This window comes from Mucilaginibacter roseus (genome assembly GCF_021215455.1).
GTDB classification, from domain to species: domain Bacteria; phylum Bacteroidota; class Bacteroidia; order Sphingobacteriales; family Sphingobacteriaceae; genus Mucilaginibacter; species Mucilaginibacter roseus.
The window spans coordinates 57,672-519,044 of sequence record NZ_JAJPWV010000002.1 but is presented as its reverse complement, the minus strand read 5'-3'; the positions used below and the strand labels follow the sequence as shown (position 1 = coordinate 519,044).

At 44.9% G+C, this 461,373-nt stretch carries 404 protein-coding genes and 4 tRNA genes (2 of these 408 running past the window's edge); 239 read left to right on the top strand and 169 right to left on the bottom strand.

All coding sequences use genetic code 11. The features are described from left to right. Positions 1-133, top strand: the 3' portion of a protein-coding gene (locus tag LT679_RS07140; protein WP_232176771.1) for a hypothetical protein. Its footprint begins 50 nt before the window's first position; only the last 133 of its 183 coding nucleotides appear in the window; the start codon falls outside the window, past its left edge; its stop codon occupies positions 131-133. 84 nt (positions 134-217) lie between these two features. On the opposite strand, the gene LT679_RS07135 is transcribed toward LT679_RS07140, so the two are convergent. Together LT679_RS07135 and LT679_RS07130 are read right to left on the bottom strand one after the other, a co-directional pair. Beyond that, positions 218-290: transfer RNA gene (locus LT679_RS07135), tRNA-Lys, on the bottom strand. Between the two features lie 133 nt (positions 291-423). Continuing rightward, positions 424-1,431, bottom strand: a complete 1,008-nt coding sequence (locus tag LT679_RS07130) for a YCF48-related protein (RefSeq protein WP_232176770.1) — start codon at positions 1,429-1,431, stop codon at positions 424-426. Positions 1,432-1,534: 103 nt separating this feature from the next. Here LT679_RS07130 and LT679_RS07125 point away from each other — a divergent pair. The 3 genes from LT679_RS07125 to LT679_RS07115 all read left to right on the top strand — a co-directional run bounded on the left by LT679_RS07125 (position 1,535) and on the right by LT679_RS07115 (position 2,738). After that, positions 1,535-1,618: transfer RNA gene (locus LT679_RS07125), tRNA-Leu, on the top strand. A 62-nt stretch (positions 1,619-1,680) separates the two neighbouring features. Next, positions 1,681-1,764 (top strand) — tRNA-Leu (locus LT679_RS07120). A 113-nt stretch (positions 1,765-1,877) separates the two neighbouring features. Next, on the top strand, positions 1,878-2,738 hold the full coding sequence (locus LT679_RS07115; RefSeq protein ID WP_232176769.1) for a DUF808 domain-containing protein: 861 nt from the start codon (positions 1,878-1,880) through the stop codon (positions 2,736-2,738). A 36-nt stretch (positions 2,739-2,774) separates the two neighbouring features. On the opposite strand, the gene LT679_RS07110 is transcribed toward LT679_RS07115, so the two are convergent. Beyond that, positions 2,775-3,260: a hypothetical protein gene (locus tag LT679_RS07110; RefSeq protein ID WP_232176768.1), complete on the bottom strand. Its 486-nt coding sequence runs from the start codon at positions 3,258-3,260 to the stop codon at positions 2,775-2,777. A gap of 83 nt (positions 3,261-3,343) precedes the next feature. Next, positions 3,344-3,682, bottom strand: coding sequence for a hypothetical protein (locus LT679_RS07105; RefSeq protein WP_232176767.1), 339 nt, complete (start codon positions 3,680-3,682; stop codon positions 3,344-3,346). A gap of 292 nt (positions 3,683-3,974) precedes the next feature. On the opposite strand from LT679_RS07105, the gene LT679_RS07100 reads away from it, so the two are divergent. Next, positions 3,975-6,221: a glycoside hydrolase family 95 protein gene (locus LT679_RS07100; RefSeq protein WP_232176766.1), complete on the top strand. Its 2,247-nt coding sequence runs from the start codon at positions 3,975-3,977 to the stop codon at positions 6,219-6,221. A gap of 156 nt (positions 6,222-6,377) precedes the next feature. Continuing rightward, complete coding sequence (locus LT679_RS07095; RefSeq protein ID WP_232176765.1) at positions 6,378-8,834, top strand: glutaminase family protein; 2,457 nt, start codon at positions 6,378-6,380, stop codon at positions 8,832-8,834. Between the two features lie 77 nt (positions 8,835-8,911). Here LT679_RS07095 and LT679_RS07090 read toward each other — a convergent pair whose 3' ends face one another. Beyond that, positions 8,912-9,751 (bottom strand): alpha/beta fold hydrolase, encoded by an 840-nt coding sequence (locus LT679_RS07090; RefSeq protein ID WP_232176764.1) that lies wholly within the window; start codon positions 9,749-9,751, stop codon positions 8,912-8,914. Between the two features lie 11 nt (positions 9,752-9,762). After that, on the bottom strand, positions 9,763-10,581 hold the full coding sequence (locus LT679_RS07085; RefSeq protein WP_232176763.1) for an alpha/beta fold hydrolase: 819 nt from the start codon (positions 10,579-10,581) through the stop codon (positions 9,763-9,765). Positions 10,582-10,849: 268 nt separating this feature from the next. On the opposite strand from LT679_RS07085, the gene LT679_RS07080 reads away from it, so the two are divergent. The 4 genes from LT679_RS07080 to LT679_RS07065 all read left to right on the top strand — a co-directional run bounded on the left by LT679_RS07080 (position 10,850) and on the right by LT679_RS07065 (position 16,967). Then, positions 10,850-11,755, top strand: a complete 906-nt coding sequence (locus tag LT679_RS07080; RefSeq protein ID WP_232176762.1) for a DUF1338 domain-containing protein — start codon at positions 10,850-10,852, stop codon at positions 11,753-11,755. After that, on the top strand, positions 11,755-13,293 hold the full coding sequence (gene amaB, locus LT679_RS07075; protein ID WP_232176761.1) for an L-piperidine-6-carboxylate dehydrogenase: 1,539 nt from the start codon (positions 11,755-11,757) through the stop codon (positions 13,291-13,293). The genes LT679_RS07080 and amaB overlap by 1 nt, the downstream gene beginning before the upstream one ends. A 4-nt stretch (positions 13,294-13,297) precedes the next feature. Then, positions 13,298-16,228, top strand: coding sequence for an FAD-binding and (Fe-S)-binding domain-containing protein (locus LT679_RS07070; RefSeq protein WP_232176760.1), 2,931 nt, complete (start codon positions 13,298-13,300; stop codon positions 16,226-16,228). A gap of 64 nt (positions 16,229-16,292) precedes the next feature. Next, entirely contained in the window at positions 16,293-16,967 is a 675-nt protein-coding gene (locus LT679_RS07065) for an HAD-IA family hydrolase (protein ID WP_232176759.1), read from the top strand. A 71-nt stretch (positions 16,968-17,038) separates the two neighbouring features. On the opposite strand, the gene LT679_RS07060 is transcribed toward LT679_RS07065, so the two are convergent. The 3 genes from LT679_RS07060 to LT679_RS07050 form a co-directional block, all read right to left on the bottom strand. Further along, positions 17,039-18,166, bottom strand: a complete 1,128-nt coding sequence (locus LT679_RS07060) for a TIGR03364 family FAD-dependent oxidoreductase (RefSeq protein ID WP_232176758.1) — start codon at positions 18,164-18,166, stop codon at positions 17,039-17,041. A 3-nt stretch (positions 18,167-18,169) separates the two neighbouring features. Next, a complete protein-coding gene (locus LT679_RS07055; protein WP_232176757.1) occupies positions 18,170-19,513 on the bottom strand; it encodes a DUF5690 family protein in 1,344 nt (447 codons plus the stop codon). A 72-nt stretch (positions 19,514-19,585) separates the two neighbouring features. Further along, positions 19,586-20,170, bottom strand: a complete 585-nt coding sequence (locus LT679_RS07050) for a helix-turn-helix domain-containing protein (RefSeq protein ID WP_232176756.1) — start codon at positions 20,168-20,170, stop codon at positions 19,586-19,588. A gap of 167 nt (positions 20,171-20,337) precedes the next feature. Between LT679_RS07050 and LT679_RS07045 the strand changes: the two genes are divergently transcribed. The 7 genes from LT679_RS07045 (at position 20,338) to LT679_RS07015 (ending at position 30,779) form a co-directional block, all read left to right on the top strand. Next, positions 20,338-20,919: an HDIG domain-containing metalloprotein gene (locus LT679_RS07045; protein ID WP_232176755.1), complete on the top strand. Its 582-nt coding sequence runs from the start codon at positions 20,338-20,340 to the stop codon at positions 20,917-20,919. A gap of 187 nt (positions 20,920-21,106) precedes the next feature. Continuing rightward, positions 21,107-24,385 carry a SusC/RagA family TonB-linked outer membrane protein gene (locus LT679_RS07040; protein WP_232176754.1) on the top strand — a complete coding sequence of 1,093 codons (3,279 nt, stop codon included), beginning with the start codon at positions 21,107-21,109 and terminating at the stop codon, positions 24,383-24,385. Positions 24,386-24,406: 21 nt separating this feature from the next. Then, positions 24,407-26,011, top strand: a complete 1,605-nt coding sequence (locus LT679_RS07035) for a SusD/RagB family nutrient-binding outer membrane lipoprotein (protein ID WP_232176753.1) — start codon at positions 24,407-24,409, stop codon at positions 26,009-26,011. 61 nt (positions 26,012-26,072) lie between these two features. Beyond that, positions 26,073-27,164, top strand: a complete 1,092-nt coding sequence (locus LT679_RS07030) for a phosphoglyceromutase (protein WP_232176752.1) — start codon at positions 26,073-26,075, stop codon at positions 27,162-27,164. Between the two features lie 163 nt (positions 27,165-27,327). Beyond that, entirely contained in the window at positions 27,328-29,046 is a 1,719-nt protein-coding gene (locus LT679_RS07025) for an FAD/NAD(P)-binding protein (protein ID WP_232176751.1), read from the top strand. A gap of 44 nt (positions 29,047-29,090) precedes the next feature. Continuing rightward, entirely contained in the window at positions 29,091-29,546 is a 456-nt protein-coding gene (locus LT679_RS07020; protein ID WP_232176750.1) for a ferritin-like domain-containing protein, read from the top strand. Positions 29,547-29,663: 117 nt separating this feature from the next. Continuing rightward, positions 29,664-30,779 (top strand): glycoside hydrolase family 43 protein, encoded by a 1,116-nt coding sequence (locus LT679_RS07015; RefSeq protein ID WP_232176749.1) that lies wholly within the window; start codon positions 29,664-29,666, stop codon positions 30,777-30,779. A 27-nt stretch (positions 30,780-30,806) separates the two neighbouring features. Here LT679_RS07015 and LT679_RS07010 read toward each other — a convergent pair whose 3' ends face one another. The 4 genes from LT679_RS07010 to LT679_RS06995 all read right to left on the bottom strand — a co-directional run bounded on the left by LT679_RS07010 (position 30,807) and on the right by LT679_RS06995 (position 32,869). Continuing rightward, on the bottom strand, positions 30,807-31,163 hold the full coding sequence (locus tag LT679_RS07010) for a helix-turn-helix domain-containing protein (protein WP_232176748.1): 357 nt from the start codon (positions 31,161-31,163) through the stop codon (positions 30,807-30,809). Positions 31,164-31,226: 63 nt separating this feature from the next. Next, positions 31,227-31,568, bottom strand: coding sequence for a hypothetical protein (locus tag LT679_RS07005; protein WP_232176747.1), 342 nt, complete (start codon positions 31,566-31,568; stop codon positions 31,227-31,229). A 68-nt stretch (positions 31,569-31,636) separates the two neighbouring features. Next, entirely contained in the window at positions 31,637-32,149 is a 513-nt protein-coding gene (locus LT679_RS07000; RefSeq protein WP_232176746.1) for a GNAT family N-acetyltransferase, read from the bottom strand. Positions 32,150-32,164: 15 nt separating this feature from the next. Beyond that, positions 32,165-32,869: a S24 family peptidase gene (locus tag LT679_RS06995; RefSeq protein ID WP_232176745.1), complete on the bottom strand. Its 705-nt coding sequence runs from the start codon at positions 32,867-32,869 to the stop codon at positions 32,165-32,167. Positions 32,870-33,011: 142 nt separating this feature from the next. Here LT679_RS06995 and LT679_RS06990 point away from each other — a divergent pair, with 142 nt between their 5' ends. The 4 genes from LT679_RS06990 to LT679_RS06975 all read left to right on the top strand — a co-directional run bounded on the left by LT679_RS06990 (position 33,012) and on the right by LT679_RS06975 (position 34,358). Continuing rightward, on the top strand, positions 33,012-33,215 hold the full coding sequence (locus LT679_RS06990; RefSeq protein ID WP_232176744.1) for a hypothetical protein: 204 nt from the start codon (positions 33,012-33,014) through the stop codon (positions 33,213-33,215). 116 nt (positions 33,216-33,331) lie between these two features. Further along, positions 33,332-33,742 (top strand): hypothetical protein, encoded by a 411-nt coding sequence (locus tag LT679_RS06985; protein ID WP_232176743.1) that lies wholly within the window; start codon positions 33,332-33,334, stop codon positions 33,740-33,742. 49 nt (positions 33,743-33,791) lie between these two features. Continuing rightward, complete coding sequence (locus LT679_RS06980; RefSeq protein WP_232176742.1) at positions 33,792-33,983, top strand: hypothetical protein; 192 nt, start codon at positions 33,792-33,794, stop codon at positions 33,981-33,983. A gap of 234 nt (positions 33,984-34,217) precedes the next feature. Continuing rightward, a complete protein-coding gene (locus LT679_RS06975; protein WP_232176741.1) occupies positions 34,218-34,358 on the top strand; it encodes a hypothetical protein in 141 nt (46 codons plus the stop codon). Between the two features lie 95 nt (positions 34,359-34,453). Here LT679_RS06975 and LT679_RS06970 read toward each other — a convergent pair whose 3' ends face one another. The 3 genes from LT679_RS06970 to LT679_RS06960 form a co-directional block, all read right to left on the bottom strand. Continuing rightward, positions 34,454-35,113, bottom strand: a complete 660-nt coding sequence (locus LT679_RS06970; RefSeq protein ID WP_232176740.1) for an MBL fold metallo-hydrolase — start codon at positions 35,111-35,113, stop codon at positions 34,454-34,456. 8 nt (positions 35,114-35,121) lie between these two features. Beyond that, entirely contained in the window at positions 35,122-35,895 is a 774-nt protein-coding gene (locus LT679_RS06965) for a DNA-formamidopyrimidine glycosylase family protein (RefSeq protein WP_232176739.1), read from the bottom strand. Between the two features lie 76 nt (positions 35,896-35,971). Further along, complete coding sequence (locus tag LT679_RS06960; RefSeq protein ID WP_232176738.1) at positions 35,972-37,579, bottom strand: gliding motility protein RemB; 1,608 nt, start codon at positions 37,577-37,579, stop codon at positions 35,972-35,974. Positions 37,580-37,725: 146 nt separating this feature from the next. Between LT679_RS06960 and LT679_RS06955 the strand changes: the two genes are divergently transcribed. Together LT679_RS06955 and LT679_RS06950 are read left to right on the top strand one after the other, a co-directional pair. Beyond that, entirely contained in the window at positions 37,726-38,007 is a 282-nt protein-coding gene (locus tag LT679_RS06955; RefSeq protein WP_232176737.1) for a hypothetical protein, read from the top strand. Between the two features lie 88 nt (positions 38,008-38,095). Continuing rightward, a complete protein-coding gene (locus LT679_RS06950) occupies positions 38,096-41,146 on the top strand; it encodes a glycosyltransferase family 117 protein (RefSeq protein ID WP_232176736.1) in 3,051 nt (1,016 codons plus the stop codon). Positions 41,147-41,202: 56 nt separating this feature from the next. On the opposite strand, the gene LT679_RS06945 is transcribed toward LT679_RS06950, so the two are convergent. The 6 genes from LT679_RS06945 to LT679_RS06920 all read right to left on the bottom strand — a co-directional run bounded on the left by LT679_RS06945 (position 41,203) and on the right by LT679_RS06920 (position 46,302). Further along, on the bottom strand, positions 41,203-41,856 hold the full coding sequence (locus LT679_RS06945; RefSeq protein WP_232176735.1) for an HAD family hydrolase: 654 nt from the start codon (positions 41,854-41,856) through the stop codon (positions 41,203-41,205). Between the two features lie 449 nt (positions 41,857-42,305). Next, a complete protein-coding gene (locus LT679_RS06940) occupies positions 42,306-43,562 on the bottom strand; it encodes a metallophosphoesterase (RefSeq protein ID WP_232176734.1) in 1,257 nt (418 codons plus the stop codon). Positions 43,563-43,712: 150 nt separating this feature from the next. Further along, a complete protein-coding gene (locus LT679_RS06935; protein ID WP_232176733.1) occupies positions 43,713-44,060 on the bottom strand; it encodes a hypothetical protein in 348 nt (115 codons plus the stop codon). Between the two features lie 260 nt (positions 44,061-44,320). Then, entirely contained in the window at positions 44,321-44,770 is a 450-nt protein-coding gene (locus LT679_RS06930) for a DUF983 domain-containing protein (RefSeq protein ID WP_232176732.1), read from the bottom strand. Between the two features lie 6 nt (positions 44,771-44,776). Next, positions 44,777-45,649 (bottom strand): AraC family transcriptional regulator, encoded by an 873-nt coding sequence (locus LT679_RS06925; protein ID WP_232176731.1) that lies wholly within the window; start codon positions 45,647-45,649, stop codon positions 44,777-44,779. Between the two features lie 86 nt (positions 45,650-45,735). Then, positions 45,736-46,302: a hypothetical protein gene (locus LT679_RS06920; RefSeq protein WP_232176730.1), complete on the bottom strand. Its 567-nt coding sequence runs from the start codon at positions 46,300-46,302 to the stop codon at positions 45,736-45,738. 148 nt (positions 46,303-46,450) lie between these two features. Between LT679_RS06920 and trxA the strand changes: the two genes are divergently transcribed. Both trxA and LT679_RS06910 read left to right on the top strand, forming a co-directional pair. Beyond that, positions 46,451-46,747, top strand: a complete 297-nt coding sequence (gene trxA / locus LT679_RS06915) for a thioredoxin (protein WP_232176729.1) — start codon at positions 46,451-46,453, stop codon at positions 46,745-46,747. 90 nt (positions 46,748-46,837) lie between these two features. Further along, positions 46,838-46,984, top strand: coding sequence for a hypothetical protein (locus LT679_RS06910; RefSeq protein ID WP_232176728.1), 147 nt, complete (start codon positions 46,838-46,840; stop codon positions 46,982-46,984). A gap of 14 nt (positions 46,985-46,998) precedes the next feature. Here LT679_RS06910 and LT679_RS06905 read toward each other — a convergent pair whose 3' ends face one another. Further along, positions 46,999-49,824: a T9SS type A sorting domain-containing protein gene (locus tag LT679_RS06905; protein WP_232176727.1), complete on the bottom strand. Its 2,826-nt coding sequence runs from the start codon at positions 49,822-49,824 to the stop codon at positions 46,999-47,001. Between the two features lie 374 nt (positions 49,825-50,198). Between LT679_RS06905 and LT679_RS06900 the strand changes: the two genes are divergently transcribed. Continuing rightward, positions 50,199-50,768, top strand: coding sequence for a YceI family protein (locus LT679_RS06900; RefSeq protein WP_232176726.1), 570 nt, complete (start codon positions 50,199-50,201; stop codon positions 50,766-50,768). Positions 50,769-50,834: 66 nt separating this feature from the next. Here LT679_RS06900 and LT679_RS06895 read toward each other — a convergent pair whose 3' ends face one another. The 3 genes from LT679_RS06895 to LT679_RS06885 are packed head-to-tail and all read right to left on the bottom strand — an operon-like array spanning position 50,835 to position 54,385. Beyond that, complete coding sequence (locus LT679_RS06895; RefSeq protein ID WP_232176725.1) at positions 50,835-51,308, bottom strand: DUF2147 domain-containing protein; 474 nt, start codon at positions 51,306-51,308, stop codon at positions 50,835-50,837. Positions 51,309-51,350: 42 nt separating this feature from the next. Continuing rightward, complete coding sequence (locus tag LT679_RS06890) at positions 51,351-51,719, bottom strand: response regulator transcription factor (protein WP_232176724.1); 369 nt, start codon at positions 51,717-51,719, stop codon at positions 51,351-51,353. Positions 51,720-51,739: 20 nt separating this feature from the next. After that, the gene (locus LT679_RS06885; protein ID WP_232176723.1) at positions 51,740-54,385 is read right to left on the bottom strand and encodes a PAS domain-containing sensor histidine kinase; all 2,646 of its coding nucleotides are present in this window, start codon (positions 54,383-54,385) and stop codon (positions 51,740-51,742) included. Positions 54,386-54,587: 202 nt separating this feature from the next. Between LT679_RS06885 and LT679_RS06880 the strand changes: the two genes are divergently transcribed. Then, on the top strand, positions 54,588-55,763 hold the full coding sequence (locus LT679_RS06880) for a GAF domain-containing sensor histidine kinase (RefSeq protein WP_232176722.1): 1,176 nt from the start codon (positions 54,588-54,590) through the stop codon (positions 55,761-55,763). 1 nt (position 55,764) lies between these two features. Here the strand turns inward: LT679_RS06880 and LT679_RS06875 are convergent, their stop codons facing one another. After that, positions 55,765-55,986, bottom strand: a complete 222-nt coding sequence (locus tag LT679_RS06875) for a PspC domain-containing protein (RefSeq protein ID WP_232176721.1) — start codon at positions 55,984-55,986, stop codon at positions 55,765-55,767. 7 nt (positions 55,987-55,993) lie between these two features. Continuing rightward, complete coding sequence (locus LT679_RS06870; RefSeq protein ID WP_232176720.1) at positions 55,994-57,280, bottom strand: DUF2851 family protein; 1,287 nt, start codon at positions 57,278-57,280, stop codon at positions 55,994-55,996. A 199-nt stretch (positions 57,281-57,479) separates the two neighbouring features. Here LT679_RS06870 and LT679_RS06865 point away from each other — a divergent pair, with 199 nt between their 5' ends. Continuing rightward, the gene (locus LT679_RS06865; protein ID WP_232176719.1) at positions 57,480-58,793 is read left to right on the top strand and encodes an MFS transporter; all 1,314 of its coding nucleotides are present in this window, start codon (positions 57,480-57,482) and stop codon (positions 58,791-58,793) included. 73 nt (positions 58,794-58,866) lie between these two features. Further along, positions 58,867-59,931 (top strand): M20 family metallo-hydrolase, encoded by a 1,065-nt coding sequence (locus LT679_RS06860; RefSeq protein WP_232176718.1) that lies wholly within the window; start codon positions 58,867-58,869, stop codon positions 59,929-59,931. Between the two features lie 872 nt (positions 59,932-60,803). Here LT679_RS06860 and LT679_RS06855 read toward each other — a convergent pair. The 3 genes from LT679_RS06855 to pyrR form a co-directional block, all read right to left on the bottom strand. Then, on the bottom strand, positions 60,804-61,268 hold the full coding sequence (locus LT679_RS06855) for a hypothetical protein (protein WP_232176717.1): 465 nt from the start codon (positions 61,266-61,268) through the stop codon (positions 60,804-60,806). A 101-nt stretch (positions 61,269-61,369) separates the two neighbouring features. Further along, positions 61,370-62,293 (bottom strand): aspartate carbamoyltransferase catalytic subunit, encoded by a 924-nt coding sequence (locus LT679_RS06850; RefSeq protein WP_232176716.1) that lies wholly within the window; start codon positions 62,291-62,293, stop codon positions 61,370-61,372. An 81-nt stretch (positions 62,294-62,374) separates the two neighbouring features. Then, a complete protein-coding gene (gene pyrR / locus LT679_RS06845) occupies positions 62,375-62,920 on the bottom strand; it encodes a bifunctional pyr operon transcriptional regulator/uracil phosphoribosyltransferase PyrR (RefSeq protein ID WP_232176715.1) in 546 nt (181 codons plus the stop codon). A gap of 215 nt (positions 62,921-63,135) precedes the next feature. On the opposite strand from pyrR, the gene LT679_RS06840 reads away from it, so the two are divergent. After that, entirely contained in the window at positions 63,136-65,850 is a 2,715-nt protein-coding gene (locus LT679_RS06840; RefSeq protein ID WP_232176714.1) for a carboxypeptidase-like regulatory domain-containing protein, read from the top strand. Between the two features lie 23 nt (positions 65,851-65,873). On the opposite strand, the gene LT679_RS06835 is transcribed toward LT679_RS06840, so the two are convergent. The 3 genes from LT679_RS06835 to LT679_RS06825 all read right to left on the bottom strand — a co-directional run bounded on the left by LT679_RS06835 (position 65,874) and on the right by LT679_RS06825 (position 68,992). Further along, complete coding sequence (locus LT679_RS06835) at positions 65,874-66,164, bottom strand: hypothetical protein (RefSeq protein WP_232176713.1); 291 nt, start codon at positions 66,162-66,164, stop codon at positions 65,874-65,876. A gap of 75 nt (positions 66,165-66,239) precedes the next feature. Further along, the gene (gene rpsA, locus LT679_RS06830) at positions 66,240-68,186 is read right to left on the bottom strand and encodes a 30S ribosomal protein S1 (protein WP_232176712.1); all 1,947 of its coding nucleotides are present in this window, start codon (positions 68,184-68,186) and stop codon (positions 66,240-66,242) included. Between the two features lie 119 nt (positions 68,187-68,305). Further along, entirely contained in the window at positions 68,306-68,992 is a 687-nt protein-coding gene (locus tag LT679_RS06825; protein WP_232176711.1) for a hypothetical protein, read from the bottom strand. 113 nt (positions 68,993-69,105) lie between these two features. Between LT679_RS06825 and tyrS the strand changes: the two genes are divergently transcribed. The 3 genes from tyrS to LT679_RS06810 are packed head-to-tail and all read left to right on the top strand — an operon-like array spanning position 69,106 to position 71,377. After that, a complete protein-coding gene (gene tyrS, locus LT679_RS06820; protein WP_232176710.1) occupies positions 69,106-70,389 on the top strand; it encodes a tyrosine--tRNA ligase in 1,284 nt (427 codons plus the stop codon). A 48-nt stretch (positions 70,390-70,437) separates the two neighbouring features. After that, on the top strand, positions 70,438-70,914 hold the full coding sequence (gene parS, locus LT679_RS06815; RefSeq protein ID WP_232176709.1) for a type II RES/Xre toxin-antitoxin system antitoxin: 477 nt from the start codon (positions 70,438-70,440) through the stop codon (positions 70,912-70,914). Positions 70,915-70,921: 7 nt separating this feature from the next. After that, positions 70,922-71,377, top strand: coding sequence for an RES family NAD+ phosphorylase (locus tag LT679_RS06810; RefSeq protein WP_232176708.1), 456 nt, complete (start codon positions 70,922-70,924; stop codon positions 71,375-71,377). A 3-nt stretch (positions 71,378-71,380) separates the two neighbouring features. Here LT679_RS06810 and LT679_RS06805 read toward each other — a convergent pair whose 3' ends face one another. Genes LT679_RS06805 through LT679_RS06795 form a run of 3 tightly spaced genes read right to left on the bottom strand, consistent with a single transcriptional unit; the run spans position 71,381 to position 74,280 of the window. Then, positions 71,381-72,547 (bottom strand): pepsin/retropepsin-like aspartic protease family protein, encoded by a 1,167-nt coding sequence (locus LT679_RS06805; RefSeq protein WP_232176707.1) that lies wholly within the window; start codon positions 72,545-72,547, stop codon positions 71,381-71,383. A gap of 27 nt (positions 72,548-72,574) precedes the next feature. Then, complete coding sequence (locus tag LT679_RS06800; protein WP_232176706.1) at positions 72,575-73,234, bottom strand: PH domain-containing protein; 660 nt, start codon at positions 73,232-73,234, stop codon at positions 72,575-72,577. 59 nt (positions 73,235-73,293) lie between these two features. After that, a complete protein-coding gene (locus tag LT679_RS06795; protein ID WP_232176705.1) occupies positions 73,294-74,280 on the bottom strand; it encodes a LuxE/PaaK family acyltransferase in 987 nt (328 codons plus the stop codon). Between the two features lie 157 nt (positions 74,281-74,437). Between LT679_RS06795 and LT679_RS06790 the strand changes: the two genes are divergently transcribed. Continuing rightward, on the top strand, positions 74,438-75,109 hold the full coding sequence (locus LT679_RS06790) for a lipid-binding SYLF domain-containing protein (protein WP_232176704.1): 672 nt from the start codon (positions 74,438-74,440) through the stop codon (positions 75,107-75,109). A 49-nt stretch (positions 75,110-75,158) separates the two neighbouring features. On the opposite strand, the gene LT679_RS06785 is transcribed toward LT679_RS06790, so the two are convergent. From LT679_RS06785 to LT679_RS06760, 6 genes are all read right to left on the bottom strand, one after another. After that, complete coding sequence (locus LT679_RS06785) at positions 75,159-75,845, bottom strand: DUF1345 domain-containing protein (RefSeq protein ID WP_232176703.1); 687 nt, start codon at positions 75,843-75,845, stop codon at positions 75,159-75,161. 51 nt (positions 75,846-75,896) lie between these two features. After that, positions 75,897-76,139 carry a YwbE family protein gene (locus LT679_RS06780; protein ID WP_232176702.1) on the bottom strand — a complete coding sequence of 81 codons (243 nt, stop codon included), beginning with the start codon at positions 76,137-76,139 and terminating at the stop codon, positions 75,897-75,899. 4 nt (positions 76,140-76,143) lie between these two features. Next, a complete protein-coding gene (locus LT679_RS06775; protein WP_232176701.1) occupies positions 76,144-76,473 on the bottom strand; it encodes a DMT family transporter in 330 nt (109 codons plus the stop codon). Between the two features lie 11 nt (positions 76,474-76,484). Then, the gene (locus LT679_RS06770; protein WP_232176700.1) at positions 76,485-77,594 is read right to left on the bottom strand and encodes a TlpA disulfide reductase family protein; all 1,110 of its coding nucleotides are present in this window, start codon (positions 77,592-77,594) and stop codon (positions 76,485-76,487) included. 54 nt (positions 77,595-77,648) lie between these two features. After that, complete coding sequence (gene argH / locus LT679_RS06765) at positions 77,649-78,983, bottom strand: argininosuccinate lyase (RefSeq protein WP_232176699.1); 1,335 nt, start codon at positions 78,981-78,983, stop codon at positions 77,649-77,651. 244 nt (positions 78,984-79,227) lie between these two features. Then, entirely contained in the window at positions 79,228-80,544 is a 1,317-nt protein-coding gene (locus tag LT679_RS06760) for a flavin monoamine oxidase family protein (protein ID WP_232176698.1), read from the bottom strand. A gap of 92 nt (positions 80,545-80,636) precedes the next feature. Between LT679_RS06760 and LT679_RS06755 the strand changes: the two genes are divergently transcribed. Next, complete coding sequence (locus LT679_RS06755; RefSeq protein WP_232176697.1) at positions 80,637-81,371, top strand: DNA-formamidopyrimidine glycosylase family protein; 735 nt, start codon at positions 80,637-80,639, stop codon at positions 81,369-81,371. Between the two features lie 3 nt (positions 81,372-81,374). On the opposite strand, the gene LT679_RS06750 is transcribed toward LT679_RS06755, so the two are convergent. Beyond that, complete coding sequence (locus LT679_RS06750; RefSeq protein ID WP_232176696.1) at positions 81,375-82,691, bottom strand: serine hydrolase domain-containing protein; 1,317 nt, start codon at positions 82,689-82,691, stop codon at positions 81,375-81,377. A gap of 172 nt (positions 82,692-82,863) precedes the next feature. On the opposite strand from LT679_RS06750, the gene LT679_RS06745 reads away from it, so the two are divergent. Together LT679_RS06745 and LT679_RS06740 are read left to right on the top strand one after the other, a co-directional pair. After that, positions 82,864-85,449, top strand: coding sequence for an FtsK/SpoIIIE family DNA translocase (locus LT679_RS06745; RefSeq protein ID WP_232176695.1), 2,586 nt, complete (start codon positions 82,864-82,866; stop codon positions 85,447-85,449). A gap of 184 nt (positions 85,450-85,633) precedes the next feature. Then, positions 85,634-85,981, top strand: a complete 348-nt coding sequence (locus LT679_RS06740; RefSeq protein WP_232176694.1) for a hypothetical protein — start codon at positions 85,634-85,636, stop codon at positions 85,979-85,981. On the opposite strand, the gene LT679_RS06735 is transcribed toward LT679_RS06740, so the two are convergent. Then, positions 85,978-86,895: a DUF72 domain-containing protein gene (locus LT679_RS06735; RefSeq protein ID WP_232176693.1), complete on the bottom strand. Its 918-nt coding sequence runs from the start codon at positions 86,893-86,895 to the stop codon at positions 85,978-85,980. The two genes, LT679_RS06740 and LT679_RS06735, sit on opposite strands and share 4 nt — an antisense overlap. Before the next feature lie 16 nt (positions 86,896-86,911). Continuing rightward, a complete protein-coding gene (locus LT679_RS06730) occupies positions 86,912-87,316 on the bottom strand; it encodes an EVE domain-containing protein (RefSeq protein WP_232176692.1) in 405 nt (134 codons plus the stop codon). Between the two features lie 63 nt (positions 87,317-87,379). On the opposite strand from LT679_RS06730, the gene LT679_RS06725 reads away from it, so the two are divergent. Next, positions 87,380-88,123 (top strand): leucine-rich repeat domain-containing protein, encoded by a 744-nt coding sequence (locus LT679_RS06725; RefSeq protein ID WP_232176691.1) that lies wholly within the window; start codon positions 87,380-87,382, stop codon positions 88,121-88,123. A 5-nt stretch (positions 88,124-88,128) separates the two neighbouring features. Here LT679_RS06725 and holA read toward each other — a convergent pair whose 3' ends face one another. Further along, a complete protein-coding gene (gene holA, locus LT679_RS06720; RefSeq protein ID WP_232176690.1) occupies positions 88,129-89,151 on the bottom strand; it encodes a DNA polymerase III subunit delta in 1,023 nt (340 codons plus the stop codon). 119 nt (positions 89,152-89,270) lie between these two features. Between holA and LT679_RS06715 the strand changes: the two genes are divergently transcribed. Then, complete coding sequence (locus LT679_RS06715; RefSeq protein ID WP_232176689.1) at positions 89,271-89,729, top strand: type I restriction enzyme HsdR N-terminal domain-containing protein; 459 nt, start codon at positions 89,271-89,273, stop codon at positions 89,727-89,729. On the opposite strand, the gene LT679_RS06710 is transcribed toward LT679_RS06715, so the two are convergent. Continuing rightward, a complete protein-coding gene (locus LT679_RS06710) occupies positions 89,726-91,525 on the bottom strand; it encodes an ATP-binding protein (protein ID WP_232176688.1) in 1,800 nt (599 codons plus the stop codon). The genes LT679_RS06715 and LT679_RS06710 overlap by 4 nt on opposite strands. 69 nt (positions 91,526-91,594) lie before the next feature. After that, complete coding sequence (locus LT679_RS06705) at positions 91,595-94,345, bottom strand: valine--tRNA ligase (RefSeq protein ID WP_232176687.1); 2,751 nt, start codon at positions 94,343-94,345, stop codon at positions 91,595-91,597. A 348-nt stretch (positions 94,346-94,693) separates the two neighbouring features. Between LT679_RS06705 and LT679_RS06700 the strand changes: the two genes are divergently transcribed. From LT679_RS06700 to LT679_RS06670, 7 genes are all read left to right on the top strand, one after another. After that, the gene (locus LT679_RS06700; protein WP_232176686.1) at positions 94,694-96,739 is read left to right on the top strand and encodes a M13 family metallopeptidase; all 2,046 of its coding nucleotides are present in this window, start codon (positions 94,694-94,696) and stop codon (positions 96,737-96,739) included. Positions 96,740-96,878: 139 nt separating this feature from the next. After that, entirely contained in the window at positions 96,879-98,219 is a 1,341-nt protein-coding gene (locus tag LT679_RS06695) for an MBL fold metallo-hydrolase (protein ID WP_232176685.1), read from the top strand. A 37-nt stretch (positions 98,220-98,256) separates the two neighbouring features. Then, positions 98,257-98,940, top strand: coding sequence for a tRNA (5-methylaminomethyl-2-thiouridine)(34)-methyltransferase MnmD (mnmD, locus tag LT679_RS06690; RefSeq protein WP_232176684.1), 684 nt, complete (start codon positions 98,257-98,259; stop codon positions 98,938-98,940). A gap of 141 nt (positions 98,941-99,081) precedes the next feature. Beyond that, positions 99,082-99,885: a nucleoside triphosphate pyrophosphohydrolase gene (mazG, locus tag LT679_RS06685; protein WP_232176683.1), complete on the top strand. Its 804-nt coding sequence runs from the start codon at positions 99,082-99,084 to the stop codon at positions 99,883-99,885. 66 nt (positions 99,886-99,951) lie between these two features. Continuing rightward, positions 99,952-100,404 carry a hypothetical protein gene (locus LT679_RS06680; protein WP_232176682.1) on the top strand — a complete coding sequence of 151 codons (453 nt, stop codon included), beginning with the start codon at positions 99,952-99,954 and terminating at the stop codon, positions 100,402-100,404. A 76-nt stretch (positions 100,405-100,480) separates the two neighbouring features. After that, positions 100,481-101,032, top strand: a complete 552-nt coding sequence (locus LT679_RS06675) for an RNA polymerase sigma factor (protein WP_232176681.1) — start codon at positions 100,481-100,483, stop codon at positions 101,030-101,032. Next, the gene (locus tag LT679_RS06670; RefSeq protein ID WP_232176680.1) at positions 101,029-102,435 is read left to right on the top strand and encodes a hypothetical protein; all 1,407 of its coding nucleotides are present in this window, start codon (positions 101,029-101,031) and stop codon (positions 102,433-102,435) included. Before LT679_RS06675 ends, LT679_RS06670 begins: the two co-directional genes overlap by 4 nt. A 146-nt stretch (positions 102,436-102,581) precedes the next feature. Here the strand turns inward: LT679_RS06670 and LT679_RS06665 are convergent, their stop codons facing one another. Continuing rightward, positions 102,582-103,478 carry a diacylglycerol/lipid kinase family protein gene (locus LT679_RS06665; RefSeq protein WP_232176679.1) on the bottom strand — a complete coding sequence of 299 codons (897 nt, stop codon included), beginning with the start codon at positions 103,476-103,478 and terminating at the stop codon, positions 102,582-102,584. 81 nt (positions 103,479-103,559) lie between these two features. On the opposite strand from LT679_RS06665, the gene surE reads away from it, so the two are divergent. Continuing rightward, the gene (gene surE / locus LT679_RS06660; protein WP_232176678.1) at positions 103,560-104,300 is read left to right on the top strand and encodes a 5'/3'-nucleotidase SurE; all 741 of its coding nucleotides are present in this window, start codon (positions 103,560-103,562) and stop codon (positions 104,298-104,300) included. Between the two features lie 47 nt (positions 104,301-104,347). Here surE and LT679_RS06655 read toward each other — a convergent pair whose 3' ends face one another. Then, positions 104,348-104,839, bottom strand: a complete 492-nt coding sequence (locus LT679_RS06655) for a hypothetical protein (RefSeq protein ID WP_232176677.1) — start codon at positions 104,837-104,839, stop codon at positions 104,348-104,350. Between the two features lie 311 nt (positions 104,840-105,150). On the opposite strand from LT679_RS06655, the gene LT679_RS06650 reads away from it, so the two are divergent. Then, positions 105,151-106,011, top strand: a complete 861-nt coding sequence (locus tag LT679_RS06650; RefSeq protein WP_232176676.1) for an N-acetylglucosamine kinase — start codon at positions 105,151-105,153, stop codon at positions 106,009-106,011. A gap of 64 nt (positions 106,012-106,075) precedes the next feature. Here the strand turns inward: LT679_RS06650 and LT679_RS06645 are convergent, their stop codons facing one another. Continuing rightward, on the bottom strand, positions 106,076-106,801 hold the full coding sequence (locus LT679_RS06645) for an NUDIX hydrolase (RefSeq protein ID WP_232176675.1): 726 nt from the start codon (positions 106,799-106,801) through the stop codon (positions 106,076-106,078). Positions 106,802-106,925: 124 nt separating this feature from the next. On the opposite strand from LT679_RS06645, the gene pfkA reads away from it, so the two are divergent. The 4 genes from pfkA (at position 106,926) to LT679_RS06625 (ending at position 110,504) form a co-directional block, all read left to right on the top strand. Then, a complete protein-coding gene (pfkA, locus tag LT679_RS06640; protein ID WP_232176674.1) occupies positions 106,926-107,912 on the top strand; it encodes a 6-phosphofructokinase in 987 nt (328 codons plus the stop codon). Positions 107,913-107,915: 3 nt separating this feature from the next. Then, complete coding sequence (locus LT679_RS06635; RefSeq protein ID WP_232176673.1) at positions 107,916-108,764, top strand: hypothetical protein; 849 nt, start codon at positions 107,916-107,918, stop codon at positions 108,762-108,764. A gap of 5 nt (positions 108,765-108,769) precedes the next feature. Further along, positions 108,770-109,765: a type I glyceraldehyde-3-phosphate dehydrogenase gene (gene gap / locus LT679_RS06630; RefSeq protein WP_232176672.1), complete on the top strand. Its 996-nt coding sequence runs from the start codon at positions 108,770-108,772 to the stop codon at positions 109,763-109,765. Between the two features lie 133 nt (positions 109,766-109,898). Then, entirely contained in the window at positions 109,899-110,504 is a 606-nt protein-coding gene (locus LT679_RS06625) for a DUF4377 domain-containing protein (protein WP_232176671.1), read from the top strand. Between the two features lie 13 nt (positions 110,505-110,517). Here LT679_RS06625 and LT679_RS06620 read toward each other — a convergent pair whose 3' ends face one another. Next, entirely contained in the window at positions 110,518-111,282 is a 765-nt protein-coding gene (locus LT679_RS06620; protein ID WP_232176670.1) for an MBL fold metallo-hydrolase, read from the bottom strand. Continuing rightward, positions 111,279-111,551: a hypothetical protein gene (locus LT679_RS06615; protein ID WP_232176669.1), complete on the bottom strand. Its 273-nt coding sequence runs from the start codon at positions 111,549-111,551 to the stop codon at positions 111,279-111,281. Before LT679_RS06615 ends, LT679_RS06620 begins: the two co-directional genes overlap by 4 nt. A gap of 75 nt (positions 111,552-111,626) precedes the next feature. On the opposite strand from LT679_RS06615, the gene LT679_RS06610 reads away from it, so the two are divergent. Then, a complete protein-coding gene (locus LT679_RS06610) occupies positions 111,627-112,223 on the top strand; it encodes an AAA family ATPase (RefSeq protein WP_232176668.1) in 597 nt (198 codons plus the stop codon). Positions 112,224-112,225: 2 nt separating this feature from the next. Here LT679_RS06610 and LT679_RS06605 read toward each other — a convergent pair whose 3' ends face one another. The 6 genes from LT679_RS06605 to LT679_RS06580 form a co-directional block, all read right to left on the bottom strand. Further along, positions 112,226-112,816, bottom strand: a complete 591-nt coding sequence (locus LT679_RS06605) for a hypothetical protein (protein ID WP_232176667.1) — start codon at positions 112,814-112,816, stop codon at positions 112,226-112,228. A 114-nt stretch (positions 112,817-112,930) separates the two neighbouring features. Next, a complete protein-coding gene (locus LT679_RS06600) occupies positions 112,931-113,815 on the bottom strand; it encodes a hypothetical protein (protein ID WP_232176666.1) in 885 nt (294 codons plus the stop codon). A gap of 10 nt (positions 113,816-113,825) precedes the next feature. Further along, on the bottom strand, positions 113,826-114,707 hold the full coding sequence (locus LT679_RS06595) for a hypothetical protein (protein WP_232176665.1): 882 nt from the start codon (positions 114,705-114,707) through the stop codon (positions 113,826-113,828). A 160-nt stretch (positions 114,708-114,867) separates the two neighbouring features. Further along, positions 114,868-115,545: a LolA family protein gene (locus tag LT679_RS06590; protein ID WP_232176664.1), complete on the bottom strand. Its 678-nt coding sequence runs from the start codon at positions 115,543-115,545 to the stop codon at positions 114,868-114,870. A gap of 80 nt (positions 115,546-115,625) precedes the next feature. After that, entirely contained in the window at positions 115,626-118,064 is a 2,439-nt protein-coding gene (locus tag LT679_RS06585; RefSeq protein ID WP_232176663.1) for a penicillin acylase family protein, read from the bottom strand. Continuing rightward, positions 118,051-118,623: a thermonuclease family protein gene (locus tag LT679_RS06580; protein ID WP_232176662.1), complete on the bottom strand. Its 573-nt coding sequence runs from the start codon at positions 118,621-118,623 to the stop codon at positions 118,051-118,053. Before LT679_RS06580 ends, LT679_RS06585 begins: the two co-directional genes overlap by 14 nt. Positions 118,624-118,760: 137 nt before the next feature. Here LT679_RS06580 and LT679_RS06575 point away from each other — a divergent pair, with 137 nt between their 5' ends. From LT679_RS06575 to LT679_RS06535, 9 genes are all read left to right on the top strand, one after another. Then, complete coding sequence (locus tag LT679_RS06575) at positions 118,761-120,470, top strand: alpha-amylase family protein (RefSeq protein WP_232176661.1); 1,710 nt, start codon at positions 118,761-118,763, stop codon at positions 120,468-120,470. A gap of 172 nt (positions 120,471-120,642) precedes the next feature. Further along, the gene (locus tag LT679_RS06570) at positions 120,643-123,099 is read left to right on the top strand and encodes a glycoside hydrolase family 31 protein (protein WP_232176660.1); all 2,457 of its coding nucleotides are present in this window, start codon (positions 120,643-120,645) and stop codon (positions 123,097-123,099) included. Positions 123,100-123,276: 177 nt separating this feature from the next. Continuing rightward, positions 123,277-124,179, top strand: a complete 903-nt coding sequence (locus LT679_RS06565) for an OmpA/MotB family protein (protein WP_232176659.1) — start codon at positions 123,277-123,279, stop codon at positions 124,177-124,179. 181 nt (positions 124,180-124,360) lie between these two features. Next, positions 124,361-126,457: a 1,4-alpha-glucan branching protein GlgB gene (gene glgB, locus LT679_RS06560; protein WP_232176658.1), complete on the top strand. Its 2,097-nt coding sequence runs from the start codon at positions 124,361-124,363 to the stop codon at positions 126,455-126,457. A 66-nt stretch (positions 126,458-126,523) separates the two neighbouring features. Further along, complete coding sequence (locus LT679_RS06555; protein ID WP_232176657.1) at positions 126,524-126,940, top strand: BLUF domain-containing protein; 417 nt, start codon at positions 126,524-126,526, stop codon at positions 126,938-126,940. A 46-nt stretch (positions 126,941-126,986) separates the two neighbouring features. Beyond that, a complete protein-coding gene (locus LT679_RS06550; protein WP_232176656.1) occupies positions 126,987-128,249 on the top strand; it encodes an alkaline phosphatase family protein in 1,263 nt (420 codons plus the stop codon). 396 nt (positions 128,250-128,645) lie between these two features. After that, positions 128,646-128,722, top strand: a tRNA-Arg gene (locus tag LT679_RS06545). 201 nt (positions 128,723-128,923) lie between these two features. Further along, positions 128,924-129,166: a hypothetical protein gene (locus tag LT679_RS06540; protein WP_232176655.1), complete on the top strand. Its 243-nt coding sequence runs from the start codon at positions 128,924-128,926 to the stop codon at positions 129,164-129,166. Positions 129,167-129,564: 398 nt separating this feature from the next. Then, a complete protein-coding gene (locus tag LT679_RS06535; RefSeq protein ID WP_232176654.1) occupies positions 129,565-129,795 on the top strand; it encodes a hypothetical protein in 231 nt (76 codons plus the stop codon). Between the two features lie 20 nt (positions 129,796-129,815). Here LT679_RS06535 and LT679_RS06530 read toward each other — a convergent pair whose 3' ends face one another. Both LT679_RS06530 and LT679_RS06525 read right to left on the bottom strand, forming a co-directional pair. After that, a complete protein-coding gene (locus LT679_RS06530; RefSeq protein ID WP_232176653.1) occupies positions 129,816-131,510 on the bottom strand; it encodes a hypothetical protein in 1,695 nt (564 codons plus the stop codon). Between the two features lie 124 nt (positions 131,511-131,634). After that, the gene (locus tag LT679_RS06525; RefSeq protein ID WP_232176652.1) at positions 131,635-132,381 is read right to left on the bottom strand and encodes a response regulator transcription factor; all 747 of its coding nucleotides are present in this window, start codon (positions 132,379-132,381) and stop codon (positions 131,635-131,637) included. Between the two features lie 57 nt (positions 132,382-132,438). Here LT679_RS06525 and LT679_RS06520 point away from each other — a divergent pair, with 57 nt between their 5' ends. Together LT679_RS06520 and LT679_RS06515 are read left to right on the top strand one after the other, a co-directional pair. After that, a complete protein-coding gene (locus tag LT679_RS06520) occupies positions 132,439-133,086 on the top strand; it encodes a DUF1349 domain-containing protein (protein WP_232176651.1) in 648 nt (215 codons plus the stop codon). A 107-nt stretch (positions 133,087-133,193) separates the two neighbouring features. After that, positions 133,194-133,703, top strand: coding sequence for a hypothetical protein (locus LT679_RS06515; protein ID WP_232176650.1), 510 nt, complete (start codon positions 133,194-133,196; stop codon positions 133,701-133,703). Between the two features lie 13 nt (positions 133,704-133,716). Here the strand turns inward: LT679_RS06515 and LT679_RS06510 are convergent, their stop codons facing one another. Next, the gene (locus LT679_RS06510) at positions 133,717-134,718 is read right to left on the bottom strand and encodes a polysaccharide deacetylase family protein (RefSeq protein WP_232176649.1); all 1,002 of its coding nucleotides are present in this window, start codon (positions 134,716-134,718) and stop codon (positions 133,717-133,719) included. Between the two features lie 118 nt (positions 134,719-134,836). On the opposite strand from LT679_RS06510, the gene uxuA reads away from it, so the two are divergent. After that, the gene (gene uxuA, locus LT679_RS06505; protein WP_232176648.1) at positions 134,837-136,039 is read left to right on the top strand and encodes a mannonate dehydratase; all 1,203 of its coding nucleotides are present in this window, start codon (positions 134,837-134,839) and stop codon (positions 136,037-136,039) included. On the opposite strand, the gene LT679_RS06500 is transcribed toward uxuA, so the two are convergent. Then, the gene (locus LT679_RS06500) at positions 136,036-137,508 is read right to left on the bottom strand and encodes a S10 family serine carboxypeptidase-like protein (RefSeq protein WP_232176647.1); all 1,473 of its coding nucleotides are present in this window, start codon (positions 137,506-137,508) and stop codon (positions 136,036-136,038) included. The genes uxuA and LT679_RS06500 overlap by 4 nt on opposite strands. Positions 137,509-137,823: 315 nt before the next feature. Between LT679_RS06500 and LT679_RS06495 the strand changes: the two genes are divergently transcribed. Next, the gene (locus tag LT679_RS06495) at positions 137,824-140,094 is read left to right on the top strand and encodes a GH92 family glycosyl hydrolase (RefSeq protein ID WP_232176646.1); all 2,271 of its coding nucleotides are present in this window, start codon (positions 137,824-137,826) and stop codon (positions 140,092-140,094) included. Between the two features lie 69 nt (positions 140,095-140,163). Here LT679_RS06495 and LT679_RS06490 read toward each other — a convergent pair whose 3' ends face one another. The 4 genes from LT679_RS06490 to LT679_RS06475 form a co-directional block, all read right to left on the bottom strand. Next, positions 140,164-140,349 (bottom strand): YtxH domain-containing protein, encoded by a 186-nt coding sequence (locus LT679_RS06490; protein ID WP_232176645.1) that lies wholly within the window; start codon positions 140,347-140,349, stop codon positions 140,164-140,166. A 45-nt stretch (positions 140,350-140,394) separates the two neighbouring features. Then, positions 140,395-141,084 (bottom strand): ATP-dependent Clp protease proteolytic subunit, encoded by a 690-nt coding sequence (locus LT679_RS06485; RefSeq protein ID WP_262909257.1) that lies wholly within the window; start codon positions 141,082-141,084, stop codon positions 140,395-140,397. Positions 141,085-141,177: 93 nt separating this feature from the next. Further along, positions 141,178-141,432, bottom strand: coding sequence for a hypothetical protein (locus LT679_RS06480; RefSeq protein WP_232176644.1), 255 nt, complete (start codon positions 141,430-141,432; stop codon positions 141,178-141,180). After that, the gene (locus LT679_RS06475; protein WP_232176643.1) at positions 141,425-141,961 is read right to left on the bottom strand and encodes an RNA polymerase sigma factor; all 537 of its coding nucleotides are present in this window, start codon (positions 141,959-141,961) and stop codon (positions 141,425-141,427) included. Before LT679_RS06475 ends, LT679_RS06480 begins: the two co-directional genes overlap by 8 nt. Positions 141,962-142,144: 183 nt before the next feature. On the opposite strand from LT679_RS06475, the gene LT679_RS06470 reads away from it, so the two are divergent. Both LT679_RS06470 and LT679_RS06465 read left to right on the top strand, forming a co-directional pair. Next, positions 142,145-143,752: an ArnT family glycosyltransferase gene (locus LT679_RS06470; RefSeq protein ID WP_232176642.1), complete on the top strand. Its 1,608-nt coding sequence runs from the start codon at positions 142,145-142,147 to the stop codon at positions 143,750-143,752. Between the two features lie 203 nt (positions 143,753-143,955). Continuing rightward, positions 143,956-145,368 carry an alpha-L-fucosidase gene (locus LT679_RS06465; RefSeq protein ID WP_232176641.1) on the top strand — a complete coding sequence of 471 codons (1,413 nt, stop codon included), beginning with the start codon at positions 143,956-143,958 and terminating at the stop codon, positions 145,366-145,368. Between the two features lie 42 nt (positions 145,369-145,410). On the opposite strand, the gene LT679_RS06460 is transcribed toward LT679_RS06465, so the two are convergent. Together LT679_RS06460 and LT679_RS06455 are read right to left on the bottom strand one after the other, a co-directional pair. Beyond that, complete coding sequence (locus tag LT679_RS06460; protein ID WP_232176640.1) at positions 145,411-146,139, bottom strand: LytR/AlgR family response regulator transcription factor; 729 nt, start codon at positions 146,137-146,139, stop codon at positions 145,411-145,413. After that, positions 146,114-147,238, bottom strand: a complete 1,125-nt coding sequence (locus tag LT679_RS06455; protein WP_232176639.1) for a sensor histidine kinase — start codon at positions 147,236-147,238, stop codon at positions 146,114-146,116. Before LT679_RS06455 ends, LT679_RS06460 begins: the two co-directional genes overlap by 26 nt. A 227-nt stretch (positions 147,239-147,465) precedes the next feature. Between LT679_RS06455 and LT679_RS06450 the strand changes: the two genes are divergently transcribed. Continuing rightward, a complete protein-coding gene (locus LT679_RS06450) occupies positions 147,466-147,774 on the top strand; it encodes a hypothetical protein (RefSeq protein WP_232176638.1) in 309 nt (102 codons plus the stop codon). Between the two features lie 47 nt (positions 147,775-147,821). On the opposite strand, the gene LT679_RS06445 is transcribed toward LT679_RS06450, so the two are convergent. Then, a complete protein-coding gene (locus LT679_RS06445) occupies positions 147,822-148,718 on the bottom strand; it encodes a glycerophosphodiester phosphodiesterase family protein (RefSeq protein ID WP_232176637.1) in 897 nt (298 codons plus the stop codon). Between the two features lie 189 nt (positions 148,719-148,907). Here LT679_RS06445 and LT679_RS06440 point away from each other — a divergent pair, with 189 nt between their 5' ends. The 8 genes from LT679_RS06440 to LT679_RS06405 all read left to right on the top strand — a co-directional run bounded on the left by LT679_RS06440 (position 148,908) and on the right by LT679_RS06405 (position 159,671). After that, positions 148,908-149,720 (top strand): ATP-binding protein, encoded by an 813-nt coding sequence (locus tag LT679_RS06440; protein WP_232176636.1) that lies wholly within the window; start codon positions 148,908-148,910, stop codon positions 149,718-149,720. Between the two features lie 7 nt (positions 149,721-149,727). Beyond that, on the top strand, positions 149,728-150,165 hold the full coding sequence (locus LT679_RS06435) for a nuclear transport factor 2 family protein (RefSeq protein WP_232176635.1): 438 nt from the start codon (positions 149,728-149,730) through the stop codon (positions 150,163-150,165). A gap of 341 nt (positions 150,166-150,506) precedes the next feature. After that, the gene (locus LT679_RS06430) at positions 150,507-153,626 is read left to right on the top strand and encodes a SusC/RagA family TonB-linked outer membrane protein (protein ID WP_232176634.1); all 3,120 of its coding nucleotides are present in this window, start codon (positions 150,507-150,509) and stop codon (positions 153,624-153,626) included. Between the two features lie 16 nt (positions 153,627-153,642). Continuing rightward, positions 153,643-155,196, top strand: a complete 1,554-nt coding sequence (locus tag LT679_RS06425; protein ID WP_232176633.1) for a SusD/RagB family nutrient-binding outer membrane lipoprotein — start codon at positions 153,643-153,645, stop codon at positions 155,194-155,196. A gap of 17 nt (positions 155,197-155,213) precedes the next feature. Then, the gene (locus tag LT679_RS06420; protein WP_232176632.1) at positions 155,214-156,140 is read left to right on the top strand and encodes an RraA family protein; all 927 of its coding nucleotides are present in this window, start codon (positions 155,214-155,216) and stop codon (positions 156,138-156,140) included. Between the two features lie 21 nt (positions 156,141-156,161). Further along, positions 156,162-157,643, top strand: a complete 1,482-nt coding sequence (locus LT679_RS06415) for a mandelate racemase/muconate lactonizing enzyme family protein (RefSeq protein ID WP_232176631.1) — start codon at positions 156,162-156,164, stop codon at positions 157,641-157,643. A 26-nt stretch (positions 157,644-157,669) separates the two neighbouring features. After that, the gene (locus LT679_RS06410) at positions 157,670-158,788 is read left to right on the top strand and encodes a bile acid:sodium symporter family protein (RefSeq protein ID WP_232176630.1); all 1,119 of its coding nucleotides are present in this window, start codon (positions 157,670-157,672) and stop codon (positions 158,786-158,788) included. 7 nt (positions 158,789-158,795) lie between these two features. After that, a complete protein-coding gene (locus LT679_RS06405; protein WP_232176629.1) occupies positions 158,796-159,671 on the top strand; it encodes an alpha/beta hydrolase in 876 nt (291 codons plus the stop codon). 3 nt (positions 159,672-159,674) lie between these two features. On the opposite strand, the gene LT679_RS06400 is transcribed toward LT679_RS06405, so the two are convergent. Then, the gene (locus tag LT679_RS06400) at positions 159,675-161,777 is read right to left on the bottom strand and encodes an alpha-amylase family protein (RefSeq protein WP_232176628.1); all 2,103 of its coding nucleotides are present in this window, start codon (positions 161,775-161,777) and stop codon (positions 159,675-159,677) included. A gap of 13 nt (positions 161,778-161,790) precedes the next feature. Next, positions 161,791-162,672 (bottom strand): AraC family transcriptional regulator, encoded by an 882-nt coding sequence (locus tag LT679_RS06395; RefSeq protein ID WP_232176627.1) that lies wholly within the window; start codon positions 162,670-162,672, stop codon positions 161,791-161,793. Between the two features lie 392 nt (positions 162,673-163,064). On the opposite strand from LT679_RS06395, the gene LT679_RS06390 reads away from it, so the two are divergent. From LT679_RS06390 to LT679_RS06380, 3 genes are all read left to right on the top strand, one after another. Continuing rightward, positions 163,065-164,375 carry a gluconate:H+ symporter gene (locus LT679_RS06390; RefSeq protein WP_232176626.1) on the top strand — a complete coding sequence of 437 codons (1,311 nt, stop codon included), beginning with the start codon at positions 163,065-163,067 and terminating at the stop codon, positions 164,373-164,375. Positions 164,376-164,482: 107 nt separating this feature from the next. After that, positions 164,483-165,460 (top strand): phosphogluconate dehydrogenase (NAD(+)-dependent, decarboxylating), encoded by a 978-nt coding sequence (gnd, locus tag LT679_RS06385; RefSeq protein ID WP_232176625.1) that lies wholly within the window; start codon positions 164,483-164,485, stop codon positions 165,458-165,460. Between the two features lie 71 nt (positions 165,461-165,531). Next, positions 165,532-167,058 carry a carboxylesterase/lipase family protein gene (locus LT679_RS06380; protein WP_232176624.1) on the top strand — a complete coding sequence of 509 codons (1,527 nt, stop codon included), beginning with the start codon at positions 165,532-165,534 and terminating at the stop codon, positions 167,056-167,058. Between the two features lie 45 nt (positions 167,059-167,103). On the opposite strand, the gene LT679_RS06375 is transcribed toward LT679_RS06380, so the two are convergent. Continuing rightward, positions 167,104-167,565 (bottom strand): DUF4268 domain-containing protein, encoded by a 462-nt coding sequence (locus LT679_RS06375; RefSeq protein WP_232176623.1) that lies wholly within the window; start codon positions 167,563-167,565, stop codon positions 167,104-167,106. 109 nt (positions 167,566-167,674) lie between these two features. Between LT679_RS06375 and LT679_RS06370 the strand changes: the two genes are divergently transcribed. The 5 genes from LT679_RS06370 (at position 167,675) to LT679_RS06350 (ending at position 172,066) form a co-directional block, all read left to right on the top strand. Next, positions 167,675-168,559: a polyphosphate kinase 2 family protein gene (locus tag LT679_RS06370; RefSeq protein ID WP_232176622.1), complete on the top strand. Its 885-nt coding sequence runs from the start codon at positions 167,675-167,677 to the stop codon at positions 168,557-168,559. Between the two features lie 46 nt (positions 168,560-168,605). After that, positions 168,606-169,583, top strand: a complete 978-nt coding sequence (locus LT679_RS06365; RefSeq protein ID WP_232176621.1) for a Gfo/Idh/MocA family protein — start codon at positions 168,606-168,608, stop codon at positions 169,581-169,583. A 19-nt stretch (positions 169,584-169,602) separates the two neighbouring features. Further along, positions 169,603-170,037 (top strand): GNAT family N-acetyltransferase, encoded by a 435-nt coding sequence (locus LT679_RS06360; RefSeq protein WP_232176620.1) that lies wholly within the window; start codon positions 169,603-169,605, stop codon positions 170,035-170,037. 92 nt (positions 170,038-170,129) lie between these two features. Beyond that, entirely contained in the window at positions 170,130-171,428 is a 1,299-nt protein-coding gene (locus tag LT679_RS06355) for an AAA family ATPase (protein ID WP_232176619.1), read from the top strand. After that, the gene (locus LT679_RS06350) at positions 171,425-172,066 is read left to right on the top strand and encodes an RloB family protein (RefSeq protein ID WP_232176618.1); all 642 of its coding nucleotides are present in this window, start codon (positions 171,425-171,427) and stop codon (positions 172,064-172,066) included. The genes LT679_RS06355 and LT679_RS06350 overlap by 4 nt, the downstream gene beginning before the upstream one ends. Before the next feature lie 45 nt (positions 172,067-172,111). Here LT679_RS06350 and LT679_RS06345 read toward each other — a convergent pair whose 3' ends face one another. From LT679_RS06345 to LT679_RS06320, 6 genes are all read right to left on the bottom strand, one after another. Next, entirely contained in the window at positions 172,112-173,425 is a 1,314-nt protein-coding gene (locus LT679_RS06345) for an NAD(P)/FAD-dependent oxidoreductase (protein WP_232176617.1), read from the bottom strand. Between the two features lie 100 nt (positions 173,426-173,525). Further along, positions 173,526-176,465: a protein translocase subunit SecDF gene (gene secDF / locus LT679_RS06340; RefSeq protein WP_232176616.1), complete on the bottom strand. Its 2,940-nt coding sequence runs from the start codon at positions 176,463-176,465 to the stop codon at positions 173,526-173,528. Positions 176,466-176,592: 127 nt separating this feature from the next. After that, positions 176,593-177,075 (bottom strand): dihydrofolate reductase, encoded by a 483-nt coding sequence (locus tag LT679_RS06335; protein ID WP_232176615.1) that lies wholly within the window; start codon positions 177,073-177,075, stop codon positions 176,593-176,595. Beyond that, positions 177,072-177,455, bottom strand: a complete 384-nt coding sequence (locus LT679_RS06330) for a type II toxin-antitoxin system death-on-curing family toxin (RefSeq protein ID WP_232176614.1) — start codon at positions 177,453-177,455, stop codon at positions 177,072-177,074. Before LT679_RS06330 ends, LT679_RS06335 begins: the two co-directional genes overlap by 4 nt. Next, positions 177,452-177,634: a hypothetical protein gene (locus LT679_RS06325; RefSeq protein ID WP_232176613.1), complete on the bottom strand. Its 183-nt coding sequence runs from the start codon at positions 177,632-177,634 to the stop codon at positions 177,452-177,454. The genes LT679_RS06330 and LT679_RS06325 overlap by 4 nt, the downstream gene beginning before the upstream one ends. A 26-nt stretch (positions 177,635-177,660) precedes the next feature. Continuing rightward, complete coding sequence (locus LT679_RS06320; RefSeq protein ID WP_232176612.1) at positions 177,661-178,455, bottom strand: thymidylate synthase; 795 nt, start codon at positions 178,453-178,455, stop codon at positions 177,661-177,663. Positions 178,456-178,561: 106 nt separating this feature from the next. Between LT679_RS06320 and ispE the strand changes: the two genes are divergently transcribed. Next, the gene (gene ispE, locus LT679_RS06315) at positions 178,562-179,362 is read left to right on the top strand and encodes a 4-(cytidine 5'-diphospho)-2-C-methyl-D-erythritol kinase (protein ID WP_232176611.1); all 801 of its coding nucleotides are present in this window, start codon (positions 178,562-178,564) and stop codon (positions 179,360-179,362) included. An 87-nt stretch (positions 179,363-179,449) separates the two neighbouring features. Here ispE and LT679_RS06310 read toward each other — a convergent pair whose 3' ends face one another. From LT679_RS06310 to tgt, 5 genes are all read right to left on the bottom strand, one after another. After that, entirely contained in the window at positions 179,450-180,340 is an 891-nt protein-coding gene (locus LT679_RS06310) for an NAD(P)-dependent oxidoreductase (protein WP_232176610.1), read from the bottom strand. Between the two features lie 5 nt (positions 180,341-180,345). Beyond that, a complete protein-coding gene (locus tag LT679_RS06305; protein WP_232176609.1) occupies positions 180,346-180,624 on the bottom strand; it encodes a hypothetical protein in 279 nt (92 codons plus the stop codon). Between the two features lie 835 nt (positions 180,625-181,459). Next, positions 181,460-182,377: a DMT family transporter gene (locus LT679_RS06300; protein ID WP_232176608.1), complete on the bottom strand. Its 918-nt coding sequence runs from the start codon at positions 182,375-182,377 to the stop codon at positions 181,460-181,462. 2 nt (positions 182,378-182,379) lie between these two features. Then, positions 182,380-183,486 carry an LptF/LptG family permease gene (locus tag LT679_RS06295; protein WP_317206532.1) on the bottom strand — a complete coding sequence of 369 codons (1,107 nt, stop codon included), beginning with the start codon at positions 183,484-183,486 and terminating at the stop codon, positions 182,380-182,382. 3 nt (positions 183,487-183,489) lie between these two features. Next, positions 183,490-184,620 (bottom strand): tRNA guanosine(34) transglycosylase Tgt, encoded by a 1,131-nt coding sequence (gene tgt / locus LT679_RS06290; protein WP_232176607.1) that lies wholly within the window; start codon positions 184,618-184,620, stop codon positions 183,490-183,492. A 113-nt stretch (positions 184,621-184,733) separates the two neighbouring features. Between tgt and LT679_RS06285 the strand changes: the two genes are divergently transcribed. The 3 genes from LT679_RS06285 to rsmG are packed head-to-tail and all read left to right on the top strand — an operon-like array spanning position 184,734 to position 187,064. Beyond that, entirely contained in the window at positions 184,734-185,852 is a 1,119-nt protein-coding gene (locus LT679_RS06285; RefSeq protein ID WP_232176606.1) for a glycosyltransferase, read from the top strand. Next, entirely contained in the window at positions 185,843-186,448 is a 606-nt protein-coding gene (locus LT679_RS06280; protein WP_232176605.1) for an RNA polymerase sigma factor, read from the top strand. The genes LT679_RS06285 and LT679_RS06280 overlap by 10 nt, the downstream gene beginning before the upstream one ends. After that, positions 186,438-187,064, top strand: a complete 627-nt coding sequence (rsmG, locus tag LT679_RS06275) for a 16S rRNA (guanine(527)-N(7))-methyltransferase RsmG (protein WP_232176604.1) — start codon at positions 186,438-186,440, stop codon at positions 187,062-187,064. The genes LT679_RS06280 and rsmG overlap by 11 nt, the downstream gene beginning before the upstream one ends. On the opposite strand, the gene LT679_RS06270 is transcribed toward rsmG, so the two are convergent. Both LT679_RS06270 and LT679_RS06265 read right to left on the bottom strand, forming a co-directional pair. Continuing rightward, positions 187,061-188,902 (bottom strand): M56 family metallopeptidase, encoded by a 1,842-nt coding sequence (locus tag LT679_RS06270; protein ID WP_232176603.1) that lies wholly within the window; start codon positions 188,900-188,902, stop codon positions 187,061-187,063. The genes rsmG and LT679_RS06270 overlap by 4 nt on opposite strands. Then, entirely contained in the window at positions 188,902-189,273 is a 372-nt protein-coding gene (locus LT679_RS06265; protein WP_232176602.1) for a BlaI/MecI/CopY family transcriptional regulator, read from the bottom strand. The genes LT679_RS06270 and LT679_RS06265 overlap by 1 nt, the downstream gene beginning before the upstream one ends. A gap of 138 nt (positions 189,274-189,411) precedes the next feature. Between LT679_RS06265 and dprA the strand changes: the two genes are divergently transcribed. Continuing rightward, positions 189,412-190,506 carry a DNA-processing protein DprA gene (dprA, locus tag LT679_RS06260; protein ID WP_232176601.1) on the top strand — a complete coding sequence of 365 codons (1,095 nt, stop codon included), beginning with the start codon at positions 189,412-189,414 and terminating at the stop codon, positions 190,504-190,506. Here the strand turns inward: dprA and LT679_RS06255 are convergent, their stop codons facing one another. The 7 genes from LT679_RS06255 to sppA all read right to left on the bottom strand — a co-directional run bounded on the left by LT679_RS06255 (position 190,507) and on the right by sppA (position 197,643). Next, complete coding sequence (locus LT679_RS06255; RefSeq protein WP_232176600.1) at positions 190,507-190,977, bottom strand: SixA phosphatase family protein; 471 nt, start codon at positions 190,975-190,977, stop codon at positions 190,507-190,509. It abuts the gene before it with no gap. 75 nt (positions 190,978-191,052) lie between these two features. Beyond that, complete coding sequence (locus LT679_RS06250; protein WP_232176599.1) at positions 191,053-192,018, bottom strand: glycosyltransferase family 9 protein; 966 nt, start codon at positions 192,016-192,018, stop codon at positions 191,053-191,055. 2 nt (positions 192,019-192,020) lie between these two features. Further along, positions 192,021-192,533 (bottom strand): D-glycero-beta-D-manno-heptose 1-phosphate adenylyltransferase, encoded by a 513-nt coding sequence (gene rfaE2 / locus LT679_RS06245; RefSeq protein ID WP_232176598.1) that lies wholly within the window; start codon positions 192,531-192,533, stop codon positions 192,021-192,023. A 12-nt stretch (positions 192,534-192,545) separates the two neighbouring features. Continuing rightward, a complete protein-coding gene (locus LT679_RS06240) occupies positions 192,546-193,100 on the bottom strand; it encodes a D-sedoheptulose 7-phosphate isomerase (protein WP_262909256.1) in 555 nt (184 codons plus the stop codon). Positions 193,101-193,102: 2 nt separating this feature from the next. Next, positions 193,103-194,086, bottom strand: a complete 984-nt coding sequence (gene rfaE1 / locus LT679_RS06235) for a D-glycero-beta-D-manno-heptose-7-phosphate kinase (RefSeq protein ID WP_232176597.1) — start codon at positions 194,084-194,086, stop codon at positions 193,103-193,105. 19 nt (positions 194,087-194,105) lie between these two features. Then, the gene (locus LT679_RS06230; protein WP_232176596.1) at positions 194,106-195,779 is read right to left on the bottom strand and encodes a helix-hairpin-helix domain-containing protein; all 1,674 of its coding nucleotides are present in this window, start codon (positions 195,777-195,779) and stop codon (positions 194,106-194,108) included. A 73-nt stretch (positions 195,780-195,852) separates the two neighbouring features. Continuing rightward, positions 195,853-197,643, bottom strand: coding sequence for a signal peptide peptidase SppA (gene sppA, locus LT679_RS06225; protein ID WP_232176595.1), 1,791 nt, complete (start codon positions 197,641-197,643; stop codon positions 195,853-195,855). Between the two features lie 84 nt (positions 197,644-197,727). Between sppA and folK the strand changes: the two genes are divergently transcribed. After that, positions 197,728-198,207 (top strand): 2-amino-4-hydroxy-6-hydroxymethyldihydropteridine diphosphokinase, encoded by a 480-nt coding sequence (gene folK / locus LT679_RS06220; protein WP_232176594.1) that lies wholly within the window; start codon positions 197,728-197,730, stop codon positions 198,205-198,207. Positions 198,208-198,232: 25 nt separating this feature from the next. Further along, positions 198,233-198,601 carry an Hpt domain-containing protein gene (locus tag LT679_RS06215; protein ID WP_232176593.1) on the top strand — a complete coding sequence of 123 codons (369 nt, stop codon included), beginning with the start codon at positions 198,233-198,235 and terminating at the stop codon, positions 198,599-198,601. On the opposite strand, the gene purS is transcribed toward LT679_RS06215, so the two are convergent. The 3 genes from purS to rho form a co-directional block, all read right to left on the bottom strand. Then, positions 198,602-198,856, bottom strand: coding sequence for a phosphoribosylformylglycinamidine synthase subunit PurS (purS, locus tag LT679_RS06210; RefSeq protein ID WP_228084868.1), 255 nt, complete (start codon positions 198,854-198,856; stop codon positions 198,602-198,604). After that, entirely contained in the window at positions 198,837-199,562 is a 726-nt protein-coding gene (locus LT679_RS06205) for a CDP-alcohol phosphatidyltransferase family protein (protein WP_232176592.1), read from the bottom strand. The genes purS and LT679_RS06205 overlap by 20 nt, the downstream gene beginning before the upstream one ends. A gap of 80 nt (positions 199,563-199,642) precedes the next feature. Further along, positions 199,643-201,268 carry a transcription termination factor Rho gene (gene rho, locus LT679_RS06200; protein WP_232176591.1) on the bottom strand — a complete coding sequence of 542 codons (1,626 nt, stop codon included), beginning with the start codon at positions 201,266-201,268 and terminating at the stop codon, positions 199,643-199,645. A 269-nt stretch (positions 201,269-201,537) separates the two neighbouring features. Here rho and pyrF point away from each other — a divergent pair, with 269 nt between their 5' ends. Further along, a complete protein-coding gene (gene pyrF, locus LT679_RS06195; protein WP_232177160.1) occupies positions 201,538-202,368 on the top strand; it encodes an orotidine-5'-phosphate decarboxylase in 831 nt (276 codons plus the stop codon). Between the two features lie 216 nt (positions 202,369-202,584). On the opposite strand, the gene yidC is transcribed toward pyrF, so the two are convergent. The 3 genes from yidC to LT679_RS06180 form a co-directional block, all read right to left on the bottom strand. Continuing rightward, positions 202,585-204,387: a membrane protein insertase YidC gene (gene yidC, locus LT679_RS06190; RefSeq protein ID WP_232176590.1), complete on the bottom strand. Its 1,803-nt coding sequence runs from the start codon at positions 204,385-204,387 to the stop codon at positions 202,585-202,587. 20 nt (positions 204,388-204,407) lie between these two features. Continuing rightward, on the bottom strand, positions 204,408-206,018 hold the full coding sequence (locus tag LT679_RS06185; protein WP_232176588.1) for a CTP synthase: 1,611 nt from the start codon (positions 206,016-206,018) through the stop codon (positions 204,408-204,410). Positions 206,019-206,155: 137 nt separating this feature from the next. Continuing rightward, complete coding sequence (locus tag LT679_RS06180) at positions 206,156-207,487, bottom strand: M23 family metallopeptidase (RefSeq protein ID WP_232176587.1); 1,332 nt, start codon at positions 207,485-207,487, stop codon at positions 206,156-206,158. A 120-nt stretch (positions 207,488-207,607) separates the two neighbouring features. Between LT679_RS06180 and LT679_RS06175 the strand changes: the two genes are divergently transcribed. The 4 genes from LT679_RS06175 to LT679_RS06160 all read left to right on the top strand — a co-directional run bounded on the left by LT679_RS06175 (position 207,608) and on the right by LT679_RS06160 (position 211,050). Beyond that, positions 207,608-208,972 carry an exonuclease domain-containing protein gene (locus LT679_RS06175; protein WP_232176586.1) on the top strand — a complete coding sequence of 455 codons (1,365 nt, stop codon included), beginning with the start codon at positions 207,608-207,610 and terminating at the stop codon, positions 208,970-208,972. Between the two features lie 87 nt (positions 208,973-209,059). Then, complete coding sequence (locus LT679_RS06170; RefSeq protein WP_232176585.1) at positions 209,060-209,437, top strand: HNH endonuclease; 378 nt, start codon at positions 209,060-209,062, stop codon at positions 209,435-209,437. Positions 209,438-209,441: 4 nt separating this feature from the next. Then, positions 209,442-210,038 carry a hypothetical protein gene (locus tag LT679_RS06165; RefSeq protein ID WP_232176583.1) on the top strand — a complete coding sequence of 199 codons (597 nt, stop codon included), beginning with the start codon at positions 209,442-209,444 and terminating at the stop codon, positions 210,036-210,038. Position 210,039: 1 nt separating this feature from the next. Continuing rightward, a complete protein-coding gene (locus tag LT679_RS06160) occupies positions 210,040-211,050 on the top strand; it encodes a DUF4407 domain-containing protein (protein ID WP_232176582.1) in 1,011 nt (336 codons plus the stop codon). Positions 211,051-211,111: 61 nt separating this feature from the next. Here LT679_RS06160 and LT679_RS06155 read toward each other — a convergent pair whose 3' ends face one another. Then, positions 211,112-212,176 (bottom strand): glycoside hydrolase family 53 protein, encoded by a 1,065-nt coding sequence (locus tag LT679_RS06155; protein WP_232176581.1) that lies wholly within the window; start codon positions 212,174-212,176, stop codon positions 211,112-211,114. Between the two features lie 26 nt (positions 212,177-212,202). Here LT679_RS06155 and LT679_RS06150 point away from each other — a divergent pair, with 26 nt between their 5' ends. After that, entirely contained in the window at positions 212,203-212,361 is a 159-nt protein-coding gene (locus LT679_RS06150) for a hypothetical protein (RefSeq protein ID WP_232176580.1), read from the top strand. A 156-nt stretch (positions 212,362-212,517) separates the two neighbouring features. Beyond that, positions 212,518-213,054, top strand: a complete 537-nt coding sequence (locus tag LT679_RS06145; RefSeq protein ID WP_232176579.1) for a pyridoxamine 5'-phosphate oxidase family protein — start codon at positions 212,518-212,520, stop codon at positions 213,052-213,054. A gap of 285 nt (positions 213,055-213,339) precedes the next feature. Here LT679_RS06145 and kdsB read toward each other — a convergent pair whose 3' ends face one another. From kdsB to trpS, 3 genes are all read right to left on the bottom strand, one after another. Continuing rightward, positions 213,340-214,128: a 3-deoxy-manno-octulosonate cytidylyltransferase gene (gene kdsB / locus LT679_RS06140; RefSeq protein WP_232176578.1), complete on the bottom strand. Its 789-nt coding sequence runs from the start codon at positions 214,126-214,128 to the stop codon at positions 213,340-213,342. A 58-nt stretch (positions 214,129-214,186) separates the two neighbouring features. Next, entirely contained in the window at positions 214,187-214,801 is a 615-nt protein-coding gene (locus LT679_RS06135; RefSeq protein WP_232176577.1) for a deoxynucleoside kinase, read from the bottom strand. A gap of 196 nt (positions 214,802-214,997) precedes the next feature. Continuing rightward, positions 214,998-215,993, bottom strand: a complete 996-nt coding sequence (gene trpS / locus LT679_RS06130; protein ID WP_232176576.1) for a tryptophan--tRNA ligase — start codon at positions 215,991-215,993, stop codon at positions 214,998-215,000. Positions 215,994-216,030: 37 nt separating this feature from the next. Between trpS and LT679_RS06125 the strand changes: the two genes are divergently transcribed. From LT679_RS06125 to LT679_RS06095, 7 genes are all read left to right on the top strand, one after another. Beyond that, positions 216,031-216,762 carry a lysophospholipid acyltransferase family protein gene (locus LT679_RS06125; protein WP_232176575.1) on the top strand — a complete coding sequence of 244 codons (732 nt, stop codon included), beginning with the start codon at positions 216,031-216,033 and terminating at the stop codon, positions 216,760-216,762. Further along, positions 216,759-217,049, top strand: a complete 291-nt coding sequence (gene gatC / locus LT679_RS06120) for an Asp-tRNA(Asn)/Glu-tRNA(Gln) amidotransferase subunit GatC (protein ID WP_232176574.1) — start codon at positions 216,759-216,761, stop codon at positions 217,047-217,049. The genes LT679_RS06125 and gatC overlap by 4 nt, the downstream gene beginning before the upstream one ends. Positions 217,050-217,257: 208 nt before the next feature. After that, positions 217,258-217,980, top strand: a complete 723-nt coding sequence (locus LT679_RS06115; RefSeq protein WP_232176573.1) for an ABC transporter ATP-binding protein — start codon at positions 217,258-217,260, stop codon at positions 217,978-217,980. 841 nt (positions 217,981-218,821) lie between these two features. Further along, positions 218,822-220,132: an aspartate kinase gene (locus tag LT679_RS06110; RefSeq protein ID WP_232176571.1), complete on the top strand. Its 1,311-nt coding sequence runs from the start codon at positions 218,822-218,824 to the stop codon at positions 220,130-220,132. A 50-nt stretch (positions 220,133-220,182) separates the two neighbouring features. After that, on the top strand, positions 220,183-221,346 hold the full coding sequence (gene lysA, locus LT679_RS06105) for a diaminopimelate decarboxylase (protein WP_232176568.1): 1,164 nt from the start codon (positions 220,183-220,185) through the stop codon (positions 221,344-221,346). A gap of 86 nt (positions 221,347-221,432) precedes the next feature. Continuing rightward, positions 221,433-222,575 carry a GAF domain-containing protein gene (locus LT679_RS06100; RefSeq protein WP_232176566.1) on the top strand — a complete coding sequence of 381 codons (1,143 nt, stop codon included), beginning with the start codon at positions 221,433-221,435 and terminating at the stop codon, positions 222,573-222,575. Between the two features lie 86 nt (positions 222,576-222,661). After that, positions 222,662-222,856, top strand: coding sequence for a cold-shock protein (locus tag LT679_RS06095; RefSeq protein ID WP_232176565.1), 195 nt, complete (start codon positions 222,662-222,664; stop codon positions 222,854-222,856). 54 nt (positions 222,857-222,910) lie between these two features. On the opposite strand, the gene LT679_RS06090 is transcribed toward LT679_RS06095, so the two are convergent. Further along, positions 222,911-223,615 carry a DUF92 domain-containing protein gene (locus tag LT679_RS06090; RefSeq protein WP_232176563.1) on the bottom strand — a complete coding sequence of 235 codons (705 nt, stop codon included), beginning with the start codon at positions 223,613-223,615 and terminating at the stop codon, positions 222,911-222,913. A 38-nt stretch (positions 223,616-223,653) separates the two neighbouring features. On the opposite strand from LT679_RS06090, the gene LT679_RS06085 reads away from it, so the two are divergent. Both LT679_RS06085 and LT679_RS06080 read left to right on the top strand, forming a co-directional pair. Further along, positions 223,654-224,352: a class I SAM-dependent methyltransferase gene (locus LT679_RS06085; RefSeq protein ID WP_232176561.1), complete on the top strand. Its 699-nt coding sequence runs from the start codon at positions 223,654-223,656 to the stop codon at positions 224,350-224,352. Positions 224,353-224,486: 134 nt separating this feature from the next. Then, positions 224,487-225,818, top strand: coding sequence for a sensor histidine kinase (locus LT679_RS06080; RefSeq protein WP_232176559.1), 1,332 nt, complete (start codon positions 224,487-224,489; stop codon positions 225,816-225,818). 2 nt (positions 225,819-225,820) lie between these two features. Here LT679_RS06080 and LT679_RS06075 read toward each other — a convergent pair whose 3' ends face one another. Then, the gene (locus LT679_RS06075) at positions 225,821-226,774 is read right to left on the bottom strand and encodes a Smr/MutS family protein (RefSeq protein WP_232176557.1); all 954 of its coding nucleotides are present in this window, start codon (positions 226,772-226,774) and stop codon (positions 225,821-225,823) included. A 205-nt stretch (positions 226,775-226,979) separates the two neighbouring features. Between LT679_RS06075 and LT679_RS06070 the strand changes: the two genes are divergently transcribed. Both LT679_RS06070 and LT679_RS06065 read left to right on the top strand, forming a co-directional pair. Further along, positions 226,980-227,477: a DUF892 family protein gene (locus LT679_RS06070; RefSeq protein WP_232176555.1), complete on the top strand. Its 498-nt coding sequence runs from the start codon at positions 226,980-226,982 to the stop codon at positions 227,475-227,477. Positions 227,478-227,536: 59 nt separating this feature from the next. Next, the gene (locus LT679_RS06065) at positions 227,537-229,408 is read left to right on the top strand and encodes a M1 family metallopeptidase (RefSeq protein WP_232176553.1); all 1,872 of its coding nucleotides are present in this window, start codon (positions 227,537-227,539) and stop codon (positions 229,406-229,408) included. 72 nt (positions 229,409-229,480) lie between these two features. On the opposite strand, the gene LT679_RS06060 is transcribed toward LT679_RS06065, so the two are convergent. Further along, positions 229,481-229,846, bottom strand: coding sequence for a YtxH domain-containing protein (locus LT679_RS06060; RefSeq protein WP_232176551.1), 366 nt, complete (start codon positions 229,844-229,846; stop codon positions 229,481-229,483). Positions 229,847-230,065: 219 nt separating this feature from the next. Here LT679_RS06060 and trxB point away from each other — a divergent pair, with 219 nt between their 5' ends. The 3 genes from trxB (at position 230,066) to LT679_RS06045 (ending at position 234,299) form a co-directional block, all read left to right on the top strand. Then, positions 230,066-231,022: a thioredoxin-disulfide reductase gene (gene trxB, locus LT679_RS06055; RefSeq protein ID WP_232176549.1), complete on the top strand. Its 957-nt coding sequence runs from the start codon at positions 230,066-230,068 to the stop codon at positions 231,020-231,022. Positions 231,023-231,218: 196 nt separating this feature from the next. Further along, positions 231,219-233,525, top strand: coding sequence for a family 20 glycosylhydrolase (locus LT679_RS06050; protein WP_232176546.1), 2,307 nt, complete (start codon positions 231,219-231,221; stop codon positions 233,523-233,525). Positions 233,526-233,549: 24 nt separating this feature from the next. Next, positions 233,550-234,299 (top strand): PliI family lysozyme inhibitor of I-type lysozyme, encoded by a 750-nt coding sequence (locus tag LT679_RS06045; protein ID WP_232176544.1) that lies wholly within the window; start codon positions 233,550-233,552, stop codon positions 234,297-234,299. Here the strand turns inward: LT679_RS06045 and LT679_RS06040 are convergent. Further along, complete coding sequence (locus tag LT679_RS06040) at positions 234,296-235,018, bottom strand: DUF72 domain-containing protein (protein WP_232176542.1); 723 nt, start codon at positions 235,016-235,018, stop codon at positions 234,296-234,298. The genes LT679_RS06045 and LT679_RS06040 overlap by 4 nt on opposite strands. Before the next feature lie 79 nt (positions 235,019-235,097). On the opposite strand from LT679_RS06040, the gene LT679_RS06035 reads away from it, so the two are divergent. Genes LT679_RS06035 through LT679_RS06020 form a run of 4 tightly spaced genes read left to right on the top strand, consistent with a single transcriptional unit; the run spans position 235,098 to position 239,690 of the window. Then, positions 235,098-237,167, top strand: a complete 2,070-nt coding sequence (locus LT679_RS06035; RefSeq protein ID WP_232176540.1) for a vWA domain-containing protein — start codon at positions 235,098-235,100, stop codon at positions 237,165-237,167. Between the two features lie 10 nt (positions 237,168-237,177). Next, the gene (locus LT679_RS06030; RefSeq protein ID WP_232176538.1) at positions 237,178-238,437 is read left to right on the top strand and encodes a dihydroorotase; all 1,260 of its coding nucleotides are present in this window, start codon (positions 237,178-237,180) and stop codon (positions 238,435-238,437) included. A gap of 4 nt (positions 238,438-238,441) precedes the next feature. After that, positions 238,442-239,110, top strand: coding sequence for a hypothetical protein (locus tag LT679_RS06025; protein WP_232176535.1), 669 nt, complete (start codon positions 238,442-238,444; stop codon positions 239,108-239,110). A 19-nt stretch (positions 239,111-239,129) separates the two neighbouring features. Further along, positions 239,130-239,690: a DUF4199 domain-containing protein gene (locus LT679_RS06020; protein ID WP_232176533.1), complete on the top strand. Its 561-nt coding sequence runs from the start codon at positions 239,130-239,132 to the stop codon at positions 239,688-239,690. A 434-nt stretch (positions 239,691-240,124) separates the two neighbouring features. Here the strand turns inward: LT679_RS06020 and rseP are convergent, their stop codons facing one another. From rseP to LT679_RS05990, 6 genes are all read right to left on the bottom strand, one after another. Then, positions 240,125-241,453: an RIP metalloprotease RseP gene (gene rseP, locus LT679_RS06015; protein WP_232176530.1), complete on the bottom strand. Its 1,329-nt coding sequence runs from the start codon at positions 241,451-241,453 to the stop codon at positions 240,125-240,127. A 3-nt stretch (positions 241,454-241,456) separates the two neighbouring features. Next, the gene (locus LT679_RS06010; RefSeq protein ID WP_232176528.1) at positions 241,457-242,662 is read right to left on the bottom strand and encodes a 1-deoxy-D-xylulose-5-phosphate reductoisomerase; all 1,206 of its coding nucleotides are present in this window, start codon (positions 242,660-242,662) and stop codon (positions 241,457-241,459) included. Between the two features lie 38 nt (positions 242,663-242,700). Next, a complete protein-coding gene (locus tag LT679_RS06005; protein WP_232176527.1) occupies positions 242,701-244,200 on the bottom strand; it encodes a GH3 auxin-responsive promoter family protein in 1,500 nt (499 codons plus the stop codon). Positions 244,201-244,203: 3 nt separating this feature from the next. Further along, the gene (locus tag LT679_RS06000) at positions 244,204-244,983 is read right to left on the bottom strand and encodes a hypothetical protein (RefSeq protein ID WP_232176525.1); all 780 of its coding nucleotides are present in this window, start codon (positions 244,981-244,983) and stop codon (positions 244,204-244,206) included. Positions 244,984-244,992: 9 nt separating this feature from the next. Next, the gene (locus LT679_RS05995) at positions 244,993-245,964 is read right to left on the bottom strand and encodes a glycosyltransferase (RefSeq protein ID WP_232176523.1); all 972 of its coding nucleotides are present in this window, start codon (positions 245,962-245,964) and stop codon (positions 244,993-244,995) included. Between the two features lie 63 nt (positions 245,965-246,027). After that, positions 246,028-246,978 (bottom strand): glycosyltransferase family 2 protein, encoded by a 951-nt coding sequence (locus LT679_RS05990; RefSeq protein ID WP_232176521.1) that lies wholly within the window; start codon positions 246,976-246,978, stop codon positions 246,028-246,030. 101 nt (positions 246,979-247,079) lie between these two features. Here LT679_RS05990 and LT679_RS05985 point away from each other — a divergent pair, with 101 nt between their 5' ends. After that, entirely contained in the window at positions 247,080-248,057 is a 978-nt protein-coding gene (locus tag LT679_RS05985; protein ID WP_232176519.1) for an energy transducer TonB, read from the top strand. 57 nt (positions 248,058-248,114) lie between these two features. Here LT679_RS05985 and LT679_RS05980 read toward each other — a convergent pair whose 3' ends face one another. Continuing rightward, positions 248,115-249,659: a malate:quinone oxidoreductase gene (locus LT679_RS05980; RefSeq protein WP_317206540.1), complete on the bottom strand. Its 1,545-nt coding sequence runs from the start codon at positions 249,657-249,659 to the stop codon at positions 248,115-248,117. A gap of 473 nt (positions 249,660-250,132) precedes the next feature. Here LT679_RS05980 and LT679_RS05975 point away from each other — a divergent pair, with 473 nt between their 5' ends. Together LT679_RS05975 and LT679_RS05970 are read left to right on the top strand one after the other, a co-directional pair. Next, a complete protein-coding gene (locus LT679_RS05975; protein ID WP_232176514.1) occupies positions 250,133-251,140 on the top strand; it encodes a glutamine synthetase beta-grasp domain-containing protein in 1,008 nt (335 codons plus the stop codon). A gap of 404 nt (positions 251,141-251,544) precedes the next feature. Beyond that, entirely contained in the window at positions 251,545-251,913 is a 369-nt protein-coding gene (locus LT679_RS05970) for a DUF5655 domain-containing protein (protein WP_232176512.1), read from the top strand. Here LT679_RS05970 and LT679_RS05965 read toward each other — a convergent pair. Further along, complete coding sequence (locus tag LT679_RS05965; RefSeq protein WP_232176511.1) at positions 251,889-252,302, bottom strand: gamma-glutamylcyclotransferase family protein; 414 nt, start codon at positions 252,300-252,302, stop codon at positions 251,889-251,891. The genes LT679_RS05970 and LT679_RS05965 overlap by 25 nt on opposite strands. 76 nt (positions 252,303-252,378) lie before the next feature. Here LT679_RS05965 and LT679_RS05960 point away from each other — a divergent pair, with 76 nt between their 5' ends. The 12 genes from LT679_RS05960 (at position 252,379) to LT679_RS05905 (ending at position 264,626) form a co-directional block, all read left to right on the top strand. Beyond that, entirely contained in the window at positions 252,379-253,737 is a 1,359-nt protein-coding gene (locus LT679_RS05960) for a glutamine synthetase family protein (protein ID WP_232176507.1), read from the top strand. Between the two features lie 69 nt (positions 253,738-253,806). Further along, complete coding sequence (locus tag LT679_RS05955) at positions 253,807-254,223, top strand: hypothetical protein (protein ID WP_232176504.1); 417 nt, start codon at positions 253,807-253,809, stop codon at positions 254,221-254,223. Between the two features lie 86 nt (positions 254,224-254,309). Continuing rightward, positions 254,310-255,347 (top strand): hypothetical protein, encoded by a 1,038-nt coding sequence (locus LT679_RS05950; RefSeq protein WP_232176501.1) that lies wholly within the window; start codon positions 254,310-254,312, stop codon positions 255,345-255,347. Continuing rightward, on the top strand, positions 255,347-256,216 hold the full coding sequence (locus tag LT679_RS05945) for an HAD-IIA family hydrolase (RefSeq protein WP_232176497.1): 870 nt from the start codon (positions 255,347-255,349) through the stop codon (positions 256,214-256,216). Before LT679_RS05950 ends, LT679_RS05945 begins: the two co-directional genes overlap by 1 nt. 78 nt (positions 256,217-256,294) lie before the next feature. After that, entirely contained in the window at positions 256,295-257,326 is a 1,032-nt protein-coding gene (locus tag LT679_RS05940; RefSeq protein WP_232176494.1) for a glycoside hydrolase family 43 protein, read from the top strand. Between the two features lie 22 nt (positions 257,327-257,348). Further along, on the top strand, positions 257,349-258,437 hold the full coding sequence (locus tag LT679_RS05935; protein ID WP_232176492.1) for a glycoside hydrolase family 2 TIM barrel-domain containing protein: 1,089 nt from the start codon (positions 257,349-257,351) through the stop codon (positions 258,435-258,437). A gap of 17 nt (positions 258,438-258,454) precedes the next feature. Continuing rightward, positions 258,455-259,636, top strand: a complete 1,182-nt coding sequence (locus tag LT679_RS05930) for an aldose epimerase family protein (RefSeq protein ID WP_232176489.1) — start codon at positions 258,455-258,457, stop codon at positions 259,634-259,636. A 102-nt stretch (positions 259,637-259,738) separates the two neighbouring features. Next, on the top strand, positions 259,739-260,728 hold the full coding sequence (gene moaA / locus LT679_RS05925; RefSeq protein WP_262909254.1) for a GTP 3',8-cyclase MoaA: 990 nt from the start codon (positions 259,739-259,741) through the stop codon (positions 260,726-260,728). Between the two features lie 9 nt (positions 260,729-260,737). Beyond that, a complete protein-coding gene (locus LT679_RS05920; protein ID WP_232176486.1) occupies positions 260,738-261,940 on the top strand; it encodes a molybdopterin molybdotransferase MoeA in 1,203 nt (400 codons plus the stop codon). A gap of 5 nt (positions 261,941-261,945) precedes the next feature. After that, positions 261,946-262,419, top strand: coding sequence for a cyclic pyranopterin monophosphate synthase MoaC (gene moaC / locus LT679_RS05915; protein WP_232176484.1), 474 nt, complete (start codon positions 261,946-261,948; stop codon positions 262,417-262,419). Continuing rightward, positions 262,400-263,569, top strand: a complete 1,170-nt coding sequence (locus LT679_RS05910) for an NTP transferase domain-containing protein (RefSeq protein WP_232176482.1) — start codon at positions 262,400-262,402, stop codon at positions 263,567-263,569. Before moaC ends, LT679_RS05910 begins: the two co-directional genes overlap by 20 nt. After that, a complete protein-coding gene (locus LT679_RS05905; RefSeq protein WP_232176480.1) occupies positions 263,562-264,626 on the top strand; it encodes a HesA/MoeB/ThiF family protein in 1,065 nt (354 codons plus the stop codon). Before LT679_RS05910 ends, LT679_RS05905 begins: the two co-directional genes overlap by 8 nt. 8 nt (positions 264,627-264,634) lie before the next feature. On the opposite strand, the gene LT679_RS05900 is transcribed toward LT679_RS05905, so the two are convergent. Together LT679_RS05900 and LT679_RS05895 are read right to left on the bottom strand one after the other, a co-directional pair. Beyond that, the gene (locus LT679_RS05900) at positions 264,635-265,063 is read right to left on the bottom strand and encodes a molybdenum cofactor biosynthesis protein MoaE (RefSeq protein WP_232176478.1); all 429 of its coding nucleotides are present in this window, start codon (positions 265,061-265,063) and stop codon (positions 264,635-264,637) included. Between the two features lie 2 nt (positions 265,064-265,065). Then, entirely contained in the window at positions 265,066-265,308 is a 243-nt protein-coding gene (locus LT679_RS05895) for a MoaD/ThiS family protein (protein WP_232176476.1), read from the bottom strand. Positions 265,309-265,419: 111 nt separating this feature from the next. Here LT679_RS05895 and LT679_RS05890 point away from each other — a divergent pair, with 111 nt between their 5' ends. The 3 genes from LT679_RS05890 (at position 265,420) to LT679_RS05880 (ending at position 268,140) form a co-directional block, all read left to right on the top strand. After that, on the top strand, positions 265,420-265,749 hold the full coding sequence (locus LT679_RS05890; protein WP_232176474.1) for a DMT family transporter: 330 nt from the start codon (positions 265,420-265,422) through the stop codon (positions 265,747-265,749). 237 nt (positions 265,750-265,986) lie between these two features. Beyond that, positions 265,987-266,604, top strand: a complete 618-nt coding sequence (locus LT679_RS05885; RefSeq protein WP_232176471.1) for a redoxin domain-containing protein — start codon at positions 265,987-265,989, stop codon at positions 266,602-266,604. 87 nt (positions 266,605-266,691) lie between these two features. Then, positions 266,692-268,140: a phytoene desaturase family protein gene (locus LT679_RS05880; RefSeq protein WP_232176468.1), complete on the top strand. Its 1,449-nt coding sequence runs from the start codon at positions 266,692-266,694 to the stop codon at positions 268,138-268,140. On the opposite strand, the gene LT679_RS05875 is transcribed toward LT679_RS05880, so the two are convergent. Further along, positions 268,137-269,468: a BamA/TamA family outer membrane protein gene (locus LT679_RS05875; RefSeq protein WP_232176466.1), complete on the bottom strand. Its 1,332-nt coding sequence runs from the start codon at positions 269,466-269,468 to the stop codon at positions 268,137-268,139. The genes LT679_RS05880 and LT679_RS05875 overlap by 4 nt on opposite strands. Before the next feature lie 203 nt (positions 269,469-269,671). On the opposite strand from LT679_RS05875, the gene LT679_RS05870 reads away from it, so the two are divergent. Both LT679_RS05870 and LT679_RS05865 read left to right on the top strand, forming a co-directional pair. Continuing rightward, the gene (locus tag LT679_RS05870) at positions 269,672-270,034 is read left to right on the top strand and encodes a hypothetical protein (protein WP_232176463.1); all 363 of its coding nucleotides are present in this window, start codon (positions 269,672-269,674) and stop codon (positions 270,032-270,034) included. Positions 270,035-270,130: 96 nt separating this feature from the next. After that, positions 270,131-270,661: a ferritin gene (locus LT679_RS05865; RefSeq protein WP_232176461.1), complete on the top strand. Its 531-nt coding sequence runs from the start codon at positions 270,131-270,133 to the stop codon at positions 270,659-270,661. Here LT679_RS05865 and LT679_RS05860 read toward each other — a convergent pair. Next, positions 270,658-270,930: a (2Fe-2S) ferredoxin domain-containing protein gene (locus LT679_RS05860; protein WP_232176459.1), complete on the bottom strand. Its 273-nt coding sequence runs from the start codon at positions 270,928-270,930 to the stop codon at positions 270,658-270,660. The genes LT679_RS05865 and LT679_RS05860 overlap by 4 nt on opposite strands. Positions 270,931-271,153: 223 nt before the next feature. Between LT679_RS05860 and LT679_RS05855 the strand changes: the two genes are divergently transcribed. Continuing rightward, the gene (locus LT679_RS05855) at positions 271,154-272,368 is read left to right on the top strand and encodes a sterol desaturase family protein (RefSeq protein WP_232176456.1); all 1,215 of its coding nucleotides are present in this window, start codon (positions 271,154-271,156) and stop codon (positions 272,366-272,368) included. Between the two features lie 73 nt (positions 272,369-272,441). Here the strand turns inward: LT679_RS05855 and LT679_RS05850 are convergent, their stop codons facing one another. Both LT679_RS05850 and LT679_RS05845 read right to left on the bottom strand, forming a co-directional pair. Beyond that, positions 272,442-273,125, bottom strand: coding sequence for a DsbA family oxidoreductase (locus tag LT679_RS05850; protein WP_232176454.1), 684 nt, complete (start codon positions 273,123-273,125; stop codon positions 272,442-272,444). A 53-nt stretch (positions 273,126-273,178) separates the two neighbouring features. Continuing rightward, positions 273,179-273,601 (bottom strand): secondary thiamine-phosphate synthase enzyme YjbQ, encoded by a 423-nt coding sequence (locus LT679_RS05845; protein ID WP_232176451.1) that lies wholly within the window; start codon positions 273,599-273,601, stop codon positions 273,179-273,181. Between the two features lie 60 nt (positions 273,602-273,661). Here LT679_RS05845 and LT679_RS05840 point away from each other — a divergent pair, with 60 nt between their 5' ends. After that, a complete protein-coding gene (locus tag LT679_RS05840) occupies positions 273,662-274,393 on the top strand; it encodes an MBL fold metallo-hydrolase (RefSeq protein ID WP_232176449.1) in 732 nt (243 codons plus the stop codon). Here the strand turns inward: LT679_RS05840 and LT679_RS05835 are convergent. Further along, complete coding sequence (locus LT679_RS05835; RefSeq protein WP_232176447.1) at positions 274,390-274,767, bottom strand: response regulator; 378 nt, start codon at positions 274,765-274,767, stop codon at positions 274,390-274,392. The genes LT679_RS05840 and LT679_RS05835 overlap by 4 nt on opposite strands. A 293-nt stretch (positions 274,768-275,060) precedes the next feature. Between LT679_RS05835 and LT679_RS05830 the strand changes: the two genes are divergently transcribed. From LT679_RS05830 to LT679_RS05815, 4 genes are all read left to right on the top strand, one after another. Next, entirely contained in the window at positions 275,061-277,901 is a 2,841-nt protein-coding gene (locus LT679_RS05830) for an FAD-binding and (Fe-S)-binding domain-containing protein (protein WP_232176445.1), read from the top strand. A gap of 107 nt (positions 277,902-278,008) precedes the next feature. After that, on the top strand, positions 278,009-278,320 hold the full coding sequence (locus tag LT679_RS05825; RefSeq protein ID WP_232176443.1) for an ArsR/SmtB family transcription factor: 312 nt from the start codon (positions 278,009-278,011) through the stop codon (positions 278,318-278,320). 4 nt (positions 278,321-278,324) lie between these two features. Continuing rightward, positions 278,325-278,819 (top strand): SRPBCC family protein, encoded by a 495-nt coding sequence (locus tag LT679_RS05820; RefSeq protein ID WP_232176441.1) that lies wholly within the window; start codon positions 278,325-278,327, stop codon positions 278,817-278,819. A 38-nt stretch (positions 278,820-278,857) separates the two neighbouring features. Continuing rightward, positions 278,858-279,286, top strand: coding sequence for a VOC family protein (locus LT679_RS05815; protein ID WP_232176439.1), 429 nt, complete (start codon positions 278,858-278,860; stop codon positions 279,284-279,286). Between the two features lie 81 nt (positions 279,287-279,367). On the opposite strand, the gene accD is transcribed toward LT679_RS05815, so the two are convergent. Beyond that, positions 279,368-280,219 carry an acetyl-CoA carboxylase, carboxyltransferase subunit beta gene (accD, locus tag LT679_RS05810; protein ID WP_232177158.1) on the bottom strand — a complete coding sequence of 284 codons (852 nt, stop codon included), beginning with the start codon at positions 280,217-280,219 and terminating at the stop codon, positions 279,368-279,370. Between the two features lie 213 nt (positions 280,220-280,432). On the opposite strand from accD, the gene fbaA reads away from it, so the two are divergent. From fbaA to LT679_RS05770, 8 genes are all read left to right on the top strand, one after another. Continuing rightward, positions 280,433-281,512, top strand: coding sequence for a class II fructose-bisphosphate aldolase (gene fbaA, locus LT679_RS05805; RefSeq protein ID WP_232176437.1), 1,080 nt, complete (start codon positions 280,433-280,435; stop codon positions 281,510-281,512). An 86-nt stretch (positions 281,513-281,598) separates the two neighbouring features. Beyond that, positions 281,599-282,069, top strand: coding sequence for a low affinity iron permease family protein (locus LT679_RS05800; RefSeq protein WP_232176435.1), 471 nt, complete (start codon positions 281,599-281,601; stop codon positions 282,067-282,069). A gap of 438 nt (positions 282,070-282,507) precedes the next feature. Next, positions 282,508-284,682 carry a family 43 glycosylhydrolase gene (locus LT679_RS05795; RefSeq protein ID WP_232176433.1) on the top strand — a complete coding sequence of 725 codons (2,175 nt, stop codon included), beginning with the start codon at positions 282,508-282,510 and terminating at the stop codon, positions 284,680-284,682. A 20-nt stretch (positions 284,683-284,702) separates the two neighbouring features. Further along, entirely contained in the window at positions 284,703-286,280 is a 1,578-nt protein-coding gene (locus LT679_RS05790; RefSeq protein WP_232176431.1) for a glycoside hydrolase, read from the top strand. Between the two features lie 171 nt (positions 286,281-286,451). After that, positions 286,452-290,549: a hybrid sensor histidine kinase/response regulator gene (locus tag LT679_RS05785; protein WP_232176428.1), complete on the top strand. Its 4,098-nt coding sequence runs from the start codon at positions 286,452-286,454 to the stop codon at positions 290,547-290,549. Positions 290,550-290,795: 246 nt separating this feature from the next. Next, positions 290,796-293,963: a SusC/RagA family TonB-linked outer membrane protein gene (locus LT679_RS05780; protein WP_232176425.1), complete on the top strand. Its 3,168-nt coding sequence runs from the start codon at positions 290,796-290,798 to the stop codon at positions 293,961-293,963. Between the two features lie 56 nt (positions 293,964-294,019). Beyond that, the gene (locus LT679_RS05775) at positions 294,020-295,669 is read left to right on the top strand and encodes a RagB/SusD family nutrient uptake outer membrane protein (RefSeq protein ID WP_232176423.1); all 1,650 of its coding nucleotides are present in this window, start codon (positions 294,020-294,022) and stop codon (positions 295,667-295,669) included. A gap of 114 nt (positions 295,670-295,783) precedes the next feature. Beyond that, positions 295,784-297,616: a glycoside hydrolase family 35 protein gene (locus LT679_RS05770; protein ID WP_232176420.1), complete on the top strand. Its 1,833-nt coding sequence runs from the start codon at positions 295,784-295,786 to the stop codon at positions 297,614-297,616. A 52-nt stretch (positions 297,617-297,668) separates the two neighbouring features. Here LT679_RS05770 and LT679_RS05765 read toward each other — a convergent pair whose 3' ends face one another. Together LT679_RS05765 and LT679_RS05760 are read right to left on the bottom strand one after the other, a co-directional pair. Continuing rightward, the gene (locus LT679_RS05765; protein ID WP_232176417.1) at positions 297,669-300,674 is read right to left on the bottom strand and encodes a PAS domain-containing protein; all 3,006 of its coding nucleotides are present in this window, start codon (positions 300,672-300,674) and stop codon (positions 297,669-297,671) included. Positions 300,675-300,755: 81 nt separating this feature from the next. Then, positions 300,756-301,463: an SGNH/GDSL hydrolase family protein gene (locus LT679_RS05760; protein ID WP_232176415.1), complete on the bottom strand. Its 708-nt coding sequence runs from the start codon at positions 301,461-301,463 to the stop codon at positions 300,756-300,758. A 182-nt stretch (positions 301,464-301,645) separates the two neighbouring features. On the opposite strand from LT679_RS05760, the gene LT679_RS05755 reads away from it, so the two are divergent. Both LT679_RS05755 and LT679_RS05750 read left to right on the top strand, forming a co-directional pair. Next, the gene (locus tag LT679_RS05755) at positions 301,646-303,973 is read left to right on the top strand and encodes a PAS domain S-box protein (protein WP_232176412.1); all 2,328 of its coding nucleotides are present in this window, start codon (positions 301,646-301,648) and stop codon (positions 303,971-303,973) included. Between the two features lie 145 nt (positions 303,974-304,118). After that, positions 304,119-306,212 (top strand): glycoside hydrolase domain-containing protein, encoded by a 2,094-nt coding sequence (locus tag LT679_RS05750; RefSeq protein WP_232176410.1) that lies wholly within the window; start codon positions 304,119-304,121, stop codon positions 306,210-306,212. A gap of 104 nt (positions 306,213-306,316) precedes the next feature. On the opposite strand, the gene LT679_RS05745 is transcribed toward LT679_RS05750, so the two are convergent. Then, positions 306,317-308,839: a family 20 glycosylhydrolase gene (locus LT679_RS05745; protein WP_232176408.1), complete on the bottom strand. Its 2,523-nt coding sequence runs from the start codon at positions 308,837-308,839 to the stop codon at positions 306,317-306,319. 98 nt (positions 308,840-308,937) lie between these two features. Further along, positions 308,938-309,816 (bottom strand): N-acetylglucosamine kinase, encoded by an 879-nt coding sequence (locus tag LT679_RS05740; protein WP_232176406.1) that lies wholly within the window; start codon positions 309,814-309,816, stop codon positions 308,938-308,940. A 331-nt stretch (positions 309,817-310,147) separates the two neighbouring features. On the opposite strand from LT679_RS05740, the gene LT679_RS05735 reads away from it, so the two are divergent. Together LT679_RS05735 and nagB are read left to right on the top strand one after the other, a co-directional pair. Beyond that, positions 310,148-311,362, top strand: coding sequence for an ROK family transcriptional regulator (locus LT679_RS05735; RefSeq protein ID WP_232176404.1), 1,215 nt, complete (start codon positions 310,148-310,150; stop codon positions 311,360-311,362). Between the two features lie 111 nt (positions 311,363-311,473). Beyond that, a complete protein-coding gene (nagB, locus tag LT679_RS05730; protein ID WP_262909253.1) occupies positions 311,474-313,423 on the top strand; it encodes a glucosamine-6-phosphate deaminase in 1,950 nt (649 codons plus the stop codon). Between the two features lie 513 nt (positions 313,424-313,936). Here the strand turns inward: nagB and LT679_RS05725 are convergent. The 5 genes from LT679_RS05725 to LT679_RS05705 form a co-directional block, all read right to left on the bottom strand. Further along, positions 313,937-317,071, bottom strand: coding sequence for an efflux RND transporter permease subunit (locus tag LT679_RS05725; RefSeq protein WP_232176399.1), 3,135 nt, complete (start codon positions 317,069-317,071; stop codon positions 313,937-313,939). 57 nt (positions 317,072-317,128) lie between these two features. Beyond that, on the bottom strand, positions 317,129-318,226 hold the full coding sequence (locus LT679_RS05720; protein ID WP_232176397.1) for an efflux RND transporter periplasmic adaptor subunit: 1,098 nt from the start codon (positions 318,224-318,226) through the stop codon (positions 317,129-317,131). A 17-nt stretch (positions 318,227-318,243) separates the two neighbouring features. Continuing rightward, the gene (locus LT679_RS05715) at positions 318,244-319,518 is read right to left on the bottom strand and encodes a TolC family protein (protein WP_232176395.1); all 1,275 of its coding nucleotides are present in this window, start codon (positions 319,516-319,518) and stop codon (positions 318,244-318,246) included. A gap of 84 nt (positions 319,519-319,602) precedes the next feature. Continuing rightward, positions 319,603-320,973: a sensor histidine kinase gene (locus LT679_RS05710; protein ID WP_232176394.1), complete on the bottom strand. Its 1,371-nt coding sequence runs from the start codon at positions 320,971-320,973 to the stop codon at positions 319,603-319,605. A gap of 1 nt (position 320,974) precedes the next feature. After that, a complete protein-coding gene (locus LT679_RS05705; protein ID WP_232176392.1) occupies positions 320,975-321,661 on the bottom strand; it encodes a response regulator transcription factor in 687 nt (228 codons plus the stop codon). 198 nt (positions 321,662-321,859) lie between these two features. On the opposite strand from LT679_RS05705, the gene LT679_RS05700 reads away from it, so the two are divergent. After that, positions 321,860-322,321, top strand: a complete 462-nt coding sequence (locus tag LT679_RS05700) for an SRPBCC domain-containing protein (protein WP_232176390.1) — start codon at positions 321,860-321,862, stop codon at positions 322,319-322,321. A gap of 42 nt (positions 322,322-322,363) precedes the next feature. Beyond that, positions 322,364-323,047 (top strand): HAD family hydrolase, encoded by a 684-nt coding sequence (locus LT679_RS05695; RefSeq protein WP_232176388.1) that lies wholly within the window; start codon positions 322,364-322,366, stop codon positions 323,045-323,047. A gap of 339 nt (positions 323,048-323,386) precedes the next feature. Here LT679_RS05695 and LT679_RS05690 read toward each other — a convergent pair whose 3' ends face one another. The 4 genes from LT679_RS05690 to LT679_RS05675 all read right to left on the bottom strand — a co-directional run bounded on the left by LT679_RS05690 (position 323,387) and on the right by LT679_RS05675 (position 326,342). Next, positions 323,387-323,623, bottom strand: a complete 237-nt coding sequence (locus LT679_RS05690) for an Atu4866 domain-containing protein (RefSeq protein ID WP_232176386.1) — start codon at positions 323,621-323,623, stop codon at positions 323,387-323,389. Between the two features lie 20 nt (positions 323,624-323,643). Further along, positions 323,644-324,489, bottom strand: a complete 846-nt coding sequence (locus LT679_RS05685) for an oxidoreductase (RefSeq protein ID WP_232176384.1) — start codon at positions 324,487-324,489, stop codon at positions 323,644-323,646. Positions 324,490-324,519: 30 nt separating this feature from the next. After that, a complete protein-coding gene (locus LT679_RS05680) occupies positions 324,520-325,350 on the bottom strand; it encodes an SDR family NAD(P)-dependent oxidoreductase (protein WP_232176381.1) in 831 nt (276 codons plus the stop codon). 86 nt (positions 325,351-325,436) lie between these two features. Then, complete coding sequence (locus tag LT679_RS05675) at positions 325,437-326,342, bottom strand: helix-turn-helix domain-containing protein (RefSeq protein WP_232176380.1); 906 nt, start codon at positions 326,340-326,342, stop codon at positions 325,437-325,439. A gap of 166 nt (positions 326,343-326,508) precedes the next feature. Here LT679_RS05675 and LT679_RS05670 point away from each other — a divergent pair, with 166 nt between their 5' ends. Beyond that, complete coding sequence (locus LT679_RS05670; RefSeq protein WP_232176377.1) at positions 326,509-327,225, top strand: superoxide dismutase; 717 nt, start codon at positions 326,509-326,511, stop codon at positions 327,223-327,225. A gap of 91 nt (positions 327,226-327,316) precedes the next feature. Here LT679_RS05670 and LT679_RS05665 read toward each other — a convergent pair whose 3' ends face one another. Beyond that, a complete protein-coding gene (locus tag LT679_RS05665; protein WP_232176375.1) occupies positions 327,317-328,432 on the bottom strand; it encodes an AI-2E family transporter in 1,116 nt (371 codons plus the stop codon). A gap of 135 nt (positions 328,433-328,567) precedes the next feature. On the opposite strand from LT679_RS05665, the gene LT679_RS05660 reads away from it, so the two are divergent. The 8 genes from LT679_RS05660 (at position 328,568) to LT679_RS05625 (ending at position 343,645) form a co-directional block, all read left to right on the top strand. Then, positions 328,568-328,960 (top strand): group III truncated hemoglobin, encoded by a 393-nt coding sequence (locus LT679_RS05660; RefSeq protein WP_232176373.1) that lies wholly within the window; start codon positions 328,568-328,570, stop codon positions 328,958-328,960. 92 nt (positions 328,961-329,052) lie between these two features. Then, positions 329,053-331,209, top strand: a complete 2,157-nt coding sequence (locus LT679_RS05655) for a glycoside hydrolase family 31 protein (RefSeq protein ID WP_232176371.1) — start codon at positions 329,053-329,055, stop codon at positions 331,207-331,209. A 39-nt stretch (positions 331,210-331,248) separates the two neighbouring features. Continuing rightward, a complete protein-coding gene (locus LT679_RS05650) occupies positions 331,249-333,198 on the top strand; it encodes a glycoside hydrolase family 97 protein (RefSeq protein WP_232176369.1) in 1,950 nt (649 codons plus the stop codon). Positions 333,199-333,339: 141 nt separating this feature from the next. Then, entirely contained in the window at positions 333,340-335,808 is a 2,469-nt protein-coding gene (locus LT679_RS05645) for a glutaminase family protein (protein WP_232176367.1), read from the top strand. Between the two features lie 7 nt (positions 335,809-335,815). After that, positions 335,816-337,867 carry a beta-L-arabinofuranosidase domain-containing protein gene (locus tag LT679_RS05640; protein WP_232176365.1) on the top strand — a complete coding sequence of 684 codons (2,052 nt, stop codon included), beginning with the start codon at positions 335,816-335,818 and terminating at the stop codon, positions 337,865-337,867. Between the two features lie 167 nt (positions 337,868-338,034). Continuing rightward, entirely contained in the window at positions 338,035-339,297 is a 1,263-nt protein-coding gene (fucP, locus tag LT679_RS05635) for an L-fucose:H+ symporter permease (RefSeq protein ID WP_232176363.1), read from the top strand. A 70-nt stretch (positions 339,298-339,367) separates the two neighbouring features. Beyond that, positions 339,368-340,075 (top strand): NUDIX hydrolase, encoded by a 708-nt coding sequence (locus LT679_RS05630; protein ID WP_232176361.1) that lies wholly within the window; start codon positions 339,368-339,370, stop codon positions 340,073-340,075. Positions 340,076-340,129: 54 nt separating this feature from the next. Beyond that, positions 340,130-343,645, top strand: a complete 3,516-nt coding sequence (locus LT679_RS05625; protein WP_232176360.1) for a gliding motility-associated C-terminal domain-containing protein — start codon at positions 340,130-340,132, stop codon at positions 343,643-343,645. Here the strand turns inward: LT679_RS05625 and rpoN are convergent, their stop codons facing one another. Next, the gene (rpoN, locus tag LT679_RS05620; RefSeq protein WP_232176358.1) at positions 343,646-345,118 is read right to left on the bottom strand and encodes an RNA polymerase factor sigma-54; all 1,473 of its coding nucleotides are present in this window, start codon (positions 345,116-345,118) and stop codon (positions 343,646-343,648) included. A gap of 151 nt (positions 345,119-345,269) precedes the next feature. Between rpoN and mscL the strand changes: the two genes are divergently transcribed. The 5 genes from mscL (at position 345,270) to tsaB (ending at position 347,370) form a co-directional block, all read left to right on the top strand. Next, positions 345,270-345,677 carry a large-conductance mechanosensitive channel protein MscL gene (gene mscL, locus LT679_RS05615; RefSeq protein ID WP_232176356.1) on the top strand — a complete coding sequence of 136 codons (408 nt, stop codon included), beginning with the start codon at positions 345,270-345,272 and terminating at the stop codon, positions 345,675-345,677. A 140-nt stretch (positions 345,678-345,817) separates the two neighbouring features. Further along, entirely contained in the window at positions 345,818-345,976 is a 159-nt protein-coding gene (gene rpmH / locus LT679_RS05610) for a 50S ribosomal protein L34 (protein ID WP_013632808.1), read from the top strand. Positions 345,977-346,054: 78 nt separating this feature from the next. Then, positions 346,055-346,429 carry a ribonuclease P protein component gene (gene rnpA, locus LT679_RS05605; protein ID WP_232176355.1) on the top strand — a complete coding sequence of 125 codons (375 nt, stop codon included), beginning with the start codon at positions 346,055-346,057 and terminating at the stop codon, positions 346,427-346,429. Further along, on the top strand, positions 346,426-346,671 hold the full coding sequence (gene yidD / locus LT679_RS05600; protein ID WP_232176354.1) for a membrane protein insertion efficiency factor YidD: 246 nt from the start codon (positions 346,426-346,428) through the stop codon (positions 346,669-346,671). The genes rnpA and yidD overlap by 4 nt, the downstream gene beginning before the upstream one ends. A 9-nt stretch (positions 346,672-346,680) precedes the next feature. Beyond that, complete coding sequence (gene tsaB / locus LT679_RS05595; RefSeq protein WP_232176352.1) at positions 346,681-347,370, top strand: tRNA (adenosine(37)-N6)-threonylcarbamoyltransferase complex dimerization subunit type 1 TsaB; 690 nt, start codon at positions 346,681-346,683, stop codon at positions 347,368-347,370. Here the strand turns inward: tsaB and LT679_RS05590 are convergent. Together LT679_RS05590 and LT679_RS05585 are read right to left on the bottom strand one after the other, a co-directional pair. After that, positions 347,365-348,798 (bottom strand): DUF5723 family protein, encoded by a 1,434-nt coding sequence (locus LT679_RS05590; protein WP_232176349.1) that lies wholly within the window; start codon positions 348,796-348,798, stop codon positions 347,365-347,367. The genes tsaB and LT679_RS05590 overlap by 6 nt on opposite strands. Positions 348,799-348,897: 99 nt before the next feature. Then, positions 348,898-350,475 (bottom strand): hypothetical protein, encoded by a 1,578-nt coding sequence (locus LT679_RS05585; RefSeq protein WP_232176348.1) that lies wholly within the window; start codon positions 350,473-350,475, stop codon positions 348,898-348,900. Positions 350,476-350,568: 93 nt separating this feature from the next. Here LT679_RS05585 and LT679_RS05580 point away from each other — a divergent pair, with 93 nt between their 5' ends. Together LT679_RS05580 and priA are read left to right on the top strand one after the other, a co-directional pair. Then, positions 350,569-350,955 carry a DUF423 domain-containing protein gene (locus LT679_RS05580; protein ID WP_232176346.1) on the top strand — a complete coding sequence of 129 codons (387 nt, stop codon included), beginning with the start codon at positions 350,569-350,571 and terminating at the stop codon, positions 350,953-350,955. Between the two features lie 9 nt (positions 350,956-350,964). Next, entirely contained in the window at positions 350,965-353,448 is a 2,484-nt protein-coding gene (gene priA, locus LT679_RS05575) for a replication restart helicase PriA (protein WP_232176344.1), read from the top strand. Position 353,449: 1 nt separating this feature from the next. Here priA and LT679_RS05570 read toward each other — a convergent pair whose 3' ends face one another. Continuing rightward, positions 353,450-353,776 carry a hypothetical protein gene (locus tag LT679_RS05570; protein ID WP_232176342.1) on the bottom strand — a complete coding sequence of 109 codons (327 nt, stop codon included), beginning with the start codon at positions 353,774-353,776 and terminating at the stop codon, positions 353,450-353,452. Positions 353,777-353,905: 129 nt separating this feature from the next. Here LT679_RS05570 and LT679_RS05565 point away from each other — a divergent pair, with 129 nt between their 5' ends. Further along, complete coding sequence (locus LT679_RS05565; RefSeq protein ID WP_232176340.1) at positions 353,906-354,562, top strand: protein-L-isoaspartate(D-aspartate) O-methyltransferase; 657 nt, start codon at positions 353,906-353,908, stop codon at positions 354,560-354,562. A 70-nt stretch (positions 354,563-354,632) separates the two neighbouring features. On the opposite strand, the gene smpB is transcribed toward LT679_RS05565, so the two are convergent. Beyond that, entirely contained in the window at positions 354,633-355,085 is a 453-nt protein-coding gene (smpB, locus tag LT679_RS05560; RefSeq protein ID WP_232176338.1) for an SsrA-binding protein SmpB, read from the bottom strand. 26 nt (positions 355,086-355,111) lie between these two features. Then, entirely contained in the window at positions 355,112-357,016 is a 1,905-nt protein-coding gene (locus LT679_RS05555; protein ID WP_232176336.1) for an Nramp family divalent metal transporter, read from the bottom strand. A 198-nt stretch (positions 357,017-357,214) separates the two neighbouring features. On the opposite strand from LT679_RS05555, the gene LT679_RS05550 reads away from it, so the two are divergent. Further along, positions 357,215-357,685, top strand: coding sequence for an Lrp/AsnC family transcriptional regulator (locus LT679_RS05550; RefSeq protein ID WP_232176334.1), 471 nt, complete (start codon positions 357,215-357,217; stop codon positions 357,683-357,685). On the opposite strand, the gene LT679_RS05545 is transcribed toward LT679_RS05550, so the two are convergent. From LT679_RS05545 to LT679_RS05535, 3 genes are read right to left on the bottom strand one after another with little or no spacing between them, the layout of a single operon-like run. Continuing rightward, positions 357,666-358,307 carry a hypothetical protein gene (locus LT679_RS05545; RefSeq protein WP_232176332.1) on the bottom strand — a complete coding sequence of 214 codons (642 nt, stop codon included), beginning with the start codon at positions 358,305-358,307 and terminating at the stop codon, positions 357,666-357,668. The genes LT679_RS05550 and LT679_RS05545 overlap by 20 nt on opposite strands. Before the next feature lie 18 nt (positions 358,308-358,325). Beyond that, on the bottom strand, positions 358,326-359,072 hold the full coding sequence (locus LT679_RS05540; RefSeq protein WP_232176330.1) for a copper homeostasis protein CutC: 747 nt from the start codon (positions 359,070-359,072) through the stop codon (positions 358,326-358,328). Between the two features lie 46 nt (positions 359,073-359,118). Further along, positions 359,119-360,129, bottom strand: a complete 1,011-nt coding sequence (locus LT679_RS05535) for a N(4)-(beta-N-acetylglucosaminyl)-L-asparaginase (RefSeq protein ID WP_232176328.1) — start codon at positions 360,127-360,129, stop codon at positions 359,119-359,121. A gap of 135 nt (positions 360,130-360,264) precedes the next feature. On the opposite strand from LT679_RS05535, the gene LT679_RS05530 reads away from it, so the two are divergent. Together LT679_RS05530 and LT679_RS05525 are read left to right on the top strand one after the other, a co-directional pair. After that, entirely contained in the window at positions 360,265-361,203 is a 939-nt protein-coding gene (locus LT679_RS05530; protein WP_232176326.1) for a helix-turn-helix transcriptional regulator, read from the top strand. A gap of 78 nt (positions 361,204-361,281) precedes the next feature. Beyond that, on the top strand, positions 361,282-361,704 hold the full coding sequence (locus LT679_RS05525) for an SRPBCC family protein (protein ID WP_232176324.1): 423 nt from the start codon (positions 361,282-361,284) through the stop codon (positions 361,702-361,704). Between the two features lies 1 nt (position 361,705). Here the strand turns inward: LT679_RS05525 and LT679_RS05520 are convergent, their stop codons facing one another. Both LT679_RS05520 and LT679_RS05515 read right to left on the bottom strand, forming a co-directional pair. Beyond that, entirely contained in the window at positions 361,706-363,052 is a 1,347-nt protein-coding gene (locus tag LT679_RS05520) for a dihydroorotase (protein WP_232176322.1), read from the bottom strand. A gap of 439 nt (positions 363,053-363,491) precedes the next feature. After that, positions 363,492-364,073 carry an NUDIX hydrolase gene (locus tag LT679_RS05515; RefSeq protein WP_232176319.1) on the bottom strand — a complete coding sequence of 194 codons (582 nt, stop codon included), beginning with the start codon at positions 364,071-364,073 and terminating at the stop codon, positions 363,492-363,494. 141 nt (positions 364,074-364,214) lie between these two features. Here LT679_RS05515 and LT679_RS05510 point away from each other — a divergent pair, with 141 nt between their 5' ends. The 8 genes from LT679_RS05510 to LT679_RS05475 all read left to right on the top strand — a co-directional run bounded on the left by LT679_RS05510 (position 364,215) and on the right by LT679_RS05475 (position 373,522). Continuing rightward, positions 364,215-365,555, top strand: a complete 1,341-nt coding sequence (locus tag LT679_RS05510) for a DEAD/DEAH box helicase (RefSeq protein WP_232176317.1) — start codon at positions 364,215-364,217, stop codon at positions 365,553-365,555. A 6-nt stretch (positions 365,556-365,561) separates the two neighbouring features. Next, the gene (locus tag LT679_RS05505) at positions 365,562-365,828 is read left to right on the top strand and encodes a hypothetical protein (protein ID WP_232176316.1); all 267 of its coding nucleotides are present in this window, start codon (positions 365,562-365,564) and stop codon (positions 365,826-365,828) included. Between the two features lie 9 nt (positions 365,829-365,837). After that, positions 365,838-366,167, top strand: coding sequence for a gliding motility protein GldC (gene gldC / locus LT679_RS05500; protein ID WP_232176315.1), 330 nt, complete (start codon positions 365,838-365,840; stop codon positions 366,165-366,167). A gap of 6 nt (positions 366,168-366,173) precedes the next feature. After that, complete coding sequence (locus tag LT679_RS05495; RefSeq protein WP_232176313.1) at positions 366,174-366,602, top strand: hypothetical protein; 429 nt, start codon at positions 366,174-366,176, stop codon at positions 366,600-366,602. A 96-nt stretch (positions 366,603-366,698) separates the two neighbouring features. Next, positions 366,699-370,142, top strand: a complete 3,444-nt coding sequence (locus LT679_RS05490; RefSeq protein WP_232176311.1) for a response regulator — start codon at positions 366,699-366,701, stop codon at positions 370,140-370,142. A 4-nt stretch (positions 370,143-370,146) separates the two neighbouring features. Beyond that, on the top strand, positions 370,147-370,977 hold the full coding sequence (locus LT679_RS05485; RefSeq protein WP_232176309.1) for a CheR family methyltransferase: 831 nt from the start codon (positions 370,147-370,149) through the stop codon (positions 370,975-370,977). Further along, entirely contained in the window at positions 370,967-371,554 is a 588-nt protein-coding gene (locus LT679_RS05480) for a chemotaxis protein CheB (protein WP_232176308.1), read from the top strand. The genes LT679_RS05485 and LT679_RS05480 overlap by 11 nt, the downstream gene beginning before the upstream one ends. Before the next feature lie 24 nt (positions 371,555-371,578). Then, on the top strand, positions 371,579-373,522 hold the full coding sequence (locus LT679_RS05475) for a hybrid sensor histidine kinase/response regulator (RefSeq protein WP_232176306.1): 1,944 nt from the start codon (positions 371,579-371,581) through the stop codon (positions 373,520-373,522). Here LT679_RS05475 and LT679_RS05470 read toward each other — a convergent pair. Beyond that, positions 373,506-373,994 carry a methylated-DNA--[protein]-cysteine S-methyltransferase gene (locus tag LT679_RS05470; protein WP_232176304.1) on the bottom strand — a complete coding sequence of 163 codons (489 nt, stop codon included), beginning with the start codon at positions 373,992-373,994 and terminating at the stop codon, positions 373,506-373,508. The genes LT679_RS05475 and LT679_RS05470 overlap by 17 nt on opposite strands. 73 nt (positions 373,995-374,067) lie before the next feature. Here LT679_RS05470 and LT679_RS05465 point away from each other — a divergent pair, with 73 nt between their 5' ends. The 7 genes from LT679_RS05465 to LT679_RS05435 all read left to right on the top strand — a co-directional run bounded on the left by LT679_RS05465 (position 374,068) and on the right by LT679_RS05435 (position 381,206). Further along, positions 374,068-374,751: a heme exporter protein CcmB gene (locus tag LT679_RS05465; protein WP_232176302.1), complete on the top strand. Its 684-nt coding sequence runs from the start codon at positions 374,068-374,070 to the stop codon at positions 374,749-374,751. Next, on the top strand, positions 374,739-375,941 hold the full coding sequence (locus tag LT679_RS05460; protein WP_232176300.1) for a carboxypeptidase-like regulatory domain-containing protein: 1,203 nt from the start codon (positions 374,739-374,741) through the stop codon (positions 375,939-375,941). Before LT679_RS05465 ends, LT679_RS05460 begins: the two co-directional genes overlap by 13 nt. A gap of 108 nt (positions 375,942-376,049) precedes the next feature. Then, positions 376,050-376,712, top strand: coding sequence for a 2-vinyl bacteriochlorophyllide hydratase (locus LT679_RS05455; protein WP_232177157.1), 663 nt, complete (start codon positions 376,050-376,052; stop codon positions 376,710-376,712). Then, positions 376,712-376,924: a CcmD family protein gene (locus tag LT679_RS05450; RefSeq protein ID WP_317206531.1), complete on the top strand. Its 213-nt coding sequence runs from the start codon at positions 376,712-376,714 to the stop codon at positions 376,922-376,924. Before LT679_RS05455 ends, LT679_RS05450 begins: the two co-directional genes overlap by 1 nt. Positions 376,925-377,082: 158 nt before the next feature. Next, on the top strand, positions 377,083-378,513 hold the full coding sequence (locus LT679_RS05445; RefSeq protein ID WP_232176298.1) for a Glu/Leu/Phe/Val family dehydrogenase: 1,431 nt from the start codon (positions 377,083-377,085) through the stop codon (positions 378,511-378,513). A gap of 158 nt (positions 378,514-378,671) precedes the next feature. Continuing rightward, a complete protein-coding gene (locus LT679_RS05440; protein ID WP_232176296.1) occupies positions 378,672-380,684 on the top strand; it encodes a thioredoxin domain-containing protein in 2,013 nt (670 codons plus the stop codon). Positions 380,685-380,708: 24 nt separating this feature from the next. Then, entirely contained in the window at positions 380,709-381,206 is a 498-nt protein-coding gene (locus LT679_RS05435) for an FKBP-type peptidyl-prolyl cis-trans isomerase (protein ID WP_232176294.1), read from the top strand. 42 nt (positions 381,207-381,248) lie between these two features. On the opposite strand, the gene LT679_RS05430 is transcribed toward LT679_RS05435, so the two are convergent. Beyond that, on the bottom strand, positions 381,249-381,941 hold the full coding sequence (locus LT679_RS05430; protein WP_232176292.1) for a toxin-antitoxin system YwqK family antitoxin: 693 nt from the start codon (positions 381,939-381,941) through the stop codon (positions 381,249-381,251). A gap of 60 nt (positions 381,942-382,001) precedes the next feature. After that, positions 382,002-384,749 carry an outer membrane beta-barrel protein gene (locus tag LT679_RS05425; protein ID WP_232176291.1) on the bottom strand — a complete coding sequence of 916 codons (2,748 nt, stop codon included), beginning with the start codon at positions 384,747-384,749 and terminating at the stop codon, positions 382,002-382,004. 251 nt (positions 384,750-385,000) lie between these two features. Here LT679_RS05425 and LT679_RS05420 point away from each other — a divergent pair, with 251 nt between their 5' ends. The 15 genes from LT679_RS05420 to LT679_RS05350 all read left to right on the top strand — a co-directional run bounded on the left by LT679_RS05420 (position 385,001) and on the right by LT679_RS05350 (position 399,936). Next, positions 385,001-386,068 (top strand): fatty acid desaturase, encoded by a 1,068-nt coding sequence (locus LT679_RS05420; RefSeq protein ID WP_232176290.1) that lies wholly within the window; start codon positions 385,001-385,003, stop codon positions 386,066-386,068. Between the two features lie 156 nt (positions 386,069-386,224). Further along, positions 386,225-387,133 (top strand): TIM barrel protein, encoded by a 909-nt coding sequence (locus LT679_RS05415; protein WP_232176288.1) that lies wholly within the window; start codon positions 386,225-386,227, stop codon positions 387,131-387,133. A gap of 127 nt (positions 387,134-387,260) precedes the next feature. Further along, positions 387,261-387,812 (top strand): gluconate 2-dehydrogenase subunit 3 family protein, encoded by a 552-nt coding sequence (locus LT679_RS05410; protein ID WP_232176286.1) that lies wholly within the window; start codon positions 387,261-387,263, stop codon positions 387,810-387,812. Then, positions 387,805-389,523: a GMC oxidoreductase gene (locus tag LT679_RS05405; RefSeq protein ID WP_232176284.1), complete on the top strand. Its 1,719-nt coding sequence runs from the start codon at positions 387,805-387,807 to the stop codon at positions 389,521-389,523. The genes LT679_RS05410 and LT679_RS05405 overlap by 8 nt, the downstream gene beginning before the upstream one ends. A gap of 38 nt (positions 389,524-389,561) precedes the next feature. Next, entirely contained in the window at positions 389,562-391,010 is a 1,449-nt protein-coding gene (locus LT679_RS05400) for a Gfo/Idh/MocA family protein (protein WP_232176282.1), read from the top strand. Between the two features lie 49 nt (positions 391,011-391,059). Beyond that, positions 391,060-392,211, top strand: coding sequence for a Gfo/Idh/MocA family protein (locus tag LT679_RS05395; protein ID WP_232176280.1), 1,152 nt, complete (start codon positions 391,060-391,062; stop codon positions 392,209-392,211). Positions 392,212-392,227: 16 nt separating this feature from the next. Beyond that, the gene (locus tag LT679_RS05390) at positions 392,228-393,283 is read left to right on the top strand and encodes a sugar phosphate isomerase/epimerase family protein (RefSeq protein ID WP_232176277.1); all 1,056 of its coding nucleotides are present in this window, start codon (positions 392,228-392,230) and stop codon (positions 393,281-393,283) included. A gap of 63 nt (positions 393,284-393,346) precedes the next feature. Further along, positions 393,347-393,874, top strand: coding sequence for a c-type cytochrome (locus tag LT679_RS05385; protein WP_232176275.1), 528 nt, complete (start codon positions 393,347-393,349; stop codon positions 393,872-393,874). 27 nt (positions 393,875-393,901) lie between these two features. Further along, positions 393,902-395,143 carry a nucleoside permease gene (locus tag LT679_RS05380; protein ID WP_232176273.1) on the top strand — a complete coding sequence of 414 codons (1,242 nt, stop codon included), beginning with the start codon at positions 393,902-393,904 and terminating at the stop codon, positions 395,141-395,143. A gap of 52 nt (positions 395,144-395,195) precedes the next feature. Further along, complete coding sequence (locus tag LT679_RS05375; protein ID WP_232176271.1) at positions 395,196-396,068, top strand: sugar phosphate isomerase/epimerase family protein; 873 nt, start codon at positions 395,196-395,198, stop codon at positions 396,066-396,068. A 13-nt stretch (positions 396,069-396,081) separates the two neighbouring features. After that, positions 396,082-396,849, top strand: coding sequence for a 3-keto-disaccharide hydrolase (locus LT679_RS05370; RefSeq protein WP_232176269.1), 768 nt, complete (start codon positions 396,082-396,084; stop codon positions 396,847-396,849). Positions 396,850-396,967: 118 nt separating this feature from the next. Then, complete coding sequence (locus LT679_RS05365; RefSeq protein ID WP_232176267.1) at positions 396,968-398,053, top strand: DNA topoisomerase IB; 1,086 nt, start codon at positions 396,968-396,970, stop codon at positions 398,051-398,053. A gap of 36 nt (positions 398,054-398,089) precedes the next feature. Continuing rightward, entirely contained in the window at positions 398,090-398,935 is an 846-nt protein-coding gene (locus LT679_RS05360; RefSeq protein WP_232176264.1) for an SDR family oxidoreductase, read from the top strand. 77 nt (positions 398,936-399,012) lie between these two features. After that, entirely contained in the window at positions 399,013-399,447 is a 435-nt protein-coding gene (locus tag LT679_RS05355) for a c-type cytochrome (protein ID WP_232176262.1), read from the top strand. A 144-nt stretch (positions 399,448-399,591) separates the two neighbouring features. Beyond that, on the top strand, positions 399,592-399,936 hold the full coding sequence (locus LT679_RS05350) for a phosphoribosylpyrophosphate synthetase (protein WP_232176260.1): 345 nt from the start codon (positions 399,592-399,594) through the stop codon (positions 399,934-399,936). 69 nt (positions 399,937-400,005) lie between these two features. Here the strand turns inward: LT679_RS05350 and LT679_RS05345 are convergent, their stop codons facing one another. Beyond that, a complete protein-coding gene (locus LT679_RS05345; protein WP_232176258.1) occupies positions 400,006-400,575 on the bottom strand; it encodes a hypothetical protein in 570 nt (189 codons plus the stop codon). Positions 400,576-400,664: 89 nt separating this feature from the next. Here LT679_RS05345 and LT679_RS05340 point away from each other — a divergent pair, with 89 nt between their 5' ends. Then, positions 400,665-401,558, top strand: coding sequence for a pirin family protein (locus LT679_RS05340; protein WP_232176256.1), 894 nt, complete (start codon positions 400,665-400,667; stop codon positions 401,556-401,558). A gap of 2 nt (positions 401,559-401,560) precedes the next feature. Here the strand turns inward: LT679_RS05340 and LT679_RS05335 are convergent, their stop codons facing one another. Next, complete coding sequence (locus tag LT679_RS05335) at positions 401,561-402,544, bottom strand: SH3 domain-containing protein (RefSeq protein ID WP_232176254.1); 984 nt, start codon at positions 402,542-402,544, stop codon at positions 401,561-401,563. Positions 402,545-402,836: 292 nt separating this feature from the next. Between LT679_RS05335 and LT679_RS05330 the strand changes: the two genes are divergently transcribed. Then, positions 402,837-404,381: a choice-of-anchor I family protein gene (locus LT679_RS05330; RefSeq protein ID WP_232176252.1), complete on the top strand. Its 1,545-nt coding sequence runs from the start codon at positions 402,837-402,839 to the stop codon at positions 404,379-404,381. A 53-nt stretch (positions 404,382-404,434) separates the two neighbouring features. On the opposite strand, the gene LT679_RS05325 is transcribed toward LT679_RS05330, so the two are convergent. After that, complete coding sequence (locus LT679_RS05325; RefSeq protein WP_232176250.1) at positions 404,435-405,304, bottom strand: AraC family transcriptional regulator; 870 nt, start codon at positions 405,302-405,304, stop codon at positions 404,435-404,437. A gap of 198 nt (positions 405,305-405,502) precedes the next feature. Between LT679_RS05325 and LT679_RS05320 the strand changes: the two genes are divergently transcribed. From LT679_RS05320 to galK, 10 genes are all read left to right on the top strand, one after another. Next, entirely contained in the window at positions 405,503-405,835 is a 333-nt protein-coding gene (locus tag LT679_RS05320) for an L-rhamnose mutarotase (RefSeq protein ID WP_232176249.1), read from the top strand. 8 nt (positions 405,836-405,843) lie between these two features. After that, positions 405,844-407,508, top strand: coding sequence for a UxaA family hydrolase (locus tag LT679_RS05315; RefSeq protein ID WP_232176248.1), 1,665 nt, complete (start codon positions 405,844-405,846; stop codon positions 407,506-407,508). A 9-nt stretch (positions 407,509-407,517) separates the two neighbouring features. After that, the gene (locus LT679_RS05310; RefSeq protein ID WP_232176247.1) at positions 407,518-408,282 is read left to right on the top strand and encodes an SDR family NAD(P)-dependent oxidoreductase; all 765 of its coding nucleotides are present in this window, start codon (positions 407,518-407,520) and stop codon (positions 408,280-408,282) included. An 8-nt stretch (positions 408,283-408,290) separates the two neighbouring features. Then, a complete protein-coding gene (locus LT679_RS05305) occupies positions 408,291-409,148 on the top strand; it encodes a fumarylacetoacetate hydrolase family protein (RefSeq protein ID WP_232176246.1) in 858 nt (285 codons plus the stop codon). Then, entirely contained in the window at positions 409,135-409,968 is an 834-nt protein-coding gene (locus LT679_RS05300; protein WP_232176244.1) for an amidohydrolase family protein, read from the top strand. The genes LT679_RS05305 and LT679_RS05300 overlap by 14 nt, the downstream gene beginning before the upstream one ends. 12 nt (positions 409,969-409,980) lie before the next feature. After that, positions 409,981-410,763 (top strand): SDR family oxidoreductase, encoded by a 783-nt coding sequence (locus tag LT679_RS05295; protein WP_232176242.1) that lies wholly within the window; start codon positions 409,981-409,983, stop codon positions 410,761-410,763. Between the two features lie 12 nt (positions 410,764-410,775). Next, complete coding sequence (locus LT679_RS05290; protein WP_232176241.1) at positions 410,776-411,516, top strand: (Fe-S)-binding protein; 741 nt, start codon at positions 410,776-410,778, stop codon at positions 411,514-411,516. Continuing rightward, positions 411,513-412,895: a lactate utilization protein B gene (locus tag LT679_RS05285; RefSeq protein ID WP_232176239.1), complete on the top strand. Its 1,383-nt coding sequence runs from the start codon at positions 411,513-411,515 to the stop codon at positions 412,893-412,895. Before LT679_RS05290 ends, LT679_RS05285 begins: the two co-directional genes overlap by 4 nt. Beyond that, positions 412,892-413,479, top strand: coding sequence for a LutC/YkgG family protein (locus tag LT679_RS05280; RefSeq protein WP_232176237.1), 588 nt, complete (start codon positions 412,892-412,894; stop codon positions 413,477-413,479). The genes LT679_RS05285 and LT679_RS05280 overlap by 4 nt, the downstream gene beginning before the upstream one ends. A gap of 96 nt (positions 413,480-413,575) precedes the next feature. Next, complete coding sequence (gene galK / locus LT679_RS05275) at positions 413,576-414,739, top strand: galactokinase (RefSeq protein WP_232176236.1); 1,164 nt, start codon at positions 413,576-413,578, stop codon at positions 414,737-414,739. Between the two features lie 72 nt (positions 414,740-414,811). On the opposite strand, the gene LT679_RS05270 is transcribed toward galK, so the two are convergent. Further along, positions 414,812-417,022, bottom strand: coding sequence for an alpha-galactosidase (locus LT679_RS05270; RefSeq protein ID WP_232176234.1), 2,211 nt, complete (start codon positions 417,020-417,022; stop codon positions 414,812-414,814). Positions 417,023-417,450: 428 nt separating this feature from the next. Between LT679_RS05270 and LT679_RS05265 the strand changes: the two genes are divergently transcribed. The 9 genes from LT679_RS05265 (at position 417,451) to LT679_RS05225 (ending at position 430,891) form a co-directional block, all read left to right on the top strand. Continuing rightward, on the top strand, positions 417,451-418,224 hold the full coding sequence (locus LT679_RS05265; protein ID WP_232176232.1) for an SDR family NAD(P)-dependent oxidoreductase: 774 nt from the start codon (positions 417,451-417,453) through the stop codon (positions 418,222-418,224). Between the two features lie 15 nt (positions 418,225-418,239). Further along, positions 418,240-419,466, top strand: coding sequence for an enolase C-terminal domain-like protein (locus LT679_RS05260; protein WP_232176230.1), 1,227 nt, complete (start codon positions 418,240-418,242; stop codon positions 419,464-419,466). Positions 419,467-419,474: 8 nt separating this feature from the next. After that, positions 419,475-421,127: a sodium:solute symporter gene (locus tag LT679_RS05255; protein ID WP_232176228.1), complete on the top strand. Its 1,653-nt coding sequence runs from the start codon at positions 419,475-419,477 to the stop codon at positions 421,125-421,127. After that, positions 421,124-421,537 (top strand): L-rhamnose mutarotase, encoded by a 414-nt coding sequence (locus LT679_RS05250; protein WP_232176227.1) that lies wholly within the window; start codon positions 421,124-421,126, stop codon positions 421,535-421,537. Before LT679_RS05255 ends, LT679_RS05250 begins: the two co-directional genes overlap by 4 nt. A 420-nt stretch (positions 421,538-421,957) precedes the next feature. Continuing rightward, entirely contained in the window at positions 421,958-425,146 is a 3,189-nt protein-coding gene (locus LT679_RS05245) for a SusC/RagA family TonB-linked outer membrane protein (protein WP_232176225.1), read from the top strand. Between the two features lie 6 nt (positions 425,147-425,152). Continuing rightward, positions 425,153-427,078, top strand: a complete 1,926-nt coding sequence (locus LT679_RS05240) for a RagB/SusD family nutrient uptake outer membrane protein (protein ID WP_232176223.1) — start codon at positions 425,153-425,155, stop codon at positions 427,076-427,078. Positions 427,079-427,099: 21 nt separating this feature from the next. After that, positions 427,100-428,323, top strand: coding sequence for a DUF5000 domain-containing lipoprotein (locus LT679_RS05235; protein ID WP_232176222.1), 1,224 nt, complete (start codon positions 427,100-427,102; stop codon positions 428,321-428,323). Between the two features lie 57 nt (positions 428,324-428,380). Beyond that, positions 428,381-429,553 (top strand): DUF4998 domain-containing protein, encoded by a 1,173-nt coding sequence (locus LT679_RS05230; protein WP_232176220.1) that lies wholly within the window; start codon positions 428,381-428,383, stop codon positions 429,551-429,553. A gap of 48 nt (positions 429,554-429,601) precedes the next feature. Further along, positions 429,602-430,891 (top strand): alpha-L-fucosidase, encoded by a 1,290-nt coding sequence (locus LT679_RS05225; RefSeq protein WP_232176218.1) that lies wholly within the window; start codon positions 429,602-429,604, stop codon positions 430,889-430,891. On the opposite strand, the gene LT679_RS05220 is transcribed toward LT679_RS05225, so the two are convergent. Further along, positions 430,875-431,792 carry an AraC family transcriptional regulator gene (locus LT679_RS05220; RefSeq protein WP_232176215.1) on the bottom strand — a complete coding sequence of 306 codons (918 nt, stop codon included), beginning with the start codon at positions 431,790-431,792 and terminating at the stop codon, positions 430,875-430,877. The genes LT679_RS05225 and LT679_RS05220 overlap by 17 nt on opposite strands. A 255-nt stretch (positions 431,793-432,047) precedes the next feature. Between LT679_RS05220 and LT679_RS05215 the strand changes: the two genes are divergently transcribed. Genes LT679_RS05215 through LT679_RS05205 form a run of 3 tightly spaced genes read left to right on the top strand, consistent with a single transcriptional unit; the run spans position 432,048 to position 438,392 of the window. After that, entirely contained in the window at positions 432,048-434,000 is a 1,953-nt protein-coding gene (locus LT679_RS05215; RefSeq protein ID WP_232176213.1) for an SGNH/GDSL hydrolase family protein, read from the top strand. A 16-nt stretch (positions 434,001-434,016) separates the two neighbouring features. Continuing rightward, entirely contained in the window at positions 434,017-436,353 is a 2,337-nt protein-coding gene (locus tag LT679_RS05210; protein ID WP_232176211.1) for a glycoside hydrolase family 95 protein, read from the top strand. Between the two features lie 2 nt (positions 436,354-436,355). Then, on the top strand, positions 436,356-438,392 hold the full coding sequence (locus tag LT679_RS05205) for an alpha-amylase family protein (protein WP_232176209.1): 2,037 nt from the start codon (positions 436,356-436,358) through the stop codon (positions 438,390-438,392). A gap of 101 nt (positions 438,393-438,493) precedes the next feature. Here LT679_RS05205 and proC read toward each other — a convergent pair whose 3' ends face one another. Next, positions 438,494-439,309, bottom strand: a complete 816-nt coding sequence (proC, locus tag LT679_RS05200) for a pyrroline-5-carboxylate reductase (RefSeq protein ID WP_232176207.1) — start codon at positions 439,307-439,309, stop codon at positions 438,494-438,496. Between the two features lie 2 nt (positions 439,310-439,311). After that, positions 439,312-440,103 (bottom strand): acetylglutamate kinase, encoded by a 792-nt coding sequence (gene argB, locus LT679_RS05195; RefSeq protein ID WP_232176205.1) that lies wholly within the window; start codon positions 440,101-440,103, stop codon positions 439,312-439,314. Positions 440,104-440,481: 378 nt separating this feature from the next. On the opposite strand from argB, the gene LT679_RS05190 reads away from it, so the two are divergent. After that, positions 440,482-441,726, top strand: a complete 1,245-nt coding sequence (locus LT679_RS05190) for a cation:proton antiporter (RefSeq protein ID WP_232176203.1) — start codon at positions 440,482-440,484, stop codon at positions 441,724-441,726. 54 nt (positions 441,727-441,780) lie between these two features. On the opposite strand, the gene LT679_RS05185 is transcribed toward LT679_RS05190, so the two are convergent. From LT679_RS05185 to LT679_RS05160, 6 genes are all read right to left on the bottom strand, one after another. Beyond that, positions 441,781-442,728, bottom strand: coding sequence for an N-acetylornithine carbamoyltransferase (locus LT679_RS05185; RefSeq protein WP_232176201.1), 948 nt, complete (start codon positions 442,726-442,728; stop codon positions 441,781-441,783). A gap of 14 nt (positions 442,729-442,742) precedes the next feature. Beyond that, on the bottom strand, positions 442,743-443,873 hold the full coding sequence (locus LT679_RS05180) for an aspartate aminotransferase family protein (RefSeq protein WP_232176199.1): 1,131 nt from the start codon (positions 443,871-443,873) through the stop codon (positions 442,743-442,745). Between the two features lie 165 nt (positions 443,874-444,038). Beyond that, a complete protein-coding gene (gene argC, locus LT679_RS05175) occupies positions 444,039-445,088 on the bottom strand; it encodes an N-acetyl-gamma-glutamyl-phosphate reductase (RefSeq protein WP_232176197.1) in 1,050 nt (349 codons plus the stop codon). Positions 445,089-445,116: 28 nt separating this feature from the next. After that, positions 445,117-445,524: a cupin domain-containing protein gene (locus LT679_RS05170; protein WP_232176195.1), complete on the bottom strand. Its 408-nt coding sequence runs from the start codon at positions 445,522-445,524 to the stop codon at positions 445,117-445,119. Positions 445,525-445,559: 35 nt separating this feature from the next. Beyond that, positions 445,560-446,747: an argininosuccinate synthase gene (gene argG / locus LT679_RS05165; RefSeq protein WP_232176194.1), complete on the bottom strand. Its 1,188-nt coding sequence runs from the start codon at positions 446,745-446,747 to the stop codon at positions 445,560-445,562. Between the two features lie 30 nt (positions 446,748-446,777). After that, entirely contained in the window at positions 446,778-447,437 is a 660-nt protein-coding gene (locus tag LT679_RS05160; RefSeq protein WP_232176192.1) for a GNAT family N-acetyltransferase, read from the bottom strand. Between the two features lie 481 nt (positions 447,438-447,918). On the opposite strand from LT679_RS05160, the gene LT679_RS05155 reads away from it, so the two are divergent. Further along, positions 447,919-448,425, top strand: a complete 507-nt coding sequence (locus LT679_RS05155; RefSeq protein ID WP_232176190.1) for a 2'-5' RNA ligase family protein — start codon at positions 447,919-447,921, stop codon at positions 448,423-448,425. Positions 448,426-448,479: 54 nt separating this feature from the next. On the opposite strand, the gene LT679_RS05150 is transcribed toward LT679_RS05155, so the two are convergent. The 3 genes from LT679_RS05150 to LT679_RS05140 are packed head-to-tail and all read right to left on the bottom strand — an operon-like array spanning position 448,480 to position 451,248. Continuing rightward, a complete protein-coding gene (locus LT679_RS05150; RefSeq protein WP_232176183.1) occupies positions 448,480-449,424 on the bottom strand; it encodes an MlaD family protein in 945 nt (314 codons plus the stop codon). Between the two features lie 21 nt (positions 449,425-449,445). Continuing rightward, positions 449,446-450,348, bottom strand: coding sequence for an N-acetylmuramoyl-L-alanine amidase family protein (locus LT679_RS05145; RefSeq protein ID WP_232176181.1), 903 nt, complete (start codon positions 450,346-450,348; stop codon positions 449,446-449,448). A gap of 42 nt (positions 450,349-450,390) precedes the next feature. Beyond that, complete coding sequence (locus tag LT679_RS05140) at positions 450,391-451,248, bottom strand: N-acetylmuramoyl-L-alanine amidase family protein (RefSeq protein ID WP_232176179.1); 858 nt, start codon at positions 451,246-451,248, stop codon at positions 450,391-450,393. Between the two features lie 107 nt (positions 451,249-451,355). Here LT679_RS05140 and LT679_RS05135 point away from each other — a divergent pair, with 107 nt between their 5' ends. The 3 genes from LT679_RS05135 to LT679_RS05125 are packed head-to-tail and all read left to right on the top strand — an operon-like array spanning position 451,356 to position 456,804. Beyond that, positions 451,356-454,130 (top strand): putative LPS assembly protein LptD, encoded by a 2,775-nt coding sequence (locus LT679_RS05135; protein WP_232176177.1) that lies wholly within the window; start codon positions 451,356-451,358, stop codon positions 454,128-454,130. 2 nt (positions 454,131-454,132) lie between these two features. Then, positions 454,133-455,383 (top strand): competence/damage-inducible protein A, encoded by a 1,251-nt coding sequence (locus LT679_RS05130; protein WP_232176175.1) that lies wholly within the window; start codon positions 454,133-454,135, stop codon positions 455,381-455,383. A 44-nt stretch (positions 455,384-455,427) separates the two neighbouring features. Continuing rightward, positions 455,428-456,804: a dihydrolipoamide acetyltransferase family protein gene (locus LT679_RS05125; protein WP_232176173.1), complete on the top strand. Its 1,377-nt coding sequence runs from the start codon at positions 455,428-455,430 to the stop codon at positions 456,802-456,804. A 5-nt stretch (positions 456,805-456,809) separates the two neighbouring features. Here the strand turns inward: LT679_RS05125 and LT679_RS05120 are convergent, their stop codons facing one another. Then, positions 456,810-457,736 (bottom strand): energy transducer TonB, encoded by a 927-nt coding sequence (locus LT679_RS05120; RefSeq protein WP_232176171.1) that lies wholly within the window; start codon positions 457,734-457,736, stop codon positions 456,810-456,812. 129 nt (positions 457,737-457,865) lie between these two features. Between LT679_RS05120 and LT679_RS05115 the strand changes: the two genes are divergently transcribed. The 3 genes from LT679_RS05115 to LT679_RS05105 form a co-directional block, all read left to right on the top strand. Further along, complete coding sequence (locus LT679_RS05115) at positions 457,866-458,507, top strand: C40 family peptidase (RefSeq protein WP_232176170.1); 642 nt, start codon at positions 457,866-457,868, stop codon at positions 458,505-458,507. A 128-nt stretch (positions 458,508-458,635) separates the two neighbouring features. Beyond that, entirely contained in the window at positions 458,636-461,026 is a 2,391-nt protein-coding gene (pbpC, locus tag LT679_RS05110) for a penicillin-binding protein 1C (RefSeq protein WP_232176169.1), read from the top strand. A 44-nt stretch (positions 461,027-461,070) separates the two neighbouring features. Continuing rightward, positions 461,071-461,373, top strand: the start of a protein-coding gene (locus tag LT679_RS05105) for a 3'-5' exonuclease (protein ID WP_232176168.1). The gene runs 408 nt beyond the window's last position; only the first 303 of its 711 coding nucleotides appear in the window; it begins with the start codon at positions 461,071-461,073; the stop codon falls past the right edge of the window.

Here is a 461,373-nt window from a genome sequence, read left to right as displayed (position 1 = left end):
CCTGATCGATAACGAACCATCTCTTGAGGCCCTAAAACAACAATTAAAAAACGGTCAAGCTTTTGCAGATGATAGTCAAACGGGTGAGTTGCCGCGAGAAGGTGATAACGCGATAATTAAACGTATGGAGTAAAATTAACATTGTGAGCAATTGCCGTAAAAAAGAATTGACACAAAAAAGCCTCTCTGATTTTCAGAGAGGCTTTTGTTTTTTCCGTGATCCCGCTGGGACTCGAACCCAGGACCCCAACATTAAAAGTGTTATGCTCTACCGGCTGAGCTACGGAATCATCCTTTAAGTGTCGTGGATTGTTATATCCGTTTCCTTTAAAGTGGTGCAAATATAGGAGTATGATTTAATGTGTGCAAGCCCTATTTAAAAATAATTTCACTGCTTGCTAATAACATATTAACACACAGCTACTAAAATTTAAAAATTCCTATCCTGCCTTTATCACCCGCCAACAAAACAAGGTTTCCTTTGCGTGCTTTAAGGCAAACATTATAGCTTCCGCCGTCAATTTGCTTCCATGTGTTGCCGCCGTCAGTGCTCATGTTGGTACCCGAAGTGCCAGTTGATATAAAGGTTTTACCTTTGATGTGCTCTACGCTTGATTGAAAGCCTCCCGGCATTTGAGTTGATAAAGCGAATTTCTTGCCGTTAAATATCGCCGCTACGGAGTCTTGCTTTGCTGGTTGCTCATAATCGCCACCTACAACTATGAGTGTATTGTTGTGCTTTGCTATGCCAAAGGCACCCTGGCTACTTTTGCTTTGCGGTAAGGGACTTTTAATGTACTTCCACTTAAGTTTACTCACCGGCGAATAAATATAGCGCGAAGCAGTTCCGCCGGTGGCTATTAGAATTAGGCCTTGCTGTATGCGCATGCAGGTGCCACTGGCTGCAAAGGCAGCTTCGCCGGGTAATGCATCAGGCGCGTCGCTTACTAACTCCCATGTATCGCCGCCATTTGTTGTTTCAAGCAGTAAAAATTTGTTGTTTATTGGGTCGCCCATAATAAAGCCATGATTGCTATCGGCAAAATCCATGGCATCTAAAAAATAAGCGGCATCTGTGTTCTCAAACACTTTAGTCCAGTTAGCGCCCCCATCAGTTGTTTTAAGTACAAGTGCAGGTGTGCCCGAGGCAATTATAACCGCTTCGGTAGCTGAAAACGCCTGTACGTCCCGAAAGTCGGCCTTCTCATAACCTTTTACCTGTTGCCATTTCCAGATAAGCCCGCCATCTGTGGTAACAGCCACATGGCCTTTGCTGCCACTTATCCAAGCAACATGGTCGTCAATTACAGACATGCCGCGAATACTCGCCGTTGCGGTTTGCGGAATCAGCGTTACTGTTTGCGCGCTGAGTTTTTGCACAAGGGAGGCGAACAAGATGATCACCAAAAATGGTTTTAGGTATTTGTTCATAATCACGAATATAAACAGGCTTTATAATCATTTAATATTTTGTTTTACTATTTAATTAAAGCCATTATATTTGCAGCCTCATTTGAGCCTTTGGTTCATTTAAGCCCGGGTGGCGAAATTGGTAAACGTTGCGGTCTCAGAAGCCGTTGAGAATTGTCTCTTGAGAGTTCGAGTCTCTCCTCGGGCACGCCCCAATCCAAAACAGATCAGCTAAAGGTTGATCTGTTTTTGTAAATAACGTAAAGTTATGCCCAGGTGGCGAAATTGGTAGACGCACCATCTTGAGGGGGTGGCATTCGTAAGGATGTACGAGTTCGAATCTCGTTCTGGGCACTTTTAAATAATCTTTTCTCTCGCTCTTTTTATCTCAAATTTTCATTTCCCTGAACTTTTTCTGCTCGTTTCGGTTACTGCATTAGTATTTTAAGCATCCTAAATTTTTATACATGGCATCAGGTTTTTTTGCAGTACTGGATGATATAACCGCTTTGATGGACGATGTGGCCGTTACGGCCAAAGTAGCCTCGCGAAAAACGGCTGGTATTTTGGGCGACGACCTGGCAGTGAATGCCGAAAAAGCGACCGGCTTCCTGGCATCGCGTGAGTTACCCGTATTGTGGGCCATAACCAAGGGCTCATTCATCAATAAAGTTATAATTGTGCCTATCGCTTTATTGCTGAGCTCATTTTTGCCTGCGGCGATAACCATCATACTGATATTGGGCGGATTTTACCTGGCTTACGAAGGTGTCGAAAAAATAATCGAATTCTTTTTCCATAAAGCTAAACCTGCTCATGCGGTTGTAGCCGAAAATATTCAGGACGATAAGGCTGCTGAGAAAGCCAAGGTCAGATCGGCCATTACAACTGATTTTATCCTATCGGTAGAGATCGTGATCATCGCCCTGGGTACCGTTACAGATCGGGATCTGGCTATACGTGCCCTAACCGTATCGGTGGTAGCCATATTAGCAACGGTAGGTGTTTACGGCATCGTTGCGCTGATAGTCCGTATGGATGATGCCGGTTATAAGCTGATCAAAAAGAGCAACGATAAAGGCTTCATGGCATCCTTGGGGCATTTGCTGGTAAAAGCTTTGCCCATCATTATAAAGGTTTTGGCAGTGGCCGGAACCATTGCACTTGTGCTGGTATCTGGCGGTATTTTCGCACACAATATTGATTATCTGCATCATTTTGCTCCCGGCTTACCGGCAACACTCAAAGAATTTATATTGGGCCTGGCCGCTGGCTTGCTGGCGGTAGGGGTAGCCATGTTAGTAAAAAAGATTTTTAAACGAAATTAGGCTTAGCCTTTTTCAAATAAGCAGCTCAACCAATAATTATGCGCTACAGGTACGGGCTACACCATCAACTTCACCAATATTTAAAAATTTGCCGTTAACAACGCCAAGGCTGTTCAGGATAAGGCCGGCATTGATTTTTTCAAGATATTCTTTGAATGTATATTTAATACCTCCGGTTAATGTGCAAATATCACAATAAGCGGCATAGTCAACTATCTGGGCGTAGCCCTTTTCAGGGCAGTAATAATCGGGTAGTTGCGATATAATTTGTCCTTCCAGGCATTGATATTCATCATTAATATAAAAGGCGACCAGCAACTTTTCTTTACTGAATTCGGTATCACAATCAGCAATAAACTGAATCTTGTGAATGTCATAAACAGGAGTATTTTCTCCCGCGTTGCCCGGATACGACGCTGAAAATATAATGAACGAGCTGCTCGGTTCCGAAAGTTTGTTGTATTTTAAAATACGGAAGCTTTCTGCTTCATTGGTTTGCGTGTTTTTTATGCTCAGTTCCATTGCGGGCCGTTTGGTATAAATATACCTTTTTGTTTTTAATAAAGTGTCTGAAAATTAAATAATTATAATCTCTTTGATCGCGCTTAGTCAAGCCCGGGTGCAAGCAAACGCGGGTTAACGCTGCCGCTGTTGGCCTGGGTTATTTTGTGCAGGTTGTAGCGCGTTTCACCATTATCGGTGTTTACTGTAACCAAGCCGTTTTTATCCCATTGCGCTAAAAGTGCCTTTGCTTCGGCGGTGAGTGCCTGATCATCCATTTTTTGATGTAAATTCAGCAGTTGAGCTATAACCTCATCGGCATTGCCTTCGCCAATGTCGGCCAACGCAAATGCAAGCTGCTCGCGCAAAGGGGCGTTGTTATCAAAATGAGCCGGTACGTGCAGCGGCTTATGTTCTTCTCTGAATTGTTGATCGTCCATCATGGGTAATTTGCTTATAGACAATCAAAGAATTAATTTGTTGCGGCTGTTTTACATATTGCGATTTTAAGGGTAACGCCGCAGGGTTCATCATGGCTTGTATGTTATCCAATCCTTATGATACCTGATGCCGTGTGTTGCTCGTCATGCCCGATGGTATAATCAGGTGTCAGTTCTCTGCAACTATGCGTTATTGGCTAATTATTATGCAATAATCACAAATGCGGCAATTAACGCTTTTGATGACTTACATTGCGTTTGTAAAAATAAACCAATTAACTGCAAACCTTATATAATGAGGAAGATATACCTTGTAATTCTGCTGACTACGGCACTTGTTCAGCTCGGCACTGCGCAGCATCCCAACATAATTAAAAACAAAAACAACCTGTTACTTTGGGCTAACAAACCCGCCGCTGATTGGATGACCGAGGCTTACCCAATAGGCAACGGCCGCATAGGCGCCATGGTTTTTGGCGGTGTAAAACAAGAGCACATTCAGTTTAATGAGCAAAGCTTATGGACCGGCGACGAAAAGGAGACCGGTGCTTACCAGGCCTTCGGTGATCTGTTTATCGATTTTGATAAAACCAGCGACAGTACAGCCTACCGCAGGCAGCTTGACATCAGCAAAGCGGTACAGCAAATAACCTATAAAAGCGGTACTGTTAATTACTCCAGGGAGTATTTTTGCTCTTTCCCTGATAAAGTTTTGGTGCTGCGGTACAGCGCCGGTAAAAAAGGGGCGTACAACGCGGTGCTCAGGTTAAAAGATGCACATGGCGCAAAAATTACAGGCAATGGCGCTACGCTTAACATTAACAGTACGCTTGATAATGGCCTGGCCTACGCAGCTGCAGTAAGGGTGATACCAAACGGTGGCAATTTAGCACTGGTAAAGGATGCTAATGGTAACGCGCAAATTGCAATCAATAAGGCAGATGGTTTTACGGTATTGCTAACGGCAGCTACGGATTACAGCAATCAGCAGGCAAAAAAATGGCGCGATGAGGTGATGCCATCTGCCAAGAATGAAAAGATTATGACTGCTGCCGTTGCCAAGCCTTACAGTCAGTTGCTCACAAGGCATATCAAGGATTACACAAACCTGTTTAGTAGGGTTAAGCTGTCATTAGGCAATGCGCAGGCAAGCTCTGCTAAAACAACTTATCAGCGTATTGTTGATTATAAAAAGAATAACGATACCAGCCTCGAGGAGTTGCTGTTTCAGTACGGGCGGTATTTGTTCATCAGTTCATCAAGGCGGGGTGGTTTACCCGCTAATTTGCAGGGGTTATGGAATAACAGCAATAACCCGCCATGGCGATCAGACTATCACTCCAACATCAATATCCAAATGAATTACTGGCTTGCCGGGCCAACCAACCTGGCCGAATGCGAATGGCCGTATATTGATTACATTAACAGTATGCGTTCGGTAAAAAAGCAACGTACGCTTGAGGAATATCCCGGTGTTAGGGGGTGGACGGTACGTACCGAGAACGGCGTTTTTGGTGGCCAAGGTTATTTGTGGAATACCCCCGGCAGCGCTTGGTACATGCAGGCCGTTTGGGATCATTACGCCTTTACCAAAGATGTAGCCTATTTGCGCAATACGGCTTACCCGGTTGTTAAGGAGATCGTTGAGTTTTGGGACGATCACCTGAAACGCCGTGATGATGGTACCCTGGTTGCCCCGATGGGCTGGTCGCCGGAGCATGGGCCTACCGAGGATGGCGTTACGCACGATCAGGAAATTATATACGACCTGTTCACCAATTACATTGAAGCCGCTACCATACTCAATATTGATAAGCCGTACCGTGATCGCGTGGCTGATATGCGTGCGCACCTGCTTAAACCAAAGATAGGTAAGTGGGGGCAGTTGCAGGAGTGGGAAACCGACCGCGATGATCCGAAAGATAATCATCGCCATATATCGCACCTGTATGCCCTGCATCCGGGCAGGCAGATCAGTCCGACCACCACACCCGAACTGGCTGAAGCAGCGCGTGTAACTTTACAAGCCCGTGGCGACGAATCAACCGGGTGGTCAATGGCCTGGAAAATGAATTTTTGGGCACGCCTGCACGATGGCAACCATGCCCACAAAATATTAAGTAACTTTATTACGCTTGTGGGTGGTGCGGGTGTTGATTATAACAAGGGTGGCGGTATTTATTCCAACCTGTTTTGCGCACATCCGCCATTCCAGATAGACGGTAACCTCGGTTATGCGGCTGGCGTGGCCGAAATGCTGCTGCAAAGCCAAACCGGCGAACTGGAGCTGCTGCCCGCCCTGCCTGATGCTTGGTCGGCCGGAAAAGTTGAAGGCTTGGTTGCACGCGGCGGGTTTGTAATCAGTGAATTGCAATGGCAAAATAAACGCATTACCAAACTCGTGATTACCTCAAAAAATGGCGGTTTATGCAAGTTAAGGCTGCCTAATACCTTAATCGATGCCGCCGGCAAAAGCAGCGGTACCGCTTATACTTTTAAAACAAAAAAAGGAGGCATTTATACATTTAAAGCTGCTAAGTAAGGGTAAAATTGATTTGTTGTTACAATGCGTCTCCGGGTTAATTATCTTGGGGGTAAATGGTATTAATTTAGTTTTTGGTTGAATAACTGCCTAAATCGTTTTAACTTACGGGCTTTTAAAACCAATAAATTAAATTTTTATAACCCCATTATCCGCATGAGAAAAACGCTTCTTGCGTGGTTGCTTGGTTGTTCTGTTGCTTTCGCGCAGGAACGCAAGGCGCCAGCTTACCCACTTGTAACCCATGATCCCTATTTCAGTATATGGTCAACCACCGATGAATTGAATAAAGGCACCACCAGCCATTGGACGGGTGCCAATCAATCCTTAACCGGCCTCATCAGTGTTGACGGTAAAGTATACAGCTTTTTAGGTAAGCCAGAAAAAGCGTATCAAACTATCGTTCCGGCAGGCGAGCAGGAAGCGTACCCGGTAACTTATACCGAAACAAAACCCGGCGAAAACTGGATAAATGCTGATTTTGATGACGCGCAATGGCAAAAAGGCACGGGTGCTTTAGGCAGCCGCGGTTCGGTAGCCAAAACCGTTTGGGCTAAGGATGAAGTGTGGATACGCAAAACATTTACCTTCGATGATCTGTCAGCCGGTACCGTGTACCTTAAAATTCAGCATGATGATAAGGCGACAGCATATCTTAACGGGCAGCAGATATATACCAAGCCCGATCTGCAGGGTAAGTTTGCTTACATACCGCTAACCGGCAATATGGCTAAAGCATTGAAAAAAGGCCGCAACGTATTAAGCGTTTATGCGGTAAACACCGGCGGCCCGTCATTTGTTGATTTTGGTTTGGTTCAGGAATCTCCGGCGAGCAGATCAATGGCGTTTAATGAAGGGAAGCAGAAAGCCATGCAGTTTAATGCTACGCAAACCATCTATGAATTTGCCTGCGGTCCTGTTGATCTGACGGTAACCTTCACTTCGCCTTTGTTAATGAATGATTTAAATTTACTGGCCCGGCCGGTAAGCTATATCGCAACCAAAGTTCGCGCTAATGATGGTACGGCACATAAGGTTACAGTGTATTTTGGCGCATCGACAAATGTGGCGGTACATAATGCTTTTCAGCCTGTTGAGGCAAGTAAATACACATCCAATAACTTATCCGTACTAAAAGCAGGTACTACTGAACAGCCGCTATTAAAGCGCACCGGTGATGATGTGCGTATTGATTGGGGTTACATGTACGTTGCTGTTCCGCAAAGCTATCATGCCATACAATCGGTAACCAACACAGCCGACGCGCTGAAAAATCTGTTTGGCCAGCGTGTGGCGCAAACTGATCATTTAAAAGGCGAGCAACTGGTGCTGAACACTGTTATACCAATGGGCAGTGTAGGTGCTACCGCCAAAGAGCAGTTTGTAATGATCGGCTATGATGATCTGTATTCCGTGCAATATTTTAAAACCAACCTACGCCCATGGTGGAATACTGATGGCAAGCATACCATTGAGCAGCAACTGGCCTTAGCAGCGGCGCAATACAAAACCGTAACCCAGCAATGCAGCGCGTTTGATAAAAAGCTATATGCCGATGCCCTGAAAAGCGGCGGCGAAGCATATGCCAACCTGTGCGAACTGGCGTACAGGCAGGCGGTATCAGCGCATAAGCTGGTGAAAAGTCCGGAGGGTGAAATGTTATTCCTGTCAAAAGAGAATTTCAGCAATGGCTCTATCGGTACGGTGGATATTACTTATCCATCGGCACCCTTGTTCCTGATCTATAACCCTGACCTGGTTAAAGGGATGATGAACGGCATCTTTTATTTCAGCGAGAGCGGCAAGTGGAATAAGCCTTATTCATCGCACGATTTGGGTACCTACCCGCAGGCAAACGGACAAACCTACGGCGAAGATATGCCGGTTGAGGAATCGGGCAATATGCTGATTCTGGCCGCCGCGATAGCCAAGGTTGAGGGTAATGCCAGCTACGCCAAAAAACATTGGAAAACTTTAACTATTTGGGCGGAATACCTGGCTAAGGATGGGTTTGACCCGGCTAACCAGCTATCTACTGATGATTTTGCCGGTCACCTGGCGCGTAATGCCAACCTTTCTGTTAAAGCCATTGTAGCCCTTGGTGGTTACGGCACGCTGGCTAATATGCTGGGCGATAAGGCTACCGGCCAAAAATACACCGCCATGGCTAAGGATATGGCCAAACGCTGGATGGAAGCTGCCGACGCTGGCGATCATTATGCCCTAACATTTAACAACAAAAATACCTGGAGCCAAAAGTATAACCTGGTTTGGGATAAGGTGCTGAATATGGGCTTGTTCCCTAAAGAGGTTTATAGCAGGGAGGTGAAGTACTATCTCACCAAACAGGAAAAATACGGCCTGCCGTTGGATAGCCGTAAAACCTATACCAAAAACGACTGGATAACCTGGACTGCCACGCTGGCCGATAATCCGGCGGATTTTAAAGCTTTGATAGCGCCTGTATATACTTATGCTTTAGAAACACCCGACCGCGTGCCGATGAGCGATTGGTATGAGGCTAAGGACGGCCGCCGCCAAAATTTTACCGCGCGCAGTGTAGTAGGCGGGTTTTACATTAAAATGCTGAATGATAAGCTGAACAAAAAATAGCCTAAGACTGAATATTAAAAGATCGCCTGATTGTGTAAAACCAGTCGGGCGATCTTTTTTTGAGAAGATAGTACCGGTCAATTAAACCTGTCGTTACCGCTTATATCGCGGTAGGGTTGTTTAAAAAAGTTGTTTACCGTTGTATTAAACTGATCTTTATAATTAACTAATGTAGAGTGCCCTGAATTTGGCAATATCCACAGGTAAGAGTTAGGAATGCTCGCGGCTATCTCGATGGTATGCCTTGTCGGGATAGCATCATGGTCCCCGCCGATAACCAGCACCGGGCATTTTACATGGTGCAGATCAGCAAGCACGTTTTTAGGCTCAATCAGCATCATATGATTTACCTTCCATGCATTTTTTGTTAGCGGGGTGGAGCTGGAATGTTTCAACGAGTCGCTATATTTTTTATCTGTTTTGGCTATTTCGTTGTAAACAAACGGATCGAGCGTAGTGGTGTCTGGCTTTAGGTTTGCGCCGGTAATTGCCAGCTTGCTTACCTTGTCCGGGTGGCGCATGGCCAGCAGTAAGCCATTGATTCCGCCATCGCTCCAGCCAATTACATAACAGTCTGATATTTTCAGGGTGTCCAGCAAGGCGTTCAGGTCGTCGGCCATCATCTCATAACTCAGCGAGTCGCTCAGGTCGGTTGATTTTCCCTGCGCCCGGCTGTCAACCGCGATTACCTTATAATTCCTGGCGAAGTAGGGTATCTGGTTCTCAAAATTACTGATCGAACCGCCATTGCCATGTACCAGCAGCAGCGGCTTGCCGGTGCCGTAAGTTTCGTAATACATTTTAAAGCCGCGTATGCGGGCATATTTACCTGCGGTTGGGTTATTGCCAAAGTTTTGTGCCGATACTAAAAAAGCAGAGCCACATATCAATAGAAATAATATATAGTAAAAGCGCATAGTAACCGGAATTAATTAAAGCGGGCTTCACCCTCAATTTTACGATAAGGTTTGGCTAAGAAATCACTGATGGTATTATTGAACTCATCCTTTTTGTACACCGGTGTAGCATGGCCCGAGTTGGGTATTATCCACAGATACGAATTAGGAATATTTTCCGCTATTTCCAGGGTATGGCTGTTTTTGATCACGTCATGGTCGCCGGCTATAACCAGTACCGGGCACTTGATTTTGTGCAGCGTGGTTGCGGGTATGTTGGGCTGGTACGATAGCAGGCGCATTACTTTGGCCGTATTTTTAAGCTGTGCCGATGCCGGTTTCATCATTTTAAGTGAATCCTGTATCTGCCGGTTCCAGCCCATGGCCATACTGTAAACCTGTGGGTCAACAGCGGTAGTATCCGGCCTTAAGTTGGCGCCGGTTATGGCTAGTTTTTTCACCTTGTCGGGATGGCGCAAGGCAAGCAGCAATCCGTTTATACCGCCATCGCTCCAGCCAATAACATTTACCTGTTTTAGTCCGAGATTATCCAGCAGCGCATTCAGGTCATCGGCCATCATTTCGTAGCTCAGTGAATCCGACGGGTCAATTGATTTGCCCTGCGCGCGGCTGTCGGCCAGTATCACCCGGTGATGTTTGGCAAAGTAAGGTATCTGGAAGATGAAGTTATTTATCGATCCGCCGTTGCCGTGTATCATCAGCAGAGGTTCGCCCTTGCCATAAACCTCGTAGTACAGCTTAATTCCGCGTATGTTGACGTATTTGCCGGTGGCAGGGTTACGCCCATACATGGTGGTGTCCATTTCGGCAATCTGTGCATGCAGTGCCATTGGCGGGAGGTAAAGCATCGCTGCGCAAAGTAAAAATCTAAATAGGGGCATAAATATTATAATTGGTAAACCCTTAGCATGTAAAAGGGTTACATATAAAGATAGGATATGGTTTTATATTATTGGTTTGATATTAAAATATATTTCAATACCTGCTCATAAATATTGTTGCTCACGCATGATGTTAGCTTACCTTAATTTGCAGATATTAGCTTTACAATTATAAACCAACCGCCCTTTTTTAAGGGGCATTTAAAAAGGTACGATCATGAAATTTGATGAGAAAAAACCGTTGGATATAGCACTTAACGATCTGTTTGAGCGCTATAGCGAAGGCGTGCCTGCCGTAAAGCAGATTACCGCCGCGCTGGTGGAGAAAGGGGTTGTTGCCTCGCAGCAAGATATCGTGAACGATCATATAGCCTTTCGTACACTGGGTGTGCAGCACCTGGGAATAGCATCTTTGGGCAAAATATTTTTGCACTACGGCTACACACAGCGCGATCATTACCACTTTGAAAAAAAGAAGCTGGGTGCTTACTGGTTTTCGCCGCCGAAAGCTGTTTACCCGCGCATATTTATCAGTGAGTTGCGTGTTGATGAATTATCGCCCGAAGCGCAGCAGATCATTAAGAAATATACCGCTGGCATTGATAATGACCCGGTAGATGCACTCGACCTGGATAACGGTGCTGAGGTAGGCGCGTTCTTTCAAAAACCGCTATGGGAGCGCCCAACCAAGGCTGATTACCAGCGCCTGCTTGACGAGAATGAGTACGCTGCATGGGTAATATACAACCGCTATTACCTCAATCATTACACCATCAGCGTGCACGCGCTCAAAAACGGATACAATACCATTGAGGATTTCAATACCTTCGTAGAGGGTTTAGGCATACGGCTGAATACTGAGGGAGGCAAGATCAAAACCAGTCCGGATGGTTTATTGAGCCAGAGCAGCACCGTTGCCGAAATGAAGGAGGCCCTGTTTGCCGGTGGCGAAACACTGGCCATAGCGGGCAGCTACGTGGAGTTTGCCGAGCGCCGCCCGTTGCCCGAATTTAGCCACATACCGGCGGAGCAGCTTACCACCGCGCAACGCCGCGAGGGTTTTGAAACCGGCAATGCCGATAAGATTTTTGAAAGTACATACACCAGTCAAACCAAACAATAATGGTTGATATACAACAGATATTAAAAAGACTACAGATAAATGAGGTTAACCCTGCTTACAGCACGGGCAGTGTTTGGGCTGAGGTTGATAGCAGCAATACTCGCACCATATATTCGCCTGTTGATGGTAAACCCATCGGCAAGGTAAATATGGCTACCGCGGCTGATTATAATAAAGCTACCGAACAGGCGCAGCAGGCATTCAATGCCTGGCGTGCCGTACCGGCTCCGCGCCGTGGAGAGATCGTTCGGCAAGTTGGTAATGCCCTGCGTGAGGCCAAGGATGACCTCGGCGCGCTGGTGAGTTACGAGATGGGCAAAAGCCTGCAGGAAGGCTTGGGCGAGGTGCAGGAGATGATCGACATTTGCGATTTTGCCGTGGGCCAAAGTCGCCAGTTGTATGGCCTCACCATGCAATCCGAACGGCCATTGCACCGCATGTATGAGCAGTATCACCCGCTGGGGGTGGTGGGCATTATATCAGCCTTTAACTTCCCCGTGGCGGTATGGAGCTGGAATGCCATGCTGGCGCTGGTATGCGGCAATACCTGCGTTTGGAAACCATCCGAAAAAACACCGCTTACCGCTGTGGCCTGTCAGCATATTATCAGTAAAGTATTTAAGGCGAATGATATTCCCGATGGCGTTTGCTGCCTCGTTATCGGCGACCGTGAGATAGGCAGCCTGATGGCTAATGACCCGCGTGTGGCATTGGTATCAGCCACGGGCTCAACCCGTATGGGTAAGGCTGTGGCAACTGCCGTGGCTGCAAGGCTGGGGAAGGTGTTGTTAGAATTGGGCGGTAATAATGCCATCATCATAACCCCTGATGCTAACCTGGAAATGGCGCTTATCGGTACTGTTTTTGGCGCGGTGGGTACTGCCGGGCAGCGTTGTACCTCCACGCGCAGGCTAATTATTCATAGTTCGGTTTATGACGATTTTAAGCAGAAGCTGGTAAGTGCTTACAAACAGATCAGAATAGGTAACCCGCTGGATAGCAATAACCACATGGGGCCGCTGATAGATACCGACGCGGTGAAAAGTTATTTGGATGCCATTGAAAAATGTAAGGCTGAAGGCGGCAATTTTGTGGTTGAGGGCGGAGTATTAGATGGTGAAGGATATGCTTCGGGCTGCTATGTTAAACCCTGTATTGCCGAGGTAGAGAATAGCTACGCGATTGTGCAGCATGAAACATTCGCGCCTATCCTTTATCTGATAAAATACAATACACTTGACGAAGCTATCGCCCTGCAAAACGGCGTACCGCAGGGATTGTCATCCGCCATCATGACCAATAATTTGCGCGAAGCGGAGCTGTTCCTTTCCGGCGCGGGCTCTGATTGCGGTATCGCCAACGTGAACATCGGTACATCCGGTGCCGAAATTGGCGGGGCATTCGGTGGCGAAAAGGAAACAGGCGGCGGTCGCGAATCAGGCTCCGATGCCTGGAAAGCATATATGCGCAGGCAAACCAATACCATTAATTATTCAACCGAGCTGCCATTGGCGCAAGGCATAAAATTCGATTTTTAGGGAGATGCTCGATCACGGACTTCGGGAGCTCAGGGAGGCATTAACAGGCGAATTGTACACCGACGAATTGATGCGTGTACTGTACGCTACGGATGCCTCTGCCTATTCCGAAATGCCGCTGGCCGTAGCTATACCGAAAAATGATGATGATCTGAAAAAGCTGATCGCCTTTGCTGGTAAGTACAAAACCTCGCTGATACCCCGTACCGCCGGTACTTCACTGGCCGGGCAGGTGGTGGGCAAGGGTATAGTGGTTGATGTATCGAAACATTTTACAGATATTATCGAAGTAAACACAGCCGAGAAATGGGTGCGTGTGCAGCCTGGTGTAGTACGCGATGAACTGAACCGTTACCTGCGCCCTTACGGCTTATACTTCGGTCCTGAAACCTCAACGGCTAACCGGGCCATGATTGGCGGCATGGTGGGCAACAATGCCTGTGGCTCCAATTCACTGGTGTACGGCAGCACGCGCGATCATACATTAGAGGTTAAGGCGTTACTGAGTGATGGCAGCGAAGCGGTTTTCAGGTCTATGAATTTTGATGAATTTATTGCCGCTGGCAAAGGTAATAAGCTCGAAGCGGAGTTATACCGAACCATCAGGCAGCAGCTTGGCGATTGGGAAACGCAGCAGGAGATCCGCCGTGAGTTTCCGAAGCCAAGCGTTAACCGCCGGAATACAGGTTATGCTGTTGATGTGCTGCTGAACAGTAACCCCTTTACCGCCGGTGGCGAGGATTTTAATTTTTGTAAATTGATATGCGGCTCTGAAGGTACGCTGGCCTTTATTACGGAGATAAAGCTGAATCTTGAAGAATTGCCCCCGAAAACAACCGGGTTGCTTTGTGTGCACTGCCCATCGGTGGATGCAGCTTTGCATGCCAACATTATCGCCCTTAAATATCAACCACGCTCTTGCGAGCTGATCGACCATTACATTTTAGACTGCACGCTCGATAACCCATCGCAGGCGTTAAACCGCTTTTTTGTGCAGGGTAGCCCCAAGGCTATTTTAGTGGTGGAGTTATCGGCACAAAGTGATGATGAATTGATTGCCATTGCTGTCCGGCTTGAGGATGAGTTAAGGCAGGGTGGTTTGGGCTATCATTTTCCGTTGCTAACCGGGGCGCAGCAAAATGCCGTATGGTCATTACGCAAGGCGGGACTCGGCTTGCTGAGTAATTTGCCTGGCGATGAAAAAGCGGTGGCCGTTATTGAAGATACCGCCGTTGATGCCGTCGATCTGCCTGCGTACATCGCGGAGTTTAACCAAATTTTAGAGAAGCATGGTTTGTACAGTGTGTACTATGCCCATGCCGGATCGGGCGAGTTGCATTTGCGGCCAATGCTGAATTTGAAAACCGCCGAAGGTGTACAAAAGTTCCGCATTATAGCGCAGGAAATAGCCGGACTGGTAAAAAAATATCGTGGCTCGCTAAGCGGTGAGCATGGCGATGGCCGCCTGCGTGGAGAGTTCATTCCGCAAATGATAGGTGAGAAGAATTACCGTTTGCTGCAAGCCATCAAGCAAACGTGGGACCCGCAGGGCATATTCAATCCCGGCAAAATAACCGGTACACCGCCAATGGATGAATACCTGCGCTATACGCCGGGGCAGCAGGTGCCTGAAATAAAGACTGTATTTCGCTTTCGCGGACAAAATATTTTGCAGCATGCCGAGCAATGCAATGGCTCGGGCGATTGCCGGAAATCGGCACAGGCGGGCGGTACCATGTGCCCGTCGTACATGGCTACCCGTAATGAGCAGGACACTACCCGTGCCCGCGCCAATACCTTGCGCCATTACCTCACCAATTCCGACAAGCTGAACCGCTTTGACCATCCTGAAATAAAGGAAGTGATGGATCTGTGCCTGAGCTGTAAAGGCTGCCGGTCGGAGTGCCCCTCCAGTGTGGATATGGCCAAGCTGAAAGCAGAGTTTCTGCAGCATTATTATAATGCCAACGGCACACCGTTACAAGCTAAACTGATAGCTTCGCTGCCCAGGCTTAATAAGTTGGGCATGGCATGGCCGGGATTATACAACTTTTTTACGGCCGATAACGCTATCGGTAATACGCTTAAAAAGAGCCTTGGTTTTTCTGCTAAACGTACCCTGCCCAAACTTGCCCCACAAACTTTGCGGCAATGGTATAAAAAGCAAAATAACGACAATCATCGCAGCAAACGTGTGTACTTTTTCTGCGATGAGTTTACCAATTATAACGATGTAAGCATCGGCCAAAAGGCTATAAAACTGTTGCAGGCGCTGGGTTACGAGGTGATCATCCCTCAGCATCAGGAAAGCGCACGTACCATGCTCTCCAAAGGCTTATTGCGGCAGGCTAAAGCTGTGGCCGAACGTAATGTGGAGCTGTTAGCGCCGTTGATCAGTGAGGGTACGCCTCTGATCGGTATTGAACCATCAGCCATATTAAGTTTCAGGGATGAATACACCGACCTGGTGCGCGAAGACTTATTGCCACAGGCGCAGCAACTCGCTCAACATGCTTTGTTGTTCGAGGAATTCATCGCCCGCGAAGCAAAAAATGGCAACATTAACGGCGATCAATTCACCACCGAACACCGGCAGGTATTGCTCCATGGCCATTGCCAGCAAAAAGCCTGGAATGTGCAGGCGGCATCTCAAACGGCGTTGAGTTTGCCTGCTAATTATAAGGTAGAGGTTATCCCTTCCGGCTGTTGTGGTATGGCAGGTTCATTTGGATATGAGGATAAGCATTACGACGTTTCCATGCGCATTGGCGAATTGGTTTTGTTTCCTGCCGTTCGCAATGGCGGGGCAAATGTGGTTATAGCCGCGCCGGGTACCAGTTGCCGCCACCAGATAAAGGATGGTACGACGGCAACAGCACAACATCCTGCCGAAATTTTGTGGGATGCATTGATCAAAACTGATCCCGTTAACTAAAACTTAATATGGATTTTGTTTATTAATAATGAATTATGTTTAGCTTTGCTAAACATAATTTACAATGGCTACTACTATAAAAATGGTTGTTTTCGATATGGCCGGAACAACTGTAAATGAGGAAAATATTGTCTACAAAACGCTTCATCAAGCCATAAACAACGCCGGTTACCAAGTTTCGCTTAATGATGTTTTGGCCGTGGGTGCCGGTATGGAAAAATTGCAGGCGATTAAAAGCATACTGCAAACTTATGCCGGTATTAATGATGAAGATATTGCCAACGATATATTTCAGGATTTTTCAAAGCAATTGGATGAAACTTATAGCAGTAGCGACATGTCGGCTCAACCTGATACTTTGGCCGCTATCAGCAAACTGAAGAATAAAGGGATTTTAGTGGTTTTAAACACCGGTTATAGTGATCGCGTAGCGCGAAATATTGTGAATAAGCTCGGTTGGCAGGAAGGAGTTGAATTCGACAGGCTGATAACCGCCAGCGATGTGACAAATGGCCGCCCGGCACCGGACATGATTAACCTGGCCGCGCAGATGTACAGCATCAACGCTGCCGAAATTATAAAGGTTGGCGACTCGATTATCGATATTGAAGAAGGTAAGAACGCCGGTTGCGCCATGAGCATCGGCATTACCACCGGCGCGCATACGGTGGAGCAATTGCAATCCGCGCAACCGGATCATATCATTAATAACCTGTTGGAATTACTTCCGCTGGTTTAAACGGACATAAAATAAAAAGCGGGGCTTGCATTTTTTACAAGCCCCGCTTTTCTATATAGCGAATATTGAATTTACTGTCTTGCCGCGATCAGTTGCTCACAAAGACCGAATGATAGCGTCATGCCGTTACCACCCAGGCCGTTGATGATGGTAACACCCGGTTCGGGCTCCAGCACCAGTTCGGTTTGGCCGTTGGTGAGTTTGGGGTATATGCCGTTCCAGGTTTGTATTACCTGGTTGTTTTTAAAGCGGGTAAAGGTGGCCAGGTAGTCCAGTATCATGCGATTAATGAATTCCTTATCAAAGGGATCGTGCACCAGGCCATACTCATGCGAGTCGCCCACAGTAAGTTCACCCAAATGATTTTGAGAAACCATTACATGTATGCCCCAATTCAGGTATTCGGCATATTGCTGCTCATAACGGGCTTTCAAAGCCGGTAATGACGGCGCGGCGCCGAATCCCGGGTAATGGATCATGGACAGGCTGCCGCAAAGCGACGGGCCGATTCGCAATCCATCGGGCTGGGCGGCAAGGCGCATCATTTGCAGTTTGCATTTGGTAAGTGGCGCTTCGGCAAACAGTTCGGGGTAAAGGGTTTCAAATTCGGCACCGCCGCAAACAAATACTTCATCAGCCTGCCAGGTGCGGTTGCCGCTGCGCACTTCGGTGCCTTTCATCGCGCTGATAGCGGTGTTCCAGTAAAAAGTTACGTCATGTTTTTCGGCAAGGTATGCTGCCACTTGTTCAATAGCGGCACGGGCCTCAACAATCATTTCGGTGCCGCTCCATAAAGCGCCTTTCAATCCCTCTTGGTTTACCGCCGGCGATTTGGTTAACGCCTCTGCAGGTGATAGCAGGGCGCAATCGCGCATCGATTTGTTTAAATCGGCATATTCGGTCATTACCTGTAACTCATCATCATGGTAGGCCAAGTGGAGCGAGCCCACTTCGTCATGCCAGATCCCGGCTTCGGCGGCTACCTGTTTCCATATGCCACGCGATAACATGGCGCGTTCAAACAGTGTGCCGTTAGGCTGCCCAACGGGCCATATCATCCCAAAGTTGCGTATAGATGCGCCCACGGCACGTTCGTTACGCTCAAACACGGTAACCTTATAGCCGCGTGCGGCCAGCGCACGGGCGGTGGCCAGGCCAACAATACCCGCGCCTATAACAATGGCAGATCTGTTATTCATAATTTATACTGCTGATAAATTTAACGGTTTGTTTTGCGTGCGCGACCGGCGCGCGCTTTGTAAAAAGTAAATGAGCGAAAGTGTACCCGCAGTGCCGCCGGTAACGGCTAAAATCAGCAAAGCATCCTTAAAAAAGGTATCCCAACTTACGTTGGGATTGCCCAGTTCTTTTACCAGTAACACACTTACGCTGCCCAGGTAGCCAATGGCATCGGCAATGTACATTACAAAGCCAACGTTGCTTTTATAGTTAAAGGAGGCAATCATTCGCTCAAAAAATATGGCATTATAGGGCACATAACCCGCGTAAAGGCCCAGTCCGGCAAGCGTCATCCACGTAATGGGGCTGATTGTACCTGCATTGAACAACAGGGTTGATATACCTGCAAGCAGGCATCCGCAGATAATAAAAATGTGAATAATGCCAAAAGCTCTTAAGTTATTTTTTACCAGTATAAGCAGACTGATACCTGCCAGTACAACGATGGAGATGACTGAATCAATATTAGTATAAATGCTGTTACTGGTAATGCCGAGGCCATGCCATATTTCTACCTCGAAGTTATCGCGTATATCGCGTATAACGGTTAGCATAACGTACACCGTTACGGTGAGGATGATGCCCGGTAAAAAACGTAATAAAAATGCACGGCGTTCGGCAGCGTTCATAGGAGTGCGTTCGGTGCGCAAAAGCTTATCTTGCTCGGTAGGCGGAGGGATAATCTCCAAAAATACAACAAACATTATCAACGGAATAGCGAACAACGCGCCGGTTAAAAAAGGCATATAGTATTCGTTTACACCAAAATTGCTGATGAGCGTGCGTCCGGCGGTTTTCACAAAACCGGAAGCGAATATTAGGCTGATGGACAGCACCGCCGCCATAAACTCGGTAGCCTTGCGCCCTTCCAGGTAGCCGAATACTAAGCCCCAGATCATGCCAAGCGGGAAACCATTAATAAACAGGAAGATAATATTATATGGTGCGGGTACCAGCGCGAAGCCCAACAGTGCCAGCCATGAAATGCCGATCAAAATCAGGATGCTTTTGCCGCGGTTAAGCGCCTTTACTTCGGCTATAAACCGGATGCCATAAAATTTACTCAGTGTATAACCCAATACCTGCGCTATAACCAGCCAGGCTTTATAGCTCACATGCATAAACTCTACACCGGGGTAAGTGCCTGCCGCGAAAGCCTTCCGAAAAGCATACATGCAGGTATAAGCTCCAAAAGCGGATATGGCAGCAAGCACAGAAACCAATCCGTGTGGCAATGCCCCCAGCTTATTTTGCGCCCGTTGTTTTATCGAGCGGGTATCAAAAGACGTATTATCTGTTTGGGGCATGCTAAACTTAAATAGTTTAGCAATTATAAACTTAGTTTATTAAAAATAAACTAAGCCAATATTAAGTTACCTTTAAGCGTTTGGGTGTTCCTCGAAAAAATAAAGCACCAGCATGCTCGCTTTACCTTTGCCCGCGTTTTTTGGCGTATGTGCAAGGCGGCCATCAAACAGCATGGAGTCGCCCTCTTTCAACGTATAGCTGCTGTCCTCAAATTGATATTCTACAGTTCCGTTTAGTATGTATTTATATTCATAAGCCTCGGTTTGTACCATTGGGCGATGTGCGCCGGGTTCAAGCTCCAGTATCACCATATCAACCGTGGAGTTTTTGATGGATTGCGTAAATATGCGCTGATAGTGAAAGCCGTGGGCGTCTTCCTTCTCAAAATGCTCGTACTCGCTTTTTCTTTTGATGATAGGTGCCTGCCTGCCTTCTTTGTGTCTGATATCTTTAAAGAAAACGTTCAGGTCAATATCAAGCGCCTTAATAATATCAATCAGCACAATAAGCGAGGGTATGGTGCGGCTGTTCTCAATTTGCGAAATGAGGCCTTTGCTTACGTTGGCTTTAGTAGCCAGATCCTGTACGGTGATGTTCTTTTCGCGGCGGCGCTCTTTAATGCGGTTGCTTATCTGTAGCAGAATATCGTCTTCCATCTATAATCAGGTTATTGGTTGAACCGTGGCAAAGTATATAATATAACAGCAACACACAAATAATAGGATGTTAAATAAGGCTTGAACAGAAATATTACATCCACTGTAAATTACATAACGTTTGTTTAATAACATATTAATATCTATGCTTTTAATTTGCCTTAGCCATGCTACACACCACACGCACCCCCGAAGTTATAGTTGATGAAGTATTTGCTTTGTATGAGCTCCACGGCGATGAGGATTATATAGGCGAACCCGTATCGCAACTGGAGCACATGACGCAGGCTGCATCATTAGCCGAGCATGAGGGTTATGATGATGAGGTGATTTTAGCTGCTTTTTTTCACGACATCGGCCACCTGTGCGCCGCACAGGGCGAGGCGGAAAGCATGGACGGCATGGGCAATGTGGATCACGAAAAACTGGGCGCCGATTATTTATTGGAGCGTGGTTTTTCGGACAGGATGGCTAACCTGGTACGCGCCCACGTTATCGCCAAGCGTTATCTTACCTATAAATACGCGGAATATTACGAGAAGCTTTCGCCGGCCAGCAGGGTAACCCTTGAATTTCAGGGCGGCAAAATGAGCGCTGACGAAGCCACGGCTTTTGAAGCCAATCCAGATAAGGATTTGATCATCCGTTTCAGGTATTGGGACGATGAGGCCAAGCTGGAAAATATTCCGGTTACTAATTTATCCTCATTAAAGCAAAAAGCCTTGACCCACCTTAAAAGCCAAGCTTAACGAGCAATGTGTTAACATAGTTGCTGCGTTATGTATGATTATTGTTACCAATATTCGCTTTCATTAACATTCTCGCAATAAATCTTTAAAGTTTATTTAAATTAAACTTAGTTTATAAATAATAAACACTCTCTATCATTGCTGCAATAAAATAAGTCACACCACCGATTTTTTTAAACAGCAAAAAATGGAACACTTTTATCCGAATTTAAAAAGGCTGGCATTATTTATTATGTGCTGCCTCTCGCCGGTTATTTTGTTTGCCCAAACAAGAATTACGGGTACCGTAACCGACGAAAACAAGCAACCGCTGCCGGGCGTAACCGTAATGTTAAAAGGCAGTAACCAGGGTACATCAACCGATATTTATGGCCGCTTTATTATTACGGCTAACCCCGGCGATGTGCTTGAATTTAAGTTTTTAGGCTTTGCGCCACAGCAAGCCACCGTAGGTAACAGCAGCACGCTGGTTGTAGCGCTAAAAGGCGACAGCAAAGCACTTAACGAGGTGGTGGTAACCGCCCTTGGTGTTAAAAAAGAAGCCCGCCGCGTAGGCTACGCCGTACAAACCGTTAATGGTGACGACGTAACCACTGCCCGTGACCCTAACCCGATCACCGGCTTAACCGGTAAGGTGGCAGGTTTATCGGTAGGCCCGTCGGCTGAGTTACTGGGTGCGCCAAGTGTGCGCATTCGTGGTAACCAGATATCACTTTACGTGGTGGATGGTATTCCTATTAATACCGATACCTACAACATCAGCCCTGATGATATTGAAACTTACACGGTGCTTAAAGGCCCTGCGGCTGCCGCTTTATACGGTAACCGTGCATCATACGGCGCTATATTGATCACCACTAAAAAAGGCAACAAAAATAAAAAAGGCCTAACGGTTGATGTTAACAGCAGTACCGTTATCAACACAGGCTTCCTGGCCTTCCCGCGTGTGCAAAAATCATACGGTGCAGGCGAGAACACATTTTACAAGTTTGTTGATGGCAAGGGCGGTGCACCGGGTGGTGTTGATGCTGATTATGACGTTTGGGGGCCTTATTTTGCCGGTCAGCTGATTGAGCAGTATGATAGTCCGATTATTAACGGCGTACGCCAGGCTACGCCTTACACTGCACGTGGCGCTAATAACCTGGATAACTTTTTGCGTACCGGCTATCAAACCAATAATAACGTAGCGTTAAGTGCCAATGGCGAAACCTATAACATCCGTTTATCAGCATCGCAACAGCATCAAAATAGTTATATACCCGAGCAATATTTGGATATAGCCAACGCGAACATCTATGCTTCATTTAACCCTAACCCACGCTGGAAATTTGAGGGTAACATTAACTATAACCGCCAAACAACCGATAATTTTCCGGATGTACAGTATGGCCCCAACAGCTTGATCTATAACATTGCTATATGGACGGGTGCCGACTGGGATGTAAACGCACCGGACATTAAAGCCATCTGGCAGCCGGGTAAAGAAGGTATTCAGCAGCAATTTGCCGAGTATACACGCTACCATAACCCTTGGTTTATGGTTAAGGAATGGACCCGCGGCCATTACAAAAACGACCTGTACGGCTGGATGTCTGCCAACTTCAAGATTAATAACAATCTGAATGCAACCTTACGTTCACAGGTTAATACATATAATATCCTGCGTACGGAAAAAATGCCTTTCTCGGCTCACCCTTACGGCCGTGAAGGTAATCAAGGCGACTACCGCGAAGACCGCCGTAACCTGTACGACAGCAATACTGAGCTGATGCTGAACTATGATTATACCATCAAAAAATTCCTGAACCTGTCGGGTTTAGTAGGTGGTAACATCCGTAGCTTTAACTATAACTCCAACTGGACGTCCACAGACTACCTAAACGTGCCCGAGGTTTATAGCTTCAGTAACTCTAAAAATCCGGTACAGTCAACCAGTTTCGCGTCAGACATGCGTGTAATCAGTGCTTACTACTCGTTGGATGCCAGCTTTGGTAAGTACGCTACCATATCAAGCACCGGCCGTATCGATAAATCATCGGCTTTCCAGGCGCCAACCACTTATTTTTACCCAAGTGTATCAGTAGCCACCGTAATATCTGATTATGTGAAGCTACCTGAGGTAATTAGCTTCCTGAAAGCAAGGGCTTCATTCTCAAACATCCGTTCGGACGCTACCTCAACTACTATCGGTCCGGCTCCTTTTAATTCTATTACGGCGCTGGGCGGATCAACAGGGTCATCGTTATTTACTAATCCACTGGGTTATGGTACTACCTATAACTCACCTTATAATGGTCCGGATTATTCACTGATATCATCATATTCAATCAGCAAGCCGTATAACAGCCAAACGGCAGGTTACGCGCCCGATTATCTGTACCAAAACAACATCAAAACATCAACCCGTGTAAACTATGAGGAAGGTTTTGATATCCGTTTTCTGCAAGGCCGTGTAGGTTTAAGCGGTACCGCGTTCCAGTACATTGATGGTCCGCGTATATTGCCAAACGCAATATCAACTGCAACAGGTTATACTATTGAATATGTAAACGCGCTTAAAACCAAAAAGAATGGTTACGAGCTATCGCTTAGCGGTACACCGGTTAAAAACAGCGGTGGCTTTACCTGGGATGTGTTGGTGAACTTCGCGACGTTTAAAGAGGTTTATAAAGAGCTGCCTCCGGGCCAGGATACATACCAAACCTTCTTTAAAGCCGGTGACCGTACTGATAAATTATACGGCACCGCGTTTGTTCGTAACCCTGACGGAAAGATCATTAACGATGCTGCCGGCAAGCCGCTTATTAACCCTGTATCACAATACTTAGGTAATATGAACGCCAAGTATAACTGGGGCATCAACAACAAAATACGTTACAAAACCGTTAGCCTGGGCTTCCAGTTCGATGGCTCGGTAGGTGGTGTAATAGTTGACTACATGCACAACAAAACCATGCGTGGCGGTGCCAATATTGAAACTGCTGAAGGCGCCCTAGGTGCCGCCCGTTACCGCGACTGGCAAAACTATGGCAAAACCGGTTACAACGGCAGCTACGTGGGCGAGGGTGTGGTAATATCAAACGGTGCATCTATCAACTACGATTCAAAAACAGGTGCGGTGTTAAATTATGGCGAGCTGCAATATGCCCCAAACAAGCAAACAGCCTTTGTGCAGGATTACGTGAGCAAGTACTACAATGCCGACGAGGCCAACCTGATGAGCAAAACTTTCTCAAAACTACGTGAGGTTACCATCGGTTTTGACTTCCCGAAACCAATGCTGCAAAAAACCTTCATCCAAAAGGCCACGCTGTCATTATACGGCCGTAACCTGCTTTACTTTTACAAGGACAAGCGCTTTAAGGATGTTGACCTTGACCAGTATAACTATGCTGCGGCTTCAACCGGCCTGCAATCACCAACCGTGCGCAGCTATGGTTTTAACCTTAACCTGTCATTCTAAACTTACTTAGCAGTAAACAAAATGAAAACGATTTTAAAACAATATATATTACCGGTAGCGGTTGCGCTATCAGTAACGGGTTGTAAAAAAAGCTTTGACGAGCTAACTAAAAACAACAACCTGCCAAGTAAAGTACCTGCCGCGCTGTTGTTTAACGGCGTGCTTAACAGCATTGCCGAACTGCCCGACGGCCAAAAAGAGATTTACAGCCAGTATTACCTGTATAACTACGATTACTATGGTAACAACCGTTATGATTTTGGCGGTGGCGACGATTACTATACCGTGCTGAAGAACGTTCAGGATATGGAAAAACAGGCTGCCGCTACCGGTGGCGCTGCCATTAACCCGTATGAGGCGTTAGGCAAATTTTTTAAGGCCTACCTGTTCAGTAAAATGAGTTTGGAGATGGGTGATATACCAATGACGGAAGCGCTGAAAGGCCTTGATAAACTGGAGCCGGCTTATGATACCCAAAAGCAGGTAATGCTGCAATCGTTAGATTGGCTGGAAAGCGCTAACAGTGATCTTGGTCAGCTTATCAGCAAACCCAATGATTTTGGTACTGGCGAGGGCGCGGTGTTAAAAAATGATATTTATTTTGACAACAACCTGAGCAAGTGGCAAAAAGCGGTGAATGCGTTGAACATCCGTTTGCTTATACAGCTGAGCAAAAAAACCGGCGATACTGATTTAAAGGTAGCTACCCGTTTTGCCAACATCATTAACAACCCAAGCAAATACCCTTTGATGGCGAGTAACGATGATAACATGCAATATACATTCAGAACACCGAACAACTTTTATCCGCAAAACCCAAATAACTTCGGGCAAAGTGGTTCGCGTAAAAACATGTCATCTACTTATGTTGGCTTGTTAACAGATCTGAGAGATCCGAGGGGGTTTGTAACAGCCGAGCCGGCTCGCGACCTGGTTGATAATAAAAAGCAAAGCCCTACTGATTTCGCATCATTTGTAGGCGCTGATCCAGGGCTTGACCAGGGGGTGATGTACAACAATGCCGGTTTACAGAAATACTCTTTCCTTAACCGTAAGCATTTTTATTCAACTTATACCGGCGAGCCAAGCATCCAGATCGGTTATCCGGAGCTAATGTTGAACATTGCGGAAGGTGTAAACCGTGGCTGGGCTACAGGAGCAGGTGCCGAAAGCTATTACATCAAAGGCATTCAGGCATCACGGGCATCTTACGGCATCCCGCAAAGCGGTACGTTCACGGCTTATTTTTACCGCCCGGGTTCAACTACAGGGGTTAACGTAGATGGTAACTATGATAATTACACGGTTAGCGCTGATTTTAATACCTATTATAATCAATCTACTGTTAAATATGCTGATGGCGCTGACGGCCTGAAAAAAATATTGCAGCAGCAGTATTTGGCATTGTTTCGCCATTCGGGTTTACAGTCGTATTTTAATTATCGCCGCACCGGTGTGCCTACTTTTACAACCGGGCCGGGTACGGGTAATGGTGGCCGTATAGCCAAACGCTTCCGTTATCCGGATGCAGAGCGTACAGCCAATGCCAAAAACTACCAGGCTGCTTTAGATAAGCAATTCAACGGTAACGACGATATTAACGGCGTTATGTGGATACTTCAATAATTACTTCAAACCAGCGAACGGCCATTAGCGATAATGGCCGTTCGCTTTTAATACGATCGATATGAAAAAATTATGTTTACTGTTGCTGTGCACTATGGCTTTAAACTATACACAGGCACAAAATAAAACGCAGAACCTGATCATTGTTACCCTTGACGGCCTGCGGTGGCAGGAAGTTTTCCGCGGTGCGGATTCAGCGTTGATCGCCTCAACGTTCACCGGTGATAAGGACGGCGTTAAAAAGAGATATTGGGCCGCTACTGCGGATGATCGGCGTAAGATACTGATGCCCTTTTTATGGTCGGTAGTAAGCGGGCAGGGGCAGGTTTATGGCAACCGCGATCTGGGTAATAAGGATGAGGTGGCTAATCCGTACCATTTTTCATATCCGGGATATAACGAGATATTTACCGGCTTCCCGGATAAGCGGATGAATACCAACGACCCGATTACCAACCCGAACATGAATGTGCTGGAATTCATTAACAAGCAAAAAGGTTATCAGGGTAAGGTGGTTGCTTTTTCATCATGGGAGCGTTTCCCGCAGATATTGAATACCACTCGCTCCGGCCTGCCGGTTTATTCTGGTTATGCTGATGTTAAAACCAAGGATGCTAACGAGCGTATCAAATACTTGAACGAATTACAGCATAACGTGCCGCATTACCTGGGCGATTCCACCCGTTTGGATTTTATCAGTTATGAATACACTAAAGAGTATATCAAGCAGTACAAACCCAAAGTAGTATACCTAGCGTTTGATGAAACCGACGATATGGCGCACGAGGGCAACTACAGCTTTTACCTCGATCGTATAAAACAGGAAGACGGCTACATCAAATCGCTATGGGATATAGTGCAAAATGATCCGGCATATAAAGGCAAAACAACCTTGCTGATCACCTGCGACCATGGCCGCGGCGAGCAGCCTATTGAAACCTGGCGAAGCCACGGCGAGGATGTAAAAAACTCCGAGCAAACTTGGTTTGCCATCATCGGTCCCGACACCCCGGCAACTGGCGAAGTAAAAACTGCTACCACTACCTACCATAAGCAACTGGCCCAAACCATGGCGCTGTTGCTTGGCTTTGATTTTAAGAAAGCCGCCGGGCATGAAGTAGGCGATGCCATTATGTCGGTAATTAAAAAATAATCTTATTGCACTATAAAAGCCGGTTCATGCTTGTGAGCCGGCTTTTTTTGTATTACTCCGTATGGTTGTACGGGCAAACAATACACATAGTTAGTGATTATACTATCGCTCAATTGCATACAACATGCGGTTGTGATTATTGCAGATAAGTTAAACTCTACTTGTGAAATCAAAAAATAAAAGCCTGAACATCGGGATAATTGGCGGTGGGCCAAGCGCTATGTTCTTGTACAAACGATTGGTTGAGACGGCCGACCCAACAATAAGCGTAACTATTTACGAAAAAGGTAATACCCTCGGTGCCGGTATGCCCTACAGTGCGGCCGGCGCAAACGATGAGCATGTTACCAACGTATCCGGCAATGAGATACCTGATCTGGTTACTTCCGTCTCCGACTGGATATCTAAGGTATCTAAAGATACGCTTGACAAGTTTAATATCGATCCGGCAAGGTTTAACGAATATAAGGTTTTGCCCCGGCTTTTATTCGGCCAGTATCTCACAGCACAGTTTGCTATGCTGTTGCAGCAGGCAAAGGAGACAGGCATGGAAACACAGGTTTATTATAACACCCCGATTGCAGATGTAGCTGACATCCCTGAAAAAGAGCAAGTGCAGGTGATTACCTCCGCAGGAGATAAATTCTTTCACGATAAGGTTGCCATTTGCAGCGGCCACATCTGGCCTAAAAAACATGAGGGTAAGGTACCCGGATATTTTGATTCGCCTTATCCGCCTGCCAAATTAACTTTCGCGGCAAATCATGAAATCGCTATCCGCGGTTCATCCTTAACGGCCATTGATGCTATACGTACCTTGTCGCGCTATAACGGCAGTTTTGAAAAAGGTGAGGATGGAATGCCTCTTTATACCGTTTACCCCGAAAGCCAAGGTTTTAAAATGATAATGCATTCGCGCAATGGTTTGTTGCCTGCGGTACGTTTCCATCTGGAAGACTCGCACCTGGGTAAGGAAACTGTTTTGAGCAAGGAGGAAATTGAGGCGGTACGCAAGGAGAACGAAGGCTTTTTGCCGCTTGATTATGTTTTTCAAAAGAATTTTAAGGACGGCATCAAGCAAAACGATACTGATTTTTATGAGCGCATAAAGGATATGCAGATGGAAGAATTTGTAAACCTGATGATGGGCATGCGCGAGGATCGGGATGCTTTCGCCCTACTACAGGCCGAGTATGACGAGGCGGAAAGATCGATAGAAAAACGGGAATCCATCTATTGGAAGGAGATGCTGGGCATATTGAGCTTTGCCATGAACTATCCGGCTAAGTATTTTTCGGCGGAGGATATGCTGCGCGTGCAAAAAACGCTCATGCCGTTAATATCCATCGTTATTGCGTACGTTCCGCAAAGTTCTGCAAATGAAATGCTGGCTTTGCATAATGCCGGTGTGCTGGACATTATATCAGTGGGAGAGGATAGTAATGTAGAGCCTGATGAGGCAGGCGGCGCGACCGTTACGTACACTGATGAGGACGGCGAATCAAAAACTAAACACTATAAAACTTTTGTTGACTGCATTGGTCAGCCTCATCTTCAGTTTAGTGCTATTCCTTACAAAAGCCTTATTGAAAGCCGTGTCCTCAGTCCGGCTAAATTAAAATTTAAGCATGCCGAAGCGGGACAACAAGCGCTTACTGAAGCTGAGGGTAAGGTATTCAGTGATGGCGAAGGTCATTATTACCTGAGTGTGCCTGGAGTAGCTATAAACGATGATTTTCAGGCAGTTGATGGCTATGGCGCCCTTAACGATCGGGTATATATACTGGCGGTTCCTTATATAGGTGGCTTTAATCCGGATTATTCCGGTTTGGATTTTGGCGAGGCGGCATCATTATTAGTAAAAAATGCCATGCTGCGTTAATGGTGGCACAGCTATTGTAAAACTATACCAAACATCTAAAAACTATGGAAACGACAGAAAAAGTAATTGAAGTATTAAACGATTTGATCGAGATTAACAACGACCGTATTGCGGGATTTGAAAAAGCTATTGCTGATATTAAAGATGAAAATATCGATTTGAAAGAGCTGTTTCAGAGCTACGCTACACAAAGCCGTAAATTTAGCCAGGAGCTGACTGCTCTTAACGCATCACGCGGCGGCGATGTGGAAACCGGCAACAGCGTAAGCGGTACATTACACCGCGCCTGGATCGATGTAAAATCATTGTTCGGTGGTACAGACCGTGCCAGCATATTAAGCGAAGCTGAGCGCGGCGAGGACGCGATTAAAAAAGCTTATCAAACCGCACTTACCGAAGGTAACTTAAGCGGCGAGGCTTTACAAACCGTAACCGCCCAAGCGCAAGATATTAATGCAGCACATGACAGCATTAAAGCTCTGCGCGACGCTGCAAAATAATAATCAGGCTACAAAATAGCTTATCAAATGCCCGGCAAAATCCGGGCATTTTTGGTTAATAACCACATGTGTTTGTGTAACAATAATTTGTTCCTTTACCATCGCAAAACCAAACACATGAAACATAAATTATCACTTATAAGCCTCCTGGTACTTTTTCTTACCACGGGATTAGTTAACGCGCAGGCACCCGCCGGTAAGGCTACAGCATTTACACCCGGCAAAATATGGCCTGATAACAAGGGTGTACATATTAATGCTCACGGTGGCGGCATCATTTATTATAAAAACAAATACTATTGGTTTGGCGAGCATAAAATAGCCGGCGAAGCTGGTAACAGCGCCCAGGTGGGTGTGCATAGCTATTCATCAACCGATTTGTATAACTGGAAGGATGAAGGCATAGCGCTTGCTGTTTCGCAAGATAGCACTAACGATATTGCCAAAGGTTGCATACTGGAAAGGCCAAAGGTGGTTTACAATAAGAAGACAGGCAAATTTGTGATGTGGTTCCACCTGGAGCTAAGGGGCAAAGGTTATAGTGCTGCCCGCGCCGGTGTTGCGGTGAGTGATAAAGTGACCGGTCCGTTTAAGTTCATCCGCAGTTACAGGCCCAATGCCGGAAAGATGCCTTTTTACGCGGCCGGTACTCCTGAAAGTGAAAAAGTAAATTGCGCAAACCCTGCTGAAGACGATAAATTCTTTTGCCGAGATTTGCCGGGCGGACAAATGGCCCGCGATATGACGGTATTTGTTGATGACGACGGTAAAGCCTACCATGTGTTTTCATCCGAAGAAAATTACACGTTGCATATTGCCGAGCTGACTGATGACTATACCGGCCATACCGGTAAATTCATCCGTGTATACAAAGGCCAGCAAACCGAGGCGCCAGCGTTGTTTAAGCGCAATGGTGTTTATTACATGATCGGGTCGGGATGTACCGGTTGGGCGCCAAATGCCGCGCGCTGGTTTTCCGCACCCTCTATCTGGGGCCCGTGGACACACCGTGGCAATCCGTGCACCGGTAACGGCGCCAACTTAACCTACGGTGGGCAAAGTACCCATGTGCTGCCGGTGCAGGGCAAAAAGGATGCTTTTATTTTTATGGCCGATAAATGGGCACCTAAGGATGCCATTGATGGCCGCTATCTCTGGCTGCCGATAACCTTTAATGGCAACGATATTTCCATAAGCTGGAAAGATGAGTGGAACCTGAGTGAGTTTAATTAGAAAAGGAGGGCAACGCCCTCCTTTTTGCTATATAGCCTTTTTGTTTTGCAGGTTATCCTTTAGTTCCTGCAGTTCATGCTCATAGGCACGCATCCGGGCATGGAGTATATCAACCTCTGTGCGCAGCATTTGTATTTCGGTAATGAGCTTTGCGCCGTCGGTCTTGTTTATCTTTTTGTCGCCGGTGCCTAAAATCAACCACTCGGGCGAATATTTAAGGGTGAAACAAAGTTTGCTGATGAGGTAATAGCTCATGTCCTGCTTGCGGTTGATTACCTTGCTTATAAACCCCTGGTCAACCCCGATGGCTGCCGCGAGGCCTACCTGCCCACCGTGATCTTTCACAATAACCTTAAGCCGTTTTATTATGCCGTCATCAACCATGATGCTGCAAGTATAAACAATTTGATAATGAGGCCAAGGTTAATAAAAAGATTTTCGGGCTGCTTAAACTTTAACGTTAGCGTGTTTTTTTATGTAATTAAGTATCAGGTCGAGCTTGTGTGCGTACTCGGGCAAAGGCATCTTGCCGGCGTTGTAATCGTGCATTACTTCATCCAGCTTTTGGCTTACTTTGTTATACAGTACTGCGTTGGCACTTTGTATAGCGGTTAAGGTTTGCTGCACTTTGCTTAGCTTTGATGCTGTGGCCTGCTTCATAAACAGCGGGTCAACATCCTGGCTTTGTTTTAATACTTTGCCAAAGCGTTTGCGCTGCCGTATTTCAAAGATTAATATCAGCAGCAAAATAACAACGCCGCCATAGGCGTAAGGTAATAATTCACTCATCAGGAAAGGGGTACTTTACTACGTTTACGATTAAAGCGGGTTAGCGGTTTTACACTCCACCGCTTTTTTTAAACAGGCTGAAGAATATCTTTTTCGTAGCAATAAAAGCTCAGTCCGGGCTTGTGGGCAAGGCTGATTTCGCCCACGTTTTTGTAACCTGCTTTCAACAATAGGCGTTGCATGGCGGTGTTACTGGTGTTGGTATCGGCCCTGGACTTAGTTAGCGCATTAGCACGGGCAACCTCATCGGCATGATTCAGCAGCGCAACCGCAATGCCCAATCCCTGAAAACGCGGACTAACCGCCATGCGGTGGGTTACCACTGCCGGTATCGTAATATCGATGTCGGCCTGGGCGTAATCAGGCTCCGGGGCGGTTGTTATGGCAGTTACGCCCGCTATCTCGCCGTTATGTTCAGCAAGCCATAGCTGTTTAAGTTCAATATCGTTGGTAAAAACCCCGGTATTGGGATAGGTGTTATTCCATTGCCTGTTACCCGCCGCCTGCATAAGCGGTACAACTTCGGCAACTATGCGCATAATTTCGGGTATATCAGTAAGCTTTGCTTCGCGTATCGTCATTTTTGTCTTAAGTACTTAATGATTGTGTTTTTTGTGGATATCCTTTACCAGGCAAAGTTTTTTGATATCTGCTATCTTGATAGGGAACGGCGCGTATTTAAGCCGGCTGCCAACCATTTCGGTAGTATTATCTGAGTGGGCAATTACCTCATCGGGCGAGTCGCCTGCCAGTAGGCGTTTATACATGCGGTAATCTCCCCATTCAATGTAATAAACTTCGCCGGGTAAAATCTTCATGTCATGTATCACCTTTAGTGCCACCCAGCAGCCATTCTCCAGGTAGGGGTACATACTATGCCCCCAAACCGGTAAGGCGAAGTCGCAATCCTCAATACCCGGAAAGTTCATGTGCCCCACCGGGTTGCTGTCGTTTATATCGTTATAAACCTCAACACCGGTGGCTGTAGCGATTACCTCGTACATGGGTATGCCCTCGAAAGTCTTTTTAACAGGGATCGGTAAGCTGCTGTTTTCTTTATTTTTTACCGGTGATAAATGTTCTTGATAAATTTCTTTAAAAAGTTTTAGTTTTTCTGGATCTATATTTTGCCTGCTTTTTACAATCTCTGTAATAGTGCTGGCTGAGTTATAGCCAAGCGCCTCTGCAAGCTGTGTGTTATTATAAAAAGCTTTGCCGCGCAACTGCGTGTACAGTATAATAAACTCCAAAGTTTCGGGGCGTACGGTTTTTATTTTATTTGGTTTTGCCGATTGATCCATAAAGAAAAAATTTGTAAATATTTCTTGACATAAATACAGAAATATCTTTATATTTGTTTCGTTGATTGATGCTAAGCTAAGAGAAATAAATTAAAGCGGCAAATATCACATCAAGAATTTACAGTAATTAAAGAATTGCAGCATGTATATCGCCTACTTATCACCAGATTTTATCTCGACGCAAGCTTGTACCGAGCAGCAGCCCGAAATTACGACCGAAGATTTCGCTATTTATAATGAGCGTATAGACGGTTACTCAGCGGCCTGCGCGAGGTTAAGCCGCGAGATTGCTGCAATTCAACGTTACCTGCCCGGCTGGCTTCCGGAACGGCCCGGCCTTAAATAACCAATTAACCGCCTGCAAAGGGCAATCATCAAATTAACATCTAATCCCCGTAGCTGCTGCCTGCCGCTACCGATTTAAACAAAGCTCCCCCTGAAGGGGGTTGGGGGGCATATGTCATGATCAAATTATCGCAAAAACTAAAACAGCAGCTATGGTGGTTAATTATTTCAGTAGATTATAACTACAGCCGGATTGCCATTGCCGACCACGACCTAAATGATGAAGCCGTAACCTTATGGCTTGAAGACAAGCAGGATTACAAAAACACGCTTGATGAGTGCCTGCGCATTGACCTGCCCGTTGCGCGGTTTGCCAAACTGATAAAAAGCGAGGGACTAAATAGTTACGAGGGCACCAAAATGCACGCTAAAAAGGGCTACCTGTATAAAGCGCGCATAGAAATTAACGAGCCGGTTACCTGGTACCGTAATGATGCAACCGTAACCGAACAGCAATGGGCCCGTGAAGCACTGCTTAAATCCATATTAACGCAGTTGGTTGAAAATGAGGTTTATGATGGCGTTTAAAGGCACGATGGCATAGTATATGTTTTATAAAATGCAAAACATATACATTATGGAAACGAGATACATCAATGCGCAAAACCCGGAGATGAAAACCAGGCAGGGCAGCAACTTTTGGGAGGTGATGAAACCTTTCGCAAAATTTGGTTTAAAAAGTTTGGGCATTGTGGCCGGGGCTATGTGGGCTATTATCAAGATCATTCCTAAACCATCTGAATTTAAACCTGAAAAAAAGGGCTTTTAGTGGTATTATTAGTCATTTTGGGTAATAGTTCTACATAGTTTGGCTGTAAACTTAAATGCCGGAAGGCGTGCCAAATAATAATGATTAATTTTTTAAGCATCTGTTGTTTAGTTACTTATGAAGTAAAAGAGGGCGTATATAAAGGCTTTGGCAAGTCTTGTTAACCAAAATGGTAACCTTCTTGTATAGTAATCAGTAATTGTTTGGTATTATAAAATTTAAATCTGAAAAACTATGAAAAAGCTATTAAGCGTGCTGGTATTATCAGCCTTTACATTAGGTTCATTTGCTCAAACTGCTCCTAAAGACAGTACAAAAAGCACAACCAAAACAGACACAGTAAAAAAAGACACCACTAAAAAGAACAAGAAATAATCTGTCTTTTATAGTCGATATAAACTTGACCTTTTGTCTGGACAAAAGTAAAAACCCACTGCAAACATGTAGTGGGTTTTTATTTTTAGCGCTATTTACAAATTTACGGAAGCGCCAACATCGTATATCTCATGGAACTTGATACCCTGCTTTTCAAAATGCTTTTTGTAGTTGGTATAGCGTTGTTTAATAAAGAATTCCTTGGCGTAGCCATCGTGTACCGGGAGTATCTGCCGGGGCTGCATCTTGTCGGCAAAGGCGGCAATACCGCGTTCGGTGGCAAAGGGGGCCATAGTCACCATTAACAATAATTCAATTCCTTTGTAATCAATTAATTCATCGCTAAGTGAATCTACCGGGTAAAGTACTTTGTTGTTGATTACGAAGGCCGTCATCTGCGGTATCGGGTTATCCAGTAAAGCTTCGTGTGTAACCGGGATGGCACTTAATGTAAACGGCCCGATTTTGATTTCTCCTTCTTCAATCAAGGTAAAGGGTATGCCTGATTTAGTGAGTTGTTCACCAACCTGGCTGTTGGTGTATAGGTTGGCATTGGCAACAGCTAAAATGCTTTGCAGTATTTCCAGGTCAAAATGGTCAGGGTGAATGTGGGTGATAACAATGCTGCTTACATCTGTAAACATATCGGCGGTAACAAGCCCCTCAGCAAATGAGAACTTGCCGGGGTCGAATAATAATTTATGCCCGTCTAATTCAAATAGCAGGCAGGAGTGCAGGTATTTGCTAATTTTCATAGTGTGGCTTATTTATATAGTTCCTGTTCGTCGGTGTAATACGTTTTGCGCGTTCCGGCTTTTATCTTGATGTCAGCACCTTCTGGACTGTGTGTCTTTTTAGAATTATGGATCAGCATAAAATCCCTAACCTCACCATTTATAATATCCGGATGGCTTTTCAATATCTGCTTTTCAGCATCCGTCAATACACCTTTAATTGCTTGGGCTAACGCTTTAACCTTATCGGCCGGTATTTTATTACTTGCCGAAAATGGTGATATACGGGCATGCCACAAAATTTCATCGGCATAAGCGTTGCCTATCCCTCGGATCATCTTTTGGTCGAGCAATATATTTTTAATGGCCGATTTGCTTTTGCCAAGCAGCTCTTTATAAAAAGCTTCGTCGGCTTCTTTAGCCAGCGCGTCCAACGCGTCTTTTGGTTCGGGATTCAGTGTAGGGGTTGCTGCTTTCTGAAAATCGGTAAGGGTAAGGCCGGTATCATCGGTAAAAAGTATTTCGATCAACGAATATTTATTTTCGTTTTTGCCTTCAAATAAAAACAGCTTACCATGCAGCATCAGGTGCAGGCCGAGCACATCGCCTTTTGAAAACTTAATATGCAGTTCTTTACCATCCCGATAAATTGCTGTTACTTTTTGATGCTGAAGGGTATTGCTTAACTCCTCGGCGCTAACATTTAATTTACCGGTATGCGTAATAACTTGCTTTACGGATTTGCCTTTTAGCTTTTTATTGAGGTTATGGCTAAATGCCTGCAGGTCGGGTAATTCGGGCATAATTATCTGAATTTATCTGTAAAAAACAAAGGCGCTGAGATTATGTTCAGCGCCTTTAATGTTTATGTTGTATCGGTTAAAAATCCGAGTACAAATTGCGGAACGAACTACGCAACCCAATGCTAAACATTGCGGTGTTTGAAGTGCCCAAACGGTTGCTGCGCTGGCGATAGATGCCACCAATTTCCAGTTTTAAATTATAGCGCGGGTTGAGTATAAAGCCCACGGTGCCTTCAGCATATTTTAGAGTGGTATTGATGCCCTGGCCGGTTTCGGTGCCTGGTATTAGGTCGCCGTTGAAACCTCGTAGTATGTTTTTACCGAAGTTATCGTCGGTACCTGCTTCGTCAACGCCGTATTTAGCATATATCATTTTGCCTTGTAGGTCAAAACGGCCAACAGAATAGTTGATAATACCCAACGCCTCTTTAAAATTAGCGCCGAACGGATGTGCCAGCGGTTCGCTAAATGCGGTATAGCCGCTCATGCGCTGGGCGCCGGTGTAGGTATAAGGCTGGGCGGTATTGTACTCAGCCAAATAATTCAAATTTTGAACGCCAAACAGGTCGGCACCACGAACACCTGCCTGCCAGCCTTTACTGGTTATGGCTTTGCCTTCTCGGCCCTGCACACGGTCGAGCACCAATTGTGCGTAAACGGCATGTTTGTTCAGGAATTTGTATTTACCGTTAAAACCCGCAATAGAGTTACCCGGCTGACTTGATGGCCCCATCGAACTGGCAAAAAATACCGGGTTGATAAAGTTTACGTCAAAACCACGGCGGTTGCCTTCATCATCAGCTTCGGATGCTATGTAGGCGTTGAAAAATCCTAATGACGCACGGTTGCTGATGGTCCAGTCGATGTAATGGAAAGCGGCCCATTTACGGCGGTTATCGCCATAGGTATCAAACTTCGGTGCCTGCCTGTCCTGCATGTAAGCCCACATTGCCGTGTACTGTATAGGCCCAAGCGTTAATGTACCACGAAAAAATGGGTAGTTGGTGGCGTAATCTGATAGGAGCAGCGAACGGTAGCCATCGCCTATAAAGTTTTTATCCTGCCCTAAGGTGAAGTTTAACTGCTTAATGGGCGTGTATGATATTACGGCTGTAACGTACGACCAATCTTTGGTTTGTTCCAACCCACCCTTACGATCATACGCCTGGCCCGGTATCATACGGGTTGAGCGTACGTAATCATCTATATATGGCGCAAAGCGGCCCTGGTTTTCAAAGCCGCTGGTGTAAAAGGAGAATTTAGTGCCAATTGTACCGCCTATTTGAAACCCGCGGGTGTTAAGCCAGGTGCTTTCCTTGCTTTTAAAGTCGCGGCCTATGGTAAGGTCGGGCAGGTAGTCGGCGTAAAACGTGTAATCCTCTTTGCGAACATCAAACAAATGCTCCCTGAAAAGTTTGCGGTAAACCCATCCACGGCGATTGGTATCAGCACCGTAGTTCATCAGCGAATCATACCTTGCGGTGAGCGAACTATCAATCAGCAGCGGTTTAAACGCCGTATGTATGTTGTTTGATGTGGAGTACACATCGGCATTAAATTTTTGATAGAACTGGTACTGATAGGGGAGCTGAACTGATTGCGCCCGGGCGAACGTTCCGCACAGTAGCGCACCAGCCGTGGCCAGTATCAGTTTGCAGCGTTTAGCAGCGTAGATGTTTTGCATTTACAGTAAATATGGTACAAGATAAAAATAGAAGGCCAATATTTATATATATTTTGAGTAATACAGCCTGATTGTTAACATTATGATAGCTAATAGCAAATAAACGCTTATTGTTTTTATTTAGTGAATGATTATTTTAACCGCTTATGATCCGTAAATCTAAATCTGTTGCCTTATCAATATTGTTTTACATAGCTGCCTGGGTATTAATTGTGGTATTCAATTCATTTGATACTTTCAAATCTGGACCATGTACACCTAATTTGGATTTCTTAAGCATAATAGTGGCAATTATTTTTAGTGCAGGCTTAGTTGTTATAATTATGATAAAATCAGTTATTCAATGGAAGCGCCCGGATTGGGTACTGCTGCTTATTCATATAGTTGGGTTTGGAAGTTATTTCTTGGTGGGTTGGTTATTGAATTAAATAATTTCAATTAACTCCAATTTAACATCTCCTGTTAAAAAAAGTTAACGCATACTGTACTCCTTATAAAAAGCGGATATTTACGGCATTGAAGAAACTTTTACATCACTCCACCATGCCTTATAATAAAATTAACAACCTGCTGGGTTGGCTGTGCTTTATAATTGCCGCCATAACCTACACGCTCACCCTCGAGCAATCAGTAAGTTTTTGGGATTGCGGCGAATTCATCTCATGCGCGTATCGTTTGCAGGTATCGCACCAGCCGGGTTATCCGCTTTTCGCCATGATTGGTAAGGTTTTCTCCCTGCTTTCCTTTGGCGACCGTACCAAGGTAGCTTACTTTACCAATCTCTGCTCAGCAATCGCAAGTGCGGCCACCATCATGTTCCTGTTTTGGAGCATTACGGCGCTGGCTAAAAAGCTCACCGCTAAAACTTATGCTGATGCCATGCCTCAGCAAAGGCTTATCAGCATTATGGGAGCCGGACTGGTAGGGGCACTGGCCTTTACCTTTTCTGATACCTTTTGGTTTTCCGCAGTCGAAACCATTGTATTTGCATTGTCCTCTCTGTGCATTGCACTGGTGTTTTGGGCTATATTAAAGTGGGATGCCCATGCCGACGAGCCCGGTGCCGACCGCTGGCTGGTTTTTATAGCTTATGTAATGGGGCTATCCATCGGTATACACCTGCTCAACCTGCTTACCATACCGGCGCTAACCATGGTGTACTATTTCAGGCGGTATAAAAATGTCACCCTGAAAAAAGGCTTTATGGTATTTTTATTAGGTGTAGTATTGTTGGCTTTTGTACAATATGGCATTATTCAGTACACGGTTAAGTTTGCCGGCTGGTTCGATTTCTTTTTTGTAAACTCGCTTGGCTTAGGCTTTAATAGCGGTGCTATCGTGTTTTTTGTGTTGTTGACTGCGTTTATTGTTTGGGGGATATTATACAGCATCAGGCACAAAAAGTATTATGTTCACCTGGCGCTGATGTGCCTCTCGTTTTTGTACCTGGGCTACAGTTGTTTTATGTATGTGCCGATAAGGGCAACTGCCAATCCAACACTAAATAATACCCACCCCGATAACGCGTTTACGTTGGCCAGTTATCTTAACCGCGATCAGTATTCGCCGAGCCCGCTCCTGTACGGGCCGTATTTCGATGGTAAGCCAATCGACCAAAAAAATGGCGCGGCACGCTACCGCAAGGGCGAAACCAAGTACGAGAAAACAGGCTACAAGCAAAAGCTGGTTTACGATCATAATACCTTCTTCCCGCGCATGTTTAGCGATGATGGCGACGATCCGCAGTTTTACCGCCAGTGGATGCAAATGGACGATAGCCACACGCCGAATTTTATCGATAACATGGGCTTTATGTTCAGTTGGCAGATTTACCAGATGTATGCCCGCTACTTTCTATGGAATTTTGTTGGCCGGTATAACGACATGGACGGCCAGCAGAGCATGACCTCGTTAGATGGCAACTGGACAACCGGTATACTGGACGGCGGCAAACATCTGCCTAAATCGGTAACCGAAAGCCCGTCGTATGCGCCATTATACGGACTGCCGCTAATTATCGGCTTAATAGGGATGTACTATCATTTTAAGCGCCGCAGGCGCGATGCATTAGTAATTGCCTTGCTTTGGTTTTTTACCGGTATTGCCATTGTATTGTATGTTAACCAGCCATCCATACAACCACGCGAGCGTGATTACTCGTATGTAGGTTCATTTTACGCCTTTGCTATCTGGATAGGTTTGGGCGTGGTGGCCATTAGCGAGCTATTGCAGCAGCGTTTTAAATTAAAGCAGTCGGCTACTTTGGCTACACTGCTTTGCCTGCTTTGTGCCCCGGTGCTGATGGCTTTTAGAGAATGGCGAGGTCACGACCGTTCAACCAAACTGACCGCGCACGATATGGCATATAACTACCTCATATCATGCCCGCCTAACGCCATCTTGTTTAATTATGGCGATAATGAAACCTACTCGTTATGGTACGCGCAGGAGGTAGAGAACATCAGGCCCGATGTGCGCCTGGTTAACCTGAGCCTTTTTACCAGCGACTGGCTCATTAAGCAAATGCAGCATAAGGTAAACGAGTCGGCACCGCTGCCTATCACCATGCCGTATAATAAATATAAAGAAGGCGTGCGCGATGTGATCTATTATAACGATGAGCACATCCCCGGCCATGTAGAAGTTAAGGAAGTTTTTGATTTTATAACGTCCGACGATCCGGGTACACACGTGGAATATCAAAGCGGCATGGTATCCAATTATCTGCCTACAAAAAACTTTAAGATAACCGTAAAGCCGGATGACGTAATCAAAAACAAGGTTTTAACAGCCGGTCAAGTCAAAAACATGGCTGATAGCATTACCTGGCAGTATAACTCCAACCTGATTGTAAAGAATAACCTGGCTATGCTGGACATGCTGGCGCATAACAATTGGGAAAGACCGATATGTTTTACCGCTACCGCCGGTATGCGCAACATGATAGGTTTGGATGATTACATGTACCGCGAAGGGTTTACTTACCGCCTGTTACCGTTAAAGCCTGATACCTCGCTGCAGGATCAGAGTGCTAAGGTGAACACCGGGGTGATGTATGATAATGTGATGAACAAGTTCAGGTTCGGGAATTTTAAACACGCGCGGTTTTTGGATGAGCAATCGGTAACAATGTTTTACCCCGCGCTAACCACCACCTTTTTAACTTTGGCCGATGGCTTAATTGCCGAAGGTAAAAACGACATGGCGCGTAAGGTGCTCAACCGGTTTGACGAGGTGATGCCAAACTTGAATCCGTTTGTGGATGTGGCTAACCGTAAATCGCACATGGCGGAGATGGCTTACCATGTAAGTGATACTAAATTGGGTAATAAGCTAACGGGGGATATTTACGATTATCTTACAGATGAACTGAATTACAATGCCTCGGTGTATGAGGATAGCCCTAATCGTGTGGATCTGCGGATGGTAAACTTTGGCGTTTATATTTTGCAGAATATGGTGCGCTATACTAAAGCCGCCCACCAGGATGCACTTGCCGTTAAGATAGAAAAGCAACTTAGGGCATATGAACAAAAGTTTTCGGCGGTATTGCAACCGGTAGAGTAGCTAAAGAAAAGTGGGTAGTGTATTCATTACCCGCTTTTCTTTTTATAATTTACTGTTTACAATATATCCATCAATTCGCCAAAGCTTGATATGGTGGCTACCTGTCCGCTCTCTACCTTGCCGAAGCCGTAATTGCAAAAAATAAACGGAACGCCCGCTTTAACAGTAGCTTCGTAATCTCCCTGCGTATCGCCAACGTAAACCGGCGCTTTCAGTTGGAAGTCATTTACAACGTCTACAATATTCTCAGCTTTTGGCTGGCCTTTGGTGCCGTAGCATTGGAAACCCTCAAAATAATCGCGCAGTTTGCTATGGTTAAAAAAGGTTTCGGCGTAACCATTCTGGCAATTACTTACAATGAACAAGCGGTAACGCTCTTTCAGGTATTGCAGGGTTTCTTCCAGGTTGGGGTAAAGTTCGCCACCCAGCTCATTAAGTACTTCAAGCTCCGTTACCGAGCAATGGGCTTTGAACTCATTACGTTTTTCGTCATCCAGGTAAGGCAAAAGCTTAACAAATATGGCATCATAAGCCATACCGGTAATGGAGCGAACATCCGCCTGGGTAATGTCATCCCGTATAAAATCAACCTTTTGCTTGGCAGTTTGCCAGGCCACAGCTACATTGGCGGTACTATCCCACAAAGTGCCGTCAAGATCGAAAATTATGCTGTCGTATTTGTTTTTTAAAGATGCTGAAGTATCTGCCATAGGCTGGCAAAGGTAGTAAAACAGGGCAGTAGTTATTGTCTGAAAAATGCTACTTTATGTTAGGATTACAGGATAAACCTACTCAATGACGAGTAATCAAAAAGAGCGTCGGCCTGCCGGAAAACCGAGCGGGGAGTATGGCCTGTGCGGCTGAAGGTTTTTTCCGGCTTGATGTTTGGTTACTTTGTATCTAAGGTAAAGTAACTGGCCTCTGCGGCCAGGAGCAGACTGACGATGAATAAAGCACTAACCCCGAATAATAGCATCTTCATTACATGTCCTAAATTTCTTTTGAGCGATCAAAAGAAGCAAAAATCGCCGGCTACGTCCTGCCTGGTTAAAGCTTATGCTTTAGCAGGGCCTGTACTATTCCGGGCATTCCTGATGCCGGTAATGTCGTTTATTTACGGTTTGTGCTTTTTATTTATGGTAGAATTTAAGTGGTATTGTTACCCTTTCTTTAACGTTAATACTGTAATCTCCGGCCATATACCTAATCTACCCGTAAACGCCAGGAAGCCGAAGCCGCGGTTTACGTACAGTTTGCGGTCGTGTTGTTTGGCAAAGCCTGCCCATTGCAGGTAGCGGTATTTAACCGGGCTCCAGCGGAAGCCGGGCGCCTCAATGCCAAACTGCGCCCCGTGCGTATGGCCCGACAGTGTTAAATGCACCGGATTTTCGTGGTAGCGTACAACATATTCCCAGTGGGTTGGGTCGTGGGAGAGAAGTACTTTGAAATCATCTTTGCTTAAACCCTTGAGTGCCTTATTTAAATTGCCGACTTTAATAAAGCCATGCCCCCAGTTTTGTACGCCCACAAGGTGAAGTTTCTGGCCGTCCTTTTCAAAGGTAATATTTTCGTCCAGCATCAGGCGGAAGCCCATTTCCTTGTGATGCTGTTTCAAGGTATCCAAATTTTCTTCTTTAGCTTTAGGGCTATCCCATTGAATGTAGTCCGCGTAATCATGATTGCCTAAAATGGAGTATTGGCCGTACTTAGCTTTGATCTTGCCAAAGCGGCTAATGTAAGGTTCAATCTCATCGGCAGTATTATTTACTAAATCGCCGGTAAAAACAAACAGGTCGCTGTTGAGCTCAATTACCTTATCAATGCCTTTTTGTACTGCATCAGCATTGTCAAAACTGCCTGCATGAATATCAGATAGCTGCGTGATGGTAAAGCCGTCAAACGCTTCGGGCAGGTCCTTAAAGTAAACGTTATGGCGGTGCACCTTATAATCATACTTGCCCTTAAACATGGCGTAGAAAAATCCGCTGAACGGCAGCGCTGCTAAAAGCACAGCTATTTCACTGATGAATTTGCGCCTTTCGGGAAAATACGGATGGCTTTGATCGATACCCGATTTGCCCGCGTTTGATGCTATACCAACCACAAAACGGCCTAAATCTCCAAGTGAAAGCACCATTACAAACACTATTTTACTTACAAAAAATGCCATAAACACGCTAAGCGACCACATGTGGAACTGTGAAAGCCCGCGTGAGGTGTCGGTAAATGAAATGCCGATCACAAAAGTGAGCGTTACGCCTATGGACAATATCAGGAAAGTTGATAGTAACGCTATGCGCCAGCGCGATTGCCAGTCGGCAACCACGGTGCGTAAACCCGAAAAAACATACCAGTCAAGCAGTAAACTTACTGCCGCGAATATCAAAAAGAAAAAAAAGAAACCGCCTCTACGCATAATTTATATTTACCGCAATGTACCTAACCATTAGTAATTAAAGCGTAAAAATAGTGGCGTATTACGCTGTTAATGTACGCTTAACAAAAAACGAGCCCCGCTGTTTAAAAGCGGGGCTCGTTTAAAAAGGGGTATCAATAGTTAGTACTATTAATGGCGGTGATGACGGCCATGTTTATAATGTCCCCAGGCATGGCCACGGCCCGGACCATAATATTTAACTGCGCGGTAGCGTACCGGGCGTTCGTAAATAACGGTGCGTGGGGCATATACTACTGCCGGCCTGCGGTAATATACCGGCCTTTCAACCACTACCGGGCGTGGGCTGTAAACGATAGGGCGTTCATATACCACAGGGCGTTCGTAAACTACCGGTGGGGCGTAATATCGTACAGGTGTACCAAAGTTTGCGCTTACACTAACCTGAACCTGCGCGTTAGCTGCCGATACGGCTCCGAAGGTTAAAACAGCAATGGCAAATAATTTTAAAGTTTTCATCTCTCAAAGTTTTAGTTCAACATAAGTAAACAGCCGCCGGTCTCGTAAAAAATATCAATCATTATCGGCAAAAATTATAAACCGGCCGACGGCTGTTTAAATGTTAAACTCAGTAAAAAGGCGAGGGTTTAATCATCCTCGCCTTTTATAACTTAAAGTTTTAAATTTTTTGAGATGTTACGTTGTAACCTTATTTATAATTTATTGATAATCAAATATCTTATTTATAAAATCTATTCGCTTTAAAAAATCAATTATTTTTAATGCTGATGAGTGTCATGTTCATGGTTATGCGGCAAATCTCCGGATAGTTCGGGGCGGTATTTGGCGCCGGGTGTCATCCAATAAAGCAAAATTAATCTGGAGTAACGCAGGTTAAATGGTGCCAGCACCAGGATTGAACCCAGCAGTAAACCCGCATACAACCACGGCGACTCGGAGCCGGTGAGTATAATGGTTGCCACGGCTATGGTAACCATTTCCGCCACGTTCATGGCGTAGCTTACATACATCGCCACATAAAAATATCCGGGTTCGCGCTCAAAAGTAAGCCCGCAGTGGGGGCATCTTCGATACATGTTTTGGCCGGTAAGGTTATACATGCTGTTGGCAAACATGTTACCACGGCGGCACCTCGGGCATTTGGCCTTTAAAAACGCGCTAAATTGCGGTATATATTTAGTATCGGTTTTTGATGTTTGGGAAGCCATGGTATTTTAGTTTTTAAAGTTTTTACGAAATTCTTCGGGTGTTAGGCCGGCTTGTTTTTTAAAAAAGCGGGTGAAATATGAGTTGTCCGCAAAGCCGAGCCTGCCGCCAATATCGGCAATGGTAAGCTTAGGATTAATCAGCATACGCTTAGCCTCTAAAGCAACACGGTTACGAATTACCTCACCAGCGGATATGCCCAGCATATCGTTACACAAAGCATTAAGGTGGTTAGGGGTAATGTACAGCATAGCTGCATAATCTTTGGGTAGTTTAAGCATGTTGTAATGCTGCTCAATAAGCCGTTTAAAATTAGCCAGCAGGGTTTGGTTATACGTAGGCGCGGCCACTTCGGCGTGTTTTTTATGCTCGCGCGCTACTAACGTAAAAATACGTATCATCGCTGTGCGTATCATATCGAAACGGTAGCGGTCGGTGCTCGCGCTTTCGGTTATCACGTTTTCAAATAAGGCTGTAACCGCGCTTATTGTTTGAGAGCTGAGCTGTAAAACCGCATCGTCGGGGTTGCCGCTTAAAAAAGGCAGCTGGTCCAGGTAATCCGGCCTGAGCAGATAAGAGGTAAAAAATGCCTGCGAAAAGTTAATGATATAACCATCTATCTCCCCTTCAAAAAACCAGCTGTGCACCTGACCGGGTACCATAAAATATATCTGGCCCGGTTTTACATCGTAAGTTTCAAAGTCGATAACGTGTGTACCGCCGCCCTTTGTAAAGTACACTAAATGATAAAAGCTGTGCTTGTGTGGAAAATGCAGCTTGTCATGCTTCTTCAGGTAATCTGCAAAGCGGTCAGCCAACAGGTCATGCTCCTGGTGGCCGCTCAGTGTACAAATGTCATATATCGGGTAACCGCTAATCATACTACAAAAGTAGCGGTTATATACCACCGGTAATGGTATTAAATAACTAAGGTGTGGTACTTTTTACAGATAAGTAAAATGTTCCATTATTTTTTGACCTCCATAACCTGCATATTAAAGTCAACACCGGCCACAGGAATCTTCTCCCAGTCGCTCGTTGCAGAATCTTTATGATAGGTGCCGCCGTTAAACAAGCCGATAGAGAAAGCCGTTTCCATACCCGGCGAGGTCTTTAACCATTCAATACTCACCAATAAATCGCCGCTTACCTGAATGTCATAAGGTGCCAGATCGATAACCGGTCGTGATTTGCCTGGTGCTATTGCGCCGGTTATTTCCTGCTTAACCAGGTTTTCGCCGGCCTTTTCATCGGTAAATTGGTAAACGTTTACCTTAAACGGCAGGCTATCCTGCTGGCGGTTCTCTACGTTAAAAGTTAGTTTAAGCAGTTTTACAGGTTTTTTACCGGCTTTCATTTTTATGCCTACTTCGCCGCCTTTAACCGCGCCAAACGTGTTGTTTGATGAACCGGAACGTAATTTATTACCTATCGTCTTTATTTTTTGTGCTTGTGCGGAAAAGGTGGCCGACACGATCAGCATCATCAAAAAGGTTTTAAAAAATAGAGTGGTATTGTAAATTTTAGATTGCATTTTATCGGTTTTGTGGTTTGTACATCATCAAGACGATATCGAGTTGATAATGGTTGCAAATACAGCCATTTTTTTTGACATTTAATAAATAATCAGCCTAAACAAGTACATGCGCATACTGTTGTTACATTAGTTAGATTTAAAGATCATGGCAAACTTTCAAGACATCATTGCATCAGATAAACCGGTACTTATTGATTTTTCAGCCGAATGGTGCGGCCCCTGTAAAATGATGCCGCCAATACTACAGCAATTAAAAAACGCCGTAGGCGATAAGGTTACAATCATTAAAATTGATGTGGACAAGAACCCATCAGTAGCGAATGCTTATAACATTCAAAGTGTGCCTACGCTTATGGTCTTTAAAAACAGCGAAAGCAAATGGCGCCAGTCTGGTGTTATACAGGCCAGCCAGTTAGAGCAGGTGCTTAATCAGTTTATCTAATTAATAATCAGCTGTGTAATTAAACAGTTACTCAGCCTGCTTAAACCTTTATAAGCAGCCTGCCTCTATTGTGTATAAAACTTACACAATATGAAAGCTAAATTCAAGATGATACGCACCGACCTGTACAATGTACTGGTTGAGGGCAATGGCAACAGGCAGCAAATGGCAAGGGTATTCTTTTTGTTATTTGTTCCGTTGTATACGCTTTACGCCTCTTTTGGCCATTTCAACTAAACCGTAATAACCGCTTAATTTGTTTTGATAACCCTTTTGATGGTTGTTTTATCATCTTGTTTGATCATCACCAAGCAAACGCCTAAAGGCATTTTACTGATATCTATACGCTGCGAAAAGTCGTTACCCGTTTTGCTAAATTCATGGTTACTGTAAACTCTGCCGCTAACGGCATCAGCCAGACTGATGTTAACCTTGTTGTTGCTGTTGTTACTGAAGCTCACGTTTACGTAATTAACCGATGGATTTGGAAACAGGTTAATGGTATAACCTTGCTGAGTAGCTATCGTATCGGTTTTAGGAATAGCGCCAATACCTTGTTTTAACGACATAAGCGCTTTGCCCATAACGTTAGTACTTTTAGGTACCGGAACCACAAAAATCGGTGTTTCGCTGATGTTCAGGATGCACTGGCCGTTGGTAATTTTGCGCTTGCTGATACCAAGGCCCCCTGCCTGCGGTGTATAAATGCGCACCGAGTCAACGCCGGGCAGGTTAAGCGTATCCTTGCCGGTAAGGCCTTTTTCATCGGGTATGTAAAGTACATAGGCTGATTCGCCATCTGCCTCGTAACGGTCAACCACCGGCGTGCTGCTTAACGATTCGGCGTAGGTATATTTGCCAAAAGCTTTGTTAAACTGATTGATATACTCAGCAGCCAGCTTGCGGGAGCGGTTAGGGTTAAGCAGGCCAGATGAACTATATTGTACCGGGCTTTCAATATTATCATCATAAGCCTGGTAAAAGAAAAGGCGTTCAACACCACTGCGTGCGTATAATAAAGCGGTACGCAAAATCCAGTCGGCCTGGGTTTGCTCAATGGTTTTGTTGCCGATAGGGATGGCTCTTATCGGGCTATTCGGATGAACATCATAACCGGCTTCCGTAACCCAAACCGGCATATTGTTGCAGTATTTTTTTGCGATGTTCACAAAGTCCTTAGCTTTTTGCATGGTATTGTTTACCTCAGGGGCCATACCGCGGGTAGGTACCGAGTTTGGTATCATCTCGGCATCATGCGAATACCAGTGATAGTTAATAATATCCCAGCAAAGGTTTACAGTTCCATCAGCCTTATAGCCACGATTTATACGGCACCACTCTATCATGCCCATTACATATTCCGGGTTGGCCGATGCAAGGCCGCCCATAACCACCTTCATGTTCGGATCGGCGTTTTTAACACCTACACCTGGCCCCATTGTATTTTTATGCCCATCGTAAAAGGCTGATAAATTGGCGGCATATTCATACGCGGTTTGGTAAGCTTTACGACCTTTCCACCATTTATCGCGCTCGTTATCGCACTCAATGTATTTAATGTAGTTGAGGCCTACGCGAACAGTATTGATCGGGTCATCCGTCCAACGCGGAGAGCTGTTAACGGATAGCAGGTTTTTGTTGACAGACTTGTTGCCGCCATACCTTGCAGCATACTGAAATGCTACACGCGCCTGCTCAATGTATGATTTGGGGTCAGAATAGTTAGCACCGAATTTTACCGGTATGTTCTCGCTGTCACGCTGATCTTCGGGGTACGATTGCAGCAGCCAGTTAGGTAATGTTTTCAGGTCGGCCAACACCATGATGTTATTTTCGTAACAGGCCTTGTACATCGCATCGTAATTCCAGCCACCGCTATGCGTTGGGGCGTAGGTAAAGCCGCCTTGCTGAGATTCGAGCTTTTCCCAATCCATATAATGCCTTATTTGCGAGAAAGTGCGCATAGCTGCCAGGCGCTTGCTCTCTACCACAAATGGGTTAACCGGATCTTCAAAATCCCACTCAAAAGCGTTAACACCCATAAAGTTTTTAAGCGGATAACCGGCAATAAGAGGGGCTCCTGACGAGTCCGCAGGCTGCGATACCGGTGAAACCGGAGCGGCGGTATAATTGCCGTAGAACTCAATTTCTGTAGGGAACTGGTACCAGCAATTAAGTACAATGTATTTTACGTTGGTAGCAATGGTATCTAATAAAAACTGGTCGGCGCGTTCAGGGTAGGGGCCAACCCAGCGGTTCCAGTATCCGCCGCGGTAAGTGCCTATAGTTTTACGCTGGCCCAGGCTATCAATTACCGAAACAGTTAAAGGGTAATCGCCAAGGGCGCCGGTATAGTTAAAAAATTTTAGCTTGGCAATATCAATATGTTGGCCTTCAGGCACAGGGTAATAGGCATCGTAATTATTAAACAGCTTGCCCCAGCCGGTAGTTACCTCAACATCAGTAACGCCATCAAATAAACGGTTCAGGCCATCACTTACGTTATTCAGTTGGTACCAGCGGCTTAATTCGAGCGGTATTTTTACATAGCCGTCAGCCGGTTCGGTAACCGGCGGGGTAGTTGGTTGCGTTGGGTTATTGCCAACGTTTTCGGCCACAAGTTCAATGGCCGGAGAGGTAGCCCGGGTAGTATCTTCAACACCATAAGCAAATACCTTTTGCGGTATGTTGTTGCTATACTTATGTACAATAATAGCATCCGCCTCAACTGCCGATGGCAGATCAATGGTTTGAAAAATGCCATAAGCCGGGCCGGTGAAGTAACCCAGTAAGGTACGTTCAGTGCCGTTGAGGGCATAAATTTCGGCGGGCTTATCCTCAAACACGCCGGTATAATCATACAGTTTTATTTGTGATATGCGGCTGTGGTATTTAAACCGAAGCATTACATCGGCATAAATAAAGTTGTTTTCCCAGGCTTCAGGAACAAGCTCATCCAAACTATCACTTAGCCAGGCCGAATAATTTTGACCGGTATTTTTATTAGTTGATACTGATGACACCTGAATACGCTCTGGAGTATCCTGGGCTGATACCAAATAGGAGACTGAAAGCAACAGGAGTAAAAAAGTTGCTTTAACACTTTTACAAATAGAAACTACACACCAATTCATAACCAACACTTTATTTGGCGCCGGGGCATCCATCGGTGCCAGGTAGCCAATTATTAATCAGGGATATGCACTTATACGGCGTTAAAACATAAAGGTTGTAGAGTTTTATAATTGCGACAATTATTTTTTATAAGGTGATTTTTATTGAGTTTAAGTTAATATTTGCTCAACAGTTTTAGCAGCTTAATGCCTTAATTATTGAATATCATCAATTTGTAATATAATACATGTTTAAACAAATATTTTTATAATGCTTAAACCTATTGTTACATTTGTGCATCAAAACAAGTAATTAACACCATAATAATAAAAAGACGATGAAAAAAACAATTATCCTTTTGGCAGCCGTTTTAATGCAAACTGCTGTTTTTGCGCAAAGTACCTGGAAGCTTGACAAAGCACACGCTAACTTGAAATTCAGCACCACGCACATGATGCTGTCAGACGTTGACGGCCGTTTTAAAGATTTTGATGCTACGATCACTTCATCAAAAGCCGACTTTAGCGATGCTAAGTTTGATTTTACCGCCCAGGTAGCTTCTGTTGATACCGATAATGAAAAACGCGATGGCCACCTGAAAAGCGCTGACTTTTTTGACGCTGAAAAATACCCTACTATATCATTCAAAAGCACTAAAATTACGCCAGCTGGTGCCGGTAAATTCAAGGTAGCCGGTAACTTAACCATGCACGGTGTTACCAAACCAGTAACGCTTGACCTTTGGTTCCGTGGTGCAAAAGTTAGCCCGATGACAAAAAAAGATGTTGCAGGTTTTCAGGTTAGCGGCACCATCAAACGTACCGACTTTGGCGTAGGTTCAGTACCTGCTGCTGTAGTAAGCGAAGAAGTTGAATTTAAAGGTAACGGTGAATTCGGCAAAGCTTAATCACCTGTTTTTTTAACTATATAAAAAGCGCCGCTTGAATTAATCATGCGGCGCTTTTTTGTATAATCAATTTTTTGCAGTAGCGTTGACCACCCGCATAAATGTCATGGTACGGCCAATGAATTTTACGTGCCAGTAGCCTTTAACTTTTAATACATCATTGCTGGCAAGTTTGGCAGTGGCGTTCCAGGTTTTGCCGCTTTTGGCTTCGTAAATGTGGCCGTCGTTATAGCTTTTGTCTTCGTGATCGTATTTTAATCCGGTAACTACATCCATACCTAAAAGCTTACGGTTGCGCAGTTTTTCGTCCGGGTTGTGTTTGTCAGTCCATTCGCTCATGGGCTTGCTGTCGTCATCTTTAAACCAAACCATCTTGCCGCGATATTCAGCACCCGAGCGGTACATTTCAACCACGAGTTTCTTGTCTTCCGACGTCCACTTACCTAAAATAGCATCGCCATTTAACTGCGTAATATTCGCATCCTGTTTATAGGGCGCAGCCAGCAGGAGCAAACTTGTTACCAATAAGGTCTTTAACATCCGTCGAAAATTAAGGTTGCAAGATAAGCATCAGCGCGGCGGTTATTTGATAAGCGCCTCTATTTTGCCCAGCAGATCGTTCATTTCAAATGGTTTTGCCAAAAAATCATCGGCTCCGGCTTCAAGCGCTGAGTCCTTAATATCTTTACTTGCAGATATCATGATCACCGGAATATGCCTCTTTGCGTTATCTGCTTTAAGGCTACGGCAAATATCACGGCCATCTTCGCCGCTCATCCATATATCGAGTAAAAGCAGGTCGGGCAGGTTATCGTGCAGTGTTAACACCGATGAACCTTCAACGGTCGAGGTAACGGTATAACCTTCAAATTCAAGCAGCATCTCCACAGCGTCCACAATTCCCGGATCGTCGTCTGCAATCATTATCTTTTTATGCTTAAGGTCAGTCATCTAAAAATGTCGTAAGTATCTTATATAAAATCGTTGTTCACAGGCTCAACGGGTAAGCTGAAATGAAAGGTTGATCCTTCGCCTTCAACACTGTTTACCCACATTTTGCCGCCTTCGCGTTTAATAATTTCTGAGGATATGTACAAGCCGAGCCCCAGCCCCGGAAAAGTGTGTTGTTTACTGCCGCTGACGCGGTAAAACTGCTCAAACACCCGCTTGTGTTTATCAGGCACAATACCGATACCAAAATCTTCAACACTTACGGTAACAGTGTTATTTTGGCGATGTGTGCGTATAATTACCTCACCCTCAGCCGGAGAATATTTTATGGCATTGCTTATCAAGTTTACCAAAACCTGGCTGATGCGTTCGCGGTCTGAGAAAATTTTTCCCGTGTCTGCAAAATCATGCACAAGGGTATGTTTTACGGTAGTGTGCTGTAAATCGTCCATCACCTCTCTCACCAGGGTGTTCAGGCTAAACCAGGTCTTGTTAAATTGCAGCTTACCGGAGTTTATCTTGGTAACGTCGAGCAAGTCGCCTATCAGGTTGGTAAGGCGGTTTATTTGGTTATCCATACGGTTCACCATTGCCGCTTTATTATGCTCGCCATCTTTAGTAAGCATGGCGCCAAGCACCTGTGCGTAGGCCTTTATGCTGGTAACCGGTGTTTTAAGTTCATGACTGGCAATCCCCAAAAAGTCATCCTTTTGGCGTTGTAGTTGTTTATGCTGATCAATGTCGGTATTGGTTCCAAACCATTTCACAATGTGCCCGTCGTTGTAAAACGGCAACGCGCGAGACAGATGCCATTTATAAGCGCCATCGGCGTTGCGCATCCTGAACTCAACCTGGAAGGTGCTGCCTGCCGCCAAAGCATCATGCCAGGCTTTAAGTGTACCCTGCAAATCATCGGGGTGTACGTAGTAATTCCACTGGCGATTGTTAGGGTTCGAGGCATCAACCCCGAGGTAATCAGTTAAGCGGCGGTTTACATAGTCGATATCGCCGTTCAGGTTGGCAGTCCACAGTTGCACCGGCATAAAGTCGGTCACAAAGTCGAACTGGTTTATCTGCTCATGCAGTTCGGTATTGGTTTGCTGTAATTGCCTGCCGATCAGCGTTTCTTCTGTAATATCCGTGCATGATCCGATGTATCCTGCAAAGGTGCCGTCGTTATAATACTGCGGATTGCCTTTGGCCACGCACCAAATCTCTTTACCGTTTTTTCCTTTAAGCCTGAAATTGGTTTCGTAAGGTACGCGCCGTTCAAGTGAATTATAGAAAGAATTAGCTAACTGCGGCCGGTCATCATCTACAACAGCGTTCATCCAGCCATCCTTTAAAACTTCGTCATAGGCTTGGCCTGTCCAGTCGAGCCAGGTTTTATTTACGTAAGTAATGTTGCCGTCCTTATCTGCCATCCAAAGCGAGGTAGGCGAGGCAGATGTAATGTTGTATAGCAGATGCTGACTTTCCTGTAGAGCGTGCTTGTCGGCCAGTTCCTGCCGCAGGTCGCGCGCTATTGTAGCGCGGCCATTAGGCTCACCGGTTATTGGGTCGTGCACCAGAATAGTCCTTGCCTCAACCGGTATTGGCTCGCCGGTTTTAAAATGGCGATAGGTTATCCTACCCGCCCACGTTCCTGTTGCGGCGAGGCTGCTGGTATGGTCATCAATTATCCGGTCTATTTCGCCTGGCATCACGTAATCAGCATTTACGCGGCGGGCTTGTTCAATACTGTCAAGCCCTATCATCTCGCGGCCAAACGTGTTTACGTAAGTAATGTAACCATCTAAGCTGGACAGGGCCACAAATACGCTGCTGTTATCAATAAGCGCAAGTAGTTTGGCATTTTCGCTGTTGGTTAATATTTCGCGGCTGATATCAACGGCGGTTCCGGCAAAGCGGTAAACTTGATTGTTATCGTCAAAATAAGCTTTGCCCTTGCAGCGCAGCCAGCGTATTTTACCATCTGAAGCGCCAATGGTACGAAATTCACAAAAATATTCTCCGTTGGCACCCGAGTCAGGGTCGAGCGCGCGTTTTACCGCCTCATCAACAGTACCTTTATCATCCGTGTGAATGTTGCTTAAAACTTTATCGTAGGTAGTTACGTCATCCTTCGGGAAGCCATATAATTCTTTGCAACGTTCATCCCAGGTAATGGTATTATTAAGCGGATCAAGATCCCATGTTCCTAACTCTCCTGCGTATAAGGCAAACCGGGTGCTTTCTTCACTCAGGCGTAGCTTTTGGCGTGTAAGCACCAACTCGGTAACATCCGTCGCGGTATTTAAAATACCCCAAACTACGCCTACCGAGGTTTTTAAAGGTTTGTAAGTAAATGTGTAATAAAATGTTTGCAGGCGGCCGTCAACAACCAGGTCGGCACGGTCTTCAGTAGCCTCGTATGGTAGGCCCGACATGTATACGTTATCCAGCAAATCATGAAAGGGCTGGCCTTCCAGTTCAGGCAGGGCATCGCGCAATACCTGGCCTACCGCCTCCGGGCCTTTTCCCCAAAGCCGCAGCATGGCATCGTTAGCAATATGGATGCGCATCTCACGGCCGGTGTATAGCGCTACTGCCGTTGGCGATTGCTCTACAAGCGTGCGAAAAATGTCGTTATCAATGGGTGGTTCAGGTGTGGTTGAGCCGGTCATTTTTTACTGCGAAACTTGTAAATAATTAGCATAGTTGGTAACTTGTTTGACTTATTATAATACTGTAGCGCGCTTATTTGTTTTATTAAAATGCAATTAACAAAGCGTTCAAAATTAACTTTTGAGCAATATTTGTTAGCCAAAAAGTAACTTAAACAGGCGAGCTATCGTATAATCGACAATCCGTAAAAACTTTCATTAAATGAATATTGCGCAACTCCCGGCCAATGAGGTATCCCGGCTTGAGGCTTTGTATAATACTGAATTGCTCGACTCGCCACAGGAGCAGGAATTTGACGACATTGTTAAGCTGGCATCTGAACTGTGCAGCATGCCTATTTCACTCATTAGCCTGGTTGATGCCAACCGGCAATGGTTTAAGGCAAGGGTAGGGCTTGATGCTTCCGAAACGCACCGTGATATATCTTTTTGCAGCCATGCCATTTTACAGGATAACTTATTTGAGATACCCGACGCACGGCAGGATAACCGGTTTTTTGATAACCCGCTGGTAACGCACGATCCTTCTATACGTTATTACGCAGGTGTTCCGCTGGTAACCAGTACGGGCGACAGGCTTGGTACCCTTTGCGTTATTGACCGCATACCAAGGCATTTAAACGAGCGGCAACGCTTTGCGCTTAAAGTTTTGGCCGATAATGTGATCAAAGTGGCTGAATTGCGCATTAAAAACAAGCACCTCAATTACTTAACCCAAACGCAGAAACGCATAATCTCCATACTTGCGCATGATGTACGTAATCCGCTGGCTTCGTTAAAGTCCGTTATTGAATTCAGGAACAGCGATTTGCTGGATGAAGCAGAAACCAACAGCATGATGGGCTCCATCAGCTTGCAACTGGACAGCACCATTGATATGATAGAGAACGTGGTGAACTGGGGCGAAATGCAACTAAAGTTTGACAAGTTTAACTACGATAATATTGATCTCAAAGACTTGGTGCAGCGCATAGTTGGTTCGCAGGTGCTTAATAACCGTGATAAGGGCAATACCATTGTTAATGCAATTGACCAGGAATTTGTCATCAACACTGATAAGCGTGTACTGGAATTTATTTTACGTAACCTGATGAGCAATGCTAACAAGTTTACCGAGAATGGCACCATAACCATAAGTGCGGTAATGGCAGATAAGCAAACTGAAATTAAGGTTACTGATACCGGCGTAGGTATGCCTGCAAGCAGGGCAGAGCAGCTTTTTAAAGGTAGTGACAATGAGTCGACCCATGGTACACAGCGCGAGAGAGGCAACGGACTTGGCTTATTGCTGGTTAAAGAGTTTATTGACAGGATGAACGGCAGTATTTCGGTAACGAGCTGCCCGGGTGAGGGGTCGTGTTTTAAGGTTGTACTGTGAATTACAGATCGGTAAGCCGAGTGCGTGTACGTTTAACGTAATTACGGATATCAAGCACGATGCCTGCAAAAAAATAAAATATCAACGGAAAGCCTACAGCCAAAAACGACGAATAGATAAAAAACAGGCGAATTTTAGCTATTGATACATTAAAGCGGTCGCCAAGGTAAGTACATACCCCGAAAGAGTAACGCTCAAAAAAGGTGATTATCCTCTGCAACATATCAGTATCAGCTTAACTTTAGTATCTTATTACCAACGGCGCAATCAAGGCATTTCTTATGATCGCAATAATTATTTTTTAACTCGAGCAATGCCTGGCTTTCAAACGCTGTTTTAATCTTCAACCCTAATTTAACAAAATCTGCAATAATGTTGTTTGTTTCGGCAGGTAAACTTTCTAACAACTTTAGCGCACGGTTAATGTAATATTGCTGTTTATGCTGCTTGCCGTAGGTAAATAAAAATAAAGCCACGGTGTTCAGCAACAACACATCGGCCGATGCCCTCCCCAGGTTTTTGGCGGACGGCTTGCTTTCGGCATCAAAGCGGTAATGATTTTCCCAATAAGGGTTAATGCTGATACTGTCAAACAATTTACGCAAAATCTCCACCTCGCGTATCTCTAAAATTTTACTGAGCAAATGGTTTGATTGCATTACAAGCCCGGCAAACTGTGCCAGCCTGATGGTAGGAAAATTTTGCGGCCGCATACGCATAAACTTCCATAAATGGCTATCAATGGGTTTAAGGCCATGTTTATGTTTGAGATACTGATATTCCGTTTTTAATTTCTGCGGATATTCATCAACCATATCACCTTCCAAAAAACCGGCCTGCCCGAATATCAATGCCTCTATTTGCAGCGGGTTATTTTTATGCTTGGCTAACGTAATCTGCGGTAGCGAACGGGCCAGCAGCTCAAAGGGCAACGCGTTTATTTTAAAACCAAAATTGGCCGCTAAAAACTGGTAAAATGTTTCTTCCCAGTCGCCGCGATTAGTTTCAAGGGCAGTTAGTAGCGCTGCTGAGCGTTTCTCAAGCCTTTCTACCAGTATACGCGATAGCCAGTTGCTCATAGTAAGCTCGTCAACCAGGGTTATGCTTGCCTCGCAGGGAATAAACTGCCGCTCACCAAAAATAAGGTTATGGTAACGGCCATATAAGTCGGGCGATATGCGGTTATGCAGTTCAAGCGTTGGCAACTTGCGGCAATTGGGTAGCGTAACCGGGGCATCATCACGGTAAACCACGTGCAGTATCACATTGTCATAAGCCTTATCGGTAGTGTGGTTGTGGCGTTGCCAGTCTGCCGAGGAAATATGCAGTTCTACATTGCCTGCCCAGGTGGTTTCACCAATGCGCAGGCGCGCGTTATGAAAATCGGGCCCGGCATGTTTATTATGCATACCTGCCGAAAATACTTCAATCTCATCACCCTCAACGGATTTTAGCGCGGCACGGTCAAACAGGCGGAACTTCCATAAGTAATGCAAAAAATCCTCGGTGATAAGCATGTCGCAAAATAATGGTTTTGAATGGGATTTTGAAAAGCGGCTTTAAACCGGCTCACCCTGTCATCGCTAACGCTCAACATCCCTCTCTTCGCAAGCTAAAAGAGTACCTTTCGGCTTTTACCTTTTACCCTTCTCCTTTCACACTTTACCTTTCACCTTTCCGCTTTTACCTTCACCTAAAAAGAACTACTTTTAAATCATGAGCCAAACAGCAACCCCACACACTACGGCCGAACGCCTGCGATCCATCATTGGCGGCTCCATGGGTAACCTAGTGGAGTGGTACGATTGGTATGCCTATTCATCCTTCTCGCTGTATTTTTCGGATGCGTTTTTTAAGGACAGCGATCCCACAGTCAGGCTGCTGAATACCGCCGGTATATTTGCTATCGGCTTTTTAATGCGGCCTGTAGGCGGCTGGCTGATGGGTATGTTCGCTGATAAAAAAGGAAGAAAGACGGCGCTCACGTTTTCGGTATTGCTGATGAGTTTGGGGTCGCTTATCATTGCGGTAATTCCATCGTATGACAGTATTGGCGTTTTCGCGCCAATATTGTTGCTGCTGGCTCGTATGCTGCAAGGCATCAGCGTGGGTGGCGAGTATGGTACCAGCGCAACCTACCTCAGCGAAATGGCCGACAAAAAGCACCGGGGTTTTTATTCCAGTTTTCAATACGTTACGCTTATTATGGGGCAATTGCTGGCCATGGGGGTATTGGTGTTGCTGCAACGGGTATTTTTATCAGAGGAGCAGCTTCATGCCTGGGGCTGGCGCATACCGTTTGTGGTGGGTGCCGCGCTGGCCATCATTACTATGTACCTGCGCCGCAGTTTAAAGGAATCATCATCCTACCAAAACCAAAAAAATAGCGCAAACCCGTTAAAAGGCACGTTGCGTGCATTAGCGCAGCACCCCAGGGCGGTATTTACCGTAATAGGTTTAACCCTGGGCGGTACGGTAGCCTTTTACACGTTTACCACCTACATGCAAAAGTTTTTGGTTGATACCAGTAAGTTCAGCAAGCCAGAGGCATCGCTAATATCAACACTGGCACTGGTGTTTTTTATGCTGCTGCAGCCTTTATTTGGTTTGCTGAGTGATAGGGTAGGGCGTAAACCTCTGCTGGTGGCCTTCGGTATCTTAGGTACACTGGTTACTGTGCCTATACTCAACAGGTTAAGCAACACCCATGAAGCCGTGCCTGCCTTTATGCTGATCATGATGGCGCTGGTGGTGGTAAGTTGCTATACATCCATCAACGCGGTGGTAAAGGCGGAACTTTTCCCTGCTAATGTACGGGCTTTGGGCGTAGGCTTTCCTTACGCTATAGCGGTATCGTTATTTGGCGGTACGGCCGAGTATATCGCGCTGTACTTAAAAAGTGAGGGCCATCCCGAATGGTTCTTTTACTACGTTACGGTATGTATTTTCATATCGCTGTTGATATACGGCACCATGAGCGATACACGCAAGTCGTCAAAAATTGAGGATGAGTACATTAGTGAGGTGTAGCTTTTCAAAAATCAATAATCGGCAAAAAAGCTTATTTTTGCGCCTTACCAAACGGGTTCGCCCCGTGATTTATATGACCGATAAACAGCACTTATTTCAGCAGGCGGTGCAGTTGCTGCAGCAGCTGATTGCTACACCATCCTTTAGTAAAGAAGAGGATCGTACTGCCGATATCATAGAACAATTTCTGAAGCAACACGGTATTGAAGTTAGTCGCAAGTTAAACAACCTTTGGGCCTGGAATAAGCACTTTGATGCTGCCAAGCCTACCATCCTGCTTAACTCGCACCACGATACCGTTAAACCCAACTCCGGCTATACCCGTGATCCGTTTGATGCTAAAATAGAGGACGGCAAGTTATACGGGCTGGGTAGTAATGATGCCGGCGGTTGCCTGGTGTCGCTAATTGCCGTTTTCCTATACTTTTATGAGCAGGAGGGTTTAAAATATAACTTTTGCCTGGCTACTACTGCCGAGGAGGAGATCTCGGGCGTTAACGGTCTCGAACTGATCATCCCCGAACTGGGCGATTTGAGCTTCGGAATTGTAGGCGAACCCACCCAAATGCACCTGGCCATTGCCGAAAAGGGACTCATGGTGCTGGATTGTACCAGCCACGGCAAGGCAGGCCATGCTGCCCGCGAAGAAGGTGACAATGCCATTTACAAAGCGCTGACGGATATTGAATGGTTCCGTAACTTCAGGTTCCCGAAGGAGTCGGAAGTGTTTGGACCGGTAAAGATGTCGGTTACCATTATTAACGCCGGTTCGCAACATAACGTGGTGCCCGCAAGCTGCACCTTTACGGTTGACGTGCGCGTTACCGATGCTTACCGTAACGAGGAAGTGCTGGAGATCATCCGCAAGCATGTAAGCTGTGAGGTTAAGCCGCGTTCTATCCGCTTAAAACCATCATCAATAGATAAAGCCCATCCAATAGTGCAGGCCGGTATTGCCCTGGGCAGAGATACCTACGGTTCGCCAACCACGTCTGACCAATCGTTGCTGGATATTCCATCCCTGAAAATCGGTCCCGGCGATTCGGCACGTTCACATACTGCTGATGAGTTTGTTTATGTGGATGAGATAAAGCAGGGGATAGAGATTTATATTAGTATGCTGGAGCAGATTTGCTAAGTTAATTCTTCAGTTTGTTACCTGTCCTTAACTTCTTTTGTACGAACAAAAGAAGCAAAAATCGCCGGCTACGTCCTGCCCGGTTAAAGGTTGTGCTTTAGCAGAGCTTGTGCTGCTCCGGGCATTACTGATGCCGGTTATTGAGGTTATTTACGGTTGTACGAGTAGATATAAAATACAGTATCGTCATTACGAGGTACGAAGCAATCTCTTTAGTACAGTCATTTATGATTAACTTAAATAGGTTGCTTTGTACCTCGCAATGGCGCGTAGCAAAAGCGTAGGCCTGTCGGAAAACCGGGTCGGGAGTATGGCCTGTGCGGCTGAAGGTTTTTTCCGGCTTGATGTTTGGTTACTTTGCATCTAAGGTAAAGTAACTGGCCTCTGCGGCCAAGAGCAGACTGACGATAATACAAACACAACCCCTTTTTAAAAAGCAACTTACCTAAACCGCTTTCATTACCTGTCCTTAACTTCTTTTGTACGAACAAAAGAAGCAAAAATCGCCGGCTACGTCCTGCCCGGTTAAAGGTTGTGCTTTAGCAGAGCTTGTGCTGCTCCGGGCATTACTGATGCCGGTTATTGAGGTTATTTACAGTTGTACGAGTAGATATAATATACAGTATCGTCATTACGAGGTACGAAGCAATAACGCGTAGTAAAGAGCGTCGACCTGCCGCAAAACCGGGCCAAAAGTATGGCCTTGTGTGGCTGAAAGCTTTTTTACTTGACGTTTGGTTATTTTGTGTCTAAGACAAAGTAACTGGCCTCTGCAGCCAAGAGCAGACTGATAATCGGCAAAGCATGGTCGATTATGCGATGTAAAGCGATATATTACTGCTTGTGCTTTTAACTATAAATTTCCGGAATCATCAGCCAGCTAAATAGCTTTCGCCGGTAAGCTTTTTAAATTTTGTTTCTTTGCTGTTCCATCTGATTAGATAGATCAGTGCGCCCGATAGATAACATAAAGGAATTAAAAGTAGCAGAAACGCTATAACGGCATTAATTGATGGGAAAGTGCCGCTTAATGAGGTGGTAATTAATGCTATAAAAGACAGCGGTACGATCAGCATCATGCCCATAACCACGCCGCCGTTTTGCAGGGAATATCGGGTACGGCCTACAAGCCGGTCTGCTTCCCATGTTTTCACAAACTCAATCCGTTTTAAGTCTTCCTCTGTACGACCACTCTTTTTTAAGTATTCGTTTTTTTCTCGTTGTTTAATAGTTCGATCATAAAAACCAACGGCATTTAATCCCCCAAAAAACAAAATAAAAAACAGGTCAGATCTTTTAAATTCTATTATTTGTAAAAAATCAAGTACAATGTACATGAACAACCATATCATGAAAAGAATTAAAAAATAATACAGATTAGCCCTTATCCTACCATTGTTAATGAGCCAAGTTAATAGTTGTTCAAGTTTTGGTTTCATTATCCCTGCCCTGCTAACAAATACAACACCGCCATACGCACGGCCACACCATTCTCTACCTGGTCAAGTATAACGGATTGCTTGCTGTCGGCCACATCGCTGGTTATTTCAACGCCGCGGTTGATGGGGCCGGGGTGCATCACCATAATCTCTTTATCCAGGCTGTCCAGTATCTGCTTGTTTAAACCGTAAAGCATGGTATACTCCCGTAGAGATGGGAAATATTTTATATCCTGGCGTTCCAGCTGTATGCGCAGCATGTTAGCTACATCGCACCAGTTAAGGGCTTTTATCAGGTCATGTTCTACCTTTACACCTAATGTGCCAATGTATTTAGGTATAAGGGTTGTGGGGCCGCAAACCATCACTTCGGCGCCCAGTTGTTTGAGGCAAAGTATGTTGGAAAGTGCCACGCGTGAGTGTAATATATCACCAACGATTACCACTTTTTTACCGGCCACATCGCCATATTTTTCGCGGATAGAGTAGGCATCCAGCAGGGCCTGGGTAGGGTGCTCGTGCGCGCCATCGCCCGCGTTTACTATCTGCGCGTTTACGTGTTTTGATAGAAAGATGCCCGTGCCCGCATATGGGTGGCGCATTACCACCATATCCACCTTCATGGCCAGTATGTTATTCACCGTATCAATTAACGTTTCGCCCTTGCTTACTGATGATGACGATGCCGCGAAGTTTACCACATCTGCCGAAAGACGCTTTTCAGCCAACTCGAACGACAGGCGGGTACGCGTCGAATTCTCAAAAAATATATTGGCAATGGTAACATCCCTCAGCGAAGGCACTTTTTTTATCGGCCTGTTTAAAACAGCTTTAAAAGTATCGGCTGTTTGTAAAATCAGTTCAATATCTGCCCGGGTCAGATCCTTAATGCCCAAAAGGTGCCTTGTGCTTAATCCTGCCATGTTATGTTAATTTCGAAATTCAGATTTTCGATTTCGAATTTATTTTTAATTACGATTATTGATCCTAATGCTGTTTCAGGTTTATTTTACCTCGCTCAACAGCTCTATCTTATCTTCACCATCAGTTTCTTTCCAGCTTACCACCACACGTTGCGATGCTATCGAATCCACTTCGATACCCACATAGTCGGCAGCCACCGGTATATGCCTTGAGTAGCGGCGGTCAACCAGTGTAAGCAACTCCACCTTTTCGGGGCGGCCAAAGGCTTGCATAGCATCCATTGCCGCGCGTATGGTACGGCCGGTCCACAGCACATCATCCATCATCACTACCTTTTTACCCTCGATAATAAAATCAATACGGGTTTGGTTAGGCACCAGCGGATTTTCGCGACGGCGAAAATCGTCCCGGTAAAAGGTAATGTCCAGGTCGCCCTGTAAAATGGTATCGTTAGGTAATATTTTGCGGAGCTCTTCGGCCACGCGCTTGGCCAAAAATATGCCGCGTGGCTGAATGCCTATAAGTACGGTGTTTGAAAAATCGTTGTGATTTTCGATCAACTGACGACACAATCGCTGTATCGTTATCTGAAATTTCTGACCGTCGAGCAGTGTTAGATTTAGCATCGCTGGGATAGATTTGGGCAAAAATATGAAAAAGTTTGATTTTAATGCCAGCCCGACGGGATGTTAAGTTAAACTTACCTATATTGACATTGAATTTTACCTGTGAGACCTTACAACCTGCCGCCATGCTATATATCAAGCGATTTATTTTTTGTGCAACGCTGATAACATTTTTCACAAACGCGTTTTGCCAGTCTGATACTGCCGGAATAAAAATGCAGATAAAGGATGCCGAGGCCTACCAAAATAAATATCCTGCTGAGAAACTTTACCTGCACTTTGATAAGCCTTATTACGCCGCAGGCGATACCATCTGGTTTAAGGCCTATCTGGTTATGGCGGCTAATGGTGCGCCTTCCGTAAAAAGTTCAAAACTCTATGTATCGCTATTAAATGAGGCGCGTACAGAGGTGATCAAGATAGCGGTTCCGGTATCTTCAGGGCTTGCGCAGGGTTACCTTGTTTTGAATGACCAGGATATTGCTGACGGTAGTTACACCGTAAGGGCATATACTAACTGGATGGGTAATTTTAATGAAAATCATTTTTTTCACAAGCAGTTTTATATCGGGCGGCCTGCTGCGGATTCATGGCTCATATCATCATCGCACACGCTAAAAAAGGTAACAAATGGAACAGAGGTAAGGCTGTCAGTACAAATTAAAGATATGCAGCAACGGCCGGAAGGTTACAAAGACGTTGAACTGCGTGTACTTGATGGAGACAAACCCTTGTTTAAGAATGTGAGTGTAACACCCGATAATGGTATTATAAATACCGCATTTGTGATTCCTCAAAGCAGGGATACAGGCACTTTTAGCATAAGCCTGGTTAACCTTAAAAACAAAGAGCAAGCGCTATCTTTTCCGTTTTATAGCGGTTTAGCACAAAATATTGATGTACAGTTTATGCCGGAAGGCGGGAGTTTAGTAGCCGGGCTTTATAATCGGGTAGCGTTTAAGGCCGTTGGTGAGAGTGGGTTGGGGCTGAACGTTAAAGGCAGTGTTTTCAACTCCAAAAATGAAGAGGTAAGTGTATTTACCGCGTTGCATAAAGGCATGGGCATGTTTGCCATATCGCCAAAGGTAGGTGAAAGCTATACAGCTAAGATCTGGGTGAATGACAGTATACAGATCAGCCGGCAATTGCCGCCGGTTAAAAACTCCGGCCTATCACTACGGGTTGATAATATATCAAAGCCTGATTCTGTAGTGGTACAAGTAACCGGTACGCCGGATATGGCTGGTAAGCAGTTCTCATTGATTGCCCAAGCGCGCGATGTAATATATTTCGGATTGCCGTTAACGCTTAATAATGGTATTTACAATCGATCTATAAGTAAAAAACTATTTGCACCGGGAGTTGTGCAGTTTGCCTTGTTCAACGCCCAAAACCAGCCGCTTAACGAGCGCCGTTTTTTTGTCAATCATCATGATACCCTGCAAATTAATACAGGTGATACCCAAAGCTACTCGCTCCAGGATAGCATCAGTATAAATTTAAACGTAACAGACCGTGAGGGCAGGCCGGTAACAGGTGTCTTTTCGGCGTCTGTTACTGACGATATGCAGGTTAAACAAGATAGGTATACCGAAAATATTGCAAGCCGGATGTTGCTCACCGCCGACCTCAAAGGAAATATTGAGCAGCCCGGCTGGTTTTTTAAGGATGATTCGGTAACAACCCGCCGCGCGCTTGATGTTTTGTTGCTTACCCAGGGTTGGACGAATTATACAACCCAGGATATGCTAAAGGCTGATGTTGAGCCGCAATATATTGCCGAGGCAAATAACATCATAGCGGGCAAGGTGACTAACTTTTTTAAAAAGCCGATGAAAAACGCCAAGGTTACTATCATGTCTACCCTGAGTGATGAGCTATTCGTTGCTGATACACAAACAGATGATAAAGGCTTGTTTTGGTTTACCGATTTGCCGGTTGCTGATACCGTTGCCTACACGTTGAAAATACACAATGCCAAGGGTAAGGTACCCAATGGCAGTATAAAGGTATTTGAACCATTGCCTATGTGGCCAGTGGCCGCTCAAAAAATAAGGCCTGCGCCCTGGTTTTACAAAAGCGATCCAACCTTATTAAAATATCTGAAAGCTAATAAGCAACACGCAGAAGACAACCGGAAACTAAACGCTGGTAATGTAAAAGGCGCTCTGCTTGATGAGGTGAATATTAAAGGTAAAAAAGCTGCCAAACGAATTGGAATGGTTTGGGCTACTCCGGTAAAACAGATAGCCGAAAAGGAACTTATTGAAGCGAGGCGCACAACGCTTAAAGATCTTTTATACAGCAAGCTTAAACGTTTCCGTATATCGAGTACATATTCTCAAACGATATTCACAAAAATTGGCTTACAGCGCCAGGAAAACTATGTTTATGAGTCGACCTTGATAGGAGATGTAGTTGTAGATGGCATAAGTTTCAGAAGGTTGCTTGGCGATGCTATACCCGGCGACCCGACCGGTAGCGGGTTTAGCTCTGCGGCTCCCGATGAATTCTTCAGCAATGTAAATTCGTTTTTTACCCGTTTAAGTGCTGAGGACGTTAAGGATATTCAGATAATGCGTTCAGATGTGAGTTATCTTTTGTCGATTACAACGCGTAGTGGGGCAGGGCCAATGTTAAGCGGCAGTACTTTCGGCAGTTATGTTTACCGACCAATGCCGTTGCAGCCGCGCAAGGATTTTTATCGCCCGCGTTATCTGGTACGTAATACATCAATTTCTGATTTGCGCTCTACCATACACTGGGAGCCCAATATTATAACTGATGATAAGGGTAAGGCAACTTTCTCATTTTTTGCGGCTGCAAAACCTGGTACTTATACCTTGATTATTGAAGGCACGTCGCTCGACGGGCGCTATGGGCGTAAGGTGGAAAAGATTACCGTCAACGGCGAGCAAAAGTCAAAGTAAAGTAGCTGTATCGAAATCGCTTGTTAGCATTGAATAGCAACCACAGCAAACGGCAAAAACAGCATAAGCAGCAACATAGGTAATAAGTAAAGCGCTACTATTACATTAACTATTTTTGATGATTTATTATAAATCGGCCAGTTACAGACGATGTGCTTTACAAGCTTGCCATAACTTATAGCAATCAGGACAGCAATCAAAAGCATGACAAAGACAACAGCTGATTTATCGATAGACGGAATAAACACCGTTCCTGTAGGCAATAATAATACGATGGTAATTGGCAAATTCCTGAGCGTGAAAGTTTTATTCACGATAGCAATATAACTAAAAAAGCCGCTGTACCTAAGTGCAGCGGCTTTGCTATGAAGATTAAATTTACTTAATGTTTATTTTGAATCTTCCTGAGATTTGCGTGCTTCGCTTTCAGCACCTTCCATCTGTTGTTTTAATTGTGCAAGTACGCTAAGATCACCTAAGGTAGATTTCTCAACAGAATCTTTCACTTTTTTAACAGCATTGCTGGCAGCTTTAGCTTCTTTTTTGCGGTTCTCAAAGTCCTGAACGCGTGCTTCAGCGCGTGCTTCTTCCCAGATGCGTGAGTGAGAGATAACGATACGTTTGTTCTCTTTGTTAAACTCAATGATCTTGAATTCAGCGGTTTCGTCAGCCTTAACGCTTGTTCCGTCCTCTTTAACCAGGTGTTTGGTTGGCGCAAAGCCTTCAACACCGTAAGGTAAAGCTACGATAGCACCTTTGTCAGTAACTTTTAATACTGTACCTTCATGTATCGAGTCGATAGTGAATACGGTTTCGAAAGTATCCCAAGGGTTTTCTTCCAATTGTTTGTGGCCTAAGCTCAGTTTACGGTTGTCAGTATCAAGCTCCAGAACTACTACGTTCAGTTTCTCGCCAACTTTAGTAAACTCGTTAGGGTGGTTCACTTTTTTAGACCATGAAAGGTCAGAAATGTGGATCAAACCATCGATGCCGTCTTCCAGTTCAACAAACACACCAAAGTTGGTCATGTTTTTAACTGTAGCTACGTGTTGAGTACCAACTGCGTATCTTTCGGCAGCTTGTTGCCATGGATCAGGCGTTAATTGCTTAATACCTAATGACATTTTGCGCTCCTCGCGATCTAAAGTAAGTACTTGAGCTTCAACCTCGTCGCTTACTTTAAGGAATTCTTGTGGGTTACGCAGGTTTTGTGACCATGACATTTCTGATACGTGGATCAAACCTTCAACACCAGGGGTGATTTCAAGGAATGCGCCGTAATCAGCAACGGTAACTATTTTACCTTTAACTTTTGAACCAACCTGGATGTTTTCATCCAAATTTTGCCAAGGGTGCGGGGTAAGTTGTTTTAAGCCAAGGGCAATACGTTTTTTCTCGTCATCAAAGTCAAGTACCACAACGTTGATTTTTTGGTCAAGTGCAAGTACTTCACGCGGATGCTCGATACGGCCCCAAGATATATCGGTAATGTGCAGTAAGCCGTCAACGCCACCAAGGTCGATGAATACACCGAAGTCAGTAATGTTTTTAACGGTACCTTCCAATACCTGTCCTTTTTCAAGGCGGGCAACAATCTCAGTTTTTTGGTTCTCCAGGTCGTCCTCAATAAGAACTTTGTGAGATACCACAACGTTTTTGAATTCGTGGTTGATTTTAACAACTTTGAACTCCATAGTTTTACCAACGTACACATCGTAATCACGGATAGGTTTGATATCGATTTGTGAACCTGGTAAGAAGGCTTCAACGCCCATTATATCAACAATTAAACCACCTTTAGTACGGCTCTTAACAAAACCGGTGATGATTTCATCGTTATCTAAAGCAGCATTAATGCGCTCCCATGATTGTTGTGTTTTTGCACGTTTACGTGAAAGTACTAACTGGCCGTTAGCGTCTTCCTGCGATTCAACAAAAACTTCAACTTTATCGCCTACTTTAAGATCAGGCATATCACGGAATTCAGAAGCCGACACTAAACCGTCTGACTTGAACCCTACGTTTAAAACAACATCTTTGCTGTTGAAGCTAACTACTGTACCGGTAATGATCTCACCTTTAGTAATAGAGCTGAAAGTACCATCGTACAGTTGCTCAAATTTCTGACGGTCTTCGTCATTGTAGTTACCGAACTTTTTGTCGTCAGCGTCCCAGTCAAAATCAGCCGATGGGGTTGCCAGTTGAAGTTTGATGTCGTCGATAGAAAATGAATCAGCTTCTGATTCAATTCTTTCTTTTTGCGCGGCGGCTTTCACTGAGTCCAGCTCAGCCTGCTTAGCTTTTAATTCTTTTTCTGCTTCTTGTTTTTTTGCCATTAAATAAATTTTCTCCTTTTCCCAATTATAAATTGGGACTGCAAAGGTAAGGATATATTTTTAGTACAAAAAAATTTATTTAACGTTAAATGTTGATTTTTAGAGAGTTTTTATCAACATCACATCAGTTTTTCGGCTCCAGATGTTAATCCTTCTCCTACGGTATCAAACACCGTCATGTATTTATTAATTATTTTTTGGCGATAGGTAGTGAGCACGCGGTCAATATCGGCTTCTTGTGCAGGGGTAAACGGCGTTGGCCATACGCGCATGCATATGCGTTTCAGCGCGTAGGCAATCTGGTGGGTTTCAGCATAGGTATGCAGGTAGCGGTCTCGCTTAAACATGTCGAAAAAGCGTAAAAACACATCAGTGTTTTCCATGCCGCTAAAGGTTAAAAAGCTTGCTATCGTATCATCGGCGCAGGAGTCCAGGTGATCGTAAAAATCATCAGGATTTACTTCGCCGGTAGTGATCAAAAGGTTATCCAATATCAGTTCAATAGCGATATGACCTAAAAAAAAGGGCTTTACGGCTGTGCCTTCAACTATTGGCGCGAGCTCGAGTTTGAGCGCGTGCGAGTGTTCCAAAAAGAATTCAGACGAGTGGAAATATCGGTCAACTTCGAGGTGTTTTTTCCAGCCTGCTATAAGTGAGCTGATGTTTGAGTCCGGATGGTCCAGCTTTTCAGGGTGAAGAACAATACTTTTGTCGGCATTTTTAAGCAGGTCGGGCAGTACGGTGCCTAATACGAAATAACAGTTGCGGTTATCACGCTCGTAGTAGTAATGCGACAGAAAATTCATAGGTGGTGCTTGTAATCTGTATTTACGCGATCATCACAATTTACTAATTTTTAATGATAACGGCGCCAATAATGTTATTATTTTATCTTTGCAGCTTTTGAAAATCAAGTACAATGAACTTTGTTGAAGAATTACGCTGGCGGGGCATGCTGCATGATATTATGCCCAAAACTGAGGAAGAACTGAATAAAGGTATTACCTCGGGCTATATCGGTTTTGACCCTACTGCCGACTCGCTGCACGTAGGCCATCTTACGCAGATCATGACGCTGACGCATTTTCAGCGTGCCGGCCATAAGCCGTTTGCATTAGTGGGCGGCGCTACCGGCATGATAGGCGACCCCAGCTTTAAAAGCCAGGAGCGTAATTTATTGGATGAGCAGACACTTAACCATAATGTGGAGCGTATTAAAGCGCAGTTAGCCAGCTTTCTGGATTTTAACAGCGGCGCTAACAGTGCCGAAATGGTAAACAACTACGATTGGTTTAAGAATTTCAGCTTTCTTGATTTTATACGTGATGTGGGTAAACACATTACAGTGAACTATATGATGGCTAAGGATTCGGTAAAAAAGCGGCTCGAAGGCGATTCGGGTTTATCATTTACTGAGTTTACCTATCAATTACTGCAAGGTTATGATTTTTACCATTTGTGGAAAAATGAAAATTGTATACTGCAAATGGGCGGCAGTGACCAATGGGGTAATATAGTTACCGGTACAGAGATGATCAGGCGTATGGGCGGCGGTTCGGCCTTTGCTTTAACTACGCAGCTAATTAAAAAGGCTGACGGCACCAAATTCGGCAAAACCGAAAGCGGCGCGGTGTGGCTTGATCCGGTGCGTACGTCGCCTTACCAGTTTTACCAGTTCTGGCTTAACAGTACCGATGCTGATGCCAAAAGCTACATCCGCATATTTACTTTATTAGACAGGGAAACTATTGAAGCCCTCGATACAGAGCATGATGCAGCGCCACATTTGCGCGTTTTACAAAAAGCTTTGGCTAAAGATATTACCATACGTGTGCACGGCGAAGCGGCTTACGAAAAAGCGATCAAATCGTCGGACTTTTTATTTGGTAACGTAGGTATTGAGTTTTTAAATGAACTAACCGATGCTGAGGTAAAAGGCATATTTGAGGGTGTACCTAACTTTAATGTATCAGTTACTGAACTTAGAGAAGGTATAAATGCTACTGAATTGTTAGCCGGAAAGACAGCCGTATTCCCATCAAAAGGCGAAGCTAAAAAGATGATACAGGGCGGTGGTGTAGCGGTTAACAAAAATAAAATAGCTACGCCTGAAGATATTTTCAATGCTGAAAACTTAATTAATGGCAAATATTTAGTTGCTCAAAAAGGGAAGAAAAATTATTTTTTAATTATTGCTGAATAAACATAAATTCCGACATTTTGTATTTATATTTGTATAAATGTCGGAGTTATGAAAAAGGATGCGAAAAATGAATTAAATGAGCCGATGGTAGCTTACCTGCCAACGCCTACGCCATACTATAATTTGTTGGGCAGTAGTAAATCATTGAAATTCAACACTGAGTTTGATATTATCACTTTGGCAAGGCAGGGCTTTCCTAAACATGTGTTGCTTAGCCTTGCCAAAAAAATATCGCTTACCATTCAGGAGCTCGCCAACATACTGCACATTTCCGAGCGTACCCTGCAGCGCTACGAGGATGATGCCATCATTAAAAAAGAATATGCCGAAAAGGCTGTTGAACTTGCCCGCCTGTACAAACGCGGTGAAGATGTTTTTGGCTCCGCCGATAAATTCAGGCAATGGGTAAAAACGCCATCTTACGTGTTTAAAGGTGAAACCCCGGTTTCACTGCTGGATACATCAGCCGGTTTTGATATGGTGTTCCGTGAGTTGGGCCGCATTGAGCATGGTATATTCGCTTAAGCTTTAAATGATAGTTTACCGCATTACCAGTTGCGATTACGCGCGCGACCTTGCCGGTACAGGTGCCCGATTATACGGTGGCCGCTGGAACAGCGAGGGCAGGCCAATGCTGTACTCCGCGTCATCACGATCATTAGCTATATTGGAAGTACTGGTGCACTTGCCACCGCTGCTGGTACCTGATAATTATTGCCTGGTTGAAATTGAATTACCACGGAACAGTATTTTCCAGGTGGATGTTCAAACGCTGCCCGCTAATTGGCACGATGATATATCCGTATCAAACTTTACCCGCCGCATGGGGGATGAGTTTCTGAAAAAGCAGGAGCATTTAATTATGGCTGTGCCTTCCATTATTGTACCGGCGGAATTTAATTACCTGATCAACCCGAAACATCAGGATATGGATAAAGCCCGTATAGCAAAAGTTTCGCCTTTTAGGTTTGATGACAGGTTGTTATAGCAATTAGCTCCTGTAATCTGACGCGATCAGCGCGTTAGGTTTCAGATACAATTGATCTTGCTGAAAATCAAACACCAGGTTAAAGCGCTTGAGCAAATCATTCCCTAAATAATTTATTTCAAACCCAACCGGGTTTTTACCGCTTAGCATTAGCGCCGGTACGTTATTGAGCTTGTATTTGCCTAATTGATAGGTAGGCGTAAACACAGTTTTAACGGGATATTTTACTCCGCGCGGATCTGTGGCCTCTAATTGTTTGGCTACTTTTAAGTTTTGCGGAAAATTATTGCGGGCTGCCCAACTGCTGTCCAAGATCATGGCGCGGTCAGAACCTGTATCCATTAAAAAGTCACCAATATAATCTTTACTATTTATCAGGAATGCACCGCTAACACACGCGAACGAGCGGATAAATTTAAGCTTCAGTTTATCATACCCCTTTAAATAAGTGGGTAGTTGGGTATGGATCAATAACAGGTGCTTGTCGTAATTCACTTCAACAACTTTGCCTTCAAATAGGTTCCAGCCAAAGCGGCCATCCATTTCGTGCGCGGTTTGGTTATTGATGGCTACCTCGGGGTTGTTCCATACCGTATTGCCCAGTTGTATTTTAGTGATCTTGTCCGCCTTGCTGAAATCAGGCTTAGCTTGACCGCGCTGCCCGGTAAGCAGGTGCGTTTTGTTAAGCACGGCATTCCGTATAATGCGAAAATCAAAGGAGCCAATATCAAAATGCATATTTAAAGTATCAATGTTGTTTAATATACATTTTACCTTGATGGCGTTAAATGCGGTAAGCTCAAACGGAATAGTATCAGTAGCAGCGGTAATCTTCGTTTTTGTTTGGGGCGGAATGGCGCTGGCTATCTGTGTATAGCACGAATCGGTGCCATTAAGTAAAACCACAAAATTGAACCTGCTGCCGGGGGTGACTTTTACTTTAATAGAATCAATGTCGGTATAAAAAGTAACCCACTTGGTTTCGCGGGTACGGTCGGCTGTATAAACGTCGGGTCTTATTTGTGGCAACAGGTTCCAGAAATTTTTGTCCAGAAACTCTCCGTCTCTTATGCTCACCTTTTTTGAGGTTGCTTTTATAACAGGCAACTTTTGTTGCGCAAAGGCCGGACTAAAACAGCATGCTAAAACAAATAAATAAATATACTTCATGTTAGCGCCGGGCTTAGGCAATGCAGTTTACAAGTCTTTTAATAACTCCAGTTTCTTTTGGTTGTATTCTTCCTGCGAGATCAGGCTGTTATCAAAAAGCATTTTCAGTTTCTTTAGCTTTTCGGTCAGCTCGTCGGGTTTTGCTACCGGCTCTTCCTTAACGGGCTCGGGTATTGGTGTTGGCTCAGGAGCAGGGGCCGGTTGTGGCGCTGGCGGCTGTATAGCCACATGTCCGGGGTTATCAATATTTACTGAACCCGATTCGGCACGTTTTTCTTCCAGTTCGCGCAGGCGGCGGGCTTCACGCTCGGCTTCCTTACGCTCTTGCGAATACTGGTAAAGCTTGCGCGCCTGTACTTTAGGCAGGTAATCCACGCCCATTTCGGCACTGTTAACGGTTTTCACGGTAAATACGGCACCAATAATCTCTTCCTTGGTATGTACGTCAACAATATCCTTCCAAACAAAATCAATAAATTTTATAGACAAGCCAAGATTTGCAGGGGTGAAGAACAACACCCGTTTGTTGGTTAATGCAATGCAATCCGGAAATAAATTTACCAAGGGTTTTTTTTGTACAGCGATGTACAATATTTCTTCACCGGTTGTAAGTAGGTCAACCAGGCGGGTGTATACTTTTTCAACGGCAGCGGCATCCTGCTGGTCGTTTAAAAACTTTTCTATCATATTTTTAGCTTTAGGCTTTAACGCAAAAATAGCAAAATACTGATAGGTGCAAATTAAGTTTACGCTATCAGCAAATTACAGCCCCTGATGTCGGAATTATCAAAGCGGCCAAGTATCTCAAAAGAGCCGTCGGCATACACTTTCCCCAGATCCTGCGTGGCGATGAACGAGCAGGAGTTAATGTTAGCCAGGTCAATAATATTAATGCCACCCGTTTTTCCCGTTTCCATTAAACTCAACGGGTCATTCGGGTCGCGGGCAATGATGCGCATCCATGGCGGGCAGTTGAATATACCTTCACCTTTTGAGTAAGCCTGCGATAACAGCTCTGTCATACCATATTCCGAATGTATTGAACTAACACCAAACCCCCGGCAAAGCGTGGCGTGCAGTTCATCGCGTATCATCTCCTTGCGGCGGCCTTTCATGCCACCTGTCTCCATTACTATAAGCTCCGGAAAGTTGACCTGGTAAAGCTCGATGAAATTTAGCAAGGCAAAGGTTACGCCTAATAACAATGTAGGCTTTTTTAATTCCTGCAGTCTTTTTAGCTGATGATATAAGTCGGCATGGTTGTACAGGTAAAAGCCGCTGTCGGGATTGTTTGATTGCCTGATCAAATCATCGGCCATGTAAATGAGTGATGAACCTTCGCGCTCCAGATAGGAGGGCAGCAGGGCCAGCACCGTATAGTCCTTTATATCGCCATAAAATAAACTAAATGCTTTGCGAAAGCTATCCACATACCAGCTTACATCGGTAACATGGTGGCGGCTGGTGATCATGCCGGTAGTGCCAGAACTGGTAAAAGTAAGCTCGATATCATCATGCGAAGTAACCACAGCCTGCGATTTAAAGAACTCCACCGGCATAAAAGGAATATTGCGTACATCATTCACTGTTGAAGAATCAACATTTAATCCGCTTAAAAATTCCTTGTAAACAATATTATACTCAGCCTGATACCTGAATACTTCAATTGCCGTGCGATTAAAGTCGACCGCATTGCTGATAGAAAATACTTGCTCTTTACCGGGTTTGTTCATCGCTGCAAAGATAATTAAAAGCCCGACGGGGCAAATTTAACGCTTGCCCTGCCTATCATAATAAAGTAAAATGCGCGTTTAGATAAACAAGCATTATGCTTGTTGGTTGTAATATTGCAGCTAAATACATAGACGATACCAAACTTTTAAAGAGCTTATGAAAACGTTAAAATTTTTAAAACTCCCGCTTTTGCTAAGCGTGTTTTTTATACTGACATCAGCCGCTGACGCAGGCAAGGAAACAGAAAGAATCAATAAATCAACCGAGGTGCTAACTGCATTTACCAAAATGAAGGAAAGCATACCGCACGAATTGCTGCAGGAATACCAGGGCCTTGTAGTAATACCCAAACTAATTAACGCGGGCTTTGGCATTGGCGGCAAACGCGGCAAAGGTGTGGCCATGGTGAAGCTTGCCGATGGTAGCTGGAGCGATCCGGTATTTATTACCATGACCGGCGGTAGCATAGGCTTCCAGATTGGCGTTCAATCGGTAGACTTGGTGCTGGTGTTTAAAAGCAAAGGCGTGCTCACCAAGGTTAAAAATGGCGACTTTACCATAGGGGGTGATGTATCGGCAACGGCGGGTCCGGTTGGGCGTAGTTCAAGCGCCAGCACTGACCATGAGCTGGATGCCGAGATCTACTCATACTCGCGCAGTAAAGGTTTATTTGCCGGTATAAGCATTAATGGTTCAAACCTGGCTATCGACAAAACATCCATCGCTAATTTTTACGGCGCTAATGCTACCTCGCAGGATATATTCGCTTCATCAAAAAATACCAGTGAAGCGGTAAAAACGCTGAAAGCTACCTTAGCTAAGATGTAAGCTCAGAATATTGATTATAAGAAAAGCCGGACAGAACAGTCCGGCTTTTTTAGTTTGCTATAAGGCCCGAAACAATGTTGATGCTTAGCGCTACAATTGCCGTGTTAAACACAAATGATACCAAGCTGTGTACCAGTGCGAGGCGACGGATTCGGCGTGACGATATCTCCACGTCTGAAACCTGAAACGTCATCCCGATAACGAAGGAGAAATACACAAAGTCAAGATAATCGGGTTGTGGTTCATCCGGAAACTGAAGGCCGCGGTTGGTGGCGTTTTCCTGTGCATCGTAATAAACGTGCGCGTAACGGAGCGTAAAAATGGTGTGCACCAGCCACCAGGATGTTATTACCGCGCCTAAAGAAAGAAAAACATGGGCGGCTACTTCTTCATCGGTATGCCCTTTTGTTGACTTAAGCAGAATATAAATAGCAGCCAGGCTGATGACGGCTGAGCATAAAACGATGATGAAGATTAGCGTGCGGCTTGAATCTTCAATACTGGCTATCTTGCGTATCTCGCGCGGATGGGCGCCGAATATTACAATCCAATCCAATATAATTATGCTGGCGGCAAAGCCTATCCAAGTGGTGAGTATGGTAGCCGGTACCGATTTGTTGTGAAAGATGAAATACGCTCCACCGGCTACTAATAGCGCGAATAGGATACGGTAATGCGCATCAATCCTCAGAAAGAAGCCTTTGGGTTTATGGATTTTAGGGGTTACGCCGCTCATCTATCAAATATGAATAAACGGCGGCAAATTATTCACTTTCAGGCAACTATTTTAGTCGCCGATTATTTCAGCGACGCGGCCTACCTGCCCGTCCTCTAACCGTACTTTTATGCCGCGCGAGTGAAATGCCGCGCTGGTAAGCAGTTTTTCAACAATGCCGCGTGTGCGTGTACCACTGCGCTGGTCTTTTTTGAGGATGATGTCAACCTCAAGGCCTGGATAAATATCTTCGCGGCGCTGGCCGTTGTTGCCGCCGCCTTCGCTGGTAAGCCTGAATGTGCGTATGCCTGCCATAGTATTAATGTGAGGATACAAATTTAAGCCCAACAATTGAACTTATCAGCGTAACGATAAAAAATAAACGCCAAAAACTGGCAGGCTCTTTAAAAAACAGGATGCCGATAAGTACCGTACCTGCCGCGCCGATGCCCGTCCACACCGCGTAGGCTGTGCCCAGGGGCAGGGTTTGAGTAGCTTTGTACAACAGGATCATGCTCAGGGTCAAAAAAAACAGAAAGCCGCCAATCCACGACCAGTACAGGCTGCCCGAAGCTTCTTTAGCTTTACCTAAACAGGTGGTGAAGCCAACCTCGCAAAGCCCGGCAATGATGAGAATAAACCAGTTCATGCCGGCAAATATCAGCTTTTTGCCAGATACTGATCTATAAATTTTATGATCTCCTTATCGCCGCCTTCTTCATAACCGTCAATTTTTTTAACAACCTTATTATGCTGATCCACGATGTAGATTTGCGGAATAAAGCCTAAGTTGTAACGGGAGTCGGCACGGTATTTCTCCGCGGGTTGTATTAAAAGTTGCTGCCAGGGCATCTTTTCCTGCGCCATAGCGGTTTCCCAATCGTTTTTGTTATCATCAACTGAAATGCTGACAATACGCACATCCTTAGCCGGAAGTTGGTTGTAAATCTTTTTAAGCGACGGTATTTCCTGCCGGCAGGGGCCGCACCAACTTGCCCAAAAAACTACAATGTTCAGCTTTTTGGCGCTGTCGAGCACGGGCAGTAATTTATCGTGCTGATCAGTAAGGCGGCTTTGAATAAAGATATCTTTACCTGGTGGCTGATCGTCAATAAACCGTTTTAAACTCCGGCCTTTGGTTGATGCCTTTACATCGTTGCTAAAGTTGTTGTAAAAGCTTTCAAGGGTTTTGTGGTCAAAGCTGTAACGCAGGTTACCCATGGCGAACAGACCATAATAAGTGTTGGGCGTTTCTTTTATGAGTTTGTTTATACTTGCAGCCTGGGCTTTGCTTTGGATGGTATCAATACTGATTCTTTTATAAGGTAGATCGCTATTTTTAAAGTAAAATTTGTTTTGCACTCCGCCCGTAAGCATTGTTTTAGCGTTGGGTTTTGATAAATCGCCCTTAAGTTCAATGGTGCCGGGTTCGATCATAAAGCTATCGTAACTATTCAAGCCATGGGTTGTCATCCTGGCATCCTTACTTGTTACAAATAGCACTTCCTGTTTGCCGTCACGGTTATAGGTCAACTTAACCAGGTCAGGTTCCATGGTCGTGTCGGGATGGATGTTGAATTCAAACTTGCCACTGTTAACTTTGGCCGAATCAAATGGCTCGCTACCTATCGGATAGGTTTTGGATAGATAGATGAAATCGGTATTCAGCCCTTTAATATCACCTTTAATGATAACGGAGTTATTTTGTTTGCAGGCCGAAAAAGTTAACACGGCAAACGCGAGAAATAAAAAGCGGGTAGTTGTATTCATAGATCAGGTATAAGTTTAATGTAAATCTACCTATACCTGATCGTATTTTGATAATTATTCAACCAATTTGTTTACAGCCTGTTCAACTTTATCAAATTTAAAATTCGATAGTAATTCATTGAACGCCGCGCTGATGTGCTCGTTACCTGGGTTGCCAATGCTGCCCTCATGGGTATGGTTCACGGTTTTTTCGGGGTTAAAGTTGCCTTGCTCAATAGCTAAGCCCACTTGCTTATAAGCATCGCGGAATGGTACACCATCAAGCACCTGTTTGTTCACCTCTTCAACGCTAAACAGGTAAGCATATTTAGGGTCGTCCAGAATATTGGTTTTTACCTCGATGTTTTGCAGCATAAAAGTGGCCATGTGCAAGCAATTCTTTAGCTCGGTAAACGCCGGGAACAATAGCTCTTTTAACAGTTGGAGTTCGCGGTGATAGCCTGATGGCAGGTTCGTGGTCATCATGGCCACATCATTGGGCAGGGCTTGCAGGCGGTTACATTTACCGCGCATAATTTCCCACACATCCGGATTCTTTTTGTGTGGCATGATGCTGCTGCCGGTGGTCAGGTTTTCCGGGTAACTTACAAAGGCGAAGTTTTGGCTCAGGTACAGGCATTGGTCCATAGCCATTTTAGCCAGTGTTGCCGCTACGGATGATAGCGCCTGCGCGATGATACGTTCGGTTTTGCCGCGTCCCATCTGCGCGTAAACCACGTTGTAATTTAAACTTTCAAAGCCCAGCAACTGCGTTGTAAGTGTACGGTTAAGTGGGAACGATGAACCATAACCCGCCGCCGAACCTAATGGGTTTTTGTTAGTGATTTTATAAGCTGCCAGCACCAGCTCCAGGTCATCGGCCAAACTTTCGGCATAAGCGCCAAACCACAGGCCGAATGATGATGGCATGGCCACCTGTAAGTGGGTATAACCAGGCAGCAATACATCCTTATGTTTTTCGCTTAGTTTAATTAATTGCTTAAACAGGTTCTCTGTTTCAACAACCACCTGCTGTAACTCATGGCGAAAAAACAGTTTCAGGTCAACCAGTACTTGGTCGTTACGTGAGCGGCCACTGTGAATTTTTTTGCCGGCCTCGCCAATGCGGCGGGTAAGCATCAACTCTACTTGCGAGTGTACGTCCTCCACGTTATCTTCAATAACAAAGTCGCCGTCAGCAATTTCTTTGTAAATGTTTTTTAGTTCGGCCTGTACTAACTCAAGATCCTCGGTGCTCATCAGGTTGATGCTTTGCAGCATACGCGTATGCGCCAGCGAGCCAAGCACATCAAACGCGGCCATCTGGCGGTCAAACTCGCGGTCGCGGCCCACGGTAAAATCTTCTACTAACTGGTTAACGTTGGTTGTTTTTTGCCAAAGTTTGCTCATGCTGCAAATATGGTAATTTATAGGGAATGTGCACCCCTCCTAAATCCTCCCCAAAGGGGAGGACTTTAAAAATCCTTTGTTAAATGATGTTTTAGTAGTGAAAATCAGAGTTTGATGCAGATTTAGAGGGTGGTGAGGCAATTAGCGGCAGATTTACCCTCGTAATAACCCCTCCTAAATCCCCCCCCCATAGGAGAGGGCTTTAAAAAGGTCGCAATCGAAGCTTTAAAAAAACTCCCTCTCCTCAGGAGAGGGCCGGGGTGAGGTGTATTCGCTCCGCCACGTTTTTCCCGCTGCTCAACGCAGCCTCAACGGTGCCCATTGCAGCGCCTTCATATAAGTATTCACCGCAAAAGTACAGGGTATCCTCAATTGGTTGATATAATACCTCGCGTGCCTTATCGCTGCCCACCATATCATAAGCGTAGGAGCCAAGCGTAAACGGGTCAGCGGTCCAGTTGGCAATGTTCCAGGCTATGAGTTTGTTCTTTAGCACTTCGGGCGCAATTTTAAATATATGGCTTAATGATGCTAAGGCCTGTTGCAGCATATCCTCATTACTCACATCCTTTTTATCAAACGCTTGCGGGCCGCCCAGCCAGCCGGTAAGTACAGGTGTTGCTTTGGGGGCCTGTGTCCACCACGTAGGTATGACTTCGTTACTCAGCAAAAAGCCCATATCTTTCAGATCGGCGCCAGCCAAACGTGCCACCTGCTCGCTATGCCAAAAGGCTTCATCAAACTCAAGCAATATTTTAATGATAGCACCGAAACCTATATTTTGTGTGGCTTTTAAATGGCCGGGAATATCCGGGCTAAACTTAACAGAACTGGATGCTGAGGTTGGCGCCTTTAAAACACCAAGCGGTAGGGCGATAATCGCTTTGGTTGCCGAATATTCATTGCCGTCGGCAGAAACAGCTGTAACATTACCCGCATGCCACCTTAATTCCTTGATAATGGTATTTAACACAATGCTGTTGCCTGCCAGCTTGCAAGTATCTACCAGGTACTTTACCATACGGCAATAACCCGGCGTAACGCGGTACTGGTCGTCCTCTTCATTGGTCCACTCGTTGCCCAGGGCTTTGGCGCTGGCCAGGGCAGGGTCGGCAGTATCATAACCCGAAACAAAGCGTATGGCGCTTTTACGCAGATCGGCATAATGCTCATCAGCAAAATGCTTGTTCAGAAAGTCGAGCAGGGGCATGTCCTCATTAAGCTCGTTAAGCTTATCCAGCATATTGTCCCAACCTTCGGTTATTTCATCGTTTTGAGAGAAACGCCCGTTATCATATTGCCACATTTCAAACCCGGCTTGCTGGTATTTTAATCCGGCCTCATCCAGCAACTGTAAGGTAACGGGCAGGTTGCCATGCACAAATTCGGCACCGAGCTCGGCCTGCTGAAAAAACAATTCATTGTAAATGGTATGAATACGTCCGCCCGTACGGTTGCGCGCCTCAAGCACGGTAACAGTTTTACCCGCCTTAGTTAATTGATAAGCCGCCATTAAACCTGAGGCACCGGCGCCGATAATCAGTACGTCTGTTTTTTTCATGAGTGAGGGAGATAAGACAAATAAACAAAACCTCGGGGTCAACAACAATCCAACAGGCCGCGGGTTGTTATAAATGATAAATTATTTTACAAATGCCTGAAGGCCCTACTATCATCATCGCAAAAAACAACCTGCAAAAATTTAAAGGTAAAAGGGTGATGGCGGCGCAAGGTTACACCCCGGCTTTTGAACCCGCCATGCTCGAGGGTAAAGTACTTACGGACATTAAAAGCTGGGGCAAACACCTGTTGTTATGTTTTGGCAAGCTAACCGTTCGTGTGCATTTTATGCTTTTTGGCTCCTATAAAATTGATGAGCGTGGAAAAAATAACGCCGTTTTACAACTGGAGTTTACTAACGGAATACTATATTTTTATGTAGCCAAACTACTGTTGATCGAGGAAGACCTTGACAATATTTATGATTGGCAGGCCGACATCATGAATGATGAATTCAATACCAAAAAAGCCATTGAAAAAATAAAGGCTGCACCTAACTACATGATCTGCGATGTATTGATGGATCAGCAGATATTCTCCGGCGTAGGCAACATCATTAAAAATGAGGCGCTGTTCCGCTCCAAGGTACATCCCGAAAGTATCGCCGGTTCCATCCCCGCTCCAAAATTAAAGCAACTGATCAGTCAAACAGTTGCTTATACCTTTGATTTTTTGGAACAAAAACAAGCCGGAACCCTGAGCCGTAACTGGCAGGCCTATGAGCAGGGAGAATGCCCCCGCAACCATGTGCCCTTCAAAAAGCAGGAACTGGGTAAAACCAAACGCTGGTGCTACTACTGCAACAAATGCCAAAAGTTATATAAGTAACTTTTATTCCTTTTTAAATATGGTGCCCCTGCCACCTTGTTCAATATTCAGTTCGCCTTTTTCGGTATTAAAGGTGATTACGATGCCTGCGGGGTCGAAGCTGAATTTATTCGGGCCGATAGGTTCCAACGGAAAATCACTTTGTCCGGTTGCCTGCGCGGTAAGCACAGCGTCCTTTTTTGCCACGGTGATTTTCACGGCAGCCTGTGTTATGCCGTAAACACCGGTGTATTTTGTCAGGTCGGCATCGCTGAGTTTAATGTTGCTGAATACGGGTAGCTGGTAAGCTTGCCCGAAGTGAATTTTTAAAACTGCCAAAAGCATGTTATCAACAGAAAACGTTCCGCCGTTACTGCAAATAGCTACTGCAAGCTTTTCATCCGGAAAATAAGCCAGGGCTGAATTGAATGCATCAATACTACCGTTATGGCCAAAGGCTGTTTTGCCATCAAAGCGATAAGCAAACATGCCCGAGCCGAAGTTGCCGTTAAGTGTTTTCATCACATTCAGGCTGTTGTCGCTAACCAGTTTGCCATTAAATAATCCTTCAATAAAACGCGCCAGATCGGCTGGTGTAGAAACAATAGCGCCTGCGCCGCCAGGCACGCTCATATCGGTAACGGTTTCCGGTGGCCATCCGTTGCGGTATTTAAAAGATTGCGCTTCTCCTTTTTTAGGGTTGATGGCACCGCCTGCATATGTTTTTGTAAGGCCAAGTTTATTAACTATACGTTCCTTTATCAGTTGCGCATAAGTTTTGCCGGTAACTTTTTGCGCTATAAAACCCAGCAGCACGTAATTGGTGTTGCTGTAAGCCGATTTTGTATCCGGCTCAAACGCTTTCGGTAGTTTTTCAAACCGGGCAATTTGCTGCTGCTCTGTTTGCGGCTGAGTAAAGTAGGTAGCGTAGGTACTATCATTAGTAAAATTGAAAAGCCCGCTGCGGTGCTTTAACATCAGGCCGATGGTTATTTTATCAGCCTCGGGTATTTTAGGGTACCACTTTGATAATGGATCACTCAACCGGAGTTTACCTTCGTCGATCAACTGAAAAATCAAAGTCGCCGTAAACATTTTGCTGATGGAGCCAACGCGGTATTTGGTATTTACCGTAGCCGGTGCGCCTGTTGCAGCTATGCCTGTGGCTTTCTGGTAAATAATTTTGCCGTTTTGTGAGATGGCCACGCTCGCTATTCTGCGGTTGTTTGCCGCCAGTACATCAAGCAGGCTATCGAGCTTTAATTTATTGAAGGTATTTTGCGCAAACGCGTTTGCTGATAATAGAATGAGTAATGTTAAGGCGGAGATTGTTTTTTTCATTGTGATGAGTTTCGGTATTGAGACTACATGGCCGCGAGATAAGTTACAGCTTGTTTGGTAAAAGTTTCAGCGTGAATTTATTATCGTTTTTCTAACAAATTTTAAAAACTGCCGCCAAATAAGTTGTTAACTAATTAACTTTATATTTGAAGATTATTATAGGATATTGCAGATGCCGCCAAGAGTAAATCAGTTTAAAACAAATACTATAAGGGACGAAAATAAGCCCCGCACCGCAGGTGGTAAGCCCGAAAAAAGCAAGATATTCAAGGTAAAACCCGAAGTTTTGCCTTCTTTTGATTTAAAGGACGGCCGCCTGGTAAAAGTGATCGGCTTGTTCCTGCTTATACTTTCGCTATTCTTTTTAACGGCCTTTACCTCATACCTCTTTACCTGGCAGGAGGATCAGAGCTACGTATCAAAAGCCAATGGCGGCTGGGACAACCTCTTTAAAACCACGCAGGAACTCGCCCTGAAAAATATTGACCCGGTGGTTGATAACTGGCTGGGTAAATTTGGAGCCTTGCTGGCCAACCAGTTTATTTTTGAATGGTTTGGCGTAGCGTCGTTCCTGTTTGTTTTTGTGTTTTTTGTGATGGGGTACCGCATGCTGTTCAAGGTGCGCTTGTTCTCTACAAGTAAAATGCTGGCCTATACTTTATTTTGTATCGTATTTTTGTCAATAGCGTTCGGCTTTTTTCATTCGTTCATCAGGGATACCCCGCATTACCTGGAAGGGCAGTTCGGTTTTTGGAGCAACCGCTTATTGGAAGCGCAGATAGGGCAGACCGGCGTTTTGGGGATATTGGTATTTGCCGCGTTAACCGTACTGATAATTGCTTATAACCTCGATTTTAAGTTACCGGAGCGCAAGCAAAAGGTGAAGCCGGAGGCTGTGCCGGATGTAGTGCCCGAACCGGTAGATTTGATAGACGAAGAACCATCAGCGCCGGTGGAATGGCCACGCGCTAATAACCACGGAACGCTGCGGGATAAACTGGCGGCTAATGTGCCAAAAACTGAGCCGGTAAGACCCCAGCCGGTAGTGCAGGAAGTACCTGTTTTCCACGAAACGGTAGTACTTACGCCTGACCCGGTAGTGAACGAGCGCATAATACATGAGCCGGAGGAAGAAGAGGAGATACCTTTAACTGTTGAAACAGAACGCCCTACGGCTGTATTGAACATTGAGAAAAGCGACTCGGACAAAGCGAATGACCTGGTTGAGCAGTTCGGTACATTCGACCCAACGCTCGACCTCGCTAGCTATAAATATCCACCGCTGGAGTTGTTGGAAAACTACGGTACCAACAAAATAGCTGTTAATGCCGAGGAGCTCGAAGCCAATAAAAATAAGATCGTTGAAACACTTAATCATTATAATATCGAGATAGATAAGATAAAGGCGACCATTGGCCCAACAGTTACACTGTACGAGATTATCCCGGCGCCGGGTGTGCGTATCTCCAAGATCAAGAACCTGGAGGACGATATCGCCCTGAGCCTCGCCGCCCTGGGCATCCGCATCATTGCGCCGATGCCGGGCAAGGGTACTATTGGTATTGAGGTGCCTAACCAGCACCCGGAAATGGTATCTATGCGTTCGGTACTGGCTACTGAGAAGTTTCAGAATACCACCATGGATCTGCCTATTGCATTGGGTAAAACTATCTCTAACGAAGTATTTATTGCCGATTTGGCCAAGATGCCTCACTTACTGGTGGCGGGTGCTACCGGTCAGGGTAAGTCGGTTGGTATCAATGCTATATTAGTATCGTTACTGTATAAGCGCCATCCGGCGGAGTTGAAATTCGTATTGGTCGACCCGAAAAAGGTGGAGTTAACGCTGTTCCGTAAAATAGAGCGCCACTTTTTGGCCAAATTGCCTGATGAGGCGGACGCAATCATTACTGATACTAAAAAGGTGATTAATACGCTGAACTCGCTATGTATCGAGATGGATCAGCGTTATGACTTACTAAAGGATGCGCAAGTGCGTAACCTGAAGGAGTACAATGCCAAGTTCATCAACCGTAAAATACCTAACCCGGAGAAACACCGTTTCCTACCATTCATTGTACTCATAGTCGACGAGTTTGCCGATCTGATGATGACCGCCGGTAAAGAGGTGGAGATGCCGATTGCCCGTTTGGCGCAGCTGGCTCGTGCGGTGGGTATTCACCTGGTTATTGCTACGCAAAGGCCATCGGTTAATATTATTACCGGTACCATTAAGGCCAACTTCCCGGCCAGGCTGGCGTTCAGGGTACTCTCGAAAATCGATTCACGTACTATCCTGGATGCAGGCGGCGCTGATCAGTTGATCGGTCGTGGTGATATGCTACTGTCAACAGGAAGTGATCTGATCCGCTTACAGTGCGCCTTTGTGGATACGCCGGAGGTAGAAAAGATATCATCATACATCGGTGATCAGAGGGGTTATCCAACAGCGCACATGCTGCCTGAATATGTAGGGGATGGCGACGACAACAGCGGGCCAAAAGATTTTGATCCGGACGACCGCGATCCGATGTTTGAGGATGCCGCCCGCCTGATCGTGCTGCATCAGCAAGGTTCAACCTCACTGATACAGCGTAAGCTTAAACTGGGCTACAACCGTGCAGGCCGTATTATTGACCAACTGGAAGCCGCAGGCATTGTTGGCCCGTTTGAAGGCAGTAAGGCACGCGATGTGTTGTACCCGGATGAATATAGTTTAGAGCGCCATTTGGAGGCATTGTCGGGTAAAGGGGAGTAACCCCACCCCAACCCTCTCGAAGGGAGGGCTTTAGATACTAAGCCTCGTAATGAGGTACTTTTCAAAGTCCTCCCCCTTGGGGAGGATTAGGAGGGGTTTTACGAGGAAAAATCTACCGCCATGCTATGAATGCGGGCAGATTCCTTGCTATCACTCGCAATGAAAAAACATAATTAAAAACATCATGTTACTATTCGCCATCATACTCGCACTAACCTTCATCAGTGGCTTATTCCTGCCCTGGTGGGTTGCCGTGCCGATAGCATTGCTGGTAGCTTACTTTGTCAAAACGAGCGGCAGCGCGTTCTGGTCCGGGTTTGCAGGGGTGGGACTGGCCTGGCTGGCATTCGCCTTGCTTAAAACATTGCCTAACGATAATATTTTAGCTACCCGCATGGCTACCCTGTTCCACCTGCCGCACTGGCTGTATTTACTGTTGGTGACGGTAGTTATTGGTGGCTTGCTGGGTGGATTTGCCGCGCTTACAGGCAGATTGGTGCGCAGGGCGGTTGAACGCCCTCAATCAGCTTAATCAAATAATCCCTTGTCTTTGCCGATAAATTTGGGCCGCATCAGGTTCAATCCCAATTTTTTGTTGAATTGGTCGGATACATAATCGCTCAGCTCGGGCGAGTAGCGTTCATCATGCTGGTGCATAAAAAACCATACGGATTGCAGCCCCTTATCGGCCCACTGCTTAATACGGTCTATCCACTCGTCAACCCGCAGATAGTCGGTACGGTCGAGGCTGTTACCCACAAAGCGGATAAAGGCGTGCGGCGTAGGCAGGTGCATGTGCACACAATCGCGCCGGCCGCTGGCATCGGTTATTACCGCGCCTATATTGAGTTCCTTAAACAAGTTAAAAATCTTTTCGGCATTCTCAGGTACGGCGAACCAATCCTTATGCCGAAGCTCCACAAACACCGGCACATCAGTGGGCAGGTGTTCCAAATATGCCTTTAATTCGGGGAAGCTCTTGGGTGTAAAGTTATCGCTCAATTGCAAAAACAGCGGGCCGAGTTTATCGCCAAAGGCGGTTATGCCCTCGTAAAAGCTGGTTGTAATTTCTTCGGCATTCTTTAACCGGCGGATATGGCTGATGCTTTGCGAAAACTTAGGGCAAAACCTGAAATCAGGGTTAATAACCGCCTTATCACGCCATTTGGCAATGGTTTCGGCACCGTAAACCTGGTAAAAGGTGGCGTTAAGTTCAATGCAGTCGAAGTGCTTAACGTATTCATCCAAAAAGTTGGCATCCTTGGTTTTGGGCGGATATATTTTGCCTACCCATTCCTTACGGCCCCATTTGGCACAACCTACGTGTACCTGCAAATCGCCTTTGCGATTTGAGGCCGCTAAGGTGTCAATAGTGATCGGCGGATCTTCTTTCAGTTTAAAGTTTACTTCGGGAAGCGCTTCAGGAGTTACACGGCCAAATTCCATAGGTGTAGGTTTTATATTAGCTGCCTAATTCAACAATACGGTCAAACTCCTCGGGTTTGAGCGACATAACCGACAAGCGGCCCTGGCGTATCAACCCAATATCTTTCAGGCGTTCGTCGGCCTTGATCTGCTCCAGGGTAACCGGTTTCTTCAGCGCCTCAACCGGCGACAGGTCAACCACCACCCAGTTGGCATCATCAGTTGTAGGGTCCTGGTAAAACTCCTTAACCACCTTGGCAATGCCCACAACCTCCTTACCCTCGTTGCTATGGTAAAACATCACCAGATCACCCTCTTGCATACCTTTCAGGTTGTTACGCGCCTGGTAATTGCGCACGCCATCCCAAAAGGTACGGCCATCCTCATTGAATTTTTCCCAGCTATATTTAAACGGTTCGGATTTTACTAACCAGTAGTTCATGTGTAATTCAAAGTTATCTATATTCGGCAAAAGTATAGTAAAACACTTACTTGAAAAAGAGATATGTTAACAGATAAACAAATAGAACTGGGCGTATGGGCTTTTAAAAGCTCATTATGGCAAACATTGAATATTGATGACATAGCTATATACGATACAGAATGGCTTTCAATTTCGACATCAAGGTTGAATAACGAAATACGTTCACTAAGCCCGTCCAGAATGAAGGAATTACGAAATGCCTGGAAAATGACGTTGCCAAAATTGTTTAATGTAAAATATTTATTCGTGGAGCATCAAATAGATCAGGAATTTTTCGAATCTATTTGTAAAATGCCCAACCTGGAAGGCCTCTATATAAAATGGAGTAGGATTACTGATCTATCACCTATCGATAACCTGTTTAAGCTAAAGCATCTTCATCTTGGGTCAACGCCCGGATTACTTAAACTTAATGGTTTAAATAAATTGAACTTTTTGCAATCATTGGAGCTTGAAAATACAAAGGGCATCACGGATTATTCCGTTTTAGGCAAATTGGTTTGGCTTGAAAGTTTAGTTATAACAGGTAGTGTTAACAGTCCACGTGTTAAAATGGATACGTTAGACTTTCTAACAACACTTACAAAGCTTAAAGTTTTGGTTCTCTATGTATCTCTCAAAAGTAATTCTATTGAACCTATGTTGATGTTAAATAACCTTGTAAAGCTTTATTTATCAGATAATTTGTACAGAGGTCAAGATAGTAATATTATGCTTGGCTTTTTCCCTAATCTTACTTTTAGTAATTTAGGCAAAAGAGCTTGATCTTTTCAATGCAAAATCTTAAACATCAACTCCCGCATTAACTCACCCGGGGGCAAATTTGATTCTACGCCTTTGCTTTTGAGGTCGTACTCGCGCAGCAGGCCGATGATCTGCATGGTTTTGGCAAAATTGTAATTGCGGGCGGCTTGCTCGTAATCCTTTACAAAATAGGGGTTCACGCCCATTTCTTTGGCCAGGTTTTGCGGGGTTTTATCCTTTACGTAATGGTAAACCAGCACCTTGCTAAAGTAGTTGTTCAGGTTGCCAAACAGCAGCACAATAGGGTTGGCCTTGGGGTTGGCCTCAAAGTAGTTGATGATCTGGTTGGTTTTCAGCACATCTTTTTTACCAAGCGCAGCCTGTAATTCAAATACATTATACTCCTTGCTGATGCCGATGTTATCCTGAATATGTTTTAGCGTAATTTCTTCGCCCCGCGGCACGTTCAGCATCAGCTTTTCCAGCTCGTTGGCAATTTTGGACAGGTCGTTACCCAAGTATTCGGCCAGCATATTGGTAGCCTGCTGATTAGCGCGGTAGCCTTTCTCCTGTACAAAACCCTCTATCCAGCCGGGTATCTTATTGTCATACAAACTGGCGGACTCAAATACCAGCCCGTTCTTGTCTATTGCCTTATAGGTTTTTTTGCGCTTATCAAACTTGCTGTACTTGTAGCAAAACACCAGTATGGTGCTCGGCAGCGGGTTTTCAAGGTAGGCCAGCAGCGGGTTAATATGCTTTTTGTCGTCATCATCCTTACCCCACTTCATTTCCTGCGCCTCTTTTACCAGTACCACCTGGTGGTCGGCCATCATGGGGTAACGCTTGGCGGCGTTAAGCACGGTCATGATGTCGGTATCCTTGCCGTATAGTACGGTTTGGTTAAAGCCGCGTTCAGCGGCGGGCAGCGCGTTGTGCTCAATATAGTTGCTAATCAGGTCGATATAATAAGGCTCCTCGCCATGCAGCAGGTACAGGGGCTTGAACTTTCGATTTTTAAGGTCCTTTAAAATATCAGTAGCAGTCATATCGTAGCGTCAAAATTAAGCATTACAAATGGCAAAGCCGAGGCTGCTACGTCGGCATTTTAAATAACTTTAAAGGTTTTTGTACCTTGCGGCGCTAAATTTTTGTGTGTACCTGATATATGAGTTTGCTGCAACCGCTGGCCCTGCCGCCATACCCATTTAAAATTACCGAAGCTAACGGGCAGCTTACCCTGTTTGATGAGTTGCGCAAGAAGCACATCATCATAACGCCCGAGGAGTGGGTGCGGCAGCATTTTGTACAATACCTCATCAACCAAAAGCAATACCCAAAAGCTTTGATGCGGTTAGAAGGTGGCCTTAAACTGAATGGCATGAGCCGCCGTACTGATATTGTGGTGTTTAACCGCGACGGAGCGCGCATTTTAATGGTGGAATGCAAAGCACCGTCGGTAGCAATTGATCAGAAAGTGTTTGACCAGATTGCGCGTTATAATATGGCACACAAGGTAAGCTTGCTGGCGGTTACTAATGGTTTAAACCACTATTATTGCACGGTGGATCATGAGGCAGGGAGCTACCGGTTCATCCCCGATCTGCCGGGGTTTAATGAGCTTTAGCTGGCTACTGATACCAGGTTCTGCATCTTTTCAAACAGGTCTTCCGGCTTAAATGGTTTTGATACGTAGTTGTTCATGCCCGACGCATATACCTGCTCCTGTATATCAAACAAGGCCGATGCGGTAAGGGCTATAATAGGAGTGCCTGATTTTTTAGGGTCAGCAAGTTTGCGTATTTCGCGCGCTGCCTCAAAGCCGTCCATAACGGGCATTTGCAAATCCATCAGCACGATATCGAAATTACCATATTGTAATTTCTGTACGGCCAGCGCGCCGTTCTCGGCAATGGTGGGTACAATCTTCCATTTGGAGAGCAGCTTTTTCATCAGCATTACGTTCACCATGTTATCCTCGGCTATTAAAACTTGCAGGTGGCTGAGGTCGTTAGCGTCGGGCACCGGGTTAGGCGTTTCCACCGGCTCGGCTACCTCGGTTGATACGTCAAACTGCATCTGGAAAGAGAACTCCGAACCTACACCCGGTTTACTGTTAACGTTTAATTGCAAGCCCTGCAGTTCCAACAATCGCTTCACAATGGCCAGACCCAGGCCTGTGCCGCCGTACTGGCGCGTAACCGTAATATTTTCCTGCGCGAAGGGTTCAAATATCGCTTCGAGATTGTTTGGAGCGATGCCTATACCGGTATCCTTTACCGAAAACAGTACGGTGCTGGTATTATGCCTGTCCTCAATACAAGTGGCGCGTACCCAAACGTTTCCCTGTTGAGTAAACTTAATGGCATTGCTTACCAGGTTAAAAATAATCTGGGTGATGCGGGTTGGGTCGCCAAAAAACACTTTGTTGCGTAGGCGGCTATCAATATCCAACTTAAAGAGCAAGCCTTTTTCTTCGGCCTTGAGGGTAAAGCCGCCGCAAATGTTATTAAGCAGCTCGGGTAAATTGATGCGTATGCTTTCAAACGATACCTTACCCGATTCTATCTTATTAAAATCAAGTACATCGTTCACGATGGAGAGCAGGTTGGATGCAGAAAATTTAAGGATATCCAGATTCTCTTTCTGATCCTGCCGCGGCTGGTTCATGAGGAGCAGGTTCGTCATGCCGATAACCGCATTTAGCGGCGTGCGTATCTCATGCGACATGGTCGACAAAAACTCCGACTTGGCGTGTGACGACTTTTCAGCCTTGTGCATGGCCATTTCCAATTTATTATTAAGCTGGCTTTGCTCATCACCCACGTTTCTGAGTTGACGCATGCTCATAACGAAGGCATGGTAAAAATGGCTGATGAGGTATATGGTAAGCAAAAAGTTGGCGAACACGCAGATGATCACCGTTGATTGCTCAATTTTTTCGGGCTTAAAGTTGATGATGTAACTTGTTTCGTATTGCAGTACAAAAAAGCTGAGTACAGGCAACAGGTTGGCCAGCGAATAAAATATACCCCACTTATGGCCCAGCATGTAAAAGGAGAACAGCACGATCAGGGTGACGATCTGTACGGTGATCATGTTCACATCCTGCAGGGTAATAAAAACGTTTTCGAGGTTGATAAGCGTGCCTATGATCAGCATACCGTGCGATATGGTAGCCCAATCCGGCTTATAGGTAAGGTACTTAAACATACCTGCCACACTAATAAGCAATACGGTTGATGAAATAACGATGGCCGGCTGGCTTCTATAATTAACGCTGGCCAGCAATAGCAACATGGACACCATCACGAATATGAGGCCGTAATAAAGTAACTTAATACGTGCCTGATCGAGCAGGGATTGCTCGTTGTGCAAAATTCGTTTCAGCGAAAAATTTAAAAAACCGGGCCGGTTGCTCATGGATACTATGCGTTCAAAAAAATCGGAGACGGATGGGGTAAACCCGTCTCCGATTAATTATATATGCAATTAGTTAGCCAAAGCTGCAAGGCTTGCCTCTACCACGGCCAGCTTGGCCTCGGCATCGGCCTTTTTGCGCTGCTCGTTTTCAACGATTTCGGGCTTGGCGTTGGCGACAAATTTTTCATTACTTAGCTTGGCATTTACGGATTTAAGGAAACCTGTAAGATATACCTTATCATCTTCAAGACGTTTCTTTTCGGTTTCAACATCAATATTTAACTCAAGCGGTACAAAAAATTCGTCGGTGTAGGCCATAAAGGCTACCGCGCCGTTAACCTTGGCATCAACAAAACTGAACTCGCTAACGTTGGCAAGCTTTTGGATTACGCCGATGTAATGGCTGTAGTCAATACCTGAGTTTATTTTTCCTGAAAGTTGTAAACTTTCTTTGGGTGATAGCTGATTTTTGCTTCGCACATTTCGTACTTGCCCTATAATTGATATTACTACATCAATGTCACTAATCAGCTGTGTATTTACTTCCCCATTTGCAGGCATTTGCGCCACAATGCAGCAATCTTTTTCCCCACGTTCGCCAAACAATTTATCATGCCACAACTCCTCGGTGATGAACGGCATAAACGGATGCAGCAATTTCAAAATATCTTCAAAATAGCTGATGGTAACATTATACGTATGGCGGTCAATAGGTTTTTGATAGGCTGGCTTTATCATTTCCAGGTACCACGCGCAGAAATCATCCCAAACCAGTTTATAGGTGCTCATCAACGCTTCTGACAGGCGGTATTGCCCAAAATTATCTTCAATTTCAACCAGGGCCTGGTTAAAGCGGCTTTTAAACCACTCAATGGCAATGTTGTTAGGGCATTCCAGGCTATCATCAACTTCCCAGCCTTTAACTAACAAAAAGGCATTCCATATTTTGTTGCCAAAGCTGCTGCCCCATTTGCAATGCTCCTCGTCGAACATCAAATCGTTACCGGCAGGTGATGAGCGCAGCATGCCTATACGCACGCCGTCGGCACCGTATTTCTCAATAAGGTCCAATGGGTCGGGCGAGTTGCCTAATGATTTGGACATTTTGCGGCCCAACTTATCGCGCACAATACCGGTAAGGTATACGTTGCGGAACGGCACTTCCTGGCGCCATTCCAAACCCGCCATAATCATCCGTGCTACCCAAAAGAATAAAATCTCGGGTGCGGTTACCAGATCATTGGTAGGGTAGTAGTAGTTTATTTCCTCGTTACCAGGCTCGGCAATACCGTTGAATACCGATATTGGCCATAACCACGACGAGAACCAGGTATCAACCACATCGTCTTCCTGGCGCAGTTCGGTATAGGTTAAGCCTGCCTTTTCAAATTCAGCTTTTGCTTCCTCTTCGGTTTTGGCAACCACCCATTCATTCTTCTCATTGTACCAGGCCGGTATGCGTTGGCCCCACCAAAGCTGGCGACTGATGTTCCAGTCTTTCACGTTCTCCATCCAGTGGCGGTAGGTGTTGATAAACTTTTCGGGAATCAGCTTTACTTCACCATTCACTACCACATCAAGCGCTGATTTGGCCATCTCGCTCATTTTGCAGAACCACTGCATAGATAGCTTGGGTTCGATAACGGCGTCGGTACGTTCCGAAAAACCTATCTGCGATTTATAATCTTCTGTTTTAGCTAATGATCCGGCTTCTTCAAGCATCACCGCTATCTTTTTACGGGCGGCAAAGCGGTCTATACCAACCAATATCTGCGCGCTTTCGTTCAGCGTACCGTCGTTATTTAAAATATCAATAACCTGCAGGTTGTGTTTCTGGCCAAGCTGGTAGTCATTCAAATCGTGCGCCGGGGTAACCTTTAAGCAACCGGTACCAAACTCCATATCCACATACTCATCCAGTATAACCGGTATCTCGCGGTTAATAAGCGGTATTAACACCTTTTTGCCATGCAGGTGCGTGTAACGCTCATCATTCGGGTTGATGCAAATCGCGCTATCCGCCATAATGGTTTCAGGGCGGGTGGTGGCGATGGTTAAGTAGTCTTTAGAGTCCGTAAGTACGGGAGTCGGTAAGTCCGGAAGTAGCTCGTCTTGAACCGCAAGTACTTCTTGCTTTTCATCATCACCAATTACAACCTGCGGCTTTTCATCTTCGTGACTTTCGGTCTTTCCGTCTTTCTGACTTTCGGACCCAACTACTTTGTAGTTGATGTAATAAAGTTTCTGATTTACCTCTTTGCGGATAACTTCCTCGTCACTAACGGCGGTTTTGCCTTGAGGGTCCCAGTTAACCATACGTACACCGCGGTATATCCAGCCTTTTTTGTACAGATTGATAAAAGTATCAATAACGGCCTCGCTCATGTGCGGGTCCATGGTAAAGGCGGTGCGGTCCCAATCGCATGATGCGCCCAGTTTTTTAAGCTGCTCGAGTATGATGCCGCCGTATTTTTCTTTCCACTCCCAGGCGTATTTTAAAAATTCGTCGCGGGTGAGGTCTTTTTTGCTGATGCCTTTATCTTTGAGCATGGCCACCACCTTAGCCTCGGTGGCAATGCTGGCGTGGTCAGTACCCGGTACCCAGCAGGCGTTTTTGCCTTTCATGCGGGCGCGGCGTATCAGCACATCCTGAATGGTATTGTTAAGCATGTGGCCCATGTGCAGCACACCGGTAACGTTTGGCGGCGGTATTACAATAGTGTAAGGCTCGCGTTCGTCGGGTACCGATTTAAAAAACTGCTGCTGCAACCAGTAGCTATACCATTTATCTTCAAATTCCTGTGGCTGATATTTACTCATAGTGCGCAAAAATAATAATCCTTCGGTTATTGTCATTTGTTTTTAGTCAATAGTCTATGGACCATAGTCCATAGTTGCTGATAGATATTATTCAAACGACTTTCAAAGCACCATGGTCTATGGTCCATTGACTATGGACTAACACCCGCACAATATTTTTACAATTACGCAGTTATATACAATACATAAGTTTTGATTAACATGAAAGCACTGTCGTTCAACAGGTTTGTACACGAGATGTTAAAAAAGTCAGGGCTTGAGTTCCTGATCAACTGGTTTAACCGGTAACCGCAATTGCATAATTAAATAGCATTTGCATAACTTTAATTTCACAACAACTGACCACAGATGAAATTAAAGTACCTGAGTTTAGCACTCCCTGCATTGCTATGCGCTTCCTCTGCCACGTTTGCCCAAAGCGGCGGCAATAATCAGCCTCAAAAATTTATTGATACCGACAATATGGACACCGCCGTTAAACCCGGTGATGACTTTTTTGAATATGCCAACGGCGGCTGGGTAAAACGTAACGAAATACCCGCCAAGCAAACCCGCTGGGGCAGCTTTATTATGCTGAGGCAGGAGAGTACAGATAACATGATCAGCATACTGGATGAGGTAAGCAAGCAAAGTAATCATCCAAAGGGTAGCGTAAAACAACGCACCGGCGATTTATATGCCAGCGCAATGGACAGCATCGCTATTGAAAGGAAAGGGTACACGCCTATAAAAACTGACCTGAAACGTATTGATAAAATTGCCTCTGTACAGGGTGTTATTAACGAACTGGTTTTTCAGCGTGTTAATGGTTTGGGTAGTCCGCTATTTGGTTTTGGTGTAGGGCAGGATTCAAAAAATCCAACTAAATACATTGTAAGCCTTGGCCAGGGCGGAACTACGTTGCCTGATCGTGATTATTACCTGAAGAACGACGCCCGTAGCCAGAAAATTCAGGAAGCATATAAAAAATATATTGTTGAACTTTTCAGTTTAACCGGTGTTGCCGCTGATGCCGCGGAAAAAAACGCCGAATCTATCTGGCAAATAGAAAAAACTCTGGCCAATGCCCAGCTAACCCGCGTAGCCATGCGCGACCCGAACGCTACCTATAACAAGTTTACGGTTGCCGATTTTAGTAAAACTACACCTAACTTAAATTGGGTTGCCTTGCTGCCAAAGCTGAAAACCCCGGGACAGGATTCTATGCTGGTATCAAACCCGGCATTTATGAAGACGGTTGATTCATTACTGACCGCCACCCCGATTGCGGACATAAAGGTGTACCTGAAATGGAACGTGCTTAAAGGCGCGGCAGGATCATTAAGCTCGCCGTTTGTAAAGGCAAACTTTGAGTTTAACAAGGTGCTTAGTGGCCAAAAGGTACAGGCGCCGCGTAGCGAGCGCATGTCTGCTTTGGTTGATGGCAGCCTGGGTGAGTTGTTAGGTCAACTTTACGTAGATAAGTATTTCCCGGCTGCGGCAAAACAGTATATGGAAAAGCTGGTGAACAACCTGAAAGTGGCCTACGCCGAGCACATTAAAAACCTGGATTGGATGAGCGACGAAACCAAGGCGCGCGCCCTTAAAAAGCTGAATGCCTTTACGGTTAAAATAGGTTATCCGGATAAATGGCAAACTTATGATGGCCTGAACATCAACCGTAATGATTATGCCGGTAACTTGCGCAATATTTCAATATGGCGATATAACTATATGGTGACACGCCTGGGTAAACCGGTTGACAAAACCCGCTGGGGGATGACACCGCCGACCGTAAACGCTTACTACAACTCGGTAAATAATGAGATCGTTTTCCCGGCAGGTATCCTCCGCTTTCCATTCTTTGATTTTAAGGCTGATGATGCCATTAACTACGGTGGCATTGGCGCGGTTATCGGGCACGAGATCACTCACGGATTTGACGACCAGGGCCGTAAGTATGATGCCGACGGCACTCTGCGCGACTGGTGGACTGCCGCCGATGCCGACAAATTCAAGCAACGCAGCGATAAGGTGGTGGAGCAATACAATGCCCTTACCGTGTTAGATACCATGCACGTAAACGGTCGCCTTACCCTTGGCGAAAACCTTGCTGATTTGGGCGGACTAAGCATCGCTTATGATGCGTGGAAGAAAACCAAGCAGGGCCAAAGCGGCGAAAAGATTGACGGTTTTACGCCCGATCAGCGTTTCTTCCTGTCGTGGGCGCAAGTATGGCGCAGCAAGCAGTTGGCTGAAACCGCCGCGCAGCGCATCCTTACGGACCCACACTCTCCGGAGGAGCATCGTACCAACGCGCCGTTAACCAACATTGATGCCTGGTACAAGGCTTTCAACGTTCAACCCGGCGACAAGATGTATAAAAAGCCTGAAGACAGAGCTAAAATTTGGTAATGTTAAAATTGTATCAAAGTAGCCCGGCAATATATATGTTGCCGGGCTTTTTGTTTTACGCTATTGCTTTGTAAAACTTAATTGTACTATTGATAGTAATATGTTTTATTATACGGCAAAACCTATCTTTGCGCCGACTATGTTCATCAATCAATTTTATGACAAGGGCCTGGCCCACGCCTCGTATGGCATTATTCGCGCCGGTAAAATGGTGGTTATTGATCCTGCCCGCAACCCGCAGCAGTATTATGACCTTGCCGCGCTGCATGAAGCCGAAATAGTAGGAGTAATAGAAACCCACCTGCATGCCGACTTTGTAAGCTCGCATTTGGAGATACACCAAACTACCGGGGCCACCGTGTACATCAGCAAACATGCGGGTGCCGAATACCCGCACCAAACCTTTGATGATGGCGATGTGATCGATCTGGCGGATATCAAACTGAAGGCCATCAATACCCCCGGGCACTCGCCTGATTCTATTTGTGTTTTGGTAGAGGATGAGAACGGAAAAGATACCGCAATATTTACCGGCGATACGCTTTTTGTAGGCGACGTTGGCCGCCCTGATCTGCGCGAGAGTGCAGGCAACATCACCGCTAAAAAGGAAGAGCTGGCACGCCAGATGTACTATACCACGCGCCATAAATTGATGACGCTGCCTAAGGACGTTACCGTTTACCCGGCACACGGTCCCGGCTCGTTATGCGGTAAAAATATGAGTGCTGATTTGCAGAGTACCATCGGCCGCGAAGTGCGTGAAAATTATGCCTTGCAGCGCATGGAAGAAGATGATTTTGTGAAGCTGTTAATTGCCGATCAGCCCTTTGTACCTAAATACTTTGGTTACGATGTGGAAACTAACAAGACCGGCGCACCTGCATTTAAGCCGGGTATTGAAGCCATTAAAATAGTTGATAGTATCAACGCTCAAAAAGATGCACTGATAATAGATACCCGCCCGGCCGAACACTTTAAGCAAGGCCATTTACCCGGTGCCATCAACTTACAGGATGGCGAGAAATTTGAAACGTGGCTGGGCTCCATAGTGGGCCCCGACGAACAATTTTATCTGATTGCCGCCAGTGAACATTGCATCAACGAAGCCATTGCCAAAGCGGCTAAAATAGGGTACGAAAAAAATATCATAGCCGCCACAACTCAATTAAACGGCGAACTTGCACAGGATGCGGACTTTACCGATGATTTGGTGGCCAATCAAAACAACTACACCATAATAGATGTGCGCAACACCGCCGAAACCGCAAAAGGCAAAGTGTTTGCGAACGCCGTAGCTATCCCTTTACCCGAGTTGCGCGAACGTGTAAACGAGATACCAACCGGCAAACCCATTGTAGTGCATTGCGCTGCGGGCTACCGCTCGGCCGCGGCAAGCAGCATTATTGAGGCAGTTGTAACTAATGTACCGGTGTTCGATTACGGGGAGCGGATAAAAGAGGCAATGGTAGCTGGTTCATAGTTCATGGCATCTCTGAAATTACTATGATCTTTCAACGATGAATCAAGAACTTCAAATAGTTACCACTGCCGATGGTTCCAAAACCATCTATAACCCTGCCGTGGGCGAGAATTACCACTCCAAACATGGCGCTTTGCAGGAGAGTCAGCATGTTTTTCTGAACTCCGGGTTGCGGTATTGTTTGGCGGGCGGAGATGGTAAAGAGGTATCTATACTTGAGGTTGGTTTTGGTACGGGGTTGAACTTTTTACTCAGTGCAGATTTCTGCTTTGCGCAGCAAATTCAACTTAATTACACAGGCATTGAGGCTTATCCACTTACACAGGAGATGCTTGAGCAAACCGGCTATAACGCCTATTGCTCGCCACAATTATGGCAACAGTTTACAGCCGCTTACACCAATGCCTTAAAAGCTGAAGCTCAATTGAATGAATATTGTAACCTCAGAATAGCGCATACCAAGCTACTGGAATTTACATCGGCCAGGCAGTTTGATGTGATCTACTTTGATGCCTTCGCCGCAATTCATCAACCCGAAATGTGGGATGAAACCGCAATTGCCCATACCCTGCAATTTTTAAAACCAGGCGGCGTATTTGTTACCTACGCCATTACCGGTAATTTAAAACGCAGCATTAAAGCCCTCGGTTTAAAGGTTGAAAAAGCGCCCGGAGCACCGGGTAAAAGGGAAATGCTGAGAGCGGTGAAGGAGAAAATCTAAAAACCTAAACGCTAATTTATTAATCCTAAACTCTAAAATTTAAATTCGAAATTGAACATCCGAAATTCGAAATAAAAACAATTCCGCTATTACCACTCCGAACTCCGAAATAACCTCTACCTTTGCTCAAAACACAGCATTATGCCTTTAAATCCGCCTGTTACCGGTGCTACGCCGGCCGTTGCTTTTGAACGACTGCTAAAAATTATGGATGATTTGCGCGAAAATTGTCCGTGGGATAAAAAGCAGACCATCGAGAGCATCAGGCACCTTACCATTGAGGAAACCTATGAACTTTCGGACGCCATATTAAGCGGCGATTTACAGGAGGTGAAAAAGGAACTTGGGGATATTATGCTGCACCTGGTTTTTTATTCGCGCATCGCATCAGAAACCAATGATTTTAATATTACCGACGTACTTAACGGCATTAGCGATAAGCTGATTAACCGTCATCCGCATATTTATGGCGATATAGAAGCCGAGGATGAAGCCGCCGTTAAGCGCAACTGGGAGCAGATCAAACTAAAAGAAGGCAATAAATCAGTGTTAGGGGGCGTACCCTCATCTTTACCGGCGCTGGTAAAGGCGTCGCGCATACAGGAGAAAGCCCGCGGCGTGGGTTTTGACTGGGAAGATAAAAGCCAGGTGTGGGAAAAGGTTGAAGAAGAAATGCGTGAGTTTAAGCAGGAGTTTAACCCGGAAGATCACCGCGACTTCGACCATGAAAAAGCAGAGGGAGAATTTGGCGACCTGTTATTCTCATTAATCAACTACGCCCGGTTCATCAATATTAACCCTGAAGACGCGTTAGAAAAAACCAACCGTAAATTCATCAAACGTTTTCAATACCTCGAAACCAAAGCCAACGAGCAGGGTAAGAAACTGCATGACATGACCCTGGCCGAAATGGATGTTTTTTGGAACGAGGCGAAAAAGTTGTAAAGTTTTTTTCGGCCCTTTGTATCGTTTTACTTTAAGCTGCCGTAATGGTATAAAAGCTTAAGAAAAATGAAAAGAAAACTGACTAATGTGATGGCCGTAGGCGCCTTGTTGATTGGCGTATTAAGCACTGGTTGTTTAAAAAACAACAATGATGATGTAACCCCGTTAGCTGAACTTACAGGTAACTTTAAAGGTTCATATTACATCCTAAAAAGAAAAACCAATGGTACCGGTTTTGATACTGCAAAGAAAATACCGGTAACCCTGCGTTTAAAAGCCGATAGTGGTTACACTTTGCGTACCGACAGCGTTAAAGTTCACGCTAACAGCAATGGTAACTTCGCTTATGATTACTCATACATCAGGTTTACCGACAAAACGTACTCTGATACATCAAAAAGAAGCCATTTGGTTGGTACTTACGCGTATTACTACAGCGGCACTAAATTTCAGGTAGCACGTGGTTCAAACCCGGATACTACCCGTTGGATTTATGATTTTAACAAAACGGCTAATTAAGAGCTGATTAATTGTGTCATTAATTACCTTTACCTTCCCCCAAAGGGAATACACAAATAATCCGTCTAAACAGTTAATGCATCTAACCAAAGGCATTGCTGAGAGTGAGCTCATCAGTCAATGTAAAAAAGGCAGCCTGAAATACCAGGAGTTGCTGTATAAGCAATTCTATGGCTATGCTATGGGTGTTAGTTTGAGGTACAGCATTAACCGAGATGACGCGTTGGAGGTAGTTAATGACGCATTTATAAAAGTTTTTAACGCCATACATACTTATAACGATGATAAGCCATTTAAGGCCTGGCTGCGCACGGTAGTTGTCAACACGGCAATTGACCAACGGCGCAAAGGCCTAAAATTTATGGTCAATACTGATATTGATGAGGCACCGCCCATCGGTCAGGGTGCTACGGTGATAGGTAAAATGAATGCGCAGGACATATTGAACCTGCTCAATCTATTGCCCGAGATACAAAGCACCATTTTTAATTTGTATGAGATTGATGGTTATAACCATGACGAAATCAGCAAGATGTTAGATATACCGGTTAGCTCATCGCGAGTATACCTGAGCAGGGCAAAAGAGAAGCTGAGAAATATTTTAAGTAAGGAGGAGCCAAACTTATGAAAGAAGAGTTTGAGGACGACTTAAAAAGGCGCATCAGTGAGGTATTCGATCAATATGACGATGCCGGCGCTGACGAAGGCTGGATGCTGCTGAGGCAGCAGTTTCCGGCGCCTGCAAATAAGCGCGGCGTTACGAGGTTGTGGTGGATCTCTGCCGCCGCGGTTATTTTGCTGTGTTTAGGTATAGGGTTATGGTTACGGTTTGATAAGGCCGATGAATCGGACGCAATTGCGCTTAACAAGCCGGTTAAACCTAAAACCGGTAAGCCCCAAACGGCAGAGCGCATTGAGGCGGAGCCGGTTAAAAAAGGTAGCGAAGTACCACAAACCACAACCGGCAAGGTCAATCAAAATAACAACAATACTAACATTGCCGGTGGTTTTACACCTGGCGAACCGGTATTGGCAATGAGCCAACGGGCAATAAACAATAAACAAGCTGTAACTGCGTATAAGCGCGGAGCTACTGAAAACAACCTTGTGGCCGATGGCCCCATGGAATCAACTGTTAATAGGGGGAAAAAAGACAGTGTGATCAGTACTCCGCGTTCGCAGGCGGCTGTGGAGCAGTATGCTTCAGCAACCGTTCCGGCCCAAAAACCGGCTACAACGGCTGATGTAGTCAAACCGCCGTTTGTTAAACAGCCCGACGAAGCTAACCAAAAACCGATAGACCGCTTATTTGCCCGCGATTATGCAAACAATACGCAGAAAAAGCAGGATCAGAAAGACGATAAACTGGTGAATTTTGGCGTGTACGCTGCAACTTATGTTAACTACGCCAAGGGCAGCGATAACCGGGTGAATGTAGGCGCTGGTGTATCGTCTGATTTCAGGATATCAAAAAACCTGAAGCTGTCCACAGGGGTTTCTATCGCGCAAAACTCATTTAATTATAATGTAAGCAGCCCGGCCGAGCTGCCTGCAGTAGCGGCAGATGCATCTATGGTTGCCAATTCGTTAAGAGCCGCTGATGAAAAAGGCTTTAATACCTCGATAGCGCCGCCTGCCTTGCAGAACTATAATGCCAGTTTAGTGGGTTTAGATGTTCCGCTGAATTTAAAGTTCGAATTCGATCCGGATAAAAATGATACTTACATATCGGCAGGTGTTAGCTCGGGCACTTTCCTCAACCAGAGCTATAATTACCGGTACAGCTATTCATCTATCACCAGGGATGATAACCGAGTGGTTAACGAAAAAATAGAGCAGGGCTTCGGTAACTTTTATTTTGCCCGCACGCTTAACGTAGCTTTCGGTGTAGGTTATCCGCTGGGTAAAAGTAACCGCTTGGTTATTGAGCCTTTTGTTAAATATCCGCTGGACGGTTTAGGCGCGCAACAGATAAAATTTGGCGCCGGTGGTATAAACCTCAAGCTGAATTTTCAGGCACGTAAAAAATAATATATCTACATAAAAAAAGCAGAAGGAGCGGCGCTTTCAGCGGGCTTTTTCTGCTTTTTTATTTATCAGATAGGGTTAAGGCTTCATGCACCTAAAGCTATAAATCAATTTTGAGATACGCCATACCTACTTTTAGGTATCATAACCTACGGTACTAAAAACTGCAGGTTTCCCGGCTGCACTTCAAGCTTAACTTTTGCGGGTTGTGTGTAATCAATCAGCTCATCATCGGCATGCAGATCAGTGCCCATCCAGGTAAGAGTAAAACTATTGCCTGTGTAAGTTTCAAAAGTGAAGGCCGGGCAATCGTTACCATCAATAAGGTGCTGCAGGTAGTCGGCAAACTGGCGGCGCTGTTTTTCAGGCAATAGCACCAGCTCAAGCATACCGTCGCCCGGCGAGGCTTGCGGAGCAAGCTTCAGGTTCGGGCCTATCGAGCAGATGTTCATCACCTCAACCAGCAGGTAACACCCGCTAATTGTTTCGTTGCCCGTGGTAATTATACATTCGCGCCCTTCGTAGTTCAGTACAATATCGCGCAGCACTTCCTGCGCTTTCTTTATTTCTTTCTCCGGGGTGTCGAGTTTCGTTTTGTCCACCAGTTTCATTTCACGCATCAGTTGCGGGAAAATACCGTAGCCAAATCCTTCTAAAAACAACACACGCTCTGCCAGTCCGCTAACGTAGGTTACGTCAAACGGCGCGTTGTTTTTGTTATGCCAGGAGTGGATGATATCCTGAACTTCGCCTTCAATCTTTAAGGTTTTCGCGATGTTGTTTGCCGTGCCAAAGGGTAAAAGGCCGATGAGGTGCGGTGCTTGCACGTCCTCTTTTAATATAGCTTTGGCCGCTTTACGTACAGTACCGTCGCCACCCACTATGGCAATCATCTCGGTATCATTGGTGATCTGTTCCCAGCCGTCTTCCTTAATAGATGAATAATCACATTCAAAATCTTCATCAGCAAAAAGCGCTAACAGGTTTTCTTTTGAATGCGCTTTATCACCCGCGCGGGGGTTATGCAATAATTTAACTTTCGGCATTTGTACGTGGTTTAAAGTAACAATCAATTAAAACATACCTTTTGTTTTGTGGTTGAAATAATAAACTAACTGTTAAATGTTATGCGAATATTAATCACCAATGATGATGGAATATATAGCCCGGGCATAGCGGCTCTGGCACAAATAGCAAGTAAGTTTGGCGAGGTAAGGGTAGTAGCTCCGGATGTGGAGCAGTCATCAATGGGCCATGCAGTTACGCACTCACGGCCGTTGAGCTATAAGAAATCGCCGATAGAATTTCCGGGTATTGAAGCTTACCGGGTTAACGGTACCCCGGCAGATTGTGTGGCTTTAGGCACACACCTTTGGTCAAAAACAGATGTGGTACTGTCAGGTATTAATATGGGGCCAAATTTGGGTAACTCCATGTGGCACTCCGGCACGCTGGCAGCAGCAAAACAGGCGGTATTATTCGGTATAAAAGGCATTGCGCTAAGCACGCCGGTTGGCAAAACTGAACCCGATTTTAAAGCGCTTGAACCTTTTGTCGAAAAGGTTTTGGGCTCGTTACTGCAAGACGATAAGCTTGCTTTATACAACGTGAATTTCCCGGAGCATCCAACTGATATAACCTGGACAAGGCAATCAGTTCGTTTGTATGATGGTACTGTTATACCCGGTACCGATCCATTAGGCCGCAAGCATTATTGGTTTACCGTAACACCGCTTGAACCTGCCGATGAGGGTACAGACCGTTGGGCGGTTGATAACGGGCTGGTATCCATCACCCCATTACGGCTCGATTTGACGAATGAAGATGAACTTAAGCAAATGATAAAAACACAGCCCGTAGGCTTGTAAACAATAAAGGGAAGCATTTCGCTTCCCTTTATTGTTCTGTTTAAATATTACAAGGCCTGTTCCAGCCGGCCATCTTTATAGGCGGACATCAGCCGGTTCATATCATCGCGAAGCAACACGTAATTGTCGTCATTATCAGCATAGTCCAGCAATATTTTCAGCGCTCCGATCGATATCTTTCGGTCATCCTCGATATCCGGGTTTTGAAGCTGATATTTGGTAAGCGCGGCCATGTACAGGTCGGTTAAATCCTTATCATCCTCAAAATTGGCCATAATGTCTTCATCCAATATAAACTCAAAGCTGGGCGTTTCTTCCATCCACTTGTTCAAAAAGCTCATGGCGCGCAAACGGGTGGGGTCGTCCTTAATAGCAGGTACTTTAAACAGGTAATCGGCTACAGGCAGGGCTATCGAATCGGCGTCGATGGCACCTTCTTCGGTTTCCAGGTCGTACCTGTCTAACGCCGGTAGTTTTTGTGCGTATGTAGTAAAGGCTACTGCGCTGGTAAACAGTAGCATAAACAGTAACTTTTTCATTTTATAAAGGTTTTATTTATTAAACAATCAGGCTTTCAATAGGTTTAAAAATAGCAAATTTTAAGCTTTTTATCAAGTGGTTATAAAGCCCTGCAAGCCAAGCTGCTTGTTGTGTTGCGAGTTGGTTATATAAACGTTATATTTGAAGTTTTAAGTATAATATTATTTGTTTAAAACGTTTTACTTATAGCGCTTTTTCAAGCTGTTTTCTAATTTTAAATCAAAAAAAGCTTTTTTTGGTGGTCAAAGTGTTCGTTTTACAATAAGTTAATTATACATTTACCGCAATTTCTAATCAATAAAAAACACTTATGATCATTATTGCCGATGGCGGCTCAACTAAAACTAACTGGTGCCTGGTAAATGAGGAAGGCAAAAAAGTATATTTTAATACCGAAGGTTATAACCCTTACTTCGTAAGCAAGGAATACGTGATCAACTCGCTGCGCGAAAACCTGCCTACCGACCTGGAGATCGACAAAATCACCGAGGTTAACTACTATGGTGCAGGCTGTTCAACAGAGGAGAAGCGTAACCAGATAAAAGAGTCGATGCAGGTTGTATTTACATCAGCCAAAGTAAACATCGGTCATGATTTGCTGGCTGCTGCACGTGCGTTGCTTGGCCATACCGAAGGTTTTGCCGCTATTTTAGGCACAGGTATGAATACCTGTACTTACGACGGTAAGAACATTATCCAGAATATCGACTCAGGCGCGTATATTTTAGGCGACGAAGGCAGTGGTTGCCACATCGGCAAAAAGCTGCTGGTTGATTACCTACGTGGTTATATGCCTGAGGCTGTGCGTAAGCTTTTTTGGGAAACCTTTAAACTTACACCTGATGACGTGAATGAGCAGGTGTACACCAAACCGCTGGCTAACCGTTTTTGCGCGAGCTTCAGCAAGTTTGTGTACGATAATAACGTGCATATCGAGTACTCTCGTAACCTGGTACGTTCGTCATTTGTTGATTTCTTTAAGAACGTAGTAACGCAATATCCCGACTATCAAAAATATACCTTCAATTGTATTGGTTCGGTAGGTTATAACTTCCGTAACGTGTTAGAAGAGGTAGTAGCCGAAAATGGCATGACGGTAGGTAAGATCATCCGCTCACCTATAGATGACCTGGTAAAATATCACCTTGAACTGGCTCCAAGCCAATTATAACAGGTGCTTAAGCATAAAAAATCCCGCTTCAATTATGGAGCGGGATTTTTTTTGTAACGAATATTTATTTTTCTTCTGATGCGGCGGCGGCAGGTAGCGCATCCATATTCAAATCGTTCTGGAATATTTTATTGTATTTGCGGCGATCAAATTTATACAGCTTGGCCGCGCGGTACGATACACCTTTTTGTTTTTCGCTCAGCTCCTTTAAAAAGCCATAACTAAGCATTTTTTTGCGGAAGTTACGCTTATCCAGTTTTTTGTTCAGGATGATCTCGTACAATGATTGCAGTTGGGTTAAAGTAAACTTTTCAGGCAGCAGGTCAAATGCGATTGGCTGATAGTTTAACCGTTTCCTGATCTTGCTGAATGCACTACGGAAAATTTCGGTGTGGTCAAAAGCCAGTTTTGGCATTTCGTTAACCGGTATCCAGAATGCTTTACGGGCATATTGGGTAACAGGGGTAAGGTCCTTTTGGCCACTTATACGTATCAGGGCAAAGTAGGCTACAGTAATTACACGGCCCTGTGGGTGGCGGTTAACCTCGCCAAAGGTATGCAGCTGTTTAATAGGCATGTTGCGCAGGCCGGTAAGCTCATACAAAATACGTTTGGCGCCATCGTCAATGCTCTCGTTCTGCTCAACAAAGTTACCGGGCAGGGCGTACCAGTCTTTAAAAGGCTCCTCATTCCGCTCAATAAGCAATATCTTCAACTCGCCGGCCTCGAAACCAAAAATCACACAGTCGATAGAGAATACGGAGTCGAATTTAGGTAGTACTGTTTCCAAAATATAAGTTTATAACAATAGGATAAAGATATGCGTTAATAATAAACAAAAAAATAAAAATAAATTTAATGGTGTAAAGTGCACACACTATCTTCGTACCGTAATATCGAACCAAATAAACGCAATGCAAAAACTTTCAAAGATAGCAGTTCTGACATCCGGCGGCGACGCCCCGGGCATGAACCCTTGTATAAGGGCCGTTGTCAGAACCGCGTTATATAATGGATTACAGGTAGTTGGCGTAAGGCAGGGTTACCAGGGCCTTATTGACAATAACATGTACGACATGAACAACCGCTCGGTTAGTAACATACTTAACCTGGGTGGTACCATCTTAAAAACCGCGCGTTGCCTGCCATTCCGTACCGATGAAGGTATGGAGCTGGCCTATAAGAATTTAAAAGCCCGCGGTATTGACGGGTTGGTGGTTATCGGTGGCGATGGTACCTTTACCGGAGCGCTGCGTTTCTCGAGAAAATACCCTGATATTGCGGTAATTGGCGTGCCTGGTACAATTGATAACGACCTTTATGGCTCAACCTATACTTTAGGTTTTGATACCGCTACCAACACGGTTATTGAGGCTATTGACAAAATTCGTGATACTGCCGATGCGCACGACCGTTTGTTCTTTATCGAAGTGATGGGCCGCGATTCGGGCGCTATAGCGCTGCGTGCAGGTATATCATGCGGTGCCGAGGCTATCTTACTGCCTGAAAAGGAGACTGCTATCGAAGAGCTGATCGTTAGCCTTAAAGCGGGCCATTACAATAAAAAATCATCCAGTATTGTAATTGTTGCCGAGGGCGATAAGCACGGTGGCGTATATGATATTGCCAAGGCGGTTGAGAAGGAAGTTAAAAATTACGATATCAAAGTAACTATACTGGGCCACTTACAGCGTGGTGGCAGCCCAAGCAGTTTCGACCGTATTTTGGGTAGCCGTTTAGGTTTTGCCGCGGTAAACGCCATGGTGGCCGGCCAAACGCAAAAAATGGTAGGCCTGCAGGCTAACCACATCGTATTAACATCACTTGAGGAAGCGCTTAATCAGCACGAATTTAAACTGGAAGAGGATTTGATGCAGATGATGGAGATACTCTCAATATAATTAATGATAGCAGTTGTTTATAGCGGATCGCATTATGCACACTGGCGCCTTGCCGATAAGGGGCGTACTGTGGCATCGTTTAAAACGATCGGTATAAACCCCTATCTTAATGATGAGAAGCACATCATCCACATATTTAATAAAAATATAAACCTCATTCATCACGCTGAGGAGATCCGGAAGATTTATTTTTTCGGGCCCGGGCTATCATCGCCCGAGATGAAAGAAATAATTCGCAATGCTTTCACTGCTTTTTTTAAATTTGCCAAAATAACAGTAGGGCATGACATTGATGCAGTTGCGCTGGCGGGCTGTAAAAATGAGCCGGGCATAGTTTGCGTTTGCGGCAGCGGTACCAACGCGGCCTGGTTTGACGGGCGCAAGATCAAGAACAACAATTTTGGCCTCGGTTATGCGCTTGCCGACGAAGGATCAGCCAATTGGCTGGGCAGGCAGCTGCTAAAAGCATTTATAAGCAAGGCACTGCCGGATAACCTTTGCGCCAGGTTTAGTAAAAAGTATAATTACGACCGTAATGCCATTTTGGACAAAGTGTACCGCCAAAAGCAAACGGCACTGTTTTTGAGCTCATTTAATGACTTCTTTATTGATAATAAGGAAGATCAGTACATCAACAAACTGCTTACTACAGGTTTTGAAAAATTAGTGAATACTTACCTGATACCGCTACACACGCAATACCCCGATGCCCCGGTGCATTTTTCGGGCTCGGTAGCTATGCACTTTCAGGATATTTTGCAACCTATAACTGCCAATGCCGGTATTAGCGTAAGCAGCATTGTCAGGTCACCTATAAATAATTTATTAACGTATTACGCAAACAAAAATTAAACAATATGAAAATAGGAATTAATGGTTTCGGCCGTATTGGTCGCCTTGCTTTCAGAGCTGCTGTTGAACGCCCGGACATCGAAGTTGTAGGTATCAATGACCTTGTTGAGCCTGATTACATGGCTTACATGCTTAAATACGATTCAACTCACGGTAAATTCAATGGTACTATAGCTGTTGAAGGTGGTAACCTGGTTGTTAACGGCAAAACCATCCGTGTAACTGCTGAGAAAGATCCGGCTAACCTTAAATGGGGTGATGTTGGTGCAGAAGTTATCATCGAGTCAACCGGTTTATTCTTAACCCAGGAGACAGCTCAAAAACACATTGACGCAGGTGCTAAAAAAGTAGTAATGAGCGCGCCGGCTAAAGATGATACCCCTACATTTGTAATGGGTGTAAACCACAAACAACTGAAAGCTGATCAGCACATTGTATCAAACGCATCATGTACTACCAACTGTTTAGCGCCTATTGCTAAAGTACTGAATGATAAATTTGGTATTGAAGAAGGTTTGATGAGTACTATCCACGCGGTAACTGCTACTCAAAAAACTGTTGATGGTCCGTCTGCTAAAGACTGGAGAGGTGGCCGTGGTGCTTACCAAAACATCATTCCTTCATCAACAGGCGCTGCTAAAGCAGTAGGTTTAGTATTACCTGAGTTGAAAGGTAAGCTGACCGGTATGTCATTCCGTGTTCCGGTTGCCGACGTATCAGTAGTTGACTTAACAGTTCGCCTGAAAACAGCTACTTCATACGAAGCTATCAAAGCTGCTATGAAAGAAGCCTCAGAGGGTGAATTAAAAGGCATCCTTGGTTATACTGAAGATGAAGTAGTATCAGAAGATTTTAAAGGTGATGCACGTACTTCAATATTTGATGCTAAAGCCGGTATCGCCCTGAGCGACAACTTTGTTAAAGTAGTTTCTTGGTACGATAACGAGTGGGGTTACTCAAACAAATTGATTGACCTTGTACAAGAGTTAGGCAAATTATAATTGCCGTACCCTTTTATAATACAAAGCCGGCCAAAAGCCGGCTTTGTTGTTTTTAACGCTTTTTATACGGATGGTTGTAGCGCTTATTGTTATTAAGCCGTATTGTAATATATAACCAATACCATTATCCTCTATGAAAAAGCTTTTACTAATCTTTATTGCGGCAACCCTGTTTTCATGCAAAAAAGAGGCTACCTATGGCCCGCTAAAGCTGAAGAACGGCCAAGAAGTTGACTTGCTGGTTGACCATCGTTACGGTGCCGATCAGGATGTTTTATTGCTGGCCAGCAACAGTAAATCTGCTGAGGCATCGTTGTCTGGATTTGATGCTCGCGAACCCGGATACAATTACAAGGTAAAAGCGAGGTTCCATTACGAGGAAAATCCACCGGCTGATGGCCCGGCTTACTGGTATGATTTTGTTAAGATAGAAAGCAAGGAGCAATACAATGGTGATGAAGCTTTCACCATACCGATGATTGTATCTTATGTTCCTGGCGGGCCGGTTATCAGGCTAAATAAAACAGGTAGTAACTATTACTTTGTGCGGGATAAGTTACAGTTTACTTATGCCGATAATAACATTGAAGCTGAACTCGAGAAGATATGGACAAACGTTGAGGAAGTGCGAAATAACGGGCAATTACCTAAATGGAAATCAATAAAGGCAACTGTTGTGCATGATCCTGCAAACTTTGGTAAAGCTTACTTAGTAAAGCAGGTAGAATTTACGCCTTAAAAAAATAAGGCGGTTACAAGTGTAGCTGCAGGGAATCATAAGCCAGCTCAATACCGTCCGGCAATTCCTGCGATATAATGTGATGTTTGCCCAAGCGGTGGCTGATGTGGGTGAAATAGGTTTTCTCCGCGCCAATGGTTTGGGCAAAAGCGATAGCCTCATCAAAAGTAAAGTGCGATATATGGGTTTGCTTTTGAAGCGCGTTTATTACCAGTGTTTTGGTGCCTTTTATTTTTTCCACTTCTTGGGGGGCGATGGTTTTAGCGTCGGTGATATAAGTGAAATCGCCGATGCGGAAACCCAGTACGGGTAATTTATAATGCAATACTTCGATTGGGGTTATTGCAAGGCTGCCAATATGAAATTGCTCGTCTTTATTAATTGTATGCAGATTTATTTGCGGTATGCCGGGATAGCCTGCATTATCAAATATATAAATGAATTCACGCTTTAACGCCTGCTGCACCCTTTCGATGGCGTATACGTCAGTAGGGGTTTGCTGCAGATAATTGAATGCTCGTACGTCATCCATACCAGCCACGTGATCCTTATGTTCGTGCGTAAAAATAATAGCATCCAGGTGTTGTACATCGGCACGCAGCATCTGGTAACGAAAGTCGGGCCCCGAATCAATTACAATAGTTTTGCCCTCGGTTTCAATCAATATAGAGCTGCGCAGGCGCTTATCATGCGGATCATGCGATTTACATACCTCGCACTGGCAGGCAATAACAGGTACACCCTGCGAAGTTCCGGTTCCTAAAAAAGTAATGGTCACAGTTGCAGGTTGGTTTGTTTAAGCTGGTGTAAAAAAGCAATTTGCTTATCGTCCAGTTGTTTATGGTCAATCTCTAATTCGCGCAGCAGTTCAACCAACGATTGTATGCGGCTCTCCAGGTTCGAGAACTTGTTTACTACAATCATTTTGCTGTTTTGCAGCAAGCAGGCCCCGGTTTTAAAGTTGCCTTTTTCATAACGCACCCTGTAACCGCCGCTTTTGAGCAGCAGCTCCAGTTTTTCGAGCGTATGGGTGGTTAGCGTTAGCATGGCAAATGACGTATTCTGTCAAAAATAATAAAGAAAGGTTAAGCACCATATGTTTGCGAAAAAGTTTTCGTTTGCATGATAAAACTGCAATTTTGCATCGGTAAACATAAAAGCAATATGCGCATCAATATAATGGGAGCTTCGGGCGCCGGTGTAACTACGCTTGGCCGGGCACTGGCCAATGCAACCGGTTATGCTTATATAGATAGCGATGATTATTATTGGGATAATGCAGGCCATGCATCGCCTTTTACTATAAGGCGCCAGGCGGCCAATCGTAACCAAATGCTATTACATGATTTGCGCAGCCATGGCAATTGGATACTGGGCGGCCCTGTGATGAACTGGGGCGTTTTGGAGCATGTTAATTTTGATATGGTGGTGTTTTTACAGTTACCACCGCAATTACGCATGGCACGCCTTAAAAAACGTGAGCATGAGCGGTATGGAGATATTATTTTTAGCGATGCCACCCGCAACCGCCAGTTTGTTGATTTTATGAACTGGGCTGCCGGGTACGATGATAATACCGCACCCAGCAGCCGTACCCTGCAAAATCAGCTAAGCTGGCTTCAATCGCTTAATTGCCCTGTGCTGCGCATTACCGGTGATACTACGGTTGATGATCGGCTTAACCGCGTGTTAAAAGCAATTCAACAGGCAGACATTTAATATTAAACGTCTTCGCTATCCCGCTCGGCTTCTTTTTCCAGTTGGTCTTTACGTTCGTCCTTTAAGTCTTTTATAGTGTCCTTATAATCTTCTTCCAGGTCTTTAAGTTCTTCCTTCATGTCCTTACGCGCATCACGGCGGTCTTCGGCATCCTCAAAGTCTTCGCTATTAAAGTCGTCTATGATCTGTTTACGTTCCTGCAGGTAATTTTGCTCCTCGGTATACAACTCCATTTCAAATTCGAATTTTGATTGCAGGCGTTCAAATTTGCGTTCGTTAAGCCTGGTTGTGGCATCATCCGGATTTTCCAAAACCTGAATCATCATAGCCGACATCTGGCCGTAATAGTCTTTTGTTAATTTGGCTATCTTTCCTCCGGACGACTTGCCATTTACATCCACGGTTTTTTGTTTAGCGAGCTCCTTGTTTGATTTACGCATCGCGCGGATCAAACTATCACGGCTTTGCTTGGGCAGCATTTTCAGGACTGACAAGTCATGGAAATTATAATTAGCTGATGGAGTATTGCTTTGTGCGAAGGCTGCATTTGTGATTAAGCAAATTAATACAGCAAAAAGGAAAAGGTTTTTCATGATACAAGATTGGTTGGTTTATAAGGTTTTGATAAAGCTAAACATAAAAGGTTTAACAAGCACAAAAAAAGCGGCGCTTTTTGAGCACCGCTTTTTTTTATAGATTCAATTTTGTTAAAAACCGTATTTGGTACTGTCTATATTGAGTTCAGTATTATTAAAAGAGATTTTAAACCCTGCGTTGCCGGTGCCCGTAGTGTCATTGTTGAAAAGTTTGCCACGAAGTATAGTCTTTTTGTTACGATAGAACATCACATTGCCAATAGTTTTTAAAGCGATAACAGATGTTCCGTTGCTGTTCCGGTATGCTCCAACGGTCACCGTCATTGGAGTAACCGTATTCAATATCGATGGAATAGTGCCAATATCGATCGTATCCCGCTGTGATGTTTCTTTTAAATATGATCTGGCTATGAAGGTTGTGCTCAAAGGTTGATAATTAAATATCGAAAAGGTACTATAGTCATTTACCGATATTCTGTATGACCGGGGATAGTCACCGGCAGGTACAGTATCTTCAACAATTACCTGTAGCCCCGCATTCATCCTTTCAAGCGTTACCGATTGAGAAAAGGGGCTGTTGGAAACTGTAAAAGAGATTTTTTTATAAAAAGTAATACCCGCATTTGCTACATCACCATTAATAAAAAAATCGCCACCTATTATAACCGCAATGTAATTACCTTGCGGTAAACTATCCCTTATAGAGCCAAACTCTACTTCAGTATTTTTGTAATTTTTGGTTTTAATTTTTTTGCCATTTGTGTTATACAGAACGTAGCTTAGCGAAGCAATCTTTCTGATATTTGACGTATCAGCCAATGTTTTTTTACCGGCTTTAGTGCCTATTGGTTCAGTTACCTGGTCAAACCCGTTAACGCCAAAGGTTACAGCGTATTTTTTGCCATCAGTATCAGTGCCTGATGTGGTAGCCCTGTCTTTTTTACACGCAAAAAAGGCTAAGCTTATAATAGTTAAAAGTATTAAATTCTTTTTCATCTGCTTATTGTTAAAATTCACCGTTTACAGGTTCATCCCAGGTATCATCAAGGTCAACAGTAAAGCCGGCATTGCCCGGGGTAAATAACTTGCCCGATACAGTTGTGCGGTAGTTGGTTTTACGTATTACATTCGGAACCGTTTTTATGCCATAAGGAACATTGGGATCATTTTTAAAGTACCTAATGGTTACGGTTGATGCCGCGTTATAACAAGTGTTTACAGCGATTTTGTAATTGGTTTTACCAACTTCGGCCGAGGTTACGTATACCGTTACCGTTCTGGTATTTGCATTTGTAAAGCCGTTGCCACTTGCCGTTACATTAAGCGCAAAATTATCGGTGTATGAAAATTCTATCTTTTTTACATCTGCCGGTATAGCATCTTCAATATTTAAAACCAGTTGGTTATTAACACGGTCAAGCTGAACAGATGTATTAACAGGTGCTGACGATACGGTAAAAGATACACGTTTAGTAAATATTTCGCCCCATGGGCCAAGGTATGTAAAAGTCTTTTTGTCCCCGCTGTTTTGAAGATACTTTGAACTGCCAACAAACGCTGCAATGTAATTTCCGGGTGTAAGTTGTTCTGAGAATGTTCCAAATCCAGCGTCTCCTCTAAGCAGGTTTTTATAGGCGATAAAGCCTGTACCGCCTTCTTTAAAAAGCTGGTAAACTAATCTTTCTGTTGATGATGAGTCAGCATTGAGTTTAAGCCCTTTCTTTTGTTTGGCAGATTCCAGCGGACCATAGTCTTGCGAGAAATCAGAAACATTGAATGTTACAGCATACTTTTTCTCATCAGTTGGAGGGGGCGTATCCTTACTGCCCTTTTTACAGGCAAAAAGGAGTAAAGCCAGTACACTACAAAGTAGTAATGGTTTTTTCATGGTAAATTAGATATTATTATTTCACAATTCAGCAATAGTTAACAATAGCATGTTACACATTATGAAATAGGGGGATTCATAAGATTTAAGTTCTGCAAATATAAAAAAACGCATTATAATTTATTGATTATAATGCGTTTAAAGTTTTTATAGTCTGCTTTTATCGCAGGTCAACCACCTCAACACCCGGGTGTTTCTTTGCGTCAAAGCTAAAGTAAGCATCGGCTACCGGTGCATTAGGGGTAGTGGTTTTTAGCGTATAGTTATAGCGTGAGCCGTTACGGTCAAACACCAGTACGTTATAGATCTGTTTTTTTACCTTATCAATCATCAGTCTGATTTTGAAAAACTGCGCTTTTTCGGCTTCCGGGGTCAGGTCAATTACCTGGTATGTTTTGCCGTTCTGCTTTTGAAGGCCATTGTAAATGTATTTATAACCTTTTTCGTAAATGGTAAATATCTGCGCAGGGTTAAAGGCATCATCGCCCTGGCCGGCATCGTTTACTTGTACCTCTTTTTCATCAACCATGTAAGTCCATTGGGTTTTGCCATCACTAATGATCTCCTGATCAATCACCTGCTTTTTACCTGTAGGCTGGTACAGGCTCACCCTGAATTTATTGCCCTGTATTTTTGATATCAGCGTACCGGTTTGAGTGTTTTGCATACCTGCCTGCTTGTTATCAACCGTTAGTGTAAAATCAGTTTTTATAGAGCTGTAGGAGCGGTATTTCTTGCTCAGTTCGTTTAAAATAGTTTTGGCATCGCCGTCCTTTTGGGCAAAGGCGCCATAAGCCTGTACGGTGATCAGTAACGCGAGTATGATATATTTTTTCATGTGTTTATTATAGCTATACCCCTAACGCAAATAGCACGCCGGGGTTTTAATTTAGAGTGATTATACGGCCGAGGGTTTAATTAATCAACGGTCAGCTTCAATTCAGCTTTTATGCGTTTTGATGGTTCGCGTGGTGCAGTCAGGAAAAGCAGTTCGTCCAGCTTACCCGCCTGCCAGGTGCTCAGCATATCGTCATAATAAAAACTACCCGGGTTGCCCGACTGCCCGCCCGGAATAATACCGTAGCCCTTTACCTGCGGCCCTAATTGCACCACCATGCGCCATGACGGGCCATGCCCGTCAACCAAAGCATTAACGGTTAGTCCTGTGCCCGGCGTGGCGAAGTTACCCGAGCCAAAACCATCCAGGCCTGCAAGGTGTGCCACTTCAAACGGTTTTACTTTGGCCCATAACCAGTTTTGGGCTGATTTGCCATGATCACGTACCAAATTATCAACCGTTTCAATAAACGCGCGGTTAACCACATCAGCAGCAGTTTCAATAGCCGGCGTGCGCTGGTTATCAAACCATTTTGATTTAGGTTGTTTGATGAGTAGTTGTTCGGTAACATCCCTGTCGGGCATGCGTAGCGGCATTTTGCTGCTGTTAAACTGATCGTTCCAGGTCATGGCGTAAAACTTTCGCCACCATCCATCAAAAATACTTGGCCCTACCGAGTTTACGGCATAATGTTTATCCCAGCTTTTTACAATTTGATAAGCCTGTAGCTGCGATTCATCGAGTTTGGTAGTATCCAGGTAGTTAAGCATGGTGCTTAAAACGTCCTGCGCTACAATGCTGTATTCATCTAACTGTAAAGCACGCAGGCTATCCACGGTGGCGCGCTGCATAGTCGCCAGGCGATCGTTAATGCGCTTGCCGCGCTCATAACCCGCAAACTGCCAGTTAATGTAATACGGATAAGTTTTATCGGTACTGAACTGGTTAGCCGAACTTACAAAACCTCTCGGCGGATTTTTTACCGTTGGATTGTGGGTGTAAGGTATAAAACCATTCCAATCATTCCCCGGGTCGCTGCCATCCATAATGTATTTGCCTTGCTCAAAATATTTACGCGGAATTTTACCATTAGGGGTGATGGCGATATCCTTATTTACATCCGCAAAAATAAAGTTCTGCGCCGGTGCCGAATAGTATTGCAAAGCCTTGCGGTAGTCGGCATAATTGGTAGCACGGTTAAGCAGGTAAAAGGTCTTGAACTCGTCTGACTCATCGTGCGCTATCCACCTTAACGCATTACCAACGGGAATATATGCTGGCGCATTTTTGCTTTTTTTAGCCGCTGTTTCGTAAACCACCGGACCATGGTGTGTGTACAAAACGGTATCGTAAACGTTAGGCTTACCTTTCACGGCAATTTCTTCAATACGGCGGGTTACCTTGTTCCAGTGGTTGTTATACCAGTAATCGTTCTTTGCGGCATCCTTGAATTTTATCTGATACCAGTCCAGCACGGCGGCATCAACGTTGGTTACGCCCCAGCTTACCTTGTTGTTAAAGCCGATAACCACGCAAGGCGCCCCAGGTAGAGATACACCATAAACATTTACTCCCGGCGCGCTCAATTGCACCTGATACCAGATGGACGGAAGGGTTAAATTCAAATGCGGATCATTAGCCAGAATGGGGTAGCCATTGGCTGATTTGCTGCCGCTGATGGCCCAGTTATTACTGCCAATGCCTTCTACCTTTTGCTGCGGTTTTGCGGCGGCGTTCATCTGCGCTATAAAGCTTTTTGAGGGTTGGGGGACAGTAAGCGGCTTAAAGTTCCATTTGGTGCCTGCCGGGATGATCGGTTCATCGCGCACTGGCCTGTCCGGAAACAGCTCCCGCATTACATCTGCCCCGAAAAGCTGCAGGGTATTGGTCATGGCAAACTGGTCAGACCCACCCGCCAGCGTTTGCGACATCAGCTTTAACAAAAAAGCGCAGTTAATAGGCTTCCATGGTTCAGGCTTGTAGCCCATCAGCTTAAACTCCAGCGGATAATCTTTTTCGTCCAGTCCGGCTATATAAGCGTTAATGCCATCAGTGTAAGCATTGATCACCTTGCTCATCACGCTATCCTTCATAATGCACTTCAGCGTATTTTCAGCGCCGTAGCCCATACCCATGCGGCGGGCTGTGCGGTCGCGCTCCAGTGCCTTATCGCCCACAATTTCAGACAATCGTCCGGCAGCGCTGCGGGTTTGAATATCCATTTGCCACAGCCTGTCGCGCGCGGTAATGTAGCCTTGTGCATAATACAGGTCGTGGTTGTTTTTGGCAAAGATGTGCGGTATGCGGCGTTCATCAAATTTGATGGTCACCTCGTCGGTAAGGCCGGGCAGTTGCAGCTCATCGTTCTCAATTTCGGTACGGCTCTCGGCATTTTGCCAAAAGCCGCTTACGGGGTTAAGCAAAGGTGCAATGGCAGGTATGCTGCCAAAATTGGTTTGCAGCGCCCAAAGCAGCGCAACGGTAACGGCGAGTGAAAGTAAAGCTTTAAAAAACTTCATCAGTTATGTTGTAAAGGCTAACTAAAGATACTGTTTCCTCTTGTTTGTGCCTCCGCTTTTTACGCGGTTTTTTATTCTTGTTTTTTGACTTGTTACGGCGGAAGTTCCAGGGCTCAACCGGGTTTGCATCCTGCCATAAGCCTAAACGGTTTTGGCGGGCATATTGTTCAAGCCGGGCCAGTTCCGGGTCTTTGGAGTAGGTTTTGTACTCCCAGGCATATCCATTTTTTACCAGTTCGTGGTTCAGGTTACGTCCATCGGCCAATATTACATAAGCCACGGTACGGCCATAACGGTCCTTATCGCTGCCATTAAGCGTAACATTTTGCCCAAAGCATAATTGCGCGGTGTATTGCCTTGCCGCCGTGCCGAAGGCCTGCGCTTTTTCAGGGCAATCGATGCCTGCTAAGCGCACGGTTATGTTCTGCAGATCGTGGCTTAACAGTTCAATAGTGTCACCATCTTTTATCTTTACCACCTTGTAAGTATCCTCGGGTAAAGGGTTACAACCGGCAATGGCTACCAGCAGAAATACAATGAGCAGGCGTATATTTTTCATAAGGTATTAAACGGGGGGCTAAGGTAGGAAATAGTGAGTGGTTAATAGTGAATGGAGAGGTTTATCTCAAGGTAGAGAACAGTACGAATCATTCAAAAAATATATCTTAGCAAAGGATAATTCTATATCTAAAAAACATGAGCGACCACAAACTCACCATATATCAACTACTGCCGAGGCTGTTCGGCAACACCAACGCTACCCGAAAATATTATGGTTCGATAGAAGAGAATGGCTGCGGAAAGCTGAACGATATTAATGAGAAGGCACTGAGCGAGATCAAAAAGATGGGCTTTACGCATGTTTGGTACACCGGTGTAATTGAACATGCCACCATGACGGATTACTCCGCCCATGGTATAGCGCCCGATGATCCGGATGTAGTGAAGGGTAGGGCAGGGTCGCCATACGCCATTAAGGATTATTATGACATTGACCCTGACCTGGCGGTTGACGTGCCTAATCGTGTGCAGGAGTTTAAGGCGCTGATAATCCGAAGTCACGCTGCCGGTTTAAAAGTGATTATGGATTTTGTGCCCAACCACGTAGCGCGTACTTACCATTCGGACATGAAACCGGCAGGCGTTCGCGATTTTGGTGAGGATGATGACAACACGGTAGCCTTTTCGGCCACTAACGATTTTTATTATATACCCGGCCAGCCGCTGGTAATACCGGCAGGTTATAACCCTGGTGGCGATGAGTTTGCAAGTGAGCTAAAGGACGGGCGGTTTGAAGAGAACCCCGCCAAGGCCACCGGCGACAACGTATTTAACGCATACCCGTCAATCAACAACTGGTTTGAAACCATTAAGCTGAATTATGGGGTTGATTATGTATCCGGATACCAAACCCATTTTAACCCGGTGCCGCCGCTGTGGCATAAAATGCTGCACATCCTGTCGTACTGGGCTGATAAGGGGATAGATAGTTTCCGTTGCGATATGGTGGAGTACGTTCCCTTTGAGTTTTGGGGCTGGCTGATAGCCGAAATGAAGCAGCGTTACCCGGAGGTGATCTTTATCGGCGAAGCCTACAATCCCAACGAATATTATAATTATCTGTATAATGGCAGGTTTGATTACCTGTATGATAAGGTGGGTTTATACGATGCTGTAAAACGCCTGACCCGCAACGAGTGGAACGCGAGCACTTGGGACATTAACGCCGTATGGAACCATCAAACCCGCGGGTTTGACGAGCGGATGCTGCGCTTTATGGAAAACCATGATGAAGAGCGTATAGCCTCGGCGCCATTTGCGGGCGATGCCTGGCTGGCCCTACCGGGCATGATCGTTAGTGCTACGCTTTCCACCGGCCCGGTGATGATCTACTTCGGGCAGGAGGTAGGCGAGCCTGCGCATGGCGCGTCAGGTTTTAGCGGCGACGATGGCCGCACCACTATATTTGATTACTGGGGCATGCCTGAGCATCAAAAATGGATGAACAACCACGCTTACAATGGCGCGCAATTACATGAAAGTCAGGTGCGGTTACGCGAATTTTATAGCAAATTGCTTAATGCCGTACGCAATAACGAAGCCTTACGAGAGGGAGAATTTTATGAGCTGATGATGGCCAATGAGCATCAGCCGGGCTTTAATAACCGGCTATATATTTACCTGCGCTATACCACCAACGCGCGGGTGCTGGTAGTAGTAAACTTTAACCGCCATGCAATAGATATAAACGTAAAATTGCCTGATGACCTGGCAGAAAAGCTTGGGATTACGGATAGGGTGAAATTCGTTGATCTGCTTTTAGAAAAAACGTTTGAAACGGATAATATCTATAACGGTATGCAACTAAAAATTGCGGCTACAAATGGATTTTTGCTGTCATTCTAAGACTTCGTTGCTTTTGCAATACATAAGGCTAACACCAGCTTAAACTCCTGTTAACGCAGCTCAAAAAAATCAAATTGCCTTGTTTAAAAAATGTCCGGGTAACGGTTGAAAACCTTATATTGCGTTTAAGTTACGCAATGCGCATTTTTGTAGCACTTACTGATTATTTTAAATGGAAGATAATATACTTAACCCAAAAGAGTTACTCAACGAGTTTGTTGAAGAGGAAGAAGGGTTTAGGCACCTGAATAACCCGGCCGATGGTATTAAGCCGATAACCAAAAAATACCTGGGTGTACCTACACACGGCGTTGGCTCGGGCAGCAAATATTACTTTACCGATGGTGATGCCAAGGTGGAGCTGATCGTAGTAAACGAGGAGATCATGCGTGTAAGGCTGGCTCCGCACGGCGTTTTCCTCGAGGATTTTTCATACGCGGTACCTAAGCTCAAACCTAAAAATATTCCGGTGCAGTTCACCGAGGATGATAAGGAGTTTAGGGTATCAACCGCTAAAGTAAACTGCCACATCCGTAAATCCGATTTCTTTATATCCTTCTCTGATCAAAATAACGTAATTACCAGCAGCGATGCCAAAGCCATGCACTGGGAGGAGAACACCCAGTTTGGTGGTTACTATGTGTTTTCAACTAAAGAATGCCATCCCGACGAAAACTTCTTCGGTCTTGGAGATAAGCCAACCGAACTTAATCTGCGTGGTAAGCGCCTGGTGAACTGGAATACCGATGCCTATTCGTTCGCCTGGAACCAAGATCCGCTTTACCGCAGCATTCCGTTTTACATCAGTGTAAATGAGGGTATTGCCCATGGTATCTTCTTTGACAATACTTTTAAAGCGCATTTCGACTTCGGCGGCGAAGACAGAACCAAAACCAGTTTCTGGGCTGATGGCGGCGAAATGCAATACTACTACATTCATGGTCCGCACATGATGGACGTGGTAAAAAGTTACCACCTGCTTACTGGTACGCACCCCATGCCGCCACTATGGGCGCTGGGCTACCACCAATGCCGCTGGAGCTATTATCCCGAAGCCAAATTCCGTGCGGTGGCCAAAGGTTTTCGTGAGAATAAGATACCGTGCGATGCCATTTACCTGGATATAGATTATATGGATGGTTACCGCTGCTTTACCTGGAACCGCCGTTATTTCCCTGACCCGAAGAAGATGATTGCCGACGCCGCCGAAATGGGCTTTAAAACGGTGGTTATTGTTGATCCGGGTATCCGTGTGGATGATAACTACCCGGTATTTAAAGAGGGTAAGGAGAAGAAATATTTTTGTCGCCGCAGCGATGATTATTATATGGAAGGCCACGTGTGGCCGGGCCGCTGCCAGTTTCCGGATTTTACCAACCCCGAAGTGCGCGAGTGGTGGGGCGGTTTGTTTGACGAACTGATCGACTATGGCGTTGCCGGTGTTTGGAATGATATGAACGAGCCTGCCGTATTTGGCTCAGGCACCTTCCCTGCCGATGTAAGGCACGATTATGATGGCTACCGCGGTTCGCACCGTAAGGCGCACAACGTGTACGGTATGCAAATGGTGCGCGCTACTTACGAGGGGATGCGCAAAATATTAAAGAACAAACGACCATTTACCATCACCCGCGCGGGCTATTCGGGCTTGCAACGCTACGCTTCGGTATGGACGGGTGATAACGTAGCCTCGTGGGAACATTTGCGTTTAGGTAACATACAGTGCCAGCGCCTGTCTATGTCGGGTATACCGTTTTGCGGTACTGATATTGGCGGCTTCAGTGGCGAACCCGATGGCGAGCTATTTACCCGCTGGATTCAATTAGGTTCATTCTCGCCGTTTATGCGCGCGCACTCCGCCGGTGACACCAAGGAGCGCGAGCCCTGGAGCTTCGGCGAGCCGTTTACGGCCATCAACCGTAACTTTATTGAACTGAGGTACCGCCTGTTGCCGTACATGTACTCGGCATTCTGGGAGCATCACCGTTATGGTTTCCCTATACTGCGCCCGGTAGTAATGCAGGAGCAGGATGTGTTGAAGAACCACTTCCGCCAGGATGAATTTACCTATGGCGACAAGATACTGGTTTGCCCGGTGTTGGAGCCCGGCCAAAAAAGCCGCAAGGTGTATCTGCCTAAAGGCAAATGGTACAACTTCTGGACAAATGAGGTTGAGACCGGCGGCGAAGAGGTAGAAGTGCCTACACCGCTCGAAACCATTCCGATATTTGTTAAGGCAGGTTCGGTGATACCTGAATACCCGGTAATGCAGTATGTAGGCGAAAAACCTGTTGAGGAAGTAAAACTGAATGTGTATTACAGCGATTACGAAGCCAACTCGTTCTTCTTTGAAGATCACGGCGAATCGTTCGCTTACGAGCAGGATATTTATTCCGAGAAAAAGTTTGTGGTGAATGGCGACGAAAGCTCGTTAACGCTTAACCAAAGCATGGAAGGGCTTTACACACCACGTTATGATGGCTATCATTTCAGGGTGATCGGCCTGCCGTTTGTACCAGCAACCATAACTATTGATGGCAAGGATATAACCGATTTTACAATAGGTGATGAAAAAGTGCTGGAGTTTAAATACACCAAAACGTTCAATATTTTACAGATAAGCAAATAATACCGATAAATAATTAAAAATGGCCGACAACGCCGGCCATTTTTAATTTAATACAACATGTTTTATCTGTCTCGTAAATATGTAATTCAAGTGTATAATTAGCCTTTTAAAACTTTATGGCATAATATTAGTTGAATAGTATTGTTAAATATTTTATCACAAAAAAATATATACGCCATGAAACTATCATTAACAACAATACCTGTGCTGCTGCTTGCCGCAGTAATTGGCCAGGGTTGTGTAAGCAGCAAAAAATACAAACAGCTGCAAACAGATTATAACCGCCTGGATAGTAATACCAAATCCATGCGGATGAAATACCTTACTACCGAGCGAAACCTCGCGGTGGCCACTAACAAGGTTGAAAATTTGACCGATCAGATAGCTACAGAACGGGCCAACAACAAGCAATTACAGGCCGCGCTTGATAAGTGTTTAACCTCAAGCGGGCAGGGTAACCTTAACATCTCCAAACTGGTTGACGAGATCAATGCCTCAAACCGTTACATACAGCAGTTGGTTAACGCCAAAAACAAAAGCGACTCGCTTAACATGGTGCTTACTAATAACCTGACCCGTTCATTAAACCAGCAGGAAATGCGCGACGTGGATGTGAAGGTGCTGAAAGGTGTGGTTTACATTTCATTGTCTGATAATATGCTGTACAAATCAGGCAGCTATGAAATATCTGATAAATCAAGTGAAACCCTGAGCAAGATTGCCAAGATCATTAAAGATTACAATAATTACGATGTGCTGATTGAAGGTAATACGGATAATGTGCCTATTGCACAAAAAAACATACGTAACAACTGGGATTTGAGTGCCTTGCGTGCATCCTCAGTAGTACAGGCATTGCAAAACAATTACGGAGTTGATCCTAAACGTTTAACCGCCGGTGGCCGTGGTCAGTATAACCCGATCGCTGATAACAGCACCGAGGCCGGTAAAACCAAAAACCGCCGTACGCAGATCATCATCACGCCAAAACTGGATCAGTTTATGGATTTGATAGGCAAAGCGCCTGATCAGCAAGGCCAGCAGGGTACTACGCAGCCAACAACTACCCCGCAGCAATAAAAATTAAAACGCTTATAAAAAAGGAGTTATCTGCAACAGCAGATAGCTCCTTTTTTATTTTATGCGGATAGCTATTTGCGCTAAAACAAAGGTGTTTCAAGTATGTTCAATTATGATATATTTGAGCATCGATCATCCCATCCCACTACAGGGAACAACAGCCTGAAGAAGGCATTTTAATATGGCAAAACAAACCAAGAAAACCGAGTCAGAAATAACCGACGTTACTACCCAAAAAGTAAAAAAAGCTACCAGGGCAAGCGCCAAATCAGCATCGGCAAAAGTTAGCGAGGCTGCACCTGAGCGTAGACCCGAAACCGAAAGTGCTGTTAATGCAGATGTACAAGTTCCGGTTGCCTCACATCCATTTAAGGCAGTTGAGCCGTACAGCCGTTTTACAGAGTTTGATGTTTCCTTGTTTAAAGCCGGTAAACACTATAAACTTTACGAAAAATTTGGCTCGCACGTGGTTGAACATAACGGCGTAGTTGGCACTTATTTCGCGGTTTGGGCGCCTAATGCGCAATACGTATCGGTAATAGGCAACTTTAACGGCTGGAACCGTGGTTCGCACCAGTTGCTGGTACGTTGGGATAGTTCGGGCATTTGGGAAGGTTTTATTCCGAATGTAGGCGTGGGCGAAACCTACAAATATTTTATAAAATCATCATCCGGCGAAGAGCTTGAAAAAAGTGACCCATTCGCTTTGCGCTGGGAATTGCCGCCGCATACGGCATCTATTGTGGCTGACACTTATTACGAGTGGACAGACAAGCAATGGATGAGTACACGCCGTGAGCATAACGCGTTGGATAAGCCGTACTCTGTTTACGAAATGCATGTAGGCTCATGGGCACGTAACCCGGAAAGCCCTGATGAGTTTTTGAGCTATACGCAGCTGGGCGATAAGCTGGTACCATACCTTAAGGACATGGGCTTTACCCATGTAGAGTTTATGCCGATTATGGAGCACCCTTACTATCCGAGCTGGGGTTACCAGGTAAGCGGTTACTTCGCTGCTTCGGCACGTTATGGCACACCGCAACAACTGATGGAATTAATTGAGCGACTGCATAATGAGGGTATCGGCGTAATCTTGGACTGGGTGCCATCACACTTCCCTGGGGATGCGCATGCGCTTTACCGTTTTGATGGTTCGCACTTATATGAGCATGCCGATACGCGCAAAGGCTACCATCCTGACTGGAAATCATATATATTTAATTACGGCCGTAACGAGGTAAAGGCTTTCCTGATCAGTAATGCTTTGTTTTGGTTAGACCGTTACCATGCTGACGGTTTACGTGTGGATGCAGTGGCATCCATGCTGTACCTTGATTATTCGCGTAACCATGGTGAATGGGAGCCCAATATTTACGGGGGTAACGAAAACCTCGAGGCTATATCATTCTTAAAAGAATTTAACGAGGCAGTTTACGCCCACTTTCCGGATGTGCAAACCATTGCCGAAGAGTCGACCTCGTTTACCGGGGTAAGTAAACCAACATTCTTAGGCGGTTTAGGCTTCGGTATGAAATGGATGATGGGCTGGATGCACGATACGCTGAAGTATTTTGCTAATGATCCGGTGTACCGCAAGTATCATCATGGGCAAATAACCTTTAGCACTATATATGCTTTTACTGAAAATTTTATGCTGCCTTTCTCGCACGATGAGGTAGTTTACGGCAAGCAATCCATGCTGAACAAAATGCCGGGCGATGAATGGCAGAAATTTGCCAACCTGCGCTTATTATATAGCTACATGTTTACGCATCCGGGTACAAAATTATTGTTTATGGGCGGCGAGTTTGGCCAGGGCCGCGAGTGGAATTACCAATACTCGCTGGATTGGCATGTTTTGCAGTATGACTGCCATCAGGGTATAAAAGAAACCGTGAAAGCGCTTAACCATATTTACCGCAGCGAGCCTGCCCTGTACGAAAAAGCGTTTGACTGGAGCGGCTTTGAGTGGGTTGATGGCGGTAACGCAACAGATTCGGTTTTGGTATATGCCCGTAAAGGCCACGATCCGGCTAACGAGATCATTGTTATATTGAATATGACACCGGTTGTACGCGAGAATTATCGCATAGGTTTACCGGCATCGGGCACCTGGCAGGAGATATTTAATTCTGATGCGCACGCGTACTGGGGGAGTGGCAGCACCACTAATAGCCAGGTGCAAACCGAGGCGGTGGCATGGCATGGCAAACCGCAGTCGGCAAGCCTTTCGCTACCGCCGCTGGGCGCTATTTATTTGAAGCGGATGCCTTAATTATTGCTAAAACGTAACAAAAGCGGGTTTTTACTGTTAATATGAGTACTTACCCGCTTTTTATTTATGTTCAATATAATCTATCTCAGTACAGCAACTACCTTACTTAATGATTTTGAGTTGGCTGAGATATTGTCTATCAGCCGGGATAACAATGTAGTGAACCGGATCACCGGCATGTTGCTTTACGCCGATGGTACTTTTATGCAAGTGCTTGAGGGCGAAAAAGAAGAGGTGATGCGCACCTATCGCCGCATACTGCTTGACGATAGGCACCGTAACGTAATAGAGCTCGCCGCGGGGCCGCTCATCACGCGTAACTTCCCGGAGTGGTCAATGGGGTTTGCCTCGGTAAATGCCGATGTGCTTGAAGAGTTTGACGGTTACATCAATCCGCAAGGCGATGCTTTTTTAGATACTGATAAAATGAATGCCGCCGTTATAATGCTCAAAGGTTTTGCTGAAAATAATAAGATGAACTGATGAGCACTTAACGTTTGCTTAATGTTATTTGGGTAAATTTGCGGCGATGAAGTACCTCTTTGTATTGTCGTTCTTACTGCTTTTTACAAGCAGCTACGCCCAAACTGATACTACGCAGCAGGTTGTTGCAGGGCGAAAAAACAGTATTGCACAGCAAAAGAAGCCCTATGTTATCCTGATATCATCTGATGCGTTCAGGTATGATTTTGCCAATAAATTCAAGGCCGAGCATCTGCTTGCCTTTGCCGATAGCGGCGTAAGGGCCGCGTCAATGATACCGTCTTACCCGTCGCTCACCTTTCCCAATCATTATGCCCTTGTAACCGGCCTATATCCATCACATAGTGGGTTGGTGCACAATAATTTTTACGATCCCAAAACCGGCAAGCGCTATAACAATAATGATAAAAAGGCCGTAGCTGATAGCAGCTGGTATGGTGGTACGCCGCTTTGGGTATTGGCAGAGCAGCAGCAAATACTGTCAGCAAGTTTTTACTGGGTAGCTGCAGAAGCCCCTATACAGGGCATTAATCCTACTTATTACTACAACTATAACAACCTGATACCTATTCACCAACGTATAACGCAGGTGGGTGAGTGGCTGCGCCTGCCGGAAGAAAAACGGCCGCATCTGATTACCTTTTACATGTCAAATGTTGATGATGCGGCCCATAAATATGGTCCGGACTCCAAAGAAACCGGAGCCGCTGTACATTATGTAGATTCTGTTGTAAATGAATTGGTAAAGGTAACCAAACGCACAGGTTTGGATGTTAACTTTATTTTCGTGTCTGACCATGGCATGACCAGCGTTGATAACCAACACCCAATGGAACTACCTGCGGTTGACACCAGCAAATTTGTTGTAGCCGGCGACGGCATTTTGGTTGAATTGTACGCAAAACCTGGCGCTGATGTGCAGGCTACTTATAAAAAGCTCAAAGCCGGTGCTAAAAATTACCAGGTTATCCTTAAAAAGGACATGCCTGCAAAGCTTCATTACGGAGCTAAGGACGACCGGTATAACCGGATAGGTGATATTTTATTGAAACCAACTTGGCCGCATGTATTCAGGTACATGGGTAAAACGCATATTAACCCCGGTTGGCACGGGCTTGATCCTTATTTGGTTAAAGATGTGCACGCTACGTTTATAGCATGGGGGCCTTCATTTAAAAAGGGAGTTAAAACGGGTTCGTTTAATAACGTTAACGTCTACAACGTAATCACCTCGATACTACGCCTTACGCCGAATGAACAAACGGACGGCGATGGTAAAATAGCACGCAAAATATTGGTTAAGCCCTAAGTATTAGGCTACTCGCCTGATTTTTTGAAGCTGAAATTTATAAGGTAGATTTTTATTATAAATGTATTTATAACGGTTATTATAATACATTATTATAATTATTTAATAAATGTAACGTTGCCAAAACTCATTAAATATTCATTGCGGTTGTATTAATATTATTATAATAAGTTTTTTACATTTTTATGGTGTAATTACTACACTGATTTATTATGTTTGCAAGAGTAAGTTTTATGCTTACTAATGTGATAAGGTTTAGGTTTGAAGTCCCCAAGCAGCGAGTGTAAGGGGACTTTATTTTTTTATACACTTTTTAGATAAAAATGATGCTGTTTTAAGCATTGCCAAATCCACTATAATTTAGCATATTTGCACCGCGAAATAAAAACGCAGGCCGGTCCCGTAGCTCAGCTGGATAGAGCAACTGCCTTCTAAGCAGTAGGTCTTTGGTTCGAATCCAAACGGGATCACCAGTAAAATTGTACTAAGCTCTATATCAATTGATATGGGGCTTTTTTAGTTTTGGTGTCTATATAGTGCCTTACTCCTTATGGATAATGCTCCAATTTTAGCTCAAAATCCTTGATGGATTTCCAATTATATAGAATTGGAATGAAGTTTCTTTTTAATTAAACATTTTAATTACTGTGATGTTTTTGACATAAAGGCATCACATGAAAACATTAGCAGCAGTACTTCTTGGAACGGTAATCAGTTTTGGAAGCATGTCGGCAAGCGCGCAAACGTCTGGCGGTCGTCAAAAGAAGATCAAGAAGCAAACCCGGGAGAACACTTTAAAAGATACCAGCGGCTCAAGTTCGGCAGATACAAGCGGAAGTAAAACACAACCGGGAGGTAAGCGTGATCAACCAGCTACCGGATTAGCTGATACAGCAGGCAAGCAACCGCAAAGATGAATTAATAGTAGAGGAGAAATCTAATTCGAAATATAATTCAATCCAAAAGCCAAACAAAAAGGGTGTACGTTATTAACGTGCACCCTTTTTGTTATAAAGCTAATTAACTACTTCGACGATGCCTTTACGCAATTGGGTACTGTTTTTCCGTCTTTCTTTTTCGTTCCGTCCTTCTTGTACCCTGACCAGCATGGATCTTTTTTCTTTTTAGTTGCCATAGTTATAGATGTTTACAAATAATAGGCAACAACCGTTCCACGCCTTTTTAATATTCTTGTTTTGAGTGCTGTAGGTCGGTTTGTTTAGGAATTCTTTTAATGGTTTACGTAGCGATTGTTTATAAATCGGCATCGCTGAATCAACATAAAACGTGCCTTTTGAGCTATATTTGCGCCATTATGAGTACCGAGAAGTTAGCCGCGCATACCCAAAACAGATCATTTTATTTTACCATCGTTCAGCATTCCGAACAAGAAATACGCATCAGTATGTATAACACCTCGTATACACTCGTTAAACAAGATGCCGGTTGGCGCAATGCCCCGACAAACTATTTCACCATGGCCCAGCACCTGATTGACGCGGTAATTGAGGCTGTTGCCACTGCCGGCCATAACGCTGTGTTGTAACAGTTCTTATAACGCAATAATCACTTTACATCCGAAAGCAATAATACAATTTGATTATTTTTCGGTTTAATGCGGTATAGGCCGCCGTTGCCTGTTTGTTCTACAGTTCCCGCTGAAGTTGATAATTTGTAGGTGTGCCCATCAAACTCGTATAAGGCAACGCTCTTTTCCACGCCTGTAAAAGCGGTTTTAGCGCCATTGGCTACATGCAGTTCGATATACCAATTATCTGCAGGATTATTTTTTGCGGTGATGACTAAGGCATTTTCCTGCATTTCAATTTCGAAAACGCCTTTATTAACCGGCCATGTAGCTCTTGCGGTTGTTGTGTTAACGTTTGTAAACACCGGGTCGCCGCCCTTTACTTGGGTTTCGCTGCCTTTGGCGCCGGCCATTAGCCTGAAGCCCTCTGGTTTTCCCTTGCTGCCCCACTGAAAACCATCAACCACAGGCAGCGTGTAAAAGAAACTTTTGTTAACAGTGGTTACGCTCTTCAGATATTTGTCGGGTACGGCTTCATTAAAAAGGTGTATGTCCGTTATACGGAGGGTGCCATCTTCCCAAAGCAGGTTAGTGCGGTAAAAGCGACTGTTATACCAAATGGTTTTCTTATTGCTTTCGCCCAAATCCTTACTTACCGTAAATGTAGTTGCCGGTGTTACTTTGTAGGTTTTGCTGAACCACGCGCCCGAGGCAGCCATGGTTTCCACACGTGCTTTACCTTCTTTTTTTAGCCGGGCGATAATGGGCATTTGCCACTCCAAACCCTTTTGCATAGCTGCCCAGGTAAACGAGTTTTCTTGGCCGGCCTGCGTGTAATTAAAGCCCAGCGACGGATCATTTGTGAAGGTGTTAAAAAACCAGTTTATCCACTGCTCGTTACCACCGGCGTGGGTGTATACAGGCTCAAGGGTAGTTACCGAGGTGCCATCAGCATATTGCCTGATAGGGTCGCTGCCCAGCATCCGGAACACGGGTACCGGCAGCTGCTTATCTGCATGCTGTGCCGGCATGTAGGCGTTAACCCGGCTCGGGTAATAACCCTGGTTCCAATAGCCGCCCCAAAGGGTAAACCCATCAGTACCCACCTGATCTTTACAATTTGCCGAAGCTACAATTTTATACTTATCGTACATATAATTGAGCGAGTGCGCATCAATAACCCAGGCCGCTACGGATTTTGGATAGTAGCCGAATATCTTTTTAAAATCAGCAAAGTAAACGTCTATAATCTTTTCGCGTTCGGCTGGGGTATAGCCCACCGAAAAACCCACGTCCGAGTGCCAGTCCCAGGCATACTTACCGCGCCATTTTATACCCGCTTTCTCAATAAGCGGTTGCGGTAACTCCCACCAGGCGCCAATTTCAAAGCTGTTTTGGGGTAAGGTTTTAAGCAGGGCCTGGTAACGCGGGTCAATCAAGGCATCGTATTGCAGCAAAAATGTACCGCCGAGGTTATGCTGTTTCATCAGGTTTATCTGGTTAACAACAGTTTGGTAAAGCACATCTTTGGTTATGGCGGCATCACGAGGTTCAATATCGCGTATAAAGTTTACAATGTTGATGATCTTCGGTTCCGCCGCACTTTTTTTAGCCGATTTTTGACCAAATGCCTGATAGCCATTAAATATGCTCAGTACAAGCACAAACGGCCATAGCCCTATAATTTTTAAAGCGGATAAACGACTAAGTAAGTTGCGGCGAGGTATTAGCATAATGCTGATGTATGTTTAATTTAATTGTTTGGTTGATACAAATGGCGCATCGCCTGATGCTTGACTTTGCCAAAGTATACAAATCAATTAATCCAACCTTCCCTGTCAGTCTGTTTGGGCGATATCAACAACCCAGGTAATCGGCCATTCGGCAGGCTTCCATAGCGTTGCTTACGTTGAGCTTTTCAAATATGTTTTGCCGGTGACGGTTTACGGTGTTGATGCTGAGCGATAATTGTTCGGCAATTTCTTTGCTGCGCCGTCCGAGTTTAATTAGTTGCAAAATCTCCTTCTCGCGCAGCGACAACAGGCCTTTGAACTTTTGCCCATCATCATCAATTACTTTGCCGGTGCGGTTATTAATAATTACGCCCGAAGGGGCATCGAACCCGGGATGGTTATAAACGCGGTTATACAAACAAAGCGCCAGCCATATACTCCCGTTAGCCGAGCTGCCGATGTAGATGAGCCGGTGCTGTATCGTAAGATATTGCCCGTCGTCAGTACGTATGCGCAGGCGTGTTATCAGCCCGTATTCAGTACGTTCAGCTACCGGCATCGCTTGCAGCAATTTAAAAAAACTGAACTCAAGGCGGTATTTCTTTTGCAGATCATCCGGGTGTACGCGGTTAAGCAGGTCGTCTTCCCAAATGGTGTCAATGCTGTCTGCCTTGCGCTCAAGCCCGATCTGCTCAGCCAGCGAACCATAGTACAGGTAGCTTTTACGCGTGTTCATATCGCTCAGTACGCTGATTCCGTTTTCAAGCCCTGTATATAATTGGGCTATGCTGCGGGCATTTTCCAGCTGTTGCGCGGCATCGGCTGTATCAAAGTTTTGCGAGAATAGTTTTATATCAAGCAGATTGCGCATATATGGTGATTTATAACCATTGAACAATTTTTAACAGGTAATTACCTTTACGAACATATGAAGAAACTTCTGTTTAGCATAGCCCTTTTATGTGGGTTAAATCAAGCTAATGCCCAAAGCCTCGAGAAGATGCAATGGTATAATGAGCCCGAACGCTGGGATATTAAAAATAACGCGCTGATTATGCAGGTAACGCCCAAAAGCGATTATTGGCGCATATCGCACTACGGCTTTACGGTTGACGATGCGCCTTTTTACTACAGCCTATACGGCGGCGAATTTGAGGCCAAGGTTAAACTTACCGGCGCTTACAAGGCACGTTTTGACCAAATGGGCTTGATGATACGTACCGATCATGAAAACTACATTAAAACGGGGGTTGAGTTTGTAGATGGTAAATTTAACGTAAGCACCGTAGTTACACATGGCAAAAGCGACTGGAGCGTATTAACGCTGGATAAAGTTCCGCCGTTTATATGGATCAAGGTAGTACGCAGGCTGGATGCAGTAGAGATATTTTACTCGCTGGACGACAAAAACTACATCATGACACGCAATGCGCCGCTGCAGGACAATAAACCGGTGATGGTAGGCCTGATGGCAGCCAGCCCGGACGGCAACGGGTTTGAAGCTAAATTTGAGAACTTTAAAGTTACCCATTTACCCGATCAACGGCGATTAGAGTGGCTTAAGGCACATCAATAGCATTTAACTGCCGGACATAAAATCTGTCTGGCAGTTGAAAATTTCGTTATTGTAAAAAAAGATGGTTAAATTGCTCTGACAAATCCGGACCTTAAAAAATACCAGTTATGAAAAAACGCTTACACTTTGCATTTGCACTAATTTTGGCGGTGATACTTGTTGCCTGTAGCAAAAAAGATAAAGAGGTAATTGATTGTAGTACGCTGGCAGGCCAATGGGCACCCCCCAGAATTTTATTAAAATTTACAGATAAAACAACGGGCGAAAATCTGATTTTAACAAAAAATATAGTCGATGCAGATGTAACCGTAACCGATAAGCAAACCGGCAACCCTGTGAAAAATTGGCGAATAGCGAACCCTGAAACAACTGACCCGATATCCAACGGTACAATTGGTTTTTCCGTAATCCTTGAAGAAGCCGGCGTTTTTAATTATGAAGTAGCTATTAAAAATGTGGGCAGCGCTGTGTTATCATACACCGTTACAAAAGAAAAAGGTAGTACATGTATACCATTTTACTATCGCGTAAGTAAAATGGAGATAACTGACCGCGAGTACAGCGCTTTAGTTGTTGATGGAAAAGAAATAAACAATTTTCTGGTAGTAAAGCTGTAAATCAAAAGGCCGCTTAATTCTCAAATTCATCTTGCAGGCTCTCGCGCAGATCGTAAAGCAGCCATTGGCGACTAATAACCGATTTTTTTTCGCTGCGCAGCAATTGTAGAAAATCGTTAACGCCGATTGGTTCGTTGCCGTTTCCGTGTATTAACACTATGCTGCCCGGCGCGGCTTGCTGCCCCTTAGCCAGCCATGCATCGCTGCCAATGGGTATTAGTCCGAAAGAAAGCACCTTATCAACCATGGCCTTGTCAGATACCAATCCCGGAAATCTAAAAAATACCGAAGGCACCAGGCCGTGTTGCAACATGGCTATCTCCGTGCCGAGTATTTCAAAGCGTACATCCGTACCGGGCTTAAGCAGAAAATTTTCCTGCAAAGGCACACCCGGGCTGTAATGATGGTTATAGGTGTGGTTTATCCAGGTTATCGAAAGTTTGCCTGCTTTTTCCAGACTTTTCAGCCATTCAATATCAGCCCGGTGGGTAAGCATAAACCTGCCCGATATGGACAACGAAAGCGGTACCGGTTTTTCTGTTTTGCTAAACTCGCTGATAAGTGAAGTGAAGATAACGCGATCCAGCGGTTTGTGCGATGGGCAAAGATCGATAGTAAGGTTTACGCCTTTTTCCCTGGTAAACCCTTGAACAATACCGGCATCCTGCATTGGTAGGGCTTGTTCACCAGCACGTGTGATAGCTTTAAAATAGGGTGTGGCGGCGTTAGCGGCTGCTATGGTTTGCCAGCTTTCAGTCTGTACTGTTAATGCTGACGCATTAATCACCTGCGTTCTCAATGTGTTCAGGTCAACTGCCAGGTAACACTTTTCGCCATCCTTTAAAAACTTACGCAGCGTTAGCAAAATTTTATCCTGATACTTGCCGGTAGCGTAATAAACGCCGTATGTCTCAATGTTTTGTGCGCTTAAAGTTGCCGTAGCTACAGCCAGGATTACAGCAAGGCTGATGATGAACTTTAAAAATATCCGGCGGTTGCTTAGTAAATAAATCATGTTGAAGTATCGATGATATTATCGCCCTAATTTATTGAAATTACTATATTCGATCCGCTGATTTAAGAAACGTTTAAACGATTTTTTCATCATTAAATACGCTATAAACTAATCATCTATGCAACCTCAATTCGCTTCCTACAAAAATACAGGTATCCGTATGCAGCAAACCATGCGTTGGTTTGGTCCGGCCGATCCGGTTAGTTTGCAGGACATCAGGCAGGCTGGCTGTAGCGGTATTGTTACCGCCCTGCATCATATTCCAAATGGTGTTGTTTGGCCGATTGAGGAGATCAGGAAGCGGCAACAACTGATTGCCGATGCCGGTTTAGAATGGAACGTGGTTGAAAGCCTGCCCGTGCATGAGTACATTAAAACCCAGGCGCCCGGATTTGAGGAGTTGATAGACAACTATAAAACCTCTATGCGGAACCTGGCGCAATGCGGTATAAAGATCGTTACCTACAATTTTATGCCCGTGCTTGACTGGACGCGTACCGACCTGGACTATGAGGTGGAAGATGGTAGCCGGGCCCTTCGTTTTGAAAAGGCCGCTTTCACCGCTTTTGACGTGTTGATGCTGCAACGTAAGGGTGCCGAAAATGATTATACCGCTCACGAACTACAGCGCGCTGCCGGCCGACTTGAGCAAATGAATGATGCCGAAAAGGCAAAGCTTGTAGCCAATATTATTGCCGGTTTGCCGGGCAGCGAAGAGCATTTTACCATAGACAATTTCAGGGATGCGCTATCAACCTATGAAGATATTAATGCAGACCGTTTGCGTGTTAACCTGATTTATTTTTTGGAGCAGGTAATTCCTGTAGCTGATGAATGCGGCGTGAAGATGGTTATACACCCGGACGACCCGCCGTATGCTATTTTAGGGCTGCCCCGTGTGGTGAGCACCGCTGCCGATCTGGAGTATATTTTTAATGCCGTGCCCTCGCTAAGCAATGGTTTATGCTTTTGCACCGGGTCATTCGGTGTACGGGCAGATAATGATCTGCCTGAAATGGTGAAGCAGTTTGGCGAGAGGATCAACTTTTTACACCTGCGTAATGTCAAACGCAATGCCGATGGCGACTTTTTTGAAGATAACCACCTGGAAGGCGATACAGATATCTATGCTGTAATTAAAGAGGTGGTGCAGGTAATGAAACAGCGAAACCTATCTATACCTGTGCGCCCCGATCATGGGCACCAAATGCTGGATGATCTGGATAAAAAAGTTAACCCGGGCTATTCAGCAATCGGCAGGCTCAGGGGCTTGGCCGAACTACGCGGACTTGAACTGGGCATATTGCGTAGCCAAATCTAATTTAAAGTTGCGGCATAAAAACCGCGGCTATCGGCCGAGAATTGGTGGTTGACCTCATCATCGATATAAGGCATATGGCCTGATTGGTAGTAATGCGCGTTTACCCTTGTTTTAAAGGCTTGGTTAGCCAATAGCTGTTTTACCGATGCATTGATGGTGGCTACTGGTGTAGCCAGGTCATAATAGCCTGATACTATATTTACTTTCAAAGCCTTATGCTTGTAAAGCAATGTGGTTAAGGTAGGCAATACATTTAAATAACTACCCTCGGCAGCGGGGCCGTAATTCCAGTTTGGCGTTGCAGTAGTGGCCAGGTAGGGGAGTGCGTTACGGTACTTCAGCTCATCCTCAACATAAGTTTTAAATGCCTGCGGAAACACCGCCCTCAAGCGTGCCGAACTTGGATCGGCCTTATTGTTTGCCCCGCTTGTTCTTGCGTCAAAAATACCAACACGGTTGTTGTTCAAAACCAAGCGGGTAAATACATGGTCGGGTATACGGCCGTTTAAGCCGCGGATGGTATGTTCGGGCAAGCCGGTTAACAATCGTAATGTATCAGTAATAGTTTGTGTTATGGTATCGCCGGAGGCTAAAAAACGGCTATAGGTAGTCGTGCTAAAATTCTCTGCTATCCTATACAATTCGCTGCCGGGCAATGCCTGCCATTCCGCGATTAAACGCTGATGATATTGCGCTGCCAGCGCGTAGCTTGGCAGGTATAGCGGGTAGGCTGCCGTGTTTTTATCCTTAAAGCTGATCAAACGGTAGTTCAGCGCGGGCGAGATCAGAGTTAGTCCGGCTACTTCTACATGCTGCTCATCAGCTAAATACGAAGCCAGTCCTACGGCACGTGCGCCGCCATAACTTTCGCCGGTTAAAAACACAGGGCGTTGCTGCCGGTTATTATATGCCAGGTACCGGCTTATAAAATTTCCTATAATACGTACATCCTCATGGTAGCCGTAAAAGCGGCGTGCATCAGTACCGTCGGCAGGGCGGCTGTAGCCTGTGCCGACGGGATCGATAAATACCAAATCGGTGAAGCCAAGCCAACTGTCGGGGTTGGTTTGGTAACCGGCCTTTCCAGGAGTGCTGCGTACCGGGCCGAAAGCGCCCATGTGCAGCCATATGGATGACGAGCCGGGACCGCCGTTAAACACAAAAGTAACCGGTCGATTTGGCTGGCCATCGTTCACCTTATAGGCAGTGTAAAATATGTTGGCGCCAAAACGGCCATCAGCAACCTGCAGGTAACCGGCTGTAGAGGTGTAGTTTAATTGATTGCCGCCAAGCTTAATGGTATGTGCCGAAACGGTGGTTTTTAGTGCTGATGCACCGGCTGCGTGGGCAAAGGTTAATTTGCTTGGTGCAGCGCCCCACGAGCTGAAAAGTGTTACCGAAACAGCTGCGATAAGCGCAAAATAAGCCAGGCGAAAAATATATACGTGTAGACGGGAAGAAGCGAACATAGAAAAATATCAGTAAGTTTTTGTAATGAGAATTGCTGTGTAGCAGCGTGCCGAAGGGGAATTAACAGCAGCAACACATGACCCCTTGGCACAGAGGCATTCGCATTATTGAACCTATGATATTTTGAGTAGTCATATCAGATAGTGCAAATGTAATAGCTCTGTTTCATAGTTCAAAATAAAATCTATCAATTTTGTAGTATTTATTAATTGGGTATACCGTCATCAATATTTTACGTTGAGGGTGATGGTTTTAAGGGCGATAGCTGTATTTTAGGGCGAATTAAACTATACTGTTCTAACCAATCACTTTTTATGAAACTTATTAAAGCCGGCATATTAGCAATATGTGCCGTAAACACGGCATTTGCGCAGGATGCCGACCTGGTGAAGTATGTAAATACGTTACAGGGCACCAATTCTGAACATAGGCTAACGCGTGGTAACACTTATCCTACAACGGCCTTACCCTTTGGTATGCACACCTGGACACCCCAAACCGGTAACAACGGCGATGGCTGGAAATACCAGTACAAAAAGGAAACCATACGCGGCTTTCAGCAGGCGCACCAATGCAGCTCGTGGACGAATGATTACTGCGTTTTCTCCCTGATGCCGGTAGCCGGTAAGCTGGTGGTTAATGAGGATGCCCGCGCGTTGAAATTCAGCCATGCCAACGAGGTAGCCAAGCCCAACTATTACAAGGTTAAGTTTGACAACGGCATTACTACCGAAATTTCACCATCCGAGCGTGGGGCGCACCTGCGTTTCAGCTTTACCGGCGAAGGTGATAACTTTTTGGTGCTGGATGGCTATACCGAGCAAAGCGATATCAAAATCGATATAAAAAATAAAAGGATAACCGGCTGGGTACATAATGGCCGTGGCTTAACGGATAATTTTAAAAGCTACTTCGAGGTGATATTTGATTCGCCGATAGTGGCCTGCGGCACCTGGACAAAGGAGAACGACAAGATCAACCCATCCGAAACGGCTATACAAGGCAAAAAGGTGGGCGTTTATGTACAGTTCAAAAGTGGCAAACGCTCGGTGCAGGCAAAAGCGGCATCATCCTACGTAAGCCCTGAGCAGGCCGACCTGACCCTGCAACGCGAATTGGGTAAGGATAAAAACCTGGAGGCTACCAAACTTGCCGCCCAAAAGGTATGGAACAAGCACCTGAGCCGTATTTTGGTTGAGGGTGGCACGGAGGAGGAAAAAGCTACTTTTTACTCATGCTTTTTCAGAGCGAGCCTGTTCTCGCGCCAGTTTTTTGAGTATGATAAAAATGGGAAGCCTTACTACTTTAGTCCGTATGATGGCAAGGTACATGAGGGCTATATGTACACCGATACCGGCTTTTGGGACACTTTTCGCGCGCAGTTTCCGCTAAATGCTTTAATGTACCCTAAAATGCACGGGCAATACATGCAGGCTATGCTGGCAGCGTATGATCAATGCGGCTGGCTGCCATCATGGTCGTTCCCCGGCGAGGCGGGTAGTATGATCGGTAATCACGCCATATCATTATTTGCCGATGCCTGGGCAAAGGGCATCCGTACGTTCGACCCGAAAAAAGCGTTGGAAGCCTACCGTCATGAAGCATTTAACAAAGGCCCGTGGGGCCCAGCAAACGGACGGGACGGCTGGAAGGAATACTTCGAGTTGGGCTACGTACCATACCCAAAATATCGCGAAGCAACAGCCAAAACTTTGGAATATGCTTATGATGATTTTTGCGGCTACCAGTTAGCTAAAATGACCAATAACCCATTCTACGAGGGCGTTTTTGCAAGGCAAATGTATAACTACAAAAATGTATTTAACCCGGCAACCGGCTTTATGCAGGGCAGGGATGGGGATGGCCAATGGTCTGCCAATTTTGACCCTATAGAGTGGGGCGGCCCCTTTACCGAGGGTGCGCCATGGCATTGGGTATGGTCGGTTTTTCATGATATTAAAGGCTTAACAGGCCTTATCGGCAGCGATCAGAAATTCGTAGCCAAGCTCGATTCGGTGTTTACCGAGCCTAATAAATTCAAGGTAGGCACCTACGGCGGCCCGATACATGAGATGACGGAGATGGCCATGATCAACATGGGGCAGTACGCGCATGGCAATCAGCCTATACAGCACATGGCTTATCTGTACAATTATGCAGGCCAGCCCTGGAAATCGCAATATCACCTGCGCAACATTATGAGCAAGTTGTATAATGCTACCGAGGATGGTTATCCGGGTGATGAAGATCAGGGGCAAACCTCATCATGGTATGTATTGAGCGCGCTGGGTTTATACAGCGTTTGCCCGGGCACGGATCAATACGTGATAGGCAGCCCGGTATTTAAAAAAGCTACCATCACGCTCGAAAATGGTAGGAAATTCGTGATAGATGCTACCAATAACAGCCAGGCTAATGTGTATGTACAATCAGCCAAACTGAACGGTAAAGCTCACACACAGAACTATATTACTTATGGCGATATGATGAAAGGCGGCACATTTAACCTGTTGATGGATAGTAAACCCAACACTTCTCGCGGTGTTGCTGAGGGTGATAAACCATTCTCGGTGTCTGCAAAGTAAACCCTATTTAAAACAACAAAGCCTGCTGACTGATCAGCAGGCTTTCTTGTTTTATAACGGACGCGTTAATTATACCGCTTTTGCTTTCGCTTTTTCCAATGCGTCTTGTCCGTATTTTTTCAGACTGTTAGCCCAATCAGGGGCTTTGTCTAAAACATCGTCAACTATTGAGTGACCGTTAGCGTCACGTTTGGTAAGGTAGCTTACACCATAAGCTACGGCTGCACCTATTGCAATAAATTTAAGTACGTTCATGGTAATATGTATTTGTTACGTAGAGACATACAAGTATGATGCCACTTATTTTTTTTCGCCGAGTATCTCATCTATCACGCCAAACTCTTTGGCCTCATGGGCTATCATCCAGTGGTCACGGTCTGATACTTGGTGTACCTTTTCGTAAGTTTGTCCGCTGTGGTTGGCTACGATGGTGTACAGGTCTTTTTTGATCTTGGCTATTTCGCGGGCGGTTATCTCAATATCGGCCTGTGTGCCCTGCACGCCGCCTGATGGCTGGTGCAGCATCACCCGCGAATGTTTCAGCGCAGCACGTTTGCCCGGCGCGCCGGAACATAACAATATGGCCGACATGGATGCCGCCATCCCCGTACAAATGGTAGCTACATCGGGCGATATAAAGTGCATAGTATCATAAATACCCAGCCCCGCATATACCGAGCCACCCGGTGAATTAATATACAATTGTATATCCCGCCTGGCATCGGCTGATTGCAGGAAAAGCAATTGTGCCTGTATAATATTAGCGGTCTGATCGTCAATCGCCGAGCCCAGGAAGATGATCCGGTCCATCATCAACCGCGAAAAAACGTCCATCTGTGCTACATTAAATTGCCGTTCCTCCATAATGTAAGGGGTGGTAGCCACAGGTAGCTGCATGGAGTTGATGTGATTGATATAAGCATCAACCCCTGATTTTTGGGCACGAAGGTGCCCCACCGCATAACTGCGGAATTCGTTAGTGTAATTCATAATGGTGTGTGTTTACCCCTCCTAAATCCTGCCCCAGGGGGAGGACTTCTGTTTTTTATTTAAAGCCCTCCCTTTGGGAGGGTTGGGGTGGGTTTACTTAAAAAGATCCATCACCCGCTTAGCGAACGTGCGATGCTGTTTATTATTAAAAAGCGATTGATGTACCGTATCGATCTCCAACCTTAATTGCTCGCGGCTGTATTGTTTAACCAGTTCAACGGCTTGTTGCTGTGCCTTTACATTCATTAGCATATCATGGTCAAGCAGCATCCGGGCTTCAAAAAGCAGCTTATCGCCGGTGGGCAATTCTCCGGCGAGATACTCCTCGGTAAGTTTGATGTTATTCAATGAAGTCCGCATACTGTAAGGCATTTTGTTTAACGGTATCGCGCACTTTTTCGAGGCACTTATATTTTTGCACGGTTGCCGAGCGCACGCCCGAATAGCCGAATGTTGTGGCTATTTCCTCCGCATCCAGCTTGTCATAGTAAAAGGCCTTCAGCATATCCATGCACCTTTTGCCGGCGGTGGCCAGGTAGGCAAGCAGTTTATTGGTTGATGGGATAGCTTCGTCATCACCGGTGACATCGTCAGCATGTGCCTCCAAAGGCTGCTCCCGGCTTTTGGTGCGATATCGTTGTAGCCACAGGTTGCGAGCGGTACCAAACAGGTAGCCATTTTCGGTAGTATTGATAACTGTGCCGTTAATCAGTATCTTTTCATAATAAGCTATCAGCGCATCCTGAAAAACATCCTTGGCTTCATCAAAACTGCCGCCCATTTTGCTAACGTAGGCCGCCACCGCCGGGAAGGCGCTTTTATATAGTTTGCTGAAAAGCTGCTCCCGGTTCTGAGCTGTGTTATTAAACGCTGCCATATTATCGCTTTTAGTATGATGTGTAAGTTAGCGGCCAACTATCACCCGCTAATTTAAACTAATTTGATATACGCTGTAAATGCCGAGGGCTGCAAGCAGGATATTTTACATTTACTTTAATAATTAGTTGCTAATATTGCAGTTAAAACGCAGGACACCATCACACCATTGCTGCTCCATTAAATGAAAAAGCTTACCGAACAAAACGCGGCCCGCTATACGCTGATACTGATAGCTATAACCTTTGTTGTACGTATACTAATTGCCGCCTACACCGGTCTGGGTATTGGCGAATCGTACTATTTTCGTGGCGCGTTAAGTCTTGAATTAAGTTATTTCGACCAGCCGCCCCTGTTTTTTTGGCTGAGCTGGTTAAGCATCAAAATCTTAGGGCTGAGTACATTCGCGCTCCGCTTCCCGGCGGTAATACTGTTTGCAGGCACAAGCTGGTTTTTGTTTTTGTTGTCGCGAAAGTTGTTTAATGCCAAAGCCGGTTTCTGGGCCGTTGCCATTATGAATTTGAGCGCGGTATTTACCGTGGCCATTGCCTGCTGGTTTCAGCCTGATGCGCCGCTCATGTTCTTTTGGATGGCCGCCGCCTACTACATAGCCCGTGTAATGGATATTAACCAGGAGCAGGCTTCATCGCGCAACGCGTACATGGGCTGGCTTTGGGTAGGAGTACTAATGGGCCTCGCTACGCTGAGCAAATATCACGTACTATTCCTGTTTGCCGGGGTGTTTCTATTTGTGGTGGCTAACAAAAACCAGCGCCACTGGCTTCGCCATCCCGGGCCATACCTGGCAGTGCTGTTAACGCTCATTATCGCCTTACCGGTTATCTGGTGGAACTATAAGAACGATTGGGCATCCTTCGTTTTTCAGGGCTCGCGCGCGGGTGATGGTGGCGAGTTTAAACTGCATCCCGAATGGTTTTTGCGCAGCATTGGGGGACAGGCTCTGTGGCTGTTGCCCTGGGTTTGGGTACCCATCATCAGGCAATTCATCCGCTCGTACAAGGAGCGTAATACTTCCATCGCTTACAGCTTCGTTTTCTGGACATCGGTTTTGCCGATCATATTTTTTACCGTAGTAACCCTTTGGGCCGATCTGCAGTATCACTTTCACTGGCAGGCTCCCGGCTATATGATGTTGTTTATGCCGCTGGGTTATGTTATCGATAAAAACCTGAATAGTGATGCTAAACAAGCCCGTTCCACCCGCCGCTGGCTGCGGTTCTCAACCGGGTTTACGGTGATTGTGATTACTGTATTGAGCTTACACATGGTTACCGGTTTTTGGCAAAGTTATGGGCCTAAATGGATAGTAGGCCTGGCCGGCGATACCGACGACCCGACTATACAAGGCATCGACTATGATGATATTTACAAACGCTTTGAAAAAGAAGGCTGGTTTAATAACGACCGCCTGTTTGCAGGTGCGCCACGTTGGTGGCTAACCGGCAAGGTTGACTGGGCGCTGAAAGGCAAAAAGGATATCATCTGTTTTAATAACGATCCGCGTAACATGGCTTTTTTGGTTGATCCCAATAAATTAAAAGGTTATGATTGCGTGGTAATAGGCCAGCGCCACCAGGTAAATGTGGACAATGATGTTAAGCCGTTTTTTGATTCGGTTGAGCAACTGCCTGATATTGCCATTACGCGTAATGGCCGCGATGAACTGCACCTACAGGTGTACTACTGCAAAAAATTCCATGTACCGGCGCAGGAGCGTAATGATCTGCCGCTGTATAAACAGTTAACCGGCAGGCCGCCGTTTGGTAAATAGCACCCCACCCAACCCTCCCCAAGGTGTAGGGCTTTATAATAACAATTGTTTCCCCTCTCTACCGCAGGTAGAGAGGGGAAACCAGCGCAGCAGAGTCGGGATGAGTCAGTCTGATGGTAAAAGGGTTTATCAAATTGCCAAAAATACTTAATGGCGGAGTGCTGCAATTCAGGTAATTTGGTTTTTTATTAACCTCACTTAAAATGCAATACACAAAAGTAAAATCCATTCTCTCACTTTTTTTTGTGCTGATGCTGCCTGTAGTGCTTCGCGCGCAAACAGGTAATAGTGCATCGGGCAGTAAATTGAACCAACTGCAACAGCAGTTTGTCGACCTGCGTTTCGGTATGTTCATCCACTTTAATATGCCTACGTATTGGAATGCCGACTGGCCTGACCCGGAGGCTTCGCCTGCGTTGTTCAATCCTAAAAAACTCAATGCCGACCAGTGGGCAAAGGCGGCTAAGTCAGCCAACATGACCTACGGATGCCTAACCACCAAGCACCACAGCGGTTTTTGTATTTGGGATACCAAGAGTACCGATTACAACGTAATGAACAGTCCGTACAAAAAGGACGTGGTAAAGCAATATGTGGATGCCTTCCGTGCCAATGGCCTCAAGGTGATGCTCTATTATTCTATTTTGGATACCCATCATAAGATTCGCCCGCACCAGATAGAGCCGCAGGATATTGAGATGATCAAAACCCAATTGACCGAGCTTTTGACCAAATACGGAAAAATAGAAGCGCTGATTATTGACGGTTGGGATGCCCCATGGTCGCGTATATCATACGATGACGTGCCTTTTGAGGACATTTATAACCTGATCAAAAAATTGCAGCCTGAATGTTTGGTGATGGATTTAAACGGTGCCAAATATCCGGGTGATGGTTTGTATTACACCGACATTAAAACCTACGAAATGGGTGCCGGTCAGCGTATGGCAAAGGATGTTAAGCGTATGCCAACCCTGGCTTGTTTGCCTATCAATAGTGCCTGGTTCTGGAAAGAGGATTTCCCGACCGTGCCGGTACGCGAGCCGCATAAAATAGTTAACGAGCTGATCAAACCCCTGAACGAGGCAAGCTGTAACTTTATCCTGAACGTTGCGCCAAACCGTGATGGTTTGATTGATGACAACGCCCTCGCCAGCCTGAAAGAAGTAGGCAAGCTGTGGAAAAACGAAGGTGCGACTACCAAACTTTCACCTTTGGAAGACCCGATCATTGCCAGCAACATTGCCATTAATGCACCGGCCAACTCAAGCTGGAGCGATGATATGAATATTATGGACTTTGCTAATGATGATGATTACCATTCGTCATGGCAGTCAAACCCGCGGGTTAAAGAACCCTGGTTCGAGATTGATTTTAAAAAGGACAAGAGCTTTAACACCATCGTAGTGTTCGAATCAAAAGCCAACATCAACAAATACAAACTGCAATACTGGGACGGCGCGGCCTGGAAACAGATAGTAAACGGTGATAACCCTGAGAGTGTAAAACTCCACCGTTTCAATCGTGTGTGGGGCAGCAAAGTACGCATCCAGATAGAAGGATACAAAGAAAACCCATCAATAGCCGAGTTCCAGGTGTTTGATGAAAGAAGATAAGAATTTATTGCTGTAGAGCCCGGTTAAGCCGGGCTTTTTTGTTTAAAAAAACAATTGCTCCGCCTTTAACTTCTTCTGCACATCCTGCTTGTAATTCCGGCCAATGGGGAGTTCATGACCATTCACTTCGAGGCTGTAGGCATAAAAGGAGTTGATCTTTGATAATGATACGATGAACGACCGGTGTATGCGCACAAAGTGCATATCGGGCAGCATTTCTTCCAAAAAGCTTATTTTTTGTTTGCTGATGTACACGTGGTCGGCGGTTACCACCTTTACGTAATCGCGTATGCTTTCAATCCACAAAATGGCGTTGATGTTGAGCTTGATGGTTTTGCGGTCAACCTTGATATATAAAAATGCTTCCTGGTCGCCAACCGGGGTTTCGTGTGCCAGGCGTGTGGTGCCGCGGTTATCGTGTAGTTGATAAACCTTATCCATGGCACGTAAAAAACGGTCGAACGATACGGGTTTCATCAGATAATCCACGGCATCTAACTCAAATCCTTCCAGCGCGTATTCGCTGTAGGCAGTGGTAAATATGGTTTTAGGGCGGTTTTTAAGGCTGCGCAAAAAATCGGTACCATTAAGCCCCGGCATCTTAATGTCCAGAAACATCAGGTCGACAGGTTTTTGCTGCAATAGCTGGAAGGCCTGTATGGCGTTACCACATTTGCCGGCTATTTCAACATCATTAAAGTTCTCCAGGTAGTTGCTTATTATCTCAATCGCGAGCGGTTCGTCATCAACTATAAGCGTACGTATTTTCATGTGGTTTGGCTGTAGGTAGGGCTTGTTCGCGCCGGGTGAGCGTTAGTTCAAGCACAATTAAAAAAGCTTCGTCATCATCCAGAATTTTTAGGTTGTGCTGCTGCGGGTACAAAAGCTCAAGCCGCTTTTTTACATTCTGCAAGCCAATGTTGCCAAAGTGCTTACCCGCATCGGTTTTTACCTGCTCCGGTTTACTATTAGACGCTTTTAATTTTAAAACGTTACCATCCACCGTTAAATTGATGTTGATCCAATTATGTCCAAGCTTTTCGCTGGCGCCATGCTTAAAGGTATTTTCAATAAAAGGAAGTATCAACAAAGGGGCGATATACAAATTGTTCAGGTCGCCATCAATATTAAAGGTAAGGTCGAGCCTTTCCTCGTAGCGTAATTTCTCCAGGTCGGTATAATGCTTCAACATACGCACCTCGTTGCCTAAGGGCACCAGGTCGGTATTGCACTCGTACAGCATATACCGCAGCATTTCTGACAGGCCCAGTACCGCGTTTGATGATTTGGGCGAGTTTTGCAGTGTAAGCGAATACAAATTGTTAAGCGTATTGAACAAAAAATGCGGGTGAAGCTGTCCTTTCAGCGCATCAAGCTCGGCTTTGAGCGCGGCCTGCTTACGCTCGTGCCACATTTTAAAGTACTTTACACCAATGCCAAACCAGGCCACCAGGTTAAGGCTTTTAAAGGCGTTGATGAAATAAACCGGGTGCAAAAACAGCTTGCTTAGGGGCTCACCCTTGTATGGGTCGCCAAACTCGCCCAGGTAATGTTTGGCCAGATAAGGGTAGGCTATAAAAATATCAACCAATCTTGAGGTAAGGCCCAGCACCAAATTTGTAAGTATTAATAATAGTGCAAACTGAACGTATTTGCCGGAGAGCAGGTAGCGGGGTATAAGCCAATAGCCAACGGCGTAAAATAATGCCATGTGTACCGGCATAAAAAACACATTGTTGTGCAGCGCTATTTGCCAGTTGCTTTTAAACGAATACATCATTACAAAAAATGATGACACCACCACCCAGAAAAATATATGCTGCAATAACCGGTTGCCCAAAATGGCCAGTATGCTTTTCCCTTTTGCCATATACTAATTTACGTCAAACATTTGAGCCGTAGAGTTATAGCAGACGAAATGCATGTTGAGCATGACAAACAGCAGATTTCGGTATATCAGCAGCGGTAAAAAATGATAAACGGCTTTTGCTATGTTTTTGAAGCAGCTTGTATTGCCTGAGGCTGTGTGTATCGTAACTGCTTTATTAAGATAGCGGGAGGGTGTAGCTTAGATGTATAATTTAAATACATCACAAAATGAAAAAAATAATACTCGTACTGGCTGTGACGGTTATAGCCTTTACCAACAGCATAGCCCAAAGCAAAGCAGATTCAACCCGTGGTTACTGGGTAATTGAAAGCAATGTTAAAACGCCCCGTTTAAACACCGTAAAATTTTATACTGACGATAATGTCCTGGTATACCAGGAAACGGTGAACAGTAAAATAAAATTTAAAGATAAAAAGGTGCAAAAGGCACTAAACAAAATTTTGGCAGTAATGCTCAACCAGCGAAGCTATACCGCCGATCAGGAACTTATCAGCATCTACCTTGCAAAACAATAATTAAAAAAAGTCAGCAATGCCCCGTATAGTAGCGGGGCTTGTTGTTTTTAGTTCTTTTGATAACTGCCGAAAAGCTCAACCAAAATGTCGGGATTGTCGGATATGATACCATCCACCTTTATAGCGGCCAGTTGTTTCATGGCTTCGGCATCATTTACCGTCCAGGGTATAACCTTAACATTTGCCGCATGCGCGTCATTTACAAACGTTGCGTCAATCTGTTTATATTCCGGGCTGATGATGGGCGGCTTAAAGCCCAGCTTATCTATATTTTGCTGGAAAGTATTTTTGTTTGATACCAGATAGGCCAGCACCACTTTTGGGTATTTGCCGTGCAGGTATTGCAGCGGGCGCTCATCAAACGATTGTATGTTGCAGCGGTTCAATAAATTCTTTTGTTTAACAATGGCCATTACCTTGTCGGCAATCACATCAGGCGTCGGGTGCTCTACATTGTCACCTTTTGGCGAGCATTTTATCTCGATGTTGTAGTAAACCGGCTTCAGGTGCTTGGCTTTGGTGTATTTATCTACCGCGTCAATCATCTCAGTGAGCAGCGGTTTGTAAGTACGCATTTTTTTTTGCGCGGTAAAACCCGGATGAACTTTGGTGCCGCCATCATATTTTTTAATGCTGTCGTACGGCATGGTGTACAGCAGCAGGCTTTTTTGTTCGGCCTTGCTTATTTCGCTGCCATCAGGCTTTAGCATAAAATCGCCATTCATATACGTATCGTGCGATACTACCACCTGCCCGTCCTTTGATACCACCACATCCAGCTCCATGGTCCGTGCGCCCAGGTCAACAGCGTGCAGCATGGCTTCAATAGAGTTTTCGGGCATCAGCGCACGGCCGCCGCGGTGTGCCTGCAGGTCAATAGTATTTTTTTGTGCCAAGGCTGATAGCAGGCTACAGCTTAACAGTACAGAAAGTAAGTATTTCATAAGCCGTGCAATATCCGCTTTTTGTATAAACCAACCGTTTTTTACTATGTAAAGCTTTTGTTAACAACGCTGGCGGCTTTGGTAAATTAGCTGTTTTGTGTGCTATATTAACGTGTTGCCAATTTATGTAATGTTGTTACACTACTATTGAAAGGGTATTGTAACTTTACGAAAACCAAATCTGCCTTTATGATGAAGAAAATCGCCCTTTTGCTGTTACTGGCAAGCCCGCTCGGTGCCCTGGCGCAGCATTCCGTACAAAAGCTATGGCAAACCGATACGGTTTTAGCTACGCCCGAATCTGTTTTACCCACTGGCAAGGTGTTATATGTATCGCTGATCAGCGGCAACTCCAACGCTAAGGACGGGGTAGGCGGCGTAGCGAAGATCTCCCCCGAAGGAAAAATAATTGACACCGCATTTGTTACCGGGCTTAATGCCCCAAAAGGCATGGGCATTTATAAAAACACACTGCACGTGGCCGATTTAAGTGAGCTGGTAACAGTAAACCTGAAAACCGGTGCGGTGACAAAAAAGCTGGTTGACGAAAACGCGGGGTTGAACGATGTTACCATTGATAATAAAGGCGTTGTTTATGTATCTGACCCTAAAAATGCCCGTGTTTTTAAATTTGAGGGGGATAAGCAAGAGGTTTATCTCACAGCTTTAAAAGGTGTTAACGGCGTGAAAAGCATAGGCGCCGACCTGTACGTACTTACATCTGATGCTTGCTACAAGGCCGGGGCTGATAAAAAACTGACCAAGGTTTGCGACTTGGAACACGGTGGCGATGGTATTGAACCTGTTGGTAATGGCGACCTGTTGATTACTGCCTGGGTAGGCTACCTGTATTATGTTACTCCCGATGGCAAAAAGCAGGTATTGCTGGATACGCACGAAGGCAAAAGCAAAACGGCCGATATTGGTTACGACGCTAAGAAGCGTATAATTTATGTGCCCACGTTTTTCGGCAACTCGGTAACCGCTTATAAACTTAACTGATTTTAGTATGAAACTGAAGCACGCTGTAATCATTTTAATATTTAGTTGGCTGTCCATCATAACAGCATCGGCACAAATACCGGCCGAAAAGCAGGTGGCAGCAGCGGTTGACACGCTTTACAAAGCGATGGTTGATGCTGATAAGGCTGCGCTGAATAAACTTACCGCTGCCGAATTAAGCTTTGGCCACTCCAGCGGAAAGGTGGAAGATAAAGCCGCTTTTATGGAAGCCCTGGTTAGCGGTAAGTCTGATTTTACGAATATTACCACCAGCAGCCAAACCATAACAATTGCCAATGATGTAGCCATAGTAAGGCATATACTGAACGGAGAAATACTGGATGGTGGCAAACCCGGCACCGTAAAGCTGGGCATATTACTGGTTTGGAAAAAGCAAAAAAAGCAATGGGTTTTATTAGCCCGGCAAGCCTATAAGGTACCCTGAAATTCGCTGTACTATATAAATGGCAAAGGCACTCCGTTTTGTGGGTGCCTTTGCTGTTTTATGGCCTTGTCGGTCAGTGGTCAGGTGCGCCAACTTTCAGGTTAACATATTACATCAAAATGCTATGATACTGAATTTTGGTAATTCAGTTAATGCCTTTATTTGTCATGTTCATCTATTCTGTTTTTGCGGATGAGCAGCGGGCCCGGCAAAGGCTCCCGATTATAAACCAGATAAAATAGACTTTTTAATTATCGCTTAAGGCGTGCGGCTATGCATTGCTTTGCCCTTACTGACTGATGATATGAAATCGATTGAAACCAATAATAACCTGATATAATATGAACCTGAAAATTTACAAACCCATTGTTTGGCTGGTGGCATTCATTTGCCTCTGCTGTACGCAAATTTATGCCCAGGAGGCCGTGCAGATAACCGGAACGGTTAGTACCTCCAAAGGGGAGATGCTCGCCGGGGTATCGGTACGGATAAAAAACACCACCACCGGTACCGTTACGGATGCTAATGGCAAGTACTCGCTGCGAGTGCCCAACCGTTCGGCTATATTGCAGGTATCGTACATTGGCTTTACTACTAAAGAAGTGCCGGTGGGCACGGGTAATGTGCTCAATATTGTTTTAGCCGACAACTCCAACCAGTTGAACGATATTGTGGTAACTGCCCTTGGCATCAAACGCGAATCTAAAAAACTGGGCTACTCTACAGCTACCGTAAATACCGACCTGCTTACCGTAAACCGTACGGTTAACGTAGGCAACAGCCTGGAAGGTAAAATAGCGGGCGTTAACGTTACGCCGCCTGCGGGCGGGCCGGGTGGGTCAACCAAAATACGCATCAGGGGGCAGTCGTCATTCGGGCCTAATAACTCACCTTTAATAGTTGTTAACGGTATTCCCATTAATAATACCGCGGTTTCCGCGGGTGGTTTTGCTGGTAATGGCGGTGGCAACGTAACCGGCGGCTCGTCTGATCAGGGTGACGGCTTGCAGAGCATCAACCAGGATGACATTGAAAGCATGACGGTGCTGAAAGGTGCCGCCGCCGCCGCGCTTTACGGCTTTAGGGCTAAGGATGGCGCGATTATCATCACCACCAAAACAGGCAGCAAAACGGTGGGCATTGGCATCGAGCTGAATTCCAACTACCAGGCCGACCAGGCACTGGATTATACCGATTTTCAGTACGAATACGGCCAGGGCGAATACGGCAAGCGCCAAACCACCCTTGCCGAGGCACAAACTTTTGGCGTACACAGCTTTGGCGAAAGGTTTGATGGCGCCCCAACCATCCAGTTTGATGGCTCTACACAACCCTATTCTCCGTTTAAGAATCGTATATCCCAGTTTTACCGCATGGGTCGGAGCTTTTCGAATTCGGTGGCTATTTCCGGCGGTAATGATAAGGGCAGTTTCCGCTTGTCGTTCGCTAATAACGATGCGAATGCCATTATGCCTAATTCCGATTATCATAAAAAGATATTTAACCTCGGCCTCAACTACAAGGTTACGCCGAAGTTGACGATGCAGTTAAATGCCAACTACTCTAACGAGTATAACCACAACCCGCCGCAAATAGGTATTCAGGATATGAATGCCAACACCACCATTTATACCCTGGCCAACAGCATTAATACTGATTGGCTGAAAAATTATAAGGACGCCAACGGTAATGAAATGCCGCTATCGCGTTTTACCAACCGTAACAACCCGTACTGGGTGGCCTTGCAAAGGTTTGAGAATGTGCACCGCGACCGGATATTCGGCAATGCTTCGCTGCGTTACCAGTTTACCGATTGGTTGTACCTGCAAGCACGCATAGGGCAGGATTATTTTACCCGCCCGTATAACTACAACCGCCCTACAGGCACCCGTTCCATCGGCGCGGTAACCACCGGCTTTAATGGTTATTATTACCAGGATGTAACCACCTTCAGGGAGCGCAATATGGACTTCCTGATCGGTGCCAACAAAAAGGTGAAAGATTTTGGTTTTGACCTGACCCTGGGCGGCAACGCCATGAAACAGGTAAGTGATGTAATGGGCACCGCGGTTACCAATTTCTTCGTGCGCGATCTGTACACCATCAGCAACGGGCAGGTTAAAAACCCCAATTACAGTTATGCCGAAAAGCGCGTTAACTCGGTTTATGGCATGTTCGAGGTATCGTACAAAAACTTTTTGTATGTAACTGCCACCGCGCGTAACGATTGGTTCTCTACCCTAAACATCAACACTAACAGTTACCTGTACCCATCAGTAAGTGCCAGCTTTGTATTTAGCGAGGCGTTGCGCATGCCATCATGGATTGATTATGGTAAACTGCGTGTAGCCTATGCCGAAGTGGGTAGCGATACTGACCCTTACGCCAATTTATTATACTATTCACTTAACTCTAACCCGTTTGGTGGTACCGCGCTGGGGTCGATCAATAGCGATATTAGTCCGAACGCAGGTTTGCGACCTTTAAAGGTAAAGGAAAAGGAGGCCGGTTTGGAGATCAGGACGTTTAACAGCCGCCTTAACCTGGATATGTCGGTTTACGAGAAGAATACCGTTGATGAGATATTGAACGTAGATGTTTCGGTAGCGTCGGGTTTCAATTCAACCAAAGTAAACATTGGCAAGCTGCGCAACCGTGGTGTTGAAGCTTTGCTTACCATAGTGCCTGTAAAAAATACAGGCTTTAACTGGGAAACCGCCTTTAACGGATCGTACAACGCATCAAAAGTATTGGATCTGGCTAACGGACAAGCCCGGGTTGATGTAGGTACGGGCGAGTTTTTTGGTACCGTGTCGCACGAGGTAGGTTTGCCGCTGGCGTCACTGCGTGGCTTTGATTATCGTCGCGACGCACAGGGTCGTATTGTTACTATAAACGGTTTACCGCAGCGCGGCGAACTCACCACCTTTGGCAGCGCCATACCTAAATGGGTAGGCGGGTGGACAAACACCTTCCGCTATAAAGGCTTCCGTGTATTTACCCAGGTTGATTTTAAGGCCGGTGCCAAGATCATGTCAAACTCTAACCTTAATTTTCTGCGTGAGGGCTTGTCGCAGCAATCATTGGTTGGCCGCGAGGGTGGGGTAGTGTTTGATGGTGTTAACCCTGATGGTACGCCCAATACCACCGCAGTTGAGGCCGAAACTTTTTACTCTAACTATCGCACCACCAACATAGCCACACCATTTATTTACAACGCTGCATTTGTAAGGTGGCGCTCCGTATCGGTAGGGTATGATTTCAGTAAGTACATGAAGAAAACCTTTATCAAGGGCCTCAATGTATCGCTGCTGGTTAACAACGTGCTGATGATCAAAAAATACATTGATAACCTCGATCCGCAGGCCAGCGTTTCAGCATCTGATAACCTGCAGGGTATTGAATCGCACACGCTGCCAACCACGCGCAGCTACGGTATTAACGTAAATGTTAAACTCTAACCACCCCGAAATCATCATGAAAAAGAAATATATCATCGCTTTACTGGCATCCGTGATAACGCTGGGCGCCTGTAAAAAGAATTTTGAGGAGATCAACGTTAACCCGGTACTTCCGGCTGATCTGGATCCGGCTTACCTGTTCTCCAACGCCGAGTTTAGCGCGGCGCTGCCTAACTATTATTATCAGCCTATGATCGTTCAACAGCTGATAACACCCAACACCGGCGTACTGGAAGGCGGTAACCACAACGTGAGTTATGATCCGAATGCCAACATTACTTTTAACTATCTGTACCGTAGTACCACCAATACAACAGGCGGTTTAGTGACGGGGCCTGTGGTGTTATTGACTACCGTTTTAGATAAATTAAAAGATCAACCTGCGCGCAGCAACCTATACAACATGGCCCGAATTTTTAAGGCTTATGTGTTTATGATACTGGTTGATACCTATGGCGATGTGCCTTACACCGAAGCAGGTAAAGGTTACTTGGAAGGCATCAACTTGCCAAAATATGATAACCAGCAGGATATTTATAATGATATACTAAAGGAGCTTGACGAGGCTACCAAAGCGCTTGATGCCAGCAAAGCTATTGAGGCAGGCGACTTGTTTTATAAAGGCGACATCCCCAAATGGAAAAAGCTGGGCAACTCACTTTTACTGCGCGCCGCTATGCGTTACAGCAAAATAGATGCTGCCAAGGCGCAACAATATGTTACCATCGCGGTAAATGGCGGGCTAATGCAATCAAACGCGGATAATGCTTTGATACAGTTTAACAGCACCTTTAATAGTCCGACAGGTAGCTGGTTTCAGGCTACTGAGCGTGGTAACATTTACCTGGCCGCGCCTTTTGTGGAGTATCTGCAAGATACAGATGACCCGCGCCTGCGTGTTATCTCAGTTAAATACGCGCAGCCTGCCAACCCGCTGGCAACGGTTGGTACCGAGAATACCAACCCTGCCGACCAGTTGGGTATGCCTTTGGGTTATAATGAGTCTACCATCAGCACTGCGCCGGGCTTTCCGGGACGGCTTGGCGCGGGCTACGCGTACTCGCAGGTTAACCGCCGTACGCTGGGTAAAATAGATATCCCCGAGTTTTATGTAACCTACTCGCAAACTACTTTGCTGTTAGCTGAAGCGGTGCAACGCGGCTGGGCAACCGGCAATGCAGCAACTTTGTATGCCAACGGCGTAAAGGCCCACATGGATCAGCTGGCGCAGTATGATGGCACGGCAACCATAAGCGCTGATGCGCAAAATGCTTACCTGCTGGCACACCCTTTTAACCCGGCAAATGCCTTGGAGCAGATCAATACACAATACTGGGTATCATCCTTCCTAAATGGTAACGAAGCCTGGGCGAACTTTCGCCGCAGCGGGTTCCCGGTGTTAACGCCAAACCCGTATCCAACGGCTGATGCCTCGGTAAAGGGCGCTTTTATCCGCAGGTTAACCTATCCGCTGCGCGAGCAAACCGTAAACGCTGCCAACTACCAGGCCGCCGTATCGCATAACGGTCCGGATAATCTGGCCACCCGCGTGTTCTGGGACAAGGAATAACCAACCGATTACTATCTATGAAAAACAAGATCATCATACTTGCAGCGTTGCTTTTGGCGGCGCTGCATTTACAGGCCCAGCAGGTAACCTTAACGCCCGATCAGATAAAACTGCTTACCGCCGACTGGAAGGGGGAGCGCACACCCGATGGCCGCCCCCGCGTGGCTGACGATGTGCTGGAGCGTTTTAAAAACGTGGGTATTGAGGATGTCTGGGGCTTTTTGCGCGGCAAGGGCTATCAAAACCAGTTTGAGGGCGATTGGATGATACTACATCCCGACAGTGTAATGGTTGGCCGCGCGGTAACTGCCCAATACATGCCCTTACGCCCTGATGTGGACAAGGCGATTAAGGATAAAGGCAAAGCAGAAGGCCGTGTTGGGCCAACCAATTCGTGGCCTATTGATGTGTTGAAAAACGGCGATATCTACGTGGCCGATGGCTTTAACAAAGTGGTTGATGGTACGCTGATAGGGGATAACCTTGGCAACTCCATCTATGCCAAAACTAAACGGGGCGTAGTGTTCTACGGTTCGGTGCGTGATTTGGAAGGACTGAATGAGATCAAGGGCTTTAACGGCTGGATCAAGGCGGTCGATCCATCGTATTTACAACAAGTGATGCTGGCCGGTATCAATGTACCTGTCCGTATCGGGCGCGCTACGGTGCTGCCCGGCGATGTGGTGCTGGCCAAGCGCGGCGGTACGCTGTTCATTCCCGCATCGCTTGCAGAAGAAGCTGTGATAACCGCTGAATTTATTGTGCTGCGCGACGAGTACGGCCACCAGCGCCTGCGCGAGGGCAAGTACACACCGGGGCAGATAGACAGCCAGTGGACGGATGAGATCAAAAATGATTTCATCAAATGGCTTAATAGCTACCCCGGCAAACTGCCCATGACCCGCAAGCAACTCGACGATTACATGAAAAACAGTACCTGGTAACCCTACTAAACCTATATTGATATGAAAAACGAATTACTCAGGCTGTTAGCCAATGGCAAGCAATTGGATAAACAGGCAAAGGCAACGCTCCCATCTACTCAACCCGAAGAAAACAAGGGCTCGGCAAGGCGTGATTTTTTAAAGAAGTCGGCACTGGGCGGCGGGCTGGCACTGGGTGGAATGCTGTTCGCATCTGCCGAGGATACGCTGGCGCAATCAACCTCAAAAGTTAACCGCAACAGTTCACCCTCGGAATTGAAGATTACCGATATGCGGTACATCGTACCCATGACCACCGTCGGCCGTTGCCCCATCATCCGTATTGAAACCAACCAGGGTATTTATGGCCTGGGCGAGGTACGCGATGGTGCCGACCCACGCTATGCATTGATGCTGAAAAGTCGCATTTTAGGGATGAACCCCTGTAGTGTGGAGATGGTGTTTAAGGCCATTAAGCAATTCGGTTTCCACGGCAGGCAGGCGGGTGGGGTTTGCGCGGTTGAGATGGCGCTGTGGGATTTGGCAGGCAAGGCGTACAATGTGCCCGCTTACCAATTGCTGGGCGGCAAATACCGGGATACGGTAAGGCTTTATGCCGATACCCCCGAGGAAGAGGATATGAGCGTGTTCAGTGCCAAGGTGAAGGACAGGCTGGTTACCAAAGGTTATACCTGGCTAAAAATGGACCTGGGTATTGAGCTGATAAAGGATATACCCGGCACCACCGTTAATTCCGGATTTTGGAAAGGCAGCCAGTGGAATGATAAACCCATGTCGCTGGGTAATACCAAGCACCCTTTTACGCAGATACAGATCACCGAGAAAGGGCTTGACGAAATTGCCAAGTATGTGGATAAGGTGCGCAGCGCAGTAGGGTATGATGTGCCGCTATCGTCAGATCATTTCGGGCATTTTGATACCAATAACGCCATAAGGCTGGCGCGCAAACTGGAGCCATACCGGTTGGCCTGGATGGAAGACATGGTGCCCTGGGAGTACACCCAGCAGTGGAAGGAGATCACCAATGCCATTGAAACGCCAACATTAACCGGAGAAGATATATACCTTAAAGAAGAATTTATTAAATTGGTCGACCATCACGCGGTTGATATCATCCACCCTGACCTTTCATCGTCGGGTGGGTTGCTCGAAACCAAAAAGATAGGCGATTATGCGGAAGAACATGGCGTGGCCATGGCCATGCACTTTGCCGGCACGCCGGTAGCTTTTATGGCCAATGTGCATTGCGCTGCCGCTACGCAAAACTTTTTGGCGTTGGAGCATCACAATATTGATTTGCCTTACTGGGAAAGCTACGTGAAAACGGTTGATAAAAAACCGCTGATCGATAAAGGTTTCGCCCTTGTGTCCGACTCGCCGGGCCTGGGTATTGAGCTTAACGAGGATGTGCTGAAACAACACCTCGACCCTAAAGATAAATCATGGTTTGTACCCACCAAGGAGTGGGATGAGAAACGATCGTGGGATAGGTTATGGAGTTAATTAACCAATTTAAAACTTAAAAACTTATGGTACCAGCTAAAGTTTATTACGCGTTCTCGTTTCTTATTTTATTGGGTTTTATAACAGTAACAGCAACGGGCCACCCACAATGGGGTGGCTGGTTGCTGATGCTTTTTTTTATAGCCCTTGCCATGGCCTTCAGGCAGCATCCCAAGCTCAAGGGCTTTTCGTTCACCATCATGATTTTTGCGGCGGTGAGTTTGGCCATGTATTACCCGCAGTATTTTGTTCAGGTTGGCGATTTTAAATTGTCAAAGCTCATTATCCCGCTGTTGCAGATCATCATGTTCGGTATGGGGAGCGAGTTGAGCATGAAGGAGCTTGCTACCGTACTCAAGCAGCCCAAAACCATCATCATCGGCGTAATTTGCCATTACACGGTGATGCCGCTGGTGGGCTTTATTTTGGCTAATACCTTTAACTTTCCGCCGGAGATCGCGGCCGGTATCATATTGGTAGGCTGCTGCCCGAGTGGTTTAGCATCTAATGTTATGTCATACCTTGCGCGGGCTAACCTGGCGCTGTCAATCGCCATAACAACGGTATCAACCTTACTGGCACCCGTATTTACCCCCTTGCTGATGCGTTTATTGGCAGGCCGGTTGGTTGAGGTGCATTTTTTAGATATGGCCTGGGATACGACGAAGGTGGTGCTGCTGCCCATCATCGCCGGAGCATTGTTCCATGCCCTGGTTCGTGGCAAGGTTAAATGGCTGGATAGTATTATGCCGCTCATCTCCATGATCGGTATCGGCCTCATCATCGTGGTAATTACTTCGGCAGGGCATCAAAGTTTGCTGAATGTAGGCTTATTGCTCATCGTTGCCGTATTCATCCACAATGTATCCGGTTACGCGCTGGGTTACTGGCTGGGCAGATTGATGGGCTTTGCCGAAAAAGATTGCCGCACCATCTCCCTCGAGGTAGGGATGCAAAACGGCGGACTGGCATCGGGGCTGGCGCTATTAATGGGCGGACTGGCAACTATTGGGCTGGCACCGGCTATTTTTGGTCCGCTGATGAATATTACCGGTTCATCATTAGCTACCTGGTGGCACGGTAGGATCCCGCCGGAAGAGCTGCAGGTTGAAGCTGGTGCACAGCCACAAGCTACAATTAATTGATGTTGATATGAAGATACAACAGTTTAAGCCCCTGCTCGCCTTTATGGCGATGCTGGGCTTTTACGCGGATGCTTTTGCGCAGGCTGATTCCACTGTTATCCATTTGTGGAAAAACGGCGCGCCGGGTTTTGAAAGCCGCCGCAGCGAACCTGAAAAGGGCGATAAGTACATCAGTAATATTCATAATCCATCGATAACGGTTTACTTGCCGCCAAAGGATAAGGCAAATGGTGCCGCAGTGCTGGTATGCCCCGGCGGAGGGCACCGTATGCTGGTTATCAACTCAGAGGGCAGGGACGCGGCTCAGTTTTTAAACAGCCTGGGCTTCGTTGCTGTTGTTTTAAAGTACAGATTGGCGCGAGATACCAATTCTGTTTACAAATTAGATGTACATGCCCCGCAGGATGCCATGCGTGCCATGCGCCTTATCCGCAGCAATGCCAAACAATGGGGCATTGATACCGCACGTATCGGCATAATGGGCTTTTCGGCAGGCGGCGAAGTGGTGGATATGGTTGCCTTTAACACTTACAAGCAGCCCCTTAAACCTGCCGATGCGATTGATAAACTGAATTACAAACCTAACTTTGTTATACTGGTTTATCCCGGCCCACTTGGCGTGCCGCAAAAGGTTCAACGTGATGCGCCACCTGCATTTTTAATAGCGGCCAATGATGATGTTTGCTGCTCTCCCCCAATAGTAACGCTGCTGCAAAAATACCGCGAAGCCGGGGTGCCGGTTGAGGCGCATATTTTCTCTAAAGGCGATCATGCTTTTAATATGGGTAAGCGCGCCAAACTGCAATCGCTAAAAGCATGGCCGCAGCGCCTTGCCGACTGGTTTGCTGATAACGATTATTTTAAAAAGCAGGCAGGGAAATAATCATCATTTATCCATCACGATGATCTGATAATCATCCAGCCGGTTGGCGGTGAAATTGACATAGCCATCGGCATAAGTAAATTTAACCGGCCTGCCGCTCAGTAGGTCGGTTACACGGGCGGGTTTATACCCGCTTTTTATTTTCAGGTTGATGTTATATACCGGCAGGGGTGCTAAGTAGCTTGTTGAGCTTACCCCGGTAAGGTTTATGAGGTGCAATATCAGCCCATCGTTATCGCCTTTGTTTGCCGGAGTATTTTTGCTGTATTGCTGTAATACTGTTTCTACCTTAGAGTGCGCGTTGGTAATCAGTTGCTTTCCGGCATCCGGGTAAATATTGTTCAGCACATCAAGCAGTATCTGCTTATGCTCCTGGTAGCCGTTGTTATGATACAATCGCCCTACGTTAAAAGGCAGCAACACTGCTTTTGCTGTGCCGTGTTGTTTTATGGCCATCATTTCATCTCCGGTAATATCGTGCCCGCCAATAATCTCCGGCGGACCGGTACGCCCTTTAGCCAGCAGGGGTAGGCCTGTTTTATCCGCGCCTGCCATATCATACAAAGCCAGGTTATACTTCATAAAAAGCATGGTTTGCCCTTTAAAGTTTTTAAAGATGGCCCTGTCCTCGGGTACCATATAATTGCCCGCCGCGTCATTAGTAAGGCTTTTTAGTTTAGCGCCAAATAGTTCACTTAAAAAAGCCGGGTTATCATTTAAGGCGATGTTGGTGGCTATCAGGTTAGTGCCGTTAGCTATGGCAGCTTTTAATTGCTTTACGCAGCCCTCGTTCAAAAAAGTAATATCGGGCAGTATAATTACCTTGTAGTTTTTCAGCTTATCGCCACGGTTTTGCAACTGGTTGTCCTCAATGATATCAAAGGGGATATGCGCCTCCTGTAATATCTGCTGTATGCCACGATACTCCTGCATGGGCGTTCCGTTTGGCCACGAACCGGGTGCTATAACCGCTATTTTAGCTATGGATGTATAGCGGCCAAAGTAAGGCTCGTACTTTTTATGCAGACCGTATATCTTCTCGATCGTCTTAAAATTCCGTTCGTCCTCATAACCGCGGGTGTCGCCCATCATGCTCAGGTCAAGGCCTGAACCATGCGCCATATTCTGGTACAGGCGAATGGAGATTTCCTCCGGCTCGATAGCGTTATATCTCGATTGAAACGAGATCTGCTGTATGCTGGCATTGCTGATGATGTGATTGGGAAACGTAGTCCCCGCATTGTTCACATTATCCGCTGCGCTGTACGGCCACAGGGGAAGTGCCGGTACGGATTGTGTTTCGTGCCGGATGATGTCCACATACTGATCGGTATAAGTACAAATGGCTGCCTGCGGATTCTTACTTTTTACCAGCGTGTATAGCCGTTTGCCCCATTCATCCAGCGTGAATTTTTTAAAGCGTAAGTACTCCTGGTACAGGCTGTCAGCCTTGTTTTCTTCAACCGGCAATGCCTTGCCGCCGCTAAATTCCGCGAAGCGTTTTTTATCATATTCATTTTGGTCGATGCCCATATAGCGGCCTTCGTAAGTATTGTTTACCTGGTAGCCGGGCATGTTTAAAAATATGCCATCGATAGGGTAGTTATCCATCACCTCGGTTACTATATCAAAGGCGCGCTGCTGCACATAGGGCCCGTTGATGGATACAGTGTACATGCCGGGGTTGGTCATGCGCTCACCTTTAGGCGATATATAACACCAGTCGGGATGCGCTTTATAAATGCTCTCGTGCACACGGCTAAAATCAAACCGAACAATAATTTTAATACCCTGCTTATGACATTTTGCCACCACATCCTTCAAAAAATCTTGCTTTACGTATGGGTTTTGATATTGGAATGGCAGCTTAGTAGGATAGAATGCCATAATACCACCCGCGTTGATGATGAGCGTATTGGCCGAAAATTTCATTAGGTCGGCTACCAGCGAATCGGGGTTAAGGGTAGCTGCTTCATAATCGGGCAGGTTGGTTTGTATCACACGTAAATTATTACGTTTCCACCAGCCGGGTGCAGTAGCTTGCTGTTGTGCTCGGCCGGGCAACCAAATTATCAGCGCGGTAAGCAGGAGTAGTATTTTACGCATGCAGGTATATCAATTATGCCACATGTTCAATCTGCACATAGTTTGCACGGTACTCCAGCGGGTGCTTATTGGTTACCGCCTTAAACTGGTGATAAAAATGCGATATGTTATTGTAGCCGCAAGCATAACCAATTTCGGCAACGTTCAAATCCTGCTCGGCCAGCAGGCGGCAGGCGTGGCCTATGCGCACCTCAATTAAAAAGTCGAAATAGGTTTTCTTGGTCTTTGATTTAAAATACCGGCAAAACGAGTGCTTACCCATCGCGATCAAATCTGCTACTTCTTCAATGGTGATCTTGTTATGGAAGTTATTAAAAGTGTATTCAAAAATCTTGTTGATGCGCGATTTATCAATGTTATTGGCTTCATGATTAAAGCCATTGCTTGATATGGTAGAGTATTCCTGTGCCGAGGCAATCAGTTCAAGTACCGTCAACAAATGTACTATGCGTTTGCCCGGATGCTCGTTCAACATATCGTCAATAAGCCGCGCCACTTTTTTGCGGGTTTCGCCATGTATGCGCAGGCCAAGCTTGGCGTATTCCAACAAGCGGCTGATGTGCTTTAATTCCGGCAGGCTGAGCAAATGGTTGCCCCAAAGTTCCTGCTGAAACAATATCACTACCGATTCGCCTATCCTTTCGTCTGTGCGCTGCATGTATTTTTTTTCGTGCCTGAAGGTGTGGGGCAAGTTCGAGCCGAACAAAAAAGTATCGCCGTTTTTAAAAGGGCCAACATGGTCGCCTATTAAACACGTACCCGAGCTGCGTTTGATCAGCAGCAATTCAATCTCCGGGTGGTAGTGCCACGAACTCAGCATGGCTTCGCCCACATCCTTATGAATATTAAAGGAGTGATCGGGTGTTGGCGTGGCTTTTTTCAGTATAGCTTTCATAATATAGGTTTTTGGTCAAGGTCAACATAGTACATGGCCTGATCATAAAATTGCACCGCCGTGCTCTCAAAACATCAACACAGGGGCGGTAACATGCTACACCGGGTTTGGTTAATTTGCTAAACCGTAGTAGCTGAAAATATACAGAACATGCGTTTACAAATGGTTATCCTAATATACTAAACTAAAAATCATTGTCAACCGGCGGTTAATATATTACACAGTAATTAAGCATGTTTGCAATAGCCGGTACTTCGCATAATTAACCCGCCGTGTATTATATTAACCAAATAGTGCGGTTTGTTTTCAAGTTTATAAAAGCCGTTTTTTTAGCTTCGTAAAATGCTACTTTAGTGGCCACCGCAATCAATTATTCACCTGATAATCTGCCTATGCTTGTTGTATTTTTATGCATTGTGCTGCTCGTTGTGCTGGTAAGCTGGTTTAAGCTTAACCCTTTTATCGCTTTTTTGGTAGTATCTGTTGTAGCAGGGTTACTGCTGCAAATACCCGTCGTTAAGTTGCTTGCATCCATACAAAAAGGCCTGGGCGATACCCTGGGGTCGCTGGCGGTTATAATCTGCCTGGGGGCCATGCTGGGCAAGCTGGTAGCGGTTAGCGGTGCGGCGCAAAAAATAGCATCGGTATTGGTTAATGCGGTAGGAACTAAATATATACAATGGGCGCTGGTAGCTACCGGCTTTATAATAGGCATACCGCTGTTTTACGGTATTGGCTTTGTGCTGATGGTGCCGCTCATATTTTCGGTGGTATATAAATATAAAATCCCCGCAGTATTTATTGGCTTGCCTATGCTGGCCTCCTTATCGGTAACGCACGGTTTTTTGCCGCCACATCCTTCGCCGGCGGCATTAGTGGTGCAATTTAACGCCAACATGGGTATCACGCTGATATACGGGCTTATCATCGCCATACCCACCATCATCCTGGCCGGACCGGTATTTGCCCAAACACTTAAGCGCATCCCATCAAATCCGCTTGCTACTTTCAGGCCTGAGGATATCCCTGCTGATAGGCTACCCGGCGCATTCATGAGTTTCGGCATCGCGCTATTACCTGTGTTTCTATTAATGGGCACGGCATTGCTGCCTATCGCTTTCAATTTATCAGGCGAAGCAAAAAAATGGCTGGTGCTTATTGGTGATCCCTCTGTAGTTATGTTAATCACCCTTGGCGTGGCATCGTACTTCCTTGGTACTGCGCAAGGCCGCAGCATGAGCCAACTGAACACTATTTATACGGATGCGGTTAAGGATGTCGCGCTCATTCTGCTTATCATCGGTGGCTCCGGCGCGTTTAAGCAGGTATTGGTTGATAGTGGGGTAGACAAACAAATAGGCCATCACCTGCAGCAATTACCACTCGACCCGCTGGTGTTGGGCTGGCTGATAGCGGCCATTATCCGCGCCAGCCTGGGCTCGGCAACCGTTGCCGGGCTTACTGCCGCAGGCATTGTAGCTCCGCTGCTTATACAAACCCATGCCGACCCTAACCTGATGGTGCTGGCCATCGGTGCGGGCAGCCTGGCCTTTTCGCATGTTAACGATTCGGGTTTCTGGCTATTTAAGGAATATTTTAACCTGAGTATGAAAGATACCTTCCGCTCATGGTCGGCTATGGAATCGCTCATCGCCATTATTGGCCTTGGCGGCGTTATGCTTTTAAAAACTTTTATGAGTTAATATAACACATTCATTCGCTCAAATGTTATCAGGTATGATATGTTAATTTGTACCTGACAACGCTTTTAAACTATTGGCCGGTTCATACATCCGGTGACTCAAAAAATATGGAAAACAAAAAATACGGAATTATAGGATTAGGTAAAATGGGTGCCAACCTGGCCTTGCAGGCGGCCGAAAAAGGCTACCAGATTTTAGGCTATGACAAATTTGTGCCGATCATTCCCGAACAGCAAAACCTGCAGATAGTTGATGATCTGGCCGCGCTTGTCGCCGGCTTGGATCGTCCCCGAAAGATATTTATTTACATACCCGCCGGTGCGGCAATTGATAGTGTGATCACGGAATTAAAGCCCCTACTTGCAGAGGGCGATATCATTATAGATGGCGGCAACTCTTACTGGGGCGATAGCATCCGCCGTGCCGAAAAGCTGAAGGAAGATGGCCTGCACCTGATAGACTGCGGTACCAGCGGCGGTATAAACGGCGCACGTAACGGCGCCTGCTTTATGGTAGGCGGCGATAAGGATGCCGTAGGGCAGATAGAAGGCTTACTACGAGATTTGGCTGTGCCACATGGCTATTCTTACACGGGTAATTCGGGCTCAGGGCACTTTGTAAAACTGGTGCATAACGGCATTGAGTTTGGTATGCTGCAAGCTATTGGCGAGGGCATGGCCTTATTAGAGGGCTACCGTGAAAAGCTTGACGTTAGCGATATACTACACACCTGGAACCACGGTTCGGTAGTGCGGTCATGGCTGGTGGAGCTGATGAAGCAATTATATGATGAAAAGGAAGGCTACAACGTACCATCATACGTGGAAGATACGGGCGAAGTAAACTGGCTGGTGAGCGATGCCATGAGCATGGAAGTAGCCATACCGGTTATTGCACAGTCGGTAATGCAATTGATCGCCTCGCGCGATTCGGCGAACATTGCGCCGCGTGCCATCGCCATGATGCGTAACGGTTTTGGCGGGCATCCGTTTGGCCCCGAGGCTGGTATTGAATATGAGCGTCATTTTGGCCGGGTAGGGGGCTTCCCGCCGGTAAATATGGATCCGGGGATAGTGCAGTCGTAAAAAGGTTACACAGTTGAGTTTGCAGTTTTTGCGTATAATGCATAGCATTGTATATCAATTATACTCTCCTTATGAAAAACATATTTTTATTCCTGCTGATGATCGGCATGGTGCCTGCATTTGCTCAAAATCCTCAGGTTAAAACTGCTAACGGATTACTCGAGGGTGTTACCGAGGCCAGCGGAATACGCTCATATAAAGGCATCCCATTCGCGCAGCCACCGGTTGGCGATCTGCGCTGGAAAGCGCCGCAAGCCCCGCAAAACTGGACGGGCGTACGCAAAGCCGATAAATTTGGTCCACAGGCCATGCAGCGCTTCATATTCAGCGACATGGTTTTTCGCAGCAACGGCAAAAGCGAGGATTGCCTGTACCTTAATGTATGGACTCCTGCCAAAAAAGGCAACGAAAAACTGCCGGTGCTGGTATACTTCTACGGTGGTGGCTTTATGGCCGGCGACGGCTCCGAACTGCGTTACGACGGCGAAAGCATGGCTAAAAAAGGGATAGTGAGCATTACGGTGAACTATCGGCTTGGCGTGTTCGGCTTTATGGCGCACCCTGAGTTAACGGCCGAATCGCCTAACCATGCATCGGGCAACTATGGCTTGCTTGATCAACATGCCGCTTTGGAATGGGTTAAAAAGAACGTAGCGGCTTTCGGCGGCGATCCGTCAAAGGTTACCATAGCGGGCGAGTCGGCAGGTTCTATGTCAGTAAGTGCGCAAATGGCATCGCCATTATCAAAAGGCTTATTTAGAGGCGCTATCTGTCAAAGCGGTGCTATTTTGGGCAACTTAACGCCAATGCCGCGCGAGCAGGCGGAGCAATTAGGTGTAAAGTTCGCTACAAATGCCGGAGCAAACACACTGGCTGATCTGCGTAAGCTATCTGCTGACAAATTACTTGAGCTATCGGGCAACACACGCTTCGCACATATTATAGATGGCTACTTTTTAACCGAAAAACCGGAGGCTACATTTGCCGCGGGCAAACAAATGGATGTTGCGCTTATGGCCGGGTGGACGTCTGCCGAAGTCGGTTACCAGGGCGTGCTGGGCATTCATCCACCTACTTTAGCAATCTATAAGGATGCGGTGCAAACGTTATATCCAAAGGATGCGGACGCGATATTGGCTGCCTATCCCGCAACTACTGATGACGAGGCTAAACTGGCCGCTACGCAATTAGCGTCTGACCGTTTTATAGCCTACGCCACCTGGAAGATTGTTGATATGCATAGCAAAACCGGCAAAAAGAAAGTGTACCGTTACCTTTTCGCTCAAAAGCGGCCCGATACTACGCAGGTATTACTTGGCGCGCCACATGCCTCGGATATTGAATACTCGCTGGGTAATCTACCACTCATAAAGACTTTTAAATGGACGCCTGCCGATTACAAGGCCTCGCAAATTACACAGGATTATCTGGCTAACTTTATTAAAACAGGTAATCCTAATGGTAAAGGTTTACCCATATGGAACGATGTAAAAAGCGGAAAGCCGTACGTGCAGGTCTTATCTGCCGAAACTAAGGCCGAGCCGGATAATACGGCAAAACGCTATGCGCTGATGGACGAACTTAATGCTAAAAAGTAGGTGAAATAAATAAGTGAGTAGTTACGTATCTGTTTACGTAAGTGCTTACTTAAATATCTCGAAACTGTACTGCGCTGTGCTCCAAAATTCATCCAGCGCAATGATGCGGGGCTTAAAGAAGGAGATGAGTGCCGGCCAGTCGTCTTTACGGAAGATGCTCACGTTGTGCACCGTTTTGCTAATGCGGGTAGTATGCTTGCCATACAGGTCCATGTGGTCGGGCTGCCAGTCCCATTCTTCCTGCATCTGGTCGGTAAACAATCTTTTCAGTTCTAAAAACTGTTCGTAAAAAAGCGCACGTATGTCCGTATCGGGATGCGAAAATTCAACGGCGATAGTTGCCGAGCGGTTATCGGTACTCATTTTAAAGAACAAATGCCTGATGCCGGTTTTGTAATTTATCCAGTTGATTTTTAATCCGTCGGCAGATGGCTGGGGCGATATATACTGGCCAAAAGCCGTCCAGAAAGCCTGCCTTATTTGTGAAGCTTGATCTTTTGAGTACAAATTATTTTTTAGTGCAAAGGTAGCGTAATTACGCAAGGGCAGAAACGTGGCCGCAATTATTTAAAACCATAAATGCCTTGCCGCCATTATATAAGGTTTAAATACATCTATGAAAAACCTGACAGAATTATTTAAAGTGACGGACGGCGGTAAGTTTTCACTTGCTGACTATAGCACTGATTATACCGGCGATTATGAAAAAATTAATGCCGAGACTATTTTAAAGGAGCTTATTGAACAAATATCGCGCAAGCAAACTGAGTTATACGCGACTAACCGCCAGTCGCTGCTGATCATTTTTCAGGCGATGGATGCCGCGGGGAAAGATAGCGCTATTGCGCACACCATGTCGGGCCTTAATCCGCAGGGCTGCCAGGTATATAGCTTTAAACAGCCAAGTGCCGAGGAGTTGGATCATGATTTTTTATGGCGACATTACAAGGCACTGCCCGAGCGGGGGCGTATAGGCATCCATAACCGATCACATTATGAAAATGTTCTGGTATCAAAAGTGCACCCCGAAATTGTGCTTAACGAGAAGATACCGGGTATCAATAAAATAGAAGATATTGACAACGAGCTTTGGAAACAACGTTATAAAAGCATCCGGCACTTTGAAAAACACCTTACCGCCAACGGTACAATAGTGATCAAGTTCTTTCTGCACCTCTCCAAAAAAGAGCAGAAAGAACGTTTTTTGAAACGCATAGCCAAGCCCGATAAGAACTGGAAATTTGCTTACGGCGACATCGAGGAGCGTAAACGCTGGGATGATTACATGGAAGCTTATCAACAAGCCATAGCCGAAACCGCTACCGATGAGTGCCCCTGGTATGTATTACCGGCTGATAAAAAATGGTTTACGCGCATAGCCATATCAACCATTGTGCTTGAAACGCTTACCGCGCTAAAGCTACAGTACCCGGAACTGCCTGATGACGAGCGCGCCAATTTGCAAAAGGCCAAAGCTGTTTTAGAAGCTGAGAAAGATTGATACTGTAAACACGTTGCCAAATTGCACGTGCTATATTTGAAGATATATGGAAAACACTGTTTGGGGAATTATAGGTTGCGGCGACGTAACCGAGAAAAAGAGCGGCCCGGCGTTTAACAAAGTACCTGACAGCAGGTTGGCGGCGGTGATGCGCCGTGATGCTGCCAAGGCTGAAGACTACGCCCGCAGGCATGGCGTACCTAAATGGTATAGCGATGCCGGTGAGCTTTTGAATGACCCTGAGATTAACGCCGTTTATATTGCAACGCCACCATCATCACATTTGCCTTATGCTTTGGAGGCGCTTAAAAAAGGCCATAAGCTGTATGTGGAAAAGCCGGTAACGCTAAATGCGGCCGAAGCAGAAGCCATAGCTGATGCTGTTAAAGCAGCTAATGGAAAACTGGTAGTAGCGCATTACCGCAGGCGAGTGCCATTGTTTTTACGTATAAAAAAGTTATTGGATGAAGGCGTAGTAGGCGAGGTACGCACCGTACAATTGCGCATGTGGCAAAGCCGTAAACCCGTGCTGGTGGCTAAGGTGGCCGATAACTGGCGCGTTAACCCTGAACTTTCGGGTGGTGGCTATTTCCATGACCTGGCGCCGCATCAGCTGGATTTGATGTTGTATTACTTTGGTGAACCTGCAACGTATTCAGGGTACTCGCTTAACCAGGCAGCCGCTTCACCGGCCGATGACCATGTGTGTGGTACCATCCTGTTCAAAAACAATATCGTGTTTAACGGCTCATGGTGTTTTAATGTGGGCGATGAGGAGCAGGTAGATAGTATTGAGATTGTAGGCACCCGCGGGCGCATCACCTTTGCCTGTTTTGGCAACTATATTAAGTGGCATAGCGACAGGCAGCATAACACCGAAGAATTTGTGCATCCCGAACACATACAGCAGCCCATGATAGCTGATATTGTACGGTATTTTAACGATGAAGTGCCCAATCCCTGCGCTATTGAAGAGGCGGTTACACTGATGAAAATAATGGATGCCTTTACAGGAAAGCCATAAATTGTATTTTTGCTGAACAATGAATAATGATATACGAGTAACTAAGGTTAGTAACCCGGCTGATCTGGAAAAGGTATTTGCCATCAGGCGTGAGGTGTTTGTGGTAGAGCAAAATTGTCCGCCCGAATTGGAATGGGAGAATGAGGATGTTTCCATACATTTCTTAGCCACTGTTAATGGTGAGCCTGCCGGTGCCGCGCGCTGGCGTAAAACGGATAACGGCTATAAACTGGAGCGTTTTGCTGTGTTAAAGCAATTCAGAGGCAAAGGGGTAGCGCAGGCCGTGGTACAAACCGTGTTGGATGATCTGCCGGCTGATGCTGGTTATATTTACCTGAATGCCCAGGTGCAGGCCATGGGTTTGTACGGTAAATTTGGATTTGTAGCCGAAGGGCCGGAGTTTGAGGAAGCAGGCATACAGCACTATAAAATGGTATTTAAGGGCAGCAGGTAATCGCTGCTCCAATATTGTACGGCTTTAATATTAGGATAAATTGGGAAATTTATCACTACATTTGTAAGGCTGTTGCAAATTAAAGGTAAAAAATGATTGTCAATTTTAGTGTTGAGAATTTCGGATCTATAAAGGAAAAGCAAACACTTTCCTTTGAAGCAGATAAATCTACTCATCTCGAAGATACCTACGTAGTACGTTGTGGAAAGCAAAGAATTTTAAAGTTGGCTTTAATTTATGGCGCAAATGCTTCCGGGAAGACAACTATATTAAAAGCGCTTGAATTTTTAAGGGATATTGTTATCGATCCTGAAAGTAAAAAAAATAGAGAACTAAACTTCGAGCCGTTTCTTTTTGATCCAGACACACCGAAAATAAATTCAACTATTTCAATTGAGTTTTTCCAAAACGATGTGAAGTATTTTTATGAAGTTAAGTTTATTAAAAAGGCAATCGTATCAGAAGAGTTGAACTTTTATAAACCTAACAAATCTAATATTTTCAAGAGAAAGACGAACTTATCGAATCAATTTACCGAAATAACCTTAGGTAATAAGGTTGTGTCAGATAGGATTTTCGAAAAAACACTTGAATCAAATACGTTGTGGAATAATACAGTATTGGGGGGATACTTAAAAACAAATATTGACCTCAAAGAGCTGCAAGAAGTGGTCGATTGGTTTGGCGGTTATTTGCATCCTCTTATCTACACCAGAACCATATTAGAAGAGTTTGTAACATCAAGGATAAGTGATAAGGATATATCCAAATCAGACGTAGTTAATATATTGAAAAAAGCTGATTTTAATATATCAGACATTGTTATTCAAGAAGAAGAAAAAGAAATCCCGGATGACTTTATAGAATTTTTGAAAAAACAAGTTAAAGCGCCCAGCGAAAGAATTAAGGAGTTAGAAGAAAAAGGTAAACTTACTACTACAAGCCTCGAATTTGAGCATACAGTTGATAATGTTAAATATACATTGCCAGTAGAATTGGAATCACAGGGAACAAGACGCTATTATGGTTTTGCTGGTTTATTAGCCTTATTGATAAAAGAACCGACAGCATTTCCAATCGATGAACTGGAATCTTCTTTACATCCTGATTTGTATATGCATTTTCTTCTTTCCTTTCTTTTGAATTCCAAGAATTCTCAGATTATTGCAACAACTCACAATAGAGAAATTTTGGATAATAAAGACATATTTAGAAACGATGTAATATGGTTCACAGATAAGAAGGAAAGTTGCTCTACTGAGCTTTATTCACTAATCGATTTTGACAGTTCGGTTATACGCAATACAACTAATGTTTTAAATGCCTATAAAAGCGGAAAATTAAATGGTTCACCTAATTTGGGCGATACCTATATTGATTTGAATTTGTGAGAAAGCAAAAAAAAATCATACAAAAAGCAAATCCAGCCTTTGCCATCGTGGTAGATGGTGAAACGGAAATTTGGTACTTGCAAATGCTGAAACGAAATGAGCGTGACATCCGAATTAGCATAAAGCCTGAAATTCCGAATAAGAAAAGTTTAGAAGATCAATACAAATTAGCTTGTGATTTATCAAAAAAGGAATTTACAAAGGTATTTTGGATAGTGGACTTTGATACTGTTGTAAAGGAAGAAAGCGAAAAACCTAAAGGGAAGAAATCACTGATTAGCACTTTTAATGACTATAAAGCCGTTCTTGCGGAAGAGTATCCAAACGTTGTTGTAATCGTCAATAATCCTTGCCTCGAATTTTGGTTTTTACTGCACTTTGAAAAAACGTCTAAATATTTCAGAACATGTTCAGAAGCGGAGAATCAGCTTAAAAAACATTTGAAAAACTATGAAAAGACACAAAAATATTTCACCAAACAAAATGACGACATTTATTTGAAATTAAAACCGGAAATAAAAAATGCTTTACAAAATGCTATTGCTCTTGGTAATTTCGATAGTCATGATCCTACTAAAGCGATGTGTGAAATGGGATTATTTTTTCTTACTGAAGAACTAAAACAACATTTTGAATAAACAAGGCTCAATATAAAGTGAGCCTTGTTTGTTTTATAACGGAGATTATTGATCGGCCTTGGTAACCGCATTGTTTTGCGCGTCGGCTTTTTCCTTAATAAATTTACGGATGATGAGCCTGTTACCGCCATTGTAGCTTACATAGCTGGCTACCCAGTTAATAAACACTACCCAACGGTTACGGCCACCCATCAGCGATATTAAGTGGATGAACATCCATGTCATCCAGGCGAAAAATCCGCTCATTCTTATCTTGCCGATATCAGCAACGGCCTTGTTACGGCCAATGGTGGCCATCGAGCCTTTGTCGAAGTATTTAAATGGCTCAGTAGGCTTGTTTTCAATAATGTTCAGGATGTTTTCGGCTACCTTCACACCTTGTTGCATGGCTACCTGTGCTACGCCCGGATGTCCGTTTGGTGTAGCCTCAGTAATGCTTGCGGCAACGTCACCGATAGCGAATATGTTGGTGCTGCCCTCTATCTGGCAAATGGCGTTGGTTTTAATACGGTTACCACGTACCACATTTTCCTTTTCAATACCACCCGGTACCTGGCCCATTACCCCGGCAGACCATATAACACTCTTGGTTTTGATGCTTTTGCCACCTTCAAAGTTGATCACCTCGCCATCATAGCTTTCAACCTTAGTGCCTAACAATAATTCTACACCCATGCCGCGCAAGGCTTTTTCAGCTGCTTTTGATGCTTCTTCTGACATTGGGCCCAGTACCTTCGGCAAAAAGTCAACAAGGTAAACCTTCATCTCTTCCTTGCGCAGTTCCGGGTAATCCTTGGTCAGGATGTGGTTGCGTATTTCAGCTAATGATCCTGCAAGCTCCACACCGGTTGGACCCGCACCTACCAGTACAAAGTTCAGGTAAGGCTCACGTGCTTCCTTTGACGGCTGCAATACAGCAGCCTCCAGGTTTTGCAGTATCAGGTAACGGATGTTCAGCGCCTCCGGAATGGTTTTCATCGGCATGGCAAAACGCTCAATATCTTTGTTACCAAAAAAGTTGGTGGTTGAGCCGGTTGCTATAACAAGGTAATCGTAATTGATGTCGCCAATGCTGGTTTCAACATAATTGGCTTCTTTATTTATTGATTTAACCTCGGCAATACGGAAGCGAAAGTTTTTTTGATCGTCAAATTTTTTACGGATGGAAAAGGCAATGGATTCGCACTCCAAACTACCCATGGCTACCTGATAAAGAAGCGGCCAAAAGCCATGGTAGTTATTTTTATCGAGCATTAATACGTTAACCGGCTTGTTCTTTAGCTTTTTGGCTACCTCAATGCCGCCAAAGCCCCCGCCTACAATTACTACTAATGGAAACTTAGAATTTTCGAAATCCATGTTTTATGGTATGTATGTATTTTAATTAAATAGTTTGCTGTATGTATAAAACAAAAAAGCCCCAAATGTTCTTTGGGGCTTTCTTAAATTTTACATTATTTTATTTAAGACCTTTTTTCCCAAAGTCAATGATTACCGGTGTTGCCACACAGATGGACGAGTATGTACCAAAAGTGATACCGATAAGCAGGGCGAAAGAGAACCCTCTGATTACGTCGCCGCCAAAGATAAACAATACGATCAATACAAACAGTACCGTAAGTGAAGTAATTATGGTACGGCTTAACGTGCTGTTTATCGCGTTGTTAATAACCACTTCAGTAGCCTCGCCCTTGTTGTTATGGAATTTAAGGTACTCGCGGATACGGTCAAATACAACCACGGTATCGTTAATAGAGTAACCAATTACCGTTAATATTGCAGCGATAAACGCCTGGTCAATATCAAGCGAGAACGGAAGCGCATCCTTAAACAGCGAGAAGAATGACATTACCAGTAAGGCATCGTGTACGGTTGCAACCAATGCACCCAAGCTGTATTGCCATTTACGGAACCTTAACAGGATGTATGCCGCAATAACCAATATAGCGAATACAACGGTTAAGCTCGCTGAAGTTTTCAGGTCATTTGAGATGGTAGGGTCAACTTTAGTACGGCCAACTATTGAATAGTTAGGCGATACCTCTTTCAAGCCTTTTACTAAAGCGCTTTCTACTTTAGCATCCGCGTCTTCTGATTTATCTTCAAGCAGGTAGTTGGTAGTGATGCTCAGTTTGTCTTCACCAAAGGTTTTAACCTCTGCCTTACCAACACCCAGGTATTTGGTAACCGCCTCACGGGTTTGCTCAGCATCAATTTTAGAATCCTTAAACTGAACGATGTAGTTATGACCACCCTGGAAATCCACACCGTAGTTAAAGCCACGCGTTACGATTGAAACAATACCGGCAGCAATGAACAGACCTGAAAAAGCATAGAATTTGAATCGGTTTTTAACGAACGCGTAGTTGGCATTTTTAAAAGTATGCGAGCTCCAGGCGTGCGAAAACTTAATATCCCAGCCTTTTTCAAGCATCCATTCAAATATTAACCTCGAGATCAATAATGAACAGAATAATGAAGTTACGATACCGATCATCAACGTGCTGGCGAAACCTTTGATAGGGCCTGAACCGAAGATCAGCAGGATGAAAGCCGTTAAGAAGGTACTGATGTTAGCATCAAGGATTGATGACAAGGCATGTTTGAAACCATCGCTGATAGCTTGTTTTAGCGATTTGCCTTCCGCCATCTCCTCACGAACGCGTTCATAAACCAGTACGTTGGCATCAACCGCTATACCCAGGGTTAGCACGATACCGGCGATACCAGGCAGGGTTAACACTGCGCCCATGCTGATGAGTACACCCATCAGGAACACTACGTTGATTAATACAGCAACTACTGCCACGCTACCTGCGCGGTTGTAGTAAACTACCATGAACACCAGTACCACTACGAAACCAAGTACACATGATAGTAAGCCGGCGCTGATAGCCTCCTGACCTAATGACGGACCAACCACGGCATCGTTAACAATGCGGGCAGGCGCAGGCAAACGGCCAGCCTTTAATACGTTGGCTAAGTCTTTTGTATCTTCCTGGGTAAAGTTACCTGAGATTGATGATACACCACCTGATATCTCGTTCTGCACGTTAGGCGCAGAGTAAACGTTATCATCCAATACAATGGCTATAGCTGCTTTTGATGGTGCAGCTTCGGCAGTAATGTTTTTCCAGGCTTGAGCACCGCTTGAGTTCATGATCATCTGAACATCCGGGCGGCCTTTCTCGTCAACGTCGGCTTTCGCGTCAGTAATTACGTCACCGGTTAAAACAGGGCCGTTTTCAGCACCCGATAATTTGATGGCGTAAAGTGTGAATGCTTTTTCTTTAGTATCGGTACGTGGTTTTACGTCCCACAGAAATTTTATATTGTTAGGGGTTACGCTTTTTGCTTCAGCGGTTCTCAGCATATCGTTCACTTTGGCAGTATCCTGTAGTTTGGCAATACCAACCGCAGGGCCAGGGAACGCTTGTCCCTGAGAGTACATTGGAGATAAGATAGCGAATAGTGGACTGGCGGCTTGCTGTTTTAATTGGCTATTATTAGCTGCGCTGTCTTTGCCGGCACCTTTACCAAGTTTGCCTAATAAAGAGGCATCGCCCTTTGCAGATGTGTCTTTTGCAGTTGTCGCTACTTTAGTTGTATCGGCAGTTTTAGTTGCTGTTTTGTTTTTGGCAGCAATTAGTTTGTCAATATTGCTCAGGATAGGTAATATCTCCTGGTTATCGAAAGTTTTGTAGAACTCCAATTTAGCAGTACCCTGTAAAAGCTTGCGCACACGCTCCGGATCCTTAACACCAGGTAACTCGATCAGGATACGGTTAGTACCTTGTTGTAGCTGAATGTTAGGCTGCGCAACGCCAAACTGATCAATACGGGTGTTTAATACCGTGTATGATTGCTTAACGGCAGCGTTAGCCTGATCTTGTAAATACGATTTTACCTGATCGTTGCTTGCGTTAAATTTAAGGTTAGCCTGGTTATCTTGTGTAGAGAAGATAGTAGCAAGCTTGCCGCTTGGGTTCAATTTTTCATACTCTTCAACAAAAAGGGTAATGTAATCTTTCTGGCTGTTTACCTGTGCTTTTTCGGCATTTGTTAAAGCCTGATTGAATGCAGGGTCAGGATTGTTGTTGCCCAACTTTTTAACAAGCTCGCGTAACGAAACCTGCATGGTAACATTCATACCGCCTTTAAGGTCCAAGCCAAGCGCCAACTCATGGGCTTTGCAATACTGGTATGTGTGGTTGAACAGCGGATAAACCGGTTCCATTTCAATCGAGTCGAGGTAGGCTTTTTCTTTATCAGCGTTGCCTTTAGCGTATTCCTTTGCGTCGCCCTCAACCTTCTGTGCAACCAGTGTTAGTGAAAAGTAATAGAAACTGATCAGTGCCAGTACTATTGCAAAAAATTTGATGATCCCTTTACCTTGCATCGTGAAGAAGTATAACTATTGAATATATTATAATTTGTCTTTTATAACTTTTTTTAATAAGACGGCAAATCTAATAAAATTTCTACAGCGAGGAATTTTAAATTAAAACAAAATAAATAGCGGGTTGTTAGCGCTTTTCCAGTGTGAGAATGGAGTAAGAATAAGCGTGTTTTTCATCAGCGTGGTAGTCGGTTCGCGCAATTTCCGTCCATTCACTGTTGTCAATTTCTGGGAAAAAGGTATCGCCCTCAAAATCGTGATGAACAATGGTGAGATATATTCTATCTGTAACCGGCATAGCTTGTTTGTATATCTCCGCCCCACCAACAATAAATACTTCCGCTTCATCGACACATAATGCCAATGCGCTTTCAAGGCTGTTAACTACCTCGCAACCCTCAATGCCGATGTTTTGCCGGGTAATAACAATGTTGCGGCGCTTAGGCAGCGGTTTGCCTACCGAGTCGAACGTTTTACGGCCCATGATAACGGTATGGCCGCTGGTAGTGTTTTTGAAATGTTTTAAGTCGTTGGGCAGGTGCCATAACAACTGGTTGTTTTTGCCGATAGCATAATTTTGCGCTATGGCGACTATGATGGATGTGGTCATTTGATCATTGGTTGAGTATTGGCTTCTATCCAGTTTTTGATTTCCTCGAACCGGATCTCACCAGTGCTTGCGTTAATCACAAATTGATATTTTTCGTTTTGAGATACGGGGAGATATAATCCATCAAAACGCAGTAAGATTTCCATCATAACATAGGCAATCCTTTTATTGCCATCCATAAAAGGATGATTGATGATGAGGCTTTCAAAAATAGCTGCGGCTTTGTCAGTGGCAGCGGGATAAAGATCGATACCATCAAAAGTGGCAAACGGGCGGCTTAATGCGGACTCAAGCAAATTGTCTTCACGAACACCCTTGCTACCCCCAAATTCATCAATTAACTTGTTGTGAATACGGACAGCGGACTGAAAACTGATCATTGCGCTAATTTTTGGAGCAATTCCTTGTTTTCTGAAATTATGGCGTCAACGTGTTCTTCAATGGCCGAATCATCCCAGTATTGCTTTTTATTTATCAAGTCAAGCAATTCCTTTAAATCGCGCTCCGGCATTTTGTCAACAGCTTTGTGTATCTCGTTTTTTAATTCGGCAATGCTCATACATCAAATTTACACAAATCTATGGATTATACAGCTACCACACCCTTTATATGCGGGTGTGGATCGTAATTTTCCAGCGTGAAGTCTTCATACTTAAAATCGAAAATATTATCCACATCGGGATTTATGCGCATGGTAGGCAAAGGTCTCGGCTCGCGGCTTAATTGCAGGGTTACCTGCTCCAGGTGATTATTGTAAATATGGGCATCGCCAAAGGTGTGGATAAAGTCGCCGGGCTGCAGGCCGCAGACCTGCGCCACCATCATGGTAAGCAGCGCGTATGAGGCAATGTTGAATGGTACGCCCAAAAATATATCGGCGCTGCGCTGATATAGTTGGCACGACAGTTTGCCATCGGCCACGTAAAACTGGAAAAGGCTGTGGCATGGCGGCAGCGCCATTTTGTTAACCTCAGATACATTCCAGGCAGAAACGATGATACGGCGCGAATCAGGGTTGTTTTTGATCTGATCGATGATCTGGCTGATCTGGTCAATGTGCCCGCCATCCGGCGTAGGCCACGAGCGCCACTGGTGCCCGTAAACCGGCCCCAGGTTGCCATCGGCATCGGCCCACTCATCCCAAATGCGCACGCCGTTATCTTTTAAATATTTAATGTTGGTATCGCCCTGCAAAAACCATATCAACTCGTGGATGATGGATTTGAGGTGCAGCTTCTTGGTGGTCACCATCGGGAAACCCTCCTGCAAATTAAAACGCATCTGGTAACCAAAAACGCTGATGGTACCCGTGCCTGTGCGGTCGTGCTTCTGGGTTCCGTTCTCAATCACATGGCGCATCAGGTCTAAATACTGTTTCATCGTTTTATGGGTTGTTGGCCGTTACGGCGTTTGCTGCAAATAAAAATAATCTATTTTTGGAAACCTACGGATGTGAGTAACTACACGCAGTTGTTAATCTTTTTCTATGATCAATTTTCCGAACGCAAAAATAAACATTGGCCTCAACATTACCGAACGCCGCCCCGATGGTTACCACAACCTCGAAACCGTTTTTTACCCTATCGGGATAAAAGACGCGCTGGAAATTGTAGAGGCCGGTGAATTAACGTTCGAAGCATCGGGTATTGGCATCCCCGGCAACGTGGAGGATAACCTTTGCGTTAAGGGGTATCATCTCATCAAAAAAGATTACGACCTGCCGCCGGTGAGCATCCATCTGCATAAAAATATCCCGATAGGTGCGGGGCTCGGCGGTGGCTCAGCTGATGCTGCTTTTTTCATCAAATTGCTCGATCTGCAATTCGGATTGAATTTAACTATTGAGCAAATGGAGGGCTATGCCCGCCAGCTCGGTGCCGACTGTGCTTTCTTCATCCAAAACAAGCCGGTGTATGCCCACGGGAAGGGCGACGTTTTTCAACCCGTGCAGCTCGATCTATCGGCCTATAAAATTGTTTTGGTGATGCCGCCCGCCCACGTATCAACAGGGGAGGCTTATCGCGGTGTGCGGCCCAAACCGTCCATCCATTCACTGCAAGATTTAGTACAACAACCCGTTGCCCTATGGCGACAGTACATTAAAAATGATTTTGAGGAGTCGATATTTAAAAATCATCCTGTTATCCGTGGCGTAAAAGCAGCCTTGTACGAGGCCGGGGCTTTATACGCCAGTATGAGCGGGAGTGGAGCGTCTGTTTTCGGGATATTTGAGCAAACTCCTGACTTAACTATGTTGGAAGAAAGTAATAAGGTATATTATCTGTAACCCCACCCAAACCCTCTCCCTCGGGGCGGGCTTTATCTTTGTAGCTACTTCTTAAAGCCCTCCCCCTCGGGGAGGGTTTGGGAGGGGTTATACCCCCGCATCTTCCGACACCCCTTCGCCGAATGCGGCAATCCAGTCGCTGCTGTCGCCTTTGCCTTTCGCCACCTGGGTAAGCAGGCGTGTGTTTACCAGCGATACCAGCGGAGCCGGCACCTCGCTTTTTTGTGTCAATGCCAAGGCCAATCGCGCATCCTTATAACCCAGTTTGGCTTTGAATGCAACGGGCTCATAATTTTTAGCGGCGATGAATTTTCCGTAGTTCTGAAATATGGGGCAGGCGAAAAGCGTGGAGCTGAAAAAGTCGGCCACCTGCTGGCGGTCCAGTCCGTTCTTTTCGGCAATGGTATAAGCCTCGGCCATGGTTTCCAGCGCGGCCATGATCATGAAGTTTCCCGTCAGTTTTACTACGTTGGCGCCGCCCGTTGTTTCGCCAAAATCAATGATGCCTTGGCCCATGGCATTCAGGATGTCTTCGGCTGATTTTTTGGCTTCAGTTTCGCCCGAAACACATACCCATAATTTTTTCGCGGCGGCGGCTTCCGGGCGACCAAAAACAGGGGCGGCCAGGTAGCTTGTTCCGGCCTCTTTGTGAATGGCCAAAAGCTGCTCTGATGTTTGCGGCGAAATGGTGCTCATGGAGATGTGCAGCGCTCCTTTTTGCATGGTTTTTAAAATGCCATCGGCGCCGGTCACTATCTCGGTCACCACGGCGTCGTCAGACAAAATGGTAATGACAAAATCAACTCCTTCCGCGGCCTGTGCCGGGGTGCTGCAAACGGTTATTGATGCCTGCTCCAGCTCTTCGGCCTTGGATGTCGTGCGGTTGTAAACCTGCAGATGATAACCGGCTGCGATCAGGTTTTTTGCCATCGGGGTGCCTAAATTGCCGAGGCCTATAAATGCTATCTTTTTGTTCATGATAATTAACTGATGTAATCGCGATCTTCATCGCTTAGTGTATCGGTTTTGTTTTTGTTATACATGGTGTCATGATATTGCTCAATATCATATTTCTGTTTTTTCGGTCGCCCCACAATCACGCCTACCACAAAGGCGGCAATGGCAACGCCGGCCATCACAACCAGTTTCGACGCGTACATAGAAGTGAATAAAATGTTGAATGGAACCTCGTCCCGGTTTTGCATAATAATGATGGTGAGTAGTACGGCGATCACAATCGCCACGATTGTTTTAATGCTCATGTTGTGCATGGTTTATGTATATAACCAATATCTGCATTTTATGTGTTTTTGTGAAACGCTTGTTTTGTTGAGTGGCTATAACAACCGATGGGTTAGGCCGCCTTTAAAAGGATATACTTAGCGCCTCGCATTCCATCCCTTAAAATAAAGCAGAGAAAATTTGAGCGATGATTTGGCAAGGTGTTTGCAATACAAACTTTGATAGATAGGATTGCCGCGTCAGATGATTTGTTGCTGAAATCTATTGAGCATATCGAGTCGAAATAGCGGTCATATCCTGCGCAATTTTCAGTTAAAAATCGTGTGGCTGTATACAAGCTGTAATACTGTGCATATTTTTTACAATTCCTCATTTTGGTGTTCAATACACTATCTATTTACTTCCCGAAAATGACCATCAACTTATTTTTTGTTTAGATAAATGTATTTAAGTATTTGATTTTAAAATTAATATGAATTGTAATTCAAGTGAGATTTTATGAATGCTAAAATATTTAGTATTTGAGTATTTAAATTACGTCGATCATTGTAAATTATAAATTTATATAAAACATATAAATAATTGATTTACAATATAAATAGAATTTTAATTTTATTTGTTTTGTATTTTTAATTTACAAAATTTAGATAGAATGTACTTTCCAAATGGCATGATGTTAAAATTATTATTGTACACTATCTTATTTTCTGATTTTTGATGTGTGCGCACGAAACGATTTTAAGGTGCCGGAATCCGTCAAAAAATATAGTGGCTTAAAGGGCTTAAAAATGGCCTTAAATAAAGGCCATGAAATCCCCTACCCGACGGGTTCTTGATATGGTAAGGACAAAAAAATTAACGCTTGTTGCGACGTTTGGCGATCTGCTTTTGCGCTACTGGAAACAAAAAAATAGTGGACAGAATGATGGTAGCTCCAGCCCAAAAACCGGGCGTCATTTTCTTCATATCACCAAAAAAAAGTGCCGCCATTATAATGCCGTAGACCGGCTCAAGGTTGGTGATCAGGGCGACCTTGAATGCCGAAAGCTCACGCATAACTGATACCCCGGCAACGTAAGCAAGCGATGTGCACACCGTGCCCAGGAGTAAAAGATACCCGGCATCCGGGGCGTTTAACGCCATGTATTTGTTAAAGCCGCCGGTAAAAAACAGATACAAGCTGATCCACAAAACAGCGCCTCCCAGCTCATAAAAAGCGATAACCGGAGCGTTTAATTTCTGTGCTTGTTTGGAATTTATAATGGAAAAAAGGCTCGCAAGCAGCGCGCTCAACAGCGCGGTTACGATACCCTTAGTGTAATTAAACTCAAATTTAAAAATTAATATTATGCCGGTAATTATCAATAGTCCGGCCAGTATTTCGAGTTTAGAGATGGCCTTTTTACTCATCAAAGGTTCTATAACCGCGGTGAATAAAGTGATGGATGATAGGCATACCAGCGTTACCGAAACAGTAGATAATTTGATGGCGGCGAAGAATAAAATCCAATGCCCGCCAACCAATGCGCCGGTGAATAGGAGTGTCAAAAATGAGCGTTTGCTCACTTTGAAATCGGTACGGCTAAACTTAAAATAAAGGAATAAAGATACCACCGCTATCACTACCCTGTACCACACCAATTGTATTGCCGGCACCGAAATCAGCGCGCCTAAAATGCCCGTAAATCCCCATATGAAAACCGTGAAATGCAGTATTAAAAGGTTGCGGTTTAACGCGGTTTTTACGGTCGTTTCCGGAGCGTTTTTGGTCATGATTATTTAGGCGCTTTCAGCAGTAAATAGTAGCCTAAAACGCCAAACAAAGCGTTAGGTATAAACACCGAAATTAGTGGTGGCACGCCGCCCTGGATGGCAAAAACAGTGGCGAATTTATCAACCACGATGTAGGCAAAACAGAGGAAAATACCTATCCCCAAAGGTAGGCCGATACCCCCGCGCACCTTACGTGAAGATAGCGATACACCCATTAAAGTGAGCACGTAGGTAGATAGCGGATATACAAAACGCCGGTACTTTTCGTAGTAAATTGCAGGCAAAAATTCAGGCCGGCGCAGCTTCTCTTTTTCAATAGTAGCGTTAAGTTCGGCCATGGGCATGGCGGTATATTCGTTATCTATTTTAATAAAATCAGATGGGTGCATTTCCAGTATGGTATCCTTCTGCGGCGCATTCCTGATGCGGCTTTCCTTAAGTCCGTTTACGTACCTTATATCCGGGTTCATGATGCTCCAGCGGCGTTTTAAAGAGTCGTAAGTAATACGGTCCGACGTTAATTTTTCGCGCAGTTTATCGCCGTCATACTTCTCCATTATAAAGGTATAGCCGGTGTTGATGGTCTTGTCGAAGTTCTGCAGATACACGTAGGTATTCTTGTCTATCTGCATGTGTACATCGCTGCGGGTAGGGTCGCCGCTGCCGTTAAAGCCGTTCTCGTTCTCAAAGGTGATTTTGAGCTTATTGGTATAAGGGATGAGGTAAACGTTAGCGTAAAAGGATATAATAAACACAACGGTGGCCGATATAAAATAAGGCCTTAAAAAGCGGTTAAAGCTGGCCCGGCTGCTCAGTATCGGTACAATTTCGGTCTGATTGGCCATTTTGGCGGTAAAGAAAATTACCGCCAAAAAGTTGATCAGCGGCGACAGCATATTCATGTAAAACGGTATAAAGCCGCCGTAGTAGTCGGTCGCTATCTCGTAAACAGAACTGCCCGATTGCAAGAAATTATCAATGTGTTCAGATATATCAAACACCACCGTAATAACCACAAAAATCATCAGCGTAAAGGCAAAAGTGCCCAGGTATTTGCCGATGATATACCGGTCAATTACCGGTAAATATTTCCTGATGATTTTCTTCACAGTTTATAAACGTTGCCCCAGGGTTTTAACCATTTTATTCTTCCAGTCGTAAAAATCGCCGGCAATAATGCGTTCACGGGCCTGGCCAACCAGCCATAAATAAAAGTGAAGGTTATGCAGGGATGCTATCTGCGCGCCCAGCATTTCGCCCGAGTGGATAAGGTGCCTTAAATAAGCCTTGCTGTAAGCCGTGTCGGCAAACAGGTCGCTATCCGCCTCAATAGGCGAAAAGTCGTTCTTCCACTTCTCGTTCTTTATATTTATGATGCCGTTTTTAGTGAAAAGCATGCCATTGCGGGCATTGCGCGTAGGCATTACACAATCAAACATATCTACGCCCAAGGCAATGTTTTCGAGTATGTTAACCGGTGTACCTACGCCCATTAAATAACGTGGTTTTTGCTGCGGTAATATATCGCATACAATTTCTGTCATGGCATACATTTCTTCGGCCGGTTCACCTACCGAAAGGCCGCCTATTGCGTTGCCTTCCCGCTCAAAAGAGGCTATAACTTCGGCCGAACGCACACGCAAATCCTTATATACAGACCCCTGCACTATCGGGAACAGTGTTTGGCTGTAACCATACTTAGGTTCGGTACTGTCAAAACGGTCGCAGCAACGTTTAAGCCAGCGGTGCGTCATCTCTATAGAGTTTTTGGCATAGCGGTAATCGCACGGGTAGGGGGTACACTCATCAAAAGCCATAATAATATCGGCCCCAATCACACGCTGAATATCCATCACATTCTCAGGTGTAAACAGGTGTTTAGAGCCATCAACATGCGAACGAAAAGTTACGCCTTCCTCTTTTATTTTACGTACATCTGTAAGTGAATACACCTGGTACCCGCCGCTGTCGGTTAATATAGGTTTGTCCCAGCCGTTGAATTTATGTAATCCGCCGGCCTGTTCAATAGTATTAAGGCCTGGCCGCAGGTATAAATGGTAAGTGTTACCTAATATAATCTGTGCTTTGATATCATCAGCCAGTTCGCGCTGATGTACGGCTTTTACAGTACCCGCAGTGCCCACAGGCATAAAAATAGGGGTTTGTATGGTGCCGTGATCGGTAGTTATCTCGCCCGCCCGGGCTTTAGAAAACTTATCTTGTGCTGCTAAAGTGAATTTCATTATGAGAATGCAAAATTAACAAATAACTGTATACTAAATATTTGTTTATTTTTAGCTTGATATAGGCCTTATTTCGCTTGATTTTAACAACTTTGCAGCTATAAATTTTTCTGTTGGAAACGTATTTACTCGACGCGCTGCTGTTATTTTTTCAGGTCTGCTTCATTAGTCAGCTTTTTTATTTGATAAGCTATCACAGCAAGCTTGCGGCCTATAAACCGCTGGAACAATTGCAGCCCGCGAATATCCCGGTTTCTGTAATCATCAGCGCCCGTAACGAGTACGATAATCTTAAATACAACCTGCCGCTGATATTGGAGCAAAACTATGCTGATTTTGAAGTAGTAGTGGTAAATGACTGCTCGGTTGATGAGTCGGATTTGCTGTTGCTTGAGCTGCAAAACAAGTATAAACACCTCAAGGTGGTTACCATAACCGAGCATGTGCGGTTTAAAACCGGTAAAAAATTCGCGCTGACATTAGGCATAAAGGCGGCTAAAAACGAACATTTGCTTTTTACTGATGCAGATTGCACGCCCGCGTCTGACGATTGGGTTGCCCGCATGTCGCTTAATTTTACAACCGGCGCGCAAATAGTTTTAGGCTATTCGCCTTATAATAAGACAGGGGGCATCATCAACACCTTTACTCGTTTTGAAACGGTAAAGACAGCTATAAGCTACCTTTCATCCGCCCTGCGCGGCGATGCTTACATGGGCATAGGCCGCAACCTGGCTTATACAAAAACATTGTTTTTCAGTAATAAAGGCTTTGCCGCGCATATGCATGTATTGCCCGGTGATGATGATTTATTCGTAAATCAGAATGCCACGAGCGACAATACCATCATTGAAATTCATCCGGATGCGTTTATGTATACGCAATCAAAAACCACGTTTAGCGGCTGGTACCGGCAAAAAAAACGGCATATGGGTGTTGGCAAGCTTTATAAAAATAAACATCGCCGAATGTTGAGCTGGGATGCCATGAGCGGCTTTTTATTTTATATATTACTGGTGGTTTTGCTGATTTTAAAAGTAGAGCCGTTGCTTGTAGCAGGATTGTATTTTATACACTTTATAGCGAAAATTTTAATTTATAATAAAATTTTAAAAACTTTAAAAGCAAAAGACTTGTTGATTTATTTACCAATCCTTGACATATTTTACTACGTATATTTAAACGTGTTTGGATTGATTGGGACATTCATTAAAACTACCCAATGGAAATAAATACCAATTTTACCGAGAATGCCAAAAACGATTTTCATTTGGTTATGAAGGCTCGACAGGGCGATCAAAAGGCGTATGCCGACCTGATGGTTCGTTATAAGGATTCCATTTACTTCATGATTTTGAAGATGGTAAACAATAAGGAAGACGCCATGGACCTTATGGTGGAAACCTTTGCCAAAGCCTTTGAAAAGCTGGATAAATACCAGCCTGACTACGCGTTCAGCACCTGGTTATTCAGGGTGGCCACCAATAATTGTATTGATTTTATTAGGAAAAAGAAGTTGAACACCATGTCAATCCACGGCATGCTGGACGAAGAAGGCGAGGAAAAACCGTTACAAATAAAGGCCGATACACTGAATCCGGAAGAAACATCTATAAAAAAACAGCAAACCAAGGAGCTGAAACAACTGATTGAAGGCTTACCTTTGCGTTATAGAAACCTCATTACCCTGCGATATTTTGATGAATTATCGTACGAAGAAATAGCTCAGCAGCTTGACCTGCCCCTGGGTACCGTTAAGGCACAATTATTCAGGGCGCGCTATTTGCTGGGTAATATTATTAACCGTTACAACCGGGATGACATCTGAAATTCTACTGAAATATTTTCCTGAAATTACTGCGGAGCAGTTAAAGCAATTTGAACAACTGCCCGAACTTTATACTCACTGGAATAACCAGATCAACGTAATATCACGTAAGGATATCGATCAATTGTATGAGCGCCACGTGCTGCACTCCTTAGGCATAGCCAAGGTTATGGCCTTTAAACCCGGCGAAAAGGTGCTCGACGTGGGCACCGGCGGCGGTTTTCCGGGAGTGCCCTTAGCTATTATGTTTCCGCAAACGCAGTTTCATCTGGTCGACTCCATTGGTAAAAAAATAAAGGTGGTAACTGAGGTAGCTAAGGCGTTAGGTTTGCAAAATTTAAAAGCTACCCATGCCCGTGCCGAGCAGATTGACGGTAAATTTGATTTTGTGGTATCGCGCGCGGTAACGCGTTTAAAGGAGTTTTACCCCTGGGTAAAGGGCAAATTCAACAAGCAATCAGGCAATGTTTTGCCTAACGGAATACTCTATTTAAAGGGCGGCGACCTAAACGAAGAAATTGCCGAGTCGGGCTTAGCCGTTCAGCAATTCTATCTCAAAAACTACTTTGATGAGGAGTTTTTTGAGACTAAGCAGGTGATATATGTTAAGGTTTAATTTTTAGAATAATATCCTGTAATAACTACTTCGCTTAAGGAATAGTTGGTTCTATCTGATTTCTCAATTATATATAAAGATTCCTTTTTATCAGCATTTGATGCATCCTTCGGGCCGCTCGGCTCAAAAAATATTTTATCATCCGGCATCATGATCTGGTACGATACCGGTATGGTATAGTCGGCATTAGGTTTCGCTGGTAAAGGATCTTTGTAAGTCAAAATAGCCCGTGCAATCTCTTTTGAAAGCGCTTCGTTTGGCGAACGCAATACAATCACATCTTTTATCGTGTTATCAGCATTCAATACTAATTTAAAGAGGGTACGGCCGGTAACTTTGTTTTCTAATTCTACTCTCGGATAACGAGAATGCTTGGCAATGTAAGCGTAAAAAGCAGAAAAGTCATCTTGCTGCTTTACAGCTTGAGCGGCTTTGGGCTGTTCAATTTTAGGCGGAGTACCAGGTTTTGTTTGTATGTTTAATTCTTTAGCCTGCTTATTGGTTAAACCGGTTATGGTAACGGTGCATACGTAATTCGCATTTTTAGTTATGGATGGTTTCGGAAAATGTACATAGTTTTTTGCGAGGGTAACAAAATTTACACCTATTATATAGGTACCGGGTTCAACCTTCAATTTACCCGAAAATTTATGAAAAGCGCTTACTGTGGCATTGCCAAACACATTTTTTGCCGGCGCTAATAATCTTATATCGCCAACCTCACCGCTTTTATCTACATCAAAACTTACACTCAGGCCAGCAAATTTCGTTTTATTGATTTCTGACGCGGGAAATGTTATGTGCTTGCCAAGGTAAGTGGTCAAGGCCGTGAAGTCGTTTTTAACAACAGTCGGCGCGGGTATCCTCAAACCGGTGTCAGCCTGATGTGGCTCGGTGGTTAGAAGGTTAATTTCTGCCTTTGTTGCGTCACCTCCGCTATACAGATCAAACGTTGGATAATCTTTACTAAAGCTAAGTGTGGACAGGCATAAGATGCCCGCGGTAACGGGAATGGCCATCAGGTATTTCAGCCTTGCTGCATTGCCTGAACGTGGTTTGTTTAACATAACTATACGGTTTTTTAAAAGATTAGTATTGAAAAACGAGTTGGTTGCCGCCGGGCCCTGCAATCCATAGGCGCTGTTAAGCAGGAAAGAAGAGTAGGTGAGGTTATCGGTTTCGGTAGCGGCGGTATATTCGTCGGCAATATATTCGTGTAAGGTTTTCAGGCTGTTTTGCAGCATATATATCAGCGGATTAAACCAGCTGATGATTTTGATCAGCTCTGTAAAAACAATATCAGCCGAGTGTTTTTGCTTGATATGCACCATTTCGTGCGCGATAATGGTATTTCTGTTGTATAGGTTTTTGCCGATGAACAGGTAATTAAAGAAAGAAAAGCCGGTGTTTTCTTCATCAAGCTCAATCACATCGCAAGGTTTTGAGTTGATTTTTTTGCTCTTGCTGATGATTTGGTAAAGCCTCAAAAGCTTGATAACAAACAAGCCCAATGTAACAGCAACACCCAGTAGGTATATCGCTAACAGCACGGTAGCGGCGCTGATTTCTGCCGATCCGGTTGAAGCCGTAGCCAGTTGAACTTTGTTTACTGTGTTGGCCGCTTGGCTGGTTGCAATGGTGATAACCTGGGTAACCGGCTCCAAAGGTTTTAGCCAGCCGATTTGCATAAGCGGCACCAAAAATGCAGCTGCACAGGTGCTGATGAGGTACCACCGGTTTGCTGTATAAAAGGTTTCGTTACGGAGCAAAAGCAGGTAAATCCCGTAAAATATGGTGAGGTACAGGTTAGCTTCGAGCAGGTAATATAGCCAGTTCATTACTTTTGTTTTTTAAGTTTTTCAATCAGTTCGGCAAGTTCATCCAGCTCTTTTACGCCGAGTTTTTTTTCATCAGCAATAAAGGATACCAGGCTTTTATAGGAGTTATCAAAATAATTATTCACTATCTTATTAAGGCTGAACTTTTTATAATCGTCTTCGCTTATCAACGGGAAGTATACGTGCGAGTTTCCATATGCCTTATGGTCAACAAATCCTTTGCCCTCTAATACGCGTACCACGGTTGATACGGTGTTGTAAGCTGGTTTTGGCTCAGGTATTCGCTCGATGATGTCCTTTACGATGCCTTCCTTTAACTGCCAGAGTATTTGCATCACTTGTTCTTCCGCCTTAGTCAATTCCTTGGTCATGTATATCTAAACTATTTTTATAGTTACAAATGTATAACTATATATGTAGTTTGCAAACTATTTTTATAGTTTATTTTAAATGCTAAAAAAATTAGGACGATTAAGCGGTATTTTTTTATTTTCGGACGATATAAAACCATGTCGCTACTCCATCAAATTGCCCTCACTAACCTAAAAAATATAGGTGCCACGCTTTCAAAAACCATAGTTGCTTACTTTGGCGACGCCGAAAAGGTATTTTCCGGTAACGAGAAACGATTAATGAAGGTGCCGGGCATCGGTGAGAAAACGGTTGCCGGCTTAAATTTTGCCGAAGCCCTGCGCAAGGCTGAAGCGGAAGTGAAGTTTGTGGAGAAGCATAATGTTGACGTGCTTTTATATACCGATCCGCGCTATCCTAAGCGGTTAAAAAACTGTCCGGATGCACCGTTGCTGCTTTATAGCAGGGGTAAGGCAAACCTGAACATGCAACACATAATCAGCATAGTAGGTACGCGCAACGCCACCGATTACGGTAAATTGCTTTGCAAGCAACTAATAGAAGAGCTACAGCAATACAATGTGCTGATAGTAAGCGGACTTGCCCTGGGTATTGACGTTGCGGCGCATAAAGAGTGCCTGCGTTTGAATATGCCAACCATTGGGGTTTTAGGCCATGGGCACGATAGATTATATCCCAGTCAAAACAAGCAGGTGGCCGAAAAGATGCTGGAACAGGGCGGCATTTTAACCGAATACCCTTCAGGCACCCGTCCCGACAGGGAGAAATTTCCGGCGCGTAACCGTATTGTGGCGGGTATGGCTGATGCTACTATTGTGGTTGAGGCCAGTATAAAAGGCGGTGCGCTGATCACTGCCGAGATCGCCAACTCCTATAACCGCGATGTGTATGCATTTCCGGGCAGGTTGGGCGATGAGTTTTCGGAAGGGTGTAACTTTCTGATACGTAACAACAAAGCCGGGTTGATTACCTGTATGGCTGATGTAGCTTACAGCCTGGGTTGGGAAAAGAGTGACAGCGTTAAACCAAAGGAGCAGCTGGCTTTGCCGATTGATTTGCCCGATGATGAGCGTTTGATTCTGAGCATACTACGGGAACATAAAACGCTCGCCATTGATGAATTAACCATAAATACTGGGATGCCTATGAGCCAGTTGGCAATGGCCCTGCTGAATATGGAGATGCAGGGCTTTATAACGTCGTTGCCCGGCAAAGTTTACCGTGTAGGTTAGTCAGGGCGCATCGTAAAACAGGAGCTTGCCCGCATCTTCAGTAATTTCGGCCCAGCTTTCAATATCCAGTTCAATTAACGCAATGCCTGATGTATCCATTTGTTGCGGTGAGCCGGTTAGGTAATACAGTATTTCACTGATACCTGGGTTATGCCCAATCAAAGCAATAAAATCCGCGCCATCGGTAAACCTGCTAATTACTTCGAGCAGCGTTTTTGGGCTGGCATCGTAAATATCCTTATCAGTAAGCGGCTGATGAATAGATAAATGTTCCGTAAAAATATCGGCTGTCCCCATAGTCCGCAAAGCAGTGCTGGATACTAATAACTGTGGCGTTATACCTTTTGCCTTTACCCGTTGCGCCATTGCAGTAGCTTCCCTGATACCTTTGGGGGTTAACGGACGTTCAAAATCAATAAATCCGCCCTCGTGGGTGGCTTGCGCATGGCGAATAAGCAGCAGTTTTTTCATCGTTTAATTCAAGGTGGTTACATTTCAACTGCCAACGCGAAATTTTGTTTTTTGAAAATTGGGCAGAATAGTCGCTTAATAGTTAATAAAATCAACAATCGGCGTTTCGGGCATATCATTCATACACTTAAAATGGCCAAGCGGGCATTTTGGTAAACCAAATTTTGAGCAGGGGCGGCAGGGCAGTTCAATACCGGCCATCAGCGCTTCATCAACCTGGTAGGGTTGTACACCCAATAATTCCGGTACGGTACCGCCCCAAACAGATGCTATAGGTTTGTTAAAAGCTTCGGCAATGTGCGTTAACCCGGTATCAAAACCAATAATACTTTTAGCCTGCGATACCAGAAAAACCGATTCATCCAACGTAGTTTTACCACACAGATTGATGGCTTTACTTGCGGTGGCAGCGCTTATTTCGTCGCCGTTATCGGCAACATCTTTACCGCCTAATAGTATAATTGGCAGGTTAATCTGGTTACAAATGCTGATGATCTTATAGTTGGGCATCCGTTTGGTAAAATGCGTAGCGCCAATTATAAAAGCTATAAAACCATTTTGGTGCGATGCAGGCAGCAGATCAGTTAAATTGTATTGCCCGTTTATGTAGTAATTAATAGGCTGGCCATCATTCACCACACCTAAAAACTTAACCGTTTCCAGGTAGCGGTCAACCAAATGCGTATGTGGTACCAGGTCTAACTTTAACTTAAGGCTCAGCCATTTGCGTAAACGCTGCTTTTTGTATGTTGACGCCGGTATACCGGTGCGCAACTTAATAATGGAGGTACGTAAGTTGTTGTGCAGATCAATAATATGATCATACTTTTCCGCTTTTATCTCACGGATGGTTTCGCTCAGGGTATCCTTTAGCAACAACAATTTATCCAGGTAAGGGTTGTTATTATAGATGTATTGGAAAGCCGGCTTGGTTAAAAAATGGATCTCGGCACCGGGTAATTGCTTTTTGAGGCAGCGTACAACAGGCGTGGTATAAATAATATCGCCCATTGAGCTAAAGCGGATTACCAGTATCTTCATACTTAACCGGCCTTGTTTTGATCCTTTATCCTGTTGATGATAGAGGTTGACGAGTAGCCTTCAACAAAAGTAATGGTTTTTACTTCGCCGCCATTGGCTATCACTTCCTTAGCGCCAACGATGTTTTCAACCGAATAATCCGCGCCTTTTATTAATATATCCGGCAATAAGGTGCTGATCAGGTCAAGCGGGGTATCCTCCCCGAAAATAATAATAGCATCTATAAAAAACATGGCGGCCAACAAAGCCGCGCGGCTGTTTTGATCGTTAATAGGGCGGCTTTCACCTTTTATGCGCTTTACTGAGCTGTCGCTATTCAGGCCTAAAATCAGTTTATCGCCTGCCTCTGCGGCTTTGGCCAGGTAGGTGATATGGCCAATATGCAGCAGATCAAAGACGCCATTGGTAAAAACTACTTTTTTACCTTCTGCCTGCCAGCTTGAAACAAGGTTTCTAGCGGCCTCAATGTCGCTGCAAATTTTGTTTACCAGTGTCTTTTCCAGATCAATGCGCATAAATGAATATGGTTAAAAAGCGTTATCAATGGCCTTGCAAATAATGTGGCCTATCAGTATATGCATTTCCTGAATCCGCGCAGTTACGTCCGAAGGCACGATGATATTCAAATCGCAAGCACCGTTCATTTTACCGCCATCCCTTCCGGAAAGCCCTAACGTTTTCAAGCCTTTTTGCTTGGCAATAGCAAAGGCCTGCAAAATGCTTTCGCTGTTACCGCTGGTTGATATACCAATAAAAATATCTCCGGGCTGACCGAGCCCTTCCAACTGGCGGGCAAAAACGCGGTCGTACCCGTAATCATTACCTATAGCCGTAAGTGCTGATGTATCAACAGTTAACGCAATACCCGGTAAAGATATACGCTCCTTAACATAACGGCCGGTTAATTCGGCTGCTATGTGCTGTGCATCCCCTGCGCTGCCACCGTTACCGGCGAGTATTACTTTTTTGCCATCCTTTAAAACAGAAAGCACTGTTTTGCAGGCGGCGTTAATATCATTTTGCAGCGTATCAATAACCTTTTGCAAGGTTTGCTGATGTTCTAATAGTTCTTCAATCACCATAGTTATTGGCGTGTAGCAATATGTTCTTTAATCTGTTCAACCGTGGTGGTTGCACTTCCAATTTCTTTTATAACGATGGCCGCGGCATGATTGCCCAGTTCGCAGGCGTCGTCAATCTCAAACCCTGATGCCATAAAATAAGCGATAGTAGCCAATACGGTATCGCCTGCCCCGGTTACATCAAACACCGCGGTAGCTTTTACCGGGAGCAATTTATGTGTTAATTCGCTCAATATCACCATCCCTTCTTCGGAAAGGGTGACAACGAGGTATTCGGCTTCGGTTTGCGCAAATATGGTTTTGGCAGCCAGCTTAACTTCATCAAGCGTATTTACATGAGTGGCACGTGCGGCTTCGCCAAGTTCCTTTCGGTTGGGTTTTATCATGTAAGCGCCGCGGTATTTGGTGTAATCCAGTCCTTTCGGATCTATAATTACCTTTTTACCCGCCGCGTTTGCCAGGGCTATTATACGTTGTGTTAATTCCGGCGAAAATAAACCTTTGCTATAATCGCTCAGTATCACAATGTCAGCTTCGGCAATGAGTGGCTCAAGTTTGGTGGTAACTTCATTTTCCAATTCAGCGCTAAGGTGATTGGTAACCTCGCGATCAATACGCAGTAACTGGTGGCTCCCGGCCAAAACACGAGTTTTAACCGTAGTAGTGCGCTCCGCGTCAGTCACCAAAGCATCGGTTTTTACACCGTCAGCCCGGAGTATTTGGGTAAGCTGGTCACCATAAACATCATTGCCTATGATGCCGCAAACCATAACACCCGCGCCCAGCGAGATGAGGTTTTGTACTACGTTACCAGCGCCGCCAAGGGTGGTGCTTTCGTTTTTTAGATTAACGATAGGCACGGGTGCCTCCGGCGAGAGGCGGGTAGCGCCGCCGGTTATATAATGGTCAACCATCAAGTCGCCAACTACCAGTATATTGGGTTTACTGCCGGTTTGCTGCAGTTGTGTTATTTTGTCGATCAGCATTTGTGTTTCTTAAATAGCATCAGGCCCGTTTTTGTTTAAAAAACTCCTGTATTTGCTGCAATGATAAGGCATTTAAACATCTTTCCTTATATAAACCGCCTTTGCGTGCGGCATACACGCCGAACTGCATATCGTTATGGCCTTCCTTACGGTGGGCATCCGGATTTATGGATAGCCAAACGCCTTTATCCAGCGCATACTGCTGCCAGCGCCAGTCGAGGTCGAGCCGTAAGGGGTTAGCATTGATCTCGATCACTACCTTATTGGCCGCGCAGGCATCAATTACTTTTTTATGGTCTATCTGGTAACCGTTACGGCTAAGCAGCAACCTACCCGTTGGGTGCCCAAGTATGGTAGTATAAGGGTTTTCAATGGCTTTTATCAGTCGGGTTGTGGCTTTATCGATATCCATTTTCAGGTTGGCGTGTATGGAAGTCACTATAAAATCAAACTTTTGCAGTATCTCTTCCGGATAGTCCAGTGATCCATCGCTCAATATATCCGACTCGATACCTTTAAATACATGAAAGCCATTTAGCTTTTTGTTAAGATGATCAATTTCCTCATGCTGCTGCAATACCCTTTCAATGCTCAAACCCTTGGCGTACACCGCTGTCCGGCTATGATCGCACATGCCCAGGTATTCCAGTTTCATCTCATCACGGCAGTATAAAGCCATCTCCTCAACGGTATGTACACCATCGCTCCACACGCTGTGATTATGCAACGAGCCGTTCAGGTCAGCAAAGGTGATCAGCTTGGGCAGGTTGTCTTGCGCGGCTTTTTCAATGTAAGCATCACTTTCGCGCAGTTCAGGCTGAATCCATTGCAGCCCCGCTTTTTTATAGATCATTTCCTCGCTTACAGGTTGCAGCAAAGGCTCGGGCAAACGGCGGAGTACGGCATCGACATGTTCGTCACTCCCTGTATTTAAAAACAGCGTTTTATAATACTCGTCTTTATTAATGCATACAATATCAACCATTAAGCCGTTTTCCAGCTCGCCGGTTACATGGTTGTCAATTACTTTTATTGAATTTAACAGGTTTGATTGCTCCAGCGTGGCCAAGGCTACATGCGCATCATTGGTGCCGATAACGATATTCAGTTCCGTAATGATCTCGCTGTACCGCCTGAATTCGCCGGCTATATGTTTAAGCGCTTCCGGGAAGATAGATTTTATCTGATCAAAAAATTCCAAGGCTTCCTGCTCCACCTGCGCGTACAAAAATTTGCCGTTGCTCGCCATGCGGAACTCAATAGCCTTAATAATTTCGGCCTGTGTTTTGGCGCCAAAGCCCTTCAGTTCAATCAGTCGGTTCTCGTTGCAGGCATACAGCAGTTCACCGGTATTTTCAATGCCCATTTCGCGCCAGATGATGCCCACTTTTTTAGGGCCGATACCCTTGATGCCCATCATCTCCATCACACCTTCGGGCGTTTTTTCGATGAGTGCCTGCAACTCTTTCATGGTGCCCGTTTGCAGCAGCTCCGTTATTTTACCTGCCATGCTTTTGCCTATGCCCTCAACAGCCTCCAGTTCGGCGGGTGTTTTGTCAGCAACTTTAAATGGCAGCTTATCTACCTTAAAGGATGCGTTGGCTACAGAGCGTATCTTGAAACTGTTTTCTTCGTGCAGCTCCATCAGTTGCGATAGCAGGCGCAGGGTACGGGCAATAGGTTTGTTTTCCATGCAAAAGTTACGGGCTGTAAAAATACAAAAGCCGCCTTGTTACAAGGCGGCTTCTTATAAAATTGTTTGCTATTTATTTTATAACCACGTTAAACGGTAGGCGGGCCTGCGGAACGCGCATAATACCTTTTACCTGTTTTATTTGTTCGTAATAGCGGTAATCCTCTCCAAGTTCTGACATGAGCAACTTGGTTTTTACTTGCGCGCTGAAAGTAGCGCCCAGGCTCTTGAAAGGACTGTCCTGCTCCGGATATTCAACTACTTTGTAGTTTTTAACTTCGGCTTTTTTAGCTGCGGCTTTAACGGCGTCGTCAATATTGCCCAAGCGGTCAACCAAACCAATTTTCAAGGCTTGCTTGCCTGTCCACACCCGGCCTTGGCCAATGCTGTCAATATAACGCTGCGATTTTTTACGGCCTTTTGCTACCACACCGGTAAACACATCATAACCGTGGTTAACCTGGTTTTGCAGGATTGCCCGTTCGGCTGGGGTAAGCGGGCGTGATATATCACCCAGATCAGCGTACTTGCTGGTTTTTACATTATCAAAGGTAACGCCTAATTTATCGTTAAAGAATTTTTGCATGTTGGGCAGTACCGCAAATATGCCAATGGAACCGGTAATGGTATTTGGCTCTGCGAAAATAGAATCGGCCGCGCATGAGATATAATAACCACCCGAAGCAGCCACATCGCCCATTGACACCATGATAGGTTTTACCTTTTTGGTTAACGCCACCTCACGCCAGATAACATCTGATGCTAAAGAACTGCCGCCTGGCGAATTCACGCGCAAAACAACTGCTTTTACCTTGTCATCCTCACGTGCTTCGCGTAATGCTTTTGATAATCGGTCAGACCCGATGGTGTTATCGTCACCGTCGCCGCCGGTTATCTCGCCCGAGGCGTAGATCATCGCGATACGGTTACGTGATGAGCCTGAGTTTTCTTCTTCTTTATCAGCTCCGCCATTGGTAGGGGCACTGTCATACTCGGTAATGTTTACCGCGTTCAAATCATCTTTCAGATCGGTTTTAGTGCGTTTTTTTAGTTCAGCCAAAACTTCATCCTTGTATTTCAGGCCGTCAACCAGTTTAAGGCGTAAAGCATCTTCAGGGTAACGTACTGTCATGTTATCTGCGTAGCTAAAGAGCGAGTCGCGGTTGATTTTTCTGCTCTTGCTGATGCCATCCAGAAAATGCCCGAACATGGAGTTAAGGTATGATGTTACCTGCAAGCGATTGGCGTCGCTCATTTTAGTGAGCACAAACGGCTCAACAGCGCTTTTATAAGTGCCAACTTTAATCACCTGTGCTTCTATACCCAGTTTATCAAGCGCTCCTTTTAAAAAGGTAACCTCCGAATTGAAGCCACTTAACTCGAAAAAGCCCTGCGGATTAAGGTAAACCTTGTCGGCAATGGATGCCAGATAGTAAAATGATTGCGTGTAAACCTCACCGTAGGCGATGATGAACTTGCCGGATTTCTTAAAGTCGATCAGCGCGTTGCGGATCTCCTCGGTAGTTGCCTGGCCCGATGCAAGATAGCTTTCGTTCAGGTATATGCCTTTTATGTTTTCGTCTGTCTTGGCCTTTTTAATGTTGGCCAGTATATCGTTAAGGCCAAGGTTTTTCTCTTCAAAACCTAAAAACTGCAGCTCAGCCAGTGGGTTATTGGGCGTGCGTTCGTTTATTGGCTTCCTGAATTCAAGCGTCAGCACGGAATTAGCTTCAACCGGGGTTGATTTTTCGGATGCTGATGACAGTATGCCGGCAAATATAAATACCGATAGCACACCTAATATAATAGTAGCTGCAAAGATACCAACCACTGTAGCGAGTACAAATTTGAAGAATTGTTTCATTAAATACGCTTAATCTTTTATCTATGCAAACTTAATAATTCGGTGCATATAACAGTAAGAGCTACCGGGTTATAATTTGTTACAATGGCACAAGTATTTTTATTGTTGGGGAGCAACCTTGGCGACCGTAAATCACTTTTAGCAAAGGCCGCCGGGCTTATAGCAAAACAGGCGGGAACTGTAATAGCCGAATCTGCTATTTACGAGACACAATCATGGGGTAAAACCGACGAACCGGATTACCTGAACCAGGTGGTAATGCTACAAACAGAGCAGGAACCCGAAGCTTTGCTGAATATGCTTTTGGAGATAGAGCAGCAAATGGGGCGGGAGCGGCGAGAGCGTTGGGGCGCAAGGGTAATTGATATTGATATTTTATTCTATGATGATCGTATTATCAACACTCCGCAATTGCAAATACCGCACCCTCGACTGCACGAAAGGCGCTTTACGCTTGAACCGCTTGCCGAGATTGCACCAAGTTTAAAACATCCGGTTTTAAAAAGGGATATTTTGCAATTACTAAATGAACTGCAGGATAACTTGATTGTTAAAAAATTGTAGCTTTGTAATTTATAATTCCAATTGTATGCCAACTAATCCGGACCTTGACCTTTCTTTTCTGTACGAAATTGCCGACGGCAGTGATGAGTTTATTGTAGAATCAATCGGTATGTTTATACAGCAAACGCCTGATTTGTTGCAGAACATTAACAACGCCATATCAGCCGCTGATTGGCCAAATGCCGCAAGTGCCGCGCACAAACTGAAACCCAACCTTGGTTTTTTCGGGATGCTTAACAGCCAGGCTTTAGTGCAGGATATTGAGCTGCAATGCAAAACAGGCGCGCCTGATGCTGCCGATGTGGTACAAAAGTTTAAAACCGTTAACGATAACCTAACGGTTAACCTTGCCGAGCTTGAAAGGGTAAAACAGGAAAAAGAAGCCGGGCTTTAATTAAGCCTGGCGCAGCGTGAACGAGTAGCTTTCCATAATCAGGTTAGCCAGCAGGTTTTTACAAGCCTCATCAACCTTGGCGGTAGCAGCAGCTTCGCTTTCAGCCTCAATCTCTAATGTAATGTGTTTGCCAATGCGCACGTTTTGAATTTCGGCAAGTCCAAGGTTTTTCATACTGCCGGTTACGGCTTTACCCTGAGGGTCCAATATTTCTTTTTTTGGCATTACATCGATCTCAGCCTGAAACTTTATCATTTGCTAATTTGAATTGAATTAATGATAGGGTGATATAAAATATGATAACCACCGGAACAGCGGCAAATTTAAAAAATAGTATCAATATTGCCGAAAGCAGCAGCAGTAAATAGCGATAAATATTCTTATTGAAATCGCGGTTCTTGAATTTTAACGACATCAGCGGCAGCTCGGCAACAAGCAACGTGCACATTATCAACACAAAAACGGTTAAAATGTAAGGGTTGAAAAGTATGTTGCCTACATCCGGTATTTGCTGTAAAATAAGCGGGAATGAGGCTATCAGGATGGCGTTTGCCGGTGTAGGCAAGCCAATAAAGCTTTCGGCCTGGCGGGTATCGTTATTGAATTTGGCCAGGCGCAATGCCGAGAACACCGGGATCAGGAAGGCCACGAAGGGTAGGTATTCGCTCACCACGCCCAGTTGCGGGCCTTGCTGGTAAAATTCATATAATATAACCGAAGGCAGCACGCCAAAACTTACCATATCAGCCAACGAATCCAAATCCTTGCCTATGCCCGAATAGGATTGCAAAACCCTGGAAGCAAGGCCGTCAAAAAAATCAAATATCGCGGAGAGAAATATGGCGTATGACGCAAATATCAGATAGTCAGACGTAAACGTTAGTACGATGCCTATACAGCCGCTGAACAGGTTGGCACAGGTAATAAAATTTGGAAGGTGTTTTCTGACGCGTTTCTTCATTTCAAGCCATGAAGGTATCAATAAAAGCGAAGTTACAAGTTAATTTTCGCTAACTTATAAACTTCGCAATTATTAAATTATTATGAATTCATCGATATCAGGAACTCTTCGTTGGTTTTCGTGCCTCTTATCTGGCTTTGCAAAAACTCCATTGATTCCTGCGAATTCATATCGGCAAGGTGATTACGCAATATCCAGATGCGCTGCAATGCGTCGCGGTCAAGCAGCAAATCATCGCGGCGGGTGCTTGATGCGGTAATATCAATAGCCGGGAATATACGTTTGTTAGATAGCTTACGATCCAGCTGAAGCTCCATGTTACCGGTACCCTTGAACTCTTCAAAGATTACCTCGTCCATTTTAGAGCCTGTCTCGGTTAGTGCGGTAGCGATGATGGTTAATGAGCCGCCATCTTCAATGTTACGTGCGGCACCAAAAAAGCGTTTAGGCTTGTGCAGCGCGTTGGCATCCACACCACCCGATAATATTTTACCTGATGCCGGGGCCACGGTATTGTATGCACGGGCAAGACGGGTTATAGAGTCAAGCAGAATTACCACATCATGACCGCATTCTACCATTCGCTTGGCTTTTTCTAATACGATGTTGGCGATCTTTACGTGTCTTTCGGCAGGCTCATCAAATGTTGATGATACCACCTCAGCACGTACGCTGCGGGCCATATCGGTAACCTCTTCAGGGCGTTCGTCTATCAGTAATATAATAAGGTATACTTCCGGGTGATTTTTGGCTATGGCGTTGGCCACATCCTTTAACAACATGGTTTTACCTGTTTTGGGCTGCGCCACTATCAAACCACGCTGGCCTTTACCAATAGGTGAGAACAGGTCCATAATACGGGTTGAGTAGTTGTTCGGGTCAGTAAACAGGTTTAACCTTTCTGACGGGAACAATGGCGTAAGGTGATCAAACGGCACGCGGTCACGCACCTCTGCCGGGATACGGCCATTGATAGCCTCTACACGTACCAAAGGGAAGTATTTTTCGCCCTCTTTTGGTGGACGGATACTGCCGCGAACGGTATCGCCGGTTTTTAAACCGAACAGTTTTATTTGCGACTGCGATACATATATATCATCAGGCGAGGTTAAATAGTTATAGTCTGACGAACGTAGAAAACCGTAACCATCAGGCATAATTTCAAGCACACCCTCGTTGATGATCACATTATCAAAATCAAGGTTGATGGCTTCCTGTTGTTTTTGCTGGTTAGGGTTAACGCGGCGCTCAAATTTTTGCGGGCGCTGCTCGGCAGGGGCTTCCTGTCTGGCAACGGGCGCGGTTTCGGCCTGTGCCTGTGCGGGTGCTTCAACCGGGGCTTCCTCAACTTGTTCGGCAGCAGGGGCTTCATCCTCAGGCGCATCAAACAAATTGTTATCGTTAAGCGGTGCCTGTTGTTTACGGGCTGGTTGTGGTGTAGCGGTTTTTACGCTGCGGGTTCTTTTACGCGGTTTGTCGTCAGCATCAGCGGCCTGTGGTTCAGCTGCCGGTTGTGTTTTTTCGGCGTAGTTTTGTTCAACTATGCTTTGTTGAGCTTTGGCAACTTCAATAAGTTGTTGCTGCTCCTTTATGCGGGTAATAAGCTGAGCTTTTCTGAGTTCATCAGCTTCGGCAATACCTAAACTTTTAGCAATCTCACGCAACTCTGACACGAGTTTATCGTTCAATTCAATCTTATCGGACATGATTTGGATTATAGTTCAAAAGAATTATTTTGTTTTGACAGGTTTATCCCCGTATTCCATACGCAGCACTTCGTAACATTATGCAACTGTTATAAATAAATAACCCGGAATTTAAATTGTTTCTTTAGTGCAAGAAAAATTCAAAGAGGAAAACACTGCAATGTTACTTAAATATTTTCAAATAGCAAACTCTCAAAAATATTTATAGTACATATGGCTAACAGTTTTACTAATTTTTAGTTTTTTTGACCCTTAAATTAATTTGCATGATTTCGAGACAACAGCTTATTGAACAAATAAAAGTAAAACGCAGCTTTTTATGCGTTGGCCTGGATACTGATATTACTAAAATACCGGAGTTTTTAAAGCAATATCCTGATCCGGTGTTTGAGTTCAACAAGCGTATAATTGATGCTACCAAAGACCTTTGTATTTCTTACAAACCTAACGCTGCCTTTTATGAAAGCAGGGGCGTTAAAGGCCTGCAAAGCCTGGTTGATACCTATAATTATATACCTAAGGATATACTGAGTATTATTGACGCCAAGCGTGGCGACATTGGCAATACATCTGATATGTATGCCCGCGCGTTTTTTGACGAAGCCGAAACCGGGATGGGTTTTGATGCCATTACTGTAACGCCTTATATGGGTAATGACAGTGTTACGCCCTATTTAAAGTATAACGGTAAATGGATCATCCTGCTGGCATTGACATCATCTGTAGGCAGTAAAGATTTTCAATATCTTGAAACACCCGACGGGCATCTTTTTGAAACCGTAATTAAAAAAGCCAATACCTGGGCCGGGGCAGACAGGTTGATGTTTGTTGTAGGCGCTACCAAAAGCACCGAGTTTACCAACATACGTAAGTATGCGCCTGATAATTTTTTGCTCGTTCCGGGCGTGGGCGCACAGGGTGGCAGCTTAGCAGATGTGTGCCAATACGGTATCACTAAGGATTGCGGCCTCATCGTAAACGCGTCGCGTTCCATCATTTACGCATCAAATGGCGAGGATTTTGCCGAAGCGGCACGTGAGGAAGCGAAAAAGCTGCAACAGCAAATGGAAATGGAGCTGGAGAAGGCGGGGATTATTTAAACACGCCTCCTAAATCCTTCCCCAATGGAGGACTTTAAAATACCACGCTCCGTTATTTCGAACGAAATGCGAGGGAAATACGTCAGCCATATACAAATGCTGGCAGATATCTGGCTACCGATTCATATGCCATAATAGTTATAAGTTTATTTGAACAAGAAAGCCCTTCTCTGTAAGGAAAAGGGCTTATAAAAGATTTCTATATTTTCAATTCGTTTATTTCTTTTTCTGTTGAGCCTGTTGCTGCTGGCGCATCATTTCTTCCAAACGGGCAGAGAAACCTGATTTTTTCTTTTTAGGATCTTCAGGTTTAGCCTTGTTCTCCTGAATTTTGGCGTGGATCTTTTTATCGTCAACCATCAGGCGGATAAGGTATTGCTGACCGAATGTTAACATGTTAGCCAAAAAGTAGTAATAGTTCAAACCGGCAGGGTAACTGTTCAGCATACCAAAGAAGATAAGCGGCGTAATGTAGCCGATATATTTCATCTGGCCGGTAGCGCCCGACAGCTGGTTGTTAAAGTAGGTGTAAATCAATGTCGAGATGGTCATCAGCAAACACATTAAGCTGATGTGGTTACCCAACACCGGTATGGTTTGTCCCCACGAGATCACGGCATCATAGGTAGAAAGGTCCTTCATCCACAGGAAGCTCTCGCCGCGCAGCTCAAACAAACTCGGGAAAAAGCGGAAGAACGCGATCACAATCGGCATTTGCAGCAATAAAGGCAAACAACCACCTAACGGGTTCACACCTGCTTTTTTGTAAAGCTTAAGATACTCCTGTTGTAATAAAGTAGGGTTATCCTCACCAACCTTGGCTTTAATTTCATCCATCTCCGGCTTAAGCACACGCATTTTAGCCATTGACAGGTATGATTTATAGGTAAGCGGCGACAATACCACTTTAAGCAGGATGGTAAGCACCAAAATGATGATACCGTAGTTCCAATTAAAGGCGTTTAAGGCATTGAAGATAGGCAACACGGCAAAGCGGTTGATATATTTAAGCGGTCCCCAACCCATATCCACTTGGTCCTGCAGGTCATAACCCTGGTCTTTCAGTGTGCTGAAACGGTTAGGGCCAAAGTAAAACTCCAGCGGGTAAGCACCGCTTGCATCTTTAGCAACCGCAAGGTCGGCTTTCATCTGCTTAACATCGGTTTGGGTATTCACGTCGGTGCTAACAGCCAGCTTGGCCTTATCAAAACCGGTTTTACTTATCAGTACGTTCGAGAAAAAGTGCTGCTTGAATGATACCCATTCCACTTTTTTATCCGTAACATCCTTCTGCTCATCTTCACTTACGCTCAGGTGCTCTACGTTATCATTAAGCAACTTATAGTAAACGGTAGAGAACTGGCGCTCCTGCGTCATGTCCTTTTCCTGCTTGTGCAGGCTGGCAGCCCAGTTAAGGTTTAGCACGCCGTTGTTTCCAATAAGCGCATCCATACCGGTAGGCTTAATGTTCAGGTCGAGCTTAAAGCCTTTTTCGGCAAGGGTATAGGTATAATCAATATATTGCGTTGGGCTGTAGCTTAAACGCAGGGTTACATTATTTTTTGACGCTTGTACCGGCGCAAAGTAAAGGGTGGCGGTATTAAAATTACGGCCTGCTGCACTTACGGTAGTACCAAAGGTATTGCCATCGCCATCAAATAAAACCAGCGCTTTTTTATCAAAGGTTTTATAACCTTTCAGTTCAACCGACTCAACTTTACCGCCAAGGGTACTCAGTTCAACTTTTACATCGCTGTTCTCAAGCACAATTTGCTGGGCTTTACCTGCTATGGCTGTGCCGAATGGCCCTTTTAAAGCGGCTGAATCAACAGTTTGCGGGGCAGCGGTAGCTACGGCTTTGTTAGCAGCGGGTTTCTTACCGTTTTTTGATGCTGCTGCCGCAGCCTCTGTGCGCTCTTTTTCTTTCTTTATTTCTTCTGCCGATGGTTTGATCAGGTAAAACCCGCCTACCATTATCAGCATGATCAGGAATAATCCTGTGAACGTATTTCTATCCATTATTTAAAATCGAACAATAATTAATTCTTGCGGGCATAAGCCAGCGAAGCGGCGACAAAGTTAATAAAAAGTGGATGCGGATTAGCAACTGTTGATTTTAATTCAGGGTGAAACTGCGCGCCTACAAAATATGGGTGATTTTTAAGCTCAACTATCTCAACCAAACCATTTTCGGGATTGATGCCTGATGGTATTAAACCGGCTTCTTCATACTGTTTAAGGTACTCGTTGTTGAACTCGTAACGGTGGCGGTGGCGTTCGCTAATGTGGGTTTTACCGTAGATTGCGGCAGCCTTCGAGCCTTTTTTCAGATCGCATGGGTAAGCGCCCAAACGCATGGTGCCGCCTTTAGCAGTAATATTTTTTTGCTCCTCCATCATGCTGATCACAGGGTATTTGGTGTCAGGGTTCATTTCGGTACTGTTGGCGTTTTCCAGTTTAAGCACGTTACGGCCAAACTCAACTACCGAGCATTGCATGCCCAGGCATATACCAAAGAATGGGATATTATTTTCGCGTACATAGCGGATGGCTTCAATTTTACCCTCAAAACCACGCTCGCCAAAGCCGGGAGCTACCAGTACGCCGTGTAGGCCTTTTAATTTATCTACAGCGTTGCCAGGTGTTAACTGCTCTGAATGGATATACTCCACCTTAACCTTACACTCGTTTTTAGCGCCGGCATGTATAAACGCCTCGGTGATGGATTTATAAGCATCCGGCAATTCAACATATTTACCTACCAAGCCAATACGCACTTCGGAAGTTGGGTTTTTCAGACGGCCTAAAAAGTCTTTCCAGCTATCTAAAGCAGGCTCATTCTTATGCGGAAGTTTGAATTTGGTCAGTACCGTTTTGTCCAGCTGCTCTTTCAGCATCAGCAAAGGCACATCGTAAATGGTCGAAGCGTCTATGGACTCGATGACCGCGTTGATGTTTACGTTACAAAACAGGGCGATCTTTTTACGCAGATCCGGCGTAAGGTGATGCTCGGTACGGCAAACCAGTATATCAGGCTGTATACCATACTCCAGCAGCATTTTAACCGAGTGTTGAGTAGGCTTGGTTTTTAGCTCGCCTGCGGCAGCCAGGAAAGGTACCAGCGTAAGGTGGATAACCAGCGAGTTGCTTGATCCCACTTCCCAACGGAACTGGCGTACGGCCTCCACAAATGGCAGCGACTCAATATCGCCCACGGTACCACCAATTTCGGTGATCACAATATCATAATCACCACTCTCGCCCAATATGCGGAAGTTGCGTTTGATCTCATCCGTAATATGCGGAACAACCTGTACCGTTTTACCCAAAAAAGCGCCTTCGCGTTCGCGGTTGATCACGTTTTGGTAGATACGGCCGGTAGTAATATTGTTTGATTGCGACGTAGGGGTGTTCAAAAAACGCTCGTAGTGGCCAAGGTCAAGGTCGGTTTCGGCACCATCCTCGGTTACGTAGCATTCACCGTGCTCGTAAGGGTTAAGCGTTCCCGGATCGACATTGATATAAGGGTCGAACTTTTGGATGGTTACACGGTAACCACGCGCCTGTAAGAGTTTAGCTAATGATGCGGAAATAATACCTTTCCCTAACGACGAAGTAACGCCGCCCGTAACAAAAATATACTTGGTCATGTTGTTTTTTGAATTTTGACGACAGTTTTAACCCCTCGTCAAATTGTTTGTGTACGGGATACAAAGGTAACAAATTTTAACATTTTTTTGTGGTTGTTGAGAAAATGCCTGATGTTGAAATTGACGGGCTATACAAATTATTGATTAACAGTTAGCCAACCGGTATCCTCTCCATCCCTAACCAGGTAGTAATTTTTATAAGCACCAAGCACGGCAACTTTGTTACCTGCAGCCAGTTGCCGCTTGGCGGGGGCGTTGGCTGTATCCGGAGCATCCAACAATGGTTGTGCGGTTTTTAGGGTAATGCTGCGTAGCACGCCTGCATTTGTTACGCTTTTACTGCTGATGTAAGCGATCAACCCATCGGGCAAACGTACCTTGTACCATGAGCTTGCAGCAGCTTCAACAGTAAGGACGGAGTTTTTAGGTAAATTGAGTGTCTGACTGCTCTTAACATCAGCCGCATTATAAAGCCGGTTAACTGAATTTGACGTGCGCACTGTACTATTCAAATTATTTAGAGCTGCCGTAATCGGTGAGGGTTCGGCAGTTTTTCTATCCACAAATGCGAGCGGATCAATAGCGCCGCCGGATGTATATATGCCAAAGTGTAAGTGCGAGGGCGTGTTACGCGCATTACCGGTATTGCCCACCAAACCAATGGTATCGCCAGGGATTAAAGTTTGTCCGTTTTGCACCAACTGACTATCAAGATGGGCGTAGTAAAGCGTATAGTCCTTTCCATCCGGCCTGAAAAATACCACTTTGCCACCCAGGTTGTTGTTGGTAACATTGTTTACCGTACCGCTCGTCGCTGCAATGGCCGGCGTACCCTTCGGGGCGAAAATATCAATGCCTTCGTGCCTGCGGCTCCCGGCGTCGCGGCCGGCACCCCAAAAGCTGCCTATATATGGTTTGCCTACCGCCGACACCGGGAAGCCGAGTGATGGCCCATCAGTAACGGTCAGCGTATACTCCCCGCTGATCAGCAATTCGGGTTGCAGGCGCAGCAGGTAGCTGCCATCACGCTTTATCTCATATTCCAGCGGTTTACCGGTAGTATCGGCAAAGGCTATACGTTTGGTTTCGGTACCATTTAGTTCGAATAGATCAGCATAAATATTAATGTTAGCCGGCTTTTTAGTTATAGCGATGCTGATCTTTTTTCCGCGCTTAACTGTAAAACGCAAGGCAGTACCACCGGCTTTATCCGCCGCGAAATAGCCGGTTTCGCGATACGGAATGGTTATATCAAGCGGCTTAGAGATAACCTGATCCGCAACCGAAAGCCATTTGCTACCAATAGCAGTACGGTCGAGCCCGGCATCTTTCAACCGTTGGCCATAGGCCTCATGCGGCGATTGTTTTTTAAAGATGCCTATGCCGCCCTTTTCACTGCAAGCGTTCAGTATTAAACCCATCAACACAAGTGCTGCCATCCGCCTGATGGCGGGTATATTTATTTTCATGCTTATCAATAATCAACCGTATTAATAACCGCTTTATCAGGCTTAAAGTTTGCTTTGAATCATCAGTCCTTCGCTCACTAATTTATTTAGCATTTTAACAAAAAATAGTACATTTGAATTATGTACGCTATTGTGGATATTGAAACGACGGGAGGGCATGCCAACGCTAACGGTATTACGGAGATAGCTATTTGTATTCATGATGGCGTGCAGGTTGTTAAACGCTTTGATACGCTGATCAATCCGCAGCGGGAGATCCCCATTTACATACAGGCCTTAACCGGTATAAGTAACGACATGGTTGCCTCGGCACCGCTTTTTAAAGAGGTGGCACACGAGATTTATCAACTGTTGGAAGGCAGAATATTTGTAGCGCACAACGTTAATTTTGACTACTCATTTGTGCGCTACCATTTAGCGCAGGCCGGGTACGATTTGCATTGCAATAAACTATGCACCGTACGGCTGGGGCGTAAAATAATGCCGGGCTTTCCGTCGTACAGCCTGGGTAAGTTGTGTTCGCAGCTGGGCATTGTAAACCATAGCCGCCACCGTGCAGCCGGGGATGCCGAAGCTACAGCGGCTTTATTTACTATGCTGCTGGCTGCCGATGCCGAAAAACATATTGCCAAAGCGCTTAAACAAAATTCAAAAGAACAGGTGCTGCCCGCCAACCTGCCGAAGCAATATGTGGAGCAACTGCCTTATATGCCGGGGGTATATTATTTTCATGACAGCAAGGGCAAGGTGATATATGTTGGTAAGGCCAAAAACTTAAAAAAGCGTGTTTGCAGCCACTTTACCGGCAATAATCCCGGCAGGCAACGCCAGGAATTTTTAAAGAATATTTATAGCATCAGTTATCAGATTTGCGGTACCGAGCTGATTGCCTTCGTGCTTGAAGCCGTGGAGATTAAACGGCTTTGGCCGCAGTATAACCGCTCATTAAAACGGTTTGAACAGGGCTATGCTTTGTATGATTATATTGACCAGCGGGGTTATGTACGCCTGGCGGTTGATAAGCACCGCAAGCACCAAATGCCGTTATATGCCTGCAACTCCTTATTAGAGGGATATAACCTGCTTAACCAACTGATAGATACTTTTGGCTTATGCCCTAAACTGTGCTTCATCCAAAAAAACAATGCCGAATGTAATAGTATACATAAGGATGCCTGCGCCTGTTGCGGCAACATGAGTGCCGACGATTATAATAGCCGGGTTAACCTGGCCGTCGAATCGCTTAATGAGGCGCTGCCCACCTTTGCCATACGTGATGAAGGCCGCACTATTGACGAACATAGCTGCATATTGATTGAGAAGGGCCGCTTTTACGGCATGGGCTATATATCCCATTACTTTAAAACCGAGAGCCTGCAACAACTAAAAGAGCAACTGACACCCTACCCGGGTAATGATTATATACGTAACATCGTTTCGGGCTATGCAGCCCGCTTTCCGGAGCGAAAGCTTTTGTTTGTTTAATAAATTAATTTTTACCGGTAGTTAATTCATTTAAAGTATTGACATTCAGCTAAAAATTTAACATGTTTGTTCTTGTAATCTTATCACATGAACAAATACCGTTATCCAAAACTTCCGGTAATTAAACGTATACCCTATAAATCCGTTAACGCCGTTAACGAGCAAACTCCAGTGCAAGCTGTTACCGATTTTGAAGCGCCAGCACACGGCACTTACGGTGGATTACTTTTTGATGAAAGATGGAAAAGTAAACGAGCACAAATTTTGCTTCGAGATCAAAACAAGTGCATAATCTGTAAAAGAAGCGAAGAACTACAGGTTCATCATCGTCAATATCATTTTAATAAAAATCAAAATCAATTCAGCCCGCCCTGGCAATATCCAAATAACTTATTAATTACGCTTTGCAAGAGTTGCCATCAACGAGGGCACGCAAAGTTTAAAGTACCAACCTTATCAATTTAATCAAATGGCAATATTTAATTTTACTAACGACCAACAAAGGCCAACACCGTACAACGGAGACGATAACAATCCGACACAATTTAATGGCAACCAACCTTTACCTGAGATTGACGAAAATATCTTTATTGAGAAAAATGTACCTAAGCCTCAGTTTAATACTACCAATACACAGCGAGCGGAACAACCCACTGACAATAACATCAATCTTTTGTATTCATTCTTAGATAGAAATCACGAAGCTAAAGGTTATGATGATGCCTTGGTTAATCCGGATAGCAGCCATTTAAACCAAAATCTCGACGCTTTGAAGAGTGAACTGATACGTACTATAAAAAAAGTTAAAACATTTTATGAGGACTTTATACAAGAGACAGAGTATCACATAATAAGCAGGAGCCGTAATGGACTGGTAGATATTGTTGAAGAGCTTGAAATGAAAAAGAGAATAGCTGTCGGTCACTTGGAAAAAGTAAAAATAATACAGGATAGTACCGAAAATAATGAAGGCGACTGCAAGGGCATAATGATTAGTTATACCCGCGGATTTAAGAACGGCCTGGCTGCCATATCTCATTACGAAATTTTAAAAAGAAAATTTTAACATGAAGTGGTGGATAAAATTCGGTTGTTTTTTAACCGGTTATAATTACAGAATTTTGGCATCATGCAGTGAAGTATCTCAAAAACGCCTGAAACGCTATGCAGCTGCAATGGTAATTATATGCATTATCTGGTCATTTATCGGATTTGTTTTTGCCGATAGATATCTGAAGTGTGGTGTTTTAGGCTCTTTGATAGGAGGAATTATATTATGCTTAATTATAATTCAGATTGAAAGGCAAATAATACTCTCAAGTTATGTTAGCGGAGGGATGGCGACATTTCGAACAATTATTGCATTCACTATGGCTTTGATCGGGTCTATAATAGTTGATCAAAAAATATTTGAAGAAGACATAGAACTTGGCAAAATAGAAACACTGAATAATAAAGTTAATAAGATATTACCCGATAGACAACGAGAACAAAAAAATCAGATTGATCAGCTTGATCGATCAATTTTGAATAAAGAGCGAGAGCGGAGCAGGCTAAGTGCTGACATTGCTCTACACCCTACAATTAAATCTTATTCTTCCCAGAGCAATAGTACCCCTGTTGTTACAACCAATAGAGATTCCATTAACGGTACTAAGCAAAATGTAAAAATTGTTAAAACGAATTCTGTATCAGTTAGCAGCATACCTAACCCTAACATTGCACTTTTAAAGCCGTTAGATGAACAGTTAGCTGAATTAAGAGAAGTTAAACTAATAAAAGAAGCATCCTTGATAAAACTGAGATCAGAGGTTGAAAATGACATTAAAGGAAAAACAGGTTTTTTGGATGAATTAAATGTAATGGCTAAGCTTCTTTGGAGTTCGCCTGTAGCTTTATTAATTTGGTTCCTTTGGCTCTTATTTTTGACGTGTATAGAGTTGTTTATATTGTTTAGTAAACGCAGTGAAGAAAAAACATCCGAAGAAAACGACTACGACCTTACAATCAAACATCACATGATGCTTCAAAAAAGAAAACTCCAGCTAATGGCAAACCACTTAATTGAGGGGAGTTAACTTTATTACATAAACTTGCAGGCGGAGCATAAGTACTCGCTCCGCCTGCAGGTTTAATAAATTAATGTATAAAGGCGTCCATTGCCACGGTAGGTTTGCCGCTGCTGTCGAACGCGCCCATGTTGTAGCCCTTCCAGCTTGCGTAGGCTTGCGGCTCCCAGTAATATACACCTAATCCGCCTGAAACTGACTTAGTTTTGGCGATCAGATCGGCAAGAAATGATTTACAGGTTGACGCTGCCGAAACATCCATCCCGGCCTCGCAGATCATCACCTGCTTGCCGTAGCGGCTTACCATATCTTTCATGTTGGCCAACACCTGGTTGTTGGTGGTTTGCCAGCTGCTGGCTGACGGGTATACCGAGAAACCGCATATATCCCATTTACCACCGTTCGCTTTAATGCCGTCAAATATCCAGCGGGTTGTGGTATTGTTAAAACCGTTGGCAACGTGCACAATTACCTTGGCCGATGGGAAGATGGCCTTGGTGGCATCATAGCCGCAATTAATTAGCCAGGCAAAATTTTTAAAGTTGGTGGCAGATAGTGATGCCCTGCCATCAGGCCACAGCATACCGTCGCTGGTTTCGTTGCCAACCTGCACGTAATCAGGCATAATGCCGTTTGACTTGATCGTATTAAGCGTGTTGTAGGTGTAGTTGTAAACGGTCGACATTAGCGTGGTAAAATCCTGGCTCGCCCATGCGGATGGTTTGGTTTGATTACCGGGGTCGGCCCAGGTATCGCTGTAATGAAAATCAATCATGATACTTAAACCCGCAGCCTTGGCGCGCTTGCATTTGGCAATAACATCGGCTGTTGAATTATAAGTGTTTGACGGATTTACCCATACCCTGAACCTTACTGCGTTTATGCCCTTGCTTTTTATCACCGTAAAGATATCCTGCTGTGTACCGCTGCTGTTGTAAAACTTTTTGCCGGAGGCCTCCTGTTCAGTTATCCAGCTAATATCGGCCCCATAAGCAAAGGATGGCGCCGCTGTAGTTTTCAATCCGCCGCCGGCAATTTCCGCAGGCTGTGAGGCGCTTTTTACTTCTGCTGATTTTTTACATGCCGAAAAAAAGGTTAGCGTACTTAAAAGTGCAAATACAATTCTTGTTCTCATAAATTGAGTTTTTAGGTTAGTAATTGATGTTAGGCATCTTTTTTCTGTACATCATTCAGCTACCGGCACATACACAACACGATAATAGCGGCCGCTTTTATATCGATATTGCCGGAGTACTGCAAGCGCTGAACAAATTCAAAAAAGATGTTGATTGGTTTATAATCAGCAACAAATTAAAGTAAAGCGGAGTAGCGGGAGTTATTTCAAAACAGCTTTTATTTTGTTCTTTTCAGCTTATTTTCAAATAGATAAATGATAGGGTGCATATTTATCTTAAACAATTAGGTATTGCCATGGGTTGTTATGAAACATTATTAACCAGAAAAACATTTTACACCATGGACAGCATTAACGCCAATCAGCCAGAAGATAATATTGAAAACCTTGAGGGTAATGAAGCCTGGAAAAAGCTTAAACAATTAGCCGAAAAAGCCGACACCTGCTTTTTTTGCAGCAACATAAAAACCGGCCTGCCATTTTCAACCCGCCCCATGTCGCCACAAAAAATTGACGATAACGGCGATATGTGGTTTTTAAGCGCGAACGACAGCCACAAGAACGAAGAGATTGCAGCCGATCCGTTTGTACAGTTGTTATTCCAGGGTTCATCATATTCCGGTTTTTTAAACGTTTACGGCATAGCCGAGATCAGCGAGGACAAAAGTAAGATTGATGAATTATGGGATCCGGTATTAAAGGTATGGTTTACCGAAGGTAAAAGCGATCCGCGCATCAGCATCATTAAGGTAACGCCAACACAAGGCCATTATTGGGACAACAAACACGGCAACGCTATTGCCTTTGTTAAACAAATAGCCGGCGCCATTATGGGTACCACCATTGATGATTCGATTGAAGGCGATTTGAAAGCGTAAGGTGGTGGTTTTTATACCTGTCTAAACTTCTTTTGTGCGAACAAAAGAAGCAAAAGTCGTCGGTTGCTTAATTTTCTATGAAAGGTTGTGCATCTTTAGTGCTACCCGAAAATTAAAAGGCCGGAGCAATAGGCACCGAATCGTTTTGTACTATTAAATTACTGCTTGTCATCCCGAGCAATAGCAAGAAATCGGTTCTCTTCTAATTAGTAAAGCGAACGGATTTCTTGTCGTACTTCATTCAAAATGAAATTTTTAATGTAAAGTCCTTCCTAAGGGAAGGGTTCAGGAAAGATTCAGCAACTTCAAATCTTCCGGCGTATCAATGGCGTGGGTTTCCAGCTCGGTTTCGGCAACCTGTATACGGTAGCCGTTCTCTATCCAGCGGAGTTGTTCCAGTTTCTCTGCTGTTTCCAGGGACGATACAGGCAGTTTGGTTATTTGCTGCAGTACGTCGGCCCGATAACCATAAATACCAATATGCTTAAAGTAGGTATGGAAGCCCAGCCAGTTCTCCGGTTCCTCGCCGCGCAGGTGGGGCAGGGGCGAACGCGAAAAGTAAATAGCTTCTGACAGTTTGTTGATTACGACCTTGGGCGAGTTAGCGTTCAGCAACTCTTGTACAGTTTTAATTTGCTTAACCAGTGTAGCTATCTGCGTTTGCGGATTGCTGAAACAATGCGCCAACTTGGTGATCTGCTCCGGATCAATATAAGGCTCATCACCTTGAATATTAATTACAACCTCATGTTCCGGATGCTGTAAAGCTACCTCGGCACAGCGGTCGGTACCACTTTGATGGTTGCCGTCCGTCATTACCACATGGCCACCGAACGCAGTTACATGTTCAAAGATGCGCTCGTCATCTGTAGCTACCACAACCGCCGCCAAGTCTGGACATTTGGAAGCCTGCTCATAAACGCGCTGTATCATGCTCTTGCCTGCAATATCAACCAAGGGCTTACCCGGAAAACGGCTTGACGCATAGCGGGCAGGTATGATGCCAAGGATGCTGCCCCTCCCGGCCTCCCCTGAAGGAGAGGTGATGCTTTGCGTATTAGATATATCGCTCATTATATATTGTAGTTACTCAACTCCCCTTCAGTGGGATTTAGGGGGCTGGCTCTTCGTTCTAAAACAACCCGTGTATTTCTCTTTCAATCATTTGTACAATGGTGGCCATGTCTTCGGTGTTGTTGGCAAAGTCAAGGTTGTCCTTATCTAAAACCAGCAGTTTACCTAAGTCGTATCCGTTTATCCATTTTTGGTACTTTTCATTCAGTTTTGAAAGATAATCCAGCCTGATGCCACTTTCGTATTCGCGGCCGCGACGCTGTATGTTGTTTACCAGCGTAGGTACCGATGCCTTAAGGTAGATCAACAGGTCAGGCGGCTTGATAAACGAGGTGATGTTATCAAATATCGAACGGTAATTCTCGTAATCGCGCGTAGTCATGAGGCCCATATCGTGCAGGTTCTCCGCAAAAATAAAGGCATCCTCGTAAATGGTACGGTCCTGTATCACGTTGCGCCCGCTCTTTTGTATCTCGATGATCTGGCGGTAACGGCTGTTTAAAAAGTATATCTGCAGGTTAAAGCTCCAGCGTTTCATATCGCTGTAAAAATCCTCAAGGTAGGGGTTGTTATCAACGGCTTCAAAAAGCGGCTCAAAGCCATAGTTTTTGGCCAGCATTTCGGTGAGGGTGGTTTTACCGGCACCTATGTTTCCTACAATAGCAATGTGCATGTGCGTTTGGTGTTAGGTCGGTTAGTCAGTTAGCCGGTAGACCATAGACGATAGACCATAGTAATTTAATAAAGCGTATTTTCCACTATGGACTATTGACCATCGTCCACAGACTGCCTAATATACACCAACAACCATCAAGTGTCAAAAAAGTTGTAAGGTGTTGTTTTAAAGTAGTATTTCTCCGTTTAGATAATTAAAATTTCCGGAAACCGATGATCTCGCGTACCTCGCGTATAGTTTTGTTGGCGCTTTCGCGGGCTTTTTCGGCACCGAGGCTGGCCACGCGGCTAAGGTAAGCGCTATCATTAGCTATCTCGTTTATACGTTCACGTATCGGCGCGGTAGCGTTCACCATATCCTCAGCAAGCTGTTTTTTCAGGTCGCCGTAACGTATCTGCATGGTGTTGTACAGATTGTCAAAATGCTGGTAAGTATCCTCGGTTGATACTACTTTCATCAAATCGAACAGGTTTTGTATCTCCTGTGGTTTTTCCTGGTTTTCAACGCTTGGTCCGCTATCGGTAACAGCGCGCATTACCTTTTTGCGGATCACCTCGGGCGCATCAGACAGGTAAACGGCATTGCCCTCACCTTCAGATTTGCCCATTTTTCCTTTACCATCCAATCCCGGAATTTTTACCAGGTTACTGCCGTAGGTAAAGGCGTAAGGTTCGGGAAAGTATTCGTTGTTATAAAGCCTGTTAAAACGGTTGCCAAAGGTGCGGGCCATTTCCAGGTGTTGCTCCTGATCTTTACCCACAGGTACTTTTGTAGCCTTATGGATGATGATATCCGCTGCCATTAAAACCGGGTAAGTAAGCAAGCCGGCGTTTACGTTATCAGGTTGCGCGCGTACTTTATCTTTAAATGATGTACTGCGCTCCAGTTCGCCTAAATAAGCATTCATATTAAGGTAAAGGTACAGTTCGGCTACCTCAGGCACGTCAGATTGTACATATATGGTAGCTTTCTCCGGATCGATGCCTGCGGCAAGATATTCAACCAATACCTGTTTCACATTGCTGTGCAGGTCGGCTGGGGTAGGGTGTGTGGTAAGGGAGTGCAAATCGGCAATAAAAAAGTAGCAGTTATACTCATGCTGCATCTTTATAAAATTCTGTATTGCACCGTAATAATTACCTAAATGTAAGTTTCCGGTAGACCTTATACCACTAACAACTGTTTCCATAGGGGCGAAAGTAAGAATTTTTATATTTTTGGCACCGATGAAAATGTTTTTAAGAAAGGCCCATGCCCGCTTGTACAGGTACAGTGTAGGCTTTTTTTACTTCGTTTTCTGGCCTTTACTGTATTATTTCTCGCGCAAGCCCGAGCGCTATGTAAGCATGAATAAAGTGCGCAGGGCTTGGGGTTTTGTAAGCTCATTAATAGCCGGAATTACTTATAAAATTGAGTATGAGCAAAAGGTAGACTGGAGTCGTACTTATATTATTTGCCCTAATCATACCTCAAACCTGGATATTACAGCCATCAGCATCGCCATAAAAAACAACATTAGTTTTATGGGTAAGGATGAACTGCTTGACGGGTTGGTAACTGGGCTATTCTTCCGCACAGTGGATATTCCGGTAAACCGCGAAAGTAAAATGTCATCATTTCGCGCTTTCAAGGCTACCGCCGAGCGTTTGCAAAAGGGTGTTACCATGATCATTTTTCCGGAAGGTACCATTCCTGATATTTATCCACCCGAAATGATCTCATTTAAAAATGGACCTTTCCGGTTGGCTATTGAGCATAAAATACCCATCATCCCGGTTACTTCCCTCAATACCTGGCAAATATTATGGGATGATGGACTTAAATATGGCAGCAAACCCGGCGTTTGTAATATATTTGTACATAAGCCCGTCGAAACGGCTGATTTAACCATTGAGGATACCGATGCACTGCGCGACCAGGTTCACAGTATCATTCAGCAAAAACTGCAAACCGCATGACGATTGATAAGCAAACCGTAGACAAAATAGCCCACCTTGCCCGCCTTGAACTGGCCGAAACCGAGAAAGAGGAGCTAATGAAGGATATGAGCCAGATACTCGACTTTATGGCTAAGTTAAATGAGGTAGATACCGCCGGCGTTGAGCCATTGGTATACATGACCACTGAAGACAATGTGTTACGCGAGGACGTGGTGAAGCAGGAAATAACCACTGAACAAGCCCTGCTTAATGCCCCTAAGCATGATGGCAGCCACATATTGGTGGCCAAGGTGATCGAACGGTAGTATTCGTCTTTGACCTTGATTTTTAGGATTTGAGATTACCTTGATTAACAAACTTGATTGTCAAATTAAAGTGAATGTTGTAATCTCAAAATCAGTATTCAAAAACTAAAATCAAGGTAATCTCAAAATCCTAAAAATCAAGGTTGAGAAAATAATATTAATGGTGTAACAATTACTCCTAAACCATAGTCAAACTACCAAAAAACGAATGCAGCCACTTATTACCCTTACCGATATAGGCCGGAGATATGTTATTGGCAGTGAGGTGATTCACGCGCTTAAATCCGTATCGTTAACCATAAATAAGGGTGAGTTTGTAGCCCTGATGGGGCCGTCGGGTTCAGGTAAATCAACCCTGATGAATATTTTAGGTTGTTTAGATACCCCATCAAAAGGTGAGTATGTGCTTAATGGCATCAACGTTAGCCACATGAGCGATGATGACCTGGCCGAAGTGCGTAACTCCGAAATTGGCTTCGTTTTTCAAACCTTTAACTTGTTGCCACGTAACAGTTCGCTCGAAAATGTGGCCCTTCCGCTGGTTTATGCGGGCATAAGTAAGGCCGACAGGCTGGCACGTGCGCACAAGGCGCTTGAAAACGTGGGTCTTGGGCATCGGGTTGATCATAAGCCTAATGAGCTTTCAGGCGGGCAGCGCCAGCGTGTAGCCGTAGCACGGGCATTAATTAATAACCCGTCTATCATATTAGCCGATGAGCCTACAGGTAACCTGGATACCAAAACATCTATAGAGATAATGGGTCTTATTGAGGATATACACGCAAGGGGAAACACCATTATACTGGTAACGCACGAAGAAGATATTGCCCAGCACGCGCACCGTATTGTGCGTATGCGCGACGGGTTGATTGAAAAGGATTATCAAAACCCCGATATACACACCGTATCAAAAGAACGGGAATTATTATAAGCACAAAGAGCCGCTGTTAACAGCGGCTCTTTCTTTTTTGTAACTTTTTTCCATACTCACTTATACTCGGTGAAACCGTCTCGCCATTTTATCTGGTAACCACACATAGGCATTTTTTAAACAATGTGCGCAGAAAAAACGACGAATTGGTAAGAAAAACAATAGCGCGCCGAGAGGATTTGTTTTGCTCTCGAAATGATAAGGCGCTCCACAAGTGCACCTTAACGTTGATTTTTCAGTTCTCATAAAATGTAGATAATAAAACACTGCCCTTCAACATGATTGCTGTTAAGCGTTAATAATCACAAAACTCCTCAGTTTTATATTTAGGTTACGTAAGATATTGGTGTATCATTACAATACGTTACGAACAAACTTTGTGCTAATGTTATCAAATTGTTATGTTGTTAATTTAATTAACTGATAATCAATCCAAAAATTTTTTACGAAAAAGGTCTGCGGTTATTGTGAGCCCATTTTCTTGTGAGATGAAATTTTAAAGTGATTTATTGGAAAACAGCTTTTTCGTACCGTTTTTTAAACTTTGTATGCAATGGATATTTGAAAAGTATACGTGTTATGAAAATGTTGTTTACACTTTTCTATACACTTTTTTCCTGATTATCATTATAATGTTAAATTTAACGGGCACATTTTGTTAACACGAATACAATATGTATAAATTAAAGGACGACATTTTGATGCAATTCGGCATAGCGTAAGTTTTTTAGATGCTTTTTCTTCACAATAACTCACCGATAAGTGCTTAAAAATCCTATTTTTAGCGCCGCTAAAATTGATGCAGCAAGATCAATTTTTCAATTAAGTAATTATTGTAAAGATGAAAGTTTTAAAATTTGGAGGAACATCGGTAGGCAGTCCTGAAAGGATGAAAAAGCTGCTGGATATTATTGATGCTTCTCAACGTCAGATCGTGGTGCTTTCGGCAGTGTCGGGCACAACAAACAGTTTGGTTGAAATAGGACAGGCATACCTTGCAGGCGATAAGCCCAAGGCGGCCTCATTAATTGCTGCATTAAAGGGTAAGTACGAAATTTTTATTCAGGAGCTTCTTGCTGACGAGGAATACCGTGCGCAAGGTAAGGAAGTGATCGACTATCATTTTAACCTGCTTGGCGGCTTGGCTAACGATTTGTTCACGCCAATTGAAGAGAAGATAATACTGGCGCAGGGCGAACTATTGTCGACCACATTATACCATGTTTATCTTAAAGAGATCGGGGTGCCGTCGGTACTGTTACCTGCGCTTGATTTTATGAAGATTGACGAGGATAATGAGCCTGTGGTTGATTACATCACCTCGCACCTTACCCCGTTGCTTGAAAAACATCCGGAAAACAACCTGTTTATTACGCAGGGCTATATTTGCCGCAACAGCTTTGGCGAAATTGATAACCTGCGCCGCGGGGGCAGTGATTATACCGCATCATTAATAGGGGCGGGTATACGCAGCGAGGAAGTACAGATATGGACGGACATTGACGGTATGCACAATAACGACCCGCGTATTGTAAAAGGCACGCAGCCAATTGCCCAGCTATCATTTGATGAAGCAGCCGAGCTGGCTTACTTCGGCGCTAAAATATTACACCCGCAGAGCGTTTTCCCGGCGCAGCGTTACAAAATACCGGTACGCCTGCTCAATACCATGGATCCGCAGGCTCAGGGCACGCTCATCACTAATGAAAGCGAAAAGAACCGCATTAAATCAATCGCCGCCAAGGATGATATAACGGCCATTCGCATACAATCAAGCCGTATGCTGCTGGCTTATGGCTTTTTAAGGCGTGTTTTTGAAGTGTTTGAGCGTTATAAAACCTCTATCGATATGATCACCACATCGGAAGTGGCCGTATCATTAACTATTGACGATACCACTTACCTCAGCCAGATAGAGGCTGAATTAAACACCTTCGGTAGTGTGGAAATAGAAACTAAACAGACTATTATTTGCGTAGTTGGCGATTTTGGTACCGATAAGCACGGTTATGCCGCGCGCGTGCTGGAAGCTGTAAAACATATTCCGTTACGCATGATTTCTTACGGAGGCAGTGAGCATAACTTGTCATTACTGGTAAAAACTGAGGAAAAAACCGAAGCGCTGCGTAGTTTACACAGCCGTTTATTTTAACGGCATTTGTTGCATTTTGCCTGTACGCAGGCATTTAAGTTTGCTATAAAATGTTTAACGATAATGTTATAGATCGTTTCCAGGGTTTGGAAACGCCTTTTTATTACTACGACCTCGACCTGCTGCGCCGCACATTGGCTGCCTGCAGTGAGGCGGCAGGTAAATACGGCTTTCATGTGCACTACGCCATGAAGGCTAATTTTGATGAGCAGGTACTCAAAGCCATTCAGTCCTACGGCTTTGGTGCCGATTGCGTGAGCGGAAACGAGGTGTTAGCCGCCCTGAAGTATGGTTTCAGTAAAGACAAAGTGGTGTTTGCCGGCGTAGGTAAATCAGACAAAGAAATAATTGCCGCTTTAGATGCCGACATTTTCTGCTTTAACGTGGAGTCGGTTCAGGAGCTGGAAGTAATTAATGACTTGGCTGCAGCACGTAACAAAAAAGCCCGCGTAGCTATCCGTATAAATCCGAATGTAGATGCGCATACCCACCACTATATTACTACGGGGCTTGATGAAAATAAATTCGGAATCAACACCTGGCAATTGAATGATGTAGCCGAGAAGCTGCGCAGCAGCGCCAGCCTGGAGTTTGTAGGTATACACTTTCACGTTGGCTCGCAAATTACCGATATGGAGGTGTTCAGGAGCCTGTGCGTACGTATCAACGAAATTCAAACCTGGTTTGAGGACCGTGGCTTTACCATCAAGATACTTAATGCCGGTGGAGGCCTGGGCGTAAATTATCACAGCCCGGACCAAAACAACATCGCCGATTTTGATAGCTATTTTAAAGTTTTTAAAGACTTTTTAAATGTTAAGCCGGGGCAAGAGGTGCATTTTGAGCTTGGCCGCGTATTGGTGGCGCAATCGTCGGCATTGATATCGAGAGTGTTATATGTAAAAAATGGCCAGCGTAAAAATTTTTTGGTGCTTGATGCCGGTATGACGGAACTGATCAGGCCTATGCTGTACCAGGCATACCACCAGATAGATAATTTGAGCCGCACGCCGGAGAACGTTACCGACGCGGTGAAATATGACGTTGTTGGTCCGATATGCGAAAGCACTGACTGTTTCCGTAAGGATGTGGAGCTGCCGCAATCATACCGCGGAGATATTATCGCGGTGCGTACGGCCGGAGCTTACGGGCAGGTGATGGCATCGGGCTATAACCTGCGCACGCCGATACAAAGCGTTTATTCGGGCGAATAATTATTTCCAAAAACAAACTTCGGTATAAGGTGTTCTGAACATAAAACGGCGTAAGTGTATACGCCGTTTTATGTTTCCGTATCACAATGAATGATGAATACAACCGCCTTAAAGCCGTAACCAGGTTTACCTCTCTTAATGCATCAACAAGCCGCGATTTAGCCGGAATAGCTGAATTAACCGCCCGGCTATGTAATGCCCCCGTAGCTTTGATAACACTTTTAGGTAAAGATACCCAATGGTTTAAAGCGCGTAAAGGTGTTGATATAGAAAGCACGCCCAGGCAAATAGCTTTTTGCAACCATACCATAAAAAAACGCGACGTAGTTGTAGTGCCCGATATGAAGCTTGACGTGCGCTACTCATCAAACCCGCTGGTTTGCGGCGATCCTAACGCGCGCTTTTACGCAGGTTGCCCGCTAATAACCGATGATGGCTATGCGGTAGGCAGTTTATGTGTAGTAGGCTTTGAGCCGCGTGAACTGGATATTGAAGAGAAAAATACGCTCAGGATGCTGGCCCGGCAGGCTATGAACCTGATGCAACTCGACTCCAGTTTAAGAGAGCTGGAATTACATCATAAAAACTCCATGCAAAACAGTATGGACGTTACCGATTCGGAGCTTAAGCTAAAAGCCATATTTGATAGCAGCAGCGATCAGCATGTGCTGGTTGACCGGGGTATGCGCATTATGGCCATGAATAAGGCAACAGTTTCTGCCATGTTTGCCGTTTTAAACAAGATGCCCGTAGTCGGTGCTGACCTTTTTGAGTACGTAGATCAGTATACCGCTATTGAATTAAGGCAGTTGGTTAACCAGGCGTTTGGCGGTCGTTCCATCAAAAAGGAGTTGTTGGTTTGGCGGGATACACAGCATGAAGGATGGCGAGAAGTAAAAATAGTACCCATCCGCAATATTATAAAAGAGGTGGTAGGCGTGGCCATAAACGCGGTTGACATTACGCAAAGCAAACTCCAGGAAGAACAGATCAGGGTGCAGAACGAAGCACTTACCCGTATAGCCATCATCCAATCGCATGAACTGCGTCGCCCGGTAGCATCATTGCTGGGCCTGTTGCATGTTATGAAGCTGGAGCAGGATAAAATGGGTATTGAGGAGTACATGGAAATGATGCAGCTGGTAGTGGATGAGTTAGATCAGAAGATAAAACTAATCGTTAAAGATTCGGAAGATACCATCAACAATAATCTCTCAATAGTAGCTTGATTGTCAATACAAGGCATTGCAGGTAAATATATTGCGGCTTTGCCGATTATTATACCTACATTGCACACTTTATAATAAACAATACAATGCAAAAACAAGGAACAGTTAAATTTTTCAACGTTACAAAAGGTTTTGGCTTTATCGTGCCTGACAGTGGCGAGCAAGACATTTTTGTACACTCAACCGGCCTTATCGATGAGATACAGGAGAACGACAAAGTAGAGTTTGAGGTTGAAAACGGCCGTAAAGGCTTAAATGCGGTAAAAGTAAAAGTTATATAATCATATATCATTTTATTGATCGTAAAAAGCACCGGTTTTTCACCGGTGCTTTTTTTATGCAATTATGGCGGCAGTTACAGCGCCGGTAAGCGTTGCCAAAAAATTCACCATATTGTTATCTATCAGTTGCCTGCGCTCCAGCACTGCGCCCAGCAGCGAGTCGGCTAAATTACCTGCTGCACCTGCCAGCGATATGGCTACAACCGCCCAGCCTAAGCCTGCGAATAATCCATAAATAAGAGCTATTAAGAAGCTGCCTGCTAATCCAAGCAGTGTACCTTCCAGGCTTATTACGCCGTCAAGTCCGCGCGTATCTCTCTTCCAGCTAATAATGTTGTAAAAATTGCGTCCGTAAATAATACCGAGTTCGCTTGATGCGGTATCAGCTGCAGCAGTAGCGAGGGCTCCGGCGATCATCAGCAGCATTTCGTTTTTATACGCCGGGAACAGTAGTGCCGTAATAGAAAGTATGGCCGCTGTACCGCTGTTTGCAAGTACCTGCCAGGTATCACGCGGCGCGCTATCGCTATCAATACCTTGCTTCAGGTGCTTTTTGTGCGATGTAGCCGCTGTGCCGATAATAAAGAAAGCCGTCATCATAAGCACGCCGGCAAAGCCGGTGGCCATATAAAGTAACAGCGCTGTAAAGGCGCCGGTAAAGGCTGCCCAGCGTGTTAGCTTATGCCGTTTTACCGAAAACAGCATACCTGCAGCAAGCAACAGTGAAAGTAAAATATAGCTAATGGTGGTAGAGGTCATGCAGCGTCAAATATAAATTATTTACTTTGCAGCTGCATATGAGCGATATTTTAGGACAGGCAATTTATAATTATTACCATGGCGACAAGGTAAGCAAGCTATGGATATATAACCGTTACGGCCCGCGCGAAGAAATGCCTGTACGCACCTACTTTAGAGATGAGGACGATATGCCCGACCTGGAATGGTGCGCCCTTAACCACTGTAACGGCAGCGTGCTTGATGTTGGCGCCGGCGCAGGCAGCCATAGCCTGGTGCTGCAGCAGTGGGATACCGCTGTAACCGCACTGGATATATCTACCTTTGCTACAGAGGTTATGCAGGCAAGGGGAGTAGCTGATGTTTTACAGACGGATATATTCGCTTATAACGCCAGGCAGTATGATACTTTACTTATGCTAATGAACGGCATTGGCATAGCCGGAGACCTGGACGGCCTGCGCCGTTTTTTAAGGCACGCCAAAACGCTGCTGTTGCCCGGCGGACAGTTGTTGTTTGATTCGTCTGACGTGGCATACCTGTATCCGGATGGTTTGCCTGAAGGAGATTATTACGGGCAAGTGTCGTATCAATATGCTTACAAAGGCGAACGTTCAGACTGGTTTAGCTGGCTGTATATCGACGAAAAAACCATGCTTACCATAGCCCGTGAAGAGGGCTGGCAGGGAGAGGTAATTTTTGAGGATGAGTATGGACAGTATTTGGCTAAACTGCATCCGGTTAGCCGTTGTAAGTAATCGGCAACTATAATTAACGATACGTAAAATTATATACCCATTAATTAAAATGTATTATTTTTTACGGATGATTAGTAAAAGCCGATTACCTTCACGTAAGCATCCCTAATCAACTGCTGTTACTATTGCTGCACATGCCGAATACATTGCCTGGTTTAATTAAAAAATTAATCGGCGAGCCTGCGGAATTTATTCTGGAGCAGCGCATATTCCATACAGTATGCGTAGTAACGGTTATCGCGCTTTTCCTTAACATATTCTCAAACTTGTATATTGATATGCCTCAACTGGCTGCCCTTATGGCCGGAGGCATGGTGCTGGTTGCAGTATCATATTATTTGTCGAGGATTGCGCGGCGGTTTAATCTCAGCATCATTTTATACAACATCCTCAGCAACTGTTTGCTGGTTGCCAATTTTTTTGACAACTCGGGCACGCGTGGACCCACGGTGCTTATCTTTTTGTTGGGATGCTTCATCAATATATCGGTAGTACCTAAAAAGCAGTATTGGTTTTGGATTGCGGTAAACATTGCCATAGTACTCAGCCTGATGGGCTTAGAATATGTTGACGCCAGTTCTGTACCATCAACCTATCCGGATAGGGAGAGCCGTTACTTTGATTTTATGTATTCGTACCTGGTAGTAGCGGTTATTATTTCGGTTGTTACCACATACATACGGCGTAGTTACGATTTTGAGCGCCTGCGCGTGGAGCATAAGGCCGATGAACTGGAACAATCAAACATAACTAAAAATAAGCTGTACGCCATTTTAGCGCATGATTTACGGGCGCCGCTAAGCTCCATACAAAACTACCTCGAAATATTGTCGGAGTTTAAGCTTGAAGAGAGCGAGCGAATGTCAATTAAAAAGGATTTACTGAACGCTACCCAAAATACGCAGAAAATGCTGTCGAACCTGCTTACGTGGACTAAATCGCAAATGGAAGGCGTAAATGTAAATTTGGCCACGGTAAATGTAAGCGACGCGTTGCAAACCACGCTGCAGCTGCAAAAAAATGAGGCACAGCGTAAAGGTATAACGCTTATAAGCAAGCTTGAAGACAAAGCGCCTGTTGTTGCCGATCCGGACATGTTGCAGCTTATTGTTCGTAACCTGATAAACAATGCCATCAAGTTCAGTAACTGCGGCGACACAATCCTCGTGAAGTCTGACTATAACGACACGGAGTGCTGTATCAGTATAATTGATACAGGCATCGGCATCCCGCCCGATCAGCAGGAAGATATGTTTTCATTGCGTGCAAAATCAACATATGGTACCGGTAACGAAAAGGGCGTAGGCCTTGGCCTGTTATTATGTAAAGAGTTTACTGAATTGCAGGGCGGCAAAATATGGTTCAGCAGCGAGCCTGGTAAGGGCACTACGTTCTGTATCGGCCTTAAAGTTTATAACGGCGACAACTTTGTAAAAAACGAGTTGAAAGCCGTTACAAACGGTTAGCCTTACTTTAAAACCGCTTTAGTAGCGCCGTAGCCAAATTTTTCCTTACGGGCATCCATAAATGTTTGCACCTTGTTGTTGCGGCCAAGCGCTTTATGCAGTTCATGCCTTAAAATGCCATTCCCGGCACCGTGTATAAACACAATCTCGTGCAGTTGGTGCACAATGGCGGCATCCAACTTTTTGTTGAAATGATCGAGCTGTATTTTCAATATCTCGGCACTGCTTAAAAAGTGATAATCATCACGTAGTTTTTCAATATGCAGGTCTACTTCATTTTCAGGTTTGCCAACCACTTCTGCTTTTTCTTCGGCAGTTTTGAAAAAACTCTCCTTTAATTTACCGGCATCAATAACCAGTTCATCTTCATCAAGCCTGAAAAGCCAGCCCTGCAAGCCGGTTAAAGGTAACTTTTGCTTAGCGCCGGCAAAATCCTTAGCCTTAAATTTCTCGCTGTAAGTAAGCGGCGAAGGCGGTTGCACGTTTTGTGTGGTGTGGTAGATGATATTTACGGTTAGCTTGGGCCATACCTGCAGGTCGGCCAATTGAGCGGAGTGAACCTGTGTGCTTGTTTTGGGTTGAACAATGCCGGCAAATTCACCCTTGAACTTTTTATCATGCTCGCCATGAATTGAAACCAACAGTTGGAACGAGGTGGTATTGATAAGCTGGAAATGAACCACAGAACTCGCCCGGGTATCAGGTACTGCCGCCAGGTATACGCCACGCGCTATAAATTCGCCTGCGGGTATAGGCGTAATGGCCGGTGCTTTAGTTTCGGCTTCCCTTGCATCGTCCATGTGCCCGTAAACAGCAGTAACTTTGCTGGCCATAACCGGTATTTCAAAGCCGTCATCGCCCGTAACGCCAATCATCTGCTCATCAATTATGCGGGTAACATAGCCTTCCAGTTTTTCATCAATAAACCTTACAAAATCGCCTAACTTGTGTTTCATGGTGCAAAGCTAAGCCAAAAATACGGTGTAAGTGTAATGCCTTTGTTTAATTTGAACTGCAATAGTTTATTTAATTTATTAATAGCTTAATAAGTTAGCTTATAGGCTAAAAAAGCCGGTATGTGTATTAAAAAACGCTGCTTTACTTTTATAAGTATTATTTTTACTGTAAGTACAATACCTGTTACATCGCTCCTGAAATACCATGCCGTCGCAAAACATTACCAGCAATCAATCCGATAAACTGTTTACACATAACTTAAACAGGTTGTATTTCAGTAAAGGTTATTTATTAGAGAAAATGCCTTATCTGATAGGTCTGGCATCTTTCGGCGCGTTGAAACTGGGCCTGGAAGAATTTGCCGGCGACCTGCATAACCAGGTAAAGCGGATGGATGTGATATATGCCTTAATAAACGAGCAACCATCTGATTCTAATTGCAACGCGATAAAGGCCATCATTAAAGATAATTTTTGCCTGGATGAGCCTCAGGACAATGCAATGGAAACGGACACTGATATTATGCTCTACATACAAATGCTGGAGCAAATTAACATCAGCGCCAGCCGTATGCTTAACCTGTTGGCAGCTAAGCTGGGTAACAACGAGATAAAGCAATTGCTTGTAGAATGTTTTGACGAAGCCATTGACAACGACAGGCTTTTTGAACTGATTGCAAAAGAATACCTCGGGGTTGAATAATTACCGTTTATAGCATAGCTTTACAGCAGTTTACATTATTAACTTGCTGACCTCACACTATGCTTAAAAAATTACTTTTTACAACGCTGCTTGGTGCTGCCGTTTACCAAACGCAGGCGCAAAGCCTTTACATGCCGCGCGACATCAAGGCGGCCTTTGCCAAACAAACCCGATCGCCTGATGGCAAGCCCGGTAAAAATTACTGGCAAAATCGCGGCCGTTACAACATTACCGTAACTGTTGACCCCAAAACGCGTAATGTTAATGGTACGGAGCAAATTACTTATATCAATAATAGTCCGGATACGCTGCGTTTGCTTAACCTGAAGTTTATCCTGAATACACACCGCCCCGGAGCTGCCCGTTTCTCCGCTACGGAAAAAGATTACCTTACTGAAGGTATACAGATTGATAAAATGCAGATCAACGGCAATACCCAGAAATGGAACAATGAGCCATCGGGTACTAACCGTGGTGTGCGTTTAGCTAAACCGCTTAACCCGGGCGACTCGCTGAAGTTGGATATCGACTGGCATTTCCAGGCATCGGTACAAAGCGGAAGGGAAGGTATGTTAAATCCGTCAACCATGTTTCTGGCATATTTTTATCCGCGCATAGCCGTGTATGATGATTATAACGGCTGGGATACCCTGGAGTTTTTAGATGCACAGGAGTTTTATAACGACTTTAACGATTATACCCTGAACGTAAAGGCGCCTAAAAACTTTATTGTTTGGGCTACCGGTACGCTGCAAAATGCTAAGCAGGTATTGCAGCCGGAGTATTACAAGCGTCTGCAAAAATCATTTACCAGCGATTCAACTATCCATATAGCTACGGCTGATGACATCGCCAAAAAGAAAGTAACCGCGCAAAATGACCTGAATACCTGGACATGGACCTGTACCAACATTAGCGATGTAGCCCTGGCCGTGAGCGATAATTATGTATGGGACGCCGCCAGTGTGATAGTTGACCCGAAAACCAAACGCCGCGCCAGCATGCAGGCTGCCTTTGCCGATTCGGCCGCCGATTTTCATAAGGTGGTTCAGTTTGGCAGGCATAGCTTAAGCTGGTTGTCGCAAAACTGGCCGGGCGTACCTTATCCCTTCCCGAAAATGACATCGGTGATGGGATTTGCCGATATGGAATACCCAATGATGTGTAACGACAGCCATACCGATAGCTTTGATTTTACCCAGTTTGTGCAGGATCACGAGATCGCCCACACTTGGATGCCATTTTACATGGGTGTTAACGAAAGCCGTTACGCGTTTATGGATGAAGGCTGGGCAACTACCTTTGAGCTGCTTATTGGTACTGCTGAGTTTGGTAAAGCAAAAGCTGAAAGTCTGTTCAAGCAATTCCGTGTTGCGGGTTGGATCAACAATAAATCAACTTATCAGGATTTGCCGGTAATTACCCCGTCGAGCGAGTTGCGTATGGGTTACGGTAACAACGCCTACGGTAAACCTGCTTTGAGCCACTTAGCGTTAAAGGATATGCTGGGCGATGAACTGTTTAAAAAAGCCCTGCATGGTTACATGGATCGTTGGAATGGCAAACACCCTATTCCGTGGGATTATTTTAACTCCATGAGCAATGTATCAGGTCAGGACCTGAACTGGTTTTTTAATAACTGGTACTTTACTAATTATTACATCGACCTGGCTGTACAGGGCGTTACCAAAGCCGATGGCGGTTACAGCGTTGCTATACAAAACATTGGTGGTTTCGCGGCGCCGTTTGATGTAAAGGTAACTTACGCCGATGGCAGTACCGAAAGCCTGCACCAAACCGCCTCGGTTTGGAAGGCCGACCAAAAACAAACCGCGATCATCATAAAAACAACCAAGGCCGTACAAAGTGTAACGCTTGATGGCGGTATATTTATGGATGCAACCGTGAAAGACAATACCTTTAAGTTATAAGTTCAAAACCTATAAAAACAAGAAACCCCGGTCAAATTTTGGCCGGGGTTTCTTGTTTTATAATTTGATGTATTATGAATTTTGTATCGCGTTGTTCCAGCCGTTAGCGGTGCTTTTTACACTGTCTTTAGCGTCATCGGCATACTCGCTGCCTTTGGCTCTTGCTGTGTCAACCAGTGTGTCGGTATAATCAGCCGCACTTTCTTTGGCGTGCTGAAATTTTGATTTTGCACGGTCAACAATATCATTACTGTACTCTTTTACGCTTGAAGCAGCTTTGCTCGCTTTTTCTTTAGTTGAGTCAAGCAGGTCGCCAAAGTAATCAGCAATTTCTTCACGGGTAGCTTTACCACTATCGGGTGCCAGTAATAAAGCTGCTGCGGCACCAGCTGCAGCACCGATTAACAGCGCGGCAACTAATTTTGATTGATCTTTCATGTCTTTCTTTCCTTTTTTATAGATGATTCTAAGTTTTAACAAAATTGGATAAGGCTGGTTTAGATTATTTTACAAAAAATTACATGCTTACTTATCTGCCAGCGGGTAAATAACATGGGAAAGATAAAGGCAACGAGCTAATTGCACTCTGTTGACTATAGGATATTGACCCGGTCAGCCTTTAATTGTACATTTGTGTATAAATTCAATTATTAATTGATGTCTGAACAACTTGAACACGTAAAGTGCCTTATTATAGGCTCTGGTCCGGCGGGGTATACTGCCGCGATATATGCAGCCCGTGCTGATCTGAAACCGGTACTTTATACCGGTATGCTTGCCGGTGGCCAGCTTACCCAAACTACCGAGGTGGAAAACTATCCCGGTTATCCTGAAGGTATTTTAGGGCCTGAAATGATGCAGAACTTTGAGAAGCAGGCATCGCGCCTGGGTACTGATATCCGCTTTGGGTATGTAAGCTCGGTTGATTTTGCGAGCCTGCCGCATAAGGTAGTGGTTGACGAAAGCAAGACTATCCTGGCCGATACAGTGATCATTTCAACCGGTGCTTCGGCAAAATGGCTGGGTCTGGAATCTGAGCAAAAATACAATGGCTTTGGCGTATCAGCCTGTGCCGTGTGCGATGGTTTCTTTTTCCGCGGGCAGGACGTAGCCATAGTAGGTGCCGGTGATACCGCTGCCGAAGAAGCTACCTACCTGGCAAAACTTTGCCGCAAGGTGTATATGATTGTTCGCCGCGATGAGTTCCGCGCCTCAAAAGCTATGGTTCACCGCGTGCTGAATACGCCAAACATCGAAGTATTATACAATACCGAAACCAAAGAAATATTGGGCGATGGACAGACCGTGAACGCAGTTAAGGTGATCAACAACCAAACTAACGAGGAAACTAAACTTGACGTAACCGGCTTCTTTGTAGCTATTGGCCACCACCCGAATACCGAGATTTTCCGCGGCTGGATTGATATGGACCCAACCGGTTACATCATTACCAAGCCCGATTCATCTGAAACTAACATTGAAGGTGTATTTGCTTGTGGCGATGCGCAGGATCATATTTACCGCCAGGCTATCACTGCCGCCGGTTCAGGCTGTATGGCAGCTATCGATGCCGAGCGTTACCTCGCCGCTAAAGAGCACGTGGTTACCGCTTAACATCACATAAGTAAAAATATATAAAGGCCATGTTCATTAGTTTGAATGTGGCCTTTTGCTTATATGGCAATATTTTAACCCGGATTTCCTTTTAGCTTTACCGCCTTTGTAATAATCAAGTAACAAGATTATTAATATGGCAAAATCTGTTATATTCACCACATCATAATTATTTAAACTATCCGTTTTAACATTGATGTACAAAAAGATTGCTTTATTGCTGCCCCTGGCTTTTGGCCTTTCTGTAAACATATCAAACGCCCAAACTGCTGATGCAAACCTGGGTATCATCCCCGCACCGGTATCAATCCGTAAAACAGCCGGAGAGTTTACGCTAAGCAGGCAAACTACCTTGCTTGCTGATACGGTGAACAATAAAGCTGTTCAGTTTTTGGCAGATTTTTTAAAAACCAAGGCCAACCTGGCCATACCGGTGCACCATAACTCGGGCAAGAATGTAGGCAACAGCATTGTGCTTACCTCAACAGGTACCGAAAATATGCCTGCTGATGGCTACCGGCTAACCATCACACCCGAAAAGGTGACCATAGCGGGTAAGGGTGCCGGTATATTTTACGGCATACAATCATTCATTCAATTATTTGCTGATGATAGGGCAGGCGCCATAAAGCTGCCATCAGTTGTGGTTGACGATTATCCGCGATTTGGTTACCGTGGTTTTATGCTTGATGTATGCCGCCACTTTTTTACGGTAGAGGCGGTAAAAAAATATATTGATCTGCTGGCTTATTACAAGATCAACAACTTTCACTGGCATTTAACAGACGACCAGGGTTGGCGCATCGAGATAAAAAAATATCCGAAGTTAACCCAGGTGGGCAGCCGGAGGGCGCAAACGGTTATAGGTAACTATCACGACCGTACACCACAGCAATTTGATAACACGCCGCACGGCGGTTTCTATACTCAGGAACAAATACGCGACGTGGTTAAATATGCTGCCGACCGTTACATAAACATAGTGCCCGAAATTGAGATGCCTGGTCATGCCATGGCCGCGCTTGCAGCATACCCTGAGTTAAGCTGCGACCCAAGCCAAGTTTATAAAGTTGCCGAAACATGGGGCGTATTTGAAAATGTTTTTTGTCCGAGTGAAAAAACATTTTCCTTTTTGCAGGATGTACTGACCGAGGTGATCGAACTTTTTCCGAGCAAGTATATCCATATCGGGGGAGATGAGGTGCCTAAAGAAGCCTGGAAGAAATCGGCGTTCTGCCAGAAAATGATCCGCGACCTGAAACTTAAGGACGAGCATGGCCTGCAAAGCTACTTTGTGCAGCGCATGGAAAAATTTGTGAACACCAAAGGCCGCAGCATTATAGGTTGGGATGAGATATTGGAAGGCGGCCTGGCGCCAAATGCTACTGTAATGAGCTGGAGAGGTGAGTCTGGCGGTATTGAGGCGGCGCAGCAAAAGCATAATGTGATCATGACGCCTGGAACCAACGGCCTCTATCTCGATCACGCGCAGGACAAATTGTACCGCGAGCCATTTGGTATTGGAGGTTACGCGCCGCTGGCCAAAACATACAGTTACAACCCAACGCCCGGTGCGCTCACGCCAGAGCAGCAAAAATATATCATCGGTGTACAGGCCAACTTATGGACGGAATATATCGGCACAGAAAACAAGTTGGAGTACATGATGCTGCCAAGGCTGATCGCCCTTTCGGAAGTAGCGTGGTCGCAACTGGCAAATAAAAACTTTGCCAATTTTTCGCAGCAGCGCCTGCCACGCCACCTGGCTCGTTTAGATGAGCTGAAGTACAACTACCGGGTGCCGCCCGCTATCGGCGCGGTAGATACCATTATGTTTGCGCCGCAACTTACGGTCGATTTGAAATCGCCGGTAGAGGGCGCCAAAATATACTATAATATTGATGGCTATCCGGTTACGGATAAAGACATTTTGTACAGCACACCCATCACCTACGCCGTGCCGCCGGGGCAGTACCGCGAGCTGCAGACCATAGTGATATCACCGTCGGGCAAAAGCAGCAGGGTAACCAAAACAACGGTTTATAACCTGGGGCCGTTGCCGGCTGTACAGTTTCAGGGAAATACAAAGGGCTTAAGATACCAGGTTTACGCGGGCGCGTTTGGCAACACCGGTCGCATTGAAAGTGGTGGTTTGTTGGATACGGGCATGACGAAAACTTTTAGCCCGCTATCATTCAAAAAAGAGAATATAAATTTTGGTGTAATCTACAGTGGTTATATCAATATAGATACCGACGGCGTTTATGGTTTTGCTACATCAAGCGATGATGGCTCTGTTTTGCTGATAGACGACCAGCCCGTAGTTGATAACGATGGCCGGCATAACCTGTTTGAACAGGGTGGTTCAGTCGCGTTGCAAAAGGGTTTTCATAAAATTACGGTGAAATATTTTAATATAAATCCTTCGGCAATACTGCGGGTGTATATGACTATACCGGGCAAGCCAAAAGGTGAGCTTTCGCCCGAATCTATTTTGAACTGATTAATTAAAAACTATTGATAAGCCATGGGCATAAATAAATATGTGGCCATGCTGCCATGCCTCATTTTGCTTTGGGGTTGTGGCGGTAATGATAAAAAAAATACTGCGCCTGCTAAAAAGCCGGCCAAAACAGCGCTTCCGGCTCCCTTCAGGTACCATAAACACGTTGAGGTGGCGCCGGGTAATGATTTTGACGTATACAGCTGGGGGCGGGGCGCCAAAGATGTAGGCTCACTACTGATCCTGCATTCTGACTCGGCCGATATGAAATATACAACAACTACAGGCGATTTGGAAGGAGCCATTGTGGATGTATATAACACTGATATGGACTCGGACGGTAACCCCGAACTGCTCGTTCAGGCCGATGCTAAGGATACCATCAACTTTGTAAATATCTATGCGTTTGAGTTCAACGGGAATGACGCCCGCAAGCTCGACTTCCCCAAGCTGACCAAAAGGCAGCGGAAAGGTTATCAGGGTAAGGATAATTTTTATGTAAAAGAGGGCAAGTTCATCCGCGAATTTCCAATTTACGAGAGCGACAGCACAGGGGCAAAGCCCACAGGAGCCAAGCGGGTATTTGAGTACGGCTTGCGTGGCAACAGCTTTACCGTTGAACAGCTAAGTAAAGATTCTACTGATAAAACACAACCGGTTGTAGCCGTGAGCCAACCAACGCAGCAGGAGAGGAAAGCCTCGGTAAGCAAGTCCTCTAAAAAGAAACGCTCGTCATCATCACATCGTAGAAAGCGCCGCAGGCATCGTGGTTAACCATTTGTGAGCCTGAGCATTTCTTTAGCGTTGTAAACGGCTTCAACATCAATATCGTTATTAAAATAGAACCAGCCCTGGCTGGTTTTTTTGTTTTCACAAATTTGGGTAACTACTCTTTGCAAATCTTCGGTTGAATAAGGCGATTTATAGAGCAGGGGTACACCATGAAAGCGGTAATAAACCACAGGCGTGTTTTGTACAACCGTATCGGGTAGGTCGGGATGGCTCATGCCGCAAAAGCTAATGTTATGTTTACCTAATGCGTCAATAATATCATCCCGCCACCAGCTTTCGTGCCGGGGTTCAAACACATTGCTGAATACTGGATCAAGGTTTTGTATAATGCGCTCCAACTTATCATCATTATAGGTAAAACGTGGCGGCATCTGGAACAACACAGGGCCAAGCTTTTCCTGCAAGCCATCGTTTATGGTATCGTAAAAGCTGCTCAGCATATCAACTGAATTATGGAACTGCTTAAAATGGGTAATGGCCCTCGGTGCCTTTACAGAAAAACGAAACTCCGGCGGGCTATCATCATACCACTTTTGCAGCGTTTTTAATTGCGGGAAACGGTAAAAGGTGACGTTAAGTTCAAGGGTAGAGAAATGCTGGCAATAAAACTCAAACCATTTACGCATGGCCAGCTTTTCGGGATAGAATTTGCCGCGCCATCCCTTGTAATGAAATCCCGAACAGCCTATATACCAATCCATGCAAATGCGTTTATTAAGTAATGAGGCCGATTAAACAATTGTTTTGCTTGATCGCATTTTGCACATTTGTAAATAACGTATGCACTTTTTATATCCCGCGTTTTTGTTCGCCTTAGCCTCGCTTGCCATACCGGTAATTGTGCATCTGTATAATTTTCGCCGGTATCAAAAAGTGCAGTTTAGTAATGTGCAGTTTCTGAAGCAACTGCAGGAGCAGCAGGCCTCGCGCCGTAACCTGAAGGAACGACTGATATTAGCCGCAAGGCTCTTAGCGTTGTTTTTCCTGGTGATGGCGTTTGCAAAACCTTACATCAATAAACAGGATGGAGCCGTCGTAGGGCAGCAGCGTAACGTGAGCGTATTTGTTGATAACTCCTACTCGATGCAAACCCTTAACAGCGAGGGGAGCCTGCTCGACCAGGCAAAGCAAAAGGCAAAAGAAATAGTCGGGCAATACGGTATTGACGATCGCTTTCAACTCCTTACGCATGATTTTGAAGGGCGGCATCAACGCCTGCTCAGTCGGGATGAGTTTATTGACGCGGTTGACGAAGTAAAGATCACAGGCCAAAGCCGTTTGCTGCCACAAGTAATTGCCCGTCAGCAACAGCTTTTAAGATCAAGCCATCCTGCCGGTGGCGATCTGTATATCGTTTCTGATTTTCAGCGTAACACACATAGTAACACTAAGTTCAATCCCGAAAAAAATGTTAGTATAAACTTTATTCAACTTAAGGCCAATAGCCTGCCCAACGTAGCTGTTGATTCCGTGTGGCTGCTGAGTGCCGTGCACAAACCCGGCGATGAGGAGAAGCTGGTAGTAAAGCTCCACAATTACGCCGACCGTGAGGCGGCCGGCGTACCGTTAAAGCTTTTTATCAATAAACAGCAAAAGGCCATGGCCAGCTTCACAATTGGCCCACGTAAAACGCTTACAGATACACTTAGCTTTTCGGGCCTTTCAGCAGGCTGGCAACGTGGCGAGCTGCAATTGCAGGACAACCCGGTAACGTTCGATAATAATTTTTACTTCGCTTTTAACGTACGCCCACAAATGCCGGTGCTCATAATTGATAACGGCACAGAAAACCAGTTTTTAAAAGCTGCTTTTGCCGCCGACAAGTTTTTTAAAGCCGACCGTACTCCCGAAGGGAATGTTGATTATGCCGGTTTAAGTAACTATCCGCTGATAGTGATTACTGATGTAAAAAATATATCGGCAGGTTTGGCGCGTGAGTTGGGTGGGTATGTAAAAAAAGGTAATACGCTGGCTGTCTTCCCGGCGGTTGATGCTGAGGTAGAAAGTTACCGCGCATTGCTACAGCCGTTAAGTGCTGCCTATCCTTCAGCTTTGATTAGCAGTGAAGCGAAGGTAGATCGGCTAAATCTGCAAAATCCATTGTTTAAAGAGGTATTTGATGCCATGCCACAAAATCCTGACTTGCCGAAAGCGAGCAAGTATTTTGAATTAAGCAGAGCAGGGCAAGCCGATAACATCATGACTTTGCCTGGCGGCGATGCTTTTTGGGCCGGATTTAAAAGTGGTGCGGGTAGGGTGTATGTAGCGGCGGTGCCGTTGAATGATGATTTTAGTAACCTCCAACGCCATGGCCTGTTTGTGCCGGTAATGTACCGAATAGCTTTGTTAAGCGGTCATGATCTGCCACTGTTTAACATCCTGGGCGGTGGTGAGTCAATAGAAACTGTTCCGCTTCGCTCAACAGAAAAGGAAGTGTTGAAGCTTTCGAATAATGATTTCGAGATTATACCTGACGTTCGCCAACAGGACGGCAATACCCGCCTTTACGTAGCCGACCAACTGCAGCAACCCGGGTTGTACGATTTGAAGAAGGGCGACAGTACTATTGCCGTATTGGCTTTTAATGATAACAGGAGTGAGTCTGACTTGAGCTATTTAAGTGCAGATGAACTTAAAAAGTTAATACCTGATGGAGATTCGAAGGTGATTAACTCCAATCGTCCGCTGGCGTCGACAATTAATGAGGTAAATAATGATACGCAATTATGGAAACTTTGTATAATTTTGGCATTGATATTTCTGGCCGCCGAAATTGCACTCATCAGGTTCTATAAAACCGGTGTTGCCGTTACCGCCGGCCAGGCAACATCAACCCAAACTACTCAATAAAGCAACGCTGATGAATTTGCTTATAAAATCTGCTCTCGTTTTACATCCCGAATCTGCTTTTCATAAAAAAACCGTCGATATTTTAGTTGCCGGTGGCATCATCAAACAAATAGCTGAAACTATCACTGATGATTCGGCCGAAGTGATCGATGCCAAAGGAGCCGTAATCGCCCCGGGTTTTTTAGATCTTAACTGTAAAATTGGCGAACCCGGCCTGGAAACTAAAGAGGATATCAGTACCGGTACGGCAGCCGCTGCCGCGGGTGGTTTTACCGCCCTTGCGCTGATGCCAGCTACACAGCCGCCGGTGCACTCAAAAACGGAGGTTGAATACTTGATTAATCGAGCCAAAGGCAATCTGGTTGATATTTATCCATTAGGTACTATTTCGCACAAGCGGGAGGGTAAGGACCTGGCCGAGATGTACGACATGTACAAAAGCGGCGCTAAGGCCTTTACTGATGCTACCCGCCCTGTGCAGGATGCCGGATTGATGGAACGCGCCATGCTTTACGCGCACGGCTTTGGTGCCAAGGTTTTCTCGTATCCCGAGGATGCCGCCATTGCAGGCAAAGCCAAGGTAAATGAAGGGCATATCAGCACGCTACTGGGTATGAAGGGCATACCGCCGCTTGCCGAGGAGTTGATGATTGCGCGGGATATTTACCTGGCCGAGTACACCGATTCGAGCATACATTTTAGTACCATATCTGCAGGTAGCTCGGTAAAACTTATCCGCGAAGCAAAAGCAAAGGGCCTTAACGTAACCTGCGATGTGGCCGCACACCATTTGGTGTTAACAGATGAAGTATTGTTAGGCTTTGATAGCCTGTATAAAGTAAAACCTCCGTTGCGCACTCAAAAAGACGTTGACGCGCTGCTGGAAGGCCTGGCCGATGGCACCATTGATGCCATTGTATCGCAGCATACACCGCACGAGGTAGAGTTTAAGAACGTTGAGTTTGAAATAGCTGAGTTCGGTATTATTGGTTTACAAACCGTATTGCCGCTGGCGGTACAGGCCGGATTATCTGCCGAATCCATTGTAGAAAAGTTGGCTATCAATCCGCGAAAGGTTCTATCGGTAGCGTTGCCTGCGTTTGCCGAAAACGAGGCTGCCAACTTTGTTTTATTTGATACAGAAGCCGAATGGGAGTACAACCGTGCCAATAACTATTCAAAATCAGCCAATTCGCCATTTATCGGCCAAACATTAAAAGGCAAGGTGTTATTTACCTGTAACAATAACCAAGTATTTAAATCAAAATAAGCATATGGTAGCTCCAAAAGTACAGTCGGCCATTGAGGCAGCTTTAAAGGCGTTTACACAGCATGGCGGCTTTGATGCCGTGGCTCTTGAAGGTAAATTTGAATCGGTATTTGCTGCCGACGAAGATTTTATAAGCAAGGTTGACCTGTTAGACGGCGTGTTTGACGATAACCCGCAGCTGGAACCTTTACGCGAGGTTTTCTTTGACCTGTTACTGATCAACTTTTTTAGCGCCGACGTTAAAAAGCTTGAAGAGGATTATCTGGATAGCCCGGAATGGGCGAAGATTGAGGATGAAACCATTGACCGTGGCACCGAACTGCTTAACGTATTACTATACCTCAATGAGTGTGCCGACGAAGACATTGAACCGGGACTGGAAGATTACCTGAAAGAGTTTTTGCTGGTTGATGAGGACGAGTTTCAGGATGAGCATCGTATTTATGAGCCGATAATTGCTAACCAGATACTGGTTGAAGCGCCGTTTAGTGAAATTAACAAAGTAGCGGAGAAACTGCCTGCTGATTCGGAACTGAAAGAACTTTTCTACCCGATAATGGCATTTTTTCAGGATGTTGAACCATCTGCGGATGTAAAGGCCGCTGTTGCTCAAAACGCACCTGATGCGGAGTTTGACGTGCCGGTTTACGAGATACTAATTAACTTTAAATAAACCTTCAACAATTTAAATTATGGCAGATCAGGTAAAGTCGCCTACTTTTGTTGCAACAAAGTGGGCAATCATCAATGTAGTATTTAATGTAATTTTGGCTTACGCCTTTGATATGTTAAATATTGATCAGCAATCGCCAATAAGATATATTCCTATAGTATTGCTGGTTTTGTTTGTGTTTTTGGCGCAAAAGGAGTACAAAGATACTCTTGGTGGTTATATCACATTTGGTAAAGCCTTTAACGTTGGTTTCCGGTTTGCGCTGTTTGCTGGTATATTGGGTGCTATTTTCGTATTTCTCTACTTAAAAGTATTGAATCCGGAGTCTTTTGAAAAAGGGCTCCAGCAGACAGAAACAGCAATGTATGATAAAGGGATGAGTGATGCAGATGTTGATAAGTCGATATCGATGCTCAGAAGTAGTGGTCCATTATTGTTTAGTTTTTCTTCGGCCGTCGTGTCTGCTTTAGTTGGTGTTGTAGTAAGTCTAATTGGTGCTGCTATTTTTAAAAAGGAACGCTCGCCTTATGAATTTAATGACGCAACGATAATAGATGATAAAAACGATCCTACACTATAATTAGAACAGAAATTACGGAAAGCGCCCAACGAGCGCTTTTTTTGTGCTGTTATATGCTCTAAAAATATCTGCCATATCGACGAAGGAGAAATTTGCCACCATTCGTCAGCAAAGCGATAGACTTCTCCTTGGCCGAAACGACAAAATAATAAGTACTGGCCGTGTCACCCTAAGCTTGTCGAAGGGGCGAGCGTGGGACTAATCCGGCGGCGGGTGCTTCGACAGGCTCAGCATGACAAATGTCGAAGGGTTGAGCGGTGACAACAACCAGCGACAGAATCAGCAACGAGTACTTCGACAAGCTCAGCATGACATGGGATAAAATTTAAAACAATGACTGTGTCGGTAGATAAGGGCCTTTAGTCTTTCCTCTATAAAACAAAAAGCGCCGATAGTAACACCATCAGCGCTTTTTGCTATTATTAAGCCGCTACTTATTTCGGCAGTATATGTTTAAAAATATCATTGCCGAAGGCGAACAGCATCAGCGATATCAGCAACACAAAACCTACCATTTGTGCGCGTTCAAGGAATTTATCGCTTAGTGGTTTGCCTTTTATCATCTCTATTAAAAGGAACAATGCATGCCCACCGTCAAGCGCCGGTATAGGCAATAGATTCATCAACGCCAACACCATTGATAGCAGGCCTGTAAGGCTCCAAAAACGGGACCATTCCCACTCGCCGCCATACAGTGTAGCAATACCTATCGGGCTTGATACCGCTTTGGTAGCTTTAACTTTACCGGTGAACAGCTTGCCTAAACCTTTGGCGTTATCAACAAACGAGGTAACGGCACGGTTAGCGCCAACAGGCAGCGATGCGAAAAATCCATAATCAATGGTTTTTTCAGGTATATCAAACTTGTTAGCAAAGCCTATGGTACCGTCTTTACTGGTTTGCACAGCTAATTCAACAGGTTTGCCGTTACGGTCAATATCCAGTGTGACTTTACGGTTTTTAAGGGGTTTTAGGGCTGATTGTAACTCGTCGAAATAAACTACCTGTTTATCGTTCACGGCGGTAATCACGTCTCCCTTGGCCAGTCCTGCTTTTATAGCGGTACCGGTAGGGAGCAGGCTGTCAACCATTATTTTTGAACGGGGTACACGGCTTATAAACTGCTCTATACCCAGGTCAGATATATCATTCAAAATATCAGCCGGAATGGGAATATCCAGTTTCTGCCCGTTACGGTCAACGTTCAACGTCGCGTTATCAATCAGTACTTTTGAACTGCTGATGTCTTCAAAACGCTCAACCGGTTTGCCATTGATGGCATATATTTTATCACCGGCGCGTAAACCGATCTTTTGGCCGATGGTACCGGGTACAATACCATATTTTATCTGATCATTCGGGATATAACTCTCGCCATATTTAACGGTAAGCATCCAGAAAATAAAAATACCTACTATGATATTAACAATGATACCGCCAAGCATCACAATAAGGCGTTGCCAGGCTGGTTTGGAGCGAAACTCCCAGGGTTGTGGCTCGCCGGCCATTTGCTCGGTATCCATTGATTCATCAATCATACCGGCAATTTTAACATAGCCGCCTAATGGCAGCCAGCCTATACCGTATTCAACACCCTTATAGTTAAATTTAAACAGGCTAAAATTCCAGGCATCAAAAAACAAGTAGAATTTTTCAACCTTGATACCAAATGCACGGGCGGCTATAAAGTGGCCAAACTCGTGTAAAATTACCAGGATTGAAAGGCCAAGCAAAAGCTGACCGATCATTACTATTACGTCCATTTATTAATTTGTATCAAAATGTAAAGCCTTTAACGGCAAAGTTTGTATTAAATTTTGGGCTAACAAGCGCGTTTGCCTGTCAGTCTCCATATAATCATGCAGGGCAGGCGTTTCAATAAACTCCATTTTTTGCATGCAGGCCTCAATAATATCGCTCATGGCTAAAAAGCCAGTCTGTTTATTCAAAAACGCAGCTACCGCAACTTCGTTAGCCGCATTCACGATGCATGGCATGTTACCGCCTGCGCCAAGCGCATCAAATACCAAACCAAGATTACGGAATGTCTTTATGTCAGGCTGCTCGAACGTTAGCGAGGGGTAGTCGGTAAAGCCGAAACGTTTAAAATTATTAGCTATACGCTGCGGGTAGCCCAGGGCGTATTGTATGGGCAACTTCATATCCGGCAAGCCCATTTGCGCCTTTATGGAGCCATCCTCAAACTGTACCATAGAGTGAATGATAGATTGCGGATGCACAATTACCTCAATCTGTGCAGGTTGCAAATCAAACAGCCATTTGGCCTCAACAACCTCTAAACCTTTGTTCATAAGCGATGCCGAATCAATCGTGATTTTAGCCCCCATTACCCAATTGGGGTGTTTAAGGGCATCTTCGCGGGTAACATTTGCCAGGTAAGCGGCGTCCCTGCCACGGAAGGGGCCGCCTGAAGCGGTCAGTATAATTTTTTCTATGGGATTTTGTTCCTCACCAACCAGGCATTGAAATATAGCCGAGTGTTCCGAATCAACCGGTAATATTTTTACATTATGCTCGCGTGCCAGTTCAGTAATCAGCTCTCCGGCTACTACCAGGGTTTCCTTATTAGCTAACGCGATATCTTTACCGGCCCTGATGGCGGCAATAGTAGGTTCAAGCCCCGCAAAACCCACCATAGCGGTAAGTACTACATGAATTTCAGCCAGGGTGACCAATTCAACAATGGCTTTATGCCCGGCATGTACCTTTATTTCAGTTTTTGCGAGTGCCTCTTTAACATAACCGTATTTGCTTTCATCGCAAATGGCTACGTGGGTAGGGTAAAACTCCAGCGCCTGCTGTATCAGCAAATCGGCATTGTTGTTGGCGGTTAGCAGCACCACCTGAAAAAGGTCGGGGTTTTCGTTAACCACCTCAAGCGCCTGGGTGCCAATGCTGCCTGTTGAGCCTAAAATGGCTATGTTTTTTATTTGAGATATGTTATCGAGCATTACTTATCGCCTGTACAGATAAACACTGCAGAGCGTTTTTAATTAACGTATTGTTTCAATTCGTCCGCTATCTTCCTGTCATTTGAAAGGCGCGGAACTTTATTCTGGCCGCCAAGTTTACCTTGCGACCGCATATAATTTATAAAAGTATCTTTTTTTACACTATTGACTATCAAGGGCTGTAAAATGTTACCCTCAATGAGGTCAAAATAGTAAATATTTTTCTTTTGCAGTGCTTGGTCAACCTTCAGGGCAAACGCTTTCAGGTCGGCGGGTTCTTTCCCAAACTCTACAAACCACTCGTGGTAAGGCAGTTGCCCGGCAGGTGGTGTTACCTGCGGTGCTACGGTAAATTCAACTACGTCTATACCTTCTTCTTTAGCTACGCTCATCAGCGCATGTTCAACCTCTTCGCCAATTACGTGTTCCCCAAAGGCTGATATATAGTGTTTGATGCGCCCGCTAACGATAATCTTATACGGATTTTTTGAAACAAACTTAACGGTATCACCAATACTATAGCCCCATAAACCTGCATTGGTATTCAATACCAGCGCGTAATTCTTATCCAGTTCTACGTCAGCTAAGCTAATACGGGTAGGGTTTTCGTCAAAGTATTCATCGGCCGGAATGAACTCGTAGAACATGCCCAGGTCAACCTGTAAAAGTAGGCCGCGTTCCTTTTGCGAATCCTGAAAAGCGATAAAGCCTTCCGAGGCCGGGTAGGTTTCGATAGTATCTATCGCAAAACCGATGCTTTCTTCCATACGGGCGCGGTAAGGCTCATAGTTAACGCCACCATATACATACAGCTTGAAATTCGGGAAAATGTCCTTTATCTTTTTACCGCCATGCCTGGCCGAAAGCCTGTCGAAATACATTTGGCACCAGGGTGGTATGCCCGATATCAGGCGCATATCGGCCTCGCTGGTTTCCTCAACAATGGCATCAACTTTTTGCTCCCAGTCGTCAATACAATTAACCTGGTAGCTTGGCAGGCGGTTTTTTTGCAGGTAACCCGGCACGTGGTGCGCCACAATACCCGACAGGCGGCCAACCGGTACGCCGTTCTTTTCGGCAAGCTCGGGGCTGCCTTGCAAAAATATCATCTTGCCATCCACAAACTCGGCTCGGCCGGTTTCGTGTATGTAACTGAGCAGTGCGTTACGGGCGGCTTTAATATGCCCGGGCATACTTTCTTTTGATAACGGAATATATTTGACCCCAGAGGTAGTGCCCGATGTTTTAGTTAGATACAAAGGTTTCCCCGGCCAGGTAACGTTGGCTTCGCCGGCAACAATGCGCTCGATGTAAGGGCGTAGCTCTTCATAATCGCGTACGGGTACAAGGCGCTTAAAATCGTCATAAGTGCGTATCTGATCAAAATTATGCGCCTTGCCAAAATCAGTGTCTTTGGCTTGTGCTATCAGCTCAAGAAAAGTTTTTTTTTGTAGCGCCACCGCGTTTTTGCGCTGTTTATTAAGCTGGCGGTTAACGTAGGCGGCAAATATTTTACTGAGAGAGGCTTTTAAACCCATAGCTTAGTCGGTTTCGGCAACGTTATCGTCAATATCCATGTGGCTATAAACAAGTTTGCGGTAGGTAACCATAATAATAACCTGTACTGCCGGAAAAGCTATTGCAAACCATGCGTAGTATCCTATTAAAAATAAATAATCATCGCCATCTTCGGGTTGTAAAAAAGTGATAATCGCGTTAATAGGAATAAGTGTAAGCAGCATTATAGCAAATATGCTGAAAACGATGCCCAAAGTTTTTAAGAAATTATCTTTAGTTATCTCAAAACTTTGCTTTAACGATTCAAACGGCGTTGAATCGTCATCAACAATAAAGCATACGCATAAAACAGAACGTAGCAAGAGATACAGCAATCCAATTACAGCTACGACCTGAAAGATCTCGGAGTAAAACTCGTCCTGTCGCTGCAAAACAAGATTGATAAATACTAAGATGCATATTAACACGCCGAACAGGATGCCTATTAAAATAAAGTTCAAAGCCATTCGTAACGACGGAAGTATATCCTTAAACTCAAACTCATAATATTCCCTGTCCATCAGGGTAAGTATAAGTTTATAAAAACTAAGGGTTAAATATGACTGAATGATTGCCTGTAAAAAAAACTGCACTAACCCGCTTAAAATTTCTTCCGATTCATCAAAGAACAGAAATATAGCAATATCAACTGCCTTATATATTATCAGCGATATTACCGAATAAATTACCAGTGGAATGAAATTCTTTCGCAGTATATTCCATGAAGTTTTTAAAGTTTCTATAATAGAAAACGGATGGTACATATACTGATGCTAAGCGTTTTTCATGATAACTCTTTTCCAAAAATCCTGCATAAAGCCAAAGCCATAAGCTATTAACTGTATAAAGGATGTTATTATGCTCAAAAATGCAATTTTTAAGGATTTATTTTGGGTTAAGGCATGAAAAAATATTAACAATATATAAACAGCCAGCAAAATGTTGCAAAGTTTAGCGATTGGCCATTGCAGTAAATTAGCTAACAGGGTAAAGCCTAATCCCAATGTAAAAACAGCCGGAAAAAAGTGAACCGCCTTTAACTGCTGCGGAAAGAATTTATAAATATTGATACGTGCCCTGCCAAAAAAGTGCAGCTGCTTGTAAAACTGTTTAAAGTTGGTTCGGCGCTTATGGTAAACAATGGCATCGGGAATTAAACCGATCTTGAAACCGGCCGTATGCACCCGGATGCTATACTCAATATCTTCGCCGAGGCGGGTGATGATAAAGCCGCCCACCTTTTCCCACACCTTGCGCGATAAACCCATGTTAAAACTACGCGGGTGGAATTGCCCGCCCATGTTCTTTTTGTTGCCACGGATGCCCCCGGTGGTAAAAGGCGAGGTCATGGAGTAGCTGATAGCCTTTTGAATGGGGGTGAAGGAGCTATGCGCAGCATCGGGCCCGCCATACATATCCAGCCAGTTGGCGTTTAGGGAGTTGTTAACAGTTTCAAGGTAATTGGCCGGTATCAGGCAATCCGAATCAAAAATGATGAAATAGTCGCCTTTTGCGCGTTCAAACCCGAAGTTGCGCGTAAAGCCCTGGCCTTCGTTTGGTTTAACATAATAGGTAAGGTCTATCTTATCCTGAAAGCTTTGCACAATATCGGCAGCATCATCTTTTGAGCCATCCTCAATAACCATTACGTCAAACTGCTTGTAGGTTTGCAGGGTGAGCGTTTCCAGCAGTTCTTTTATCTCCTGCGGGCGATTATATAAAGGTATAATGATGGTATAGTGCATGCGTCTTATTGGGTATGCTTTCAGGGGTTATGCGCAGATATTATATAAGGTGCAACCAATAATCTAAACCGTTTCCTCAATCTGGTAGTTATTTCTGTCGCTCGAGTTGCGCGAAACCAGTTCGGCCACAAACCCGGTTAAAAACAGTTGGGAGCCCAAAATAATGGCTACTAACGCTATATAAAACAACGGATTGTCTGTAGTGTCGCGATAATGCTCGTTGCGGGCAATATGGTAAAGCTTTTCAAATATGATCCATAAGGCCATTACCAAACCTGTAAAAAAGCTAAGTACACCCATAGTGCCAAAAAAGTGCATGGGGCGTTTACCGAACTTACCTACGAAAAATATGGATAGCAGGTCTAAAAATCCGTTGATGAACCGGCTCAAGCCAAACTTGGTTTTGCCGTATTTACGGGCACGGTGCTCAACTACCTGTTCGCCTATTTTAGTAAAGCCCGCCCATTTAGCCAGTACCGGTATGTAGCGGTGCATTTCGCCATAAACCTCAATGTTTTTTACTACAGCCTTGCGGTATGCCTTCAGGCCGCAGTTAAAATCGTGCAGGTTGTGTATGCCCGACATGCTGCGCGTAGCCGAATTAAACAACTTGGTCGGGATGGTTTTGCTCAGCGGATCATAACGCTTGGCTTTCCAGCCGGAGATCAGGTCGTATTTTTCTTCAACTATGCGGCGATATAATTCCGGTATTTCGTCGGGACTATCCTGCAAGTCTGCATCCATGGTAATTACAACGTTGCCCTGTGCAGCTTCGAAGCCCACATTTAACGCGGCTGATTTACCGTAATTACGCCTGAACTTTACGCCTCTTAAATGTGGATTACCTTGATGAAGGCGGCAGATCATATCCCATGAGCCGTCCTTGCTGCCATCATCAACCAGTATTACCTCATAGCTGAATTTGTGCTCATCCATTACGCGTGCTATCCATGAGGTAAGCTCCGGTAATGATTCAACTTCATCATATAAAGGTACAACTACTGATATATCCATTTAACAAACCCATTTTAAGGCGTTGCAAAAATATAAAAAAAGCGGGAATGGTATTACAGAAACAACTTGGTGGACTAACGCATAAATTAGCATATTTGTATATGCTTAAAACCTTATTTACATTTCTTGTAGTTGTGTTATTTGTTATTGTCGCAAACGCGCAATCTGCCGTACCGTTTACCGATACCGTAACTTATTATGCGAAAAACAGGCAAAAGGTATTTACTGTCGATAGTGCCTACTACGTTCATAAAATTTTACCGTTAGACCGTGAAAAGAATTTATACCCGGTTGTGGAATATTTTAAGAACGGTAAACCTAAGTTAAAAGCCTATACTCAAAAGCCGGATGGCACGGAATATAACGGAAACTACTTTGAGTATTTTGAAAACGGTGGGCGTAAATCGATGCAAACTTATCTAAACGGTAAACCTGTCGGAAAAGCCTACAAATATTACCCTAATGGTGAATTGTATACCGTTGAAGAAGTGGAAGGTTACGGTTGGCGGATGCTTGAGTGCCGTGATACAACAGGTGTAGTTGTTGCACAGAATGGAGAGGGAACATGGCTTGTTTACGATCAGGACAACGAAAATTTTATTATATCCGGCCCTGTAGTAAATGGTAAAAAAGATGGCGAATGGTCGGTTAAAGTTAATGATGACATAACGGAAGTTGAGTTATATTCAAAATTGGAGCCAGTTAAAGGTTATTTTAAGAATAAGAGGGGGCAGTTTGTTGAATGGTCAAACGACATAATCCCCGGAGTGAATTACAGTAGATTGCCTATGTATAAGGGGGGGGTGCAGGCTTTTGGTAGATTTTTGGCTAAGACCATCCGATATCCGGCCGCTGCCAGGGAAAAAAATGTGCAAGGTCGCGTGTACGTATCTTTTGTGATTACAGATAAAGGGAAACTGACTAATTTTAAAATTGAAAAGGGGATTGGTTTTGGCTGCGATGAGGAGGTGTTGCGGGTTATGAAGTTATCTCCGGACTGGATTCCTCGTTATGTGAAAGGTAAAGCTGTAGAGGAATTTTATACCGTACCAATAGCCTTTAATTTGGCGAATGATTGAAAAACAAATGCGCTTAATAACCACTAAGCGCATTGTTGATTTTTAATCATTCCTCCACTACAATATCCCCAACACTTTTCCCGTACGCTCACGGGTAGCATCGGCTAACTGCTCGTTGTTTGACAGGGATTGCCCGTAGGATGGTATCATCTGTTTCAATTTGGCCTGCCACGCGGCTGATTTTGCTTTATCTTTAAAGCAGCGTTCTATCAGTTGGATCATGATCGGTACTGATGTTGACGCGCCCGGCGATGCTCCCAGCAAGGCGGATATACTGCCATCAGCCGAAGTAACAACCTCGGTGCCAAACTCCAGCTTCCCGCCCAGTTTGTCGTCTTTCTTGATGATCTGCACACGTTGGCCGGCAATGTCCAGTTTCCAGTCGCTTTGTTTGGCTTGCGGGTAGTAATCCTGCAGGGCTTTTAGCCTGTCTGCAGGTGATTGCATTACCTGGCCAATGAGGTATTTGGTCAGGGCCATTTCGTGCAAACCTACTGATAACAGCGGCTTAATATTATGTAGCTTGATAGAATTAAACAGATCAAGCAGGGAGCCTTTCTTTAAAAAGCGGGTTGAAAAACCGGCATACGGGCCAAACAGCAGTTCGCGCTTGCCGTTTACCATGCGGGTATCCAAGTGCGGTACTGACATTGGCGGCGAACCTACCGAAGCCTTGCCGTATACTTTGGCATTATGCTGCGCGACTACTGCTGGGTTTGTACATACCAGCCACTGGCCACTTACCGGGAAACCGCCAAAGCCCTTACTTTCTGGTATGCCCGATTTTTGCAGCAGGGGCAATGCGCCGCCGCCTGCACCTACAAAAACAAACTTTGCTTCGAGTTTTCGGGTTTTACCGGTGGCATTATCTGTAACTTTTATTTGCCAGTTGTTGTTATCCTTATTGCGTTTGATATCCTCAACCTCGTGGTTAAGGCTTAAGTTAACGCCGGGCTGGCTTTGTAATTTGTTTATCAGGGAGCGTGTAAGGGCGCCGAAGTTAACATCGGTACCAATATCCATATACGTGGCTGATACTTTTTCGCCGGGCTGGCGGCCGTCCATAATCAGCGGAATCCATTGTTTTAGTTGAGCCGCATCTTCGGCATAAAGCATATCCTTAAAAAAGTGATGCTTCACCAGTGCCTGCTGCCTTTTTTTGAGATATTCTACATTTTCATCGCCCCAAACAAAGCTCATATGTGGCACTTTGGTGATGAATTCTTTTGGCGAGGAAAGGTAATCCGTTTCAACCAGATGCGCCCAAAACTCTTTGCTGATCTCAAACTGCTCAGCAATTTGGATGGCTTTTTTAATCTCTATAGTGCCATCAGGCTTTTGCGGAGTGTAATTCAGCTCGCAAAAAGCGGAGTGCCCTGTGCCCGCGTTGTTCATTGCATCCGAACTTTCGGCAGCAATAACATCAAGGCGTTCAAATATTTCAATGGTGAGGTCGGGTTGGAGTTCCTTAAGCATAACGCCTAAGGTAGCGCTCATGATACCCGCGCCAATCAAAACCACGTCGGCATAATTGCCCGCAACACTGTTAGTATTGTTCATTCTCTGTACAAAAGCCCTGCTTAATACAAGGCACCAAAATATTAACTGATTAAAACCAAAACGGTTTTTGATTTAAAAATTGTGGTCGGGAGTTTTAATAAGCGTATTTGTTGCTCAAACCGTATTTATAAATCATGGCAATTTTAATAAAAAAATACAATAAAGTGCCGGTTTGTGTTAAAACGTAACTATACAATTACACTAAAATTTATATTGATATGATATAAGTGGAGTATAGGTAAGAAATACAAAAGATTTTAGGATTTGACAAATGAAAGATTTTCAACTTCAGTTATAGTTTCAAACTTTTGTTAACAAACAAAATAGTTTTACAGAAATGTCAGTATTTCTTAAATTGAGTTGTATTTGTACGTAATTCACAAAAAAATGTTAAATATTTTATGAAATTATTATGGATTTTATAAAAATAAATTAAATTCGCCTCAATAATTAGTTACTATCACAACAAACTGTTATTAAACCCCAACAATTTTTAAAAAGAAATAAATAAAACAATGGCAAAACTTGAGTACATCTGGCTTGACGGCTACAAACCAACACAAAGCCTGCGCAGCAAAACAAAAATCGTTAAAAGTTTTAGCGGTAACGTAGAGGATTTAGATAACTGGAGCTTTGACGGTTCATCAACTGAGCAAGCACCAGGCGGTTCGTCAGATTGTATCTTGAAACCGGTATACGTTGTTCCTGATCCGCAGCGTAAAGATGGTTGGTTAGTAATGTGCGAGGTACTTGATTCAACAGGTAAAGCACATGAGTCAAACGGCCGTGCTTTGATCCAGGATGATGACAATGATTTCTGGTTTGGTTTTGAGCAGGAATATTTCCTGTGGGACCCTGCAACTAACAAACCACTTGGTTTCCCGGCAGGTGGTTACCCAGGTCCGCAAGGCCCTTACTACTGTTCGGTAGGCGCTAACAACGCTTTCGGTCGCGAAATTGTTGAGGAGCACTTAGACGTATGTTTAGAGGCTGGCCTGAATGTTGAAGGTATCAACGCCGAGGTTGCTGCCGGTCAGTGGGAATTCCAAATCTTCGCTAAAGGCGCTAAAGAAGCTGGTGACCAGATATGGATCGCCCGTTACTTGTTAGAAAGAATTGGCGAGAAATACGGAGTAGCTGTAAACTGGCATTGTAAACCGCTTGGTCAGCTTGACTGGAACGGTTCAGGTATGCACGCTAACTTCTCAAACACATTATTACGTACTGCTAACAGCAAAGAGAAATTTGAGGCAGTTTGCGAGGCCTTCCGTCCGGCTGTTGCCGAGTGTATCGCAGTTTACGGTGCCGATAACGATCAGCGCTTAACCGGTAAACACGAAACCGCTTCGATCCACGACTTTAGCTATGGCGTGTCTGACCGTGGTGCTTCAATCCGTATTCCGCTTTACGCAGTTGATCACAACTGGAGTGGATATTTGGAAGATCGTCGCCCTAACTCGGCTGCCGATCCATACAAAGTAGCTGCTGTTATCATCAAAACTGTAAAATCAGCCAAGATCTAATCAGGTCAGCTTATTTATAATATGCGGTCCCCCGGTTTGAAAAGCCGGGGGATTTTTTATGAAACCCCTCCTAAACCCTCGCCGAGGGGGAAGACCTTTCTTATCGCTTTTTAAATTAATATCATTTCGAACGAGGAGAAGTCCATCGAGTTGCTATTGAACGCGTGTAAATTTCTCGTTGCCGCTTCGAAATGAAAAAGGATAATTTTGAATTAATACAAAAAGCACAAACCGTAAATACCTAATTCTACCGGCATCAGTAGTGCCCGGAATAGCACAGGCCCCGCTAAAGTACAGCCTTTCACCGGGCAGGACGTAGCCGGCAGTTTTTGCTTCTTTTGTCTGCACAAAAGAAGTTAATGACAGGTAATAAACTTAGCAATCTATTCTTCCTATATTTAACCATGTCAACCCATCATGAATTAAACCACTTACTCGCTGCAAAATCAGATCAGGCTGTTGCTTTATACCATCATCTTATAGCTAAATTTAACGAAATAGGACCGGTGGAAATACATCCTGCAAAAACCATGATGGTTATTAGCAACGGTAAAAAACGCATAGCCTGGGTTATGCAACTGGGTAAAAACTTTGTGCATGTTGTTTTTCCTTTCAGGCAGGCTTATAGTGATAATTTATGTTTCCAAAAGATAGCACAGGTGCCGGGTGACGAACAGTATAATCATCACTTCAGGATGTTAAGTACCGGTGATGTTAATGATGAAGTAATGCGGTTTATGCGTATAGCTTACAACGAGGAATCAGACTTATAAGTTAAATAATTCCCACCATCGATAATCTTCAATCTATCAACCGGCCAATTGTAAACATACATCCAGCAGGAAAGTAATGCTTCATCGGTTTCAATAGGCGATAATAGTCGGAGGTATTCCTGCGGCTGTGGGTCGTTAGGGGAGAGGCCTTCGTAATCATCCAATACAGGTAATATTTCATCAGGCTTGTCAATGCTATAAACGCTCCCGTAAACATATCCGCCCGAATTATCTATAACTGCACCTGGATATTCACCAATATCATACAAAGTACCCGCTATGCGGCCTTTGCTTATAAAGGTGCAATGCTTTTGCAGATAGGCAGCAAACTCGTTATGCTTTATAAGCAAGGTGCCGTAAACAAAAAGCAGGTTTGGCTTGTCAGTCATTTAACTCCAATTTATTGCTTAATAACGGGCTTTGCAAAAACTTTACTAATTTCACTTTTGCTATACCTTTGCACTCATGACTAAAGACCAACTGCTCGCTTATATAAAGGATAATAACATCACCAAAATAAAATTCGCCTTTGCCGATATTGATGGCGCCCTGCGCGGCAAAACCATCAGTGTGCAAAAGTTTTTGGATGGTTTGCAGGATGGTTATGGCTTTTGCGATGTGGTTTTTGGTTGGGATGTAAACGATGCCGCTTATGATAATGTAAAGATTACCGGCTGGCACAGCGGCTACCCGGATAAGGATTGCCGCATTGATTTGACAACCAAACGCAACATCCCGTGGCAGGATAATATTCCTTTCTTTTTAGCTGATTTTAGCAAGGCTGATGGAAACGACCTTGCAGCATGCCCGCGCAGTTTGTTAAAGCGTATTGTTAAGCAATGCAATGATATGGGCTACCATGCCGAATTTGCACAGGAGTTTGAATGGTTCAACTTTTTAGAAACACCGCACAGCCTGGAGCAAAAGGAATACAAGCACCTGCAGCCGTTAACGCCGGGTATGTTTGGTTATTCCATTCTGCGCACCTCGCAGCAGAATGCTTTTTATAATGATCTGTTCGATCTGTTAACGCAGTTTGACATTCCGATAGAAGGGTTGCATACCGAAACCGGTCCGGGGGTTTACGAAGCCGCTATTGTGCACGATGAAACTCTGCGTGCTGCTGATAAGGCCGTGCTGTTTAAAACCGCAGTTAAGGAGATCGCCTCCAAGCACGGTATTACCGCCACCTTTATGGCTAAATGGAATGCCGATTTGCCGGGTTGCAGCGGGCACGTTCACCAAAGTTTGTGGGATAAGGATAAGAAGAACAACTTATTCTATAATGCTGCTGATGAACATAACATGAGCGATCTGCTTAAACATTACCTTGCCGGGCAGTTGTATTGTTTGCCGCACCTGTTACCAATGTACGCGCCGACCATTAACAGCTATAAGCGCCTGGTTGAAGGGGCATGGGCGCCAACTACCATTACCTGGGGATTTGATAACCGCACAACGGCCATCCGTATATTGAACGATAGTGAAAAATATACCCGGTCAGAAATGCGCATCCCCGGTTCTGATACCAACCCTTACCTGGCTATAGCTGCCTCCCTGGCTTCGGGATTGTATGGTATAAAGCATAAATTGGAGCTGACAATGCCCGCGACCAAGGGTAATGGCTACCAGGACTTACGTAACGGACGTTTGCACAGTAATTTGTACAATGCCGCCATCGCTATGCAAAACTCCGAGGTAGCCAAAGAGCTGCTTGGCGAAGGCTTTGTTGATCATTTTACCAATACCCGCATTTGGGAGCACCGCCAGCACGCCAAAGCCGTAACCGATTGGGAGCTGAAACGCTATTTTGAAGCCATATAGACGATTGCGGATTGCGGAGGTTTGATTTCGGATTTTTCTATCGGTAAATAATTATTTGTATAGAACGCCATGTTAATAAAGTACGAGGTGGCTAAGGTTACCAATCTCAGTATGGATGATGTTCATCACCGTATTAATGAATATTTGCAGGAGCGAAAGTATAACATTATAAAAAAGACTGATACCTTATTTGAGTTTGATATTGAAGGTGTTAATGTAAGGAAAGGTGTCAAGATGTATTACTATGTTGACTACGGTACTATCAAATGCATAAAATACCACGACAGCGTTTATGTAAGCTTTAAATTCAGTTTTTTCATGCTAAGGGGCGGGCTTATAATATTTGGTTCTTTCTTGTTGTTTATCAGCTTTTATGTAAGCTACTTTTTCTTTTTAGTAATAGCCGCCTGGATTGTGAGTTTCTGGTTAAAGACCACCGTTATTAAAAATAATTTCCTTCATGTTTTTGATGATATCGACCGTTAACTAAATCGTCTTTTACGATAGTGAATAGCAGGGAATAACTAAAACTCAAAATAAATCCCAATCTTTGCGGCGATTATAAATTCTAAATGGACTATTCAGTTATTATAAAGGCCGCGTGGGATGGATATGATGCTTCGAAAACCATAAAAACTATTGAAGACATCAGCGCGAAGGTTTCAACCAATCACGTTTACCGCATTACGTTTGATGATGATGATATTATCATCGCTAAGTTATCCTACTTTGGCAAGTACGAGCATTTTAAGGAAGATCACCGGCTGATCCATGCCCTGTCAAACAACCTGCTTTACCCGTTTGAAACACTACTTTCAAAATCACTTCTAAAAAATAACCGCGTTTACACCTATCGTTATAAACAAGGTAAAAATGATGTATGGGTGGTTTTTTATAACCCAACCCGCATCATGACGCGCCTGCCCCGCCAGTTGGAAGAGGAACACATAATGAAACTGGGCCAGCAGGTCGGCAAATTCCACAAGGCCTGTTCAAGGGTGAAGAATGTACTGCCTAAGTCATCAAAAACACTGCGTACGGATATTAATATCTTGCTGGAGCAGATCGCCAACAACGAAAAACAGTTTGGCAGTCGTATGCAGGCCGATTATATAAAATATCACTGTGAGCTGTTCCTCAAAAACCGATCAAAATATAACCTTAACTCGTTCGAGATCATCCCGGTGTTTATTGACTGGAACATTGGCAACTTCTCGGTAACGCCCGACCTGGAGCTGTACTCGCGCTGGGATTATGACTGGTTCAGGATGAGCTACCGCATACTCGATTTTTACTTTTTCAGCAGGGTGGTATCAACCATTGGCGACCGGACGGTATTTAGCTACGTGATCGATACCATGATGGAGGACCGCTTTATCCTCTTTTTGCAGGAATATCATAAGGTTAATCCGCTAAAAGCCGATGAAATTCGCTTTTTAAAGGAGGTTTACCGCTTTTTTATTCTTAATTATGTAATTAAGGATGGCAAGTACTTTTTCCACGAGCAGTATGCCAAAAAGTTACAGGCCGAGGCGTTTGATATTTACCTTCCGTCAGTTGACAGGGATTTCAACGCCGAAAAGATAATTGATGCCTTAAAGCTTACTTAATGCAGCGTATAGATAACTTTAAATCCATTATTGACCGTTACGAAATTATATTTTTTGATGCCTTCGGCGTTTTAAAGAATTATGAGGGCCTGGTACCTGGTATTGAACGTACGTTTGAATACCTGGAAAAGCAGGGCAAAGAGTATTACATTGTTACCAACGATGCCTCACGCAGTCCGGCCGAACTGGCTGCATCGTACCATAAAAAGGGTTTAACTGTTATTGATCCGGAACGCATCATTTCATCAGGGATGCTAACTAAAGAATACCTTGATCTTAAGGTTAAGGATGGTATAGTGGCTTTTTTAGGTACGCCGGAATCAGCGCATTACATAGATAACAATGGGCGGCACACACTCCCGGTATCTGAAGTTACTGCGACCAATATTGATAAAGTTAACGCTCTTGTTTTTATGGACGATGAGGGTTTTAACTGGTTTGAGGATATTAATAAAGCAGTTAACATCCTTCGTAAGCGCCCTATACCAGCCATCGTGGCTAATACCGATTATGCTTACCCGCTCACTGCAAACGATATTGCTGTGGCGATCGGCGGTATCGCCAATATGGTGGAAAGCATAGTAGGCAAGGAGTTTATTCGCTTTGGTAAGCCTGATTCGCAAATGTTTATGTTTGCTTATGATATGATACGTGAACGCCGCGCTATCAGCAAAAAAGATATTGTAATGGTAGGCGATACCCTTTTTACCGATATTATGGGCGGCAACAAGTTTGGGCTGGATACCGTGCTGGTGCTATCCGGCAACACGCTGCCCGGCGATGCTGAATCAAACATTCATTCAACAGGTATTGTCCCTACTTATATTTGCCATAATGCCGTGGTTGAGGACGGCGGATTCGGGTTTTAATAAATAAATGTAGCTTATACATTTTTTAATTGGTACAGAAAATTATATTTGCCTTTACCAACCAATTAAATTATTCAAATGAAGAAAGCGCTTTTATGTTTAGGGCTTTGCCTTGCTTTTTACGCGGGTTTTGCCCAGCAAACAGCCACATTTACCAACCCGCTGCTGCCGGGTGGCCCTGATCCGTGGAATACTTATAAAGACGGTTATTATTATTACACCCACACTACCGGCAATCATCTGGCCATCTGGAAAACCAAGGACATAACCGACCTTAAATCTGCCGAAAGAAAAACGATATGGACGCCGCCACCCGGCACTATGTATTCTAAAGAAATATGGGCGCCTGAACTGCATTTCATCCGCGGCAAATGGTACATGTATTTTACAGCTGATGATGGTAATAACGATCACCACCGCATGTACGTAGTAGAGAACGCTTCGGCCGATCCGATGCAAGGGGAGTGGACCTTTAAAGGGCAAGTGAAGGATGCCACGGGCAAATGGGCCATTGATGGTTCGGTATTTGAAAACAAAGGGCAATTGTACATGATATGGTCGGGTTGGGAAGGAGACGTAAATGTTAGTCAGAATATTTACATCGCCAAAATGAGCAACCCCTGGACTATCAGCAGCGAGCGCGTAATGATAGCCACGCCAACCTTTGCATGGGAAAAGGATGGCGACCTGCCCGGCGGTAAACATCTCGACGTAAATGAAGGCCCGCAAATATTGATGCATGGTAAGGATATCTTCCTGATCTACTCCGCCAGCGCCTGTTGGACGGATAATTATGCGCTCGGTATGCTTCGTGCCAAAGCCAATGCCAATTTGCTCGATCCAAAATCGTGGACGAAATCGCCTGAGCCGGTATTTAAGCAATCGCCCGAAACGGGTGTTTATGCGCCGGGGCACAACTCCTTCTTTAAATCGCCGGATGGCAAAGAGGATTGGATCTTGTATCACGCCAACTCCAATCCAGGTGATGGCTGCGGCAACAAACGCTCGCCGCGTGCGCAAAAGTTCACCTGGAACAAGGATGGCTCACCAAACTTTGGCGTTCCGCTGACTACCGATAAGCCCTTGGCCAAACCATCCGGAATTAAATAAAAACCAATTAAACTACTTATAAATGAAGATCAAAAGTATTTTAGCCGCGGCAATGCTATGTGTTGCCACAGTAGCTAATGCGCAGGATGCCGCTAAGAAACCTGCGTATACACCCCAGGTTATCCCCGGCCGGTGGACAATGGAAAAAGCTAACTCTTGGTATGCCCAATACCCTTGGATGAGTGGTGCCAACTATATCCCAGCCTATGCCATCAATCAAATGGAAATGTGGCAGGCCGATACGTTTGACGCCGCCGCTATTGATAAGGAATTTGGTTGGGCAGAGGGTATAGGCTTTAACCTGATGCGCGTATTTTTACATAGCCAGGCATGGAAGGCCGATGCGTCCGGCTTTAAAAAGCGTATCGACCAGTTTTTAACCGTAGCTGATAAGCATCACATCAAAATTATGTTTGTGTTTTTTGATGATTGCTGGAACACGGGTGCCAAACCGGGCAAACAGCCGGAGCCAAAGGTTGGCGTGCATAATTCGGGATGGTTGCAGGATCCGGGCTTTATTGTAAAGAAACCGGAAGATTTCGCTTACCTGAAAAAATATGTTACCGATATACTCACCACATTTAAGAACGATAAACGCATCCTGCTTTGGGACTTGTACAACGAGCCTGGTAATAAGGATAAAGGCAATGCCTCAATGGAGCTATTGGTTGAGGTGTTTAAATGGGCGAGGGCGGTAAACCCATCGCAGCCCGTAAGCGCCGGTATGTGGAAGTGGGAGTTGTATGATCTGAACGCGTTTCAGGCAAATAATTCAGATGTGATCACCTATCACAACTACAACCCGCTGGAGAACCATGAGTTTATGGTTAAAGTGTTAAAGTTTAACGCCCGCCCGCTGATATGTACGGAGTATATGGCACGTACACGCAACAGTACCTTTGAAACGGTTATGCCTATGCTTAAAGAGCAAAACGTAGCCGCCATAAACTGGGGTTTTGTGTCAGGCAAAACCAATACCATCTTCTCGTGGGAAAAGGTTATACCTGACGGCAGTGAGCCACCTTTATGGTTTCACGATGTATTCAGAAAAGACGGCAAGCCTTACAAGCAGGCGGAAGTTGACCTGATTAAGAAACTCAACGGAAAATAAAAACCAATTAACCCGATATGAAAAAACAATTTCTGCGTTCAATCGCGATGGCTTTACCGGTTTGTGCAATATATTTGTCCGCCTGTAATCAGCAGGGAAACAAAAACTCAACCGAGACTATGACCGACAGTACTACCGCCGCAGCGGCGCCGCAAGCCGCCGCGTTTGATACAACCATTGATGGTAAAAAAGTTCAGCTATTTACACTTAAAAACAAGAGCGGCGCGCAGGTGGGTATCACCAACTATGGTGGCCGTTTAGTGAGCTTGCAGGTGCCTGATAAAGATGGCAAACTTACCGACGTTATTGTTGGCCCCGGCAGTGCCGAAGGTTTTGTAAAATCAACCGAGCCTTATTACGGCGCGCTTATAGGCCGTTATGGCAACCGTATTGCCAAAGGCAAATTTAAGCTGGAAGGCAAGGAGTACAGCCTGTTTACCAACAACGGCGCTAACACGCTGCACGGCGGTAAAAAAGGTTTTCAGTATGTGGTATGGGATGGCACACAGCCTGATTCATCAACCCTGGTGCTTACCTACCTGTCAAAAGATGGTGAAGAGAGCTTTCCCGGCAACCTGAATGTGAAAGTTACCTATCATTTTACTGATGATAATAGTTTAGATATTAAGTACGAAGCTACTACCGATAAAACCACGGTTTGTAACCTTACCAGCCACGGCTTTTTTAACCTGAATGGTTGCAGCAGCGGCGATATACTGAAACATGTTTTACAGGTTGATGCCGATACTTACATTCCGGTTGATGCAGGTTTAATTCCGTTTGGCCGTATTGATAAGGTTGCCGGTACACCGTTCGACTTTACAAATCCTACCGAAATTGGTGCGCGTATTGATACCAATGCCAACGAGCAATTGAAGAACGGCAAAGGTTACGATCATAATTTTGTGCTGAACAAGCATGATATCAATAAGTCAATCGCCTCTATAACCGGCGATAAGAGCGGCATCACTATGGATATTTATACCGAGGAGCCGGGCCTGCAGTTTTACAGCGGTAACTTTATGCAGTCAAAAAACGAGATGAAGTATGGCAAGATGGATGATTTCCGCGCCTCGTTCGCGCTGGAAACACAACATTACCCTGATTCGCCTAATCAGCCATCGTTCCCTACAACGGTATTAAAACCTGGCGAAACTTATAAAACACACACCATCTATAAGTTTACCGTAAAAAAATAAGCACTGGCTTATTATAGTTAAAGTCCTGCCGCGCAACCGGCGGGACTTTTTTGTATCATAGCCCCTGTTAAATCGTTACTTTTACAAATTAAACAAACGCCTTTGCTAATAGATAACCATGGTCGGCCAATAAATTACCTGCGCCTTGCGGTGACAGACAGGTGCAACCTGCGCTGTTTTTACTGTATGCCCGAGGAGGGCCTCAACTGGCTTTCACGTACCGAACTGCTTAGTTACGAGGAGTTGCTCCGCATCAGCAGCATGCTGGTGGGTATGGGCGTAAATAAGATTCGTATAACCGGCGGCGAGCCGTTTGTAAGACGGGATTTGATGGAGTTATTATCATCGCTATCCGCGCTAAATGGGCTTGATGAACTAACCATTACCACAAACGGCGTGCTTACGGCGCCTTATGTATGCGAGTTAAAACGCCTGGGTATTCGTTCGGTAAATTTGAGTTTAGATACGCTGGATGCGGCACGTTTCTTCGCTATTACCCGCCGGGATGAATTCGCGGCGGTAATGCACACGCTGCAGGAATTGCTGAAACACGGTATCGACGTAAAAATTAACACCGTGGTAATGCAAGGCAAAAACACGCAGGATATATTACCTCTGGTTGAGCTAACCCGTGAGCTGCCCGTAAGCGTTCGTTTTATTGAGGAAATGCCTTTTAACGGGGACGGACACCAATTTAGCGGCATAGCGTGGGATTATGTGCGTATTATGGATGAGATCAGGCAACGCCATCCGCAACTCAAAAAAGCGGCGGACGAACCGTTTTCAACATCATATAATTATAACATACCCGGCCATAAAGGTAACGTAGGCGTAATAGCCGCTTACTCGCGCACGTTTTGCGGTACTTGTAACCGCATCAGGATAACGCCGACAGGTATATTAAAAACCTGTTTGTATGATGATGGCGTACTTAACGTGCGCGATCAGTTACGTATGGGCGATAGCGATGAACAAATAAAACAGGTATTATTACAAGCGCTAAACAACCGCGTTGTTGATGGCCATGAGGCGGAGCGCCGGGCAAAGTCAGCCGCGAGCATTCACCAATCAATGGCAGCCATTGGCGGATAAAATTTTACTATGATAACAGTTGAACAAGCTGAACAGATAATATTGGATAACAAGAGCGACCTCGGTGCCGAGATCACCCTATTTGATACTTCGGCAGGCCGTGTACTGGCGGAAACCATCCGTGCCGACCGTGACCTGCCACCCTATAACCGGGTGATGGTTGATGGTATCGCCATAAAATATAGTGCCTTTGAACGGGGCATCCGCATATTTAAAATAAAAGCGGTTCAGGCCGCCGGGGTAGAACCTGTTGAGGTGGATGGTGATGAAGAGTGTATAGAGATCATGACAGGGGCTGCCATACCTGAATCAGTTGATACGGTGATACGCTACGAGGATATCACCATTGGCGAGGGTGAGGCGATCATCAACCTGGCCACAATTGAAAAAGGACAGGGTCTGCACCTCAAGGGTGCTGATAAAACACAGGGCGATGTGCTGGCCGTTCCCGGTCAGTTAATTACCCCGGCAGTGCTCAGCCTCATTGCCTCCGTAGGCGAGGCCGAGGTGCGGGTAAAAAAGGTGCCGCGCATTGTGGTTATTTCTACAGGTGATGAAGTAATTGAGGTACATAAACGCCCTACGCCTTTCCAGATACGGCGGTCAAATAATTATACCGCCCAGGCTATCCTTAAAACGCTTGGTTACGAAGCATCGGTATTACACCTGCCCGATGATCCGGAAGTTATGCGTAACCAGTTATCGCAGTGCTTTCAGTATTATGATGCCATTATATTGGCAGGCGGTGTATCGGCAGGTAAGTTTGATTTTTTGCCGCAGGTATTGAATGAACTGGGTGTTGAGCAACTGTTCCATAAAGTAGCGCAAAGGCCGGGCAAACCGTTTTGGTTTGGTAAACATGGCAATGGCGTGCCGGTATTCGCTTTTCCGGGTAACCCGGTGGCGGTGTATATGTGTTTGCACCGGTATTTTATACCCTGGCTGTATGCCACTTTGGGCCAGCAACAACCTGCGCCGGTTTACGCCATGCTAAATAACGACCTGGAATTTAAACCTGAGCTAAAATACTTTTTACAGGTTAAACTGTTAGTAAATGAGCAGGCAAAATTAATAGCCGAACCAATAGTAGGCAATGGCTCCGGCGATTTTGCTAACCTTGCCGATGCCAATGCCTTTATGGAGCTGCCCGCCGAGAAATCAGTATTCAAAAAGGGCGAGGTTTATCGTGTACATCTCATCAATCCGTTATAATAAATATGGACTTGACGCATATTGACAGCAAGGGAAACCCCGCTATGGTTGATGTGGGCACCAAACAGGTAACCGCCCGCAAAGCCGTAGCGCAAAGTATTGTTTTATTGCCCGATGAAGTTTTAACTTTACTGGAGGGCGATGAACTGCGCTCCAAAAAAGGGCCGGTATTTCAAACCGCTATTATTGCCGGTATAATGGCCGCCAAAAAAACCGGCGAGCTGATACCGCTTTGCCATCCATTGGGTTTAGATAACTGCTCGGTAACCATTAGCTTTAACGCGGAGCGCGAGGTGGTGGTGGAGTGTACCGCTGCCATAACCGCGCGTACCGGGGTAGAGATGGAGGCATTGGTAGGTGCATCCATAGCGGCGCTAACCATTTATGATATGTGCAAGGCCATGAGCCATAGCATCGTGATAAAAGAAACACGGCTTGTTGAAAAAACAGGAGGGAAGAATGACTTTAAACGGGCATAATAAACATACCAAACTGGCGAGGCCGTCGTTCGGTAATTTCGGGCGTAACGAGTGGGCCGTTTTGGGCACACCGTGCACCGTAATTAAGCGATTGGCCGATGACGTGATCAAAGCTTTGGCTCCCGATTATAAAGGCGCTTACGCCGATACCACACATGCCGATGATATAACTCACGCTCCGGGTCGCTTAGGCGCTGGAGCGGTGTTGGAATATACCGACCAACTTCAATATTCGCAGTTAAGTTATGCCGCGCCGCTAACGCCGTTTCAATTAAGGCAGCACTTTTCGCAGGTTGATTTGGTGTTGGTTAACGGCAACCATCAGCAGGCCAAGGCACAGGTGGTGATACTGGACGAAAATAAGAAGGCATCTCTGCAAAAGCGTGTTTCGCAATTAACCAATGTTGAACTGATATTGGTAAGCGATAATACCAACGAGGTTTTTGATTTTGTGCAGGATGCCGTACTAAATTGGCGCGATATACCCATGCTTAAAGTGGATGATCTGCAAGGGGTAATTACTTTTTTTAAAGGTAAACTCATACAAAACCAGCCTAAGCTTAACGGCCTGGTACTTGCCGGTGGCAAAAGCCAGCGCATGGGCTTTGATAAAACCGCCGTAAAATGGCACAGTAAGGAGCAGCGCTATCACATTGCCGATATGCTGCGTGGGTTTTGCAACGAGGTATTTATATCCTGCCGTGCAGAACAGCAGGATCAGGTAGAAACGGGTTATGCTGTTTTACCGGATACCTTTATCGATCTGGGGCCGTACGGGGCAATCCTTTCGGCTTTTCGCCGTGACCCTGACAGTGCCTGGCTGGTAGTAGCGACCGATCTGCCTTTACTGGATGAAACAACCATACAGCACTTAGTCGCTTTGCGCAATCCTGCCGCTATAGCCACGGCTTACACCAGTGGGTTTGATGGCTTGCCCGAGCCGCTAATTACTATTTGGGAGCCTAAAAGCTATCCGCAATTGCTGGCGTTTTTGGCGCAGGGCTATAGCTGCGCGCGCAAAGTGCTAATTAACAGCGATACTTCGCTGATACCACCAGCCAACCCGGACGCGCTTACCAACGTAAATACACCGGAAGAGCATGACCGGATTAAACAATTACTTCACCAAAACATAGCATCACATGACTAATGATTGGGCACGATACCATTGCCAGATAGCCTTACCCGGCTTTGGCGAGGCGGCACAGCAGCGTTTGCAGCAGGCCAGTGTTTTAATTGTGGGTATGGGCGGTTTAGGTTGCCCAACCGCTTTGTACCTTACTTCGGCAGGGGTGGGCACTATAGGTATTGCCGATTTTGATACGGTTAGCGAGGGTAATCTGCACCGGCAGGTGTTGTTTGGTCCGGATGATACGGGTAGTAATAAAGCCGCAGTAGCCTGCCGCAAACTCAAAAAGCAAAACCCCGCGGTTGAATTTGTACCTTATGAACAACGCATAACTACCAAAAACGTACTCGAAATTATGACAGAGTATGATATGGTTGTTGATTGTACCGATAACTTTGAAACCCGCTACTTGCTGAACGATGCCGCCGTTATCAGCGGAAAACCGTTGGTTTATGGTGCTATTTACCAGTTTGAAGGGCAGGTTGCGATATGGAATGTTGCCTTGGATAGTGGCGACCGTTCACCCAATTACCGCGATCTGTATCCGAAGGTAAATGCCGCCCAGATACCCAATTGTACCCAGGGCGGTGTGATACCTACCTTAGCTGGTATAATTGGTTGCCTGCAAGCCAATGAGGTAATAAAATACATTACGCAAACCGGCAATCTGCTTGCCGGCAAGCTTTTGGTATTTGATGCCCAAACGCTGCAAAGCCGGGTTGTAAAAATAGGTACGCTTACAAAAACCAGCATCACCACATTGCCGGTATCGGGAGAGGAAGTGCCGGATATTGATCAATCTGAACTTAAAGAAATAATGGTGAGTGGCGATGTACAACTGATAGATGTACGTACCCGCGAGGAACGCCAGGCACATCATATTGGCGGTAAACATATCCCGCTTCATGAGCTTGAAAATAATTTTCATGAGGTTGATCCGGCCAAAACAAATGTGTTTTACTGCGCCTCCGGCAAACGCAGTGCCGAAGCAGTTAAAATAGCCACTCGTGCGTTGCCCGATATTAAGGTGATGTCGCTTAAAGGAGGCCTGAATGAGTGGCTCGACGAAAACGGGTAAGTAATCGTTTACGGATGCGCGGCCACCCAAACCTCGCCATCCTCAAAAAATTCCTTCTTCCAGATGGGTACGGTTTGTTTCAGGGTGTCGATAATATAGCGGCAGGCGGTAAAGGCGGCGTCCCGGTGCGCGGCAGATACGGCGATGATAACCGGTATTTCGCCAACCTGTAATACTCCGGTGCGATGGTGTATCAATACCTTTTGCAAAGGCCATTGCTCAAATGCGGCTATAGCTATTTTCTCCATCTCGCGCATGGCCATGGTTTGGTAAGCCTCAAACTCCAGGCGTAAAACGGTTCTGCCTTTGGTGGCATTGCGTACGGTACCTATAAAAACATTAATGCCGCCACTTTCGGGTGCCATTACCCATTGGCTGCAATTGGTAACATCCAGTGGCTCATCGGTAATCAATATGTTGATAGGGGAGCTGCTCATTATCATCCGCCGCTTACAGGTGGAATAATGGCCACCTCATCACGCTGATGAATATAATCCTCCGGCAGGGCATATTCGTTATTTATGGCGATAAGGTAAGATGATAGTTGCTTTAAACGAGGGTATTGCTGTTCCAAAGTATATTTCAGGCTCATAACGGTGGCATCGTTCACCAACTCCAGTTGTATGGATGGAGCGTTAAAAATGTCCTTAGCAACACCAAATGCCAAAACAGTGATCGTCATATATAGATTGAATAGTGGCTACAACAAATATATGAACATAAATTATTAATGGTTCCAACTAATAGTCATCATCATCGTTTACATTAATCCCTACTTTTGCTTAAAATATCTATGAAATTCCTTTTCCTCGGTCTGGCTATCATATTTGAAGTTATCGGTTCAAGCCTGCTTCAAGCATCACACCAGTTCACTAAGCTTTTGCCCGGCATCATGGCGGTGGTATGTTACCTGTGCTGTTTATACTTCTTTTCCATCTCACTCAAAAGCATTCCGTTAGGCGTAGCCTATGCCATATGGGGTGGCTTAGGTATAGTACTTACCGCGCTGGTATCGGTTTTTGTGTTCCGGCAATCGTTGGATATCCCCGCTATCATCGGCATGGTTATGATAGTTGGAGGAGTTATTGTAATGAATGTGTTTTCAAAATCTGTATCTATTTAAATTAAGCATCTGATTGTTAGATTTTTAATATAAAAATATCCTCAGTAACAAAAATAGTATATAAAGTATATAGATTTTGTATACATTTGTATCATCATACCATGAAAGCACAACAATTAACATCTGTTAAAAAAATCACGTCCCATTGCCAACCATATGCCGGTATGTGTTGTTGTTGCCATTGATCGAACGGATAATAAACTCAATTGATCGTACTTTTTGCAACAACTAAATTAAATGAACACCTCTACGCTTTACGATGAAGTGGCTGTAAATGAAGCCCGCTTATCGTTTAATAATCAAAACTTTCAAACCAACTCGCTTACATGCAATTATACCGACCTGCATCTATCAGCCGCTGGTAACCGCTGGTACGAGTACTACAACGGCGCTATAACACATGGTTTTATTGACCTTAAAAAATATAATAACAAACCGCTGGTAGTTGCTTTTTATTCGTGCAATTGGGGCAATACAGGCCTAAGCTTTTTACGGTCGCTTAGCGCTATACAGGCTGAAATTAGGGCCAATGGCGGTAATTTATTGGTAGTGCTACCAAAGGCAGAACAGCATTTAGAGCAAATAGCCTGGCTTAACAGCCTTACCCTCAGTTTTTATACTGATGAACAGCATGCGTTAGCACACCGGTTAAATTTATATAAAGAGCTATCGCAAAGCTACACTAACGGTGATGATATAAAAACATTATTACCTGCTGTTTATGTTTGCGATGCGGGCCGAAACGTAGCTTATAAATATGTTTATCGTAATGACTTAGGTGGTTTTTCGGCCGCGGATGTGATATCGGCGGTATATAATTCAGCGCGTTTCATAAACAAAAAAGAATTTATATAATTAGTTTCAAGTAGGTTAAAGTGCCAGGGGGATGAACCGTGTGTTTATCCCCCTTTATTTTGCATATTTATACAAATTATCAGGCTGATGAATACCGATAAAAAAGATTATGACGCGGTAGTGGTAGGTTCGGGCCCTAACGGGCTTGCCGCCGCCATACTATTACAGCAGCAAGGGCTGCAAGTGCTGTTGGTTGAAGGTAAAAGTACTATCGGTGGGGGACTACGCAGTGCAGAATTAACCTTGCCTGGTTTTAAACACGACATTTGCTCGGCCATTCACCCGCTTGCTGCCGGTTCGCCGTTCTTTGCTAAATTACCGCTTCATCAGCACGGATTAGAGTATATAGCGCCCGAAGTGGATGCAGCCCATCCTTTTGACGACGGAACCGCGGCTGTCTTAAAACGCTCGGTAGACGAAACCGCTTCGTTACTTGGTGCCGATGCTGATACTTACCGCAAATTGATTGGCCCGGTGGTGAAAAACTGGCCGGGTATGGCAGCAGACATTTTAGGCCCGCTGCACATCCCCTCAAAGCCGTTCGCCATGGCGCATTTTGGTTTATCGGCGTTACAACCGGCTACTATGCTGGCTAAGCGATTTAAAACTGTGCAGGCGAAGGGCCTGTTTGCCGGGATGGCCGCACATTCAATACAGCCATTAAGTAACCTGGCCACATCAGCCATAGGTATGGTGCTGCTGGCTAACGGGCATATCGGCGGTTGGGTGATACCTAAAGGCGGTTCGCAGAGTATCGCTAATGCGCTGGCATCCTACTTTACCTCATTAGGCGGAAAAATTGAGGTGAATACATACATCACATCGCTTGCGCAATTACCATCAGCACGTGCCGTATTTTTTGACGTTACGCCGAAGCAGTTGCTGCAAATTGCCGGGCATAAATTTTCGTCCATTTACAAATGGCAGTTGGAGCGTTACCGTTATGGCGATGGCGTATTTAAGGTAGACTGGGCGCTTGACGGCCCCGTACCTTTTACTGCCGAGGAGTGCCGCAAGGCTGGTACAGTGCATATTGGCGGTACATTGGAAGAGATCGAGATATCCGAAAAAGCATCTGCCGCGGGTATACATTGCGAAAAACCTTACGTACTGCTGGCACAGCAAAGTATGTACGATGCAACCCGAGCGCCCGAAGGCAAACACACCGTATGGGCCTATTGTCATGTGCCTAACGGATCGACCCGTGATATGACGGAGATCATCGAAAATCAGATCGAGCGCTTTGCCCCTGGTTTTAAGGACAGGATATTGGCCAAACATACCCTTAATACCGCCCAAATGCAAGAGCATAACCCCAACTACATTGGCGGTGATATTAACGGCGGCATAATTGATATCGGTCAACTATACACAAGGCCGGCATTGCGTTGGTCGCCATACAAAACATCGGCAAAAGGCATGTATATCTGTTCATCGTCAACCCCTCCTGGCGGTGGCGTACACGGTATGTGCGGTTACAACGCAGCCAAACGCGCATTAAAAAATATATTTAATATCAAATTAGCTAAACTTTAAAAGGCCTCGTTCAAGCCCAAAAACAAACCTTTGGCACCATATTTACCAAACGCGTAATCAATACAAAGGTTGGTACGGGTTGCTTTGTTAAACAGTACGCGTAAACCCGCGCCGCCGCCGGGTTGCCATACCTGGCCTATTTTAGTTCCCAGATCGTCATTAGCGGTTTGCATGTTAAAGAAGGTTACGCCGCTGATAAATTTGTTACGGGTGATCGGGAAACGGTATTCCACTTCGGAATAAGCGTACTGGGTGCCCTTAAAGTACGTAACGGTATACCCGCGACCACTGCGAAAGCTTGGATCTCGGCCTGTGCCGGGCAGTTCAAGGTAGGGCAGGGCACCGCCTATTACAAATGATGTCCAGTTCCAAAAAGCGATAACGTGCTCAGGGTTACGTTTCGACAAGCTCCAGTATTTCCTGAAATCAGTAGTTAACTGTGTAGCGTTTTTAGTGCTCCCAATCCAGGTTTGGTTTACCCGTATACCGGCATCAGCATAAATGCCTTTATAGGCCCGGTTCTGATTATCGCGCGTGGTATACTGTGCGTTAAACAATAAGCCATTCGAGCTGTAACTGCTGTTATTGAATCCGTTACGCTCATTGTAAATGTAATAAGGTGTTTGTGTTTCACCAACGGGGTTATTTCGGTCTTCAATACTCCGCCTGATATCAAACGATACCCCGGCACCTAAAAAAAGATTATCAGTTACCTGCTTGTAAACCTTTTCGCGGAAATTATAAAACAGCGAATGCAGCACATATCCTTTACGGTCAGGGTTACTTAATATCCTGTCTGCCTCGCTGCCGTTAGCGGCCTCGCCAATGCCTATACCAAAGTCGGGTGTTAGCGTTTTAGCGGCCACTAAACTGCCTTGTAAATTCCAGTGATTGCCCGGCGTAAATACGTTATGGCTCAAGTAAAAATAAATAATGCCCTTTGTAGTAATAGACGCGGATGTTGCCGCTACCGACATTAGCGTACCCGGCTCTCTACCTAATACGCGGCCTGCAACTGCTTTAATCCCGATCTGGAAACCAATACTCGGGTTTGAGGCCACGTTAGGCATCAGTGTAATTCCAGATTTCTTTTTAAGCGAGTCCGGCTTTTTATTTGGATGAATTACATCCTGTATCAGGTCGCTTATATCATACTGCCCGGCATATTCAACCTTGGGCTTTTTAATTGTATCGGCTTGCAGCGAGTCGGTTTTAAGCGAATCAGTAGTGGCTTGCACCTGGGCATAACCCTTGGGGGCAAAAAGCACAGCTATGGTGAGCAGCGCAGCGCTTTTAAGTATAGTGGTGTATCTTAATGGTTTATGCACTTTATCCGTTTTAATTTTTACGCAGATGATGATCAAATAAAACTTAACTTTTAACCTATTTATTATCAAAAGGTTTTTACTGTTGATACAGCTTAATTAAACCGAGGCTATAGTTGTGAAAATGTTTAAAACATTATTGTTACTATATTTGGATTTAATCTAAATAGTATTACTTTTGTTTTATACACTTCTACAAAAAAGGAATGCAGGTTAAAGAGGTAGTTGATAATCCAAAGTTTACAGAGGTTTTTACCACGGCGCGAGGCGCTATTTATCAATCGGACAGCGAGACTTGCTGGTATATTGATTTTGCCGGTAAACTTGCCCGTTTTGATTACCGTTGCCTGCTTAAGCTAAAAAGGGCTATCGACAGTATTGACATCGAGCAAAAACTGATGGATGCCAAGTCGCCTGATATGGAGATCATCTTTATTTGTGCCTGCGACGATACTTACGTGTTAACCCTTACCCAGATTATTCATTTCAAAGAGCTTTTGCAAGGTACTTTTGTAATGCTCGATCTTAATCAGATCATCAACAATCGCCTTTACCGTACAGCGGTTTAATTGTACTTAGATTGCTTCTATATTGCTAATATTTAATTGTTTGGGTTGTTATAGCACTATCTTTGCAGTGTTATTAATGATTAAAACAGTTAAATCATGAAAGATATTATTCGCGTAAAGTCACTTTTATCAACCGAGATAGAAGAGGTTTTAAATCAACAAATTAAAAAAGAAGCGCAATCAGCGTCAATATACTTAGCCATGGCCTCATGGTGCGACCGTAACGGTTTTGATAATTCAGCCGACTATTTTTATAAACAGTCTGAAGAGGAAAGAGAACATCAGTTAAAATTCTTCAAATACGTGTTGGATATGGGTGGTACCGCCATTTCGCCGGAGGTTACCAATATCAAAATCGAGTACAACTCATTCCGCGAAGTATTTGAGGATGCATTGGAGCAGGAGGTAAGCGTTACCGAATCAATCAAAGCCATAGCCAGCCGTTGCTACAAAGAGCAGGATTTTGTAACCCTTGAATTCCTGAACTGGTTCTTTAAAGAGCAACGTGAAGAGGAATATAAAGCCCGCCGCGCGCTGGAACTGTTTGAAGTTATTGGCGAAGAAGGTACCGGCCGTTGGGAAATTGACCGCCATATCCCTAAAATCAGCTATAGCAGCGAGGCTTAATCCTGCTGCTGCATGAGGTTGGCTAACATGCGTAATACCTCTTTTTCAGAATATTCTTTCAGCCATATATTTTCGGGCTGCATGTTACAGACCGGTGCAAACTTGCACCGGTCTGTGCATTCTATACGTATTACTTCAATATCTACCTTGCTTTTGTTGTGCTTAACAAAGCTCGACGCCATTTTATAAGTATCTTTTCCACCTCTTTTTCCGCATTTGCTGCCGGTGCATATGTACAGCACTTTATCGGGCACCTCAAATTTTCCCATGTAACAAATTTATGTAATCATACTCAAACGGCGGTTATAATGTTTTCGGTATAGTGCTTTAAATTAAGTATAAAACAATTTTACCGTTACGGTTATTAGCTATACAGCTAAACCCTTGTAAGGCCTTTCGGGCACAAATTTTGTGTTTGTTTGCCAATTAAGATTATATTTGAGTGTTTTTTCGTTTTAATAAATTATTAAAACCGAACAATAAAAACGAGTCATGAAATACAACATCCTCGCTTTTGCTGTACCGCTCTTTGTAGTATTTATGCTGCTGGAGTATTTCGTCGCAAAACAAAAAAAACTAAAGCTATTTGATCTTCACCGTTCAATAGCTAACGTAAGCATCGGTATACTGGAACGCTTAACTGATGTGCTTGCTGCTGCGGTATTTTATGGCGTTTATGATTATCTGCAAAAAACCTACGGTATATTTGAGATAAAGCCATCCATAGCCATGTGGATTTTGCTTTTTTTGGGTACCGATTTTATATGGTACTGGTACCATCGCCTGGCGCACGAAATGAACGTGCTTTGGGCGGTACACGTAGTGCACCACCAAAGCGAGGATTTTAATTATACCGTTTCTGCACGTATTACTTTGTTGCAGGCTATGGTGCGCACAGGTTTTTGGAGCGTATTACCCATACTTGGCTTCCCTGCCGAAATGATTGTGGTGATGTTGCTGATACACGGCCTGTACCCGTTTTTTGTACATACACAAGTAATAGGCAAACTGGGTTTTTTAGAATACTTTTTAGTAACGCCGTCGCATCACCGCGTGCACCACGCTTGCAACGATGAATATCTTGATAAGAATTACGGCGACGTACTGATCATCTGGGACAAGCTTTTCGGTACATTTAAAAAAGAGGATGAAAAGCCTGTTTACGGTTTAACGCACCAGTTAAATACCTACAGCTTTATGTGGCAGCATTTCCATTTCTTTATAGAGTTGTGGATAATGGTAAAGCGTGAAAAAACGCTGAAAGGCAAGATTCGTATGATATTCGGTAGTCCGAACCTGATCGATCCATCGGCACGTGAAAATGCCGAACGTATATTCGGTGTAAAGGTACACGAAGAGCCAATGCAGCAGCGCCTGAATAATTATGTAGTATGGCAGGTAATATTTATGCTGGTTACGTTGTTCTTTTTCATTTTGTTTGAATTTGAACTTGGCGCAACGGAGAAATTCTTGTTCACGGCGTTCACGGTACTTACACTGATTAATTGCGGCGCCATTATGGAGCAAAAGAAATGGGTGTTTGCGGTAGAGTTTTTGCGCATGTTGGTTATTGGCAGCGCGCTGTACGTTTATAACGCCGATTATCATATCATGACCTTTTTCATTTGCGCGGTACTGGCGTTGTTAGCGCTATTCTATCGCACGGTTGAAGAGCGCTACCTGTCCGTAGTTTACCAGGAACAATAAAAAGAAGTAACATACATAAAGGGCCGATAGTAAAACTACCGGCCCTTCGCATTTATATATTAAAGTGTCAGCTTTAGCAATTTCCTTCAGGTCCGCAAGAGTCGCCTTCAGCATTCAATAGCTGCGGTTTTTCTTCGCTCCTAACCTTATCTAATACCTGTTTAAAAACCTCGGTAGGCTGTGCGCCTGATACCGCGTACTTGTTGTTGAATACGAAGAAGGGTACGCCCTGCACACCTATTTGGCGCGCATGATAAATATCCTCTTCCACTTCCTGCTTAAAAGCATCGCTGTTCAGTGCGGCAGCTATGTCCGCAGCCTCGAGCCCATTGGCTGTACCTATTTGTGTGAGCGTTTCCGCGTCGCTAATATTTTTACCCTCGGTAAAATAGGCATACAGCAGGGCTTCTTTAACCTCATTCTGCTTACCAAATTTTGCAGCTAAGTGCAGCAGGCGATGGGCATCCAGTGTGTTGGCTATCTTAGCAATATCAAAATCATACTTCAACCCCAACTCGGCAGCCTGGGCGGTAACGTAGGCATTCATCTCCTTAGCTTTTTCGAGAGGAAAACCTTTACGATCGGCCAGGTACCGGTCAATAGTTTGTCCCTCCTTGTATTGCGCGTCAGGATCAAGCTGAAAGCTGTGCCAAACTATTTCAACGTCATCAGCAAAGCCGTCGAGGGCATTTTCAAAACGGCGCTTGCCTATATAACAAAACGGACAAACAATGTCCGACCAGATATCAACTCTCATGCTACAAAGTTAAGCAGCGTAAATGCAAACAATGGTTACGCTATTGTAAGGTTTTATAAGCCCCAGGCAGTAACAACTATACTGCGGTTGCCGCCATGGTTGCGGTGTTCGCATAGGTAAATGCCTTGCCACGTGCCCAGCGCCAACCTGCCGTTTGTTATGGGTATAGTTACCGAACTGCCCAACATGGCCGCTTTAAGGTGGGCGGGCATATCGTCTGATCCTTCGTAATCATGCTCATAATCCGGGTCGTTCTCCGGAACGGTCTTGTTAAAGTACATTTCAAAATCCATACGAACGGTTGGGTCGGCATTCTCATTAATGGTGAGAGACGCTGATGTATGTTGAATAAATACCTGCAACATGCCTGTTTTAATTTCGCTTAGCTGAGGCAGCGCCTGCAATACATCATTAGTAATGAGGTGGAAACCCCTGCGACGGGCGGTAAGGCGTATATGTTGCTGGTAAATTTTCATGCTATAGTTGTTAATGTGCGCTAATATACTGAACTTGAAATCGACGTAAATGGTTTAAAAATGGCTGAAATAACAATTATTGGCAGTGGAGATGCATTCGGTAGCGGTGGCCGCATGAGCACCTGCTTTTACGTGAAGGCAGATGGCGGTAACTTTTTAATAGACTGTGGCGCGAGTGCAATCCCCGGTATCAAGAAGAATGGTATTAATCCGGATGATATTGACGTGGTGCTGCTAAGTCACTTTCATGGCGATCATTATGGTGGATTGCCGTTTTTGTTGCTGGAGATGGCTGTTTATGGGCGTTTAAAGCCGCTCGTAATTGTTAGCCCGCCCGGATGCCGGGAACGGCTGGAGAAATTGCTGGAGCTGCTATATCCTGGCACGGAGGTTTGGAGTAAGCTGAAGATCAACTTTTATGAATATGAAGCACACGTAACGCTTAACATAGGCCTGCTTAAGGTGACCGCTTTCCCGGTGATCCATACGGCAGAAGTGCTTCCACATGGTTTACGTATTCAGGTTGATGGAAAGATAATTGCCTACTCCGGCGATACCTCGTGGACGGATGAACTGATACCGTTGAGTGCCGATGCTGATCTGTTTATCTGCGAATGTAATTTTTTTGATCTGGAAGTGAAGAATCACCTAAACTATCAGACACTTAAAGAAAAACTGGTACTTTTATCTTATAAAAAGATATTCCTTACCCATTTTGATAACGAAATGATGCGGAATTTTGATAGGGTGGAGCTACCGTGCGCCTCGGATGGTATGCGGATTGCCTTTTAACTGGCCAGTCGGCTTTTATTAAACCATTTATTTACAACCTGCTCCAGGTCGGTAATATCAAAAGGTTTAACCAATATGTCGTCGGCGCGGCAGGCGCGGGCTATATCGTCAAGGCCAACCACTGCCGATACGATTATCACCGGTATGTGGGCCGTATCAATATTTGACTTTAATTGGGCACAAATCATGTCTCCGGTTATATTGCCGCTCAACGAATAATCAAGCAACACTACATCCGGCTTGAGGCTTCTAACAGCTTCTAAATAGTGAACCGACGGCGTTTGTGATACCTCATATCCGGCATCAGTAAGGATGTAATCAACTATCTCGGCAATAGCTTCATCGTTCTCAATAAGCAAAACACTTTTTTTCATACCTGTACGCTTTTAGTAAAACAGGCAATTAGATGGGCGATTGTCTGAATTATATTATGAATATAAATACTTAATATAAAGGTAAGCCTTATTTTGACATTAACAAGTTTATTAAATAATTAATTCGCAGTTATTTTAAGTTAGTTAGCTTAGGTGCAGTAAAGAAAATTCACCTGATAATCAACTAATCCTGCAGGTTGTATGAGATGTTTTTATTAACTATTAGTTTAGATAAAGTTGGCGGAATTGATAATATTGTTTTGCGAAAAATATCCCACCTTTAACAATATAAAATGTACTTGATAAAAGATATAAAGCAAAAGCTGGAAGCAATATTACCCGCCGAACGTATCAAAACACGGTTGATCGATCTGGTATCATACGCGTCGGACGCGGGTTTTTATACGCTTACGCCACAGGCGGTAGTGCAACCGGTTAATGAAGATGAGATCATTTCACTTTTTGAATTTTCTCGTGAGCATAATATTCCATTGGTTTTTCGTACCGGGGGTACGAGTTTGTCGGGCCAATCCATAACTGATGGTATACTGGTTGATCTGAGCCAGCATTGGGATAAGATCAGCATTGAAAATAACGGCGGCGAGGTGCGTGTACAGCCAGGCATCACCGGTGGTATGGTGAACAGCTATCTGCGAAAGCATAAAAAAAAGATAGGGCCTGATCCGGCAAGTATCAACTCGGCCATGATGGGCGGCATCCTCTCTAATAACTCCAGCGGCATGTGCTGCGGAGTAAAGCAAAATTCTTATCATACGGTGAGGCATATCCGGTTCATTTTGCCCGATGGTAAAGTTTTTTGTACAGAAATTGAAGATGATTACCGCCGCTTTGAGCAGGATTGTAATGAGTTATACAAATTGCTTAGCAATACACGTAAAAAATTGCTGGCCGATACGGAACTGTATAACAAGATACGCGGCAAATACCAGATTAAAAACACGGTTGGCTATGCCGTTAACGCGCTGATAGACCATGAGCACCCGTTGGATATTTTGGCTCACCTGTTGATTGGCGCCGAAGGTACGCTCGCCTTTATTGCCGAAACGGTGATGAACACGGTGCCTGAGTATCCTTTTAAATCAGCGGCATTGCTATACTTTCCGGATATTTATACGGCATGCCAGACCATAGTGCCTTTAAATGATGCAGGAGCGAAAGCTATTGAACTAATGGACAGGGCATCGTTACACGCCATTGAGCATATGCCAAACCTGCCCGCCGTAATAAAAGGCTTACCAGAGCAGGCATGTTGCCTGCTGGTGGAGTTTCAGGAAGATACTTACGCCGAGATAGAACAAAAAGTGAATAGCTTTTTACAGCAATCAGAAACACTGGCCTTATTGCACGCCCCAGTATTTACCTCAAATCCGCAGGAATTGGAGTATTACTGGAAGATACGCAAAGGTTTATTCCCCTCGGTAGGGGCGGTGCGGGCCAGTGGCTCTACCGTTATTTTAGAAGATGTGGCTTTTCCGGTGCCTAAGTTGGGCGACGCGATATTGGATTTGCAGGCGCTGTTTAAAAAGTATGAATATAATAACGCCATCATTTTCGGCCATGCGCGCGATGGTAATATCCACTTTTTGATCACCCCGGAGTTTAACTCGCCCGATGAGGTTACCCGTTACGATAGCTTTATGCAGGAGGTGGTAACCATGGTGGTTGATAAGTACGATGGAGCGCTGAAGGCCGAACATGGCACCGGACGCAATATGGCGCCCTTTGTGCAAACTGAATGGGGCGATGAGATCTACGAAATAATGAAGCAGATTAAAGAGGCTGTTGACCCGGCTAACCTGCTTAATCCGGGGGTTATTATCAACGCCGATAAAAACGTCCACATTAAAAATATAAAACCCCTGCCAACGGTGGAGCACGAGGTGGATAAATGTATTGAATGCGGTTACTGCGAACATAAATGCCCCAGCCGCAATATTACTACTACGCCGCGCCGCAGAATAGTTATCCGCCGGGAGTTAAAAAAGATGGAGCTAAATGGCGATACGGTCAATCATAAAATATTACTCGATCAGTATCAGTATGATGGTATGGATACTTGCGCGGTTGATGGCCTTTGCGCTACCGCCTGCCCGGTTGATATTAACACGGGTGAGCTGATCAAGCGTCTGCGGCGCGAAAGCCATTCGCGGCTGGCAAACAAGGTGGCGCTAACCGTAGCCCGTAATTTTGGTGTGGTGATGGGTGCGGCCCGCTTTGCTTTGGGAGCAGGCAGCGTGGTGAATAAGATATTTGGCTCCGGGGCCATGACTAACATAACCACAGCGTTTAAACGCGTCATCCCCGCCATGCCTTTGTGGACGGAACAATTAGCCGCCCCACCAAATTTAAAACTGATAAGACAAAGTCGTGGCAAACAGCCGCAGGATGCAGAGGTGATCTATTACCCAAGCTGTATATCGCGTATGTTGGGCAGCGGGGTTAGGGGCAAAAAAAGCGTGATGGATACTTTTATGAGCGTATCACAAAAAGCGGGCATTAACGTAAGCATACCGGGCAACGTGTTTGGCAGTTGCTGCAGCCAGATATTCTCATCAAAAGGTTATGCCGATGCCAATAAGTATATGTCCAACGTTTTTATTGAACGGATGTGGGCGGCCAGTAACGAGGGCAAGATCAGGGTAGTGATCGATGTAAGCTCATGCGCCTACGCTATCAGGAATATGCGCCATCATTTAAGTGAAGCTAATCAGCATAAGTTTGACCGCATGAGCATTATGGATTGTGTGGACTACCTGCACGATGTGGTGATGCCTAAGCAGCAAAACATCAGCAAAAAAGGTGCGGTGGTGCTGCACCCGGTTTGCTCATTGCAAAAAATGAATACCCAGGGTAAATTTACCGCGCTGGCGCAACACTATGCCGCGCATGTTGATGTGCCGGTACATGCCGGTTGCTGTGGTATGGCCGGTGATCGTGGTTTCCTGGTCCCTGAACTAACCGCATCAGCCACCCTGCCCGAAGCATTGGAGGTGCAGCAGAAGCAGTACGACGGTTATTATTCATCTACCAAAACCTGCGAAATGGCCATGTCGCACGCGGTAGGGCAGGATTATGAATCAATACTTTACCTGCTTGACGAAGCGATGGAATAGAATTAGGTATAAGATTATTCAATCTCGGTAAATTATTTTGAAATAAATTTGCGCAACTTAAAAGTTGCATTTATATTAGCAACCCTAAGGTTGCATATTTTATATTGATGAAACAAGATATATTTCAAGCCATAGCCGATCCAACCCGCAGGGCCATTTTAACCCTGCTTGCAGTGCAGGCGATGACACCAAACGTGATGGCCGAAAAATTTGATATGAGCCGGCAGGCCGTATCAAAACATATAAAGGTATTGCAGGAGTGTGATTTGATAAAGCCTGAACACCAGGGCAGGGAGATCTATTATCATTTCAATGCGCAAAAGATGCAGGAATTTGATCATTGGTTAGCGCAATTCAGGCAAAGCTGGCAAACCCAATTCAATCAGCTCGATAAACTACTATCAACCATTAAGAAGTAAAATAATGAACAATGACCTGCTATTTGATTTTAATGTTGACAAAGCAGCCAAAACGGTATACATCACCAGGGAATTCAATGCCGGGCTTGATTTAGTATGGGATGCTTTTACTAAGGCTGAACTGCTGGATCAATGGGGAGCGCCTGCACCAATGCGCGCCAAAACCAAGTACATGGACTTTAAGGTAGGAGGTCGCAGGTTTTACGCAATGATAAGTCCGGATGGGCAGGAGCGCTGGGCGGTACAGGAGTTTACATCTATCACTCCCAAAACTAATTTTAAAATGTATAACACCTTTGCGGACAAGGATGAGAATAGGGAATTGCCCGGTTCGGACTGGGATTATAATTTCAGCGAGCAAGATGGCATCACCCGGGTTGACATTGTTATTTACAACGAATCGTTTGAGCGTTTAGAGAAACTACTGGAAGGCTTCAAGATTGGTTTCACCATGACCTTGAAAAACCTGGAAGAACTATTGGCCAATTATTCATCTTAAAACAAACTTAATATTAACCAATTTTTAAAATAAACACCATGAGAGCAATCAATCCCTGGATCAACTTTAACGGCAATGCCGAAGAAGCGTTCAATTTTTACCAATCAGTTTTTGGTGGCGAGTTTACAAAAGTTACCCGGTTTAAGGACTTATCAAGCCCCGAGTTTCAGGTGCCTGAAGACGAGGCAAACAAGATAATGTACATTGGCTTACCACTTGGCAAAAACAATGTGCTTATAGCTAATGATGTTCCCGCGTTTATGGGGCAGGTGAACGAAAACGAAAACCGCTCAAAAATATACGTAAGTGCTGAAAGCCGAGAGGAAGCAGAAAAGATATTTAACGGATTATCAGCAGGCGGCGATGTGGAAGGGCCTATCGGCGACAGTCCATGGGGTACCTATGCCGGCATGTTCAGGGATAAATATGGCATTGAATGGATTGTTGAGTTTGATCCGGCTGGATAAGCCACCGCTTTTCAAATTCCTCAAAAAAAATAGGCTGCTCAATTATTGAGCAGCCTATTTTTTTTAATATTATAGTGGCAATTAAGCTGCCGGGGCAAGCATTTTAATAAATGATGCCAGTTTTTCTTTCATTTCGCGGCGATCAACAATAAAGTCAAGGAAACCGTGTTCCTGAACAAACTCTGCTGTCTGGAAGCCTTTAGGCAGATCCTTCTTGATCGTTTCTTTAATAACCCTCGGGCCTGCAAAACCTATTAGTGAGCCTGGTTCGGCAATGTTAATATCGCCCAGCATGGCGTATGATGCCGTAACACCACCCGTAGTAGGGTCAGTCAACAGGGAAATAAATGGCAATTTAGCCTGGCTTAGTAACGCCAGCTTAGCTGATGTTTTGGCCATCTGCATCAGTGAAAAAGCCGCCTCCATCATACGCGCACCGCCTGATTTTGAGATGAGCAGGAACGGCATTTTATGCTGTATGCAATAATCGATAGAACGGGCAATCTTTTCACCTACAACCGAGCCCATTGAACCACCAATAAAATTGAAGTCCATACAGGCAATAACAATGTCCTGCCCGTCAATTTTACCATTTGCCGAACGCAATGCATCCGTCAGTCCGGTTTTTTTAGTAGTTTCCTTTATACGGTCGGTATATTTTTTGGTGTCCTCAAAATGCAGCGGGTCGCCCGAGCGCAGGTTGCCAAAAAGTTCAGTAAATTCGTTGTTATCAAATAAAATCGAAAAATATTCTTTTGAGCCAATACGTAAATGATAGCCGCAATAGTGGCAAACATACTGGTTCTCAACTTGCTCCGAATAATGCAGGGGCTTTTTACACTCAGGGCATTTGTTCCAGATACCATCCGGTGCCTCTTTCTTTTCCTGAGTAGTCGTAATTATCCCTTTGCTTTCTCGCTTAAACCACGCCATATCGTTTTCTGTGTCTGTCAAAATGAGATGCAAAGAAACGAAAAAAAAAGTTTACTTAATTGTTTCTAATAAATTGAGTTTTTAAGCGTTAATATTACATATGTGTAGTAATTACACTATGTTTATAAAAAAACAGCATATAATTAGCTGTTTACATCATATAACAAGTTTAATTTTATATCTTCGGAGCCCAAACCAAACGTTAAATAATTAATGAGTTTAAAAGATTATAAAGGCGTTCTGCACGGCGATCAGGTGCAGGAGCTATTTGAGGCAGCTAAAAAGCACCAGTTTGCTTTACCTGCGGTAAACGTTATAGGTACAAACACTGTAAATGCTGTTATGGAAACAGCTAAAGCGGTAAATTCACCTGTTATTATTCAGCTTTCAAACGGCGGGGCTCAGTTCTACGCCGGTAAGTCATTAGATAATTCAAAACTTCAGGCTTGTATATTAGGTGCCGTATCGGCAGCTAAACACGTTCACCTGCTTGCCGAGCATTACGGTGTTGCGGTTATTTTGCATACCGACCACGCGGCGAAAAAACTGTTACCTTGGATTGACGGTTTGTTAGAGCACGGCGAGAAATTTTTTGCCGAAACAGGTAAGCCATTGTTTTCATCACACATGCTCGATCTTTCTGAAGAGCCAATCGAAGAGAACATTGAAATATCAGCAAAATACTTGGAGCGTATGGCCAAAATGGGCATGACAGTAGAAATTGAGCTTGGTGTAACCGGTGGTGAGGAAGATGGTGTTGATAACAGCGATGTTGACAGCGCTCGTTTATACACCCAGCCTGAAGAGGTTGCTTACGCTTACGAAGAGCTATCAAAAGTAAGCCACCGCTTCACCGTTGCCGCTGCATTTGGTAACGTGCATGGTGTTTACAAACCAGGTAACGTAAAATTACAACCTGTTATCCTGCACAACTCTCAGGAATTCCTGAAAGAAAAACACGGCATCGCTGCTGAAAAACCGATCAACTTTGTATTCCACGGTGGTTCAGGTTCAAGCCAGGAAGAAATCCGTGAGGCTATTTCATACGGCGCTATCAAAATGAATATTGACACCGATATGCAGTGGGCTTTCTGGGAAGGTATTAAAGACTTCTACCAGTCAAAAGAAGCTTATCTGCAAGATCAGATTGGTAACCCGGAAGGCGAAGATTCTCCTAACAAAAAATACTACGATCCGCGCGTTTGGTTACGCAAGGCTGAAGAAAACTTTGTGAAAAGGTTAACCGTTGCGTTTGGTGATTTAAATTGCATCGACGCTAACAGCAAGCTGTAAATTATTCTTTATAGTGATAAAAAGGAGTGCGGGTTTAAACCTTGGCGCTCCTTTTTTGTTTTTATTATATAATACACACCATCAATATGCCAAAGGCGAAAAAGAATTTATTTGAGCGTTTTGCCAACTGGGCTACAAACGCCACAGGCAGTTCAACCGCGTTTATAGTAGCATTTGCTATCATTATAGTTTGGGGTATTACCGGGCCAATATTTGGTTACTCAGATACCTGGCAACTGGTTATCAATACCGGAACCACCATTGTAACCTTTTTAATGGTGTTTTTGATTCAGAAAACGCAAAACAAAGATTCAAAGGCTATCCACCTTAAATTAAATGAACTGATTGCCTCGCACCAGGGAGCCAGCAACCGTATGGTTGATATTGAAGATTTAAATGAAGAGGAGTTGGATAAACTGCACAAATTTTACGAACAACTATCTGATCTGGCCGAAAAAGAGGACGACATATTGTGTACGCACTCTATTGACGCGGCGAATGACAATCACAACGCTAAACTGGAATTAAATAAACACTCGCGAAAACATAAAAAATAAAGGGTTTAGCTCTTTTTGGAATAAACTTTGCTTGAAAGCATATTATAATTTGTAGTGTTGTGAATACTGAACTATTTCAAGAAATGCTGAATCGCCTGAGAGCACAAGCCGATACTTATCGAACTAACTTATCGCGTTATAAAAACGGGTTAGATATTTTGCATAACAATATCAATAAGTTTAATAATGACTTATTGAACACCAGGATTAAGTTTGAAAACTTGAACGTCAAACCGGAAACCAAACTGCCGGTAATGAAATTATATTCTTACAACGAGCAGGTTGCATAATCTTAATTTTTATACTTTTCATTTATTAAGTGTACTAACGGTCCACTTATAAGTCGCCCTCCGATAATTATTTTGCCATTTTGAATTTGAAACTAAAACGAAAGTATTAACTTCAAACTTTCTAAATCATGTTTCATAAACGCTAAAAATGGGAAGAATCACGTCTTTTTTTAAAATTGTAGTTTTAACACTTATTTCGCTTCCGGCAATTTTGATGCCGGCAAGAGCGCAGTCTAAAAAAACTGAACCCAAATATTCTGCTTATTTGTTCGCTTATTTTACCGGCAACCAAAAAAACGATGAAGCTATACATTTTGCGTTGAGTAATGACGGATATACTTACCGCGCTTTAAATCATGACCGGCCGGTAATCAGCTCGGCCAAGATAAGCGAAACGGGAGGCGTACGCGATCCGCATATAATGCGCGGCGCTGATGGCAAAACATTTTATATGGTAGCTACCGATATGGTGTCTGACAAGGGTTGGGACTCTAACCGCGCCATGGTACTGCTCAAATCAACCGACCTCGTAAACTGGTCATCATCCGTTGTTAATATTCAAAAGCGCTTTAAAGGCAATGATAGCTTGATGCGTGTTTGGGCACCGCAAACCATTTACGATGCCGCTAAAGGCAAGTACATGATCTACTGGTCAATGAAACATGGTCGTAGCGGGCGCGATATTATTTATTACGCCTATGCTAACGCTGCCTTTACAGATCTGGAGACAGAACCCAAACAGCTTTATTTCAGTCCGGATAACGGCTCATGCATTGATGGCGAGATTGTTAAAAAGGACGGCGTATTCTACCTTTTTTATAAAACTGAAGGCTCCAACCTTGGCATTAACATAGCGACATCAACTAAGCTTACCGAGGGATATAAATTACAGAGCAGGGATGTGCAGCAAACTAAAGAGCCGGTTGAAGGTTCGGGTGTTTTTAAGCTGAATGATGGTAGCGGATATATACTGATGTATGATGTTTATGCCAGCGGCCGTTACGAGTTTACCAAGAGTACCGACTTTAAAAAGTTTACGGTTGTAAACAGCGATGTAAAGATGAACTTTCACCCGCGCCACGGTACGGTAATGCCGATCACCGCCGCCGAGGCAGCAAGGCTTTCGGCTAAATGGTTGAGCGCTGATGAGGTTTTGGGCTCAGCAGCTAATCCTGCTTTAAAAACAATCAACTCAAAGTTAGATACCACAGCCAAAACGTTGGAGCTCGCGGTTAAACCGGGCACATCATTATTAGCGTTTAATCCCGGGTTTATCACCTTTCCGGGCGTAGTGGTAACACCAAAAGTGGCTAACCTTTCAACCGGAGCTAAAGTGTTTACGGTAAGTGTAGCGGGCAAGGCCCCTGTTAAGTACAAGGTAAGCGCGGTTGAAAATCATAACCCGGTTTTGGCTGGTTTGTATGCTGACCCGGATATTTTGTATGCTGAAAAAACCGGAAAATTTTATTTGTACCCAACAAGTGATGGGTTTGATGGTTGGTCGGGCAAATACTTTAAAGCATTTTCATCATCGGATATGGTGAACTGGAAGGATGAAGGCGTGATACTCGATCTGCCGAAGGATGTTAAATGGGGCAAGCGCAATGCCTGGGCTCCTTGTATTATTGAAAAGAAGATCAATGGCGCGTACAAGTATTTCTACTATTTCTGCGCGGCACAAAAAATAGGGGTGGCCGTTGCTGATAACCCGGCCGGGCCGTTTGTTGATTTGGGAAAACCGCTGATAGACGCTTTCCCGGAAGGAGTAACCAACGGACAGCAGATCGATGCCGACGTATTTACCGACCCAAAAACAGGTAAAACCTATTTGTACTGGGGCAATGGCTACATGGCGGGTGCCGAACTGAATGAGGATATGGTTTCACTAAAGCCGGGCACTACCAAAGTTTTAAAACCGGCTAACGATTACCGCGAGGGTACCTATGTATTTTATCGCAACGGTAAATATTATTTTATGTGGTCTGAAGATGATACCCGCAGTCCTGATTACCGGGTAGCTTACGGCGTGTCTGATTCGCCACTGGGTGAAATCTCTATTCCCAAAAACAGCATTATACTAAAAAAAGATGCGGCGCAAGGAATTTACGGCACGGGGCACAATTCGGTAATACAAATTCCGGGTACGGATGAGTGGTATATTGTTTATCACCGGTTCAACTATCCCAAAGGCATTACGATGGGCGGCGCAGCCGGTTTTAACCGCGAGGTTTGTATTGACAGAATGTATTTTAACGCCGATGGAACCATAAAGCAGGTTGTGCCTACGCATAAAGGCATATCGCCCGTAAAAGTTAAAAAGTAGTATATCATTTATTCTTACCTATGAAGATCAGTCATTTAACCCTGGCAACATTGTTTGCATTCGGTACTGTATTTAATGTACGCGCTCAAACAGCCATAAAGCAACTTACCGTTACCATTGATGGCAGCAAAACGGCGCAAACGGTACATAATATCGGCGCTTCGGGTTGCTGGTTCTCGGAGGGGATTGGCAAATACTGGCCATCTGCCAAGCGCGAAAAAATAGCTGAGCTGTTATTCAGCAAACAAACCGATGCACAGGGTAACCCTAAAGGCATAGGTCTCTCCGCGTGGCGGTTTAACATTGGCGGCGGTACTGCCGAACAGGGTGATAGCAGCGGTATAGTTGATTTCAGGAGGAGGGCGGAGAGTTTTCTGGCTCCTGATGGTACGTATGATTGGAATAAACAGGCCGGTTACCAATGGTTTGTGCGCAAGGCTAAAAGCTATGGTGTTGAAAACCTTATCGCTTTTTCAAATACTCCACCCGTACAGTTCACCAAAAACGGCCGTGGCTTTAAAACCGAAAAGGACTATATATCAAACCTGAAAGAAGATAAATATGATGCTTACACCAAATTCTTAACTGAAGTAATTAAGCATTTTGATAAGGAGGGGTTGCACTTCAGCTACATCAGTCCGGTTAATGAGCCGCAATGGGATTGGTCAAACCCGCCGGGAAAAGCCAGCCAAGAAGGCAGCCCGTGGACGAATGCAGAGATACACCGGGTTATTAAATCGCTGAGCAGCGAATTAGAGAAAAATAATTTGTCGACCAAAATATTGACTACCGAGGCGGCCATGCTTACCTACCTGTATAGCGGCAAAACAGCGTCTACAAAACAAATACAGCAGCTGTATGCCGATACCTCGAAGATCAATATCAGCAGGCTAAAGTTTGTACCGCCTGTAGTGGCGGGCCACAGTTATTTTACTGATAAAGGTGATAGCACCATCATAAACGTACGCAAAAACGTAGCCGATACAGCTAAGAAATACGGACTTGAATACTGGCAGTCAGAGTATTCTATGCTTGACGATGGTTTTAGGGAAGGTGAAAAGGGCAGGCGCAGCGCCATTGATTGCGCTTTGTTTTTGGCTAAAATGATACACCATGACCTTACCGTGGGCAACGCCTCTGCGTGGCACCTCTGGAACTCGTACGAACCCGGTGGAGCCGAGTTTGATACCCGTTATTACCTGATAGCGCTTAACCCAAACAAAGAATATACAGACGGTGAATTTACCGTTACCAAAAATTTATGGGCCATGGGTAACTACAGTTTATTTGTACGGCCTGAAATGAAACGCATTGCGGTTGAGCGCAATGATGGCCTTGACTTTTATAAGCAGGCCCAGGATGTAATGGTTTCAGCTTATACTAACGGTAAAGGTAAGCTGGTAGTAGTTGCAATTAACTATACCAGGGATAATACCGCGTTAAAGCTCAATTTAAGTAACCTGAAAAAAGGTTCAACATATCGTACCTATGTTACTTCGGCAGCGGCGGAAGATAATCTTAAGGCATCGCCTGTGCAAAAGGCTGGCGGCCCGGTTAATTTGAAGCCAAGATCGGTTACTACTATTGTGTTTAATTAAAGAGAGGCGCAATGCCCCACTTACAGTACATATCATTAATATTATTTATATTTTTACCGTAACAATTATAAGCACCGGGCAGTACTCGCATGCCTGTATTTAAGGTTTTTCTGTTATAGTTTACGGTAATAGCGCGCGTAGATGAGGGGATTTTTTCAAATTTTGATATGTTTGCTGCTGCTTTTTCTGGTTAAAGCATCAAACGCGCAGGTATGGCGTACAGTGGCGGGCGGGTCAAATTCGCCGGGTAGCTTTGCTCAAAAAGTTTATACTACTAATGATGGTTTGCCGTCACGAAGCACTACTTGCGCCATAAGGGATAAGCGGGGCTTTATGTGGGTAGGTACCGAGAACGGGTTGTGTAAGTTTGATGGTTATACCTTTAAAACGTATGTTACCGTACCCGGTAACGCCAATACTATCACCAGCAATTATATAAACGCCATAGTTGAAGATAGAAAGGGCCGGTTATGGGTGGGCACTATGGATGGGTTAAATATGTTCGATCCGCTTACCGAGCAATTTACGCGGTTTTATCATAATGACAAGGATGGGCACTCGCTCAGCAATAACAAGATATTCAGTTTATTGGTTGATAGACAGGGCGTAGTATGGGTGGGTACCGATGATGGTTTTAATCAGTATAATGCTGCTGAAAACAAATTCATTGTTTACCAGCCCGACGCAGCATCGCCTACGGCGATGAAGGGAAAATCTGTCAACGCTATAATAGAGGACAGGCAAGGTAACCTTTGGCTTGGTAACTGGAGCAGTGGCCTTAACAAGTTTAATATAAAAAGCCGGCGTTTCACTAACTACAAGCAGGCTTACAAACCGGGCGATAAAAACCCGAACGATGTTTGGGCGATATGTGCCGATAATAAGGGCAAAATATGGGTAGGCACATATTGGAGCGGTCTTTTCCGTTTCGACCCGGAAACCTCGCAATTTAAGGCTTACCCATGTACAGCCGGAACTAACTCAGCCGTGTTCAGCATCATGAATACCGGGCGAAATGCCATGTTAATTGGTGGAACAGAGCGCTATTACTGGTTTAATACCGATGATGGGGTTTGGCAAATGTTGCCCGGTACATCCAATTTTTCAAATGGAAGTACCTATGCTGATCAGGATGGAATTTTGTGGATATGCTCAAACGGCGGCTTAACCAAAATTGATTACGGGCAGTATAAATTCAACCTGTTTAAGCTTAATATCGACAACCGTATAGTAAAAAGTATCTTGGTTGCCGGTACCGATATGTGGGTGGGCACAAATAACGGCTTATTTAAATATACCTATCAAAACGGTAATTCCCGGTCAACAGTTTACACAAAGGCAAACGGTTCGTTGCACAGTGATGATATTACCAAGCTTTACCAGGACAGCAAAGGGAATATATGGGTGCTTACAGAAAATGGTTTTGATAAGTATGATAGGCAAAATAACCGCTTTACGCATTTTGAACATCATTCCGCAATAGGTAGTTTATTTAATGAGGACGTTTTCCGGGATATCATTGAGGTGGATCCCGGGCAATATTGGTTAGCTACCGATGCCGGGCTTAAAATATTTGACAGCAATACAGGCAAGTTCACGCATTACTACAATCAAAAAAATAATAAATATTCAATTGACAATAATCACCTGTACAGCCTTTTAAAGGATGGCGACCACACCGTATGGATTGGTACTTATGGCGGCGGCCTCAGCCGTTTTGACCGCCGTACCGGTTGGTTTCACTCTTACACGGCCGATAACAGCACAACTGGTAACATCAGCAACAATATTGTAAAAACCATTTTACCCGATGGGCACGGAAACCTGTGGGTTTGCACGCCTGATGGCCTGAATAAATTCAATAAGCAAAAAGGAACCTTCGAGGTTTACTCGCGCGGTAGCGGTTTTGCCAGTAATGTTTTTAACGATATTACGCTTGATGCAGGCGGCAACTTATGGGCACTTACCGAAAATGGCGCGTCGGTGCTTAACCCGTCAAAAAAAACCGTAAGGAATTTTGACGAGGCCGATGGGTTATTTGTTAACAATGTGATGTACAACGCCGGCGGGAAAGGTATATACATTGCGGGTAGCGAGGGCGTAATATATTTTGATCCGCTGCGCATACTCTACAATAACCGCGTACCCCCGGTTTATTTCTCAGATTTTCAGGTATTCAATAAATCAATAGTACCGGGCGATAAGTCGCCATTGCGTGAAAACCTCAACCTGGCAAAAGAGGTTAAACTCAACTACCGGCAGAGTGTATTTTCGGTAGAATTTGTTGCGCTGAGCTTTACCCATCCCGAGAAGAACGAATACGCGTATAAACTTTCAGGGTTTGATAAAAAGTGGAATTTCGTAGGTAAACAACGCAAGGCTACTTATACCAACCTAAACCCTGGTACCTATACGCTGTGGGTCAAAGGCTCCAATAACGATGGCGTTTGGAACAACGCGGGCCGCAAGCTTACCATTATTATTATGCCGCCATGGTACCTTACCTGGTGGGCATATGCGCTGTACGCGCTCGCGGCTGTAGGGGTGCTGTATGCCTACATCAGGTATAGGGAGCGCCAAGCGCGTTTAGAGTATGAAATACGCATATCGCATATAGAAAACGAAAAGGAAAAAGAGCTGAGCGAAAAGAAACTTTCATTCTTCACCAATATCTCGCACGAGTTTCGTACGCCGCTTACACTCATCATTAATCCGGTAAAGGAGTTGTTGTACCGTGATGATAAAAACGTTGACACCACCAATTTAAACGTAGTATACCGCAATGCACGCCGTTTGCTTAGTTTGGTTGATCAGTTGTTACTGTTCCGTAAGGCCGATTTAAAAGGGGACAACCTGAAAATATCGCAGCTGAATGTGGTAAGCTTAAGTAAAGAGGTGTTTTTATGCTTCAGCCACCAGGCGCGTTCAAAAAATATCAGCTTTGATTTTGATACGGATATTGATAGCGCGGAACTATTTGCCGACCGGGAGAAATTGGAGATTGTATTATTTAATTTACTATCGAATGCCATAAAATTTACACCTGAAGGTGGCAGGGTCGCCCTTTCGATAAAAAATAATGCCGATAATGTGGTGATCGAGATAGCTGATACCGGTTGCGGTATTCCCGATTCGACCGGCGAAAAGCTTTACGACCGCTTTTACCAGGAGCCGGGCGTAAACAACGCGCTAAAAGGCGGCTTTGGCATCGGCTTGTATATTGTGCGTACATTTATTGAAAAACATAAGGGAAGTATTACTTATCAGAGTAAAGTGAACCAAGGCACTACGTTTACCATTTCGCTATTGAAAGGCCGAACTCACTTAAATGATTGTGAGATAATTGAAGACACCGATACGCGGTCGGAATTTCTGAAAGAGCTTATAGAAGATGAAGTTACCGCTAACGCGAGGGTAGAGGCTGCCGAAGAAATGTTGTACGATGAGCAGTTGGCTACAGATGCTAAAACCCTGCTCATAATTGATGATAATGATGACGTGCGCGAATACCTGAAGCAGATATTCAGGTTAGAATACCGCATTTACGAAGCCAATAACGGCGAAACCGGTTTACAGATGGTTAAAGAGTATCTGCCCGACCTGGTTATAAGTGACGTGATGATGCAGGGAATGAGCGGCATTGAACTTTGTAATCTAATTAAAGAGGACGTGGCCGTATCGCATATCCCCATCATATTGCTCACCGCCAGCTCTTCGCCCGAAATTAAGCTTAAGGGCATTGAGGGAGGTGCGGACGACTACATTAGCAAGCCCTTTGATAAGGAAATATTAAAAGCGCGCGTTGCCGGAATACTTAAAAGCAAAAATAACCTGCAGAAGTATTTCTATAACGAGGTAACGCTTAACTCAGCCAATTTGCGCATATCTGCGGAGTACAAGGAATTTCTGGATAATTGCATCAGCGTAGTGAACAAGCACATCACCGATCCTGATTTTAATATACAGATACTTGCAGATGAAATAGGTATGTCGCGCTCAAACCTGTTTAAGAAGATAAAATCCATATCAGGCCAATCGGCCAATAGTTTTATTCGGTTTATCCGTTTGCGCAAGGCTGCTGAACTATTTATCAATACCGATAACACGATACTGGAGACCTCGTACCTTGTTGGTATTAATGATCCAAAGTACTTTCGCGAGCAATTTAATAAGCTGTTCAACATGAACCCCTCGCAGTACATTAAAAAGTATCGCAAAAATTTATCGGCCAAGCTATCTGTTAACCCCGATCTGGTAAAATACAGGTAACATTAACAATATCAGAATCTTAATCAATTTTTAATAAGTTTAGTATAGGGGTAAATTATCAGTTTACCCCCTTTTTTTTATGTATTGCCCCCTTTTTGGCGATGGTTTTAAACGCCAACTTAGCCTCATAAACCTAAAATAACCGCTTAGCTTATTTACACATGTAAAGCTTGGGCTGTAGCCCGGCTATTGCAGCCATGCGGACTATTTTACCAATTACTAATTTTTATTTAACCATTTATGAGCATGAGAAAAACTCTACAAAATGAAGTATCGCCTCCATGTTTATCGCGAAAAGCAGCGTTGGCAATTGCCCTGCTTTCACTGTCGGTAGCTGCGGTAAGGCCGGTACATGCTGCGGTAACTAACCCATTACACCGGGTTAGCGCTAACGTGAACAAGTTTCCGGTAAGCGGTGTGGTGACTGACGAAAAAGGCGCGCCACTACCAGGCGTAAGTGTTACTGTTAAAGGTACTACTACCGGCGTTGTAACCGATGTTGACGGTAAATACACCGTGCAAGCCAATAGCGAAAGCGATGTGCTGGTATTCTCATTCATCGGTTACCAAACGGTTGAGAGGCCCATTGGCGGCAGCTCAAAAGTGAATATCCAGTTAACAGCCGACAATAAATCACTAAGCGAGGTTGTAGTAGTAGGTTATGGTACTCAAAAGAAGGCCACCTTAACCGGCTCAATATCGCAGGTTAAAGGTTCTGACCTGGTGAAGAGCCCGCAACCGAACTTGTCAAACTCACTTGCCGGCCGTTTCTCAGGTGTGGTAATTAACAACCGCAGCGGTGAGCCGGGATACGATGGTTCAAACATTACTATTCGTGGTTTGGCAACAACACGTAACAACAGTGTTTTAGTTGTTGTGGATGGAGTACCGGGCCAGATAGGTGGCTTAGAGCGTTTAGACCCTAATGATATTGAAAGCGTATCAGTATTGAAAGATGCATCTGCTGCAATATACGGTAACCGTGCTGCAAACGGTGTTATATTGGTGACCACTAAAAGAGGTAAAACCGGTAAACCATCTATCAGTTATACGTTCAACCAGGGCTTTAGCTCTCCAACGCGTTTGCCAAAAATGGCCGATGCCGCCACATACGCGCAGATCATGAATGAGATTGTGTATGATTCAAGCCCGTCAGGCGGTTTAAACCAGGCTTATACCGAGGAGCAGATACAAAAATTCAGAGACGGTTCTGATCCGCTGCTGTATCCTAATACAGATTGGATTGACCAGTCGTTAAAAAAAGTTGCCCTGCAAAACCAGCAAAACCTGTCAGTAAGTGGCGGTAACGAGAATGTCAAGTATTATACATCATTAGGTACAATTTACCAGGACGGTATTTACAAAAACGGTGTAACCAAGTACAAGCAATATAATTTCCGCTCCAATATCGATGCGAACATCTCAAGCCGCTTAAAAGTGGGTTTGTCGTTATCAGGCAGGCAGGAGAACAGGCAATTTCCGCAGATTGGTGCGGGTGATGTTTTCCGCTCTATATACCGTGCTAAACCTATTATAGCTGCGTATTATCCTAACGGACTGCCAACAACAGGCATCGAGAATAATAACCCGGCTGTTCAGGTAACTGACGCAGGTGGTGTTGTTGACAATCCTACACAGGTATTTAACGGAATTTTGCGTGGTAGTTATCAGTTACCGGGTATTGAAGGCCTTTCATTAGATGGTTTCTTCTCGGTTGATAAATCACACGCGTTTAACAAAAGCTTTAGCAAGCCTTATGTGTTGTACCGTTACGATCAGGCGACTGACACCTACCTGCCGGTTATAACTGGTGGTAATAATCAAAAAGCCACGTTAACGGAAAGCTATAACAGTAATTCTTTAGTAACATCAAACATTAAATTAAATTTCGCACGTAAATTCGGCCTGCACGATATAACCGCCTTTGTGGGTTATGAGCAAAGCAAAACACATGGCGAATATTTTGATGCGCAGCGTTTTAATTTCTTGTCAACACAATTACCTGAGCTTTCGCAAGGTGGTACTGCCGCTACTGATTATTTGAACTCCGGTTACAGTACTAACTATACTCGCCGCAGTATCATTAGCCGTTTAACTTACAATTACGACGAGAAATACCTTTTCGAAGCACAATTCCGCGCGGATGGGTCTTCAATTTTCCCATCTAATAAAAATTTTGGATACTTTCCGTCATTCTCTGGCGCATGGCGTGTTTCAAAAGAAGACTGGTTTAAGGATAATGTTAAAGCCGTTAATGATTTAAAGTTCAGAGTATCGTATGGTACTTTGGGTAATGACGCTGTCGATCAGTTCCAGTACTTTGACAACTTTTCGATAGTTACCAATGGTTTTGTTGCAGGCAGCGATCCTCGTATCTTACCTGGTATTAACCTGACCAAGTTAGCTAACCCTAATATCACCTGGGAAACTTCGCGGAAGCTCGATATTGGTATTAACGCTACCGTATTCAATAACTTTACAGTTGAAGCCATTTACTTCAGCCAAAAAAGATCAAGCATCCTTGCTGCACGAAATGGATCCATACCAGGTTCTTCAGGTATCGTAAACCCATACGGTGGTCCTAACCTTACACCTGACGAAAATATAGGTAAAGTGAACAGCTCGGGTTTTGAAGGTACATTAGGCTACGCTTCAAACAACCAGGGCTTCAACTGGGGTGTCTCTGGTAACTTTACATTCGCTAAAAGCAAAATAATATTTATTGATGAAGCCGCGGGTGTGCTTGATTATCAACGCCAAACCGGTTTACCAATTGGTACTTCATTGCTTTATAACTCAATTGGTATTTTCCGTACACAAGCAGAACTGGATGCGTATCCGCACGTACCGGGCGCTAAAGTGGGTGATTTGAAATATCTTGATTATAACAATGATGGTAAGATCACCGCTGATGATCAAACCCGTACCAAGTATGGCAATATACCTCAAATTACTTACGGCTTTACCGCAAACGCATCGTACAAAAACTTTGATGTATCATTATTATTCGCAGGTCAGGCACAGGTTAGCCAATACGTATTGCCTGAAGCTGGTAGCGTAGGTAACTTTTACAGCAGCTGGGCCGATAACAGGTTTAGCCCGTCAAACCCGAACGGTACTTATCCTCGTGTAACCGAGCGTGCGTCAAACGCTATCAGCGGCGGCCAGTATAATAATACCTTTTGGTTAAATGATGCATCCTTCCTGCGCTTGAAAAACGTTGAACTTGGTTACAATGTACAGGCATCATTCCTGCAAAAAATCAAGATCTCCGGTTTAAGGGTATATGCCAGCGCATTTAACTTGTTTACCATAAGCAAGGTTAAGGATTACGATCCGGAAGGTACAAGCGGCAGCGGCCAGTTTTATCCGCAACAACGTATTATCAACTTAGGTGCAAGTGTTAAATTTTAATTGAAGTAAAGATGAAATTGATATATAGAAAGCCGCTTTATTTTGCACTTTGTGCGATGAGCCTTGCGGCTTGTAAAAAGGATTTTTTAACTGTTACGCCTACGTCAATCGTAGCTACATCGGCAATATCATCAGATACCTCTGTTTTTGAAGCCTTTGTTACCGCGCGTTACATTGGCACACGTTTACAGGATAAAGAGGCTGATGGTTCAAATCCGGGCTTTGGCCGTGGCTTTGAGTACAGCATGATGAGCTCGTTCACCGATGAGTCTGTTTATAATAACGATGACGCAACGTGGTTGATACAACGTGGACAGATGGCGCCTGAAAACTTGGGTAGTGCCGGTGTAATTTGGGCAAGAAGCTATCGCAGCATTCGCGAGTGTAACTACGCGTTAAGTGTTTTGCCGGGCTTACAAATGAGCGCCGGCCACAAAACCAGGTTAGAGGGCGAATTGAAATTTATCCGCGCATATCGCTATCACGATCTTATACGTAACTACGGTAAAGTAGTATTAATGGGAGACAGAGTGGTCGGCCTTAACGATAATCTGCAGGATCCTGCGCTGTTCAATCGTGCGCCGATTAAAGATGGTATTGACTATGCTGTAGCTCAACTTGATGATGCAGCGGCTAAACTACCGCTAAATAACGATGGTACCTGGGAATTAGGCAGGGCTACCCGTGGCGCGGCTCTGGCGCTAAAAGCAAGGTTACTATTGTATGCAGCAAGCCCGCTATATAATACTGGCACTTGGGCTGCAGCAGCTACTGCGGCGCAAGCTGTAATAGGCCTTAATAAGTATGGCATTTATACCGGCGGCTATCGTAATATGTTTCTGGTTAACGAAACCAATGAGGTAATATTCGAGCGCTTATTTACTAAGAATGCTAACCATGTACACCTTGAAATTGCTAACGGGCCTAATGGTTATGGTGGCTGGGCCGGTAATTCGCCTATGCAAAACCTGGTTGATGATTATGAAATGACAAGCGGTAAGCCTATCACTGATCCTACTTCAGGCTATGTGGAGAGCGACCCGTATGCAAACCGTGATCCACGTTTTTATGCTACCATCCTGTTTAATGGCGCGCCTTATCGCGAGCGTAACATCGAAACGTTTGTGCCGGGTGGTAAAGATAGCCGTGATGGTATTGATAACTGGAACACCACCAAAACCGGCTACTACCTTAAAAAGTACATGAACGATGCATACCCATTGCAAAACCCATGGGGTAACGCGGGTTTTCAGCCTTGGATATACATCCGTTACGCCGAAGTATTGTTAAACTTTGCTGAAGCGGCTAACGAAGCCTATGGTCCTGATGTTACGCCGTCCGGTGCTACCATGTCGGCAAGGCAAGCCGTGAATATGGTTAGGCAGCGCCCAAGTGTTAACATGCCGGTTATAGCAGCAGGTGTCAGCCAATCGGCCATGCGTGAGGCTATCCGCCGCGAACGCCGCGTTGAGCTTGCGTTTGAAGAGCACCGTTTTTACGACGTAAGGCGTTGGAAGATTGCTGACGTTACAGAGAATAAACCTGCGGCCGGTGTAATTATCACCAAAACCGCAACAGGATTTACTTACACACCTAAGGTTGCCCTTGATGGTCGCCACTTTGAAACCAAACACTACTGGTTGCCAATACCAAGAAGTGAAATTCAGGCTTCAGGCGGACAGTTGCAGCAAAACGAAGGTTATTAGTAAGTTGGTTGGTTGGAAAGAGGGCGGGGGCTTTGGCCCCAGCCCTTTATTTTGGTATGTAACCCCGCAATTATAAAAAGCCACTTAAATTATACATTACTTAATCAGAAATTTATGAAGCAATTCTCCTGCTCAGTTATTACATGCCTGCTTGCTGCCCTTCTGCTCGGTGGTTGCTCGGCATCAAAGCAGCAGCACACATTTGCCCTTGCCGACAGTACTTTTGTGCTGGATGGTAAGCCTTTCCAAATTATATCCGGCGAAATGCATTATCCGCGCGTACCGCGCGAGGCATGGCGGGCGCGCATGAAAATGGCCAAAGCTATGGGCCTTAACACCATCGGTACTTATGTTTTCTGGAACGTGCACGAGCCACAAAAGAATAAATACGATTTTACCGGCAATAATGATGTAGCCGAATTTGTACGCATTGCCCAGGAAGAAGGCCTTTGGGTAGTATTACGCCCAAGCCCTTACGTTTGCGCCGAATGGGAATTTGGTGGTTATCCGTACTGGTTACAAACCGAAAAAGGACTTGAGGTACGCAGTAAAGAAAAACAATACCTGAACGAGTATCGCGAATATATAAATGAGGTAGGTAAACAGCTTGCCCCTTTACAGGTAAATCATGGTGGTAACATCCTGATGGTACAGGTTGAAAATGAGTATGGCTCATACGGCAGCGATAAAGAATATTTGAAGATCAACGAAAAAATGTTCAGGGATGCCGGTTTTGATGGCATACTTTCAACCTGCGATCCGGTTCCGGCGCTTGAGGGCGGGCATTTGCCTGGCCTGCTGCCCGGCGTTAACGGTATTGATAACCCGAAACAGGTAAAAGAACTGGTTAATAAATATAACAACGGCAAAGGGCCTTATTTTGTAGCGGAATGGTACCCTGCATGGTTTGATTGGTGGGGAACACCGCACCATACCGTACCTGCCAAAGATTATGTAAACCGCCTTGACTCGGCCTTGCGCGGTGGTATATCCATTAACATGTATATGTTTCATGGCGGTACAACCCGCGGTTTCATGAATGGCGCTAACTTTAAAGATAGCACCCCGTACGAGCCGCAGATCAGCAGTTATGATTACGATGCCCCGCTTGATGAAGCAGGTAACGCTACCGATAAATTCATGCAGTTTAGGGAAGTGATCAAAAAGAATTTGCCTGCCGGTACTCAAATTCCGGATGTGCCAGCTGCAAAACCATCAGTAGCCATGCCTGCTATTAAAATACAAAAGCAGGTAAGCGTATTTAACATTGTAGGTACACCGAAAGAAAATAAAACGCCGCTTACTTTTGAGGATATGAATCAGGCTTACGGCTATGTGCTTTACCGTGCAACCGTTAAGGGTGGCAGCAAAGCAAAGCTTAAAATAAAAGACCTGCGTGATTACGGAGTAGTATTCGTTAATTCAAAACGGGTGGGTATGCTTGATCGCCGTTTAGGTCAGGATAGCATGATGGTTGATTTACCGGCAGGTGATGTTACCCTTGATATACTGGTTGAAAACATGGGCCGCATTAATTTCGGTCCTTATTTGTTGAAGAACAAAAAGGGGATAACCGAAACGGTAATGCTTAACGGGCAGCAGGTTTACAATTGGAAAATGTTCCAGTTACCGTTTGATCAGCCTGAAACGGCTAAGATAAACGGAACTCAGGTAGTTACAGATCAGCCTGTATTAAAATACGGCGAGTTTTCAATTGCCAATGCCACAGACACTTACCTTGACATGCGTAAATGGGGCAAAGGTGTTGTTTGGATAAACGGGCATAATCTTGGCCGTTACTGGAGCATTGGCCCACAACAAACCATATATGTACCTGCCGAGTGGCTCAAAAAAGGTAAAAATGAGGTTGTGGTATTCGAGTTGATTAAACCTGACCAAACCGAATTAAGCAGCTTGGCTAAGCCGATACTCAATGAGTTAAAATAAAAACAAATACCCCTTTACCAAAAACGCAGTCCCGAGAGGCTGCGTTTTTGTTTTATACAGTTTTTGTTTTCAGATCTACCGGCTGACTTTTGTTGATGATGTTGTGTATAATATCATCCAACTCTTTGGCCGATAGATTAAGATATTCGAGCATCAGCTTGCTATCCTGGTCGCATGGCGAATGATTTAACAGGTCGAGCAAACCCATAATGCGGGCCAGCGGTGCACGCACAATGTGCGATTGTGTCCAGGCAATTTCCTGAAGTGTAGCGTTACGGTGTTCAATAGCATGAATGTAGTTCATGCGGTCGGTGATATCTTGTATGGCACCTATCATTCGTACAGGTTTTCCGTCATCATCAAATATTAAAAAACAACGGTCCAAAACAGTTTTATAACTTCCATCAGCGCATCTGAACCGGTATTCGTTCATGAATCGTGACAGGCGGCTTTCCATAGAAAACTCAGCGTTGGCAACCACCTCCTCTACATCGTCGGGATGAACACGATCGTACCACCACTGGTAACTATTGTTCAGATCTCTATGCCCGAATATGCCGTTAATACCGTGGTTCCATTTCACCTCTCCGGTTACTATATTTAAATCCCAAATAGCATCGCTGGTAGCTTTTGATACGATGTTGTATCGCTCAAGGTGCTCTTTAATAATGTTATCCTGCTCAACGCGCCTGGTTACATCTCGAGAATTCAAAACAATGCCTTCAATTGCCGGATCATCTCGAAGGTCGGTAATTACGGTTTGCAACCATCGCCCCGTGCCGCTATCATCCGTAAAAAGTATAGGCTGCAGTTCAATGCGCTGATGTTCGCTAATATCCGCTAATACGGTGCTCAACACCTCCGCATCCGCTGCCGACAGATACCGGCTGATGTTTGTGCCGGTAAGTTCTTCAGCAGTAACACCTGCAATGGTTACGGCGTTCGGGCTTACGTATTTGTAATTACCCTCGCTATCAATAATACACACCAGGTCAGAGCCTTCCTGTATCAAAGCCCTGAAGCGGCGCTCACTCGTTTTTAACGCTTCTTCCGCTTTCAATTTATCAGTGTAATCAATGGCGATTACTATGCGCGCAGCCCTACCGTCATAAGTAATAGGGTTTCCGCGGGTAAGAACGCTCATCAATTGCCCGTTGCGTTTTATATGCCGTGAAATGCCTGTATGTTGAATGCCCTGCTTAATTTCGCCCTGTATAATTTGCTTAAACATAGGCACGTCTTCTGCCGGCCGTATATCCAGCAGGTTCATGGCTTTGAACTCATCCGTGCTGTAACCGTAAATTTGTATAGCGGCATCGTTAACGTCAAGATAGTTCAACGTTTCAATATCGTAAACAAACATAGGGTGCGGGCTCAACTGAAACAGATCGCTGTAGCGATTTTTAAGCATTTCCAAATCCTGCTCAATGCGCTTGTTTTCTGTGATATCGAGGCAGGCGCCAACCATTTTAAGGGGCATGCCGTTGCTATCACTTTTTAATGTTCCCCATGAGCGTAGATAGCGAACTTCGCCATTCGGGCGAATAATTCGTTCTTCAAAGCTAACGTCCTGTTTGTTTGCTAAAACGCCGGAAATTATTTCGTAAACCCGCTGCCTGTCTTCGGCATGCAATAATTCCTGGTAGCCCTCAAAGGTAGCTTCAAATTCGCCTTTGTTAAGTCCGTAAATGCTATACAAGGTGTCTGACCAGGTCACTTTATTGTTTACTACATCCCAGGCCCAGTTGCCAAAATGCGCTAACTCCTGTCCTTGCGTCATCAGGCGCATGGTTTCTTCAAGCGTAGCGGCATATTCCCTGTTTTCAATAATCACTTTCAGTAAGGCCGCCGCGCGCTCGATAATTTTTATTTCGTGCTGTTCAGGCACCATTACCTGTTTGTAGTATAAACCAAACGTAGCAACAACTTCGTTTTTGCTGTTCATGATGGGGTATGACCAGCAAGCCCGCAAACCATTACTCAATGCGGCCTCACGGTAATCGTCCCAACGGTCGTCAATGGTTATATCAGCGCTTATTACGGGTTGCTTTAAATAAGCGCAGGTACCGCATGATCCAACTTTTTCGCCAATTGTTACACCCTCTATTGATGCTGAATAAGCCCGCGGTAGCGATGACGATGCCCAGTTGTATAACCGGTTGTCCTCAACCCGCATAAGCGAGCATATCATTTCGGGAAATATCCACTCAATACCTTCAATATAATTGTTCAGTACATCAATGAGCGGAGTTCCGGCGCGTGAATTTAGCTCTAAAATGCGTCTTTCTAAACGTTCCAGGTTATTGGCAAGTTCTGCCTCTTTAGCTGATTTAAGTTGAGCGGTAATATCATGCGCCATTACAATGCGCACGTTAGGCCCCCACGATGGTAGTATCTTTGAGTTAACGATAACATCGATGATTTCGCCGCTCTTGGTTACCAGACGTAATTCCTGATCGTTGGGTAAGCCTTTAGTTACTTTTTCATCTATAGCCTGTTTAAGCGCCGGCACATCAGTAGGGTGCCAAAGCGCCCGAACTGTAGTATTCAGATACTCTTCAAGCGTATATCCGTAAACTTCTTGCGCAGCCTGGTTAGCCGCCAAAAATTTCAATGTTATTGCATCATAGGCCCAGGTAGGTACCGGGCTGTAGTTAAAAAGGTCGAAACTTTTATGGCGATAGTCATCTGCCCCGGTGCCGCCAACGCTATGAAAATTCTGAACGATGCACATTAACCCATTATCTTCATTAAGCATTGGGTAGGTATCAATGCCCCACATGGAATCGTTGATAATGGCAAAAAGCTTTTCAGGATAAACCTCTTTACTATTAACCACATCTATTACCGATTGCCTTAGCAGATGCCGTGTTTCAGCTTTGAAATATTTTTGCAGAAAATCGTTATAACTCAAATCTGCAAAACTACTTTGTGCGGCATTCAGGGCATTAGCCAATGCCCGGTTGGCAAAGGTTATATGCAACTCATGCTGTAAAGACAGCAGCAGGCAAGGAACAGGCTGAGCATCAAAAATTACTTCAATTTCCCTGAATGTCATAATATGTGCAGAAGGTTAAGTGAATTTACATTGTATCTGATGAAAGAATGAATATAACTTACTTATAGTCAATTACGAAATTTACTTTAACGCAGTTTTTATAGCCTCGTCAGTAACCTGTGCCATAGCTTCGTAACCTTTACGGTTAGGATGCACCCCGTCTGTTGTCAATTCGGCTTTTTGTCCGTTCTTTTCGTCTTTTAACGGGGTAAAATAGTCAAGCAATACCAGTTTTTTTTGCGCCGCGTACTGCTTTATAACTTTGTTTAGTGCAATGATGTTTTCGGCAGCGGGGTAGCCTTTTCGCCAAGGGTATTCATAAACGGGAAGGTAAGCGCAAAGAATTGGTTTTACGTTATGGCTTTGTGCCAATTCTACCATCGAGCGGATGTTGTTCATGATGCTTTCAATGGTTACATGGCCCGTTGAGCCAGCCAGATCATTGCTGCCGGCGAGTATAATTACTGCTTTTGGTTTCAGATCAATTACATCCTGCCTGAAACGTATGAGCAACTGCCCTGATATCTGTCCGCTTATACCACGATCAACGTAATTTTTGTGATTTTCAAAATATTCAGGCATGCGGGTTTTCCAAAACTCAAATATGGAGCTGCCTAAAAATACTACCCGTTTTTCACCGGGTTTAGCGGCCGGTAAAGTTTGGTTCTCTTTAGCGTAGTGACGAAGGTCGGCCCAATCATCGCGAAAATCCTCCTGTGCAGGTTTTTCCTGTGCAAAAAGTGTTGAGCAGCAAATAAATAAGGCTGTAATTGTAAAACTGATTTTCATATATAGAACAGGTTAATTTATGGTTGGCAAAAGTTAATAATTATTTACTTGTAGTAAAAGTATTTTTGCCGGGGAGTTTGTAACTTAGTTTTAACCAATATAAACAAGCCGGTCAGTATTTCTTCGTTGTTGTAACCATCCTGTAGCTTATACGTACACCCTACTTTAGGAGTATTTTTTTTATGAGATATGGCGCTTTAAAAATAGCCCTTATTTATGTGATTTTGAGTCTTGTTTGGATCACGTTCAGTGATCAGGCACTTGTATACCTGCTTAATGATACCAATAGTCATTTAATTTTAACGTTCAGTACTTTCAAAGGGTTCTTCTTTATATTGTGTACCGGTGTTTTCCTGTTTTTTCTTATCCGGTCGGATGATAAAAAGCTTAAACAAAGTGAAAGTCAGTATCGCGAGATGTATGAAAGCAACCATACGCCGATGTGGATATATGATGCTGAAACATTCAACATTGTATCGGTAAACGAGGCTGCCAGTAAACTATATGGCTACCCGCCGGATGAGTTTCTGAAAAAAAGGATGACCGATTTGGCTATGCCTGATCAGCAAAATTGCGATAAGTCATCTGTGGCAGAAATGCATTTGCAGAATGCCTGCGGAAATTCATGCCATGTAAAAGCGGACGGATCTGTTTTCTACCTTAATCTTTCATTGCGGGATATCCAGTTTAACGGTAAACCGCATATGCTGGCCATGGTGCGTGATATGACGGCGCAGATTTTATACCAGCAATCCTTAGATAAAATTAACCGGGATTTGCAGGAAGAAAAGAAGAAACTCAGCGAAACCCAGCTAATATCAAAAGTAGCGGGGTGGGAGTTTTACCCGGCCGCTAACAACCTCATATGGTCCGACGAGTTTTATGAGATTTTTGGTGTGAGTAAGGAGGATAAGCGCCCGGCCTTTGAGATATATGTCAGCCATATATTTCCGGAGGATCGGGACCTGATGCTGAAAGGCCTGCACGAACTGGTTACAAAGGGTAAGCAAATGGACGTTACCCACCGTATAACAGCCATTGATGGCAGCATGCGTTATGTAAGGCAACTTGCAAGGCTTGAAAGTGTAGCGCCCGATGTTAAAGTAGTTGGTTCGGCACAGGATATTACGGAATTGAAAACCCTGGAGATAGAGCGAAATAAATATCTCTATAATTTTGAAGACACTCTTAACAGCATATCTGACGCTTTTTTTGCACTCGACCATGATATGCGTATCATTCGTATAAATGAAGCCTTCAGGCAAATGACCGGTTTGCCTACGGCAGCGGTGTTGGGCGAAAGTATATTCACGATTTTTCCGAAGGAGCGTAACCGTTTTTATCCATACTACCAAAGGGCGTTAAAAGAGCGGGTAATTACCAAGCGTGAAGATTACTCGGAAGTGCTTGATAAATGGATACGCATGGCAGCCTTCCCCACAAATGATGGCGTATCTGTTTATTTTTCAGACATATCTGAAGACAAGGAAAAGGATATTAAACTCAAAGAAGCTGTTGAGCGTTACGAACTGGTTGCCCAGGCCACGCATGATGTTATTTATGATATGGATATTGTTAATGATAGCATTATTTACAACACCAGTTTAACCCATCTCATTAACATTCCTTTTGATCAAATTCAATATAACCTGGCTTGGTGGCGCTCCCTTATCCATCCTGCTGACGCGGCAGAGGTTGTAGCCAGCCAGGAACGCGTTAAACGCCTGCGCAAAACCAACTGGGAGTGCGAGTACCGTATTTATTGCGGTAACGGCGAATATAAGTATGTGATGGATCAGGGCTATTTTGTGTTTAACGAACAGCAGGAACCGATACGTTTGATTGGTGCTATCAGGGATATTGACGCGTTGAAAAGATCTATACAGGAAAATAAGCGCCTGGCCGATATTATTAAACGGGTTAATAACATGATCGTAGTGACCGATCGTGAAGAAAAGATTACGTGGGTAAATAATGCATTTGAGCACATAACCGGTTACACCCTGAGTGACATTAAAGGGCGGCTACCTTATGATGTTTTGAGCCGGCCGGATGCCAAAGAGCCTTTGAGCGCTGAATTTGCTGAAAAGTTAAATGAGCATAAACCCTTTACTACTGACATGGTTATCTATACTGCTGAAAATCAGGAATTATGGGTATCGGCTGAGTTTACGCCATTTAACGATGGCAATAACAGGTATAATGGTTACATCGCCGTATATCAAAACATCACTTACCGGAAAGAAAAAGAGATGGAAATTCAGCGCCAGAACAACTTTTTACGGGAATTAGCCTGGATGAGTTCGCATCAGATGCGGCGACCTGTAGCAACCATGCTGGGGCTGATGAATTTAATCGATATAGCAGATAAAGAAGAGGATAAGAGCGAGATACTGCCTATGCTGGGCACCAGCATTAGGGAGATGGATGAAATTGTGCATGATATACATACAAAAATTAACGACGCCTTGCACAACGAACCGATTAATCCAGAACCAAATAAAAATTAGCGTTATAAAAAGGAACGTTGTAATGCTTAGGTTTTGCGCCTTAAACGGGTGTAACAAAATCTTTAAGTTAAATGTCGCCTTAGCTATTGGTAGCTAAATACGGCATTGTTATTATTGCTGATTGAATAAAAGCTTTTAGCATAATATGATAAAAAAGTATTTAGTTGTTATCACAGTTGCTTGCGCAATTGCGGTAATATCAGCGAAAACCGCACATGGGCAATCCGGAATTAGCGCAACTGATCCGGCAAGTGCGGTGAATGTGTTTCTTGGAACGTCCGGCGACCACGGGCAGTTATCGCCTGCGGCATCATACCCGTTCGGAATGCTGAGCATAGCGCCACAAACATACCCTAACCTGCACGCAGGCTATGAGCATAACGCCAAAAAGGTGCTCGGCTTTACGCACAACCGTTTTGAGGGTGTTGGATGCATGGGCAGCGGTGGTAATATACTCATTAAGCCGTTTTTAGGAGATAGCCCGGATGAAACAGAGTTGCTAAAATCGTCAGAAGCTGCCGGTCCGGGTTTTTACCGTATTGGCTTTGAAAATGGCATCAGCGCAAATATAGCCGTTCACAAAAATTCAGGTACGGAGGCCTATACATTCCCGGCAAATAATAAGCATGGTTTCTACATCAACCTAAGCCACACGCTGGCAAATGGCTTTGTAGCCGAAGAACATACCGCGAATAGCAATACTTTGAGTGGCTGGGTTGACGCGCGTACAACCTGCGGCGCCGGCGTATACCGTACATACTATTCCATCAATTTTAATGCTCCTGTTAAGTTTGATGCGGATGCCGATCATAAACTGATTGTTAGGGTAGAAGGGGCTGAGAAAGGTGTAATATTAAATATTGGCGTATCATCAGTTGATGTAGCACATGCGCAGGCATCGGCCAAAAATAACGGTATTAAAGCTTTACAAACCGCCAGCCATACTGATTGGAATAAAACCCTGGGCACCCTTGAAGTAAGCGGTGATGCAGAAACGCAAAAGCTGTTTTATTCCTTGCTGTACCGAACCGTCCAATCGCCGTACCTGATTTCGGAGGCTGACGGCACTTATCGTGGCACGGATGGGTCGCTGCAAAAAACGAATAAAACAGTATATAACGGCTGGTCTATCTGGGATAATTATCGCACCCAACTGCCATTAATGTCGCTATTGTATCCGGATAAGTATGCGGACATGATTACGTCCATAGCATCCATGTATAAATATGGTAAAAAGGATTACGCTACCCAGCACGAGCCATCGAACACCGTGCGCACCGAGCATGCCATTGTAGTTTTGCTGGATGCCTGGCGTAAAGGTTTTAAGTTTGACATTAACCGAATAGCTGACTCGCTGATTGCCGAAGGCAACCGGCTCGATTTTGACAAGCCTGATAAAGCGCTGGAGTCGAGTTATGATGCTTGGGCATTATCGCGCCTGATGGATATTGCCGGACGAAAAGCGGAGAGCGCGAAGTTCCGGGCGGTTGCCATAAAGTATAGGGATTACTGGGAGAAGGATTTTGAGGATATTACCAAGCGCGATGTTGACCGCATGCAGGCACGCGGATTATACCAGGGTACGATATGGCAATACCGCTGGTTTGTTCCGTTCGACGTTAAAGGATTGATCAACCTGGTAGGGGGCGAGCAAAAGTATATGGAGCAGTTGGATTATTTTTTTGCTAACGATCTGTATAACCACGCCAATGAGCCGGATATCCAGGCGCCGTTTATGTATAACATGACCTCGCAGCCCTGGAAATCACAGAAAATGGCACACAAGTACGCAGCTGATACAGTGGTGCAATACTATTTTAACGATAATAGCCGTGGCATCGATCCGTTTGTAAATCGTATATACCGCAACCAGCCCGATACTTATGTACGTACGATGGATGATGATGGCGGCGCCATGTCGGGTTGGTATGTTTTCACAGCTTGCGGTATTATGCCCGCCTGTGTTGGCGAACCGGTTTTTTATCTAAATGCCCCGTTATTTTCGGGCGTAAAATTCAATTTTCCTGATGGTAAGAAGTTCAACATTACCACCACGAATTTCGCAGCCAGGAATATCTACATAACATCGGCCACGCTGAATGGTAAGCAACTTAACCGCAACTGGTTAACCTACGCCGAACTTCGTAAAGGCGGAACACTTAACCTTACCTTGAGCGATAAACCTGACAAGAACTGGGGTACACAAAACCAGTATATAACGGACATAAATGCCAAATAAAAGTAAGGTCGCTGTTTACTAAAACAGCGACCTTACTTTTAAATTTTAAAATTCTAAATCTAACGTCTAAACCCTAACTTTTTGTTTGTTCACTACTCACTAATTTATTGTACAACTTTAACGGTACGGCCGCCGCGACCCTCGTTGTTGAATGCCCGCAGGTTAAGTTGCGGTGAATAAGGGATGCTGTCGGTAAACATGCGGCTGTTAACATCAGGTTCTGTACCGTCAGTAGTATAGCGAATAGTGAAACCCGGTAATTGCATGTTGGCTCGCACCAATCCATTTTCAATTACAATACCCGGAGTTGGAATTCGGTATTGAAAACCACCAGCATAATGGTCTAACTTTGGCAGTTCGCTTTTGCCCACTTTGTTAGCAAAAGCAGCCCAAGCCTGATTGTACATAGCCTCACTTTTTGCAATCTCCGGCTCGGTAGCCCATTGCGGGTCAGGTGCCCACGCACGTTCCGCTACTGCAAGCAGCTTAGGCAATAACAGGTATTCATGCTTTTCGGGAGAAGTGATCACCTCAGCCCATAGCGGCGATTGTATGCCTACAATGTTGCGTTTGCCTTCTTCGGTTAATTGCTCCTTACCATCAAAATATCCGGCTTTAAGCGGCTGGCCCTGCTCGTTTTCCTTCTGATTTTTATAATAGTTGTATGGGATAAAAGAGAATGGTTTATTCAGGTCGACATAGCCACCCCAGTACTGCCCACGCTCATAAAAACTGGTATTATAAGCCAGGTCCAGGTAAAGGTTGGTAACGTTGGTCAGCACCACTTTATAGCCTGCGTTGGCCAGTTTATAAGCCAGATCTTCGTTTCCGGCAAGGTTATTCCAAACATCGGTGTGGAAGTTCTCATTGGCAAAACGTGGGTCAATTACCAGTCGTTTACGGCCGTTGACTACGCCACTGGTTAAACCGATTTCTTCCCAACCGGATAAGTACAGGCTTTTTGATTTGAGCATGTTGTTTACCTTACCGAAGTAGTAAAACCACAGGTCGGATGTGTTTTTAATGCTCGAGTCTTTCTTCATCAGATCAGCAATTACCGGCGATTTTTCCCAGACGCCGGCAGGCACTTCATCGCCACCAAAATGTATGGTTTGTAAAGGCGCACCAGCTTCTTTGTACATGGCTATCAGCTCGTCAGACACTTTTTCCAGGAAAGAGTATACCGATGGCAGGCCTACATTTACAACGTTGTCGCTAAAACCCTGTACTGAGCGGTAGCTTGATTTGTCGTTAATATCACGCAGTAAATATTGTTCAGCCTCGGCTTTTTTGCCAAGTTTCATCAGGCGGCTGTAACGCGCGTCCATCGCTTTAATAGCAGCGCGCGCATGCCCGGGTGTTTCAATTTCTGGTATTACCCTTATATGCCTTTCATTAGCATAACGCAAAATTTCTATGAATTCCTGCCTGCTGTAATAGCCGCTGCCTGCCTGGTTGGTGGTATCAGGGCCTGAGCCGTAAGCAGGGTTAATTGCGTTAAGCTCGTTAGTGCTGTGCCCGCGTGTTGAGCCGGTTTGGGTAAGCTCAGGCAGCCCGGGTATTTCTATACGCCAGCCCTCATCATCAACAAAGTGCATGTGCAGCACATTGAATTTATAAAAGGATAACAGGTCGATCACCTTGATCAAATGCGATTTGGGCTGAAAATTACGGGCAACGTCCATCATAAATGCACGGTGTTCAAAACGCGGGGCATCTGTGATTGTAACGGCAGGGATATCAAAGTTTTTTTGTGTACCAGACCAGGCGCTTGCCGGCAACAGGTTTTTCAACGATTGCAACCCGTAAAATATACCCGCTCCGTTAGTCGCGCTTATAGTTATACGCCCCGGCGTTACTTGTAGCTGGTAACCTTCCGCGCCGTTATTGCCGCCTTTTTGAAGTACGATGACGTTATATTTTTCGGTAAAACCGGTTTGTGGTTTACTGCCTAAAACTTTGGCCAATTCATCTTTAAAATAGGTAGCCTCCTTAATAAAAGCCGGGTCATTAATAATTTTAACCTGCGGATTGAGCTTAAAGCTACCGGCGGCACGTTTGTAGCTAACCGGGGTAGGTAATACCGGCGATAAGTTAGCGGCAGGTACATCGGTTATCAGCTCATTTTGGCGATAAATTTTTTCGGCCAGCGCTTTTTCGCTCTTGTCTACATTTACCTGGTTGGTAATATCGGTAAGCAGCGGATAGCCTTTTTCGGGTTCGTTGTTAAAAACGATATAAAATCCTTTCGGAAAGTCGGTAACATCCTTAACATGCCCTTGCAACACGCTTGACGATATGGAGTCTCCGGCGGCGACACTTTTAAAGCCGCTGCCTGGGTATAACGCGAATAAGTCGCCGTTCACGCGGTCTACCAATAAAATTTTATCCGGGCCGGTGCGGGTGGTGGTGGCATTAAAATATATCTTCCAGCCCTTTGCCGGTATGGGTTTGCTACCCTTGTTAACTAAGGTTATCAGAGCGCGCGCCTGTGTGGTATTGGCATATGGATTTTCAACAATTTGCCAGCTTAACCTTAAATCAGCGGCATTAAACGGATTTTTGCTTTGCGCCAATGCCACGGCACTTATCATTACAGAAAATATTATTAAAACCGATTTTCTCATAAATGTATATTTAGAGGCAAGCCCCTTAGTTTAACACGTAAATATATTATGCGGTTGCAAAAAACCTGCCGATAAATTAGATAAAGCTGTTTAGCGGCTTATATTGACGCCTCATTAGCATCACCTAATGGCTGAACAGTGGCTTTAGCATGATAGCTTATTAATCCTTCAATTGGCGCTTTTATAATATTGCCGGTACGCATACCATAGGTTTTTGCCACATCGCTCAATATTGCCGAAAACATATAGCCTATTGATCCGACACAATTAAGTGAATAAAGTTTAAAATCCGGGTATAACGAGATCATATTCTCAAAGCAATCGGTAAATGCTTTACGGATAATACGGTTGATATAAGGGTGTTCCATGCGCGGCGCTATAAAGCGTACAAAACTTGCGCAAAACCGGTTGGGTAAAGGTTTGGAGTGGGCGTGTTCCACAATATCGTCAGGCGTGAGGCCGTATTCGTTCCAGAATTCAATACGCAGGTCTTCAGGCAACTGACCCCTGCCGTAACTAACTAATAGCTGCTTGCCAATGTAAGCGCCGCTGCCTTCATCGCCAAGCATAAAGCCAAGCGAATCAATTTGATGGGTTATAGTTTTGCCGTTGTACAGGCAACTGTTGGCGCCTGTGCCTAAAATAGCTACAAATCCGGTATCATCGCCCAAAAGCGCACGGGCCGCTGCCAGCAAATCGTGTTCAACCTCAATGTGCGCATGTTTAAAAATGCGAGCAAGGGCGGTTTCCACTATTGGGTTTTTGTCGCCACTACAGCCGGCACCATAAAAATAAATCTCTTTTACCTTCTCTGTATCAAGGTTAGCAGGCAGCTTGGCCACTATGGCGTTGTAAATATAATCCGCATCAACATAATACGGGTTAAATCCTTCGGTATCAAAATACGTTATGGAGTTGTTGTCGCCCAATAGGCACCAATCAGTTTTGGTAGAGCCGCTGTCTGCAATAAGTTTCATTGAACTAATTATTTAAGTGTTTTTACGCTCCGCCGGTAAAATACGGCCGGAAATTAATATTACTACGATATCTTCAGGTGGGGACAGCTTAAGTTTATAGTAGTCAGTTAATCAAAACTAATAAAAAGGTATAAAAACTTTAAAATTTTTTTAAAAAGATTTTTTGTGTTTTATAAAATTTAGATGACCCTTGTAAAAATATGTAACGCCTCTGCTTATATTAGCGTCATATATTTTAACAATACGTTACAGAACTTAAATTTGAGTATGGTGTTTGTTAGAATACGATTTACAACACTAACTTTTTGCTATTTGAGGATTATAAACCTGTATGTTCAACGCCAACAAGAAAACAGCTAAGCTTTATGCAGAGATAATACAAAATTTGTATTACAGCGAGCAATTATCAAGCGCTGAGCTAAGCGCACGCATTGATAAAAGTATACCGCTGGTTACCAAGGCAGTGAATCATTTAATTGAGGCAGGTTTTGTTGTAGAGCAAGGTTATGCCCCATCGAGCGGCGGCCGCAGGCCATTGATGTACTCAGTCAGGCACGATAGGTTATACATCGTTACCGTAGCGATGGATCAGCTTTCAACGCGTATTGGCATTGTTGACCTGTTGAATAATTTTGTTTCGCCCATAGAGATCATCAGCTTAAAGTTACTGGACAATCCGCAAGCGCTTGACTCTTTGGTATCGTTAATTAACAACCATATAGAAAAGGCGAAGGTTGATAAAGAAAAGATAATAGGGGTAGGCATTGGTATGCCGGGTTTTGTAAACGTAAACGAAGGAATTAACTACACTTACCTTGATGCCGGAAGTAAAAGCCTTACGCAATATATTGGCGATGCCGTAGAACTTCCGGTGTATATTGATAACGATTCGAGCCTTATCGCTTTGTCTGAATTAAAATTCGGCATAGCTAAATCGATTAAGGATGTAATGGTGATCAATATTGGTTGGGGGATAGGCTTAGGCATGATCATTAACGGACAGATATTCCGCGGGGAAAATGGTTTTGCCGGGGAGTTTAGCCATATACCCATTGCCGAGGAAGGCGCGCTTTGTGCCTGCGGCAAACAGGGATGTTTAGAAGCCGAAGCCTCTTTAATGGCAGTAGCTCAAAAAGCCATAGAGGGTGTTGAAAGCGGACAGAAGTCAAGCCTGCAACATTATATAACGGATGATCATTCTAATCTTGCCGTTGGTAACGTATTGATGGATGCGGCCAACAAAGGTGATCAATACGCAATTGAATTACTTTCGGATGCTGCGTACAAGATAGGCCGTGCGCTATCTATTCTGATACATATACTTAACCCCAAGGCCATAGTACTTAGTGGCCGTGGAGTTAAGGTTGGTAAACTTTTGTTAGCCCCTATACAACAGGCGCTTAACAAGTATTGCATACCTCGCCTGGCACAAGGAACGGAGCTATTCATATCTGAAATTGGGTTTGACGCAGAGCTGATTGGAGCGGCAATCCTGGTAATGGAGAGCTTTAATAAAGTACACGGCGGCACGTCAAAAAATAAATAAAACATTATAGATATTAAGCTGTATATACTGCATCTAATTGTGTGTCGTACTTTGTAAATTATTTAATAAGTTTTATTTATTATTTAAAAAATATAAGTAAGTTTGTTTAATTTGCAGAGTAACCAAACTACATTCCAATATATGTCACGACTCAACCTGCTTGAAGAAACCCGTTACGAAAAACTACCTGTTACTGTATTCCCGGATTCAACAGCTGCCTCAAACAGTGTGGCCGCACGCATAGCTGCGCTGATACGCGATAAACAAAGCCGCGGAGAAAAAACTGTTTTAGGTTTAGCCACCGGTGCTACTCCCGTTAAGGTTTATAAAGAGCTGATTCGTTTACATAAAGTGGAGGGGCTGAGCTTTAAAAATGTAGTTACCTTTAATCTGGACGAGTACTTCCCGATGCAGCCTGACGCCGAGCAGAGCTACGTTACTTTTATGAAGCAGCAACTGTTTGACCATGTCGACATCGATCCGGCGAACATACATATACCTGATGGTACGCTGGCTGAGGAAGATGTGGCTCAATTCTGCATCAACTACGAGCAAAAAATAAATTCATACGGTGGGCTCGACCTGCAAATACTGGGTATAGGCCGTACCGGTCACATCGGTTTTAACGAGCCGGGTTCAGCGCCAAATTCAGGTACACGCCTGGTAACGCTTGATGACCTTACCCGCCGCGATGCGTCTCGTGATTTTGGTGGCAAGGAGAACGTACCTACCAAAGCCATCACGATGGGTGTTGGTACGATATTCAAGGCCCGTGAGATCATTTTGATGGCCTGGAACCTTAAAAAGGCCAGCATTATTAAAAAGGCGGTTGAAGGTTCAGTATCATCAGAAGTTCCTGCAACATATTTGCAACTCTCTGATAAGGTGGAATTTATTCTCGACCAGGATGCTGCTGCCGAGCTAACCCGTTTTGATACGCCTTGGCTGGTACGCGATTGCGTTTGGGACATCCAATTGATAAAAAAAGCCGTGGTTTGGCTTTCAAAAACTACCGGTAAGCCTATCCTTAAACTCACCGAAGAAGATTATAATAATAACGGTATGGCGCAACTGGCTACTGAAAAAGGGCCAGTGTACAACATCAATATCGACATATTTAACAAGCTGCAGCACACCATTACTGGCTGGCCGGGTGGTAAGCCAAATGCTGACGACAGCCAGCGCCCGGAACGTAAAGATCCCGCTAAAAAGCGCTCAATCATTTTCTCCCCGCACCCTGATGATGACGTGATCTCGATGGGTGGTACCTTCATTCGTCTGGCCGACCAGGGGCATGAGGTGCACGTTGCTTACCAAACATCAGGTAATACTGCTGTTTGGGATGATGATGTGCTGCGTTTTATGGAGTTTGCAATTGATTTTAACAAAGCGCAAGGGATTGATACTACTACGCTTGAAAATACTTACCGAGAGAGCCGTGAGTTTATAGGTAAGAAGCTCCCAAATCAGCCCGACCAGATTGCTATACGCGATGTTAAGGGATTGATACGTAAGGGCGAGGCTATAGCAGGAGCACGGTTTGCCGGTTTGCCTGATGAGAATATCCATTTCCAGAACCTGCCATTTTACGACAGGCAGAAAACTAACAGCAACGTAAGTTTTGAAGATGATATACAACAAACTGTTGAGCTTTTACGTAAAGTAAAACCACACCAGGTTTTTGCCGCCGGTGATTTTGCCGACCCGCATGGTACGCACAAAGTTTGCTTTGATGTAATTTTGGCTGCCTTGCAACGCCTTAAAGGTACCGAGGAATGGGTTGACGATTGCTGGCTGTGGTTATACCGTGGTGCATGGCACGAGTTTGAAATACACGAAATACAAATGGCTGTTCCGCTTTCACCGCAAGAGGTGATGCGTAAACGTTTAGCCATATACAAACACCAGTCGCAAAAGGATTTGCCTGTATTTCCTGGTGATGATGCACGCGAGTTTTGGGTACGCGCCGAACAACGCACTGCCGAAACTGCTCGTGCTTACGACGAGCTTGGCCTTGCCGAGTACGAAGCCATAGAGGCTTTTGTGCGCTGGGAGTTTTAACAAGAACTTTTTTTAGTTAAGGGGTTAATTAAAAAAGAAGCCTGGTGTTCCGCTTAATTGCAGAACCCAGGCTTAATTGTTTCACCCCATCCTAATCCTATCAATGAGAGGGAGTTAAACTATCGAGCGGTGGTAAAAGATCATTACACAGGCATTAACAAATCGACAGATTCCTCCTCGTACCTCGTTAGGAATGACAGATAGATTGTTAATCAGAAGCACAAACCGTAAATAACCTTTTTACCGGCATCAGGAATGCCCGGAATAGCACAAGTCTTGCTAAAGCACAACCTTTCACCGGGCAGGACGCAGCCGGCAGTTTTTCTTTGGTTACTTTCTTTTTTCTGCTAAAAAGAAAGTGACAATCACTAACACTCAAGAAAGAACATTCAATAATCATGAGTAGTAAACAAGCTTTTTAAAGTCAAATAGATAGTAGTTACGAACAAAAAGCGCCATAGCGAATCTCGCTATGGCGTGGGTTTTTTGCTGATTACTGGCGCTAATTTACCATTAACTTATAGCACCTATCTTTTTCAACAGCTTCCTGTTTTCGCGTTTGTGAATGAATTTGTAAACAATTCCGTAGATGATCGGCAATATCAGCAAGGTCAGGATAGTTGAAGTAACCAAACCGCCTATTACCACAATTGCTAACGGCTTCTGTGTTTCGGAGCCTATTCCGGTTGATATAGCTGCGGGCATCAGGCCGATAGCCGCCATCAATGCAGTCATTACCACCGGGCGTACCCTCGATATAACGCCATCGAGCAAAGCCTGGTCAAGGTGCATACCCTCTTGCAGGTTTTTGCGAAATACCGAGATAAGTATCACCCCGTTTTGTATACATACACCAAACAGCGCTATAAAGCCAATACCTGCCGATATACTAAAATTGATACCAGTTATATGCAGGGCTAATATACCGCCTATTAATGCGAACGGTACATTCATCAATACCAGCATAGCATCCTTGCTATTACCAAAGGTTACAAACAGAATCAGGAAGATCACCAGTAAGCAAATTGGTACCACGTGTGCCAGCGTGTTTGATGCGCGTATCTGGTTCTCAAATTCGCCGTTCCAGGTGAATGAATATCCATGAGGCAATTGTACCGCCTTGTGTACCTTAGCCTGTGCATCGGTAATGGTGCTACCTAAGTCGCGGCCGCGAACGGAGAATTTAACTGCGATATAGCGTGAATTATTATCGCGATATACAAATGCAGGTCCGGTAATTTCCCGGATAGTTGAAATCTCTTTGATAGAAATTTTTGAACCGTTCAGGGTTGGTACCATCAGGCGTTCTATATCCTCCTGCGTAGCACGGTATTGTTTTTGGTATCGTACGCGGATGTCGAATTTGCGTTCTCCTTCGTACAGTTGAGTTGCCGCTTTACCGCCTATGGCCATTTCAATAACAGCGTTGGCATCGGCAGTTGACACGCCATACAGAGCCATCTTACGTTGATCCAGCTCTATCCTGAACTCCGGCTGGCCAAGGTTACGCAATACGCCCAAATCGGTTACACCATCAACGTGTTTCAGTACCGACATTACCGCATCTGCCTTTTTATCCAGCACTTCAAAGTCCGGCCCGAATATTTTTACGGCCATTGATGCAGGTACCCCGGCCACAGCTTCGGCAACGTTGTCAATAATAGGTTGCGAATAATTGAATACTATACCCGGGAATTGGCTAAGCTTTTTATCCATTTCGGCTATCAGTTCATCCTGTGTGATGTGGCGTTTCCATTGTTTCTTAGGCAACAGGTCAACCTGTATCTGTACGTTAAAAAAACCTTTCGGGTCGGTACCATCGTTAGTGCGGCCCACTTGCGACAGCGTTTGTTTAACCTCTGGGAAAGTAGCCAGTATGGCGCGCATCTTGTTAGTAACGTTAACCGAGTTCTCAAGCGAACTACTCATTGGCAATTGTGCCGATACCCAAAGCGCTCCCTCATTAAGCTGCGGCAAAAATTCGGTGCCCAGCAGCTTAGCCGACATAAATGTGAGTACCATGGCGCTCATCGCTATCACCAAACTCATTTTTTGGTTACGATAAGTAAAGCTGAACATCTTTTTAATGCCGTTCTCAAAAAATAACACAATAGGATTGTGCTTTTCGCGCACGTTTTTACGCAACAACACGCTTGACAGGGCAGGCACCAAAGTAAGGGTGAATAAAAGTGCACCCAGCAACGCGAACGCCAGCGTATAGGCCAAAGGCGAAAATATTTTACCCTCAACCTTTTGGAAAGCGAAAATCGGTATCAAACAGGTGATGATGATCAGCTTGGAAAAGAAGATCGCCTTACCCATTTCAGAGCCTACGTTTTTAAACAGGCCCAGCTTGGCAAGTTTATTGAACTTCTCCATGCCAACCTCTTTAGCCCGGTGATCAAGCGCTACAAAGAGGCCCTCAACCATCACTACGGCACCGTCTATAATGATACCAAAGTCGACAGCTCCCATCGAGATCAGGTTGGCCGTCATGCCTTTTATCCGCATACAAATAAATGCGAACAGCAAGGCCAGTGGAATAATAATAGACACGGTTAACGTAGTGCGCCAGTCGGCCATAAAAAGTAATACTACCACGGTTACCAGCACTATACCTTCCAACAGGTTATGTATAACTGTTTCGGTACAGAAATCCATAAGAGTGGTGCGGTCGTAAAACGTATCTATTTTGACGTCTTTAGGGAGTACGTTGTCGTTTAGATCTTTTACCTTATCCTTGATGCGAACCAGTACATCAGCAGGGTTTTCGCCTTTACGCATTACCACAATACCTTCAATAACATCATTATCCTTATCACGGCCAACTTGACCAAGGCGAGGCAATCCGCTTTCCTTGATCACAGCAATGTTTCTTGCTAAGATGGGCACGTTGTTAACATTTTTGATGATGATGTTTTCGATCTCGTTGATGTTGTTAATTAAGCCGATACCTCGTACAACAAAGGCCTGATTGTTTTTTTCAATCACATCGCCGCCTACGTTGATGTTGCTGCGGTTAATGGCGTTGTAAACATCAAGTGAGGTAAGGCCATATTTTTGCAATAGCGATGGGTTAACACTCACTTCGTAATCCTTTTCCTCACCACCAAAGCTGTTCACATCGGCAACGCCGGGGATGGCTTTAAACTGACGGTCAAGCACCCAATCCTGTATGGCGGTAAGTTCGTGTAGCGTTTTTGTGCGGCTTTTAAGCGTATAACGAAATATCTCGCCGGTAGGACCGTAAGGCGGTTCTACTTCGGGCTTTACGCCGTCGGGCAACTCAGCATTGCTCAGGCGACTTAGTACCTGCTGCCTTGCAAAGGAGTCGTCCACGTCGTCATCAAAAATTATGCGTACGTATGATAAACCGAATGATGATGTAGTACGCAGGTTGACCTTTTTTTGTACCGAGTTCAATACGGTTTCCATCGGTATGGTTATCATCTTCTCCACTTCCTCGGCACTGCGGCCCGGCCATTGCGCTATAATGATTATTTGCGTATTAGTAACATCGGGGAAGGTTTCAATAGGAGTATTGGTATAGCTCCATACACCTGCAACGGCAAGCACAGCGGTTAAAAAGAACACAAAGCCCCGGTTGCGTAGCGAAAAATATATGATGCTTTTAATGAATTTGTTCATTGTTATAAGTATTGCGCCGGTACCATAGGTATAGCGGCAGTGATACGGATAGGGCTGTTAGTCGTCTAGCAGGGCGTTGTATAAAAACAATTGGTTTTGAGATATGATACGCTCGCCTGGTTTTAAGCCACCGGTTATATAGGTTACGCTATCCACGGTTTTTACCGGATTAACTTCGCGTATCTCCATATCGCAGCGGTTGTTGTACACTACCACATAGTGCTTGCTGTTATCAAATATTACGGCCGATGCAGGCAGCGCAACTGCAGTGCCGCTCTCGTTGTTGGTAATTACCACGTTGGTAAACATCTCGGGTTTAAGCAACAAGTCCTTATTTGGCAGGGATATACGCACGTTCATTACCTTGCTATCCGGATCGAGTACAGAATTTACGAGATCAATTTTCCCGGTAAAAACTTTGTCAGGATAAGCGATGGTGGTTACACGGGCATTGTAGCCTTGTTTTACTTTGGCTATATCGCTTTCAAATACGTTGGCATCTATCCAAACATCTTTCATGTCAGATATGGTGAACAAACTCTCATTATTATCAGGCCTGATGAAGTTGCCTGCGGCGATGTTCTTCTCAACTATATATCCGTCGCGCGGGGCACGAACGATCAGCGTACCGTTGGCGCTGGTATTGCCGCCGCCGTTGATGGAGATTTGCTGCTTTACTTTCTCGTCCGCGGCGAGAGATTTAGCGTAATTCTCTTTAGCTTCGGTATAGTCACGCTCGCTTGATATGCCGTTTTTGTACAGGTATTCGGCCTGTTGTAACTGGCGCTTGCTGATGGCTACGTCTGCACGGGTTGATTGCAGGTCGGTATAATTACCGGCTACATCGGCACTACGTAAAACTGCGAGTACCTGGCCTTTGCTTACTTTATCTCCCAGGGATACTTTTACATCAGTTACCTGTCCGCCGGCAAACGGAAATACTTTTACCACTTTGTTCTCGTCGAAAGATACCTCTCCGGTAAGCGCAAGTTCATCCTTAACCTGCGAAACTTTAACCGTATCAATCTTAATCATTTTGGCCATGGAATCGCTCACGCAAACCTTTTTGGTTTCCATGGTACCGGTTTTATGTTCCTCGCAGGCGCTCAGTGCTAAAACTAAGGCGATGGCGCTGTATGCTAATTGCTTTTTCATTTTTGTTTATAATATTGTTATAGAGGATCAACTACAGTGGTGCCTACCGCGAAATTCAAGTCGGCAATGGCTTTGTTAAGGTTATATTGCTGTTGTAATATTTTCAGCTTGGTGTCCTTGTATGAGTCAAAAAAATCCACAAACTCGGGCAGGCTGATCTGCCTTTGCTTAAAGCTTTTCAGCATACTGGTGTATAACTGATCGTAACGGTCGTAAAAATCAGTCTCGCTTTGGCCCAGCAACTGGTTGCTCAGGCGGTACTGGTTCACCGCCGAATAAACATCGTTTTGTAGTTGCAAGGCATTGTTCTGCACAATAAACTCCTGCCCTTGGGCGCTCAGTTTAGCTGCTTTAATATTGCCCTGGTTGCGGTTAAATAGGGGAAGGGGAACCGAAATTTGTAAGCCTACGTAGTGCGGCGCATAGTTGCTGTTCTGGTCGTAAGCTACACCGAGGGTAACGTCGGGTTGGGCTAAAGCCTTTTGCAGCGCAACGTTATCATTATTCTGTTGGAGTGTGTATTGACTTGCCAGGTAATCACCACGCATGGTTTTAGCTTTCTCTGCAAGCTCAGCCGCATTCAGCGGTGCATCTGTTGTATGGAAATTGATTTGCGGGGCAATAACCTTATCCGGCGCTATGCCGAGTAGCGTTTTAAGCTCGCTTTGCAATTGCGAGAGCTGGCGATTGTTTTCAACCAGGTCATTTTGCAAACTAAACAGCAAAGCTTTTAAGCGCACTACATCCTTAAGTGAATTGTTGCCTGCCTCGTATGATTTTTGGATGGCGTTCACCAGGTTTTGTGCGGATGCTATCTCGGTTTGGTAAACTTTGGCTTGTTCTATCAGGTTTGAGGTTTGCGCAAAATCAAGCAGCAGGTTATAACGCAGATTACGAAGCAGGTCATCAAAAGCGGCTTGCTGAATGCTGGCGTCGTCTTTTGCCACTTGTACTTGTTTGCCGCGTTTGCCAGCGGTGGTAAACACCTGGCTCAGCGCTACAAATACCTGACCGGTGTTTTTGCCATGATTGAAAAACTTACCCGAATTATCGGTAATGTTTTGATCGGTAGATAATACGGGGTTATCCCACAATCCGGCTTGTTTAATAAGCGCCTTAGAGGCATCTACATTATACTTTTGCGCAAGCAGGGTAAGGTTGTTTTGTAAAAAGAGCTTTTCGCTGTCTTTAAAGCTTAGCTTCAGCGTATCCGTTTGGCTGTAGGCTTTAGGTGCACTGCATATGGCCAGCACGGGCAGCAGCAGTTTAAATAAATTTTTATAAGGTGCCATTTTATGTTCTGATCTTTCGATAGATCAAAACTATTATTGCCAAATTGGAAGTGAATTAAACCTGTATTAAAAAGCCATTAGAATTTATAATGCGGCTTTCTTTTCAAAATTTACAGCAAAAGTACTACCCGCTTTACCGTCGGAAATTACCTGTATGCGACCATTGCAAAGCTGTATTATCTTGTCGGTAATGTACAGTCCAAGTCCGCTGCCGGGCAGCTTTTTTAAATTTCCGGCCCGGTAAAAGGGACGAAGTATTTTTTGCTGATCGGCCAGTGGTATGCCCGGGCCTTTATCAACAACAGCTATATTTATGGCAGTGGGCAATGCTTCAAATTTTACGGTTACTGCTTGGTTGCCTGAGTATTTAAAAGCGTTGTCGATGATGTTATTCAGAGCGATATACAGCAGCGGTTTGTTGCCCTGAATATCTAAATCAGCTTCATCCTCCGGCATGTTGCCGAACTGCAGGTCGAGTTTACCCGGACCTTTCTTTTCGCTCCAGGCCTCGTGCAACTCCCAAAGTAATTCATCAACCCTTACTGCCGAAATTTTTGCCTGCGTGTAATTCATATCCACCTGGGCCAATTCCATCAGGCTGGTAATGGTTTCCTGCAGGCGCATGGCATCGGCGGATATGGATGCTAATATACGCTCATATTCATTGGTATTACGTGCTTTGGTTAAGGCAACCTCAACCTCGCCCATTATACTGGTAAGCGGGGTTCGCAATTCGTGCGATGCATTGGCTACAAACGTTTGCTGCAATTCAAATGCATTCTCCAAACGCTCAAGCAAACTGTTAAAGTTGCTGATCAGCTCATCAATTTCATCCTTGTTTTTGGCGCCTTTAACCCGCATGTGCAAGTTGCTCGACCGTATTTGCCCCATCTGTGTAATTACCTGCTTAATTGGGGCAAGAGCGCGGTTTGCAAACAGTTGCCCGGCAAAAAATAACACGGCTGTAAATGTAATAAATAACACGCTGGCTATCTGGCTTAACATGGTTATCCGGCTCGGGAAGCTTCGGTCATACGCCGATACCAGGATCACGAAATCGCCCTGATTGTCATGGTAAAGCTTGCCAACCACCTGCCTGTCGCCGTCCTGGTATTTCAAAAATTTTTCTTTACGTACCTGCTCAATAATAGTATCTCTCCAAAAAATATCATTATGGGTGTTAAAAGCCGAGCGGTTATCATCATCATACACCTTAATCACTTCGCCATGTAGTTTATCCAGGTAGCGTTGTTGTACCTGCATCAGCGAGTCGGCATTGATCTCGTCGGCCTTTAAATATAACTGCGAGGCCACGTTGGCGCGGTCGGTGAGGCGATCGTAAAAATCCTCACGCGAGAAAGAATACACTGCCAGATAAACCGCTACAAGCACCAGCAACAGCGCGCCGGAACTGATCAGCGTAAAGTATAACGACAGGCGGGTTTTAATTTTCAAGTTATTGCTCCTTTAAAATATAGCCCATGCCAATAACCGTGTGGATAAGCTTTTTATCAAACCCCTTCTGAATCTTGTTGCGCAGGTAGTTTACGTACACATCAACCATGTTGGTTTGCGTGTCAAAGTTTATACCCCAAACCTTTTCGGTAATGTACTCGCGTGAGAGTAATTTATTTGGATTGCGGATGAAAAGTTCCAGCAGCGCATATTCCTTAGCTGTTAACGCTATTTGCTTACCCGCCCGCTCGGCTGTTTTATCCCAGATGTTGAGCTTCAGGTCGCTAAAGGTCAGAAAGTGGTTTTCGCCACCGTCATTGGCGGGCTGCCTGCGGCGCAGCAAGGCTTCTATCCGGGCAAGCAATTCTTTAAAATGGAATGGTTTTACCAGGTAATCGTCGGCACCGGCGTGCAGGCCATTGACCTTGTCATCAATAGTGCCCAGCGCGCTCAATATCAATACTGGTGCTTCGGGCTGTTTCTGGCGTATCTGCTTGCACAGCTCCATACCGCTAAGCAAGGGCAGCATCATGTCCAGTATAAAAACGTCGTACTTGTTTTGCAGCATCATGGTAAGCCCGGCTATGCCATCTTCGGCTACATCAACGCTGTAGTTATGTTCTTCCAATCCTTTTTTTATAAAGGATGAAACTTTCTCTTCATCTTCAACTAAACAAATACGCTTCATATTAATAAACCAGCCGGGGCAACAATTTTACAATTTTAAACAATTAATATTCTACAATCGCAAAGGTCGATTCAATAATAATAATACGGCATATCGAATAAACCGTGTTTGGCAGTAATGCCCCCTTAAATGGTCGCGACGGCACCTGTGCTTAATAAACATTTGATGCTAAGTTTGTTAATAGATAAAACTGCTATTATGAACACAGCTGACTTTGAAATTAAAACCAATATCCAGATCAGTAAGCCTGCGGCTGAAGTTTTTGAAGCCATTGTTGATCCGGCTAAAATGTCAAACTACTTTATTGCCAAAGGTAGCGCCCGCCTGAAAGAAGGTGAGCAAGTGATGTGGAGCTTCCCGGAATTTGAAGGTGAATATCCTGTAAATGTTAAAAAGATTGAGCCGGGCAAACTGATATCGCTTACTTGGGATGTTGAAGGTACGCCATTTTTAGTAGAGATGATACTAATTCCACGCGGGGATAATGCTACAAAGCTAACCGTTACCGAAAAGAGCACTGCAGCCGAACAACCATCGGTACAATGGCTTAAAAATAACACTGAAGGATGGGCTAACTTTTCGGCCTGCTTAAAGGCGTATCTTGAATATGGTATCAACCTGCGTAAAGGAGCGTTCGACTTTATCAGCGGCGATAAATAATTATTGCTTTTATTTTGCGCAAAACGCTATTTTTAAAGCGTTATGAGTATAAAAGTTATCGCGTTTGATGCTGACGATACCCTTTGGGTAAACGAGCCCTATTTCAGGCGCACCGAAGAGGAGTTTTATAAACTGCTTAATGAATTTTTGCAGCAGCATGCATTAGAGCGCGAGTTGCTGAAAACCGAAATAGCCAACCTCAAATTGTATGGCTATGGTGTAAAAGGGTTTATCCTTTCGATGATTGAAACGGCCCTTACCGTTACAAACAATACTATCCCAGCGGAAATTGTCGGCCAAATCATCAACCTGGGCAAAGGGCTGCTTGATGAGCCGATTGAACTGCTGGACGGGGTAGAGGAGGTGCTAAGTGAGCTTAAAGACCGCTACCGCCTGGTAGTAGCCACAAAAGGTGATCTGCTGGATCAGGAACGTAAACTCAAAAAATCAGGACTGAGCCATTACTTTCATCATATCGAAATTATGTCTGAAAAGGATGATGCCAACTACCTTAAGCTGGTAAAACACCTGGATATTCAGCCGGATGAATTGCTGATGATCGGTAACTCCCTGAAGTCGGATATTATGCCGGTGCTCAATATCGGCGGCTCGGCCATACATGTGCCCTACCACATTACCTGGGCGCATGAGCAGATTGAAGATACTATTGATAACGAAAAGTTTGAGAGTATTGCCAGTATTAGGGAGATATTGGAAATGGTGTAAAGCCTGTCCTTAACTTCTTTTGAGCGATCAAAAGAACCAAAACTTAGCGTTAGCGATCTCATGAGCACAATTAGAATAAACATAGCGAATAAATCGCCGGCTACGTCCTGCCCGGCGAATGGTTGTGCTTTGGCAAGGCTTGTGCTGCTCCGGGCATTACTGATGCCGGTTTTATAGGTTATTTACAGATTGTGCGTACAAAATTGTCATTCCGAACGAGGTAGGAGTAGGAATCTGTTGCCTGGTTATGGACAAATGCAAATCTATATCTAACCCTTTAATTATAACGTCCCAAAACGAAAAAGCCCCTCTCCAAAGGAGAGGGGTTGGGGTGAGGTATTAATCTTGTCTGTATAATACCATTCCGGCATGATATAATATACCGTCTCTAAAGTCTCCATCGGCGGTAAAGCCTGTGTCGTCAACGTATTCTATATGGTCGCCTTCAATCGTGTAACTACCTTGGTAGGCGCTTTCGCGGTTACCGCGGGCTTCATCATAACGGCCGTTGGGTAACAAATTGTGGCGTATATAGCCATCCTTGGTTACCCACATGCCTGCATACTTATTATCCATTTTTGTTATTAGTTTTCAAGTTAAGCATCAAAGCCGGTTGTTACGGTTACCTCTTTCCAGGTCTCCAAATCGTTTTTAACACTTTCTATTTTTTTGTAGGCCATGTTGTAAGCGTCCTCGCCTAAAAATAAATGCACCGGCGGGTTTTCAGCTTCGCTTACTTTAATCATGGCAAGTGCTGCCTTTTCCGGATCTCCGCCCTGATTACCGTTAATTTCGTTTTCGTGTTGATTTTGCGAATCACGAACGCTTTTGTATTCTGCAATCGGGTTTGCCGGTACGGCCATTGAGCCTGATGTCAGGAAGTCGGTACGGAAATAACCAGGAGATACTACAGTAGCGTGAACGCCAAACTCTTTAATTTCTGCCGCTAACGATTCTGTAAAACCGTGTACCGCGAATTTGGTGGCGCAGTAGATGCCAAAGCCGGGGAAATCGCCGGTGAAGCCACCAATAGAGGCAATATTGAATATATGACCCGAGCCTTGCTTACGCAAATGCGGCATTGCCTTGCGGATCACATTCAGCGAGCCGAATACGTTTACGGCAAAGTTGTCGTAAGTTTCTTCTTCGCTAAGCTCTTCCAAACTGCCCAGCATGCCGTAACCGGCATTGTTTACTACCACATCTATTTTTCCAAAGTGTTTAACAGTTAAATCGATGGCTTCTGCTACGCTTTGCTCGCTTTTAATATTCATTTCGAGCGGTAAAAACTCGTCGTTCGGGTTGCCTACAGCCTGGTTAAGGTCGGCTGCGTTGCGTGAGGTAGCGGCTACGTTGTAACCGGCAGCCAGTAACTGTTTTACCAGTGATAGCCCCAAACCTTTTGAGGCCCCGGTAACAAACCATGTTTTTTGCTTTTTCATTTTGTTTATAGTGTGATTAATTGTCTTAGTTTAAAAATCTGTTGATTTTGTGAGGGTTTCATATTGTTTGATCTCGGCGCTCAACCGTTCTAACTTTTCATTGGCGCGGTTGTAAGCATCGCTGCCAAGCAAAAGATATAGCGGTGGGTTTTCCATAGCTGCCAGTTCTATCATGGCGATTGCTGCCTTGTCAGGGTCGCCGGCTTGGGCACCGCTCATTTTCAAGTATCTGTCGTGTGTTGCGCGCACGGCTGTGTATTCAGGTATCGGGTTTTTGCCTATATAAATTGAATCCGGTTCCAAAAAGTTTGTACGAAAACCACCCGGCGCAACAACTGTTGCCTTAACGCCAAACTCTTTAACATCGGCGGCTAAGGATTCGGTCATGCCTACAAGCGCGTATTTGGTGGCGGCGTAAATAGCCCAGCCAGTATTTGCGGTAATACCCGCTATTGATGATATGTTAATAATGTGCCCTGAGCGTTGCGCACGCAGGTAAGGCATAGCCTGGCGAATTACGTTCAGTGAGCCAAAAACGTTTACATCGAAGCTGTCGCGTGTTTCGGCATCGCTTAATTCTTCTACGCTGCCACCAATACCATAGCCGGCGTTGTTTACTATTACATCAACACGGCCAAATTTTTCTACGGTGCTTTTAAGGGCATCGGCAATGGCGGTTTCATCTTTTACATCAGCCTGCAGGGGTAAAAAATTATCGCTCACTCCGGCAGCGTTAACCAGTTCATCCAGCTTGCGCGATGTGGCCGCTACCACATGGCCAGCGTTTAAAAGGTTTTTTACAAGAGAAAGGCCTAAACCTTTAGAGGCCCCGGTTATAAACCATATTTGCTTGTTTTCCATTGTATTGTTTTTTGTTATTAACAATACAAAGGTAGTATGGGTTTAAAGGGAGGCGATAGCGTTTATCAAACCAAAGATTGCAAAATTCACACATTACGATATGCGGATGGCGTTAGTTGTGTTTGCTTCTTAAAAAAGTTGTTAAAATGCGCCGGCTCGTCAAAGCCGAGGGTGTAGCTTATTTCGGATATGTTCCAGTTGGTATGCCTCAGCAGCACCCGTGCCTCGTTGGCCAGCCGCTCAAAAATATGACTGGTGGTGGTGCGGCCGGTAGTTTGGCGTATGGCCCGGTTAAGGTGGTTAACGTGTACCGAAAGTTTATCGGCAAAATCATTGGCCGAGCGCAGACTGAAGCGTTGCGAGGTTGATTCAATAGGAAACTGCCGCTCTAATAGCTCTGTAAAAATGGCTGTAATGCGCGAGTTGGCGTCCGGATGGCGGTACAAGGTTTCAGTCGGTTGAAGCTTTAATGCGTAATGAATTACCTCGTTTACGTAATTATTCAACAGATCGTATTTAAACCGGTAATCAGAAGCTATTTCTTTGAGCATCTTCTCAAATATCGGCGCCAGTTCATCATACTGATCGTCTGTAAGCACGTAAGATGGTTTACCACCAGGAGTAAACATGGGCAGATCGGCGATGTTACTGCGCAGGCGTTCAGTAAAAAAGCCTTCCTTAAATATGCAGAAGTACCCTTGCATATCGTCAGACATTGATTCAAATGTATAAGGTACGTTCGGATTAAAGAACATCAGCGTTTTGCCATCCACGTCAACGCTTTTATCAGCGTAATGATAACGGCATTTACCTGTAAACAGGGTTATTTTATAATAATCGCGGCGGGTATATTTTACGGGCGCTTTGTTAGGCCCATGGCAATCTTCCAAACGAAAAACGTTGAAGTGGCCAATGTCCTGACTAAGGTTATCGGGCAACCAATCAAATTTGCTTTTATAAAAATCCTCTAATGATTCTGTTCCGGCTATCATATCTCAAAGTTACATAATTCAAACTATCAGATGCAAGTATGGGTTTTTATAGTTCATAAAATATGTAACAACATTGCAATAAGCCCGTTTTTGTAATATGTAATTAAACATCGGCTTAATATTAATTGTTAAGTTAGCAGTGTTCAAACTCAATAAATAACACATCATGGAAAACAACAGCCGTCGTAAATTTATACAAACCTCGCTTGCTGCTACTGCCGCGGTAACTGTAGGTAACTCATTTATTGCAAACGCCATAGCGGGTGAGCCGGAGCCTGCCGCCTTTGCATTTAAGCAGGTGCCGCTACCTTTTAAGTATGCCGACCTTGAGCCGAGCATTGACGCGCTTACCAACGAAATACATTATACCAAGCACCACGCTACGTATATTAAAACCATTAACGAGTTAATTGTCAGCGAAAAAATACCTTATAAAACCGAAAAAGAATTTTTTGCAAACGCATCAAAAATATCAGCTAAGGCGCGTAATAACGCCGGTGGTGCCTGGAACCATAACTTTTTTTGGGAAAGCCTGAAAGCTCCATCAGCTTCGGCCGCACCAACCGGCAAGGTTGCAGATGCTATTAACGCGTCGTTTGGGTCGTTCGAGAAATTTAAAACCGAATTTGCAGATGCCGCCGCCAAACGTTTTGGTTCGGGCTGGGCATGGCTGGTTAAGGATGGCAGCAAGCTGAAAATTGGCTCAACACCTAACCAGGATAACCCCTGGTTTGATAATGCAGAGATAAAAGGTACCCCACTTTTAGGTCTTGACGTGTGGGAGCATGCCTACTATCTGAAGTACCAGAACAAACGCCCCGACTACATTAATGCGTTTTGGAATATTGTGAACTGGGATGCGGTTGCTAAGAGGATGGTTTAGTCATTCACTGCGTTGTCATTGGTCATTCGCTTTGTAGTCATTAGTCATTGGATGGATTATCTTCTAATGACTAATGACTATTGACCAATGACTACATCGTCGCCGGTTTATCCGGAACGTTTTTCTTTTTGCGGAATGCTGGGAAATTCATGGGGCTCAGGTTTGGTCGCTCATCGCCCAATAGCACGCCCCATTGTTTAAACTGTTCCGAGCGGTCGAACATGATCTTCAATACCGCGATGATCGGCAGTGCCAAAAACATAGCGGATATGCCTCCCATGGTACCGGCTAATATCACCCCGACGATAGCTGCCATGGCGTTTATCTTCACCTTTGAGCCTACAATTCGTGGCATCAATATATTGTTATCCAAAAATTGAACGACGGCAATCGCGCCTAATACGATAAATATGGGCAGTATTTCCTGCGATGAAGCCAGTGTAATCAGCACGCCTAATACGTTGCCAATTAACGCACCCAGGTAAGGTATAAGGTTTAAAAAAGCGAAAATTACGCCTATCAGCAATGCATGCTTTATACCGAACAAAAACAAGATTAAACCCAGCAGCACTGTGATGTAAGTGATCTGGATGAGTAAGCCTATCAGGTAGCTTTTTATAATACTTTCGGTAGCGCGCATGCCTTCTTCCACTTTTTTATGCTGATCCTGATCAAACCACATAAAAACAAAACGCACCAAAAGGTTTTTGTAAAGCAATATCAGGTATATGTAAATGGGTAACAAACCAAAAAACAGCAATATATTACCTACCGAACCCGCGGCGCCTCCCAAAATATTCCCTAATGAACCCAGTAGCTTGTTACTTTGCTGGTCAACAAATTTTAACTGTTCATCTGCCGAATAGTTAAATTTATCAGCAATCCATTTACTGAGTTCATTAAGGTGATTGCCTACATTTTTCTCTATCTGCGGAAAATCAGCAACCAGCGACCCTATCTGTGCGGAAAAGAACCAAACGATGAGCCCGAGAAATATAAAGAGTAACAATATCGGTAAAAATATAGCTACCACCTCGGGTACCTTTAACCGCCGGAAGAAGCGTAGCACGGGCAATAACATCAGGCTGATGAAGAATGCCATCAGCAAGGGCATGATCAGGTTCTGGCCGATAATAAACAGCGCGCCCAATAAAGCTAACCCGAGCAGTTCAATTGATCTTTTTACGGTTATGGGGAGTTCTTTCATAAACTATAATATATTGTAATAAGCAGGTTGCAGCGTAATTGTTTACCGCTTTAGGATGAATAATTTACCACTTTTATACGGCTTATTACACTCGAATAACACTGCGCAAATATTGTTTATCTATTTTTGTATACAATGGCTGCCGACAAACAAATATTGAATCTTAACGATATTAAACAACTGGTTGATACTTTTTACAACAAGGTGCAAAATAATGCCCTTATCGGGCCAGTTTTTAACGAGCGCATTCAGGATAGATGGCCACAGCATCTGGAAAAGATGTATAGCTTTTGGCAAACCGTTTTGTTAGAGGAGTACACTTATTTTGGCCGCCCGTTTCCGCCGCATGCGCAGTTGCCGGTTGAGCGCGAGCATTTTGAAACCTGGCTAAACCTTTTTAATGAAACGGTTGACGAACTTTTTACCGGCGATAAAGCAACCGAAGCCAAATGGCGGGCAAACAAAATGGCCGAGATTTTCCAGATCAAGATAGCGCACTTCCGCAATTCTGGTCATAACATCCTGTAACAATCAGGTGATTTGCAAAAACGTTTTTTCAATAATTTTTATCTAAAAGTTTTTTATCTGTATGTTTAACAGCTAACCAACGCTAATTAAACATGCTTTTAAATTTACGCTTACGTGAGTTTCTGTGCCTGATTGTTTTATCTCAAATTTCAGTGTCTGCCGTCCTTGCTCAGCAACGGCAAATAACCGAGGTTGCACCCGGAGTGAAAAAGATAACCATAGGTCAGACTGACCCGTTAACGCCCTACAGTTTTTGCGATGAAAAACCACAGGTAGGCGCTATGCAAAAGCTGCCCGCGTGCAAATTGCCGTTTGATATCAACAGCATCGGGATCAACATCAGCGAAAGAGGCGTGTTGGTTGAAGTGCCATTGGATGACAAGGAGCAGCTTTATGGCTTCGGTTTGCAGATTGGGTCGTTCAACCAACGCGGTTTGCGTAAAAAGCCGATAGTTAATGATAATCCGTCTCATAATTTAGGTTATACCCACGCGCCAACAACATTTTACGTTTCCAACAAAGGATATGGTATATTGGTGAACACGGCTCGCTACGTAACCTTTTATTGTGGCACCACCGCTAAAAATGTTAATGAGGTAAAAGCGTCCTCACAAAGCAATGGCGGCAATTCGATAAATGAATTGTATGCCAACAAAGGCGGTTCAGCGGGCGTTGTGGCGGCAGACGTGCCCGGCGCGAAAGGCATCGAAATTTATGTATTTGAAGGCCCGGATATGCTGAGCGTTATGCAGCGTTATAACCTTTTTTCGGGCGGTGGTGCATTACCAGCCATTTGGGGCCTGGGTGTAAAGTATCGCGTTAAGGCTGATTTTAAGCAGGATCAGGTTAAAAAGATGGCCGCTTATTTCAGGGACAACCATATTCCTTGTGATGTATTGGGGCTTGAACCTCGCTGGCAAACAGCATCGTACTCATGCTCATACGTTTGGAATAACGAGTTTTTCCCGAATCCGCAAAACTTGATTGACAGCATGAAACGGCAGGGATTCCATATTAATTTGTGGGAGCATGCCTTTGTTAATCCTAAATCGCCGCTGTATGCGCAGTTGAAAAATAAGTCGGGCAATTACTTGGTATGGAACGGTTTGGTACCCGATTTTGCCGACAAGCAGGCCACAAAATTATTTGCCGATTACCATCAAAACACCTTTGTGAAACAGGGCATATCCGGCTTTAAAATGGACGAGTGCGATAACTCCAACATCACCATGGGCGATGCTACCTGGAGTTTTCCGGAACATAGCCGTTTTCCTTCGGGGATGGATGGCGAGCAAATGCACCAGGTATTTGGTGTGCTTTACCAAAAGGCCATTTACAATATCTATAAACAAAATAACATTCGTACCTATCTGGATGTGAGGGCTTCAAGCTCCTTTGCATCCTCGTACCCGGCAGCTTTGTACAGCGATACTTACGATCATAACGAATATATCGGTATGGTGGTCAATTCCGGTTTTTCAGGACTGATCTGGTCGCCTGAGGTGCGCGAGTCAAACACGGTTAAGGATCTGATGCGCCGCAGCCAAACGGCAGTGTTATCAGCGCAGGCGTTATATAACTCATGGTACCTGCAAAACCCACCCTGGTTACAGATCAATATCAAGCAAAACAACAATAATGAGCTGATGGCCAATGCCAAAGAGGTAGAGGCGGATGTGCGCAAACTCCTTAACTTCCGCATGGGTTTGGTGCCTTACCTGTATAACGCCTTTGCCGATTATCATTTTAAAGGCATCCCGCCGTTCCGGGCGTTGGTGATGGATTACCCGGATGATGAAAAGGTGTACAATATACCTGACGAGTATATGATAGGGCAGGGCATTTTAGCCGCCCCGCTTACCGAAAAGCAAGACGAACGCAAGGTTTACCTGCCTGCCGGTACCTGGTACGATTTTAACACCGGTAAAAAAATGGAAGGCGGCAAAGAGTACACCATCAATACCTCATTTACTGATCTACCTATCTTTATAAAAGAGGGTACCGTTTTACCAATGGCCAAGCCGGTTGAATATGTAGCGCCAGACACCAAGTTTGAAATAACCTGTTATGTTTACGGCGAAAAAGCAACAGGCAGCTTATTTGAGGATGACGGCGTTACCTTTAATTATGATAAGGGCAACTACAACAACATTAGCCTGAACTATGAGGGCGCTAAGGGCAAAGCCGAACGTAAAGGCAATTTTAAAAACAAACGGTTCATTATCAAAAAATGGGAAGTAATTAAATAACGTTCCACCGATACAAAATACATCACTTAATACAAGCACATGAAGAAACAAATTTTACTCACTACTTTATTGCTCTCGGCAGGTGTGAGGCTGATGGCGCAAACCATTGATGTTGCCTCGCCCGATAACAAAATCAAACTGACGGTTGACCTGAATGACAGGATCAATTATTCGGTAAGCGTTAACGGCGATGCGCTGTTGAGCAACTCCTACCTGCAACTCGACCTTGGCAAGCAAAAGCTCGGCGAAAAACCAAAGCTGATCAAAAAAGCGGTTACTACCATGAACACCGTTTTGCACCCGGTGGTGTCCTTAAAAAACAGTTCGGTGCCTAATAATTACAACCAGTTGAGGCTCGATTTGAAGGGCGATTACAGCGTGGAATTCCGTGCGTATAACGACGGGGTGGCTTACCGTTTTATCACCAATAAAAAGGATTCTATTGCGGTAAGTAATGAGGATGTTCACCTGAACTTTGCGGATAATGTAGAAGCCTCGTACCTGGAAACAGGCAGCTTTAAAACTTCTTACGAAATATTGTATCAGCGTAAGGCTTTAGCCGATGTAAACAAAGGCAAAATGAGTGTGCTGCCTATTTTGTTCGATAATAAAAAATACAAGGTGCTGCTTTCCGAAGCTGACTTGTACGATTACCCTTGCCTTTTTGTAAAATCAACCGGCGATAAAAGTGTTGATGCTATCTTCCCTAAAGCGCCGCTGGCCTTTGGTCCGGATGGCGACCGTAGTTTGAAAATTGAAAAAGAAGCGCCATACATTGCCAAAACCGCAGGTAAGCGCAACTTTCCATGGCGTTTTGTAGTGATCACCAATCAGGATAAGGATTTGGTAGAAAACCAGATGGTTGCACGCCTGTCGACCCAAAATCAGTTAAAAGATACCAAATGGATAAAACCAGGCCAGGTAACCTGGGAGTGGTGGCACAATGCTTATGTGTATGGTGTGGATTTTAAATCGGGCTATAATCAGGATACGTATAAATACTATATCGATTTCGCCTCAAAATTTGGCATCCCTTACATCATTATGGATGAAGGCTGGGCCAAAACTACCGAGAACCCTTTTGAGCCTAACCCAACTATCAATCTGCATGAGCTGATTGATTATGGTAAAAAGAAGAACGTTAAGATCATCCTTTGGTTTACCTGGCTATCAGTTGAAAACCACTTCGATATATTTGAAACCCTTAAAAAATGGGGTATCGCCGGTATGAAGATCGACTTTATGGATCGCAGCGACCAATGGATGGTGAATTACTACACCCGCGTTGCTAAAGAGGCCGCCAAGCACCAGATACTGGTTGATTTTCACGGCGCGTTCAAGCCTGCCGGTTTGGAATATGCTTACCCCAACGTATTGTCATACGAGGGCGTAATAGGCATGGAGCAAAACATCGGAGGTGGCTGGGCTACACCGGATAATAACCTGTATCTGCCGTTTCTACGTAACGCTGTTGGTCCGATGGATTACACACCGGGTGCCATGCGTTCGGCCCATAAAAAGGATTACAAACCAACCTGGGTAAATACCATGAGCATTGGCACGCGCGCGCATCAACTGGCTATGTATGTGGTATTTGAAAGTGGTTTGCAAATGCTGGCGGATAACCCGTATAATTACTACCGCGAGCCGGAGGCTATTAAGTTTATCACAAGCGTACCCGTTACCTGGGATGAAACCCGCGTGCTTGATGCCTCGCTGGGCGAGTACGTAGTTACTGCCCGCCGCAAAGGTGGCAATTGGTTTATAGGCGCTATGGGTAACAGTAAACCGCATGAGTTGACCATTAATACCAGCTTTTTAAAGCCGGGCGTTACCTATAACATTACGCTGATAAAGGATGGTATTAACGCTGATTTTCAGGCGATGGACTTTAAGCAGGTAACCAAAACTATTAAATCAGGCGAAGCCATTGATATTAAAATGGAGGCTGACGGCGGTTGGGTGGCGCGTATTGAACCGGCTAATTAAACCATTTAAAACAACAGCATCTAAGAAGAGGATGGGCGGAAGCTCATCCTCTTTTTTATTTATTTTTGTCAGTTAGACATTTATTATAACTTTACGGCTTACAGTTAAACCAAATTAAATTAATTCTATACCAAACAAGCAATGAAAAAAATCAGTTTTCGTTCTATTGCGGTCGCGTGCCTTTTATCGGCGGGTGTGGCTCACGCTCAGGACAGAAAGGCACCTGCGTATCCTTTAATAACGCACAACCCGTACTTCAGCATCTGGTCAAACACCGATAAGCTGACCGAATCATCAACCAACCACTGGACGGGCGCTACGCAATCTTTATTAGGTGTTATCAGTGTTGACGGTAAGTTTTACCGCTTTTTAGGTCAACCTGCTGATAAGTACAAAACCATATTGCCGGCATCGGATGAAAAAGGTTACAGCGTAAAATATACTGAAACCAAGCCTGCTGATGACTGGAATAGCGCAAACTTTAACGATGCCTCATGGCAAACCGGCGCGGCGCCATTTGGCGATAACGGCCAGGTAAAAACCAGTTGGAAAAGCCACGACCTATGGGTACGCCGTACATTTAGCTACACCAAAACTGATTTGAATGAGCTCTACCTGAAAATGAACCACGATGATAACGTGGAGGTTTATTTAAACGGTGATAAAATATTAGACCGTGAAGGCTGGACAAATGATTTCAAGATGTTCAAGCTGAGTAACAGCGCGAAAAGCAAGTTGAAAGACGGCGAAAACGTGCTGGCTATACACGTTGCCAACACCGCCGGCGGCCGTTACCTGGATGCCGGTTTGGTGGAGAAGATTAAGGACGTTAGCAGCAGCAAAATGGAAATCGCCAAACAAAAGGCCGTTGCCGTTAATGCTACGCAAACCATTTACAACTTTACAGCAGGCGGCGTTAACCTTGATGTAACTTTTACATCGCCATTGTTAATGAGCGATCTGAACCTGATTGCAAGGCCGGTAAGCTACATAACTTACAAAGCCAAAGCAAATGATGGTAAAAGCCATGCGGTAAAGGTTTTGTTCAGCGCGTCGACAGACGTAGCGGTTAACACACCGGTGCAGGAAGTTAAGGCTACCAAGTACGCTACAGCAAAGTTATCCATCTTAAAAGCAGGTACCACTTCACAGCCTGTACTGCAAAAACGCGGCGACGACCTGCGTATCGACTGGGGATACATGTACGTAGCGGCACCTAAAGCTGAAAACGTATCGCAATTCATCACTGCCGAAAGTGAAGCCGCTACAGCCTTTGTTGGTGGTAGCCGTGCTTCAACAGCGCAGCAAGGCCGTTCGCTGGCATTAAATACCGTTATCCCGTTCGGTACAGTAGGCGCAACCGCTGTCGAAAAATATGTTGAGCTGGGTTATGACGAGGTGTATGCTATCCAATACTTTAAACAAAACCTGCGCCCATGGTGGAACAACTCTGGTAAGCAAACTATTGAGGGCCAGCTGGCTTTAGCTGCCGATCAGTATAAATCAGTTATCGGCAAATGCCAGGCATTCGATAAAACCTTGTATGCTGATGCCAAAAAATCAGGCGGTGCAAAATATGCCGACCTGTGTGTATTGGCTTACCGTCAAAGCATCGCGGCGCATGCATTGGTTAAAAGCCCGCAGGGCGATCTGCTTTGGTTATCAAAAGAGAACTTCAGTAATGGCTCTATCAACACCGTTGATATTACCTATCCTTCAGCGCCAATGTACCTGATCTACAACACAGGGTTGCTTAAAGGCATGATGAACGGAATCTTCTACTACAGTGAAAGCGGCAAATTCCCTAAGGATTGGGCAGCACACGATCTGGGCACCTACCCATTGGCCAACGGCCAAACCTATGGTGAGGATATGCCTGTTGAAGAATCAGGCAATATGATCATCCTTACAGATGCTATTGTAAAAGCAGATGGTAATGCGGCTTACGCGAAAAAACACTGGGATGTATTAAGCAAATGGGTGAACTACCTTGTTCAGGATGGTTTTGACCCTAAAACGCAATTATGTACGGATGACTTTGCCGGTCACCTGGCTCGTAATGCCAATTTATCAGCAAAAGCAATTGTTGGTATTGCCTGCTATGCCGATATGGCCCAACGTTTGGGCGATACCAAAACTGCCGATAAATACCGCGGTATTGCAAAGGGCATGGTTAGCAAATGGATGGAGCTTGCGGGCGATGGCGACCATTACACGCTTACCTTTGAAAATAAAGGTACCTGGAGCCAAAAGTATAACCTGGTTTGGGATAAAGTATTAGGCCTAAACCTGTTCCCTCAGGAAGTTTATAACAAGGAAATAAAGTATTACCTTACCAAACAAAACGAATTCGGTTTACCGTTAGATAGCCGTAAAACCTACACAAAATCTGACTGGATATTATGGACAGCAACACTGGCCAACAACCCAAAGGATTTTAATGCATTGGTTGATCCAATATGGAAATTTGCTATGGAAACACCATCGCGCGTTCCGCTGAACGATTGGCACGAAACCACTGATGGCAAAATGGTAGGTTTCCAGGCGCGTAGTGTGGTAAGTGGTTACTACATGAAAATGCTTTACGATAAAATGAAATCAAAAAAATAAACCAATTATGCGTTTACCTGATTTGAGAAGAACCTGGCTTTTTACACTGCTGGCATTGCAGGGCGGCAGCCTTATGGCGCAAACTGCTACAGCCATTAAGCAGGTTGATAACAGCAAGGTTAACAGTTACTATGTATCAAACAAGGCACCGTTACGGCAGCAATACTTTGTAAAGCTGCCGGTAACGGCTATTAAACCCGGCGGCTGGCTACTTAAGCAGTTGGAGTTGCAGCGTGATGGCCTGACCGGTAACCTGGGCGAGATCAGCATATGGTTGTCAAAAAAAGATAATGCCTGGTTAAGTAAGGACGGTAAAGGCAAGTACGGATGGGAAGAACTGCCTTACTGGCTAAAAGGCTACGGCGATATGGCCTACGTGCTTAAAGACCCTAAAATGCTGAAGGAAACAAAATTCTGGATTGATGCTGTGCTGGAAAACCAGCGCGACAACGGTGATTTTGGTCCGGATGTGGCGAAGGGTGCCGGCAAGCGCGACTTGTGGACAAACATGCCGATGCTTTGGTGCCTGCAGTCATACTATGATTACTCGAACGACAAGCGCGTGCTCGATGTAATGACCAAGTATTTCAAGTGGCAGCTAAGCATTCCTGATGACAAATTTTTAGAGGATTATTGGGAGAAAAGCCGCGGTGGCGATAACATGCTGAGCGTTTACTGGCTGTATAACCGCACCGGCGACCAGTTTTTGCTTGACCTGGCCACCAAGCTGGATAAAAACACATCCGACTGGCGGCAAAAAGGCAACCTGCCCAATTGGCATAATGTGAACATAGCGCAGTGTTTCCGCGAGCCGGCTACTTATTACCTGCAAAGTAATAACCCTGCCGACTTGCAGGCTACTTACGATGTGTTTAAGTTGGTACGTGATGTTTACGGACAAGTACCGGGCGGCATGTTCGGTGCCGACGAAAACGCCCGTAAAGGTTATGATGATCCTCGTCAGGCGGTTGAAACCTGCGGACTGGTGGAGCAAATGACTTCAGACCAATACCTGCTGCAATTTACCGGTGATACCTTTTGGGCTGATAACTGCGAGGATGTGGCATTTAATACTTTTCCGGCAGCCTTTACTTCAGATTATAAGGCCTTGCGATACCTTACCGCGCCAAATATGGTGGTGAGCGATAGCAAGAACCATGCGCCGGGTATTGATAATACAGGTCCGTTTTTGGCGATGAACCCGTTTAGCAGCCGTTGCTGCCAGCATAACCACTCGGCAGGGTGGGTATACTATAATGAGAACAGCTGGATGGCCACGCCGGATAACGGTGTTGCTGCTTTGCTATACGCTCCGGGCGAAGTTACGGCCAAGGTGGGCACGGGTGGTTTAACCAAAATTATCACCACAACACAATACCCGTTTAATGATGTGATTGATATGAAGGTGATCACTTTTGATAAAAACGCCTTCCCGGTTTATTTGCGCGTACCTGCTTGGTGCAGCGCTCCGGTAGTAAAGGTGAATGGCAAGGTTATTAAGGTTGCAGCTAAAGGCGGTGAATACATCAAGCTGGATAATACCTGGAAAAATGGTGATAAGATAAGCCTGCAACTACCTATGAAAATAGCGGTAAGGCAATGGGCCAAAAATAAAAACAGTGCCAGTGTCAATTATGGTCCGCTTACTTACTCGTTGAAGATAGATGAGCGCTATGAAAAGAAGGATAGCAAGCAAACCGCTATTGGTGATTCGCAATGGCAGGAAAACGCCGACCCTGTAAAATGGCCGAGCTGGGAGATATATCCCGCATCAGCATGGAACTACGGCTTGTTGCTTAACAGCCAAAAGCCCGAGCAATCGTTCACAGTAGTAAAAGGCACCTGGCCTGCGGATAATAATCCGTTTACCAACAAATCCGCGCCTATAATGCTGAAAGCAAACGGCAAACAAATACCGGGCTGGCAGATAGATCAGTATGGTTTATGCGGCGTATTACCGCAAAGCCCTGTTAAAACCGAGCAACCGCAAACAAGCCTTACGCTGGTACCGATGGGCGGCGCAAGGTTACGCATAGCCTCATTCCCGGTTGTGCAATAATCTGCAAAAAGTAGGATAATACATTTCGGCAAGGCGTGAGAGTGCATACTTTCACGCCTTGTTTATTTGGTTTCGGTTTATTAGTAACAATTAACGTTACTTATAAATCGGTTTATCAAATTTTATATACATTAGCGCAACCCAATTATAACCTTTTAATACCCTTTATGGATCAGAAGCCCAAATTAACCGAGAAAAAGTACCTCATTGTTTTTGTTTTTGTAACGTCGTTATTTATGCTTTGGGGCATAGCCATTACCATGGGCGATGTATTGAACAAGCATTTTCAAACCGTATTAAGTTTAAGCAAATCGCAATCCGCATACGTGCAGGTTTCTATGTTTGGCGCATATTTTATTATGGGTATTCCGGCAGGTATTTTCATGAAAAAATATGGGTATAAAAAGGGCGTGTTGCTGGGGTTGTTTTTATATGCTTTAGGCGCGTTTTTATTTGTACCTGCTGCCAGTGCCGTATCGTTTACTTTTTTCAGGGTAGCCTTGTTTGTTTTGGCCTGCGGATTGGCTACGTTAGAAACTGTTGCCCACCCGTTTGTGGCTGCGTTGGGCGATCAGCGCACCAGTGATCAGCGTATAAACTTCGCTCAATCGTTTAACGGTGTTGGTGCCATATTAGGCCCGTCAATAGGCAGCTACTTTATACTGAGAGGGGTGGATGCAGGGTCGGTAGATTTAACTTCGGTAAAGGTTTTATATGTAGTAATTGGCGCTGTAATAGCATTGATAGGTTTACTCTTTTCGTTTGTAAAAGTACCGGTGTTGAATGACCCACATGTTATTGCTACAGACACCTATGCAATAGACGCAAATGAAAATGTGAAAGAAGGTTTTTTAAAGGAGCTTAGCTGGCTATCAAAAAGAAAGCATTATGTATTTGCGGTAGTAGCGCAATTATTTAATGTGGCTGCGCAAGGCGGTACCTGGGCTTTCTTTATAAATTATGGCGAAGAGGTGATGGGCTTTGATTCTGAAAAAGCCGGTTACTTTTTGTCGTTAAGTATGGTAATGCTAATGGTTGGCCGCTTTATCGGAACTTTCCTGATGAGCTATATCGCTCCGAATAAATTGCTGGCCATATTTGCCGGCGGCGCAATTGTTATGTGTATTGTAGCGGCGCAAGGTTATGGCTGGGCGTCTTTCATAGCCTTGTTATTAATCAACTTCTTCTTCAGCATTATGTTCCCAACCATATTTAGTTTAGGGCTGAAAGATTTGGGTAAGCATACCGAGCAAGCTTCGTCATTCATTGTAATGGGTGTAGTTGGTGGTGCGCTGTTCCCGCCAATTATGGGTTTAATAGCCAATGCTGATGTGGCCAAAGCGTATTACCTGCCAATTATTTGTTACGCGGTTATCGGCTTGTTCGGCCTGCTATATCCAAGGCTGAACAAGAATGCAAACCGTGCCTAATAAATGTACTTGTTACAATTGCGGCAAATAGCTATTATTACAAACTTATTTAACCTATAGCTTATAGTTCATGCAAAAATATACGGGCGAAACGCCGGTGCTGGTTGCTGCTGATTGTATCATCTTTGGTTTTGACGGATGGAACATTAAACTTTTGCTGGTGCAGCGTAACCTTGACCCTGAAAAGGGAAAGTGGAGCTTGATGGGCGGCTTTATGCAGCCGGGCGAATCGCCGGATGACGCGGCAAACCGCGTGCTTGAACAGCGTACGGGTTTAAAAAATGTGTATATGGATCAACTCCGGGTATTTGGCGGCCCCGACCGCGACCCGGTTGAACGTACGCTATCCATCGCTTATTACGCCCTGATCGACATCAATCAGTACGAAAAGCAGTTAAATGATGACCATCATGCCGAGTGGTTTCTGCCCGAAGAAATGCCCGAACTGATTTTTGATCATAATGAAATGGTTAAACTGGCCCGCCGTCAACTCATGTATAAGGCAGCTTTGCACCCCATACTGTTTCAGCTACTGCCCGAAAAATTTACCATCCCGCAGCTACAGGCCTTGTACGAGGGTGTTTACCAAACCAAGTTTGACGACCGTAACTTTAGCCGTAAACTGCTCTCAACCGGTTTGCTTATAAAGCTTGCCGAAAAGGACAAGCAATCCTCAAAAAAAGGAGCATTTTATTACACGCTTGATCAATCGCACTACGAGGAGAACTTTGAGTCGTTCCTTAATCTGGTGCCTAATCCAAATAAATTCTTTCTGTAAAAACCATTTTGTATATTTATTAACCAATTATAAAACAGGTTAATAATATTCTACGTGCGGGCTCATTATCTGGCTATACTTTTATGGTTTTTGTTGCTTTGCACGTTAACTGCCGGTGCGCAGAGCTATACTACCAGTAAGGGAACAAAATTTTGGGTAGCCTACACCGAGCACATCTCTGCTACAAGTACACGTGCGAGTGATAGCCGGATGGTACTGTACATAGCTTCGGATGTTAGTACTTCAGGCAAAGTAAGTGTTGCCGACGGTGGCTTTAGTACAAATTTTACTGTGCCTGCAAATGGGGTAGCTGAGGTAGAAATACCGGCTTACGCGCAGCTGATAGGCACAGGTACAAAACTTAAGGGTATATATGTCGAGGCTAAAAATCCTGTAGCCGTTTACGCGCATATTTTCGCGTTATCTGTATCGGGGGCTACGCTCGTATTACCTGTTAACACGCTGGGTAAGGACTATTATACCATCAATTACACTCAAAAGTCGAATTCACTGGATAAAAATCAGGATGAGACGGTAAGCTACTCACAATTTGCCGTTATTGCGACCGATGATAATACCACGGTAGAGATTACTCCCAGCCAGGCACTTAGAGACGGTAACGCAGCCCTTACACCGTTTTCAAAAAAACTAAAAAAAGGTGAGGTTTATCAAGGGCAATCGCTGATGGATTTAACGGGCACACGCATCCGTTCAGTAAGCGCGAATAATGATCCTTGTAAAAAGATAGCCGTATTTGCAGGTAGCACCAAACTGGCTATTGGCTGCGATACATCCAACTTCTCATCAGATAATGTCATACAGCAGGTTTTTCCGACAGCATCATGGGGTAAAAATTATATCACCGCGCCGCTTAAGGGCCGGGATTACGATGTATTCCGGGTAGTGCTAAGCGACAATAATACCAATGTTACGCTTAACGGCACTTTGATGAACAGGCTGCCCGCAGGCGTTAATTTTATAGAATTTACATCGCGCCAGCCCAATCTCATAAAAGCTGACAAGCCCGTGCAGGTGGTGCAATATGCGGTTACACAAACCCAAACGCTTAATTGCATCAAGAGCAATGAAGTTAATGGCGACCCGGAGATGATCTACCTGAGCCCGCTTGAGCAAACGTTGGATAACGTGACCCTTTTCTCGGCCAAAAATTTCAGCATCCGGGCAAACTTTATAAACGTAGTCATCAAATCGGCGGATGTATCCTCATTTATATTGGATGGCAGGCCTTATAATACTTTCAGTGCCGTTCCGGGCGATGCCTCGTATTCATATGCGCAAATAAGCGTGCAAAGCGGCGTGCATAACTTGTCGGCAAAGGGCGGCTTCAGTGCAATCGCATACGGCTTCGGGCAATTTGAATCGTACGGCTACGCGGCAGGTGCCAACCTCGATAACCTGAACGAGCGTATTGTGTTGACCCCACCAGGCGGAGCCGGCGATTTTTTGGCAGGATGTGCAAATGTAGATTATAGTTTGCAATTGGCGTTACCCTACTTAACAAACACCATAAAATGGGTGCTGCATGATAGTACTGAGGTTGTGCAGAATAACCCGGCTTATACCACGGCAGCGGTTAACGGAGGGATGGTATATTATTATAAATTCCCTAACATAGTCAACTACCGGGCGGGCGACTACTTAGTGAAAGCCATAGTTAACCCGCAGCAGGTGGACGACTGCGGCTCTACTCGCGATGTTGAGTTTTCATTCAATATCTCTGATCCGCCTGTGGCGCGCTTCGCAGTGCAAAACGTTTGTTTAAAAAACGAAATGCTGTTTGCCGATAGCAGCCGCGCCCGAGGAAGTACTATTAAAACCTGGTATTGGGAGTTTGGTGATGGTAACGGTAGTTATGAACAATCGCCCGCACATTTGTACGCAACGCCCGGCAATTATGATGTAAAGCTTACTATTACAAACAACAACGGGTGTACTGATGTGGCGGTGAAAAATGTTACCGTTTATCCGCCTCCCGTTGCTGATTTTAATTATGCAGGCAGGCTATGTTCGGCAGGAGATACGGTGAGGCTCAACGGAACGTCGCCCACACTTGCCGACATTGACGAGTGGCAGGTTGATTTTGGCGATGGTACAGCGCCTGTAAGTTTTACCAATAACAAACCTTACCATCAATATGCTACCGGTGGCACTTATGTGGTCTCCTTGCGCGTACGCTCAAAAAGTACAGGCTGTTACAGCAACCCGGTTAGCCATACCCTTACCGTTAATACAGCGCCCGTTATCAATTTTAACGTGCCCGACGTTTGCATTGCCGATATGGCGGTGTTTGAGAATAACACCCTGCTTGCTGATGGCACTGCCGGGCAGATCACCTACTCATGGAACTTTGGCGATCCGGCATCAGGCAGCGCCAATACAAGTTCAGCCAAAAACGGAGCGCATCATTACACCCGCGCCGGGGTATACAATGTAACGCTTACCGCGGCGGCGGGCAATGGCTGTTTAGTTACTAAAACAGCCACCATATCAGTAAACGGAAATAATTTTAGTGGCGGTATCTTGCTTGAAAATCAAGCGAACCTGTGTGTAGCACAGCCTGTGGTTTTTGTGAATAACGCCCGGGTTAATCAAGGTGAAATAATAAAAGTTGAATGGTATTTTGATGTACTTAACAAGCCGGGGGAGAAGCTTACACTAACCAAGGCCAATATGCCGGCAGATGGTAAGATTAGCCATTTATATGATCCGTTCAGCTTTCCGGCAAGTAAATATTTTAAGGTGCGCATGGTGGTATATTCCGGCCTTAAATGTAGCGAGCAATACGAAACGGACATTGTTGTATATGCGCAACCAGGCATAACCATTAATTCATCAGCGGGCTTCGTTTTGTGCGAGGATAGCGCTCCTGTGCAATTTATTGCCGATGCAAATGGTGTTAACGGTACGGGCACATTCTCAGGGCAAGGCATTGGCCCTGACGGGACATTTGTTGCCGCGAATGCCCGGCCGGGTATAAATACGCTTACTTACACCTTTAGGTCAGACAAGGGTTGCGATGTTGTAAAAACCTTTGATGTTACCGTGAGTAAGTTGCCGGTTGTAAAGGTGCCTGCCGTTGTTAATGTATTTAACGGGCGGGGTAAACAACCGGGGCTAAGCGCATCGGGCGAAGCCTTAACGTTTAAGTGGTCACCGTCTGACGGGTTAAGCAGGGATGACGTTTTAAACCCCGGTATCACCTTAAACAGCGACATGACTTATCGCCTTACCGTAACATCTGGTGCTTGCAGCGTTATGAGCATGGTAAATGTAAAGGTGCACCGGCAGCTCACCATCCCCAATACATTTACGCCTAACGGCGATGGCATAAATGATACCTGGAATATTGATCTGTTGCAAAGCTTTCCGGATTGCGTGGTTACGGTAGTTAACCGCAATGGTGCACGCGTATTCTCATCAACTGGTTATACGTCAGCATGGAACGGCACCATGAACGGCAGCATGCTACCAGCAGGAACGTATTATTATACTATCGATTTAAAGGATGGCAGCAAGCCGTACAGCGGTTACCTTACGCTTTTACGCTGATTAAAGCTCCTTACGCAGGCGCGCCACCGGAATATTCATCTGCTCGCGGTATTTGGCTACGGTGCGGCGGGCAATGTTATAACCGGCCTCTTTCAATATTTCGGTAAGCTTCTCGTCTGCCAGTGGGTGACGTTTATCCTCTTTGCCTATGTGCTCCTCTAATATTTTCTTTACCTCTTTATTTGACACCTCTTCGCCGCTCTCGGTCTGTATCGCTTCAGAGAAGAATGATTTCAGCAGATAGGTGCCATGCTCGGTTTGCACATACTTAGAGTTAGCCACACGCGATACGGTTGAAATATCCATGTTGATCCTGTCGGCAATATCTTTCAATATCATCGGGCGCAGGTTTTTATCGTCGCCGGTTAAAAAGAAATCGTACTGATATTGCATAATGGCATTCATGGTTTTAAGCAGCGTTTGCTGGCGCTGCTTAATGGCATCAATAAACCATTTAGCCGAATCGAGCTTTTGTTTAACAAATTGTACCGCTTCTTTCAGTTTTTTATCTTTTTGCGATGCCTTGTCATAATGCTGGAACATCTCCTGGTAAGAGCGGCTTACCTTTAGTTCAGGTGCATTTTTAGCGTTTAATGTAAGCACCAATACACCATCGTTATTGCTGATGTGAAAATCAGGTATTACCTGCAACTGCTTGGTGTTAACCTCGCTGGAGTCGCCCGGTTTAGGGTTAAGTTTCAGTATCTCGCCAACTACTGCACGCAACTCGCTTGAGTTCATGTTAAGGGCGCGTTCAAGTTTATCGTAGTGCTTACGTGTAAACTCGTCCAGGTATTCCTCAACAACCAGTATCGCTTTTTTGATGATCGGGTCGTTAACATCCTTGCGCCTTAACTGTATCAGCAGGCATTCCTGCAAAGTACGTGCGGCAATACCCGGTGGGTCAAAGCTTTGTATCACTTTCAGCATGTCCTCAACTTCTTCATCCTCGGCCATTACATTGGCTGAAAAGGCAAGATCGTCTGTTAACGACATGATAGGCCTGCGCAGGTAGCCATCATCGTCAAGGCTGCCAATGATTTGTTTACCTATTAAAAAGTCTTTGTCTGACAGGAGCAGCAGGTCAAGCTGCGATTGCAGGTTCTCGATAAAGGAATTCTGGATAGCGATAGGCATCTCCTTTTTGTCTTCCTCATCGTCGCCGTTCTGATCATAACGTGAGCCATAATCATTTACGCTGTCATCCTGCAGGTAATCATCAATGTTAAATTCATCAGCTTCACCACCCTCATTGTCTGAGCTGCCAAAATCATCATCCGGGTCGCGATCCGGGTACTGCTCCTCAGGCTCGCTTAACGAGAGGCTGAAATCTTCAAGCGCGGGGTTATCTTCCAGTTCTTCCTTGATACGGGTATCCAATGAAACGGTAGGTACCTGCAGCAGCTTTATAAATTGTATTTGCTGAGGCGATAACTTTTGAAGTAGCTTTTGTTGAAGATTTTGTTTTAACATAGTTAAGCAGGGCCAAAATTACATCAATTAGCCATAACTTTAAAATAAGTTATTTGTTGATCGTAATAATGAATGTAAATAGACAAACCAATACATTTGTTTTGAGGGGATATTATTTTTTATATTTATTAAACTTAAATTTTTAGAAGATATGGGTTTTGCAAAGGAATTCAAAGAGTTTGCCATGCGTGGCAACGTGGTCGATCTGGCGGTGGGCGTTATCATTGGTGCTGCGTTTGGTAAAATTGTAACCTCGCTGGTTAACGATGTTATAATGCCGCCGATAGGGTATGTAACGGGCGGCGTTGACTTTTCGGACAAGAAAATATTGCTCAAGGCAGCCGATCCGTTAACTAAAACGGCCGAGGTATCTATATTATATGGTAATTTCATCAATACCATTATTCAGTTCCTGATCGTTGCGTTCTGTATATTTATCGTGGTAAAGGGCATTAATTCATTAAAAAAGAAAGAAGAAGCCGCGCCTGCAGCTCCGCCGGCACCCAGCAAGGAAGAGGTTTTGCTTACCGAAATACGCGATATACTGGCCCGCAAATAAGCCGTGTGCCGTATATGTGGATAAATACCTGCTTATACTATAAATATTAGTTAGCAGGATATTTGATAAAAGCAAAAAAAGCACTACATTTGCGCTCTTTATTTTTTAAATCGATAAACGACGAATAACAATATATAGCGATGAAAAGAACGTTTCAGCCATCTCAAAGAAAAAGAAGAAATAAACACGGTTTCCGTGAGCGTATGGCAACTGCTAATGGCAGAAGGGTTTTAGCTTCAAGAAGAGCTAAAGGCAGAAAAAGATTAACCGTTTCTGACGAGCGTCGTCACAAAGCTTAATTCCGGCTCCTGTAAAGTTGCGGTTTTTAGGGGTGCCGGGCATTTATAATTTCCTGGTTAACCCTGTAGCTACAACTAATGTATACTTTTAAAAAAGAAGAACGGTTATGTAATAAACGGCTTATCGCTGCTTTATATCGTAACGGTTCTTCTTTTTTATGTTATCCCTTTAAGGTAGCGTGGATGCCTGCCGATACTATCGAAGCCCCGGTGCAGATAGTATTATCAGTAGCTAAAAAACGCTACAAACGCGCGGTTGACCGTAACCTGATCAAGCGCCGCATCCGCGAGGCGTACCGCCTTCATAAACAGCAGCTGCTCTACAGTCAAATACCCGGCAAAAAAATCTTGCTTTCTATAAGCTACATTGGTAAGGATATTACCGAATACGCGTTTATGGAAAAAAAGATGATTAAACTGCTAACGCAATTAAGCGGAGAGGTGTTAAAATGAAATGGCTGATTAATTCTTTAAAAGCCATAGCAGGCGCTTTTTTTATAGCGCTTATCCGTATTTACCAATATTTTTTGTCCCCTTTATTTGGCGCGGCTTGCCGCTATACCCCATCGTGCTCGCAATATGGTATTGAGGCAGTAAAAAAACATGGCGCTTTTAAGGGCGGATGGTTAACTTTGAAGCGCATTGCACGCTGCAATCCCTGGGGTGGCCATGGGCACGACCCGGTACCTGATTGATCCTGAAATATGAATACCATACTGCAAATAGAAACCGCTACTACGGCTTGTTCGTTAGCCTTGGCTTTTAACGGCGAGGTTGCCGTATATAAAACTATTAACCAGCGTAATATTCACGCAGAGGTTATCACCCTTTATATTGATGAGTTGCTTAAAGAAGCGGGTGCGGAGTACGCCATGCTTGATGCTATAGCGGTTAGCGCCGGTCCGGGTTCATATACAGGTTTGCGCATAGGTATATCAACCGCTAAAGGTTTGTGTTTCGCTTTAGATAAGCCCTTGATCGCTATTGAAACGCTTGAAGCTATGACCAAAGGATTTATCGCGGCCAAAGCGGTTGAAATTGATGATGACACTTTGCTGTGCCCCATGATTGATGCCCGCCGTATGGAGGTCTATACAGCGTTATTTTCAGCTAATGGCCAGCGTGTTACCGAAACATCGGCTGAAATTATTGATGCGAATAGCTACGCCGATCGTTTAGCTAACGGGAAGGTTATCTTTTTCGGTGATGGAGCACCAAAGTTTCAGGATGTTTTAACCCATCCAAATGCTGTAATAATACCCGATTTTGTGAACTCGGCCGAGCATCTGACAAAACCGGCATTGCAAAAGCTACAGACCGGGGCGTTTGAAGATGTGGCTTATTATGAACCTTTTTATCTAAAGGACTTTATAGCCGGCAAAAAAACCTTATAGTTCGCCACCGCCTTTACGCTTGCCAAATATTTTGTCGAAAAAACGGCCGAAAAATCCTTTTTCTTCACCCATCGGGATGTAGCTTGCATTTAGCGGACTTTCAATAGGTCTGCCGAATTTCAGGGAAAAGCCGAGGAATACATCGGCACCTGTATAAGCGGAGTTATTACCAAAGCGTTGCAAAACCATGCGGCCGGTAGGCAGCAGCCTTTCTGATCCCAGGTAGAACTCAAAGTTTGGCGATTTGTACATAAATTGCCCGCCAAAGTTAAACAAGCGCAAATCATTATATGATGCTGTTGCTGTAATGGTTAGGTTATTGTATTGCAGGTGATTAACCAGCGCCCCGGTTAAGCCCGGATAAAACAACTGCTTTTGTACAATAAGCGTAGGCATTAAGCCAAAGGTACGGTCATAATTAAAAAAGTATTTTTTGGCCACACTTACTTCGGCCACACCATCAGTAGGGGTAATAAATGAGCCCGTGCTCATATACCCAGACTTAAGCAGGTTTGATAACTGGTTCCGAACGGTATCTTCCCGCCATGGTCGTGAAAGGTCTGTCAACGTAGTTGAGCCTAAAACCCGGTAAGTGTTTGATTTGCCGCTCCAGTGAATAAAACCCAGATCCTTCACGTTTCCCTGCCAAATATATCCTCCCTCGTTTTTGTAAGAACCACCGATAGATACGGATGCACCGGGGTTGCGGAAATTAGGCGCAAAGGTATTCGCTTTAAAACGCCCGGCGTTTTCACTGGCGTAGTACAGGCCATCTAAGGCAAGTTCTGCACGGTCGGCGGCTTTATCAAAAGCGATGCTCGAGTTATTGATCAGTATTTCCTGGTACTGCAAACCCATCAAAAAGTTTACCTTGAAACCAAAAGCGGCACGTTTATTTAATCTTTCTCGATACGAAAAACCTATCTGGTGGTACGTTTGGTAATAGCCTTTACTATTCAATATCTGATCGTACGCCTGGTTTTGAAAGTTGGCCGATCCGTTGAATAAAGCTATACTCTCGTCAGTAATGGTACCATTGGCCTCACCTTTGGTTTTAAAGGATATGCCCATCTCTTTATCGCCCTTCATACCGGCATACCATTTAAACATCAGCAGGTAAACGCCGGTATTGCCAATTACATGGTTCAGTTTTCCTTCGCCTATTCTTAGTTGTGAGTTATCATACCGTTCATCAAACAGGCGGGTTTGCACCGAGCGCTGGGCATTACCGGTTAAAAAAGCATATCCGCCAAAGTTCGGTATCAAAAAGTTTGATGCCATGTTGTAGCTCGAATCGCGGATGAATGACCGTTGCGAAGGGTTTTCAAATGAGTCAAACAGCGTTCCGGTGTTGTATTGCGAAAACTGCTGCGCCGCTGCAAACATAGAGGGGATTAACAGCAAGAGCAGTAGTAAAAATTTCTTCATATATGTAAATAAGACTTTTGTGCCGGCGCCTGTTTAATTGTCGATGCTTGTTAAACGCATTTAAGCCGTTATGGTTGATTAAATTTTTATTAAATGCGGTTAATTCGATGCTATTGTATTATCCTGATTGCGCAAAGTATCCGCACCGATGCAAAAATTAGTGTAAAAGCTATTGCCCGAGGCGGTTAACTGGTACGATGCGCCATATACATTTTGCCAGCCGGGAGAGCCTTCGTTAAATGCGGTGTAAGTTTCTTTATGCATATCGCGCTTAAAAACGTAGCGGGCGTTTTTACTGTGCACAAAGTAACAGATGTTGCCCCGTTGCGACATCATATTATCAAAGTTAATGTATTCGCTGGCCTTGGTTAAAAACTTACGGTTCATGTAAGTTTCATAATAACTCTGTAGTTCCGGGTATGATGCCGCAAGGATAAGGTAGTTATCCACAATCATAAAATACGGCTTACGGAAGCTTCCAAACGCATCGCCAAGCAAATAGTACATCAACCTGTCGTAGTTTAACCTGCCGCTGTTCTCGCTCATCTCCGAGCTGATATTTAAAAAATGCGGCAGCAGTTTCGAGCCGTTTTTAAGCGCTACAATGCCCAGCTTTTCCTGAAAACGCGTGGTTAAAACAGTAAACTCGTTAGCTGCAAAGCTGTTAAATGCCTGGCGTATGTTAACACCGGTTTCGTTTTTTATGGTAGTAAATAAAGCGGTTTCCTTTTTAGCGATACCCGTATTACGCTGCCATTTGTCCAGATCAGCAAAAAACTGTTGGGTATTTGAAAGCGTAAAGCTATTGTAGTATGCCGTGGTTGATGGCATAATATTTTTAAGGTGATTATCGGCAGGTTTCTGGTTGATGAAAACATTAAGATAGCCATGCCTCCCGCCTTGCGTGAGCGACGAGGTACCGTTAAACATCAACGCATCGCTTTTGTAGTTTAAGCTTAGTTTAGCGGTTGATGCCAGGCCGTAAAAGTTGAGCGGCAAATTAGCGGTGTTCTTAAAATAGCTGGCCAGCAAAGGATTAGTTTGCTGATAATTAATATATAATGAGCCGAGCGCGTTATTATCAGGCTGTGCAGGTTCTACGGCAAACACAGGTTTGTCTGTATAAAACCCGGCAGCTTGCGATGCCAACTCCTTTGAAAAACTACCCGAAAAAATCCCTTTACCTTTATTGATGATATAAAAGCGCTTTTTTATAGCCTTGATGTATAATATCCAACCTTTGTTTTTGCCCGGGGCATTGTCGGACAGAATTAGCAATGGGTTTTTAGCCAGATCATTAAAAGCAGAAGCTTTAAAGTTTTTAGGGGCTACGCCCGTAAGCAGCAGGTTGGTGCCGTTTTGCGCCGGGTGTACCGATACAAAAACGTGCTGCCCGCTAAACAAACCATCGGCGTTTGTGCCCAGCAAATTGCGTAGCGTATCTAACTCGTCGATATTTTCTTTGCCTGATACGGCCGCCAGCAGGGTGTTGTTCCGGAATATGTCGTAAAAGCTTACATCGTTCGGAAACTCAAATACAACAGCCGCATCAGTTGGAATGTTACGCATAACCTGGCTGGTATGCCTGCCCGGTGGGTTCAGGCTTTTAAAGTATGCCACCGTGATATAACCGCAGGCAACAAGTAAAATAACCGTAATAAAAATTATGCGTTTCATTTATATGTTTGCACTTGCAAGTTATACAAATTATGGCACTGCATTAAACGTTTACTTGCCAAAATTACCCTAACTTAGTCTTTTTATCTTTCAATGAATAAACAAATCATTTTTACCGCGGCCATATTCGGGGCGGTAGCGGTAGTACTTGGCGCCTTTGGCGCGCATGGTTTGCGGGCACTGATTACTGAAAGGCAGCTGGAAGTTTGGCAAACCGGTGTTCAATATAACTTCTATCATGTTTTTGCCCTGTTGTTTCTATCTACATTTACACGTTTTAAAATAAAATTAATTGCGGCGGCGTATTATTTATTTACGCTGGGTATGGTGTTTTTCTCCGGCTCGTTATACCTTTTATCTTGCCGCGATTTGTTGGGCTGGAGCTGGCTGGGCATATTAGGGCCCGTTACTCCAATAGGTGGTATATTATTTATTGCCGGCTGGATATGCCTGGCACTTGCAGCCTTACGTCACCGTTAATATTATTACATGCTCGAGTTTGCATCATCAAATACATCCGAAAGGAAAACGCTTTTTGTTGAGGTTATTTTGCCATTGGCGATAGCTAAGAACTACACTTATCGCGTGCCTTTTGAAATGAATGATGCCGTGGCCATTGGCAAGCGGGTGGTGGTGCAGTTTGGCAAAAGCAAGCTATATACGGCTATAGTGGCGGCTATAGGCACGCAGGCTCCCGAAAAGTACGAGGCAAAATACATCCTGGAAGTATTGGACGATCAGCCTATTGTTACTGCTTACCAGTTGCAATTGTGGCAGTGGATAGCGGAGTATTATATGTGCAATGTAGGCGAGGTAATGAATGCCGCGTTGCCCGCGGCTTTAAAGCTGGCCAGCGAAACTAAAATTGTGCTGAACAAGGATTATCCGATTGACCGGGCTACCTTGCACGACAAGGAATTTCTCATCGCCGAAGCGCTAGACCTGCAGCCTGAGCTAACTGTAAGCGATATAGCTAAGCTTTTAGGCCAAAAGACGGTGATGCCCATATTGAAGGGAATGTTCGAGAAGAACATCATCAATATATCTGAAGAGGTGAGCGACCGGTATAAACCCCGCAAGCGTACATTCATCACGCTCAACCCCGTTTATCATAACCAGGATAATCTGCGCGAGCTATTTAGCATTTTAGAGCGTGCACCTAAACAGGCAGATGCACTGCTGGCTTATATGAAACTGGCCCGTCATCAAAAGGCGGTATCAAAAAATGATATTACTGAGGAAAGCGGTGCCGGCTCAGCAGTGATAAAGGCACTCATTGAAAAGGAAGTTTTTTTTGCCGAGGAAAAAAATGTGAGTCGCCTGCATTACGAGCAGGAGAATGACACCGGCATATTTGACCTGAGCGAACTGCAACAAAATGCTTTAACGGATATCAAACGACAGTTTGAGGATAAAGATACGGTGCTGCTTTACGGTGTAACTTCATCTGGCAAAACGCAGATTTATGTGCGCCTGATTGAGGAGATGATAAACAGTGGCAGACAAGTGTTGTATCTGCTGCCCGAGATCGCGCTGACTACGCATATCATCGAACGTTTGCGTGCCTATTTTGGCAGCAACATCGGTGTATATCACTCTAAATTTAATGATAATGAGCGTGCCGAGGTATGGCAAAAAGTATTGAATGGCGATTACCGGGTAATACTTGGCGCCCGTTCATCGGTGTTTTTGCCGTTTGACGATCTGGGGCTGATCATTGTTGACGAGGAGCACGAAACATCATACAAGCAGTTTGATCCTGCGCCCCGCTACAATGCGCGCGATGTGGCCATTTACCTTTCGGCAATGTATAAGGGGAAGGTGTTGCTGGGTTCGGCAACGCCATCGTTCGAGAGTTACTTTAATGCCCGGGTGCACAAATATGGATTAACCGAATTAGTGCAGCGTTACGGCGGTGTTGAGCTGCCTGATATTGAGGTGGTGAGCATAGCCGAAGAAACCAAACAAAAAACCATACAATCGCACTTTACAGGTGTGCTGATGAAGGATTTGCAGCAGGCTATTGAGAATAAAGAGCAGGTGATCTTGTTTCAAAACCGCAGGGGTTACGCGCCTTTGCTGATGTGCCGTACCTGTGCTCACACCCCCAAATGTATTAACTGCGATGTAAGCCTAACGTACCATAAGAGCAGCGGTAAACTGCATTGCCATTATTGCGGTTACAAAGAGGATTCGCCCAGTATATGCCCGGCCTGCGGATCAACCCACCTGGAGTACAAGGGCTTTGGTACCGAAAAGATTGAGGACGATTTGAGCCTGCTGCTGCCCGATGTTCGTCTTGCCCGCATGGACATGGATACCACGCGATCGCGCAACGCGCTGCAAAACATACTTAACAATCTCGAAGAAAAAAAGATAGATATACTGGTGGGTACCCAAATGGTAGCAAAGGGGCTTGATTTTGCAGATGTTACCGTGATAGGCATAATCAACGCGGATAGCCTGCTTAAATTCCCGGATTACCGGGCCAACGAGCGAAGTTATCAGTTACTATCGCAGGTAAGCGGCAGGGCAGGGCGAAGGGGGAAACGTGGCAAGGTGGTAATTCAAACTTATGACACCGGTCACCGGGTGTTAAGGCAGGTGATCGAAAATAATTATCACGACCTGTATTTTACGGAGATGGAAGAGCGGCGCAGCTTTAAATATCCTCCTTATTACCGCATCATCAACCTGGATATTAAACATAAGGACCCGGATGCGTTATATAATCAGTCTGTTTACCTGGCTAACGAGTTACGTAAGCAGTTCGGCGATAGGGTAATTGGCCCCGAAGCGCCGTTGGTGAGCCGCATACGTAATTACTACATCAAAAGCATTATGTTGAAGTTTGAAAAGGATGGTATCTCCATAAACAAAGCTAAGGCCGTTATACGGGATGTGATTACCCAGTTTCAAACCACCAAATTGAGCAAGGGCGGGATTGTACAGCCCGATGTTGACCCGTATTAGGCTATTTTTTACTGATATTGGTGATGTGTATCTGCGGAAAGCCGTTAGTGGCCACCATGCCGCAACTGAACCTCGTGCTTAAATTATTGTAGTTTACTTTCACCCGCAAACTATCCTGCATAAAACTTGCGGGCAGGTTATCAGGGCTGTACATGGTATTATTCATCAGTATCAGCCATCCGCAGCCATCTGCCGCAGGCGAGCCCGTGTTAAGCACAATGCCTTCGGCCAGTTTTTCGTTTTTGTCTTTTTTGCAGGCCATAAAAGCGCTTGTCAGGGTAACGAAGAGCGCAATCAATATAATGCCGGGTTGGATACCTATTCTCATGCTATTGGTGTTTAATTGCCGCTACGTACAATTTTAATAAGATGCTACACAAACAGATAAATTAAACCTTGGGCTGTGGCAAGGCTTTCGCCTCGGTAAGCCCGTAATTTTAGCTAACTTTGGCAGCAAATGGCCTACAAGAGTATTGATAACTATCGTGAAAAAGGAGCGCGCAAGCGGCTGGTAGAACTATTGAGAAAGAAAGGCATTGAAGACGAAAATGTACTGAATGCCATCTGGGAGGTTCCGCGGCATTTCTTTTTTGATGAAACCTTCTGGAACCAGGCTTATAAGGATATCGCCTTCCCGATAGGTGAGGGGCAAACCATATCGCAGCCGTATACCGTGGCGTACCAAAGCCAACTGTTGCATATAAACAAAGGCGATAAGGTGTTGGAGATAGGCACCGGCAGCGGTTATCAAACCTGTATATTACTAAAACTTGGCGCTAAAGTTTATACTATTGAACGCCAGCCCGCTTTGTATGAGCGTACGGTTGACGGCCTTACCCGTTTAGGGTACAAGCCTCACTTTTTTTTAGGCGATGGCTCAAAGGGCATCCCTAAGCATGCACCGTATGATAAGATCATTGTAACGGCCGGTGCGCCTACTGTACCCGACGTATTACTGCAACAACTTAAAATAGGCGGCATCTTAGTTATCCCCGTTGGCGATGAAAACTCCCAGCAAATGGTTACCATATTGAAAGTCGGTGAGCACGATTACGAAAAAGTAGTGTTAGATACCTTTAGGTTTGTACCACTGGTGGGGGATAAGGCGTGGTAGCCCCCAACCCCTGAAGGGGAGTTTGTATTGCAAATGATTATTAGGTTTCCCCTTTAGGGGACGGAAGGGGTTAACTCTTCATCACCCTGTCCAGCTCGCGTTTGCTGTCGCGTTCTTTCATGGTCTCGCGTTTGTCAAAGTCTTTTTTGCCTTGTGCCAGAGCTATTTCCAGTTTGGCGAAGCCTCGTTCGCTGATAAACAATGCCAGCGGAACAATAGTAAAGCCCTTTTCCTCACCTTTGGTAAGCAGTTTTTTCAACTCCTTTTTATTGAGCAGTAGCACACGGTCGCGCTTGGCCTCGTGGTTGTAAAACGAGCCGAATGAATACTCCGATATATGCAGGTTACGCACATAAAGCTGTCCGTTAATAAAGCTGCAAAAGGCATCGTTTATATTAGCCTTGCCTTGGCGTATTGATTTTATTTCGGTACCCAGCAGTTGAATACCGGCAACATACTTATCCAGTACGTGGTATTCAAAGTAGGCTTTTTTGTTTTTTATGTAGATGTTATCCTGACTCATATCCTAAACGTTTGCAAATATGCAAATTATTTTGCTTGAGGCTTAACAACCAATACCGGAACGTTCACCATGTGCCGAACCGTATTTACGGTGGTGCCAAAAATCAGATCCTTAAGTACCCGGTGCCCATGCGATCCCATCACCATAAAGTCGATACCCTCATCGTTCACAATTTTAGCGATAGCCTTGGCGGGTATACCGTAGCCAATATATCCGCGGGCGTTATATCCCATTCGTTGCAGGTCATCAATGTACAGGTCCAGGTTTTTTACATCGCTTTGCGTTTCGCGGTCCATTACCTCGGTTTCGTGATAGCGGGCGGCGGCAGTTTCAACCACGTGGATCAGGGTATAAGCTGCATCCTTACCGCCCTGCATAATGGCATGGCGTATGGAGTCGCGGTCATTAGCGCTAAAGTCAATGGTAATGGCAATGTTGTTGTAAACTATGGGACTGATATCGCCAATGGCGGTGGCTTCACCATGTGGTACACGGGCAGGCCTTTCCTTCAGCTTGAATAATAATGGCCTCATAAAAACATACAACAGCAAAACGCCTACGCCGACAATCAGCGGCACAACAATAGCGTATATTTCTATGCGGGCATCAGGGTAGCCGCTTATCCAATCGTTAACCTGGTCAATAACCAGCTTAACATTGAGGCCTACAATCAACACGGCGCTTATCCAGGCCGCTATTTTTGCGAGCGGCCCAATAGCAAAGCCCTGCATTTTGGTTTTGTCAGATGTAAAATGTATCAGCGGAATAATAGCGAAGCCTAATTGCAAACTCAAGACCACCTGGCTCAATATCAGCAGATCGCTTAAGGCGTTCTCTCCAAAATATAAAATGGTAAAAACGGCAGGCAAAATGGCCAGCAAACGGGTGAGCAGCCTGCGCATCCAGGGGGCAATACGCAGGTTAATATGGCCTTCCATAATGATCTGCCCGGCCAGGGTGCCGGTAACAGTAGAGCTTTGTCCGGATGCTATTAACGCTACGGCAAATAGCACAGGCGCTATCTTCCCGAAAATATTTTCGAGTAGTTTGTAGGCATCCTGAATTTCGGCAACCTCAAAATAACCATTTTTAAAAAAAGCACCGGCGGCAAGTATCAGTATGGCGGCATTCACTAAAAAGGCAAGGTTAAGCGCTATCACCGTATCAAACATGTTGAATTTTAGCGATGCTTTAATACCTTCTTTAGTACGGTTTATCTTGCGTGTTTGCACTAACGACGAGTGCAGGTACAAATTATGCGGCATTACCGTAGCGCCAATAATACCTATGGCGATGTAAAGCATTTTATGGCTTACCTCATCATTTTTAAACAGGTTGTTGGGGATAAACCCTTTGGCTATCTCTACTACATCAGGCTTAACGATGAACATTTCAGTTAAAAAGGCCAGCCCGATAACAGATATCATGGATACAATAAATGCTTCGAGCTTGCGCATGCCTTTGTTCATCAGGAAGAGCAGCAGCACAGTATCGGTAATGGTAAGCAATACGCCCCATATCATTGGCAAATCAAACAGCAGGTTCAGCCCGATGGCCATACCGATGATCTCGGCCAGGTCACAAGCTATAATGGCAATTTGCGCCAGTATGTACAGGCAAAAGTTAACAAAGCGGGGGTACGCATTTTTTGAGGCCTGCGCCAGATCGAGCCCGCGTACAATACCTAAACGCGCGCTTAATGATTGCAGCAGCAGGGCGATCAGGTTTGATGCGAGTAATACCCAGATTAGCCGGTACCCAAAGGCGCTGCCGCCGGCAATATCGGTTGCCCAGTTGCCCGGATCCATATAGCCAACGCTTACCAGGTAGGCGGGGCCTAAAAATGCGAATATCTTTCGCCAGCCTGTGCGATGTTCAGTGTTTACCGTTCCGTGTACGTTGCTTAATGACTCACTGTGCCTGGCATCCATATTTATTTTGTGGCTCCCGTATCTTTTTTGCTTTTGTAAACGTTAAACAAAAGCTGATGTTTTTAATAAGTATATTTTCTCAAATCTAATTAAAAAAATTAGATAAGACTAATAATTGCATGAAATATACTTTTGAAAGACTGCACCTTATAAAAATATTATTTCGCTAATATTTTTATAGTATATATTTGTACCACCATGGCCGCCGAATTAGATAAAATAGATCTGCAAATTTTAAAGATATTACAAGAGAACGGAAGGATTACTAACCTGCAGCTCTCTAACGAGATTGGACTTTCACCGGCACCTACGCTGGAGCGTGTGCGTAAGCTCGAAAACTCGCACTACATCAAAAGCTATCACGCCCTGGTTGATGAGGAAAAGCTCGGCCTGGGTATAAAAACCTTTATACAGGTATCGCTTGATTTTCATAAAAGCAATACCATCCAGGTGTTTTTAGAAGAGATCAAGAACATAAAAGAGGTGACCGAGTGCCACCACGTAACCGGCCAATGCGACTTTTTGCTGAAAGTTTACGTGCGCGACATCAAATCGTACGAGCAATTGATTATGGAGAAAATAAGCCGCATTGGCGTGGTAAAAACATTCCACACCATGATGATCATGTCCACCAATAAAAAGGAGCCGATTATTCCACTGGAGTATTAGTTGTTGGGTGTTTATGCTTTTTATTGAAGGCTATTTGTTTCTTTTCAGGAAATAATTGTCCCGTTTTGGAGTACACTAAAACTTTTGTTTGGATCTCATCTGTGCTTATCATGTACACACTATCACTGAAAGTCTTTTCTTTTAGATTTACCTTTTTGCATATATAATAGTTGTTAATCTTTTTTATAATTATAAGTTGAGGACTGTTTTGCATGGTCCAAAACCCTTGGTGGTTAAAAGCGTCTCTTTTACCAAGCTTGGTTATAGATGTATAGAAATGTGTCAATGAAAACAGTAGCAACGAACACGCGAGCAGCCATCTAATTTGATACTTCCAATGATATATGTATAACAATAATAAAATTGTTATAATCATCTGAATAGTTAACTTTTCAAATACTGTAGGAATTATAAGCATAATTTCCTGAAGATTTATTGAGCAATTTTCTCCAGAAATTTTAAAATAATGGAAATATTCGTGCCAATACCAATAGGCATTTAAATAACAATAACCAGTAGCTACAGTCAGTATAGAGGCAAAATGCTTAGCGATAAATTTAAAAACGGGATTGTTTCCTTTGGGTATAAATTTAGCAATTTTTAGCCATAATCTTTTTATCATCGTGATAAGTTAATATTCCTAAAGATTATTTGCGGCGGTGAGAATGGTTCTCACTCTTTCAGCATTAGTTACAATCACACTATACTCATCCACATCGGCGCCGCCCATCAGTATATGGTCGTTGCGGTAAAGCATTTGGCTGCTAACGCGTGTTTTCGCGGTGGAGTGTACTTCTTTAGCGCCGGTAAAGCGCACAATGTCGTTCACGTTATTTTCGTCGACACCACAACCCGGCATAATGCTTATACGCCCGGCGGATTGCTGCACCAGGCTGGCAATTACACTGGCGCCCTCAATCGCCGTAGTTTTACCGCCTGAGGTAAGCACACGCTCACAGCCTATTTCAACAATATCTTCAAGCGCCTGGTAAATATCTGCCGACATATCAATCGCGCGGTGAAAGGTAACACCCAAGCCCCATTGTTTGGCGATATCCACCAACTCTTTACAGCGGGGCTTGTCTACACGCCCTTCAGGGGTAAGCATACCAATTACTACGCCATCGCATCCTGCTTCAATGCAATGCCGTATTTCTGCTTTCATGATCTCGAATTCTACATCATTATACAGAAAGTCGCCGCCACGTGGCCGTATCAGCACATATATTTTTATATGGAGCAGTTTGCGGGCAAGCTGTATTTGCCCGGCTGATGGCGTAGTACCGCCGTCGCTTAAATTATCGCACAGTTCAACACGCGTTGCGCCGCCTTCCTGTGCCGCCACTGCCGAAACCACGGAGTTGGCACAAACCTCAAGTGATACCATTCAGGATTTTACTAAGCTATAAAGTTAACAATAAATATATTATATATTATTTATTGCTTTTGTAGTAAAACTTACCTTTTATCAAGCGGTCCTGCTTCTCGCTGTCGCAAACGGCATAGCTGAACCCGTCCTGCAGGGCATAGGCGCCGTATTCACCTTTTTTGTTGATGGCTAAAAAGCCCACCTGTATCTCTTTAGCGGTATCGGGTTTCTTTTTTACGATGCGCATAACTGCCTCTTTACAGGCTGCTTCGGGCGTGTAACCTTGGCGCATCAGTTCTACTACTAAAAAGCTGCCTACGTTGCGGATCACTTCCTCACCAACACCGGTTGAAGTAGCGCCACCAACCTCATTATCAACATAAAGCCCGGCACCAATTATCGGGCTGTCGCCCACACGGCCGTGCATTTTAAAGGCCATACCGCTGGTGGTGCACGCGCCGGATATATTGCCTTTAGCGTCAATAGCCAACATGCCAATTGTATCATGATTATATTGGTTGCCGGGTTTCTGGCTGTTCTCTATATTCATCACCGGCTTGTACTGTTTAGTTTCAAGCCATTTTTTCCATTCTTTTTCTGATTCAGGCGTGAGTAGTTTTTCTCTTTTTAAGCCTTGCTCAACGGCGAATTGGGTAGCGCCTTCGCCAACCAGCATTACGTGCGGGGTTTTTTCCATCACCATGCGTGCTACTTCTATGGGGTGCGCAATGTACTCCATGGCAGCAACCGAGCCGCAATTGCCCTTTTCGTCCATAATGCAGGCATCAAGGGTAACGTGTCCGTCGCGGTCAGGATAGCCGGCGCGGCCAACGGTATGGTTATTCAGGTCGGCTTCAGGTATTTTTACACCTGCTTCAACGGCATCCAGCGCGCGGCCGCCCTTGCCTAAAATGGTCCAGGCCTCTTTATTGGCGGCAATGCCAAAATCCCAGGTTGATATTACTACGGGCAGTTTTGGCGCTGCAGCTTTTAAAGGGTTAGCCAGGCTTGTTGATATTGTTGCGCAAGCAGCGCTTGCAGATGATATTTTAATAAAATTTCGACGCGATAACATGGTTCAATATAGCTAAATTATATCAGCGGCAAAGTTAGCTTTTTAATGTAAGTGTATTTTTACGTTTAATGATGTTAGTAAAATGCGCACCTGTAACGGCAGACACGCACCGCTTTTTTATTTAATTTCGTTGCGATGAACCGTATCGACCGTATATCAGCCATATTGATCCAGCTACAATCGCGCAGGGTGGTTAAGGCCGCTGATATTGCCGAGCGTTTTGGCATCAGCCTGCGTACAGTTTACCGTGATGTTAAAACGCTGGAAGAAGCCGGTGTACCGCTAATGGGTGAGGCCGGGGTAGGTTACTCCATTATGGATGGCTACCGTTTGCCGCCGGTAATGTTTACCCGTGAGGAAGCGACGGCATTTTTAACTGCCGAAAAATTTATTGAAAAACTTACCGATAACTCTACCATGAGTTATCACCGGTCGGCGATGGATAAGATACGCGCTATACTGCGTACCGCCGAAAAAAACACGTTGGAGGACCTGGATGGCAGCATTGCGGTAATTCACAGCCGGAGCCAGCAGCAGGCAGATAACCAGGATCATATACAAACTATATTGAATGCGATAACGCAAAAGCGCGTGATGCAACTTGATTATTTTGCCTACCACAGCCAGCAGCAAACCAGCCGTATGGTTGAGCCGGTGGGCGTTTATTACCTGGATAGCTATTGGCACCTGATTGCCTACTGCCGTATGCGTAAGGATTATCGTGATTTCCGGCTCGACCGAATAAAAGGTATCAGTATCAGCAATGATAAATTTATCGGCCAGCACCCGGCATTGAAGGATTATATCACTCAAACCGCGCGCGAGCATAAGCTGGAGACGGTAATTATGCGCATACAAAAAAGCGTATATCCATATCTTACCAATCAAAAATATTATAATGGTTTTGTATCCGAGCGGTTAGATGGCGATGAATGGGAGATGACTTTTCTAACCATGTCAATAGAAGGCTTTGCACGTTGGTTTATGATGTATGGCGATATGGCAACCGTTATAACGCCTGATGTTTTAAAGGATAGAATACAAGAGATCGCCGGCGCAATCGTTAAAAAATAATTGTTTACGGTTTTTTACTACTGACATAGGGTTGTCATTAAACGGTGCGTTCTTTGGGCTTATTCAAAAATTAATATCATGACAGACATCACACTAACCACCTCGATTGACTTCAAAGCTCCGAAAGAAAAAGTTTGGCAGGGGCTCACCGACCCTAAGTTGATAAAAGAATACTTTTTCGGAACAGATTTAATTACCGATTGGACAATAGGCAGCCCAATCATCTGGACAGGCGAGTGGGATGGCGTAGTTTACACCGACAAGGGTACCGTGCTGGAAGTTATTCCCGGCGAATTTGCCAAATACACTTACTGGAGCAGCATGTCGGGCACTGAAGACTTACCTGAAAATTACCAGATAGTGAGCTATCGCCTTGAGGGTAATGATAGCGGAACGCGCCTTACCATTACGCAGGAAAACATTGCCGACGAAGAAAAGAAACAGCACTCCGAATATAACTGGCAAGCGCTTATGGCCGAGCTGAAAAAGCTGATAGAATAAATTAAGCCTGCGGGTTAAATGCCATTCGCTGGCCGGACAGGTGATGGTTCACAAAATGGCCATTATCCCAAACCAAATTACCCGATACAATGGTGCTAACCACGCTCGATTTAAAGGTAGTACCTTCAAACGGGCTCCAGCCGCATTGGTATAAAATATTGTCCTTTTCAACCTGCCATGGTTTGTTCAGGTCAACCAAAACCATATCGGCCCAGTAGCCTTCGCGTAAAAAACCGCGCTTGTCAATACGGAAACAGGTGGCCACATTGTGCGCCATCTTTTCTGTTATTTGTTCAAGGGTGATCTTGCCTTGATGGTAAAGCTCCAACATGGCCGTTAAGGCATGTTGTACCAACGGACCGCCTGAAGGGGCTTGCATATAAGGCTGGGCTTTTTCCTCGATGGTGTGAGGGGCATGGTCGGTTGCGATGACATCAATACGGCCATCCAACACCGCTTTCAGGATTCCCTCGCGGTCGGCGGCGGTTTTAACAGCAGGGTTCCATTTTATCAGGTTGCCTTTGGTTTCGTAATCCGCATCGCTAAACCAAAGGTGGTGTATGCAGGCCTCAGCGGTTATTTTTTTATCCGCCAGCGGGGTGCTGTTATCAAAAAGGTGTGTTTCCTTTTCTGTTGAAATGTGCAGAATATGCAGCCTGGTGCCATGCTTTTTAGCCAGCTCAACCGCTAACGATGATGACAGATAACAAGCCTCGGCACTACGGATCACCGGGTGTAATGATATGGGAATATTTTCTTCGCCCAGTGTCATTTTATAATGGTTGAGGTTGTGCCTGATGGTGGCCTCGTCCTCGCAATGCGTAGCGATCAGCATTGGCGAGTTGGTGAAAATATTTTCGAGCGTGGTGCGGTTATCAACCAGCATATTACCTGTTGATGAACCCATGAACACCTTAATACCGCAAACGTTGCGCGCGTCGGTGCGCAAAACCTCGTCCAGATTGTCATTGCTGGCACCCATAAAAAACGAGTAGTTAGCAAGTGAGCTATTAGCTGCAATGGCATACTTGTCAGCTAACAATTCCTGCGTAAGCGTATTCGGTACGGTATTGGGCATCTCCATAAAGGAGGTTATACCACCCGCAACTGCCGCCCTTGATTCCGTAAAGATCTTGGCCTTATGCGTTAGCCCCGGCTCGCGAAAATGCACCTGGTCATCAATACAGCCCGGCAGCAAGTGCAGCCCCTCGGCGTTGATCTCGGTATCGGCCTTAGCATCAATACTGGTATCAATGCGTTCAATAAAACCGTCTTTTATCAGTATATCGCCATTAAATTGCTTGTTCTCGTTAACAATGGTAGCTGCTTTTATCAGGATAGATGCCATGGGAGCAAAGATATTAAATTACGTTTTCTAAATCAGTTACAATTCGTTTTATTACCTGCCCTGAATTTCTTTTGAGCGATCAAAAGAAACAAAAATCGCCGGCTGTTTAATTTTCTATGAAAGTCAGTGCTTCAACCTGCTACCCGAAAATTAAAAGGCCGGAGGATGCACTTATGAGCAGTCTTTTATTTCAAATGTGCGCTGGCCTGCCGGAAAGCCGGGCCGGGAGTATAGCCTTGTGCGGATGAAGGTTTTTTCCGGCTTGACTTTTGGTTACTTTGTGTCTAAGACAAAGTAACTGGCTTCTGCGGCCAAGGGCAGACCTACGATAGTTAAAGCACAACTCCTTGATCAAAGAAATAATAGTTCATTATCTGCCCTAAATTTCTTTTGATCGCTCAAAAGAAGTTTAGGACAAGTAATGATCTTTTTAAAAGAACTATTTCAGCTTCAAACCAAATACTCCCGGATATGCAATGGCTGCTTTTAAAATGAAATTCAACGAATCAGTAACCCATATATCACCGTTAATGGCCATTTCGAGCACCTTTGGCGCAGGCAGGGTCAGCACGTCAATATCCTCGGTTGAATCAAGCTTTTGTTGGGAGTTAAATTCCGCACCAAACAAGATAAAACCGTAGGTGATTTGCTTCAGCTTGGTTGGGTTGTTGGCAATTTTTCCGAGCGAATTAAGCTGCTCGGCGGAGGCTTTAACACCGGTTTCTTCTTCCAATTCGTTCAACGCCGATTCAATAATACTCTTGTTTTTTTGCTGCATACCGCCGGGCAGTTCAAGCAGTATTTGGCCGAGGGCGTGTTTATACTGTCGCACCAAAACCACCTCATTGTTTTTAGTGATGGCCAGCACCTGCACCACATCGCCGAGGGGCGAAAAATAATAATCGTCAACTATACTACCGTTGGCTAATTCAACAGCATGCTTTAATATCGGGAACCAGGGGCTGGGCGATACGTCCTGCTCGCTCAGTAACTTCCATGGTTTTATTTCTTTATTGGTCATGTTTTAACTATTCAGGCTGAAAATTTTGCCCTAAAATATCAATTAGCCTTTAACAAACGGTGTTTTATCATCAAACCATCAAATAGTGTATGGCGATGTGGTGGGTAAGCGCACCTTAAAAGAAAAAACTATCTTTGCGGCATGGCAGAAACGTTTGATGATTTTAAGTTTAACCGGCAGATATTAAATGCCATTGCCGATGCCGGTTATGAGCAGCCTACGCCCATACAGCAAAAGGCTATTCCGCCAATCAGCAACGGGCAGGATGTAATGGGCATTGCCCAAACCGGAACAGGTAAAACGGCGGCTTATGTGCTGCCTATCATCATGAAGCTGAAATATGCGCAGGGAGAAAACCCGCGTGCGCTGATAGTAGCGCCAACGCGTGAGCTGGCCTTACAGATAGAAGAAAATGTACGTACATTCGCCACCTATACCGATTTGCGGGTGGTGGTGCTGTATGGCGGTATCGGACCGAAAACACAAATTGAAAATATAAATAAGGGTGTCGACATTATTGTGGCCACACCCGGCCGCTTTATGGATGTGTACCTGGCCGGACATATTGTTACTAAAAGCTTGCAGGTATTGGTGTTAGATGAAGCCGATAAAATGATGGATATGGGCTTTATGCCGCAAGTAAACCGCATTTTAGAGGTAGTGCCGCGCAAAAGGCAAAACCTGCTTTTTTCGGCCACCATGTCCGACAAGGTGCACCAGCTATCAGCCAACTTTTTGGAGCATCCAACCGTGGTTGAGGTTACGCCGCAGGCCACACCGGCTGCTACGGTTAACCAAAAGTTGTACTATGTGCCTAACATTAAAACCAAAATCAATCTGCTGAAAAAGTTGCTTGAGGAAGATGGCGATATACGTAAGCTGATCATTTTTTGTAAAACGAGGACTTCGGCAGAAGGGGTGTTTAGGTTCCTGTCCAGAAAATACAAGGAGGATGAGGTAAGGGTATTGCACGCCAATAAAGGGCAAAATACACGTATCAACTCCATCAACGCTTTTCGTGCCGATGAAGTGAAGATTCTGGTAGCTACCGATGTGGCCGCCCGTGGTATTGATGTGAATGATGTTAGCCACGTTATCAACTTTGATGTGCCGATTGTGATTGAGGATTATGTGCACCGCATTGGCCGTACCGGCAGAGCTTTTCAGTCGGGCGAGGCTATTACCTTTTGCAATCCGGCGGAGGAGTACTATATCCGTAAGGCGGAGAAACTGATCAGGCAGCAAATACCTGTGTTTAATTTACCGGATGACGTGTTTGTGGAGGAAACTCCGTACGAAGAACGCCAGGATCAGGCCAAAGATATCGACATGCAGAAGCGCCGCGAGAATCCTGACTTTAAAGGTGCATTCCACGAGAAAAAGACTCTGAACCAAAAAAAGAAATTTGAAGCAGAAAAAGCCAAGCGTAATCCTCGCGTAGCCAAAAAATTGAGCACTAAAAGATCTTCTAAAAGAAAATAAACACTGATGAAATTCAGGATAACACCTTTAAACATTGCTTCGGCGTTTTTAATTGTGCTTGCCGGCTACATATGGATATACGGCGCAAGCATAACCGGCAGTCAGTACGAAAGCTGGAGCGGTACCATTGTATGGATATTTTTGCTTTTCGCCTTTGTGGTAGCCTTTCTGGATATCACCTTTCGTAATTTTTTTAAGGAAATACGCACGCTTTGGACTATTGAACTGAGCTTTATAGCCTTGGTTATTATATTATTACTACTTGTTAAATAAAATATAAAAATGAAAAAAGCCGAAATAAAACTGACTATTGAACTGGACGATAATAACGTGCCTGAAAATATCCTATGGGAGTCAACCGATTCAACCAACAAGGAGGCGCTGCCTGTAAAATCAATGATGCTGGCCCTTTGGGATCAGAGCTTTAAAAATACACTGCGTATTGACCTGTGGACCAAGGATATGCCGGTTGATGAGATGAAACGCTTTTTTTATGAAACCCTGCAAACCATGGGCGATAGTTTTTTACGTGCTACAGGCGAAAAAAACATCGTAGAGGATCTGCGTGACTACTGCGCCCACTTTGCCGAAAAAATGGAAATAACCCGATAGACTTTTATGCGCATTCCCTCATTACTTTCGCTTGTTGGTTTCATTATGGTTATCGCGGCCACCTATTGCCCTATGCTGCGCCCGTTCGGTTTGTTCAGCATGAACGTTTATGACATGAATAAGCCATTCGGTATGGTGATCCTCATTGTGGCGGTTATTGGTATGATAGGCTTGGTGTTTAACCGCCTGAAGATTGCCCGTAGTGCTGCCTGGGCTACCGTGGCGTTGGCCGCGCTGTTGTATGTAGGCGCATACTTAAAAGTGCATACATCGTTCAGCTTTTTACCAATGTCATCAATCGCCGCGTATCTTACTTCAAAAATAAAATTCAAATGGGGTTGGTATGTGTTGTTCACCGGGGCGGTGTTGTGTTTAACCATATTATTCTCCAAAAAACAGGGTGTTATAAAATCCGGCAACGAAGTTGTTTCGTAAGCAGATTATTAATGTTTACACTCAACCTTTTTTAAGGTTATGCGTATTACATATTTCAACTTTATTTAAAACATTATCAGCATATAAACCTAATCAATGGCTAAGCTTTCTTTTCGTAACCAGGTACTAACAGGTTTTGCAATATCTGTTATTTTGGTTTTTATAGTGGCTGTATTGTCTTACCGCAGTATCAACCAGCTTGAGGATGATACTGTTAAGGTTGAGCATACCCAGCAGGTTATTAAAACATCTACCAGTTTGCTACAGCAGCTGATTGATGCTGAAACGGGTATGCGTGGTTATTGTGCTACGGGTAAAAAACCATTTTTAGAGCCTTATAACTCTGCTTTGCCGAGCATAGAAAGCGATCTGGACAAGCTACGCGGACTTATTGAAGATAACTCCGTACAGGTAAAGCGCGTTGAGATTTTATATAAGTTAATAGGCAATCAGCTGGGTATATTAAGCAACAATATTAAAACCCGCGATGATAAGGGCCTAAATTACATGGTAGCCAATGATATGCTTATCAATGGTAAAGCCAATATGGACAAGGTAAGGGCGGTTATCTCAACCGTTATTGAAACCGAACAGGCTTTACTCATCAAGCGTAAGAATGCTACCCAGGAGTCATCTACACAAGCCATATATATAATTATAGTAGGGTCTGCCATATTCCTGGTAATTATAATTATACTGTTTTATTATATACAAGGCACCTTCAATCGCCAAAAGAAGATTGAGCAGGAAATCACCGACGCCAACGTACAGTTAGGTGTTGTACTTAAAGAAAACGAAGCAAAAAACTGGTTGCTTACTGGTACCGGCCTGCTTAACGAGAAGATGCAGGGCCAGCAAACCGAGAAGGAACTTGCAACCAACGTAATTAACGAGATATGTAATTATACCGGCGCGCTTACCGGTACATTTTATTTGCTGAATGACCAGGATGAGCGACTTGACCTATGCGCATCATACGCATTCCACAACCCGGATGTGCTGAAAAAAACAATACGTTTATCAGAGGGGGTGCTTGGCCAGGTTGCCGTTGAGCAAAAAGCCAAAGTGGTTAAAGGTAAGCTGAATAGCAAGCTGGAGCTTAGCACATCAGTGCTGGAGAACGAGCTCACCGATAGCTTTATAGTGCCATTCTTTTACGATAAAAAGCTAAAAGGCGTAATGGAACTGGCCTATCAGGGCGAGATGCACGAGGCCATTCGCGATTATATTTTAAGTGCGACTAACGACATCGGCATCGCCATTAACACGGCGCAGGCCCGCACCATTATGCACGATCTGTTTGAGGAAACCCAGCAACAAGCCGAGGAGCTGGAAGCGCAACAGGAAGAAATGCGCGTTACCAACGAGGAGTTGCTTAACAAAACAGAAATGCTGCAGGCTTCAGAGGAAGAGCTGCGTGTGCAACAGGAAGAATTGCGCACTATTAATGCCGAGCTTGAAGAAAAAGCCAGCTTGCTGGAAGAAAAGAACCAAGCCATTGAAGAAGCCCGCCAGGCGATCAACCTAAAGGTTGAGGAGCTTGAATCTACCGGAAAATACAAATCGGAGTTTTTGGCTAACATGAGCCACGAGTTGCGTACGCCGCTTAATAGTATATTGGTGTTGGCGCGTATACTGAAAGACAATAAATCAGACAACCTGAGCGAGGACCAGTTAAAATATGCCAGCGTTATATTTAATGCCGGTAATGACTTGCTTACGCTGATCAATGATATTCTCGATCTGTCAAAAATTGAGTCGGGCAAGTTGGAGATGCAGAATGAGCATGTTCGCGTGAACGATATTTTGAAGGATATGGAGATGATGTTTGGCGAAGTAGCTGCCAATAAAAAAATCAGCTATACTACCAGCACCACCGCTAACATTCCGTCAACCATATTTACCGATAAGGTCAGGGTGGAGCAGATCATCAAAAACCTGCTTTCGAACGCGTTTAAGTTTACGTCGGAGAATGGCAGCATCATGTTAAACGCTACGGCCAATACCATAAACGGAACCATCAGTTTCCATATTAAAGATACGGGTATTGGTATACCTGCCGAAAAGCAGAAGCTGATATTCGAGGCATTTCAACAAGCCGACGGCTCAACCAGCCGTAAATACGGTGGTACCGGCCTTGGCTTATCAATTAGCCGCGAGCTTGCAGCCTTGTTAGGTGGTAAAATAACCCTGCAAAGCGAGCAAAATGTCGGCAGTGAGTTCACGCTGACGATACCTTTTGAAGCAGCGCAAACTGAAACGCATGAGGAGGAGATAATACCTACCGCCGAGACATTTTCGCCGCCAAAAGAGTTTTTAAAACCGGCTGCGCAGATAGCGAAAAAGCAAAACGGCGAGCCGCTGGTAGTAATTGTGGAGGACGACAAGAATTTTGCCGATATCCTGAAAGATTACTCGCGCGATCATGGTTATAAATCAATAATGGTGAATGAGGGTACAAATGCCTTCCAGATCATAAAGGATAGCCAACCCGATGCCGTAATATTGGATATTATGCTGCCGGGTAAAGATGGCTGGCAGATATTGCGTGAGCTTAAGCATGACGAAGAAACTATGCATATCCCGGTACACCTCATGTCTGCCGGCGAGGCAGCTGCCAACCGTGTACGCCGCGAGGGTGCTATCAGCTTCCTGAAAAAACCTATTGATACCAACGCGCTCGATAAGTTGTTTACCGATATTATGCAGCAAAGCGGCGCTAAGTTTAAGCAGATACTACTGGTTGAAGATCACCAGGCGCAAAGCCAGGCGCTTAAGGATATGATGCAGGCACAGGGCATTGAGGTTGACCAGGCTTTTGACGGCGAGTCGGCTTACCGTATGCTGCACGAGAATGAGTATCAATGTGTAATACTCGATTTAAACCTGCCTGATATTTCAGGGCTTGACCTGCTGGACAAGATCAAGGCGGTTGATAAATTCCTGGAGTTGCCGGTTATCATCAACACCGCTATGGAACTTGATAAAACATCGGTTACCAGGCTGATGCAGTATGCTAACGCGATGGTTATCAAAACCAACAAATCGTCGGACAGGCTGATCGATGAGGTAAACCTGTTCCTGAACAAGATCGCCGAATCATCAAAAACCGAAGTTGACCTTACAGCACCTAAACCGAAATCAATATCAAAAGGTAAGGAGGTCATCAAAAATAAAAAGGTGTTAATTGTGGACGATGATATGCGTAACATATTTGCACTGAGCAGCGCGCTGCAAAGCTATGATATGAACGTGGAGATAGCCAACGATGGGGAAGAGGCGCTGGCTAAGCTGGAAGAAATACCGGACGTTGATATTGTGCTGATGGATATTATGATGCCTAAGATGGATGGCTACGAAGCAACGCGCCAGATCAGGAAGCAAAACAAATGGGCTAAATTACCTGTAATAGCATTAACAGCGAAAGCAATGAAGGATGACAGGGAAAAATGCATAGCTGCTGGTGCTAACGATTATATAACCAAGCCGGTTGATATGGACAGGCTCGTAGCACTGATGCAGCTTTGGCTTGAAAGCTAATATAATGAAGGTACAGTTAAGTGGTATAACCCCTGAAGAGTTAAATGAATTAACAACCCTTGTAAAAGAGGTACATGGGTTTGATTTTAGCGATTATGGTAAAGCATCGCTTACCAGGCGGGTAAGCCGCATCATGAGCCTTAAAAAACTTTCGTTTTATGAGTTGAAGCATCGTATTGTTAATGCCGAGGGCTTTTTTCAGCATTTTTTAGAAGAGGTTACGGTCAACGTGACAGAGATGTTCCGCGATCCGAATTTTTACCGCTCGGTAAATGAGTTGGTTGTTCCGTACCTGTCCACCTATCAGCATATAAAGATATGGACAGCCGGTTGTTCATCGGGCGAGGAGGTATACTCACTGGCCATATTACTGCGCGAAGCAGGCATCAAACATAAATGCTTTATTTATGGCACCGATATCAATACCGAGGTTTTAAAAGAGGCGCGCAAGGGCATTTATAGCTTCCGCAAAATAAAAAGCTATACCGAAAACTATATGTACACAGGCTTAAAAGGTTCGCTTACCGACCATTTTACCATTATGTACGATGCCGCCACCATACACAGCGAGTTAAAACAGGATACTTTATTTTCGGTACATAACCTGGTGTCGGACGGTGTGTTTAACGAATTTCAGCTGATTACCTGCCGTAACGTATTTATCTACTTTGATAATAAGTTACAGGAACGGATACTCGACCTTTTTTACCATAGCCTGGCGCCGCATGGCTTTTTATGCCTCGGCTCAAAGGAGACCATACGATCAGAGGCCTTCCGTAAAAAGTTTAAGGTGATCAACAGCAAGGAAAATATATACCAGAAAATTGGCATTTGACAATAATATATTGCAACGTTGGCAGCAGGCCGAAGTGCTATTGATTGGCGGTTCGGCAGGCTCGTTCAAGCTGTTTTTTAGTATTGTTAAACATGTTGATGTCGACATAAATAAAATTATTATACTGGTAATGCACCGTAAAAAGAATTTTTTTAGCGAAATAGAAAAACTCTTTTCAGAGCACTCTCGTATATACATCAAGGAAATTGCCGATAAAGACGTATTACAACGTAATACCATATTTATCGCACCTGCAAATTATCATACGCTGATTGAAAAGGAGGGCTACTTCAGTCTTGATGTTTCTGATCCGGTGTGGTATTCCAAGCCCTCAATTGATGTGACTTTTGATAGCGCTGCTGAGGTTTTTAACGAGCGTTGTGTCGCTATATTGCTTTCGGGTGCCAACCAGGATGGTGCCGAGGGTTTACTAAAGTTGCGACAAGCCGGCTCGCTCACCATAGCGCAGGACCCATCCGAAGCTGAAATGGCAGAAATGCCCCGCTCCGCAATTAACCTGGGTGCCGCCGAACTTGTTTTAAGCGCAGAAGATATTTATAAATTAATACGAACTTAGCCATATACCCCACACAATTAACAAATGACCCCTGTTAATATCCTTATTGTAGATGATAGAGAAGAGAACATTGTTGCGCTTGAGGCACTGCTAAAACGTGATGATATTCGTATCTACTCTACTACTTCACCTAACGAAGCGCTTAAGATTGCCTGGGAAACCCAGATAGCCATTGCACTGGTTGATGTGCAAATGCCCGAGATGGACGGCTTTGAGCTGGTAGAGATGCTTAAATCAAACCCACGCACTCGCGATATCATGGTGATATTTGTTACCGCGATTTCAAAAGAAGCGAAATACGTGGTAAAGGGTTTAGGCGTGGGGGCTGTTGATTATTTATACAAACCACTCGACCCGTATATAACGTCAGCGAAAGTTGACTCGTTTGTACAATTGGCCCGCAGCCAGGATGAAATTAAACAAAAGAACGAGGAATTGCAGAACTACGCTACTGTAGTAAAAAACTCCGCCGATATTATTTGTACCGTTGATGCGCAAACACTGCGTATTTTAAGCATTAACCCGGCCGCCGAGCAAATATTGGGTTTTAAACCGAGCGAGTTGATTGATGCCAGCATAGTTGACCGCGTTATTGAGAGCGATCAATCAGCGTTCAGGCAAAAATTGGCTGAGGTTATTAAAGACCGTTTGACGTATTCAGTATTCGAGTTTCAATTCGAAACTTTTAATAAAAACATCATTTGGGGCGAGTGCCGGGCATCTTACCGCAACAAAATGTTGTTCCTTAACATTAACGATGTTTCGCCGCAAAAAAGCTACCAGCAGCAGCTAATCAAATCAAAGGAAGCGGCCGAGCTCGGCAAAAAAACAAAGGAGAACTTTTTGGCTAATATGAGTCATGAGTTACGCACACCTATTAATGGTATATTGGGCATCACAAATCTGCTGCGCAAAACAGAGGTTAACGAGCAGCAAATTAACATGCTTAACCTGCTCGAAGTTTCGTCGCAATCATTACTTGGCGTGGTTAATGATGTGCTTGATATTTCAAAAATAGAAGCCGGTAAATTCAGCATCATCCGTAGTCCGCACAATTTGCACGAAATTGTAAAGTCGGTTTATGGCCTTCTTAAATTCAAGGCCGACGAAAAAAATATTGAATTTATATTTGACCTTGCGCCCGATGTGCCGGAGAATATCATGGTAGATTCGTTACGCCTTAACCAGGTGCTGATGAATTTGCTAAGCAACGCCATTAAATTTACCGAGCGAGGTTTTGTAAAGCTGAGCGTTAAGACGCTGGATAAAACGGCTGATCGCGCCAAGATAGAGTTTTGCATTGCCGATAGTGGTATAGGCATAGCGGCCAACCATCTTTCAAAGATATTTGATTCGTTTGAACAGGCTGAGGACGATACTTCTATAAAATATGGTGGTACCGGCCTCGGGCTTGCCATTGTTAAAAAGCTGGTTGAGCTAAAGGGTGGCGAGCTGAAGGTGAGCAGCAAGGTAGGAGAGGGCAGCGAGTTCAGGTTCATAAACTGGTATACCCTTACCGAAATGCCTAAGGAAAAGCAGGAGCGTCGCCCTACCGAAACGCTGTTGCCGTTTAATAACGTAAGCATATTGGTTGCCGAGGATAATATGGTGAACCAGTTTATGATCAGCAAATTGCTGAAGGATTGGAATGTAGCTGCCGAAATAGTGGATAACGGCCGTAAAGTTTTAGAGAAGCTTAGGCAAAAGGATTACGATATTATTTTGATGGATACCCACATGCCTGAAATGGATGGCTACCAGGCTGCAAAATCAATACGCATGGATTTTGAAGACCCGAAGCGTACCATTCCGATCATATCGTTATCAGCCGCTACTTTGGATTACGAACAAAAGGAAGCGCTTGCAGCCGGTATGGATGATGTGCTGTCAAAGCCATTTCAGCCATATCAATTACATGAAAAAATAAGCAAGCTTTTAAAAAAGCGGTCGCTTACAAAGCCAGTTTAGTTTGACCGGTGCCGGCAATGCGCGCTTCATGTTCAAGCAGCCATTGCTTACGCCACAAGCCGCCTGCATAGCCGGTAAGGCTGCCGTCTGACCCGATAACGCGGTGGCAGGGCACAACTATCCATAAATTATTTTTCCCGTTTGCCGATGCTATTGCGCGTATGGCAAGCGGGCTTTTCATTTGGTTGGACAGCGCCGCGTAACTGGTAGTACTGCCGTAAGGTATCTGCAGTAATTGTCGCCAAACCTTTTGCTGAAATTCGGTGCCTGCCTGCCTTATCGGAAAGTCAAAATCCTTCCGTTTGCCGGCAAAATATTCGTCAAACTGTTGTGCTGCTGTTTTAAGCAGTTCGGTCTCCGGCTCGTTTGTTTTTATATCTTCATCACGTATGGATATAGCGCTTATAAAACCATCATCATCAGTAATGCGGGCCACACCGAGCGGGGTACGGTAAAACAAATTCACGGGCATAGGGTAAAGTTAGGGCTTTTAAAATATCGGCAAAAGCAAAATTACAAACATGCGCTTATTATATTTGCAGCTCATGGAACTTATCGGTCAAACGCTTACGCTGTTAAAAAAAGAGATACTGCTGGAGTGGCGATCAAAATATGCCTTTAACGGGGTGCTGTTGTATGTGGTATCAACCGTGTTTGTTTGCTATATCGCCTTTAGTTTAAGCGCTGGTTTTACGGGCAGCAGCGGTTACCCCATAGTATGGAACGTGCTTTTTTGGATCATCATGCTGTTTGCTTCGGTCAATGCCATCGCCAAAAGCTTTGTGCAGGAGAGTAGGGGGCGTTTGCTGTATTATTATTCCATAGCCAGCCCGCAGGCCGTTATACTTTCCAAAATTATTTATAACATGCTGCTGATGGCGCTGTTGAGCACTTTGGCTATCGTAGTTTATGTAGTATTCTTTAACAACGTAGTAGGCGATCCGTTACTGTATTTTGCTTCAGTGATTATTGGCAGCATTAGCTTTTCAACGGTTTTTACCATGATATCGGCCATTGCATCAAAAGCAGGAAATAACGGCACGCTGATGGCGATATTAAGTTTCCCCGTTATCATCCCGGTTATATTGATACTGATCCGCTTTAGCAAAAATGCCATGGATGGTTTGGACAGGAGCCTTAACTATGGCCATTTAGGCGCACTGGCTGCTATTAACGCAATTGTTATTGCAACGTCGCTGTTGCTATTCCCTTACCTATGGCGCGATTAATAAGTTCTGTTTCCGGGCTGATAATGCTATGCCTGTTTATGGTGGTAAGCACCGCCTTCGGACAGGATGGTACCATTACAGGAAAGGTTACCACCGCGGCAGGCAAGCAGCCACTTGCCAAGGCCAGCGTGTTTTTAAACAACGCCACGTTCGGTACCACATCGGCCGATGATGGCACTTATACATTACGTGGGGTTAAGCCCGGCCAATACCAGCTGGTTGTTACCAGCGTAGGCTACCAGGAAGAGGTGCAAACCATCATGGTAAGCAATAAAACACTTACTCTGAATATCGATCTTAAGCAAAAAAATATGATGCTGCGCGAGGTAGTGGTCATGACGGATGCCGACTGGAAAAAGAATTATGAAATATTTAAGCAGGATTTTATTGGCACTTCTGAAAATTCCAAGAAGTGTTATGTAGTAAACCCGCGGGTAGTAAGCCTGTCATACAAGAGCTCAAAAAAGACGTTAGAAGCTTATACGGATGAATTTTTAGTGGTAGAGAACCGCGCTTTGGGCTACCGGGTTAAATACATGATCAATGATTTCAAAACCGATAAGCTAAACGGGATCATATCATACGAGGGCAGGGCGCTGTTTGAGCAGTTGCCGGGCAGCGAAGCCCAAAAGCAAAAATGGCGCGATAAACGTAAAGAGGCCTACTACGGCTCTGCGAAGCATTTTTTCCGTTCGGTTTACGCCGATACTTATGAAGAGGACGGATTTATTGTAAAACCGTTTGTACGTGAGCCTAATCCGCAGCGTGCGCCCGAGGAGTTGATACAACGTAAAATAAAGCAATTCAGAACCACCAACCGCGATTCTGCCAATTACTGGATCAACATGTCAAACATGCCTAAGTATTATAAAGAGATGCTTGGCAAAGAACCGCTGAAGCGCAACCAGTTCTTTTTTAAAACGAATGATCCGGGAATATTTGGTTTGGGAGTGAACAAGTATCTGCTTTACGTGATCTACACCAAAAAACACGAGGAAACCAATTTCAGGGACCTTTACCGGCCGCTTGACATGGAAAACTTCGAGATAAGCACAATGACTTTCCCTAAGCCCGTTATTTATTTTGACATGAATGGCCGCATATTGCAGGATCCGCCTTTGGTGGAGGGCACATGGTCAAAAGCCAAACTGGCCGAATTGCTACCGCTGGATTATATGCCCGGTGATTGAGTTTTTAGGCATAATATGACCTGAAATTATCAATACCGTATAGGCCGCTTCCGGCGTTCTATATTAAAAATTATTACATTTGTCGCCACAAGTTATTTTATGAAGTTTATGTACCAAACATGGTGGAAAGTGCTGGCCGTACTGCTGGTATTAACAACCATCATAGCCGGTTTTTTGATACAGGTGCCGCGTTTGCCTATCGTTCATGAAACCATCCGTAATACATTTTTTCATGTGCCTATGTGGATGGCCATGTTCATCGTGTTCATTATATCGGTAGTGTATAGCATCAAATATCTTCGTTCGGCCGATCCAAAACACGACCTGATAGCGGTTGAATGCGTAAATGTTGGTGTTTTCTTTTTCGTGTTAGGCCTCATTACCGGTATGATATGGGCACGCAATACCTGGGGCGAGTACTGGAGTAATGACCCTAAACAGAACAGTGCCGCTATTGCATTTTTGTTATACTGTGCCTACCTGGTGCTGCGTAATGCAATAGATGAAGAGCAAAAACGAGCACGTATATCGGCCATCTATAACATTTTTGCTTTCCCTGTAATGATTGTGCTGATCATGGTACTACCCCGCATGACGGATTCATTACATCCCGGCAACGGCGGTAACCCGGCTTTTAGTAAAATTACCGATAACAACGTACGTATGATTTTATATGTAGGTTTTATTGCCTGGAGTTTAATGGCAGTTTGGATAGCTACCTTACGCTACCGAATCCGCCTGATTGAATACAAACAGAATTCCCTTGATTAATGATGAAGAAATTATTCTCCCTGATAGTATTGTTGTTGAGCTTTACCGCTGTTTTTGCGCAAAACGGTGCCGATATTGAAATGGCTGATACCCTGCGCAGCTCCGGCAAAATATACGTTGTAGTAGCTACTTTGGCCATTATTTTCGTGGGTTTGGCCATTTATCTGTTCTCCATAGATAAAAGATTAAAAAAAATCGAAAACGAAAAATAGTTCAAAAATTTAGCCTGTGTTGTTTAAACATTGGTTTAAATTGTTTGTTATGTAGTGTAGCCAAAACACTATGGGTTTTAACATTTGCAGTTGTGCTAAAATTTGTGTCAACTTTGCGCATATATTAACACCCAATTATTTACTCATACTAAATATCTATGTCAGATAATTCGTTATTAGATCAGAATACGCACTTTTTTGGTGACGTATGCAAGAACTTTGACTACGCCGCGAAATTTACAAAACACGATGCCGGCCTGCTCGACCAGATCAGGTCATGCAATAGCGTTTACCGTTTTCGCTTCCCGATACGCCGCGGCAACGGCTTCGAGGTTATTGATGCCTGGCGCGTTGAGCACTCGCACCACCAATCGCCAACAAAAGGCGGTATACGTTACAGTGAATTTGTAAACGAGGACGAGGTGATGGCGCTTGCCGCGCTGATGACTTACAAGTGCGCTATTGTTAACGTGCCATTTGGTGGCGCTAAGGGCGGTATCCGCATCAATCCTAAAAGCTACAGCGTACAGGAGTTGGAGAACATCACCCGTCGTTACACTGTCGAACTGATTAAAAAGAACTTTATAGGCCCAAGTATTGACGTGCCGGCACCTGATTACGGAACCGGTGAGCGAGAAATGAGCTGGATTGCTGATACCTATGCTACCATGAACCCGGGACAGTTGGATGCCATGGGAGCAGTAACCGGAAAACCTATTGCGCTGCACGGTATTCAAGGCCGTCGGGAAGCTACCGGCCGTGGTGTGGCTATCGCTATCCGCGAGTGCGTTAGCGTTGCTGAAGATATGCAGAAACTGGGTTTGCCAACAGGTATTTCAGGCAAGCGCATTATTGTACAGGGTTTGGGTAACGTGGGCTTTTATACTGCTAAATTTTTACAGGAATACGGTGGTATTATAGTAGGTATCTGCGAGTTCGAAGGCGCTATTTATAATGCTGACGGTTTGGATGTAGAAGCTGTTTACCAGCACCGTAAAGCAACAGGTTCAATTTTAGGTTATGCCGGCGCTAAGCAGGAGTTTAAAAACTCGGGTGAAGGCCTGGAGCAACCATGCGATATTTTAGTGCCAGCCGCGTTAGAGAACCAGATCACTGCCGAGAATGCAGACCGTATACAGGCGAAAATTATTGCCGAAGGCGCTAACGGTCCAACCACTCCGGAAGCGGAAGCCATATTTTACGCCAAAGGCGGTATCATCATCCCGGATATGTATGCCAACGCCGGCGGTGTAACCGTATCATACTTTGAGTGGCTTAAAAACCTTTCGCACGTAGCGTTTGGCCGTATCAACCGCAGGTTTGAGGAGAACAACAATCTGAACCTGGTAAATATGGTTGAAGGTATAACCGGTATATCGCTCACACCTGCTCAGCGTGCAACCATCGTTAAGGGCTCATCCGAGCTTGAACTGGTTAACTCTGGCCTGGAAGATACCATGATCCGTTCTTACCACGAGATACGCGAAACATACAAACTCGAGAAAATCGATACTCTGCGTACAGCTGCCTTTGTTGGTGCTATCAACAAAATCGCGGTATCGTACCAAAATCTGGGTGTGTGGCCATAAACAGTGCCTTAAAATAAATTTTATCAGCGCCGTTGCACGTACTGCATCGGCGCTTTGTTTTAGGTGGAATTATAACTTATGTATGATGCGATTGCCGATTGTTTAACACAGATTTGCATCTCGCGAAAACAAATCTCCGTTCACAAAATTTATATTAAATGAACCATCTGGCTAATTCAACATCACCATACTTACTTCAGCACGTTAATAACCCTGTCGACTGGTATCCCTGGGGACCGGAGGCATTGCAAAAAGCAAAGGATGAAAACAAGCTGATACTGGTGAGTATAGGTTACTCGGCCTGCCACTGGTGCCACGTAATGGAGCACGAGAGCTTTGAGGATGAACAGGTAGCTGCCGTGATGAACGAATACTTTGTATGCATTAAGGTTGACCGTGAAGAGCGCCCCGATGTTGACCAGATTTACATGAGCGCCGTGCAATTGATGACCGGGCGTGGCGGCTGGCCATTAAATTGCATTTGTCTGCCCGATCAGCGGCCTATTTATGGCGGTACTTATTTCCGCAAAAATGAGTGGACTTCGTTATTGTTTAACCTTGCCGATTTTTATAAGCAAAAGCCACAGGAAGCAGAGGAGTACGCGGTTAGGCTTACTGAAGGTATCAATCAATACGAATCGGTTGATTTTATCGAGAAAGCCGAGGATAAGTACACACAGAAGGATTTGCAAACCATCATCAACAACTGGAAAAAATATTTTGATCACGTTGAGGGTGGATTTGGCGCGGCACCCAAGTTCCCGATGCCTAACAGCTGGATTAGCCTGATGCGTTACGCGCATTTAAGTAAGGATGCCGAGGTAGCAGCAGCGGCTGAATTAACATTAAAAAAGATGGCCTACGGCGGTATTTACGATCATGTGGGCGGTGGTTTTGCCCGTTACGCGGTTGACGGGCACTGGCATGTGCCGCACTTTGAAAAGATGCTGTATGATAACGGCCAATTGTTAAGTCTTTATGCTGAAGCATATACATGGAAGGCCGATCCGCTTTATAAGCAGGTGGCTGTCGAAATAACAGAATTTGTTTTACGCGAACTAACATCAGAGGATGGTGGTTTTTACTCCGCTCTCGATGCAGATAGCGAAGGGGTAGAAGGTAAATTTTACACGTTTACTAAAGCGGAATTAGCAGAGATATTAGGTAATGATACCGATCTGTTTTCCATATACTACAACGCCACTGCTAATGGCAACTGGGAAGAGGAGCATACCAATGTTTTCTTCCGTAACCGGGATGACGAGGCACTCGCTGCCGATTTAGGATTAACAGTCGAAGTGTTAACCGGTAAATTGAGTGAGTTAAGTAAAAAGGTTTTGGCTGCCCGCGCCATGCGGATCAGGCCGGGACTGGACAATAAGATATTAGCCTCATGGAACGGCCTGATGTTGAAAGGGCTTTGTGATGCTTACCGGGCTTTTGGTGAGGATAGCTACTTGCAATACGCGCTATCGAATGCGAATTTCATTGTAAATAACTTACTTACCTCGTCAGGTAAATTGTCTCGTTTATATAAAAAAGATGTACCGGGCGGCGATGGGCTGGCATTTTTGGATGATTATGCTAACGTGATAGATGCCTTTATCGCGCTTTACGAAGTTACATTTGACGAACAGTGGCTAAGCCGGGCACGTAGCCTTGCTGATGTGGCTATCCGGAATTTTTATGACGAAGAGGGCGGTATATTTTATTACACCGCGGCAGATGACGAAATGCTCATTGCCCGTAAATCAGAAATTATGGATGGCGTAACCCCGGCATCAAACTCAACCATGGCGCGTAACCTTAAAAAGCTTGGGTTGTTATTTGATAATGAGCATTATCTGGAAATATCGGCCCAGTTACTGCGTAATATCATGCCGTACCTCGGCAAGTATGGCTCGGTATACTCTAACTGGATCATGCTGCTTACGGATGAGGTCTACGGGGTGTATGAGGTGGCGGTAACGGGTAATGATTTTGAAAGTTATCGCCGTGATATTGAGAAAACATATATTCCTAATAAAATAATGTTGGGTGGCAACGCAGGAAGTTTACCTTTGCTGCAAGGGAAGTTTAGTGGCAATACACAAATTTTTGTATGCCGCGATAAAACCTGTGGCTTACCCGCTCGCAATGTTAACGAGGCTTTAAAACAAATTGAAGCCTGATTACTTATATTAAAAACGATTATAATGAAAATTGAACCAAAGCACGTAGTATCATTAACATATGACCTGTATGTTGACAACAACGGTACAGAAGAAAAAGTAGAAAGCGCTACTGAAGAGCAACCGCTTACCTTTTTATACGGTGCAGGCCAAATGCTGCCGAAATTTGAAGAGAACTTAAGCACCCACTCAACAGGTGATAACTACGAGTTTCGCCTGACTGCTGAAGATGCTTATGGTGAATATGACGAAGAGGCAGTAGCCAATTTGCCAAAAGAAATGTTTGAAGGAGCTGAAATTCCGGAGATAGGATCAATTATCCCTTTACAGGATAATAATGGTAACCGTTTCCGCGGCCAGGTGGTATCAGTAGCAGAAGATGCTGTTATTGTAGATTTGAACCACCCGATGGCAGGCCAGGAATTGCACTTTAAAGGTACTATCCTAAATGTGCGCCCGGCAACCGAAGAGGAATTGGCCCATGGCCATGCTCACGGTCCGGATGGCCACCACCATCATTAAGATTATAACAAAAGAGGCGCTAAAAGCGCCTCTTTTGTTATGTTAAAAAATTACTCTTCCCCGGCTATCAAATCGGCAAGTAATTATTACCGTCATCCCTACGTTTTGGCCATTCTTTGATGCAGGCAGAAATATCTTGTCCTCAGGTTCAATTAGGTCCAAAGGCATATCTGCAACCTTGTTTACATTAATAAAGCTGCCAGGCCTGGTTACCCTTATTTTAAAATCAGCCAGCCGCCCACCCGGACTAACCAGTAATTCCACTGTGGCAACAAGTGTGGTATAATCAAAGTCTTCCAGTCCGGCGGGCATTTGCACCAGCCTAACGTAAGGCATATAGCCAAAGTAAACGCTGCCCGGCTTTATAGGCGGCGCTATAGCATCGTTAGGTTTTATCTCGTCATCTATAATATATCTTACCGAGTGCATGGTATCAACAGGGGAGGAATATACTATGGCATGTTTATCATAATCATAATTTTGCAGCAGTTGCCCGGTTTTGCTGTAATAATGCCACATGCCTACCCGCTTGCCGCGCTCGTACCGGCCACTTGCTATTGCCGTTTTTTTGCGGTAAATGGCCTGGTAAAACCCATGCCTAATTGAGGGGCTATCCGCTAAAACAGAATATCGTTCCTGTACATCCTGTATCAGCTTCTCATCCCGTTTTTGTGTTACCTGTGCAAATAAATTCAACGTAGTTACGCAAAGCAATAAGGCAAAAAAGTATTTCATCGTTATTAGAATAAAAAAAGCCGGCTTAGGTTTATTTTCTAAAAAAATAATTTTTGCGCTTTATCCTCTGCGTCCCCCTCCGCCGCCACCGCCTCCTCCGTTGCCGCGTCCTCCCCGGTCGGAGCCGCCTTCCCGGCGCTCGCCACGGCCGCCACCGCCCATGCCGCGCCCCGCAAATTTGCGGAAACGGTAGCTAAAAGTAAACAAAAAATAACGCCCTAAACGGTTGGTTCGCGAATCGACGGTTACGTTGCCGTTTACCGAGCGGCTGATGCCCGTGTTCTGGTTAAGTAAATCAAACCCCTGTAGCCGGAATGACGCCGAATTTTGCGCCAGGAACTGATATTCAATGTAAGTACTGATTATGGTAGGATTTACACTTCGTGAGCCGAAACCACTGTTAATTTGTTTATAAATGTTGTAACCTAAAATCCATCCGTCAAAAAAGTAGTTGCGGCCATCAAGACCCAAATTCCAGGTATTCACGTTTCTGTTAAGCGGGCGTTCATCATTGGTCAAGCTGTTTTTTGAGGTGTTGATGCTATAACTCCCGCTGATCTCCGTATCCATTACACTGTCTATATCCGCGCGAAACTTTAATCCCTGCGTTAAAACGAGATTCTTTACCAGGTTGCGTTCACTCTCGATAAAAGTTACCTGATTGTTGTAATTACTACTGCCGTTTAATGATACCGTGAACGATTTATTGGTAAAAGGTTTGGTGGTAAAAGCGTAGTTACCGTTTATTGAATAAAAGCCATCCGTATTAAGGTAACGTGTTTCCTGTATCAACCTGCCGGTACTTTGAGTAGATGAGGTATCATCAAGCCGCACGGGTTTGGTGTTCGATACTATATTGTTAGCAGTGGTATTATAATCCAGGTTTACAAATAGTGAATTGCCACTTTGCACATTAAACTGGTTAAAGCGCAAACTATAACGCATATTAAACTCCGGTTTCAAATCAGGGTTACCATACACCCGGTTTTGTGGGTTCGACAGATCGGGCTTAGGCTGTAACTGGTAAAAGCTGGGTTGCTGATTTGAACCGTTAAAGTTGAATGTAAGCGTACGGTTAGGCGTAAACTTATAAATAAAGTTAGCGTTGGGGATGTAGTTTACCGTGTTGCGTGAAGTACGCGTTCCCTGAAACTCGCCCTGCAAAGTAGTGGGCTGAAAGCCCATGCCCAGGGTTAAATTGTACTTAGTTTTAATGCTCCGTAAGTTTAAACCAAAACGGTTATTAATAAACTGGTAATTATATACCGTGCTTAACGAATCAACATAAGTAAGCTCGTTAGTATAAGGGTTAATACGATAGTTAAAACGGTCGTTCTTATTATTGGTGTAGCTATAATTATAATTGGCCTCTAAAAAAGTGGTTTGGCTAAGCGGCTCAGTATAGGATATGCTTGAACCAAACCTGTCGGTAGATCCGGCAGTATTTATTTGCTGGTAAATAGTATCGCGCAGGCCGGTTTGCTGGTTTTGAGCATTGTAAAGGTCTTGTGCGTTATTGGTATTGTCTGATGAGTTTGCATTTAAGTTTATACTGAAATTACGCCCCTTTTTTTTGAACCGGTGGTTAAACAAAAAGTTACCGCCGTAGCTGGGTGAGCGGTTGTTGCTATTGTTATATTGCTGGCCAACATCAGTTACGCCGTTTCGGTTATTTATAAAGTCGAGCTTGTTGTCGTTCCCGGACGTGTTGGTATTAAAGTTGGGGCTTATCTTAAAAAAGTTAAGCGTGTCGGGTTTATATTCCAGGTTAAAATCAACGTGGTGGCTTGTATTCCAGTTGGTGTTGTTACTTTGGTTGTTACGCGTAATAGCTCCTGAGGTATAGAGTTCTTCTCGCAACGAGGATGTAATGGTGTTACGGTCATTATCATCAATGCTATACCGTCCATCAATCTTAATCTTCTTACCAAATTCGTTACTGTACCTGATCTGGCCGGAGCGCTGTGTATTTATACCATTCTGGTTACCATCCGTGTTGTTAAAATTGCCGAGCACTGAAATCTGTTCCTGGTTGTTAAAATGATTGGCAAAAACGCGGGTATTAAAACGTTTTTCGTTACCTACGCCGGCATTTAAGCGACCAAAGTTGCCAACGTTTCGGTTTTTCTTTATCGTAATGTTCAATATTTTAGCTGGCTCCCCGGTTTTTATACCGGTCAGGTTTGCCTGGTCGCCGTAATCATCAATTACCTGTATGTTCTCTACAATATCGGCCGGCAGGTTTTGTGTGGCCAGTTTAGGGTCGCCCGCAAAAAAATCCTTACCGTTTACGCGTACCTTGGTCACTGCCTTGCCGTGCGCGTTGATGTTGCCATCTTTATCAACCTCTATGCCCGGCATCTTCTTCAGCAGGTCCTCAGTTGGGGAGCCATCGCGCACTTTGTAGGCCGCGGCATTATATTCTACAGTATCCTGCTTTATGGTGATGGGTGGTTTGAGCGCGGTGATATTTACAATGCCCAGCAGGTTATATTGCGTTTTTAATTTAATAGGTTTTAAACTGGTTGATGCTTCGTCGGTTAGTTTAAAGTCGCCTTTATATATTTCATAGCCAATACCGGTTATCATAAGTTTAAAGGTATTGCCTTTTACTGCCGGAAACTTGAATTTCCCTTCCATGTCGGTAGCGGTGCTCACGCTGTCAGTAGGGGTAACCAGCTTAACACTGATGCCTGGCAGGGTTACGTTTGCGCTATCAACCACAGAGCCGGTTACCTGGCGGGCGGTTTGCGCGTTTGCGGATATAAAAATTGTAAGTGTAAAAAAGGTAAGTAGTAGTTTTTTCAAGTGGCTAAGGGGGTTAAGTTGGTGTGTTCGACGATGAAGATACCGCATAGTTTAACACTGCATTTAAGTGTAATATAAATGTTGCAGTATTTATGAAAAACGGCAATTTAAATGCATCTATTGCGTTAAATCCTCGAAATCCCTCAACAAGTTTATTTACGCAAGTTGTAAAGATTTTTACATTAGTGTGATAAATAATACTTACCTTCCCACTTTCCTAAGAGTTTAAATTTTTAACCCATTTTTATTATATGGCATTTATCCATACGGTGCTTGAAGCGCCTGCCTACGGCTGGCAGGATAGTGAAGGTAATCTTTCAAAACCCTCAACCTTACAAATTCTAAAAGCATTTGCCAGCCGGATGAATGTTATTAAGGATCGCCGTAACTGGCTGCCTTTAATGAGCTGGTTGATGGTTTTAGCGTTAACGCCGTTCTTTTTGTTGTTCATATTCAAGTACTTCAGCTTAAAATTATTGCTCATTACTTTTGTTTACAGTATGGTGGTTATGGGTACACATGGCACTATCTGGTACCACCGCTATTGCACGCACAGGGCATTTAAATTCCGCAATAATTTCTGGCGCTTTGTTACCCAAAATCTTACCCTTAAGATTATTCCCGAAGAAATATATGTGATCTCGCACCATGTACATCATGCACTTTCTGATCAGCCGGGAGATCCTTACAATGCATCGGGGGGCTTTTTATATTGCTTTTTGGCGGATGCAAACCATCAGCCAATAAACCGCAATATGAGTGAGGGTGATTATAACCGTTGCGTAACCCTGATGAAACATACCGGTGTAAAAGCTAATACTTACGCGCAATATAAAAAATGGGGCACTGTGGCTAATCCGTTTCACACTATAGCCGGTGTAATATTAAGCTGGGGCTTTTGGTTTACCGTATTTTACCTGCTTGGTGGTATCGCTTTGGCTTGCGCCTTACTGGGCGCTGCGGGCTTTTGGGCGGTAGGCGTACGTACCTTTAATTACGAAGGCCACGGTAAGGGTAAAGATATGCGCCGCGAAGGTGTAGATCATAACCGTAACGATATGTCAGTTAATCAATTATGGCCGGGTATAGTAGCCGGCGAATGGCATAATAATCATCACTTGTTCCCTAAAAGCGCGCGTTCAGGCTTTAAGCCATACCAGGTAGATATGGCCTGGTACTACATAAAAGCTATGCACTTTTTTGGCGCGGTAACTTGCTACAACGATTCTAAGAAGCGCTTTTATCAGCAATATTATAAGCCTGTACCTGTGGTAGAAAGGGTATGCCCCAAAACCGGATTGCTAATTACCGAAATATAAAATACACATAGCCACCCTCGGGGTGGCTTTTTTGTATGCCGTGTTTTTGCCTTAAATGTTTCATTTTAAAGGAGCAATAATTACTTTAGTAGGGCAGATGCCGTTGTGATGGATTTTGTTTGATGCGGTGTTTGTGTTACCAACCAATTGCAAACCATGAATTACTCCCGACGAAGTTTTTTAAAAAGCTCGGCTGTGTTGGCCACGGCGGCAGCTTTACCACGTTACGTTGGCGCTGCCGATAATAAGTTACATCGCAATGTATTGCAGCTTTACTCCGTACGCGACGAAATGCGTACCGATCCTAAAGCTACGCTGAAGCGCCTGGCCGAACTGGGGTACCGCCACGTAGAGCATGCCAACTATTCAGATCGTAAATTTTATGGTTTTACAGTAAAGGAATTCAAAGCGATATTAAATGATAACGGCCTTACTATGCCAAGCGGCCATACTACCATGGCACGACAGGATTGGGATAAATCAAAGAATGACTTTACCGATAAATGGAAACAAACCGTGGAGGATGCCGCCATTATCGGTCAACGGTTCGTGATCAGTCCGTCATTATCAGGCGCAGCCATGACCGCGGAGGAGATGAAACCTTACATGGAGCAGTTTAACAAATGCGGCGAGCTGTGCAAAAAACACGGCATGAAATTCGGCTATCATAACCACGACTTTGAATTTGAACAGCGTATTGATGGTGTGCTTTTGTACGATTTTATGTTGCAGCATACCGAGCCATCATTGGTGGCGCAGCAGCTGGATATGGGCAATATGTACATGGCCGGTGCCAACGCCATGGATTATATCAAGAAATACCCGGGCAGGTTTGAGCTGATGCACGTGAAAAACATGATAAAAGCCGGCGAAGAAAATGGCAAGCCCAAATACGAAAGCTGCCAGCTTGACAAAGGTTTACTGCCGTTAAAACAAATACTTAAGGCCGCCAAAAAAACCGCCGGAACATCATACTTTGTAATAGAGCAGGAAGAGTACCAGGGCCTTGGCCAAAGCGAAAGCGCGGGTATTGATTTGGCCGTAATGAAAAAATGGGGCTATTAGTAACTTATTTATGGCATAATACTTTTTTAATAATAAAGTTATTAAGTTTGGAAAGCACGGCTTTCTATAGTCAAACCTGTGTTTAGCGCTTAACGGCGTTAAATAAATCAACACTGATAATAGTTTAATGGACAGAAGAGTTGCGATTAAAAATCTGGCGTTAGTATTGGGAGGAGCTACGCTTTTCCCGAAAGATATGCTTGCGGGTAGCAGTAATTTAATACAGTTAAAAAATGTAAAAATTACGCCTGCACAGGAAAAATTACTTGCCGAGGTTACCGAAACCATCATACCTAAAACAACCAGCCCAGGCGCTAAGGACATGGGCTTGCATTTGTTTGTGCTGCTTATGCTGGATGATTGCTACAACAAGCAGGATCAGCAGCAATTTACCGAGGGGCTAAAACAATTTGCCGCGATTACCGCAAAAATGAGTACAAAGCCGTTTGCCGTATGGCCGCAGGCACAACGCGAGGCATTGCTGCTAACGTTTGAAAACGGGAAGGCAGATACTGCCGAACTTAACGCGTTCTATCGCATCACTAAGGATAAAACAGTACAGGGCTATACCCAATCAAAATATTTTATGACCAAGAAGGTGGTGTACGAGCTTATACCGAGTAGGTATAAGGTAGACGTGCCTGTTAAAACTAACAACACAGCAGTTAAGCATGGCTAATTTAAACATCGACAGCGTTAAGGAACGTACATTCGATGCCATAGTTATCGGATCGGGAATAAGTGGGGGCTGGGCTGCCAAGGAGCTTACCGGAAAAGGCCTTAAAACGCTGGTACTTGAGCGTGGCCGGGATGTAAAACATGGCGTTGACTATCCTACCACCAACATGTACCCCTGGGAATTTAAGCATCGCAATGAAATGCCTTTATCGGTACGCGAAGAAAATCCTATCGTTTCACGTTGCTACGCTTTCCATGAGGATGCGGCGCATTTTTTTGTGAAGGATAAGGAACACCCTTATGTACAGGAAAAGCCTTTCGATTGGATACGCGGCTACCAGGTTGGCGGTAAATCGCTGTTATGGGCACGCCAAACCCAGCGTTGGAGCGATTTTGATTTTGAAGGCCCCGCGCGTGATGGCTTCGCAGTGGACTGGCCTATCCGTTATGCCGACATTGCACCATGGTACAGCTATGTTGAAAAGTTTGCCGGTATATCAGGCAATAAGGATGGTATTGCTGAACTGCCTGATGGCGAGTTTTTACCCGGCTTCCCTTTAAATACTGTCGAAAAATATTTTAGCGATCACGTTAAAAAAACATACAACAACCGCCACGTCATCAGCGCGCGCTGTGCGCACCTTTCAAAGCCGGAGCCAATACACTTTGAGCAGGGCAGGGTACAGTGTCAAAACAGGGTGCTTTGTCAGCGTGGTTGTCCGTTTGGTGGCTACTTTAGCAGTAATGCCTCAACCATTCCTTGGGCCATGAAATCAGGTAACATGACGTTGCGCCCGTTTTCAGTAGTGCAATCGATTATCTACGATGAAAACAAAGGGAAAGCCACCGGCGTACGTGTTATCGATACTAATACCAAGGAAGTTATAGAGTATTACGCCCGCATCATATTCGTGAATGCCGCGGCGCTGAATACCAACATGATATTGCTTAATTCAACCTCAAACCGTTTCCCTAACGGCCTGGGTAATGATAGCGGCGTGCTGGGTAAATACGTAGCGTTTCACCTATATACGGCTACTGTTAATGCCGATGTGGATGGCTTTACCGAATTTAAAACTGAAGGCCGTAACCCGGCGGGTGGAGGCTATATACCACGCTTCCGCAACGTTTACAAGCAGGAAACTAACTTTTTGCGCGGTTACGCTGCCGGGTTAGGCGCTTACCGTTCGTCACATGCCGATAGTTCAGGTGTAGGCAGTAACTTAAAGGCATCCTTAAGCAGCCCCAAAATGGGCGGCTGGAGTGTAGGATCGCATATGATGGGCGAAACCATACCCAAAGAGAGCAATTACGTAAAGCTGGATAAAGATCAAAAAGACCAGTGGGGTATGCCGCTGCTACGCATTTCGGTTGATTATGATGATAACGACCGTAAAATGACTGACGATTACCTGGAGCAAGTAGGCGAAATGTTTGAGACCGCGGGCTTTAAAAACATCCGCAAAAATATAACACAGGGCAAGGCGCCGGGTTTGGATATCCACGAAATGGGCGGCGCACGTATGGGGCACGATCCTAAAACATCCATCCTCAACAAATGGAACCAGGTGCATACCTGCAGCAACGTGTTTGTTACTGATGGTGCCTGTATGACATCAACCGCTTGCCAAAACCCTTCATTAACTTACATGGCCTTTACCGCCCGCTCGGTTGACTACGCTGTAAGTGAAATGAAAAAAGGAAACCTTTAAATCAATTAAATTAAACATAATACACCGGTACTACTACTATGACTAAGGAAACTGAAAACAATTCGAGACGGAGTTTTATCAAGAGCGGCGCGCTGGCAGCGGCCGGTTTCATGATTGTGCCACGCTACGTGCTTGGCGGTAAAGGTTACACTGCACCAAGCGATAAGCTGATAGTTGCCGGTATTGGTGCCGGTGGTAAAGGTAAAAGCGATATTGCCAACTTTTACAAAAGCGGTAAGGCGGAGATAGCTTACCTATGCGATGTTGATGATCGCGAAGCGGCAGAATCAGTTAAAAACTTCCCGAAAGCAAAATACTATAAAGACTGGCGTAAACTGCTGGAAAAAGAACATAAGCATATTGATGCCGTTTCGGTTTCAACGCCCGACCATAACCACGCCATTATCGGCCTGGCGGCTATGCAGCTTAAAAAGCACGTATATATACAAAAACCATTAACGCACGATATTTATGAGGCGCGTGTATTAACCGATGCCGCTAAAAAATATAAGGTAGTAACCCAAATGGGAAACCAGGGTTCATCAGGCGATGGTGTTAGGCAGCTAAAGGAATGGTTTGATGCAGGCCTTATTGGTGATGTAAATACCGTTTACTGCTGGACAGACCGCCCGGTATGGCCTCAGGGTATTCCATGGCCAACTAACAAAGCCGCGATACCAAAAGAATTGGATTGGGACTTATGGTTGGGTACTGCACCAAATAAGGATTATATCGAAAAATTAGTACCGTTTAACTGGCGCGGCTGGTGGGATTACGGTACCGGTGCCTTAGGCGATATGGGTTGCCACATTATGGAGCCTGCTTTCCGCCTGTTAGATCTTACTTATGTTAAAGATGTACAATCAAGCGTAGGCACGGTTTATACCGATATTTTCAGGAAAGGTTATTTCCCTGAAAGCTGTCCGCCGTCAAGCCACATTACCATGACTTTCCCAAAAACGGCCAAAACTAAAGGCGATGTAACCATCCACTGGATGGATGGTGGCATTCAACCGGAAAGACCGGCCGAGCTTGGTCCTAACGAAACATTCGGCGATGGTGGTAACGGTATGCTGTTCATTGGCTCAAAAGGTAAAATGATGGCTGGTACATACGCGGTTAACCCGCAACTGCTGCCAACATCGCGCACTAAAGAGGCTAATGTTGCCAAAACCATTAAACGTGTACCGGGCGGCGATGAAGGCCACTATGCGCAATGGGTTGAGGCTTGTTTAGCCGGTTACGGTAAAATGGAAGTAAGCTCACCGTTTGAGATTGCCGGTCCGTTAACTGAAGCATTGCTGATGGCTAACCTTTCTATCAGGGGCCATGCCGTTGAGGTTAAGGATGCGCAGGGCCGCGGCTCATTCCCTGGTAACGATATTAAACTGATTTGGGATAACCAGAACATGAAGGTTACCAACTTTGATGCCGTTAACCAATACGTAAAACGCGAATACCGTGAGGGTTGGAAACTGGGTGTGTAATTACACCGCCGCCTGAGCGAATAAATATCTGAGAATATAAACACAACCGATGAAACTGAAATTAGCAATGATTGGCGGTGGACAGGGTGCCTTTATTGGTGCTATCCACCGCATTGCCTCACGTATTGATGACCATTATGAACTGGTGGCCGGCGCATTCAGCAGCAATGCCGAAAAATCCCGCGCCAGCGGCTTAGCGCTTGGTGTATCACCTGATCGTGCCTACACATCGTACCAGGAGCTTATCGAAAAAGAAAAGCAACTGCCCGAGGATGAGCGCGTACAGGTGATCAGCATAGTAACACCTAACCACGTACACTTTGAGCCAACCAAACTGGCTTTGGAGAATGGTTTTCACGTGATATTGGATAAACCCATGACCTTCTCGCTGGACGAGGCAAAGGAACTGGAAAAGGTAGTAAAAAGCAGTGGTAAGCTGTTTTGCTTAACACATACGTATACCGGTTATCCAATGGTAAAAGAGGCAAAGCAACTGATTGCTTCAGGTAAAATCGGTAAGGTGCGTAAAGTTTATGTGGAGTATCCGCAGGGCTGGTTAAGCACATTTTTAGAAGGAGAGGATAACAAACAGGCCTCATGGCGTACCGATCCGGGTAAAAGCGGCATTGCCGGTGCTATGGGTGATATCGGTACCCATGCCTTTAACCTGGCCGAATATGTAAGCGGTTTGCAAACCACCAAGCTGAATGCCGATATCAATGTAGTAGTTGAAGGCCGCAAGCTGGATGATGATGGCGCAGTGCTGTTAAAGTATGATAACGGTGCCAGCGGCGTGCTAATGGCTACCCAAATAGCCGCGGGCGACGAAAACAACGTTAAAATTCGCGTTTATGGAGAAACCGGCGGCATCGAGTGGCAGCAGGATATTGCTAATACATTACTGGTTAAATACCTGGATAAGCCAACCGAAATATGGCGCACCGGCGGCGGCTACACCAGTAGCTTTGTAACCGGTAACATGCGTGCTCCTGCGGGTCACCCCGAAGGTTATTTAGAAGCGTTTGCCAATCTGTATAAAAACTTCGCACTAACGGTTAAAGCGTCAATTGAGGGCAAAGAAGCGGAAGCTGTATGGCTTGATTTTCCGGGCGTGGAAGAGGGCGTTCGCGGGATGGCGTTTGTGGAGAATGTAATTGCCTCGGGTAAGTCGGATAAAAAATGGACTGATTTTGTGATCTAAAACCAATAAAACATATATGAGAACCATTAAAGGACCCGGAATATTTTTAGCACAGTTTGTTGGCCCTAACGCGCCGTTTGATAATCTGAAATCTATTTGCGATTGGGCAAAGGGTTTAGGCTACAAAGGGGTGCAACTGCCAACCAATGATCCGCATTATATCGACATACAAAAAGCGGCTGAAAGTCAAACCTATGCCGACGAAATAAAAGGTATTGTTAACGAAGCCGGTTTAGAGATCACCGAACTTTCAACCCACCTGCAAGGCCAACTGGTTGCCGTTAACCCGGCGTACGATCAGTTATTTGATGCCTTCGCGCCAGAGCAATATCGTAATAACCCAAAAGCTCGTCAGGAATGGGCGGTGCAGCAATTAAAGTATGCGGCTAAAGCATCACAAAACCTGGGTTTAAATGCCCATGTTACCTTTAGCGGCGCGCTGATATGGCAAACCGTTTATCCATGGCCGCAACGGCCTGCCGGTTTGGTTGATACCGCGTTTACCGAGCTGGCCAAACGTTGGGAACCTATCCTGAATGTGTTTGACGAGCATGGCATCGACCTTTGCTACGAGATACACCCGGGTGAGGACCTACACGATGGTATTACTTATGAGATGTTCCTTGAAAAGGTGAACAACCATAAGCGTGCCTGTTTGCTGTATGACCCATCACACTTTGTGCTGCAATGCCTGGATTACCTGGAATACATCGACATTTACCACGAACGTATAAAAATGTTTCACGTTAAGGATGCCGAATTTAACCCGACCGGCAGACAGGGTGTATATGGTGGTTACCAGAACTGGGTTGACCGCGCAGGTCGTTTCCGCTCACTGGGCGATGGCCAGGTTGACTTTAAGGCGATCTTCAGCAAAATGGCGGCTTACGACTTTGAAGGCTGGGCCGTACTGGAATGGGAGTGCGCCCTTAAACACCCGGAAGACGGCGCGCGCGAAGGTGCCGAGTTTATCAAGAACCACATTATCCACGTAACCGATCACGCCTTTGACGACTTTGCATCAGCTGGCGGCGACGAAGCGTATAACAGAAGATTGCTGGGGTTGGAATAAAACCTCAATCAAGCCCTCTCCAAAAGGAGAGGGCTTTTTTACCAATAGCTTAAAACTATACCTATGAAAAAGCTTTTTATAATTCTTGCAGCAGGTGCACTGTTCGCCTCATGCGGTGGCGAAACTAAAACAAAAACGGAGGATGCTGATACAACTGCAGCCGATGGTACAGAAGTGGTAGCAACAGACTCGGCTGCTGGCAACGATACGCTAACACCTGCGGATAAACCGGTATCGCAACCTCCTGCTGAGAAAAAGGAACAGCCAGAGAAAGCCGAACAACCTGAAAAACCGGAGAAGGCCGAAAAGCCCGAGAAACCCGAAGCCGTTGCAGGCTCGGCAAAGGGCGGCGAGCTAATCAAAGCCAGTGATTGTCTGTCATGCCATAAAGAAGATGTTAAATTAGTTGGCCCGGCGTATGCTGATGTGGCTAAAAAATACAAGCCAACCGCTGCCAATATTGACATGCTTGCCGAAAAGGTAATAAACGGAGGCTCGGGCAACTGGGGCCAGATACCGATGAGCCCGCATCCTAATGTATCAAAAAATGATGCAAAAGAGATGGTAAAGTATATATTAGCGGTTAAATAAAAATTAAACCAAAACAGACCATAAAAAATGACCTTTACTAACCGCTTTAAATTATCAGCCATGATGTTCCTGGAGTTTTTCATCTGGGGTGGCTGGTTTGTTACGCTGGGCACGTATCTAAAATCTCTTAACGCTACCGATTTTCAGAATGGTGTTGCTTATGCCACCCAGTCATGGGGGGCTATTATTGCACCATTCATTGTGGGCTTAATTGCCGATAAATATTTTTCGGCGCAAAAAGTGTTGGGCGTTTTACACCTGATAGGCAGCGCGCTGCTATGGTACGCTACCACAATAACTAACTTTGAAGGTTTTTACCCGGTTATTTTAGCTTACATGATTGTTTATATGCCAACGTTAGCACTGGTTAATTCAGTGGCATTTAAGCAAATGAAGGATCCGAGCAAGGAGTTTCCACCCATCCGTGTTTTGGGCACAATAGGCTGGATTGTAGCCGGTGTTACTATTGGTTGGTTAGGCTGGGAAAAAAGCAACCAATTAGTGCTTACCTTCAAAATGGCGGGTACGGCATCATTGCTATTAGGTTTGTTAAGCTTTACCTTGCCTGATACCCCTCCGGCAAAAAAAGGTCAGAAAACCACCTTTGGCGATATCATCGGTCTGGATTCTATCGGGTTACTAAAAAACAAGTCTTATCTGACATTCTTTCTGGCATCAGTTGCTATTTGCGTGCCGCTTGCTTTCTACTATAACTTTACCAACCGTTTCCTGAATGAAGTGGGTATGACTGCCGCTGCGGGTAAGCAATCGTTAGGGCAGATGTCTGAATTTTTATTCATGGTGCTGATGCCATTATTTTTTGTGCGCTTGGGCGTGAAAAAAATGTTGGCGCTGGGAATGGTGGCCTGGGTGATCCGTTACATATTCTTTGCTTATGGCAATGCCGATACCAATTACTATATGCTGATCGCAGGTATCGTACTGCACGGTATCTGTTACGATTTCTTCTTTGTTACGGGTCAAATTTATACGGATAACTTGGCTGGCGAACGCTTTAAAAGCGCCGCGCAGGGCTTTATCACTCTGGCTACTTATGGTGTGGGGATGTTGATCGGTTCGTACATTTCAGGTCCGATAGTAGATCATTGGAAAACAGGAGCGGATTCACATAACTGGCAAGCCATTTGGCTGGTGCCTGCGGGTATTGCAGCAGCAGTGTTATTGCTGTTCCTGATCTTCTTCCGTGATAAAAAGCACGTTGAAACACAGCCGGGTGTTAATGCCGAAGATGCTGAAATTGTTTTGTAATTAAACTAATCGACTAATACTTAATCAAAGTAACAACAATAAAACATTGCACATGACAAATAGACGTACATTTTTAGGTCAGGCCGGTTTACTTGGCGCGGCCATGCTTTTAAGGCCCGATCTGTCATCGGCCAAGGGCGTAAGCAAAGTTGGTTTACAGCTCTACAGCCTTCGCGATTACCTGCCTAAAGACGTTAAAGGCGTTACCGAAAAGGTTGCCAAAGCAGGGTATAAAGAGGTGGAAACTTATGGCTACTCTAAACAAAATGGTTTTTGGGGACTTGATGCCAAGGCTTACAGTCAACTGCTGAAAGCTAACGGACTTGTTTCGCCAAGCGGACATTACGGTATCGAGTCATATTTCCGTGATGGCAGTGACAAGGAGATCAACGAAGCTATTGAGGCGGCTAAAACAATCGGCTCAACCTACGTAATTCTACCATGGATGGGCGGCGAACTGATTGACACCGTTGACAAGTGCAAAGCCATGGCGCAAAAATTTAATCAGGCCGGCGAGCTGGTAAAAAAAGCAGGTTTAAAATTTGGTTACCATAACCACAACTTTGAGTGGAAACCGGTTGGCGATACCTCTTTTTACGACGTATTGTTAAAAGAAACTGATGTAAACCTGGTAACACTTGAGCTCGACTTGTACTGGGTGTACCGTTCAAACCTTGATCCGGTTAAGATGCTGACCGAGCACCCTAACCGTTTTAAACTGGTGCACGTAAAGGATGCTGATAAAGCCAATAAAGAGTTGAATACCGAGATAGGTAAGGGCCTGATAGACTATAAAGCTATTTTTGCCGCGGCACAAAAAGCGGGCATTAAGCACTTTATTGTGGAGCAGGAAAACTTTACCAATATCGATCCTTACGTAAGTATCGGCGAAAGCATAGCATACGTAAAAACATTATCTGTATAAAAAACCAATTACTGTGAATAATAAAACTATACTGACACTGCTGCTGGCTTTTGGCAGCGTATCGGCATTTGCGCAAAACGCCAAACCTGAAGATACCGAGGTTTGGGAGCCGGTACCTAAAGTGGTTACACCCGGTAAAACTACCGCCGAAGCGCCATCAGACGCTATTGTTTTGTTTGATGGAAAAAACCTTAACGAGTGGGCATCGGCTGATGATAACAGCAAACCCGCTAAATGGGATGTTGCCGGCGGCACGCTTACCGTGAAAAAAAGCGAGGGTGGCATTGTAACCAAGCGTAAATTTACTAATTACCAACTGCACGTTGAGTGGCGAGTTCCTGCTAATATTACCGGTACCGGCCAGGGCAGAGGTAACAGCGGTATCTTCCTGGCGTCAATAGGCAAAGGCGATGCCGGTTACGAGTTACAGGTGCTCGACTCTTACAATAACAAAACTTACGTGAACGGTCAGGCCGGTAGTATCTACAAGCAATTCCCGCCGTTAGTTAACCCTACCCGCAAACCGGGCGAGTGGCAAACTTACGACGTGATTTGGACCGCTCCGACCTTTAACGAGGATGGTAGCGTAAAAACGAAGGCTTATGTTACCGCTTTCCTGAACGGGGTGCTGGTACAAAACCATACCGAACTGTTAGGCCCAACTCAATATATTGGCAAACCATCATACCACAAACATGGTGCGGCACCAATTTACCTGCAAGCACACGGCGACCCGAGCGAGCCGCTAAGCTTCAGAAATATTTGGGTTAGAGAGTTGTAAAACTTGTTTAAATATTAGGAAAGCCATGTGTAAGCATGGCTTTTTTTGTTGCCTGGATTGAACCTTTTGCCCCGAAAACTTAAGCGGATGATCATTGTTATTAAGCAATACACTAACAATGAACCGTCTTCAAAAAAAACTCGAAAAAATTGGTCGCGACCCTAAGGTAACCGCCAAAGCCGTAGGCTTGCGGTATGTAACTGATACCATGCCCGGCTATACCCGCAAAAAATCAGGTAAGGGCTGGAGTTTTTATGATGCTGACGGTGCCTTGGTTAAGGAAAAGGAACTGATTGCAAGGTTTACTAAACTGGTGATACCACCCGCATATACCAACGTGTGGATATCACCGCATGAGAACGGGCACCTGCAGTTTACCGGGGTTGATGCTGCGGGACGGAAACAATACCGCTACCACCCGGAATGGAACCAGATACGTAATCAGTCAAAATATTATCGCCTGCAAACCTTTGCAGCTCATTTGCCCGCCATACGCGAGCAAGTAGACAAAGATCTGGCTCGTCGGAACCTCGGTTACGAAAAGGTTGTGGCGCTTGTAGTGCGTTTAATGGAGCTGACCAGCATACGTGTAGGTAACGAGTCGTATAAAAAACTGTATGGATCATTCGGCCTTACCACTTTGCAGGATAAACATGTGAAGATTGAAGGCTCCAACATGCGTTTTGAGTTTAAAGGCAAAAAAGGCGTGTACCAAAAAATATCGCTGCAAAGCAAAAAGCTGGCAAAGCTGGTTAAGCAGTGTCGCGATATTCCGGGTAAGGAGCTGTTTCAGTTTTATGATGATGAAGGTAAACGTTGCACTATTGATTCAGGTGATATCAACACCTATCTTAAAAACATCACCGGGGAAGATTTTACGGCTAAGGACTTTCGAACATGGGCAGGTAGCGTAAGCGCTTTATTTGCATTTAAAGAAGCTGGTGAGTATGATAACGCCTCTGAGTGTAAAAAGAAGATAGTGAGCGTACTTGATGAAGTGGCCGTAGTTTTAGGTAACACCCGTACCGTTTGCAAAAAATATTATGTGCATCCGCTGGTAATAAAAACCTATGAAGAAGGAACGCTATTTAAATATATTGGTCACCTGGATGAAGATAAAGAAGAAAAAGCTTCTGAATTACGGACCGCCGAAAAGGCATTATTAAGCATACTCGAGAATGAAAAGCTGGCACAGGCCAGCTAAACACATATTTATTTCCCGATCAGCAAATTTATTACATTGGCAGCAGTAACCACCGTTATTACAGGAGCAACATCAGGCATTGGTAAAGAAACAGCCTTGGCGCTGGCAAAAAAGGGGCACGGTCTATATTTATTAGTTCGCGATTTGGTACGCGGCGACGAACTCGTGCGACAACTTGTGGAGCAAACCGGCAACAAGGAGATCTTTTGTATCAAGTGTGACCTGGGCGATCTGCACAGTGTATACACCGCTGCCGAAAAACTCAAAAGCAAACTGTTCGCCGTAAACGTGCTGATCAACAATGCCGGCGGCATGTTTCCGCAGCGCGAATTGAGTAAGGATGGCTTTGAAAAAACGTTTGCTGTTAACCACCTTGGGCATTTTGCGCTGTTTCAACACTTGTTGCCCTTGTTGGAGAAAGGGCAGGCGCGCGTGATCAGCCTTAGCTCGGAAGCCCATCGGGTAGGCAAGGTTGATTTTGATGACATCAACAGCGAAAAAAAATATTCGCCTATGCGTGTGTATGGCATGGCCAAGTTGTTCAATATCTTTTTCACTAAATCAGTCGCCGAAAAGTATAAGGACAAAGGCATTACCGCCTTCTCCGTGCATCCTGGAATAGTTAATACCTCATTTGGTGCAGGCACAGGGGGCTTTACAGGTTTTCTGCTGTCATTAGCGCGGCCCTTTATGATTACAGCCGAACAGGGTGCACAAACGCCCGTCTATCTGGCAACGCAAAGCGGATTACATACCCAAAGCGGGTCTTATTTTAAAAAGTGTAAGGTGGCAGGTACATCATCCGCGGCTAATGATGCGGCAGCACGCGAAAAACTTTGGCAATTGAGTGATGATTTGCTCAGGCAGCATCCGCCTGTGTAACAGTGTTGGTATATTTACGTAATCGGGCTGCAAATGTGTGGCGGCATATTATATTTACTGCTCAATCACACCCTAATATGTTCATCAGTAAAAAAACATTTATCACAATTGGTTTACTGGCTGTTGTGGCCGGTACATCCATGATGTCGTTTAAAAGCGAAGCGCCCGCCGAAGAAAAGAAATTCAAGAACCTGAAGGTTCTACCCAAAAACATCACTGAGGATCAGATGCATGATGTAATGGAAGAGTGGGAGCACGCCCTTGGCGTACGCTGCAGCTTTTGCCACGTGCGCGATACAGCCACCAAAAAAATGGACTGGGCTAACGATGCCAAACCTGAAAAGGAGATGGCGCGCAACATGTATAAAATGACCGCCATGCTCAATAAGAAATACTTTCATGCTAAAAAGAATGAGCTGGGCATGATGGCCGAAGAGGGCGTTAACTGTAACAGCTGCCATCGTGGTAATGCGCACCCTGAAGTGGTACCGGCGAGCAAAAAGAAAGAGTAATACATTGGTCTCGGCATAGTATTCAGAATGCGCCGCTATTTAATTAGTAGTAAAAAACTAAAACAAGCGGCGTATAATGCAGGTTATAGTAATATAAAACAGCCCTCAACCAGGCTGTTAATTTATCACTAAACATACACTGCCATGGAAAACTACGAAACTTTAGTGGATGCCACTAACGACCTCCTGAAAAGAGGATATACAGCTAACCTGAGTTTGGATGAAGACTCAGTGAATGATAAAGAGCGCGGCATTGAAATGCTGCCCGAGGAATTTGAAATTGATGAATTTTATCGTTTTGAAGGGCCGAGTAATCCTTCGGACATGTCGATAGTTTATGCCATCAGTTCAGAGAAGTATAATCTAAAAGGCGTGTTGGTAAATGCTTACGGTGTGTACGCCGACAATGCCACTGCCGCCCTTTTAGCTAAGCTGCACCATAATCAGGTGAGCGATCACTTACATGGTGAGGACAGGCCTAAAGCCTAATGCTTCAACCAGGAGCTGAAATAACAAATAAGGCTTTATTAAAAATAGCGACGGATTTAATATCCGTCGCTATTTTGTTTTACGGGTTTTAAGTTGATGGAGTATCCTTTTGCCGCGTGCCTGTATAGCGGCGGTACCATTGCGCATTAAAAACTCCATTTGGTTGGCAAGTTCATCCGCTATCCAATCGTACCGGGTACTCAAGTTCAGCAAGGCTTCTGCCGCCGAAGCTTTAACGGCCACCAATACTTCAGGGTCTATCAGCCAGTCAAAAAGTTTTTCAACTACCGCTTCCAGGTCAAGCCTTGTTAATGTATGCTTTATTTCTTGACTTGATTTATGGCTGGTAAGCCTGATCATGGTATTGGCATAATGGCGCTGACTGCTCGGGTAAATAACTTCCGGAAAGCGCTGCATCAGGTAAGGCAGATCGTTAAGATGTTCGTTAGCATTGGCGATGATCATGTTTTCCAAAAGCCATGATGCACGAAAGGCGATGTTTTTATCAGGATGAAACGTAATATCGATCAACTCCCCTAAAGGAAACCGGTGTTCTCGCATAAGCGCAGTGAGCGACAGTACACGGGCTTTACCCATGGTGGCCGATATCTGTTTAATAAGTTCGTTTTGTGTGAGCATGACGCGGGCCTCAGCCAATATTACAAAAACCAACCCAAAGGCTTTTGATTAATTTGTAAATTGCATTAGCGATTTACCGCTGTATCATTATGTCAAACATCAGCCTGATTATTGAAGAACGCCCGCGCGATATTGGTAACTTTTTAGTTGGCCGCCTGCTGCCCTTTAGCGGTAAACGCATGGTAGGACCGTTTATTTTTATCGATCATATGGGGCCGGCTAAATTGAGCGAATACCAGAATATCGATATCGCACCGCATCCGCATATCGGCCTGTCAACACTCACTTATTTGTTCGAGGGTGCCATTATGCACAAAGATGGTTTAGGCACCGAGATGGAAATAAAACCCGGCCAGGTTAACTGGATGACTGCGGGCAAAGGCATCGCCCATTCAGAACGTACGCCTGAATACCTGCGCACATCCGAAAAGCAATTGCATGGCCTGCAAATTTGGGTAGCCTTACCCAAACAACTGGAGCAAATGGAGCCGGAGTTTTACCATGCCGAAGCCGATGCGCTACCCGAATGGAAGCAAAACGGTGTAAATTATAAATTGATAGCAGGCGAATTTGCAGGTAAGAAATCGCCGGTGCCGGTTTATAGTCCGCTTTACTTTTTGGAGCTGAAAAGTAAAAGCCGGCAAAGCATAAAAATAGGGCATGAACTTTACGGCGAATGCGGGCTTTACATTTTGGAAGGCAGTATTGAAAGTGAAGGCACCACTTATCAGCCTAAAGAATTATTGGTAGCTAAAAACAGCCAGTTATGCGAATTTACGATGGACGCAGGCAGCACTATTTACTTTTTTGGCGGTGAGCCTTTCTTTGAGGAGCGTTTTATCTACTGGAACTTTGTAGCCACCAGCCAGGAACTAATTGAGCAAGCCAAACAAAAATGGCGCGACCAGGAGTTTGCTACCGTATCCGGCGAAACAGATTTTATACCCCTGCCACCGGAGCCCAGGGGAGTAAAATTTAAATGATGTTATTTAAAATCTAAAAATTCATTGCTTACCCACTTGTTGTCCATCCCAATGCGGCTCCAGTTATTTTTTTGTTCGGCGATGAATAGTTCCTGCCCTTTGGTATAAGCGCCTACCTTTTCAAACGATGTGCCCGGCCCGGTACGTACATTAAGTGTATTGGCCGAAACGGTGGCATGCTTTACATCAACTGTATATTTCGCGGCTACCCAATGCTGCTGGCTTGCTGATATACGGTACCAGCCGTTTTTATCTTCGTAAACACGCAAAACGGCGCCCAACGTGGCAGCCGGCCTATCTGCAACTTTAGCACTTGTGGCATTTGGCTTGGTGCGTATGTTGAGCGAGCTGGCCGTTACCATAGCGTATGTTATAACCTGCCCGGTTATTTGCGGGGTAGGCTGCGTAAGTACCGATACCAGCGGCAAAAAATTGTTTTCGCAGTCGCTTACCTTATTGCCGCCAAAAAATGCTGTACCCGGGCAGCTTTTATTATTTTTTGCTCCGTTGTTTCTTACGCCGCTTGTTAAATCAAACCAGTGATGGTAAACAATGGCATTAGTAGTTACCGGAAGACTGAAACGGGTGCATAATTTAGCGGTTATGCGTAAAACGGTGTCGCGCTGCTCAGCGGTCATGCTATCCTTACCGGTATCAAAATTACCCAGGTTTTCAATGCATATGGCGTTGGCGTTTTGCCCGGTTATACAGGCCGGTGAGCGTTCGAGCGACCGGCCGGTAAGTATCGTCCCATCCGGAAAGGTAGTGAAGTGCTGCCCGATAGCTGCCCAGCCGTTATGATTGATGTGGTAATCCTGCATGCCTTTTTGCAGCTCAAAATGGTTGTTACCCTTAAACTGCGCGTACGCCGGGCTATAAGTATGGTGTTGTTGAACGGTAAGCACTGTGCGCGCTACCTTAAGTGAGTCTATCCAGGTTTCAAATTCCTGAACGGTCATTTTCGTGAATCCGAATTTTGTTGTCATAATGAATTAATGTGAGATTTAAGCTAAAGAAGAAAACATGCAGGCACCTGTCCTGCAATAAATTGTTATAAAGTTTGGGTTGGTTACTTAAAAAATCAGGGGAGCCTGGAACCGGTATAATTGTATGCTAATATACCAAAAAATGGCCGCATTGCCAAAGTTAAATCACGATAACGATACCGTTTTAACACGGGTACTGGTGCTTAATATTGGTTAACAAAATGTTAATACGATCAGGTGGTAGGCTTAACAATACGCATATAGTTTTGGCGCTTACATATAAGTTAAAACTATGAAATATCCTTTACTTTTTATCTCATTACTCGCCATTGGCTTTGCAAGCTGCTCAAAGGAAAACACAGCCCCGGATACGGAGAAACCTGAAGAAGAGTTCTTTGTGAATGAAGATCCGGCCACTTTTGCCGAGATCGGTTCAATAGATATTGGCGAAACGGGAGCTGCCGAAATTTCAGCGTTCGATCCGCAAACCAAACGTTTGTTCGTTGTAAATAACGACGAGAAGAACGGCGCGGTAAACCGTATTGACGTACTGGATTTTAGTGACCCTAAAAATATGAAACAGATACACTCTATCAGCATGCAGCCTTATGGCGGCGCTGTTAACAGTGTTGCGGTGTACGACGGAAAGCTGGCTGCCGCTATCGAGTCAAGCGATAAACAGGCTAATGGCAAGGTTGCCGTATTTAAAACCAGCGATTACAGCGAAATTAGATCGGTTACCGTAGGTGCACTGCCTGATATGATCACCTTTTCGCCGGATGGCAAATTCATCCTAACTGCTAATGAGGGTGAGCCTAATGCTACTTACACCAATGATCCGGAGGGTTCAATATCAATTATCACAGTTGATAATAATTACGCGGTAGCAACGGTAAACTTTTCAGCTTTCGCAGGTAAACAGGCAGAACTGGTAGCTAAAGGCTTCCGTGTATTTGGCCCAAGCAACAGCTTTGTAAAAGATATTGAGCCGGAATACATCACTGTATCTGAAGATTCAAAAACAGCCTGGGTAACCCTGCAGGAAAACAACGGTATAGCAAAGATCAATCTCACTACTAAAACCATCACCGATATTTTTCCGCTTGGCTTTAAAGATTACAATACCGACGGTAATGAGATTAATGTAAGCGATAAGGATAATAACAGTGTTGCCCTGGCAAAGTGGAATGTTAAAGGTATTTACATGCCTGACGCCATTGCCTTGGTAGAATCAAACGGAACGCCGTACCTGTTCACTGCGAATGAGGGCGATGCCCGCGAGTACACCGCTTTTGTTGAAGCAGAACGAATAGGCAAATTAACGCTTGATGCAACTGCTTTCCCTAACGCCGCTGATCTGCAAAAAGAAGCGCAGTTAGGCCGATTAAACGTTACTAAAACGCTTGGCGATGCTAACGGTGATGGTAAGTACGAAGCGCTGTATTCATTCGGCGCGCGCTCATTCAGCGTATGGAATGGCAACACCGGCGCCCAGGTGTTTGACAGTAAGAACGAACTTGACGTTAAAGCCATTGCCGCCAACGTGTATGATGACGGCCGCAGCGATGATAAATCAGTAGAGCCAGAAGGCATTGCCGTAGGTAAGGTTGGCAACAAAAAAGTAGCCTTTATAGGGATGGAACGCGCCGATGCCGTTGCTGTTTATGATGTTACCGACCCGAGCAAGCCATCATTCCTGCAGATATTTAAATGCGGCGATGCGCCGGAAGGTGTGTTGTTTATCCCTGCCAAAAATAGCCCAACCAAAAAGAGCTTGTTAGTAGTGAGCAGCGAGAATGATGGTGTAGTGAAGGTGTACACTCCCAATACCATTTAATTCCCTTAACCTTAATACGATTGAAATGCCCGCGTTATTGCGGGCATTTTTGTTTAGTTGCGAACAAATGTTTTTTGATAACCCAGCGGGCTTTTGCCTGTTATCTGTTTAAAATATTTATGAAAGCTGGCAAAATTGTAAAAACCGCTTTCATAGCAAATCTCCTTAACGTTTAGTTGATTGTCAATCAATAGCTTGCAGGCATGTCCAACCCGTATTTCGTTAATAAACTGCGAGTAGGTTTTATGGCTGCGCGATTTAAAGAACCGGCAAAACGAATTCGGGCTCACGTTAGCAATAGCTGCGATTTCCTCCAGCTTTATTTTGTTTTTAAAGTTGGCTATGGTGTAGTTGTATATGGCATTTATACGATCCTTTTCCGCCTCCTGAAAATTGTAGTGGAAACCCATTGATGCCAGGGCCTGCTTTTGCGGATAACTCCCCAGAGACATTAAAACCTCCATAAGCAGCATGATTTTTGAGGGACCCTCGGCGCAAACCAGGCGTTCCATAAGTTCGCTGGTTTCAACGTTTTTATCAATACCCCTAATCCTGATACCTCGTTTTCCCAGTTCAAGCGTATCTCTGATGGCCTTATTCTCAGGCAGGTTTAAAAATACATCACCCCAAAAGTTCTCATTAAAATGAATAACTATTACATCTGCCCGGGCTGCATCATCCTTAAAATATTCATCATCATATTTCCAGAAATGGGGCAAATTACCGCCTACCAGCACAATGTCGCCGCTTTTAAAATGCTCGATGCTATCGCCAATAAATTGTGTACCGCCACCGCTTTTAAAATAAATCAGCTCGGCCTCCGGGTGGTAATGCCAGTGGCTGTTAATGTCGGGCTCCGTATCGCGCCGGGCGCTAAAGGATTGAACAATATTGGTTGATACTTTTAATAGTTGGGGTTTCATTACCGTATCATTGGTTTATAAAGATGTGAAATAAGCGTAAAATACCTGTCAAACAAAAATTAAAGCTCATTTATTACAATATCGCTTAATAGTACGACAAAAAACAATAATTTTTAGTTTACCTGTTTATCTTTATTTGTAACATTACTTTTATAAAACCGCCTCCGGTATCCGGGGTTTGCTAATCATAATCAACACGTGAAAAAATATTGTCTTACTATTGATCTGTATGATGATCCGGGTTTAATAAAGGCCTATGAAGACTGGCACAAAAAGGTTTGGCCTGAAGTTTTGCAAAGCATTACCGATAGCGGCATACAGAACATGGAGATATACCGCTTTGCCGACAGACTGTTCATGATAGTTGAAGCGGACGATACTTTTACCTTCGAGGCTAAGGCACAGGCTGACGCCGCCAACGCCAAGGTACAGGAGTGGGAAACCCTGATGTGGAAATTCCAAAAGCCGATGCCGCAGGCCAAACCCGGCGAAAAATGGATGCTGATGGATAAGATATTTGAATTGAAGTAAGAACACCAATGCCTGACAGTAACAATACAACCTATATACAAATACACCCTGCCGACAATGTGCTGGTGGCGCTTACCGATTTGGCAGCTGGTACGCCCGTGCAGTTTAACGGCGAGGATTTTTTGCTTGCTACTCCCGTTTCCGCAAAACATAAGTTCACTATCCATAGCCTAAAAACTGGCGACGAAATATTTATGTATGGCGTGTTGGTGGGCAAGGCTAACCAGCCAATACCGCAGGGCACTGCCATTACGGTTGATAACGTAATACATGCCTCGGGCGAATACCATTTGGGTAACCGTAAAACAGACTGGCATAAACCCGATGTATCAGCATTTGAGGGACGTACCTTCATGGGATTTCACCGTGCCGATGGTTCTGTTGGCACGGGCAATTACTGGTTGGTTATTCCGCTGGTGTTTTGCGAGAACCGCAATATCAACGTTTTAAAAGAAGCCCTTACCGAAAAGCTGGGCTTTACCAAACCCCGTGGTTATACCAACGAGGTTGATAAGTTGGTTAACATGTACCGCACCGGCCAGTCGGTAGAGGAGATATTACAGGCCGATCTGGAACTGACGCCCGAGAGTAAAACAGCACAAAAGGTTTTCGCGAATATTGACGGGATAAAATTTATTAATCACGATATGGGCTGCGGCGGCACCCGTATTGACTCGGATGCGCTTTGCGGGTTGCTTGCGGGTTACATAACCCACCCGAACGTGGCAGGGGCAACGGTATTAAGCCTTGGTTGCCAACACGCTCAGGCCAGTATTTTACGTGCTGAAATTGAGAAACGCGATGCCAACTTCAGCAAGCCGTTATACATATTGGAGCAGCAGCAACTGGGTACCGAGAGTACTTTATTGCAGCAGGCCTTAAAGCAAACATTCGCCGGGCTTATCGAAGCCAATAAAGTTGAAAGGCAACCTGCACCTATATCCAAGCTTTGTGTTGGTTTAGAGTGCGGCGGTTCTGATGGGTTTTCGGGTATATCAGCCAACCCTACGCTCGGCTATCTTTCGGATATTTTGGTGAGCCTGGGCGGCAGCGTCATCCTGGCCGAATTTCCGGAACTTTGCGGGGTAGAACAGGAATTGAGCGATCGTTGTGTTGACGTACCAACTGCAGAAAAGTTTATGCATTTGATGCGCACCTATAACGCTCGTGCTGAGGCTGATGGTTCGGGCTTTTACGCCAACCCGTCACCCGGTAATATAAAAGATGGATTGATTACCGACGCCATCAAATCGGCAGGGGCGGCAAAAAAAGGTGGTACATCGCCGGTAACAGCCGTGCTTGATTATCCGGAGAAAGTAACCAAACCCGGCCTTAACCTTTTATGTACGCCCGGTAGCGATGTGGAAAGTACAACGGCTGAAGTAGCCTCGGGCGCTAACATTGTGTTGTTTACAACCGGTTTAGGTACGCCTACAGGTAACCCGGTAGCGCCGGTTATCAAGGTGGCAACCAATACAGCTTTGTACAAACGCATGCCTGATATTATTGATATCAATTGCGGTACCATCATTGAGGGGGAAGAAACCATAGCGCAAGCTGCCGAGCGTATGCTGAATTATGTGATTGAGGTAGCCAGCGGCAATATCACGCCAAAGGCGGTCAAGTTAGGTCAGGACGATTTTATCCCCTGGAAAAGAGGGGTATCATTATAAATATAAACCATGTTCAGTTTAAAAAATAAAGTAGCGGTAATAACCGGTGGGGGTAGTGGTATCGGAAAAGCCATATCATTATTATTTGCGGGGCAAGGGGCTACCGTACACGTAATAGAACTAAATGCTGATGCAGCCGCCGATGTTGTCGCCGAAATAACAAACGCAGGTGGTAATGCACAAGCTCACGCAGGTAATGTTACCGATCAGGCAGGTATAACAGCTATATTTAACAGCATTAGCAAAGTGGATATACTGGTAAACAACGCGGGCATTGCCCATGTAGGTAACCTGGAAAATACCGGCGAAGCTGATTTTGAACGAATTTTTCAGGTAAACGTTAAAGGCGCCTACAATTGCTTATACGCTGCTGTACCGCTGATGAAACAAAACGGTGGTGGCGCTATATTGAACATGGCATCTATTGCCGCGCATGTGGGCATTACCGACAGGTTTGCGTATAGCATGAGCAAGGGAGCCATTTTCGCCATGACTTTATCAGTAGCGCGCGACTATCTGAAAGATAATATTCGCTGCAACAGCATATCACCGGCAAGGGTACACACACCTTTTGTAGATGGATTTATAGCCAAAAATTATCCGGATAATCAAGCGGAGATATTTGAAAAATTATCCAAAAGTCAGCCAATCGGCCGTATGGCTAAGCCCGAAGAAATAGCTTCGCTTGCCCTGTACCTATGTGCTGATGAGTCTGGCTTTATCACGGGGACAGATTATCCTATTGACGGTGGATTTATTACGCTGAACAATTAATTCGATATATGAAATTAATAAGATATGGTGCCGCCGGACACGAAAAAACCGGTGTACAGATTGATGGTGTCAACTACAGTACTGCCGGTTTGGGCAGCGACTATAACGAGCAGTTTTTTGAAGCCGGTGGCCTTGAATCATTAACTGCATACCTGAAAGATAACCAGGATAAGCTGGAGAAAATTGATGACAGCGAGCGTTTGGGAAGCCCTATAGCGCGTCCGTCAAAAATTGTGTGCATTGGTTTAAACTATGCTGATCACGCGCATGAAACCAATGCCCCGCTACCACCCGAGCCGGTGATCTTCTTTAAAAGCACTACTTCGCTGATTGGCCCGTATGATAAGGTGGTGATTCCTAAAAATTCAGTAAAAACGGATTGGGAAGTGGAACTGGCCGTAGTGATCGGCAAAAAGGCATCGTACGTTGAAGAAGCCGAAGCCGCTGATTACATAGCCGGTTATGTACTACACAACGACGTGTCAGAACGGGAATTTCAGTTAGAGCGCAACGGAACGTGGGATAAAGGCAAGGGCTGTGATACCTTCGCGCCAATGGGGCCGTTTTTGGCTACGCCGGACGAATTGGGCGATATTAATAACCTTAACCTATGGCTAAAGGTAAACGGTGAAACCATGCAAAATGGCAGTACGTCAAACCTGATTTTTAACATACCGTTCCTGGTATCCTACGTAAGCCAGTTCATGACGTTGTTACCGGGTGATGTGATCTCAACCGGAACACCGGCAGGTGTTGGTCTGGGCTTCAAGCCACCGGTATATCTTAAACCTGGCGACGTGATGGAACTTGGTATTGATGGTTTAGGTTCATCAAGGCAAGAAGTGGTAGCTTATGAAAAAAATTGATTCGCACCAGCATTTTTGGTTATACAATCCGGTAAAAGATGCCTGGATAACCGATGATATGTCGGTAATTCAACGCGATTTTTTACCTGAAGACCTTTTGCCGTTGCTGCAATATAATCAAATTGAAGGTTGCATAGCCGTGCAGGCTGATCAAAGCGAAGCGGAAAATAGCTTTTTGCTTGGTTTAGCTAAAAACGCGCCCTTCGTAAAAGGTTTAGTGGGTTGGGTTGATCTTCGTGCGGAAAATGTGGAGGAACGATTACAATACTATAGTCAGTTTGAACTGATGAAAGGCTTCAGGCATGTTTTACAGGCCGAAGATGCATCATTTATGCTAACCGAAGAATTTAAACGGGGTATATCAAAATTGGCAGCTTACGGGTTTACTTATGATGTACTGGTCACAAACGAACAACTAAAAGCGGCTAATGAGCTGGTAGCATCTTTCCCCAATCAAAAGTTTATTATTGATCATCTGGCAAAACCCGGAATTAAAAGCGGTGAAATTGATGTTTGGGCAGAAGATATTACAACCATAGCCAGTCATAAAAACGTATATTGTAAAGTATCCGGTTTTTGCACCGAGGCTGATTGGTACCACTGGACGCTTGACGATGTTAAACCATACCTCGACGTTGTTTTTGGTCAGTTTGGCATCAACAGGGTAATGTATGGGTCTGACTGGCCGGTGAGCATTGTTGCAGGTGGCTACAACCGGGTTATTCAAAGCCTGGAAACTTATATGCAGCAGTTTAATGCGCAGGAGCAAAGCTTGTTCTGGGGCCAAAACGCTGCTGAATTTTATAACTTAAAAAAATAAACTGATCTTTTTATGGATCTGAAACTCAAGGATAAGGTAATTATTGTAACCGGTGGCGCGAGGGGCATAGGCAAAGGCATTGTGCAGGTATTGGCTAACGAAGGTGCCATAGTGGCCATTGTAAGCCGCACCGAAACCGAAAATTTAAAAACACTTGCTGAGGTAGAAGCTGCGGGTGGCGCGGGTTTCCAGGTAGTGGCTGAGCTATCAAACCCTGAAGCCAGCAAAGCAGCGGTTGAAGCGGTAGTTGCACGCTATGGACGTATTGACGGCCTGGTGAATAACGCCGGCGAAAATGATGGTGTTGGTTTGCAAAATGGCACCTATGAAAAATTTATGCAGTCGCTTCACAAAAACCTGGTGCACTATTACATGATGGCGCAGCAAGCGTTGCCATATCTGATAAAGAGCCAGGGGAGTATCGTAAATATAACATCAAAAACTGCCGAGACAGGGCAGGGCGGGACGTCTGCTTATGCAGCTTCAAACGGTGGCCGTAACGCGCTCACCCGCGAGTGGGCGGTTGAACTATTGCCGCACAACATCCGTGTAAACGCGGTTGTGGTGGCCGAATGTTACACGCCGTTATATGAACGCTGGATACAAACACTGGGTAATCCCGAAGAAAAGTTAAAAGAAATAAACTCGAAGATACCTTTAGGCAACCGAATGACGACTACCGAGGAATTGGGTAATGCGGTAGCGTTCCTGCTTTCACCGGTATCAAGCCATACTACCGGACAGTTAATTTATGTTGATGGTGGTTATGTGCACCTGGACAGGGCCATATCGTAAATATTTGTACAGATGAAGGTTGGGTTATTTGTTCCGTGCTATATTAACCAGTTTTACCCCAAGGTAGCAATTGATACGCTGGAATTGTTGGAAAAACTGGGTCTCGAAGTTGGCTACCCGCTTAATCAGACCTGTTGCGGGCAACCTATGGCCAATTCGGGTTACGAACATTTAACCGGTTCAACCAACGAACTGTTTACCCAAAACTTTGCCGGTTACGATTATATTGTTTCGCCATCCGGTAGCTGTACGCTGCACATTAAGGATCATTTACACTCAGATAAAGCCCCTGCCGAAGCAAAGAGCATCCGCTCACGAATTTATGAGTTGACCGAATTTTTAACGGACGTTATAAAGGTGGACAGTATAAAAGCCAGCTTTCCATACAGGGTTGGGGTACATCAAAGCTGCCACGGCCAGCGTGGCCTCAAACTTGCGCAAATGACGGAACTTACGGCACCGGCCTTTTCAAAACCCGAGCAACTTTTAAATATGGTTGATGGTATTGAATTGATCCCTTTAACCCGTGCCGATGAATGCTGCGGTTTTGGCGGTACATTTTGTGTTGCCGAGGAAGCGGTATCCGTAAAAATGGGTAAGGATAGGGTGGCTGATCACATAAAAAATAATGCCGAATACATTACCGCGGCCGATATGAGCTGCCTGATGCACATGGAAGGCATTCTTAAACGGCAAAATAGTCCGGTTAAGGTAATGCATATTGCTGAAATTTTAAACGCGGCCATGGTATGAGTGCAGTAAAGGATCATGCGGCGTTAGCGCAGGCTTTTAATAAAGATGAAAAACGTGTCGACTGGCACGACGAAACCCTGTGGTTCGTTCGTGCCAAGCGCGACCGCGCCAGTCATGGCATACCAGACTGGGAACTTCTCCGCGAAACCGCATCGCAAATAAAACATAACGTACTCTCCAACATGCACGATTATTTGGTGCAGTTTGAGGGGAATGCCCTTGCCAACGGCATCAAAATACATTGGGCGGCTGATGCTGCCGAGCATAATGCCATCGTGCTGTCTATCCTGAAAGAAAAGGGGATTGACCGCATGGTGAAAAGCAAATCCATGCTTACTGAGGAATGCCACCTGAATGATTTTTTGCAGGATAACGGCGTTGAGGTGATTGACTCGGACTTGGGAGAGCGTATTGTTCAGCTGGCTAAAGAGCCGCCGAGCCATATCGTGTTACCCTGCATCCATAAGAAAAAGGAAGAAATAGGCGATATATTTCACGAGCATTTGGGTACTGCGGCAGGAGAATCCGACCCGCAGATACTGACTGAAACTGCCCGCCAGCATCTGCGCGAAGTATTTTTAACCCGCCGTGCCGCCTTAACAGGTGTAAACTTTGCCATAGCCGAAACCGGTGAGTTTGTGGTTTGCACCAACGAGGGCAACGCCGATATGGGTGCTCACCTGGCCGATGTACACATAGCCAGTATGGGTTTCGAAAAGCTGATTCCGCAACGCAAACACCTCAGTGTATTTCTGCGCCTGCTTACACGCAGCGCCACGGGGCAGCCTATTACTACGTACTCAAGTCATTTTAAAAAGCCACGCCCCGGCCAGCAAATGCATATTATTATTGTTGATAACGGGCGCAGCATACAGTTAGGCCGTGAGGATTTTCGTAACTCATTAAAGTGCATCCGTTGTGGCGCTTGCATGAATACTTGCCCGGTTTACCGCCGTAGCGGTGGGCATAGCTACCACACCGCCGTTGCCGGGCCAATCGGCTCCATACTGGCGCCTAACCTGGATATGAAAAAGTATGCCGACCTGCCGTTTGCGTCAACGCTGTGCGGGTCGTGCTCAAATGTATGTCCGGTTAAAATTGACATTCACGATCAGTTATATAAATGGCGGCAGGTGATCGTAAAAAACGGTTACTCTACCAAAACTAAAACCGCCATGATGAAGGGTATGACCCTGGCTTTATCATCCCCGGCAATATTTAATATTTCGGGTAAGGCAGGCAGGCTCGCCTTAAAATTCATCCCGTTCGCGGTGAACAATGGCCTTAACCCCTGGTACAAACAGCGCGATATGCCAACACCACCCGAAGGCTCGTTTACCGACTGGTATAAAAAGAACCGGAAAGGAGAGCAACCATGAGCCGTGATAGTATTCTGAAAGCCATCAAGCAAAACCAACCTGAACTACGGCCGTTGCCCGCTGATGTTGATTTCTATTTTGAACAGACAGAGGCCGCTGAAAAGTTTAAGCAAGTGTTAGAATTTATAGGGGGGCGGTTTGTTGAAGCGAATAATTACGCTGCAGTTAAAGCTTCTTTAGAAAATACATTTCCGCAAGCTCAGCGATGGATAACCGCTATTGATGAGTTTAGTGAATTAGCTACACTGATCCAACCCGGCGATCCGCACGAACTGGAAAATGTTGACGTGGCTATTATCAAAGCCCATTTTGGCGTTGCCGAAAATGGTGCCGTTTGGGTAACTGAGGATTTGATGGGCGCACGTGCGCTACCATTTATTACGCAGCACCTGGTTATCCTGCTTAACAGGAATAATATAGTCCCGCTGATGCAGCAGGCCTACCAATTAATAGCCGAAAAAGATTACGGTTATGCGGCTTTTATAGCCGGTCCGTCAAAAACGGCAGACATTGAGCAATCGCTGGTTATTGGTGCACACGGGCCACGCAGCCTGACAGTGTTTTTGCTCGATAGCGATAACTAATCGTATCAAAATCAATTACTTGATCCGTCAAAAAAAATGTCTGCAAAATTTTTATTTCTTTAAAATTAATGTAGATTTGACAGTTAACACAATTATATGACCGTAACAGATATTTTCCAGCAAATTTTTGAGGCGGAGCCTTTGGTGGTGCAGTCGCCTGGCCGTATTAACCTTTTGGGCGAGCATACCGACTATAACGAAGGCTTTGTACTACCTGCTGCCGTAAACAAATACGCTACCGTTGCCATTAGCGCTAATGACACCGGCAACATTGTAATGCACTCCGTACAATTTAATAAAACGGTAACCGTGCCTTTGGCAGATATAGCGCCGCAAACCGAAAATTCATGGACGAATTATGTGTTAGGTGTTACGGATGGCCTGATTCATGGTGGTAAAAAAGTAACCGGTTTTAACATAGCGGTTGATGGGGATATTCCTATCGGCGCGGGTATGTCGTCATCAGCAGGTATATCATGCGCGGTGGCTTTCGCGCTGAACGAGTTATTCAGCCTGGGGTTAAGCCGCGAGCAGTTAGCCCGCACCGCCCAATGGGCTGAGCATAACTATGCCGGTGTGGCCTGTGGTATAATGGATCAGTTTGCCAGCTTGTTTGGTAAGGCTAATCACCTAATACAACTGGATTGCCGCAGCATCGAATATAAATATGTGCCTATTGAGATGGAAGGTTACGCGCTGGTGTTGTTTAACACCAACGTAAAACATAACCTGGCCTCAACCGAATATAACCAGCGCCGCCAGCAATGCGAAAAAGGCGTTGCATTGGTTAAAGAGAAATATCCGCAGGTAAACAGCTTGCGCGATGTAACAATGGATATGCTGCATGAGTTAGTTGAGCCTGTCGATCAGTCAACCTTTACCCGTTGTAAATATGTGGTTGAAGAGAATGACCGCCTGCTTAAAGGTTGCGAGGATCTGCGTAACGGCGACTTGGTGGCTTTCGGTAAAAAGATGTTCGCTACACACCACGGCCTATCGCAGGAGTATAACGTAAGCTGCCCTGAGCTCGACTTTTTGGTTGATGCCGTACGCAATGATGCTGATGTATTAGGCGCACGTATGATGGGTGGCGGCTTTGGCGGTTGCACGATCAACCTGATCAAAGAAGAAGCGATTGAAAGGATAGCTACAGACCTGGCACCTAAATATGAAGCCGCTATGGGTAAGCCGCTTACTACCTATGTGGTGTTAACCGGCGATGGTACTTCCATTGTATCAAAACCTGTTGTGGCCGCTTAGTCCTATTCAATTTATAAAAACAAAGGCCGGATGTTTTAAACATCCGGCCTTTGTTTTTATAGTGGAGCAAGGTTATTTTGCTTCGTTTATTTGCAATACTACGCTGTTACGGCCCGCTTTTACATCTGGGTTGTAACCGATCGTCATCAGGAATTCGCCGCTGTAGGTTTTAGTTGCATCAAGCGATGAGTTGCTTCCCGGATATAGGTTGATCTCCTTTAACGTATAACGTTTGGTAGGATCAAGGCCTTTAAGTTTAATAGGCAGTTTGCTGCCTTCATCATAACGGTTATTCACCAGGTAATTGAACATTACGCCGCTGCTCTTTGCCTCATCGATGTACATAATAGATGCTACGCTGTTTTTACGGGGATCAGCCAAACGGTATTGTTCGCCATGCCAAATGATGTCTTTCAACTGGTTATAGTTTTTGATGGCTTCCTGGCAAAATTTAAGTTCATCACCGCTGAGCTTGCTTACCACAATATCAAAACCCAGTTTACCCATCATGGCTACATCCACACGGAATTTTATAGGTTGCTTGCCCCAATCGGTTACGTGGTTTGAGCTGGTAATGGCAGGGTAGAAGTAGGAGTATTCCCACTGGATGAAAATACGTTCCAGCGGATCGGTATTATCGCTTGGCCAAAACTCGGTAAAGTATTTAAGCGCCGCATAATCAACCCGGCCGCCACCGCCCGAGCAAAGCATCATAGGCACTTTAGGGTATTTAGCACGTATGCGTTCCAGCACTTTGTATAACCCGCGCATATACTCAATATAAAAATGCGACTGATTTTTAAGATGTGCCGAGTAGGCGTTAAAAATCACTGCGTTGCAATCCCATTTTATGTAAGCCAAATCCGGGTTTTTAGTGAACAGATCATCCACAATGCTGTACACAAAGTTTTGCACCTCAGGGTTAGCCAGGTCAAGCACTAATTGGTTACGGAAGTAATGTTCGGCACGTTTGGGTTGTTTAATTACCCAGTTAGGGTGCTTTTCGTAAAGCTCACTTTTAGGATTCACCATTTCAGGCTCCAGCCAAATGCCAAATTTTACGCCATTGTTAGTAGCTTCTTTCACCAGGGATGCAACACCGTTAGGCAGCTTCTTTTTGTTTTCCTGCCAATCGCCCAGGCCTGCGTTGTCGCCATTACGGGGGTATTTGTTGGCAAACCATCCATCATCCAGCAAAAACATATCAACGCCCAACTTCTTGGTGTCCTTTATTAATTCAAAAAGCTTTTGTTCCTCAAAATCGAAATAAGTGGCTTCCCAGTTGTTAAGCAGTGTGAGGCGGTTGCCGTTGCCATCCAGTACCCGGTAATTACGTGCCCAGCGCTGCAGTTTACGGCTGGCATCACCTTTACCCTTGTCACTCATGGTGTATAAAAAGGCAGGCGTGGTAAATACCTCGTTTGGCTTTAACGTATAGGCTGATGCATAGTTATTGGCACCGGCTATAATGCGCAGGTTGTCCTGGTTGTCCAGTTCCAGATCCGTACGGAAGTTTCCGCTCCACTCAACTGCGCCGTATAACACAGTGCCTTCGTCCTCGGTAGCAGGCTTATCTAACGATACCATAAAAACGGATGGCTGAAACAGGTTGGCGCGTGTACCCAGCTTGGTATCTAAGGTTTTAATACCGTGGGTCATCAGGCTTTCCTCGGGCTGCATCTCTTTGGCCCAATCGCCGTGGTATTGGGTAAGGTAATACTTAGCCGCCTTTAAATACAGGTTGGCCGACGCGAATTTTTGTAGCACCACATTGCCCTTTTCGGTATGTTTAATACTGCTCCATTGCTCCACCACATCCTCGTTGAAGTAGGTTTTATAATAAAGTGTAACCTCAAAATTGTAAACCGGATCTTTAAGCACCACACTTAATAGTGACACGTTATTATCTGTTTTAGTTACTTTATGGCTAACATACCGCAGGTCGAGCGAGTTGTTGCCATCGGCATGGGTTACGGTGATGGCCGGTTCAAAATATCCGCGCGAGCCGGAGGTGGAATAGGCTGAGTTTGATGTATTGTCGGTATAATCAGCGGTTTGTTTATAAACGGCCGGTATTTGCGCGTATGCGTTAGCGTCGCTAAGCTTTTTACCTAAGTAAATGGTGCCTACATCATTTTTACTATCTACCTGTAAAACAAGGGCATTATTCCTGGTTTCAATGGGGATAGTAATATTTTGCGCCCGGGCCATACCCGTAAGGCCGAGTGCAAGGGCAAGCGCAATAAAAGTTTTAGGATTGATAATTGGTTGGTTGTTGTTCATTCTATAAAAATAAAAATAATAGCTTATAAATGTCGGCTAAACAGATAATTGGTTATCGAACAAAAAGCGGAAAATGCCATCGTTCGGTTTTGTAAAGAGCTTGTTCCTCTATTTTCAAACCTAATGGCTGAGGTACGTTTATAAAATGGATAATCCTATCAATTGGATGGATAATTAAGGCTGTTTTTAAAGTTATTTAGCCGTTTTGTTGAATAATGCTATGAATAGCAAATGGTATTATCCATTAAAAAAGTGGAATTATCTATTCTAAATCCTCTCTTCGGGCTGTTACTTTGAAAACGTCAACAGTCCAGTTAAACAAACCAATACAATCATACTAACAGTTTTCTGAAGGTTTTCGCGGTTAACGCCGTGCAGGCAGTCTGTTGGTATTATTTAAAATAACGAAATCAAAAAGCTTATCATAAATGCAATTATTAAAAGACAAGGTAGTTTTTTTGACCGGCGGAACCGAGGGTATCGGCTTTGAGTGTGCCAGAGTTTACCGCGACGCGGGTGCTGCTTTGGCCATCGTATCCAACAACCAGGAGAGCATTGATAAGGCTTCGGTTTCGCTAAACGGCGATGACGTAATATATCTGCATGCTGATGTATCAAATGTCGACCAGATAGCACAAGCAATTAACGCGGCGGTTGAGCGGTTTGGCCGTATTGATGTAGTGCACAACAATGCCGGCATATCCGACCCATCAAAAAACCTGCACGAAACAACCGACGAAGAATGGCAGCGCCTGTTTGATGTAAACGTAAAAGGCATTTTTAATACCACCCGCCACGCCATACCTCAACTTATAAAAAACAAGGGTAGTATTTTAAATACCGGTAGCATGGCCGGCGAAATTGGGCAGGAGATACATGCCGCCTACAGTGCTACCAAGGGCGCTATCAGCGCGCTCACAAAATCAATGGCGATTGATTACGCGCCACATGGCATCAGGGTGAACGCCATAGCCCCGGCCGGGGTGTGGACACCTATGCTGCGCAGCTGGAGCGAACAGCAACCAAGTCCGCAATCCATAGAAAAATACCTAGATAGCATACACTTATTGGGTTACTGCCCTGATGCTGATGTGATTGCGGATGTTTGTTTATTCCTGGTGTCGTCTCCGGCGCGGTTTATAACGGGCTGCATATTGCCGGTAAGCGGTGGAGCCGAGTTAGGCTATCGCCGTAGCAATTAATCAATAATCTACGTAATGATCAAAAATATACAAGTTAAAGATTCCCGATATCAGCTGGATGGTAAGGCGGGCAGCGATGCCATTCACCGCGACCCGGTATACTCATATGCTGTTACCCAACTGCATGACGATAGCGGACTAACCGGCACCGGACTGGCTTTTACCTTGGGTAAGGGCAATGAACTGGTTTGTTCAGCCGCAAAATTTTACGCCGAAAAGCTCAAGGGGCTGGATATTGAAGAGGTGATGAGCAATTTTGGCGTATTATTCAACAAACTGGCCAACGAGCAGCAATTCAGGTGGTTGGGGCCGCATAAAGGGGTGGTGCACTTGGCGCTGGCCTCGGTAACTAACGCCTGTTATGATCTGTGGGCAAAAAAACGTGGCGTGCCATTATGGAAATTGCTCATTGACCTATCGCCTGATGAAATTGTTAACACGCTCGATTTGAGTTACCTGGAAGATGAACTTACAGCGCAGGAAGCGATTAAATTGATAGCAGATCAGCAAAGGGGTATTCAACAGCGAGAATTGATTACCCTGAAAGGATATCCCGGTTATGATACCTCTATAGGCTGGTTTAATTACAGCGATGAAAAGGTGCGTGAAAATTGCCTGAAAGCTGTAGCCGAAGGCTTTACCGCCATGAAGCTGAAGGTGGGTTCAGCCGATCCGCAACGCGACATTCGCAGGGCGCACATTGTGCGTGAGGCAGCAGGCAATGAGGTAAAGGTAATGCTCGATGCCAACCAGCAGTGGAACCTGCCGCAAGCCATCAGTATATGTAACGAATTGAAAAGCATGAATCCATACTGGGTGGAAGAACCAACGCACCCGGATGATGTATTGGCACACAAAACACTGGCCGAAGCCATAGCACCGGTAAAGCTTGCCCTTGGCGAACATGTACCTAACCGCGTGATATTTAAAAACTACCTGCAAACTGGCGCGGCATCATTCATTCAGGTTGATGCGGTGCGTGTGGGCGGGGTGAGTGAATTCATCACAGTAAGTTTACTATGCAAAAAGTATGGCGTGCCTGTTGTACCCCATGTGGGGGATATGGGGCAGCTGCACCAGCACCTGGTTTTATTTAACCATATAAAACTTGGGCACGAAGCTTTATTTTTAGAACACATTCCGCACTTGCAAAGATATTTTGTAAATCCGGTTATAATTGAGGGCGGCTTATACCAAACGCCACAGGCACCCGGAAGCAGCTGCGATATAAAATCCATATAAACCGAATTATGATTGGCCCGGCAGATATTACCATTACGGTGCTCTACATTTTGGGCATTGTTATTATAGGCTTATGGTCGGGCATCCGCCATCAGCAAAAAAATAAAACCGGCAATGCCGCTGGCGAATACTTTTTGGCAGGAAAAACCTTGCGCTGGCCTACAATCGGGCTGGCTTTGTTTGCCACCAATATATCCTGCGTGCATTTGGTAAGCCTGGCACAAAGCGGGTTTGATACCGGTTTGCTGAATGGCAACTTTGAGTGGATGGCATCATTCACACTTATTTTGCTGGCGCTGTTTTTTGTGCCGTTTTATATCCGGTCAGGTGTTGCTACCCTGCCTGATTTTTTGGAGAAAAGGTATGACCGTGCCAGTCGCGATTGGTTGGCCATCGTGTCCGTAATATCCGCGATCATTATTCATATCGCCTTTTCGTTATTAGCGGGCGGCATTGTTTTGCAAACCCTTTTCGGGGTTGACATGTATACCAGCGTCATCATCATTTCCTTACTCACCGCCCTGTATACGGTTGCGGGTGGTTTAACAGCGGTAGTAGTTACAGAATCTATACAAACCATTGTTTTATTAGCCGGTGCGGTAATAATGTGTGTGGCTGCATGGGTAAAAATGGGCGGCTGGCAACCTATGGTGGATGTATTGCAGCAACATGGAGAGATGAGCAAATTATCTATGATGCGCCCGCATGGCGATAGCAGCGGTATGCCATGGTACTCGGTGTTTTTAGGGTACCCGGTGCTGGGAATATGGTATTGGTGTGCCGATCAAACCATTGTACAGCGCGTGTTAGGTGCAAAAAATCAGGATCACGCGCGGGTAGGTTCATTATTTTGTGGTTTTATTAAAATACTTCCGGTGTTCATCTTTGTGTTGCCTGGTTTGTTTGCTTACACGCTTTCGCAAAAAGGTTTGCTGGATGTATCAGCCCTGCAAACCATTGCAGATGGCAAGCAGGTGGTAAACAGCAAGGGCATCTACACCCTCATGATCACTCAACTTATACCCAAGGGATTAGTGGGTGTATTAGTTGCGGCTTTACTATCCGGTTTAATGAGCCAGATATCGGGAGCGCTTAACTCTATATCAACACTGGTAAGCTATGATATTTATAAACGCTATAAGCCCGAAGCAACAGACAAGCAACTGGTTAAAACAGGTAAAGTTGCGGCAGGCGTATCGGTAATAGCATCCTTGCTTATGCTACCGCTGCTCAATAGTTACGAGAGCATTTTCAACGGCCTTAACGATATTATTGCCCATATTGCACCGCCCATTACATGCGTGTTTGTATTAGGTATATTTTGGAGAAAGGCATCTGCAACCTCATCAAAGCTAACGCTGTGGTTGGGGTCGCTGTTGGGCGTAGTAGTTTTTATTATATCCAAGCTGATGCCCACGTCGTGGATAGGAGAGGTTCCGTTTATGATGATGGCCTTCTACCTGTTTTGCGCCTGTATGCTGATGCAAATACTTTTTTCGTACGTCTATCCTGTGCAACAAACCATCGACAGCGATAGGTTATACTGGAATTCTCCGTTTGAAGCACTAAAGGGTGATAGCTGGAAAGGATTGGGTAATTACAAGGTGCTATCGGTGCTGTTATTGCTCATTATGTCAGTACTATTTTATTTATTCCGATGAAAAATATTGTTTGCAGGATAGTTTTAGGCATCGTTGTATTATTGATAAGCTGTAATCCATCAGCACAAAAAGTAGTGCGTTATGGTATGGTGACCGGTATTAAACCAGAAAAGATAGCCTATTACAAAAAGCTGCATGCGGCACCATGGCCTGGCGTTGTTAAAAAGATCAGGGAGTGTAACATTCGTAACTATTCAATCTACCTGCAAAAGATAGACGATAAATATTACCTGTTCAGTTATTTTGAATACACCGGTAATGATTTTGATGCCGACATGAAAAAAATGGCCTCCGACACAATTACGCAGCGCTGGTGGAAACAAACCGACCCTACGCAGCTACCATTGCCCGAAGCCCTCGCCAGGCATCAAATATGGACGGCAATGTCCGAAGTATTTCATCAGCAGTAATTATTTTTACAAATTGATCGTTTTAGCAAAAGAATGATGATTTCATGCAATCGATTTTTGTTAATTATTGCTAAAAATTTAGCGCAGTTCTTAATGAAAATGAAAAAAGCTTTTATCGTAATCGAATAATCCATTATAATAAAAGGATACGTCATTTATCGCGCTGGCCCGGCACTATACATTTGTTTTATAAGCCGAAATAAAATAACAACAATTTAACGTAAAGGCATTCGCAGTAACAATGCCCATTAATGCAGGATTAAGGCCTGTACGGGTATCTTATTGCTTTTTTTTACCAATTATTCACCCTTTTTTATGAGTAAACTTTACAAACTAAGTAAACGCCTTTTGGTGTTAAAAATTCCTAAAAAGTACTTGCAGGCTGCCTGTTGCATTTTGCTATTTGCGGTGCTCATGATTATGGCACAAAGTAGTATCGCACAAAACAGGGTAACCATTACGGGTACCGTAACCGACACAACCGGCGGAATTATTGCCGGTGCTAACGTTACCGCGCTAAACAAAAACGGCAAAGCCACATCAACTGATGCTAACGGTAAATTTGTTTTGGATGTTGAGCCAGGTACTGTTTTAAAGGTATCATTTGTTGGTTACCAGGATAAGCAGGTAACCGTAAATGCCGACCAGCGTACATACAAAATTGTGATCAAGGAGAACGTTGCCCTGGCGGAAGAGGTAATTGTAACCGCTTACAGCCGCAAGCAAACCCGCGAGGCGTTGGTAGGCTCGGTAACTACCGTGAAGCCCGGTAACTTAAAAATACCGGCCAGCAACTTAACAACCGCGCTGGCGGGGCAGGTTGCCGGTGTAATTGCTTACACGCCAAGCGGGCAACCCGGGCAGGATAATGCCAACTTCTTCATCCGTGGGGTAACTACCTTTGGTTACAAGCGCGACCCATTAATTTTGGTGGATAACGTGGAGCTTACCTCGTCAGACCTGGCCCGCATCCAGGTTGATGATATCGAGAGCTTTTCGATACTTAAGGACGCCAGCGCTACAGCCCTTTATGGCGCACGTGGTGGCAACGGTGTTATTTTGGTAAAAACCAAAGAGGGTAAAGTAGGTAAGGCGCAAATTAATTTCAGGTTAGAAAATTCCATATCGCAATCAGCCAAAACTATTGAGCTTGCCGACCCGATTACCTATATGCGTTTGTTTAACGAGGCAACGGTAACCCGTAATCCGCTGGCGCCCCGGCCGTTTACGGAGAACAAAATACTAAATACCCAGGCTACACTGGCCGGAACGCCGGGCAGTAACCCGTACGTTTACCCGGCGGTGGACTGGATTGACATGTTATTTAAGGACAGAACTAACACCCAACGCGCTAACCTGAACATCAGCGGCGGTGGCGGTGTGGCTAAGTACTACTTCGCCGGTTCGTACTCAAATGACAACGGTATTCTGCGGACTGATATCCGCAACAATAACAATAACAACGTTAAGTTTACCAACTATCAGCTGCGTTCAAACATCAACGTTAACCTTACCGATAAAACCGAGTTGATATTAAGGTTGTCGGGCAATTTTAACGAGTACAATGGCCCGCTTACTAACGATGCATCGTTCTCTACAGACTTGTACAATGTGGCTATGCATACCAGCCCGGTATTGTTCCCAGCGTTTTATGAGCCGGATGAGGCGAACCTGAATACGCAACACATTTTGTTCGGTAACACGCTATCAACCGGTGGTTCACCGGCAAATAACAGTATAGGCCAAATAAATCCTTATGCTTCTTTATTACGCGGGCATAAAAACTTTGTGGAGTCGCGCATGCTGGCTCAGCTCGAACTAAATCAAAATCTGAACTTTATAACAAGCGGCCTTAACTTTCACGGCTTGTTCAGTACCAACAGGTACTCTTATTACACGTCGGATATGAGCTATTCGCCGTTCTACTACAACGTTGCTACATACGACAAACCAAGCAATACCTACACCCTACAATGGCTTAACCCACAACCAACGGGCAATAACGTAGCAAGGGAGTATCTGGAATACAACCGTAATATCGGCAGCGATAATATAAACACTTTCGTTTACTTCCAGGGTGTGCTTGATTATAGCAAAACATTTGGTAAAAACCATACCATCAGCAGCTCACTGATCGGTACCCGCCAGCAGCAAGTGTATTCAGACGCTAAAGACCCACGGTCAGGTACCACCACCTTGCAATACTCGCTGCCATACCGTAACCTTACGCTTGCGGGCCGTGCCACTTACTCGTTTAAGAGCAAGTACTTCCTTGAATTTAACTTCGGTTATAATGGGTCCGAAAGATTTTCAGAGGAGCATCGTTATGGTTTCTTCCCGGCAATCGGTGCGTCATGGATCATATCTGAAGAAAAATTCTGGGGCGATTTATACGATGTATTCGACCGCGTGAAGATCCGCGCCAGTCATGGCTTGGTGGGTAATGATGCTATCGGCGTACAAAGGTTCTACTATCTTTCAGACGTTAACCTGAATGGCGGCAACTCCGCCGTGTTTGGTACCAATAATGGCTATGGCCGTAATGGGGTAAGCATTCGTAACTACGAAAACCGCGATGTAACCTGGGAAACCTCACAACAAACAACACTTGGTTTAGAGTTTACACTGCTTAAAAACCTGAATGTAATTGCCGAGGTTTACAAAAACCACAAGTATAATATTTTACAGGATAGGGCTTCAATACCAACCACCATGGGTTTAGAAGCGCCGATTGCCGCTAACATAGGTAAGGTCGACTCAAAAGGTATCGATTTATCCGTTGATGGCAAAAAACAGTTCTCAAAAAATGCATCGGTTTCGCTGCGTGGTAATTTCACCTTTGCACAAAACAAATTTACGCAGTTTGAAGAGCCAAACTATCTTGAGCCATATCGTTATAACGTAGGCCAGTCACTTAACCGCCAGTATGGCTATGTTGCCGAACGTTTGTTTGTGGATGATAACGAAGCGCGCAACTCGCCGCAACAAATATTCAGCACCAACGGGCAGCAGCCTATGGGGGGCGACATCAAATACCGCGACCTTAACAATGACGGACGGATTGATGGTGCCGATCAAACCTTTATCGGTTACCCAACCGTGCCTGAGATTGTTTATGGTTTTGGTATAACCTCACAAATACACAACTTCGATTTTTCAGCCTTTTTTCAGGGCCAAACCAGGGTATCATTCTTTATTGACCCGGCCCGCACCAGTCCGTTTATCCAAAGTCCGGATTCATGGTTGCCTGGAAATACCCAGTTGTTAAAAGCTTATGCTGATGATCATTGGTCAGAAGATAACCAGAACCTCTACGCGCTGTACCCACGCCTGGGTGCCAACGGGGCGCAGATTGAAAACAACCGCCAAAACAGTACCTGGTGGATGCGCGACGGCAGCTTTTTAAGGCTTAAGCAATTAGAGATAGGCTACTCCATACCACGAAAGTATGCACAGCGTTTAAATCTGCGCAACGCGCGTATCTATTTCAGCGGTCTGAATTTAGTTACCTGGAGCCCATTTAAGCTTTGGGACCCGGAGATAGGCGGCAACGGGTTCAATTACCCCATCCAACGCGTATTCAACCTTGGCCTCAATGTTAATTTATAATTAGTGATGAAGATGAGATCGTACAAAATATTAATATACCTGGCCGCTATTACCATGCTGGGTACATCGTGTAAAAAGTTTCTGGATGTAACGCCGGAGAACGTAGGCACTATTGATTATGCCTTTCGTAACCGTAACGAGGCGGAGAACTACCTGTTTTCATGCTACGCTACCTTGCAGCAATTTCAATATCCGCAAAATGATCCGAGTTTTACCAGCTCGGGCGAGATCATATTCCCCAACAACCTGACGGATAACCAGGGGATCGACCCCACAGGTTTTAACCTGATCCGTGGTACACAGAATGTTCAAAATCCCGGCCTTAACTATTGGGATGGCGAAAATGGGGGGCAGGCCATATTCAGGGCATTACGCCGCTGCAATACCATGCTCGAAAATATTGATAAGCCGATTGACCTTACCGCATCAGAAAAAGCGCGTTGGATAGCAGAGGTGAAGTTCCTGAAAGCCTATTATCATTATTATCTGTTCCGGATGTACGGGCCGATACCTATTACCGATAAAAACCTGCCGATAACCAGCTCGACAGAAGAGGTAAAGGTTAAACGTGACCCGGCTGACTCGGTAGTGAATTACATTGTTCGCCTGTTGGATGAATCGGCTCCTGACCTGCCGGTGATTATACAAAACCAGGTGCGCGAGCTTGGTCGTATTACCCGCCCAATAGCACTTGCTGTAAAGGCCGAGGTGCTGGCGACCGCGGCCAGCCCCATGTTTAATGGTAACCCTGACTTTGCAAGTTTGGCCAATAAGGATGGCGAAAAACTATTCAGCAGCACTTACGACGCCACTAAATGGGATAAGGCAGCAGAAGCCTGCGACGCCGCTGTTAAGCTATGCGAAGCTAACGGGTTTGCGCTACATACCTTTAACGCGCCGGCCAATATACCTTCCAATTTAACCGACTCGTTGCGGAGAGTACTTACCCTGCAAACCGCTATTACTGAAAAATGGGAGCTCAACAAGGAATTGATTTGGGCGCTTAACCCGGTATTTGGTTACGGCAGGCAGGAGTATAACATGCCCCGCTTAACGGCTAAAGCCGCGGCTAACCTGATTGCCCAAGGTACGTTTGCCGCGCCAATATCTCAGCAGGAGTTATTTTACACCAACAACGGTGTGCCTATTAACGAGGATAAAACCTGGGATTATAACAACCGCTACAATCTACGCACGGGAGATGATGATAACCGCTTTTACATACGCAATGGTTACCAAACCGTTAGGGCACACTTTAACCGCGAGCCGCGCTTTTATGCCGATATGGCCTTTGATGGCGCTATATGGTATGGTAACAATGTTTTTGATCAGGAAAACGCTTTGTATGTGCAGGCACGCAGCAGCAGCTCGTACGCAGGGCCAAAAGATAACATCCGTATAAACGTAACCGGTTACTGGGCTAAAAAGCTCGTTAATTATCAAACGGTTTATGATGAGAACATGACCTGGGTTGATTTCCGTATGCCGCTGATCAGGCTGGCAGGGCTGTACTTGCTATACGCCGAGGTGCTGAATGAGCAGGGTAAGCCTTACGCCGAGGTGGTACGTTACATTGACCCGGTGCGCCAGCGTGCAGGTTTGCCGGGCGTTGTTGATGCCTGGAGCAATTACTCACGCAATGCCGCAAAGTTTGCTTCGCAGGATGGCATGCGCCAGATCATTCACCAGGAACGCCGGATAGAGCTGGCGTTTGAGGGACAGGCCGGTTGGGATTTACGCCGCTGGAAGGAAATACAAAATGTAATGAGCAGGCCAATGCAGGGCTGGAATATTTACGAGGAACAGCCGCTTAACTACTACCGCCCGCGCACCATACTTACGCCGGTGTTTAACGTGCGCAACTACCTGTGGCCAATAAAAAATAACGATTTAATAGTGAATGGCAATCTTGTTCAAAATCCAAACTGGTAAGCAAGGTAAAAACTTAGTAACATGAAAAATATTAAACATTATATAGCTGTTGCAACCTGCCTGGTTATACTTGTGGTTGCGGCGTGCAAAAAAAATGATGGGTATAATAAAACCCCTATATCGAGCGATAGCACAAAGCCGGGGGTGGTAACCAACGTTAAGGTTGATAATTTTAATGGAGGTGCCTACATCACTTATGATTTGCCCAACTCCGAAAATATATTGTATGTGCTTGCACAATACAATATACGCGATGGCGTAAAGCGCGAAACCAAGTCATCTTACTATACAGACACGGTTACGGTTAATGGTTTCGCAGCATCGGCAGATTATGATGTAACGCTTTACACGGTATCGCGGGCCAACGTGATGTCTGATCCCGTTACGGTAAAGGTTCATCCCGAAACGCCTGTTTACCAGTTGATCAGACCATCAATAAACGTAAATGCCGATTTTGGTGGTGTAAACGTTCAGGCTCTAAATCCGCTTAAAAAGGAGATAGGGATCATTATTACGGCCTTTGATCCCACAACCAATTCCATGGAAGTGCAGGACCAATTTTTTACAAGGACTGATACCATCAATTACTCCATCAGGGGGTACAGTACCGATCCACGGGAATTTGGTGTATATGTAACCGATCAATGGGGAAATATTTCTGATACGTTGAAAAAAGAGATCAGTCCGTTATATGAGGAGATGCTGAATAAAAGCTTGTTCAGTGCCTTTAATTTGCCAAGTGACACGCCGATTGGCTACGGGTGGCAGTTGCCAAACCTTTGGAATGGTAGTGCCGATGGCAGTGGCTGGCATACGCTTCCGGGCGAAAAACCGCCTTTCGTTTGCACGTTTGATGTAGGCAAAGTATACAAACTAAGCCGTTTCATTATGTGGGAGCGTGTTGGTGAATTTACTTACGGCCACGGCAACCCGCGCGATTTTAGTTTATGGGGTACAAAAGTTGCCAATCCGCGCGACGCTAAACTACCTATTTCGGCGCCGCCGGGAGCCGTGGTGGGCGACTGGATAAATATGGGCAACTTCCATTTTCCTGATCCGCCGTCAGGTTCACCGCCGGGAGCAACCACCGCGTCTGACGAGGCCTTCGTACGCGCAGGTGTGAACTTTAACGTACCATTTGATGCGCCTACCGTGCGCTTTATCCGCCTGGCTGTAAACAGATCATGGTCTGGCGGCGATATAGCGCACGTTATGGAGCTATCGTTATATGGTAATCCGCAGTAATAATTAATTAAGCTAAAAGAGATGAAAACCTTAAGATATTGTTTAATAATCTGTGCCATGTTCGCGGTTATTTATGGCTGCGGCAAAAAGGATACAGAGTTCCGTGATTTTTTTGATGGTAAGGAGATCACTTACACAGGCGCCGTTGGCGATGTAACCTCGCAACCCGGTAACCTGCGTGTTGGTCTTAAATGGAAAGCCAGTACCGATCCAAGCATTACCCGCTATATTGTTTACTGGAACAACAGAGCTGATTCGCAAATAGTAAACATAACCGAGAAAAAAGACACCATCAGCACTGTAATAAGCGGTTTACGCGAGTACGTATATTCGTTTACTATATTCTCTTTTGACGCTAAGGGTAATAAATCCATAGCCAAAGAGGTGAACAACGTAAAGGTTTACGGGCCAATATACAATGGCACGCTATTGAACCGGGCGTATGATGTGGAGAATGCCTTCAATATCAACAGGGATGGATCGGTTAAGTTGAATTTTATCACGCCCGATACCATCAACATTACAACCAAAATAAAGTATACTACCAATGCAGGCGAAACCAAAACTGCTCAGCTGAGCCCGGATAGCAGCAGTATAACAATACCGAATGTTAAGATCGGGTCGGTAGTTACCTACCGTTCATACTTTATTCCGGAGCGTACATCTATCGATACCTTCGCAGTTGCCGCCTACAGCGATTATCCAACTATTGAGTATCGGTATGTAAAATGTGATAAATCGCAATTCAAAAAAATGAATAACGCGAATGATGTGTATGCGGAATTTGGCACTGCTATTGAAAAACTCTGGGATAATTCAAACGGTCCGCAAAGTTACCCGAATATTTTTCACTCCAATGAAAGGGCTTTACCTCAACAGCTTACCATTGATTTGGGTAAGGTGTATGATAACATAGGGCAAATGGAAGAAACCGGTCGCGATTGCTGCCATAACCCCGACCAGTTTGAGGTTTGGGGTATAGAGGACATTAATGGGCACGATACCAGCTTGCCCGCCAACAACCCGGGATGGAAAGATGAAGCCATATCAAAGGGCTGGGTGTTGCTTAAAGATGTTGTACGTACAGATGATGGCAGAAATGCTTATAAGTTCGATCTGGATAACCATGGCAAGCTAATACGCTATATAAGGCTTCGCATCAAACACAATTCAAATGGCGAAAATAACTATAGTAACATGAGCGAAATAACCCTTTGGAATAAACAATAACAGTGAAGCCTGCACAATATCTTAATTGTGCAGGCTTTGATTTTTACTATGCGTCGATTAATTATTTTTTTGTGTCTGTTTACGATTTCATCCGCGTTTGCACAGAGCGATGCCAAAACACCTGCCGCGGCGATTGATGCTTTTATGGATAAGCGGTTCGGGATGTTTGTTCACTTTGGGCCGGTTACCTTGCGTGGCACCGAAATAGGATGGAGCCGCAATAAGGAAGTTTCGCAGGCAGATTACGATTCACTTTACCGGGAGTTTAACCCGGTATTATTTGATGCCGATAAGTGGGTGAAAACCGCCAAAGATGCCGGTATGAAATACCTGGTAATAACGGCCAAACACCACGATGGATTTTTGCTATGGCCGTCGGCGGTATCGGCCTATAATATAAGCCGTACGCCTTTTAAAAAAGATATGGTTGGCTTGCTGGCCAAGGCCTGTAAAAAACAGGGTATCTCATTTTGTATTTATATGACGGTGCTGGACTGGCATGACCCGGATTACCCGATCCATAGTCCGCATGATTCGTTACGCAATGTAAAAGGCAGTATGCCCAGGTTTGTTAATACGATGAAAAGCGAGCTCACCGAATTGATTACCCGCTATAAGCCGGATATGCTATGGTTTGATGGCTATTGGGAAAAACCATGGACAAATGAATTTGGCCGTGAGATATATCAGCATATAAAAAAGCTGGATGCGCGCATTGTGATAAACAACCGCCTGGGCAAGGAGAGTGAAAAGCTGAATGAAAATTCGGTAGGTGATTTTTTAACGCCGGAGCAGCGTATCGGCAACATCAATATGCTGGAGCCATGGGAGAGTTGCATCACCATTTGTAACCAATGGGCTTGGAAGCCTAACGACCAGATGAAATCTTTAAAAGAGTGCATCCAAACCTTGGTTAAAACTGCCGGTGGTAATGGCAATTTACTGTTTAACGTTGGGCCGATGATGGATGGCCGCATAGAGCAGCGCCAGGTTGACCGTCTTAATGAAATGGGGAGCTGGCTCAAAAGATACGGCCAGGCTATCTATGGCACAAAAGGTGGCCCGTACGCGCCTAACGATGTTTACGCCGCAACGCGTAAAGGCAATTATATATTCATCCATGTATTTAAACAAATAGATGTGCTTAAGTTGCCTGCACTAAACGGCACCACGGTAAAAAGCGTAAAAGTGTTAGGCGGTAGTGCCTTAAGATTTACGCAGGCTGACGGGTTGCAAGTTACTATGCCCGGTAAATTACCGAATGATAACTGCACGGTAATAGCCATTCAGATTAACGGTAATGCTGAAAAATTACCGGTTATTAAACAGCTGCAATAACATCACGCTTGGCCGTTGATCGGTATTGCTCAGGCGACATGCCCATGAATTTTTTAAACAGTCGCGAAAAGTAATACTGATCTTCATAGCCTAAGTTACTGGCCACAGTTTTTATGCGAATTTCTTCAGAGAAAAGCAGTTGGCAGGCCTTCTGCATTTTCAGGTTGATAAAATAATCAATAGGCGGCATGCCTGTTGCCTTTCTGAAGATGATGGAAAAATACGAGCTTGACAACTTATGCTGGTTAGCCATATCATCAACCGTAAGTTTCTTATCCAGGTTGGCGCGCATGTAATTAATACTGAGGGTAATTACATCGGTGCTCTCATCGCGGGCGGCATCAATATGGCGCTCCGGAAATAAAAAGTTAGCGATGAAATTATACAGGCAAAAGTTGGCGTTGCACAGGTTCTCGGTACTGTAACCCATCTCAAGGCTGTCGTACATATTTTTCCAGAGCTCAATAGCCTTTGCGTTAAACGGAATAGTAACCGCGCCTTTGTTATTATTAATATTTAAAAAATTATTAAAGCCATGCATATCGGTGCCGTTAAAGTGTACCCAGTATATGGTCCACGGTGTTTCAGCATCGGCCCAATAGCGCATATATTTATCGGTAGCGGCTACCATGATGTATTGGTTAGCGTTTACCTCGAATTTTTTATCGCCGATGATAAAATAGCCTTTGCCCTGCAGGCAGTAAATCAAAATATTGTCTTCGCAGCCTTTGCGGCGCTCGCGATAGTGGTATGAAGCCCGCGGAAAATAGCCTATCTGCGCCACATATATCCGGAAGAACGAGGGATCTTTCCTGAAAACATCTTTCCAAACTTTAGGCGGAATGCTGATAATCTTTTCACCCTCAAAGCCGTCTCTTCTTTTAAAAGCAGTACTGTTCATTCAAAGTATCAATTTAAAGCGGGGGATGCTACGCAGGGTTTATGGCTGCGTTGTGCTATTATAATACAATTAAATGTATATCGCCAAAGGCATGAAGCGCTTTGGTTAAAATTAAATAATAGATGGAATATATTGCTTACAGGCTAAGAAAGGCATTATTTATAATTGTAAAAAAGAAGGATTGTCCATTTAATAAAACGGTTTATCCATTTTTGTAAAGACAGCCCCGATATAACTTTATCACACCAGTTATTTATGACCGCAAATACGTTTAAACTACTTACTAATCAAAGTGTAATCCTGTTCCTTATGGTAGTGGTTTTTGCCACTCCGTCAAACGCGCAAACCGTTTGGAAAGGATTTAACAAAACTGATCTTAACATCAGCGGGCATAAAGGCTATGTTGTAAAACCGAAGGTAGCCTTGCCGGGTAAGCCCTGGGTCTGGCGCGCATCATTCCCTGATTGGCATACCGGTATAGATAGTTTGCTGCTAACGCGCGGTTTTCATGTGGCTTATGTTAGTGTTGACGACCAGTATGGCAGCCCTTACGCCATGCAGGTATGGGATAAGTTTTATAATTACCTGATCGATAGTGTACAACTCGCGCCTAAAGCAGCATTAGAAGCGGTTAGTCGTGGTGGTTTATATGCTTTAGGCTGGGCAAAACGCAACCCCGATAAGGTTAGCTGCATTTATGCGGAAACCCCGGTTTATGATTTTAAAAGCTGGCCGGGGGGTAAGGGAAAAGGCTTGGGCGACAGCGCGGCCTGGAAGCAGTTAAAACAAGTTTATAATTTTACAGAAGCCCAGGCTTTGGCTTATATGGATAACCCGATAGATAACCTGGAAGGGCTGGCATCATTTAAGGTACCTGTATTGAATATGATAGGTTTAGATGATAAACTGGTGCCGCCTGCCGAAAATAGCTTACTATTTGCAGAACGCTATATTGCCGCTGGTGGCCCGGTTACAACATATCCGGTAACCGAAGGTCCGCAGCATTTAAACGGCCATCATGTGCCCGATAAACATAACGAGGAATGGACGGATTTTATTTATTACAACTCATACCCGGTAAAAAAGATTTCGCCTTATGCCGATTATCACAAAAAGCGTAGGGGCATTACTAATTTTTATCGTGCGGCTACTGACAATAAAAAAGCAACGGTGGCATTTTTAGGCGGATCAATCACGTTTAACCCCGGCTGGCGCGATAAGGTTTACCGGTATTTAGAGGAGCGTTTCCCGCAGACTAAATTCACCTTTATTATGGCGGGCATTCCATCGCTGGGCAGTTTGCCGCACGCGTTCAGGTTGCAGCGCGATCTGTTAGACAGTGGCAAGGTTGACCTGTTGTTTGTTGAAGCCGCCGTGAACGATCGCGTAAACAAAACCGACAGCCTTACGCAGGTGCGGGCACTGGAAGGCATTATTCGTCATGCACGTAAAGCTAATCCGCAAATGGATGTGGTAATGATGGAATTTGCTGATCCTGATAAAACCGCTGATTACAATATGGGCAAGCAACCTATTGAGATAAAAAATCATGAAATAGTAGCGGCAAATTATGGCCTGCCTTCCATCAACATTGCTAAAGGCGTGAAGGATAAGCTTGCTAATAAGGAGTTTGACTGGAACAATGATTTTAAGGATCTTCACCCGGCAATCTACGGGCAGGAACTTTATTTCGTTTTTATCAAATCATTACTTAATGAATGCCTTAAGGATAGCGTTGATAAATCTGCAAAATATATGCTGCCTCAGCCACTCAATAACCAATCGTTTGAGAGGGGCACGTATTATAACATTACCAATGCCAAGCATGATGATAAATGGAAGATGGATAGAAACTGGCAACCGACTGACGGTTTAGGCTCACGCCCAGGTTTTGTGAACGTACCGGCCTTGACTGCTACAGAACCAGGTGCAACGCTGACGCTAAGTTTTAAAGGAAATGCGGTAGGCATAGCCATTGTGTCGGGAGGGGATGCGGGCATCATCTCATACGCTATTGATGGCGCACCGCTTAAACAGGTTGACCTGTATACTGAGTGGAGCGGCTTTTTGCATCTGCCCTGGTATGTACTGCTGGGTAGCGGTTTAAAAAATGGCGAGCACACTTTGCAAATAAAAATCAGCGCGGATAAAAACGCGAAGAGCAAGGGCAACGCTTGTCGCATTGTGAATTTTCTGATCAACAAATAAACCCCATAATTAAAAGATGAGAATTGTTAAAAAAGCTTTATGTGTATTGGTTTTGGCATTTTCTGCCCAGATGTCGGCAGTTAACGCGCAAGCCTTAAAGCTATGGTATGATAAGCCCGCCCGTGTTTGGGAAGAGACCCTGCCGCTGGGCAACGGCCGCCTGGGTATGATGCCGGATGGTGGTGTAAGTAACGAAAAAATCGTGCTGAATGATATAACCCTATGGTCGGGCGCGCCGCAGGATGCCAATAATTATGAGGCCTACAAATACCTGCCGCAGATACGCCGTCTGCTTGATGAAGGCAAAAACGATGAAGCCCAGGATCTGATCGACAAAAACTTTGTATGTAAAGCCCCTGGCTCCGGTGATGTGCCGTTTGGCTGTTTCCAAATGTTTGGCGATCTCAATATTAAATTCAATTATGGCGATGGCAAGGAACCGCAATACAGTAATTACAGGCGTGAATTGTCTTTGGAAGAAGCCACCGCATCTGCCAGCTACGTTGTAAACGGCGTAACTTACAGGCGCGAATATTTTACCAGCTTTGGTACTGATGTAAGCGTTATCCACCTGATGGCAGATAAAAAAGGGATGCTGAATTTAAGCATATCATTAAGCAGACCTGAACGCGCTGAGGTAAGCGTGGATGGCAATACCCTGCAAATGGCTGGCGGCCTTAAAAGTGGTACCGATAAACCCGGCATGCAATTTTTAGCGAATGTTAAGGCTGTACTGAAAGGCGGCACGCAAAGCACTGCAGATAATACGCTCGAGATAAAAGGGGCTGATGAGGTTACGCTTTTTATATCGATGGGTACGGATTATAAAGATCAGCGCTATAAACAGAGGATCGACAGCTTGCTTAATCAGGCGGTAAAGAGTTCATATTACATGCATAGGCTGGGACATACGGGCAGCTATTTAAGTCGTTTTAACAGGCTTAGTTTAACATTGGGTAAGAGTAATAAGGCTGATAGTTTACCTACTAATCAACGGTTGATCGCCTTTCATAAAAATCCATCGACAGATAAGGGATTACCTGCTTTGTTTTTTCAGTTTGGGCGATACCTAAGCATCAGCAGCACAAGGGTAGGGCTGTTGCCGCCAAACCTGCAAGGCTTGTGGGCTAACCAGGTACAAACCCCTTGGAACGGCGATTATCACCTGGATGTAAACGTGCAAATGAACCACTGGCCGGTTGAGGTAGCTAACCTGTCCGAACTTAACCTGCCGCTGGCGGATTTGGTAGACGGTATGATAGAACCGGGCAAACGCACTGCCAAAGCGTATTACAATGCCGATGGCTGGGCGGCGCATGTTATCACTAATATCTGGGGTTTTACTGAGCCAGGCGAAAGTGCCTCGTGGGGGATAACCAAGGCCGGTTCGGGCTGGTTATGTAACAACCTGTGGGATCATTACGCTTTTAGTAATGACAGGCAGTATCTGAAAAAGATATACCCGATTTTAAAAGGCGCAGCCCAATTTTACAGCAGTATACTCACACGGGATAAAAAAACGCTTTGGCTGGTAACATCGCCGTCATCATCTCCCGAAAATAGTTTTTACCTGCCCAACGGCAAACATGCAAGTATTTGTAAGGGGGCTACCATTGATAATCAGATCATCCGTGAGTTATTTAACAATGTTATCACCGCCTCGCAAACCTTGCGTATTGATGCCGACTTTCGTATAAAACTGAGGGATATGCTAAACAGCCTGCCACCGGCAGTAAACATAGCTAAGGATGGACGGGTGATGGAATGGTTGGAAGATTATAAGGAAACCGATCCGCAGCACCGCCACATATCGCATTTGTACGGTTTGTACCCGGCGTCGCTCATTACAGCCAATGGTACACCAGAGTGGGCCGAAGCCGCTAAAAAAACACTTGAGGTTAGGGGAGATGATGGGCCAAGCTGGACTATAGCCTATAAACTATTGTTTTGGGCACGCCTGCACGATGGTAACCGCGCTTATAAACTATTCACCGAGATCATGAAACCAACCGAGCGTACCGATATTAATTATGGCGCAGGTGGCGGCATTTACCCCAATTTGCTCTCTGCCGGGCCGCCGTTCCAGATCGATGGTAACTTTGGCACCACAGCCGGCATTGCCGAAATGCTGATCCAAAGCCATGAAGGTTATATCAATTTGCTGCCTGCCATTCCGGATAGCTGGAAAGCCGAGGGTACTGCTAAAGGCTTTAAGGCACGTGGCAATTTTACCGTTAGTTTTAGCTGGAAAGATGGAAAGGTGGTTAATTATAAAGTAATCTCGGCTACGCCAAAAATCGTAAAGCTTAAAGTGAACGGTAAATTTATAACCACAAAATCTGTTAAGGCGTAACTATGTTCATCAGTATAAAAAATGCAATAAAAACTGCCGCATTGTGCTTGGTCATGAGCCTGGCTGCTTCGGTTAATGCGCAATCTAAAATTATTAAAATCGCTTATGGCGCTAATAATTATATAAGTTACAACCTTACTTCAGGTTTATATAATGTTTATCAAAAAGGCGAAACGGTTTTTACGCATATTTCAGCGTCTGCAGTTGTTAACGGGCAAAACCTGTCGACAGCTAAATACACAAACAGGGCATACGCTAAAGCTGCTGTTAATACTGGGTTTGGCAAAGGAGTGAAGCATGTCGTTACTTTGTCGGCTAACGGATTGCCGACCATGCAGCAGGTATTTTATACTTATAATGAGGGCAGTTTTTATACACAACTGATTATTAAAGGTAAGGCCATATCTACTAATAATATGGTGCCGTTAGAGGGTGGCTTTAAGCAGATCAGCGGCAATGTGTATTCGCTGTTTATGCCTTTTGATAACGATACCTTTATCAGTTATAACGCAAAACAATTTAAGGGGAGTGAAAAGGTAACCAGTGCCGAAGTGGGGGCGGTTTATGATAACAATACCCGTGGCGGATTGGTGGTGGGTTCGGTTGAGCATATGGTTTGGAAAACCGGCGTAACCACCGCCGCTGCGGAAAGCAATGCCATAAAAGTTGTTGCCGGCTATACCGAAGAAGGCGTTACCCGCGACAAGATTGCCCACGGTATGGTAAGCGGGAGTGAGGTTTCTTCACCATTAATCTTTGTTGGCTATTTTGCCGATTACCGCGCAGGACTTGAGGCATTTGGCAAGGCCAACCGCATAGCCCAGCCGCCTTTTGTAGCCAAATGGACAAAACCCACACCTATAGGCTGGAATAGCTGGGGCGTGATACAGGAAAAGCTGACCTTTGATAAAGCCATTAAGGTAGCTGATTTTTTTGCCGACAGCCTTAGAGGTTTCCGCTCAGGTAATACTGCTTACATCGACCTGGATTCGTACTGGGATAACCTGCTTACAAATAAAAACGGCGAGCGCGATTTTTCAACGCTGAAAGAGTTTGCCGATCACTGCAAGGCTAAAGGACTACAGCCCGGTATTTACTGGGCTCCCTTTACGGATTGGGGTTTTAAATCGGGCCCGGACAGAAAGATGGAAGGCAGCAACCACACCTGGGGCGAGGCTTGGACGAAGATCGGCAGCCAATACCATGAGCTGGATGGTGCACGAGCTATCGACCCAACACATCCGGGTACGCAGGCGCGCATTAACTATATGATTGATCATTTTAAGGCTTGCGGTTTCACTATGATTAAGATCGACTTTTTGGGCCATGCAGCTGTTGAGTCTACCGGATTTTATGATAAGGGTGTAACCACTGGTATGCAGGCTTACCGCAAGGGTATGGAGCATTTGATTAAACGTATTGACGGGCAGATGCTAATCTACGCGGCTATATCGCCAAGTTTAGCCAGCGGCCGGTACGTACATACCCGCCGCATAGCCTGCGATGCTTTTAAATCTATCAAAGACAGCCGTTACACCCTCAATAGCGTTACTTACGGCTGGTGGCAAAGCTATGTATACGATCATATAGACGCCGACCACATCGTATTTTCAACGGAAAGCGAAGGGGCTAATCGTGCACGTTTACTGTCAGGCGTAATTACAGGCACATTAATGACTGGTGATGATTACGCTGCTGATGGCCCATGGAAAGCTCGTGCTAAACAATATCTGCAAAACCCGGAGCTATTGAAGATCGTAAGAAACGGCAAGGCTTTTAAACCGGTAGATGGTAATGTTGGCGAGGGCGCGTCGTCAATATTTGTAAACAAAATTGGGAAGTGTCACTACGTAGCGGTTTTTAATTATACCAATAAGGAGGCGACTTTTAAACTAATTGCCAAACGTTTAAATATTCCAGCTAAATGTAGCGTTACCGAAATTTTGGGTAAACAGAATTTAGGTTCGTTCCGTGATGAAATGGAGGTGTCGTTACTTCCGGCGGATGCGATTATTTACAGGTTTGATCCTGACAAGTAACCCTTTCTAAATGGCGAAGCCCTCATAAGCACCGCTAAAAATAATCATAGTGAATAATCCTCCCCAAAGGGGAGGACCTTGATGAATATCTTAATTGTGAATTAATCTTCGTGGTAAAGTTCACCGGCTTTTTCAGCTGAGAACTTGATGCCTTTTATCATGGCAGAGCTGAAACCGTGGTGTTCCATCTCGTTCAGGCCGGCAATGGTACAGCCTTTCGGTGAGGTTACCTTATCAATTTCCTGTTCAGGGTGTGAGGCTAATTGCAGTAACAAATCCGCGGCACCTTTAGCGGTTTGGGCAGCCATGCGTAAGGCATCCTGTGCATGGAACCCAATTTCAGTGCCGCCTTGCGATGCCGCGCGTATTGACCGTAAAAAGAACGCGATACCGCAGGCACAAAGCGCCGTGGCCGATGTCATCAGTTCTTCGTTGATCTGTATGGTAACGCCAACGGTATTAAACAGTGAGCGTACCAGGTTTACATTTTTAGGCGTACCGTTATCGGTGGCTATACACGTCATGGATTGGCCAATGGCGATAGCCGTGTTAGGCATTGCCCTTAATACCTGTATGTTCATTTCCAGATAGCGACGTATATCATCACAGCTAACGCCTGATATTACCGAAACCAGCAATTGCTTTTCTGATTTTATGGCTGGCTTTATCTCGTCAAGCAGTTTATTAAGCTGCTGCGGCAGTACAGCCAGCACTACAATATCAGCTTTTTTTACAGCCTTTAAATTGGCTGATGTGGTTTGATAACCCTGTTCTTCATACTCGGCCAATGCCTCAATATTTCGGCGGGTGAGTATTACCTGCGATGGCTGGCATATATTGGCGGTAACCAATCCCTTTGCTAATGATAATCCGATGTTACCGCTGCCTAAAATGGCAATTTGCTGATTTGCATTCATAACTAATTACTTAACCTTGTCCCAAATGGTTGTTTCTGTTGCAGGCGGCTTAAATCATCCGACTTACCTATAATTACTGATTTTACACCGCAGGCAATGGCTGAGAAAGCATTGTCCAGCTTCGGCAGCATACCGCTGTGTATAATTTGTTGTTCTTTTAGTTCCTGGTATCTTTCAGGATTGATATCGCGAATGATGGAATCCTCATCATTTATATCGTGTAACACACCTGCTTTTTCAAAGCAATAGATCAACGTAGTTTCATAAAGCCTGGCTAATGATACCGCTAAAGCCGAGGCGATAGTATCCGCATTGGTGTTCAGTAATTGACCTTCACCATCATGTGTAATGGCGCAAAACACCGGTGTGAAACCCGCATCCAGCAAACGGCTTATGTTTTCGGGGTTGATAGAGCCTGAATCAATATCGCCCACAAAACCGTAATCGATTGTTTTTACAGGCCTTTTTTTTGTGCGGATAAAGTTACCGTCGGCACCGGTAAGGCCAATTGCATTAGTGCCAAACCGCTGCAACTGGGCAACTATGTTTTTATTGATCAATCCGCCGTACACCATAGTCACTACCCTCAAAGTTTCAATATCGGTTATCCGGCGCCCGTCAACCAACTTGGCCTCAATGCCCAAGGTCTCTGATAATTGCGTAGCTACCTTACCGCCGCCATGTACCAGTATCTTATCGCCCTCAAGTGCTGTAAAGTCTTTTAAAAAGTGGTAAAGATTTTCGGAGTTATCAATAACATTACCGCCAATCTTAATAATATGTAGTGATCTCAATGTTTTTCTAAGCTGTAGTACGGAGCCTAAAAACCTTTAAAGCATCCGCATGAATATACTAAAAATATACGTGCAAAAATAATATTTTAAGTCGATTTGTTAACGATTTGACCGGCTTTAAAGAATATATGACGGAAAATAGATAGAGTCATCTATTATTAAACGCTGTAATTGCTATGATGACGATAAAACAGGTGTTATTTATTGAAAATTGCATTTTATTGTGAATTTTAAGTTAAATAACTCCGAAAGGAGCCATAAATATAATTTAGGTAATATTTGCCGGGCATTATTGCAATAGCTATTGGTTGTAAGGCATGTGCGCTAAACTTTTTGCAAATGCAGGTGTTAGCAAATTATACAGCCGCTCAACCCTAAATGGAATTATTTGTAATTATTTCTTTACTTATTGTTTTAAGCGCAATTTACTCTTACATAAATGCAAGGTTCATTAAGCTGCCCGGTACAATTGGTGTTATTACAATAGCCATCATTGGGTCAATCGGAATTATCATCAGCAATAAGTTAAACACAGATTGGGCCAGGCGGCTAACCGAATTGGCACATAGTATTGATTTTTCGCGTACGGTGCTAAATATCATGCTTGGCTTCCTGTTGTTTGCTACAGCGTTCCGTATTGATAAAACAAAATTAAAACGGCAGATGTGGCCGGTTATAACGCTAAGTACTGTAGGGGTTATATTGTCAACTGCAATTTTTGGCGGATTGATGTATTTTGTAACAGATTTGCTCGAACTTAACGTACCCTTGCTATACTGCCTCATTTTTGGTGCCCTCATTTCACCTACCGATCCGGTTGCCGTGTCGGCAATTATCAAGGAGTCTAAACTACCGCAAAAACTCGAAACGATTGTATCGGGCGAATCCCTTTTTAATGATGGGATAGGACTGGTATTGTTTATCACGCTGCTTGAAATAGCAGAGGCCGGCGTTAACAGTACCGATTTTCACAAGGCTTTTATTCTATTTACTCAGGAGGTTTTTGGTGGGATTGCTTTGGGGGCATTTACCGGTTATATAGCGCACCGCTTGATGCGGTCGATTACTGATTTTCAAACCATTGTTCTTGTGTCATTTGCTCTTGTGATGGGTAATTCGGTAATAGCCTCATTCTGGCATCTGTCAATCCCGTTGGCGGTGGTAACGGCTGGACTGTTCGCGGGTAGCGAATCGATCAATATTGATAAAAGTGAACGCTCGCATCAGGAACTTGCCAGCTTTTGGGAACTGGTTGACGAAATGCTCAATACCATTCTATTCGTGATGATCGGGCTGCAAATGATCAACATACCGGCAATAAACAATTACTGGCTGATCGGTAGCATATCCGTTATTGTATTACTCATTGCTCGCTGGCTAAGCATTATGCTGCCAATTACTTTTTTAAGGCGTTCGCTGGATGTAAATTACGGCAGCATCAATATACTTACCTGGGCCGGTGTGAGGGGCGGCATATCTATAGCGCTTGCCTTAACATTGCCTGGGTCTGAGCATAAAGGCCTCATACTGTCAGCCACTTATTTCGTAGTTATATTTTCAATAATAGTGCAGGGACTAACCTTGAATAGAGTTATAAGTGCCTGGTATGGAGATAAAAAGTAAACCCTCTTTCCGTTTTTACAGAAAGAGGGTGAACAGCTTAAAGCTGAATGTAAATTAAAGAGTTTCCAGCATTTGTTTTAATACCGCTTGTGCTGCCCAAACACGGTTACCCGCCTCATGCACTACGACAGAGTTGGGTCCGTCCAATATCTCGTCAGACAGTTCGAGGTTACGGCGTACCGGCAGGCAGTGCATAACCTTGGCGTTATTACTTAATTTAAGCTTTTCGTTGTTGAGCATCCAATCCTCATTGCCGGGCAATACCTTACCGTAAGGCTCGTAAGCCGACCAATTTTTTACATAGATAAAATCGGCCCCGCTAAGCGCCTCATTTAAATCATTGGTGATGGTTGCACCGTCGGTAAAATCAGTGTTCAATTCATAACCCGCGGGATGCGCGATGGTAAAGTCAATATCGGCCTTACACATCCACTCGGCAAATGAGTTGGGCACAGCTTGTGGCAGCGCTTTAATGTGCGGCGCCCATGCTAAAACCACTTTCGGGCGTGCTGTTTTCTTTAGCTCCTGAATAGTAACCAGATCTGCCAAACTCTGTAGCGGGTGGCGTGTGGCCGATTCAAGGCTTACAACCGGAACACCGCAATATTGTACAAACTTGTTAAATATGGCTTCGCTGTAATCCTCTTCACGGTCTTTCAATCCCGGAAAAGAACGTACACCAATAATGTCGACATATTGACCCATTACGGCGGCGGCTTCACGTACGTGCTCAACTGTGCCGCCATTCATAATAGCGCCGTCCTGCAATTCCAAGGCCCAACCTTCCTTGTCAATATTCAGCACCATAACGTTCATGCCCAGGTTAAGCGCCGCTTTTTGCGTGCTCATGCGGGTGCGCAGGCTCGGGTTTAAAAATACCAGTCCCAGCGTTTTACTTTTGCCCAGATGCTGATGTGCAAAAGGGTTTTGCTTTAGCTGTAAAGCCTCGGCTGCAAGCGCGTTAATGTCGGATACGTCGTGTACGGATGTAAATAATTTCATAAGCCTATTTCTGTTTATGCTGAAGCGATGGTTTGTTTGAACGCCTCTAAAAATCTGTCGGCATACGCTTTAGTAAGGTTTAAAGCCGGTAACAGCCTAACCACATTTGGCTTGGCCTCGCCGGTGAAAATATGATGCTTGAACAATAGGTCTTTGCGTACATGGCTAAGCTCTTCGGGCAGTTCAATACCGATCATCAGCCCACGACCGCGAACTTCTTTCACCTGCTCAAGTTTCTTTAGTTCGCTTATCAGATAACCACCAATTTCGGCAGCGTTTTGCAGCAGGTTATCCTGCTCAATAACTTCAAGCACCGCCAAGCCTGCAGCGCAAGCCAGGTGGTTGCCGCCAAAGGTAGTACCCAGCATACCGTAAGCCGGTTTTATTTTAGGCGATATAATGATACCACCGATAGGAAAGCCATTACCCATGCCCTTAGCCATACTGTAAATATCGGCATCAACGCCCGCAAAATCATGCGAGAAGAACTTGCCGGTACGGCCATAACCGCATTGTACCGAGTCGGCAATAAATACCGCGTTATGCTGATCGCATAATGCTCTGATCTTTTGCAGAAAGCTTTCAGTAGCTACCTGTATGCCGCCTACACCTTGTATGCCTTCAATAATTACGGATGATATTTCGTTACCGGCGAACGCTTGCTCCAAAGCTGCTTCGTCGCACCAAGGCAGGAATATCACGTTATCTGTTTTGTTAACGGGAGCAACTATCTTCGGGTTATCAGTTACGGCAACAGCCAATGATGTACGACCATGAAACGCCTTGCGGAAAGCGATAACCTTTTTTTTACCATTGTAGAATGAGGCCAGTTTCAGGGCATTCTCATTGGCCTCGGCACCTGAGTTACACAGAAACAACTGGTAATCTTCTTTGCCTGATACATGGCCCAGCTTTTCAGCCAGTTGCTTTTGCAACGGAATCTCTATCGAGTTTGAATAGAAACCGATCTGGTGCAACTGGTCTTCCAAACGCTTTACGTAATGCGGGTTGGTATGGCCAATTGAAATAACAGCATGGCCACCATACAGGTCAAGATACTCGGTGCCCTTGTCATCATAAACAAGGCTGCCGGTGCCACGGGTAATGTTTATATTATTAATTGGATATACGTCGAACAGATCCATTTATTTATAAGGTTATATAAGATTAAAAAATTACGTCATTACGACTAACCCCTCCTAAATCCTCCCCAAGGGGAGAACTTTATTTATGATAGCCCTCCCTTTGGGAGGGTTGGGTGGGTTTGAGATTGCTTCGTACCTCGCAATGACGTTTTACTAACACACTACTTAAAATCCAATCGCTTTCAATCGTAATCCGGCGCGTTCATCCAGACCAAACAGTAGGTTCATGTTTTGAACCGCCTGGCCTGACGCGCCTTTGAGTAAATTGTCTATAATGCTTATTATTAATAGCTTATTTCCGTGCTTTTTAACCTGTATAAAGCATTTGTTAGTGTTTACTACCTGCTTTAAGTCGATATTTCTATCGGTAACATGGGTAAACGCCTGATCTTTATAAAAATCCGTATACAGTGCTAACGCTTCTTCCTGCGTTAAATCACTATCAGTGTACATAGATGCAATAATACCACGTGTAAAATCGCCACGGTAGGGGATGAAATTCAAGGCTCCCCAGCCGGCTGAAGGAGGAGTGAAATCTGACTGTAACTGATTAAGCGACTGTCCTATTTCGTTCAGATGCTGATGGTCAAACGCTTTATAAACCGACAGGTTATCATTCCGCCAGCTAAAATGCGACGTGCTTGAAAGGCTTTGCCCTGCACCGGTTGAACCTGTGGTAGCGGTTATGTTTACTTCTGTGGTTATCAGTCCTTTGGCTGCAAGCGGCAGCAAGCCCAACTGCAAACAGGTGGCAAAGCAACCCGGATTAGCAACATTCTGCGCTGTGCGGATGGCATCACGGTTTAATTCCGGCAGGCCGTAAACAAAGTTCTTGGTGCCGATGCTTGCTTTCGGCTTTAGCCTGAAATCCTGACTAAGATCAATGATCTTAACAGTATCAGGAATAGCGTTGGTCTCTAAAAATTTACGCGCGTCGCCATGTCCGACACATAAAAACAGCACATCGATATCGGTCGATAGCTCAGACGCAAATTTCAGGTCTGTATCGCCAAACAGGTCCGAATGTACTTCATATACATAATTGCCCGCATTGCTGTTACTATGCACAAAAGCTATCTCAACATTAGGGTGATTGATGAGAATGCGCAGCATTTCTCCGCCGGTATAACCTGCACCGCCTATAATTCCTGCACGTATGCTCCCGTCCCTTGAAGGGGAATTGTCGGTGGATATGTTTGAATGTAACTCAGTCATTATAATAAAATTAGTTCCCCTTTAGGGGTTAGGGGATAACCCTGTCATTTTTTGTAGATGGATATGAGTACAAAATAAATTCCAGGTCGATATCCCATTTATTACTGATGTAATGTTGCTGACCCGGCTTAATTTCGATGCCTTGCTGCTCACGCAGAGCATGCTCGACAGCGTCTATCACAAAGGTTGCCCTTCCTTTTAGTATAAAGAAGAGTTGCGTTGCCTTTTCATGGTAATGCAACTCTTCAGCCGTATCAGGAGGCATTAACTCCTGCTTAACGGATAGTCCGTCTGTATCAACAAAGGTCCAGCCGTGGCAATCATCGCCCCATACATAATGGTTAAGGCATTCGCTTTTTGAAAAAATAGTGGTCGCTTCCCAGCCCCCTGAAGGGGGAGTAACATTAGCAGTACTATTGTTTTCTGTTGATGACATATCGACTTTTAATCCCCCTTTAGGGGGTAAGGGGGCTATGAGTTAACTTTATGATAGATCATCACCTGATTGCCAAATATTTTGGAGAATCCTTTTACATCCTCACCGCTCCATGCATTGTTCATTTCACCGTAGCTGCCAAATTTGTTCGACATCAGGTCATGATCTGACTCGATACCCACTACATGGAAACGGTAAGGGTTAAGCTGAACGTATACCTTGCCGCTAACAGTTTTTTGCGTATCGGTTAAAAACGCTTCCATGTTGCGCATAATCGGGTCGTGAAACTGCCCTTCGTGCAGCCAGTTGCCGTAAAATGTAGCCAATTGGTCTTTCCACGTTAACTGCCATTTGGTAAGTACATGTTTTTCTAATGTATGGTGAGCCTTGATGATGATCACCGGTGCGGCAGCCTCAAAACCAACGCGGCCCTTAATGCCGATAATGGTATCGCCAACGTGTATATCACGGCCAACACCATAAGGTTGGGCAATAGCTTGTAAGGCCTGTATAGCTTTGGTTGGATGATCGTACCGATCGCCATCAATGGCAACCAGTTCGCCTTTTTCAAAGGTCAACTCCAGGTTCTTTTCTTCGGTAGCGGTTACCTGTGTAGGCCATGCTTCTTCGGGTAAACCTAAATTAGAGGTCAGGGTTTCTTTACCCCCAACAGATGTACCCCAAATACCTTTGTTGATAGAATATTTGGCTTTCTCAAAGTTCATTTCAACGCCGTGCTTTTTCAGGTATTCTATCTCCTCTTCGCGGCTCAGTTTAAGGTCGCGGATAGGGGTAAGAATCTTTACATCCGGTATCAGAATGTTGAAAATCATATCAAAACGCACCTGGTCATTACCGGCACCGGTACTACCATGGGCAACATATTCAGCACCGATCTCTTTAGCGTAATTGGCAATTGCTGTGGCCTGGCTAACGCGCTCGGCACTTACCGAAAGAGGGTAAGTATTGTTTTTTAACACGTTACCATAAATAAGGTAACGCACACAGCTATCGTAAAAATTGGTGGTCTCGTCAACAACGTGGTGGCTGGTTACGCCCATTTTAAAGGCACGTTCTTCAACGCTTTTAAGCTCTTCGTCGCTAAAACCGCCGGTGTTTACAATTACCGAGTGCACCTCTAAGCCAAGGTCGCGGGTTAAATAAATGCAGCAAAACGATGTATCTAAACCGCCGCTGTATGCCAATACTACTTTTTTCTTCATTATATATGTTTGTTCAACCGGGTTAAAAGTTTAAACCTTTGCTAATAGTGCAATAATTTTTGATGATCCGCGCAACGCGTTTTCCAAACGCTGAAGCAGGGTAGCCTTGTGTGTTATTTTCTTCAATTTACTTTCGGCCTGTTTAGCTTTATCAGCCGGATCAAAAAGCATGGCAGTGCACATGCAGTTTTTACGGCCCTTGCTCATCAGGATATCGTAGTTAACGCAGCTTTTGCAGCCTTTCCAAAATTCCTCGTCCTGTGTAAGCTCAGAGTAGGTAACCGGCTCGTACCCAAGATCAGAGTTTATCTTCATCACCGCCAGCCCCGTAGTCAGGCCGAAAAGCTTGGCATCGGGATATTTAGTGCGCGAAAGTTCAAATATCTTTTCTTTAATAGCTTTAGCCAGGCCCACCTTACGAAAGTTAGGGTTAACAATAAGCCCGGAGTTCGCAACAAATTGCCCGTGGCTCCAGGTTTCAATATAGCAAAAGCCTGCCCAGGTGCCATCTTTATGTAACGCTATAACAGCCTTGCCTTCAAGCATTTTGTTGGCCACATATTCAGGCGAGCGTTGTGCGATACCGGTACCGCGTGCCTTAGCTGATTCAGCCATTTCATCACATATCTGCTGCGCAAAATCAACGTGTTGTGCTGATGCAACTAATATATCAAAATCGTTTATGGTCATTAAAAAAATAGAATGATTGCTGTAAACTAAACGGTTATATATAACCTATTAAGTAATCAGATGATTTTTTGTTGACAGAGTTTAACATCAAAAACTCTTCAATGGGTTGTAGCAGTGTAAATTAAACCCGGGGGATAAACAATCGTCGTCGAGACGGAATACATATAAAGATAACTGAAACCAAAGCATTGGCAACAGGAGCAAAAATTGCTCTTGTAACTGGCTTATAAAAGCTTTGCTGGTTCATTTATACAGTATTTATTTGCGTTTTTAAATTTTGTGCAAAGTATCGTATTAATTTTTATTTATGCAAGAAAAAATTGCACTAATTAATAACTTAACAATGCCTTATTACATTGGGTTGAAAAATGGTAATTACACATTTGCCGGTCAGTGAGTTACAAGCCGGCTAAATCTCCACCGCCGCAGCCAAACATTATAAATTATTGAGCGTTGAAAGCAGGGTGAAAAACAAAGCCTGATGCACACGGAAAAGCCACTCATTTTAACCCTGAAACTGGACGATAAGGCACAAATTTACTTTAACCAGTTACGCAAGAAATATTTCCCTCCTGAAAGGAACTTTTTGGATGCACACCTCACGCTTTTTCATCACCTGCCTGCTAACGAACCAGGTATTAACAATACCATTGAAAATTTGGCAGCCGGGCAGCAACGTTTAGAAGTCATCATAACCAATATGGTTTCGATTGGTAATGGTGTAGCTTTTAAGTGCGATAGTGCCGAGCTGCAAAAGCTCCACGGCAACCTGCAACGGCAATGGCAGCAATGGCTCATTCCGCAGGACAGGCAAAAGCTATGGCCGCACATCACCATACAGAACAAAGTCAACGCTAATACAGCCGCAAATACTTTGAAGGAATTATCCGGTTCGTTTACTCCGTTTACAGCACAGGGTTTAGGATTTAGCCTGTGGCGTTATCTTGATGGCCCCTGGCAGCATGTGCGTGATTATTTATTTCAATAAAAAAGGCTGCCGGTTACCCGTGCAGCCTCATGTATGTGTGAAGTCTAAAATTTCTTAATCTTTACCGCCTCCAAATATCGAGAAGCTAACGTAGCGTTTAGGGTGAGCCTTCAGGTCAATAAACAAGTTGTTAAGATTGGCTGATGCTGCACTCAGGTTTTTGTACATGGTACTGTCGTTAATCAATAAACCTAAGCTGCCATCCCTGCTGTTAATTTTATTGGTGGTTAATTCCAGGTTAGCCATAGTTTTATCAACATTGTCCATGGTCTTCTTCAGATCTGTAGATGCCAGGTCGTTACTGAATTTTTTAAAGTTAAGGGCGATGTCATTAAAGTGAGCGGTAGTACCCTTCAGGTTACCAGATACGGTAGCTGCATTGCCCATGATGGTGTTAATATGCGATGATTGCGACCCAACAAGTGCATCTATTTTTTTAGTAGTGCCTTCAAGCGTTTGCAGGGAGTTGGCAATGCTGGCAAAGCTACGGTCAACATTTTTTTCAAAAGCCGGGTTCATTATGCGGTTGATTGATGCCAGCGACGAATCCATCTTGGTAATTAACGCTTCCGCCTTTTTCTGTATCGGCTGTAAGCTTTCCGCAAGGCTGCCTTGAATATCGGCACGCAGCGTGTCTTCATCCTGGGCCGGCTGCGAGCTGTCGCCTAAATCAAAAACAATGGCCTTACCGCCCAAAAGGTCGGTACTTTGCAGCTGCGCCAGGGTGTTTGAAGGGACGTTATATTTGTCGTCAACCTTAAACTCAACCACTGTACGACCGTCGGGCTGTAGTTCCATCTTTGAAACACGGCCTACCTGGTAACCATTTACCAAAACCGGCTTTGATACGGTTAAGCCTTCCACATTTTTATAGATGGCGTAATATTTATTTGAGCCTGAAAAAACATCGTTACCGCTGAGGTAGCTGTAAGCTAATAGTAATAAGGTAATGGCTATTGCGGTAAATACGCCTATTTTGGTTTCGTTTGAGATTTTCAAGGTATAGCTGTTTAATAAATTCTAATTCTCCAGTTGTTTTTTATAACTCTTAAGGGCGCTTAAAATAGCATTTACAATCTCGTTCTGTCCTTCATCTGATGTAAGGTAGTCTTCTTCATCCGGGTTATTGATAAACCCGGTTTCAACCAGCACCGATGGCATGGCTGTATGATCGAGCACCAAAACCACCTGTTCCTTCACACCATGACTTTCGCGATTGTAAGTTCCTGTGAGTTCGCTGTCTATTAAACTCGCAAAGCGTATACTTTGTTTACGATATTTATCTCTAAATGTGTTTAGCATGATAACCGATGCCGGATTATCGGGATCGTACCCGGCATAATTGTCCTTGTAGTTCTTTTCCGTAAAGATAACGGCATTCTCACGCAATGCTTCTTCCTGCGCGCCTACACGCCTCGAGCCGTATACCAGTATCATGGCGCCTTTGCCGCTGCGGTTGGCCACCGTGCTGGTTTTATATATAGGTATGCTTTTGCCTTTGCGCTTACGGTAACCCACCACCTCGGTAACTTTACGGTTGGCCAGGGAGTTGCAATGCAGGGAAATAAATAATTGCCCTTTAGCCTGGTTGGCAATGTCTGATCGTTTGTGCAACTCCACAAAGGTGTCGTTCTTGCGGGTCATGATGGTATTAACACCAGGCAGATCGCGCTCAATAGCCTTTTGAAGTTTGAGGGCCAAGGCAAGGGTAACCGTTTTTTCGTTTGTGTTAGGGCCAAATGCGCCCGGATCTTTACCGCCATGCCCGGCGTCAATAACCACCGTACGCAGCCTGAAACCTTCCGGCGCTTGTACCGAATCGGCTGTTTGCTGTTCAAATGCCTTTGCGGATGGCGCTAATGAAAAAGAACTTATAAGTATAGAGAATATATAAATGTATTTCCTTGAAAATGCTATCATCATTTGCAGTTAACGGACTAAACTTAATTTTATTGGCAATAAACACTAAGCTTCCACTTCGGTTTTAAGAGTTTTTAAAGCGCGTACAATAGTAGCTACAATTTGGTTCTGTCCTTCTTCAGAATTCAGGTAATCTTCCTCATCCGGATTGTTGATGTAACCGGTTTCAACCAACACTGCCGGCATGGCGCTGTGGCAAAGCACAAGCACGCCCTGCTCACGTATACCCTCGCTACGGCGGCCGTCGTTTTCAATAAACTCCTGGTTCAAAATACTGGCAAACCTTACGCTTTGCTTGCGGTACTTGCGTTTGTACTCGTTCATTAGTATCATGGCTGCCGGGTCATTCGGGTCAATCACGGCATCCATTTCTTCCTCGTCGCTTAGGCGGGTGTCCTTAATGGCTTTTTCTTCTTCCTTAGTGCGATGAAAACCATACACCAACAGTAATACACCTTTGCCTGAACGATTGGCTACCCTTGTTTTTTTGCCCGAAGCTGAGCGTACTATACGATCGGGGAGGGAATTGCAGTGTATAGAAATAAAGATATCGCCTTTGGCATCGTTGGCAATATCCGAGCGTTTTTGCCACAAAATATCATCATCAGTAGTGCGGGTCATCACCACTTTCACATCGCTTAATTCTTTTTCTATCGCCTTCTGCAATTTAAATGCAATTTGCAGCGTTACGTTTTTTTCGACAGAGTATTTGCCTGAAGCGCCGGTGCGAAAGCCACCGTGCCCGGCATCAACAATAACAGTTTTTAGTTTAAATTTATTAGTTTGATTAACCGTATCTTTGGGCGCATTAAAATTGGATGCCCTCGAAGTTTTAAAACAAAAAAATGCAATTGATATAAACAGTAACCGTAAACAATAATTCAATCTATTCAGTGTTTTCATTATGTTTGAACGCTGGTTAACCATATCTGCAAAAATACTATTCATTATTAATTTTGAAATTCGTTAGGCCTTTTTTTCTGCTTGCTATTATATTAACGGTAAATGCGGTGGCTGTTGCATACCGAAGCGGATATAAAAGTAGCTCAAAAGTTATAGCGCGTGATACCATTATAAAACTGGATAGTAACCGTGCTACCGACCGCCGCCTGATGAGAGGCCCTTTCGGTAAAAAAGCCGAACCACCCCGCGCTAAACCAACCGCCGCCATTTCAAAAGACACCATCCCGAAAGATTCGTTGCGGCGTGATACATCCGCTCGCGATACTGGCCGTTCGGCGTTGGTTTTGCCTACTGATACCGGCCGCAAATCAGCCAACGGTTTAGAATCAGAAGTTAAGGCTCATGCCGAGGATAGTATTATTGTTGATAACGAAAATAACCTGATGTACCTGTACGGCAAGGCGCGGGTAACTTATGAGGACGTTGAGCTTGATGCCGAATACATCCGTATTGATAAAAAGAACCACCTGATATACGCCAGCGGCAGGCCAAGCCCTAAAACAGGCCGCTACATTGGCCGCCCTATATTTCAGCAAAAAAATGATAAGCCCTCTTATGCCGACTCGTTGCTGTTTGACTATAAAACCAAAAAAGGAAAGATTTTTAACCCGGCATCTGAGCAGGACGGAAACTTTATATCAGGCGGACAGGCAAAAAAGCTTAATAATGATGAGGTTGCTTACAAGAATGTAATTTACAGTACCTGTAACGAGCCTTTTCCGCATACGCACTTTGGTATTGTGATCACAAAAGGGATAGGCGAGAAACACCGCATTATATCGGGCCCGGCTTATCTCGAGATCGCTAACATTCCGTTGCCGTTGGGTGTGCCTTTCGGTTTCTTCCCGAAGCCGGAGTCGAGGGCTTCGGGTGTTATTTTCCCTACATTCGGTGAGGACGCCCGCCTGGGTTTCTTTATGCGTAACCTGGGTTACTACATCGCGCTGAACGATTATATGGACATGACCAGCAACGTGTCTATCTACTCGCGCGGATCGTATGAGTTGAGCACCGCTGCACGTTATTTAAAGCGCTACAAATATCAGGGTAACCTAACGTTGAGTTACGGTTCGCACAACTACGGATTGCCCGGCGATCCGGCCGCTAAGGACTTCAACATCTCCTGGTCGCACAGCCAGGATGCCAACGCGCATCCCGGAAGTACGTTCAGTGCTTCGGTTAACGCGGGTACATCAAGCTTTTATCAAAATTCGCCTGCCGGGCAAAACTATAGCCTTACGCAGTTAACGCAAAACAACATGCGTTCAAGTATCGCCTATGGCAAAACCTGGGCTGGTACGCCATTCAACTTAAACGTAAGTTTGGGCCATAGCCAGGATATATCGCAAAAGCGTATAACGCTCGATCTGCCAACGGTGTCCTTCAACATGTCAACCCTTAGCCCGTTTGATAGCAAGAACCGCATAGGCGAGCAAAAATGGTATCAAAAAATTACCGTGGGTTATAGCTTGCAGGCGCAAAATAAGATCAACAATATTCCGGAGTCGCAGCTGTTCACCAGCGAAACATTAAGCAAACGTTTACAAAACGGTATGCAGCATACTATCCCTGTTGCTTTGAGCTTGAATGTTTTAAAATACTTCCAGTTTAATACGTCGGCAAACTATACCGAGCGCTGGTATCTGCAATCCATCCGTAAACGATATGACCGTGACAACCCGAACGTAGCGCCGGGTACGGCGGTTGTTGATACCGTTGCAGGCTTCGCGCGTGCCGGTGAGTATAACCTGAACGCAGGCTTTTCAACCAAAGTTTATAGCCAGGCTAATTTTAAAGGCAAAATCAAAGCCATCAGGCATGTAATGACGCCGTCGTTAACGTTCAGCTACCGCCCCGACTTTTCTGATCCGAGCTATGGTTATTACCGCACTATTGTGAGTGAGGCATCAATACCTTATACCTACACCGCGCAAACGTATTCTATATTTGAGCAATCCGTTTATGGCGGTCCGTCTGCAGGCCGTTCAGCTGGTTTGGGTTTAAATATTGACAACGTTATTGAAGCCAAAGTTAGGCCGAAGGCTACTGATACCTCCAATACGGATAAAAAGATAGCCATTTTGCAAGGCTTCTCCATATCCACCTTTTACAACTTCGCGGCCGACTCGATTAAACTTTCGCCTATATCATTTTCGGGGCACACCGGTTTATTTGGGCAAAAGGTTAACGTTAGTTTCAATGGCTCGCTTAACCCGTATGTGCTGCGCGTGCGCGATTCAATCACCAACGGAGCGGTGATTCGTTATGCCCAACCAACGGCGCGCTACACCTGGAAGGATGGTAAGTTGCCGATGCTGACCAACCTGGGTTTATCCATGAGTGGTAGCTTGAATTCATCGTCCTTTAGCCCCAAAAAGCAGGCACAGCCTAATACCCTGCAAGGCATGACGCCCGAACAATCAAGGCAGTTATCGCTGATCAATAGTGACCCGGGCGCTTATATTGACTTTACTGTACCCTGGAATATATCTTTCAGTTATAACTTTAACTACAGTAACACGGGTGTGGCTACCAATACCACTAATACGATGATGATTAGCGGCGACGTAAGTATAACACCTAAGTGGAAGATACAATATTCAACCAACTTTGACTTTAATGCCATGAAACTGGCTGACGCCACATCGTTCGCCATATACCGCGATCTGCATTGCTGGGATTTGTCGGTACAATGGCTGCCGTTCGGTTACTACAAATCATACAACGTAACCATTAAAGTTAAATCATCAATTTTACAGGACCTTAAACTTACCAAGCGCAGCGATTATACCAGCAACAGGTATTACGGCGGAGGATTTTAATTATGCTGGCAGAAATTATTACCATTGGCGACGAGATACTCATAGGGCAGATTGTTGACACCAATTCCGCCTGGATGGCGCAACGCCTGAATGAAATAGGCGTACGCGTGAAGCAGATATCATCCGTGTCTGACGATCGCGAGCATATCCTGAAAGCGTTTGCTGAAGCTACCGGTCGTGCTGATATCATCCTCATCACCGGCGGCCTTGGCCCCACAAAGGATGACATTACCAAAAAAACGCTTGCCGAATATTTTGGTGTTGAACTTGTTGAAAGCGAAGTGGCATTAAACAATGTGCTCGAAATATTTAAACGATATAACAGGCCGCTGTTAGATACTAACCGCCAGCAGGCATTGGTGCCTGCCAATTGCGAGGTAATCAATAATAACAACGGTACGGCACCGGGCATGTGGTTTAACCACAACGGCAAGGTATACATGTCGATGCCGGGCGTGCCTTTTGAGATGATGTATATGATGGATGAGCAGGTGCTGCCAAAAATAAAGGCAACCTTTAAGCTTTCAACCATTATACATAATACCATATTAACGGTAGGCGAGGGCGAGTCGTACCTGGCGGAACGTATTGCCGATATTGAAAACGAACTGCCACCCTATATTAAGCTGGCTTATCTGCCAAAACTTGGCCAGGTGCGTTTACGCATAAGCGGATATAGCGATGGCGACGAAACGCTTTTACAGCAGCAGGTTGACGCTTTTACTAACCGTATTGCCGAACGCGTGAGCAATGTGGTGGCCGCACGGGAAGATATCCCGCTGGAAAAGGCTATCCTGAACATGATGACGGAACGCGGGCTTACACTATCAACAGCGGAAAGCTGCACCGGTGGCTTTCTATCGAGTTTGCTTACCCAGCATGCAGGTTCGTCAAAGGTATTTTTGGGGGGAGCGGTATCTTATTCCAACCAGCTTAAACAAAGTATACTGGGCGTAAACGCAGCAACCATCCAGCAATTTGGCGCGGTAAGCGAAGAAACGGTTATCGAGATGGCTAACGGCGCGCTTAAAAATTTCGCGTCAGACTATGCCATTGCCGTAACCGGCATTGCTGGCCCCGATGGAGGTACGCCGGATAAGCCTGTAGGCACGGTTTGGATAGCAGTAGTAACAGCCTCTAAGCAGTTAGTTAAAAAGTTCACCTTCAGGGGCAAGCGTCAGCAAAACATCGAACGCTCGGCCATCAGCGCCTTGGGCATGTTAAATACTTTACTTAACGATAAGGTAATTTAATCGCAGATTTAGTTATTTTTGACCGATCAACTGTTATATCATATATGGCTAAATTTCAGTTATTGCTACCTAAAATGGGTGAAAGTGTTGCCGAAGCGACTATTGTGAAGTGGGTGAAAAAGCCCGGCGACACCGTAGAAGCCGATGACACCATAGCCGAGATTGCTACAGATAAGGTAGACTCCGAAATTCCATCTCCGGTAAGCGGTAAACTTGTTGAAATATTGTTTAACGAGGATGACGTGGTAGAGGTGGGCAAGGTAATAGCCATTATTGAAATTGAAGGTGAGGAAACTGCCGTTGAAACACCACAGCAACCCGCACCACAACAGGAAGCATCGCCTGCGGCAGAGCAGCCTGTACAAACGCCTGTTCAGGAACAGGAAAGTTACAGCATACCGGGTACCGATCAGTTAGCACAACGCGAGGTGCAAGCTGCGCCTTCGATATCATCATCCGTACGTTTTTATTCGCCGCTGGTGCGCAACATCGCGGTAGCCGAAGGAATAACTAATGAAGAATTAGATAGCATTCCGGGTACCGGTGCGGATGGCCGTTTAACGAAGGACGATTTGATGGCTTACCTTGAAAACCGCGCTACAAGTGGCAATCAGCAGGTTCAGCAGCCACGTGCCGCACAGCCACAGCCAGTTCCTCAACCTGTCGCTAAACCTGTGTATACTTCACCGGTAGGTACCGCATCTACATCGGGCAATGAGGAGATCATTGAGATGGACAGGATGCGCAAACTTATTGCCGATCATATGGTAATGAGTAAGCAGGTATCGCCACACGTAAGCTCATTTGTTGAGGCCGACGTTACCAACCTGGTAATGTGGCGCGATAAGATTAAGAACAGCTTTGAGCAGCGCGAGAAAGAAAAAATTACCTTTACACCGATTTTTGTTGAAGCGGTGGTAAAAGCTATTAAGGATTTTCCGCTTATCAATGTATCGGTAAAAAATTCGCAGATCATCCGTAAAAAGGATATCAATATAAGCATGGCTACCGCATTACCAAGCGGAAACCTGATAACGCCTGTTATAAAAAATGCCGATCAGCTGAACCTTGCAGGCTTAACCCGTGCGGTTAATGATCTGGCCAACCGTGCCCGTAATAATAAGCTTAGTCCGGACGATATTAAGGATGGAACCTTTACCATTACCAACATAGGTACATTTGGTAACATCATGGGTACGCCTATCATCAACCAACCGCAGGTAGCCATTTTGGCTATTGGCGCTATCAAAAAAAAGCCGGCTGTTATTGAAACCCCGCAAGGAGATATGATCGCCATCAGGCAGATGATGTACCTTTCGTTATCATATGATCACCGTGTGGTTGATGGTATGCTGGGCGGCTCGTTCCTTAAACGAATTGCAGATTACCTCGAAAACTGGGACGTTAAGCGCGAGGAATAAACACGTTAATGTATTGCGAAAGGCAGGCGGTAACGCATGTCGTGGTCCTCGCCGGTTTTGTTGGTGAAACGGGCTTCGCTCATTACCCGCACGGCTTCTTCATCGCAGCCATGGCCAAGTCCCTTTACAACGCTCAGATTTTTAGGTTTGCCATCTTTATCAACCGTGAGTTCAACAGTAATCCAGCCGCTTACATGCTCCTTTAAGGCGCTTTCGGGGTATTTAATTTTTGCATAAAGCGCTTTTTCTCCGCCTATCAACTCAACCGGCGATTCCTCACGCTGTTCATAGCTATAATACAAACCTTCCGGATTGGGATTACGCTGTTGCGTGGGCACTTTATATTTAATGTTCCATTGCTGCAGGTAAGTTTCTAACGGCGGTAAGCCAATTTTTTTACGGCGAATGTTCACACCAGCTTCATCAGCAATAGGATACAATTTTACGCTGTTACCCATTTGCCAAAGCTGGGTGCCATATACCTGTTTTTCATTCTGCCCGGTTTTTACACGGTCTATAAGCAAAGCCAGTGATCGCCATGCAAGCTCGCCCCGGTTAGCGGCTTTAGTCATAACCGGCAGGTACTTGCGCTGCGTTTCGGCATCGCTATGTTGTATCACCATAAAAGCCAGCGAAGCGTTTTGCTTGCCAACAAGTGATTTGCCCGGGTAGCCATATTGGTCAATTATGGCGGTTATCCGGCTGGTGTTCTCAATGTCGGCCTTGCCTTGCAGACGCATTAAGGAGTCAGTTTCCGGTGAATCCCAGCCATGTAAATCGGCAGCTTTTTTGGTCGCTACGCGGTAATACTGATCGGCGTTATATATATCTTTTATCTCTGCAATAAGCTTTTTGTTAAGCTGTTGTGCTGATGCGTTGCTAAAATAGCCTATGCAGGCTATGGCAATGTAAAGTGATAACTTTCGGTTCATGTTGATTAGATCGCCTTGTTTACAAAAAGTTACTTAACTTATTTATATTTCCCCGACTATAAAACTAACTTTGGGATACTGTATCGTTTAAGCCTTACAAAGCGTAAAGCTAAAACAAACTTTAATACAATGGCATCACTATCAACGGGTAAGCCGTTATTTATATTTGTAATATCAGCTTTTATACTGTCATCATGCAGTAGCATAAAAAAAACGCAGCGCCCGGTTTATGGTAACAATGGCGGAGTGATTGTACAGCCCACAGGCCCTACCATAAAACGCATGGGGCCATACGTAATGGAAAAGCCGGATAAAGATGACGCGGAGAAATATTCGGCCATAATGGGTGTTAAGAAAAGCGATATAAAAAATGGCCGTTTATACAGTTTTTTAAATGAATGGATGGGCGTGCCTTACAAATATGGTGGCCTTGAAAAGGATGGTATAGATTGCTCAGGCTTTGTATACCGTTTACAGCAGGAGGTTTATGACATTGAGAACATGCCCCGCTCAACAAACACGCAGATCAACTTTATCAAGCGCAAGTATGAAGAAGAATTAAAGGAAGGCGACCTGGTTTTCTTTGACTTCGACGGCCGTCAGTTCAGTCACGTCGGAGTGTATCTGCAAAACGGCTACGTAGTACATGCCAGCACCCGCAAAGGCATAATGATTATTAAACTTAAAGACCCGTACATGTACAAGTACTTTTCGCGTGGGGGATCTGTTTTAGTAGAGCGCGAAGGGGATACGGAAAGCAGCGGCAGGTGAGAATAACTTGATGTTTAATCAATATTTTATCTATATAAGCTTGTCGAAGGGTGCGTGTGTGGGGAAGAATAGTTCACTGATGCTTTGACAAGCTCAGCATGACAAAAAAATAGTAAGTTAGCCGCTGCATGGCAAAGCATCCTATACTTAAATGGCTCAGCAAACCCAAACGCCTCATGGCGTTAGCCGTGTTGCTTATCCTGCTTGTTCTCTTCATCTTTTGCCTGCCCAAGCCACTGTTTAATAAACCAACCTCGTATGTAATTGATGATGATAAGGGGCAGCTTTTAGGCGCATCCATAGCGGCCGACGGGCAGTGGCGTTTTCCTTATAACGATAGTGTTCCAGAAAAATTTAAGCAGTGTATTATCACCTTTGAAGACAAGCGTTTCATGTATCATCCGGGGTTTGATCCGTTGGCATTTGGCAGGGCCGTCAACAGGAGCATTAAGGCTGGTCATGTCACCAGCGGGGGCAGTACATTAAGTATGCAGGTTATCCGTATGGCTACCAACCACCGGCGTACCGTATGGAACAAACTGATCGAAATATTTATGGCCCTGCGGCTCGAACTTGGTTACAGCAAGGACGAGATACTGGCTTTATACGCAAGTAACGCGCCATTCGGCAGTAATGTTATCGGGCTCGATGCCGCTTCTTGGCGTTATTTCGGGCGCAGTCCGGATAAGTTGTCCTGGGGAGAAATGGCAGCTATGGCCGTATTACCCAACGCACCGTCGCTGGTGCATCCCGGAAAAAACAGAACAGTGCTGCTCAAAAAGCGTAATAAGCTCTTAGATAAATTGGCATCCGAAGGGATAATAGACAACACTACCGCCAACCTCGCCAAACTTGAACCTGTTCCTGACAGGCCCGTTGCTTTACCGCAAACTGCCCCGCACCTGCTGCAGGTGTTCAAGGCCGATTACAGGCGTAACCATACCGCGGGAGACACCAGGATAAAAACCACTGTTAAAGCCGATCTGCAACAGCAGGTAAGTAACATTCTGGAACGGCATCACCAGGTACTTCGGGCTAACGATATTAACAACATTGCCGCCGTGGTGCTTGATGTGGAAACCGGCGCGGCACTGGCTTATGCAGGCAATATCTTCCATCCCGGCGAAGGCCAGCTGGAAAGTGATGTTAACGTCGTAAACGCACCGCGTAGTCCGGGTAGCACACTAAAGCCATTGCTTTACGCTGCCATGCTGAACGACGGGTTTATATTGCCCAACAGCCTGATACCGGATGTACCTACGCAAATAGCCGGTTACCATCCCGAAAATTTTGATTTGGGTTATGACGGGGCGGTTACGGCATCGAAGGCGCTTTCGCGCTCGCTGAACGTGCCCGCGGTTAAAATGCTGCAGCAGTATAAGTATGAGCGGTTTTATGATTTTTTAAAGCAGACAGGCATCACCACTTTAACCAAACCCGCCGATCACTATGGCCTCGCCCTGATATTAGGTGGGGGCGAAAATACCTTATGGGAGCTAACCGGTAATTATGCCGCTATGGCGCGTGTACTTAACCACTACAACAGAAATGGAGGTAAGTATAATCCTGCCGATTGGCATCACCCGATTTACTCTGTAACCGAAAAAGCAAAACCTGAATTGCAAAAGAATGGCCTGCTTGATGCAGGCTCCATCTATTATACCCTGCAAGCCATGGAAGAGGTAATGCGGCCCGGAGAGGAGTTATTATGGCAGCAGTTCAGCTCGTCGCAGCGCGTTGCCTGGAAAACGGGCACCAGCTTTGGTTTTCGCGATGGCTGGGCCATTGGCGTTACGCCAAAATATGTGGTTGGTGTTTGGGTGGGTAATACCGATGGCGAAGGCCGGCCGGGTTTAACGGGTATAACTACCGCGGCACCGGTTTTGTTTGATATTTTTAAGCTGTTGCCTTCGGCGCGCGATTGGTTTGAAATGCCCGTGCGCGATATGGTGAAGATTAGTGTTTGCCCCGAAAGTGGTTACCGTGCAGGGCAGTATTGCGACCATGCAACCGAGCAGTGGGTACCGCGCGGCGGCCTGAAAGCAAAGGTTTGTCCGTGGCACCAAATGGTACACTTGTCTATGGATGGAAAATGGCAGGTAACTACCGATTGTGAAACACCGGAGCGAATCCAAAACAAAGGCTGGTTTGTGTTACCGCCATCTATGGAGTATTACTATAAATCAAAAAGCTATCAATATCAGTTACTGCCTCCTTTCAGGGCCGGTTGCACACAGGAGAATGTGAACCCCATGGAAGTGATCTACCCTAAAAACGGCGCAAAGGTTTATGTGCCGTTAGAGGCTGATGGCGAGCGCGGGCGTATGGTCTGCAATGCGGCACACCGTGAGTCAGGCGTAAAAATATATTGGCACCTGGATGATAAATATGTAGGCGAAAGCCATGATCTGCACCAGATGGCGCTCAACCCGTCTCCCGGAAAACATAAGCTTACGCTGGTTGACGCCTACGGCAATACCACCGTTATAAATTTTGAGGTGCTGGATAAGGATAAGTAAAACCGGGGCGAATGCTTATCTTGGCAGTAAAATTCTACTAACTGATGCTTGAGCAGTACGATCTGTATAACATAATGGTGCTTGATATTGAAACCGTGCCACAATACGCGAGTTTTGATGAAGTGCCTGGAAACATGCAAAACCTATGGGATGCCAAAACCCAGTATCAGCGTAAGGATGAAAGCGCGGCGGCTTTTTATGAGCGGGCGGGTATTTGGGCTGAGTTTGGTAAGATAGTTTGTATCTCGGTAGGTATTTTTACCGGCGGACAAAGGGTTGGCCTGCGTATCAAATCCTTTGCCGGGCATGATGAAAAAGAGTTGCTGCATGACTTTGCCCGCTTGCTG

Coding starts and splice junctions, on each gene's coding strand:
- LT679_RS07130 (WP_232176770.1), bottom strand. CDS start 1,431: ATGAACAAATACCTAAAACCATTTTTGGTGATCATCTTGTTCGCCTCC.
- LT679_RS07115 (WP_232176769.1), top strand. CDS start 1,878: ATGGCATCAGGTTTTTTTGCAGTACTGGATGATATAACCGCTTTGATG.
- LT679_RS07110 (WP_232176768.1), bottom strand. CDS start 3,260: ATGGAACTGAGCATAAAAAACACGCAAACCAATGAAGCAGAAAGCTTC.
- LT679_RS07105 (WP_232176767.1), bottom strand. CDS start 3,682: ATGATGGACGATCAACAATTCAGAGAAGAACATAAGCCGCTGCACGTA.
- LT679_RS07100 (WP_232176766.1), top strand. CDS start 3,975: ATGAGGAAGATATACCTTGTAATTCTGCTGACTACGGCACTTGTTCAG.
- LT679_RS07095 (WP_232176765.1), top strand. CDS start 6,378: ATGAGAAAAACGCTTCTTGCGTGGTTGCTTGGTTGTTCTGTTGCTTTC.
- LT679_RS07090 (WP_232176764.1), bottom strand. CDS start 9,751: ATGCGCTTTTACTATATATTATTTCTATTGATATGTGGCTCTGCTTTT.
- LT679_RS07085 (WP_232176763.1), bottom strand. CDS start 10,581: ATGGCACTGCATGCACAGATTGCCGAAATGGACACCACCATGTATGGG.
- LT679_RS07080 (WP_232176762.1), top strand. CDS start 10,850: ATGAAATTTGATGAGAAAAAACCGTTGGATATAGCACTTAACGATCTG.
- amaB (WP_232176761.1), top strand. CDS start 11,755: ATGGTTGATATACAACAGATATTAAAAAGACTACAGATAAATGAGGTT.
- LT679_RS07070 (WP_232176760.1), top strand. CDS start 13,298: ATGCTCGATCACGGACTTCGGGAGCTCAGGGAGGCATTAACAGGCGAA.
- LT679_RS07065 (WP_232176759.1), top strand. CDS start 16,293: ATGGCTACTACTATAAAAATGGTTGTTTTCGATATGGCCGGAACAACT.
- LT679_RS07060 (WP_232176758.1), bottom strand. CDS start 18,166: ATGAATAACAGATCTGCCATTGTTATAGGCGCGGGTATTGTTGGCCTG.
- LT679_RS07055 (WP_232176757.1), bottom strand. CDS start 19,513: ATGCCCCAAACAGATAATACGTCTTTTGATACCCGCTCGATAAAACAA.
- LT679_RS07050 (WP_232176756.1), bottom strand. CDS start 20,170: ATGGAAGACGATATTCTGCTACAGATAAGCAACCGCATTAAAGAGCGC.
- LT679_RS07045 (WP_232176755.1), top strand. CDS start 20,338: ATGCTACACACCACACGCACCCCCGAAGTTATAGTTGATGAAGTATTT.
- LT679_RS07040 (WP_232176754.1), top strand. CDS start 21,107: ATGGAACACTTTTATCCGAATTTAAAAAGGCTGGCATTATTTATTATG.
- LT679_RS07035 (WP_232176753.1), top strand. CDS start 24,407: ATGAAAACGATTTTAAAACAATATATATTACCGGTAGCGGTTGCGCTA.
- LT679_RS07030 (WP_232176752.1), top strand. CDS start 26,073: ATGAAAAAATTATGTTTACTGTTGCTGTGCACTATGGCTTTAAACTAT.
- LT679_RS07020 (WP_232176750.1), top strand. CDS start 29,091: ATGGAAACGACAGAAAAAGTAATTGAAGTATTAAACGATTTGATCGAG.
- LT679_RS07015 (WP_232176749.1), top strand. CDS start 29,664: ATGAAACATAAATTATCACTTATAAGCCTCCTGGTACTTTTTCTTACC.
- LT679_RS07010 (WP_232176748.1), bottom strand. CDS start 31,163: ATGGTTGATGACGGCATAATAAAACGGCTTAAGGTTATTGTGAAAGAT.
- LT679_RS07005 (WP_232176747.1), bottom strand. CDS start 31,568: ATGAGTGAATTATTACCTTACGCCTATGGCGGCGTTGTTATTTTGCTG.
- LT679_RS07000 (WP_232176746.1), bottom strand. CDS start 32,149: ATGACGATACGCGAAGCAAAGCTTACTGATATACCCGAAATTATGCGC.
- LT679_RS06995 (WP_232176745.1), bottom strand. CDS start 32,869: ATGGATCAATCGGCAAAACCAAATAAAATAAAAACCGTACGCCCCGAA.
- LT679_RS06990 (WP_232176744.1), top strand. CDS start 33,012: ATGTATATCGCCTACTTATCACCAGATTTTATCTCGACGCAAGCTTGT.
- LT679_RS06985 (WP_232176743.1), top strand. CDS start 33,332: ATGATCAAATTATCGCAAAAACTAAAACAGCAGCTATGGTGGTTAATT.
- LT679_RS06980 (WP_232176742.1), top strand. CDS start 33,792: ATGGAAACGAGATACATCAATGCGCAAAACCCGGAGATGAAAACCAGG.
- LT679_RS06975 (WP_232176741.1), top strand. CDS start 34,218: ATGAAAAAGCTATTAAGCGTGCTGGTATTATCAGCCTTTACATTAGGT.
- LT679_RS06970 (WP_232176740.1), bottom strand. CDS start 35,113: ATGAAAATTAGCAAATACCTGCACTCCTGCCTGCTATTTGAATTAGAC.
- LT679_RS06965 (WP_232176739.1), bottom strand. CDS start 35,895: ATGCCCGAATTACCCGACCTGCAGGCATTTAGCCATAACCTCAATAAA.
- LT679_RS06960 (WP_232176738.1), bottom strand. CDS start 37,579: ATGCAAAACATCTACGCTGCTAAACGCTGCAAACTGATACTGGCCACG.
- LT679_RS06955 (WP_232176737.1), top strand. CDS start 37,726: ATGATCCGTAAATCTAAATCTGTTGCCTTATCAATATTGTTTTACATA.
- LT679_RS06945 (WP_232176735.1), bottom strand. CDS start 41,856: ATGGCAGATACTTCAGCATCTTTAAAAAACAAATACGACAGCATAATT.
- LT679_RS06940 (WP_232176734.1), bottom strand. CDS start 43,562: ATGCGTAGAGGCGGTTTCTTTTTTTTCTTTTTGATATTCGCGGCAGTA.
- LT679_RS06935 (WP_232176733.1), bottom strand. CDS start 44,060: ATGAAAACTTTAAAATTATTTGCCATTGCTGTTTTAACCTTCGGAGCC.
- LT679_RS06930 (WP_232176732.1), bottom strand. CDS start 44,770: ATGGCTTCCCAAACATCAAAAACCGATACTAAATATATACCGCAATTT.
- LT679_RS06925 (WP_232176731.1), bottom strand. CDS start 45,649: ATGATTAGCGGTTACCCGATATATGACATTTGTACACTGAGCGGCCAC.
- LT679_RS06920 (WP_232176730.1), bottom strand. CDS start 46,302: ATGCAATCTAAAATTTACAATACCACTCTATTTTTTAAAACCTTTTTG.
- trxA (WP_232176729.1), top strand. CDS start 46,451: ATGGCAAACTTTCAAGACATCATTGCATCAGATAAACCGGTACTTATT.
- LT679_RS06910 (WP_232176728.1), top strand. CDS start 46,838: ATGAAAGCTAAATTCAAGATGATACGCACCGACCTGTACAATGTACTG.
- LT679_RS06900 (WP_232176726.1), top strand. CDS start 50,199: ATGAAAAAAACAATTATCCTTTTGGCAGCCGTTTTAATGCAAACTGCT.
- LT679_RS06895 (WP_232176725.1), bottom strand. CDS start 51,308: ATGTTAAAGACCTTATTGGTAACAAGTTTGCTCCTGCTGGCTGCGCCC.
- LT679_RS06890 (WP_232176724.1), bottom strand. CDS start 51,719: ATGACTGACCTTAAGCATAAAAAGATAATGATTGCAGACGACGATCCG.
- LT679_RS06885 (WP_232176723.1), bottom strand. CDS start 54,385: ATGACCGGCTCAACCACACCTGAACCACCCATTGATAACGACATTTTT.
- LT679_RS06880 (WP_232176722.1), top strand. CDS start 54,588: ATGAATATTGCGCAACTCCCGGCCAATGAGGTATCCCGGCTTGAGGCT.
- LT679_RS06875 (WP_232176721.1), bottom strand. CDS start 55,986: ATGTTGCAGAGGATAATCACCTTTTTTGAGCGTTACTCTTTCGGGGTA.
- LT679_RS06870 (WP_232176720.1), bottom strand. CDS start 57,280: ATGCTTATCACCGAGGATTTTTTGCATTACTTATGGAAGTTCCGCCTG.
- LT679_RS06865 (WP_232176719.1), top strand. CDS start 57,480: ATGAGCCAAACAGCAACCCCACACACTACGGCCGAACGCCTGCGATCC.
- LT679_RS06860 (WP_232176718.1), top strand. CDS start 58,867: ATGACCGATAAACAGCACTTATTTCAGCAGGCGGTGCAGTTGCTGCAG.
- LT679_RS06855 (WP_232176717.1), bottom strand. CDS start 61,268: ATGTACATTGTACTTGATTTTTTACAAATAATAGAATTTAAAAGATCT.
- LT679_RS06850 (WP_232176716.1), bottom strand. CDS start 62,293: ATGGCAGGATTAAGCACAAGGCACCTTTTGGGCATTAAGGATCTGACC.
- pyrR (WP_232176715.1), bottom strand. CDS start 62,920: ATGCTAAATCTAACACTGCTCGACGGTCAGAAATTTCAGATAACGATA.
- LT679_RS06840 (WP_232176714.1), top strand. CDS start 63,136: ATGCAGATAAAGGATGCCGAGGCCTACCAAAATAAATATCCTGCTGAG.
- rpsA (WP_232176712.1), bottom strand. CDS start 68,186: ATGGCAAAAAAACAAGAAGCAGAAAAAGAATTAAAAGCTAAGCAGGCT.
- LT679_RS06825 (WP_232176711.1), bottom strand. CDS start 68,992: ATGAATTTTCTGTCGCATTACTACTACGAGCGTGATAACCGCAACTGT.
- tyrS (WP_232176710.1), top strand. CDS start 69,106: ATGAACTTTGTTGAAGAATTACGCTGGCGGGGCATGCTGCATGATATT.
- parS (WP_232176709.1), top strand. CDS start 70,438: ATGAAAAAGGATGCGAAAAATGAATTAAATGAGCCGATGGTAGCTTAC.
- LT679_RS06810 (WP_232176708.1), top strand. CDS start 70,922: ATGATAGTTTACCGCATTACCAGTTGCGATTACGCGCGCGACCTTGCC.
- LT679_RS06805 (WP_232176707.1), bottom strand. CDS start 72,547: ATGAAGTATATTTATTTATTTGTTTTAGCATGCTGTTTTAGTCCGGCC.
- LT679_RS06800 (WP_232176706.1), bottom strand. CDS start 73,234: ATGATAGAAAAGTTTTTAAACGACCAGCAGGATGCCGCTGCCGTTGAA.
- LT679_RS06795 (WP_232176705.1), bottom strand. CDS start 74,280: ATGAACAAACCCGGTAAAGAGCAAGTATTTTCTATCAGCAATGCGGTC.
- LT679_RS06790 (WP_232176704.1), top strand. CDS start 74,438: ATGAAAACGTTAAAATTTTTAAAACTCCCGCTTTTGCTAAGCGTGTTT.
- LT679_RS06785 (WP_232176703.1), bottom strand. CDS start 75,845: ATGAGCGGCGTAACCCCTAAAATCCATAAACCCAAAGGCTTCTTTCTG.
- LT679_RS06780 (WP_232176702.1), bottom strand. CDS start 76,139: ATGGCAGGCATACGCACATTCAGGCTTACCAGCGAAGGCGGCGGCAAC.
- LT679_RS06775 (WP_232176701.1), bottom strand. CDS start 76,473: ATGAACTGGTTTATTCTCATCATTGCCGGGCTTTGCGAGGTTGGCTTC.
- LT679_RS06770 (WP_232176700.1), bottom strand. CDS start 77,594: ATGAATACAACTACCCGCTTTTTATTTCTCGCGTTTGCCGTGTTAACT.
- argH (WP_232176699.1), bottom strand. CDS start 78,983: ATGAGCAAACTTTGGCAAAAAACAACCAACGTTAACCAGTTAGTAGAA.
- LT679_RS06760 (WP_232176698.1), bottom strand. CDS start 80,544: ATGAAAAAAACAGACGTACTGATTATCGGCGCCGGTGCCTCAGGTTTA.
- LT679_RS06755 (WP_232176697.1), top strand. CDS start 80,637: ATGCCTGAAGGCCCTACTATCATCATCGCAAAAAACAACCTGCAAAAA.
- LT679_RS06750 (WP_232176696.1), bottom strand. CDS start 82,691: ATGAAAAAAACAATCTCCGCCTTAACATTACTCATTCTATTATCAGCA.
- LT679_RS06745 (WP_232176695.1), top strand. CDS start 82,864: ATGCCGCCAAGAGTAAATCAGTTTAAAACAAATACTATAAGGGACGAA.
- LT679_RS06740 (WP_232176694.1), top strand. CDS start 85,634: ATGTTACTATTCGCCATCATACTCGCACTAACCTTCATCAGTGGCTTA.
- LT679_RS06735 (WP_232176693.1), bottom strand. CDS start 86,895: ATGGAATTTGGCCGTGTAACTCCTGAAGCGCTTCCCGAAGTAAACTTT.
- LT679_RS06730 (WP_232176692.1), bottom strand. CDS start 87,316: ATGAACTACTGGTTAGTAAAATCCGAACCGTTTAAATATAGCTGGGAA.
- LT679_RS06725 (WP_232176691.1), top strand. CDS start 87,380: ATGTTAACAGATAAACAAATAGAACTGGGCGTATGGGCTTTTAAAAGC.
- holA (WP_232176690.1), bottom strand. CDS start 89,151: ATGACTGCTACTGATATTTTAAAGGACCTTAAAAATCGAAAGTTCAAG.
- LT679_RS06715 (WP_232176689.1), top strand. CDS start 89,271: ATGAGTTTGCTGCAACCGCTGGCCCTGCCGCCATACCCATTTAAAATT.
- LT679_RS06710 (WP_232176688.1), bottom strand. CDS start 91,525: ATGAGCAACCGGCCCGGTTTTTTAAATTTTTCGCTGAAACGAATTTTG.
- LT679_RS06705 (WP_232176687.1), bottom strand. CDS start 94,345: ATGAGTAAATATCAGCCACAGGAATTTGAAGATAAATGGTATAGCTAC.
- LT679_RS06700 (WP_232176686.1), top strand. CDS start 94,694: ATGAAATTAAAGTACCTGAGTTTAGCACTCCCTGCATTGCTATGCGCT.
- LT679_RS06695 (WP_232176685.1), top strand. CDS start 96,879: ATGTTCATCAATCAATTTTATGACAAGGGCCTGGCCCACGCCTCGTAT.
- mnmD (WP_232176684.1), top strand. CDS start 98,257: ATGAATCAAGAACTTCAAATAGTTACCACTGCCGATGGTTCCAAAACC.
- mazG (WP_232176683.1), top strand. CDS start 99,082: ATGCCTTTAAATCCGCCTGTTACCGGTGCTACGCCGGCCGTTGCTTTT.
- LT679_RS06680 (WP_232176682.1), top strand. CDS start 99,952: ATGAAAAGAAAACTGACTAATGTGATGGCCGTAGGCGCCTTGTTGATT.
- LT679_RS06675 (WP_232176681.1), top strand. CDS start 100,481: ATGCATCTAACCAAAGGCATTGCTGAGAGTGAGCTCATCAGTCAATGT.
- LT679_RS06670 (WP_232176680.1), top strand. CDS start 101,029: ATGAAAGAAGAGTTTGAGGACGACTTAAAAAGGCGCATCAGTGAGGTA.
- LT679_RS06665 (WP_232176679.1), bottom strand. CDS start 103,478: ATGCCGAAAGTTAAATTATTGCATAACCCCCGCGCGGGTGATAAAGCG.
- surE (WP_232176678.1), top strand. CDS start 103,560: ATGCGAATATTAATCACCAATGATGATGGAATATATAGCCCGGGCATA.
- LT679_RS06655 (WP_232176677.1), bottom strand. CDS start 104,839: ATGAAAAAGTTACTGTTTATGCTACTGTTTACCAGCGCAGTAGCCTTT.
- LT679_RS06650 (WP_232176676.1), top strand. CDS start 105,151: ATGATCATTATTGCCGATGGCGGCTCAACTAAAACTAACTGGTGCCTG.
- pfkA (WP_232176674.1), top strand. CDS start 106,926: ATGCAAAAACTTTCAAAGATAGCAGTTCTGACATCCGGCGGCGACGCC.
- LT679_RS06635 (WP_232176673.1), top strand. CDS start 107,916: ATGATAGCAGTTGTTTATAGCGGATCGCATTATGCACACTGGCGCCTT.
- gap (WP_232176672.1), top strand. CDS start 108,770: ATGAAAATAGGAATTAATGGTTTCGGCCGTATTGGTCGCCTTGCTTTC.
- LT679_RS06625 (WP_232176671.1), top strand. CDS start 109,899: ATGAAAAAGCTTTTACTAATCTTTATTGCGGCAACCCTGTTTTCATGC.
- LT679_RS06615 (WP_232176669.1), bottom strand. CDS start 111,551: ATGCTAACGCTAACCACCCATACGCTCGAAAAACTGGAGCTGCTGCTC.
- LT679_RS06610 (WP_232176668.1), top strand. CDS start 111,627: ATGATAAAACTGCAATTTTGCATCGGTAAACATAAAAGCAATATGCGC.
- LT679_RS06605 (WP_232176667.1), bottom strand. CDS start 112,816: ATGAAAAACCTTTTCCTTTTTGCTGTATTAATTTGCTTAATCACAAAT.
- LT679_RS06600 (WP_232176666.1), bottom strand. CDS start 113,815: ATGAAAAAGAATTTAATACTTTTAACTATTATAAGCTTAGCCTTTTTT.
- LT679_RS06595 (WP_232176665.1), bottom strand. CDS start 114,707: ATGAAAAAACCATTACTACTTTGTAGTGTACTGGCTTTACTCCTTTTT.
- LT679_RS06590 (WP_232176664.1), bottom strand. CDS start 115,545: ATGAAAAAATATATCATACTCGCGTTACTGATCACCGTACAGGCTTAT.
- LT679_RS06585 (WP_232176663.1), bottom strand. CDS start 118,064: ATGAAGTTTTTTAAAGCTTTACTTTCACTCGCCGTTACCGTTGCGCTG.
- LT679_RS06580 (WP_232176662.1), bottom strand. CDS start 118,623: ATGAAAAATATACGCCTGCTCATTGTATTTCTGCTGGTAGCCATTGCC.
- LT679_RS06575 (WP_232176661.1), top strand. CDS start 118,761: ATGAGCGACCACAAACTCACCATATATCAACTACTGCCGAGGCTGTTC.
- LT679_RS06570 (WP_232176660.1), top strand. CDS start 120,643: ATGGAAGATAATATACTTAACCCAAAAGAGTTACTCAACGAGTTTGTT.
- LT679_RS06565 (WP_232176659.1), top strand. CDS start 123,277: ATGAAACTATCATTAACAACAATACCTGTGCTGCTGCTTGCCGCAGTA.
- glgB (WP_232176658.1), top strand. CDS start 124,361: ATGGCAAAACAAACCAAGAAAACCGAGTCAGAAATAACCGACGTTACT.
- LT679_RS06555 (WP_232176657.1), top strand. CDS start 126,524: ATGTTCAATATAATCTATCTCAGTACAGCAACTACCTTACTTAATGAT.
- LT679_RS06550 (WP_232176656.1), top strand. CDS start 126,987: ATGAAGTACCTCTTTGTATTGTCGTTCTTACTGCTTTTTACAAGCAGC.
- LT679_RS06540 (WP_232176655.1), top strand. CDS start 128,924: ATGAAAACATTAGCAGCAGTACTTCTTGGAACGGTAATCAGTTTTGGA.
- LT679_RS06535 (WP_232176654.1), top strand. CDS start 129,565: ATGAGTACCGAGAAGTTAGCCGCGCATACCCAAAACAGATCATTTTAT.
- LT679_RS06530 (WP_232176653.1), bottom strand. CDS start 131,510: ATGCTAATACCTCGCCGCAACTTACTTAGTCGTTTATCCGCTTTAAAA.
- LT679_RS06525 (WP_232176652.1), bottom strand. CDS start 132,381: ATGCGCAATCTGCTTGATATAAAACTATTCTCGCAAAACTTTGATACA.
- LT679_RS06520 (WP_232176651.1), top strand. CDS start 132,439: ATGAAGAAACTTCTGTTTAGCATAGCCCTTTTATGTGGGTTAAATCAA.
- LT679_RS06515 (WP_232176650.1), top strand. CDS start 133,194: ATGAAAAAACGCTTACACTTTGCATTTGCACTAATTTTGGCGGTGATA.
- LT679_RS06510 (WP_232176649.1), bottom strand. CDS start 134,718: ATGATTTATTTACTAAGCAACCGCCGGATATTTTTAAAGTTCATCATC.
- uxuA (WP_232176648.1), top strand. CDS start 134,837: ATGCAACCTCAATTCGCTTCCTACAAAAATACAGGTATCCGTATGCAG.
- LT679_RS06500 (WP_232176647.1), bottom strand. CDS start 137,508: ATGTTCGCTTCTTCCCGTCTACACGTATATATTTTTCGCCTGGCTTAT.
- LT679_RS06495 (WP_232176646.1), top strand. CDS start 137,824: ATGAAACTTATTAAAGCCGGCATATTAGCAATATGTGCCGTAAACACG.
- LT679_RS06490 (WP_232176645.1), bottom strand. CDS start 140,349: ATGAACGTACTTAAATTTATTGCAATAGGTGCAGCCGTAGCTTATGGT.
- LT679_RS06485 (WP_262909257.1), bottom strand. CDS start 141,084: ATGAATTACACTAACGAATTCCGCAGTTATGCGGTGGGGCACCTTCGT.
- LT679_RS06475 (WP_232176643.1), bottom strand. CDS start 141,961: ATGGCAGCGTTTAATAACACAGCTCAGAACCGGGAGCAGCTTTTCAGC.
- LT679_RS06470 (WP_232176642.1), top strand. CDS start 142,145: ATGAAAAAGCTTACCGAACAAAACGCGGCCCGCTATACGCTGATACTG.
- LT679_RS06465 (WP_232176641.1), top strand. CDS start 143,956: ATGCAATACACAAAAGTAAAATCCATTCTCTCACTTTTTTTTGTGCTG.
- LT679_RS06460 (WP_232176640.1), bottom strand. CDS start 146,139: ATGAAAATACGTACGCTTATAGTTGATGACGAACCGCTCGCGATTGAG.
- LT679_RS06455 (WP_232176639.1), bottom strand. CDS start 147,238: ATGGCAAAAGGGAAAAGCATACTGGCCATTTTGGGCAACCGGTTATTG.
- LT679_RS06450 (WP_232176638.1), top strand. CDS start 147,466: ATGAAAAAAATAATACTCGTACTGGCTGTGACGGTTATAGCCTTTACC.
- LT679_RS06445 (WP_232176637.1), bottom strand. CDS start 148,718: ATGAAATACTTACTTTCTGTACTGTTAAGCTGTAGCCTGCTATCAGCC.
- LT679_RS06440 (WP_232176636.1), top strand. CDS start 148,908: ATGATGAAGAAAATCGCCCTTTTGCTGTTACTGGCAAGCCCGCTCGGT.
- LT679_RS06435 (WP_232176635.1), top strand. CDS start 149,728: ATGAAACTGAAGCACGCTGTAATCATTTTAATATTTAGTTGGCTGTCC.
- LT679_RS06430 (WP_232176634.1), top strand. CDS start 150,507: ATGAACCTGAAAATTTACAAACCCATTGTTTGGCTGGTGGCATTCATT.
- LT679_RS06425 (WP_232176633.1), top strand. CDS start 153,643: ATGAAAAAGAAATATATCATCGCTTTACTGGCATCCGTGATAACGCTG.
- LT679_RS06420 (WP_232176632.1), top strand. CDS start 155,214: ATGAAAAACAAGATCATCATACTTGCAGCGTTGCTTTTGGCGGCGCTG.
- LT679_RS06415 (WP_232176631.1), top strand. CDS start 156,162: ATGAAAAACGAATTACTCAGGCTGTTAGCCAATGGCAAGCAATTGGAT.
- LT679_RS06410 (WP_232176630.1), top strand. CDS start 157,670: ATGGTACCAGCTAAAGTTTATTACGCGTTCTCGTTTCTTATTTTATTG.
- LT679_RS06405 (WP_232176629.1), top strand. CDS start 158,796: ATGAAGATACAACAGTTTAAGCCCCTGCTCGCCTTTATGGCGATGCTG.
- LT679_RS06400 (WP_232176628.1), bottom strand. CDS start 161,777: ATGCGTAAAATACTACTCCTGCTTACCGCGCTGATAATTTGGTTGCCC.
- LT679_RS06395 (WP_232176627.1), bottom strand. CDS start 162,672: ATGAAAGCTATACTGAAAAAAGCCACGCCAACACCCGATCACTCCTTT.
- LT679_RS06390 (WP_232176626.1), top strand. CDS start 163,065: ATGCTTGTTGTATTTTTATGCATTGTGCTGCTCGTTGTGCTGGTAAGC.
- gnd (WP_232176625.1), top strand. CDS start 164,483: ATGGAAAACAAAAAATACGGAATTATAGGATTAGGTAAAATGGGTGCC.
- LT679_RS06380 (WP_232176624.1), top strand. CDS start 165,532: ATGAAAAACATATTTTTATTCCTGCTGATGATCGGCATGGTGCCTGCA.
- LT679_RS06370 (WP_232176622.1), top strand. CDS start 167,675: ATGAAAAACCTGACAGAATTATTTAAAGTGACGGACGGCGGTAAGTTT.
- LT679_RS06365 (WP_232176621.1), top strand. CDS start 168,606: ATGGAAAACACTGTTTGGGGAATTATAGGTTGCGGCGACGTAACCGAG.
- LT679_RS06360 (WP_232176620.1), top strand. CDS start 169,603: ATGAATAATGATATACGAGTAACTAAGGTTAGTAACCCGGCTGATCTG.
- LT679_RS06355 (WP_232176619.1), top strand. CDS start 170,130: ATGATTGTCAATTTTAGTGTTGAGAATTTCGGATCTATAAAGGAAAAG.
- LT679_RS06345 (WP_232176617.1), bottom strand. CDS start 173,425: ATGGATTTCGAAAATTCTAAGTTTCCATTAGTAGTAATTGTAGGCGGG.
- secDF (WP_232176616.1), bottom strand. CDS start 176,465: ATGCAAGGTAAAGGGATCATCAAATTTTTTGCAATAGTACTGGCACTG.
- LT679_RS06335 (WP_232176615.1), bottom strand. CDS start 177,075: ATGACCACATCCATCATAGTCGCCATAGCGCAAAATTATGCTATCGGC.
- LT679_RS06330 (WP_232176614.1), bottom strand. CDS start 177,455: ATGATCAGTTTTCAGTCCGCTGTCCGTATTCACAACAAGTTAATTGAT.
- LT679_RS06325 (WP_232176613.1), bottom strand. CDS start 177,634: ATGAGCATTGCCGAATTAAAAAACGAGATACACAAAGCTGTTGACAAA.
- LT679_RS06320 (WP_232176612.1), bottom strand. CDS start 178,455: ATGAAACAGTATTTAGACCTGATGCGCCATGTGATTGAGAACGGAACC.
- ispE (WP_232176611.1), top strand. CDS start 178,562: ATGATCAATTTTCCGAACGCAAAAATAAACATTGGCCTCAACATTACC.
- LT679_RS06310 (WP_232176610.1), bottom strand. CDS start 180,340: ATGAACAAAAAGATAGCATTTATAGGCCTCGGCAATTTAGGCACCCCG.
- LT679_RS06305 (WP_232176609.1), bottom strand. CDS start 180,624: ATGAGCATTAAAACAATCGTGGCGATTGTGATCGCCGTACTACTCACC.
- LT679_RS06300 (WP_232176608.1), bottom strand. CDS start 182,377: ATGACCAAAAACGCTCCGGAAACGACCGTAAAAACCGCGTTAAACCGC.
- tgt (WP_232176607.1), bottom strand. CDS start 184,620: ATGAAATTCACTTTAGCAGCACAAGATAAGTTTTCTAAAGCCCGGGCG.
- LT679_RS06280 (WP_232176605.1), top strand. CDS start 185,843: ATGGAAATAAATACCAATTTTACCGAGAATGCCAAAAACGATTTTCAT.
- rsmG (WP_232176604.1), top strand. CDS start 186,438: ATGACATCTGAAATTCTACTGAAATATTTTCCTGAAATTACTGCGGAG.
- LT679_RS06270 (WP_232176603.1), bottom strand. CDS start 188,902: ATGAACTGGCTATATTACCTGCTCGAAGCTAACCTGTACCTCACCATA.
- LT679_RS06265 (WP_232176602.1), bottom strand. CDS start 189,273: ATGACCAAGGAATTGACTAAGGCGGAAGAACAAGTGATGCAAATACTC.
- dprA (WP_232176601.1), top strand. CDS start 189,412: ATGTCGCTACTCCATCAAATTGCCCTCACTAACCTAAAAAATATAGGT.
- LT679_RS06255 (WP_232176600.1), bottom strand. CDS start 190,977: ATGAAAAAACTGCTGCTTATTCGCCATGCGCAAGCCACCCACGAGGGC.
- LT679_RS06250 (WP_232176599.1), bottom strand. CDS start 192,018: ATGAAGATACTGGTAATCCGCTTTAGCTCAATGGGCGATATTATTTAT.
- rfaE2 (WP_232176598.1), bottom strand. CDS start 192,533: ATGCGCATTGATCTGGAAAAGACACTGGTAAACAAAATTTGCAGCGAC.
- LT679_RS06240 (WP_262909256.1), bottom strand. CDS start 193,100: ATGGTGATTGAAGAACTATTAGAACATCAGCAAACCTTGCAAAAGGTT.
- rfaE1 (WP_232176597.1), bottom strand. CDS start 194,086: ATGCTGATCGACAAAATAACACAACTGCAGCAAACCGGCAGTAAACCC.
- LT679_RS06230 (WP_232176596.1), bottom strand. CDS start 195,779: ATGGAAAACAAACCTATTGCCCGTACCCTGCGCCTGCTATCGCAACTG.
- sppA (WP_232176595.1), bottom strand. CDS start 197,643: ATGAAACAATTCTTCAAATTTGTACTCGCTACAGTGGTTGGTATCTTT.
- folK (WP_232176594.1), top strand. CDS start 197,728: ATGGCACAAGTATTTTTATTGTTGGGGAGCAACCTTGGCGACCGTAAA.
- LT679_RS06215 (WP_232176593.1), top strand. CDS start 198,233: ATGCCAACTAATCCGGACCTTGACCTTTCTTTTCTGTACGAAATTGCC.
- purS (WP_228084868.1), bottom strand. CDS start 198,856: ATGATAAAGTTTCAGGCTGAGATCGATGTAATGCCAAAAAAAGAAATA.
- LT679_RS06205 (WP_232176592.1), bottom strand. CDS start 199,562: ATGAAGAAACGCGTCAGAAAACACCTTCCAAATTTTATTACCTGTGCC.
- rho (WP_232176591.1), bottom strand. CDS start 201,268: ATGTCCGATAAGATTGAATTGAACGATAAACTCGTGTCAGAGTTGCGT.
- yidC (WP_232176590.1), bottom strand. CDS start 204,387: ATGGATAGAAATACGTTCACAGGATTATTCCTGATCATGCTGATAATG.
- LT679_RS06185 (WP_232176588.1), bottom strand. CDS start 206,018: ATGACCAAGTATATTTTTGTTACGGGCGGCGTTACTTCGTCGTTAGGG.
- LT679_RS06180 (WP_232176587.1), bottom strand. CDS start 207,487: ATGAAAATAAATATACCCGCCATCAGGCGGATGGCAGCACTTGTGTTG.
- LT679_RS06175 (WP_232176586.1), top strand. CDS start 207,608: ATGTACGCTATTGTGGATATTGAAACGACGGGAGGGCATGCCAACGCT.
- LT679_RS06170 (WP_232176585.1), top strand. CDS start 209,060: ATGAACAAATACCGTTATCCAAAACTTCCGGTAATTAAACGTATACCC.
- LT679_RS06165 (WP_232176583.1), top strand. CDS start 209,442: ATGGCAATATTTAATTTTACTAACGACCAACAAAGGCCAACACCGTAC.
- LT679_RS06160 (WP_232176582.1), top strand. CDS start 210,040: ATGAAGTGGTGGATAAAATTCGGTTGTTTTTTAACCGGTTATAATTAC.
- LT679_RS06155 (WP_232176581.1), bottom strand. CDS start 212,176: ATGAGAACAAGAATTGTATTTGCACTTTTAAGTACGCTAACCTTTTTT.
- LT679_RS06150 (WP_232176580.1), top strand. CDS start 212,203: ATGTTAGGCATCTTTTTTCTGTACATCATTCAGCTACCGGCACATACA.
- LT679_RS06145 (WP_232176579.1), top strand. CDS start 212,518: ATGGACAGCATTAACGCCAATCAGCCAGAAGATAATATTGAAAACCTT.
- kdsB (WP_232176578.1), bottom strand. CDS start 214,128: ATGAGCGATATATCTAATACGCAAAGCATCACCTCTCCTTCAGGGGAG.
- LT679_RS06135 (WP_232176577.1), bottom strand. CDS start 214,801: ATGCACATTGCTATTGTAGGAAACATAGGTGCCGGTAAAACCACCCTC.
- trpS (WP_232176576.1), bottom strand. CDS start 215,993: ATGGAAACAGTTGTTAGTGGTATAAGGTCTACCGGAAACTTACATTTA.
- LT679_RS06125 (WP_232176575.1), top strand. CDS start 216,031: ATGAAAATGTTTTTAAGAAAGGCCCATGCCCGCTTGTACAGGTACAGT.
- gatC (WP_232176574.1), top strand. CDS start 216,759: ATGACGATTGATAAGCAAACCGTAGACAAAATAGCCCACCTTGCCCGC.
- LT679_RS06115 (WP_232176573.1), top strand. CDS start 217,258: ATGCAGCCACTTATTACCCTTACCGATATAGGCCGGAGATATGTTATT.
- LT679_RS06110 (WP_232176571.1), top strand. CDS start 218,822: ATGAAAGTTTTAAAATTTGGAGGAACATCGGTAGGCAGTCCTGAAAGG.
- lysA (WP_232176568.1), top strand. CDS start 220,183: ATGTTTAACGATAATGTTATAGATCGTTTCCAGGGTTTGGAAACGCCT.
- LT679_RS06100 (WP_232176566.1), top strand. CDS start 221,433: ATGAATGATGAATACAACCGCCTTAAAGCCGTAACCAGGTTTACCTCT.
- LT679_RS06095 (WP_232176565.1), top strand. CDS start 222,662: ATGCAAAAACAAGGAACAGTTAAATTTTTCAACGTTACAAAAGGTTTT.
- LT679_RS06090 (WP_232176563.1), bottom strand. CDS start 223,615: ATGACCTCTACCACCATTAGCTATATTTTACTTTCACTGTTGCTTGCT.
- LT679_RS06085 (WP_232176561.1), top strand. CDS start 223,654: ATGAGCGATATTTTAGGACAGGCAATTTATAATTATTACCATGGCGAC.
- LT679_RS06080 (WP_232176559.1), top strand. CDS start 224,487: ATGCCGAATACATTGCCTGGTTTAATTAAAAAATTAATCGGCGAGCCT.
- LT679_RS06075 (WP_232176557.1), bottom strand. CDS start 226,774: ATGAAACACAAGTTAGGCGATTTTGTAAGGTTTATTGATGAAAAACTG.
- LT679_RS06070 (WP_232176555.1), top strand. CDS start 226,980: ATGCCGTCGCAAAACATTACCAGCAATCAATCCGATAAACTGTTTACA.
- LT679_RS06065 (WP_232176553.1), top strand. CDS start 227,537: ATGCTTAAAAAATTACTTTTTACAACGCTGCTTGGTGCTGCCGTTTAC.
- LT679_RS06060 (WP_232176551.1), bottom strand. CDS start 229,846: ATGAAAGATCAATCAAAATTAGTTGCCGCGCTGTTAATCGGTGCTGCA.
- trxB (WP_232176549.1), top strand. CDS start 230,066: ATGTCTGAACAACTTGAACACGTAAAGTGCCTTATTATAGGCTCTGGT.
- LT679_RS06050 (WP_232176546.1), top strand. CDS start 231,219: ATGTACAAAAAGATTGCTTTATTGCTGCCCCTGGCTTTTGGCCTTTCT.
- LT679_RS06045 (WP_232176544.1), top strand. CDS start 233,550: ATGGGCATAAATAAATATGTGGCCATGCTGCCATGCCTCATTTTGCTT.
- LT679_RS06040 (WP_232176542.1), bottom strand. CDS start 235,018: ATGGATTGGTATATAGGCTGTTCGGGATTTCATTACAAGGGATGGCGC.
- LT679_RS06035 (WP_232176540.1), top strand. CDS start 235,098: ATGCACTTTTTATATCCCGCGTTTTTGTTCGCCTTAGCCTCGCTTGCC.
- LT679_RS06030 (WP_232176538.1), top strand. CDS start 237,178: ATGAATTTGCTTATAAAATCTGCTCTCGTTTTACATCCCGAATCTGCT.
- LT679_RS06025 (WP_232176535.1), top strand. CDS start 238,442: ATGGTAGCTCCAAAAGTACAGTCGGCCATTGAGGCAGCTTTAAAGGCG.
- LT679_RS06020 (WP_232176533.1), top strand. CDS start 239,130: ATGGCAGATCAGGTAAAGTCGCCTACTTTTGTTGCAACAAAGTGGGCA.
- rseP (WP_232176530.1), bottom strand. CDS start 241,453: ATGGACGTAATAGTAATGATCGGTCAGCTTTTGCTTGGCCTTTCAATC.
- LT679_RS06010 (WP_232176528.1), bottom strand. CDS start 242,662: ATGCTCGATAACATATCTCAAATAAAAAACATAGCCATTTTAGGCTCA.
- LT679_RS06005 (WP_232176527.1), bottom strand. CDS start 244,200: ATGGGTTTAAAAGCCTCTCTCAGTAAAATATTTGCCGCCTACGTTAAC.
- LT679_RS06000 (WP_232176525.1), bottom strand. CDS start 244,983: ATGTACCATCCGTTTTCTATTATAGAAACTTTAAAAACTTCATGGAAT.
- LT679_RS05995 (WP_232176523.1), bottom strand. CDS start 245,964: ATGCACTATACCATCATTATACCTTTATATAATCGCCCGCAGGAGATA.
- LT679_RS05990 (WP_232176521.1), bottom strand. CDS start 246,978: ATGGATATATCAGTAGTTGTACCTTTATATGATGAAGTTGAATCATTA.
- LT679_RS05985 (WP_232176519.1), top strand. CDS start 247,080: ATGCTTAAAACCTTATTTACATTTCTTGTAGTTGTGTTATTTGTTATT.
- LT679_RS05975 (WP_232176514.1), top strand. CDS start 250,133: ATGGCAAAACTTGAGTACATCTGGCTTGACGGCTACAAACCAACACAA.
- LT679_RS05970 (WP_232176512.1), top strand. CDS start 251,545: ATGTCAACCCATCATGAATTAAACCACTTACTCGCTGCAAAATCAGAT.
- LT679_RS05965 (WP_232176511.1), bottom strand. CDS start 252,302: ATGACTGACAAGCCAAACCTGCTTTTTGTTTACGGCACCTTGCTTATA.
- LT679_RS05960 (WP_232176507.1), top strand. CDS start 252,379: ATGACTAAAGACCAACTGCTCGCTTATATAAAGGATAATAACATCACC.
- LT679_RS05955 (WP_232176504.1), top strand. CDS start 253,807: ATGTTAATAAAGTACGAGGTGGCTAAGGTTACCAATCTCAGTATGGAT.
- LT679_RS05950 (WP_232176501.1), top strand. CDS start 254,310: ATGGACTATTCAGTTATTATAAAGGCCGCGTGGGATGGATATGATGCT.
- LT679_RS05945 (WP_232176497.1), top strand. CDS start 255,347: ATGCAGCGTATAGATAACTTTAAATCCATTATTGACCGTTACGAAATT.
- LT679_RS05940 (WP_232176494.1), top strand. CDS start 256,295: ATGAAGAAAGCGCTTTTATGTTTAGGGCTTTGCCTTGCTTTTTACGCG.
- LT679_RS05935 (WP_232176492.1), top strand. CDS start 257,349: ATGAAGATCAAAAGTATTTTAGCCGCGGCAATGCTATGTGTTGCCACA.
- LT679_RS05930 (WP_232176489.1), top strand. CDS start 258,455: ATGAAAAAACAATTTCTGCGTTCAATCGCGATGGCTTTACCGGTTTGT.
- LT679_RS05920 (WP_232176486.1), top strand. CDS start 260,738: ATGATAACAGTTGAACAAGCTGAACAGATAATATTGGATAACAAGAGC.
- moaC (WP_232176484.1), top strand. CDS start 261,946: ATGGACTTGACGCATATTGACAGCAAGGGAAACCCCGCTATGGTTGAT.
- LT679_RS05910 (WP_232176482.1), top strand. CDS start 262,400: ATGACTTTAAACGGGCATAATAAACATACCAAACTGGCGAGGCCGTCG.
- LT679_RS05905 (WP_232176480.1), top strand. CDS start 263,562: ATGACTAATGATTGGGCACGATACCATTGCCAGATAGCCTTACCCGGC.
- LT679_RS05900 (WP_232176478.1), bottom strand. CDS start 265,063: ATGAGCAGCTCCCCTATCAACATATTGATTACCGATGAGCCACTGGAT.
- LT679_RS05895 (WP_232176476.1), bottom strand. CDS start 265,308: ATGACGATCACTGTTTTGGCATTTGGTGTTGCTAAGGACATTTTTAAC.
- LT679_RS05890 (WP_232176474.1), top strand. CDS start 265,420: ATGAAATTCCTTTTCCTCGGTCTGGCTATCATATTTGAAGTTATCGGT.
- LT679_RS05885 (WP_232176471.1), top strand. CDS start 265,987: ATGAACACCTCTACGCTTTACGATGAAGTGGCTGTAAATGAAGCCCGC.
- LT679_RS05880 (WP_232176468.1), top strand. CDS start 266,692: ATGAATACCGATAAAAAAGATTATGACGCGGTAGTGGTAGGTTCGGGC.
- LT679_RS05870 (WP_232176463.1), top strand. CDS start 269,672: ATGCAGGTTAAAGAGGTAGTTGATAATCCAAAGTTTACAGAGGTTTTT.
- LT679_RS05865 (WP_232176461.1), top strand. CDS start 270,131: ATGAAAGATATTATTCGCGTAAAGTCACTTTTATCAACCGAGATAGAA.
- LT679_RS05860 (WP_232176459.1), bottom strand. CDS start 270,930: ATGGGAAAATTTGAGGTGCCCGATAAAGTGCTGTACATATGCACCGGC.
- LT679_RS05855 (WP_232176456.1), top strand. CDS start 271,154: ATGAAATACAACATCCTCGCTTTTGCTGTACCGCTCTTTGTAGTATTT.
- LT679_RS05850 (WP_232176454.1), bottom strand. CDS start 273,125: ATGAGAGTTGATATCTGGTCGGACATTGTTTGTCCGTTTTGTTATATA.
- LT679_RS05845 (WP_232176451.1), bottom strand. CDS start 273,601: ATGAAAATTTACCAGCAACATATACGCCTTACCGCCCGTCGCAGGGGT.
- LT679_RS05840 (WP_232176449.1), top strand. CDS start 273,662: ATGGCTGAAATAACAATTATTGGCAGTGGAGATGCATTCGGTAGCGGT.
- LT679_RS05835 (WP_232176447.1), bottom strand. CDS start 274,767: ATGAAAAAAAGTGTTTTGCTTATTGAGAACGATGAAGCTATTGCCGAG.
- LT679_RS05830 (WP_232176445.1), top strand. CDS start 275,061: ATGTACTTGATAAAAGATATAAAGCAAAAGCTGGAAGCAATATTACCC.
- LT679_RS05825 (WP_232176443.1), top strand. CDS start 278,009: ATGAAACAAGATATATTTCAAGCCATAGCCGATCCAACCCGCAGGGCC.
- LT679_RS05820 (WP_232176441.1), top strand. CDS start 278,325: ATGAACAATGACCTGCTATTTGATTTTAATGTTGACAAAGCAGCCAAA.
- LT679_RS05815 (WP_232176439.1), top strand. CDS start 278,858: ATGAGAGCAATCAATCCCTGGATCAACTTTAACGGCAATGCCGAAGAA.
- accD (WP_232177158.1), bottom strand. CDS start 280,219: ATGGCGTGGTTTAAGCGAGAAAGCAAAGGGATAATTACGACTACTCAG.
- fbaA (WP_232176437.1), top strand. CDS start 280,433: ATGAGTTTAAAAGATTATAAAGGCGTTCTGCACGGCGATCAGGTGCAG.
- LT679_RS05800 (WP_232176435.1), top strand. CDS start 281,599: ATGCCAAAGGCGAAAAAGAATTTATTTGAGCGTTTTGCCAACTGGGCT.
- LT679_RS05795 (WP_232176433.1), top strand. CDS start 282,508: ATGGGAAGAATCACGTCTTTTTTTAAAATTGTAGTTTTAACACTTATT.
- LT679_RS05790 (WP_232176431.1), top strand. CDS start 284,703: ATGAAGATCAGTCATTTAACCCTGGCAACATTGTTTGCATTCGGTACT.
- LT679_RS05780 (WP_232176425.1), top strand. CDS start 290,796: ATGAGAAAAACTCTACAAAATGAAGTATCGCCTCCATGTTTATCGCGA.
- LT679_RS05775 (WP_232176423.1), top strand. CDS start 294,020: ATGAGCCTTGCGGCTTGTAAAAAGGATTTTTTAACTGTTACGCCTACG.
- LT679_RS05770 (WP_232176420.1), top strand. CDS start 295,784: ATGAAGCAATTCTCCTGCTCAGTTATTACATGCCTGCTTGCTGCCCTT.
- LT679_RS05765 (WP_232176417.1), bottom strand. CDS start 300,674: ATGACATTCAGGGAAATTGAAGTAATTTTTGATGCTCAGCCTGTTCCT.
- LT679_RS05760 (WP_232176415.1), bottom strand. CDS start 301,463: ATGAAAATCAGTTTTACAATTACAGCCTTATTTATTTGCTGCTCAACA.
- LT679_RS05755 (WP_232176412.1), top strand. CDS start 301,646: ATGAGATATGGCGCTTTAAAAATAGCCCTTATTTATGTGATTTTGAGT.
- LT679_RS05750 (WP_232176410.1), top strand. CDS start 304,119: ATGATAAAAAAGTATTTAGTTGTTATCACAGTTGCTTGCGCAATTGCG.
- LT679_RS05745 (WP_232176408.1), bottom strand. CDS start 308,839: ATGAGAAAATCGGTTTTAATAATATTTTCTGTAATGATAAGTGCCGTG.
- LT679_RS05740 (WP_232176406.1), bottom strand. CDS start 309,816: ATGAAACTTATTGCAGACAGCGGCTCTACCAAAACTGATTGGTGCCTA.
- LT679_RS05735 (WP_232176404.1), top strand. CDS start 310,148: ATGTTCAACGCCAACAAGAAAACAGCTAAGCTTTATGCAGAGATAATA.
- LT679_RS05725 (WP_232176399.1), bottom strand. CDS start 317,071: ATGAACAAATTCATTAAAAGCATCATATATTTTTCGCTACGCAACCGG.
- LT679_RS05720 (WP_232176397.1), bottom strand. CDS start 318,226: ATGAAAAAGCAATTAGCATACAGCGCCATCGCCTTAGTTTTAGCACTG.
- LT679_RS05715 (WP_232176395.1), bottom strand. CDS start 319,518: ATGGCACCTTATAAAAATTTATTTAAACTGCTGCTGCCCGTGCTGGCC.
- LT679_RS05705 (WP_232176392.1), bottom strand. CDS start 321,661: ATGAAGCGTATTTGTTTAGTTGAAGATGAAGAGAAAGTTTCATCCTTT.
- LT679_RS05700 (WP_232176390.1), top strand. CDS start 321,860: ATGAACACAGCTGACTTTGAAATTAAAACCAATATCCAGATCAGTAAG.
- LT679_RS05695 (WP_232176388.1), top strand. CDS start 322,364: ATGAGTATAAAAGTTATCGCGTTTGATGCTGACGATACCCTTTGGGTA.
- LT679_RS05690 (WP_232176386.1), bottom strand. CDS start 323,623: ATGGATAATAAGTATGCAGGCATGTGGGTAACCAAGGATGGCTATATA.
- LT679_RS05685 (WP_232176384.1), bottom strand. CDS start 324,489: ATGAAAAAGCAAAAAACATGGTTTGTTACCGGGGCCTCAAAAGGTTTG.
- LT679_RS05680 (WP_232176381.1), bottom strand. CDS start 325,350: ATGGAAAACAAGCAAATATGGTTTATAACCGGGGCCTCTAAAGGTTTA.
- LT679_RS05675 (WP_232176380.1), bottom strand. CDS start 326,342: ATGATAGCCGGAACAGAATCATTAGAGGATTTTTATAAAAGCAAATTT.
- LT679_RS05670 (WP_232176377.1), top strand. CDS start 326,509: ATGGAAAACAACAGCCGTCGTAAATTTATACAAACCTCGCTTGCTGCT.
- LT679_RS05665 (WP_232176375.1), bottom strand. CDS start 328,432: ATGAAAGAACTCCCCATAACCGTAAAAAGATCAATTGAACTGCTCGGG.
- LT679_RS05660 (WP_232176373.1), top strand. CDS start 328,568: ATGGCTGCCGACAAACAAATATTGAATCTTAACGATATTAAACAACTG.
- LT679_RS05655 (WP_232176371.1), top strand. CDS start 329,053: ATGCTTTTAAATTTACGCTTACGTGAGTTTCTGTGCCTGATTGTTTTA.
- LT679_RS05650 (WP_232176369.1), top strand. CDS start 331,249: ATGAAGAAACAAATTTTACTCACTACTTTATTGCTCTCGGCAGGTGTG.
- LT679_RS05645 (WP_232176367.1), top strand. CDS start 333,340: ATGAAAAAAATCAGTTTTCGTTCTATTGCGGTCGCGTGCCTTTTATCG.
- LT679_RS05640 (WP_232176365.1), top strand. CDS start 335,816: ATGCGTTTACCTGATTTGAGAAGAACCTGGCTTTTTACACTGCTGGCA.
- fucP (WP_232176363.1), top strand. CDS start 338,035: ATGGATCAGAAGCCCAAATTAACCGAGAAAAAGTACCTCATTGTTTTT.
- LT679_RS05630 (WP_232176361.1), top strand. CDS start 339,368: ATGCAAAAATATACGGGCGAAACGCCGGTGCTGGTTGCTGCTGATTGT.
- rpoN (WP_232176358.1), bottom strand. CDS start 345,118: ATGTTAAAACAAAATCTTCAACAAAAGCTACTTCAAAAGTTATCGCCT.
- mscL (WP_232176356.1), top strand. CDS start 345,270: ATGGGTTTTGCAAAGGAATTCAAAGAGTTTGCCATGCGTGGCAACGTG.
- rpmH (WP_013632808.1), top strand. CDS start 345,818: ATGAAAAGAACGTTTCAGCCATCTCAAAGAAAAAGAAGAAATAAACAC.
- rnpA (WP_232176355.1), top strand. CDS start 346,055: ATGTATACTTTTAAAAAAGAAGAACGGTTATGTAATAAACGGCTTATC.
- yidD (WP_232176354.1), top strand. CDS start 346,426: ATGAAATGGCTGATTAATTCTTTAAAAGCCATAGCAGGCGCTTTTTTT.
- tsaB (WP_232176352.1), top strand. CDS start 346,681: ATGAATACCATACTGCAAATAGAAACCGCTACTACGGCTTGTTCGTTA.
- LT679_RS05590 (WP_232176349.1), bottom strand. CDS start 348,798: ATGAAGAAATTTTTACTACTGCTCTTGCTGTTAATCCCCTCTATGTTT.
- LT679_RS05585 (WP_232176348.1), bottom strand. CDS start 350,475: ATGAAACGCATAATTTTTATTACGGTTATTTTACTTGTTGCCTGCGGT.
- LT679_RS05580 (WP_232176346.1), top strand. CDS start 350,569: ATGAATAAACAAATCATTTTTACCGCGGCCATATTCGGGGCGGTAGCG.
- priA (WP_232176344.1), top strand. CDS start 350,965: ATGCTCGAGTTTGCATCATCAAATACATCCGAAAGGAAAACGCTTTTT.
- LT679_RS05570 (WP_232176342.1), bottom strand. CDS start 353,776: ATGAGAATAGGTATCCAACCCGGCATTATATTGATTGCGCTCTTCGTT.
- LT679_RS05565 (WP_232176340.1), top strand. CDS start 353,906: ATGGCCTACAAGAGTATTGATAACTATCGTGAAAAAGGAGCGCGCAAG.
- smpB (WP_232176338.1), bottom strand. CDS start 355,085: ATGAGTCAGGATAACATCTACATAAAAAACAAAAAAGCCTACTTTGAA.
- LT679_RS05555 (WP_232176336.1), bottom strand. CDS start 357,016: ATGGATGCCAGGCACAGTGAGTCATTAAGCAACGTACACGGAACGGTA.
- LT679_RS05550 (WP_232176334.1), top strand. CDS start 357,215: ATGGCCGCCGAATTAGATAAAATAGATCTGCAAATTTTAAAGATATTA.
- LT679_RS05545 (WP_232176332.1), bottom strand. CDS start 358,307: ATGATAAAAAGATTATGGCTAAAAATTGCTAAATTTATACCCAAAGGA.
- LT679_RS05540 (WP_232176330.1), bottom strand. CDS start 359,072: ATGGTATCACTTGAGGTTTGTGCCAACTCCGTGGTTTCGGCAGTGGCG.
- LT679_RS05535 (WP_232176328.1), bottom strand. CDS start 360,129: ATGTTATCGCGTCGAAATTTTATTAAAATATCATCTGCAAGCGCTGCT.
- LT679_RS05530 (WP_232176326.1), top strand. CDS start 360,265: ATGAACCGTATCGACCGTATATCAGCCATATTGATCCAGCTACAATCG.
- LT679_RS05525 (WP_232176324.1), top strand. CDS start 361,282: ATGACAGACATCACACTAACCACCTCGATTGACTTCAAAGCTCCGAAA.
- LT679_RS05520 (WP_232176322.1), bottom strand. CDS start 363,052: ATGGCATCTATCCTGATAAAAGCAGCTACCATTGTTAACGAGAACAAG.
- LT679_RS05515 (WP_232176319.1), bottom strand. CDS start 364,073: ATGACCAATAAAGAAATAAAACCATGGAAGTTACTGAGCGAGCAGGAC.
- LT679_RS05510 (WP_232176317.1), top strand. CDS start 364,215: ATGGCAGAAACGTTTGATGATTTTAAGTTTAACCGGCAGATATTAAAT.
- LT679_RS05505 (WP_232176316.1), top strand. CDS start 365,562: ATGAAATTCAGGATAACACCTTTAAACATTGCTTCGGCGTTTTTAATT.
- gldC (WP_232176315.1), top strand. CDS start 365,838: ATGAAAAAAGCCGAAATAAAACTGACTATTGAACTGGACGATAATAAC.
- LT679_RS05495 (WP_232176313.1), top strand. CDS start 366,174: ATGCGCATTCCCTCATTACTTTCGCTTGTTGGTTTCATTATGGTTATC.
- LT679_RS05490 (WP_232176311.1), top strand. CDS start 366,699: ATGGCTAAGCTTTCTTTTCGTAACCAGGTACTAACAGGTTTTGCAATA.
- LT679_RS05485 (WP_232176309.1), top strand. CDS start 370,147: ATGAAGGTACAGTTAAGTGGTATAACCCCTGAAGAGTTAAATGAATTA.
- LT679_RS05475 (WP_232176306.1), top strand. CDS start 371,579: ATGACCCCTGTTAATATCCTTATTGTAGATGATAGAGAAGAGAACATT.
- LT679_RS05470 (WP_232176304.1), bottom strand. CDS start 373,994: ATGCCCGTGAATTTGTTTTACCGTACCCCGCTCGGTGTGGCCCGCATT.
- LT679_RS05465 (WP_232176302.1), top strand. CDS start 374,068: ATGGAACTTATCGGTCAAACGCTTACGCTGTTAAAAAAAGAGATACTG.
- LT679_RS05460 (WP_232176300.1), top strand. CDS start 374,739: ATGGCGCGATTAATAAGTTCTGTTTCCGGGCTGATAATGCTATGCCTG.
- LT679_RS05455 (WP_232177157.1), top strand. CDS start 376,050: ATGTACCAAACATGGTGGAAAGTGCTGGCCGTACTGCTGGTATTAACA.
- LT679_RS05450 (WP_317206531.1), top strand. CDS start 376,712: ATGATGAAGAAATTATTCTCCCTGATAGTATTGTTGTTGAGCTTTACC.
- LT679_RS05445 (WP_232176298.1), top strand. CDS start 377,083: ATGTCAGATAATTCGTTATTAGATCAGAATACGCACTTTTTTGGTGAC.
- LT679_RS05440 (WP_232176296.1), top strand. CDS start 378,672: ATGAACCATCTGGCTAATTCAACATCACCATACTTACTTCAGCACGTT.
- LT679_RS05435 (WP_232176294.1), top strand. CDS start 380,709: ATGAAAATTGAACCAAAGCACGTAGTATCATTAACATATGACCTGTAT.
- LT679_RS05430 (WP_232176292.1), bottom strand. CDS start 381,941: ATGAAATACTTTTTTGCCTTATTGCTTTGCGTAACTACGTTGAATTTA.
- LT679_RS05420 (WP_232176290.1), top strand. CDS start 385,001: ATGGCATTTATCCATACGGTGCTTGAAGCGCCTGCCTACGGCTGGCAG.
- LT679_RS05415 (WP_232176288.1), top strand. CDS start 386,225: ATGAATTACTCCCGACGAAGTTTTTTAAAAAGCTCGGCTGTGTTGGCC.
- LT679_RS05410 (WP_232176286.1), top strand. CDS start 387,261: ATGGACAGAAGAGTTGCGATTAAAAATCTGGCGTTAGTATTGGGAGGA.
- LT679_RS05405 (WP_232176284.1), top strand. CDS start 387,805: ATGGCTAATTTAAACATCGACAGCGTTAAGGAACGTACATTCGATGCC.
- LT679_RS05400 (WP_232176282.1), top strand. CDS start 389,562: ATGACTAAGGAAACTGAAAACAATTCGAGACGGAGTTTTATCAAGAGC.
- LT679_RS05395 (WP_232176280.1), top strand. CDS start 391,060: ATGAAACTGAAATTAGCAATGATTGGCGGTGGACAGGGTGCCTTTATT.
- LT679_RS05390 (WP_232176277.1), top strand. CDS start 392,228: ATGAGAACCATTAAAGGACCCGGAATATTTTTAGCACAGTTTGTTGGC.
- LT679_RS05385 (WP_232176275.1), top strand. CDS start 393,347: ATGAAAAAGCTTTTTATAATTCTTGCAGCAGGTGCACTGTTCGCCTCA.
- LT679_RS05380 (WP_232176273.1), top strand. CDS start 393,902: ATGACCTTTACTAACCGCTTTAAATTATCAGCCATGATGTTCCTGGAG.
- LT679_RS05375 (WP_232176271.1), top strand. CDS start 395,196: ATGACAAATAGACGTACATTTTTAGGTCAGGCCGGTTTACTTGGCGCG.
- LT679_RS05365 (WP_232176267.1), top strand. CDS start 396,968: ATGAACCGTCTTCAAAAAAAACTCGAAAAAATTGGTCGCGACCCTAAG.
- LT679_RS05355 (WP_232176262.1), top strand. CDS start 399,013: ATGTTCATCAGTAAAAAAACATTTATCACAATTGGTTTACTGGCTGTT.
- LT679_RS05350 (WP_232176260.1), top strand. CDS start 399,592: ATGGAAAACTACGAAACTTTAGTGGATGCCACTAACGACCTCCTGAAA.
- LT679_RS05345 (WP_232176258.1), bottom strand. CDS start 400,575: ATGCTCACACAAAACGAACTTATTAAACAGATATCGGCCACCATGGGT.
- LT679_RS05340 (WP_232176256.1), top strand. CDS start 400,665: ATGTCAAACATCAGCCTGATTATTGAAGAACGCCCGCGCGATATTGGT.
- LT679_RS05335 (WP_232176254.1), bottom strand. CDS start 402,544: ATGACAACAAAATTCGGATTCACGAAAATGACCGTTCAGGAATTTGAA.
- LT679_RS05330 (WP_232176252.1), top strand. CDS start 402,837: ATGAAATATCCTTTACTTTTTATCTCATTACTCGCCATTGGCTTTGCA.
- LT679_RS05325 (WP_232176250.1), bottom strand. CDS start 405,304: ATGAAACCCCAACTATTAAAAGTATCAACCAATATTGTTCAATCCTTT.
- LT679_RS05315 (WP_232176248.1), top strand. CDS start 405,844: ATGCCTGACAGTAACAATACAACCTATATACAAATACACCCTGCCGAC.
- LT679_RS05310 (WP_232176247.1), top strand. CDS start 407,518: ATGTTCAGTTTAAAAAATAAAGTAGCGGTAATAACCGGTGGGGGTAGT.
- LT679_RS05305 (WP_232176246.1), top strand. CDS start 408,291: ATGAAATTAATAAGATATGGTGCCGCCGGACACGAAAAAACCGGTGTA.
- LT679_RS05300 (WP_232176244.1), top strand. CDS start 409,135: ATGAAAAAAATTGATTCGCACCAGCATTTTTGGTTATACAATCCGGTA.
- LT679_RS05295 (WP_232176242.1), top strand. CDS start 409,981: ATGGATCTGAAACTCAAGGATAAGGTAATTATTGTAACCGGTGGCGCG.
- LT679_RS05290 (WP_232176241.1), top strand. CDS start 410,776: ATGAAGGTTGGGTTATTTGTTCCGTGCTATATTAACCAGTTTTACCCC.
- LT679_RS05285 (WP_232176239.1), top strand. CDS start 411,513: ATGAGTGCAGTAAAGGATCATGCGGCGTTAGCGCAGGCTTTTAATAAA.
- LT679_RS05280 (WP_232176237.1), top strand. CDS start 412,892: ATGAGCCGTGATAGTATTCTGAAAGCCATCAAGCAAAACCAACCTGAA.
- galK (WP_232176236.1), top strand. CDS start 413,576: ATGACCGTAACAGATATTTTCCAGCAAATTTTTGAGGCGGAGCCTTTG.
- LT679_RS05270 (WP_232176234.1), bottom strand. CDS start 417,022: ATGAACAACAACCAACCAATTATCAATCCTAAAACTTTTATTGCGCTT.
- LT679_RS05265 (WP_232176232.1), top strand. CDS start 417,451: ATGCAATTATTAAAAGACAAGGTAGTTTTTTTGACCGGCGGAACCGAG.
- LT679_RS05260 (WP_232176230.1), top strand. CDS start 418,240: ATGATCAAAAATATACAAGTTAAAGATTCCCGATATCAGCTGGATGGT.
- LT679_RS05255 (WP_232176228.1), top strand. CDS start 419,475: ATGATTGGCCCGGCAGATATTACCATTACGGTGCTCTACATTTTGGGC.
- LT679_RS05250 (WP_232176227.1), top strand. CDS start 421,124: ATGAAAAATATTGTTTGCAGGATAGTTTTAGGCATCGTTGTATTATTG.
- LT679_RS05245 (WP_232176225.1), top strand. CDS start 421,958: ATGGCACAAAGTAGTATCGCACAAAACAGGGTAACCATTACGGGTACC.
- LT679_RS05240 (WP_232176223.1), top strand. CDS start 425,153: ATGAAGATGAGATCGTACAAAATATTAATATACCTGGCCGCTATTACC.
- LT679_RS05235 (WP_232176222.1), top strand. CDS start 427,100: ATGAAAAATATTAAACATTATATAGCTGTTGCAACCTGCCTGGTTATA.
- LT679_RS05230 (WP_232176220.1), top strand. CDS start 428,381: ATGTTCGCGGTTATTTATGGCTGCGGCAAAAAGGATACAGAGTTCCGT.
- LT679_RS05225 (WP_232176218.1), top strand. CDS start 429,602: ATGCGTCGATTAATTATTTTTTTGTGTCTGTTTACGATTTCATCCGCG.
- LT679_RS05220 (WP_232176215.1), bottom strand. CDS start 431,792: ATGAACAGTACTGCTTTTAAAAGAAGAGACGGCTTTGAGGGTGAAAAG.
- LT679_RS05215 (WP_232176213.1), top strand. CDS start 432,048: ATGACCGCAAATACGTTTAAACTACTTACTAATCAAAGTGTAATCCTG.
- LT679_RS05210 (WP_232176211.1), top strand. CDS start 434,017: ATGAGAATTGTTAAAAAAGCTTTATGTGTATTGGTTTTGGCATTTTCT.
- LT679_RS05205 (WP_232176209.1), top strand. CDS start 436,356: ATGTTCATCAGTATAAAAAATGCAATAAAAACTGCCGCATTGTGCTTG.
- proC (WP_232176207.1), bottom strand. CDS start 439,309: ATGAATGCAAATCAGCAAATTGCCATTTTAGGCAGCGGTAACATCGGA.
- LT679_RS05190 (WP_232176203.1), top strand. CDS start 440,482: ATGGAATTATTTGTAATTATTTCTTTACTTATTGTTTTAAGCGCAATT.
- LT679_RS05185 (WP_232176201.1), bottom strand. CDS start 442,728: ATGAAATTATTTACATCCGTACACGACGTATCCGACATTAACGCGCTT.
- LT679_RS05180 (WP_232176199.1), bottom strand. CDS start 443,873: ATGGATCTGTTCGACGTATATCCAATTAATAATATAAACATTACCCGT.
- argC (WP_232176197.1), bottom strand. CDS start 445,088: ATGACTGAGTTACATTCAAACATATCCACCGACAATTCCCCTTCAAGG.
- LT679_RS05170 (WP_232176195.1), bottom strand. CDS start 445,524: ATGTCATCAACAGAAAACAATAGTACTGCTAATGTTACTCCCCCTTCA.
- argG (WP_232176194.1), bottom strand. CDS start 446,747: ATGAAGAAAAAAGTAGTATTGGCATACAGCGGCGGTTTAGATACATCG.
- LT679_RS05160 (WP_232176192.1), bottom strand. CDS start 447,437: ATGACCATAAACGATTTTGATATATTAGTTGCATCAGCACAACACGTT.
- LT679_RS05155 (WP_232176190.1), top strand. CDS start 447,919: ATGCACACGGAAAAGCCACTCATTTTAACCCTGAAACTGGACGATAAG.
- LT679_RS05145 (WP_232176181.1), bottom strand. CDS start 450,348: ATGATGATAGCATTTTCAAGGAAATACATTTATATATTCTCTATACTT.
- LT679_RS05140 (WP_232176179.1), bottom strand. CDS start 451,248: ATGAAAACACTGAATAGATTGAATTATTGTTTACGGTTACTGTTTATA.
- LT679_RS05130 (WP_232176175.1), top strand. CDS start 454,133: ATGCTGGCAGAAATTATTACCATTGGCGACGAGATACTCATAGGGCAG.
- LT679_RS05125 (WP_232176173.1), top strand. CDS start 455,428: ATGGCTAAATTTCAGTTATTGCTACCTAAAATGGGTGAAAGTGTTGCC.
- LT679_RS05120 (WP_232176171.1), bottom strand. CDS start 457,736: ATGAACCGAAAGTTATCACTTTACATTGCCATAGCCTGCATAGGCTAT.
- LT679_RS05115 (WP_232176170.1), top strand. CDS start 457,866: ATGGCATCACTATCAACGGGTAAGCCGTTATTTATATTTGTAATATCA.
- pbpC (WP_232176169.1), top strand. CDS start 458,636: ATGGCAAAGCATCCTATACTTAAATGGCTCAGCAAACCCAAACGCCTC.